Origin of the sequence: Brevibacillus brevis (assembly GCF_001039275.2) — a bacterium.
Taxonomy (GTDB): domain Bacteria; phylum Bacillota; class Bacilli; order Brevibacillales; family Brevibacillaceae; genus Brevibacillus; species Brevibacillus brevis_C.
On record NZ_CP030117.1, the window covers coordinates 2,400,318 to 2,861,690 of the forward strand.

General features: G+C 47.6%; 450 protein-coding genes, 4 tRNA genes, 4 pseudogenes, 1 riboswitch and 1 other annotated feature (2 of these 460 running past the window's edge). Of the genes and pseudogenes, 377 read left to right on the forward strand and 81 right to left on the reverse strand.

The features are described 5' to 3' along the window. Together AB432_RS12140 and AB432_RS12145 are read left to right on the forward strand one after the other, a co-directional pair. Window positions 1-141, forward strand: partial view of a YlbG family protein gene (locus AB432_RS12140; RefSeq protein WP_007725782.1) — the end only. 204 nt of this gene lie to the left of the window's left edge; 141 of the gene's 345 nt are visible here — the last part of the coding sequence; the start codon falls outside the window, past its left edge; it ends in the stop codon at window positions 139-141. 144 nt (window positions 142-285) lie between these two features. Further along, window positions 286-1,050: a LamB/YcsF family protein gene (locus AB432_RS12145; protein WP_047068803.1), complete on the forward strand. Its 765-nt coding sequence runs from the start codon at window positions 286-288 to the stop codon at window positions 1,048-1,050. 28 nt (window positions 1,051-1,078) lie between these two features. Here the strand turns inward: AB432_RS12145 and AB432_RS12150 are convergent, their stop codons facing one another. Genes AB432_RS12150 through modA form a run of 3 tightly spaced genes read right to left on the reverse strand, consistent with a single transcriptional unit; the run spans window position 1,079 to window position 3,275 of the window. Then, window positions 1,079-1,744: an ABC transporter ATP-binding protein gene (locus AB432_RS12150; RefSeq protein ID WP_048032497.1), complete on the reverse strand. Its 666-nt coding sequence runs from the start codon at window positions 1,742-1,744 to the stop codon at window positions 1,079-1,081. A 16-nt stretch (window positions 1,745-1,760) separates the two neighbouring features. Then, the gene (gene modB / locus AB432_RS12155) at window positions 1,761-2,447 is read right to left on the reverse strand and encodes a molybdate ABC transporter permease subunit (RefSeq protein ID WP_048032498.1); all 687 of its coding nucleotides are present in this window, start codon (window positions 2,445-2,447) and stop codon (window positions 1,761-1,763) included. A gap of 30 nt (window positions 2,448-2,477) precedes the next feature. After that, window positions 2,478-3,275, reverse strand: a complete 798-nt coding sequence (gene modA, locus AB432_RS12160) for a molybdate ABC transporter substrate-binding protein (RefSeq protein ID WP_048032499.1) — start codon at window positions 3,273-3,275, stop codon at window positions 2,478-2,480. Between the two features lie 143 nt (window positions 3,276-3,418). Between modA and AB432_RS12165 the strand changes: the two genes are divergently transcribed. From AB432_RS12165 to AB432_RS12185, 5 genes are all read left to right on the forward strand, one after another. Beyond that, entirely contained in the window at window positions 3,419-4,378 is a 960-nt protein-coding gene (locus AB432_RS12165) for a helix-turn-helix transcriptional regulator (RefSeq protein ID WP_048032500.1), read from the forward strand. Window positions 4,379-4,573: 195 nt separating this feature from the next. Next, window positions 4,574-6,442 (forward strand): stalk domain-containing protein, encoded by a 1,869-nt coding sequence (locus tag AB432_RS12170; RefSeq protein WP_048032501.1) that lies wholly within the window; start codon window positions 4,574-4,576, stop codon window positions 6,440-6,442. Next, a complete protein-coding gene (locus AB432_RS12175) occupies window positions 6,439-6,960 on the forward strand; it encodes a shikimate kinase (protein ID WP_048032502.1) in 522 nt (173 codons plus the stop codon). The genes AB432_RS12170 and AB432_RS12175 overlap by 4 nt, the downstream gene beginning before the upstream one ends. 58 nt (window positions 6,961-7,018) lie before the next feature. Beyond that, entirely contained in the window at window positions 7,019-7,180 is a 162-nt protein-coding gene (locus tag AB432_RS12180; RefSeq protein ID WP_007725773.1) for a YqzE family protein, read from the forward strand. 36 nt (window positions 7,181-7,216) lie between these two features. Beyond that, window positions 7,217-7,471, forward strand: a complete 255-nt coding sequence (locus AB432_RS12185; RefSeq protein ID WP_048032503.1) for a YkuS family protein — start codon at window positions 7,217-7,219, stop codon at window positions 7,469-7,471. A 34-nt stretch (window positions 7,472-7,505) separates the two neighbouring features. Here the strand turns inward: AB432_RS12185 and AB432_RS12190 are convergent, their stop codons facing one another. The 3 genes from AB432_RS12190 to AB432_RS12200 all read right to left on the reverse strand — a co-directional run bounded on the left by AB432_RS12190 (window position 7,506) and on the right by AB432_RS12200 (window position 11,341). Continuing rightward, complete coding sequence (locus AB432_RS12190; RefSeq protein ID WP_048032504.1) at window positions 7,506-8,363, reverse strand: hypothetical protein; 858 nt, start codon at window positions 8,361-8,363, stop codon at window positions 7,506-7,508. A gap of 110 nt (window positions 8,364-8,473) precedes the next feature. Further along, entirely contained in the window at window positions 8,474-9,598 is a 1,125-nt protein-coding gene (locus AB432_RS12195) for a YqhG family protein (protein WP_048032505.1), read from the reverse strand. A 36-nt stretch (window positions 9,599-9,634) separates the two neighbouring features. Next, entirely contained in the window at window positions 9,635-11,341 is a 1,707-nt protein-coding gene (locus AB432_RS12200) for a DEAD/DEAH box helicase (protein WP_048032506.1), read from the reverse strand. A gap of 221 nt (window positions 11,342-11,562) precedes the next feature. Next, a riboswitch (glycine riboswitch) is annotated at window positions 11,563-11,658 on the forward strand. Between the two features lie 264 nt (window positions 11,659-11,922). Between AB432_RS12200 and gcvT the strand changes: the two genes are divergently transcribed. From gcvT to AB432_RS12225, 5 genes are all read left to right on the forward strand, one after another. Next, window positions 11,923-13,026, forward strand: coding sequence for a glycine cleavage system aminomethyltransferase GcvT (gene gcvT, locus AB432_RS12205; protein ID WP_048032508.1), 1,104 nt, complete (start codon window positions 11,923-11,925; stop codon window positions 13,024-13,026). 41 nt (window positions 13,027-13,067) lie between these two features. Then, on the forward strand, window positions 13,068-14,420 hold the full coding sequence (gene gcvPA, locus AB432_RS12210; RefSeq protein WP_048032509.1) for an aminomethyl-transferring glycine dehydrogenase subunit GcvPA: 1,353 nt from the start codon (window positions 13,068-13,070) through the stop codon (window positions 14,418-14,420). Next, window positions 14,413-15,882, forward strand: a complete 1,470-nt coding sequence (gene gcvPB / locus AB432_RS12215) for an aminomethyl-transferring glycine dehydrogenase subunit GcvPB (protein WP_048032510.1) — start codon at window positions 14,413-14,415, stop codon at window positions 15,880-15,882. Before gcvPA ends, gcvPB begins: the two co-directional genes overlap by 8 nt. A gap of 99 nt (window positions 15,883-15,981) precedes the next feature. Then, the gene (locus AB432_RS12220; RefSeq protein WP_048032511.1) at window positions 15,982-17,061 is read left to right on the forward strand and encodes an undecaprenyldiphospho-muramoylpentapeptide beta-N-acetylglucosaminyltransferase; all 1,080 of its coding nucleotides are present in this window, start codon (window positions 15,982-15,984) and stop codon (window positions 17,059-17,061) included. A gap of 71 nt (window positions 17,062-17,132) precedes the next feature. Beyond that, the gene (locus AB432_RS12225) at window positions 17,133-17,963 is read left to right on the forward strand and encodes a lipoate--protein ligase family protein (protein ID WP_048032512.1); all 831 of its coding nucleotides are present in this window, start codon (window positions 17,133-17,135) and stop codon (window positions 17,961-17,963) included. Between the two features lie 58 nt (window positions 17,964-18,021). Here the strand turns inward: AB432_RS12225 and dat are convergent, their stop codons facing one another. Continuing rightward, window positions 18,022-18,873 carry a D-amino-acid transaminase gene (dat, locus tag AB432_RS12230; protein ID WP_048032513.1) on the reverse strand — a complete coding sequence of 284 codons (852 nt, stop codon included), beginning with the start codon at window positions 18,871-18,873 and terminating at the stop codon, window positions 18,022-18,024. A 315-nt stretch (window positions 18,874-19,188) separates the two neighbouring features. On the opposite strand from dat, the gene AB432_RS12235 reads away from it, so the two are divergent. After that, window positions 19,189-20,526 (forward strand): M28 family peptidase, encoded by a 1,338-nt coding sequence (locus AB432_RS12235; protein ID WP_048032514.1) that lies wholly within the window; start codon window positions 19,189-19,191, stop codon window positions 20,524-20,526. A 210-nt stretch (window positions 20,527-20,736) separates the two neighbouring features. On the opposite strand, the gene AB432_RS12240 is transcribed toward AB432_RS12235, so the two are convergent. Continuing rightward, window positions 20,737-21,744, reverse strand: coding sequence for a membrane protein (locus AB432_RS12240; protein WP_048032515.1), 1,008 nt, complete (start codon window positions 21,742-21,744; stop codon window positions 20,737-20,739). A gap of 156 nt (window positions 21,745-21,900) precedes the next feature. On the opposite strand from AB432_RS12240, the gene AB432_RS12245 reads away from it, so the two are divergent. The 3 genes from AB432_RS12245 to AB432_RS12255 all read left to right on the forward strand — a co-directional run bounded on the left by AB432_RS12245 (window position 21,901) and on the right by AB432_RS12255 (window position 24,044). Then, the gene (locus tag AB432_RS12245; protein ID WP_048032516.1) at window positions 21,901-22,464 is read left to right on the forward strand and encodes an NADPH-dependent FMN reductase; all 564 of its coding nucleotides are present in this window, start codon (window positions 21,901-21,903) and stop codon (window positions 22,462-22,464) included. Window positions 22,465-22,563: 99 nt separating this feature from the next. Further along, on the forward strand, window positions 22,564-22,995 hold the full coding sequence (mntR, locus tag AB432_RS12250) for a transcriptional regulator MntR (protein ID WP_017247979.1): 432 nt from the start codon (window positions 22,564-22,566) through the stop codon (window positions 22,993-22,995). A 119-nt stretch (window positions 22,996-23,114) separates the two neighbouring features. Beyond that, window positions 23,115-24,044: a patatin-like phospholipase family protein gene (locus AB432_RS12255; RefSeq protein WP_048032517.1), complete on the forward strand. Its 930-nt coding sequence runs from the start codon at window positions 23,115-23,117 to the stop codon at window positions 24,042-24,044. A gap of 41 nt (window positions 24,045-24,085) precedes the next feature. On the opposite strand, the gene AB432_RS12260 is transcribed toward AB432_RS12255, so the two are convergent. Together AB432_RS12260 and AB432_RS12265 are read right to left on the reverse strand one after the other, a co-directional pair. Further along, the gene (locus tag AB432_RS12260; protein WP_048032518.1) at window positions 24,086-24,445 is read right to left on the reverse strand and encodes a hypothetical protein; all 360 of its coding nucleotides are present in this window, start codon (window positions 24,443-24,445) and stop codon (window positions 24,086-24,088) included. A gap of 36 nt (window positions 24,446-24,481) precedes the next feature. Beyond that, window positions 24,482-25,429, reverse strand: a complete 948-nt coding sequence (locus tag AB432_RS12265) for a DUF1385 domain-containing protein (protein WP_048032519.1) — start codon at window positions 25,427-25,429, stop codon at window positions 24,482-24,484. A gap of 124 nt (window positions 25,430-25,553) precedes the next feature. Here AB432_RS12265 and AB432_RS12270 point away from each other — a divergent pair, with 124 nt between their 5' ends. From AB432_RS12270 to AB432_RS12300, 7 genes are all read left to right on the forward strand, one after another. After that, a complete protein-coding gene (locus AB432_RS12270; RefSeq protein WP_048032520.1) occupies window positions 25,554-26,066 on the forward strand; it encodes a YqhR family membrane protein in 513 nt (170 codons plus the stop codon). A 156-nt stretch (window positions 26,067-26,222) separates the two neighbouring features. Further along, complete coding sequence (aroQ, locus tag AB432_RS12275) at window positions 26,223-26,663, forward strand: type II 3-dehydroquinate dehydratase (RefSeq protein WP_048032521.1); 441 nt, start codon at window positions 26,223-26,225, stop codon at window positions 26,661-26,663. Window positions 26,664-26,691: 28 nt separating this feature from the next. Beyond that, entirely contained in the window at window positions 26,692-27,762 is a 1,071-nt protein-coding gene (locus tag AB432_RS12280) for a M24 family metallopeptidase (protein WP_048035782.1), read from the forward strand. Between the two features lie 41 nt (window positions 27,763-27,803). Then, window positions 27,804-28,361: an elongation factor P gene (efp, locus tag AB432_RS12285; protein ID WP_048032522.1), complete on the forward strand. Its 558-nt coding sequence runs from the start codon at window positions 27,804-27,806 to the stop codon at window positions 28,359-28,361. A gap of 143 nt (window positions 28,362-28,504) precedes the next feature. Continuing rightward, on the forward strand, window positions 28,505-29,359 hold the full coding sequence (ant(6), locus tag AB432_RS12290) for an aminoglycoside 6-adenylyltransferase (RefSeq protein WP_113732304.1): 855 nt from the start codon (window positions 28,505-28,507) through the stop codon (window positions 29,357-29,359). Between the two features lie 422 nt (window positions 29,360-29,781). Then, window positions 29,782-30,351 (forward strand): RNA polymerase sigma factor, encoded by a 570-nt coding sequence (locus AB432_RS12295; protein ID WP_048032524.1) that lies wholly within the window; start codon window positions 29,782-29,784, stop codon window positions 30,349-30,351. Beyond that, window positions 30,332-32,020, forward strand: a complete 1,689-nt coding sequence (locus AB432_RS12300) for a DUF4179 domain-containing protein (protein WP_048032525.1) — start codon at window positions 30,332-30,334, stop codon at window positions 32,018-32,020. Before AB432_RS12295 ends, AB432_RS12300 begins: the two co-directional genes overlap by 20 nt. Window positions 32,021-32,074: 54 nt before the next feature. Here AB432_RS12300 and AB432_RS12305 read toward each other — a convergent pair whose 3' ends face one another. Genes AB432_RS12305 through AB432_RS12315 form a run of 3 tightly spaced genes read right to left on the reverse strand, consistent with a single transcriptional unit; the run spans window position 32,075 to window position 34,101 of the window. Further along, window positions 32,075-32,536 carry a DUF441 domain-containing protein gene (locus AB432_RS12305; protein ID WP_048035783.1) on the reverse strand — a complete coding sequence of 154 codons (462 nt, stop codon included), beginning with the start codon at window positions 32,534-32,536 and terminating at the stop codon, window positions 32,075-32,077. A 36-nt stretch (window positions 32,537-32,572) separates the two neighbouring features. Next, window positions 32,573-33,289, reverse strand: coding sequence for a 2-phosphosulfolactate phosphatase (locus AB432_RS12310; protein WP_048032526.1), 717 nt, complete (start codon window positions 33,287-33,289; stop codon window positions 32,573-32,575). Next, window positions 33,280-34,101, reverse strand: a complete 822-nt coding sequence (locus AB432_RS12315) for a phosphosulfolactate synthase (protein ID WP_048032527.1) — start codon at window positions 34,099-34,101, stop codon at window positions 33,280-33,282. Before AB432_RS12315 ends, AB432_RS12310 begins: the two co-directional genes overlap by 10 nt. A 149-nt stretch (window positions 34,102-34,250) precedes the next feature. Here AB432_RS12315 and AB432_RS12320 point away from each other — a divergent pair, with 149 nt between their 5' ends. The 21 genes from AB432_RS12320 (at window position 34,251) to AB432_RS12420 (ending at window position 49,122) form a co-directional block, all read left to right on the forward strand. After that, entirely contained in the window at window positions 34,251-34,514 is a 264-nt protein-coding gene (locus tag AB432_RS12320) for a YqhV family protein (protein ID WP_007725730.1), read from the forward strand. A 78-nt stretch (window positions 34,515-34,592) separates the two neighbouring features. Then, window positions 34,593-35,072 carry a CD1247 N-terminal domain-containing protein gene (locus AB432_RS12325; RefSeq protein ID WP_048032528.1) on the forward strand — a complete coding sequence of 160 codons (480 nt, stop codon included), beginning with the start codon at window positions 34,593-34,595 and terminating at the stop codon, window positions 35,070-35,072. A gap of 139 nt (window positions 35,073-35,211) precedes the next feature. Continuing rightward, window positions 35,212-36,174, forward strand: coding sequence for a stage III sporulation protein AA (gene spoIIIAA / locus AB432_RS12330; RefSeq protein ID WP_048032529.1), 963 nt, complete (start codon window positions 35,212-35,214; stop codon window positions 36,172-36,174). After that, window positions 36,162-36,680 carry a stage III sporulation protein SpoIIIAB gene (gene spoIIIAB, locus AB432_RS12335; RefSeq protein ID WP_048032530.1) on the forward strand — a complete coding sequence of 173 codons (519 nt, stop codon included), beginning with the start codon at window positions 36,162-36,164 and terminating at the stop codon, window positions 36,678-36,680. Before spoIIIAA ends, spoIIIAB begins: the two co-directional genes overlap by 13 nt. Before the next feature lie 16 nt (window positions 36,681-36,696). Continuing rightward, window positions 36,697-36,900, forward strand: a complete 204-nt coding sequence (gene spoIIIAC, locus AB432_RS12340) for a stage III sporulation protein AC (protein WP_007725726.1) — start codon at window positions 36,697-36,699, stop codon at window positions 36,898-36,900. Window positions 36,901-36,913: 13 nt separating this feature from the next. Then, window positions 36,914-37,303 (forward strand): stage III sporulation protein AD, encoded by a 390-nt coding sequence (spoIIIAD, locus tag AB432_RS12345; RefSeq protein ID WP_016739903.1) that lies wholly within the window; start codon window positions 36,914-36,916, stop codon window positions 37,301-37,303. A gap of 16 nt (window positions 37,304-37,319) precedes the next feature. After that, window positions 37,320-38,516, forward strand: coding sequence for a stage III sporulation protein AE (gene spoIIIAE / locus AB432_RS12350; protein WP_048032531.1), 1,197 nt, complete (start codon window positions 37,320-37,322; stop codon window positions 38,514-38,516). Between the two features lie 8 nt (window positions 38,517-38,524). Then, window positions 38,525-39,202 (forward strand): stage III sporulation protein AF, encoded by a 678-nt coding sequence (spoIIIAF, locus tag AB432_RS12355; protein WP_048032532.1) that lies wholly within the window; start codon window positions 38,525-38,527, stop codon window positions 39,200-39,202. Window positions 39,203-39,242: 40 nt separating this feature from the next. Next, entirely contained in the window at window positions 39,243-39,938 is a 696-nt protein-coding gene (spoIIIAG, locus tag AB432_RS12360; protein WP_053079659.1) for a stage III sporulation protein AG, read from the forward strand. A 13-nt stretch (window positions 39,939-39,951) separates the two neighbouring features. Next, complete coding sequence (locus AB432_RS12365) at window positions 39,952-40,626, forward strand: SpoIIIAH-like family protein (RefSeq protein ID WP_048032533.1); 675 nt, start codon at window positions 39,952-39,954, stop codon at window positions 40,624-40,626. A 208-nt stretch (window positions 40,627-40,834) separates the two neighbouring features. Next, the gene (gene accB / locus AB432_RS12370; RefSeq protein ID WP_048035785.1) at window positions 40,835-41,335 is read left to right on the forward strand and encodes an acetyl-CoA carboxylase biotin carboxyl carrier protein; all 501 of its coding nucleotides are present in this window, start codon (window positions 40,835-40,837) and stop codon (window positions 41,333-41,335) included. 16 nt (window positions 41,336-41,351) lie between these two features. Next, window positions 41,352-42,707, forward strand: coding sequence for an acetyl-CoA carboxylase biotin carboxylase subunit (gene accC, locus AB432_RS12375; RefSeq protein WP_048032534.1), 1,356 nt, complete (start codon window positions 41,352-41,354; stop codon window positions 42,705-42,707). A gap of 68 nt (window positions 42,708-42,775) precedes the next feature. Beyond that, window positions 42,776-43,192 (forward strand): Asp23/Gls24 family envelope stress response protein, encoded by a 417-nt coding sequence (locus AB432_RS12380; protein ID WP_007725712.1) that lies wholly within the window; start codon window positions 42,776-42,778, stop codon window positions 43,190-43,192. A gap of 153 nt (window positions 43,193-43,345) precedes the next feature. Continuing rightward, a complete protein-coding gene (gene amaP, locus AB432_RS12385; protein ID WP_048035786.1) occupies window positions 43,346-43,903 on the forward strand; it encodes an alkaline shock response membrane anchor protein AmaP in 558 nt (185 codons plus the stop codon). A gap of 12 nt (window positions 43,904-43,915) precedes the next feature. Then, window positions 43,916-44,128 (forward strand): DUF2273 domain-containing protein, encoded by a 213-nt coding sequence (locus tag AB432_RS12390; protein WP_048032535.1) that lies wholly within the window; start codon window positions 43,916-43,918, stop codon window positions 44,126-44,128. A gap of 46 nt (window positions 44,129-44,174) precedes the next feature. Then, window positions 44,175-44,579 (forward strand): transcription antitermination factor NusB, encoded by a 405-nt coding sequence (gene nusB / locus AB432_RS12395; protein WP_048032536.1) that lies wholly within the window; start codon window positions 44,175-44,177, stop codon window positions 44,577-44,579. A gap of 18 nt (window positions 44,580-44,597) precedes the next feature. Beyond that, window positions 44,598-45,560, forward strand: coding sequence for a tRNA (adenosine(37)-N6)-threonylcarbamoyltransferase complex transferase subunit TsaD (locus tag AB432_RS12400; protein ID WP_048032537.1), 963 nt, complete (start codon window positions 44,598-44,600; stop codon window positions 45,558-45,560). A gap of 89 nt (window positions 45,561-45,649) precedes the next feature. Next, window positions 45,650-46,504, forward strand: a complete 855-nt coding sequence (gene folD / locus AB432_RS12405) for a bifunctional methylenetetrahydrofolate dehydrogenase/methenyltetrahydrofolate cyclohydrolase FolD (RefSeq protein WP_048032538.1) — start codon at window positions 45,650-45,652, stop codon at window positions 46,502-46,504. Between the two features lie 113 nt (window positions 46,505-46,617). After that, a complete protein-coding gene (xseA, locus tag AB432_RS12410; protein ID WP_048032539.1) occupies window positions 46,618-48,000 on the forward strand; it encodes an exodeoxyribonuclease VII large subunit in 1,383 nt (460 codons plus the stop codon). After that, window positions 47,969-48,223: an exodeoxyribonuclease VII small subunit gene (gene xseB / locus AB432_RS12415; RefSeq protein WP_048032540.1), complete on the forward strand. Its 255-nt coding sequence runs from the start codon at window positions 47,969-47,971 to the stop codon at window positions 48,221-48,223. The genes xseA and xseB overlap by 32 nt, the downstream gene beginning before the upstream one ends. Next, a complete protein-coding gene (locus AB432_RS12420; protein ID WP_048032541.1) occupies window positions 48,220-49,122 on the forward strand; it encodes a polyprenyl synthetase family protein in 903 nt (300 codons plus the stop codon). Before xseB ends, AB432_RS12420 begins: the two co-directional genes overlap by 4 nt. Before the next feature lie 52 nt (window positions 49,123-49,174). Here AB432_RS12420 and AB432_RS12425 read toward each other — a convergent pair whose 3' ends face one another. After that, window positions 49,175-50,869, reverse strand: a complete 1,695-nt coding sequence (locus tag AB432_RS12425; protein ID WP_048032542.1) for a M3 family oligoendopeptidase — start codon at window positions 50,867-50,869, stop codon at window positions 49,175-49,177. Window positions 50,870-51,117: 248 nt separating this feature from the next. Here AB432_RS12425 and dxs point away from each other — a divergent pair, with 248 nt between their 5' ends. The 10 genes from dxs to AB432_RS12485 all read left to right on the forward strand — a co-directional run bounded on the left by dxs (window position 51,118) and on the right by AB432_RS12485 (window position 62,370). Next, window positions 51,118-53,004 (forward strand): 1-deoxy-D-xylulose-5-phosphate synthase, encoded by a 1,887-nt coding sequence (gene dxs, locus AB432_RS12430; RefSeq protein WP_048032543.1) that lies wholly within the window; start codon window positions 51,118-51,120, stop codon window positions 53,002-53,004. After that, a complete protein-coding gene (locus AB432_RS12435; RefSeq protein WP_048032544.1) occupies window positions 53,001-53,819 on the forward strand; it encodes a TlyA family RNA methyltransferase in 819 nt (272 codons plus the stop codon). The genes dxs and AB432_RS12435 overlap by 4 nt, the downstream gene beginning before the upstream one ends. A 128-nt stretch (window positions 53,820-53,947) precedes the next feature. Beyond that, the gene (locus AB432_RS12440; RefSeq protein WP_048032545.1) at window positions 53,948-54,805 is read left to right on the forward strand and encodes an NAD(+)/NADH kinase; all 858 of its coding nucleotides are present in this window, start codon (window positions 53,948-53,950) and stop codon (window positions 54,803-54,805) included. Window positions 54,806-54,810: 5 nt separating this feature from the next. Next, entirely contained in the window at window positions 54,811-55,260 is a 450-nt protein-coding gene (gene ahrC / locus AB432_RS12445) for a transcriptional regulator AhrC/ArgR (protein ID WP_007720787.1), read from the forward strand. Between the two features lie 16 nt (window positions 55,261-55,276). After that, a complete protein-coding gene (gene recN, locus AB432_RS12450) occupies window positions 55,277-57,001 on the forward strand; it encodes a DNA repair protein RecN (protein WP_048032546.1) in 1,725 nt (574 codons plus the stop codon). Between the two features lie 236 nt (window positions 57,002-57,237). Then, window positions 57,238-58,572, forward strand: coding sequence for a SpoIVB peptidase (gene spoIVB / locus AB432_RS12455; protein WP_048032547.1), 1,335 nt, complete (start codon window positions 57,238-57,240; stop codon window positions 58,570-58,572). 259 nt (window positions 58,573-58,831) lie between these two features. Further along, complete coding sequence (gene spo0A / locus AB432_RS12460) at window positions 58,832-59,620, forward strand: sporulation transcription factor Spo0A (protein WP_007720793.1); 789 nt, start codon at window positions 58,832-58,834, stop codon at window positions 59,618-59,620. A gap of 757 nt (window positions 59,621-60,377) precedes the next feature. After that, window positions 60,378-60,827, forward strand: a complete 450-nt coding sequence (locus tag AB432_RS12475; protein WP_235617675.1) for a hypothetical protein — start codon at window positions 60,378-60,380, stop codon at window positions 60,825-60,827. 114 nt (window positions 60,828-60,941) lie between these two features. Continuing rightward, window positions 60,942-61,520 (forward strand): beta-class carbonic anhydrase, encoded by a 579-nt coding sequence (locus tag AB432_RS12480; RefSeq protein ID WP_048035787.1) that lies wholly within the window; start codon window positions 60,942-60,944, stop codon window positions 61,518-61,520. Beyond that, window positions 61,495-62,370: a metallophosphoesterase gene (locus AB432_RS12485; RefSeq protein WP_048032549.1), complete on the forward strand. Its 876-nt coding sequence runs from the start codon at window positions 61,495-61,497 to the stop codon at window positions 62,368-62,370. The genes AB432_RS12480 and AB432_RS12485 overlap by 26 nt, the downstream gene beginning before the upstream one ends. Window positions 62,371-62,377: 7 nt before the next feature. Here AB432_RS12485 and AB432_RS12490 read toward each other — a convergent pair whose 3' ends face one another. Continuing rightward, window positions 62,378-63,244, reverse strand: coding sequence for a LysR family transcriptional regulator (locus AB432_RS12490; RefSeq protein ID WP_048032550.1), 867 nt, complete (start codon window positions 63,242-63,244; stop codon window positions 62,378-62,380). A 100-nt stretch (window positions 63,245-63,344) separates the two neighbouring features. On the opposite strand from AB432_RS12490, the gene AB432_RS12495 reads away from it, so the two are divergent. From AB432_RS12495 to AB432_RS12530, 8 genes are all read left to right on the forward strand, one after another. Beyond that, window positions 63,345-64,157 (forward strand): class I SAM-dependent methyltransferase, encoded by an 813-nt coding sequence (locus AB432_RS12495; protein ID WP_048032551.1) that lies wholly within the window; start codon window positions 63,345-63,347, stop codon window positions 64,155-64,157. Further along, complete coding sequence (locus AB432_RS12500) at window positions 64,141-64,521, forward strand: VOC family protein (RefSeq protein WP_048032552.1); 381 nt, start codon at window positions 64,141-64,143, stop codon at window positions 64,519-64,521. The genes AB432_RS12495 and AB432_RS12500 overlap by 17 nt, the downstream gene beginning before the upstream one ends. Beyond that, the gene (locus tag AB432_RS12505; protein WP_048032553.1) at window positions 64,518-65,321 is read left to right on the forward strand and encodes a class I SAM-dependent methyltransferase; all 804 of its coding nucleotides are present in this window, start codon (window positions 64,518-64,520) and stop codon (window positions 65,319-65,321) included. Before AB432_RS12500 ends, AB432_RS12505 begins: the two co-directional genes overlap by 4 nt. Window positions 65,322-65,437: 116 nt before the next feature. Beyond that, on the forward strand, window positions 65,438-65,614 hold the full coding sequence (locus AB432_RS12510) for a DUF2759 family protein (RefSeq protein WP_082195915.1): 177 nt from the start codon (window positions 65,438-65,440) through the stop codon (window positions 65,612-65,614). A gap of 186 nt (window positions 65,615-65,800) precedes the next feature. Continuing rightward, a complete protein-coding gene (steA, locus tag AB432_RS12515) occupies window positions 65,801-66,967 on the forward strand; it encodes a putative cytokinetic ring protein SteA (RefSeq protein WP_048032554.1) in 1,167 nt (388 codons plus the stop codon). A gap of 25 nt (window positions 66,968-66,992) precedes the next feature. Beyond that, a complete protein-coding gene (locus AB432_RS12520; protein ID WP_048032555.1) occupies window positions 66,993-67,547 on the forward strand; it encodes a copper transporter in 555 nt (184 codons plus the stop codon). After that, window positions 67,534-68,226: a glycosyltransferase family 2 protein gene (locus tag AB432_RS12525; RefSeq protein ID WP_048032556.1), complete on the forward strand. Its 693-nt coding sequence runs from the start codon at window positions 67,534-67,536 to the stop codon at window positions 68,224-68,226. Before AB432_RS12520 ends, AB432_RS12525 begins: the two co-directional genes overlap by 14 nt. Then, the gene (locus AB432_RS12530; protein ID WP_235617676.1) at window positions 68,208-69,131 is read left to right on the forward strand and encodes a UDP-N-acetylmuramyl pentapeptide phosphotransferase; all 924 of its coding nucleotides are present in this window, start codon (window positions 68,208-68,210) and stop codon (window positions 69,129-69,131) included. The genes AB432_RS12525 and AB432_RS12530 overlap by 19 nt, the downstream gene beginning before the upstream one ends. Here AB432_RS12530 and AB432_RS12535 read toward each other — a convergent pair. Then, window positions 69,128-69,388, reverse strand: a complete 261-nt coding sequence (locus AB432_RS12535; RefSeq protein ID WP_007720834.1) for a DUF2627 domain-containing protein — start codon at window positions 69,386-69,388, stop codon at window positions 69,128-69,130. The genes AB432_RS12530 and AB432_RS12535 overlap by 4 nt on opposite strands. A gap of 216 nt (window positions 69,389-69,604) precedes the next feature. Between AB432_RS12535 and AB432_RS12540 the strand changes: the two genes are divergently transcribed. The 10 genes from AB432_RS12540 to AB432_RS12585 all read left to right on the forward strand — a co-directional run bounded on the left by AB432_RS12540 (window position 69,605) and on the right by AB432_RS12585 (window position 83,628). Continuing rightward, window positions 69,605-71,674, forward strand: a complete 2,070-nt coding sequence (locus tag AB432_RS12540; RefSeq protein ID WP_048032558.1) for a sigma-54-dependent Fis family transcriptional regulator — start codon at window positions 69,605-69,607, stop codon at window positions 71,672-71,674. Between the two features lie 233 nt (window positions 71,675-71,907). Then, window positions 71,908-72,999: a Glu/Leu/Phe/Val dehydrogenase dimerization domain-containing protein gene (locus tag AB432_RS12545; RefSeq protein ID WP_047068882.1), complete on the forward strand. Its 1,092-nt coding sequence runs from the start codon at window positions 71,908-71,910 to the stop codon at window positions 72,997-72,999. Between the two features lie 139 nt (window positions 73,000-73,138). Beyond that, window positions 73,139-74,560 carry a dihydrolipoyl dehydrogenase gene (lpdA, locus tag AB432_RS12550; RefSeq protein WP_048032559.1) on the forward strand — a complete coding sequence of 474 codons (1,422 nt, stop codon included), beginning with the start codon at window positions 73,139-73,141 and terminating at the stop codon, window positions 74,558-74,560. An 18-nt stretch (window positions 74,561-74,578) separates the two neighbouring features. Next, window positions 74,579-75,571 carry a thiamine pyrophosphate-dependent dehydrogenase E1 component subunit alpha gene (locus AB432_RS12555; RefSeq protein WP_048032560.1) on the forward strand — a complete coding sequence of 331 codons (993 nt, stop codon included), beginning with the start codon at window positions 74,579-74,581 and terminating at the stop codon, window positions 75,569-75,571. Window positions 75,572-75,584: 13 nt separating this feature from the next. Continuing rightward, window positions 75,585-76,568, forward strand: a complete 984-nt coding sequence (locus AB432_RS12560; RefSeq protein WP_048032561.1) for an alpha-ketoacid dehydrogenase subunit beta — start codon at window positions 75,585-75,587, stop codon at window positions 76,566-76,568. Window positions 76,569-76,588: 20 nt separating this feature from the next. Then, window positions 76,589-77,923, forward strand: a complete 1,335-nt coding sequence (locus tag AB432_RS12565; RefSeq protein WP_048032562.1) for a dihydrolipoamide acetyltransferase family protein — start codon at window positions 76,589-76,591, stop codon at window positions 77,921-77,923. A gap of 240 nt (window positions 77,924-78,163) precedes the next feature. After that, complete coding sequence (locus AB432_RS12570; RefSeq protein ID WP_048032563.1) at window positions 78,164-80,323, forward strand: copper amine oxidase N-terminal domain-containing protein; 2,160 nt, start codon at window positions 78,164-78,166, stop codon at window positions 80,321-80,323. Window positions 80,324-80,653: 330 nt separating this feature from the next. Continuing rightward, complete coding sequence (gene mce / locus AB432_RS12575) at window positions 80,654-81,070, forward strand: methylmalonyl-CoA epimerase (protein ID WP_048032564.1); 417 nt, start codon at window positions 80,654-80,656, stop codon at window positions 81,068-81,070. 91 nt (window positions 81,071-81,161) lie between these two features. Beyond that, window positions 81,162-82,283: a M20/M25/M40 family metallo-hydrolase gene (locus AB432_RS12580; RefSeq protein WP_048032565.1), complete on the forward strand. Its 1,122-nt coding sequence runs from the start codon at window positions 81,162-81,164 to the stop codon at window positions 82,281-82,283. Between the two features lie 145 nt (window positions 82,284-82,428). Further along, window positions 82,429-83,628, forward strand: coding sequence for a DUF3866 family protein (locus AB432_RS12585; RefSeq protein ID WP_048032566.1), 1,200 nt, complete (start codon window positions 82,429-82,431; stop codon window positions 83,626-83,628). Between the two features lies 1 nt (window position 83,629). Here the strand turns inward: AB432_RS12585 and mciZ are convergent. Then, window positions 83,630-83,683 (reverse strand): annotated as a pseudogene (gene mciZ / locus AB432_RS31505) (Z-ring formation inhibitor MciZ); the annotation flags it as partial. Between the two features lie 104 nt (window positions 83,684-83,787). On the opposite strand from mciZ, the gene AB432_RS12595 reads away from it, so the two are divergent. From AB432_RS12595 to AB432_RS12805, 43 genes are all read left to right on the forward strand, one after another. Next, the gene (locus AB432_RS12595) at window positions 83,788-84,345 is read left to right on the forward strand and encodes an NUDIX domain-containing protein (RefSeq protein ID WP_048035788.1); all 558 of its coding nucleotides are present in this window, start codon (window positions 83,788-83,790) and stop codon (window positions 84,343-84,345) included. A gap of 4 nt (window positions 84,346-84,349) precedes the next feature. Then, window positions 84,350-85,522 (forward strand): endonuclease Q family protein, encoded by a 1,173-nt coding sequence (locus AB432_RS12600; RefSeq protein ID WP_048032567.1) that lies wholly within the window; start codon window positions 84,350-84,352, stop codon window positions 85,520-85,522. A gap of 67 nt (window positions 85,523-85,589) precedes the next feature. Next, a complete protein-coding gene (gene spoIIM, locus AB432_RS12605; protein WP_016739960.1) occupies window positions 85,590-86,216 on the forward strand; it encodes a stage II sporulation protein M in 627 nt (208 codons plus the stop codon). Window positions 86,217-86,310: 94 nt separating this feature from the next. Next, on the forward strand, window positions 86,311-86,775 hold the full coding sequence (locus AB432_RS12610) for a ferric iron uptake transcriptional regulator (RefSeq protein ID WP_007720739.1): 465 nt from the start codon (window positions 86,311-86,313) through the stop codon (window positions 86,773-86,775). A gap of 157 nt (window positions 86,776-86,932) precedes the next feature. Beyond that, complete coding sequence (locus AB432_RS12615) at window positions 86,933-87,172, forward strand: YqzK family protein (RefSeq protein WP_048032568.1); 240 nt, start codon at window positions 86,933-86,935, stop codon at window positions 87,170-87,172. A gap of 93 nt (window positions 87,173-87,265) precedes the next feature. After that, a complete protein-coding gene (gene xerD, locus AB432_RS12620) occupies window positions 87,266-88,153 on the forward strand; it encodes a site-specific tyrosine recombinase XerD (RefSeq protein ID WP_048032569.1) in 888 nt (295 codons plus the stop codon). Window positions 88,154-88,272: 119 nt separating this feature from the next. Beyond that, complete coding sequence (gene deoB / locus AB432_RS12625; RefSeq protein WP_048032570.1) at window positions 88,273-89,445, forward strand: phosphopentomutase; 1,173 nt, start codon at window positions 88,273-88,275, stop codon at window positions 89,443-89,445. Between the two features lie 60 nt (window positions 89,446-89,505). Further along, window positions 89,506-90,315, forward strand: coding sequence for a purine-nucleoside phosphorylase (locus tag AB432_RS12630; RefSeq protein WP_048032571.1), 810 nt, complete (start codon window positions 89,506-89,508; stop codon window positions 90,313-90,315). 24 nt (window positions 90,316-90,339) lie between these two features. After that, window positions 90,340-91,647: a pyrimidine-nucleoside phosphorylase gene (locus tag AB432_RS12635; RefSeq protein ID WP_048032572.1), complete on the forward strand. Its 1,308-nt coding sequence runs from the start codon at window positions 90,340-90,342 to the stop codon at window positions 91,645-91,647. A 330-nt stretch (window positions 91,648-91,977) separates the two neighbouring features. Further along, on the forward strand, window positions 91,978-92,448 hold the full coding sequence (locus tag AB432_RS12640) for an Lrp/AsnC family transcriptional regulator (RefSeq protein ID WP_007720718.1): 471 nt from the start codon (window positions 91,978-91,980) through the stop codon (window positions 92,446-92,448). 109 nt (window positions 92,449-92,557) lie between these two features. Continuing rightward, the gene (locus tag AB432_RS12645) at window positions 92,558-94,207 is read left to right on the forward strand and encodes a peptide ABC transporter substrate-binding protein (protein ID WP_048032573.1); all 1,650 of its coding nucleotides are present in this window, start codon (window positions 92,558-92,560) and stop codon (window positions 94,205-94,207) included. Between the two features lie 250 nt (window positions 94,208-94,457). Beyond that, on the forward strand, window positions 94,458-95,390 hold the full coding sequence (locus AB432_RS12650; RefSeq protein ID WP_048032574.1) for an ABC transporter permease: 933 nt from the start codon (window positions 94,458-94,460) through the stop codon (window positions 95,388-95,390). Window positions 95,391-95,396: 6 nt separating this feature from the next. Further along, complete coding sequence (locus AB432_RS12655) at window positions 95,397-96,314, forward strand: ABC transporter permease (protein ID WP_048032575.1); 918 nt, start codon at window positions 95,397-95,399, stop codon at window positions 96,312-96,314. Between the two features lie 14 nt (window positions 96,315-96,328). Continuing rightward, window positions 96,329-97,318 (forward strand): ABC transporter ATP-binding protein, encoded by a 990-nt coding sequence (locus AB432_RS12660; protein WP_048032576.1) that lies wholly within the window; start codon window positions 96,329-96,331, stop codon window positions 97,316-97,318. A gap of 14 nt (window positions 97,319-97,332) precedes the next feature. Then, window positions 97,333-98,292 (forward strand): ABC transporter ATP-binding protein, encoded by a 960-nt coding sequence (locus tag AB432_RS12665; protein WP_048032577.1) that lies wholly within the window; start codon window positions 97,333-97,335, stop codon window positions 98,290-98,292. Between the two features lie 180 nt (window positions 98,293-98,472). After that, on the forward strand, window positions 98,473-100,545 hold the full coding sequence (locus AB432_RS12670; RefSeq protein ID WP_048032578.1) for a methyl-accepting chemotaxis protein: 2,073 nt from the start codon (window positions 98,473-98,475) through the stop codon (window positions 100,543-100,545). A 144-nt stretch (window positions 100,546-100,689) separates the two neighbouring features. Then, entirely contained in the window at window positions 100,690-101,874 is a 1,185-nt protein-coding gene (locus AB432_RS12675) for a D-alanyl-D-alanine carboxypeptidase family protein (protein ID WP_048032579.1), read from the forward strand. Between the two features lie 147 nt (window positions 101,875-102,021). Continuing rightward, window positions 102,022-102,372: an anti-sigma F factor antagonist gene (gene spoIIAA, locus AB432_RS12680; RefSeq protein WP_048032580.1), complete on the forward strand. Its 351-nt coding sequence runs from the start codon at window positions 102,022-102,024 to the stop codon at window positions 102,370-102,372. Continuing rightward, complete coding sequence (spoIIAB, locus tag AB432_RS12685; protein ID WP_048032581.1) at window positions 102,372-102,821, forward strand: anti-sigma F factor; 450 nt, start codon at window positions 102,372-102,374, stop codon at window positions 102,819-102,821. The genes spoIIAA and spoIIAB overlap by 1 nt, the downstream gene beginning before the upstream one ends. An 11-nt stretch (window positions 102,822-102,832) precedes the next feature. Then, complete coding sequence (gene sigF / locus AB432_RS12690) at window positions 102,833-103,588, forward strand: RNA polymerase sporulation sigma factor SigF (RefSeq protein WP_005827375.1); 756 nt, start codon at window positions 102,833-102,835, stop codon at window positions 103,586-103,588. A 125-nt stretch (window positions 103,589-103,713) separates the two neighbouring features. Then, window positions 103,714-104,328, forward strand: a complete 615-nt coding sequence (locus AB432_RS12695) for a stage V sporulation protein AA (RefSeq protein WP_048032582.1) — start codon at window positions 103,714-103,716, stop codon at window positions 104,326-104,328. Further along, complete coding sequence (locus tag AB432_RS12700; RefSeq protein WP_048032583.1) at window positions 104,325-104,744, forward strand: stage V sporulation protein AB; 420 nt, start codon at window positions 104,325-104,327, stop codon at window positions 104,742-104,744. The genes AB432_RS12695 and AB432_RS12700 overlap by 4 nt, the downstream gene beginning before the upstream one ends. 81 nt (window positions 104,745-104,825) lie before the next feature. Beyond that, window positions 104,826-105,311 (forward strand): stage V sporulation protein AC, encoded by a 486-nt coding sequence (spoVAC, locus tag AB432_RS12705; RefSeq protein ID WP_048032584.1) that lies wholly within the window; start codon window positions 104,826-104,828, stop codon window positions 105,309-105,311. 13 nt (window positions 105,312-105,324) lie between these two features. Further along, a complete protein-coding gene (spoVAD, locus tag AB432_RS12710) occupies window positions 105,325-106,350 on the forward strand; it encodes a stage V sporulation protein AD (protein WP_048032585.1) in 1,026 nt (341 codons plus the stop codon). Further along, window positions 106,350-106,700 carry a stage V sporulation protein AE gene (gene spoVAE, locus AB432_RS12715; RefSeq protein ID WP_007724093.1) on the forward strand — a complete coding sequence of 117 codons (351 nt, stop codon included), beginning with the start codon at window positions 106,350-106,352 and terminating at the stop codon, window positions 106,698-106,700. The genes spoVAD and spoVAE overlap by 1 nt, the downstream gene beginning before the upstream one ends. 29 nt (window positions 106,701-106,729) lie before the next feature. Further along, window positions 106,730-107,344 carry a stage V sporulation protein SpoVABEA gene (locus AB432_RS12720; protein WP_048032586.1) on the forward strand — a complete coding sequence of 205 codons (615 nt, stop codon included), beginning with the start codon at window positions 106,730-106,732 and terminating at the stop codon, window positions 107,342-107,344. Further along, the gene (locus tag AB432_RS12725) at window positions 107,298-108,767 is read left to right on the forward strand and encodes a spore germination protein (protein ID WP_048032587.1); all 1,470 of its coding nucleotides are present in this window, start codon (window positions 107,298-107,300) and stop codon (window positions 108,765-108,767) included. The genes AB432_RS12720 and AB432_RS12725 overlap by 47 nt, the downstream gene beginning before the upstream one ends. Window positions 108,768-108,946: 179 nt before the next feature. Beyond that, the gene (gene lysA, locus AB432_RS12730; RefSeq protein ID WP_048032588.1) at window positions 108,947-110,269 is read left to right on the forward strand and encodes a diaminopimelate decarboxylase; all 1,323 of its coding nucleotides are present in this window, start codon (window positions 108,947-108,949) and stop codon (window positions 110,267-110,269) included. A 124-nt stretch (window positions 110,270-110,393) separates the two neighbouring features. Next, window positions 110,394-112,667: a GGDEF domain-containing protein gene (locus AB432_RS12735; protein ID WP_048032589.1), complete on the forward strand. Its 2,274-nt coding sequence runs from the start codon at window positions 110,394-110,396 to the stop codon at window positions 112,665-112,667. A gap of 68 nt (window positions 112,668-112,735) precedes the next feature. Then, the gene (locus AB432_RS12740; protein ID WP_048032590.1) at window positions 112,736-113,164 is read left to right on the forward strand and encodes a peptidylprolyl isomerase; all 429 of its coding nucleotides are present in this window, start codon (window positions 112,736-112,738) and stop codon (window positions 113,162-113,164) included. A 183-nt stretch (window positions 113,165-113,347) separates the two neighbouring features. Next, window positions 113,348-114,016, forward strand: a complete 669-nt coding sequence (locus AB432_RS12745; protein ID WP_048032591.1) for a site-2 protease family protein — start codon at window positions 113,348-113,350, stop codon at window positions 114,014-114,016. A 19-nt stretch (window positions 114,017-114,035) separates the two neighbouring features. Further along, window positions 114,036-114,800 carry a segregation/condensation protein A gene (locus AB432_RS12750; RefSeq protein WP_048032592.1) on the forward strand — a complete coding sequence of 255 codons (765 nt, stop codon included), beginning with the start codon at window positions 114,036-114,038 and terminating at the stop codon, window positions 114,798-114,800. Then, entirely contained in the window at window positions 114,790-115,374 is a 585-nt protein-coding gene (gene scpB / locus AB432_RS12755) for an SMC-Scp complex subunit ScpB (RefSeq protein ID WP_048032593.1), read from the forward strand. Before AB432_RS12750 ends, scpB begins: the two co-directional genes overlap by 11 nt. Before the next feature lie 144 nt (window positions 115,375-115,518). Continuing rightward, window positions 115,519-116,688, forward strand: coding sequence for a D-alanyl-D-alanine carboxypeptidase family protein (locus AB432_RS12760; RefSeq protein ID WP_048032594.1), 1,170 nt, complete (start codon window positions 115,519-115,521; stop codon window positions 116,686-116,688). Beyond that, window positions 116,681-117,271, forward strand: a complete 591-nt coding sequence (locus AB432_RS12765) for a nucleoside recognition domain-containing protein (protein WP_048032595.1) — start codon at window positions 116,681-116,683, stop codon at window positions 117,269-117,271. Before AB432_RS12760 ends, AB432_RS12765 begins: the two co-directional genes overlap by 8 nt. Window positions 117,272-117,282: 11 nt before the next feature. Beyond that, window positions 117,283-117,816 (forward strand): spore maturation protein, encoded by a 534-nt coding sequence (locus tag AB432_RS12770; protein WP_048032596.1) that lies wholly within the window; start codon window positions 117,283-117,285, stop codon window positions 117,814-117,816. Between the two features lie 115 nt (window positions 117,817-117,931). Next, complete coding sequence (locus AB432_RS12775) at window positions 117,932-118,681, forward strand: pseudouridine synthase (RefSeq protein WP_048032597.1); 750 nt, start codon at window positions 117,932-117,934, stop codon at window positions 118,679-118,681. 108 nt (window positions 118,682-118,789) lie between these two features. Then, the gene (gene resA / locus AB432_RS12780; RefSeq protein WP_048032598.1) at window positions 118,790-119,314 is read left to right on the forward strand and encodes a thiol-disulfide oxidoreductase ResA; all 525 of its coding nucleotides are present in this window, start codon (window positions 118,790-118,792) and stop codon (window positions 119,312-119,314) included. A gap of 13 nt (window positions 119,315-119,327) precedes the next feature. Next, on the forward strand, window positions 119,328-120,962 hold the full coding sequence (gene resB / locus AB432_RS12785) for a cytochrome c biogenesis protein ResB (RefSeq protein ID WP_048032599.1): 1,635 nt from the start codon (window positions 119,328-119,330) through the stop codon (window positions 120,960-120,962). 24 nt (window positions 120,963-120,986) lie between these two features. Beyond that, window positions 120,987-122,216, forward strand: a complete 1,230-nt coding sequence (gene ccsB, locus AB432_RS12790) for a c-type cytochrome biogenesis protein CcsB (RefSeq protein WP_048032600.1) — start codon at window positions 120,987-120,989, stop codon at window positions 122,214-122,216. An 88-nt stretch (window positions 122,217-122,304) separates the two neighbouring features. Then, window positions 122,305-123,021, forward strand: a complete 717-nt coding sequence (locus AB432_RS12795; protein WP_012686105.1) for a response regulator transcription factor — start codon at window positions 122,305-122,307, stop codon at window positions 123,019-123,021. A 1-nt stretch (window position 123,022) separates the two neighbouring features. Continuing rightward, window positions 123,023-124,807, forward strand: a complete 1,785-nt coding sequence (locus AB432_RS12800; RefSeq protein ID WP_048032601.1) for an ATP-binding protein — start codon at window positions 123,023-123,025, stop codon at window positions 124,805-124,807. A 14-nt stretch (window positions 124,808-124,821) separates the two neighbouring features. Beyond that, window positions 124,822-125,952, forward strand: a complete 1,131-nt coding sequence (locus tag AB432_RS12805; protein ID WP_048032602.1) for an HAD family hydrolase — start codon at window positions 124,822-124,824, stop codon at window positions 125,950-125,952. 39 nt (window positions 125,953-125,991) lie between these two features. On the opposite strand, the gene AB432_RS12810 is transcribed toward AB432_RS12805, so the two are convergent. The 6 genes from AB432_RS12810 to AB432_RS12835 all read right to left on the reverse strand — a co-directional run bounded on the left by AB432_RS12810 (window position 125,992) and on the right by AB432_RS12835 (window position 132,323). Then, window positions 125,992-126,267 carry a hypothetical protein gene (locus AB432_RS12810; RefSeq protein WP_235617677.1) on the reverse strand — a complete coding sequence of 92 codons (276 nt, stop codon included), beginning with the start codon at window positions 126,265-126,267 and terminating at the stop codon, window positions 125,992-125,994. A 16-nt stretch (window positions 126,268-126,283) separates the two neighbouring features. Beyond that, window positions 126,284-127,564 (reverse strand): ArsB/NhaD family transporter, encoded by a 1,281-nt coding sequence (locus AB432_RS12815; RefSeq protein ID WP_048032603.1) that lies wholly within the window; start codon window positions 127,562-127,564, stop codon window positions 126,284-126,286. Window positions 127,565-127,682: 118 nt separating this feature from the next. Further along, complete coding sequence (gene serA / locus AB432_RS12820; RefSeq protein ID WP_048032604.1) at window positions 127,683-129,266, reverse strand: phosphoglycerate dehydrogenase; 1,584 nt, start codon at window positions 129,264-129,266, stop codon at window positions 127,683-127,685. After that, a complete protein-coding gene (locus tag AB432_RS12825) occupies window positions 129,259-130,413 on the reverse strand; it encodes a pyridoxal-phosphate-dependent aminotransferase family protein (RefSeq protein ID WP_048032605.1) in 1,155 nt (384 codons plus the stop codon). The genes serA and AB432_RS12825 overlap by 8 nt, the downstream gene beginning before the upstream one ends. Before the next feature lie 70 nt (window positions 130,414-130,483). Beyond that, window positions 130,484-130,732, reverse strand: a binding site (T-box leader). Window positions 130,733-131,101: 369 nt separating this feature from the next. Continuing rightward, window positions 131,102-131,308 carry a ferredoxin gene (locus AB432_RS12830; protein ID WP_007724004.1) on the reverse strand — a complete coding sequence of 69 codons (207 nt, stop codon included), beginning with the start codon at window positions 131,306-131,308 and terminating at the stop codon, window positions 131,102-131,104. A 103-nt stretch (window positions 131,309-131,411) separates the two neighbouring features. After that, the gene (locus AB432_RS12835) at window positions 131,412-132,323 is read right to left on the reverse strand and encodes a hypothetical protein (protein ID WP_048032606.1); all 912 of its coding nucleotides are present in this window, start codon (window positions 132,321-132,323) and stop codon (window positions 131,412-131,414) included. An 80-nt stretch (window positions 132,324-132,403) separates the two neighbouring features. On the opposite strand from AB432_RS12835, the gene AB432_RS12840 reads away from it, so the two are divergent. From AB432_RS12840 to AB432_RS12865, 6 genes are all read left to right on the forward strand, one after another. After that, complete coding sequence (locus tag AB432_RS12840; protein ID WP_048032607.1) at window positions 132,404-133,519, forward strand: YpbB family protein; 1,116 nt, start codon at window positions 132,404-132,406, stop codon at window positions 133,517-133,519. Continuing rightward, window positions 133,516-135,027 (forward strand): RecQ family ATP-dependent DNA helicase, encoded by a 1,512-nt coding sequence (locus tag AB432_RS12845; protein WP_048032608.1) that lies wholly within the window; start codon window positions 133,516-133,518, stop codon window positions 135,025-135,027. The genes AB432_RS12840 and AB432_RS12845 overlap by 4 nt, the downstream gene beginning before the upstream one ends. Before the next feature lie 16 nt (window positions 135,028-135,043). Then, entirely contained in the window at window positions 135,044-135,622 is a 579-nt protein-coding gene (locus AB432_RS12850) for a CPBP family intramembrane glutamic endopeptidase (protein WP_048032609.1), read from the forward strand. Continuing rightward, the gene (locus AB432_RS12855; RefSeq protein WP_048032610.1) at window positions 135,619-136,251 is read left to right on the forward strand and encodes a LysM peptidoglycan-binding domain-containing protein; all 633 of its coding nucleotides are present in this window, start codon (window positions 135,619-135,621) and stop codon (window positions 136,249-136,251) included. The genes AB432_RS12850 and AB432_RS12855 overlap by 4 nt, the downstream gene beginning before the upstream one ends. 56 nt (window positions 136,252-136,307) lie before the next feature. Beyond that, window positions 136,308-137,216 (forward strand): NAD(P)/FAD-dependent oxidoreductase, encoded by a 909-nt coding sequence (locus tag AB432_RS12860; protein WP_048032611.1) that lies wholly within the window; start codon window positions 136,308-136,310, stop codon window positions 137,214-137,216. A 375-nt stretch (window positions 137,217-137,591) separates the two neighbouring features. Continuing rightward, the gene (locus AB432_RS12865; protein ID WP_007723994.1) at window positions 137,592-138,191 is read left to right on the forward strand and encodes a genetic competence negative regulator; all 600 of its coding nucleotides are present in this window, start codon (window positions 137,592-137,594) and stop codon (window positions 138,189-138,191) included. Window positions 138,192-138,264: 73 nt separating this feature from the next. Here the strand turns inward: AB432_RS12865 and AB432_RS12870 are convergent, their stop codons facing one another. Further along, the gene (locus AB432_RS12870) at window positions 138,265-139,008 is read right to left on the reverse strand and encodes a PIG-L deacetylase family protein (protein ID WP_048032612.1); all 744 of its coding nucleotides are present in this window, start codon (window positions 139,006-139,008) and stop codon (window positions 138,265-138,267) included. 311 nt (window positions 139,009-139,319) lie between these two features. Here AB432_RS12870 and AB432_RS12875 point away from each other — a divergent pair, with 311 nt between their 5' ends. Then, window positions 139,320-140,609, forward strand: coding sequence for a Glu/Leu/Phe/Val family dehydrogenase (locus tag AB432_RS12875; protein ID WP_048032613.1), 1,290 nt, complete (start codon window positions 139,320-139,322; stop codon window positions 140,607-140,609). Window positions 140,610-141,250: 641 nt separating this feature from the next. On the opposite strand, the gene AB432_RS12885 is transcribed toward AB432_RS12875, so the two are convergent. Beyond that, entirely contained in the window at window positions 141,251-142,222 is a 972-nt protein-coding gene (locus AB432_RS12885) for an asparaginase (protein ID WP_048032614.1), read from the reverse strand. Between the two features lie 82 nt (window positions 142,223-142,304). On the opposite strand from AB432_RS12885, the gene prsW reads away from it, so the two are divergent. The 17 genes from prsW to AB432_RS12965 all read left to right on the forward strand — a co-directional run bounded on the left by prsW (window position 142,305) and on the right by AB432_RS12965 (window position 155,425). Continuing rightward, window positions 142,305-142,979, forward strand: a complete 675-nt coding sequence (prsW, locus tag AB432_RS12890; protein ID WP_048032615.1) for a glutamic-type intramembrane protease PrsW — start codon at window positions 142,305-142,307, stop codon at window positions 142,977-142,979. 20 nt (window positions 142,980-142,999) lie between these two features. Further along, complete coding sequence (locus tag AB432_RS30720; RefSeq protein ID WP_007716480.1) at window positions 143,000-143,158, forward strand: hypothetical protein; 159 nt, start codon at window positions 143,000-143,002, stop codon at window positions 143,156-143,158. A 47-nt stretch (window positions 143,159-143,205) separates the two neighbouring features. Further along, on the forward strand, window positions 143,206-143,844 hold the full coding sequence (locus AB432_RS12895) for a cell wall hydrolase (RefSeq protein WP_048032616.1): 639 nt from the start codon (window positions 143,206-143,208) through the stop codon (window positions 143,842-143,844). Between the two features lie 32 nt (window positions 143,845-143,876). Then, window positions 143,877-145,244 carry a germination protein YpeB gene (gene ypeB / locus AB432_RS12900; RefSeq protein WP_048032617.1) on the forward strand — a complete coding sequence of 456 codons (1,368 nt, stop codon included), beginning with the start codon at window positions 143,877-143,879 and terminating at the stop codon, window positions 145,242-145,244. A gap of 118 nt (window positions 145,245-145,362) precedes the next feature. Further along, window positions 145,363-146,043: a flagellar brake protein gene (locus AB432_RS12905; RefSeq protein WP_235617736.1), complete on the forward strand. Its 681-nt coding sequence runs from the start codon at window positions 145,363-145,365 to the stop codon at window positions 146,041-146,043. 16 nt (window positions 146,044-146,059) lie between these two features. Continuing rightward, on the forward strand, window positions 146,060-146,251 hold the full coding sequence (locus tag AB432_RS12910) for a hypothetical protein (protein WP_235617678.1): 192 nt from the start codon (window positions 146,060-146,062) through the stop codon (window positions 146,249-146,251). 208 nt (window positions 146,252-146,459) lie between these two features. Then, complete coding sequence (gene cmk / locus AB432_RS12915; protein ID WP_007716486.1) at window positions 146,460-147,131, forward strand: (d)CMP kinase; 672 nt, start codon at window positions 146,460-146,462, stop codon at window positions 147,129-147,131. Continuing rightward, window positions 147,128-147,721, forward strand: a complete 594-nt coding sequence (locus AB432_RS12920; protein WP_048032620.1) for a lysophospholipid acyltransferase family protein — start codon at window positions 147,128-147,130, stop codon at window positions 147,719-147,721. Before cmk ends, AB432_RS12920 begins: the two co-directional genes overlap by 4 nt. A 185-nt stretch (window positions 147,722-147,906) precedes the next feature. Continuing rightward, on the forward strand, window positions 147,907-149,079 hold the full coding sequence (gene rpsA, locus AB432_RS12925; RefSeq protein ID WP_048032621.1) for a 30S ribosomal protein S1: 1,173 nt from the start codon (window positions 147,907-147,909) through the stop codon (window positions 149,077-149,079). Between the two features lie 76 nt (window positions 149,080-149,155). After that, complete coding sequence (gene fni / locus AB432_RS12930) at window positions 149,156-150,208, forward strand: type 2 isopentenyl-diphosphate Delta-isomerase (RefSeq protein WP_048032622.1); 1,053 nt, start codon at window positions 149,156-149,158, stop codon at window positions 150,206-150,208. 85 nt (window positions 150,209-150,293) lie between these two features. Next, complete coding sequence (locus AB432_RS12935; RefSeq protein ID WP_048032623.1) at window positions 150,294-150,929, forward strand: YphA family membrane protein; 636 nt, start codon at window positions 150,294-150,296, stop codon at window positions 150,927-150,929. A gap of 7 nt (window positions 150,930-150,936) precedes the next feature. Next, window positions 150,937-151,842, forward strand: coding sequence for a YIEGIA family protein (locus AB432_RS12940; protein ID WP_048032624.1), 906 nt, complete (start codon window positions 150,937-150,939; stop codon window positions 151,840-151,842). 3 nt (window positions 151,843-151,845) lie between these two features. Continuing rightward, window positions 151,846-152,028, forward strand: a complete 183-nt coding sequence (locus tag AB432_RS12945) for a capping complex subunit for YIEGIA (RefSeq protein WP_048032625.1) — start codon at window positions 151,846-151,848, stop codon at window positions 152,026-152,028. 54 nt (window positions 152,029-152,082) lie between these two features. After that, a complete protein-coding gene (gene der, locus AB432_RS12950; RefSeq protein ID WP_048032626.1) occupies window positions 152,083-153,396 on the forward strand; it encodes a ribosome biogenesis GTPase Der in 1,314 nt (437 codons plus the stop codon). 15 nt (window positions 153,397-153,411) lie between these two features. Beyond that, on the forward strand, window positions 153,412-154,014 hold the full coding sequence (gene plsY / locus AB432_RS12955; protein ID WP_048032627.1) for a glycerol-3-phosphate 1-O-acyltransferase PlsY: 603 nt from the start codon (window positions 153,412-153,414) through the stop codon (window positions 154,012-154,014). A gap of 13 nt (window positions 154,015-154,027) precedes the next feature. After that, window positions 154,028-155,080 (forward strand): NAD(P)H-dependent glycerol-3-phosphate dehydrogenase, encoded by a 1,053-nt coding sequence (locus tag AB432_RS12960; RefSeq protein WP_048032628.1) that lies wholly within the window; start codon window positions 154,028-154,030, stop codon window positions 155,078-155,080. Window positions 155,081-155,158: 78 nt separating this feature from the next. Then, on the forward strand, window positions 155,159-155,425 hold the full coding sequence (locus AB432_RS12965) for a stage VI sporulation protein F (protein WP_007716506.1): 267 nt from the start codon (window positions 155,159-155,161) through the stop codon (window positions 155,423-155,425). A gap of 120 nt (window positions 155,426-155,545) precedes the next feature. Here AB432_RS12965 and AB432_RS12970 read toward each other — a convergent pair whose 3' ends face one another. Then, on the reverse strand, window positions 155,546-156,028 hold the full coding sequence (locus tag AB432_RS12970; RefSeq protein ID WP_048032629.1) for a hypothetical protein: 483 nt from the start codon (window positions 156,026-156,028) through the stop codon (window positions 155,546-155,548). Window positions 156,029-156,177: 149 nt separating this feature from the next. On the opposite strand from AB432_RS12970, the gene AB432_RS12975 reads away from it, so the two are divergent. From AB432_RS12975 to AB432_RS13185, 44 genes are all read left to right on the forward strand, one after another. Then, entirely contained in the window at window positions 156,178-156,351 is a 174-nt protein-coding gene (locus tag AB432_RS12975; protein WP_235617679.1) for a DUF2768 family protein, read from the forward strand. A gap of 12 nt (window positions 156,352-156,363) precedes the next feature. Beyond that, a complete protein-coding gene (locus tag AB432_RS12980; protein WP_048032630.1) occupies window positions 156,364-156,660 on the forward strand; it encodes a 2Fe-2S iron-sulfur cluster-binding protein in 297 nt (98 codons plus the stop codon). Window positions 156,661-156,676: 16 nt separating this feature from the next. Continuing rightward, window positions 156,677-157,024, forward strand: coding sequence for a 2Fe-2S iron-sulfur cluster-binding protein (locus AB432_RS12985; protein WP_048032631.1), 348 nt, complete (start codon window positions 156,677-156,679; stop codon window positions 157,022-157,024). A gap of 16 nt (window positions 157,025-157,040) precedes the next feature. Then, entirely contained in the window at window positions 157,041-157,769 is a 729-nt protein-coding gene (locus tag AB432_RS12990) for a hypothetical protein (RefSeq protein WP_048032632.1), read from the forward strand. 180 nt (window positions 157,770-157,949) lie between these two features. Beyond that, window positions 157,950-159,428, forward strand: coding sequence for a stage IV sporulation protein A (gene spoIVA / locus AB432_RS12995; RefSeq protein ID WP_039960052.1), 1,479 nt, complete (start codon window positions 157,950-157,952; stop codon window positions 159,426-159,428). Window positions 159,429-159,665: 237 nt separating this feature from the next. After that, the gene (locus tag AB432_RS13000) at window positions 159,666-159,938 is read left to right on the forward strand and encodes an HU family DNA-binding protein (protein WP_005831316.1); all 273 of its coding nucleotides are present in this window, start codon (window positions 159,666-159,668) and stop codon (window positions 159,936-159,938) included. 207 nt (window positions 159,939-160,145) lie between these two features. Next, window positions 160,146-160,709, forward strand: coding sequence for a GTP cyclohydrolase I FolE (folE, locus tag AB432_RS13005; RefSeq protein ID WP_173629482.1), 564 nt, complete (start codon window positions 160,146-160,148; stop codon window positions 160,707-160,709). A gap of 69 nt (window positions 160,710-160,778) precedes the next feature. Then, window positions 160,779-160,855, forward strand: a tRNA-Pro gene (locus tag AB432_RS13010). Window positions 160,856-160,966: 111 nt separating this feature from the next. Then, window positions 160,967-161,677: a lytic transglycosylase domain-containing protein gene (locus AB432_RS13015; protein WP_048035790.1), complete on the forward strand. Its 711-nt coding sequence runs from the start codon at window positions 160,967-160,969 to the stop codon at window positions 161,675-161,677. 37 nt (window positions 161,678-161,714) lie between these two features. Beyond that, a complete protein-coding gene (mtrB, locus tag AB432_RS13020) occupies window positions 161,715-161,945 on the forward strand; it encodes a trp RNA-binding attenuation protein MtrB (protein ID WP_047068979.1) in 231 nt (76 codons plus the stop codon). 76 nt (window positions 161,946-162,021) lie between these two features. Further along, complete coding sequence (locus tag AB432_RS13025; protein ID WP_048032633.1) at window positions 162,022-162,537, forward strand: hypothetical protein; 516 nt, start codon at window positions 162,022-162,024, stop codon at window positions 162,535-162,537. A gap of 125 nt (window positions 162,538-162,662) precedes the next feature. Next, on the forward strand, window positions 162,663-163,499 hold the full coding sequence (locus tag AB432_RS13030) for a heptaprenyl diphosphate synthase component 1 (RefSeq protein WP_048032634.1): 837 nt from the start codon (window positions 162,663-162,665) through the stop codon (window positions 163,497-163,499). Window positions 163,500-163,503: 4 nt separating this feature from the next. Beyond that, window positions 163,504-164,223 (forward strand): demethylmenaquinone methyltransferase, encoded by a 720-nt coding sequence (locus AB432_RS13035; protein ID WP_048032635.1) that lies wholly within the window; start codon window positions 163,504-163,506, stop codon window positions 164,221-164,223. 77 nt (window positions 164,224-164,300) lie between these two features. Further along, complete coding sequence (locus tag AB432_RS13040) at window positions 164,301-165,170, forward strand: UbiA-like polyprenyltransferase (protein ID WP_048032636.1); 870 nt, start codon at window positions 164,301-164,303, stop codon at window positions 165,168-165,170. Then, a complete protein-coding gene (locus AB432_RS13045) occupies window positions 165,167-165,763 on the forward strand; it encodes a UbiX family flavin prenyltransferase (RefSeq protein WP_007716550.1) in 597 nt (198 codons plus the stop codon). Before AB432_RS13040 ends, AB432_RS13045 begins: the two co-directional genes overlap by 4 nt. 4 nt (window positions 165,764-165,767) lie before the next feature. Then, the gene (locus AB432_RS13050; protein ID WP_048032637.1) at window positions 165,768-166,631 is read left to right on the forward strand and encodes a menaquinone biosynthesis protein; all 864 of its coding nucleotides are present in this window, start codon (window positions 165,768-165,770) and stop codon (window positions 166,629-166,631) included. 9 nt (window positions 166,632-166,640) lie between these two features. Further along, a complete protein-coding gene (locus AB432_RS13055; RefSeq protein ID WP_048032638.1) occupies window positions 166,641-167,606 on the forward strand; it encodes a polyprenyl synthetase family protein in 966 nt (321 codons plus the stop codon). Window positions 167,607-167,710: 104 nt separating this feature from the next. Next, window positions 167,711-168,154: a nucleoside-diphosphate kinase gene (ndk, locus tag AB432_RS13060; RefSeq protein ID WP_007716560.1), complete on the forward strand. Its 444-nt coding sequence runs from the start codon at window positions 167,711-167,713 to the stop codon at window positions 168,152-168,154. A 128-nt stretch (window positions 168,155-168,282) separates the two neighbouring features. After that, window positions 168,283-169,056 carry a CheR family methyltransferase gene (locus tag AB432_RS13065; protein WP_048032639.1) on the forward strand — a complete coding sequence of 258 codons (774 nt, stop codon included), beginning with the start codon at window positions 168,283-168,285 and terminating at the stop codon, window positions 169,054-169,056. Between the two features lie 76 nt (window positions 169,057-169,132). After that, window positions 169,133-169,291, forward strand: coding sequence for a hypothetical protein (locus AB432_RS30725; RefSeq protein ID WP_007716564.1), 159 nt, complete (start codon window positions 169,133-169,135; stop codon window positions 169,289-169,291). A 336-nt stretch (window positions 169,292-169,627) separates the two neighbouring features. Next, on the forward strand, window positions 169,628-170,791 hold the full coding sequence (aroC, locus tag AB432_RS13070; RefSeq protein ID WP_048032640.1) for a chorismate synthase: 1,164 nt from the start codon (window positions 169,628-169,630) through the stop codon (window positions 170,789-170,791). Beyond that, window positions 170,791-171,891 (forward strand): 3-dehydroquinate synthase, encoded by a 1,101-nt coding sequence (gene aroB / locus AB432_RS13075; protein WP_048032641.1) that lies wholly within the window; start codon window positions 170,791-170,793, stop codon window positions 171,889-171,891. The genes aroC and aroB overlap by 1 nt, the downstream gene beginning before the upstream one ends. A gap of 2 nt (window positions 171,892-171,893) precedes the next feature. Next, entirely contained in the window at window positions 171,894-172,271 is a 378-nt protein-coding gene (aroH, locus tag AB432_RS13080; RefSeq protein WP_048032642.1) for a chorismate mutase, read from the forward strand. A 289-nt stretch (window positions 172,272-172,560) separates the two neighbouring features. After that, window positions 172,561-174,075 carry an anthranilate synthase component I gene (gene trpE / locus AB432_RS13085; protein ID WP_048032643.1) on the forward strand — a complete coding sequence of 505 codons (1,515 nt, stop codon included), beginning with the start codon at window positions 172,561-172,563 and terminating at the stop codon, window positions 174,073-174,075. Then, entirely contained in the window at window positions 174,069-175,094 is a 1,026-nt protein-coding gene (trpD, locus tag AB432_RS13090) for an anthranilate phosphoribosyltransferase (RefSeq protein ID WP_048032644.1), read from the forward strand. The genes trpE and trpD overlap by 7 nt, the downstream gene beginning before the upstream one ends. Further along, window positions 175,084-175,884 (forward strand): indole-3-glycerol phosphate synthase TrpC, encoded by an 801-nt coding sequence (gene trpC, locus AB432_RS13095; protein ID WP_048032645.1) that lies wholly within the window; start codon window positions 175,084-175,086, stop codon window positions 175,882-175,884. The genes trpD and trpC overlap by 11 nt, the downstream gene beginning before the upstream one ends. Beyond that, window positions 175,881-176,549 (forward strand): phosphoribosylanthranilate isomerase, encoded by a 669-nt coding sequence (locus AB432_RS13100; protein WP_048032646.1) that lies wholly within the window; start codon window positions 175,881-175,883, stop codon window positions 176,547-176,549. The genes trpC and AB432_RS13100 overlap by 4 nt, the downstream gene beginning before the upstream one ends. Then, window positions 176,512-177,732, forward strand: coding sequence for a tryptophan synthase subunit beta (gene trpB, locus AB432_RS13105; protein WP_048032647.1), 1,221 nt, complete (start codon window positions 176,512-176,514; stop codon window positions 177,730-177,732). The genes AB432_RS13100 and trpB overlap by 38 nt, the downstream gene beginning before the upstream one ends. Before the next feature lie 2 nt (window positions 177,733-177,734). Beyond that, window positions 177,735-178,553, forward strand: a complete 819-nt coding sequence (trpA, locus tag AB432_RS13110; RefSeq protein ID WP_048032648.1) for a tryptophan synthase subunit alpha — start codon at window positions 177,735-177,737, stop codon at window positions 178,551-178,553. Between the two features lie 29 nt (window positions 178,554-178,582). Continuing rightward, window positions 178,583-179,677, forward strand: a complete 1,095-nt coding sequence (gene hisC / locus AB432_RS13115) for a histidinol-phosphate transaminase (RefSeq protein ID WP_048032649.1) — start codon at window positions 178,583-178,585, stop codon at window positions 179,675-179,677. Between the two features lie 69 nt (window positions 179,678-179,746). Then, window positions 179,747-180,850: a prephenate dehydrogenase gene (locus AB432_RS13120; protein ID WP_048035791.1), complete on the forward strand. Its 1,104-nt coding sequence runs from the start codon at window positions 179,747-179,749 to the stop codon at window positions 180,848-180,850. Window positions 180,851-180,939: 89 nt separating this feature from the next. Beyond that, window positions 180,940-182,223 carry a 3-phosphoshikimate 1-carboxyvinyltransferase gene (aroA, locus tag AB432_RS13125; RefSeq protein WP_048032650.1) on the forward strand — a complete coding sequence of 428 codons (1,284 nt, stop codon included), beginning with the start codon at window positions 180,940-180,942 and terminating at the stop codon, window positions 182,221-182,223. Between the two features lie 318 nt (window positions 182,224-182,541). Then, complete coding sequence (locus AB432_RS13130; protein ID WP_048032651.1) at window positions 182,542-183,663, forward strand: amidohydrolase family protein; 1,122 nt, start codon at window positions 182,542-182,544, stop codon at window positions 183,661-183,663. 148 nt (window positions 183,664-183,811) lie between these two features. Beyond that, window positions 183,812-184,402, forward strand: coding sequence for an RNA polymerase sigma factor (locus AB432_RS13135; protein WP_007716581.1), 591 nt, complete (start codon window positions 183,812-183,814; stop codon window positions 184,400-184,402). Next, window positions 184,399-185,049 carry a zf-HC2 domain-containing protein gene (locus AB432_RS13140; RefSeq protein ID WP_048032652.1) on the forward strand — a complete coding sequence of 217 codons (651 nt, stop codon included), beginning with the start codon at window positions 184,399-184,401 and terminating at the stop codon, window positions 185,047-185,049. Before AB432_RS13135 ends, AB432_RS13140 begins: the two co-directional genes overlap by 4 nt. A gap of 128 nt (window positions 185,050-185,177) precedes the next feature. Further along, window positions 185,178-186,125, forward strand: coding sequence for a tetratricopeptide repeat protein (locus AB432_RS13145; protein WP_048032653.1), 948 nt, complete (start codon window positions 185,178-185,180; stop codon window positions 186,123-186,125). Between the two features lie 103 nt (window positions 186,126-186,228). Then, on the forward strand, window positions 186,229-187,347 hold the full coding sequence (locus AB432_RS13150) for a hypothetical protein (RefSeq protein ID WP_048032654.1): 1,119 nt from the start codon (window positions 186,229-186,231) through the stop codon (window positions 187,345-187,347). Window positions 187,348-187,356: 9 nt separating this feature from the next. Further along, window positions 187,357-187,572 carry an IDEAL domain-containing protein gene (locus AB432_RS13155; protein ID WP_007716588.1) on the forward strand — a complete coding sequence of 72 codons (216 nt, stop codon included), beginning with the start codon at window positions 187,357-187,359 and terminating at the stop codon, window positions 187,570-187,572. Window positions 187,573-187,661: 89 nt separating this feature from the next. Next, the gene (locus AB432_RS13160; protein ID WP_048032655.1) at window positions 187,662-188,084 is read left to right on the forward strand and encodes a DUF2487 family protein; all 423 of its coding nucleotides are present in this window, start codon (window positions 187,662-187,664) and stop codon (window positions 188,082-188,084) included. 252 nt (window positions 188,085-188,336) lie between these two features. Continuing rightward, the gene (locus tag AB432_RS13165; RefSeq protein ID WP_007716590.1) at window positions 188,337-188,855 is read left to right on the forward strand and encodes a Rieske (2Fe-2S) protein; all 519 of its coding nucleotides are present in this window, start codon (window positions 188,337-188,339) and stop codon (window positions 188,853-188,855) included. 1 nt (window position 188,856) lies between these two features. Further along, window positions 188,857-189,528, forward strand: a complete 672-nt coding sequence (gene qcrB, locus AB432_RS13170) for a menaquinol-cytochrome c reductase cytochrome b subunit (RefSeq protein ID WP_012686173.1) — start codon at window positions 188,857-188,859, stop codon at window positions 189,526-189,528. Window positions 189,529-189,556: 28 nt separating this feature from the next. Then, window positions 189,557-190,348, forward strand: a complete 792-nt coding sequence (locus AB432_RS13175; protein ID WP_048032656.1) for a menaquinol-cytochrome c reductase cytochrome b/c subunit — start codon at window positions 189,557-189,559, stop codon at window positions 190,346-190,348. A 76-nt stretch (window positions 190,349-190,424) separates the two neighbouring features. After that, entirely contained in the window at window positions 190,425-191,024 is a 600-nt protein-coding gene (locus tag AB432_RS13180) for a DUF1405 domain-containing protein (protein ID WP_048032657.1), read from the forward strand. A 48-nt stretch (window positions 191,025-191,072) separates the two neighbouring features. After that, the gene (locus AB432_RS13185) at window positions 191,073-191,888 is read left to right on the forward strand and encodes a sporulation protein YpjB (RefSeq protein WP_048032658.1); all 816 of its coding nucleotides are present in this window, start codon (window positions 191,073-191,075) and stop codon (window positions 191,886-191,888) included. Between the two features lie 60 nt (window positions 191,889-191,948). Here AB432_RS13185 and AB432_RS13190 read toward each other — a convergent pair whose 3' ends face one another. After that, window positions 191,949-192,806 carry a YitT family protein gene (locus tag AB432_RS13190; RefSeq protein ID WP_048032659.1) on the reverse strand — a complete coding sequence of 286 codons (858 nt, stop codon included), beginning with the start codon at window positions 192,804-192,806 and terminating at the stop codon, window positions 191,949-191,951. Between the two features lie 216 nt (window positions 192,807-193,022). Here AB432_RS13190 and AB432_RS13195 point away from each other — a divergent pair, with 216 nt between their 5' ends. From AB432_RS13195 to AB432_RS13265, 15 genes are all read left to right on the forward strand, one after another. Beyond that, window positions 193,023-193,367: a nucleotide pyrophosphohydrolase gene (locus tag AB432_RS13195; RefSeq protein ID WP_048032660.1), complete on the forward strand. Its 345-nt coding sequence runs from the start codon at window positions 193,023-193,025 to the stop codon at window positions 193,365-193,367. Then, window positions 193,364-194,116 carry a 4-hydroxy-tetrahydrodipicolinate reductase gene (gene dapB / locus AB432_RS13200; protein ID WP_048032661.1) on the forward strand — a complete coding sequence of 251 codons (753 nt, stop codon included), beginning with the start codon at window positions 193,364-193,366 and terminating at the stop codon, window positions 194,114-194,116. The genes AB432_RS13195 and dapB overlap by 4 nt, the downstream gene beginning before the upstream one ends. Window positions 194,117-194,164: 48 nt before the next feature. Further along, a complete protein-coding gene (locus AB432_RS13205; RefSeq protein WP_048032662.1) occupies window positions 194,165-194,575 on the forward strand; it encodes a methylglyoxal synthase in 411 nt (136 codons plus the stop codon). Then, the gene (gene bshB1 / locus AB432_RS13210) at window positions 194,572-195,267 is read left to right on the forward strand and encodes a bacillithiol biosynthesis deacetylase BshB1 (RefSeq protein ID WP_048032663.1); all 696 of its coding nucleotides are present in this window, start codon (window positions 194,572-194,574) and stop codon (window positions 195,265-195,267) included. The genes AB432_RS13205 and bshB1 overlap by 4 nt, the downstream gene beginning before the upstream one ends. 16 nt (window positions 195,268-195,283) lie before the next feature. Next, the gene (bshA, locus tag AB432_RS13215; protein ID WP_048032664.1) at window positions 195,284-196,426 is read left to right on the forward strand and encodes an N-acetyl-alpha-D-glucosaminyl L-malate synthase BshA; all 1,143 of its coding nucleotides are present in this window, start codon (window positions 195,284-195,286) and stop codon (window positions 196,424-196,426) included. Window positions 196,427-196,554: 128 nt separating this feature from the next. Then, complete coding sequence (locus tag AB432_RS13220) at window positions 196,555-197,778, forward strand: CCA tRNA nucleotidyltransferase (RefSeq protein ID WP_048032665.1); 1,224 nt, start codon at window positions 196,555-196,557, stop codon at window positions 197,776-197,778. Next, complete coding sequence (locus AB432_RS13225; RefSeq protein WP_048032666.1) at window positions 197,768-198,751, forward strand: biotin--[acetyl-CoA-carboxylase] ligase; 984 nt, start codon at window positions 197,768-197,770, stop codon at window positions 198,749-198,751. The genes AB432_RS13220 and AB432_RS13225 overlap by 11 nt, the downstream gene beginning before the upstream one ends. A 260-nt stretch (window positions 198,752-199,011) precedes the next feature. Continuing rightward, on the forward strand, window positions 199,012-199,869 hold the full coding sequence (gene panB / locus AB432_RS13230; protein ID WP_048032667.1) for a 3-methyl-2-oxobutanoate hydroxymethyltransferase: 858 nt from the start codon (window positions 199,012-199,014) through the stop codon (window positions 199,867-199,869). Between the two features lie 2 nt (window positions 199,870-199,871). Continuing rightward, window positions 199,872-200,738, forward strand: coding sequence for a pantoate--beta-alanine ligase (gene panC / locus AB432_RS13235; RefSeq protein WP_048032668.1), 867 nt, complete (start codon window positions 199,872-199,874; stop codon window positions 200,736-200,738). Between the two features lie 20 nt (window positions 200,739-200,758). After that, window positions 200,759-201,142 (forward strand): aspartate 1-decarboxylase, encoded by a 384-nt coding sequence (gene panD, locus AB432_RS13240; protein WP_007723146.1) that lies wholly within the window; start codon window positions 200,759-200,761, stop codon window positions 201,140-201,142. A gap of 82 nt (window positions 201,143-201,224) precedes the next feature. Continuing rightward, window positions 201,225-202,634: a tetratricopeptide repeat protein gene (locus AB432_RS13245; RefSeq protein WP_048032669.1), complete on the forward strand. Its 1,410-nt coding sequence runs from the start codon at window positions 201,225-201,227 to the stop codon at window positions 202,632-202,634. A 91-nt stretch (window positions 202,635-202,725) separates the two neighbouring features. Next, on the forward strand, window positions 202,726-205,629 hold the full coding sequence (gene dinG / locus AB432_RS13250; RefSeq protein ID WP_048032670.1) for an ATP-dependent DNA helicase DinG: 2,904 nt from the start codon (window positions 202,726-202,728) through the stop codon (window positions 205,627-205,629). A gap of 41 nt (window positions 205,630-205,670) precedes the next feature. Further along, window positions 205,671-206,576 carry a ComEC/Rec2 family competence protein gene (locus tag AB432_RS13255; protein ID WP_048032671.1) on the forward strand — a complete coding sequence of 302 codons (906 nt, stop codon included), beginning with the start codon at window positions 205,671-205,673 and terminating at the stop codon, window positions 206,574-206,576. 15 nt (window positions 206,577-206,591) lie between these two features. After that, window positions 206,592-207,215 (forward strand): redox-sensing transcriptional repressor Rex, encoded by a 624-nt coding sequence (locus tag AB432_RS13260; RefSeq protein ID WP_048032672.1) that lies wholly within the window; start codon window positions 206,592-206,594, stop codon window positions 207,213-207,215. 16 nt (window positions 207,216-207,231) lie between these two features. Beyond that, window positions 207,232-208,536: an amidohydrolase gene (locus tag AB432_RS13265; RefSeq protein WP_007723137.1), complete on the forward strand. Its 1,305-nt coding sequence runs from the start codon at window positions 207,232-207,234 to the stop codon at window positions 208,534-208,536. A gap of 63 nt (window positions 208,537-208,599) precedes the next feature. On the opposite strand, the gene AB432_RS30500 is transcribed toward AB432_RS13265, so the two are convergent. Next, on the reverse strand, window positions 208,600-208,779 hold the full coding sequence (locus AB432_RS30500; protein ID WP_133257456.1) for a hypothetical protein: 180 nt from the start codon (window positions 208,777-208,779) through the stop codon (window positions 208,600-208,602). A 133-nt stretch (window positions 208,780-208,912) separates the two neighbouring features. On the opposite strand from AB432_RS30500, the gene AB432_RS13270 reads away from it, so the two are divergent. From AB432_RS13270 to AB432_RS13380, 23 genes are all read left to right on the forward strand, one after another. Then, complete coding sequence (locus AB432_RS13270; protein ID WP_048032673.1) at window positions 208,913-209,617, forward strand: hypothetical protein; 705 nt, start codon at window positions 208,913-208,915, stop codon at window positions 209,615-209,617. Window positions 209,618-209,646: 29 nt separating this feature from the next. Further along, window positions 209,647-210,126: a cell wall elongation regulator TseB-like domain-containing protein gene (locus tag AB432_RS13275; protein WP_048032674.1), complete on the forward strand. Its 480-nt coding sequence runs from the start codon at window positions 209,647-209,649 to the stop codon at window positions 210,124-210,126. Window positions 210,127-210,278: 152 nt separating this feature from the next. Then, entirely contained in the window at window positions 210,279-210,806 is a 528-nt protein-coding gene (locus tag AB432_RS13280) for a hypothetical protein (protein WP_048032675.1), read from the forward strand. Then, complete coding sequence (locus tag AB432_RS13285) at window positions 210,799-212,310, forward strand: AAA family ATPase (RefSeq protein WP_048032676.1); 1,512 nt, start codon at window positions 210,799-210,801, stop codon at window positions 212,308-212,310. Before AB432_RS13280 ends, AB432_RS13285 begins: the two co-directional genes overlap by 8 nt. A gap of 178 nt (window positions 212,311-212,488) precedes the next feature. Next, complete coding sequence (locus AB432_RS13290) at window positions 212,489-215,314, forward strand: WIAG-tail domain (protein WP_048032677.1); 2,826 nt, start codon at window positions 212,489-212,491, stop codon at window positions 215,312-215,314. Window positions 215,315-215,530: 216 nt separating this feature from the next. After that, window positions 215,531-216,820: an asparagine--tRNA ligase gene (asnS, locus tag AB432_RS13295; protein ID WP_007723123.1), complete on the forward strand. Its 1,290-nt coding sequence runs from the start codon at window positions 215,531-215,533 to the stop codon at window positions 216,818-216,820. 122 nt (window positions 216,821-216,942) lie between these two features. Continuing rightward, entirely contained in the window at window positions 216,943-217,626 is a 684-nt protein-coding gene (locus AB432_RS13300) for a DnaD domain-containing protein (protein ID WP_007723121.1), read from the forward strand. A gap of 105 nt (window positions 217,627-217,731) precedes the next feature. Then, window positions 217,732-218,154 carry a hypothetical protein gene (locus AB432_RS13305; protein WP_048032678.1) on the forward strand — a complete coding sequence of 141 codons (423 nt, stop codon included), beginning with the start codon at window positions 217,732-217,734 and terminating at the stop codon, window positions 218,152-218,154. Further along, a complete protein-coding gene (locus AB432_RS13310) occupies window positions 218,135-219,307 on the forward strand; it encodes a glycosyltransferase family 4 protein (RefSeq protein WP_048032679.1) in 1,173 nt (390 codons plus the stop codon). The genes AB432_RS13305 and AB432_RS13310 overlap by 20 nt, the downstream gene beginning before the upstream one ends. Before the next feature lie 122 nt (window positions 219,308-219,429). Next, entirely contained in the window at window positions 219,430-220,476 is a 1,047-nt protein-coding gene (locus AB432_RS13315; protein WP_048032680.1) for a glucose-1-phosphate thymidylyltransferase, read from the forward strand. Continuing rightward, a complete protein-coding gene (locus tag AB432_RS13320; protein ID WP_048032681.1) occupies window positions 220,473-221,276 on the forward strand; it encodes a glycosyltransferase family 2 protein in 804 nt (267 codons plus the stop codon). Before AB432_RS13315 ends, AB432_RS13320 begins: the two co-directional genes overlap by 4 nt. Beyond that, a complete protein-coding gene (locus AB432_RS13325; protein ID WP_048032682.1) occupies window positions 221,273-222,223 on the forward strand; it encodes an NAD-dependent epimerase/dehydratase family protein in 951 nt (316 codons plus the stop codon). Before AB432_RS13320 ends, AB432_RS13325 begins: the two co-directional genes overlap by 4 nt. A gap of 26 nt (window positions 222,224-222,249) precedes the next feature. After that, window positions 222,250-223,323, forward strand: a complete 1,074-nt coding sequence (locus AB432_RS13330; protein ID WP_048032683.1) for a glycosyltransferase — start codon at window positions 222,250-222,252, stop codon at window positions 223,321-223,323. Window positions 223,324-223,335: 12 nt separating this feature from the next. Then, complete coding sequence (locus AB432_RS13335; protein WP_048032684.1) at window positions 223,336-224,622, forward strand: UDP-glucose dehydrogenase family protein; 1,287 nt, start codon at window positions 223,336-223,338, stop codon at window positions 224,620-224,622. Window positions 224,623-224,717: 95 nt separating this feature from the next. Next, window positions 224,718-226,577, forward strand: coding sequence for an oligoendopeptidase F (pepF, locus tag AB432_RS13340; protein ID WP_048032685.1), 1,860 nt, complete (start codon window positions 224,718-224,720; stop codon window positions 226,575-226,577). A 247-nt stretch (window positions 226,578-226,824) separates the two neighbouring features. Further along, entirely contained in the window at window positions 226,825-228,048 is a 1,224-nt protein-coding gene (locus AB432_RS13345; RefSeq protein WP_048032686.1) for an efflux RND transporter periplasmic adaptor subunit, read from the forward strand. A 4-nt stretch (window positions 228,049-228,052) separates the two neighbouring features. Beyond that, complete coding sequence (locus AB432_RS13350; protein WP_048032687.1) at window positions 228,053-231,148, forward strand: efflux RND transporter permease subunit; 3,096 nt, start codon at window positions 228,053-228,055, stop codon at window positions 231,146-231,148. A 124-nt stretch (window positions 231,149-231,272) separates the two neighbouring features. Next, window positions 231,273-232,061, forward strand: coding sequence for an SDR family oxidoreductase (locus AB432_RS13355; protein WP_048032688.1), 789 nt, complete (start codon window positions 231,273-231,275; stop codon window positions 232,059-232,061). A 20-nt stretch (window positions 232,062-232,081) separates the two neighbouring features. After that, a complete protein-coding gene (locus AB432_RS13360) occupies window positions 232,082-232,573 on the forward strand; it encodes a YajQ family cyclic di-GMP-binding protein (RefSeq protein ID WP_048032689.1) in 492 nt (163 codons plus the stop codon). A gap of 92 nt (window positions 232,574-232,665) precedes the next feature. Further along, on the forward strand, window positions 232,666-233,142 hold the full coding sequence (locus AB432_RS13365; RefSeq protein WP_048032690.1) for a hypothetical protein: 477 nt from the start codon (window positions 232,666-232,668) through the stop codon (window positions 233,140-233,142). Between the two features lie 63 nt (window positions 233,143-233,205). Further along, the gene (locus AB432_RS13370) at window positions 233,206-234,003 is read left to right on the forward strand and encodes a phosphotransferase (protein ID WP_048032691.1); all 798 of its coding nucleotides are present in this window, start codon (window positions 233,206-233,208) and stop codon (window positions 234,001-234,003) included. 78 nt (window positions 234,004-234,081) lie between these two features. Next, window positions 234,082-235,740 (forward strand): AMP-binding protein, encoded by a 1,659-nt coding sequence (locus AB432_RS13375; RefSeq protein ID WP_048032692.1) that lies wholly within the window; start codon window positions 234,082-234,084, stop codon window positions 235,738-235,740. Window positions 235,741-235,856: 116 nt separating this feature from the next. After that, window positions 235,857-236,363 carry a GNAT family N-acetyltransferase gene (locus AB432_RS13380; RefSeq protein WP_048032693.1) on the forward strand — a complete coding sequence of 169 codons (507 nt, stop codon included), beginning with the start codon at window positions 235,857-235,859 and terminating at the stop codon, window positions 236,361-236,363. A 75-nt stretch (window positions 236,364-236,438) separates the two neighbouring features. Here the strand turns inward: AB432_RS13380 and leuD are convergent, their stop codons facing one another. Next, window positions 236,439-237,023, reverse strand: coding sequence for a 3-isopropylmalate dehydratase small subunit (leuD, locus tag AB432_RS13385; protein ID WP_048032694.1), 585 nt, complete (start codon window positions 237,021-237,023; stop codon window positions 236,439-236,441). Further along, entirely contained in the window at window positions 237,020-238,450 is a 1,431-nt protein-coding gene (gene leuC / locus AB432_RS13390; protein WP_048032695.1) for a 3-isopropylmalate dehydratase large subunit, read from the reverse strand. Before leuC ends, leuD begins: the two co-directional genes overlap by 4 nt. Before the next feature lie 113 nt (window positions 238,451-238,563). On the opposite strand from leuC, the gene AB432_RS13395 reads away from it, so the two are divergent. Next, window positions 238,564-239,451, forward strand: a complete 888-nt coding sequence (locus tag AB432_RS13395; RefSeq protein WP_048032696.1) for a LysR family transcriptional regulator — start codon at window positions 238,564-238,566, stop codon at window positions 239,449-239,451. A gap of 28 nt (window positions 239,452-239,479) precedes the next feature. Here AB432_RS13395 and AB432_RS13400 read toward each other — a convergent pair whose 3' ends face one another. Further along, window positions 239,480-240,169, reverse strand: a complete 690-nt coding sequence (locus AB432_RS13400; protein ID WP_048032697.1) for a class F sortase — start codon at window positions 240,167-240,169, stop codon at window positions 239,480-239,482. Window positions 240,170-240,200: 31 nt separating this feature from the next. Continuing rightward, window positions 240,201-240,419: a hypothetical protein gene (locus tag AB432_RS13405; protein WP_007723065.1), complete on the reverse strand. Its 219-nt coding sequence runs from the start codon at window positions 240,417-240,419 to the stop codon at window positions 240,201-240,203. Between the two features lie 150 nt (window positions 240,420-240,569). Here AB432_RS13405 and AB432_RS13410 point away from each other — a divergent pair, with 150 nt between their 5' ends. Genes AB432_RS13410 through AB432_RS13420 form a run of 3 tightly spaced genes read left to right on the forward strand, consistent with a single transcriptional unit; the run spans window position 240,570 to window position 243,037 of the window. Beyond that, window positions 240,570-240,917, forward strand: coding sequence for a thioredoxin family protein (locus tag AB432_RS13410; RefSeq protein ID WP_017248178.1), 348 nt, complete (start codon window positions 240,570-240,572; stop codon window positions 240,915-240,917). Window positions 240,918-240,950: 33 nt separating this feature from the next. After that, complete coding sequence (locus AB432_RS13415; RefSeq protein ID WP_048032698.1) at window positions 240,951-241,859, forward strand: RluA family pseudouridine synthase; 909 nt, start codon at window positions 240,951-240,953, stop codon at window positions 241,857-241,859. Between the two features lie 59 nt (window positions 241,860-241,918). After that, window positions 241,919-243,037, forward strand: coding sequence for a YheC/YheD family endospore coat-associated protein (locus AB432_RS13420; protein WP_048032699.1), 1,119 nt, complete (start codon window positions 241,919-241,921; stop codon window positions 243,035-243,037). A 44-nt stretch (window positions 243,038-243,081) separates the two neighbouring features. Here AB432_RS13420 and AB432_RS13425 read toward each other — a convergent pair whose 3' ends face one another. The 3 genes from AB432_RS13425 to AB432_RS13435 form a co-directional block, all read right to left on the reverse strand. Further along, window positions 243,082-243,882, reverse strand: coding sequence for a VOC family protein (locus AB432_RS13425; RefSeq protein WP_048032700.1), 801 nt, complete (start codon window positions 243,880-243,882; stop codon window positions 243,082-243,084). An 84-nt stretch (window positions 243,883-243,966) separates the two neighbouring features. Then, the gene (locus AB432_RS13430; RefSeq protein ID WP_048032701.1) at window positions 243,967-244,419 is read right to left on the reverse strand and encodes a GNAT family N-acetyltransferase; all 453 of its coding nucleotides are present in this window, start codon (window positions 244,417-244,419) and stop codon (window positions 243,967-243,969) included. An 18-nt stretch (window positions 244,420-244,437) separates the two neighbouring features. Continuing rightward, the gene (locus AB432_RS13435; RefSeq protein ID WP_048032702.1) at window positions 244,438-244,929 is read right to left on the reverse strand and encodes an NUDIX hydrolase; all 492 of its coding nucleotides are present in this window, start codon (window positions 244,927-244,929) and stop codon (window positions 244,438-244,440) included. Between the two features lie 162 nt (window positions 244,930-245,091). Between AB432_RS13435 and AB432_RS13440 the strand changes: the two genes are divergently transcribed. Continuing rightward, complete coding sequence (locus AB432_RS13440; RefSeq protein WP_048032703.1) at window positions 245,092-246,465, forward strand: D-serine ammonia-lyase; 1,374 nt, start codon at window positions 245,092-245,094, stop codon at window positions 246,463-246,465. A 50-nt stretch (window positions 246,466-246,515) separates the two neighbouring features. On the opposite strand, the gene AB432_RS13445 is transcribed toward AB432_RS13440, so the two are convergent. Beyond that, window positions 246,516-247,262, reverse strand: a complete 747-nt coding sequence (locus tag AB432_RS13445; RefSeq protein ID WP_048032704.1) for a class I SAM-dependent methyltransferase — start codon at window positions 247,260-247,262, stop codon at window positions 246,516-246,518. Between the two features lie 238 nt (window positions 247,263-247,500). On the opposite strand from AB432_RS13445, the gene AB432_RS13450 reads away from it, so the two are divergent. Beyond that, on the forward strand, window positions 247,501-247,950 hold the full coding sequence (locus AB432_RS13450; RefSeq protein ID WP_048032705.1) for a hypothetical protein: 450 nt from the start codon (window positions 247,501-247,503) through the stop codon (window positions 247,948-247,950). A 31-nt stretch (window positions 247,951-247,981) separates the two neighbouring features. On the opposite strand, the gene AB432_RS13455 is transcribed toward AB432_RS13450, so the two are convergent. The 3 genes from AB432_RS13455 to AB432_RS13465 form a co-directional block, all read right to left on the reverse strand. Beyond that, entirely contained in the window at window positions 247,982-248,503 is a 522-nt protein-coding gene (locus AB432_RS13455) for a hypothetical protein (protein WP_048032706.1), read from the reverse strand. A 12-nt stretch (window positions 248,504-248,515) separates the two neighbouring features. Next, entirely contained in the window at window positions 248,516-249,967 is a 1,452-nt protein-coding gene (locus AB432_RS13460; protein ID WP_048032707.1) for an amidase family protein, read from the reverse strand. A gap of 143 nt (window positions 249,968-250,110) precedes the next feature. Beyond that, entirely contained in the window at window positions 250,111-251,055 is a 945-nt protein-coding gene (locus tag AB432_RS13465) for an oxygen-dependent tRNA uridine(34) hydroxylase TrhO (RefSeq protein WP_048032708.1), read from the reverse strand. Window positions 251,056-251,252: 197 nt separating this feature from the next. On the opposite strand from AB432_RS13465, the gene dut reads away from it, so the two are divergent. After that, on the forward strand, window positions 251,253-251,789 hold the full coding sequence (gene dut, locus AB432_RS13470; RefSeq protein WP_048032709.1) for a dUTP diphosphatase: 537 nt from the start codon (window positions 251,253-251,255) through the stop codon (window positions 251,787-251,789). 91 nt (window positions 251,790-251,880) lie between these two features. On the opposite strand, the gene AB432_RS13475 is transcribed toward dut, so the two are convergent. After that, on the reverse strand, window positions 251,881-252,183 hold the full coding sequence (locus tag AB432_RS13475) for a DUF3846 domain-containing protein (protein ID WP_048032710.1): 303 nt from the start codon (window positions 252,181-252,183) through the stop codon (window positions 251,881-251,883). A 149-nt stretch (window positions 252,184-252,332) separates the two neighbouring features. Here AB432_RS13475 and AB432_RS13480 point away from each other — a divergent pair, with 149 nt between their 5' ends. The 6 genes from AB432_RS13480 (at window position 252,333) to AB432_RS13505 (ending at window position 259,677) form a co-directional block, all read left to right on the forward strand. Next, complete coding sequence (locus AB432_RS13480; protein WP_048032711.1) at window positions 252,333-253,559, forward strand: NAD(P)/FAD-dependent oxidoreductase; 1,227 nt, start codon at window positions 252,333-252,335, stop codon at window positions 253,557-253,559. Window positions 253,560-253,855: 296 nt separating this feature from the next. Then, window positions 253,856-254,848, forward strand: a complete 993-nt coding sequence (locus tag AB432_RS13485; protein WP_375154925.1) for a sulfate ABC transporter substrate-binding protein — start codon at window positions 253,856-253,858, stop codon at window positions 254,846-254,848. 30 nt (window positions 254,849-254,878) lie between these two features. After that, window positions 254,879-255,715, forward strand: coding sequence for a sulfate ABC transporter permease subunit CysT (cysT, locus tag AB432_RS13490; protein ID WP_048032713.1), 837 nt, complete (start codon window positions 254,879-254,881; stop codon window positions 255,713-255,715). 12 nt (window positions 255,716-255,727) lie between these two features. After that, on the forward strand, window positions 255,728-256,594 hold the full coding sequence (gene cysW / locus AB432_RS13495; RefSeq protein ID WP_048032714.1) for a sulfate ABC transporter permease subunit CysW: 867 nt from the start codon (window positions 255,728-255,730) through the stop codon (window positions 256,592-256,594). Next, window positions 256,591-257,712, forward strand: a complete 1,122-nt coding sequence (locus tag AB432_RS13500) for a sulfate/molybdate ABC transporter ATP-binding protein (RefSeq protein WP_048032715.1) — start codon at window positions 256,591-256,593, stop codon at window positions 257,710-257,712. The genes cysW and AB432_RS13500 overlap by 4 nt, the downstream gene beginning before the upstream one ends. A gap of 351 nt (window positions 257,713-258,063) precedes the next feature. Beyond that, window positions 258,064-259,677 (forward strand): ABC-F family ATP-binding cassette domain-containing protein, encoded by a 1,614-nt coding sequence (locus AB432_RS13505; protein ID WP_048035792.1) that lies wholly within the window; start codon window positions 258,064-258,066, stop codon window positions 259,675-259,677. Between the two features lie 59 nt (window positions 259,678-259,736). Here AB432_RS13505 and AB432_RS13510 read toward each other — a convergent pair whose 3' ends face one another. After that, window positions 259,737-259,922 carry a hypothetical protein gene (locus tag AB432_RS13510; RefSeq protein WP_048032716.1) on the reverse strand — a complete coding sequence of 62 codons (186 nt, stop codon included), beginning with the start codon at window positions 259,920-259,922 and terminating at the stop codon, window positions 259,737-259,739. Window positions 259,923-259,965: 43 nt separating this feature from the next. After that, on the reverse strand, window positions 259,966-261,612 hold the full coding sequence (locus AB432_RS13515; RefSeq protein ID WP_113732269.1) for a PucR family transcriptional regulator: 1,647 nt from the start codon (window positions 261,610-261,612) through the stop codon (window positions 259,966-259,968). A 153-nt stretch (window positions 261,613-261,765) separates the two neighbouring features. Here AB432_RS13515 and AB432_RS13520 point away from each other — a divergent pair, with 153 nt between their 5' ends. From AB432_RS13520 to AB432_RS13605, 18 genes are all read left to right on the forward strand, one after another. Next, entirely contained in the window at window positions 261,766-261,963 is a 198-nt protein-coding gene (locus AB432_RS13520; protein WP_048035794.1) for a DUF3311 domain-containing protein, read from the forward strand. Next, window positions 261,960-263,450, forward strand: a complete 1,491-nt coding sequence (locus tag AB432_RS13525) for a sodium:solute symporter family protein (RefSeq protein WP_048032717.1) — start codon at window positions 261,960-261,962, stop codon at window positions 263,448-263,450. Before AB432_RS13520 ends, AB432_RS13525 begins: the two co-directional genes overlap by 4 nt. A 27-nt stretch (window positions 263,451-263,477) precedes the next feature. After that, window positions 263,478-265,100, forward strand: a complete 1,623-nt coding sequence (locus AB432_RS13530) for an amidohydrolase (protein ID WP_048032718.1) — start codon at window positions 263,478-263,480, stop codon at window positions 265,098-265,100. Then, on the forward strand, window positions 265,097-266,356 hold the full coding sequence (locus AB432_RS13535; RefSeq protein ID WP_048032719.1) for a M20 family metallo-hydrolase: 1,260 nt from the start codon (window positions 265,097-265,099) through the stop codon (window positions 266,354-266,356). Before AB432_RS13530 ends, AB432_RS13535 begins: the two co-directional genes overlap by 4 nt. 129 nt (window positions 266,357-266,485) lie before the next feature. Then, window positions 266,486-267,343, forward strand: coding sequence for a carbon-nitrogen hydrolase family protein (locus AB432_RS13540; RefSeq protein WP_048032720.1), 858 nt, complete (start codon window positions 266,486-266,488; stop codon window positions 267,341-267,343). Between the two features lie 36 nt (window positions 267,344-267,379). Beyond that, window positions 267,380-268,051: a GNAT family N-acetyltransferase gene (locus tag AB432_RS13545; protein ID WP_048032721.1), complete on the forward strand. Its 672-nt coding sequence runs from the start codon at window positions 267,380-267,382 to the stop codon at window positions 268,049-268,051. A 39-nt stretch (window positions 268,052-268,090) separates the two neighbouring features. After that, window positions 268,091-268,762 carry a GNAT family N-acetyltransferase gene (locus AB432_RS13550; RefSeq protein ID WP_048032722.1) on the forward strand — a complete coding sequence of 224 codons (672 nt, stop codon included), beginning with the start codon at window positions 268,091-268,093 and terminating at the stop codon, window positions 268,760-268,762. A 119-nt stretch (window positions 268,763-268,881) separates the two neighbouring features. Then, the gene (locus AB432_RS13555) at window positions 268,882-269,217 is read left to right on the forward strand and encodes a DUF4406 domain-containing protein (RefSeq protein WP_048032723.1); all 336 of its coding nucleotides are present in this window, start codon (window positions 268,882-268,884) and stop codon (window positions 269,215-269,217) included. A 15-nt stretch (window positions 269,218-269,232) separates the two neighbouring features. Next, window positions 269,233-269,484, forward strand: a complete 252-nt coding sequence (locus AB432_RS13560) for a hypothetical protein (RefSeq protein WP_235617681.1) — start codon at window positions 269,233-269,235, stop codon at window positions 269,482-269,484. After that, window positions 269,481-270,779, forward strand: coding sequence for a sigma-54 interaction domain-containing protein (locus AB432_RS13565; protein WP_048032725.1), 1,299 nt, complete (start codon window positions 269,481-269,483; stop codon window positions 270,777-270,779). The genes AB432_RS13560 and AB432_RS13565 overlap by 4 nt, the downstream gene beginning before the upstream one ends. Window positions 270,780-270,941: 162 nt before the next feature. Further along, the gene (locus AB432_RS13570; protein WP_048032726.1) at window positions 270,942-271,811 is read left to right on the forward strand and encodes an energy-coupling factor transporter ATPase; all 870 of its coding nucleotides are present in this window, start codon (window positions 270,942-270,944) and stop codon (window positions 271,809-271,811) included. Then, window positions 271,808-272,668: an energy-coupling factor transporter ATPase gene (locus AB432_RS13575; protein ID WP_048032727.1), complete on the forward strand. Its 861-nt coding sequence runs from the start codon at window positions 271,808-271,810 to the stop codon at window positions 272,666-272,668. Before AB432_RS13570 ends, AB432_RS13575 begins: the two co-directional genes overlap by 4 nt. 13 nt (window positions 272,669-272,681) lie before the next feature. Continuing rightward, complete coding sequence (locus AB432_RS13580) at window positions 272,682-273,518, forward strand: energy-coupling factor transporter transmembrane component T family protein (protein WP_048032728.1); 837 nt, start codon at window positions 272,682-272,684, stop codon at window positions 273,516-273,518. 66 nt (window positions 273,519-273,584) lie between these two features. Continuing rightward, window positions 273,585-274,142, forward strand: a complete 558-nt coding sequence (locus tag AB432_RS13585; protein ID WP_048032729.1) for an ECF transporter S component — start codon at window positions 273,585-273,587, stop codon at window positions 274,140-274,142. After that, a complete protein-coding gene (locus AB432_RS13590) occupies window positions 274,142-275,104 on the forward strand; it encodes a P1 family peptidase (protein ID WP_048032730.1) in 963 nt (320 codons plus the stop codon). The genes AB432_RS13585 and AB432_RS13590 overlap by 1 nt, the downstream gene beginning before the upstream one ends. Before the next feature lie 37 nt (window positions 275,105-275,141). Further along, window positions 275,142-276,359 carry a M20 family metallopeptidase gene (locus AB432_RS13595; RefSeq protein WP_048032731.1) on the forward strand — a complete coding sequence of 406 codons (1,218 nt, stop codon included), beginning with the start codon at window positions 275,142-275,144 and terminating at the stop codon, window positions 276,357-276,359. A gap of 143 nt (window positions 276,360-276,502) precedes the next feature. After that, window positions 276,503-278,290, forward strand: coding sequence for a M3 family oligoendopeptidase (locus AB432_RS13600; RefSeq protein WP_048032732.1), 1,788 nt, complete (start codon window positions 276,503-276,505; stop codon window positions 278,288-278,290). A 121-nt stretch (window positions 278,291-278,411) separates the two neighbouring features. Continuing rightward, the gene (locus AB432_RS13605; RefSeq protein WP_007722993.1) at window positions 278,412-278,654 is read left to right on the forward strand and encodes a hypothetical protein; all 243 of its coding nucleotides are present in this window, start codon (window positions 278,412-278,414) and stop codon (window positions 278,652-278,654) included. A 79-nt stretch (window positions 278,655-278,733) separates the two neighbouring features. On the opposite strand, the gene AB432_RS13610 is transcribed toward AB432_RS13605, so the two are convergent. Continuing rightward, window positions 278,734-279,642 (reverse strand): C40 family peptidase, encoded by a 909-nt coding sequence (locus AB432_RS13610; protein ID WP_048032733.1) that lies wholly within the window; start codon window positions 279,640-279,642, stop codon window positions 278,734-278,736. Window positions 279,643-279,818: 176 nt separating this feature from the next. On the opposite strand from AB432_RS13610, the gene AB432_RS13615 reads away from it, so the two are divergent. The 19 genes from AB432_RS13615 (at window position 279,819) to AB432_RS13710 (ending at window position 295,736) form a co-directional block, all read left to right on the forward strand. Further along, a tRNA-Asp gene (locus AB432_RS13615) sits at window positions 279,819-279,895 on the forward strand. 43 nt (window positions 279,896-279,938) lie between these two features. Continuing rightward, window positions 279,939-280,014, forward strand: a tRNA-Thr gene (locus AB432_RS13620). 7 nt (window positions 280,015-280,021) lie between these two features. Then, a tRNA-Leu gene (locus AB432_RS13625) sits at window positions 280,022-280,108 on the forward strand. 180 nt (window positions 280,109-280,288) lie between these two features. After that, window positions 280,289-281,335: an NAD(P)/FAD-dependent oxidoreductase gene (locus AB432_RS13635; protein ID WP_048032734.1), complete on the forward strand. Its 1,047-nt coding sequence runs from the start codon at window positions 280,289-280,291 to the stop codon at window positions 281,333-281,335. Window positions 281,336-281,473: 138 nt separating this feature from the next. After that, window positions 281,474-282,097 carry a VanW family protein gene (locus tag AB432_RS13640; protein ID WP_048032735.1) on the forward strand — a complete coding sequence of 208 codons (624 nt, stop codon included), beginning with the start codon at window positions 281,474-281,476 and terminating at the stop codon, window positions 282,095-282,097. A gap of 133 nt (window positions 282,098-282,230) precedes the next feature. Further along, the gene (locus AB432_RS13645) at window positions 282,231-282,776 is read left to right on the forward strand and encodes a hypothetical protein (protein WP_048032736.1); all 546 of its coding nucleotides are present in this window, start codon (window positions 282,231-282,233) and stop codon (window positions 282,774-282,776) included. Window positions 282,777-282,834: 58 nt separating this feature from the next. Continuing rightward, entirely contained in the window at window positions 282,835-283,461 is a 627-nt protein-coding gene (locus AB432_RS13650) for a fumarylacetoacetate hydrolase family protein (protein WP_048032737.1), read from the forward strand. Window positions 283,462-283,762: 301 nt separating this feature from the next. Further along, complete coding sequence (locus tag AB432_RS13655) at window positions 283,763-284,665, forward strand: C40 family peptidase (protein WP_048032738.1); 903 nt, start codon at window positions 283,763-283,765, stop codon at window positions 284,663-284,665. A gap of 197 nt (window positions 284,666-284,862) precedes the next feature. Next, on the forward strand, window positions 284,863-285,468 hold the full coding sequence (locus AB432_RS13660) for a TetR/AcrR family transcriptional regulator (protein ID WP_017248223.1): 606 nt from the start codon (window positions 284,863-284,865) through the stop codon (window positions 285,466-285,468). A 33-nt stretch (window positions 285,469-285,501) separates the two neighbouring features. Continuing rightward, window positions 285,502-287,028 (forward strand): o-succinylbenzoate--CoA ligase, encoded by a 1,527-nt coding sequence (locus AB432_RS13665; RefSeq protein ID WP_048032739.1) that lies wholly within the window; start codon window positions 285,502-285,504, stop codon window positions 287,026-287,028. 10 nt (window positions 287,029-287,038) lie between these two features. Continuing rightward, a complete protein-coding gene (locus AB432_RS13670) occupies window positions 287,039-287,455 on the forward strand; it encodes a MaoC family dehydratase (RefSeq protein ID WP_048032740.1) in 417 nt (138 codons plus the stop codon). Further along, a complete protein-coding gene (locus AB432_RS13675; protein WP_048032741.1) occupies window positions 287,452-288,498 on the forward strand; it encodes a 3-oxoacyl-ACP synthase in 1,047 nt (348 codons plus the stop codon). Before AB432_RS13670 ends, AB432_RS13675 begins: the two co-directional genes overlap by 4 nt. 67 nt (window positions 288,499-288,565) lie before the next feature. Continuing rightward, window positions 288,566-289,732, forward strand: coding sequence for a substrate-binding domain-containing protein (locus AB432_RS13680; RefSeq protein ID WP_419178483.1), 1,167 nt, complete (start codon window positions 288,566-288,568; stop codon window positions 289,730-289,732). Between the two features lie 12 nt (window positions 289,733-289,744). Further along, window positions 289,745-290,515, forward strand: a complete 771-nt coding sequence (locus tag AB432_RS13685) for an ABC transporter ATP-binding protein (protein WP_048032742.1) — start codon at window positions 289,745-289,747, stop codon at window positions 290,513-290,515. Next, entirely contained in the window at window positions 290,499-291,200 is a 702-nt protein-coding gene (locus tag AB432_RS13690; protein ID WP_048032743.1) for an ABC transporter ATP-binding protein, read from the forward strand. The genes AB432_RS13685 and AB432_RS13690 overlap by 17 nt, the downstream gene beginning before the upstream one ends. Window positions 291,201-291,227: 27 nt before the next feature. Next, window positions 291,228-292,088 carry a branched-chain amino acid ABC transporter permease gene (locus AB432_RS13695; protein ID WP_048032744.1) on the forward strand — a complete coding sequence of 287 codons (861 nt, stop codon included), beginning with the start codon at window positions 291,228-291,230 and terminating at the stop codon, window positions 292,086-292,088. 7 nt (window positions 292,089-292,095) lie between these two features. Continuing rightward, a complete protein-coding gene (locus tag AB432_RS13700) occupies window positions 292,096-293,094 on the forward strand; it encodes a branched-chain amino acid ABC transporter permease (protein ID WP_048032745.1) in 999 nt (332 codons plus the stop codon). Window positions 293,095-293,231: 137 nt separating this feature from the next. Continuing rightward, on the forward strand, window positions 293,232-294,815 hold the full coding sequence (locus AB432_RS13705; protein WP_048032746.1) for an acetate--CoA ligase: 1,584 nt from the start codon (window positions 293,232-293,234) through the stop codon (window positions 294,813-294,815). A 105-nt stretch (window positions 294,816-294,920) separates the two neighbouring features. Then, window positions 294,921-295,736: a transglycosylase domain-containing protein gene (locus tag AB432_RS13710; RefSeq protein WP_048032747.1), complete on the forward strand. Its 816-nt coding sequence runs from the start codon at window positions 294,921-294,923 to the stop codon at window positions 295,734-295,736. 462 nt (window positions 295,737-296,198) lie between these two features. Here AB432_RS13710 and AB432_RS13715 read toward each other — a convergent pair whose 3' ends face one another. Together AB432_RS13715 and AB432_RS13720 are read right to left on the reverse strand one after the other, a co-directional pair. Continuing rightward, on the reverse strand, window positions 296,199-297,770 hold the full coding sequence (locus AB432_RS13715) for a carboxypeptidase-like regulatory domain-containing protein (RefSeq protein ID WP_048032748.1): 1,572 nt from the start codon (window positions 297,768-297,770) through the stop codon (window positions 296,199-296,201). Window positions 297,771-297,910: 140 nt separating this feature from the next. Continuing rightward, the gene (locus AB432_RS13720; protein WP_235617682.1) at window positions 297,911-300,568 is read right to left on the reverse strand and encodes a hypothetical protein; all 2,658 of its coding nucleotides are present in this window, start codon (window positions 300,566-300,568) and stop codon (window positions 297,911-297,913) included. 830 nt (window positions 300,569-301,398) lie between these two features. Between AB432_RS13720 and AB432_RS31055 the strand changes: the two are divergent. After that, a pseudogene (locus tag AB432_RS31055) lies at window positions 301,399-301,500 on the forward strand (manganese catalase family protein); the annotation flags it as partial. Between the two features lie 94 nt (window positions 301,501-301,594). Here AB432_RS31055 and xerS read toward each other — a convergent pair. Beyond that, the gene (gene xerS / locus AB432_RS13735) at window positions 301,595-302,707 is read right to left on the reverse strand and encodes a tyrosine recombinase XerS (protein WP_048032749.1); all 1,113 of its coding nucleotides are present in this window, start codon (window positions 302,705-302,707) and stop codon (window positions 301,595-301,597) included. A 146-nt stretch (window positions 302,708-302,853) separates the two neighbouring features. On the opposite strand from xerS, the gene AB432_RS13740 reads away from it, so the two are divergent. From AB432_RS13740 to AB432_RS30505, 5 genes are all read left to right on the forward strand, one after another. Continuing rightward, entirely contained in the window at window positions 302,854-303,231 is a 378-nt protein-coding gene (locus AB432_RS13740; RefSeq protein ID WP_048035797.1) for a (2Fe-2S) ferredoxin domain-containing protein, read from the forward strand. Window positions 303,232-303,524: 293 nt separating this feature from the next. After that, window positions 303,525-304,718, forward strand: coding sequence for a glycine C-acetyltransferase (locus AB432_RS13745; RefSeq protein WP_017248237.1), 1,194 nt, complete (start codon window positions 303,525-303,527; stop codon window positions 304,716-304,718). Beyond that, window positions 304,715-305,677 carry an L-threonine 3-dehydrogenase gene (locus AB432_RS13750; RefSeq protein ID WP_048032750.1) on the forward strand — a complete coding sequence of 321 codons (963 nt, stop codon included), beginning with the start codon at window positions 304,715-304,717 and terminating at the stop codon, window positions 305,675-305,677. The genes AB432_RS13745 and AB432_RS13750 overlap by 4 nt, the downstream gene beginning before the upstream one ends. A 133-nt stretch (window positions 305,678-305,810) precedes the next feature. Beyond that, a complete protein-coding gene (locus AB432_RS13755; protein WP_048032751.1) occupies window positions 305,811-306,146 on the forward strand; it encodes a hypothetical protein in 336 nt (111 codons plus the stop codon). Window positions 306,147-306,187: 41 nt separating this feature from the next. Next, window positions 306,188-306,340: a hypothetical protein gene (locus AB432_RS30505; RefSeq protein ID WP_162630223.1), complete on the forward strand. Its 153-nt coding sequence runs from the start codon at window positions 306,188-306,190 to the stop codon at window positions 306,338-306,340. Between the two features lie 107 nt (window positions 306,341-306,447). On the opposite strand, the gene AB432_RS13760 is transcribed toward AB432_RS30505, so the two are convergent. After that, window positions 306,448-307,002, reverse strand: coding sequence for a spore coat protein (locus tag AB432_RS13760; RefSeq protein ID WP_048032752.1), 555 nt, complete (start codon window positions 307,000-307,002; stop codon window positions 306,448-306,450). A gap of 260 nt (window positions 307,003-307,262) precedes the next feature. Continuing rightward, complete coding sequence (locus AB432_RS13765; protein ID WP_082195919.1) at window positions 307,263-307,631, reverse strand: hypothetical protein; 369 nt, start codon at window positions 307,629-307,631, stop codon at window positions 307,263-307,265. 129 nt (window positions 307,632-307,760) lie between these two features. Here AB432_RS13765 and AB432_RS30730 point away from each other — a divergent pair, with 129 nt between their 5' ends. Further along, a complete protein-coding gene (locus tag AB432_RS30730; protein ID WP_173628646.1) occupies window positions 307,761-307,925 on the forward strand; it encodes a hypothetical protein in 165 nt (54 codons plus the stop codon). A 76-nt stretch (window positions 307,926-308,001) separates the two neighbouring features. Here AB432_RS30730 and AB432_RS13770 read toward each other — a convergent pair whose 3' ends face one another. Then, a complete protein-coding gene (locus tag AB432_RS13770) occupies window positions 308,002-309,606 on the reverse strand; it encodes an S-layer homology domain-containing protein (protein WP_235617683.1) in 1,605 nt (534 codons plus the stop codon). Between the two features lie 146 nt (window positions 309,607-309,752). Here AB432_RS13770 and AB432_RS13775 point away from each other — a divergent pair, with 146 nt between their 5' ends. Beyond that, on the forward strand, window positions 309,753-310,727 hold the full coding sequence (locus tag AB432_RS13775; RefSeq protein WP_048032754.1) for a YpdA family putative bacillithiol disulfide reductase: 975 nt from the start codon (window positions 309,753-309,755) through the stop codon (window positions 310,725-310,727). 13 nt (window positions 310,728-310,740) lie between these two features. Here AB432_RS13775 and AB432_RS13780 read toward each other — a convergent pair whose 3' ends face one another. Both AB432_RS13780 and AB432_RS13785 read right to left on the reverse strand, forming a co-directional pair. Then, a complete protein-coding gene (locus tag AB432_RS13780) occupies window positions 310,741-311,079 on the reverse strand; it encodes a histidine triad nucleotide-binding protein (RefSeq protein ID WP_007727375.1) in 339 nt (112 codons plus the stop codon). 70 nt (window positions 311,080-311,149) lie between these two features. Continuing rightward, window positions 311,150-312,439 carry an acyl-CoA thioesterase/bile acid-CoA:amino acid N-acyltransferase family protein gene (locus AB432_RS13785; protein WP_048032755.1) on the reverse strand — a complete coding sequence of 430 codons (1,290 nt, stop codon included), beginning with the start codon at window positions 312,437-312,439 and terminating at the stop codon, window positions 311,150-311,152. A gap of 155 nt (window positions 312,440-312,594) precedes the next feature. On the opposite strand from AB432_RS13785, the gene AB432_RS13790 reads away from it, so the two are divergent. Next, a complete protein-coding gene (locus tag AB432_RS13790; RefSeq protein ID WP_012686286.1) occupies window positions 312,595-313,035 on the forward strand; it encodes an Rrf2 family transcriptional regulator in 441 nt (146 codons plus the stop codon). Window positions 313,036-313,161: 126 nt separating this feature from the next. On the opposite strand, the gene AB432_RS13795 is transcribed toward AB432_RS13790, so the two are convergent. Beyond that, window positions 313,162-314,217 carry a bifunctional transcriptional activator/DNA repair enzyme AdaA gene (locus AB432_RS13795; protein ID WP_048032756.1) on the reverse strand — a complete coding sequence of 352 codons (1,056 nt, stop codon included), beginning with the start codon at window positions 314,215-314,217 and terminating at the stop codon, window positions 313,162-313,164. A 299-nt stretch (window positions 314,218-314,516) separates the two neighbouring features. Here AB432_RS13795 and AB432_RS13800 point away from each other — a divergent pair, with 299 nt between their 5' ends. From AB432_RS13800 to AB432_RS31405, 11 genes and pseudogenes are all read left to right on the forward strand, one after another. After that, on the forward strand, window positions 314,517-314,891 hold the full coding sequence (locus AB432_RS13800) for a response regulator (protein WP_007727358.1): 375 nt from the start codon (window positions 314,517-314,519) through the stop codon (window positions 314,889-314,891). Between the two features lie 138 nt (window positions 314,892-315,029). After that, on the forward strand, window positions 315,030-316,391 hold the full coding sequence (locus AB432_RS13805) for an ethanolamine ammonia-lyase subunit EutB (RefSeq protein WP_048032757.1): 1,362 nt from the start codon (window positions 315,030-315,032) through the stop codon (window positions 316,389-316,391). A 20-nt stretch (window positions 316,392-316,411) separates the two neighbouring features. Further along, entirely contained in the window at window positions 316,412-317,245 is an 834-nt protein-coding gene (gene eutC / locus AB432_RS13810) for an ethanolamine ammonia-lyase subunit EutC (protein WP_048032758.1), read from the forward strand. Between the two features lie 76 nt (window positions 317,246-317,321). Further along, window positions 317,322-317,531, forward strand: a complete 210-nt coding sequence (locus AB432_RS13815) for a hypothetical protein (RefSeq protein ID WP_048032759.1) — start codon at window positions 317,322-317,324, stop codon at window positions 317,529-317,531. A gap of 374 nt (window positions 317,532-317,905) precedes the next feature. Next, the gene (locus tag AB432_RS13825) at window positions 317,906-318,835 is read left to right on the forward strand and encodes a helix-turn-helix transcriptional regulator (protein ID WP_048032760.1); all 930 of its coding nucleotides are present in this window, start codon (window positions 317,906-317,908) and stop codon (window positions 318,833-318,835) included. Between the two features lie 83 nt (window positions 318,836-318,918). Next, entirely contained in the window at window positions 318,919-319,413 is a 495-nt protein-coding gene (locus AB432_RS13830) for a GyrI-like domain-containing protein (protein WP_048032761.1), read from the forward strand. Window positions 319,414-319,415: 2 nt separating this feature from the next. Next, window positions 319,416-319,550 carry a hypothetical protein gene (locus AB432_RS31300; RefSeq protein ID WP_268811854.1) on the forward strand — a complete coding sequence of 45 codons (135 nt, stop codon included), beginning with the start codon at window positions 319,416-319,418 and terminating at the stop codon, window positions 319,548-319,550. Beyond that, window positions 319,538-320,122: a TVP38/TMEM64 family protein gene (locus tag AB432_RS13835; protein ID WP_048032762.1), complete on the forward strand. Its 585-nt coding sequence runs from the start codon at window positions 319,538-319,540 to the stop codon at window positions 320,120-320,122. The genes AB432_RS31300 and AB432_RS13835 overlap by 13 nt, the downstream gene beginning before the upstream one ends. An 11-nt stretch (window positions 320,123-320,133) precedes the next feature. Beyond that, window positions 320,134-320,823, forward strand: a complete 690-nt coding sequence (locus AB432_RS13840) for a response regulator transcription factor (RefSeq protein WP_048032763.1) — start codon at window positions 320,134-320,136, stop codon at window positions 320,821-320,823. A 7-nt stretch (window positions 320,824-320,830) separates the two neighbouring features. Beyond that, entirely contained in the window at window positions 320,831-322,183 is a 1,353-nt protein-coding gene (locus tag AB432_RS13845) for a HAMP domain-containing sensor histidine kinase (RefSeq protein ID WP_048032764.1), read from the forward strand. A 27-nt stretch (window positions 322,184-322,210) separates the two neighbouring features. Continuing rightward, a pseudogene (locus AB432_RS31405) lies at window positions 322,211-322,285 on the forward strand (LysE family translocator); the annotation flags it as partial. A 54-nt stretch (window positions 322,286-322,339) separates the two neighbouring features. On the opposite strand, the pseudogene AB432_RS13850 reads toward AB432_RS31405, so the two are convergent. The 4 genes and pseudogenes from AB432_RS13850 to AB432_RS13860 all read right to left on the reverse strand — a co-directional run. After that, window positions 322,340-322,675: pseudogene (locus AB432_RS13850) on the reverse strand (chromate transporter); the annotation flags it as partial. Beyond that, window positions 322,654-322,881, reverse strand: coding sequence for a hypothetical protein (locus tag AB432_RS30510; RefSeq protein WP_162630241.1), 228 nt, complete (start codon window positions 322,879-322,881; stop codon window positions 322,654-322,656). The gene AB432_RS30510 and the pseudogene AB432_RS13850, both read right to left, overlap by 22 nt. Before the next feature lie 101 nt (window positions 322,882-322,982). Then, window positions 322,983-324,365 carry a M14 family zinc carboxypeptidase gene (locus tag AB432_RS13855; RefSeq protein ID WP_048032765.1) on the reverse strand — a complete coding sequence of 461 codons (1,383 nt, stop codon included), beginning with the start codon at window positions 324,363-324,365 and terminating at the stop codon, window positions 322,983-322,985. A gap of 129 nt (window positions 324,366-324,494) precedes the next feature. After that, on the reverse strand, window positions 324,495-326,129 hold the full coding sequence (locus AB432_RS13860) for an ABC transporter substrate-binding protein (RefSeq protein WP_048032766.1): 1,635 nt from the start codon (window positions 326,127-326,129) through the stop codon (window positions 324,495-324,497). Window positions 326,130-326,673: 544 nt separating this feature from the next. On the opposite strand from AB432_RS13860, the gene AB432_RS13865 reads away from it, so the two are divergent. The 5 genes from AB432_RS13865 to AB432_RS13885 all read left to right on the forward strand — a co-directional run bounded on the left by AB432_RS13865 (window position 326,674) and on the right by AB432_RS13885 (window position 331,106). Then, entirely contained in the window at window positions 326,674-327,300 is a 627-nt protein-coding gene (locus tag AB432_RS13865; protein ID WP_048032767.1) for a LysE family translocator, read from the forward strand. Window positions 327,301-327,515: 215 nt separating this feature from the next. After that, the gene (locus AB432_RS13870) at window positions 327,516-328,727 is read left to right on the forward strand and encodes an MFS transporter (RefSeq protein ID WP_048032768.1); all 1,212 of its coding nucleotides are present in this window, start codon (window positions 327,516-327,518) and stop codon (window positions 328,725-328,727) included. Between the two features lie 78 nt (window positions 328,728-328,805). Beyond that, window positions 328,806-329,780: an LLM class oxidoreductase gene (locus AB432_RS13875; RefSeq protein ID WP_048032769.1), complete on the forward strand. Its 975-nt coding sequence runs from the start codon at window positions 328,806-328,808 to the stop codon at window positions 329,778-329,780. 28 nt (window positions 329,781-329,808) lie between these two features. Then, window positions 329,809-330,138 carry a winged helix-turn-helix transcriptional regulator gene (locus AB432_RS13880; protein ID WP_048032770.1) on the forward strand — a complete coding sequence of 110 codons (330 nt, stop codon included), beginning with the start codon at window positions 329,809-329,811 and terminating at the stop codon, window positions 330,136-330,138. A gap of 14 nt (window positions 330,139-330,152) precedes the next feature. After that, the gene (locus AB432_RS13885; protein WP_048032771.1) at window positions 330,153-331,106 is read left to right on the forward strand and encodes an NADP-dependent oxidoreductase; all 954 of its coding nucleotides are present in this window, start codon (window positions 330,153-330,155) and stop codon (window positions 331,104-331,106) included. Window positions 331,107-331,243: 137 nt separating this feature from the next. On the opposite strand, the gene AB432_RS30735 is transcribed toward AB432_RS13885, so the two are convergent. The 3 genes from AB432_RS30735 to AB432_RS13895 form a co-directional block, all read right to left on the reverse strand. Next, window positions 331,244-331,399, reverse strand: coding sequence for a hypothetical protein (locus tag AB432_RS30735; RefSeq protein WP_201265922.1), 156 nt, complete (start codon window positions 331,397-331,399; stop codon window positions 331,244-331,246). Window positions 331,400-331,651: 252 nt separating this feature from the next. Beyond that, window positions 331,652-332,881, reverse strand: coding sequence for an MFS transporter (locus AB432_RS13890; protein ID WP_048032772.1), 1,230 nt, complete (start codon window positions 332,879-332,881; stop codon window positions 331,652-331,654). Window positions 332,882-333,096: 215 nt separating this feature from the next. After that, window positions 333,097-334,551 (reverse strand): SulP family inorganic anion transporter, encoded by a 1,455-nt coding sequence (locus AB432_RS13895; protein WP_235617685.1) that lies wholly within the window; start codon window positions 334,549-334,551, stop codon window positions 333,097-333,099. Between the two features lie 268 nt (window positions 334,552-334,819). Between AB432_RS13895 and AB432_RS13900 the strand changes: the two genes are divergently transcribed. The 4 genes from AB432_RS13900 to AB432_RS13915 all read left to right on the forward strand — a co-directional run bounded on the left by AB432_RS13900 (window position 334,820) and on the right by AB432_RS13915 (window position 340,833). After that, the gene (locus tag AB432_RS13900; protein WP_113732270.1) at window positions 334,820-336,001 is read left to right on the forward strand and encodes a P1 family peptidase; all 1,182 of its coding nucleotides are present in this window, start codon (window positions 334,820-334,822) and stop codon (window positions 335,999-336,001) included. 197 nt (window positions 336,002-336,198) lie between these two features. Next, window positions 336,199-337,944 (forward strand): ABC transporter ATP-binding protein, encoded by a 1,746-nt coding sequence (locus AB432_RS13905; RefSeq protein WP_048032773.1) that lies wholly within the window; start codon window positions 336,199-336,201, stop codon window positions 337,942-337,944. A gap of 21 nt (window positions 337,945-337,965) precedes the next feature. Then, entirely contained in the window at window positions 337,966-338,751 is a 786-nt protein-coding gene (locus tag AB432_RS13910) for a Fe-S oxidoreductase (RefSeq protein ID WP_235617686.1), read from the forward strand. Window positions 338,752-338,892: 141 nt separating this feature from the next. Then, complete coding sequence (locus AB432_RS13915; RefSeq protein WP_048032774.1) at window positions 338,893-340,833, forward strand: EAL domain-containing protein; 1,941 nt, start codon at window positions 338,893-338,895, stop codon at window positions 340,831-340,833. A 30-nt stretch (window positions 340,834-340,863) separates the two neighbouring features. Here AB432_RS13915 and AB432_RS30740 read toward each other — a convergent pair whose 3' ends face one another. Genes AB432_RS30740 through AB432_RS13925 form a run of 3 tightly spaced genes read right to left on the reverse strand, consistent with a single transcriptional unit; the run spans window position 340,864 to window position 345,468 of the window. Then, the gene (locus AB432_RS30740) at window positions 340,864-341,001 is read right to left on the reverse strand and encodes a hypothetical protein (RefSeq protein ID WP_201265923.1); all 138 of its coding nucleotides are present in this window, start codon (window positions 340,999-341,001) and stop codon (window positions 340,864-340,866) included. Between the two features lie 7 nt (window positions 341,002-341,008). Continuing rightward, the gene (locus AB432_RS13920; RefSeq protein ID WP_048032775.1) at window positions 341,009-343,867 is read right to left on the reverse strand and encodes a DEAD/DEAH box helicase; all 2,859 of its coding nucleotides are present in this window, start codon (window positions 343,865-343,867) and stop codon (window positions 341,009-341,011) included. Next, the gene (locus AB432_RS13925; protein WP_048032776.1) at window positions 343,864-345,468 is read right to left on the reverse strand and encodes an SWIM zinc finger family protein; all 1,605 of its coding nucleotides are present in this window, start codon (window positions 345,466-345,468) and stop codon (window positions 343,864-343,866) included. Before AB432_RS13925 ends, AB432_RS13920 begins: the two co-directional genes overlap by 4 nt. 236 nt (window positions 345,469-345,704) lie before the next feature. Between AB432_RS13925 and AB432_RS13930 the strand changes: the two genes are divergently transcribed. From AB432_RS13930 to AB432_RS13990, 13 genes are all read left to right on the forward strand, one after another. Then, window positions 345,705-346,559, forward strand: coding sequence for a DMT family transporter (locus AB432_RS13930; protein WP_048032777.1), 855 nt, complete (start codon window positions 345,705-345,707; stop codon window positions 346,557-346,559). 102 nt (window positions 346,560-346,661) lie between these two features. Further along, window positions 346,662-347,546, forward strand: coding sequence for a YitT family protein (locus tag AB432_RS13935; RefSeq protein WP_048035802.1), 885 nt, complete (start codon window positions 346,662-346,664; stop codon window positions 347,544-347,546). Window positions 347,547-347,699: 153 nt separating this feature from the next. Further along, the gene (locus tag AB432_RS13940; RefSeq protein ID WP_235617687.1) at window positions 347,700-348,497 is read left to right on the forward strand and encodes an IclR family transcriptional regulator; all 798 of its coding nucleotides are present in this window, start codon (window positions 347,700-347,702) and stop codon (window positions 348,495-348,497) included. Continuing rightward, a complete protein-coding gene (locus tag AB432_RS13945) occupies window positions 348,497-349,450 on the forward strand; it encodes an ABC transporter ATP-binding protein (protein ID WP_048032779.1) in 954 nt (317 codons plus the stop codon). Before AB432_RS13940 ends, AB432_RS13945 begins: the two co-directional genes overlap by 1 nt. 11 nt (window positions 349,451-349,461) lie before the next feature. After that, a complete protein-coding gene (locus AB432_RS13950; RefSeq protein ID WP_419178477.1) occupies window positions 349,462-350,457 on the forward strand; it encodes an ABC transporter ATP-binding protein in 996 nt (331 codons plus the stop codon). Between the two features lie 68 nt (window positions 350,458-350,525). Beyond that, entirely contained in the window at window positions 350,526-352,106 is a 1,581-nt protein-coding gene (locus tag AB432_RS13955) for an ABC transporter substrate-binding protein (RefSeq protein ID WP_048032781.1), read from the forward strand. Between the two features lie 69 nt (window positions 352,107-352,175). Next, window positions 352,176-353,111 (forward strand): nickel ABC transporter permease, encoded by a 936-nt coding sequence (gene nikB / locus AB432_RS13960; RefSeq protein ID WP_048032782.1) that lies wholly within the window; start codon window positions 352,176-352,178, stop codon window positions 353,109-353,111. Further along, window positions 353,108-354,019: an ABC transporter permease gene (locus AB432_RS13965; protein WP_048032783.1), complete on the forward strand. Its 912-nt coding sequence runs from the start codon at window positions 353,108-353,110 to the stop codon at window positions 354,017-354,019. Before nikB ends, AB432_RS13965 begins: the two co-directional genes overlap by 4 nt. 12 nt (window positions 354,020-354,031) lie before the next feature. Further along, a complete protein-coding gene (locus tag AB432_RS13970) occupies window positions 354,032-357,229 on the forward strand; it encodes a M14 family metallopeptidase (protein WP_048032784.1) in 3,198 nt (1,065 codons plus the stop codon). Next, complete coding sequence (pcp, locus tag AB432_RS13975) at window positions 357,201-357,848, forward strand: pyroglutamyl-peptidase I (protein WP_048032785.1); 648 nt, start codon at window positions 357,201-357,203, stop codon at window positions 357,846-357,848. The genes AB432_RS13970 and pcp overlap by 29 nt, the downstream gene beginning before the upstream one ends. A gap of 31 nt (window positions 357,849-357,879) precedes the next feature. Further along, window positions 357,880-358,629, forward strand: coding sequence for a 5-oxoprolinase subunit PxpB (pxpB, locus tag AB432_RS13980; protein ID WP_048032786.1), 750 nt, complete (start codon window positions 357,880-357,882; stop codon window positions 358,627-358,629). Then, entirely contained in the window at window positions 358,630-359,637 is a 1,008-nt protein-coding gene (locus tag AB432_RS13985; protein ID WP_048032787.1) for a 5-oxoprolinase subunit C family protein, read from the forward strand. Window positions 359,638-359,641: 4 nt separating this feature from the next. Then, window positions 359,642-360,406 (forward strand): LamB/YcsF family protein, encoded by a 765-nt coding sequence (locus AB432_RS13990; protein ID WP_048032788.1) that lies wholly within the window; start codon window positions 359,642-359,644, stop codon window positions 360,404-360,406. Window positions 360,407-360,410: 4 nt separating this feature from the next. Here AB432_RS13990 and AB432_RS13995 read toward each other — a convergent pair whose 3' ends face one another. From AB432_RS13995 to AB432_RS14005, 3 genes are read right to left on the reverse strand one after another with little or no spacing between them, the layout of a single operon-like run. Further along, complete coding sequence (locus tag AB432_RS13995; protein ID WP_048032789.1) at window positions 360,411-361,544, reverse strand: GerAB/ArcD/ProY family transporter; 1,134 nt, start codon at window positions 361,542-361,544, stop codon at window positions 360,411-360,413. 21 nt (window positions 361,545-361,565) lie between these two features. Then, complete coding sequence (locus tag AB432_RS14000) at window positions 361,566-362,636, reverse strand: Ger(x)C family spore germination protein (protein ID WP_048032790.1); 1,071 nt, start codon at window positions 362,634-362,636, stop codon at window positions 361,566-361,568. Between the two features lie 23 nt (window positions 362,637-362,659). Continuing rightward, window positions 362,660-364,135 carry a spore germination protein gene (locus AB432_RS14005; protein WP_048032791.1) on the reverse strand — a complete coding sequence of 492 codons (1,476 nt, stop codon included), beginning with the start codon at window positions 364,133-364,135 and terminating at the stop codon, window positions 362,660-362,662. Between the two features lie 154 nt (window positions 364,136-364,289). On the opposite strand from AB432_RS14005, the gene cdaS reads away from it, so the two are divergent. Next, window positions 364,290-364,904 carry a sporulation-specific diadenylate cyclase CdaS gene (gene cdaS, locus AB432_RS14010; RefSeq protein WP_048032792.1) on the forward strand — a complete coding sequence of 205 codons (615 nt, stop codon included), beginning with the start codon at window positions 364,290-364,292 and terminating at the stop codon, window positions 364,902-364,904. A 70-nt stretch (window positions 364,905-364,974) separates the two neighbouring features. Here cdaS and AB432_RS14015 read toward each other — a convergent pair whose 3' ends face one another. Then, entirely contained in the window at window positions 364,975-366,201 is a 1,227-nt protein-coding gene (locus AB432_RS14015; RefSeq protein WP_048032793.1) for an aminopeptidase, read from the reverse strand. A 247-nt stretch (window positions 366,202-366,448) separates the two neighbouring features. On the opposite strand from AB432_RS14015, the gene pepF (AB432_RS14020) reads away from it, so the two are divergent. Beyond that, window positions 366,449-368,248, forward strand: a complete 1,800-nt coding sequence (pepF, locus tag AB432_RS14020; protein WP_048032794.1) for an oligoendopeptidase F — start codon at window positions 366,449-366,451, stop codon at window positions 368,246-368,248. A gap of 80 nt (window positions 368,249-368,328) precedes the next feature. Beyond that, window positions 368,329-368,658: an MGMT family protein gene (locus AB432_RS14025; RefSeq protein WP_048035803.1), complete on the forward strand. Its 330-nt coding sequence runs from the start codon at window positions 368,329-368,331 to the stop codon at window positions 368,656-368,658. Here AB432_RS14025 and AB432_RS14030 read toward each other — a convergent pair. Further along, on the reverse strand, window positions 368,655-369,014 hold the full coding sequence (locus AB432_RS14030) for a Lin0512 family protein (protein ID WP_048032795.1): 360 nt from the start codon (window positions 369,012-369,014) through the stop codon (window positions 368,655-368,657). The genes AB432_RS14025 and AB432_RS14030 overlap by 4 nt on opposite strands. A gap of 167 nt (window positions 369,015-369,181) precedes the next feature. On the opposite strand from AB432_RS14030, the gene AB432_RS14035 reads away from it, so the two are divergent. Then, window positions 369,182-371,146 carry an ATP-dependent DNA helicase gene (locus AB432_RS14035; RefSeq protein ID WP_048032796.1) on the forward strand — a complete coding sequence of 655 codons (1,965 nt, stop codon included), beginning with the start codon at window positions 369,182-369,184 and terminating at the stop codon, window positions 371,144-371,146. A 43-nt stretch (window positions 371,147-371,189) separates the two neighbouring features. Here the strand turns inward: AB432_RS14035 and AB432_RS14040 are convergent, their stop codons facing one another. Continuing rightward, on the reverse strand, window positions 371,190-372,806 hold the full coding sequence (locus tag AB432_RS14040; RefSeq protein ID WP_048032797.1) for a multicopper oxidase family protein: 1,617 nt from the start codon (window positions 372,804-372,806) through the stop codon (window positions 371,190-371,192). A gap of 182 nt (window positions 372,807-372,988) precedes the next feature. Beyond that, window positions 372,989-373,186 carry a hypothetical protein gene (locus AB432_RS30745; RefSeq protein WP_201265924.1) on the reverse strand — a complete coding sequence of 66 codons (198 nt, stop codon included), beginning with the start codon at window positions 373,184-373,186 and terminating at the stop codon, window positions 372,989-372,991. A 982-nt stretch (window positions 373,187-374,168) separates the two neighbouring features. On the opposite strand from AB432_RS30745, the gene AB432_RS14050 reads away from it, so the two are divergent. The 5 genes from AB432_RS14050 (at window position 374,169) to AB432_RS14070 (ending at window position 380,696) form a co-directional block, all read left to right on the forward strand. Further along, entirely contained in the window at window positions 374,169-376,250 is a 2,082-nt protein-coding gene (locus AB432_RS14050; protein ID WP_048032798.1) for an acyltransferase family protein, read from the forward strand. A 199-nt stretch (window positions 376,251-376,449) separates the two neighbouring features. Further along, a complete protein-coding gene (locus AB432_RS14055; protein WP_048032799.1) occupies window positions 376,450-377,721 on the forward strand; it encodes an ATP-binding protein in 1,272 nt (423 codons plus the stop codon). 32 nt (window positions 377,722-377,753) lie between these two features. After that, window positions 377,754-379,025, forward strand: coding sequence for a tetratricopeptide repeat protein (locus tag AB432_RS14060; RefSeq protein WP_048032800.1), 1,272 nt, complete (start codon window positions 377,754-377,756; stop codon window positions 379,023-379,025). Window positions 379,026-379,242: 217 nt separating this feature from the next. Next, window positions 379,243-379,707 carry a hypothetical protein gene (locus AB432_RS30515; RefSeq protein WP_162630242.1) on the forward strand — a complete coding sequence of 155 codons (465 nt, stop codon included), beginning with the start codon at window positions 379,243-379,245 and terminating at the stop codon, window positions 379,705-379,707. 101 nt (window positions 379,708-379,808) lie between these two features. After that, window positions 379,809-380,696, forward strand: coding sequence for a DMT family transporter (locus tag AB432_RS14070; protein WP_048032802.1), 888 nt, complete (start codon window positions 379,809-379,811; stop codon window positions 380,694-380,696). A gap of 72 nt (window positions 380,697-380,768) precedes the next feature. Here the strand turns inward: AB432_RS14070 and AB432_RS14075 are convergent, their stop codons facing one another. Then, window positions 380,769-381,296 (reverse strand): GNAT family N-acetyltransferase, encoded by a 528-nt coding sequence (locus AB432_RS14075; RefSeq protein WP_048032803.1) that lies wholly within the window; start codon window positions 381,294-381,296, stop codon window positions 380,769-380,771. A gap of 431 nt (window positions 381,297-381,727) precedes the next feature. Further along, a complete protein-coding gene (locus AB432_RS14085; RefSeq protein WP_048032804.1) occupies window positions 381,728-383,038 on the reverse strand; it encodes a helix-turn-helix domain-containing protein in 1,311 nt (436 codons plus the stop codon). A 384-nt stretch (window positions 383,039-383,422) separates the two neighbouring features. On the opposite strand from AB432_RS14085, the gene AB432_RS14090 reads away from it, so the two are divergent. From AB432_RS14090 to AB432_RS14215, 26 genes are all read left to right on the forward strand, one after another. Continuing rightward, window positions 383,423-384,355 (forward strand): ABC transporter permease, encoded by a 933-nt coding sequence (locus AB432_RS14090; RefSeq protein ID WP_048032805.1) that lies wholly within the window; start codon window positions 383,423-383,425, stop codon window positions 384,353-384,355. A gap of 3 nt (window positions 384,356-384,358) precedes the next feature. Further along, window positions 384,359-385,303 carry an ABC transporter permease gene (locus tag AB432_RS14095; RefSeq protein ID WP_048032806.1) on the forward strand — a complete coding sequence of 315 codons (945 nt, stop codon included), beginning with the start codon at window positions 384,359-384,361 and terminating at the stop codon, window positions 385,301-385,303. 28 nt (window positions 385,304-385,331) lie between these two features. Continuing rightward, entirely contained in the window at window positions 385,332-386,351 is a 1,020-nt protein-coding gene (locus AB432_RS14100; RefSeq protein ID WP_048032807.1) for an ABC transporter ATP-binding protein, read from the forward strand. Continuing rightward, window positions 386,352-387,299, forward strand: coding sequence for an ABC transporter ATP-binding protein (locus AB432_RS14105; protein ID WP_048032808.1), 948 nt, complete (start codon window positions 386,352-386,354; stop codon window positions 387,297-387,299). It begins immediately after the preceding gene. Between the two features lie 36 nt (window positions 387,300-387,335). Next, entirely contained in the window at window positions 387,336-388,964 is a 1,629-nt protein-coding gene (locus AB432_RS14110) for a peptide ABC transporter substrate-binding protein (RefSeq protein WP_048032809.1), read from the forward strand. A gap of 80 nt (window positions 388,965-389,044) precedes the next feature. Then, window positions 389,045-390,847 (forward strand): S9 family peptidase, encoded by a 1,803-nt coding sequence (locus AB432_RS14115; protein WP_048032810.1) that lies wholly within the window; start codon window positions 389,045-389,047, stop codon window positions 390,845-390,847. 5 nt (window positions 390,848-390,852) lie between these two features. Beyond that, on the forward strand, window positions 390,853-392,868 hold the full coding sequence (locus tag AB432_RS14120) for a S9 family peptidase (protein WP_048032811.1): 2,016 nt from the start codon (window positions 390,853-390,855) through the stop codon (window positions 392,866-392,868). Between the two features lie 30 nt (window positions 392,869-392,898). Next, entirely contained in the window at window positions 392,899-394,278 is a 1,380-nt protein-coding gene (locus AB432_RS14125; RefSeq protein ID WP_048032812.1) for a M20/M25/M40 family metallo-hydrolase, read from the forward strand. A gap of 174 nt (window positions 394,279-394,452) precedes the next feature. Then, complete coding sequence (gene msrA / locus AB432_RS14130) at window positions 394,453-395,424, forward strand: peptide-methionine (S)-S-oxide reductase MsrA (RefSeq protein WP_048032813.1); 972 nt, start codon at window positions 394,453-394,455, stop codon at window positions 395,422-395,424. A 96-nt stretch (window positions 395,425-395,520) separates the two neighbouring features. Next, the gene (locus tag AB432_RS14135; protein ID WP_048032814.1) at window positions 395,521-397,095 is read left to right on the forward strand and encodes a glutathione ABC transporter substrate-binding protein; all 1,575 of its coding nucleotides are present in this window, start codon (window positions 395,521-395,523) and stop codon (window positions 397,093-397,095) included. Between the two features lie 95 nt (window positions 397,096-397,190). Then, window positions 397,191-398,093: a M15 family metallopeptidase gene (locus AB432_RS14140; protein WP_048032815.1), complete on the forward strand. Its 903-nt coding sequence runs from the start codon at window positions 397,191-397,193 to the stop codon at window positions 398,091-398,093. Between the two features lie 80 nt (window positions 398,094-398,173). Continuing rightward, window positions 398,174-398,821 carry a TetR/AcrR family transcriptional regulator gene (locus AB432_RS14145; RefSeq protein ID WP_007726477.1) on the forward strand — a complete coding sequence of 216 codons (648 nt, stop codon included), beginning with the start codon at window positions 398,174-398,176 and terminating at the stop codon, window positions 398,819-398,821. A 240-nt stretch (window positions 398,822-399,061) separates the two neighbouring features. Continuing rightward, window positions 399,062-399,577 carry an acetyl-CoA carboxylase biotin carboxyl carrier protein gene (accB, locus tag AB432_RS14150; protein ID WP_048032816.1) on the forward strand — a complete coding sequence of 172 codons (516 nt, stop codon included), beginning with the start codon at window positions 399,062-399,064 and terminating at the stop codon, window positions 399,575-399,577. Between the two features lie 31 nt (window positions 399,578-399,608). Then, entirely contained in the window at window positions 399,609-401,732 is a 2,124-nt protein-coding gene (locus tag AB432_RS14155; RefSeq protein WP_048032817.1) for a methylmalonyl-CoA mutase family protein, read from the forward strand. Beyond that, window positions 401,732-403,903 carry a methylmalonyl-CoA mutase gene (gene scpA, locus AB432_RS14160; RefSeq protein ID WP_048032818.1) on the forward strand — a complete coding sequence of 724 codons (2,172 nt, stop codon included), beginning with the start codon at window positions 401,732-401,734 and terminating at the stop codon, window positions 403,901-403,903. The genes AB432_RS14155 and scpA overlap by 1 nt, the downstream gene beginning before the upstream one ends. Beyond that, window positions 403,900-404,952 carry a methylmalonyl Co-A mutase-associated GTPase MeaB gene (meaB, locus tag AB432_RS14165; protein ID WP_048032819.1) on the forward strand — a complete coding sequence of 351 codons (1,053 nt, stop codon included), beginning with the start codon at window positions 403,900-403,902 and terminating at the stop codon, window positions 404,950-404,952. The genes scpA and meaB overlap by 4 nt, the downstream gene beginning before the upstream one ends. Before the next feature lie 4 nt (window positions 404,953-404,956). Further along, window positions 404,957-406,522 (forward strand): acyl-CoA carboxylase subunit beta, encoded by a 1,566-nt coding sequence (locus tag AB432_RS14170; RefSeq protein WP_048032820.1) that lies wholly within the window; start codon window positions 404,957-404,959, stop codon window positions 406,520-406,522. A 20-nt stretch (window positions 406,523-406,542) separates the two neighbouring features. After that, window positions 406,543-406,992: an acetyl-CoA carboxylase biotin carboxyl carrier protein gene (locus tag AB432_RS14175; RefSeq protein WP_048032821.1), complete on the forward strand. Its 450-nt coding sequence runs from the start codon at window positions 406,543-406,545 to the stop codon at window positions 406,990-406,992. A gap of 14 nt (window positions 406,993-407,006) precedes the next feature. Further along, window positions 407,007-408,353, forward strand: coding sequence for an acetyl-CoA carboxylase biotin carboxylase subunit (gene accC / locus AB432_RS14180; RefSeq protein ID WP_048032822.1), 1,347 nt, complete (start codon window positions 407,007-407,009; stop codon window positions 408,351-408,353). 432 nt (window positions 408,354-408,785) lie between these two features. Continuing rightward, on the forward strand, window positions 408,786-409,565 hold the full coding sequence (locus tag AB432_RS14185; RefSeq protein ID WP_048032823.1) for a TrmB family transcriptional regulator: 780 nt from the start codon (window positions 408,786-408,788) through the stop codon (window positions 409,563-409,565). A 195-nt stretch (window positions 409,566-409,760) separates the two neighbouring features. Continuing rightward, window positions 409,761-410,132: an MFS transporter gene (locus AB432_RS14190; RefSeq protein WP_082195920.1), complete on the forward strand. Its 372-nt coding sequence runs from the start codon at window positions 409,761-409,763 to the stop codon at window positions 410,130-410,132. 106 nt (window positions 410,133-410,238) lie between these two features. Beyond that, on the forward strand, window positions 410,239-410,466 hold the full coding sequence (locus tag AB432_RS14195; protein ID WP_048032825.1) for a hypothetical protein: 228 nt from the start codon (window positions 410,239-410,241) through the stop codon (window positions 410,464-410,466). Window positions 410,467-410,476: 10 nt separating this feature from the next. Beyond that, window positions 410,477-410,812 carry a hypothetical protein gene (locus AB432_RS14200; RefSeq protein WP_048032826.1) on the forward strand — a complete coding sequence of 112 codons (336 nt, stop codon included), beginning with the start codon at window positions 410,477-410,479 and terminating at the stop codon, window positions 410,810-410,812. A 48-nt stretch (window positions 410,813-410,860) separates the two neighbouring features. Further along, on the forward strand, window positions 410,861-411,571 hold the full coding sequence (locus tag AB432_RS14205; RefSeq protein ID WP_048032827.1) for a DUF4274 domain-containing protein: 711 nt from the start codon (window positions 410,861-410,863) through the stop codon (window positions 411,569-411,571). A 5-nt stretch (window positions 411,572-411,576) separates the two neighbouring features. Continuing rightward, the gene (locus AB432_RS14210) at window positions 411,577-411,951 is read left to right on the forward strand and encodes a hypothetical protein (protein WP_048032828.1); all 375 of its coding nucleotides are present in this window, start codon (window positions 411,577-411,579) and stop codon (window positions 411,949-411,951) included. A gap of 23 nt (window positions 411,952-411,974) precedes the next feature. Continuing rightward, window positions 411,975-413,171 (forward strand): MFS transporter, encoded by a 1,197-nt coding sequence (locus AB432_RS14215; protein ID WP_082195921.1) that lies wholly within the window; start codon window positions 411,975-411,977, stop codon window positions 413,169-413,171. Window positions 413,172-413,184: 13 nt separating this feature from the next. On the opposite strand, the gene AB432_RS14220 is transcribed toward AB432_RS14215, so the two are convergent. Then, complete coding sequence (locus AB432_RS14220) at window positions 413,185-413,784, reverse strand: TetR/AcrR family transcriptional regulator (RefSeq protein ID WP_048032829.1); 600 nt, start codon at window positions 413,782-413,784, stop codon at window positions 413,185-413,187. Between the two features lie 180 nt (window positions 413,785-413,964). Between AB432_RS14220 and cyoE the strand changes: the two genes are divergently transcribed. From cyoE to AB432_RS14245, 5 genes are all read left to right on the forward strand, one after another. Then, a complete protein-coding gene (cyoE, locus tag AB432_RS14225) occupies window positions 413,965-414,882 on the forward strand; it encodes a heme o synthase (RefSeq protein WP_048032830.1) in 918 nt (305 codons plus the stop codon). Between the two features lie 240 nt (window positions 414,883-415,122). Next, window positions 415,123-415,353: a hypothetical protein gene (locus tag AB432_RS31060; protein WP_419178484.1), complete on the forward strand. Its 231-nt coding sequence runs from the start codon at window positions 415,123-415,125 to the stop codon at window positions 415,351-415,353. 150 nt (window positions 415,354-415,503) lie between these two features. Next, the gene (locus tag AB432_RS14235) at window positions 415,504-417,447 is read left to right on the forward strand and encodes a putative thiazole-containing bacteriocin maturation protein (protein ID WP_048032831.1); all 1,944 of its coding nucleotides are present in this window, start codon (window positions 415,504-415,506) and stop codon (window positions 417,445-417,447) included. Then, window positions 417,444-419,384 carry a TOMM precursor leader peptide-binding protein gene (locus AB432_RS14240; protein ID WP_048032832.1) on the forward strand — a complete coding sequence of 647 codons (1,941 nt, stop codon included), beginning with the start codon at window positions 417,444-417,446 and terminating at the stop codon, window positions 419,382-419,384. Before AB432_RS14235 ends, AB432_RS14240 begins: the two co-directional genes overlap by 4 nt. Window positions 419,385-419,406: 22 nt before the next feature. Then, window positions 419,407-421,014, forward strand: a complete 1,608-nt coding sequence (locus AB432_RS14245) for a SagB family peptide dehydrogenase (protein WP_048032833.1) — start codon at window positions 419,407-419,409, stop codon at window positions 421,012-421,014. 40 nt (window positions 421,015-421,054) lie between these two features. Here the strand turns inward: AB432_RS14245 and AB432_RS14250 are convergent, their stop codons facing one another. Continuing rightward, window positions 421,055-422,800 carry a cysteine desulfurase-like protein gene (locus tag AB432_RS14250; RefSeq protein WP_082195923.1) on the reverse strand — a complete coding sequence of 582 codons (1,746 nt, stop codon included), beginning with the start codon at window positions 422,798-422,800 and terminating at the stop codon, window positions 421,055-421,057. Window positions 422,801-423,077: 277 nt separating this feature from the next. Between AB432_RS14250 and AB432_RS14255 the strand changes: the two genes are divergently transcribed. From AB432_RS14255 to ybaK, 16 genes are all read left to right on the forward strand, one after another. Continuing rightward, entirely contained in the window at window positions 423,078-423,614 is a 537-nt protein-coding gene (locus AB432_RS14255; RefSeq protein WP_048032834.1) for a GNAT family N-acetyltransferase, read from the forward strand. Between the two features lie 258 nt (window positions 423,615-423,872). Continuing rightward, window positions 423,873-424,484, forward strand: a complete 612-nt coding sequence (locus tag AB432_RS14260; protein WP_048032835.1) for a DedA family protein — start codon at window positions 423,873-423,875, stop codon at window positions 424,482-424,484. Between the two features lie 184 nt (window positions 424,485-424,668). Next, the gene (locus AB432_RS14265; protein ID WP_201265925.1) at window positions 424,669-426,153 is read left to right on the forward strand and encodes an amidohydrolase family protein; all 1,485 of its coding nucleotides are present in this window, start codon (window positions 424,669-424,671) and stop codon (window positions 426,151-426,153) included. 189 nt (window positions 426,154-426,342) lie between these two features. Continuing rightward, complete coding sequence (locus AB432_RS14270; protein ID WP_048032836.1) at window positions 426,343-427,185, forward strand: ABC transporter ATP-binding protein; 843 nt, start codon at window positions 426,343-426,345, stop codon at window positions 427,183-427,185. Continuing rightward, entirely contained in the window at window positions 427,118-427,873 is a 756-nt protein-coding gene (locus tag AB432_RS14275) for an ABC transporter permease (RefSeq protein ID WP_048032837.1), read from the forward strand. Before AB432_RS14270 ends, AB432_RS14275 begins: the two co-directional genes overlap by 68 nt. A 31-nt stretch (window positions 427,874-427,904) precedes the next feature. Then, window positions 427,905-428,900, forward strand: coding sequence for an aliphatic sulfonate ABC transporter substrate-binding protein (locus tag AB432_RS14280; protein WP_048032838.1), 996 nt, complete (start codon window positions 427,905-427,907; stop codon window positions 428,898-428,900). A gap of 80 nt (window positions 428,901-428,980) precedes the next feature. Then, window positions 428,981-429,841 carry a tryptophan 2,3-dioxygenase gene (gene kynA / locus AB432_RS14285; RefSeq protein WP_048032839.1) on the forward strand — a complete coding sequence of 287 codons (861 nt, stop codon included), beginning with the start codon at window positions 428,981-428,983 and terminating at the stop codon, window positions 429,839-429,841. 200 nt (window positions 429,842-430,041) lie between these two features. Beyond that, window positions 430,042-431,142, forward strand: coding sequence for an ATP-binding protein (locus AB432_RS14290; protein ID WP_173628577.1), 1,101 nt, complete (start codon window positions 430,042-430,044; stop codon window positions 431,140-431,142). Then, window positions 431,103-433,505 (forward strand): DUF5682 family protein, encoded by a 2,403-nt coding sequence (locus AB432_RS14295; RefSeq protein WP_048032841.1) that lies wholly within the window; start codon window positions 431,103-431,105, stop codon window positions 433,503-433,505. Before AB432_RS14290 ends, AB432_RS14295 begins: the two co-directional genes overlap by 40 nt. Next, entirely contained in the window at window positions 433,490-434,629 is a 1,140-nt protein-coding gene (locus AB432_RS14300; protein ID WP_048032842.1) for a VWA domain-containing protein, read from the forward strand. Before AB432_RS14295 ends, AB432_RS14300 begins: the two co-directional genes overlap by 16 nt. A gap of 25 nt (window positions 434,630-434,654) precedes the next feature. Beyond that, window positions 434,655-438,122: a DUF4132 domain-containing protein gene (locus tag AB432_RS14305; RefSeq protein ID WP_048032843.1), complete on the forward strand. Its 3,468-nt coding sequence runs from the start codon at window positions 434,655-434,657 to the stop codon at window positions 438,120-438,122. A gap of 2 nt (window positions 438,123-438,124) precedes the next feature. Continuing rightward, window positions 438,125-439,783, forward strand: coding sequence for a hypothetical protein (locus AB432_RS14310; protein WP_048032844.1), 1,659 nt, complete (start codon window positions 438,125-438,127; stop codon window positions 439,781-439,783). Between the two features lie 24 nt (window positions 439,784-439,807). After that, window positions 439,808-440,098: a hypothetical protein gene (locus AB432_RS14315; protein ID WP_048032845.1), complete on the forward strand. Its 291-nt coding sequence runs from the start codon at window positions 439,808-439,810 to the stop codon at window positions 440,096-440,098. A gap of 96 nt (window positions 440,099-440,194) precedes the next feature. Then, complete coding sequence (locus AB432_RS14320) at window positions 440,195-440,674, forward strand: GNAT family N-acetyltransferase (protein ID WP_053079660.1); 480 nt, start codon at window positions 440,195-440,197, stop codon at window positions 440,672-440,674. A 171-nt stretch (window positions 440,675-440,845) separates the two neighbouring features. Beyond that, window positions 440,846-442,423: a glutathione ABC transporter substrate-binding protein gene (locus AB432_RS14325; RefSeq protein WP_048032847.1), complete on the forward strand. Its 1,578-nt coding sequence runs from the start codon at window positions 440,846-440,848 to the stop codon at window positions 442,421-442,423. 115 nt (window positions 442,424-442,538) lie between these two features. Continuing rightward, window positions 442,539-443,018, forward strand: a complete 480-nt coding sequence (ybaK, locus tag AB432_RS14330; RefSeq protein WP_048032848.1) for a Cys-tRNA(Pro) deacylase — start codon at window positions 442,539-442,541, stop codon at window positions 443,016-443,018. 39 nt (window positions 443,019-443,057) lie between these two features. On the opposite strand, the gene AB432_RS14335 is transcribed toward ybaK, so the two are convergent. Continuing rightward, window positions 443,058-443,759, reverse strand: a complete 702-nt coding sequence (locus AB432_RS14335; protein ID WP_235617691.1) for a hypothetical protein — start codon at window positions 443,757-443,759, stop codon at window positions 443,058-443,060. A gap of 389 nt (window positions 443,760-444,148) precedes the next feature. Here AB432_RS14335 and AB432_RS14345 point away from each other — a divergent pair, with 389 nt between their 5' ends. Together AB432_RS14345 and AB432_RS14350 are read left to right on the forward strand one after the other, a co-directional pair. Further along, complete coding sequence (locus tag AB432_RS14345) at window positions 444,149-445,171, forward strand: AraC family transcriptional regulator (RefSeq protein WP_048032849.1); 1,023 nt, start codon at window positions 444,149-444,151, stop codon at window positions 445,169-445,171. A 187-nt stretch (window positions 445,172-445,358) separates the two neighbouring features. After that, the gene (locus AB432_RS14350; protein WP_048032850.1) at window positions 445,359-446,150 is read left to right on the forward strand and encodes an SDR family NAD(P)-dependent oxidoreductase; all 792 of its coding nucleotides are present in this window, start codon (window positions 445,359-445,361) and stop codon (window positions 446,148-446,150) included. A gap of 338 nt (window positions 446,151-446,488) precedes the next feature. Here AB432_RS14350 and AB432_RS14355 read toward each other — a convergent pair whose 3' ends face one another. Together AB432_RS14355 and AB432_RS14360 are read right to left on the reverse strand one after the other, a co-directional pair. Then, on the reverse strand, window positions 446,489-446,923 hold the full coding sequence (locus tag AB432_RS14355) for a VOC family protein (protein WP_048035809.1): 435 nt from the start codon (window positions 446,921-446,923) through the stop codon (window positions 446,489-446,491). A 92-nt stretch (window positions 446,924-447,015) separates the two neighbouring features. Beyond that, entirely contained in the window at window positions 447,016-447,918 is a 903-nt protein-coding gene (locus AB432_RS14360; RefSeq protein WP_048032851.1) for a glutamate biosynthesis transcriptional regulator GltC, read from the reverse strand. A gap of 124 nt (window positions 447,919-448,042) precedes the next feature. Between AB432_RS14360 and gltB the strand changes: the two genes are divergently transcribed. Continuing rightward, window positions 448,043-452,656: a glutamate synthase large subunit gene (gltB, locus tag AB432_RS14365; RefSeq protein ID WP_048032852.1), complete on the forward strand. Its 4,614-nt coding sequence runs from the start codon at window positions 448,043-448,045 to the stop codon at window positions 452,654-452,656. A gap of 151 nt (window positions 452,657-452,807) precedes the next feature. Further along, entirely contained in the window at window positions 452,808-453,284 is a 477-nt protein-coding gene (locus AB432_RS14370) for a YfbM family protein (RefSeq protein ID WP_048032853.1), read from the forward strand. A gap of 61 nt (window positions 453,285-453,345) precedes the next feature. On the opposite strand, the gene AB432_RS14375 is transcribed toward AB432_RS14370, so the two are convergent. Beyond that, window positions 453,346-453,558, reverse strand: coding sequence for a glycine zipper domain-containing protein (locus AB432_RS14375; protein WP_082196043.1), 213 nt, complete (start codon window positions 453,556-453,558; stop codon window positions 453,346-453,348). Window positions 453,559-453,738: 180 nt separating this feature from the next. On the opposite strand from AB432_RS14375, the gene AB432_RS14380 reads away from it, so the two are divergent. Next, on the forward strand, window positions 453,739-454,161 hold the full coding sequence (locus AB432_RS14380) for a VOC family protein (protein WP_048032855.1): 423 nt from the start codon (window positions 453,739-453,741) through the stop codon (window positions 454,159-454,161). A gap of 76 nt (window positions 454,162-454,237) precedes the next feature. On the opposite strand, the gene AB432_RS14385 is transcribed toward AB432_RS14380, so the two are convergent. The 3 genes from AB432_RS14385 to AB432_RS14395 all read right to left on the reverse strand — a co-directional run bounded on the left by AB432_RS14385 (window position 454,238) and on the right by AB432_RS14395 (window position 458,194). Continuing rightward, the gene (locus tag AB432_RS14385) at window positions 454,238-455,566 is read right to left on the reverse strand and encodes a GntP family permease (protein WP_048032856.1); all 1,329 of its coding nucleotides are present in this window, start codon (window positions 455,564-455,566) and stop codon (window positions 454,238-454,240) included. A gap of 25 nt (window positions 455,567-455,591) precedes the next feature. Then, window positions 455,592-457,133: a gluconokinase gene (gene gntK, locus AB432_RS14390; RefSeq protein ID WP_048032857.1), complete on the reverse strand. Its 1,542-nt coding sequence runs from the start codon at window positions 457,131-457,133 to the stop codon at window positions 455,592-455,594. Between the two features lie 194 nt (window positions 457,134-457,327). Continuing rightward, window positions 457,328-458,194, reverse strand: coding sequence for a MurR/RpiR family transcriptional regulator (locus AB432_RS14395; protein ID WP_048032858.1), 867 nt, complete (start codon window positions 458,192-458,194; stop codon window positions 457,328-457,330). Window positions 458,195-458,365: 171 nt separating this feature from the next. Between AB432_RS14395 and gnd the strand changes: the two genes are divergently transcribed. After that, window positions 458,366-459,262, forward strand: a complete 897-nt coding sequence (gene gnd / locus AB432_RS14400; RefSeq protein WP_048032859.1) for a phosphogluconate dehydrogenase (NAD(+)-dependent, decarboxylating) — start codon at window positions 458,366-458,368, stop codon at window positions 459,260-459,262. 182 nt (window positions 459,263-459,444) lie between these two features. Beyond that, the gene (locus AB432_RS14405; RefSeq protein WP_048032860.1) at window positions 459,445-460,230 is read left to right on the forward strand and encodes an enoyl-CoA hydratase/isomerase family protein; all 786 of its coding nucleotides are present in this window, start codon (window positions 459,445-459,447) and stop codon (window positions 460,228-460,230) included. Here AB432_RS14405 and AB432_RS14410 read toward each other — a convergent pair whose 3' ends face one another. Beyond that, on the reverse strand, window positions 460,231-460,935 hold the full coding sequence (locus AB432_RS14410; protein WP_048032861.1) for a MerR family transcriptional regulator: 705 nt from the start codon (window positions 460,933-460,935) through the stop codon (window positions 460,231-460,233). A gap of 179 nt (window positions 460,936-461,114) precedes the next feature. Here AB432_RS14410 and AB432_RS14415 point away from each other — a divergent pair, with 179 nt between their 5' ends. Beyond that, on the forward strand, window positions 461,115-461,373 hold the 5' end (the start) of the coding sequence (locus AB432_RS14415; RefSeq protein WP_048032862.1) for a class I SAM-dependent methyltransferase. Its footprint extends 1,007 nt past the window's final position; only the first 259 of its 1,266 coding nucleotides appear in the window; the start codon lies at window positions 461,115-461,117; the stop codon falls past the right edge of the window.

Genomic DNA, 461,373 nt, shown 5'->3' on the forward strand with positions numbered 1-461,373 from the left:
GAGATCCCGGTAGAGTACAACAATGCCAGACCGGATAAGGCAAAGGAATACGATTATAAACAAGAGAAGAACCAGGTAATGGCACTAGCAGAGACCTTACAGACAGAAGAAAGCAGTCAAGCAACCGTTGGTTCGACATAAGTTGTTCATTAGCTGCCATTTTTCGGCAGCTTTTTTGCTTTTGTTAAACTGGCGTACATGGTATGCTAAAGTGGAAGAAAACGAGAAGCCACGCGTATGAATGCGTTTTCAAAAGATAGATTAGCGAAAGAAAGGTGAGCATACATGATTCATCTGGATATTAACTGCGATATGGCAGAGGGCTTCAGCAGAGGTCGACAATCAGAGGATTTGGGGATTATGAAATGGATCACCTCCGTTAATATTGCTTGCGGATTGCATGCAGGGGACCCCCATATTATTTGCAGAACAATCGAAGCTGCACTCAAGCATGACGTGAAAATCGGGGCACATCCTGGTTATGCAGATATTCAAGGCTTCGGACGTCGTTCGATGAATTTGTCTGTCAATGAAGTGTATGAACTGGTGCTGTATCAAATTGCAGCCTTGGCTGGGACTACAAAAGCACTTGGCGGGGAGCTGCACCATGTGAAATTGCATGGCGCACTTTATAACGAAGCGGCTGAACGCCCAGAGCTCGCTGAAGCGGTTGTCCAAGCCATTGCGGATATTGATGAAGAACTGATCCTCTATGCACTGTCTGGCAGCAAGCTTGTAGAGGCAGGCTTGGAACACGGGCTTCAGGTGGCAGAGGAAGTATTTGCAGAGCGGGCTTATTTGCCGAATGGTCGATTGGCCCCGCGTGAGTTGGAAGGAAGCGTGCTGATCAGTAAGGAAGAACGCATGGAGCAGACACGACAGCTCGTTTTAAAACAAAGAGTAATGACGGTCAATGGCGAGCACATTGACTTGGCGGCCGATACCCTTTGTGTCCATCACGAGAGCCATGACGTACTGCAATTCCTTGGCGAAGTACATAAGTGGGCAAAGCAAAACGATGTGAAAATTGAACCAATCACAGCTCGATAGTAAAAAGCCATCCAGCAATGCCATCCCATTATCGGGAAATGGACGTTGCTGAATGGCTTTTTTCATGTTTCCGTTCTTTGATTGTGCCGTTATCGATCAGCAAAATGACATCTGCGAGCTTCTCGGCCTCTTCACGATCATGGGTGACCAGCAGAAACGGGATGTTCCACATGGCGTGAAGGCGCAGCAACTCATCCTGGCATTGTTTACGCGTATCCGCGTCCAGCGCCGATAAAGGCTCATCAAGTAGCAGGATGTCTGGTTCAGTAGCCAGTGCACGTACGAGTGCCACCCGTTGTTTTTGTCCTCCGGATAACTGGTGAGGATATTTTTGCAGTAGATGATCGATGCCCACTGTGGACAACAATGGGGCTAAATTGAGCTCATGTCCTTTTTTCAAGCCGTATCGAACATTTTGCTCGACCGTCATGTGAGGGAACAGCGCATAATCTTGAAATAAATACCCGATGTTGCGTTTTTGTACGGGAAGCGGCTTCTGTCCTTCGCGATAGAAAACGTTCTCATTTAATTGGATCACGCCCGTATCAGGATGTACCAGACCTGCAATACTGTTCAATATCGTTGTTTTACCAGAGCCGGATGGTCCGAACAATACGACAATTTCCTTCTGTACCGAAAAGGACACATCCAAAATAAAATCAGGCAAACGCTTCTGTATGTTGACAAAGAGCATTTACCAATCACCTGCCTTACTTTTGATTGGCGTACCTGCGCACGTTGCGACGACTCCACCAATTCAGCCAGAGAGTCGTGCCCATACCCAAGGAAACAATAATGATGACCCAAAACAATGCCTTATCCATTTGACCAGCCTCAACAGCAAAATAAATGGCGACGGGAATCGTATCGGTTTTCCCAGGGATGTAGCCTGCGAGCATCAGCGTAGCACCAAACTCCCCTAAACCACGGGCAAAAGAAAGAACAAAGCCAGCCAACAGGCCAGGCCAAGCCAACGGAAAGGTAACGGTCCAGAATAATCGCCATTCGGAAGCGCCCATCGTGCGTGCCGCATTCTCCAAACGACGATCCACTCCCGTGAAGGCAGCGACTGCACTCTGATACATCAACGGAAAGGAAACGACAATCGAGGCAATAACGGCTCCTGAAAGCGTAAAGACGACGGTAATATTGAACCATTCATGCAGAAGCTGGCCGAGAAAACCGTTTTTTCCGAAAAGCATCAACAAGCCGAAGCCAACAACAGTAGGAGGGAGAACAAGCGGAAGCAAAAAGAAGGACTCCAGCACATTCTTCCCCCAAAAATCCTTTTGTGTCATCCACCTTGCAGAAAGCATCCCAAGGACAAATACAAAGGAGGTGGAGAGCGCAGCTACTTTAAGGGATAGCATCAGAGGAGTAAGATTGGTTTCGATCACGCTTGCCACCTCCAATTCGATTCGGTTGGTTTATTGAAAACCGTACTTCTGTAAGATCGCTTTTCCTTTGTCGCTTGTCAAGTAGGATAGGAAAGCTTTTGCTGCATCTTGGTTCTTCGATGCGCTGACGACCGCACCAGGATAAACGATCGGCTTGTGCCATTCAGGCTTGGCTGTCGCCAATACCTTTACATTTTTCGAAGCTGCGGCATCACTGGAATAGACAATGCCGACTTCGGCGTTACCGGATTCAACGAAGGTCAAAACTTGGCGAACATCGCTGCCAAATACCATTTGTGCCGAAAGAGAATCCCACATTTTCAATGTATCCAATGTTTCTTTTGCATAACGTCCTGCCGGGACTGTCTCAGGCTCACCGACGGCAATATGCTTGATCGCAGCGTTGTTCAGCTCTTCAAAAGAAGAGATAGGGACAGCGCTTGTGTTACCTGCAATGAGAACAAGCGAGTTTTTGGTGAAGTCTTGGCGTGTGTCTTTGGCGATGAGTTGCTGTTCCTCTAGACCGTCCATGTCTTTTTTACTAGCCGACAAAAATACATCAGACGGAGCGCCTTGCGTAATTTGTGTGGCGAGTTTGCCAGAGCCTCCGAAGTTAAAGGTGAGGGTCGTTCCTGGGTGTTCCGTTTCATATTGCGTTTTCAACTCATTCAAAGCATCCGTCAAGCTAGCAGCAGCAGAAATCATCAGTTCTACCTTTGCTGTCTCGGTTTTGGCTGGCTCACTTGCTTGTGGGGCTGTTTGCGTTGTGGAGCAAGCAGTGAGCATCAAGCAAAATGCCGTCAATAAGGCTAACCAGTGCTTCTTCATAAAAATAGACCTCCATAATTATATTTAGTTATAATTAATTATAACTGGACATAACTAGATTATATGGATTCGTAATGAATAATCAATTGCGATTTTACGACACTTGTTTGAAAATAGAGCAAAGGATATAACGGAGGCGGGACATGAGTCAACAAAATTCTTATACCACCGAAGAAATAGCAAAGATTCTACGCATTTCCAAGCTGACAGTCTACGATTTGATTAAAAAAGGCGAGCTGCCCGCATATCGCGTCGGCCGGCAAATGCGCGTCGACGAAAGCGATCTGGAAGCGTACAAGGCGAAGGCAAAAGGAGAATACAGACAAGCATCAGCCGTTAGCATCCCGCAGACAGGACAAGCTCAGCACTTGTCACGACATGAGCAGGCTGGTACAGGCCGCAATATCATTATCAGCGGGCAGGATGTGAGCTTGGACCTATTGGCTGGGCATTTGGAGAAAAAGGATGCGGCATACCGACCGCTCCGCTCGTATGTGGGCTCTCTTAACAGCCTCGTGGCGATGTATACGGGTAAGGCTGATATCGTCAGCACGCACTTGTACGATGGGGATACCAACGAATACAATGTCCCATATATTCGTCGGATTTTATGTGGGCATCGTTTTGTTGTTATCAATATGTTGTCACGTTGGGCCGGATTCTACGTCCAGGCTGGCAATCCGAAACAGATCAAGGCATGGAGCGATTTTACGAAGCCGGGCATTCGAATGGTCAATCGGGAAAAAGGGTCCGGTGCACGCACGCTGATTGAAGAACAGTTTCGACTGGCAAAAATAGCGGGAAGTGATGTGATTGGCTATGAACGGGAAGAGTCCAATCACCTGGCAGTCGCAGGGGTAGTAGCACGGCGCGAGGCAGACGTAGGGGTGGGTATTGAAAAGGCAGCTTCACTCGTCGGAGTCGAGTTTGTCCCAACTGTGCGTGAGCGATATGACCTCGTCTTGTTGAAAAATAAGGACAACGAACAACTCATTCAGACCGTTCTTGATGTTCTCGGGTCGCGACCGTTTCAAATGGAATTGGAAGCAGTCGGGGGCTATGACCTTAGCCAAACCGGAAAAATTATGTACGAAACCTGGTAAAGACTAAAGAAAGCTGCCAATCATTACGATACAATGAGTGGCGGCTTTTTTATTTCACCAGGAAGCCCATCGTCAAATAAGGCGTTTTCTCTACAGAATCTCCTGAATTTCTACTCAGTTTGACATATATTTGCTACAATGAAACAAAAACATTTAGAAGCCTGCCGCCGGGCGGTTTATTATATGGGGGCTGTCATGAAATCACTACATAAAACGAGCTTGCTAGTATGTGTGACGATCCTCGTATTTTTTGGCTCAGTTGGGGTCGTTGCGTATTGGCCAGCCATTTCTCAAATCATTGCCATGAATCAATCACCTGGGGAGGAGCAGACGTTCGTCGATCCATTTTCTTATGATCCGCCTCTGCCGTCTTATGTAAAGGATTTGAACCCTGTATATAAGATTCAAGCTGAATTACATACGTCCGAAGCAAAAATAACCGGAAACATGACCTTGGAGTTCGACAACCCGAAAACTCCAGATGTACGGCTGTATATTTACGACTACCTTTGGAACAAAATGACGGTGAAGTCGATTCGCTACAAGGACAAGCCGCTTTCTTTTGAACGTGGTCAATCGCTGGTGAAGATGGCAAATCCTCTCGGTAAGGAGCTTCGTGGCGCTCTAACCATTGAATTCGAGAACCCGGTTCCACGTAGGGGGACACGTTTTGGGGTCAAAGACGATATATGGACGTTGACGACATGGTACCCGATGCTCGGGGCCCAAAATCAAAAAGGTGTTTGGTACGACCCGCCGCAACGCGTTGATTTTGGTGATCCATTCGTTTACCACTATGGAGATTACGATGTGTCGTTTACCTCACCACAAGGCTACAAATGGGTTAGTTCATGGGGCAGAGGACAAACGAAATCAATCGGTGGCAGTAAGCAGCAAGTCCATTATCAAGCAAAAAATCTGTTGAACTTTGGACTGGTGGGAAGTCCGCTTTATCACATTGAAACGATTCAATTTTCTCCGAATTTAACGGTTGACATTGCTTCCGTTGATAAAGGAAACATAGAAAGAATCAAGAACATTGCTCAATCGGTATTTCCTACTTTCATCGATATGTACGGGCCGTTGCCGTATCCGCACGTGGCGATTGCAGAAACAAGTACAGGAACGACGTACGCCATGGAATACGCGAATCTCGCCGTATTCAAAAGAGACATGCATTACAACAATCTGATCGATCATTGGCTGCCGCATGAGGTAGGGCATCTTTGGTGGTACAACAGTGTGGCTACATTGGAATCCTCGCATGGGTGGCTTGATGAGGGGCTGGTGGAGCTCGGCGTGTCTCATTACTTGCAGAAGCGTTATGGTGCCCAATCAGCTACGACTTTGTTAGATGAGTACAACCGGGATGTCAAACGTTTGCAAGAGCGTTATCCAAATGGAAAGCTGGACAAGCCATTGCAGAAGTTCGCCACCGAAGAAGAGTTTAAGCTGACCTGGTATTCCCGGGGAGCACTCTTGTTTGACAATCTCCGCCGCAAAATCGGTGATGATGCCTATAAGCGATTCTTGCAGCGCGTCCAGCAAAATTATCATGGCAGTGTCATTGGTGCAGAGCATCTCGATCAGGCGCTTGGGCAAACTTTGCAAGGGGAAGCGAAATATTTCACCCTGTATACCAACAGTACAAATAAGAATGGCTTTGGTGCAGTGCAATTGGAGCCCTATATCACAACGATCATTAATAACATGAGCTTTTATCCTTCGATCCCAGCTCGGGTCACCCAAAATACGGTGTATATTCCGTTGCGTGAGCTCGGTGAGAAAATGGGATTGGCGATTAGCTGGGACGACAAGAAACAAATGATCCGCGTAAAAGGAAATGGGCGCGAAGTATTTATAAAGGAACGGGAGCGCTTTGCTGACGTAGATGGGAAGCGAATAGATTTAGGCAGCCCGTTAATCGAAATCAAAGAACGTACGATGGTTCCACTATCCTTTTTTGAAAAAGCATTGGGATATGAGACAGCGTACAATCAACAGCAAAAAACGGTGAAGATCAATACATACCGAACGATTGGAAAGGCGGCAGAAACAAAATGAAAAACCTGGTGTTAGTCGGATTTATGGGAACAGGAAAAACCACGGTTGGTGCCGCACTCGCTACCTGTTTGGGAATGAAGCATACAGACTTGGATGATGCGATTGTGGAAAGGGAAGGCCGCAGCATTCCAGAGATCTTCACGGATCATGGAGAAGTGTATTTCCGAGACGTCGAGACGAAATGTCTTGCGCAATTACTGGCAGTAGGATCTCAGGTCGTAACAACTGGGGGAGGAGCTGTATTACGGAAACAAAACGTAGAGATGATGATGGAGCAAGGCATCGTAATCGCGCTGCATGCCACGGAAGAGGAGCTCATCAAGCGTTTGGAAAAGGATACAGGACGGCCCTTATTGGCAGGAGGAGTAGCGACAAGGGTAAAGACCTTAATGGCAGAGCGCGCAAGTGTATACGATTTTGCTCCGATTCAGGTGGATACGACAGGTAAGAGCCTTTCCGATATTGTGATGGAAATTACGAACCAAGTGGTTGAAAGAACGCAGGACGGGGAACAATAGAGGGGACAGCGCTTGCGCCGCGGTGTTGAATCCGCGAGTAAGAAGGAGGTCAAGTGCGATGTCCTTTCAGGAATATTTAAAGTACCTGACGAAACTGTTTGTCCAGTACATGGATACCCCAAAAGATGAACGCCGTTTGCGTAAGACTCCACGCGAGTCCTGGTCATCACGCTGGTTTGGTGCCATTCCCATGTCCATTCGACTGTTGTGGCGCAAATAAAATTCGTAAACCTATGAACGAAGACGGAGGGTGCATATGGCGAGAGTAGCGGTAGAAAATTCCCTGTCTGAAGTGTGCAAGATGCTGCGTCAAAATGGTTACGAAGTTGTTGATTTAGGCAACTGGCAGCAGGTGGTAGATGCGATTGTCATTACTGGACAGGATATCAACGTTCTGGGTAATCAAAACAAAACGATTACAGGAGCTCCCGTTATTAATGCAGAGGGAATGACGGTCAATGAAATTTTTCATGCCGTTCATGAACGTCTCTCTCCTACAGAACATCGGTGAATAGAAAACGTAAAAAAACAAGCTCTCCAACCGGTTATTCGGCAGGAGAGCTTGTTTCATTTACGAAAAATCGTCCGACGCGATGGGCATACGAATAGGGGACAAAGCGCAGGCCCTCATCCCATACGCCTACATAAGCATTTTGGTCATTCCATAAATGCAGGGACCCCACGACAAAGGGTGCCAAAACCTGTGACTGATGAATCGGGACGGCTAATGTTACTGGCGAGGTATAATCTTGCTGCCACAATTGGTTCCAGGACACATCTGCGTTCGTTTTACTCATTTGGCTGACCCACCCGATATGATCAAAAGGATCAGCCTCGGCTGCGCTTAAAATTCTCATTTGAGTCAGGCGTTGTCCATTTTGTATGAGCTGCTCTCCTGCAAAAGCACCGACGGCGGGCTCACTAATTTGAAAGGAAGCGGGATACATTTCTCCCGTTTTGGCATTGACCATTTGGGTATCTGACTTCTGGGTGATCAGCCAGTAGGAAGCAAACCCGTCATAAACTGGTTCTGCCGCGATTTCTTTCGGAGCAAATGCGTCATCGAACAAGATGTACTCCCCGACACCATATTCCAGCAGAACAAATTTCTCATGGGAAGTAGAATCAGGTGCTTCTCCTATCACCAAATACCCTACTTGCTTATCCGCTTTTTTTATACTTACCAGCCATTGATGCTGCCCTGCACCAAGTGTTTGTACGTCTGTTTTTGCGTCCTGCCATTGCTTGAATTGAGGGTCTCGGGTTGCGATTGCATCCATCCATTCTCGAATTTGTGCTTGGAATTGCTGGTCCCAGCTTGCTTCGTCTTGCGCCAAAGCTGGTAAGGAAAGCAGCATCAGAGACAAAAGAGCAGCGATAACAGGAAGAAATCGTCTGGTCACAACTATGCACCACCTTTTGTAAAGGCTTAACCTATTCCTATTGTAACCAGCTATGACAAAAAGATTTGTTGCAACGTGTCTTTTCTGTTTCACATTTTCTCGTTGATCTTTTACATGATTCGCCCTGATGCGGGGAGATGTCGCATGCTTTTTGCTTTCGATGACCGCATGAGTGGAGGAACGGAAGATAAATAGAACAAGCCACCGTTGATGAACGAAACCTCGATCCGCGGCTCGTATTGCCATGCCAGCTCGTCTTTTCGGCGTTGTCTCTCCTCATCTGGCGTGCTTTTTTTCCATTCTGCCTGATGAATCTCTTCACGTGGAGTTGTTTGGATTCCATTTGCACGCAAAAAGTCGAGGATTCGTCCGCCAGAAGTCCGGTATTCGTCAAAAGATAGGGGCTGTTCGACAGAAGGTGGTCCAGCTGAATCAGGTTCGGGGTGCAGGGCTTCTCGCTCGAGTAACGACTGGGCTTCCGGCTGTTCTGATTCTTCTTCGGTTTCGTTTGCGTTTGTCTGCTCATTTTCTGGTTCTCGCCGTGCCAGCTCTTCATAATACGCTTCCAAGATGGCCATTTCTTCGCTCAGACGTGTACGCGCTTCCTCTGCCCATTGCTGATCTTCTTGTTCCAGTGTATGCTCGACTTCCTGTTGTGCCATTTGGAGGGCTTCCTGTATGGTTACCTTTCGATCCAACGTGTAATAGTAATCGGGGATCGCAGGGGTCAAGGAAAGTGAAAATAAAAACGAAGTGAAATCCGTCACTATCCGTGGCTGATGCAAATTTATCCCCAGGTACAATAAAATGTCACGTCGCTTGTCACAAAGCAGAGATACCTTCAAGTTCATCCCGAGCCAAGGTACGAGAGGGGTTGACCGACGTTTGCCGGCATTGCCCAAGAGGCCCCCTTGTTGCTCGTACATACAGACAAAGCTGCCATGCTTTTTGGCTGAAGCGAAAATTTGTTGCATGCGTGCAGCTCCTAGATGCAGATGCTCGGATCGCAAACCTTCAGGCATGCATTCCGGATGAAAACTAAAGGTGAGCACCAATGGCTGATAAGCCAAATTCATCTTATCCACCCAGCTCCAGTAAAAAGGACGATTGCCGATATCTTTGTCCACCTCGACAGGAAGTTTGACGGTGAAATAATCCGGGTGAGACTCAACGATATGGGCAGAAAAAGTCGCCAAATAGCGCTCGACAAATTGTCTGACCTGTTGTTGCTGCATCAGGAGACCTCATTTCTTTTTCGTTTCCAACAAGAGTTATTGGTCAGCCGCCTCAGAAAGTGGAACAGCGTCTTTTGTTATTTTGCTTGCCCGAATCGCGTGTCCAATGTTATCGAGCTTCAACGCCATTTCTTTGGAGGAGCGGGAATCCATAATGATTTGAATCAGATTGTCTTCCAAGGAGTGACTTAAATTCAGGCGTTCCACAATATCATCGAGTTCGCCGATGACCATTTCAAATAGGTCGATTTTTTCATACAGCAGCTTGAGAATATGCTCTTCGATCGTTCCGGTTGTCGATAAATTGTAAATGTGTACATCCCTTTTTTGTCCGAGACGATGGACGCGACCGATTCGTTGCTCCACTCGCATGGGATTCCAAGGCATGTCGTAATTGATCACCTGATTGCAGAACTGCAAATTGATGCCTTCGCCGCCTGCTTCCGTAGCGATCAGGACTTGTGCACGATTTTGGAAAAGATCAGTCATCCAGTCCTTTTTGCTGCGTTTAAAGCCACCGCGGAAGGGGACGGAAGTAATGCCGTGGTCGTGCAAATACTTTTGCAGATAGTTTTGAGTTGCTCGGTACTCTGTAAAAATGATCACTTTATCGTTGATTTGTTGAATGAGCTCAACGGTTTTGGCAGCCTTGGAATGCGTTTCAATTTGTTTGATCAACTCGACTAGCTCAAGAATTTGTGCGCGTAAAGGAGAGTCCTCGCCCGTCCGCTGGTGCATGTTATACAGCGTCATGAACGCAGCTTCCTTACTGGAGCAGACCTCACGCTGCAAGGTGATCAGAGCGAGCGAGTTGAAGCCGCCCATCCCAAATCCTGTTCGGTATTGCTCACGGACAAAGTGGGTCACACCTTCGTACAAGGTCATTTCCTCAGGGGAAAGGTCAATCGGAATCGACTGAACGCGGCGACTGGTGAATTGAATACCGCCATCACTTCGTTTGTTGCGAATCATGACCTTTTCAATTTCTTCCCGCAATTTCTCGCTGTTTTTGGATTGGCGTTTGCCCTCTACGTAATTGGTAGAGAAGGTGGAAGTATGGCCGAGGTGACCTGGTTTTAACAAATTGATGAGGTTGTACAGCTCGTCCATCTCGTTTTGAATAGGAGTTGCGGTAAGGAGCAAGCAATATTTTTTGCGGATTTCTTTGACGAACTGATAGTTTCGTGTCCGTTTATTTTTGAGTTTATGGGCCTCGTCGATGATGAGCATGTCGTAATCGATGTCGAGGACGTGACGCCTGTGAGGATCTCGTTTTGCTGTGTCTATGGATGCGACCACGACTTCGTGTTGCCGCCACATATATTCTTTTTTTTGCGCGACTGCTGCAATGCCGAATTTTTGATGAAGCTCTTTTGTCCATTGAATCACGAGAGAGGCTGGAACCAGAACGAGAATTTTTTTAGCCAAGCCGCGAACCATATATTCCTTCATGATCAAGCCTGCTTCGATCGTCTTTCCCAGACCGACCTCATCAGCGAGAATGGCTCGGCCGCGCATCTCTAATAGGACACGTTTCGCTGTTTCCAACTGGTGAGGAAAAGGCGACAAGAGTGGAAGATATTTCAGACATTGCAGCTGGTCAAATTCGCTAACAGCCATCGCTTCCTCGGCTTCCAATGAGAGCTTGAACAGCTCCCACTTATCCCAGGGTCCATCTTCTTGCATACGTTCTGTAAGCGGATTGATCCAACTCGTATCAAATGAAATAGGAACATTCGGCATATAAGATACTCCTTTACATAGCTCTGCCATAACTTTCATGATTAACATTAAAAAACTGAACGTTTATCTATTGTCAATGTGTTTTGTTAAGTTTTTCTGAATCTGGCTGTTAATTTGTATATTTTCAACTTTGGTCTCTCATGGTAGGATAAAGAGGTAGTACATCCATTAGTATGGAAATGATAGCAAAAACTTATGTATGACCATGAAACAACCGCGAATGAAGGTAGTAGGGAGAGACTGCTTGAACGTTTGGCAGCGCCGAAGGAGCAAGCCGGTAACGGTGAATCTCTCAGGCAAAAGTACCTCTACTGGACGCAACTCTGGAGAGAGCTCACACGAGCCACCAAAGGGGAAACTTGCAAGTGGGGAAAGTAATTCCCATGTGATTCGCAAGGTAACTCTCAGGTACCAAGGACAGAGGAGGAGAAATGGGCGCCATTATTTTGGTGTACCCGTTTTTCCCCCTCTGTTTTGTTTTGGTCGATAAGACTCCTATCGACATAAGTGCAACTAAGGCCTCGCCAAAGGCTCAGCGAAGCCAAGTTTTCTAAGATCTTATTGTTCACAGGAGGTGCCACATGTCCAATTTGAAACGTACGCCACTATTTGATTCTTATGCAAAGTATGGCGCGAAAACCATCGACTTCGGTGGTTGGGATCTGCCAGTGCAGTTTACAAGCATTGGTCAAGAGCATGAAGCCGTTCGGACAAAAGCTGGTCTATTTGATGTTTCCCATATGGGAGAAGTGGACGTAAAAGGGGAAAACGCTCTTTCTTATCTCCAGCGTGTGACTACGAATGACGTGTCCAAGCTGGCAGTCGGGCAGGCGCAGTACAGTGTGCTTTGCTACCCAGATGGGGGGACGGTAGACGATCTGCTTGTTTACAAATATGCAGATGATCATTACCTGCTCGTCATCAACGCGGGGAATATCGACAAAGACTATGCGTGGCTAGAAGAACATCTGATTCCAGGCGTAACGATTGAGAATATTTCGCCACAAACAGCACAAATCGCGATTCAAGGTCCTTTGGCAGAATCCATTCTGCAAAAGCTGACGACTACAGACTTATCTCAAATCGGCTTTTTCCGTTTTGAGCGTGATGTGCAAGTGAGCGGTATTCCGGGTTTGGTCTCCCGCACTGGCTATACTGGCGAAGATGGCTTCGAGATTTATTTGGATGCCGATCGTGCAGCAGAGCTGTGGGACATCTTGCTGGATGCGGGAAAAGAAGAAGGTCTTTTGCCGTGCGGTCTCGGTGCGCGCGATACGCTTCGTTTTGAAGCCAAGCTGCCACTGTACGGACAAGAGCTCAGCAAAGACATCACTCCGATCGAAGCGGGCATTGGCTTTGCTGTCAAGGTAGACAAAGAAGTGCCGTTCATCGGTCAAGAAGTGCTGAAGGCACAAAAAGAAAACGGTGCTCCCCGCAAGCTGGTAGGGATCGAAATGATCGACCGTGGGATTCCGCGCACGCATTACCCCGTCTATGTGGGGGAAGAGCTCATTGGCGAAGTGACGACGGGAACACAATCTCCAACCTTGAAGAAGAACGTCGGTCTCGCTCTCGTAAAAACCGAGCATGCCGCGTTAGGTACACAAGTAGAAGTAGAAATTCGCTTAAAACGTCTGAAAGCAGAAGTCGTTGCCGCTCCATTTTATAAACGCCCAAAAAACTAAGCGATACACCACATACATCCTTTTAGAGGAGGACAACGTCCGTGAAATACCGCTACCTGCCCCAAACTGATCAGGACAAGCGCGAAATGCTGGAAACCCTCGGCATTTCGAGTATAGAAGAATTGTTTGCTGATATTCCGGAAGAAGTACGTTTCAAAGGTGCTTTGAATATTCCAGAAGCACTTTCCGAGCCAGATTTGGTGAAGTATTTTACACGCCTCGCAAATAAAAACGTAAACTTCAGCACGCATGTTAACTTTCTGGGTGCGGGTGTTTATCAACATTACACGCCGAGCACAGTCAATCACATGCTGCTCCGCGGGGAATTCTTTACTGCTTATACACCTTATCAGCCAGAAATCAGCCAAGGTGAGCTGCAAGCTATTTTTGAGTTCCAAACGATGGTATGTGAGCTGACTGGCATGGAGGTAGCTAACTCCTCGATGTATGACGGCGCGACTTCTTTGGCAGAGGCAGCGATGATGGCTGCAGGTCACACTGGCAAAAAACGCGTAATCGTTTCCCGCGCTGTACATCCGGAAGCGCGTGGTGTTTTGAAAACATATGCGTATGGACAAAACGTTGAGCTGGTTGAAGTAGGTATCAACAGCGATGGCGTTACAGATACAGCGGCTTTGGAAGCGCTTGTTGATGAAAACACAGCAGCGGTCATCGTGCAGTATCCGAACTTCTTCGGAAATGTAGAGGACTTGGGAGCGATTGAACCTATTGCGCACGGAAAAGGCGCACTGTTGATCACATCCTCCAATCCGCTTGCTCTGGGTGTATTGGAGGCGCCGGGCAAATTGGGCGCAGATATCGTAGTTGGCGACATGCAGCCATTCGGTATTCCAGCATCCTTTGGCGGACCACATTGCGGATATTTTGCTACCACAACCAAACTGATGCGCAAAATGCCAGGTCGTATCGTCGGTCAAACGAAGGACGAAAATGGCAAACGTGGCTTCGTATTGACGCTGCAAGCGCGTGAACAACATATTCGTCGTGAAAAAGCGACTTCTAATATCTGCTCGAACCAAGCGCTGCTCGCATTGGCTGCTTCCATTGCCATGACAGCACTCGGCAAGCAGGGTGTACAAGAAATGGCGATGATGAACCTGCAAAAAGCTCATTACGCCAAAAATGCCCTGGAAGCAAAAGGCTTGGAGATCGTATTCACTTCTCCATTCTTCAACGAGTTTGTCGTGAAGCTGAACAAACCAGTTGCAGAAGTGAACAAAGGTCTGTTGGCTGCTGGAATGATCGGGGGTTATGATCTCGGTCTCGACTATCCAGAGTTTGCGAATCATACCTTGCTTGCAGTAACCGAGCTACGTACCAAAGAAGAAATCGACACATTGGCGGCTGAATTGGAGGCGATCACACGTGCGTAACGACCAGGAGAAAGCACTGATCTTTGAAATGAGCAAACCAGGCCGTGTGGGCTACAATTTGCCGGCATTGGATGTTCCAGAAGTAGAAGTAGCAAGCCTTTTGCCAAAGCACCTCATACGCGAAACGCCGGCTGAGCTGCCAGAAGTATCTGAGCTGCAATTGGTTCGTCACTATACCGAACTGTCTCGTCGCAACCACGGGGTAGACAATGGGTTCTATCCGCTTGGTTCCTGCACGATGAAATACAACCCAAAAATCAACGAAGATGTCGCCCGTTACGCAGGCTTCGCGCAGACACATCCGTACCAACCAGAAGAAACCGTACAGGGCGCATTGGAGCTGTTGTATAACCTGCAAGAAGAACTGGGTGAAATTACAGGCATGGACGCAGTTACCCTGCAACCAGCGGCTGGTGCTGCGGGCGAGTGGACAGGTCTGATGATGATCCGTGCCTACCACGAGAGCCGAGGGGAAGGACATCGTACCAAAGTAATCGTGCCGAACTCCGCACATGGTACGAATCCGGCATCTGCTGCTGTAGCTGGTTTGGATACTGTAACCATCGCATCTGACGAGCGTGGTTTGGTTGACATTCAAGCGTTGCGTGATGCAGTAGGACCTGACACGGCTGCTTTGATGCTGACGAACCCGAACACACTCGGATTGTTTGAAGAAGATATTGTGGAAATGGCGAAAATCGTTCATGAAGCTGGCGGCCTCTTGTATTACGATGGTGCGAATGCGAACGCGATTTTGGGAATTGCCCGTCCGGGAGACATGGGCTTCGACGTGGTGCATCTGAACTTGCACAAAACGTTTACAGGGCCTCACGGCGGTGGTGGTCCAGGTGCAGGTCCGGTCGGCGTGAAAAAAATTCTCGAGCCATTCCTGCCTACACCAATCGTAGCGAAAAAGGAAGACGGAAGCTTCTACTGGGACAGCAATCGTCCGGCTTCCATCGGTCGCGTAAAAGGCTACAACGGAAACTTCGGTATTCTCGTTCGTGCGTACAGCTACATCCGTACCATGGGTCCAGAAGGCTTGCTGCAAGTTTCTCAAAATGCGGTGCTCTCCGCCAACTACATGATGCGTCGTCTGGCAACGGCTTATCATCTGCCATTTGATCGCGTCTGCAAGCATGAGTTCGTCCTGTCTGGTGTAATCCAGAAGAAGCTGGGCGTACGCACGCTCGACATTGCAAAACGCTTGCTCGACTTCGGCTATCACCCGCCAACGATCTACTTCCCATTGATCGTCGACGAGTGCCTCATGATCGAACCGACCGAAACCGAGACAAAAGAAACGCTCGATGAGTTCATCGACGTGATGCTGCAAATCGCCCGCGAGTGCGAGGAAACACCAGAAATCGTTCAGGAAGCTCCTCATACTACTGTAGTCAAACGTTTGGATGAAGCGACAGCGGCAAGAAAGCCAATCCTGCGTTATCAACCGCAAGCATAATTCTAGATTCCAGGAAAAGTCGCCTGTTGTTACGGGCGGCTTTTCTTTCGGATTGGTGCTATCATGAGGGAAGAAGAGGCAGGGGAGGGTTCGAGCCGAATGACGAAAAGGATTGTGTTTACCGGTGGTGGTTCGGCAGGACATGTCACTGTGAATCTTGCACTCATCCCCCACTTTATCAAGCTGGGTTGGGAAGTCGCCTACATTGGTTCTGCGACAGGGATCGAACGAGAGCTGGTCGCCAGCCATCCGGATGTCCGCTATGTTGGCATTTCTTCAGGAAAACTGCGACGTTACTTTGATTGGAAAAACATGAGTGACCCGCTGCGAGTCCTCAAAGGCATTTGGCAAGCTTCTCGCTTTCTCGGCAAGTGGAAGCCGGATGTGATTTTTTCCAAAGGGGGCTTCGTCTCCGTGCCAGTCGTATTTGGGGGGTGGCTAAACCGTCTTCCTGTTGTTATCCATGAATCCGATCTGACACCCGGTCTCGCAAACAAGCTGGCTGTCCCTTTTTCCAGCAAGGTGTGCGTAACATTTCCAGATACGCTTTCGAAAGTGCCGAAAAACAAAGGGATTCACGTAGGTGCAGTTGTGCGAGATGAGCTGAAGCAGGGTAGAAGAGAAGCGGGCCTGGTATCCTGCTCCTTTTCTGCAAAGAAACCTGTCCTGCTTGTCATGGGTGGAAGCTTGGGAGCACGAAGAATAAACGAGGCGGTACGCCATTCGCTTACTGCTTTGCTTGAGCATTTTTCAATTGTACATATTTGTGGCAAAAATCAAGTAGATGAAACGATTCAGGTGGCAGGCTACAAGCAATTCGAGTATGTCCAGGAGGAATTACCCGATTTGTTGGCGATGGCTGATCTTGTCGTGTCACGAGCAGGCTCCAATGCGATTTATGAGTTTTTAGCCCTGCAAAAGCCAATGCTTTTGATACCGTTGTCCCGTGAAGCAAGTCGGGGCGATCAGATTTTAAATGCACAGTCCTTTGAAAGGCAGGGCTTGTGTCATGTTCTGCTAGAAGAAGAGCTAACGGATGATCGCTTTTTTCAAGCGGTGAATGACTTGCAAAAGAGCAGGGAGTCCCTCTTACGGCGAATGCGCGAAGAGAATGAGAAGAAAACAGATGCATTGGCGCAGGTCTTGGCCATTTTGCAGGAAACAGCCCACGCAAAATAGCCCATCAAAAGCTTGCCGTCCTTCATGCCAGAAGCGTACAATGAAGGCGTTGTGAATGAGGAGGTACATAGATGGAACAGTGGCGCTATATCGTGACGGAAGCAATGTCACCCGCGATGAATATGGCAGTAGATGAAGCAATTTTGCAGTTGCACAGTGAGGGCAAGGTTCCCCCGACCGTTCGTTTTTACACGTGGGACCCGGCGACACTGTCAATTGGTTATTTCCAGAAGGCCATCAAGGAAATCAACCTGGAGGAAGTTCAAAATAGAGGACTGGGCTTTGTTCGCAGAGCGACAGGAGGGCGTGCTGTTCTCCACGATCAGGAGCTGACATACAGTGTCATCGTATCCGAAGACCATCCGAAAATGCCTTCGAGTGTGACGGAAGCCTACAAAATCATCAGTCTGGGACTGCTGCACGGATTCCAAAACCTTGGACTCTCGGCGGAAATGGTCTCCTTGGCAAGTGAAGAGGAGAAGGAAAAGTACAATTCGCCAGGATCATCCGCCTGCTTCGATTCGCCCTCTTGGTATGAGCTCGTGGTAGAGGGGAAAAAAGTAGCGGGCAGCGCTCAGACCAGACAAAAGGGTGTTATTCTTCAGCACGGCTCTATTCTGCTTGATATGGACGTAGATTTGCTATTCTCGCTCTTGCATTTCCCATCGGAGCGGGTAAAACAACGGATGATCGATAGTTTCCGACAAAAAGCAGTGACGATCAACGAAGTAAGCCCTCGGCCAATCAGTCTCCAAGAATCCATCGAGGCGTTCTCGAAAGGCTTTGCATCCGGATTGGAAGTGGAGCTGATCCCTTCAAAGCTTACCGATGAAGAACTCGCGTTGGCAGAAGAACTCGTTAAGACGCGCTATGCCACAGACGAATGGAATCTGCGTCGTTAAACCATAAAGAAAAGCTCTCTCGGATGTATATGCTGCATACCGAGAGAGCTTTTTTTCATTACACGAGTACACTTGTGTTGATATGCTGTTCAAACAAATCTTGTAGCGTAAGAACGACTGGTCCCGGCTTTCCGTTGCCCACAGCAACGCCATCTACCGAGATGAGCGGCATGATTTCCGCGGTCGTGCTGGTGAGGAATACTTCATCGGCTTGCTTCAAGAAAGCAATGTCGAATGCTTCTTCATGAACAGTGATGCCATTGTCCCGAGCCAAATCAATGACCACTTGGCGGGTAATTCCGTGCAGGATCAGATTGTCAGCTTGATGCGTATACAGCTTGCCATTTTTCACGACGAACAAATTGGAAGAGCTGCACTCTGTGATAACGCCGTTGCGGTGCAAAATCGATTCTTGGGCACCTGCATCCTTTGCGTATTGTTTGACAAGAACAGCCCCTAGCAGATTGAGCGTTTTAATATCGCAACGCAGCCAGCGGATATCTTCGATGAGCTGAGCGGACCAGCCTTTTTTCATATCGGCGACAGGGCGGTCCTTGTGACGGACAAAGCCCATGATCACAGGCTTGATACCAGACGGAATATCGTGTACACGCGGAGAGGTGCCACGAGATACTTGCAAGTAAAGGCTGGCGTCATCATTTTCCGTGATGTTGTTTTTGGACATGAGCTGATTCGCTAAGTCTGTCAGCTCTTCTTCGCTCCAAGGAAGCTCCATTTTTATTTCTTTGGCACTTCGAAACAAACGGGTAAGATGTCCATCCCATTGATACATGCGCCCCTTATAAATGCGTACTACCTCATATATGCCATCCCCAAAGTTATAACCGCGGTCTTCTGGATGAACTGCGACTTGCCCTTCTTCTACCCATTTGCCATCTACATAGAGCATGGTACTTCCCCCTCAAGATTCCAATCCGTTTCTTTCAAACGGTATTTTGTTGATTCCACCTTAGCAAAAGGCAAGGACATCGGTCAATTTGAAAGTCGCCTTTTCTTTATCAATAATTTTACGGAGTAAAGCCCCTTTCTATTAAGAATTCATATGGAAGGGAGTCACGCGAAATATCGACGTTTTGGGCAAAAGAAAGCGAAAGCTGTCCAGGGATGGCGCAGGATGAAGTTATTTGACTAACTATTCTGACTAGACTCGGTTTGTCGTAACCGCCCATAATAAATGCAAAGAGCGAAGGAAAGGGAGAATGCCATGCGATCCGTCCGTCATTATGCGCTATGTGCCTTGCTTGTCTGTGGAACGATATTGCCGTTACCTTTCCTTTCACATCGTGCTCATGCTGTGGAAGCTCAAGATTGGATCGATAGTGAACGCTTGTACAGCCATGTCGAGCAACTGGCGAGAACGGCCCGTCCACCTGCTACTGAAACGGAATTTGCGGCAGCTGTCTATGTGGAAAATACACTTCGATCTTACGGGTACAAGACTAAGCTCGATCCGTTTTCTTATTATACGTACCGAAAGCCTACTACTCTATCACTGACGATAGAAGAATGGCCAGGTCAAAACTGGACAGTAAGCGGATTTACTTTTGGGATCAATGGAACCGCGACAGCAGAAGTAGTGAATGCAGGCTTGGGAAGAGCGGTTGATTTTGCGAATGAGGCATCCCGGGGGAAGATTGCCTTGGTCAAGCGAGGTGAGATTCCGTTCGGAGAAAAAGTTCGCCAAGCAGCGGCTGCCGGAGCCGTTGCTCTTATCATCTGGAATGATCGAGAGGAAGGGTGGAATGCTTCACTGGGCGAACCCTTGGATATCGCTGTTCCTGTAATTGCTTTGTCCAAGGCGGATGGCACGAAACTCCAAAAACGCATCATGGACAAACGACCCGTAAAGGGAACCGTCAAGGTAGAAGGAGCCGCAACCATTAAGCAAACCTCGTATAATATCGTGGCAAGCCGAAAGCCCAATCAAAACGACACCGGTCAGGTCGTCCTGGTATCTGCTCACCATGATTCCGCTGGATTATCAGTTGGGGCAAATGACAATGGCTCCGGTGTAGCAGCCTTGCTAGAGATAGCGCGTAATATGGCTGACAAGCCGATTGATACGGAAGTGAGGTTCGTAAGCTTTGGCGCGGTTACATCGGGAAGCAGAGGCCCGATAGCTTATGCGAATGCCTTATCAGCCAAGGACCGACAAGCCATGATAGCAGCCTTCTATGTCGATGGGGTGGGGAGTCAAAAGGCAGAGCTCGTTGCTACCAATTCACTGGGCAACGAAAATTTGCCTATCCAACTGCTGAGAGCAGCGGGGGTGTCTCCTCCTGATAAGGATGGGACGCGTGAACGAAACGGTGCCGCGGGCTTTTTGGCAGCCGCAGGCATTCCTACGGCACTTTTGACGAGTGCAGGGACGGTACAGGCAACAGATGACTCCTTGGCGCAATTGGATTGGGAACAAATCGCCACGGCGACGAAAGCGGTACTTTCAGCGATTCACAAAATTACGGATCAAACAACGCCAGCTTACCCGATGGGTTCTCCAAATGGTGGACAGCTGAGAGCGGAAAGTGAGGCTTTACAGTAAGCGTCTCCTTCGGGGGACGTTTTTCGTTTGTGGTAAAATGAGGGGAAGCAACCATATAGAGGAGGACTACGTGACGATGAGTCCATTAAATATTTTGGTGTTTATCCTTGTACTTTTAGTACTGATTGGTATATTGAATGCGATCCTATAATGCGAAAAAAAGTGGCCAAGATTTGTCTTGACCACAGGAGCTACGAGTATACCATCAGGTCAATTCTGATGCTTCCAAACGTACCAGCCCATTAAGAACATGCCGCAATAGGTCGCTGCACTGGCGATTGCAGACATACTCCACGGAACAAGGAGTGTGAGGAGAGCGAATACAAATACGGTAAGCAGCATGACGACAATCAGTGGCAGTGTTTGTAGATTTTGACGTGTCACAATGGGATGTGTCAGCGAGTAGAGTAGGGCTGCGACAATGACTCCACCATGTACAAGCGAGAGGATAGCGAGAAGCCAATCGCCACCGGTCATCATTTGAACCATAATTTGTTTGATAGGCAGTACAGAGGCGTGGGCATCGTGCCAGTGGGCAAGAAGGATAGCTTGACCTAACATTGTGAACAAAAGGAAGATTCCAGCTCCGATAATGGCCCCCGTTCGAACAGTTCGCTCGTGGGACGCACGTACTGCAAGAGGTAGAGTCGTAGCCAAGCTGATAAGAAAATGCAAGGCAAGGAAAAATACGGCGTGAATCAGCCAGTTCACATTCAATTGATAACCCAAGCTTGGCATTGGGACATGGGATTGTGCACTGAAAATCAATCCGAATAATAATAAACCGATGGATAGAGATATGGCTGTTGCAGTGACAATCCATCTCCAACGATTTATGATAAAGAAGATGGCTACAATGGTCAAAAGGATGAACCATAGAGGAGAGAGCTCCTCCAAAAGGAAATCCGCCTGTTGGCCAAGCATGACTCCTGTATAGCCCAATAGCAGAATGTGGGTGATGACAGATAGGCTGGAAGCGAATGCTTCGCCACACAATACGTAGTACAGCTCGTAGAGGGAGCCAATTTGCTTGCGATGGCAAAAGGTCAACAACTGGACGCCGAACCAGCCGAGGCCAAGAGCCGCAAGTGCTATGCCGATTGTCCCCCAGGAACCGAAATAAGTAAAAAAGCGTAGCCACTCATATCCACCCAAGTAGAATCCGCCTAACGCAGACCCTGCAAAAAGCACGGCGATATGCCAAGCGACTTTGTCCATAGGCATCATCCTCACTTGCAACTTGGTACAAGTGTATGAGACAAACAGGTCTGTTCAGAACAGATGATATTAAATAAACATAAATGTTTACAAAATATACTTATTGGAATATAATGATGATCATACCAGTATTTAGATTATTGATGGGGTGAAACCATGAAAATTGTAGGAATAGCCGGAAGCATGAATGCCAATTCTACGACAAAACAAGCGGTTCATATTGTACTCGAAGCAGCGAAGGCTGCAGGTGCCGATGTTGAAATGATTCATCTCGCGGACTGGAAGCTGCCGCTGTATGATGATCGTGATGATACCAGTACGTACCCTGAAATTGTCCATCAATTTGTCAAAGCGGTTTCTGAAGCGGATGGACTTGTGATCGGTTCGCCTGAATACCATGGCACAATGACAGGTGCTTTGAAAAATGCCATTGACTTCCTGGAAGGGCGCATTTTGCGTGATAAGCAGGTTGCCATCATTGGCGTATCTGGGGGAAGCATGGGTGCTACGAACACGGTCAACACGTTGCAGTTAATCATGCGCAATCTGCATGCATGGCCGTTGCCATCTAGTCCTTCCATCCCGAGTGCTTACAATGCCTTTACACCAGAAGGCAAGCTAAAGGATGAGCGTCTGCAAGCGCGCATGGAGCAGTTGGGTCAACAACTCGTCCAATATGTCCAAATGATGAACCAAACACCAGAAAAACAGCTGCGATAGGTACTTTTCTCTTGCAAATGCTTCTCATTACACGGTATCATATTTCTACGTGCCTTTTTTGGCTAGATGAAATAACGGTTTGGAAATGAGGGGTTCACAATGCCGCCGACGCCGAGTATGGAAGACTATTTGGAACGCATTTACAACTTAATTGAAGAAAAGGGCTATGCTCGTGTCTCCGATATTGCTGAAGCGTTGGAAGTACATCCCTCTTCGGTCACGAAAATGGTTCAGAAGCTAGACAAAGACAAGTATCTCGTTTATGAAAAATACCGTGGGCTTGTATTGACGCCAAAAGGGAAGAAAATCGGAAAACGCCTAGTGGATCGTCACAGTCTTCTGGAAGAATTTATGCGGATCATTGGCTTGGATGAAGAGCATATTTATCAGGATGTGGAAGGAATCGAGCACCATCTGAGCTGGGAATCGATTACATGCCTGGAGTATCTGGTTCAGTACTTCGAGGCAGATCCAAAACGTATAGAAGAGCTTCGTAACATTCGTTTGTTAGATGAGCAAAAAGAGGAATAGTCTATATCGTTATCGTATTATAGCGCAAGCCGACCAGGCTTGCGTTTTTCTTTGTGGTAACGGAAAAGCTGTCGTCTTATACATGGAAATGGGGAGGAATTTTAGGGAGGGGAAACAAGGTGAAAGCGGATGCGGTCTTTGAAGGTGGCGGCGTAAAAGGAATCGCTTTTATCGGTGCCTTGCGAGTCATGGAGGAGAATGGATACACATGGGAAAGGCTCGCTGGTACCTCGGCAGGCTCTATTGTTGCAGCTTTGCTCGGCGCAGGCTATTCCAGCCATGAATTGAAACCGATCTTTGAAGAGCTGGATTACCTTCACTTTCTCAAACGCTCAGGGCTGGGCAGGCTCCCTCTCATCGGACCAATCTATGAACTAGTCGTGCGGGAAGGGATTTATCGAGCAGATCGAATCGAGTTGTTCATAGAGGAGTTGTTACTACGAAAAGGAGTACGAACATTCGGAGATCTTCCTCCTGGTAAGCTGAAAGTTGTCGCATCTGATGTCACGGACGGAAAAATGCTTATTTTACCCGACGATTTGACCCGGTATGGTGTGGAACCCGATCATTTTCCTGTGGCACGGGCCGTTCGTATGTCTTCCTCGATTCCATTCTTTTTTCAGCCTGCAAAGCTGACAAGTGCTGGACATGTGCACTACATCGTCGATGGTGCTTTATTGAGCAATTACCCCGTGTGGTTATTTGATGTACCGGGGACTCCCCGGTGGCCGACGATTGGTTTTCGCCTGAGTGATGATCAGGACAAGAGAGAAGCGACTAGCATCAAGGGTCTTTTTTCCTTCTCTCGGGGATTGCTGGCGACCATGCTTGATGCCCATGACCGTCTGTTTGTGGAAAAGGCAAAAGCCGTTCGGACGATTTTCATTCATACATTAGGGGTGAGGACTACTCAGTTTCAACTGTCAAAAGAAATGCGGCAACAATTGTTTGAGTCAGGGGAGGCAGCCGCTCACAAATTTTTGGCACAATGGGATTTTGAAGATTACGTCAAGGTGTTTCGCAATAGCTCTCCGAAAATGCTGGTCTAATAAAAAAACAGGTCGCCATTTCAGGCAACCTGTTTTTGTTTTTAGTGAGAGATATTATTTTGCGATTTTTCGTCTTGTTTCTCTTTTGGCTTCCCTTTGCTGCCTTCGATCACACGAAACGGATGATCCTTTCGCGGGGTAGTCGACTGCTTTTTCACTGCTTGCCGAGCAATGGAGGACTTTGGCTTCACCTTGACCTTTGGTTGTCTAGGTTTGCCCGCCCCAGCGCCTAGTGAAAAGAAGGAGCCAGTTTGTAAATAGTTGCGCACGACCAAGAAAAGTACAACGGATAATCCCAAGATGATAATCGTACTGACAGGATCTTGGATGAGTGTTATCAAAAATCCGTAAATCGCCAATACGATCACTATCATAATCACTGGTGGAATACGGCGTAACATAGGGCTTCACCTCTATGGGAATAAAAATGCCTCACGTTATCCGGTCGTAACCATTCTTTCCTGCACGTGCTTCTGATCAAGCTCCCGCATCTTTTGGAAGGAAGCGATGGCTACCTCGACTTGGCTGTCATCTGGTTCACGAGTCGTGATCTTTTGCAACCACAATCCTGGATAACCAAGGTAACGTAGGACTGGTACATCACGGAGCTTGTTTGTCCACTGCAAAACCTCATAAGAGACGCCGATTACCAGTGGCAAAAGAACAATGCGCTGTACGACCCTCTCCGTCAGGGAGTCATAACTGAACAGTGAGTAAATCACGACACCGACAAACACTGAGAAAATGAGAAAACTGCTCCCACAACGATAATGCAGAGCGGAAAATTTTTGTACATTCGCTACTGTTAATTCTACCCCGGATTCGAATGCGTTAATCACTTTATGCTCGGCTCCGTGGTATTGAAAGAGCCTTTTAATCAACGGTGCTTGTGCAATCGCTGTAATGTAGCCGAGAAGGAGCAAGATTTTAAATCCGCCTTCAGCCAACGTTTGTGGAACGCCATCCGGTACCCATTTTCCGAGTAAAAAGTCTGCCAGGAAAACGGGAACGAGTGTAAATACGAATTTCCCGAACAGGAAGGAAAGTACCCCGACAACAGCAACACCTAAAATCATGGTGAGCTTCGATGGACTTTCAGAAACCTCTTCTCCAGACTCTATACTGTATTGTTCAGAGGCGAAGTTGAGATGTTTGGCCCCATTGGCGCTGGCTTCGACCAAACCAACAATCCCACGCAAAAACGGAATTTTTTTCAGCGTAGTAATCCATTTATATTCCGATCTTGGGGATTCAAAATACTCAATTTCATGATTTTTTTTGCGAACAGCCGTAACAGTCATGGTTTTGCCACCGAACATAACACCTTCGATGACGGCCTGACCGCCGTAGCTAGGTACGTTTTGTTGCGCCAATACTATCACCATCCTTACCACTATATTAACGGAAATGGCGACTTGAAGCTACAAGGAGTTCGCATTTTTCCAACAAATGTAAAGCGAAAGTGAAAAGCTTAGAGGAAGAGCATACTAGAGAACAGAGGTGATAGAAATGGAAATAAGCAAAACAGGGCGGAAGCACAAGCAAGCGCGCGTATCCCATACAGAAGAAGGCAGGCAAGGGAGTAAAAGAATCTCCACTTCGAAGATTTTGGAGGTCGCCTTCTGGGGAACGATTATTTGGGGGTTTGTTCGTTTGATGGCTCACTTTTTGAACATGACTCCATATGGAGTTGGAGCCTTTGCACGTCCCTTTATCCGCATCGAGGACGAAAATACGTTTGCGAGCGTGTGCTTTGGCGGTATCGTGTTGTTCGTGGAAACAGCCGTTGCTTCATTTGTGTTCAGCTTGCTTTTTAGCCGGATCCGTGCGTGGTGGTTGGGACTCGTCTACGGGGCAGTCATGTTTGTGATAGCGGGTTTCTTCTTCCATATTAAAAATTGGGAGGTGGCCACTTTAAGTGCGGAAGCCGCTTGGTATTTGACGTTTGGCTTGTTCATTGGGATGACCATCATACTCGAGCAATCAGACGAGAATCATACATGGAATGAGTCCACAAGGTAGGAGGATTTCTCCATTCCTTGTCAAAATGGATGTAACAATATTCGAAATGTTGTATAGATGAATGCCCACTATGGAACCAGGACGGCTTGTGGTAAAATGTTTCATTAGTAAAAAAACTTTTTTCGAAGACTGTAAAATATGGGGGAGGAATGGTCGATGACTTCCGTCTTGTTACTGAATGGGCCCAATCTGAATTTATTGGGGACAAGAGAGCCGGATGTTTACGGAAGGGAAACGCTGGAGGATGTGGTGACAATCCTGACGGGTGTCATGGATGAGTTGGGCGGAAAGCTTGAGCATCTCCAATCGAATCATGAAGGTGTCCTCATCGACGCGATTCATCAGGCGAGAGGTGTCCATGACGGCATCTTGATCAATCCAGGGGCATTCACACATTACAGCTATGCGATCCGAGACGCATTGGCCAGTGTGGCTCTGCCAACGATTGAAGTACATATTTCCAATATTCATGAACGGGAACCATTTCGCCATCACTCCGTCATCGCTCCTATCGCGATTGGACAAGTTGTCGGATTGGGGATCGATGGATATGAATGGGCACTAAGAGCGCTTGTCCGTAAAATCGAAAAAAAATAATAGCATTCAAAAAGGGGAAAAAGCTGCCATGAAACAACGTCTGCATAAATTGCGTGAGGCACTTACAAAAGTTGGAGCAGAGGCGTTTATTACCGAAAAAACAGAGAATCGCTTCTACTTGAGTGGTTTCACCGGATCAACGGGATGGGTGATTGTCACCGAAACAGAGGCGTTTCTCGTCACAGACTTCCGCTATGTGGAACAAGCGCAAGAACAAGCACCTGATTTTACGGTGGTAAATAACGAGAGAAAAGCTGTTGAAGCGATGGCAAAGCTCCTGCAAGAAAAAGGGATTAAGCGTTTGGCATTCGAGAGCAGCGTGTCCTTTAGCACCTATCAGGAATGGAACAAAGGATTTGACGGAGTAGAACTGGTGCCAACAAGTGGTCTGCTTGAAAAAATCCGCATGTTTAAAGACGAATCCGAGATGGTTATTATTCGTGAAGCGGTTCGTATCGCGGAAGCGGCATTTACGCATATTCAAGGCTACATCAAGCCAGGTGTGCGTGAATCCGATGTTGCTTTGGAATTGGAATACTTCATGCGCAAACAAGGAGCGACAGGCTCTGCCTTTGATATGATCGTAGCGTCAGGTGTGCGCGGTGCTCTGCCACATGGACGAGCTTCCGAGAAAGTGATTCAGGCAGGGGAAATGGTTACGCTCGACTTTGGTGCTGCTTATCAAGGCTACAATTCCGATATCACACGCACGTTGTCCGTGGGAGAGCCAGACCCGAAAATGCGTGAAATCTACGAAATCGTTTTGCGTGCCCAACTCGCGGGTTTAGAAGCACTGAAGCCAGGTGTATCTGCAAAAGACGCTGACGCAGCAACGAGAGATATCATCACAGCAGCAGGCTATGGCGATGCCTATGGACATAGCGCAGGTCACGGTCTCGGACTGGAAGTTCACGAGCTGCCAGGGCTGTCGACTGTAAGTACCTTCGTATTGGAGCCAGGTATGCTCGTAACGATGGAGCCAGGTATTTACGTAACCGGACTTGGTGGCGTTCGGATCGAAGACGATGTGTGGATTACAGCCAATGGTCATGAGAACCTGAACAAGTCCACGAAAGAGTTGCTCATTTTGCCTGTGTAATTTATACTTATTCTGTTATTGATTGATTTGGGAGGACTACCATGATCTCTGTAAACGATTTTCGTACCGGTTTGACAATCGAAGTGGATGGCAATATTTATACCGTGCTAGAATTCCAACACGTAAAACCAGGTAAAGGTGCGGCTTTCGTTCGCTCCAAACTGCGCAACCTGCGCAATGGCAACACGACGGAAATGACTTTCCGTGGCGGTGAAAAAGTTAACCCTGCCCGCATCGAATCCAGCACCATGCAATACCTGTATGCGAGCGGAGACGAGTACACTTTCATGAATACGGAAACATACGAGCAAATGACGTTCACTCACAATCAAATCGAGCGTGAACTGCGTTTCCTCAAGGAAAACATGAACGTGCAAATCATGCAGTACAACGGAGAAACAATCGGTATTCAATTGCCGAATACGGTTGAACTCGTTGTAACAGAATGTGAGCCAGGTGTAAAAGGTGACACTGCTTCTAACGTAACAAAGAAAGCAACCTTGGAAACTGGTTTCGTAGTAAACGTTCCTCTCTTCGTAGAAGAAGGAGAGCGTCTGATCATCGATACTCGTACGGAAGCATACGTTTCCCGCGCGTAAAAGTACGGATTGCTAGAAAAAGCTGTGCCCAAATGGGTGCAGCTTTTTTTATGTGCTTCTCTTATTGATACCATATTGTAAAAATTATGTAATTGCACTACATTAAGTGATACGGAGAAATAGTAGGGTGGAGGGGGATGGCTTTGAGAACGGAACAAGAAATGATGAGCATGCTGATCGATTTCGCCAGGAAGGATGATCGAATCCGCTTGGTAACTTTGGAAGGGTCACGTACGAACAAAAATATACCCGCTGATCCATTCCAAGATTATGATATTTCGTATTTTGTGACTGAGATGGATTCTTTCAAGGAAAATGATCAATGGCTCGATGTTTTTGGGAATCGAATCATGATGCAAAAACCGGAGGATATGGAGCTTTTTCCGTCCGAGTTAGGGAATTGGTTTTCCTATCTCATGCTATTTGAGGATGGAAATAAAGTAGATCTGACGCTGATTCCGTTAGATGAGACAGAGCCGTATTTTGCAGATAGCGACGGCCTGGTAGAGGTTTTGCTGGATAAGGACGAGCGTATCAAACACGAGGTGCTCCCTTCCGATCATCAATATTGGACCCGGAAGCCAACTGCTAGAGAGTTTGATGACTGCTGTAATGAATTTTGGATGGTCTCTACGTACGTTGTCAAAGGTCTGGCGAGAAAAGAAATCCTGTTTGCGATCGACCATCTCAACGAAATTGCCCGACCGAATTTGCTCCGCATGATGGCTTGGCAAATCGGATGTGAGAAAGGGTTTACGTTTAGTGTCGGGAAAAATTATAAATTTATCGATCACCATCTTCCAAAAGAAGATTGGGATTCCTTACTATCCAGTTATCGCGAAAATAGCTACGCAGACATGTGGGAATCGTTATTCACTTGCTATGAGCTCTTTCGAAAGTACTCAAAAGCGGTGGCAGAAAGTCTCGGATATCCGTACCCAGCTTACGATGAAGCCATTACCAAGTATGCGGGAAATATCTACCATTCTTGGAAGTAATGGATGGAACTCGACCGCCTTTATCAAGGGCGGTTTTCTTTTTGGATGGTATCAATCGACCAAAAAAGCTGGCGAGAAGAAAAAGCACAGAGCTCGTAGACCTTGACAACGCCTACCCAGTCGGAACTTAAAAAAGGGGACTACGCTTGTCGAACACTTCTTCTTTGAGATTCTTCCGCCCGTAGGGTGGCTTTGGCTCGACGGTCCCCTTTTTTAAGTGTAGACGGCCAGTGACCCCCCATGCTGGCGTGTCAGAGTCGAAGAGAACTGTGCTTTTTCTTCTCCTCCACCATGTTGGCTCAAACTTTTTTAAAAAAAAGTAATCATTTTTGGAAAGAAAATACAAGTTGATCCGTTAATCCATACGAGCCTGCCAAAACGAACGCTGCGCAGCGAACTTTTTTGAAATGGGAGGACTTCCTTTGCAGGATGATTGGTTGCTCATACAACAGGTACAAAAAGGGAATCGGGATGCCTACGCGTACCTGGTCGACAAGTACAAAGAACGATTATACAGCTATCTTTATCGAATGACGGGGCAGCAGCAGGATGCCCAAGACCTGACACAAGAGGCTTTCATCAAAGCGTACTGTCAACTGGATAAATATAAGCCGACAGATGCTTTTTTGGCCTGGCTGTATCGGATTGCGTCCAACCTGTGTATAGACGCGTGGCGCAAGAACAAGCATTACGCCAAAACATCTTTGGAAGAGACAAGACTGATTGAATCCGATACACCCGAAAAAGCATATTTGGAAAAAGAAAAGCAAGATACCTTGCAGCAGCAAATCATGGCGTTGGGTGAAGAATACCGGGTTGTGTTTTTGCTGAAATACTTGGAACAGATGAGCTACAAAGAGATTAGCGAAATTTTGCATGTTCCGGTTACAACTGTACAAATGCGTATCCATCACGCCAAGAAAAAGCTCCGGGCTAGTATCGCGCAAGAAATGTCAGGAGGTGCTGCTATCTATGAATTGCTCCAAAACTGAAGAGTTGCGCAAGTATTTGACTGATGAGCTATCTGCAGGTGAATCTAGACTGCTGGAACGACATGTCGAAGAGTGCCTGCTCTGTCAGAATCGATTGATGGAGGAAGAGGATAGCAGCGAGGAGTTCCCGAGCCTGCACGTTCCAAGTGCGTTGCCCGCAGATTTTACTTCAAAGGTGATGACAGCGTTAGAGCAAGTGAAATTGCCAAAACCAAAGCCAAACTGGAAAAAAAGGAGTGTAAACATTTTGAAGAAAACAGCGTTAGCAGTAGCGAGTGTCACGGCAATCATTACGTTTGGGTCCATGGTGTCTCCGACTTTTGCGAGCTACGTAAACAGTGTCATACAATCCATACAAGGCATCGACCAAGGAATGAAGCAGGCAGCAGAGAAGGGTTATGTCCAAGAAATCAATAAAAAGGTGACGGATCAAGGAATTACATTGAATGTGAAAGAAGTAGTTGCTGATCCGGTGCGAATGGCTATCTTCGCTCAAGTCGTCGATCAAAATGGCAAGCGGATCCCGTTTGAACCGGGTAAAATCGATGTGAACCTCACGTATAAAACGAAGTCAGGTGAAGAGCTCAATCCAGATGGAGGGGGCTATAGCATCGGGGAGGAAGGCGAATATCTTGTCATTAGTCATGATATCTTCCAATTCCTAAAAGAAAGTAAGACGCAACTGGATGAAATGGTTGTTGGCGTCGACGCAACGATGCTGGATGGAAAAGAAGGCAACTGGAAGATGGAGTTTCCAGTGGATTTGAAAAAGGCGAGAGCGGCAGCAAATGAAACTACGATCGGGAAAGATTTCATGACCCCGCATGGAATTAAGGTAGCGTTGCAAAACATTAAGACTGTGCCTAGTGTTAGTTTGATTGAATTGGAGACAACGTGGACGGAAGAGCGAGCGAAGCAGGTTCAAAAAATAAAAGAAGAAAATGGTTGGGTCGTAAAGGAAAACGCACCAGATGGGTTCACGGATGCAGAGCGCGTGGAGAGATATTTCGTAGACATCGGATTGGCCTATGAGATCTTGGATGAAAAAGGAAAAGTGGTAGCGGGATGGGATGATGCCCTTGCCGGGGATGAAATCAATCAAATTCGCAAAAACACGGTATCTCCCGGTTACCGAGGACAGCTGCATGACGAGGGGAAACGATATACGAAGTTGAATGGCATCGCGCCTTTGGCTGACGACCAAACGTATACTTTCAGGCTGCACTCCCTGTACCTGTTTGAGCCGGCGAAGTTTCAAGCAAGCATACCTGTTGAGAAGCTGGGCAAGGAAAAGGTAACCGTAACGAGTCATGACAGCACGTACACCTTTTCAGGCGTTACGTTGAAAACGACGGAGGGCGAGGAAAAAATAGGGGAACATACGTACAAGGGGAAAGGTGCGATTATCCCGTACACGGCTGTTCTTCCAGAGGGCGTCATCAGGGCAATTGAATGGAAAGCGCAAGGTGATGCCAAGCAAGCTTACAAATTGCTCGTCAGACAATCATTCAAGAGAGACAAGGACGGGCGTGTACATGTCAGCGGTACGTTCTTTATCCGTGACATAGAAAAGCTGCCGAAAACTCTGAATCTGGAGCATTTGATGCAATTGCGTCAGTATCAGGGAATGAATTGGGAAGTCCCATTCCAAACGACTGGCAAACGCTAAATCAAAACGAAAACAAATCCCCCTCCTATGCCAAAAAGAGGGGGATTTCACATGTTATCTGCTTCCAAACCACTCCCACAGCTTCAACACAAACGCTGTAATCCCGGCAGCCATCAAAGGTCCGACGGGAATGCCTCGGAAAAACACAATACCGATGATCGACCCAATCACCAGACCGACAACCATTTGCGGTTCAGACCTCAAGAGGTCAAGTCCTTTCCCATTCATCCAGGTGGCAATCGCTCCACCAGCTAGTGCTGTCAGTCCGACTACCGTCGTGAATAGTGGGGTGACGTCCTTCCACGATATTTTTTCGCTGGCGAATGGAACCAGTACGGAAATCGTCAAGAAAAGCAGGCCTAGCTCCAGCCCACGACGTTCCACCGTCGGGAAAAAACGTTCCAGTGCCGTTAGCTTCAACACCAACAATATACTCGCGGCAGTGGCAATAATCGGTGAACGCCCAATAAGACCGATAACGATCAGGATGACGAGCATCACTTCTCCAGACATCATTGGCATCATAACCCCTGTCCCTGTTCTCCTTTCACATTATGAGACAAGGTGTGGGAGTATGCGTTTCTCCTTGATATAGGGAACGATTTGATACTGATCGACTTGAGCACAGTACCGTATATCGCTTGCCAGATGATGCTGGACGAGCCTTTTTCCTGTTGTTGTGTGGGGTAATAGCTCGCTCAGTTTTCCTGCGTAGTAAAGGTAGCTCGCTTTTAGGACTTCACCCAAATCACAAATTTGGATGCTCGGTAACGATTGTTGTGCCTGGGCAATCATCAAGCCAGCAGCCAGACCGTCTTCCAGAGCGAATTCCGACCGGGTACCTGCACAGTACAGTGTAATATCGAGATGATACGAAAGAGCGTGCCGCATGCATGCAGTGGCATTCAAGAAGCAGCCAATCAAGAGAGCAGAGGCACGTTCTGCTTTTTGGATCGCGCGTGTCCCGTTCGTCGTGGTGAGAATAAGCTGGCTTCCCGTTTTCCCCAGAGCTGCAATTTCGGTTGGTGAGTTGTTGCAGTCGAATTCCGGGATTTTCTTACAGTGACGTTCACCAGCCAAAACACAGTCGCCCGTGCGGAGGGAGTTCGCTTGCCCAATTGTTTCGACCGGGATGACGCTACGAAATCCATTGCCTAATGCGGTGACAATCGTACTGGAGGCACGAAGCACATCGATGACAACGACAACATGATTGCTGATCTGTTCAAAACGAATTTCTTCCACGGTCGGCACCACTTCTATTCGCACGGATAAAACCTCCCTCTGTCCATGAGTAGGGCTGTATCGCCGCGCAATCCTCGTCGTAGCGTCTCCACAGAGAATACATCCGTATAGGCAATATTTCCGAGATTAACGTCGCTGCCAATGGCTTTGATGAAGCAGACCTGTTGATCTTTTTGTGGGGCTTCCCAGATCAAGCGGGAGGCTTTTTCTTTGGCCGCCGCGACAATGTCTAAGACGAAGGAATCGTCAATATTGCCGTCCCCGTCACAAACGCCGACGGTCCCACTCTCTCTCGCTTCCACAATAACGTGACTGGCACCATTGTGCAGGTCGAAGCTAAGCGTCTCCAGTAATTCTTCTCGACAAGTGCGATAATCGGCAGCTTTTTTCCCGACTTCCGTGTAGACCACCAGATCATTGTCTAACGCGTAATTGATGGCTTCCTGACGTTGTGCGAAGGATAAAGGGAACGTTCCATCGGATATTTCGACCGCCGTAAAACCGAGGGAGCGAATCAGCTTCATATAATCGGCAATCGTATTATGACGGATGGCAATTTCAAAAAAAGTTCCTCCTGGCATGATTTGTACGCCATTTTGTTTTGCTAGGGTCAATTTTTGGTTGAGTAATTCGAGGGGATACAGAGCGATGGTGCCAAAACCGAGTTTGTATAGATCGATATAGGGAGCAGCCAGCGCTAACAAGTCGGAATAAGCGGTAAGTCCAAGGCCTTTGTCAATGACCATGGTTAAGCCCTTCGCCCGGGGCTTCTCTCGGATTTGCCCGGACGGGTTTGCCCAGCTGTCAGGCAAAAACGATTGATCACACTCTACCATCGGCAAGTTCCTCATTTCTTCTAGGCGTATGGTTCAGTGTATGCCCAGTGGAGGAGAGGAGTGAGGGCAAAAGCCTATAGAGGTTATGCAAAAAGTGCTGAAATGATGTGGTACAGGCATAGAGTGAAAGGAGGGGAGGACGAGACGGTATGTTGGAAAAAGCAATTATGGGTATGGCGGCGCTTAGGGTCTTCTCAGGCAGTATCGAGATCATTGCAGCTTTGCTCATTTTGAAAGTGAACCAGGTCGAAAAAGCACTGCTCATTAATTCGGGTCTTGCGATTGTCGGGCCAATCATTTTGATCACCACTACGACAATCGGTTTATTGGGCATGTCGGATCGGGTTAGCTTTGCCAAAATTGCCTGGATTCTGGTGGGGATCTCCTGCATCTTGATTGGCGTCCGCAAGTAGTTAACCATTTCCTTCCATTGGTAAATGCAAGCACGATGGGGAACGATATGTGGAGAGATTGGATGGGAGGGAATGTGGATGCCAGAATCATTGGCGAATCGAATCGCATACTTGCAAGGGCTAGCAGATGGGTTGGAAGTGGGGGAGAAGAGCCCCGAAGGAAAAATTATGGTAGAGATGATTGAGATTCTAAATGAGGTGCAGGGTCAGCTACGAGAGCTTCACGCGCGAGTGGAAGAGACAGAGGATTATGTGGAGGCCTTGGATGAAGATTTAGAGGACATTGAGCTCTACCTTTTTGAAGATGATGATGACTTGTACGAAACCGTTGTCGATTGTGAGGATGATGACGACGAGTACGCGGCTTTCTACGATTTGGATGATGATGAAGATGCCCAACTGTTTGAAGGACAAGTAGATCCCCATCTCGATACAACCTATGAGTTCGCATGCCCTAGCTGCCAGAAAGAAATCTATCTGCACGAGGGCAAAGATGAGGAAGGTTTCAGACACTATATAATAGAGCCGGTGGATAACAAGAAAACGGATAATTGCTGATCCCAATAGGAAAAGCTTGCACTCGCGTCTAGCACGAGAGCAAGCTATTTTTTTTGCATAAATCTCGTCCACCTCTGCATAGGATGGAGGTAAGTCAAAGTGGACAGAGGCAGAATGCGCTGCAAAAGGAGGGTACCTGATGAATGAGATCTTGACGATATTGCCAGTAACTTTACGCACGATTTTGACGGCCCTTCCTATCGCGGTAAGAGAGAATCTGGAAGAGATTCGGCTTCGGCAAAACCAGCCGCTAGAAGTCCGGTTTGGCCAACAATCTAGCTATGTGACACGGTCGGGGCAAATCACCTCGATCTCCGCGCAAGGTTGGCAATTTTCAGCAGAAGAGGCTGCAAAGCTCTTAAACCAGGTCAGCCAGCATTCTCTCTATGCCTTGGAAGAAGAGTTGAAAAGGGGTTACATCACGGTGGTTGGCGGTCATCGTATTGGCATTGCGGGGAAAGTGGTGCTGGACAAAGGTGAAGTGAAGGGAATCAGAGATGTGACCAGCTTCAACATCCGGATTGCCCGCGAGAAAAAAGGCGCGGCCAGGAAGGTCATGCCGTATTTGTTTGAGGATGGAAAATTGCAAAACACACTGCTCATCTCCCCACCCCAGTGCGGGAAGACAACCTTGTTGCGTGATATGGCGCGAACCATCAGCTACGGAAGCGAGTGGTCTTCAAGTCGCAAGGTAGGAATTGTGGACGAGCGTTCTGAGTTGGCGGGATGCTTGCAAGGAGTTCCTCAACGAGACGTCGGTCCGCGAACGGATGTGCTGGACGCTTGCCCAAAAGCAGTAGGGATGATGATGTTGATTCGCTCCATGTCTCCTGATGTGCTGATTGTGGACGAGGTGGGAAGAGCGGAGGATGGCGACGCAGTCTGGGAAGCGATTCATGCAGGTGTAGCCGTCATTTGCTCGGCGCATGGAGCGAGCGTCAAGGAGGTAGCTGAACGCCCCATGCTAGGCAAGCTGATTCGATATGGAGCTTTTTCCCGCTATATCGTACTCAGCCGGGCACAAGGTGTCGGAAGTATCCAGGCCATCTACGATCAAAGCATGAACCTGGTTGAAAGGGAGAAGGCTGCATGGTCAAGCTGATGGGAGCCGTACTCATCCTGTTTTCGGCGTCGATGGTTGGTTGGCAGATCGGTAAGTATTATGCGAATCGTCCTGTTCAGCTCCGGGCTCTGCTCGTAGCTCTGCAAATGCTCGAAACGGAAATCGTGTTCGGGATGACCCCATTACAGCGGGCGTTTGTGAAGGTGGGTCATCGCGTGTCCGAAGAGGTAGGGAAAGTATTTATTCTGGCGGCTGAATTCTTGCAGACAGAAAAGGTGCACTCGGCTGAGGAAGCCTTGCAACAAGCCATGAATAGACTCTGGACCCAAACCGCCTTGCGCAAACAAGAGCGAGAGGTGCTTGAGAGTCTAGGTCAGGTACTTGGATCATCCGATCGGGAAGACCAGCAAAAGCATTTGCGCCTAGCTGTAACCCACCTGCGAGGGCTGGAAGAGGAGGCTCGTGCAGAACAGGAAAAGTACGAAAAAATGTACAAGAGTTTGGGCTTTTTAGGTGGACTCTTGGTCGTCATCCTGATGTTCTAAAGGCGAGGTGTTCACAGTGGATTTTGATTTGACACCTGTTTTCCAGATAGGAGCAGTTGGGTTCATAACAGCCATCCTGCATACAGTCCTGAAGCAGGCGGGCAAGGAAGATATTGCGCATTGGGCAACTCTGGTCGGATTCATCATTGTCCTGTACATGGTGTCCCATTACATCGGTGATCTGTTCTCCGAGGTAAAACGCGTCTTCCTGTTCAACTGAGGAGGGGCTCCAGATGGAGATTGTACAAATTGTCGGACTAGGACTGGTGGCTACAATTCTCGCGCTAGTCATTAAGGAACAGAAGCCGATGTTCGCCTTTTTGCTGGCGATCGCGAGCGGAGTCATCATCTTTTACTTTCTCGTCGGAAAAATAGCAGATGTCATTCGGATTTTGGAAAGATTGGCGGTTCAAGCAGATTTGAATCTTGTGTTTCTGGAAACGATTCTAAAAATCATCGGAATTGCCTACATTGCTGAATTCGGTGCACAGATGACCCGAGATGCTGGACAAGGTGCGATTGCTTCGAAAATCGAGCTCGCTGGAAAAGTCCTCATACTGGTTATGGCTGTACCGATCATCCAAATCATTATCGAAACAGTGATCGATTTGTTGCCGGCATAAGGGAGGTGGGATGTCCATGGCACACACTTGCAAGCTGATCCTGTTCTTGTTCCTGCTTCTTGCCTTGTTTCCAGTTGCCGTGTCTGCTGCTATGACACCCTCTGTTGCACCCGCAGCCGGTCCGATCAATCAAATCGTGCAGCAACAGGTCGATCACTTGCAGCTAGACCGAGTCGAACAGTATTGGCATCAATTGCAGCGCGATTATAAAGGGTACTTGCCCGACTTGAAATCGGAAGGCTTTATCCAAATCCTCATGCAGCAAGGTGACTTCAGTATTTCAGGCGTCCTGCAAGGTATGGGCAAATTCATCTTTCATGAGATTTTGATGAATGGCAAGCTGCTCAGCTCCATCATTATCATTACAGTCTTCGCGATGATTCTCGAAACGATGCAGAACGCCTTTGAACGCAATGCGGTATCGACAGTGGCGTACTCGATTACTTATCTCGTCTTGATGGTACTTGCGATCAACAGCTTTCATGTCGCCATTACCTATGCAAAAGATGCAATTGCGAACATGTCTGATTTCATGCTGGCCATGATCCCGCTCGTCATCGCGCTGCTCGCTTCGGTAGGCAATCTGGCATCCGCCACGATGTTTCACCCGCTGATTATTTTCATGATCAACACCAGTGGCATGATGATCTCTTACGTCGTGTTTCCGCTACTGTTTCTTTCTGCGATGCTCTCTATCGTCAGCCTGTTTTCAGAGAGGTACAAAGTCACACAGTTAGCGACCTTGCTTCGCAATATTGCAATGGGTGTCCTTGGCTCATTTCTGACGATCTTTCTCGCTATCATTTCCATACAGGGAGCGACTTCAGCCGTTGCGGACGGGGTCACGCTCCGAACAGCGAAATACATCACGGGCAATTTCATCCCGATAGTAGGTCGTGTGTTCTCCGATGCGGCAGATACCGTACTCAATGCCTCGCTACTGGTCAAAAATGCCGTGGGCTTGGCAGGAGTTTTAATCCTGATCATGCTATGCGCGTTTCCGGCTTTGAAGATACTGGTACTGGCTCTGATCTACAATCTGTCATCTGCCGTACTCCAACCGCTTGGAAACAGCCCAATCATCAGTGCGTTAGGTACGATTGGGAAAAGCCTTTTGTTTGTCTTCGCTGCTTTGGCAACGGTTGGCTTGATGTTCTTTCTGGCGATTACGATCATTATTGCGGCGGGCAACATCTCCATGATGGTTCGGTAGGTGATGAGATGACGTGGTTAACACTGTGGTTGAAAAAAATTATCCTGCTCGTCCTTTTGGCTGCCTTCCTCGATCTGATCCTGCCCAATACGACACTGCAACGCTACGTAAAAATGGTGATGGGCTTGATTCTCTTGCTGACGATCATTTCCCCTGTGTTCAGTCTGTTCAGCCTCTCGCAGGAAGATTTGGCCTTTCGTTTGGATCGCTACCAACAAGAGCTGAACAAGCCTGCCTCGGCAGAGTGGAAACGCATCACCGACAAGCTGCTCGGTCAACAAAACCAACAAATGACTGCTTACGTCCAGTCACAGGTAGCGTCCTCGGTAAAAGCCAGTGTCAAAGAGCAGTACGGCGTAACAGTCGAAGATGTCACGATTACCGTCAATCAGCAAAATCCGGAACAGCCAACCCTTGAGCGAATCGAGTTGGTAGTCGGTGACGCGAAGAAGGAAGAGCAAAAAGGGCAGAGCACGATTGAACCGATTAAACCTGTCCAGCCTGTTGAGATTACGATTGGCGACCCCATTGAAGTACAACCTGATCCCAAATCAGATATTGCAGCAACTGCTCAACATGACAACCCACTTTACGCGCAAATCACTAACGATGTCGCTAAAGAGTGGGGGCTTCCGAAGAGTCAGGTCGTCATCAAAGACGAATCGAGAGAAAGAGAGAAACAGTAGCGGATACAGTCAGTGAAGCGAGGTGAAAACAATGAACCAAATGAACCAATTGTGGGAAAAGCTGAAAAATCTGTTCATGAAGCAACAAGGCGAGAAGATGCAGGAAGAAAAGAAAATCGTAGTGGGGAGCAAAGGCAAAAGCCAAAAACTAAAGCCGCTGCATTATTTCATCGTCATATTGGGAATAGGCGTAGCCATCATGATTTTGACGGATTTCCTCAGAGTGGAAAAAGATCAGCCACTCGGATTTGGAGATATAGGGAATGAGGCGCCAGGTCCTCCTGGAGGCGATTCAACTTCCCAGGTGCTAGGAGGATCACCGACTACTGATATCATTGCCGAATATGAAAACATTTACGAGACGCAGCTTCGCGATATCCTCGCTTCTGTTGTGGGCGTCGGTGAAGTAGAGGTCATGGTCAATCTGGAATCAACACCAGAGCTGGTTGTGGAAAAAAACCGCAACATTCGTTCCTCAACCAATCAGGAAATGGACAAAGAAAAGGCAACCCGCAATCAAAATGACCAGTCACGAGATGAGCAGGTCGTCATCGTGCAAGGTGGCAAGCAAGATGCCCCCGTTATTGTGAAGACGCTGAAGCCGAAAGTCCGCGGGGTCCTGGTAGTGGCTAAAGGGGCCGATAACATCCAGGTTAAAGCGTGGATCACTGAAGCCGTTCAAAAGGTTTTGGATGTTCCCGCTTATAAAATATCCATTTTGCCCAAAAAAGGGTAGGAGGTAATGGCGAATGATTCTGCGAAAGCAAACGGTATGGTTGTTGACAATGCTTGCTGTCATGGTTGTGCTCTCCGGCTATTACTTGGTGAAGGGGCCGCAAGAACAAGTCCCAACATCAGGACAAGAGCAAGCCGTCCAGAAACAAGAGCAAATTTCCGGCGTGGTGGTTGAATCCAAGCAAGTAGATCACGCCCCACAAGCAACTCCTGTCGATCAAGCTCCAAAGGCAACTCCGGTAGACGAGAAAACGGGCACGAAGGAAGCCAAAACTCCTGCTGCACCAGAAGCGAAGCCAGCGGCAACAAACACGGTCGTTCCAGTAGCAGAAACGGCGAGTGAAATCTTCCAAGGCTACAAAATGAAACGCGAAGCCATGCTGCAGCAACAAAAAGACGAACAGCTCGCAATCGTAAACAGCACGGATTCCTCTCCGCAGGCAGTAGCAGAAGCGATGGCTAAGTTTGAAGAACTGTCCAACATGGAAAGTGCTACGATGACTGCAGAAGAAATGCTCAAGGCGAGTGGCTATCAGGATGCGGTCGTTACTGTCCAAAATGAAAAGGCGACAGTCATTGTACAAAAAGATAAATTGAGCGCAAACGAGGTCGTGGAAATCATTGCAAACGTGAAGCAGCACTTGAATATCCCGGCGACTAACATTAACGTACAATACAAGTCATCCTAATAAAAGCTGCGGTACATTCTCGTTATAAGGGATAGGAGAAACGGGCATGATGGTAAGGATTTTCTCGCTTCTGTTGGAAAAGAAGCGGGGAAATCCTTTCTTGACGTGGTATAGGCAACAGGCTACCATGGATTTATGGTTTGCCAAAAGGATACATAATGGACTCCACGAACCTCTATTGAAAGAAAAGAAGGAGTGCTTGTTCGTAATGAAAATGCATGAAATCCGCGAAATCATTAAGTTAATTGATCAATCATCCATTCAAGAATTTAACTTGGAAACAGAAGGTGCCAAGGTGTCTCTGAAAAAATCCAATGGTACAGAAACGATTGTCGTCACGCAACCAGCGGTTCAAGCTCCTGTTGCAGCACCAGTAGCACATATCCCGGCTCAGCCAGTTGTTGCGGCAGCGCCAGTCGTAGCAGAAGCTCCGAAAGCAGCAGCCGTACAAGCTTCGGATGACGCAAATCTCCACAAGATTGTATCTCCAATGGTAGGGACTTTCTATAGCGCACCAGAACCAGGAAAGCCGCCTTACGTACAAGCTGGTGACAAAGTAAATGCGAGCAAAGTTGTTTGCATCGTGGAAGCTATGAAGCTCTTTAACGAAATCGAAGCAGAAGTAAGCGGCGAGATCGTGAAAGTTCTCGTAGAAGACGGTCAATTGGTTGAGTATGGCCAAGCATTGTTTTTGGTGAAGCCAGAATAAGGTGGGGGAGAGCGGAATGTTTCAAAAAGTATTGATTGCCAATCGCGGGGAGATTGCCGTGCGTATTATCCGGGCATGCCGCGAGCTGGGCATTCGTACGGTCGCCGTCTACTCCGAAGCGGATCGTGAAGCGCTTCATGTGAAGCTGGCCGACGAAGCCTACTGTATTGGTCCAAAGGCATCCAAGGAAAGCTATTTGAATATAGCAAACATCATGAGTGTAGCGACCAAGGTCGGGGCAGACGCTATCCATCCTGGATATGGCTTCTTGGCAGAAAACGCCGACTTTGCCGAGATTTGTACCGCCTGCAACATTACCTTTATTGGTCCAGACCCAGAAGCCATCGTGAAGATGGGGGACAAGTCCACAGCGAAGGATACGATGAAAACGGCAGGTGTACCTACTGTACCAGGTACGGAAGGACTGATCGAAGATGTGGCGGACGCTGTAGTCACCGCAAACGAGATTGGCTATCCTGTCATGGTCAAAGCGACAGCGGGTGGCGGCGGACGCGGAATGCGCGTAGCCGTTGACGACGAAGATTTGGAAAAAGCGATCCGTCAGGCGCAAAACGAGGCGAAAACGGCTTTTGGCAATCCAGGGGTTTACTTGGAGAAGTTCGTAGAAGGCCCGCGCCATGTGGAAATTCAAATCATGGCAGACAAGCATGGCAATGCCGTATACCTGGGTGAGCGCGATTGCTCCATCCAACGTCGACACCAAAAGCTGATCGAGGAAGCGCCATCTCCTGCATTGAGTGAAGAACTGCGCCGACAAATGGGTGAAGCTGCTGTTGCGGCGGCAAAAGCCGTTTCCTATCACGGTGCGGGCACTGTCGAGTTTTTGCTGGACAAACACGGAAAGTTCTACTTCATGGAAATGAATACGCGTATTCAGGTAGAGCATCCTGTAACCGAGCTGGTGACTGGCTTTGACCTGATCAAGGAGCAACTGACTGTAGCGGCAGGCGAACCATTGTCCTTTACGCAAGAGGATATCCAAATGGATGGCTGGGCTATTGAATGCCGCATTAATGCGGAGAATCCTGCGAAAAACTTCATGCCTTCGCCAGGTCGTATCACGGAATATTTGGCGCCAGGCGGCTTTGGTGTGCGCGTAGACAGTGCAGCGTATGCGGGATATTCCATTCCGCCATATTACGACTCTATGATCGCAAAGCTGATTGTGTGGGGCAAGGATCGTAACGAAGCGATTGACCGTATGAAGCGGGCCTTGAGTGAATTTGTCGTCGAGGGTATTACGACAACGATTCCATTCCATTTGAAGGTATTGGATCACGAAGTATTTGTCAGCGGTAATTTCGATACGAAATTCTTGGAAACCTACGACTTGAACCTGGATGAAGAGTAAGTAGGCTGATTTGTAAAAATACAGTGTGCTTGGTATAATGAATTACAAATTAGAGGGAGGTGCGAAGCATGGAAGAGTTTACTCCAGATTTAGATAGAACAGAACTTGGTAAGGTCCAGATCGCTCCCGAAGTATTGGAAGTGATCGCCGGCATGGCTGCGTCCGAAGTAGAAGGTGTGGCGCAAATGAGCGGCGGTTTCGTAGGTGAAATAGCTGAACGTTTAGGCCGTAAAAATATAGCACGTGGTGTGCGTGTAGAAGTTGGCTCCCGCGAAGCAGCGGTGGATGTTTCGATTATTGTCAAATACGGACATCGCATCCCGGAGGTCGCTCGAAATATTCAAGATAGTGTACGCAATACGATTGAGAGCATGACAGGTCTTTCGGTAGTTGAAGTAAACGTACATATCGTAGATGTTGAGTTGAAAGCTGAAGAAAAAGCACCGGCACCAGTACCGGTTGAAGAACACCAGCGCGTGCGCTAACAAGCAGCGGATGGATGCCCCCTACGAACAGGGGGCATTTTCCTCATTTGAAAACGTGATTTTGTTTAGGCTTTCAGCGTAAATTCATGGAGTTTTCCGGAGCGTGCCGTGTTTGTCTCCTTTTTTCAAACATGGCTGAAAGGAGAGGTGCTTGTGAACTTGTTTGACCGCTTTATCTTGACGATTTATAGCTTTGCGCTCATTGTTTTGTCCTGCATCGCGATAGCAGCGACCAGCGGATTGATCCCTCAAGAATTTTTCCGACCATATGTGGATCAGATGCTGACGGGTACGAACATCACCTATCTCATTGTCGCGATCATTTTCCTCGTAGTCAGCCTTCGCTTCTTTTTCAGTTCTTTCCGCTCTAACAAGCCTAAAGTAGAACGGGGAATCCGTCAGCGCAGTGATTTGGGTGAGGTCAACATTACGATTCAGACGATCCAGACCATTGCAGAGCGTGCAGCCCGCCGAGTGAAAGGAGTGCGCGATATGAAAACGACAGTCAAAGCACTCGAGAGCGGCAATATTATCACCCTGCGTGTTTCGGTAGATGGAGAAACGCCATTACCTGAGCTGACACAGAAGCTACAGGCTGACGTGAAGGAGCAAGTCGAGGGAATTGCTGGTGTTGTCATTTCCGAGGTGGCGATTGTCGTGACGGAAGTAGCTCAGCAGGAAAACTACGCGGCTCGTAAACGGGTGGAATAGAAGGTGAAGTCCATGGTGTGGGAGTTATTGTGGGAACACAAGGGGAAGCTAATGGGGATTTTGGCCGGACTTTTTTTCGGTATCATCTACCTTCTCGTCGGATTTTGGGATACACTGGTTTTTGTTGTGTTTGTCGGGACTGGATATTATATCGGTAGAAAGCTCGACCATAAAGAAGACCTGCGTGAGATACTCGATAAGATCTTGCCAGGCAAGTTTCGGTAACAAATGTTTTGGGGCAAAAGCTCATTTTAATTAGTAGGTGAATGGAATGAAACGAAGAACAGCACGAGAAAAAGTAGTCCAATGTCTTTTCCAAATTGATATGGCAGAGGTTCCGCTAACGGATGCGGTTGCCCTCGTCATGGAGGAATCCGAGGAAAATGCACAGTATTTGCGTTATCTCCTCGATGGTGTATTGAAAAACTTGACTGAGATTGATGCGGAAATTAAGAAGTTTTTGCGTGGATGGCAATTGGAACGCATCGCCAATGTAGATCGCGCTATTCTTCGTCTGGCATTTTACGAGATCATGTTCGAGCAAGACACTCCTGACAAAGTCGTAATGAACGAAGCGATTGAGATTGCTAAGCTCTTTAGCGACGAGCAGTCCCACCGATACATTAACGGTGTGTTGTCGAGCTTCTTGCAATCGCGTGAAACCAAGCAGGCGTAATAGGTAGGAGATACAAGCATGAGTAAGGTAATGTTGGGAATCGACACGAGCAATTACCGGACATCACTGTGCTTGGCTGAGGAAGACGGCCGAATTGTGGCAGAAGCAAAACGCCTTCTGAAAGTAAAGGAGGGCAAGCGCGGACTGCAACAATCCGAAGCCGTCTTTCAGCATGTGATGAACCTGCCGGAATTAAGTGAAGAGATGAAGTGGAAGGATTACGAGATTGCAGCGATTTGCGTGAGCGAGAAGCCGCGTCCGCAAGACGGATCGTATATGCCTGTATTTAAGGTAGGAGAGGGCTTGGCGAAATCGTTGGCGACTTATTTGCGGGTTCCCCTTCACTTGACGACTCATCAAGAGGGACATATAGCGGCGGGGGAATATACCGCTGAGGTGCGTCCGACAGAGGATCGCTTTTTGGCTGTGCATTTGTCTGGAGGCACCAGCGAGTTGTTGTTGTGCGAGCGCCATGCAGCCGGTTATACCATTGAGAAAATCGGTGGGACGATCGATCTGCACGCTGGGCAACTAGTCGATCGGATTGGTGTGGCACTCGGTCTGTCCTTTCCTGCCGGTCCCGCGTTGGAGCAGTTAGCCAAGGACTCAACAGGTACGTTTCGGATTTCTTCGGCAGTTGAAGGGCTTTCCTTTAGTTTTTCTGGTCCAGAAGCATCGCTTTTGCGTGAGGTGGAAAAGGGGAGTACGAGCCCTGCTGAGATTGCACGGGCGACAGAGCAATGTATTGCCAATACACTAGAAAAGTCCTTACGCCATGCAGTAGAGCAAGGCTACCCAAAGGACATCTTGATTGTTGGAGGAGTAGCTGCTAATTATTACATTCGTGAGCGGCTAATCAAACGTCTGGAACACCCTGCTGTGAAGGCGAAGCTGTACTTCTGTGACCCCGTTTACTCCGGTGATAATGCCTATGGAGTCGCTATGCTGGGGTGGATGAAGCAAAAGACGAACATTAAATAAATGCGAACTTTTTATAATTCGGCTTTACAGCTGAGGGGGAAATCGGTACACTTAACGTATCATACGTTGATAAAGGAGGCATTTTCTCAATGGCTGCAACCATTCTCCAGGGAAAAGAAGTAGCACAGAGTATTCGGGCCGAATTGGCGAACGAAGTAGCTGAATTGAAAAAGCAAGGGATCGTACCAGGATTAACCGTTGTTATTGTGGGAGACGACCCGGCTTCTCACTCCTATGTGCGTGGTAAAGCAAAAGGCTGCGAGGAAGTCGGTATTTCATCCGAGATCATCATGAAGGACGCTGACATCACAGAGGAAGAGTTGTTGGTTATCATTCAACAGTTGAACGAAAATCCGAACGTTAATGGGATTTTGGTTCAGCTTCCTCTTCCTGCTCATATTTCAGAACATGCGGTAATCGAAGCCATTGCTCCTGAAAAAGATGTGGACGGCTTCCATCCGATTAGCGTAGGAAACATGGTATTGGGAAATGATACGATGCTCCCTTGCACGCCGCACGGAATTATTGAATTGATCAAGCGCACAGGAACCCCAATGGCAGGCAAACATGCCGTGGTGATCGGACGCAGCAACATCGTCGGGAAGCCGGTCTCATTGCTACTGCAACAGGAAAATGCTACGGTAACCATGTGTCATTCTCGCACGCAAAATCTCGAGGAATTCACGCAAAAGGCAGACATCCTCGTCGTTGCAACTGGTAGGGCTCATATGATCGGCAAGGAGTATGTCAAACCGGGCGCTGTCGTCATTGACGTTGGTGTGAACCGCATCGAAACGGGTAAGCTGGTTGGAGATGTCAAGTTCGACGAGGTCAAAGAAGTGGCTAGCTTTTTAACCCCGGTTCCAGGCGGTGTTGGCCCGATGACGATTACCATGCTGTTGAAAAATACCGTTGCGGCAGCGAAAAAGCAAGCAAAACAATAGAAGAAAATCGGCAATTTATTATAGAATGGATAAGGCATAAGCTTTATCCATTCTTTTGCATAGTCCTTGTTACATGCACGGCAAAGCCAAGTTGTTTGTAAAGGAGGGGCCGCATGGCATTACAAGATATCTTATCTGTCAGTGATCTCAATCGTTATATTAAGCTGGTGCTGGAAAAGGAACCCTACCTACAAGATATATGGGTGAGAGGAGAAATCTCCAATTTTACCCACCATTCCAGTGGTCATATGTATTTCACGCTAAAGGACAAGCAGTCACGCATCAAAGTCGTCATGTTTGCAAGTCATAACCGCTTCCTGCGTTTCTTGCCCAAAGATGGAGCAAAAGCGATTGTACGCGGGTCTATTTCTGCATACGAACGAGATGGCGCGTATCAGTTGTACGCCAAAGAGATGCAGCCAGATGGTCTCGGCTCGCTTTATTTAGCATTCGAGCAGCTAAAAGAAAAATTGGCTCAAGAAGGACTGTTTGCAGCAGAGAGGAAGCGGTTGCTCCCGCGTTTTCCCAAACGTGTCGGTGTCGTCACTTCTCCCACAGGAGCAGCCATCCGAGATATTTGCACGACGATTCGCAGACGGTATCCGCAAGCAGAGATCGTACTTTCACCAGCCGTTGTCCAAGGTGCGGATGCACCTGCATCGATTGTCTCCGCTATTCGCATTATGAACGATCAGCCTGACATTGATGTTCTCATTGTAGGGCGCGGTGGAGGTTCCATTGAGGAGCTGTGGGCGTTTAATGATGAAAACGTAGCGAGGGCAATAGCTGCATCACTCATCCCTGTCATCTCCGCTGTTGGGCACGAGACGGATGTGACGATCGCCGATTTCGTAGCAGATGTCCGGGCAGCTACGCCGACAGCCGCAGCTGAATTAGCTGTACCGCATTATTTGGAATGGGTCGAGAGAGTGCGGCAGCTCGAAATACGGATGCATCGAGCAGTGCGTGGGACCATGACTGAGCAGAGAAACCGTTTGACACGCTTGAGCAATTCGTATGCGATGCGCCAACCGGAGCGGAGGCTGGAGGAAGCCGCAGAACGATTGGATCGGGCACATTTGCGAATGCGTCAATCCATGAAGCATTTGCTGGAAAGAAGACGCGAGCGCTATACGCGATTAGACGAACAAATCAAGCGCTATCGCCTCGCCGATCAAATCGGGGATAAAAGAAAAAATCTGTCTAAACTCCGTGCCACCTTGGACGAACGAATGCTGGGGCGTCTCAACCAAAAAAGAATGGCATTCGCAGCTCGCATAGCTACGTTGGAAGCATTGAGTCCGCTGAAGGTCATGCAACGTGGATTCTCACTCGTATACACCAATGACAGGCTCGTAAAATCAGTGGAACAGTTTGCTCCTGGCGACGAGATCATGGTACGATTAAGTGATGGCAGTGCGACTGCGCGTGTGGAAAAAGTGAACCGGGAGGAGGAGAAGAAGAGTGGCTCGCAAGAAAACAGAACAAGAGACTGATATGCAGTTTGAAGACGCAATGAAGCGTCTGGAAGAAGTCGTCAATCGACTCGAGGAAGGAGATATTCCCCTCGAAGAAGCGATTACGTTATATCAGGAAGGGGTAACTCTTTCCAGAATTTGTGGTCAAAAGCTGGATGCAATCGAAGCGAAGATTACCCAGTTGGTAGAAGAAGACGGACAGGTAAAGCAGAAGGCTTTTCGCGTGGAAGGAGAATCATGATCGGCGTGCATACATTCGAGAGTTATTTGGTGGAAAAGACCGCCTATATAGAACAAAGACTCCTGCCAGCCCTTGAGCAGCAAGGAGTTCCGGAAAACTTGTACGAATCCATGAAGTATTCGCTCATGGCAGGCGGAAAAAGGTTGCGTCCCATGCTGGTGTTGGCGGTCCTCGAAGCACTGGACAAGCCGCTTGAACGGGGTGTGGCATTTGCGGCTGCCTTGGAAATGATACATACGTACTCCTTGATTCACGATGACCTCCCTGCGATGGACGACGATGATCTTCGTCGCGGAAAACCGACCAATCACAAAGTATTCGGTGAAGCAACAGCCATTCTCGCAGGAGATGCCTTGCTGACGAGAGCGTTCGCATACATTGCAGAAGCTTACATGGATCGAGCGGATGTTTCAGCGGCTACTACGGTGAAACTGATTGCGGAGCTAGGAAAACGTGCGGGAGCAACTGGCATGGTCGGCGGACAGATGGCTGATATCGAAGGGGAGAGCAAGCGCCTTAACCTGGATCAGCTCGAATTTATCCATCGTCACAAAACGGGTGATCTCTTGATCGCAGCCTTGCGCGGGGGAGGCTACCTCGCAGAAGCATCCGAAGGACAAATGGAAGCATTGACACGTTATGGTGTTTGCATTGGTCTTGCTTTTCAAATTCAGGATGACATCTTGAATGTGGAAGGGGATGCCCAAGAGCTAGGGAAAGCAGTTGGCAGTGATGCGGATCGGGAAAAGGCGACGTACCCATCGCTTCTTGGTCTAGCCGAATCGAAGGCGCGTCTTGACGAATTGATTGCGGAGGCAAAAGCAGCGCTTGCCGATGCGGGAATCGAGAATTCTGCACTCAGCCCTTTGGCCGACTATGTACGTGATCGCAATAAATAAGTGAAAGCTGGCAACCCATACGGGAAATGCCAGCTTTTTTGTATACTACATATTACAATCTTTTATCGTCAATGCTGTTTAAAAATTGCTCAATCTCGCCAATCACCGATGGTATACAGTCTTCCTCAAATGGTGAATACAGCTTCGCCACTTGTACCAGCTCGAGGAACGATTTGCTTCCGCCTTCGCGGCAAAGCGTCAAATAATCCTCCCAAGCTTGCTTCGGCTCAGATTGAGACCTTTTCCAAAATTGGAACGCGCAAATCTGGGCCAGTGTGTAGTCGATGTAATAGAAGGGGCTTTGAAAAATATGCGTTTGCTGCTGCCAGAACCCGCCCTCCTCCAGATACTCATTCTGTGCGTAATTGCGATGCGGGAGATACTTGCGCTCAATTTGACGCCATGCACGTTTACGCTCTGCCGGGGTCATATCTGGGTTCTCGTAGACAACATGCTGGAACTCATCAACAGACACGCCGTACGGAATGAACAGGAGTCCGCTGCTCAGATGAGAGAATTTGTATTTGTCGGTATCTTCCTTGAAAAAATGCTCCATCCATGGCCACGTCAAAAACTCCATGCTCATCGAATGTATTTCACACGCCTCGTAGGTTGGGAAATGATATTCAGGAACTTCAAAATCTCTACTTACATACACCTGAAACGCATGTCCTGCCTCGTGCGTTAGTACGTCGATATCACCAGAGGTACCGTTAAAATTCGCAAAAATAAATGGGAGCCTATACTGGCTGATGTATTCACAGTAGCCGCCTGTAGCCTTTCCTTTTTTGCTCAATAAATCTAAACAGTCATTGTCCAGCATGAAGTTGTAAAATTCGTCTGTTTCAGGTGACAACTCGGCATACATCTTTTTCCCGTTTTCCACAATCCACTCTGGCGGGCCTTTCGGGCTTGGATTTCCTGTAGCGAAATCAAAGGAAAGATCGTAATACTCAAGTGTATCGACACCAATGCGTTGGCGCTGACGTTCGACCAGCTTTGACGCTACTGGAACGATGTGCTCCAGCACTTGTTGGCGGAAACTGGCTACCATTTCTGCGTTGTAATCAGAACGGTTCATACGTGCATAGCCTAGCTCCACAAAGCTATTGAAGCCGAGTTTTTTGGCAATGCGTGTGCGTACCTTGACGAGAGTATCGTAAATGCGATCAAATTCATCCGTATGTTGCTGCATATACGCATACTTCGCTTCATTGGCACGTTTGCGCATGTCTCTATCTTTCGCAATTGTAAAAGGAACCATCTCTGAAAGGTTACGCTCTTCTCCTTCAAACATGATCTTGGCAGAAGCTTTCAGTGCGACATATTGACTGGCCAAACGGTTTTCTTCCTGCAAATCAGTGATAACTTCCGGAGAAAATGTACGGAGTGTGCTCTCCGCGATGCGAAACAGCTGTGCGCCCCATTTTTCTTCCAGGTCAGCGCGGAAGGGAGAATCGACGATCGCCTGATAGTAGCGGGAAACGATTCCGGTATACAAAGGCGTTGCTTCATCCCAATAGTCCTGCTCTGCTTTGTAGAAGGGATCTTCTGTATTGATCGTGTGGCGGATTTGTGCGACATTCCGCGCAGATTCCACTTCTTGTCGCAGTTTGTTCAATTGAGCCATGATCGTATCTTGCTCGGAGAAGCTTGTAGCCTGTTGAAACGCTTCCAATAATTGCGTGAATTGTCCTTCAACTTTATCCATTTCCATGCGCTCATACTGAATTTGTGAGAACTTCACGGACGTCCACCTCTTTTGTTCGGAGTATGTATTCAAAATCATCTTACCAGAAAATGCAAGATATCGCCCTCATATTCGTCTATGTTGATGAAAAGTGGTGTTTTTATTAAGAAACCGTTATAATGAATCAAGCTGAAAATAAGCGGAATCGGCTATAGCAATAAGGAAAGCCGGGTTTTCTAGTGGCTTGATTGATATGCAGCATGCACAATCGCCGGAGAACGAACAGTGGAAAGTGAGGAATACCAATGCTGCTTACTACTATAAATGATCCTCAAGACTTGAAAAAGTGCACGCAACCGCAGCTACATACATTAGCATCCGAGATCCGTCAGTTTCTGATCGAAACGCTCTCGAAAACAGGCGGTCATCTCGCGCCGAATCTGGGAGTTGTCGAGCTGACGCTAGCGCTGCACTATGTTTTTGACAGTCCCAAGGACAAGCTGATCTGGGATGTCGGACATCAGGCATACGTACATAAAATGCTGACAGGCCGCCGAGAGATGTTTCCGACCTTGCGTCAGTACAAAGGTCTGTGTGGATTCCCAAAAATGGTGGAAAGCCCGCATGACGTCTGGGAAACCGGACATAGCAGTACGTCGTTGTCTGCTGCAATGGGGATGGCGACTGCGCGGGATTTGAAAAAAGAAAAGAATCATGTCGTTGCTGTGATCGGAGATGGTGCGCTGACAGGCGGGATGGCTCTGGAGGCCTTGAACCACATCGGTCATGAGCGTAAGAATGTCATCGTTGTGTTAAATGATAACGAAATGTCCATCGCGCCAAATGTTGGGGCCTTGCACAACTACTTGGGGAAAATTCGCTCGACGGAGAACTATCAATGGGCGAAGGATGAAGTCGAAGGATTGTTGAAATCCATTCCGGCTGTAGGGGGCAAATTGGCTCATATGGCTGAACGCTTCAAAGACAGCATGAAGTATTTGCTCGTATCTGGCGTTCTCTTCGAGGAGCTAGGCTTTACGTATATTGGCCCAATCGACGGACATAACATGGAGCTGTTGCTCGATACTTTGAAGACAGCCAAACATACAAAAGGCCCTGTTTTGATTCATGCCATCACGAAAAAAGGATTAGGCTATGCGCCTGCTGAAGCTGACTCAGTCAAGTGGCATGGTATCGGGACGTATAAAATCGAGTCAGGTGATACACCGAAATCTGCACCAACGTATACGTCTGTTTTTGCAGATACGATGATGAAGCTCGCAGATGAAGACAATTCGATCGTGGCTGTTACCCCTGCGATGCCAGCGGGCTCAGGCTTGATCCCATTTGGACAGAAGTACCCTGACAGACTTTTTGACGTTGGGATTGCAGAGCAGCACGCATGTACATTTGCGGCAGGATTAGCTACACAAGGCTTGAAGCCGGTCTTTGCGATTTATTCGACCTTTTTGCAAAGAGCCTATGATCAGTTGATCCACGATGTCGCACGCCAAAAGCTGAATGTGATTTTCGCCGTTGACCGTGCTGGGCTCGTCGGAGCAGACGGGGAGACACACCAAGGTATGTACGATGTGGCATTCATGCGCATCATTCCGAATATGGTCATTATGGCACCGAAGGATGAAAATGAACTGCGTCACATGATGAAGACAGCAGTGGAATATAAAGAAGGTCCAATCTCTTATCGTTATCCGCGATTGCCGATTCGTGGCGTCAAAATGGATGACGAACTGCAAGTACTGCCAATCGGAAAAGCGGAGATCGTACGCGAAGGCAAACACGTGGCGATCCTCTCGTTCGGTCACGTATTCGAAATAGCTGAGGCGGCTGTGAACCAGCTTCAAGAAGAAGGCATCAAGCCGATGTTGGTCAATGCACGTTTTTGCAAGCCTTTGGACGAAGAGCTTTTGTTCCGTCTGGCAAAAGAAGGCTATGACATCGTTACGGTCGAAGAGGGCAGTGAAATGGGCGGATTCGGCAGTGCTGTCATTGAATGCTACAATCGTGCAGGCTATCACGGCATGAATGTACAGGTTGTCGCGGTACCTGATTATTTTGTTGAGCATGGAAGTGTGAAAGAACAGCGGCAAGAGGTAGGACTCACAGCTGATCATATCGCTGCACGTGTCCGATCCTTGATGCCCATTTCGAAGGGCGTAGTGGAAGCATGAGTGTAAGAAAAGAACGGGTTGATGTTCTCTTGGTCGAAAGAGGCCATTATGAGACCAGAGAAAAAGCAAAAGCAGCCGTAATGGCAGGTCTTGTGCAAGTAGCTGGCGAGCGCTGTGACAAGCCAGGAACCAAATTTGCCGAGGATGTTGCAATTACGGTGAAGGGCGAGGTACATCCGTATGTGAGTCGGGGTGGCCTCAAGCTGGAAAAGGCATTGCGTGTCTTTGAAATCGACATGAAGGATCGTGTCATGATGGACATCGGGGCCTCCACGGGCGGATTTACGGACTGTGCGCTGCAAAACGGTGCGCGACTTGTATATGCTATTGATGTCGGGTACGGACAGCTTGCGTGGAGCTTGCGACAGGATGAGCGAGTGGTTGTCATGGAACGGACGAATTTCCGTCATATGGACCCGGAAGCTTTTGAACATGAACGCCCAAACGCGGCATCGATTGACGTATCGTTTATTTCGCTGCGATTGATTTTGCCGGTTTTGTATCGTTTTCTGAAGGATGGCGGAGACGTCGTTGCGCTGGTCAAGCCTCAATTTGAAGCCGGCAAGGATAGAGTCGGAAAGAATGGAATCGTCCGTGATCCAGAAGTACACGAGAGCGTGCTGACTGACATCGGTCAATTTGCCAGCGGATTGGGTTTCGCTCTAAAGGGTTTGGACTACTCTCCAATTACAGGGGGAGAAGGTAACATTGAATTTGTTATGCATGTCCAGAAAAGTGAGGGCGGCATGGATTCGGAAGCTTGGTTGCAATGCGTAACAGAGGTAGTTGCGTCTGCTCATGCGAATTTGAAATAGGATAAAAAACCAAAGCCTCGGGAGTTTTGTCACAATCGAGGCTTTTTATTTATGCATGTGAAGTTGTATACTTGTATATGAGGTTGTTCAAGAAGGATTTCCAACCAACCAGTTTTGGGGTGGACCACGTGAAGAAAATTGGAATCATAGCGAACAAAGGAAAGCCCGAAGCACGTATCGTTGCACGGGAACTGTTGTATTTACTTGAAGACAGAGGGGCGCAGGTATTCCTGGATGAACATGTCGCATCAGATGTAGGGCATCCAGAACTGGGCGCATCTGTAGAAGAGATGGGGATGCAGGCGGATCTGGTTTGTGTATTAGGGGGCGATGGCACGCTACTCAGAATTGCTCGCCAGCTTGCGGGTCACTCTATCCCGATCTTTGGAATTAATTTAGGCACACTGGGCTTTTTGTCGGAAGCGGAACCGGAGCATCTGCCTCAAGCTGTAGATAATCTCCTTTCTGGAAAGTACGACATTGAAAAGAGAGCGATGCTGGAAGCTTGTTTAGTGCGAAAAGGGACCGTACTGGGGACATACACGGCCATGAATGATATTGGGATTGCAAAAGGGTCATTTTGCCGGATCATTCAATGTGCCGTCTTTCTGGATGATGAGTACGTCGCGACGTTCAGCGGGGATGGTGTCATTGTTTCTACGCCAACAGGATCAACGGCATACTCACTCTCTGCAGGCGGTCCCATAGTGGCTCCGAATGTGGACATGCTATTACTGACGCCAGTGGCTCCTCATTCCTTGACAGCTCGGCCTATGGTACTGTCAGGCAATCAGACAATCCGGGTTGAAGTGGATGCCATTCATCAAGAGATGGGACTGTCTATTGACGGTCAGTTTGGTTATCGACTCGAGGGCGGCGATCAGATTTACATTAAAAAGTCACCATGTGTTACCCCGCTGATCAAGTGGAAAAAAGGTGGCTTTTTCGAAGCAATACGAACGAAATTACAAGGAGAATGGGAGTAATCCATATGAACAAAGGGCAACGACATATTCGTATTCGGGATATCATCAGCAATCAAGAGGTGGAAACACAGGATGAGCTGGTGGACCGCTTGCGGACTGCTGGCTTTAACGTGACGCAAGCAACTGTATCCCGAGACATCAAGGAACTACACTTGGTAAAAGTGCCGCTCCCGGATGGACGATATAAGTATTCAATGCCTGCTGAACAAAAATTCAATCCACTGCAAAAGCTAAAACGCATGCTCGTGGATTCCTTTATTAGCATTGACCAAGCTGATCATTTTATTGTACTGAAGACACTTTCAGGACATGCGAATGCGGTAGCCGAACTGATTGACAACCTTCCATGGGAAGAAATCATGGGGACAATCAGTGGCGACAACACCATCCTGATTATTTGCCGTTCCAAAGAAAATACCAACGAAGTGACGAAACGCTTAATGGAAATGTTGTAGAAGGTGGTCGCTTGCGATGCTAGTGGAACTCTCGATCCGAAATTTTGCCATCATTAAATCAGTGACGGTCTCTTTCCAAAAAGGCTTAAACATCCTGACAGGGGAGACTGGTGCCGGTAAATCCATCATTATCGATGCACTAGGATTATTGTTAGGAGGCCGGGCTTCGGCTGATTTTGTCCGTTACGGTGAGCCTCGTGCAGAAGTGGAAGGACTATTTGAATTGCCGCCTGGTCATCCTGGACTTGCCGTTTGTAAAAATGTCGGCGTTCAGATTGAGCAAGACGGAATGCTTGTTGTACGCCGAGATATATCGAATCAAGGGAAGAGTATCATTCGAATCAATGGCCAGCTCGTTACTCTCGCTATGCTGCGTGAGTTGGGGCCATGGCTGGTTACGGTGCATGGACAACACGATACGCATATGCTGATGCAGTCAGACAAGCATATCAATTGGCTCGATGCATATGGGGAAAGTGCGTTAGGAGCTGCGAAGCAAGAGTACGGCACCCTGTATGGGGCTTACCGCAAAACAAAGCAAGATCTGGAGCGTATGGCACGAAATGATCGGGAGCTCGTACAGCGTATGGATCTATTGCAATATCAGCTCGATGAAATTGAGGCGGCAACCCTCACACCTGGTGAAGACGAGAAGCTCATGCAGCAACGGAAAAAGTGGATGAACATTGAAAAAGTTTATTCAACGATTCAAGATGCATACCGCGCTTTACATGGTGACCAAAAGGGCATGGATTGGTTAGGACATGCGATGGGAGAGCTCGAGCGTGGTGTGAACTACGAAGAACAGCTCGTTCCGATTTTGGAGATGGTCCAATCGGCATACTATCAGATAGAAGATGTGGTACATAACCTTCGCCAATTGTCGTACCAAATGGATTTTGAACCGGAGCAGTTGGCGGAAGTAGAACGTCGTCTTGATCAAATCCAGTCGCTAAAGCGCAAGTATGGCAAAAGTGTAGACGATATTTTGGAATACGCTGCCACGATTCAGGATGAATTGGATGACATGCATCACTACGAAGACCGCCTCCAGCAGGTGGAAAAGCAATTGCAGGAGCTTGCAGCCGATTTGGCAGTGGAGGCATTGGAGTTGTCGGTCATTCGTTCCGAATGTGCAGGAAAACTCGCACAAGAAATCGAGCAGCAGCTAAAAGAACTGCACATGGAGCGTGCTCGTTTTGCCATCGACGTTAGACAGACGCCGGATGATGACGGAGTAGAAATCGACGGAATCAAGCGCTTTGTAGATGCGAACGGCATGGATCAGATCGAGTTTTTAATCTCACCTAACCCTGGTGAGCCATTGCGTCCGTTGGCGAAGATTGCTTCCGGCGGGGAGCTGTCACGCGTCATGCTGGCCATTAAAACGATTTTGGCGGGCACTGATCAAGTGGAGACCCTTATTTTTGATGAAGTCGACACGGGTGTAAGCGGAAGGGCGGCTCAAGCGATAGCAGAAAAGCTCGCCCGGGTTGCTGGGCAACGTCAGGTCCTGTGCATTACGCACTTGCCACAGGTCGCATCCATGGCAGACGCGCATTTTCTGATCAAAAAGGAAATGAGCGAGAATGAAACAGAGACGCGGGTCAATCGTTTGTCTGATGATGAACGGGTATCCGAGCTGGCTCGCATGCTAAGCGGGGCAGAGGTAACAGCGAAAACAGAAGAACATGCGCGCGAGATGATCCTTCTCGGCCGTGAAAGAAAGACTGTCAGCTAATTTGGCTGGCAGTCTTTTTTTGTTGATCAGTGCAACGATGGTCTCGTCAAGGGTGGTGCAGCCTGGGTTTCTAATGTTCAGAGTGGGTTATTTTCCTGACATAATCCGCTTGGCTGGTGGCAACATTAAAGGTACACAAGGTGGAGGTGTCCCTCATGACCGCTTGCGGTCAAACAAAACGGACTTAACCGTTTTGTTTTGTAGGTGTAGGTAGGGAACGGTAGGAGTGATTACTGGTGATCCGACAAAACAAAAGAAAATGGATGGGAAGTCTCCTTCTCCTCATCACGGCGCTTGTCGTGAGTTCCACCCCGTTCCGCGATCTGTCCTCCTTTCCCCGTGAATTGCGTTTGATGGAAGGGTCCCTCGAACAACTGCGGGTCTCTGTGCCGGTAATGGGCACGCTAATCAATAGCAATCCTGATATTTTGCACGTTAACGGGACAGAGGCGCGAGAGGTATCCGTTGATTTGAGCAGGCCTATGTCCGTTGAACCGCGTAGGGCTGGGGAAGCCCAATTGCAGGTGAAGTGGCATAACATTCCGCTGACTGCTGTAAAAGTAAATGTATTGCCAGATCTGCGGTTGTACCCTGGTGGACAGTCAATCGGGGTGAAGCTGCAAACAGCGGGTGTTTTGGTTGTCGGTCATCATTTAGTTGACGATGGTAAAAACAAGTTTTCTCCAGGTGAACAGGCAGGTATACACGTCGGTGACATGATTATCAAAATGAACGACATGTACATCAATGACATGAACGACGTAAAGAAATTGATTAACGAAACAGGGAAAAAGAATCATGCCGTTCAATTGCTTGTCGTTCGTGGCAAGGAAAAGCTTTCGCTCACTTTGCATCCGGCGAAAGACAAAAAAGACAGTGAGTACCGTATGGGTCTCTATATTCGGGATTCAGCGGCAGGAGTAGGGACACTGACCTTTTTTGATCCGAATTCCAAAGCGTACGGGGCATTAGGGCACGTCATTTCCGACGTTGATACTGGTCAAGCCATTGTCGTAGGAGATGGCCAGATCGTGCAAGCAAGCGTCACATCGATTGAAAAAGGACAAAGTGGCAACCCAGGGGAGAAATTTGCGCGTTTCTACAATGAAAGTGAAGTTCTCGGAAATATAACCAAAAACACTCCTTTTGGCATTTTCGGTAAAATGAAGGACGAGCCCAAACGCAGCTATTATCAGACGCCGTTGCCAATCGCTCTTGCGGAGCAGGTAGAGGAAGGGCCAGCCAAAATTCTTACTGTCGTAGAAGGTCAGAAGGTAGAAGAGTTCGATATTGAGATCGCAAACGTGGTCAAGCAGCATTTTCCTGCAACCAAAGGGATGATTATTAAAGTCACGGACAAACGCCTTTTGGAAAAGACAGGTGGTATCGTACAGGGGATGAGCGGCAGTCCCATCATTCAAAAAGGCAAGATCGTGGGTGCCGTCACGCATGTCTTTGTCAATGATCCTACTTCGGGATACGGCTGCTACATTGAGTGGATGCTTCAGGATGCTGGTGTGAATGTGCGAGGTACTGCCGAACCTCGAACCAATACAACCAAAGCTGCCTGAATGAAGTGCCGTCACGCGAACGAAGCGAGGCGGCTTTTTCGGTTTTTGCAGTCCTTTGACGAATCGATTAGAAATGAAAGGATTCTTTGTCGAAATATCAGTTAAATCATTCAATCTTTCGTCATTGGCAGGAATGGAATTTGCTTTGTCGAATAATTTTTGTAGAGAAAAGATGGTATGGACTAATCCTTGTAGATTTGTTAACCTCTAGAACGCCACCTTCTTTCCAAAAGACCGTCCATTGTTAGGAGGAACGACCTTGAGCAAGATTGAAGTGTTGTTGGCAGATGATAACCGTGAATTTGTAAATCTGTTGGAAGAGTACATCAGTAGCCAGTATGACATGAATGTTGTGGGTGTTGCTTACAACGGCAATGAGGTAGTTCGACTGCTGCAGGAACGTGTACCCGATGTATTAATTTTGGATATCATCATGCCACATCTGGATGGCTTGGCTGTTTTGGAGCAAATTCAGGCCATGCGCTTAAGTCCTCAACCTAAAATTATTATGCTGACTGCTTTCGGGCAGGAAGAAATTACGAAGAAAGCAGTAGAGCTGGGAGCAGCATACTACATTTTGAAACCGTTTGATATGGAGGTGCTGGCTCAGCGCATCCGTCAAATCATTACAACCAAGCCTGCCTCTTCTTTTGTTTCTTCTGTGAAACCGCAAGCTACCTTGCAAATTCGCGGACGCAATTTGGACGCGAGCATCACCAGCATCATTCACGAGATTGGAGTTCCTGCTCATATCAAAGGTTATTTGTATCTGCGGGAAGCGATTACAATGGTATACAACGATGTCGAGCTGCTCGGTTCGATTACCAAAGTCCTGTACCCGGACATTGCTAAGAAATTCAATACAACCGCAAGTCGTGTAGAACGTGCCATCCGTCATGCGATTGAAGTAGCGTGGTCCCGTGGTAATCTGGACTCCATCTCCAGCTTGTTTGGTTATACGATTTCCAACACCAAGGCGAAGCCGACCAACAGTGAGTTTATTGCCATGGTGGCGGACAAGCTGCGGATTGAGGCGAAGATTAGCTAGGATGTAGATACTGAGTTACACGATTCGTAACCAAAACAAAAGGACATTAGCGCTTGCCTGCTAGTGTCTTTTTGTTTTGGTAGGACTTAGCAGAGTTTGACTCAAAGTTTCCCATATATTCCAGTTTTCTTAGAATAAATTAACAAAAAATGGTTTGTGTCATTTATAATAATATTCTAAACAGAGTAAAAGCGAGGTGCAAAATGGAAAATCAAAAAGTGCAGTGTCCAAAATGTGGATGTAAAGAGATTGGGAAAGGAAGGCAAGCTGGGGATGCGGGAGTGTTTCCCTTCGGCAAGTTTGTTCCTCTTAGTTCGGCGATCATTCATCATATCTGCACAAATTGTGGCTATTTGATCGAAAGTTATGTTGAAAACCCATCTAAATTTAAAGGTTAATACTTCAGAGATTAAAATAAATGAGCAAACTACTGTTCTATAAAGAAATTAGAATTAGTTCTTCTCATCACCTATTAAGTAAAAGCGGGCTGGTTATCGTCAGCGGTATCTATCATTGAGGGAAAAGAGATAGCCAATACAGGTATAGATTGTGAAACCTGTCTTTTTTATGCCGACGTTTTAGGAATGGATTTGAAAAACTCAACAAAAAGCGATTACCCTGTTATCCTTTTTATCGATTGATGAGTCATTCGCAAATAAGGACCAAGTAGAAAAACTTTCCCAAGTTTTAACCTGATGTATTGCAATGACATACTCTTTCCGGAGGAACTAAACCAATGTGTCTGGAACTATTCGTCATGATAAAAGAAACACCGGGATTTGAACCTAAACCGCCACTCTCCCCTTATATTTTCACAGGAAAATTGTCACGGGAAAGATGCCCTCATCTTTTCAAGCATTTTCCGAAAAAACAGGCATGGCTGGTGAAAACCGAAGAGGGGTGCGCTTGCAGATTTAGCATTTCCAAGCATCCTGATAAAGTAAAACTAGGGGTGTTACCAGAAGAGGAGAGGCCACGTTATTATCAAGAATGTGTAGAGGACTATCAAAAAAGCATCGCAAGAATGATGCATCTACGTGCTTGGTGCGAGGAGCTGCTTGATCACGACAAGACGCAGGTTGACCTGTATGGTCTATGGATAGGTGAGAAATTCACGAAAAGAGAACCCATTTACTCGACGATCGAGGACCTCTTTACACCAAAAAAATTTCGTTTAGACGAACAACATTACATCCTGACAAAATGAACCAATTGATAAGAAACTGCCACAGTCCCTTGCGAGATTTTGATCCTCCTATGTAAAATAGAAAAGCATACGATAGAAATACATACTACTAAGAGCGAGGCAGGTGCTGTGAAAGTGCGCAATCTAGATGAAATTCTCGCATTTAACCGTGAATTTGTGGCGAACCAAGAATACGAAAAGTACCAAACCACCAAGTTTCCTGATAAACGATTGGTCGTGCTGTCTTGTATGGATACCCGTTTGGTTGAACTGCTGCCAAAAGCCATGAACATGCGCAATGGGGATATCAAGCACGTAAAAAGCGCCGGGGCAATCGTGTCCCATCCTTTTGGGAGTATCATGCGCAGTATTCTTATTGCGATCTACGAATTGAATGCCGAAGAAGTGATGGTCGTCGGGCATTATGACTGCGGGATGAGTGCGATCGACAGCAAACGCACGATGGAGAAGATGCTGGAGCGAGGAGTTTCGGCGCAAACGTTTTCCACGCTTCAACATGCAGGGATTAACTTACATAAATGGCTGCACGGATTCGATCGTGTAGAAGAAAGTGTGAAAAATAGCGTAGAAACGATTAAAAATCACCCGCTCCTCCCACCGAATGTGGAAGTACACGGCTTACTCATTGACCCGGTGACGGGAAGATTAGACGTTGTCGTGAATGGGTATGAGCGAACGAAAGACAGTGAATGATCCTAACCTTGCTCCCATTTCAAGGAAAACATTTCTCCACAAAGTCACGAAATGGGTAGGGGGATTGATTGGTCTTGGTATAGCGACTGGCATGTACGGTCATGTATGGGAACGAAAAGCGCTTGATATCGTGCGATTGTCCATCACGATACCGGGATTGCCAAAAAGTTTTAAGGGGACAAAGCTCATTCATTTCAGTGATGTTCATCTCGGACATTATTTTGAAGCGAAAGAGTTGGAGTCGGTTATTGCCGTGATTCAGAGCGAAAAACCGGATTTGATTTGCTTCACAGGGGATATCGTAGATGAAGTGACGCGACCTCTATTCGCCGCCGTTCCCCTTTTCAATCAGCTCCTAGCCCCATTAGGCAAATTCGCCGTTTTGGGCAACCACGATTATCGAGCTGGTGAACAACAAAAAGTTCGGGATGGATTAGTCGCGTCTGGATTTGAAGTGTTGGATAATCGGCACGTGGTCGTACACAAAGATGGCCAGCAGTTATACATGGCAGGAGTGGATGACCTTTTCTATGGTGTACCTGATCTTCCAAGGGCACTAGAAAATATCCCGCCGGAGGGCAGCGTTATCTTGTTGGTGCATGAGCCTGATTTTGCTGATAGTGCGTCAGAGCATCCCGTGCATCTCCAACTGTCCGGCCACAGCCATGGCGGACAAGTACGCTTGCCCTTCATTGGTCATCTTTTGGCGCCGCAATACGGGCGTAAATATGTGCAAGGACTTTATCAGGTAGGTGGCATGGCTGTGTACACCACCAGAGGGTTGGGTACGACGATCTTGCCAGTTCGTTTATTTTGCCGCCCGGAGCTTACGGTACTAACACTACAGTGAACTTTTGTTAATAATGTTCCTTGATCCATTGGACGAATTGCTGGAAAGCATCGTCCTCTTTTTTTGGATGAAGGTAGGCGATGAGTGTGGGGCGCACTAATTCACCGTTTGCAATATCGTAGGCGACCAATCTTCGGGTCGCTAGCTCTTGTTGTATGGTTCTTTCCGGCAGGATCGTAATCCCTAGCTGCCGTTCGACCATTTTTTTAACAGCATTGAAGCTGTCCAATTCCATAATAATATTCGGAAAAACTCCCTGCTGCGCCAGATAGCGGTCAATCCGTTGGCGATAAGGGGCGGAGTGATTCCCGAACACAATCATTTCCTCGGTTCCCCATGCCTGAAAACCTGGAAACCCGCTTGCCCAAGGATGGCTGGGCGCCATGACGAGCAGGAGTCGATCGCTGGGAAGGAATTCTTGATGGATGTGCGGATGATACATTTCACTCCCGAGGAAGGCAATATCAGCCGTTCCCGTTAGCAGAGCGCTGAGGGACTCCTCATACAGTGTAGAGCGAACGTAGCAGGTAAAGCCCGGATGAGCAACCCGGTACTCCCCGATCAGTCGCGGCAGTTCATAGGCGACAAAGGCTTTTCCTGCGACGATGTTCATCGATTGGCGCTGTTCATTCTCTTGGATAAAGGACCGCATTTGTTCTACGATATTTGTAGCAACCGGTAGTAGCCGACGTCCTTCGCCCGTAAGACTGACCCCTGAGGCAGTGCGAACAAACAGCGCACTCCCAATCTGGCGCTCTAATTGCTTCAAGCGATGCGTCAATGTTGATTGCGCCAAAAATAACGCCTGTGCAGCACGATTAATTGATCCATGACGAGCAATCGTCAAAAATACCTCAAGACTTTCTCGATCCATTGTGAGCTGCCTCCTATTCAAATTCTCGATAACTAGTTATCTGTATTCTATAACAAGGATGACAAACATTGGAATATGATGTAGGCAGGAGGTGTTCTCGATGAAGAATCCTGAAGAGATCAAACAAGCTGTTCAAGCGCAATTTGGAAAAAATGCAGAGCAATACGTGCAAAGCAAAACGCATGCTAAAGGCAGCGATCTGGAACTGATGGTGGAGTGGATGAAGCCAGCAGAGAAGTGGCGGGCACTGGATATCGCCACAGGAGGTGGGCACGTAGCGAGGACATTGGCTCCACATGTGAGCTTGGTCGTCGCCACGGATTTGACTCGACCAATGCTCATGGCGGCGTCTGCGGCCAATGAAACAGCACATGTCCATAATGTGATGTATGTTCAGGCTGATGCAGAGTCTCTCCCGTTTCTCGATGAATCATTTGAGCTGGTCACATGTCGAATCGCGGCTCATCATTTTCCAGATCCGGCGGCTTTTGTTCGTGAGGTGAGTCGCGTGCTGATCCCTGGTGGGTTGTTTCTCTTCATCGACAACGTTTCGCCTGAGGAGTCGTCACTCTCGGCATTCATGAATGAAGTAGAGAAAACACGCGATCCAAGTCATGTTCGTTGTCTTTCCGTAAGGGAATGGTGCGCTTTGTTTGAAGCGAACGGCCTGACTTTGCAAAAGCAGCAGGAACGTAAAAAAAGGTTTGAATTTTTATCTTGGGTTCAGCGCACTTCCGAATCACCTGAGCAGGAAGCGGCCGTCGAAAAAATGCTCCTGGACGCTACAGATGAACAAAAAGAATATCTAGGGCTTACCACAAACGAAGGCAGAGTAATGAGCCATCAGATTGACGAATGGATGGTTCTGTGCAAAAAAAGAGGAGGAAATGAAGCCGATGACAAAAAAGCATGAATGGATTGGACTCGATCATATACAATTAGCAGCACCAGCAGGAACGGAGGACGTAGCGCGCAAGTTTTTCGGTGAGCTTTTAGGAATGCCGGAGGTTCCAAAGCCAGAGAAGCTTCTCGTTCGGGGTGGTGTATGGTTCCAATGTGGCGCTCAAATGATTCATATTGGCGTAGAGGAAGGATTCATTCCCGCGAAAAAAGCACATCCAGCGTTCCTTGTGGGAAACATTGGTTCGCTAATGGAGCATCTGCAAGCAAATGGGGTATCATTTCGGATTGACGAAGAAATTCCTCACCTTATCCGCTTTTTCACAGAGGACCCATTTGGAAACCGGCTGGAGTTCATGGAGGCGAAACAGGAATGACCATTGATTTTCACGCTGAGAAAAATCAGTTGAGTTATACTGGAAGAACCGCTGACGATTCGTGGAGTCAGACGATCTTGTCACTCGTCAATCCTGTGGGCAAAAACGTCGTCGACATCGGTTGTGGCGGTGGAATTTACAGTAAGGCTTGGGCTGGGTTAGGAGCTGCTTCTGTCACGGGCATTGACTTCTCTCAGGTGATGGTAGAAGCGGCGATAGAGCAATGCGCTGACGATCCAAAGATTTCGTTTGTACAGGGGGATGCCCGGGCAACAGGCTTGCCGAGTCAGTGTGCGGATATTGTATTCGCTCGCGCCTTGATCCATCATTTCCCGGAGCAAGACTTGCAGAAGTTTTTTAAAGAAGTCATCAGGCTATTGACACCGGGGGGAATTTGCCTGATCCAAGATAGGACGATGGACGATGTCAAAATGCCAGCCTCGCCGACTCATTTTCGTGGTTATTTTTTTACCCGATACCCGCGCTTGCTCACGATAGAAGAGACACGAAGACCGGATGATACAACGGTGCAGAACAGCATGAAGCTCGCGGGGCTTGAACAGGTGAACAAGACGACGCTATGGGAGACAAGACGTGAATACGATAGCTGGTTTGAATTGGAAGCAGACTTGCTTTCAAGAAAAGGCCGCTCTATTCTGCATGAATTGACCGATGTGGAACTGAAGGACCTCGTTCACACCATCCATGATCATGTAGCCAGGGAAGAAAAATGGAATGAGCAAGATTGCTGGAGTATATGGATAGGCAGCGCAACATGTGGCACAATAAAAGGGAAATAATTGTGAAACTTTTTGTTCACAAATTTGGATATGCTTGTCTCATAATACGTGAAGCTATATAATGGAATTGCCATTGTATTCCGGTTTGCGTCATCATGGTGAAGGAGTTGTCGTTTATGAAAATCGTTTTATTTGACATCCTGATGTTTATCTTCACATTCTTTATCGCTTGGGGCTGTTTGAATTCCATCAAAGCGAAAAACACATTTGCAATCTTATTTGGCTTTGTATCTTTGATGGTTTTCCTGTTCGCAGATGGTTTGATCATTTACTACCTGGTCAAGGGTGCGTAGATTAAACTGAAAACGCTTCGCTAAAAGAGGTTGTGCATTTGATGCACAGCCTCTTTTTTTGTGAAAAACATCTCGTTGGTTTTCATTAAACACGATGGGACCCGCTGGCGGTCTGCAAAAAACGCTCTGACCGTTTTTTGCATGTAGTTAGGAAATATTTAGCATACTAAAGGCGGAGGTGGGAAAGTGGGCAAACAAAAAGGTTCTGCAACACATTCATACACGGCTGTCGTAGCAGCTGATCTGAAGACGAAGCAGTTGTGCAAACGTCTCCACTCCCATCATATCGCCATCATTGATCATCCAGACGTTGATGAGATAGCAGCACAGTCCTTGCTGGAAAGAGGGGTAAAAGTCGCCCTCAATCTTTCGCCATTCATGACGGGGCAATATCCGGCTGAAGGAGCCCGCCAACTTTTAACAAACGGTGTCACACTCTATGAAGTACTGGATGTAGATGGGTCGGATTCGTTCATGGAATGGATCGAGGGCAAGTATGCAACGATACGCGAAGAAAATTTGTACATCCTATTAGAAGAGAAGTGGGTCCATATATGCAGGCTGCAGCAGGTGACGGTTCCCTCTATTTTGAACCGATGGCATGAAGCGCAGGATAAGTTGGATGATACACTCTCTTCGTTTATCGACAATACACTTTTGTACGCCAGCAAGGAAAAAGACCTTTTTTTAAAACCGCTTTGCCATGTGCGATTACATACAAAAATGGAACAGCGACACGTCGTTGTCGTCGTTCGCGGGAAACATTACAGAGAGGACTTGCTGACCCTGTCTTCCTACATTCAAGAATATCGACCTGTCTTGATCGGGGTCGATGGTGGTGCAGATGCCCTCATGGAAGCGGGGTATCGTCCAGACCTGATTGTGGGAGATATGGACAGCGTCTCGGACAGAGCACTCCAAAGCGGAGCGGAGGTCGTTGTTCATGCTTTTGTAGATGGGACAGCACCTGGAACGGCTCGCGTAAAAGCACTCGGTTTGCCTTATCATGTTTTGCCAGCGCCCGGTACGAGTGAAGATGTGGCGATGCTGTTAGCGTACGAAAAAGAGGCTAAACTGATCGTCACGATCGGTGCTCATACAAATATGATTGATTTTCTCGAAAAAGGCCGCAAAGGTATGGCGAGCACGTTATTGGTCCGCACAAAGATCGGGACAAAGCTAATTGATGCCAAAGGAGTCAGTCATCTCTATCGGCCGAGCGAGTCATGGAAGCTGTGGGGTTGGTGTATAGTCGCTATGCTTCTCCCTGTATCAGCCGCGCTCGTCATTAATCCGATCGCCCGTCATGCTGTACAGATGATTTGGACCCAGTGGCGGACTTGGACTTTATGAACAACGCACTTTCATGGAGGTAGACATGATACCCTTCCGCTATCATTTGATTTCACTGGCAGCCATATTTGTCGCACTTGGGGTAGGTATCTTGTTAGGAGGGACGGCAGGCCATTCATGGATAACGCAAGGAACAAACGGCATTCTTTCCAATATGGAAGCAAAGTATGATCGCGCGCTCAAAAGCAACCATGAATTAAGACAGCAAATGAATCGATTGCTCAAAGAAGTTGCTCGCAGCAACCAAGAAGTCGTCCAACTCATGAGCATACGCTATGTGGATGAACTTGCTGGAAGCAAGGTGTATGTTTGGCAGGAGGATGGCAACGTTGCTGAACAGGTTAAGCAACTGATGCATTCAGTAGGCATAGAAGTGGTTTCGTATCGCGAGGGAAATAGTTGGGAAGATGGAGTACTTTTGGTAGTAGCTAGGCAAGCGCCGCTTTGGCTACAGGAAAAACAGGTGAATTCCTGGATTCAGGTCGGAGAAGTGCCTGACTCTCCTGCAAAACAATGGGCACTTTTGGAGCAAGTGCAAAATAGATTGGCTGAGAGGAAGGGCTCGCGTGAAAAAAGTTAGCGTCGTCATCCCTGCGTTCAACGAACAGGCTTCCATCGGTGATACACTCCGTGCCATCCGTGAACGCTTTTTTTGTGATGAATTAATCGTCGTTGATGATGGCAGTAAAGATCAGACGGCACACATCGCAAGCAAGTGGGCGGATGTGGTGATTCGAGCGCCGCGCAATCAAGGGAAGGGTGCCGCTGTTCAACTGGGCTGGAAGTGCGCCAGTGGGGATGTGGTCATGCTTCTCGACGGTGATTTGCGAGACAGCGCAGCAGAAGCCGCACATTTGCTTACGCCGGTGTTACAAGATGTCTGTGATATGGCGGTAGCTGTTCTTCCCCCTCCGACAGTGAAAGCAGGTCTCGGATTAGCAAAAGGCTTGGCCCATCATGGCATCCGGATGTTGACAGGCTTTGAAGCAAAAGCCCCTTTATCGGGACAACGGGCAATACGTCGCGAGCTTCTTAATCGATTGGGGAGTCAGGATAAAGGATTTGGCATAGAGGTGGGTCTCACTGTCGATGCTTTGCGTGCAGGGTATCGTGTAGCAGAGGTCCCTGTCTTTTTTTCGCACCGTGAAACGAAAAACGATTGGGCAGGCTTCTGTCATCGCGGGAATGAGTTTGTCGCGATTAGCCGAACGCTATGCTGGAAATGGTGGGAGGGGCAGGAGTGGAAACGAAAATCATGATGCTCATCATGCTCATCGCGGTCGTTCTTCCGCTGGTGCTTGACCGCCCGCTGCATAAAATCGGCACACAAAAGCTCAAAGCACTGGGGATGAATCGATTCAATTACGAAGGAGAGTCCGTACTGACAGCAGGGGGGCTTATCCTCGTATGTTCGAGCGCTATAACTGGGCTAGTGCTGATCGGACTACTTCTTCTCAGAGGGGCCAAAAGCGAGCTTCTCCTGAACGGCTTATTGTTTCTAACAGGTATGATCACGATGGCTTTTTGGGGATGGCGTGATGATCGCACATCAGATCGGGATGCAAAAGGCTTTCGTGGACATTTCGGCGTGTTATGGCGAGAGAGGCGAATGACTAGTGGGATGTGGAAGCTGATAGGCGGGACAAGCACGGCTTTTTATCTTTCCTTCTCTCTTTCGAACTCGTTGTGGGCCGGTATTGTTTCCTTTGGTTTACTTGCACTCTCGCCTAATATTGTTAACTTGTTTGATTTGCGGCCTGCACGGGCGATCAAAGTGTTTTGGTGCCTGACAGCAATGGCAGCGGCTTTTGGTTTATGGACAATAGGAGCCAGTGGGGCGATGGCAAACTGGATTTTTTTGATCCCTGTTTTCATGGCAAGCGTGCGCATGTTTCCCCATGACGCTGGCGGCAAAATCATGCTCGGAGATACAGGGTCCAATGCCTTGGGTTTTGCAGCAGGCTTTTCCTTTGTCATCGGGACACCTATTTATGTACAGGCGAGTATGCTCGTGCTTTTCCTGTGTCTTCAGATTGCGGCAGAATTTTGCTCGTTTTCCCGCGTCATCGAACACGTCAGCTGGCTTCGTCGGCTCGATCAATGGGGGAGAGTTACAGAAGCTGAAAATAAAAAAAACCAGACTGGCTCGTCCGGTTTGGTCTAGTCCTCATCATCAGGCTCAGGAACCATGAAACGGGGCTGTACGCGATTTTTTTTGCGTTCGTGATGGAGAATAAATCCGGCAATAAACCATACAGGGATGGCGAAAGCCAGTATACCTAGAATGAGTTTTCCCCACAAAAATCCAACATCGGGAGAGGCAGAATAGAAGAATGCGTCTCGGATTAACTTGATTCCGTACATGGCGATTGCCGCCGGGATTACCATAATTAAGAGGGCAATGATTTTCTGAAATACCAAGGGTTTTTCACCCCTTTCTCGAATGCGTAAACGACTTCAATAACTACAGCACGGTCTTTTCATCATATCGGATGCGAACAGCCTTGTCCACCGTACCTGTTGCACATGAACGAGCGCACGTTAGGGAAGAACGCCTGTCCATCAACGGTTTGTTGGAGTACAATGGTATCGAGTAAGATCGTAAAGAGGTTGTTCAAAAAGTGAGGGGTCTCTCGCATGCACAAGCTGCTCATCGTTGGTGCGGGACGTGGTGGAACAGCACTCCTGCGGATGCTAAACCAGATGGACCGATTACAAGTCGTTGCTGTCGTCGATCAACGGCCGGACGCCCCAGGCATTCTGCTGGCCCAATCATTGGGGATTCCCGTCGATCAAGATTATCGGCCTTATCTGGATGAGGATCTGGATGTCATTTTAGAAGCTACAGGGGACCTGGGGGAGTATGAGCATCTCAGGCAATTAAAGAAAGATAAGACAGTGCTCATTCCAGGAACGTTTACGAGAATCGTCATGAAATTGATTCGGGAACGCGATAAGCTAATTGCGGTCTTGATGCAAAATCAGCGCGAGCGGGAAACGATGTTGAACTCCACGCATGACGCGATTATCGGTGTCAATCGTCAAGGAGTTATAACGTTGTTCAACAAAGCCGCAGAGCGATTGATGGGCATCGAGGCGAGTGAAGTGCTGGATACAAAAGTTTCAGAGCGTATACCGAACACTCGGTTACATATTGTATTAAAGACAGGCTCTCCCGAATTGAATCAGGAGCAAGTTTTGCCAAATCAGACGCGGATTATTACAAACCGTGTGCCCGTTCGCAATGATCGTGGAGAAGTTGTCGGAGCTGTTGCCATTTTCCGTGATATTACAGAAATCATGGCGTTGGCAGAAGAAGTGACGAACTTGAAAGATTTGCAGAGCATGCTACAAGCAATTATTCAATCATCGGACGAAGCAATATCAGTCGTTGACCAATACGGGAATGGACTTTTGATCAACCCGGCCTACACAAGGCTTACGGGTTTTTCGCAAGACGACATTATCGGGAAACCAGCGACGGTAGATATTTCCGAAGGCGATAGCATGCACATGCAAGTCTTGAAAACGAAGAAGGCAGTGAGAGGCGCCCCCATGAAATTGGGACCAAAGCGCAAGGACGTCGTAGTCAATGTTGCACCTGTTCTGGTCGATGGAGAGCTGAAAGGCAGCGTTGGCGTCATTCACGATGTCTCTGAATTCAAGCGCCTGTCAGAAGAGCTGGAGAGAGCTCGTCGTATCATCCGCAATCTGGAGGCAAAATATAGCTTTGCAGACATCATCGGCTATAGCGAGTCCATGCAGCAAGCGATCGAGCAAGCCAAAAAAGCGGCGTCAACACCAGCAACGGTCCTTCTTCGTGGAGAATCGGGAACGGGGAAAGAACTGTTTGCCCATGCCATACATAATGCAAGTGAACGAAAATACAACCAATTTATCCGGGTCAACTGTGCAGCGATCTCAGAGAGCCTGCTGGAGAGTGAGCTTTTCGGTTACGAAGAAGGTGCGTTTACAGGTGCGCGTCGAGGAGGAAAGCGGGGGCTGTTTGAGGAAGCGAGCGGTGGAACAATCTTTTTGGACGAGATCGGCGAGCTGTCCATGAGCATGCAGGTCATGCTTTTGCGAGTCTTGCAGGAGCGAGAGGTCGTACGAGTCGGTGGAACGAAGCCGATCAACATCGATGTTCGCGTCATTGCAGCTACCCATGTGAATCTGGAGGCAGCGATCGGAGCGGGACGTTTCCGTGAAGACCTGTATTATCGTCTCCACGTCGTACCGATTCATATCCCTCCACTCAGACAGCGTTTGGAAGATATTAAACCGATTGCTATGCACCTGCTGCGAAAAGCCAATTTGGAGTATGGTAGAAATGTAGAAGAGCTGCATGAAGAAACATTGCAGATGCTTCTGTCCTATCACTGGCCAGGCAATGTACGCGAGCTCGAGAATGTACTGGGCAGGGCGATGATTCATATGCGGATCAACGAGCGAATCATTATGCCGGAGCATTTACCCCCTCTGGAAAGAAGAATCGTTTCGACCAAAAAGGAAGAGGCCCAGCATGAGGATTCCACTGGTACCACATTAAAAGAAGCAGTAGAAAAGGCAGAACGTCAGCACATATTGCGGGAATTGGCAGCAGCCAAAGGCAATCGCACCCTTGCAGCCAAACGTCTTGGAATCGCGATTCGCAGTTTGTACTACAAGATGGAAAAATTGGGCATCATGGATGTGCAGGAAGAGTAACAAAGTAACTGTGCAAAATGTTGCACGCAAATCTTTGCGCGTATATGCAAAAAAATGCAGACTTGACGTCGGGATACTCATTCCACGTTCTTGTAAATAAAGCGCTTTCATGAGTTTGATTTTATTGGCATGACTTTTGCATATACCTCTTGGCGGGAAATTCTCCAAATGGAGCCCACTGTTACGCCAGCTTACTTAAGCGGAAAACGAAAGATACTAGGGAGGTTTCTTCAGTGAACATCTTTGACTACATGCAAAAGTACGATTACGAGCAATTGGTATTTTGCCAAGACGAAAATTCCGGTTTGAAAGCAATCATTTGCATTCATGATACGACATTAGGACCAGCACTCGGCGGTACGCGCATGTGGCCGTATAAAACAGAAGAAGAGGCGATTGTGGACGTATTGCGTCTCGGTCGTGGGATGACTTACAAAAACGCTGCGGCTGGACTGAACATCGGTGGTGGTAAAGCGGTCATTATCGGTGATCCGCGTGAGCATAAGAGTGAAGAGCTGTTCCGTGCTTTCGGTCGCTATATTCAAGGGCTCAATGGCCGTTACATCACGGCTGAGGATGTAGGAACGACGGTAGCAGATATGGATATGATCCACCTGGAAACAGATTTCGTCACAGGTGTTTCTCCGGCATTCGGTTCCAGTGGTAACCCATCTCCTGTTACAGCATACGGTGTTTACCGCGGAATGAAAGCTGCTGCTAAATTGGCGTTTGGTTCCGACTCCCTCTCCGGCCGAGTGATTGCTGTACAAGGTGTAGGTAACGTAGCGTACAATCTGTGCCGCCATCTGCATGAAGAAGGCGCGCATTTGATCGTAACGGACATCAATCAAGAAAACGTAGATCGCGCAGTGAACGATTTCGGTGCGAAAGCTGTAGGCGTTAACGAGATTTTTGGTGTTGAGTGCGATATCTTCTCTCCTTGCGCACTGGGTGCAATCATCAACGATGACACGATTCCACTCTTCAAAGCAAAAGTGATTGCAGGGGCAGCTAACAACCAGCTGAAAGAAGAGAGACACGGTGACCAAATTCACGAAATGGGTCTGATCTACGCGCCTGACTACGTGATCAATGCTGGTGGAGTAATCAATGTGGCAGATGAGCTGCAAGGCTACAACCGCGAGCGTGCACTGAAAAAAGTAGAAACAATCTATGACAGCATCCTGAAAATTTACGAAATCGCTGAACGTGATGGCATGGCTTCCTACAAAGCTGCTGACCGCATGGCAGAAGAGCGCATTGCAAGTGTTGCAAGATCACGTAATACTTTCCTGCAAAACGGCAAGACTGTTTACAAGCGCTAATCTCGTTTCTTCTATAAAGTTCATACTCCTGTCCGCTCTTCTATGGAGGAGCGGTCAGGAATACATAAACGGTTTTCTTTGAATATTCATATTCTCATAAAAACGCAGGCTAGCTTTCCGAATGAAAGGAGAGATCGTGGTGTCTCAAGAGTTTGATCTAGTCGTCCTCGGGGGAGGTACCGGCGGTTATGTAGCGGCAATCCGCGCTTCCCAGTTGGGAATGAAGGTAGCAATCGTGGAAAAAGAAAAGCTCGGTGGTACTTGCTTGCACCGTGGTTGCATCCCATCTAAAGCGCTATTGCGCAGTGCAGAAGTATTCTCCACCCTGAAGGAAGCTGACAAATACGGAGTCTCGGCAGGTACTGTAGGCTATGACTTCACAAAAATACAAGAGCGAAAGCAAGGCATTATCGACCAACTTCACAAAGGGATTCAATACTTGATGAAAAAAGGCAGCATTACTGTCTTTGAAGGCTTTGGTAGAGTCATGGGGCCTTCCATTTTTTCTCCGCAGGCAGGTGCTGTGCGCATTGAAAAGGAAAACGGGGATCAAGAAATGATCGTTCCACGGTTCCTTTTACTGGCAACAGGTTCTCGTCCACGCACACTTCCCGGTTTGGTTATCGACGGATCTTATGTGGTAACAAGCGATGAAGCATTGCAGTGGGAGCAATTGCCTGCTTCAGTTGTCATTGTGGGTGGCGGTGTTATCGGGATTGAGTGGGCTTCCATGCTCAATGATTTCGGTGTGGAAGTAACTGTTGTGGAGTACGCCGACCGTATTTTGCCGCTTGAGGATGAAGAAGTGAGCAAGGAATTGGCTCGTCTGTTGAAAAAGCGGAAAGTAAACATCGTGACGGGAGCAAAGGTGCTGCCTGAATCGTTGGAAAAAGGGGAAGGCAAAGTATCTATTCAGGCGGAAGTCAAGGATGGAGTCCAAACCTTTGAAGCCGAAAAGGTACTCGTATCAGTAGGACGCCAAGCAAATGTAGAAAACATCGGTTTGGAAGCAACAGAAATCAAAGTCGAGCGTGGCGTAGTCGTGGTTAATGAATTTTTCCAGACCGCAGAGTCTCATATTTATGCGATTGGAGACGTTATTGGCGGCTTGCAATTGGCGCATGTTGCCTCGCATGAAGGAATTCTTGCGGTAGAGCACATGGCTGGACAAAACCCGCACCCGATGGATTACACCAAGGTTCCGAAATGTACGTATAGCCGACCTGAAGTCGCAAATGTCGGACTCACTGAAAAAGAAGCAAAAGAACAAGGCTACGATGTGAAAATCGGCAAGTTCAGCTTTAAGCCGCTGGGCAAAGCACTGATTCACGGTGAGAATGACGGCTTTGTGAAGTTGGTCGTTGATGCCAAGACCAATGATTTGTTAGGGGTTCACATGATCGGTACACATGTGACAGATATGATTTCCGAAGCGGGCTTGGCCCGTGTGCTGGATGCGACTCCGTGGGAGATCGGTCAGACGATTCACCCGCATCCATCCTTATCCGAAGCAATCATGGAGGCAGCGCAGGCTGTCGACGGAAAAGCGATACACAATTAGCAAGGAGGGAATGTAACGATGACAACCAAGCGACATGAGCAAGTGGGATTGACCGATGCACAAGTCCTTGACATGTATTATTACATGCTATTGGCCAGAAAAATTGACGAGCGCCAATGGCTGTTGAATCGTGCGGGCAAAGTACCGTTCGTGATTTCCTGCCAGGGTCAGGAAGCAGCTCAGGTGGGGGCAGCTTTTGCGATGGAAAAAGACAGAGATTTCTTGTGCCCGTACTATCGCGATCTTGGTTTGGTGCTGGTCTTTGGCCAAACAGCCCGTGATTGCATGCTGTCCGCTTTTGCGAAAGCAGAAGATCCGAATAGCGGAGGAAGACAGATGCCAGGTCACTTCGGTGGCAAGAAGTACAATATTTTGACGGGCTCAAGCCCTGTGACTACCCAAGTGCCGCACGCAGTCGGTATGGCTTTGGCGGGTAGAATGAAGCAAAAAGATTTTGTTGTGTATGCGTCGTTCGGAGAAGGTTCCAGCAACCAGGGGGACTTCCACGAAGGTGCGAACTTTGCGGGTGTCCACAAGCTCCCGGTTATCTTCTTCTGCGAAAACAACAAATACGCGATCTCTGTACCACTGAAAAAGCAGTTGGCTTGTGAAAGTGTAGCAGACCGTGCGATCGGCTATGGCTTCCCGGGCATCAGTGTGGACGGAAACGATCCGATTGAAGTATACCGCGTCATGAAAGAAGCGGTTGAGCGTGCTCGCAGTGGTCAAGGGCCAACGCTGATCGAAGCCGTTATGTATCGCCTTGTTCCACACTCCAGTGACGATGACGATCGAGTGTATCGTACGAGAGAAGAAGTGGAAGAAGCGAAGAAAAAGGACCCGTTAATTGTTTTCGCTGCATATTTGAGAGAGATCGGACTCTTGGACGAACATAAGGAAGCGGATATGCTTGCTCGCGTACAACTGGAAGTGGATGAAGCCACTGAATATGCAGAAAACGCGCCATATCCAACACCAGAATCGACTATGACATACGTATACGGGGAATAAGGGGGGATCTTTTATGGCAGTCATTTCTTTTATTGATGCAATTACAATGGCGATGCGTGAAGAAATGCGTCGCGATTCCAATGTGTTTATCCTCGGAGAAGACGTTGGCGTACGCGGTGGAGTTTTCCGTGCGACAAACGGGTTGATTGAAGAGTTTGGCGAGGAGCGCGTGATTGATACGCCACTGGCTGAATCCGCTATTGTCGGTGTAGGGATTGGTGCGGCAGCTTACGGCATGCGTCCAATCGCTGAGATTCAGTTTGCGGACTTCATCATGCCAGCTGTGAACCAAATTGTCAGTGAGGCGGCGAAAATGCGCTATCGTTCGAACAACGACTGGCATTGCCCGATCACGATTCGTGCTCCATTCGGCGGCGGGGTTCACGGTGCACTGTACCATTCGCAATCTGTGGAAGCGATGTTCACGAACACCCCTGGTTTGAAAGTAGTAGCACCTTCGACACCTTATGATGCAAAAGGTCTTCTGAAAGCAGCCATTCGCGACGAGGATCCTGTGCTCTTTTTCGAGCACAAGCGCTGCTATCGTTTAATCAAAGGCGAAGTGCCTGAGGATGACTATGTGCTGCCGATTGGCAAAGCGGATGTCAAGCGAGAGGGTACAGACATCACGGTCATCTCCTACGGTTTGACTCTGCACTTCGCGCTGCAAGCTGCGGAAAAGCTCGCACAAGAAGGCATCAGCGCGCATATTCTTGATTTGCGCACACTGTATCCGTTGGACAAGGAAGCGATTGTAGAAGCGGCTTCGAAGACAGGCAAAGTATTGATCGTACACGAGGACAACAAAGAAGGCGGCGTTGGCGGTGAGGTAGCTGCCATTGTAGCGGAGCATTGCCTGTTCGATTTGGATGCACCGATTAAACGTCTTTGCGGTCCAGATGTACCGGCTATGCCATACAGCCCGCCGATGGAAAAATACTTTATGCTGAACCCGGAAAAAGTATTGGAAGCAATGCGCGAGCTGGCCAACTTTTAAGGCGAGGAGGACCAAGGATCATGGCAACGAAAGTACTTATGCCCCAGCTCGGAGAGAGCGTGACCGAGGGCACCATTAGCAAATGGCTGGTCAATGTAGGCGACACGGTCAAGAAATACGACTCGCTGGCTGAAGTGACGACGGATAAAGTAAACGCAGAGGTTCCTTCTACCGTTTCAGGACGCGTTACAGAGATCGTCGTGCCAGAAGGTGAGACAGTCGCTGTCGGTACGTTGATCCTATATATAGAAGAAAGTGGTGCGGAAGGTGCAACTGCAGCGCCTGCTGGCACGACGGAAACTACGGCCCCACAAACGCCTGCAACCGAGCAGCCAAAGGCAGCTACGCCGGCTGTATCTAATCAGCAAGTACCAGTCATGGATGGACCGAAACAACGTTATTCACCTGCTGTTGTCATGCTCTCACAGCAGCATGGCATTGATTTGTCCCGCGTTGTAGGGACTGGGGCAGGCGGTCGTATTACCCGCAAAGATGTCCAAGCGATTATCGACGCGGGCGGCCAAAAACCAACTGAGACCGTGAAAGAAACGGTCGCGCAGGCTCCAGTAGCAGTCGAACAAACTACTGTCGTTTCAACACCTGCACCGGTAGTACCAGCTTCGACTCCTGCTGTTTCCGTAGATATACCGGTTGCAAGCGGTGATCAAGTTGTCCCGGTAACATCTATTCGTCGTACGATTGCAAGCCGGATGGTACAGAGTAAGCATGAGGCTCCACATGCTTGGACGATGGTCGAAGTAGACGTGACCAATCTCGTTAACTTCCGCAATCAGGCAAAAGGTGAATTTGCGAAAAAGGAAGGGCTCAACCTCACGTTCCTGCCGTTCTTTATCAAAGCGGTTGTGGAAGCGTTAAAAGAGTACCCGATGATCAATTCCACATGGGCGCATGACAAAATCATCGTGAAAAAGGACATCAACATCTCCATCGCAGTAGCCACGGAAGATGCTCTCTATGTTCCTGTCATCAAGCATGCTGACCAAAAATCCATTCTTGGCATTGCTAAGGCAGTTGATGATCTGGCAGCACGCACCCGTGCAGGAAAATTGACGATGGATGACATGACAGGCGGGACCTTTACGGTTAACAACACAGGCTCCTTTGGCTCTGTTTTGTCCCAGCCGATTATCAATGCTCCACAAGCTGCGATTCTTAGTGTCGAGTCCATTGTGAAACGCCCTGTTGTTATTAACGACATGATCGCAGTGCGTTCCATGGTCAATCTGTGCATGTCGTTGGATCATCGCGTGCTGGATGGTCTGATTTGTGGACGATTCCTGCAAAGCGTGAAGCAAAAGCTTGAGAATGTAGGACCGGATACCAAGCTGTACTAGGGTGTGGAAAAACCAGGTCAGGTAAAGACCTGGTTTTTTTGATAAAAAATATCTAAAAAAATTTTCCAAATCGAACATTTCGTATGTAACTTTTTCCGAGACGTCTTCGTCTTAGCAATTGGAGCCAGTAAGTCTCATAAATGATATAGAAGAGATTCCCACCAGATAGCATTTGTGGTAGACTGGTAGCGTCCTGCTAGAGAGAATTTCCAGATAAAGGGTAAATATGGGAGGAAAAACATGGAAAAGAGTAAAAAAGCACTACCAATAGTGCTGGCATCAGCGCTGGCCGCTACACCTTTTGTGTCAGTACCGCAGCAAGCACATGCTATTGAAAAATTGTCGGTAACGGCTGACAACGATGGTGCAGGTAAAGAAAGTGACTACACCATTGAATTCAAGCTAGAAGAAGACCTGGATAGTGGAGAAACCATTACCATCGAATTCGATTCTGATTATGATATCGACGATGACATTGATACGGATGATATTGATGCTAGCTTCGATGTGAAGAAAGTAAGTGTTGATGGAGAAGAAATTACAATCAAGACAGATGAAGAATTAGAAAAAGGCGATAAAATTAAGATTAAAATTACGAGCGGTATCACGAATCCTGACGACAAAGGTTCATACAGCGTAAGTGTAGAAGCGGGCGACGAGGATTCGGAATCAGATGATGTAGATATCAAAAAAAGCAGCTCGAGCAGCAGTAGCAAGTCTAGCAATGATTACGCCGTATCGTTGAGCAGCAAAGCAGCAGGAGAAAAAGTCAGCCTCAAGCTTGGCAAAATTTCTCTCAAAGGAAGTGATGAGCTGGAGACTAACTCCACGATTACTGTCACTTTCCCAGAGAAAAACATGTTGCCATCAAGCATTGATGAAGAGGATGTAAAAGTAAACGGTTATACAGCGAAATCTGTCAGTGTCAGTGGCAGTACGGTTGATGTCAAAATTCCGAGTGGTGCAGACGCAGATGATTACATCACCTTGGAATTTGACAAGGATGCTGGAATCGAGAATCCTGATTCCAGTGGCAAGCATGTTTTTAAAGTGAAATATGATGGAACTACATACGAATCAGAAGATATTGAAATTACGAAGAACGGTTCCAGCTCTAGCAGCGCTTCCGACAGCTTTACAGTGAACCTGTCTGATCCGGGCGCAGGAGCTCGCTCCAGCTACACCTTTGATGCTGACTTTGGCAGCAAAGAATTGAAAGCGGATGGAGAACTGGTTCTCGAATTCCCATCATCTGACATGGTGCCGGGTATTTTGACTGCATCAGACTTTTTGCTCAATGGGAAACCAGCGAAAAAAGCAACAGCAGCTGGTAATAGAATCGCGTTGGTAGCCCCAACCGGCTTCAGTGCTAATAGCAGAGTGAAGGTTGAAGTTACTTATGGAGCGTGGATTTCCAATCCAAAAACGGCTGGCAGCTATACGTTGAAGGCTACTGTTTCCGGAAGAACCTTGGAATCCAAATCCTTCAGCGTTGGTGGCTCTTCTGTGAACCCGACGCCAACCAACCCAACCAATCCAACAACGCCAGTACCTGTACCAAATACAGCTACTAACAACAACACTGCAACTATCGCTTTGACACAAAATGCACTTGGCAAGCAGACGGGTGTGAACGTGGCAATCAAAGGATTAGGTGTTGGTCTGCAAAAGCAACGCGATTTTATCGAGATCGTATTCCCGGTAGGCTACAAGGTACCGGCTTACATCGCGCCAGCAAACATCTCTGTAAATGGTGTAGGAGCGAATTTCGTTGCGGTTCGTGGACAAAACGTACTGATTTATCCGTCTCAGGATATTCCTGCGGCAACAAACGCTAATATCGTGATCAATCCAGCAGCGAACATCGTAAACCCTGCTGTGAAAAACACATATAGCATCAGCGTATTTACTTCCGAAGAAAGAGGCTTGCTGTTTGCACGTGCTGTTGGTGTAGGAATGCCTTCCCCGGCTCAACCAAAGCCTGCAACGCCGACACCACAACAGCCGCAACAACCATCGACTGTTATTCCGGTGAACTCAGCTTCCTTTAAAGTAAATACAGCAAACTTCACCCTGCATGGCAAAAACTATCCTCTCTCTGTAGCTCCTTACATTGCAGATGGAAATACGACCATGGTTCCAGCCCAATTCTTTAAAGAAGCACTGGCACTGACTACGCAATGGAACAATACAAGTGTTGCTGTTATCAGTGGAACCAAGGTTGTGAAGTTTACAGTTGGTTCGAAAACAGCTAAAGTAGGCAAAACGGAAATCCAATTGCCAACACCTGTTGTCCTGAAAAACGGCATGCCAATGATCCCAATCCGTACGGTTACGGATAATCTTGGTTACAAAGTCGGCTGGGATGCGAAAACTTCCAGTGTATTCGTTCACAAATAAAAACTAGCTGGGACAAACGAAAAACCCCTTTCCGCTTTTCGGTCGGAAAGGGGTTTTTAAGTGTTTATCATCACTCGTTTATTGAAAGTAAAAAAACGTGGGAACGATGAGTGAGAGAATTAGAATGCCGATCAGGATTTTTGCAAAGAGCGATTGGTGTCTCATTCTAATCAAACCTCCTTTCAGGGTTGAGGAAATTATCAGGTGATTCTGTAAGTGGCTGTGCTAGAATGAAGAAAAGGATATCATTGGCTTTCTTTTTTTCGTCCATGCTGAAATTGTACCGAAATGTAGCCAATGAGACAACCACTTACAAAAGGATGATGATTCGTGAGCGCACCGAAAAAAATTGCCCATATCGGCATTGCGGTAAAAAGCTTGGAAAAGACGCTTCCCTTTTATACCGAGCAATTGGGATTGGAGTTGGTTGGAACTGAAATCGTAGAAAGCGAACAAGTTCAAGTGGCATTTTTAAAGATCGGGGAAAGTCATATTGAATTACTAGAACCGCTAAGTGATGAGAGTCCGATAGCGAAATTTATGGAAAAACGCGGAGAAGGCATTCACCACATTGCTTTTGATGTGGATGACGTTACGAGTCGTCTAGCCACATTAAAAGAGCAAGGAGTACCTCTCATTCACGAGGTCCCCAAAGCGGGTGCGCACGATGCGCTGATCGGATTTTTGCATCCGAAGGCTGCGAATGGCGTCTTGTATGAGCTATGCCAATATCCGAAAGAATCATAGCCGTTTACGTAGTAGAAAAATTTTTTTTGCGGTATACTGGAACTTGTGAATATGTACCAAAATCGGGCAGTACGATCAGGAGGTAACGAGTGTGAGTACGATCAACCAAGAGCGTTTGTTAAATGAATTTTTAGAGCTCGTCCAAATTGACAGTGAAACGAAGAACGAAGCAGAGATCAACAAGGTGCTCAAAGAAAAACTGATGGCGATGGGCTTTACCGTAGAAGAGGATGACGCAGCAGCGAAAACCGGACACGGTGCCAACAATCTGATCGCAACCTTGGAGGGAACTGGAAAAGGTCCAGTTATTCTGTTTAGCAGTCATATGGATACGGTTGTACCAGGAAACGGAATCAAGCCACAAATTCGCGATGGCTACATCTATTCCGATGGAACGACGATCCTCGGTGCGGATGACAAAGCAGGAATCGCCGCGATCTTTGAAGGTATTCGCAGCATGAAAGAGCAAAACTTGCCACATCCAACGATCCAAGTCGTATTGACTGTGGGAGAAGAGTCTGGACTTGTAGGCTCCCGCGCAATGGATTCCAGCCTGCTGAAAGCAGAAATGGGCTTCATCCTCGATTCGGAAGGTCCAGTTGGAAAAATTACAGTAGCTGGTGCTGGACAATATCGCATCGTAACCAAAATCCACGGTAAAGCAGCGCATGCAGGTGTGAATCCAGAGGATGGCATCAGTGCTATATCGGTTGCTAGTAAAGCAATTTCTCGTATGCCACTGGGCCGTATTGATGCGGACACAACTGCAAACATCGGGCGTTTTGAAGGCGGAAAAGCGTACAATATCGTAACGGATTATGTGGAAATTTGGTCCGAGGCTCGCAGCCTGGTTATGGACAAGCTGGAAGCACAAGTGAAGAAAATGACATCAGCATTTGAAGAAGTGGCAGCCGAGATGGGTGCGACTTGCGAAAATGACGTTATTTTTATGTACCACGGCTACAAATTCAACGAAGAAACGCCTGTTGTACAAAAAGCAATTGCGGCGGTTAAACGTGTTGACCGCAATCCTGAGCTGGTTGCAAGCGGCGGCGGAAGCGACGGTAACGTATTTAACGGCTACAACGTGCCAAGCGTAAACTTTGCCATCGGCTATGAAGAAATCCATACAAAAAACGAGCGCATGCCAATCGCTGAACTGAACAAAGCGGCTGAGCTGGTGCTTGCTGTCATTGCAGAAGTACAAGAGTAACCAAATGAGGTCGGAATCTCCTTGCGAGGGGTTCCGGCCTTTTTGTTCGTTCGCTCACTTGTTTGCATGATTGAGACAACCACTGTTCATCATAGACTGAATAGAAAGCTCGGGGACGAGGCAGGAATGAAAGGGGGGAAGCTGGGTGCTTCGTTTGGCGGTGGGGACGGTCCAAAAAGTTCTGGAAAAGCAAACGGGGATGCAGATACTCGAAGTCCGGACAGAATCGGTTACTGGATACAAAATGGAGAGAGTGCTGTCTTTTTTGCAGGAGGATTATAAAAGTGGCGATTTACTTTTGATCAATACAACCGCTGTTCGATTGGAATTGGGGACAGGCGGGTATCATTTTGTCGTAGGAAAGATTACTCAACCAGAGGAAACGGATGTTCTTCCAAATGAGTGGGGGCATGTGATGAAAATGCGCTATTCGCCATGGCAGCTCGCGGTAGATTCGGTAGAAGAACAGGCCAGCCCGTACCACCCTTTGTTTGTGCAAGAAGATTTATCCTTGGAAGGTACCCCTGTTTTGATTAGCGAGCTACACAGTCTTCTACCTGTTGCTGTCCTTGCTTTGCATATAAAAAATCCAAATGCCCGTATCGTATATGTCATGCCAGACGGCGCATCTTTGCCGATTGCCTTGAGTCAGCATGTCCATCAATTAAAAGTAAACGGGAGCTTGGCTGCGACAGTGACGACAGGTCATGCGTGGGGGGGAGATCGTGAGTCGTTGACAATTCATAGTGGCTTGCTGGCAGCACGCCATGTAGAGCATGCCGATATCATTGTTTGTATGCTCGGACCTGGGGTAGCGGGTACGGGTACACCTTATGGCTTCTCGGGAATTCAGTTAGCTGAGGTCATTCATGCCGTAGCCACTCTTGGAGGAACACCCTTTTTTATTCCTAGAATCAGCTTTGGGGACCCACGTACCAGGCATTACGGTGTCAGTCATCATACCGTGTCGATTTTAAACAGATTTGCTCTCTGTCCTGCCCTGGTTACAATCCCGATTTTCAGGGATGAAAGAGATGAAGTCCTTTCACGGCAAATGAAAGCAATAGAAGTTGCAGGAAAGCATATTTTCATAAAGGGAAAAGTCCCAGACCCGTCAGAACTGGCTTCACTGGAAAAGGGGTATGGCTTGTCCTTTTCTACGATGGGGCGAAATTGGCAAGAGGACCCTGCCCCTTTTCAGACGGCATGGATGGCTGCCGATTTGGTAGAAAACAGTCTGGGCTACATCTTCCAAACCGTTAACGACGCCCCGCATTCGCCCGCTTCATCAAGTACTCTTGAAGCGTTAGGTCTTTACTTGACCAGGAACGAAGTGCAGCCTTGATCTCCCAAGCTTTTCCGACCATACGCAAGTGCTTTTCGCTAACATATGTTTTCATTCATGATCTCCTCCGATACAATAGGGTGGACAAGCTCTATGCTCCCAACTTATGGAGGGAATCGACGATTTAGAACGACTTCATGAAAAAGGATGATGACGACAGTGAATAAATATGATCACTTGTATGAAAAAACCATTTCCAGTCAACCCATTTATGACGGAAGAATTATTAAGGTCAAGGTAGATGAAGTACTTCTGCCCAATGGCAACACAGCCAAGCGAGAAATCGTGAATCATCAAGGGGCGGTTGCAGTATTACCGATAACAGATGATAACAAAATGGTTGTAGTTCGTCAGTTCCGCAAGCCTTTGGAGCGTACAATCGTGGAAATCCCAGCAGGAAAGCTGGAGCCAGGGGAAGAGCCACTTGCATGTGCAATGCGCGAGCTGGAAGAAGAGACAGGTTATGTTGCGAGTCAGTACACACCGCTCAGCTCTTTTTATACATCGCCAGGCTTCGCGGATGAAATTTTACATGTTTTTGTGGCCACTGGTTTGAAAAAAGGAGAAAGCAAACCGGACGAGGATGAGTTCGTTGATGTGCTGGAAGTAACACTGGAAGAAGCGCATGCCCTGCATCAAAGTGGAGAAATCCGTGATGCCAAGACAGTCGTGGCATTATACGCGTGGGAAAACAAAATGCTGCGCGAACGTGGGTAGTACGATGCTTTCTTCCTATTTTTGCGACATGCATATTCACATCGGTGGTACGTGGACGGGTAAACCTGTGAAAATAACGGCTTCACGCCAAATGACACTCACCAAAATTTTGGAGGAAGCCTCAGAGAAAAAAGGGATGGATGTCATCGGGATTATTGATGCACATTCGCCGGAGGTTCAGGATGAGCTGGTAAATCTGTTGGAAAAGGGATCAGCCATTGAACAGGTGGATGGAGGAATTTCCTACAAAGATACCTTGCTTATCTTGGGTTGCGAAGTAGAAATCAAGGAGCCGGGGCGTGGTGCAGCTCATTTTCTCGTTTATCTACCGAAGCTGCAAGAAATGAAGCAATTTACCGCGTGGCTGTCAGAACGCTGCAAAAATGTGCAATTGAGTTCTCAGCGTATCTACACATCACTCAGGGAATTACAAGCCTGCGTCGATCAATTGCAGGGACTCTTAATCCCGGCCCATGTTTTTACGCCGCATAAAGGGTTGTATGGGAGCTGTACGGATTCGATGGCAGAAGTGCTCGATCCTTCGCTCATCTATGCGGTCGAGCTAGGATTGAGTGCGAATACCATTATGGCGGACCGCATATCCGAGCTGCATGACAAAACCTTTCTCACAAACTCAGATGCCCATTCTCTGGCGAAGATAGGCCGGGAATATCAAGCGATGTATATGCAAGAGCGTTCCTTCGCAGAGTGGGTGAAAGCAATTAAGCGTATCGGTGACAGAGGGGTTCGTATGAACTATGGTCTACACCCTGAGCTTGGCAAGTATCATCAGACGGCGTGTAAAGCTTGCCAGTCTTTACTAGCGGCGGATGCCTCAGGCAAATGTCCGGAATGCGGCTTCCAACGAATTGTGCGAGGGGTTGCAGCGCGCATTGATCAGCTAGCGGATGTAGAGGCAGGCCAGCATCCAGCATTCCGTCCTCCTTATATCGAGCAAATCCCGTTGGAATTCATTCCGGGAGTCGGTCCGAAAATGTTGGACAAGCTGTATCAATCGTTTGGTACACAGATGAACGTATTGCATCGAGTGAACGAAGAACAGCTCACTCATGTTGTGGGAGAGAAAATCGCTTCGCTTATTGTGCAAGCACGAGAGGGAAAACTTTCTGTCCAAAAGGGTGGTGCCGGTACCTACGGAAAGATCGTCCCGATGTAGGTTGTCATAGGGGAGAACTCGTCCGCATAAGCTGTACAGTAATCAGCCAAGCGGGAGGCGACGAAGCGTGCGTTCACGAGTCGGACAAACTATCCAATCCTATGCGAGAGAACATCAGTCACTCTACTGGTTCACGATCGTCCTGTTTACGATGGGCATTATTTTCGGAGCCGTCCTCGTCAATTCACTGCCATTGTCACAGAAGCAGGAGCTGTACGGTTTTCTGCAATATTTTTTCAACAGTCTTGGCAGTGATGGAATCCCGGAGACCAGTGCCCATTTTCAGCAGGCGTTTGGTCATTATGCCAAAACTATAGCGATCATGTGGGTGCTAGGATTATCCATTATTGGGTTGCCTATGATTTTGTTGATGCTCTTTTTAAAAGGGGTCGTGGTTGGTTTCACCGTCGGGTTTTTGGTAAGTCAACTCCAATGGCAAGGCGTAACATTTGCTATGGTGGGTGTTCTCCCGCAAAATTTATTGGTCGTCCCTGCCCTTTTTATTGTAGGTGTCAGCGGAATTTCGTTTTCTCTTCGACTCATACGAACGAGAGTGCTAAGCAAAAGGGATGTCATCATGCCACATTTTATGGGCTATACCGTTCTTGTTCTTAGCATGCTGGCGGTATTGACGATTGCAGCCTTGTTTGAAACCTTCATTTCCCCTAGGCTGATGCAGCTTGTGCTTAATTAAGAATAATTCTCAGGTAAGAACTTATGCATTTGACTTATTCAATGCCCCTCTACTATAATAGGAACAGGTTTCATGCGAGCGGGGAGGGGCATTAATGTTGGAAGAAAAATTAGAGAAAATTAAGCAGCAGTTGCATTCACAGAACTACAAGCTGACACCACAGCGTGAAGCCACTGTTCGCGTGTTGTTGGAGAATGAAGAAGACCACTTGAGCGCGGAAGATGTTTACTTGTTGGTGAAGGATAAAGCGCCGGAAATCGGGCTTGCTACCGTATACAGGACATTAGAGCTGTTGAGCGAACTGAAAATCCTTCATAAAATGAATTTTGGCGATGGCGTAGCTCGTTACGATCTTCGTGATGATAATGCTGCCTATCACCACCATCACCTCATTTGCCTCAATTGTGGTACGGTGGATGAAATTTTTGAAGATCTGCTTGTCACAGCAGAAGAGAAAGTCAAGAATGTTTACAACTTTTATATTACCGACCACCGATTGACCTTCTACGGGATCTGCAATCGTTGTGTAGATAAAGTGAACGTGGAGGACTTCAAATAAAGTCGACTTCTCTGGGAACGGAGAAGTTTTTCTTTTTTTCCTTGGGAGCTTTTGTAATGGCAGACCTATTCCTGTGGAATCCTAAGAGAGCATCGATTCGAATGGAGCGAGGGACAAGTGCATATAAATGAAAGAAAGTCTGTAAGGAGGCTCACGGATGAAGGTCTCTTATCGCCGCTTGATGGAGGGTCTTCGTTTCTTGCTTCTTTTCATTACCTGCACCTTGCTCTCCTACGGCATCATTACCTTGCTGGCGGACAAATTTCTCCCGGCAAACCCTTATCAAGAACCACATGGGAATGCGGTGAAGGTAGTAAAAGTCATCAATACCTCTCAGGCACAGGATTTTGACGGTTATGTCGCACGACTACAGCTCTTCTTTTTAACAGGAGAGTAATGCGAGTTTGAGTTTTTTATCTGGAGAAGCAGGAGTTTCTTTTTCTTTGTGGAAAGCAATACACGATACTTATCAGCTGAAGGGGACAGCTTCATGGACAGTCTGATTGATCAGTTTATTCATTTCCTGACTGTGGAGAAAGGGTTATCGAGAAATACCCTGGAATCCTATCAACGGGATATGGTGGCCTTTACCTCGTACTTACAGGAGCAAGGTGTCTCTCGAATAGAGGATTCTACTCGGACGCACATCATTGGTTACTTGCTTGTTTTACGGGAAAAAGGACGTGCTACAGCAACGCTTTCTCGCAATATGGCATCGATACGAGCGTTTTATCAGTTTCTCATTCGGGATAAATACATAGATAAAGATCCATCCATTCATCTAGAAACACCGAAGATCGAGAAACGCTTGCCGAAAGTGCTCTCTGTTGAGGAAGTGGAACGTCTTTTGGAAAGTCCTCCTGTCAATCATCCTGCCGGGCTGCGGGACAAGGCGATGCTTGAGCTTTTATATGCGACAGGCATTCGTGTCTCGGAGTTAGTCAATCTGGATAGTGCTGATGTGAATCTGGATATGGGCTTTGTCAAATGCTTGGGAAAAGGATCAAAAGAGCGAATCATTCCGTTAGGCTCGGTAGCCATTCAAATGGTTCGCCACTATTTGCAGGCAGGGCGTCCCAAGCTGGTAAAAGGAACTGGCGATACTGCATTATTTTTGAATCACTTGGGCAAACAAATTACACGGCAAGGTTTTTGGAAAATTATTAAACGATATGCCCAAAAATCAAACATCCGTGCAGAGATTACACCCCATACGCTTCGCCACTCTTTTGCCACTCACTTACTGGAAAATGGAGCCGATTTGCGCTCTGTTCAGGAGATGCTTGGGCATGCTGATATTTCAACCACCCAGATTTACACACATGTGACCAGAACGCGGATTAAGGACATCTATGCCAAGACGCATCCGCGAGCATGAGTATGAAAAAACGATCGACTCCGCCTGATTGTCGGGCGGAGAAAAATTTTCTGAATCAGGTCAGACGTCTGACGACTTGATTTTGGAATTCGAATGACTGGTAAACAGGAGGCGTTAAGATGCAGTATTCACGAGTTTTTTTGATCGTCATGGACAGCGTAGGGATTGGCGAACAACCTGATGCGCCTAAGTTCAATGATGCAGGAGCGAACACCTTGGGTCATATTGCGGAAAGAGTTGCAGGGTTTTCATTGCCCAACCTGCAAAAATTAGGTTTGGGAAATATAGCACCACTCCAAAACGTTGCGCCAGTAGCAACTCCTATGGCCCATTATGGGAAAATGCAGGAAATCTCCATGGGGAAAGATACGACGACTGGTCATTGGGAAATCATGGGTCTGCATGTGTCTACTCCGTTTAACACCTATCCAGACGGATTTCCACAAGAGTTGATCTCGGAATTTGAGCAACGTATTGGCCGCAAAGTGCTCGGGAACAAGGTCGCTTCGGGAACGGACATTCTCGACGAGCTTGGCGAAGAGCATATGAATACGGGTGCAGTGATTGTCTATACATCTGCGGACAGTGTATTCCAGGTGGCAGCCCACGAAGAGGTTGTTCCGCTTGAAGAGCTGTACCATATTTGCGAGGTAGCTCGTGAGTTGACGCTTCGTGATGAGTTTGCCGTTACTCGTGTCATTGCACGCCCATTTGTTGGACAGCCAGGTAATTTTAGCCGTACAGCAAATCGTCACGATTATTCGGTGAAACCATTTGCTCCGACAGTCATGAATCGTCTGCAAGATGCTGGCCTTGCTTCTATTGCCATTGGCAAAATCAGCGACATTTACGCAGAAGAGGGAGTTACCCAATCTATTCGTACCAAAGATAACATGGACGGTGTAGATCAAATTCTGGGCACGATGAAACAATCGTTTAAGGGTCTTTCTTTTGTCAACCTCGTGGACTTCGATGCGAAGTTCGGTCATCGCCGCGATCCAGAAGGGTATGGTCACGCTTTGATGGAGTTCGACGCTCGTATTCCAGAGCTTTTGGAAGCGCTACAAGAAAATGATTTGCTGGTAATCACGGCAGACCATGGAAACGATCCTGTACATCATGGCAGTGACCATACCAGAGAATACGTGCCGTTGCTTGTCTACCACAAGGGTATTCAAGCTGGAGAACATTTGGGTATCCGTGAAACATTTGCGGACTTGGGTGCGACCATCGCTGACAATTTTGAGGTAACTGCTCCGGTGATTGGGAAAAGCTTCCTCAATCATTTATAAAGGTTAAGCAAAAATAAACATTTATATAATAGAAGAAACACAAAAAAGGAGAGAGTTAAATTGGCAAATTTCCATGATACAGTAGCATATATCGAACCGAAACTAACAGAAAAACCAACCATTGGTCTCGTACTCGGATCAGGGTTGGGTGTTTTGGCAGATGAAATCGAAAATCCAGTGATCATCCCTTATCATGAAATTCCTGGGTTTACTGTGTCCACCGTTGTCGGCCACAAAGGACAACTCGTGATTGGCAAGCTGCAAGGCAAGCAAGTCGTTGCGATGCAAGGTCGTTTCCACTTTTATGAGGGACATGGACTGGATGCCGTTGTTTTCCCAATCCGTGTCATGAAGCTGCTCGGCGTTGAAACCATTATTGTGACCAATGCGGCTGGCGGAATTAACGAAGGCTACAATCCAGGCGACCTCATGCTGATTTCCGATCACATCAACATGACGTTCCGCAATCCATTGATCGGTGCAAATGATGAACAATTGGGAGCGCGCTTCCCAGATATGTCTGAGGCTTATTCCAAACAGCTCCGCAAGCTGGCTCATGAAGTTGCTTCCGAGCAAGGAATCCAGCTACGTGAAGGTGTATACGCAGGCCTGTTAGGTCCTACCTACGAAACTCCTGCGGAAATCCGTATGCTTCGCCTGTTGGGTGGGGATGCTGTAGGGATGTCCACTGTACCAGAGGTAATCGTCGCACGACACATGGGTGTGAAGGTGCTTGGTATTTCGTGCATTAGCAACATGGCAGCAGGTATTTTGGAACAGCCTCTGTCCCATGATGAAGTAATGGAAACGACAGAAAAGGTAAAATCGCAATTCCTGGCTCTGGTAAACGGTATCGTAGCCAAGATGTAAGTAACGGATTCGGAGGGATTAACAATGCGTATGGTCGATATGATCGCCAAAAAACGTGATGGCGGAGAACTGACAACAGAAGAGATTCAATTTCTGGTGACAGGCTATACAGATGGAAGCATTCCTGACTACCAGATGTCCGCATGGGCAATGGCAGTCTTTTTCCGAGGCATGACTGCGAGAGAGACAGGAGATCTAACCTTGGCAATGGCAGGATCAGGCGAACAGCTTGACCTGTCTTCCCTGCAAGGAATTAAGGTAGACAAGCACAGTACAGGCGGAGTAGGGGACAAGACTACTCTTGTTGTTGCGCCGTTGGTAGCGGCAGCAGGTATTCCTGTGGCAAAGATGTCTGGAAGAGGTCTCGGATACTCAGGAGGCACTATCGACAAGCTGGAGTCCTTCGCTGGTTTTGAAGTAGAACGCACACGCGAGCAATTTTTGCAGCAGGTGCGTGATATTGGCGTGTCCGTAATCGGACAGTCTGGCAACCTGACACCTGCAGACAAGAAGCTGTATGCTCTGCGTGACGTGACAGCTACTGTAGAAGCTGTGCCGTTGATTGCAAGCTCCATTATGTCCAAGAAGATTGCCGCTGGGGCAGATGCCATCCTGCTTGACGTAAAAGTAGGGAAGGGCGCTTTCATGAAAAGCATTGAAGAGGCAGAAACATTAGCAAATGCGATGGTTGCAATCGGTAGCCAAGTAGGACGTAAAACGGTGGCGGTTATCAGCGATATGAATCAGCCGCTTGGTTTTGCCGTGGGCAATGCACTGGAAGTGAAAGAAGCGGTAGAGACACTTGCAGGTAAAGGCCCTCGCGATTTAACCGAGCTGGTATTGGCTATTGGTTCCCGCATGCTTGTTATGGGTGGGCTTGTTACTGATGTGGAAGAAGGACGTAAGAAGCTCGAAGACCTGATGGCTTCCGGAAAAGCAGTGGATAAACTGGCGGAAATGGTAGAGGCTCAAGGCGGCAATAAGCAGGACGTCTATGAGTTGTCTCGTCTGCCGCAAGCAAAGATCATTCATACCGTTACAGCCGAACAGGACGGCTTTGTAAGTGCGATTGATGCAGAAGCAATCGGTCATGCTTCTGTTGTCTTGGGTGCGGGCAGATTGACAAAAGAAATGCCAATTGACTTGGCAGTAGGTCTTGTTCTGCACAAAAAACGCGGGGATCAGGTAAAGGCTGGAGAAGTTTTGGTCACCATCCATGCCAACGAAGACCATCTTCTGCAAAATGCCTTGAAAGAAATGGAAGGTGCCTTCCAGATTTCGACGGCAATCGACGGAGAACAACCGTTGATTTATAAAATTATCGAAGCATAGAATGTCTGGTTATTAGTTGATTAATCAAATAAAACAAGGCGTGCACAGCACATGAGCACGCCTTGTTTTATGAGTAAAAATACAGTTTCTCGAAAAAATATTGTTGATTAAATCTAGTTTTTCATATTCAATAGTAAGATATAAGTCGTTCTTTATTGTATAAAATATATTTTACTGTTCGGATTGACTTTATAAAGTTTTATAATTCTACTTGTCAAATTTCGTTGACACCGCTATCATTTCCGATTACTTTTATTGTATTAGACTGTTTGTAAAAGATTATTGCGAAATTCGTAAAAAAATGATGGAGGTTCTCAGAAAATCGTATTTATGAAAAAGCTGGACCATGTCGACAGACAGATTCTGCAAATCCTCCATGAAGATGGGCGTATCCCATATACAGAAATCGCCCATCAACTAGGCGTGAGCGAAGGAACAATTCGATCGCGCATCACTCGTCTTTTGCAAGACGGTGTCTTCCAATTCGTAATTCAACCCGATCCAGAGAAATTAGGATTACATGTGCAGGTTATCATCGGGTTAACCACAAAGCTAGGTTTGCAGAAAGAAGTGGCAGAAAAATTAAGCAAATTTTCTGCAGTACGCTTTGTAGGCGCTTATAGCGGTAAGCACGACTTGATTATCCAAGCGTGTTTCCATAGTAATGATGAGCTGATCACCTTTGTTAACGAACGACTCTCTCAAATTGAAGGAATTGCAGCTGCGGACGTTTCACTGGAACTGAAGCAGTACAAAGACACCTTCTCTTTCGTTCAAGACGACGAGGTGACCCTGCAATGAAAGGGGTTGATGCCTTCCAGCCGAAGTCAAGCAGCTTCGCGTAGTTTTCATTTTTTTTCGTCCTTTATTTTCAGAAAAAAGACAAAAAAGAAAACTGGGGGTTATTGCGTTGAAAAAGAATGTGTTTGCACTTGTGAGCTCGATTGCTGTATTAGGAACTGCCCTGGCAGGGTGCGGAGGAGGTCAACCAACTGCCGCTCCACCGTCAGGAGAAACACCAGCACCTTCACAGCCTGCAACTCCAGCGGCTGAGAAGAAGCCACAAGTTTTAAAGATGAACCTGCACACGGAGCCACCTACAACTGATCCAGGGCTCGCAGAGGACACGACTTCAGGTGCGATTATCTTGGCAACCTTTGATGGCTTGACCCGCATTGGAACCGACGATAAGCCTCATGAAGCTGCTGCTGAGAGCTATACCGTCTCTGATGATAAGCTAACGTACACATTTAAAATCAGAGAAGCGAAATGGAGCAATGGTGATCCTGTAACAGCACATGACTTTGAGTATGCTTGGAAGCGTGCTCTCGATCCAAAAACAGCTTCCAACTACGCATATCAGCTGTACTACGTGAAGAATGGTGAAAAAGCAAACAAGGGCGAAGCAAAGCTTGATGAAGTAGGCGTGAAGGCACTTGACGATAAGACACTGGAAGTTAAGCTGGAGAATCCGACGCCATACTTCCTGGAATTGCTCGCATTCCGTACCTACTTCCCAGTTAATAAAAAAGTAATTGATGCAAATCCGAAGTGGGCAGGCGAAGCAAGTTCGCACGTCGGTAACGGACCTTTCAAAATCGAATCTTGGGAGCACAAGAGCAAGATGGTGCTCGTGAAGAACGAAAATTACTGGGATAAAGACAATGTAAAGCTCGACAAAATCGAATTCTCCATGGTAGAAGACGAAAATACAGAGCTCTCCATGTTCGAAAATGGCGAAATCGACTGGGCTGGCGCACCTATGAGTGCTTTGCCAACAGATGCGATTCCAGCATTGAAAGAGCAAGGCAAGATTCAAACGAATCCAATTGCTGGTACGTACTGGTACAAGTTCAATACCGAAAAGCCGCCATTTAATAACATTAAAGTGAGAAAAGCATTTGCCTACTCGATCGATCGCCAAGGCTTGATCGACAACATTCTCCAAACGGGTCAAATCCCGGCAACAGGCGCTGTTCCTCCATCCATGGTGCTGAATCCAAATGGCTATTTCAAAGACAAGGATATAGAAAATGCGAAAAAGCTTTTGGAAGAGGGACTGAAAGAGGCTGGCTTGAGCAAGCTGCCACCGATTACCTTGTCCTACAACACATCTGAGGCTCACAAGAAGATTGCTGAGGCCATCCAAGACCAATGGAAGAAAAATCTCGGCGTAGATGTGAAACTCGAGAACAAAGAATGGAAAGTTTACCTGGAAGACATGCATGAGGGTAACTTCCAGATTGGACGGATGGGCTGGCTGGGTGACTTCAATGACCCAATCAACTTCCTGGAGCTCTACAAGGATAAAATGGGTGGAAACAACGATACGCGTTGGGAGAATGCAAAATATAAAGAGTTGTTGAACCAATCTGCTCAGGAGCCAGACCTCGAGAAACGTAAGAAAATTTTGGCAGATGCAGAGCAAATCCTAATGGATGAAATGCCAATCATGCCAATTTACTTCTACACGCAATCTTGGGTACAGAAGCCAGAAGTGAAAGGCGTTCACCAAACTGGCCTGGGTGACGTGGATTGGAAAGGCGCTTACATCGAGTAATTTCATAACGAAGGAAACGGGATTTGCGGCAGAGGGTATATGGTTGCAACATATACCCTCTGCTATGCAAGCCCTTCCCATAAATACCAGCTGGTATGATTGCCAGCAAAGAAAAAATAGAGAGAGAAGCTTTACTGCAAGAGATCTAAGGGTTATTTACACAGCCGATTTTTACACTGTGTCGGCAGCGTTCCGCAGTGTAAACATGGGACGTGAAAGCAATCAAAAATCTACCAAGGGGGTAAGTTAGTTGATCCGTTATCTCGGTAAGCGCATCATTTTTATGCTCATCTCGCTCTTCTTAATTGTAACGGCCACCTTCTTCATCATGAAAGCAGTACCAGGTGGTCCATTTACATCCGAGAAGCAGGTCCCGCCGGAAATTAAGGCAGCACTAGAGGCAAAGTACAAGCTGAACCTGCCGTTGCACGAACAATACTTTGAATATTTGAAGGGTGTAGCAACATGGGAACTTGGTCCTTCGTTTACGGAGAAATCTTCAACTGTTAACGACATGATTAATCGTGGTTTCCCAGTTTCTGCTCACTTGGGAGCACAAGCTTTATTGCTCGCTATCTTCGGAGGGATTACGCTAGGGGTTATCGCAGCGCTAAACCATAATAAATGGCAAGACTATTCCGCAATGGTCATCGCCGTTTTAGGATTATCGGTACCAAGCTTTATTTTGGCGTCCTTTTACCAATATATTTTCGCTATTAATTTGGGCTGGTTTCCAATCGCGAAATGGGAAGGATTTGAATACACCATCCTTCCATCATTGGCACTCGCCGCATCACCGATGGCATTTATCGCGCGTTTGACGCGTTCTAATATGATTGAAGTTATGGGGCAAGATTACATCAAAACAGCAAAAGCAAAAGGCCTGCATACTTTTACCATTACAGTAAAACACGCAATCCGTAATGCGCTTTTGCCAGTTGTTACTTACCTGGGTCCACTGATTGCTGGTATTTTGACAGGGGCATTCGTTATTGAACGTATTTTCGGTGTTCCTGGTCTTGGTCGCGAATTCGTTTTGTCTATTACAAACCGCGACTATACGGTAATCATGGGTACGACCGTGTTCTACTCCATCATCCTGGTTGTGATGATTCTGATTGTTGACATCGCATACACCTTGGTAGACCCACGGATCAAACTTTCGGACGCAGGAAAGGAGTAATGACACGTGCAAAACTTGACTAAAGAACATTTCGAGCCAATTTCCGTTGACCTTCGTCAAGCTGAAGCAATTAAGCGCCCAAGTCTCTCTTTTTGGTCTGACGTTTGGCGTCGTTTGAGAATGAATAAAGTCGCAATGATTTCTATGATCTTCATTGCTGCGTTGATCGTATGTGCCATTGTGATCCCATGGTTAACTCCACAAGATTATTTTACGACGGATCTGGCTGGCAAGAACAAAAAGCCGTCTGCTGAACACTGGTTTGGCACAGATGACCTAGGTCGTGACGTATTTGAACGTATTTGGTACGGTGCACGTATCTCTCTGCAAGTAGGTCTTGCCGCAGCGTTCATTGACCTGATCATTGGTGTGATCTGGGGCGGTATCGCAGGTTTCTATGGCGGTAGAGTAGATGAAATGATGATGCGTTTCGCAGATATCTTGTTTGCGATTCCTTACCTGCTGGTTGTTATTTTGTTGATGGTTGTTTTAGAACCCGGTGTTGGAACGATTATTCTTGCCTTGACGATAACGGGATGGATCGGTATGGCCCGGATTGTACGTGGTCAGATCCTTCAATTGAAAAACCAAGAGTTTGTACTGGCAGCGCGCTCCCTTGGTGCTGACGCAAACCGTCTGATCTTCAAACACTTGATTCCGAATGCTTTGGGTCCAATCATCGTAACGTTGAGCTTGACTGTACCTTCCGCGATTTTCGCAGAATCCTTCTTGTCCTTTATCGGGTTAGGGGTTTCGGCACCGATTGCATCGTGGGGAACGATGTCCAATGAGGGCTTGCCGGCCATGAAGTACTATCCATGGCGTTTGACATTCCCGGCAATCTTTATTTCCGTGACCATCTTGGCATTTAACTTGTTCGGTGACGGTCTGCGCGATGCTGTAGACCCACGCCTGCGTAAATAGGAGGGATAGTCGTTATGGAACGCATTCTTGATGTAAAAGACCTGCATGTATCCTTCCATACGTATGCAGGTGAAGTAAAAGCAGTCCGCGGTGTGAATTTTCACGTCAACCGCGGAGAGGCTGTAGCAATTGTAGGGGAGTCCGGTTGCGGTAAATCCGTAACCGCTCAAACCCTCATGAAGCTGATTCCTATGCCTCCAGGTGAAATTAAACAAGGGCAAATTCTCTTCAATGGCGAGGATATCGTCAAGAAGTCGAAAAAACAAATGGAATCGATCCGCGGTAAAGATATCGGGATGATCTTCCAAGATCCAATGACTTCCTTGAACCCAACAATGACCATCGGTAGCCAAATTACCGAAGGCTTGATCAAGCACCAAAACATGTCGAAATCTGCAGCACGTGATCGTGCTATTGAGCTGTTGACCATGGTTGGTATTCCGCAACCAGAGAAACGTGTGGAGCAATATCCACACGAGTTCTCTGGCGGTATGCGTCAACGTGCGATGATCGCGATTGCCCTCGCCTGTTCGCCGAAGCTGTTGATCGCGGATGAACCGACGACAGCTTTGGACGTAACGATTCAGGCGCAAATTTTGGACCTGATGAAAGAATTGCAAAAGAAAACAGGCACATCCATTATCTTGATCACGCATGACCTTGGTGTTGTTGCTGAGATGTGTGACCGCGTAATCGTTATGTACGCAGGAAAAGTGATCGAGACAGGAACAGTTGACGATATTTTCTACAATCCGCAACATCCTTACACCAAAGGCTTGCTCCGCTCGGTACCACGTCTTGACTTGAACCGTGACGAGCCACTGACACCAATTTTTGGTACGCCACCAGACCTTCTTCGTCCACCTGTTGGCTGTGGATTCACCGCGCGTTGCGAATCTGCGATGCGTGTGTGCCAAGAGATCGATCCTGAGCTGAACGACATCAGTACGACTCAGCGAGCAGCTTGTTGGCTTCAGCATCCGCTTGCTCAGAACCGTGCGTAGAAGGAGGGATATCAGTGGATAAACGTGAAAATTTGATTGAAGTACGTAATCTGAAAAAGTTCTTTTCGATTGGCGATAATACTCTGAAAGCTGTGAATGATATCTCGTTTGAGATCAAACGTGGAGAAACATTGGGCGTAGTAGGAGAGTCAGGCTGTGGAAAGTCCACTGCAGGTCGTACCATCTTGAGACTGTATGATGCGACTGAAGGGGACGTCCTGTTTGAAGGCAAAAGCATCATGGATTTGAACCCGCAGGAAATGAAGGCGATGCGCCGCAACATGCAAATGATTTTCCAAGACCCTTACGCATCCTTGAATCCGCGTATGACAGTCGGGGATATCATTGGCGAGGCGCTGGATATTCATGGCCTGGCGACTGGTCAGAAGCGCAAAGAGCGCATCCAGGAGCTGCTTTCCTTGGTGAGCTTGAATCCTGAGCATATGAACCGCTTCCCACACGAGTTTTCAGGCGGTCAGCGCCAACGTATCGGAATTGCCCGTGCACTGGCGGTAGAGCCAAAATTCATCGTGTGTGACGAGCCGATCTCTGCTTTGGACGTATCCGTACAAGCACAGGTTGTAAACTTGCTCGAACAGCTACAAGAAAAAATGGGCTTGACCTACATGTTCATTGCCCATGACCTGTCCATGGTAAAATACATTTCCGACCGTGTAGCGGTTATGTACCTGGGTAAAATGGTTGAGCTAGCAGAAAGTGATGCTTTGTATGAAAAGCCGCTCCATCCGTATACGCAAGCGCTGTTGTCTGCGATTCCGATTCCAGACCCAGAAGTTGAGCGTAACCGTGAGCGCATTGTATTGCAAGGAGATGTACCTAGCCCAATGAACCCACCAAGCGGTTGCCATTTCCGTACCCGTTGCCCGAAAGCAATGCCGGAATGTGCTGCATCCGTACCTGTGTGGAAAGAAGTAGAGCCAGGACATTTCGCAGCTTGTCATTTGTATAACTAAATCAATTACAAATAGCGAGTTCCGAGGCTACTCGTGCAGCCCGGAACTCGTTTCCCTTCATAAGGGAGGTTTTACCTCTGAAAAAAGTGGGTATTGTACCCAGAGGCAGTTTTTTTCAGGGGTATTTTTTCGGAGTTCTTGCACTGGAAAATGGTAGCAGTGATAAAGGGGGCAAGTAGCATGAGTAAATTTTTGTCGCCACGATGGAAAAAGAAGGAGGGAATTTCGAATCTCATAAAAAAAGTGAACCTGACTAGCCAAGTAGTAACGGAAAAGCTAAAAGGCTCTCTTGCTACAAAGATGATTGTGTTTGGTCTAATTCTTGTACTTATTATTATCGGTTCTTTGCAATACATAGCCCTTTCCTTCTCGAAATCAACATTGTTTAGCATAACCTCTAATCAAGCGAAAATGCTGGCTGACCAGCATGCGAATAGTATGGAAGATGACTTACAAGCGATTGTGAACTCCACCAAATCGGCAGCAACCAAACGTGTGATGATGACAGATCTGCAGCCGCTTATCATGGAGCAGTTTACTCTATTGCGCCAGGCGCATAAAGAAGTGTCCAGAATCTATTTGATCGACACGGCTTCCGGGAAATCCCTGTATTCCTTGACTGGGACAAATGAGATTGATTTCAAGCAAAAGCAATACTTCCAAAGAGCGTTAACCACGAAATCCTTGGTCGTTTCTGATGAAGAAATCGTTGAAGGCAGCAACAAGAGTTTTCTTTATATTGCGACACCCATAGGGGAAAAGGCCGATGATACGAGCCGGTTGTTCGTTGTTGGCTTTACAATTGACCAAATGATTCAAAAGATTCCTGAGATCTCTTTCATGGAGAATGGCTACGCATTTGTCGTTCGCCAAGATGGTTTGGTTGTGGCCCATCAAAATCCGAATAACAACAACAAGCTCGTGCTGGCTGGTGACAAAGATTATGAAGAGATGCTTGCTCTGATGCAGCATGAGACAAGCAACAGCTTGCTGTACTCGGATCATGGAATTGATTCATTTGCAGCTTTTGCACCGATCCCAATGTTGAAATGGAATGTCGTTTTGTCCACGGGAACGGACGAGGTATACGGTGAAGTAGACGGAATGTGGCTGTACTTCGTGCTCTTCAGCTTGCCGATCATCGGGCTCTCGGTTTGGGCGATCTGGTGGTTTGCGAATCGGATTCGACTGTCTCTGTTCGCGATAGCACGGGATATGGATCAAATCGGTGCCGGACATTTTAATATCAACGTAAAAGTAAACGGCAATGACGAGCTGGCTATGGTTGGCCGCAAAATGAATGACATGGCGGCTGAACTCCGCAAGCTGATTGCCCTTGTACAGGGACAAGCTACACAACTGAACGTAGCGACAGATGAGCTGACTCTATTTGCGCAAGAAAACAAAGGAGCCATTAACGTCATTACGGATAATATCTCTACGATTGCCCAACGCGTCTCTACGCAGACGAATGAAGTGCAAGCGACGGCCAACACCGTCTCGGAGATATCGGAAGGCGTTGAACAGGTGGCTGTGGCTGCCGAATCTACATCGGTTGCCACTACCCGTACGTTTGAGAGAGCGCAAGGCGGAATGGAGTTAGTGGAAAACGTAATTAATACGGTGAGACGTGCTACTGGTGAGGTAGAACGTACTGCTGGGCAGATGCACAATCTTCGTGAGCGGGCTCGTGAAATTACGAGCATCGTTGAAATGATTACGAGTATTGCTTCGCAAACGAATTTGTTGGCGTTGAATGCTGCCATTGAGGCTGCTCGCGCTGGAGATGCTGGACGAGGCTTCTCGGTAGTTGCCAGCGAGGTTCGCAAGCTCGCAGAGGAAAGCAGCTCCTTCTCTGAGCGTATCGCTGCCATTGCCCATTCGATCAATGATGAGGCAATGGATATGAGCAAGCATATGGACGAGATCGTTACCATGGTGAGTGGAGGCTTGCAGTCCGTAGAGTCTGTGGGAACTGCTTTCCAAAATATCGTGGCAGAGATTCAAGCGGCTGCAGAGCAGAGCGAATCGATGACGGCGACATCGGAAGAGATGGCGGCAGGTAATCAGGTTGTGACGAACTCCATGCAACGTCTTGCCACCATGTCGGATGAAATTAGTGATTCCATCTCAGGTGTGGTAGAGACAGTGGATGAACAATTGAATTCGATTGCACGCATTAATGAAAACGTAGAGCAATTGAAAAAAATGGCGGACGAGCTAACGCAAAATGTGAGCCGATTCGTCATTTAAGAAAGTGTCCCTTCTGCTAGTAGCGGAAGGGATTTTTTTGTGAACCCGGATGTGCTTTCCAGAAGATAATCTCGCCGTTTTTGTGTGAATATTTTCCTTTCATGATGGTGAGAATAAAACCATGAATGGAGGGAAGAGACTGCTATGAAACGGAATGGATACCTCGCTCTATGCTTCGTTATGTGCTTAACCATCTTTTCTCCGATGGCGATTGCCAAAGAAAAGGCTGGACAGCAAAAGGGTGATAATCATTTTGCCCCACAAGCTTCATCCGCAGTGATGATTGAAGCGGATACGGGAACAGTCTTGTATGAAAAGAACGCCAATGAAAAAATGCCACCCGCCAGTATCACCAAAGTAATGACCATGCTTTTGATCATGGAAGCGGTGGAACGGGGAGAGCTTAAGCTTACCGATAAGGTTCGAACAAGTGAAAGAGCAGCATCGATGGGCGGGTCGCAAATTTTTCTACAGCCCGGTGAAGAAATGACGGTAGAGGACATGATGAAAGGGATTGCGATTGCTTCTGGGAATGATGCCTCTGTAGCGATGGCTGAGCACTTGGCTGGGACAGAAGAGAGTTTTGTCGCGCGAATGAATGAACGCGCACAGCAGCTCGGCATGAAAAATACGCATTTTGTAAACTCCAATGGGCTTCCTGCCGCGAATCACTACTCTTCGGCAGCGGATATTGCAATCATGTCACGAGAGCTCTTAAAGCATGAAGGCATCACGAAGTTCACTGGTACGTACCAAGACTATTTGCGAAAAGATACAGAGAGCCCCTTCTGGCTTGTGAATACGAACAAGCTGGTGCGTTTTTATGAAGGGGTGGACGGTTTGAAAACAGGGTACACAGGCGAAGCAAAATACTGTTTAACAGCGACTGCCAAACGCGACAACATGCGCGTCATTGCAGTCGTCATGGGTGAGCCTGATGTGAAAACCCGCAACAATGAAGTATCGACCATGTTCAATTACGCATTCACGCACTTCCAGGTGACGCCGATGTACAAAAAGGGGGAAGCTGTTCGTGCACTTGTTGTGGATAAAGGTCAGAAAGCGCAGATCAATGCGGTTACACCACATGCGGTTAGCCTGTTGATGAAAAAAGGAGAATCAGCCGATACCTTCCAAAAGGAAATTGTCATCAATGAGGCGGTTCACGCTCCTATAGCAAAGAACCAAGTAATCGGCCACATTTTCATCCGCACGAAAGATGGCAAAGAAGTAAATCGAATCGATCTGATCCCAGAAGATCAGGTAGATAAAGCCAACATGTGGGAGATTCTTAAGCGAACCACCAAGAGCATTTTGATTAGCTACTGACAGACAGCATGAGCGCGAAAAGAATCGAGTTGCCCCGAATGGAATGGCGCGGCTGCTCGATTTTTTTGTTCTTTTGTCGGCTGGCAGGAATTGGTTTCGCCGAGGAAGAAAGAGAGTTTCTATCAAGGGAGAAGGAGTGGGTCAGCTATGAGTTTACGAGTTGCGATGGAGACACGGCAGGACGTGCTGGTGATCCGTTTGCAGGGTGAGCTGGATCATCATACGGCAGAGGAGTTACGCAAGAAGGCGGATGATCTTTTGCGTACCTCTACTATACGCCATATTGTGCTGAGTCTGGCTGATTTGACGTTTATGGACAGCTCTGGTATCGGAGTTATTTTGGGAAGATACAAGCAGATTTCTGCCCGATCTGGAGATATGTACGTCTGCTCGATCAACCCTACAATCTATCGAATATTTGAGATGTCCGGGTTATTCAAGGTAATCAAGTTTCGCGAAAACGAAGCGGATGCTTTGCATGTTCTGGGGGTGGCGTAATGATGGTACAGCGTAACTTTATGTCAGTGTCGTTTGCAGCATTGAGCCAAAATGAAGCATTCGCACGTGTAGCAGTCGCAGCCTTCATTTCCCAACTCGATATTACGATGGACGAGCTGGAAGAAATTAAAACCGTTATATCCGAAGCTGTTACGAATGCCATTATTCATGGTTATGACGAAAATCCAGAGGGTGTGGTACAAATCTCTGTGCGAATTCAAGAGGACAGCGTTGATCTGATTGTGGAAGACAATGGACGAGGAATTGAGGATGTGGAGCAGGCCATGCAGCCACTCTATACGACGAAGCCGGAGCTTGAACGCTCTGGAATGGGCTTTACGATAATGGAGAATTTCATGGATTCTTTGGAAGTGGCAACGGTTGTGGGTAAGGGAACAACTGTGCGCCTCACCAAACGCCTGGCGTTTGCCAAAGCCTTGCAAAATTAGGGGTAGTGCCAATGGGTGCCGATATCAAAAACGCGAGTCAACCATTTCTGACCAATGACCAAGTAAAAGAGCTAATCGCCAAAAGCCAAGCTGGAGACACTGAGGCACGAGAGCTTTTAGTCAACAGCAATATTCGACTGGTCTGGTCTGTCGTCCAGCGCTTTATCAACCGTGGATACGAAGCGGATGATTTGTTTCAGATCGGTTGTATTGGCCTTTTGAAAGCCGTAGACAAGTTTGATCTCTCCTATGATGTTCGATTCTCAACCTATGCTGTGCCGATGATTATTGGAGAAATTCAACGCTTCTTACGCGATGACGGTACAGTCAAGGTAAGTCGATCACTCAAAGAAACAGCCAATAAGGTACGACGAACAAAGGATGAGCTGTACAAGCAATTCGGTCGCGCACCCACGATTGCTGAGGTTGCGGACGCGGTGGGGATTACGCCAGAAGAAGTCGTGTTTGCACAAGAAGCGAATCGGGCACCTTCTTCCATCCATGAAACGGTTTTTGAAAATGACGGGGACCCCATTACGTTGATCGATCAGATTGCGGATGAAGGGGTCAACAAATGGTTTGAAAAAATTGCCCTCAAGGATGCGATCAGTCGATTGAGCGAGCGAGAGCAGCTCATTGTCTACCTGCGCTACTACAAGGATCAGACACAGTCGGAAGTAGCGGAAAGGCTGGGAATCTCGCAAGTACAGGTATCGCGCCTCGAGAAGCGCATTTTGCAAACGATCAAAGACCAAATTGAGCATTAACTGATACAAACACTCCGGTCACTACGTGGCTGGGGTGTTTTGTTCATTTCCGTTTATTTGCATGGGTTTTGTGGCTCGGCACATACTAGCGAATAATCAGGTATGTGATGGAAGGGGAAGGTACCATGAAAGACGCGTTGTTTCTGCGCCTGAGAAAGCGATTGGCCGTAAAGCCACAAGCCATGATTACGCTTGGGGACATTTGCCAGCTTTACTGGGATGGAGAGCGCGAGGAAGCGTTAAAGCGGATGCCCATTTACCAGACAACGCCAACGGATGGCAATTTGATCATTATCGATATTATGCAGGTGATTAAAAGGCTGCGTTCTGTCTATCCCGACGTGGAATTGGACGTCCAGGGTGCACCCCAAATTATTGTGGAGGTACTCAATCCACGAAAGAAAGCGAACCCGATTTTGGTGGCGATGGTGTGGCTTCTGCTGTTCATTGGCTCAGGCTTGGCGATCATGAATTTCCACACCGATGTCAGTATGATGCAGGTTCACGAGCGAATCTACTATTTGATTACAGGTGAAAAAAGCCATCAGCCTTTGTGGATGCAAATTCCTTACTCCATCGGGATCGGCTTGGGGATGATTCTGTTTTTCAATCATATCTTCCAGAAAAAAATCAACGAAGAACCTAGTCCGTTAGAAGTTGAATTGTTTATGTATCAGCAAAGCCTTGATCAATACTACATACAAAATGAAAACAAGGAAAACCAACGGACGAAGAAATGAGCGTCATCCAGTGCTTGTTGCTTATGTTGATCGGACTAGGTGGAGGTCTTGCAGTAGGGAGCGGGTTGGTCGCGTTTATTACCGTTCTGGACATCATTCCGAGGTTGACACAATTAACGAATGCTCATCGATATATCCGCTCGCTGGAATGGGCCTTGGTGGCAGGAGCGCTTTTTTTTACGTTCATTGATTTTTTTCACTGGGGTGCTCATTTGCCCGTTATCGTTTCTTCGATTTACGGGATATTTGCTGGGATATTTGTGGGAACACTCGCCGCAGGCTTAACTGAGGTACTGAATGTCTTCCCGATATTAGCGAAGCGAATCCACATGGATGGCAGTCTTCTCTTTCTATTGATGGCAGTGGTGTTGGGAAAAGTGACGGGTTCCTTACTGCAATGGCTGCTCCATCTGTGAAATGGTAAATACCACTATTCATAGGCATCTTTAGAAAAAGGAAGGATATAGGAAGAAAGCTTACAAAGGGAGTGAAAGGGCATGGCAACCAAAACAAAATCCAAAAACCCCGGATCGATGCATATGACCAAGCAACTGTATCAACAGCAGGCTTCCAAGTTCCAGCCCAAACGAAATGTTCTGCTTAACTCGTTTCGTGCTTTCTGGGTAGGAGGGACCATATGTTTGTTGGGTCAGGCCATTCAAAATATGTATATTACCTTTTTCGGATTTACGGAGAAAACGGCAAGCAATCCAACCGTTGCGACGCTTATCTTTCTATCCGTTTTGCTGACAGGGTTAGGTGTGTATGACAATATCGGGCAGTATGCCGGAGCAGGATCAGCCGTGCCTGTTACAGGCTTTGCCAACTCGATCGCTTCTGCTGCTATCGAACATCGGAGCGAAGGGTATGTTCTCGGTGTTGGGGGAAATATGTTTAAGCTTGCTGGCTCGGTCATTGTATTTGGGGTTGTTGCTGCTTTCATTGCGGGAATTTTAAAGAGCCTGATCAACATGTTTTTCTAAGGGAGGGCTGTCGGTGTCAAACAATCAACCAGTGAAACGAGTCAATCGGCAAACCTGGCACTTCGATCAAAATGTGCGCTTGCAAAGCTCGGCAGTTGCTGTGGGACCAAAAGAAGGAGAAGGGCCGCTGGCACACTTGTTTGATAAGATCCACGACGATATGTATGCAGGCCAACAGACGTGGGAAGACGCCGAACGCCAGTTAATGGAGGATGCAGTCAACACCTTGCTGCAAAAGGCGGGGATCACGGGCAAGGATGTGGATATCATTCTCGCCGGTGACCTGTTGAATCAGAACATCACCACCAACTTTGCAGCAGAAAAGGTGGCGATTCCCCTTTTGGGCATGTACGGCGCTTGTTCTACCTCGATGCTGACACTAGCAAATGCGGCGGCTTTGGTAAACGCAGGCTATGCGAACAGGGCGATTGCTGCTTGTAGTAGCCACAATGCCACAGCGGAAAGGCAGTATCGTTATCCCACGGAATATGGAGGCCAGAAGCCGCCAAGCGCCCAGTGGACAGTCACAGGAGCCGGTGCGGGATTGGTCGGGATAGGGGGAAATGGTCCGCGCATTACGTATGCGACGATGGGAAAAGTAGTGGATATGGGGATAAAAGACCCGTTTGACATGGGGACGGCCATGGCGCCAGCGGCTGCTTCTACGATCCAGACTCATTTTCAAGATACGGGGCGCTCCCCACAATCCTATGATTTGATCGTGACTGGTGATCTGGCAGCTGTCGGGTTTCCGATTCTAAAGGAGCTCATGTTGACAGAAGGATACGACATGGATCAAGTCTACAATGATTGCGGAATGATGATTTACTCCCCCGATCAGGATGTATTTGCAGGCGGGAGCGGTTGTGCCAGCAGTGCAGTGGTCACGTATAGCTACATTTTGGATCAACTTAACCGTGGGTTACTGAAAAACGTGTTGGTCTGCGCCACGGGAGCCCTCTTAAGCCCGGTGAGCTATCAGCAGGGCAATTCGATACCATGCATCGCCCATGCGGTTGCACTTGAAGGAGGAAAATGATGGAGTACCTGATTGCTTTTGTCGTAGGGGGCTTGGTTTGTGTAGTAGGTCAGCTCCTTCTGGATGTTGGCAAGTTAACGCCTGCTCATGTCATGAGTACGCTGGTTGTGGCAGGAGTTTTTCTCGATTTTATCGGGGTGTATGACAAGTTTATTGATTTTGCAGGTGCAGGTGCGACTGTACCGATTACGAGCTTCGGTCATTCTTTGTACCATGGAGCCATCAGCGAGGCTGAACAACATGGGTTGATCGGTGTGGCAACGGGGATTTTTGAGGTCACGAGTGCGGGTATATCGGCTGCAATTGCATTCGGATTTTTTGCCTCACTCATCTTTAAACCCAAAGGGTAAGTCCAGGCAATAAAAGGCGGTGACCCAGCATGGACACAGTACGCCGGAAAGTCATATTGGTGACAGACGGAGATCATATTGCCCAAAAAGTTATCGAGAATGTCGCCAAGCAATTTGGTGGTCGATGTATATCACTGTCTGCCGGGAATCCGACTCCGCTGCGAGGCAATCAGATGGTCGAGCTCATTAAAATGACACCATATGATCCTGTCATCGTCATGTTCGATGACAACGGAGATTACGGCAAGGGTAGAGGGGAACGAGCACTTGAATACGTGGTGAAGCATCCTGATATCGAAGTAATCGGTGCGATTGCAGTAGCTTCGAATACACACTGGGTCAAGGGTGCGACTGTCGCTTATTCCGTAAACAACCAAGGACAAATTGTAGACGAAGCCGTGGACAAGGATGGGTACGCAGACGAGCAGCTTCAGCATCATATTTATGGAGATACGGTAGACATCTTGAATTCCCTGCATATACCGAATGTCATCGGCATTGGAGATATAGGCAAAATGGAAGGCAGAGATAGTTTGCAGAACGGTTGTCCTATAACGATGAGAGCGGTGCAATGGATAATGGAAAGGAGCGGCGCTCATGGCACAAGTCACGGAAAAACGGCATCCCATCTCGAGTTATCTTGAAGAGAATCAGAGGTATTTGAACGACAGACTTGGTGTCGGTAAGAGCTTTGATATTGGGGTCCATGATTTTTATGTGGGTCATACACGCATGTTGTTGTATTACATAAATGGCTTCGCTGAAAGCTTACTGATTTCACAGGTCATGCGTGAGTTGAACGATGTGCGTGACCGGGAGCTGGCGGAGGACGCTTTCGATCAGTTGTTCCACAAATTTATTCCTTTCTTTCAGCTCAGTAAGGTGGAAACGACAGACGAATTTATGGATAAATTGCTCGTCGGTCAAGTAGGATTGATCATTGACCGATCTTGCCACGCCATTATCCTCGATGCCAAAATCCTGCCAAATCGCACACCGCAGGAGCCAGATACGGAGAGAATCGTGCGTGGAGCGCATGACGGTTTTACAGAAGTACTCGTAACCAATACAGCTCTTACCCGCCGAAGAATACGTGATGAACGGCTCCGATTTGAAATCATGCAGATTGGGGAGCGTACCAAGACAGACGTTGCAGTTGCCTACTTGCATGATGTAGCGAATGAAGAGCTCGTCCAAACGTTAAAGGAGCGTCTACAAAACATCCAGATAGACGGGATACCGATGGCGGAAAAAACCGTCGAAGAATTTATCATTGGAAAGACTTTGAACCCTTTCCCGTTAGTACGATATACAGAGCGTCCCGATGTGGCTGCTGTACATCTATTGGAAGGTCACGTACTGATTTATGTGGATACTTCGCCGAGTGTCATGATCACACCCGCCACTTATTTTCATCATGTACAGCATGCGGAGGAGTATCGACAAACACCGGTAATCGGTGCTTATCTGCGCTGGATTCGTTTTTTGGGAATCTTTGCTTCCGTCTTTGTTTTGCCGATCTGGTTACTTTTGGTCATGCACCCTTCCATGATACCGGAGCCACTTCACTTCCTGGGGATCAAGAAGATGGGGAGCATTCCTATTTTGGCACAATTCTTGATCGCTGAGGTCGGTCTGGACTTGATGCGGATGGCCGCCATTCACACGCCAGCGCCGCTCTCGATTGCCGTAGGCTTATTGGCCGCGATTCTGGTCGGGGATGTGGCGATCAAGGTAGGACTCCTTGCACCCGAGGTTATCTTGTATTTGGCAGTGGCGGCAATTGGGATGTACGCGACTCCCAGTTATGAGTTGAGCTTGGCCAATCGAATGATTCGCTTGTTTCTGATTCTCATGGTGGGCTTTTTCTCCACACCGGGACTGATGATCGGACTTACGCTCATCCTGATTTTCTTGGCTTCCACCCGTTCGCTCAATACACCTTACTTATGGCCGTTCATTCCATTCAACTACAAAGGGATGAAGGACATTGTGGTACGGCTGGCTGTGCCCAGCAAAAACAACAGGCCGAGTATCGTTCGCTCACAAAATTCCTCTCGGCAATAATATTCTGAAAACGGATGACATCACCCATTGTCAAACGCACAGCCTTGTAGTAAATTGTAGGGAAGCCTTACGAACAAAAGTTTCTGTATGGCAACTGACGCTCCTTGTTGGTTGCCTTTCTCTATAAAAGGTTGTCTATATACATCATCGGTGCGAATGAATTGGGGAGGAAACGAAACATGTACTTACACGGGACAAGTCGAGTGAATGAACAAGGAAACTTGGAAATCGGAGGCTGTGATACAACACAGCTAGCTGCAACTTACGGAACACCTTTATATGTGTATGACGAACAACAAATTCGCACCAAATGCCGGGAATTTGTCAATGCGTTTCACAATACGGGTTTTTCCTTCCAGGTTGCTTACGCGAGCAAAGCTTTTTGCACGATGGCGATGTGCAAGTTGATTGAAGAGGAAGGCTTGTCACTCGATGTAGTATCTGGCGGCGAATTGTACACGGCTCTGCAAGCTGGATTTCCCGTAGAACGCATCCATTTTCATGGCAACAACAAATCTCATGATGAGTTAATCATGGCGCTAGACGCCAAAATTGGCTGCTTCGTTGTGGACAATTTTTATGAGTTGCACATCTTGGCGCAATTGGCCGAAGAGCGGAACGAAAAGGTCTCCGTTCTCTTGCGTGTCACACCGGGTGTAGAAGCTCATACGCATGAATACATTTCTACAGGGCAGATCGACTCCAAGTTTGGCTTTGACGTGCAAAACGGCCAGGCACTTGAGGCGATTCAATTCTCTCACGAAAGCAATCATCTCCATTTATTGGGAGTTCATAGTCATATTGGCTCACAAATTTTTGAAACAGAAGGCTTCCTCGTTGCTGTCAAACGATTGACAGAACTGTTGGGCGAAGCAAAAGGAAAGCTGGGATTCCTCCCAGAAGTGCTGAATGTAGGAGGCGGATTCGGTATTCGGTATGTAGAAGGCGATACACCGCAGCCAGCGGAAACGTATATCAAAGCCATTACAGATATCGTTCGCCAAGAGCTCACAGCGCTTGCGATTCCTCTACCTGAGATTTGGATCGAGCCAGGTCGGAGTATTGTAGGGGATGCAGGGACAACCTTGTACCGAATTGGATCGCAAAAGAACATTCCTAATGTCCGGAAATATATTGCGGTCGATGGGGGCATGACAGACAATCTGCGACCGGCTTTGTACGATGCAGAATACGAAGCAGCGATTGCGAACAAAATGAATGCAACTGCCACAGAAGTTGTTTCGATTGCAGGGAAGTGCTGTGAGTCAGGGGATATGCTCATCTGGGATGTGAAGCTGCCAGAAGCACAGGCCGGTGATATTCTCGCAGTTCCAAGCACAGGTGCATATGGTTATTCGATGGCGAACAATTACAACCGAATCGCTCGTCCTGCTGTTGTATTTGTCAAGGACGGAGAAGCAGAAGTGGTCGTGCGACGCGAAACGTACGCAGAAGTAGTTGGTCACGATGTTTTGCCAAAACGCGCGCAGCTTATGCGCTAAACTTCATAAAAAATGAACAAACCTTCCCGATCGTTTGGGAAGGTTTTGTATTTCCTTCATCTCCCATTCATGATTGCTTAATGTTTTCTCGGCATAATGAAAGGGTGAGGGGGAGCGATTCATCATGTTGTCGACTCTAATGAAGCGGTTTCGACGGATACCCTATATTTCATTGGACAAACGCCAATGGATGAAGGCGATGATTCGGCAAGAAGTGGAGAGAGAGAAAAAAGTCGTCATGTTTTATATAGATATCGTCAAGCTGACAGAGGTAGAGCATCGCTATGGCGATACGAGTGCCAAGAGAGTTCTTCATATATTTGAAAGCATTTTGCCAGCTGTAGCTCGTCAAGCATTTGAAATCAAAGGGAGAATCATCGCGATTCAAAAGCTGTGGGGAGATGATTTTGCGATCTACACTTCCTTTTCGCAAATGATGAGTGAGGAAGACTGTCAAATGCTATCGATTCATTTTCAGGAGTTGGCTGAACGACAGTTAAATCGACAAGTAAGCTTCGTCAATCGCGAGGAGCTTCGTGTCCATATCGGCTATGCGGAAATTATCGGAGAAGATATCGTAAAAGAGATGTATACCTCTGTCAAACATGCTGTACATATGGCCAAGTATGGGATTACCTCCGAAAAATATACGCACATCAGACAATTTCACAAGCTGCTTGCAGAAGAAAACGTTCAGATGCATTTCATGCCGATCATTCATTTGCCAAATGGCGAAGCTTTGGGATGGGAGGCATTAGCGCGAGGACCGGTCAACAGTCTCTTTGCAACTCCCGCCGCCTTGTTTGATTATGCACAAGAGACGGATACAGTGTTTCGTTTGGAGCATATATGTCGCAAGCGGGCATTGGAGCATATCCGCTACCTAAAGCCGCATGAAAAACTATTTATCAATTTGGACCCACGGGCGATTGACGATCCGTTTCTGTTGCGTGGCAGGGTGCAGATGCTTTTGGCAGAGTATGAGCTGACGCCACAAAACATTGTTTTTGAAATAACAGAGCGCCACGCGATTACAAATTACGCTGCCTTTCGAAAAATCATTGAGGAGTACCGCAAGCAAGGCTATATGATTGCCGTAGATGATGCGGGAGCAGGGTACTCCAGCTTGGAATCGATTACAGAAATCTATCCAGATTTTATTAAGCTCGATATGTCATTGATTCGCAATATCGATGTCGATCCGATTAAGCAGGCGTTGTTGGAGACGTTTGTATCCTTTGCTGACAAAGTGAACTGCAAAATCATAGCAGAAGGGATCGAGACGGAGCGTGAGCTGGAAACACTCATGGACGTCGGTGTTATCTATGGACAGGGTTACTATTTAGGCAAGCCGGACAAAGGGATGGCGCAGCTATGTGGAAAGGCTATGAACTTTCTGCGGTTTACAATGGAAAGGCGGATTGAGCAAGAAGCAGAACAAACGCTGCCCACTCCGGCTATGACGGAAATTTTGACGAAGACAATCAGTGTTGAAAAGCACGTGAAAGTAAGACGCATCCATGAGATTTTTGAACAAAATCAGCGGATTGAAAGCGTGGTAGTGTTGGAGAATGGCATACCGGTTGGACTTGTCATGCGGTTTTCTCTGTATCAAATTCTCGGTGGTCAATACGGAATCGCGCTGTATTATGAAAGGCCCGTTTCTCAAATCATGAATACCAACCCGCTCAAAGCCACGAAAGACGACAAGTTGGATGAGGTAGCGAAGCGGGCGATGGCCAGAGATGCTTATCATTTGTATGATGTGGTCATTATTATTGATGAGAATGGCGAGTACATCGGTATCGTTACCGTGCAGAAGCTGTTGGACAAAATGGCCTCCATAAAGCTCGAGATAGCGAGCTCTGCCAATCCGCTGACAGGATTGCCGGGGAATGTGCAGATTGAAAGGGAATTGAATCAACGGCTGAAACGGAATGATCATCAGGTGGTCATCTACTGTGATCTCGACCGTTTCAAATGGTTTAACGACCGCTACGGGTTTGAAGTGGGTGATCAGATTATCGTTCGAACGGCGAACTTGTTGCGGGAAGCCTCGAAATGGTACGGAAGCGGGTCTGACTTCATTGGCCATATTGGCGGAGATGATTTTATCCTGATCACGACAGCACCATGTGCGAATGATGTTGTCTTGTTTATTATGGATGCTTTTACGCCGTACTTTTCGGACATTTATGAAAAGCGCAGAATGGGGGACGGTCAGGAGCTCTCGATGTCGATGGCAGGTGTCGTCTTATATGCAGGGAAGTACACCAGTGCAGAACAAGTTGCAGAGAAGGCAGCGTACGTGAAAATGATGGCAAAAGCGAGGGCGGGTACTGTTTTTATTCCCGACTGTGAGCTGCCTGGCGAAGAGCAGATCCGCATCGAGGGATAAATTGGACGTCAATCGTTCTCCATGGTAGAATGGGTACGTTAACTTTACAAGGTATGGAGGCTCAACATATGAAAAAAGCGCTCATCACCATGGAAAATGGTAACCAAATCGAGCTGGAGCTATTCGATCAAGAAGCTCCGGGCACAGTAGCAAACTTTGAAAAATTGGCTAGCGAAGGCTTCTACAACGGTCTGTCCTTCCACCGTGTTATCCCTGGCTTCGTAGCACAAGGCGGATGCCCTTACGGAACAGGTACAGGCGGCCCTGGTTACACCATCAAATGTGAAACAAAAGGAAACCCACACAAACATCTGCGCGGTTACCTGTCCATGGCACATGCAGGAAAAGACACAGGCGGAAGCCAATTCTTCATCTTGTATGATGCTTTCCCTCACCTCGATGGCGTACATACAGTATTTGGTCGCGTCACTTCCGGTATGGAACACGTTGATGCAATCAAGCAGGGCGATAAAATGGGTACAGTAAACGTAGGCTAATAGAAGTTTCAAGAACACCGATGAGGGAAACCTTGTCGGTGTTTTTTCGTCAGGATGCATGCTAGATCAAGCGGGAATGGGGTTGTAAGCCTATCTATCTGCTGGTATGCTAGAAGATAGACGATTTTTATCTGGGGATGTTCAAAAAGATGACTTTTTGAACGCGCATGATTGGAGGAAGCAATGGATCTTTTTCACTTTGATTGGAAAACGGTACCGTTTCGCTTGATCGCGTTCGTTATCGCTTTCACTTTGCATGAATGGGCGCATGCCTTTGTTGCTTGGAAGCTGGGTGACAATACGGCGAAATCGGAGGGCCGCTTAACATTAAATCCAATCCCGCATATTGATCCGTTTGGTTTGATTCTCATTCTGTTTGGTCCATTTGGTTGGGCGAAACCAGTGCCGATCAATCCTCTTCATTTTCGAGGGAACAAGCGTTTAGGGATTGTGTATGTATCGGTAGCAGGACCGATCATTAACTTTATTTTGTCGATCTTGTTTTATATCGGGTACATACTGGTCCAATATTCGGGAGTCTTGGTAGGGATGAATGAAAAAGCAGTCTTTGCCATTGAGACAACGCTTGAATTTAGTATCATCATCAATGCGGCACTGTTTGTCTTTAACCTTTTGCCGATCCCACCGTTGGATGGCTACAAAATATTGCGTTTCTTGTCTCCGCGCAGTTGGGATGCGAAGTATTATCATTATGAAGTTTACGGACCGTGGATCTTGCTCTTGCTGATTTTCATTCCAGGTGTCAGCTCTACCATTTTCGGGATTCCGCTTGCTATTGTAAGCACCTGGATTCAACAGATTGCAGTGAACATATTAAGCGTGTTCATCTAACGGAAACGAGGGACGACTTTTGGCTTACAGCATCAAACTTGATTCCTTTGAGGGACCACTCGATCTGTTGCTCCATCTGATCGACAAGGCTGAGGTGGACATCTACGACATACCGATAGCGGAAATTACGGAGCAATACCTCGCGACGATTGACAAGATGCAAGAGCTCCAACTGGATGTGGCCAGTGAGTTCGTAGTCATGGCGGCTACGCTCCTCTCTATTAAAAGCAAGATGCTGTTACCCAAAAAGGAGGAGCATGTCTTTCAGCAGTTCCTCGATATGGATGTAGACGAGATAGACCCGCGTGAAGAACTGGTTGCGCGTCTGTTGGAGTACAAACGCTATAAAATGCTTGCTGAGAACTTGCGAGAAATGGAAATCGGTCGTAATCAAGTTTTTACGCGTCCCGCAGAAAATTTATCCCCGTATGCGCGTGAAGAGGATCATACCGTAACGAATGTGACCCTCTACGATTTGATCAACGCGCTGGAAAAGCTGGTAAAGAAAACGAAAGAAAAAGAACCGATAACCAAGGTGTCGCGTGACGAGATCTCCATCAAAGATCGGATGACAGAGATACGTCAAGCGGTACGCAGCGGTGGGATGGTTCGGTTTTCTGAGTTGTTTACTCAAGGGGCGACGCGTACAGAGATTGTGACGACCTTTCTCGCCTTGCTTGAGCTCATGAAGGCGAAGCACATTACCTGTGTACAAAATCAATTGTTTCAAGACATCATCATATGTGAAAACGGAACGGAAGGAGCCCATACCGATGGACTATGACAAGCTGAAAGGCGTAATCGAGGGCTTGCTGTTCATCTCGGGTGATGAAGGAATCGATGCCAAAGAAATCAGTGAAATCACTGAGGTGTCGGAAGAAGAGGTCATCGATTTGATCGAAGACATGAAAGCTGACTTCCGCCGGGCAGGACGCGGTATTCAAATCGTGGAAGTGGCAAAAGCGTATCAGTTGACCACTCTGCCCGAGCATGTACCCTATTTTGAACGGCTAGCAACATCGCCAGGTCAGTCAACGCTATCCCAAGCTGCATTGGAGACTCTCGCCATTGTTGCGTACAAGCAGCCCCTGACCCGTTCGGAGATTGAAGAAATCCGTGGCGTTAAATGCGAAAAAGCACTGAACACCCTCTTATCCAAACAACTCATTCGCGAAGCGGGGAGAGCAGAGGGGATCGGACGCCCCATTTTGTACGCGACCACCAAAGAATTTTTGGAGCATTTTGGTTTACGGGAACTGGGGGATTTGCCAGAACCGCCTGTGAATCTTGATATCGAAGAAGCGCGACTGGAAGCATCAGCGCTATTCGGAAAAGCAGAAGAATCGACAAACGACTAGTTACAGCTCGGACAGTTTTTCGTACTATCATACGACTCGTCCCCATATACTATGGTACAAACCTGTGTATCGTGGTATAACGACGGCTTTTCTCTTGACTTATAGTCAAGGTTGAGCCCAAGTTTTCAATTGGGGAGGACGTTTATGAACATACGAAAAAATCTGTCCGGCGTACTCGTCGTTTTTCTTTTTATACAGATGGCTCTTACGCCGGCAGCGATAGTAAAGGCTGCTGTAGCTCCACCTAGCTTGTCAGCAGAAGGTGCAGCGCTAATCGATGTAGAGAGTGGACGGATTCTTTATTCCAAAAACGGTACGAAAAAAATGAGGATCGCGAGCTTGACCAAAACGATGACAGCAATCGTAGCGATCGAGATGGGCAAATTGGATGCACAGGTAACGGTTCCGCCACAAGCCGTAGGGGTTGAAGGCTCATCGATCTACTTGAAAAATGGGGAGAAGCTCACGCTTGAAGAGTTGCTGTACGGTTTGATGCTACGATCTGGCAATGACGCAGCCGTCACCATCGCAACACACATTGGAGGGTCAGTGCCTGGATTCACTTACTTGATGAATGAAAAAGCTGCGATGATTGGAATGGAGCATACGAATTTCACCAATCCGCATGGTTTAGACGACAGTAACCAGCATTACTCCACCGCAGAGGATATGGCAAAGCTGTCCGCCTACGCCTTACATAATCCCGTGTTTCGTCAAATCGTCTCAACGAAAGTCAAGGATATTTCATGGGAAGGCGAACAGTGGGACCGGCGCCTACTCAACAAAAACAAGATGCTTCATTTATACAACGGTGCTGATGGTGTGAAAACGGGATACACCAAACTCGCGAAGCGCTGCCTGGCATCTTCCGCCACGCGGGACGGAAGACAGCTAGCGACGATTACTCTGAATGCTTCTGATGACTGGAACGACTCCGCCAAGCTGATGGATTGGGGCTTTGCGAATTATCCGCTACAGGAACTGGTCAAAAAAGGGCAGGAGGTAAAGCCTGACACGCCAGTCACACTTGAAGCAGGAACTCATCTCGTCACAACAAACGCTTTTCAATATCCGTTGCAAACGGCAGAGGCAGAGGGGATTCACAAGCGTGTCGTTATGGGAGAATCGACGGTTACAGCGAAAATGAATGGTCAACTGGCAGGGTTTCTTCAACTCTATTTAAAGGAGAAGATGATTGGGCAGGTTCCGTTACTAGTTAGCGTGGATGCGCCGACTTTCGCATCTCCGCAAGCTTCACGCTCAATGTGGCAGCCATTTTGGGACATCGTGTCAGGGGGGCTGTGGAGTGCTTAATGTCATCTGGCTCGGGCTCATTGTCATTAGCATTGTCGTTGCGGCCATAACGGGGCGGATGGAAGCAATTAACGCAGCAGCGTTTGAGGGAGCAAAGACGGGAGTAACCGTTTGTCTCGGACTTCTCAGTGTTCTCGCCTTTTGGATGGGATTGATGCGAATTGCAGAAAAGTCGGGACTCCTTGAGTTGTTGGCGCGGGTATTGTCACCGATCATTCAAGTCCTTTTTCCGGATGTACCAAAAGGGCATCCTGCTATGGGATACATCCTCTCAAATATGAGCGCAAACCTGCTAGGGCTTGGTAATGCAGCAACTCCAATGGGGCTGAAAGCCATGGAAGAGCTCCAAAAGCTAAATCCAGACAAGCAGAACGCTTCGCCTGCCATGTGTACGCTGCTGGCAATCAATACGGCGAGCATTACGATTATTCCTACGACGATGATCGCAATCCGCATGCAGTATGGCTCCGTGAATCCTGTAGAAATCGTAGGCACTACGCTGTTATCTTCCTTTGCTGCCACTATTGTCGCCCTGTTGATTGATCGCATGTATCGTTATCGGCATATACGAAGACACAGATAGGGGGAGTCCTTATGTACCAATGGGTATCCCTGCTTTCTCTTTGGGCCATTCCCGTTACAATTGCCTTTGTCTTGTTGTATGGGTGGCAAAAACAAGTCCCCGTCTACGAGACGTTTGTAGATGGAGCAAAAGGCGGTTTAACCACTACCATTCGCATACTCCCGCACTTGATTGCCATGATGGTTGCGGTAAGTATGTTTCGGGAGTCAGGAGCATTGGATCTACTGCTTCGGGCACTCAAACCGCTTCTAGACCTGTTGCATTTTCCAGAAGAACTGGTCCCGTTGGCGTTGCTTCGTCCGTTGACGGGAACAGGCTCCCTTGCGATTGCAACAGATCTGATTGCGCAGTACGGTCCCGATTCTTTTTTGGGTAGACTGGCAGCTACCATGCAAGGGAGCACAGATACGACACTGTATGTCCTAACTGTTTATTTTGGCGCAGTTGGGATTCGCAATTCTGCTTATGCGTTAAAGGTAGGCTTGTGGTCAGACCTGGCTGGTGTCATATTCTCGCTGCTCATTGTTTCCTACATTTTCGCTTAGATAGAATTCAAATCGTGTAGACAGTGAAAACTTCCTCGTGAATATGGGGAAGTTTTTCCCTTTTTCTTGTCCACACTAGTAAGAATGGGTATGATGTTGTAGAGGTGAACCAACGATGGAACGTTTACAGAAAGTATTGGCGCATGCTGGAGTCGCCTCTCGTCGCCATTGTGAAGAGCTGATTGCGCAAGGCAAGGTGCAGGTAAATGGCCAAGTCGTACGAGAGCAGGGAATAAAAGTCGATCCGCTCAAGGACAAAATTGTGGTGAATGGACAGCAGATTAAGCTGGAGCAACATGTCTATCTCTTGTTGTACAAGCCTACGGGTGTCATTACAAGCGTCACAGACCCGCGAGGCAGACGGGTGGTTATCGATCTGTTGAAGGGAATCAAAGAACGGGTATATCCAGTAGGTCGCTTGGATTACGATACGTCCGGCTTGCTGCTCTTGACGAACGACGGGGAGCTCGCTAACAGGCTGGCACATCCAAGCTATGAAATCGATAAAGTGTATCGGGCATGGGTAAAGGGAATCCCCAGCCAGGAAAAAGTGCACAAGCTAGCAACCGGCATTCGTTTGGAAGACGGCATGACTTCTCCCGGTCAGTCCAAATTGTTGAAGACAGAGTCTAGCAGCCAAAGGGCATTGGTAGAACTGATCATACATGAAGGACGAAACCGCCAAGTGCGTAGAATGTGTGAGGCGATCGGCCATCCGGTATTGACATTGGAGCGAATCCGTTTAGGTTTTCTCACATTAGATGGATTGAAGCCAGGCGAATTTCGCAAGCTCACTCATGAGGAAGTGGAGAGCTTGAAGCGGGGATTGGTTCAAAAGAAACGCAGCCCGCGGTCGAAACATTGATTCGTTCAAAATCTGTTCATAAGTTGTGCGCTGTCGGAAAAACTAGGAACGCTATAATAGAATGGGAAAAGGATGCAATTTATTAGCAGTAGATGGGAGTATGGCGTCATGAACAAAAGCAATCGTACATATGTCAGGATCGCGGTATTGGGTGTTTTGCTTGTAGCGCTGGTCTTTGCACTCTATTCCAGCTTTGTGAAGGACCCCGGTGCTGTGAAAGTAGGAAGCGATGCTCCGAATTTTAGTTTGGAGCAACTGAATGGACCAGAGCTGACTCTGGAAAGTTTGAAAGGAAAGGGCGTTATCCTTAATTTCTGGGGCACGTGGTGTGAACCCTGTAAGAAGGAAATGCCGGCATTGCAAGAGCAATACACGAAGTTTAAAGATAAGGGATTGGTTGTAGTCGGCGTCAATATCGGAGAATCGCCAGTTGCCGTAGAACCATTCGTGAAGCAGTTCGGGATTGACTTCCCTATTTTGCTCGATCGTCAATCGGAAATTACCAAGCTGTATCGAATCGGTCCGATTCCGACGACCTTTTTCATCGACCCAGATGGAGAAGTGCAAGAAATTTTTATTGGGCAGTTAGATGAAGCGATGATTGAGTCGAAAATAACAAAAATCTTGCCGTAAGTGAGGAGCAATGATGGATCAGAGAAAATGCGAATGCGGTCATACCAACCCGGTTGGGACGCTGCTCTGTGAGTCTTGCGGGAAGCCTTTGAATGTGGAAGTCCACGAGCAGACATCGTTTCCTGACATGCGTTATGAAGGAATGGCAAGACGTTCTCAAACGAATAAGACGAAGGTAATCGATCGAGTCTGGAACTTTTTTTCTTCGGTCAAAATTGCAATCGGTATCATTATTGTCATTTTGGTGGCGTCCGCAGTCGGAACCATCTTTCCGCAACAAATGTACATACCGGTTCCCGTACCGACAGAAGCAGATGTTGCCCGTTTTTATACGGAATCATATGGAACGCTGGGAACGATTTTCTACGGCCTAGGATTTCACAATATGTATTCGTCCTGGTGGTTTGTGACGCTTCTGGTTATGCTCGGTACGTCCCTGGTTATCTGTAGTCTGGACCGCGTAGTACCGCTGTATAAAGCGTTAAAGAAGCCTAGATTGAACCAGCACAAGTCCTTTTTGAAAGGGCAGAAGCTGTTTGCAGAGGGTGAGCTTGCTCCAGAAGCCAATCAGGAAGCGATACTGGACGCCTCTGCTCTTGCATTGAAAGAAAAAGGATACCGCATTTTCCGCACGGAACGGGCGATTATGGCTGAAAAAGGCCGTTTTAGCCGTTGGGGTCCTTACATTAATCACATTGGACTGATCTTGTTTTTGGTCGGTACCCTGATGCGAAGCCTGCCTGGCTTTTACTTGGACGAGTACGTCTGGGTGCGTGAGGGACAAACAATAGCGATTCCGAATACCCCTTACTACATAAAAAACGAGAACTACACGACAGAGTATTGGTCGGAAGAAGAAATGCCGGAGCAACTGGAGCTTAAGGGCGGAGCCATCGTGAAGAGCTACCAGACAGAGGCCATTTTGTATGAAAATAAAAACGCTGACGTTCCAGGGAAAAAGCCGGATTTGGTAGAAGTACAGAAGGGGCCGATCGTCGTGAATCATCCGATGGAACAGGACAGCCTCTACATTTATCAGAGCGGCGTGCAAGAGATGCAGCTTGGAGCGCTTAATTTTACAGTGGTCGATTTGAAAAACAATAAAAAAGAGATCGGCCTTATCAAAATTGATCTGTACAATCCACAGCCCGAGCAAACCATTGCGGATGGATTCACGGTACGGATTTTAGATTACTTCCCCGATTTTATTATGGGAAAAGACGGGAAGCCGGCGACGAAAACCAATTTGCCTAAAAATCCGATGGTGGCATTGGAACTCATTGGAGAGAATGGCAATTATAACGAAAAATTGGTTTATCTAGAAGGAACCATTCTTACACAGAAAAATGATCCGCGTTACGGACTCGACATCAAAATGCCTGATTTAATCGATATTGCAGGGCTGAATGTACGGGTGGACAAAGCATTGCCACTGATTTATTTCGGTTCATTCATTTTCCTTGCAGGCGTTGCAATCGGTGTGTTCTGGCAACATCGTCGGGTTTGGGTACAGACGCAAGAGGGAAGTATCTTGGTAGCAGCTCACACGAATAAAAACTGGTTCGGTCTACGTAGAGAAGTAGAAGGGCTGGTTAAACAAGCGGAGCTCCCTGTCACGATAGAAGATAAAACGAAGGCCAAGGCCTAAAGCTTCAAAGGGGGTACTAACAACGTGCAGCTCATTCAACTGAGTGACTGGTTACTGGATATCGCGTTTCTGCTCTACGTCATCTCGTCTATCGTCTTCGCTGTAGCCGTGACGGGTAAAAACTGGGCAGGGCGTGATCCCAAACAACATGAAGAGCGCTATGGACGGATTGCGTATTGGTTAGCCGTTATCGGTTTCTTGGCGCAAACAGGGTACGTGATTGCTCGCTGGATTGCTGGCGGCCATAGCCCGACGAGTAACATGTTTGAGTTTATGGCATTCCTGGATTACTGTATTATCTTGGCCTACTTAATTATTTACCGGATCTACAAGCTGACCTCGATTGGAGCGTTCGTACTTCCGCTAGGGGTTATCATGCTCGCGTATTCGTACGTGTTCCCGAAGGAAATCACCCCATTGATTCCGTCTTTGCAGAGCTACTGGCTGCACATTCACGTGACAACTGCTGCACTGGGTGAAGGGATTTTGGCGGTTGGTTTCGCAGCGGGTTTGATGTATTTGATCCGTACTGTACCGCAGCATATTTCGACGAAAAGTACGAAATGGCTGGAGATTGTGCTGGCTGTGGTCCTCATGCTCGTTGGATTCATTTTGATGGATTCTACGTTCGCTCGTATGGATCAAAAGACGGTATTTGAGATGAAGAAAGAAGAAATGAATGCAGCAGGACAGATGGTAAAACCGAAAGTGGAGTACATTCTGCCAGCAATTGTGGCACCTACTGATTCAACCATCATCAAGGAAGGTCCAATGTCACCACTCTTTGAGGCGCCTACCTGGATGGAGGGAAAAGACGCCGCACGCAAATTGAACACGATGCTGTGGTCAGTCCTTACAGGGGTAATTCTGTATGGCGGATTGCGTTTGATTTTCCGAAAACGATTAGGGGCTGCAATCAAGCCTTCCGTTGAGAGTGTCGATCCTGAGCTTCTGGATGAGATCAGTTATCGAGCTATCAGTATCGGATATCCGGTGTTTACTCTCGGGGCCCTTATCTTTGCGATGATTTGGGCAGAAGAGGCTTGGGGACGGTTCTGGGGCTGGGACCCGAAGGAAGTATGGGCCTTAATTGTCTGGCTCTTCTACAGTGCCTACTTGCACTTGCGTCTATCCAGAGGATGGATCGGTGCAAAATCAGCATGGATGTCCGTCATCGGGTTCGTCATTATTTTGATTACACTGGTCGTGGTCAACTTGGTCATTGCTGGTTTGCACTCCTACGCTGGGGTGTAGAATATCCTCGAAAAGCTGGTTTTACTACCAGCTTTTTGGACTATCTTCTAACGGTTTTACGATATTATGAGAGCAAGAGGTGTTCCAGATGGAAAAAATGGCACGTATTCTCGTAGTGGATGATGAAGAACGCATTCGCAGACTTCTGAAAATGTATTTGGAAAGAGAAAACTTTCTGATTGATGAAGCAGATAATGGAGAGCAAGCAGTCGAAATGGCTGTAGGAAGTGACTATGATATCATTTTGCTCGACCTGATGCTGCCAGGAATGGACGGGATCGAGGTATGCCAGCGTGTTCGCGAATTCAAGGCAACCCCCATTATTATGCTGACGGCAAAAGGGGAAGAAACGAACCGCGTTCACGGGTTTGAAGCAGGGGTAGACGATTATGTCGTGAAACCGTTCAGCCCGCGTGAGGTCATGTACCGGGTAAAAGCGATTCTGCGTCGCTCTTCCGCGACAGCTTATTTGAAGACAGAGACGTTCAACAGTCATTCTGTCCTTGTTTTCCCGGAATTGACGATTGACCACGATGCTCACAAAGTCATCGCAAGCGGCCAAGAGGTGAGCCTGACTCCAAAAGAGTATGAGCTGCTGCACTACCTGGCATTGTCGCCGGATAAAGTGTTTACGCGTGAAGAGTTGTTAAAAGATGTGTGGCACTACGAGTTCTTTGGCGATTTGCGCACGGTGGATACGCATATCAAGCGTCTCCGCGAAAAATTGAACCGTGTTTCTCCGCAAGCTGCCAATATGATCGCCACGGTTTGGGGCGTCGGATACAAGCTTGAGGTGCCTAAGTAAAGTGGACGTTATTTTTCGCAGTGTAGTCGGAAAGCTATGGATGACCATTATTGCCTTATTTGCTCTCGTCTTGACGATCTTTAGTTTGTTGCTCGTTCAATCTTTTGACAGCTTTTATAGCAATCGGCAGTCGAAGAATTTGCACGATCTGGCAGATGGCATCGCAATCGGTTTGGCGCAGAGTCCGGATATGACAGCAGCTATGGAGATGGCTTCCAGGTTTGGCTTGGTCCATCATACGGGCATGGTCATTTTAGATGAAAAAGGCAAGCAAGTCGGTATGAGCGAGGGGGCTGGACTCCCTCGTATTCCAGTAGAGCAATTGCTCCAAAATCCTGCATTGCATTTGCCAGAAGCGCTGGCAGGTAAGCATCCTGCTCCCAAAACGATTTATATTGATGTGCAGAATTCCGCTGATCACACGAATAACAAGCATGAACTGCTTGCGGTCGCCGTGCCTTTAGAAATGGCAGCAGGGAAAACGGGCGCAGTGGTCATGTATCAGGCGATTGAAGATTTTGATGATACGGTTAGTGAAGTCAGATTTTTAATCTTTGTGGTGGGCGTCATCGGATTCGTCTCTACTACAGTATTCGCCTTTTTCCTCTCATCGCGTCTTACGATTCCATTACGTCAGATGAAAGAAACGGCGCATCGCATTGCGGAAGGGGACTTTCATGCTGAAATCCCGATCAGGACTCAAGACGAGACAGGTGAACTGGCGGCTTCGTTTAATACGATGGCAAGCAAGCTCAATCAGTTAGTCGATGCACTGTCCAAAGAGAAGGAGCAGCTGGCGAGTGTTCTTAGAAGTATGGTAGATGGTGTTGTGATGATAGATGCGAGCGGCAAGCTGGCCGTAACGAATCCTCCAGCAGAACGATTCCTGCGAGATTGGGATTTCGAGCATTCGGATGAACCTGTGCCGTTGTTCTCGTTCTATCAGCAGGTTTTGCAAACCGGACAGGAAGTGACAGAGGATATCCCTGTTCAAGGGCGGATATGGTCCGTTGTCATGGTACCTTTGAATGATCGGGATCAAATCCGTGGTGCTGTCGCAGTTCTTCGGGACATCACGCAGGAACGCAAGCTGGATAAGATGCGTAATGATTTTGTGGCTAACGTATCCCATGAGCTGCGAACACCATTATCCATGTTGCAAGGATACAGTGAAGCAATTGTGGATGATATCGTGGCTACACCGGAAGAGCATAAAGAATTGGCACAGATCATCTATGACGAGTCAGCGCGTATGACCAAGCTGGTGAATGAATTGCTCAGCTTGGCGCGGATGGAAGCGGGGCATGTTGAATTGTTCCAGGAGACGATGGAACTGCGTCCGTATTTGGAACGCATTCAACGCAAATTCACCAATTTGGCGAGAGAACGCGAAATCCACCTCTTCCTCGAAATATCGACGACGCACACGCATGTGCTCATTGATCCTGATCGCATGGAGCAAGTGCTAACGAATTTGATCGATAATGCGCTGCGGCATACGCCCAGTGGGGGAAGCGTCACCATTCGGGCTCGGGGGGATAAAACGTTGCTGGTTGAGATTAGCGATACAGGCAGTGGCATTCCGCAAGAAGATTTGCCGTTTGTTTTTGAGCGGTTCTATAAAGCAGACAAGGCTCGCACACGTGGACGACTAGGTGGAACTGGACTTGGACTAGCCATCGCGAAAAACCTTGTCGAAGCACACGGGGGCACCATCAGTGTGCAAAGTAAACTGGGTGAGGGAACGACTTTTACAATCGCCTTGATGCTGCATAAAAACAAATAGGAGTGTAGAGAGAAATGATCAAAACGATCTTATTTGATGTTGACGGGGTTATGTTGAGTGAAGAGCGTTACTTTGATGCTTCTGCATTGACGGTGTGGGAATTTTTGTACAGCCCGCAGTATGTAGGGCTTGCAGGCGAGGAATTCACGCCTGCGCCAGAAGAAGCGCAAATCAGACGAGTGCGCGAGCAAGTTTTCGCTCATGATGAAGTGCTGAATTTCATCAAGTCACGTGGAATCAACTCCAACTGGGACATGGTTTTCCTCGCGTTTTCCTATCAGTTGATTCGTTTGATTGAAGCGGTTAAAACGCAAGTACCAGAAGCAACGAGCCTTCTTGTCGAACAAATTGATCGACCGCAACTGGCAAAAGTGAAAGAGTGGGCAGCCACTTATGCTCCTGATTTCCAAGTAGACTACGCAGCGTTCACCGCAGATTTTGCCAAAGGTTCCGCACAAAAAGCAGAAATGCTGCTCTACTTAAATCAAATTGCAAAAGAGCGTTGCGGTGTTTCAACAGAAATGTTCTCTCGCAATAGTGATCTATGGCAGTTGATTCAAAAGACGTTTCAAGAATGGTATCTCGGTGATGAGCGCGTGGCGGCATCGATTGGTCGTGAAACCATGCAGCCAGGCAAGAAGGGCTTCTTGTCAGACGAGATTCCGATTGTACCGCCTGCAGAAATGGTGGAGTTGTTTCGCACATTAAAAGAAAAAGGATACACACTGGGAATTGGAACAGGGCGCCCTACGATCGAGACGCATGTTCCCCTCCGTGAGATGAACATACTGGAATGGTTCGACCCGAACCGTGTCGTAACTGCCTCTCACGTACTCGATGCGGAAGAAGCGTTTCCTAGCTTTGCGCCGATGTCCAAGCCACACCCATATTCCTATGTAAAAGGGCTGCTCGGACTCGATGCACCGATTAGCGATGCTGTCCATTTTTCATTGCCAATCGAAAATGGAGAAGAGGTGCTGATCGTCGGCGATTCTCTCGCAGATTTTCTAGCGGCTCGCTCGATCGGTTGCAAGTTTGCAGCGACATTGACTGGACTGTCTGGTCAAGACGCACGCAGCAAGTTTGAAGAGGAAAAAGCAGATTTTATTCTCGATGATGTTCGCGATATCCTTTCCATTTTGTAGATGAAAAACTCCGCCGTATGTAAAAACGGCGGAGTTTTTTTATTCCCAACAAATCGATTGCAAGCATTTGAAGCGAAAGGCGTGAATCAAAAAGGATTCTATCATGTTGTGACGTACGATTACTTCGAAAGAACCATCCTCTCGTGAAAAAAACAGGACATCCGTGTAGTCTTTGTTCCCCTCAAAATAACGACGTACCTCTTTGACACGTGCTCGCATGGACTCGGATTTAACGACTATGTGGTAGGTAGCATCTTGTTGTGAAATTTGTTCCTTGATCTCAATTTCTTCTTTATTAAAGGTGTAATGGAACAATAGGGGTTCCTCCTCACTAAATAAAATAGCGCAGGTACACGTAGACATGGGCAATCAAGATAGACAGGATCATCAACGGGAAGGCGACCTTCATAAAGCTGAAAAAGCCGATATGATGTCCTTCCTTTGCAGCTAAGCCAGCAACAATCACGTTGGCACTCGCTCCAATCAAGGTCCCGTTTCCTCCTAAACACGCCCCGAGTGCAAGGCTCCACCAAAGAGGCTCCAGGTTGGTGATCCCGAGAGCTCCCATTTCCTTGATCATCGGAATCATGGTGGCAACGAACGGGATATTGTCGACAAAAGCAGAGGCGATTGCGCTCAACCAGAGGATCAACAGGGAGGTATTCAATGGATCTCCACCCGTCAGATTCATCGCTTCCGTTGCGAGCTTTTTGATCACACCTGTTTCCACTAACCCAGAGACGAGAACAAACAGACCGATGAAGAAGAAAATCGTATTCCACTCGACTTTGCTGATCGCGTCTTCCAAATAATGCTCTCCAGTAAGGAGGAGCAAAAGAAAAGCTCCAGTTAAAGCGATCGTTGCCGACTCCAAATGAAGGGCCCCATGAAGCATGAAACCAATAATGGTCAATCCCATCACGGTCAAGGACTTTTTCAATAAACGGCTGTCGGTAATTTCATCGCGCTCATTTAACTGCATGATTTTTGCACTCAAATCAGGTGACGTTACTAGCTGTTTACGGTAAATCAAGACCAAGCAAACAACCGTTACAGCGAGAATCACGATGATAATTGGGCTCAAATTCACAAGAAATTTCATAAAATCAAGCTCCGGTACAGAGCTGCCAATCATGATATTCGGGGGGTCACCGATCAGCGTAGCGGTTCCTCCGGCATTAGAAGCGATAATTTCACTGATTAAAAAAGGAATCGGATTAAGCTCAAGCTGGCGGGCGATGCTAAACGTCACAGGTACGATGAGAAGTACAGTGGTAACGTTGTCCAAAAAGGCAGAGGCAACGGCCGTGATCAAGCTCAGGTAAACAAGGATGCGAATCGGTTTACCCTTTGCGACCTTTGCCGCACGGATGGCCACATACTTGAATACACCAGTCTGTGCCGTAATGGCAACCAAGATCATCATCCCAATAAGTAGGCCGAGCGTGTTAAAGTCGATATGGTGAATTGCTTGTTCTTGTGTAACGATCCCGAACAAGACCATGAGAATTCCGCCAGACATGGCGACGATGGTTCGATGTAACTTTTCGCTAATAATAAATGCATAGGTAACTAAAAAGATACCAATAGCGAATAATGCCTGGTTCGTCATAAGAAGCTCCTTCCTTGGTGTGTAGAATTATCTTGTCCTATTATAGCTCTAACCAAAATAAGGGTAAAGAAAAAGACCCGGCATAGGGCCAGGTCTATTCTCGTGCGGAAGGGAGAACCTACAGCTCGATTTGTGTAACGCTTTTCACTTCTGCTAGCTCGCCCATCGTATCGAGAAGCTCTGGCGTCAATGGTTTGTCGACAGAGAGCATCATGATCGCGTCTCCACCAATATCACGGCGTCCTACCTGCATCGTTGCGATGTTCACGCTGTTTTCACCCAAGATGGAACCGACACGCCCGATCACACCTGGACGGTCATTATGGTGAATGTAGAGGAGGTAGCCCTCCGGCGCTACGTCAATCGCAAAGTCGTCAATTTTCACAATACGCGCACCGTAACCATTGAGTCGCGTTCCAGCCACTGTGCGTGTCTCTTGCGTCGTTTTTAAGCTAACGGTCAGTAAGTTCGTAAAGCCTTTGTTTTGTGCTGCCTTTTGCTCTGTTACGGTTATGTCGCGCACTTTTGCTAGAATCGGGGCATTCACATAGTTGACTTCCTCGCCCAAACGGAAGGACAGCACGCCTTTGAGGACTGTGCGAGTCAGCGGGGACGTGTCTACATCCGTCAACTCACCGCTATATTTAATCGAAATCTCCGAAATGGAACCTACTGTCACTTGGGCAAGGAAGTGGCCCAGCTTTTCACCCAACGTAAAGTACGGTTGGACTTTTTCCATAACGTGTGCAGGGATCGAAGGCAAATTCACGGCGTTTTTGAATGGCTCGTCACGTAGAACTTTCAGGATTTCTTCCGATACGTCTACGGCCACGTTTTCCTGTGCTTCAATGGTCGAAGCTCCCAGATGTGGAGTCGTTACTACCTGTGGCAGACCGACGAGAGGGTTGTCTACTGGTGGTTCTTCTTCAAAGACATCCAGAGCTGCTCCTGCGACTTTTCCTGCGGTAATCGCCTCGTAGAGAGCTTTCTCGTCAATGATTCCCCCACGAGCGCAGTTGATCAAGCGAACGCCATCTTTCATTTTCGCGAATTCACGCGTGCTGATGATATGGCGGGTTTCTTTTGTCAGCGGAGTATGGACGGTAATAAAATCTGCTTTGCGGCAAATTTCGTCGACAGTTGCGTTGGTTACACCCATCTTTTCTGCACGTTCCTCGGTCATGAAAGGATCGAAGCCCATGACGGACATACCAAATGCTTTTGCACGCTTCGCAACCTCTGAACCAATACGGCCCATACCGATGACTCCCAGTACCTTGTTGTTCAGCTCAACCCCTTGGAAGCTTTTGCGATCCCATGTACCGTCTACCAGCTTCTTGTGAGCTTGAGGGATGTTACGAGCGACAGCCATCAGCATGGCAAACGAATGCTCCGCAGTAGAGATGGTGTTGCCATCTGGAGCGTTGATGACGGGAATACCTGCTTGGGTGGCAGCGTTGATATCAATGTTATCGACCCCAACACCTGCACGGCCGACTGCCTTCAGCTTTTTGCCGGCAGCGAGTACTTCTGCTGTTACCTGGGTTTGGCTGCGTACGAGGAGTGCATCGTAATCGCCAATCACATCGATCAGTTCGGCAGGGGAGAGGTTTGTTTGACGAACAACTTCTACATCAGAAGCGTCCAAGAGCTGTTGAATTCCAAATTCGCTAAGTGGGTCGGTAATAAGTACTTTATACATGTGCAATGAGCACCTCCTGAGCAGCTTTTACACCAGCACCCAGCTCAACTGGGGCACCGATTTGGTGAAGCGACAATTCGATGGCGGAAATGACTTGCAGGACATCCAATGGCTCGCAATACCCCATATGCCCGATGCGGAAAATTTTGCCTTTCAGGTGCTGCTGGCCACCAGCAATCGTGATGTTGAATTGCTGCGTTAACATTTTGCGGAGAGCTTCTGCATGAAAGACACCCTCAGGATCGCAAGAAGTAACGGTTGTCGATGCGTACTGATCTTCGGCCATCAGTTTGATGTTTAATGCCCTCATCGCTGCGCGAGTCATGTCTCTCATCAGTTCATGGCGCTTTACGATAGCTGGCAAGCCTTCTTCCTCCATCATATCCAATACTTCGGCGAGACCGAAAATGAGGGATACAGCGGGCGTATACGGAGTTGTTTGCTCTGCCAGGCTCTTGCGGTATGCTTTCAGGTCCAAATAGAAGGCGAGCGATTTGTTTTGCTCAATCACTTGCCATGCGCGTTCACTTGCAGCGAGGAAGGCAAGGCCTGTTGGCAGCATGAAAGCTTTTTGCGAGCCGGTTACCACGATATCGACACCCCAAGCGTCCATTTCGCATGGAACCGCACCGAGGTTGCTTACTGCATCGACAATGAAGAGGGCGTCCGAATGTGTACGGATTGTTTTCGCCAAGTCAGCAATCGGATTTTCTACCCCAGTGGATGTTTCACAGTAGGTGGCGAATACGGCTTTTACTTGCGGTTTTTTTTGCAGGAATGTTTCAACCAGGTCAGGTGTTACGGCGTTTCCCCAAGGGACTTCTAACCGATGGGCGATGATACCATAACGCTCGCAAATTTTTGCAAAGCGCTCACCAAATGCACCGCTAACGAGGACGGCAGCTTCATCGCCTGGTTGGAGCGTATTTACGACGCCCATCTCCAGTGCACTCGTTCCACTACCTGCCAAGATGTATACGTCCTGCTTGGTACCAAAGTAAGGCTTCAATCTTTCAGCAGTACGGGCGAAAAGAGCGGAGAACTTGCCGCTGCGGTGTCCAATCATCGGTTGGCTCATTGCTGTTTGAACACGTGGTGGAATGGGTGTAGGACCAGGGATTCTCAAGATCATTTTGTCTGCAAACATGGTTTTCTCCTCCTATATATGTGCATATCAAAAAAACCTCCCGTTCTCACACTGCTCCTATTACAGAACAGTGAGGGACGAGAGGCTTTGCTTCGCGGTGCCACCCTCATTCGCTCCTTTTTTCTCAAAAAAGAGCCTTGGTAGGTACATGACCTAAAAGAGATAACGGATCTACCGTTTGCGTCTACTGGGATGGTGAACCCTCTTTTCAACGCAGCAGCTCAGAAGTGCTTAACCGTGGGAGAAAACGCCGATTCGCAGCAACCATCGGCTCTCTGGGGATTTCTCGATCACAGCGTTTCTTCGTCAACGCCGTTGTTTTATAAGGTGTTTCGTAAGATTTGTACTTACGATATCACGTCAAAATAACACCGTCAAGAAGAAAAACGAGAAAAAATGAACATTAATTATTTTAAAACGGTTATCGTTCGTGAATAATACTCTAATTCATGTTGAAAACAGTATAAAAATGACCAAAACACGAACATTAAGATATTGACATCACAAAAAATGGAAAAAACGCGTTTTAATGTTCGGTTTTTGCTGTTGTTTTTATCTTACCGAAAAATCTCAAAAGAAAGAACGGGAAATTGTCGATCATTCGTTCAGAGGAGGAGAGGAGAGCATAATGAAAAACCTCTTACATACCGGAGTACGTAAGAGGTCTCTTCCATTAGTAGATGGAATACTATTCCACTTTAATAGAGTCGGTCGGGCATCCTTCAGCAGCATCACGAACATCGTCATGCAGGATATCCGGGATTTCAACGCTGTTAGCATTGTCATCCAACTTGTTGAACGCAAGGCCCTCATCGTCGTAATCAAATACGTCAGGAGCCGTGGCGCCACAAGCACCGCAAGCAATACAAGTATCTTTATCTACCCATGTAGTCATCGTGGTTTCACCTCCCATACCGAAGTGGTACGTCCACTATCATAGATCATTGTATGCTCTTGGTGACAAGATTTCAAGATTGAATCAGTCTAAAAATGTACGACTACTTATAAAGAGGGATTTCAGGTGCCTTCAACACGGAGTAGAGCTGTGTATTTAAGCGTTTAAAATCTCCCGCAGATACTGCATCTGTCGCGTTCAAAATCTTTACGGCAGCGGCTAAATCCTTGATTCCTAGTGCTTGAACTTCGTTAGATGCGATGAGTAAATCAAGTCTTGCAGTCAGGTCCTCAGGATTATAGCTGCTCCATTGATTGCTTGCCGACATGGCCACAGCTGCGAGATAGGTGCGGTAATGGAACGGATACTGCTTCCACTGCGCGGTGTTAACGGCTCCAGGTAATTGCTTCGGCATGGCTTGCTTCACCACATATGCCGATTCCCATGAAGCAATGGAGTGATAGACCATTTCCTGTGCGGTTAGCCAATTATTTTGAAAAAGTGTCAGGCTAGCCCCAATGGAAGCAGGCGTAGCATTATTTTGATCGGAACGAATCTGCTCCATACTATCCAAATACGCCCGTACACTGTTCGTAAAAGTGGCATGAGCTTGTCTCAGCATGGGTGACGTCGGCAAAGGAACGTTTTTCTCCAGCTCTTTCCTTGTCTGTTCAGCCAATTTGCTGAGTTGCTTCAAGCCATCCGTCCGTTCATTTTCATTCATTTGATTCCATTTATCCATCGTATCAAAATGTGCTTGTTTCAGATCAAGCAGCGGTGCATAAACGGCATAGTAAAATCGGATAAAGTCCTGTTCGTTGTACAGCTTTTGCTCACGCAGCAGTTTTTCTTTTTCGGCTTCCTTTTTCTCTGCTTCGAGTACGGCGGCTTGTTCCGATTCCAATTGTGTCTTCATATAATGGGCCCCGAAAAAAAATCCACCAACTGTGCATGCAAGTGTTATGATGATCATGTACGCCATCATAAATTCAGTTCTTTTCAATCGTTTTGTCATACTATCCTCCAAATACAATGATGCAGTTTACTTCGCTTACTTTGAGCGTTGAAAAATATAGAATGATGTAAGGAGTACCAATGAACAGTCGGAACAGTGCGGCAGAGGAGCAGGACCTTTTATGTGCGGTCGCCTTGAATGCCATGTTACCTCTGGCCAATGAACGAACGCTGCAATCAGCCTACTACATACTGCGTGGCAGAAAAGCCAATCAGACACTGCAAGATGTACATTTGTATACCCTTTATCCGTATTATCGGATGTTTTCTCGTTTTCCAAGAGAGGATTGGGAGAAAATAGTTTCAACTTTATTTCAGGCGGGCTGGATTTTACCTGTTGATGCAGGTGGAACGAACTCGAAGCCGACGTTTACCTTTTCTGATACAGGATTGGAGCATGCCAAACATACGTACCAAAAATATCGCTTTGATAGATGGTTCGCACCTTTTACCCAGTCTGACTTGGCGGAGAGAATCGAGCCATTTTGGAGCAGGCTTCATCTTATGGTGCAGACGATCTCGCAAATGCAGCATGGTGATCTTGGGTTCATTCCGGTCGTTTCGGACAAGACGACACAGCGTTGGGTAAAAAATCAATTGGCTGATGGGGCTATGCGAATCGCCTGGAAACAGCAATTGTCTGACGAGCTGTATCGACTGTGGGAGCCTTTGGATGAAAGTGTGCAGGAGCTTTTGTTTTGTCAACTGTCAGGAGCAGGCCAAGTCGGCAAGACCATGGGACAAGTAGCAGAGATTCGCCAAACGAGTCGTAGCTATCTCACGCTGCAATTTCGATACGGGCTTGCCGCGTCGATTCAGACGCTGCTTGCGGAGAGCAATCATTATCCTCTTTTATCAAAACTTGTTACAGAATCACATAAGCTTGATCCACGTCTAACCGAAAGTGCTGCTCGAACGTACGCACTGCTTCAGACTGGCTGTGACAAAAAAGAAATAGCGAAGAAACGACAAATGAAAGAAAGCACGATAGAAGATCATTTGGTAGAGATTGCCTTGCGCTGTCCGGAATGGGACATGACAACATATTTGCCGAATGAGCTGGCAAAAGAGATCGTGGAGACGAGTGAGCGCCTCGATACAAGCAGACTCCGGCTCATCAAGGATCAATTGGAAGCGTCCGTAACGTATTTGCAAATCCGATTGGCATTGGCACGAGCGACAAGGGGGACAAAATGAATAAACAGCTCATGTACGACAGATTAAAGCTGCATTTTGGATACGACTCATTCCGCCCCGGTCAGGAGTCCATTATTGAACGTCTATTGCATGGACGAAGTGTTCTCGGGTTATTAGCAACAGGTGGCGGGAAATCAGTGACGTATCAGCTGCCAGCAATGCTTTTGCCGGGTCTCACCGTCGTGGTTTCCCCGTTGATCTCTTTGATGGTCGATCAGGTGCAGCAGCTTCGAGCACGAAAAAAAATTCCAGCTACCTATTTGAACAGCATGCAGGAACCGACTGAGTCCCGCGAAATCTTAAAAGGGCTCTCAGAAGGTGCGTACAAGCTGTTATATGTTTCTCCGGAAAAGCTTCAACAGCCCTACGTCCAACAAGTGTTAAAGCGGGCGAGGGTGTCTCTGATCGCTATTGATGAAGCGCATTGCATCTCGCAATGGGGACATGATTTTCGCACAGATTACTTGCGATTGCCAAAAGTCGTGAAACAATTGGGAGCACCTCCTGTTCTGGCTGTGACGGCAACCGCTACGGCGACTGTTCGTGAAGAAATTTGCAGCTTATTTTCTATTGAAAAAGAAGACATCGTATTGCAGTCTCTTAATCGGGCGAATATCGCCTATGATCTGGTTGAAGTTGCGGAGGAAAGTGACAGGCGTTCGTATGTATTTGATCAGATGGATCGTTTGCAGGGCCCTGGGATCGTTTACTGCAGCACGCGACAAGCGGTAGATGTATTGGCAGCCTCTTATCAACTCGATGGGAAAAAGCGTGTGCACGGCTACCACGGTGGCATGAACAGCATGGAGAGAATGCTGATCCAATCCCAATTTCTCGCGGGAGAGCTGGATGTTATTATTGCAACGAATGCGTTTGGGATGGGAATCGACAAGCCAGATATTCGCTACGTCATCCATTATCAAATGCCAGCTAGTTTGGAGGCATACGCACAAGAAATCGGGCGGATCGGCCGTGACGGCAAGCCTGGGTATGCGCTACTTTTATTTTCGTGGGACGATTGGCAGATTCATCAGCACATGCTGGAGAAGGAGTACCCGACACAAGCGCAAGTTCAAAAATATGAGCAGTTATGCAAAACCGGAGTACCCTTGACGAACGAGGCCTTGGCGATGATGGACATATCCGAAGAAATGGGAGCACTCCTTGCCTTTTATGCGGAAAGAGTGCTGGCCTCATACGAAGCTGCCGCTGCGGGAGAATCGTATCCGAAGGCACAAATCATTTGGCAGGAAACGGAAAAAAGAAAAAGCTTTAAGCAAAAAAAGCTGGCAGAAATGGTGTCTTACGTAAGAGGAGAAAACTGTTTGCGTGTGAGCATCAATACGTATTTCAAAGAAGATGATCATCAATATGATCTGTACTGCTGTAAGAAATGTGGTCTAACTAAGGATGCATATTTCCAAACGAATGATAATGCAATCGCTAAGAATGAACAAATCAAATGGAATTTGCGGCAGGCGTTAGACACTCTTTTGCCGAACAAATAAAGGAGCGAAACATCAAGTGAGGGAAGATCGGCTAGAGGTGGATGAAGCCACTCTTCGGCTGAATCTATGGTTGACACAAGGAATCGTGATGGCAGTGGCTGCTGGCGGTAGCTTATGGGTGCTGGGCTGGGATGCTACTCTGTCCTTGTTTACATGGCCAGGCTGGAATGCCGTGCTGTGGGCCGTGTTTGTAGCCGCAGGTATTATTATCGCGAGTATTGCAATGGATCGGTACTTGCCTAAGAGATGGCAAGATGATGGCAGTATCAATGAGAAAGTTTTTGGGGCCATGTTACCATCCACTACGATTCTCGTCTGTATGATAGTAGGGGTGGGAGAGGAATGGCTATTCCGTGGAGTCATTCAATCGCTTACCGGGAATTTTTGGAGCAGCCTTATTTTTACACTGATCCACATACGTTATTTGAAAAAACCGCTTATGGTCATAAGTGTATTTGGTACAAGCTGGATCTTGGGACTCTTGTTTTCCCACTATCAGTCCCTTTGGCCCTCGATTGTGGCTCATATCCTTATTGACGTCATGTTAGCACTTTATTTACAAAAAACGATCAAGAAAAAGGGGGAGGAAGAGTGAATCTCGAGCATAATCCATTACCACCCCGACGCTCCCGACATACTCGCCCTAAAGCGTCGTTCTCGTTTAAAAAGTGGATTCAACCGGGATTGTACTTGTTTGGATTCGTATTTTTCGGGTTGATTGGTCTTGAGTTGTACAGGGCCAATGTCTTACACGAGTCAGCCGCTTCTGGTAGTGTTGAAGTGAAAGAAGTTAGTAAAGCGAGTACGATTGCACCAGGAAGCAAGGCAGGAGAAAAGGAGCCTGTATCCGTCGTTCTTGCTGCTACCCCTGATCCGAATGCAAGCGTGACCAACCCACCTGCCAAGGCGAAAACGACCGAATCAAAACCAGTTGAGCCTGTAGTAAAGGCGACCACAAGCGTACAGACACCTGCTGTGAGCACAGTCCCAGCCCAAACTTCTACTAGTAAAGTAGCTACACCAGGCAAACAAGCTTCAACACCGCCTACACCAAAATCGAAGGTCGTCAAGCATGTGGTGAAGAAGGGTGAAACGTTGTTTATGCTGTCACGAAAGTACTATGGTAATAATTCGAACGTAGGAAGAATCGCAAGATATAACGGACTTCATTCAGAAGCAGGGCTTGTTGAAGGAAAAATTGTATGGGTTCCCCTCGTTCAGTAATGAGATCGTGCTCCACTGGCAATGCTATCGGGAAAAAGATAAGCAGGTGGATGTAAGTGGAGTATGATACGGTCATTGTCGGCGGCGGGATTGCAGGGCTTCAAACTGCAATCCAACTAGCTAGATGCCTTCGACGCGTAGCAGTCATTGACATGCCGGGTGGTCGATCAACAGTCGCCAAAGCCTACCGAAACATTCTCGGATTTTCGGAGGGGGTTAGTGGCGATTTTTTGCGTCAAGCGGGCAGGGAACAAGCACAAAAATACGGCGCAATCTTGATAACAGATGAGGTAACAAAGCTTGCTACTGACTCAAGCGGCTTATTTACGATAGGTACGAAAAGTAGCATACATACGCTTACTTCGCGAACGCTGGTATTGGCCACCGGCATTCGCGACCCGTTTCCAACAATCCCTGGCTTCTCCGATTGTGTAGGAATATCGATTTTCTTGTGTCCCGACTGTGACGGCTATGAAACAGTCGGGAAAGACACGGCAATCATTGGAGCAGGCCTGCACGCTGTTTCGATGGCAGACGAACTTATTTATTATACAAACAGCTTAACAGTCATTAACCATGCACAGGTGCAGGTGGATATGCAGGTTGTCTCTGGACTGAGCCAGCGAGGGATTATATATCGAGAGGAAAAAGTATGTACCCTTCATCATACAGGTGGACAATTGCAAGAAATCGAGTTCTCATCAGGCGAACGCTTGTATGCTGAAAGAGCATTTCTTGCCTTTCCGGGTGCTCACGCTTTGACAGAGCTTTTGCGTGGTTTTTCCGTGCAAATTCATGAAAAGGGCCACATCCATTCGAATCCACGAACAAAAGAAACTGATCATCCCAACATATGGGCTGTTGGCGATATTAATGAGCATTCTCAACAAGTGTCGATTGCCATGGGGGATGGAACACAGGCGGCTATTTGGATTCAAAAGCGACTGCGTGAATATGAGACCTAGAAAAACGCCTGATTCTGGGCGTTTTTTCATGTACAAACCTTTATGAATGAGAAGGAACCCGAACTAGCAGAGCCAAATATAAATACATAAGAAGAAGCATGAAGGGGAACTTTTCCTGGGAAAGCGCAGGAAATGACAGGCAACAACAAAGTTTCTTTTTTCTTGAGTTGATTCGACATTGATAGGCGAATGTTGCGTAGGTGTCATGGTAGCTTTGTTCCAGTAACTAAATGTGATATGATAGGACTACCCCGTATTTTCCAGTCCATCAAAAAATGGATGAATGCCAACAGGTATTCGCCGGAGAATGTGGAGAACTCTTACAGGCTTACCATCATATTTTGTAGTACGACTGGATGGCGAGGAGGGACAGTCATGCGTGTTGAACGCCTTGGTCAAGATAAAATACGAATCTTTTTAACTTTTGACGACCTCTCAGAGCGCGGGATAGAAAAAGAAGACATGTGGCGTGACATTCCTAAAGTTCATGAACTGTTCAACGACATGATGGAACAGGCTTATCACGAATTAGGGTTTGAGGTATCAGGGCCTGTTGCAGTTGAAGTGTTCGCCTTGCCAGCTCAGGGAATGGTCGTAATCGTAACACGTGGCAAGACGGGCTCAAAGGACGGCAAAGAGGAAGAATTCGAAGACGAGGATGTATACGAGCTAGAGGTCACATTGGAAGAAAGCGACTTGATCATGTATGCCTTCCGGGACTTTGAGCATATGGTTGAAGCCGCCCATCGCATTAACGCCCTTTTGACCAATGGCGGAGCTGCCTACTTCTACCAGGGAAAATATCACCTGGTGCTGGAGGAAGTCGACTTGGATCAGGAGCGTTATCACAAGTTAATTGCGATCCTCTCTGAGTACGGAGAAGCGACGCCGATAACGATTTATGTGTTGGAAGAATACGGGAAAGTGATCGTTGCCGACGATGCTGTAAAAGAAATATGCAGGCATTTCACGTAATCGAAAAAGAAATGTCTGGGAATATAAAACAGCACCTAGTCAACCAACTAGGTGCTGTTGCTGTCTGTACAGATTATGCTAGGCCATCAAAAAAATCAGCCTCTTTACCCTGAATGGTATAGTTCGGAAGGCTGTGCCAAGCCAAGATGTAATGATTGTTTGGCGGAACAGAATAATGCTCGCCTTTTGTTACACCTGGGAAAACACGCTCTACTGATAGGTGCTGTGTTCTGTGCGCCCGCAAGGCATCTGCTACTTGTGGCATGTATTCAGGACCGTGAATGATGGTCGTAATGCTCTCGAGTGGATCCGTAAACGGAGGCTTTATCGTACCAAATCCTTCCTCGGATGAACGAGTTGCATAGTAAAACTTTCGCACGCTCGTATCTGGGCCTAAAGAAAGGACAGCCTGAGTGGTAGCATGACTAATCGCCAAATGGTCAGGATGTCCGGAGATGCCGTGTGGTGCAAACGTGACGACGATCTCTGGTTGAGTCTGCTGAATGGCTTGGTGGATTCGAGTAACAAGCTCATCTACGGGCACTGTGTTTAGGAACTTATCCTGGTATTCCCAGACTTCTACCTGATCGAAACCGAGTATGGCGCAAGCGTCGCGAAGCTCTTGCTCGCGAAAACGAGGGAGTTCTTCCGGTGTGCATAAAGGTGGTTCACCAGCTTTCCCTGCTTGCCCTTTTGTTGCACACAATAAATGAGTGCTGGCCTTTTTTGTTTTACTATATTTGGAAATGGAAATCCCACAAGCAAACGTTTCGTCATCGGGATGGGCAAAAACAAACAAAATAGACTTTTTTTTCATAAAAACACCTCCATGAATAAACTTCCACCTTTACTTTTTCCATTATGGCATAAATCCACTAATTCCGTAATGAAAGAAACAAGTTTGGGGACAATATAAGCATGATGGGACGCGTTTTTGAAGCTGTTTGTAAAAATGCATCCTGTAAAAGCGGTTTCAGAAATGATTGGTAAATAATTGAATGATTATGCAAAACAAGGCACGAAAACGTTTTCGAAATGGAAAAAAAACATTTTTAAGCTTCTCATAAATGATACAAGCGTGTATACTAAAGGCGGCATTGACCGAAAACATTTTTGAGGTGGTAAGTAATGGGTAATCAAGACGTGGTAACCGAAAGCACCGAAGGGAAAGAAAAGCAAGAATCATTGAACTTGCTCCATTCAACTCAAACGGTGATCAAGGAAGCACTGGAGAAACTAGGTTACCAAGAATCGATGTTTGAACTCTTGAAGGAACCGCTACGCGTTTTGACTGTACGTATTCCGGTTCGCATGGATAATGGCGAAGTAAAGGTATTTACGGGCTATCGTGCACAGCACAACGATGCAGTAGGTCCGACCAAGGGGGGCATTCGTTTCCACCCGGAAGTTACTGAGGATGAAGTTAAAGCACTTTCTATCTGGATGAGCCTCAAAGCAGGTATCGTCGATCTGCCATATGGCGGTGGTAAAGGCGGTATCATTTGCGACCCGCGTGAAATGTCCTTCCGTGAATTGGAAAGACTGAGCCGCGGTTACGTTCGCGCAATCAGCCAGCTTGTGGGCCCTACTAAAGATATTCCGGCTCCGGACGTCTTTACGAACTCACAGATCATGGCATGGATGATGGACGAATATAGCCGTATCCGTGAATTTGACTCGCCTGGTTTCATTACGGGTAAACCAATTGCGCTGGGTGGTTCCCATGGCCGCGAAACAGCTACTGCAAAAGGTGTAACCATTTGCATCCGTGAAGCAGCAAAGCGTCGCAACATCGACGTAAAAGGTGCTCGCGTAGTTGTACAAGGCTTTGGTAACGCTGGTAGCTACTTGGCAAAATTCATGCATGATGCAGGCGCTAAAGTTGTAGGTATCTCTGATGCATACGGTGCGCTGCATGATCCAAACGGTTTGGATATCGACTACTTGTTGGATCGTCGTGATTCCTTTGGTACAGTTACAAAACTGTTCAACAACACGATTTCCAACAAAGAGCTTCTTGAACTGGAATGCGACATTTTGGTTCCGGCAGCAATCGAAAACCAAATTACAGCTGCAAATGCTCACAACATCAAGGCGTCAATCGTAGTAGAAGCGGCAAACGGCCCAACTACACTGGAAGCGACCAAGATTTTGACTGAGCGTGGAATTCTTCTGGTTCCAGACGTACTTGCTAGTGCTGGTGGTGTGACTGTTTCCTACTTCGAGTGGGTACAAAACAACCAAGGCTACTACTGGTCTGAAGAAGAAGTAGAAGAGAAGCTGGAAAAAGTAATGGTTCGTTCGTTTGAAAATGTATACTCCATGTCTCAAACTCGTCGCATTGACATGCGTCTGTCTGCTTACATGGTTGGTGCCCGCAAAATGGCTGAGGCTTCTCGCTTCCGCGGTTGGGTATAATTTTTCAAACAACCCTCCATATATTGAGAAAACATGGCTTCGCCGTTTTGGCGGGGCCTTTTTTATTGGGGCGCGGGATGTGGCTGTGGTGTAGAGAAGAATATTTCCAGGCTAGGCTCCAGGCTTCGTCCTGCTGGGGGTTGAGACTGTCCGCTCCGAAGGGATTCGCGGGGAAACGCAAAAGTGGTAGCCGCTTCGAGGTAGGAGCACGGTTGCGTTTCTTTTGCCCGCGAATCCCTTCTCCGCTTGGTAGGACTCCACAAGTCGCTACGCCTGGAAATATTCTTCTCTAGCGTAACGGATCACATTCTTCAATCTTTTAAGGCATTTAAAACTCGGTTAAACATGGGAAGCTCGTAGAGGAAACAGGAGAAATAAGCGAAGATCTTAGGGACACCGACCGAGACGCAATGCAAAAAACGAAACACGCCTTTAAGCGTCCACCTCTGAAACACATCCTGATGGGACAACTTTGGACGCGGTTTCGCTTTTTGCATGGAGTCGTACAGTCAATCCCACAGCGGGTGGCCCTAGAATCTGAGCGTTTTCTCCTGTTTCCTCCCCACCACAACAGCATCGTACAAAGTGTTTCCAAAGATAAAAAAACCTCCTGAAGAACCAGGAGGCTTAAGTCATATGATTTACTGGTCGAACAACAGCTGTAGCTCTTTGAAAGTCCGCGTTTTTTGCAGTGTTACAATTAACTTGAGACGAGCCTTTTGCCCATTTAAGCCATTGGAGAAGATGATGCCCATCTCTTTTAGCTTGCGGCCTCCACCCTCGTAATCATAGATATCCTGCACCTGGCCGTTGTAGCAGCGGGAGACAAGCACGATGGGAACGCCTTTGTCGAGTAGTTGCTGCAGGGTAGGGATGATAGCGGGAGGAAGATTTCCTAAACCAAACGCCTCTACAACCAGTCCGTCAATCGATTGCTCCAGCAAAAATTGAAGCCAGGAAGGGTCCATGCCTGCAACGGCTTTGATCAAAGGAACATTCGCATCAGCATTGGAAATCGCATAGTGCTCACGATCCAATGGAGAATGGTGATACTGCACACTTTTTTTGGCAATGGTTCCAATCGGACCGTATTGTGGGGATTGGAAGGTAGCGACATTGCTTGTATGTGTCTTGGTTACGTGACGTGCTGCGTGAATTTCGTCATTAAAAACAACGATAACGCCTTTGTTCAGGCTTGCGGGGTCAGCGGCTGCACGAACGGAAGAAATAAGATTGACCGGACCATCAGCCCCGAGCTCATTGCTGCTGCGCATGGCTCCGGTAACGACAATCGGGACGTGAACCGATAAAGTCAAGTCGAGAAAGTATGCGGTCTCTTCCAACGTATCAGTCCCATGCGTAATGACAATGCCATCGTAGTGATCATGTTGAAAGGCTTCCTCAATATCGAGTCGCAGTTGATTCATGATCGCAGGTGTCATGTGAGGGCTAGGCAGGTTGAGTACATTTTTCATGGTGACTTCCGCGTATTTTTCTAAAAAAGGAAGAATTTTGTTGACTGCTTGATCATCCAATGGCTTTACGCCTTCTGAGTCATCGACAGACATGGCAATCGTGCCGCCTGTATTCACTACCAAAATTTTTTTTGACATGATCTCTCTCCTGTAGCGGGTTTTCATCAACCAGTATTCATGGTACGATGAACAATAGTCTTGTGTAAAGGAGTAATAAAAGATGATTGCTTTGATCGGCGCGGCAGTTGCCCCCGGTATCGCCATCTTAAGTTACTTTTACCTGCGTGACAGTCTCGAACCGGAACCGATTTCGATGGTGATCCGGTCGTTTATCTTTGGTATGCTGCTGGTCGTACCGATTATGGTGCTCCAGTACATCATGCAGAATGAATGGAACTGGCGGGATGGCATTGTCGCGGAAGTTTTCCAATCCGCTGTCGTGGAAGAATTTTTTAAATGGATGGTCATCTATTTTACGGTTTATAAACATTTGGAATTTGATGAGCCATACGATGGTATTGTTTATGCGGTTGCGGTGTCACTTGGTTTTGCTACGTTGGAGAATTTGTTCTACCTTATTATCAACGGAACGAATATCGCCATCTGGCGAGCTTTTCTGCCGGTATCCAGCCATGCGTTGTTTGCAGTGTGGATGGGCTATTATCTCGGACGGGCCAAGTTTTCCAAGGACGCCAAACATGAGCGGCTTTTTTTATGGATGTCGATTACCTTGCCGATTGCCTTGCATGCCCTGTACAACGTGATTTTTTTGGCAGTGCAAAACTGGTTGGTAGTGATTGTGCCATTCATGCTCGTCTTGTGGTGGCAGGGCTTAAAAAAGGTACAAAGAGCACACGATTTCGGTTCTAAAAATCTCTCTTCACGTCCACAATAGACGGTAAGGAGGAGACGTACGTGCTAAAAACCGAACGAGCAAAAGTGACAATTCAATGCAATGTATGTGGAGAAAAGTTTACACTGCGTGGTCATCGAGAACCTGGAGGGCAAATAGAAACAGGGTTCAAGCAATGCCTGTGTGACAACGATAAGCATTTTCGGATTGACGAGTCCTGATCTTTTCCTTTCCCAACTGAAAAAGCGTAACAAATCTAGGTGGGCCGATGCAAATAGCATCGGTCTTTTTCTATATCCAGATTTACATGCATAATCCATTCTTCCTCCACCAACACTATGCAAAGATTTCAATACATGCCAAGGAGGATTCAGCCGTGCGTACAATCTGGATCGCAGGTGTGTTGGTGATGTTGGTAGCAGTGGGCTTGAGTGGATACAAGGTTGTCTGGAAAGAAAAGAATGTAGCCGCCGTACAAGAAGAGCAGATAGCTGCACCTGCAGCAAAGAAAAATACGGCCAAAACCAAAGCCAGCTTTCATCCTTCGCGGGTTTCTGACAATGATTTGAAAATCATGGCGAATGCTGTTTACGGGGAGGCGAGAGGAGAGCCGTTTGAAGGGCAAGTAGCTGTCGCAGCCGTTATTTTGAACCGCGTCAAGAGCCCTACGTTTCCTGATACACCCTCGGCTGTGATATTTGAACCACGCGCTTTTACAGCAGTTGCTGATGGTCAAATATGGCTTACACCGAATGAAAGCGCGACGAAAGCAGTGAAGAATGCACTAAACGGCTGGGATCCGACAGGAGGGTGCACGTACTATTTTAATCCAGATACAGCAACATCCGGTTGGATTTGGACCAGGCCGCAGGTCAAAAAGATCGGGAAACACATCTTTTGCAGATGATGGATGCGTAACCAAAGGAGGAGTGGCAAGGGATGGTATATGGAGCAACAGCACGCGTGTTATTTCCCGTTGCCTTGGTCGCCTTAATAGGCGCTGGCGTGTGGGGATATCAGGAGCATAATGAAAAGAACTCGGTTCTGATCAAAGCAGAAAACTCATATCAACGGGCTTTTCACGATCTCACATATCACGTGGACAAGCTGCACGATGAGCTTGGCAAATCGCTGGTGGTCAACTCGCGCAGGCAAATGACACCCATTCTGACGAATGTTTGGCGGCTTTCCTATGCGGCACAAGCGGATGTCGGACAACTTCCGCTGACCTTGATGGCGTTTAACAAAACCGAGGAAATGCTGTCGAGGGTCGCAGATTTTTCCTATCGTGTCGCTGTGCGTGACCTGGACAAGCAGCCATTGAGTCAGAGTGAATACAAGACATTGAAGAGTCTGCACACCCAAGCAAAGGATATCCAGGATGATCTGCGCAAGGTACAAACCCTCGCGATGGACAAACAATTGAGGTGGATGGATGTCGAGACGGCATTGGCCACCAATAAAAACAAAGAGGACAATACGATCATCGATGGCTTCCAAACCATTGAGAAAAAAGTGCAGGAATACCCTGATTTAGACTGGGGCGTCGGGATACAGAGTCTCGATAAGAAAAAGCAGCAGCGAATCAAAGGGATCGATGGCAATCCAGCCACCAAAGAGGAAGCAGAGAAGAATGCACTTGCGTTTCTCGGGTTGAAGCCAGGAGATGCGAAAGTAGAAGTAAACGAGAACGGTAAGGGGCAGGAATACTCGGCGTATAGCGTACATGTCACGCCAAATGGACACAAGACAGGCATTAACCTCGACGTCACCAAACGCGGCGGTAAAGTGGTTTGGATGATGAACGAACGTGCGGTTGGCGAGGAAAAGCTGGACATGAAGCAGGCAGAAGAAAAAGGTCGAGTGTTCTTGCGCGACCATGGATTTGACAATATGCAGGTCTCCGAGATTGACAGCTACGACCGCAACGCACTCTTTACGTTTGTACCCGTTCAGGATGGTGTCAGAATTTATCCGGACGGGGTGGTTGTAGAGATTGCGTTGGACAACGGTGATGTTACTGCTTTTAACTCGACGGAGTATCTGTTTAATCACAAAAAGAGAATGATCTCCGAGCCCCGTCTCTCAAAAGAAGAAGCAAGGAAAAAAGTCAATCCGAGCGTAAAAGTGACGGATCAGCGCCTTGCCCTCATCGAAGGGAAAAACGATGGAAAAGAAGTTCTGACGTGGGAAATGACGGGCAGCTTTGAAGGAAATTCGTACATGGTCTACATCAACGCCATGAATGGAGAAGAAGAAGAGGTTGTGAAAATGGAAACAGGATCAGGACAGAACGAAGGACAATAGAGTTTAAAAAATCATGGGGAAAGCTAGTTTTTTAGCGGCTTTCCCTATTTGCTGATTCGAAACAAAAGGGTATATAATGGAAAGGGTGATAGGGAAGGGGAGGAACAGTTACATTATGATGCTTCCACGAATAGGACAAACAATAAGACTAAACTTCACGAGTTCCTCAGAAGAAACGGAGCTGCAAACTTTCAAAAGCCGTGTGGCTGATTTGAAGGACGATGTAGCTTCCATCGAGTTGCCAACCAGCGAAAACACTGGACGGACTGGGGTATTTCAACCAGGGACAGAATGCTTGGTTTGGTATGTTGGCGAGGATGGCTCACGCTATGAATTCCGCTCTGCGATTGTCGGCAGGCAAAACAATCACATTCCTGTTCTGCTTTTGCAACTGCCGGCGAAAGAGGAGATTGTGCGCACACAGCGACGAAACTACTTGAGAATTGACACTACAGTAGACATCGCAGTCAAACTGGACGATCCGATTCGACGCTATCATTTTCTAGCACGAACGCTGGATATCAGCGGTGGAGGGCTGTCTTTTAGCTGTGAGGAAAGCTATCATTTGAAGGAAAAAGACAACTTGCACGTCTGGATTTCCCTTCCAAGCAAAAATGGACAGGTTCAACATGCTTTTGTAGAGATGGAAATCGTCAGACAAAAACCGGCGGAAGAAAAAGGTTTGCACCAATGGATTTCGGGTAAGTTCACCCAAATCAGTGAGCAAGATCGGGCAAAAGTGGTTAGAGCGTGTTACGAGAGACAGCTAGAGCTTCGCAAAAAAGGCGTTGTGGATTGACGCTTCATCTGAGGAAGTGACCCTATTGACCAGCCAGTACAATGATCGTTTTTGCAGCTTTTCCAAACGGGTAGAAAAAGGCATCATGATTGGAATTGTCGTATGTGCGATTGTACTAACTATAGGCGAAGTTCTCATTCAGTACGTACCCGCAAGACTAGTATTAATTGAAACAGAGCGCTTGGAAGGCGTGTCAAGTGAGCCCTAAAGGTTTGCGCATGCTTCCATACTATGGTACTATTATAGATAACATAGAAAACGGTCTTGAATCGTTTTTTGTAGACCGCGAGTGGTCACAGCCAAATTCGAAAAACGCAATATCGTTTTTCATCACACAAAGAATGGGAAAGGGCTTCGACAGAAGCTTTTCTTGTTTTATTCCCATCCGAACTAACGTACATAGCAGGTGAGAAGTAATGAACATTGCCATTGATGGACCAGCGGGAGCAGGCAAAAGCACTGTCGCCCAAAAAGTAGCGGGACAACTGGAATACGTGTACATTGACACAGGTGCCATGTATCGTGCCCTCGCTTGGGCAGTCCACCATCATCAGCTCCCTATCAACGATGAGTCTGCAGTTTCCGAACTTTTGCAAAAAAACAAGATTCAACTGGTTCGGGAAAACGGACAACAACATGTATACTGGAATGAAATCGATGTCACGAGCTGGATACGTTCCACAGAAGTGAGCCAGTACGCCTCCATTGTAGCGAGCTACGGTTCCGTACGTGAACAAATGCTTGTACTCCAGCGGCGATTGGCTACTCAAGGTAATGTCGTCATGGACGGCAGAGATATCGGTACTCATGTTTTGCCTGATGCAGATGTGAAGATTTTTCTGACGGCCTCCATCCAGGAGCGTGCAGAACGCCGCTGGAAGGAACTTCTCGCAAAAGGTACCCAGACAGACTTGGCAGAGCTGGAAAAAGAAATTGAAGAGCGAGATCGACGGGACATGCAGAGAGAAGTCGCACCGTTGCGCCAGGCGGAAGATGCCGTTTTGGTAGACACAACAGGAATGACCATTGATCAGGTGGTCGATCGCATCTTGCAAATCTGCGAGCGAACGGGAGAGTCAACCCATTGAGTTACTATCGTTTATTCAGAGGTTTTTTTCGCATCATTTTTTCGCTTGTCTTTCGTTGGCAAGTGATCGGGCGTGAACATATACCTAAGGAAGGCCCAGTGATCCTTTGTGCCAACCACATTTCTTTGTGGGACCCACCTCTTCTCGGGAGTGGTATCGAGCGTCAGGTTCATTTCATGGCCAAAGAAGAGCTTTTCAAAATTCCGGTCTTATCCTTTCTCATTACCAAATTCGGTGCATTTCCGGTCAAACGGGGTGCAGGAGATCGTGCGGCGATTCGCACGACTCTCAAACTGCTGGAAGATGGAAAAATCTTTGGAATCTTTCCTGAGGGAACCCGCAGCAAAACAGGGGAACCAGGAGAAGCGATGCCGGGTGTAGCGATGTTCGCTCTCAAATCAGAAGCTGCGGTCATTCCGGTAGCCATTATCGGGCCATATCGACCGTTTCGTTCCATTAAGATCGTTTACGGTAAACCGATCGATCTGACTCAACTGCGCGAGGCCAAAGCAAGCGCTGATACGTTGAAGGAAGCGAGCGATCTGATTATGGAGAACATCAAGCAATTACGGAACCAGCATCTCTCTTAGCAAACGGTATAGAATTGCTAAAGGGACGAATACTAAATCTGCTGGAACTTACTGGCTTCATCAGTACTAACTGCCAGCCATCAGGCGACAGTTAAAAATATACATGCTCCCGCTTCATGTAGTGAGGTTGCTTACAACCTGTACATAGACGTTTGGGACTGGATGGTATTAAGGAGGTCTTTTGAATGATGGAAGAAACGAACGTAAGCTTGACGGATGCAACAACCATTTCCGTAGGAGATGTCGTAAAAGCAACCGTAACAAAAGTTGAGGACAAACAAGCGCTTGTAGATCTAGGTTACAAGTACGATGGTCTGATTCCTATCAGCGAACTGTCTCCACTGCATGTTGAAAAGGTATCTGATGTAGTTGCGGTTGGTGATACTTTCGAAGTGAAAGTCATCAAGCTAAACGACGAGAAAGAAGAGCTCGTTGTTTCCAAGAAAGCCGTAGCGATGGAATCCTCTTGGTCTGATCTTGAGCAGAAAATGCAAGCGGGTGAAATCATCGAAGCGACTGTAAAGGAAGTAGTGAAGGGCGGCCTGGTTGTTGATGTAGGCGTTCGCGGCTTCATTCCGGCTTCTATGGTAGAGCGTCATTTTGTTGAAGATTTCTCTGATTACAAAGGCAAAACATTGGCTTTAAAAGTAGTAGAAATGGATAAGGAAAAGAATAAAGTTATCCTGTCCCACAAAGCGGTTTTGGAAGATGAAGTAAAAGTGCAAAAGCAATCCATTATGGATAAAATCCAAGTGGGTCAAGTATTGGAAGGAACGGTTCAGCGCATGACCGATTTCGGCGTATTCGTGGATATCGGTGGAGTTGATGGATTGGTTCACGTATCTGAACTTGCTTGGAACCGTGTAGATAAGCCGTCCGATGTTGTGAAGGAAGGCGACAAGGTACAAGTGAAGGTCCTCAAAATTGACCGTGAAAACGAGCGCATTGGCCTTAGCATTAAGGAAACGCAAGCAGGTCCATGGGCGAACGTAGCAGAAGATTTCAAAGCGGGCTCTATTTTGAACGGAACGGTTAAACGTTTGGTATCCTTCGGTGCATTTATTGAGCTGGCTCCTGGAATCGAAGGCCTCGTACACATCTCCCAAATCGCAAATCGCCGAGTGAATACACCGGGTGAGGTGTTGAAAGAGGGCCAAGAAGTACAGGTGAAAGTTTTGGATGTTGTTCCGCAAGAACAGCGCATTAGCCTCAGCATCCGTGCAGTAGAAGAAGACCGTGTGGAGCAGGCAGAACGTGCGAGCAAGCGTGAACAGCAACAATTCACGCAAGAAAACAACCAACCAATGGGCGTGACATTGGGTGAGTTGTTTGGTGACCTGAAAGACAAGTTCAAGTAAGCTAAAAAGTAGGATTCATGGGGATACGCTCTGGCGTATCCCTTTTTTCTGGGAGTGAAAGTCTAGGAGGGGTACAATGGATCGTCGCTCGATTAGAAAACTGGACCATATTCGAAATGCTCTTGTCACTGGGGAAGATGCTGCGAATAGCTTTGATGATGTTAGTTTTGTTCCGAATAGCTTGCCGAATACTGCGTTTGCTGAATCCTCACTGGACACCGAGATCGCATCCTTGCGACTTTCCTCACCGATTATGATTAATGCGATGACGGGTGGAGCTGGTGGGACTACGCAGATTAATCAAAAACTGGCGATCATTGCGAGGGAACGCAATCTGGCTATGGCAGTTGGCTCACAAATGGCCGCACTGCGTGATCCGGAGGTTATGGATAGCTATCGGATTGTCAGAAAGGAACATCCACAGGGAATTCTGTTTGCAAATGTTGGGGCGGAGGCGACAGTGGAGCAGGCAACAGCAGCAGTGGAGATGATAGAAGCGAACGGACTGCAAATCCATCTGAATGTCATGCAAGAACTGTTGATGCCTGAGGGAGATCGGGATTTTCGCGGCTATCTCGAGCGAATTCAAGCGATCAGCGAGAGCCTGGATGTGCCGGTTCTTGTCAAAGAAGTCGGTTTTGGCATGGCAAAGGAATCAATCGAGAAGCTAATGGAAATCGGGATCAGAACAATCGATGTGGGTGGAAGAGGCGGAACAAATTTTGCTCAAGTCGAAAATATGCGAAGTGATCATCCTCACGCCATGTTCGAGGATTGGGGATTCACGACGGTGGAGAGTTTGCTAGAAGCGAGTACTGTCGGTCATCCGGGAATGTCGTACATAGCAACAGGGGGTGTTCGTCATGGACTAGATGTAGTCAAAGCTGCTTCTTTAGGTGCGTCTGCTGTCGGGATGGCTGGGGCAATGCTGCGTCTGGTACAACGCGAATCTCTGGAAGAATGCTTGTCTACCGTCGACAGATGGCATCATCAAATTCGTGTGGCGATGACGGCACTAGGTATCAAAGGTCTGGCAGAAGCGGTTTGTACTCCTGTTATGATCACGGGAAAAACAGCGGAGAGAGCTAGGCTTCGCCACATGCAATTGGAGAGACTGGCGCAACGTTAGTATGTGGACGAGCATTCGATTCATGAAATTTCCTTAGTTGAGGCATACTTTTGGGGGAGACAACCATCATTTTGAGGAGATGAACATGAACGAGGGAACCGTTGCGATTCTCATCCAGTGGTCTTTGCTGTGTCTTGTCTGGATGGGAAGCTTTGACTTGCAACTGCGAAACATGAAGATGGAACGCAGACGAGTGCTCGCAGTGATCAGCGCATTTTTAATTTGTACGTTTGTTAACTGGGAAATCTATTTTGCCCCCATTCAAGTTAGTCTAAGTGGAACGATATTGCCACTGATCGCAAGCATTGTCCTTTACACCAAGCTCATGGCCAAAATACGTAGATTGTACTTGCTGAGTGCGCTGGCAACGGCCCTTTTGCTATTTTGGCTGCGCTGGCTGTTTTTTACCGATCCGATCCTGCTGTTTTGGGATGAGCGGATCATCGTACCCGCTGTTGGAGTCTGTACGATTTTTTTGATGAGCAGAACGAATCTGGGACAACTGTTTCAGCTCACGCTCGCCATGCCACTTGCAGATGCGATACATTCGCTCTATTTTTGGAAATTGTCGGGTTCCTGTCACTGGGGATCGGAGTATGCGCAAGATTTGCTGTGGAGTGGCATATCACTATGGGCTCTCGTCAGCATAGTCTGGTCTGCGATTCGTCGTATCCTCGGTAGAACAGAAACAGAGTCTTCCCATTCCGATACGGGCAGGTGACGCTAGAGTGTTGAAGGAATTGCTAGCATATGAATATGTTTTTCCATTAGTTATGGGCTTCCTATTCGGCATTATGTGCCGGATTCATCTTTTGCGAACAGATTATCGTCAATATCCAACTTACCCCCACGGAAAAATTATTCACGTTTCACTTGGGGTGATCGCGTCCGCGCTCGGAGCGTTAGCGATTCCCGCTCTGCTCAAAGAGAATTACACGGCAGTCACATTTTTGACGGTGGCAGCGCAGCAATTCCGCGATGTCAGGAACATGGAACGAACTACGCTCACGGAGATCGATAAGCAGGAGCTGGTACCTCGTGGAGGTCCCTACATCGAAGGAATCGCAATGGTGTTTGAAGGACGCAATTACATGGTCATGTTTACCTCGTTGGTGACCACGACGGCTACCATTCTTTTTCATTGGTGGGGGGGTGTCATTGCAGGTGTCATCGCCTTGTTGATTTCTCGCAAGCTGCGGTCTGGAAAAACACTGTCGCTGATTGCAGAGATTGAGCCGGGGGAAGTGAGAGTAGAAGGAAGAGACTTGTATGTGAACGACATTTACATCATGAACGTCGGGTTGGCAGATGCCCAAGAGATCATACGTGAGCAAGGTGTGGGTTTTATTCTGACACCGAGGGATGCCAATGCCAAGGTCACGATTGCCCATCCAGGACAGCGACAAGCGATATTGCACGATGTCGCGACGCAGCTCGGGGTATATACAGATACGGGAGAGCCATCGCTAACACCATTGGTAAAACGTGATATAAAGTCTGGGAGACTGGGTGTATTTTTATTGCCGCAAGAAAAAGATCTGGAACGAGCAACGTCCGTCATTCGTGCAGTCCCGATTCTCGAAAGCGTCTTCCGAATGCCAACGAAGACTAGAATCGTGAAAAAGGAGCTGTAGGCTATGAGAGGATTAATCTTGGCGGTGATTACGACGAACAAAGACAGGATAGCGGGTGGTGTCCCGATTTTTATCGAGTCTACTACGGAGGGTATGCAGCAAACAGCTTTTACGCTCGAAAAGATACTGGACGCGATGGTGCATGAAGTGAGTGACGATACCCTTATCATTGTTCGGCATAAGTAGTGTATGGTATGATTAGCTAGTCAAAACGTAAAATGAGAGAGAGTGTTGTTGATTATGGGATTACCAGTGGTAGCCATTGTGGGGAGACCCAACGTGGGGAAGTCCACGATTTTTAACAGATTGATTGGCGAACGAGTCGCGATCGTGGAGGATATGCCGGGAGTAACCCGTGACCGCCTGTACGGGAAAGGTGAATGGTTAACTCATACTTTCCATGTGATTGATACCGGTGGAATTGAGTTTGGCGAGACCGACGAGATTCTTACACAGATGCGTTACCAGGCAGAGCTTGCGATTGACGAAGCAGATGTCATCATTATGATTGCAGATAGCCGCACAGGGGTGACGGATGCGGATGTTGAACTGTCACGGATGCTGAATCGGACAGGAAAACCTGTCGTACTCGCGGTGAACAAAGCGGATAATCCGGAAATGCGTGCGGATATTTACGATTTTTATTCCTTGGGCTTGGGCGAGCCATTCCCTGTCTCGGGTAGCCACGGTCTTGGCTTGGGCGATATGCTGGAAGAAGTGGTTCAGCATTTCCCAGCAGAGGATGACGAAGAGAAAAGAGACGATGTTATTCGTGTATCTATCATCGGCCGTCCAAACGTCGGGAAGTCTTCCTTGACGAATGCGATTCTCGGTGAAGAGCGAGTCATTGTCAGTGATGTTGCCGGAACGACCCGTGATGCGATCGATACGCCATTCGAGCGTGATGACCAAAGCTACATTCTCGTAGATACGGCAGGTATGCGCAAGCGTGGTAAAGTGTATGAAACAACGGAAAAATACAGTGTGATGCGTGCGATGCGTTCCATTGAAGATTCCGATGTCGTGCTTGTTGTCATTAACGGGGAAGAGGGCATTATTGAGCAGGACAAGAAGATCGCGGGTTATGCACATGAGGCTGGCCGTGGTGTCATTATTATCGTGAACAAATGGGATGCGATTGAAAAAGACGACAAAACGATGCAACGCTTTACAGAATTGATTCGCGAAGAATTCAAATACCTGGATTACGCTCCGATCATGTATGTGTCAGCAAAATCGAAGCAACGTGTCCATACGATTCTACCGAAGGTCAATGAAGTAGCTCAAGCACATGCGATGCGCATTCCTACCGCGGTTCTTAATGATTTGGTAACAGATGCGACGATCCGCACGCCTCCACCATCTGATCGCGGCAAACGCTTGAAGATCAACTATGCGACTCAAGCAACAGTGAAACCACCGACGTTCATTCTGTTTGTGAACGATCCGGAACTAATGCACTTCTCCTATGAACGTTACATAGAGAACAAGATCCGTGAAGCTTTTGTGTTTGAAGGCACACCAGTTAGAATCTGGACACGGAAAAAAACGTAGGGAGAGAAAAACGCCATGGTGTTATTATCCTGGGTGCTTAGCTATTTAATCGGTTCAATTAGCTTTAGCTATCTTATCGCCAAAAAAGTCGCAGGAATTGACATACGTTCTCATGGCAGCGGAAATGCCGGTGCAACCAATACCCTAAGGGTGTTAGGAAAAGGCCCCGGCATTGCCGTTCTCCTTCTTGATGCACTAAAAGGAATAGCTGCGATGGGACTGACTCACCTGATGACAGGAGACCCGGCAGCGTATGCAGTGGCAGGCTTGTTTGTTATTGCCGGTCACAATTGGCCGATCTTTTTTGGATTCCGCGGAGGGAAAGGCATTGCGACCACACTAGGTGTCGTGTTAGGGTTTTCTCCCTTGGCATTTTTGATCGCTGCCGTGTTGGCTATCATAGTCATTGCGATCACTCGCTTTGTTTCATTAGGATCATTGGTTATCGTAACGGTTATTCCATTTAGCCTTTACTTGTTGGACAAACCTGTTTCCTTTATTTGGGCGAGCTTGGCGATCGCAATCTTTGCTTACATTCGTCATTATAATAATATCCGCAATCTTCTTTCAGGAAACGAACGGAAACTAGGAGATAAGTCCAACCGAAAGCTGGGATAATGTACGAACGGACATGAGAAAAGTGGAGGGGGACGTATTGATTCAAAATGTTACGGTGATTGGTGCTGGAAGCTGGGGAACGGCACTTGCTACAGTTTTGGCGGACAACGGGCATCAGGTTACGCTTTGGGTACGTGATACCAAGCTGGCAGAAGAAATAAACAGCAAGCATGTGAATGAAAAGTACCTGCCGGGAGAAACGCTTTCAGTAAACATAGTGGCAACGACCAACATTCAAGAGGCTGTAATAGGCAAGCGAATCGTTCTTCTCGTTGTTCCTTCCCATGCCATGCGCCAAATCTGTCAACAAGTAGCTCCGTACTTAGAACCGGATGTCCTTTTGATTCATGCGACAAAAGGCTTTGAACTGGAAAGTCTGAAGCGAATGTCAGAAGTCATTGCGGAAGAAGTGCCGAAAGAGATTGCGTCCAGATTGGCTGTGTTGTCAGGACCAAGCCATGCCGAGGAAGTAGTCAAACGGCAACCAACGACAGTGGTAATGGCGTCTGAATCGGAAGAAAGCATGCTGCGCTCTCAAGATTTGCTGATGAATACGAATTTTCGTGTGTATACCAACCCGGATTTGATTGGCGCTGAGATCGCTGGAGCGTTGAAGAACATCATTGCACTTGGAGCAGGGATGTCTGATGGCTTAGGGTATGGAGACAACGCCAAGGCAGCCTTGTTGACCCGTGGATTGGCGGAAATTAGCCGTCTGGGCATCAAGCTCGGTGCGAAGCCGCTTACGTTTTCAGGTCTGGCTGGTGTTGGCGATTTGATTGCCACATGTACGAGTAAACACAGCCGAAACTGGCGTGCAGGCTATATGCTCGGACAAGGAAAAAAACTCGATGACGTGCTGGCACAGATGGGGATGGTTGTCGAAGGTGTTCGCACGACAAATGCAGCTTTTTCCTTATCGCAACGCGAGCAGGTTGAAATGCCAATCACTTCTGTTCTGTATGGCATGCTGTTTGAAGGAAAAGAAGCTCGTCAAGGCGTGGAAGAACTGATGGGGCGCGGAAAAACCTTTGAAATGGCGTACCTCAATCCCGATGCGGAATAAGTCATGAATGAATTATCACCGATTTAGGCTTCTGCACATACGATAGGGTGAAAGCCCATGTGCAGGAGGAGAGTTCACATGAATAATATGTCAAAACGACTTTTTGAGCGCTTGCAAGGGAAAGCAACGGAAAATGTCGATGAAGAAAAGCTTCGTTCACTAGCGGGTCAGGTCAAGCGCAGTGATTTTGAAGACGAGACCAAGCTACGTCAAATCATTCGCACACTGGCTACCCTTAGCGGCAAGCAATTAACTCCTGAAAAAGAGGATAAGGTCATTGAAATGTTTCGCAATCAGGAAATCAATCTAGGTGACATGTCCACTTTGACCAAGCTGCTCAAATAAGAGAAATGGGCGATTATGCCCGTTACCTGCAACAAAAACCGTCATACAGTAAGACTAGGAACAATCATGGCTCTACAGGGACATGGCTGACCTACAGATTGCAAGAAAAAAAGAGGGATCTTATCCCTCTTTTTTTCGTTCCTTGGAGTTGCTGCTAACCTGTGTAATCAGGTTTTGGACCAAAGGGGATTGCAGGAGACCGAGTAATTGCCCGATATCTATATTGGCCAAAAGGCTACCTAGACCTGATTCCTGCGGTGGTGTTTCAGCTACCTTTTGTGGCTCTGGAGCAGCTTTGCGTTTACCAGCAGTAGCAGGCTTTTCGGCAACGACCTCAGGCTCGGGTGTGCGTTTTCCGAGGTTCTCAATCATCTCCATCGCCCCGTACAACGAATCCATCGTGTCTTCTACCTGCCGAATCGTGCTGCCGATCCCTTTGATGTTATGGCGCATTTTCGTAACAGAGGTGCGCAAATCAACCGCGGGCAGGATTCTTTTCGGTGAAATGGAAAGGGAGACATTTTCGACTTGGTCGCTTAATTTTTTGCTGGGTATAGGTGCATATGGATTCCGCCATTTTCGATTATTTACTTTATTACTCAACGTTTCATCCCTCCAATGGGCGCATTCATCACGATAGTCTATGCGAATGTCTAGTATTAGGTTCGCAAGCGTCAGACGAAGAGGGGGATTTATGGTATAATAAAGCAAAAAATGCAAAGGATGCTGCAGTCCCGATGTATATTGATCCTATGACAAAGATGAACATTTCCTTAATCGCCATTGGACTCATGTTCGTCTGCAATTTAGTTATGATCTTTGCCAGAAAAATATCCAATGGGTTTTTGCGGTTCCTTGTGAAGACCTTCGCATTCTTACTATTACTCGTCGTGCTTGTCATGATTTTGATTGTGATTTTTGTCTAGGGAGGATTATTGATGTCAACGATCACACTACTTACTCGTGCAGGCAGTCATGAAGTCTCGATCGAGATGGATCAATCCATTGTTGCTCTTGCGAAAAAGAACAACGTCGTGTGGGGTCATGCATGCCAAAGAGGTGTATGTGCACAATGCCGTACACTTGTTGTAGAAGGGGCAGCGTACTTAAACGAAGTGACACCAGAAGAAAAACTGCGTTTGCGCAAGGCGGAACGCGCAGAAGGCTACAGATTAGGCTGCCAGACGAAGATTGTTTCAGAAGGAGCAGTCAAGGTAGCTCATCGGCCGTACTAGTAAAGGAAGTGACAATATGGGGAAAGTAACCTTTCTCCCGAGCAAGAAGAGTGTGAAGGCGCGCACAGGGCAAACCTTGGTCGGTGTAGCCTCGTCAGCTCGCGTCGTAATCCCGCAGAGATGCGGTGGACACGCATCTTGTCTGATGTGCCGCGTGGTCGTTGAGAATGGCCTGCTGTGCCCGCCAACGGTGCTGGAAAAGCGCAAGCTGCCTGAAAAGGATCTCGCAAATGGGATTCGTTTGGCCTGTCAGGCAAAAACGACGGAAAAGGATTGTACGGTCAGGATTCCAGAAAGCAAGCTCAAATCAGTGGTAGCGGCTGCACTCGAGCGACAACGCAAAGAAAATGAAGATGGAATGTAAGAGGTGTATACATAAGATGTGGCAATCGTGGCGAAAATCGTTCAAGCTGGTGATCAGTTTGACGATTCTGTCTTCCCTTTTATCCGGATGCTTGTACCCGGATGAGCGCAGAGCAGAGAATCAAATTCCTAGTACTTTTTTTGTAGAAGCAACACAAAAAGCGATTGAGCAATTCCAAAAAGACACAGCAGTGTTGCCAATCGTAACGAAAACCCTCGATACTCCTATTTTTGAGAAATACGAGATTGATTTCCGCAAGATGATACCTAAATACATGCCGGATGTACCTGGGAACGCATTTGAAAAAGGCGGTGTATATAAGTACGTCCTGATTGACGTAGATACAAAGCCGACAGTGAAGCTCATTCATTTGACTGCTGTCAGTACAGTAGCAGATGTACAGAGCGAGGTAGACCGTTACAAGGGACATTTCGAAAAGCTGCCTGTTCTCGCTGACCTGGGGAATGGATACTATTCCATCGATCATGAGCGGCTCGGGTTAAAAGCGTGGCAGGTGCCGTCCACGATGGGGACTTACTTATTGCCACTAGTCATGAACGCTGAAGGACAAGTCGGGATTGATTATGCTTCGGATATCGCGCAATTGCTTCGGGATACAAAAGTAACCGTGCCAGAAAAAACAGACCCGCGATACGTGCTGGCGCGCAATTCCATGTTCGTACCCGCGAAATCGTTTCCCTATGAAATGGTCGATGGTGAACCGAAGCTTCTCAAACTAAATTAACTTCACGAAAAACGACTCTGCGCAGGGTCGTTTTTTTTGTTCTAGTTAACGCAAAAATACATATATTTGTACTGTCCACAAAACTAGTACGAGATTCCCTACGAAAATACTGGCGGTCAGGGATAATTCGGAAAATCGGTCATAGTGTAAAAATAGACAAATAGAAGGAGGTCATCGATGGTGGAACGAGTCGACATCTTTAAAGACATTGCCGAACGGACGGGCGGAGACATCTACCTCGGAGTGGTAGGCCCTGTTCGTACGGGAAAGTCGACCTTTATCAAGCGGTTTATGGAGCAAGTTGTCATTCCGAATATCAACTCTGAAGCGGAGCGGATACGAGCGACAGACGAGTTGCCGCAGAGCGCTTCAGGACGAACAATCATGACAACCGAACCCAAATTTGTTCCGAATCAGGCCGTAAACGTACATGTGACAGAAGGACTCAGCATCAATGTCCGCCTCGTTGACTGCGTTGGCTATACGGTGCAAGGGGCAAAGGGCTTTGAAGACGACAATGGCCCAAGAATGGTAAATACACCTTGGTATGAAGAGCCTGTACCATTTGAGGAAGCGGCCGAAGTCGGGACACGCAAGGTTATCCAGGAACACTCAACCATCGGGATCGTTGTGACAACGGATGGCAGCATCGCGGAAATCCCGCGTGTAGGATACATCGATGCAGAGGAACGGGTTGTAAACGAGCTGAAGGAAGTCGGAAAACCGTTCGTGATCGTTGTAAACTCGACGCGTCCGCGCTCCGACGAAGCACAAAACCTGCGTGTACAGCTCCAGGAAAAATACGATGTACCAGTCGTTGCCTTGTCGGTTGATCATATGACAGAGCAGGAAATCTTGCTCCTCATGAGAGAGGTCCTGTTTGAATTCCCAGTTCATGAAGTAAATGTAAATCTGCCGAGCTGGGTAATGGTGCTGGAAAACGGGCACTGGCTGCGTCAGAACTACGAGGAAGCTGTACGAGAGACCGTGCAGGACATCCGCCGGTTACGCGATGTGGACCGTGTCGTCGGCTTCTTCAATGACTATGACTTTGTAGAGAAAGCCTCCCTTGCTGGTATGCACATGGGGCAAGGGATTGCAGAGATTGACCTCTACGCGCCAGATGAACTGTATGACCGCATCTTGATGGAAATTGTCGGTGTAGAGATAAATGGCAAGGATCACTTGCTGAAAATCATGCAGGAATTCGCACACGCCAAGCGCGAGTTTGATCAGGTAGCGGAAGCATTGCACATGGTCCGAAGTACGGGCTACGGTATAGCAGCCCCGTCGTTGCATGAAATGACCTTGGACGAACCTGAACTAATCCGCCAGGGACCGCGCTTTGGAGTCAGGCTCAAAGCAACAGCACCGTCTATTCACATGATTCGGGTGGATGTCGAGTCTGAATTCGCTCCGATTATCGGAACAGAGAAGCAGAGTGAGGAGCTTGTCCGTTATCTGATGCAAGATTTTGACAAAGATCCGCTTTCCATCTGGAACTCCGATATTTTTGGACGCTCGCTCCATTCCATCGTAAGAGAGGGTATTCAGGCAAAAATTACCATGATGCCAGACAACGCCAGGTACAAATTACAGGAGACTTTGGGTCGAATCATCAACGAGGGATCGGGTGGCCTGATAGCGATCATACTCTAATAAATAGTTCTAAAGTCCTATAAACAACAAATATAGGGAAGGCATCTGACATGACGAGATGCCTTTTTTTCTTGTATTTCGTTCAATTTCGACAGGAGGGGCTTGAATTTAAGAAATCGGTGTATTACTATAAGCTTGTCAGATCGGTAAAAACAACCATTCGTGTATAAAACGCTTCGTTTCGGTTAAGAAAAATAATAGCTAGGACTTGGTGTTCTTTGAGGGGAGGTGAATAAAATGAACAAAACAGAACTGATTGCAAAAGTGGCTGAAACCACAGAACTCACCAAGAAAGATGCAACAAAAGCAGTTGATGCAGTTCTTGACGCAATTGCAGATGCATTGAAAACTGGTGACAAAGTCCAACTGATCGGCTTTGGTAACTTCGAAGTTCGTGAACGTGCGGCTCGTAAAGGTCGTAACCCACAAACTGGTGAAGAGATCGAAATCGCTTCCAGCAAAGTACCTGCGTTTAAACCAGGTAAACAACTCAAAGACTCCATCAAGTAGTTGTTTCTTTTGAGAACGAAGCACTTACATAAAAAAATCCACATTGCTAAAATGTGGGTTTTTTTCTGTGTATATACAGTTTGCCTATGGAAATTCTGGTATATCTTTTTGTCTTTTTTTAAACGATATGGTAAGATTGGCTTTGATTGCGAGCAGGCAGACCTTAGTGATGAGAAACAAGGCATATGCCGTTACGTAGGAGGTACAATGATGAACGTCGACTTAGATAAAATACAGCAAGCTGTTCGCATGATCCTAGAGGCAGTGGGGGATGATCCTAATCGTGAAGGAGTGCTGGATACCCCTAAGCGAGTTGCGAAAATGTACGCCGAAGTATTTGAGGGCATGCATATAGACGAAGAGCAGTATTTCGAGACTGTCTTTAGTGAAGATCATGAGGAAATGGTTCTAGTGAAGGACATTCCGTTTTACTCCATGTGTGAGCATCACTTGGTTCCCTTCTTCGGAAAAGCGCATGTCGCTTATGTACCGCGTGGAGGCCGTGTAGTAGGATTGAGTAAACTGGCGCGTGCGGTTGATACCGTAGCAAAACGTCCCCAGTTGCAAGAACGAATTACCGCAACAGTAGCGGACGCGATTATGCGCAAGCTCGATCCACATGGCGTGGTCGTGGTTGTAGAAGCAGAGCATATGTGCATGACGATGCGTGGTGTGAAAAAGCCAGGCTCGAAAACAATCACTTCTGCTGTTCGTGGGATGTTTGAGAAAGATGCGGCTGCCCGTGCAGAAGTATTTAGCTTGATTCGCTGATCAAAATGCAAGAATAAGGAAATTATATTGACTCTATAGGTAAAATATTGTATAGTACGGATGTACAGTCGGGATGTGGCGCAGCCCGGTAGCGCGCACCCTTGGGGTGGGTGAGGTCCAGGGTTCGAATCCCTGCATTCCGACCATCTGCATATAACGATTAGAAGCCTTGAGCAAAGGCTTCTTTTTTATGTAAAATGCCTACTCTCCCAAGTAGTGCCATTTTGCTATTGGCTTCCTCATCTTTCTTTTTTATAATGATAGATAGACATGCTAGGGAAGGGTTGTTCAAAGCTATGAAGGTGCCTGTATCACTTCAACCATATTTGCAAACACTGCCGCAAACCTATGACGCCTCTTCGCTTTCGTATGGAGACGAGGGGCTCTTCTCGGACATCCTGCAGTCCCAGTTAGCAACAAACGGCCAGCGGGTTATCAGTTCGCAGGAGATTTTGGCCAAGCTAGACGGTTCCAGGAACTGGAAGATCCCTGCCCATATTCAAAATGAGCAGTCCCTGTCTTTTGCAAAAGGGCCATCTGTTCCTACCCCGGAAATCTTGGACAAGATTGATGAGACAGCGAAAGCGATCGGAGTGGACGCTGATCTGGTGAGAGAGGTCGTCAGGGCAGAATCCAATTTCAATCCGAATGTAGAATCTCACGCAGGGGCGAAGGGCTTGATGCAGTTGATGGACAATACGGCAAAAGCCATGCAAGTCCGCAATGTATACGACCCTGATGAAAACCTTGAAGGTGGAACAAAATATTTGAAGTCGCTTTTGGATCGTTATGATGGAGATGTAAAAGTAGCACTTGCTGCTTACAATGCTGGTCCAGGTCGGATGAGTCGTCTGGGAATCAGCAGTGATGACGAGCTTGAAGCGAAGTTTGACCAATTGCCGCAAGAGACACAGCGCTATGTAGACAAGATCATGAGCCGACTGGGGTCAGAAGGGGCATCATACTAGACGTACGCGCATACCGTATTGGTCAGGAGGAAACACATTGGCACAACCATCGGGATTCAATCAGGATTATTTCGTAGTCAAAGCGAAGGAAAATGGCGTTCATGTGATCGGATTAACAAGAGGCTCTGATACGCGTTTTCATCATACAGAGAAGCTCGATAAAGGCGAAGTCATGATTTTTCAATTCACGGAGCACACCTCTGCGATTAAGGTGCGAGGGAAAGCAGTGATTTACTCGCAGCATGGCGTCGTGGATACGACCGAATAAAGAACAAGTCGTTTTACTAAGAAGCAGGCATAGCCTGCTTTTTTTGTTTGTACAATGGAGGAGAGGAGGGATGTCTATGCCGCGCCAATTGTTGATGGCGATTGCTGTTTCCACTTTCTTGGCTCTGATGCTGTCGCTCGTTCCCACAAATCAGTGGATGCAAGCGGATATACCGACATTTCAGTCGGCACGTGCCATTCACTTAAGCGAGCAAAATGCCCTTGATTTGTTTACAAGGATGTCGACACATTATAATATTAAGCGTATAAAATGGGAAAACCCATCGATCTATGTCGATTTTGCGGTGAAACCAGCCGAAAAAGTAGAGTTAAACACCGTCTATCAAGATTTTTACCGTTTGACATACGACTTGCGTACCTATGCAGACAATGTCGGGCCCGTGTACTATCGCTTGTTGGAGGAAACGGATCCACCAAAAGAATCGAGATTATTGATTGCCATACAATCGACAACTGGAAATCTCGCAGGACAAGACAAACCATTGACCGATCCTTCAGATATCCAGTCCTTTGTAAGCAGTACATTTCCCATTCGAATCGAGCCGTATTTTTATGAGCGAATTAGTCCCTGATGGAAGAAGTATGGTATGATAGTAGAGACGGCCTTTTGACCGGACGGCAGAGGAAGACCGAAGAGTAAGGAACAGTACGGAACAGGCAGACATCTATAGGTTGTGCAGCTTGTGGAGGAGGACGCATGAGCAAAGAACTTTCCCCGAATGTAGAAGAGGTTCGGTCCATTATCGAACAAATCTACAAGAGAATCACCCATTCCTATGTAGAACATTATGTTGACGTTCCTTCCATGGCGGAAAATCGTCTAGAGCTGTTGTACCTTTTTTTGCTGGAACAAGGTATGCCGAAGGAAAAGGCTTCGGTTTTATGTACAGCAACAGGACTTGTCCAATTGGGACTGGACACGCATGAGCTCGTGAAAAATGAGTACGACTCCTCGCAGAACGCGGAGCGAAACCGACAGTTGACCGTACTTGCAGGTGATTATTACAGCAGTCGCTATTATCACCTTCTGGCTTCAGCGGGTGAAATCCAAGCCATTCAAGTGTTGTCGGCAGCCATTCAACGAGTGAACGAAGCGAAAATGAGACTCTACATCGCTGGGCGAGATAGCAAGATTTTATCAGATGAAGAGTACTGGGAACTGCGAAATACGATTGATACGGGCTTATACGTGGCTGTTGTAGAGGAGTATGCCGATTCAGCTGATCGCCGTCGTTTCTGGAGCGATCTGATGAAGGAAACAGCCAAAGTAGAGAGTGTAATCGGAGAGTGGGAGCAGCTCAAATGGCAAGAACAAGTCCCTTTTGGTTTTGCCCGTTTTTTGTTGCAAAAACCTGGGGCTACACTCGCGCAAGTTTTGTCTGGCGTTGAGGGGAAAGCTATCGAATTAATCGGATTGTGTGAGCAAATGGTGCGTACGCTGCATCCGGCAGAGACGCGAAACATGCTTGCATCCATTACGGCACGGTACTCCCATCGGATCAGTCGCTTGAAGAAGGTAATTGAGGAGATGTAGCCAAGTGAACCAGACACAGATGAATGAGAAAGCAGAGTACGTTCACTCCGTTTTCGAGAGCATTGCAAACGATTACGATAAAATGAATAATGTAATCAGCTTTGGCAGTCATATTGCTTGGCGTAATTACACGATGAAGCAGATGAATATCCAGCCAGGGCATACGGCGTTGGATGTTGCTTGTGGTACAGCAGACTGGACCATTGCATTGGCCAAGGCAGTCGGTAAAGAAGGCAGTGTTGTTGGTCTTGATTTTAGCCAAAACATGCTGGATGTAGGGGCATATAAAGTGGCGAACGCAGGTGTTGGCAACAACGTAAAGCTAGTGAACGCAGATGCAATGAATCTGCCTTACGAGGATAATACATTCGACTTTGTGACAATCGGTTTTGCCTTGCGCAATGTACCCGATGTTCAGCAGGTTTTGAATGAAATGGCACGTGTTGTGAAACCGGGCGGTAAAGTCGTTTCTCTGGAAGTGTCCAAGCCCCCATTCATTCCGTACCGGAAGCTATTTTACTTATACTTCTACAAAATCTTGCCATTTATCGCGAAGCTGACAGTCAACAAGTACGAAGAGTATGCATGGCTGCCACAATCCCTGACCAATTTTCCGGACAGTCGCGAGCTGGCAAGCATGTTTCAGAAAGCAGGCTTGGACCCGGTTCAGGTCAAATTGTTTATGGGCGGCGTATCCGCTTTGCATATGGGCACAAAGCCATAGGTTGACGAATACGATGGCGCCAAATGCGTATATGGGGAGTAAACCGGTATTTCTTCACGAGATAGGAAGTGTCATAGATGGGTCTACGTAAATTAAAAATCATCTTGGAAATGATTAAATTTGAGCACTCCCTTTTTGCCCTGCCTTTTGCTTTTATGGGAGCTGTTTTGGGAAGTATTGTGGTAGAGAATGCATGGCCTACCTGGTCGGAAATTTTTTGGGTGACGGTAGCAATGGTGGGCGCTCGCAGTGCAGCGATGTCCTTAAACCGTGTCATCGACCGGGTGATTGATGCGAAAAATCCTCGGACGGTCACACGAGCGATTCCTGCTGGCCTTATTTCGATTGTGGAAGTCATTTTGTTTATCGTGGTGTCCTTTGCGGTGTTATTTATTGCTGCATACCAGTTAAATGATTTGGCTGTGAAATTGTTGCCGCTCGCTGTGTTTGTTCTTGTGCTTTATTCCTATACGAAACGCTTTACTTGGCTTTGCCACTTTGTTCTCGGGGTTGCCATCGGGTTTGGTCCGTTGGGTGGCTGGGTAGCGACAACGGGTCAAGTAGATGGCATCGGCCTTCTATTGTTTGCATCCGTTATGTTCTGGACAGCAGGATTTGATATCATTTATGCGTGCCAGGACGCCGATTTTGACCGAAAAGAAGGACTTTATTCCATGCCGAGCCGCTTCGGAATTGCCAATGCACTTCTGATTGCCCGCATATGCCACGTTCTTACTTTCGTTGGACTGATGTCATTGTATGTAGTCGCGGACTTGTCTATTTGGTTCCTGGTAGGTGTGCTCATTTCTGGTGCAATTTTAATCTATGAACACACGCTGGTGAAGCCAACAGACCTGTCCAAACTGGATATGGCATTCTTCAATATGAATGGCATCTTGAGTGTCGTGATGTTTACCTTTACGATGATTGATTTGGTGATTGCATGAACAAACAAAAGTGGGCTGTCGGGATAACGGGTGCAAGTGGTGCTATCTACGGTGTTCGAGTCGTCCAGGAGCTTTTACGTGCTGGACATATCGTTCACTTGATGATTACAGAAGCCGGCTGGCAAGTATTTCGTGATGAACTGGATTGGCACACGGATGACAGAGAGGCTCTGTTGCAGGAGAAGCTGCAACTAGACTTTTCGGGTGAGCTACATTATTGGGGACTGCGAGATTTCAATTGTCCCGCAGCCAGTGGTTCCTATCGCTGTGACGGTATGATCGTAGTGCCGTGCTCGATGGGGACTGTTTCTGGCATCGCACATGGCGCATCAGGTAATTTGCTGGAGCGCGTTGCTGATGTCATGATCAAGGAAGGTCGGCGATTGGTCATCGTTCCGAGAGAGACACCGCTCAATGCGATTCAGCTCGAGAACATGCTCAAATTAAGCCGTCTGGGTGTCAAAATTCTGCCTGCTATGCCAGGCTACTATCAGAAACCGCAAACCATGGATGATCTGATCAATTTTGTGGTAGGGAAAACTTTGGATGCAATTGATGTACCACATTCGCTGTTCCGGCGTTGGGGGGAATAAACGCATGCAAAAGTCTTTGCGTGTTGGACAAATTTTGTATACCAATGTATTGCCGGTTTACTTCTATTTTGATCAGGCGAAATTCGAAGACCGAATCGAATTCATCCGCCAAGTTCCTGCCCAGTTAAACACTGCAATGGCAAATGGCGCGATTGACTTGGGACCGATTTCTTCGTTTAGCTATGCAGAGCATGCCTCCGAATACGTGGCATTGGCAGACCTGTCTGTCAGTGCCAAAGGAAGGGTAGGCTCCCTTTTCTTGTTCAGCAAAAAGCCGATTGAACAAGTAAACGGTGCCAAAATAGCCTTGACCAACACATCGGCTACCACAGTGAACCTCTTAAAAATCATTCTCCATAAGTTTTACGATTATGAGATTTCCTACGTTACACAGGAACCCATTTTGCAAGAAATGTTGGAGGACGCTGATGCAGCGCTCTTGATCGGGGATGACGCCATTGCGGCTGAGCGCACGGCTAAAGACCTGCATGTCTATGACTTAGGAGAGCTGTGGCATCAATTTACGGGGTATTCCATGACCTTTGCCATTTGGGCTCTTCGTCGAGCGGTTATTGCCGATCATTATGATTTGATCGCGGACGTCCATGCCGCTTTTTTAGAGAGCAAAAGGAAGACAAGAGCGAATACAGCCCCATTGATTGACTACGTTCACACACATTTCGGTGGAGAGAAAGAGCAATGGATCCACTATTTCCAAGGATTACAGCACGATTTCGGTGACGTTCAGCGGATTGGACTGGAGTACTATTACCGATGCGCAGCGGAGCTGGGACTTCTATCGGCACCTGCAACCGTCGATCTGTGGCAAGCCGGCGGCCGACAGACCAATACTACGTTGACGAGATAGGTGGAACGGATGAATCTAGTCGATATTTACTTCAAGATGAAAAAAGATGTCCAATACATAGAAGATGAACTGGAAAAAGCAATTGATACGCCGGTTCGAGAGCTGTATCTATCTTCGACCCACTTACTCAAGGCAGGAGGAAAGCGGATTCGTCCCGTTTTTGTTTTGCTTGGCGGTAAGTGGGGCAATTACGATGTCAAAAAGCTAAAGCATGTGGCTGTTCCTCTCGAACTGATTCACATGGCTTCCCTGGTGCATGATGATGTCATTGACGATGCGGATAAGCGTCGCGGAAAAGATACCGTTCGGATGAAGTGGGATAACAAAGTAGCCATGTACGCCGGCGACTATATTTTTGCGCGGGCATTGGCCATTGCCTCTCAGCTTCCGATCCCACAGTTGCACCAAATTCTCTCGAATGCAATCGTTGAGGTTTGCAAGGGAGAGATCGAGCAAGTAAAGGATTTGAATAACTGGGACCAAAACTTCCGTACGTATTTGCGTAGAATCAAACGAAAAACTGCGCTTTTAATTGCCATTAGCTGTCAATTAGGAGCAGTGGCAAGCGGAGCGTCAGCTGATATGATTCGCAAAATGTACTGGTACGGCTACAACGTGGGGATGGCTTTTCAAATTACCGATGACATTTTGGACTTTACAGGGACTGAGAAGCAGTTAGGAAAGCCTGCTGGAAGCGACTTGGTGCATGGAAACATTACGTTGCCTGCGCTTTATTCCGCTCATCATGGAAAAGCACGTGCGCAATTCCAAGAATGGATCGCGCAAAATACGTTTTGGGATCATACAGATGAAGCGGTTCGTATGGTGCGAGAAGATGAGGGTATTGCCTTTTCGCAGCGCCTTGCTGAACGCTATATCAGCCGTGCCCATGCGATTCTCGCAGATTTGCCTAACAACCAAGCTAAGACATCCTTGACAGGTATCGCCAATTATATTATTGATCGCAAATTTTAATGATATTTTGACGGTCTGCCTGTTGCTTGACCACTCTACTTTTGATAAAATTTTCGTTGGTGTCCTATGCACCAATACATAGCTCTAATGGAGGCATACTTACAATGGAAAAAACATTCCTTATGGTAAAACCAGATGGCGTACAACGCAACCTGATCGGGGAAATCGTATCCCGTTTTGAGAAAAAAGGCTACCAACTCGTAGGTGCTAAGCTGATGACAGTAAGCCGCGAACTGGCTGAAGAACACTATGCAGAGCACAAAGAGCGCCCATTCTTCGGTGAACTGGTAGACTTCATCACTTCCGGACCAGTATTCGCTATGGTATGGCAAGGTAACAACGTAATCACAACTGCTCGCGCTATGATGGGCAAAACAAACCCAGTAGACGCTGCTTCCGGTACGATCCGTGGCGATTTTGCTACTTCCGTTGGCATGAACATCATCCACGGTTCTGACTCTCCTGAGAGCGCTGAGCGTGAAATCGGCCTGTGGTTCTCCGCTGAAGAAGTTCTCTCCTTCGAGAAAACAATCCAACGCTGGATCTAAGACTGATCGAGAAGACCCCATTTATTGGGGTTTTCTTTTTTTTGTCAAAATCTTTGTCAAAACAGATAGGATAATGACGAAATATAGCGAATGAAGTTAGGGAGTTTGCAAAGGGGGTACGATTCAGCATGGAAGATAAGGACTTTCTCCAATTTATTGCTAGTGTGAAGAAAATGACTGGAATTGATCTTGCCCTCTACAAGGAAGCACAGATGAAGCGCCGTCTAACCTCGTTGAGACAAAAGCGGGGGTACAACACATTTGCCCAGTATTTCGATGCCATCGCTAAAGACAAGGAGCTTTTCTATGAGTTCCTCGACAGGATGACCATCAACGTATCGGAATTTTTCCGCAATCCAGGCCGATGGGAAGTTCTCGAGAATAAAATTTTGCCACGCTTGGCGAAGCAATCGCCGCGGGTGAAATGCTGGAGTGCGGCATGCTCAACAGGGGAGGAGCCGTACACTCTCTCACTGATTTTGCTACGCAAGAAGATGGATGCGACCGTGCTCGCTTCCGATATTGATGAGGGTGCACTAGCAAAAGCGAAGCAAGGGGTATACACGGACCGCTCCCTGCAAGATTGTCCGAAAGACCTCGTAGCGAAGTATTTTGAAAAAGATACACTCAGCTATCGCATCACGGACGAAGTGAAGAGAAAAGTGACGTTCAAAAAACATAATTTATTGGCGGACTCATTTGATTCTCAATTTGATTTGATTATTTGCCGGAACGTGATGATATACTTTACCGAAGAAGCAAAGCATGAGCTGTATCATAAGTTTAGCCGGGCGCTGAAACCTGGCGGGGTACTCTTTGTAGGCAGCACGGAACAAATTTTTCAGCCGCAACAATATCAACTGGAGACAGAGGATACGTTCTTCTATCGAAAAATGGGTTGATTCATGTTGGCCTTGGTATATGTCTGCTGTTTTTTTCCAAGACTAGGAATACCTACTTTGCAAGAGGAGGCAGCAGATGGATAAACACAAGGTCATCGAAGCATACCGTCGAGGGCTGATCACACTGCAGGAATGTGGTCAGATATTAGGGGCGGAGAGGACACAACTAGATGATTTGATACGCGTGGATCACACTCGCAAACCGCTGAGCCCTAATCCTTTTTTCAACGTGTAGGAATATATAAACGCTTCGTTTATATATTCCGGAACGCATGGAAACTTTCCCTAAAACGCGGTCGCTCCTCCGTGAGCTATCAACGATAGAGGTTTCCTTAACGTGTAGGTATGTCAATCCTGATTCATTCGCGATAGCGTAAAGAGAGCGCTTCTCCCAATACGGAGGGGCGTTTTCCTGTAAGAAGAAAAGGTTTTTCGCAGACGTTTCCCACTTTTGTATTTCCACGGCGTACTAGGTATGATATTATAGCGCTTAAAAGTGATAAAGGACAGCGCCCCGAAAAAAGAACCTTAAGGGGATACAGGCTGCCAGGAGGATGGAGGAAGGATAGAGATGCGTTACTTGACAGCAGGGGAATCCCACGGGCCGCAATTAACAGCTATCATCGAGGGCGTACCGAGCAACCTGCCGATTTCCATTGAGGAAATTAATGAGCAGTTGGCACGTCGTCAGAAAGGCCATGGCCGCGGCAGAAGAATGCAGATTGAAAAGGATCAGGTGAAAATTCTTTCTGGTGTCCGTCATGGATATACAACCGGAGCTCCTATCACACTGGTCGTTGAAAATAATGATTGGACGCATTGGCAAGGAATCATGAGTGCCGAGCCTGTAGAGGAAGGCGCTGAAGAAAAGCGTCGCGTTTCCCGTCCACGCCCTGGACATGCTGATTTAAACGGGGCTATTAAGTATCATCAACGCGATATGCGCAATATTCTGGAGCGTTCCAGCGCTCGTGAGACTACAGTCCGTGTAGCTGTTGGTGCAGTCGCACGTCAATTGCTGAAACAATTTGGCATCCGTATTGGCGGCCAGGTGCTCCAGATCAACGAGATCGTGGCGAAGCGACAAGAAGTAAGTCTGGAAGAGCTGATTGCGCGTACAGAAGAATCGCCAGTACGCTGTTTGGATAAAGAAGCAGAGCCACTGATGATGGCGGCGATTGACAAAGCAAAAGAAGACGGGGATTCTCTCGGTGGTACCGTAGAAGTTATCGTTGAAGGCGTACCGATTGGTTTGGGTAGCCATGTGCAATGGGACCGCAAGCTGGATGGACGTCTTGCACAAGCGATGATGAGCATTCAGGCCTTCAAAGGTGTCGAAATCGGTATCGGGTTCGAGGCAGCCGGTCTGAAAGGCTCGCAGGTTCATGACGAGATTATTTGGAACGAAGAAACTGGCTACAGCCGTAAAACAAATCGTGCAGGTGGACTCGAAGGCGGTATGACGACAGGAATGCCTGTAGTGGTTCGCGGTGTCATGAAGCCGATCCCTACCCTGTACAAACCGTTGATGAGTGTGGATATCGACTCGAGAGAGCCATTCTCAGCGAGCATTGAGCGTTCCGATAGTTGTGCTGTTCCAGCGGCAAGTGTCGTCGCGGAGGCAGTGGTAGCATGGGAGATCGCAAGTGCCATGTGCGAAAAATTCCCTTCTGATTCTCTTGACGACATGGAAGAAAACGTACGTCAATACCGTGCGTACACGGAGAAATTCTAATGAGTATAGAGAAGCTGACTGTTGAGCTGGGGGAGCGTTCCTACCAGATTGTAATAGGCGAGGGTCTTTTGCACGAGGCAGCAGCGTTGCTAGTAGAGGCAGGAATTGCTTCTACTAGCAAGCTGATGATTGTCACAGATGAGAATGTAGCCATTCAGTACTTAGAGCCTTTGCTCGAAGTGTTGCGGCAGCATGGGTATCAGGTCCACCCAGCTGTGATCGCTGCTGGGGAAAAATCGAAGAGCCTGACTGTCTACGAGCGATTGATGACAGAGGCAATTGATGCCGGACTGGACAGAAAGTCTGCTGTAGTGGCTCTCGGTGGAGGAGTCGTCGGAGACTTGGCTGGATTTGTGGCTGCTACGTACATGCGAGGCATTGATTTCGTTCAAATGCCAACTACCTTGCTCGCACATGATAGCTCGGTTGGTGGAAAAGTAGCGATCAATCATCCGCTCGGCAAAAATCTTATTGGTGCTTTCCATCAGCCCAAAGTTGTTATTTACGACACGAAAGCATTGCATAGCTTACCGAAGCGGGAAATCGCAGCAGGTTTTGCAGAGGTTGTTAAGCATGGACTTATCGCCGACGCTGCCTTTGTCGATTGGCTAGAAGACAACGCTGATTTGTTATGGCAACTCGATTCAGAATTATTAGGGAAAGCCATTGAAAAAGGTTGCGCAGTCAAAGCGGCTATTGTTTCTCAAGACGAGACAGAGCAAGGGCAGCGTGCATTGCTTAATTTGGGTCATACGTTTGGTCATGCGTTTGAAGCGCTGTCTGCTTACTCGACCCTGAATCATGGGGAAGCCATCTCAATTGGGATGTGTTTGGCTGCCAAGGTAGCGGAACGGATTGGTTTTGCCGAGACTGGTGTATACAATCGCACGAAACGGATGCTGGAACTGTTCCACCTGCCAACGGCATGGCCAGGTAATCTCTCCCCAGAAGCTGTGCTGGAAGCCATGAAACGAGACAAAAAGACAGTAGGCGGAAAGCTGGCCTTTGTGTTGCCTAGGGCAATCGGGCAGGTTGAAGTCGTCAAAAATATAGAAGATGAACTCATACTGGGAGTCATGAGGGAAGAAGTGGAGGGATAAGGATGGGAATGAGAGGAATCAGAGGCGCGGTCACGGTGGAAGCCGATACGCGCGAAGAGATTGTCTCCTCTACAAAATGGTTGTTGGAGGAAATGGTAGCCCGCAATGAAGTAAACCCCGAAGACATTGGCAGCATCATTATCACGACGACAGAGGACCTCTGTGCGACCTTCCCTGCTCAAGCGGCCCGCCTGCTTGAAGGAGAAGCTTGGCAATACGTTCCACTCATGTGCGCAAGAGAAATCCCGGTGCCGGGTGGCTTGCCACTTTGTATTCGTGTCATGATGCATGTGAATACGGACAAGACAGCAAAAGACATTCATCACGTCTTTTTGCGTGAAGCAGTCAAGCTACGCCCGGATTTGACAAATCGCGGTTGACAATTAGGGCGCTCTCTTTTACCATAAGTGAAACGAGAGCGCCTCGTTTTTTCCGGTAATAAGCAAAAGCCGGCTGAGAGCAGAGAATGAGTTGAGCAGAGTTGAGATGAGTTAGGTTGAGGAGAGAAGAGAAGGCTGGGTACATATTGACACCCAATCCAGGTCTCTTTGTCTGGATTTTTTTGTATACAAAAATTTCTCCCCCCTACCTCTCGCTCTAGAAGCGGGTGTAGAAAAGGTGGATGCCTCATTCCCTTTTCTCTCCCACTAATTGAGGAGATGAGAGTCCATGTATTTCCCTTCCCTTGCCGAGGTTAAGACCCTCTCGGCGTCGTATTCCCTTATTCCTGTAAGCATGAAACTGTTAGCGGATCAGGAGACACCGATTCGCTTGTATCAGAAGATTCGTAAAAGTGATTCCTTTTTGCTGGAGAGCGTAGAAGGTGGTGCGCGTTGGGCGCGTTTTTCGTTCATTGGCATGAATCCTTTTCAAATCGTAGAAGCAAAGGGTGAAGAAATCACCGTTTCCTATCGCACAGGTGAAAAGCTTGTCCAGACAGGAAATCCCGTCTCCTTTTTGCGTGAAGAAACCGATCGCTACAAAAGCCCGAAGCTACCCGGGCTGCCTCGTCTCAGTGGTGGTGCGGTAGGCTTTTTCGGTTACAATACGCTACGCTACTTCGAAAATTTGCCAGCACATCGCAAGGAAGCTGTACGAGTGCCGGATATGCGCTTTCTGTTTGTTGATGAGATGATCGCCTTTGATCATTTGAAGCAAGAAATTCAATTGATTGTGAACCTCCATGTGGAGCCAGGCGACACCGAAGACATTATTGGCGAAAAATACAAGCAAGTTTGCGAACGAATCGAGGAGATGGCTACCAAAGTTTCGGCTCCGCTTGAAATGGATCAACGCATTCAAGTAGCAGCAGATACACCAGCGCCATTGACAGTACAGCCAAATATGACGCGTGAACAATACGAGCAGCTAGTCGTGCAGGCGAAAGAATACATCGCAGCCGGCGACATTTTTCAAGTCGTGTTGTCCCAACGTTTTTCCGTAAAGACAGATGTCGATCCTTTTGCGGTATATCGATTGCTGCGTACGTTGAACCCTTCCCCATATATGTACTATCTCGAATACGAGGGCGAGACAGTCGTCGGGACTTCACCAGAACTACTCGTGCGTGTGGAAGATGAAAAAGTAGAGATGCGGCCGATTGCAGGAACGCGGAAAAGAGGGGCAACCCCACAAGAAGATGCTGTGTTGGCGGCTGATCTTTTGGCAGATAAAAAGGAGAGAGCCGAGCACTACATGCTGCTGGATCTAGGACGCAACGATGTAGGAAAGGTCTCTGCATACGGAAGCGTGAAAGTGGAAGAAGCATTGGTGATTGAAAACTACTCCCATGTGATGCATATGGTTTCGCATGTGACCGGCAAGCTTCGTGAGGGACTCCACGCTTTCGATGCATTGCTGAGTGCTTTTCCGGCTGGTACAGTATCTGGTTCTCCCAAGCTGCGGGCGATGGAAATTATTGCAGAGCTCGAACCTGATGCACGTCATCTGTATGCGGGAGCAATTGGCTACATTTCGTTTGATGGTTCACTCGATAGCTGCATCACGATTCGAACGTTGTTCTTTCAGGATGGATACGCGCATGTACAGGCAGGTGCAGGCATCGTAGCGGATTCGGTCCCTGCGAGTGAATATCAAGAGACGGTGAACAAAGCAGCAGCGATGCTCTCTGCGTTAGAAAGAGCGGAACAGTTGTTTGTCAGAAAGGTGGAGTTGTCATGCTAACATACGCGCTGGAACAAATTCTGCTTGGGAAGCACTTAACACGGACGGTTGCAGAAGAGGCCATGGGCGAGATTATGGACGGAAAGGCAACTCCGGCTCAGATTGGTGCATTTTTAGCGAGTCTTCGCTTGAAGGGCGAGCAAGTGGAAGAGATTATCGGTTTTGCCAAAGCCATGAGAGCGCGGGCGATGAGTTTTCCGATCGATCTGCCAGGTCTGGTAGACACTTGCGGTACAGGTGGAGATGGAAGTCATACCTTTAACATTTCGACGGCGAGTGCAATTGTCGCAGCAGCGGACGGTGTACGCATCGCCAAGCACGGGAATCGAGCGGTTTCCAGCAAAAGCGGTAGTGCGGATGTGTTAGAAGCGTTGGGAGTGCCCGTCAATTTATCTCCAAAAGACGCCGCAGACTGCCTGCGTATGACCAATCTCTGCTTCCTGTTCGCTCCCCTGTACCACCAAGCGATGAAGCATGCGGCTGGACCGCGAAAAGAATTGGCGATTCGTACGGTGTTTAATTTACTGGGACCATTGACGAATCCAGCAGGCGCCAGCCATCAGCTGATGGGCGTGTACGATGCCAAGCTGCTTCCAAGTGTAGCCGCAGTCTTACACGAGCTCGATGTGAACAGAGCGCTCGTTGTAGCAGGCTCGGATGGACTGGATGAATTAACCGTCACGGGAACGAGCCATATTGCCGAGTTGCGGGATGGGCGGATTTTGACATATGAAATCGAGCCAGAGCAGTTCGGTTTGCGCAGACATGAAAAGGATGCGTTGCGTGGCGGTGATGCCAATGAGAATGCGAAGATCATTCACGACGTGTTTTCCGGCGCACGTGGGGCAGCACGCGATATCGTTTTGCTGAATGCGGGCGCGATCCTCTACCTCGCAGATCGAGTTAGCTCGATTGAAACAGGGGTTATACGTGCAGCGGAACTGATCGACGGCGGACTGGTCATGCGAAAGCTCGAGCACGTTCGTCACATTGCAGGAGGTATGATTCATGCTTCGTAAAATCGTAGAAAAGAAACGCGAAGAGATCGCACGTCTTTATACAGAAACAACGGTTTCAGCATTGCTATTGGCAACGAAGGAAGTCCAGCGTCCACGCGGATTTCGTCAAGCATTGGAGACGAGCGTACGGCCTGTAAGCGTGATTGCTGAAGTGAAAAAAGCATCCCCTTCAAAAGGGTTAATCCGACCTGATTTCCAGGCAGTAACCATCGCGAAGGCTTATCAGGCCGCTCGCGCAGAATGCTTGTCTGTTTTGACAGACGAGTCCTTTTTTCAAGGGAGCTTGAGCTATCTACGGCAAATTCACGAAGCAATTGATCGTCCGTTACTCAGAAAAGACTTTCTTCTGGATGAAATTCAAGTCGTGGAAGCAAGAGCAGCAGGCGCTGATTGCGTGTTGCTCATTGCTGCCATTCTCGATCGGGAAACGCTTCGCCACCTGAACCAAACTGCCGAGGATCTAGGCATGGATGTACTGGTTGAGGTCCATGACAAACGAGAGTGCGAGCTTGTTTTTCAAGCAATGGAACCCAAATTGCTCGGGATCAACAATCGAAACTTAAATACGTTTCAGACTGACCTGGCCGTTACGCATGAATTGATTGCAGAACTGCCTGCGTCATTGACAATCGTGAGCGAAAGTGGGATTTCGACACCAGCGGATATTGAGAATGTACGAAGTGCAGGTGCCCGGGCTGTGCTGGTTGGAGAGCATTTCATGCGCCAAACAGACGTAGAGCGCGCAGTCATTGATCTAGTGGGAGAAGCAGCACCGGGGGTGAGTGTATGACTCGTTTGAAAATATGTGGAATTAAGCGAGCGGAAACACTTGCGCTGTTAAAAGAGCTGGAAGTCGATTACGTAGGCCTTGTTTTTGCCCCAAGTAAGCGACAAGTAGATGCGCAAACTGCTGGACAATTGCTTGCAGCCGTACCGGGCCATCCTCCTGCTGTTGGTGTGTTCGTTAATCCGACGATGGAAGAGCTGGAGAATGTGCTTAGCGAGGCACCGTTATCCGTGATCCAATTGCATGGACAGGAGACGCCACAATTTTGCCAGCAAGTTCGGGAGCGGTTTGCTATACCGGTGTGGAAGGCATTGGCAGTTGGCGGTGAAGCGGATGCTGCTCAAGAGATCCAAACCTATCGAGGCATTGTCAGTGCCTTTCTATTTGATACGTATGACCCTGGTCAAGCAGGTGGCACAGGGAAAAAGTTTTCGTGGGAGCAAATCCCGACTTTGCAAGCAGCATGCGAGGAAGCAGACTGCATCATTGCTGGAGGGATTCATGCGGAGAATGTCGGAGAATTAACGGGACAATATCGAGCAGGGATAGTCGATGTGTCCAGTGGAGTAGAGACAGGTGGCGAAAAAGACGCCGAGAAAATTAAAACATTGGTGGAGAGGGTGAAGGCGCATGAACAACATTCAAACAACTACGCGAGTCGTGCCTGACGAAAACGGAAGATTTGGTGCCTTCGGAGGCAAGTTTATTCCGGAAACCTTGATGAACGCGGTGACAGAGCTCGAGATCGCTTTTGAAGAAGCACGTCGTGACCCTGCATTTGTTCAAGAATTGAATGGACTGCTCAGCGAGTATGCTGGACGCCCAACCCCGCTCACCTATGCAGAGCGTTTGACGAATGAGGTCGGTGGCGCCCAAATCTATTTGAAAAGAGAAGATCTCAACCATACGGGAGCACATAAATTGAACAATGCTTTGGGCCAAGCATTGCTTGCCAAGCGCATGGGCAAAAAATCAATTATTGCTGAAACAGGCGCTGGTCAGCATGGAGTGGCAAGTGCAACCGTTGCGGCAAAGCTCGGACTCTCTTGCAAAGTGTTCATGGGGGAAGAAGATATTCGTCGCCAGTCGTTGAATGTTTTTCGGATGAAGCTTCTTGGTGCCGAAGTTATCCCTGCGGTATCCGGCTCTCGTACTCTTAAGGATGCGACAAATGAAGCGATTCGTCATTGGGTTTCTCACGTAGATGAAACGTTTTATGTCATCGGATCTGTTGTTGGTCCACATCCATACCCGTACATGGTTCGCGAATTCCAAAAAATTATTGGAGAAGAGACGCGCAGTCAAGTTCTGCAAATGCTCAGAAGGCTTCCAGATGAGGTTGTTGCTTGCGTCGGTGGCGGCAGTAATGCGATTGGCATGTTTTATCCGTTCATTCAGGATGAGTCTGTCGCGCTCAGAGGGGTAGAAGCGGCAGGGAAAGGAATCGATACCGAAAAGCATGCGGCAACGCTAACGCTTGGGCGCCCGGGAGTCATCCACGGTTCCTTAACTTACTTGTTGCAGGATGAATGCGGACAGGTGCAAGAAGCGCATTCGATTTCGGCTGGCTTGGATTATCCAGGGGTAGGACCCGAGCACGCCTATCTTAAAGACAGTGGAAGAGTGACCTATACATCCGTAACAGATGCGGAAGCACTCGAGGCAGTACAAGTGCTTTGCCAAACGGAAGGCATCATTCCGGCGCTGGAGAGCGCACATGCGATAGCTGAAGCGATAAAACGGGCGAAAGAGATGTCTTCAGACAAAATACTGGTTATCTGTTTATCTGGTCGAGGCGACAAGGACGTACTGACTATTCAAGAAGCGCTGACAACAGAAGGGGGAGAGTAATCATGGCGACAGTTCTGAATAGAATCGATCAATTATTCGCGGATCGTGATCGCAAAAGATTCATTCCATTTCTAACGGTAGGCGATCCTTCCATAGAAGCAACTTTCCAACTCGTAAAAGCGATGGTCGAAGCAGGAGCAGATCTTATCGAGCTCGGCGTCCCTTACTCCGATCCTTTAGCAGATGGCCCAACGATACAACGGGCTTCTGAGCGCGCACTGAAAAATGGCGTGACGATCGGTGATGCCTTGCAATTGGTCAAAAGGCTCCGCGAATCAGGTATGGAGGCTTCCGTTGTCCTGTTCACCTACTTCAATCCAGTTTTACAATATGGTATCGAGCGCTTTTTTGCCGATCTCGCTGCGTATGGTGCTGACGGTGTTGTCATTCCTGATTTGCCGATTGAGGAAAATGGTCCAGCAGTAACCGCGGCAAAACAGCATGGCATTCATGTCATTTCGCTCGTGGCCCCAACTTCCAGTTCCAGAATCAATACGATCGGCGAGCAAGCAACCGGATTTCTTTATTGTGTTTCGTCGCTTGGTGTGACGGGTGCCCGCGCGGACCTGCGAGAGGATTTGGCAGATTTTCTGGAACGAGTAAAGGCCAGCACATCGGTTCCTACGGCGGTAGGCTTCGGAATATCCACGCCGGATCAGGTACGAGCAGTAGCCCCCCATACGAATGGTGTCATTGTGGGAAGTGCCATTGTTCAGCAAATCGAGGAACATGCTGAGCAACTGAAAGACCCAAAACAGATGCCACAAGCTGTAGAAAAAATAAAAACCTTTGTACATCAGTTAGCCAGTGCGCTACAATAGTGGGAAAAATGTGACTGGAGTGAACGTGGATGCAACCGAAACAACGCATACTCAATGCCCCGGTATATCAACCTGGCAAGCCCATTGATGACGTGAAACGTGAATATGGTTTGACTGAAGTCATCAAGCTGGCGTCCAACGAAAATCCTTTTGGTTCCTCACCGAAGGCCAAAGCCGCCATTGCGGAACAGTTGGACAATTTGGCCCTTTATCCAGACGGAGCAAGCCTTAATCTACGCTGGGATCTTGCTGACTTCCTCGGGGTCAAACCAGGCCAATTGTTTTTCGGCAACGGGTCTGATGAAATTCTGTTGATGATCTCTCGTGCTTTTTTGAGTGAAGGAACAAATGCAGTCATGGCGACGCAAACGTTCTCGCAATATCGCTCAAATGGGATTATTGAAGGAGCAGACTTGATTGAGGTGCCGTTGAAAGATGGCGTTCACGATCTCGAAGCGATGGCGGCTGCCGTCAACGAGCAAACAAAGGTCGTATGGGTATGTAACCCGAACAATCCGTCTGGCACGATTGTAACAACAACCGAGTTGGAAGCTTTTATGAAAAAGGTTCCCAAAAATGTGCTCGTCGTTTTGGATGAGGCTTACTACGAGTATGTGGTTGATCCAGAATATCCACAAACAGTACCGATGCTCGCGGAGTATCCGAACCTGATTATTTTGCGTACGTTCTCCAAAATCTACGGTCTGGCTGCGCTTCGTATCGGCTACGGGATCGCGTCAGAAGAGCTCATTTCCTCTCTGGAACATGTGCGTGAGCCGTTCAATACAGGCACACTTGGCCAAGTAGCAGCACGTGCTGCGTTACAAGACCAGGAATTTGTGAAATCATGCCGCGATCGTAACCGTGAAGGCATGAAGCAGTTTACCGATTCCTTTGACGAGTGGGGGCTTTCCTACTATCCATCACAAACCAACTTCATCTTGGTTGATTTGAAAAAGGATTCCGATGAGGTATTCAAAAAGCTGCTCTCTCAAGGTATCATCGTTCGCTCTGGTAATGCATTAGGCTTCCCAGGTTTTCAACGTATTACGATCGGGACCAAAGAGCAAAATGATAAGATTCTTTCTGTCTTAAAAGAAATCGTGACTGGAGCATTGAAATAGAGGACGAAGATGCCGGGCATGCCTCGGCATCTTTGTCTAAGAGAGATGAAGGAAGGATAGAGAGTGGAGATGAACAAAACCACCATTACTGTCATCGGCGTCGGGTTGATTGGCGGCTCAATCGCGCTGTCCATGCGACGTGATCCAAATATTCGGGTAGTCGGCTACGATTTACGGCAGGATTGTTTGGATAAAGCACTGACTCTTGGCGTCATTCATGCCGGCACAACTGATTTGCAGACCGCCGTTCGAGAAGCAAATGTCATTTTCCTCGCATCACCTGTAGAGCAAATCGTTGCAACCATCCGCTCGTTAGTGGAAATGGAGCTGCAGCCAGGTGTCATCATTACGGATGTTGGCAGTACAAAAGCAGGTATTGTCAAACAAGCGGTGGATGTCATTCCCGATCATGTTACGTTTATTGGTGGACATCCGATGGCTGGCTCGCATAAATCCGGCGTGGAAGCTGCTTCAGACCGTCTTATGGAAAACGCCTATTATGTTTTGACACCAGCGCCGGGAACATCTGAAGAAAAAGTAAAGCAATTGTCTGATCTCCTTACACTGACGCGCGCAAAAGTCGTGCAAATGGACGCGGCTTCGCATGATCAGGTCGTGGGTGCAGTCAGCCATTTCCCGCACATTCTCGCTTCTGCTCTGGTCAATCTGGTGGCAGGGTACGAAGAGGAAAATGCTTGGCATGCAACGCTTGCTGCTGGTGGTTTCCGAGACATTACGCGCATTGCATCGAGCAATCCTCAGATGTGGCGTGACATTTTACTGCAAAACCGTGATCCGATCCTGAAAATTGCAAAAGATTGGGCCAACGCATTGGAAGATGTCGTTCACCTTGTAGAACAGGGAGATCCAGAAGGAATCGAGCATTTCTTCAAAACGGCACGAGAATTCCGCGACAGCTTGCCTGAGCGCAAAACGGGTGCATTGCCTCCATTGAACGATTTGTATATCGATATCCCCGACAACCCGGGTGAAATTGGACGAATTACGACACTATTGGGAGCAAGAGATATCAACATCACGAATCTTCAAATCAGAGAGACACGAGAAGACGTATATGGGGTGCTACGGATTACGTTCCATTCGCAGCAAGAGTTGGAAAAGGGAGAGGAAGTTCTTCGCTTTTTCGATTACAATGTATACAAGCGCACATAAAGTTTTTTATGCAAACACACTTTACAACGAAGACGCTTCACAGTGCGACTGATGATCTGGGAGAGCGTGAAAGAGAAGGAGTGGAAGCAATGCTTCGCGTACAACAAGCCAAACAAATCAAAGGTACCGTTCGTGTGCCAGGAGATAAATCCATTTCCCATCGTGCAGTTATGTTTGGAGCTCTAGCAGAAGGAACGACAACCATTGAAGGCTTTTTGCCGGGTGCCGATTGCTTGAGCACGATTAGCTGCTTTCGTCGGATGGGAATCGAGATTGAACAACAGGGAGATGCCGTAACTGTACAAGGAAAAGGCTGGTATGGCTTGCAGGAACCATCTCAACATTTGGATGTAGGGAACTCCGGTACGACCATTCGCTTACTGGCAGGGATCATGGCGACACAGCCTTTCCATGTGGTGATGGAAGGCGATGAGTCGATTGCCAAAAGACCAATGCGCCGTGTGATCGGACCGCTCCGTCAAATGGGTGCCAAAATCGATGGAAGAAAAGACGGCGAGTACACACCGTTATCCATTCGAGGCGGGGATCTTCAAGGGATCGCGTTTCAATCTCCAGTTGCAAGTGCACAAGTAAAGTCTGCGATTATGCTGGCCGGGTTGCAGGCAAAAGGTGTGACGAGTGTAACAGAGCCGCATTTATCTCGTGATCATACAGAGCGTATGCTGCAAGCATTTGGTGTGCAAGTTGTGCGTGATGGCTTGACCGTTTCAGTAGAAGGCGGACAAAAGCTGAAGGGCCGTGCCATCTCTGTTCCTGGTGACATTTCTTCCGCTGCCTTTTTGATTGCTGCCGTAATGGTTGTACCAGGCAGCTCTCTTCTGATTGAAAATGTCGGAATCAACCCAAGCCGTACGGGAATTATCGATGTTGTCAAGGCGATGGGGGGAAGCCTGGAGCTTTTGAATGAGCGAGTCGTAAATGAAGAGCCGGTTGCAGACCTCCTCGTGACTCATTCGGAGTTGCACGGTATTGAAATTGCGGGAGATATCATTCCGCGTCTGATTGACGAAATTCCGGTGATTGCGGTCATGGCAACGCAGGCCAAAGGACAAACCGTTATCCGTGATGCCGAAGAACTGAAAGTAAAGGAGACAGACCGTATTGCCACGGTGGTTAGTCAACTGTCCAAATTCGGTGCTAGGGTCACACCTACAGAGGACGGAATGATCATCGAAGGAAAGGTTGGATTGACAGGAGCAGTCATCGATAGCATGGGGGATCACCGAATTGGCATGGCGATGGCGATCGCGGGTCTCGTTGCCGAGGGTGAGACGAAAATCGAAAATGATGAGGCGATTGATGTATCGTTCCCTGGCTTCCATGATTTGCTTGTGAAAATCAGCCAATCATAAAGAATGAAAGAGAAGTCTGTGCCTTTATAGGGTAGCAGGCTTCTTTTTTGGTGCAAAGACAAGCGTTCCGAATTTTAGCAAAAATGATTTGACAAGCGCTTACATTCCGTTTATTATAAAACTACAGTATGGTTTCTCTCCACTCCTATCCAATATAAGAAAGCACGTGTGTGCTACCGTCGTTTGAATGCGCTTACATCAACGGCGGTCTTTTTTTGTTTAAAAAGCGTTTTGGCTCGAATGAGTAATTTTTCCCCTTTCTGTGCATATGCTCGTACAAGGGTAGTGTGTGCATGAGAAGCGGGAGGGGGACGAGCTATGCTGGAGCGAGGGATGGTCATACGTGGGGGAACGATTGTTACAGCACTAGGAATAAAAGAAGCAGATATTTGGATCCGTCATGGGAAAATTGTACGAATTGCCAAAGATACCTTGACGAAAACCCCCTTCAACGATTTATATGAAGAAATTGATGCTACCGATATGTATCTTTTGCCCGGTTTCGTCGCACTCCCGACACATTCGTTGTATAAAATCAAAGAGGTAGATGTTTATATAGAAACCATGCGAAATCTCATCAGATCGGGATGTACAAGCCTGGTAGATGTCTTCCGGCCAGAGCGTTGGATGAGCAGACCGCAAATTCACTATCAACAAACTCAGCATTTCAACAGCTTGTTGGATTATGTTTGGCACGTGGAAATCGATGTCGCCGATCTTCACGGTGACCGCTTAGCGGAGTGGATTAACCATGGTTATTCTTCGTTTCATGTCACGATTCGAAATCCAGAAGAAATTTCCACAATAAAATGGGAAACGCTTTTGCAACTTCATACGTCTAAACATACGATCCTGCACATGCAGGTACAAAATGATCCGTTTTTAAAAAAAGAACAACGGGAACTCATTCGACAGATTTGGATGGAGGCTACTCGTTATTGGCGGTTACGCACAGTCATTACAGATTCGCAAGCGGCCTTTCATTTTGAAGAAAATGACCCGTACCTGCATATCTTTCGTTTACCTGCTGAAGTGACGGATCAAGGTCTTCGTCAATTACATCGTCATTGGTTTGGGAGCTGGCAAGTAGCGTCTCCGATTCACGATGTGCGGATTGATACACGAAAGAGCTGGTGTACGCCTGAAGAATTGCTTTGCTTACTAGTCAGGCTCACTTCGACAAATGTTGCAAAAGCAATTGGACTGTATCCGCGAAAAGGAAGCTTGACAACTGGCGCAGACGCTGATATCGTTTTCCTGAAAAAGGAAAACTGGTTGACAAAGAATGATCTTTCCACTATTCTCAATTTTAGTGAAATGCATCTTCCAACATCTGTTATGTCGAACGGTAAATGGATATATCGAAATATGCGATTTATCCCTTTGATTGGTATGGGTAAGTGCTTAATCAACACGAAGCCCTACGCTTATGTCATATAACCCCAGTTTGGGGGTTTTTTCGTGAATGGTTTCCAGCAGACAGACGAGAAAAAGAATCGTAAGGTCGCGCAACTTTTTACATCCCCAGCAGTCTAATTATGCAAAAGGCCGCTGAGGGATCGGAATCGCAAGGAGGTAATCTCTGATCATGACCGATTCCCAGCTTATCCGAGAGATTAAAGAAGGTAATCTGGAATGCTATGCTGAACTGATTCGTCGATATGAAAAAAAGATCCTCTCATTTGTCACTCATCTTTTGCGTCAGGCACATTTAGAGCATATAGCAGAGGATATATGTCAGGAGACGTTTTACAAGGCGTATAAGAGCATTCATTCTTTCCGAGATGTAGAAGCTACATTCTCCACCTGGCTCTATACGATTGCACGCAACTCCGTACTTAGTGAATTGCGCAAGAGCCGCAATTCTGACGTGTATCTGGATGATACGTTGCAAGTGCCTATGGCATCTCCCAAGACACTGCCTGAGCAAGTTCTGCTCCGGAATGAACGGGAGAGCATGGTAAGACTGGCAATCAACAGTTTGCCAGAGAAGCAACGCTCAGCACTGATATTACGTGAGTACGAACAAATGGATTACACAGAAATCGCTACGATTCTGGATTTAACAGTGAGCTCTGTGAAGTCTCTACTGTTTCGAGCGCGGCAAAGTATTCGTGGACAGTTGGAAAACTACATCCTGGACCCTCATTTGGATGAAGCTGAAGGGATGAATCGATGATGAGATGTGAAGAAGTTCAGGAAATACTGCCTGAATACGCCGAAAATCTGTTGCCTGAGGTGACCCAACGCCGGGTTGATCACCATATGGCTGCATGCTATGCCTGTCGTTCCGACTATGAGATTTGGTCGGACAGTGGTGAGTGGATGGAAATGGATAAAGAAGAATACCATTCTGTAACTCCATCACGTTCCATTGTAGACGCGGTGATGGCCCGTATTTTATCGGAAGAGCAGTGGGCGATCCCGATTGGCAGAAAAATTTTCAGCGTCACAGCGAGAATGCGACGCATGGGTGCGAGTGTAGCTGTTTTGTTGCTGATGGTCTTTTCGTTCACTTTATACGTGAATACAAGTACTACAGAGCATGCAAATTCGCTCGTTATTAATGGAGAAGTCATGGAGATTAACACGCCAAAAGCGCAAGTCATTTCTTCTTCCATGCAAACAGACGACGGTACATACGTGGTAGAAGCACAGCCATATACGTCGCAAGGAGACACTCTGGAACATGCTACTGCTTCGATCGTACCGCTCGATGGAAAGCCGACTTCTACTGAATTAGCCAAGCCGAATTACAGCATTGTACTTAGTATTTTTGGAATCCTTATTACTGTTCTTACAATGAGCTGGCTAACGCGCGCATAATGGTATATGATCAAGAGTAAAAGAAAAGACCGTCTTCGGACGGTCTTTTGTGGCTATTTTATTAGAGTGGTTGTTCAGCAAGCACGTAGAGCAACAAGGCCACGCAAAATACATATGAGGTGAAAGAAATGCCGAAAAAGTGGCTGTATGTCATAGACGAAGCGATCAAGCGGATCGAAAACGATGAAGTGGAGTTGGGCTTGACCGCTCTACAAAAGGTTCAGGAGCATGGAAAAGATTTGCCGGATGTCATGATGTATTTGGCGGAGGTCTGGTATCGACTCGGTCATTTGGAAGAGGCTAGTCAATTGCTGACAGATGTCATGGCTAAAAATCCGCAAATGGATTCCACTTTGCGCAGAGAATGCCAGCTGCTGTTAGCGGAGATTGCTTTGGATTCCAGTGATTTTGAGACGGCGCAACACCTTCTCTATGAATGTAAAGAATCTGGCTTCGAAAGCATCCAGCTTGACTTGTTGTTAGCGGATCTGTATTCGCTCCAAGATTTGGATGAAGTAGCGGTCAAGTATTTGGAGCAAGCAAGACTAAAGGAGCCAGACAACCAAGATATTATGGCTGCGCTGGGTAATTTGTATTTCCGTATTGGAGAAGACGAGAAAGCAATGAAGCTCCTGGAACAAGCCGGGGATGAAAGTCTGTCCATGCTTTTGACGAAGGGGCGCTCGTACGCTCAAAGCGGTCAATTCGAACAGGCGTACCACGTATTCCGTCAGGCGCTGGTCATGGATCGTTCGCCAGAAGTACTCTACGGATGCGCACTGATGGCATTCCACGTAGGACGACTAGATGAAGCAGCAGAACTGGTCAGCAGCTTGCAAGCGGTCGACGAGGAGTATGTAGCTGCTTACCCATTAGCCGCTGATGTGAATCTTTCGATGGGGAAAACAGAAGCAGCTATCGAGGCTTTGAAGCAATATGTGTCTTTGTCCGGATTCGATTTGGATCAAATCCGCAGGCTGATTGCCCTTTTGACGCAAGCCGGACGTTATGACGAAGCGAAAGAATACCAGCAGCTTCATGATCTGTGGGACCATGAATCCGACGAGGAACAATAAAAAGTAGACAAACAGGAAGTCACTTCGGTGGCTTCCTGTTTATTTTTCCGCATTTTGGCAAGAATGAGAGACAAGTAAGCCATCGTAAAGAAGGGATGCACAGATGAACTTGGCTGAGATCTTGGTGTACACCGATATCCGGCAGCTCCATCAGATTGCCAACCATTACGGATGCGAATGCAACCCTCATTCCAAAAACGAATTGATTACGTCGCTGTTGTCTAGCTTGAGGCACAGGTTGACAATCTCTCAAGAAGTTGAGCAGCTGAGCAGTGCAGAAACCCATTTTTTGCTCCAATTGTTCCTGGACAAGCGAACGGTCATGTCGCTTGAGGATTTGTTGGCGAAAGCCGGGGTGGCACTGGAGTGTGAAAAGGAAAAAAAGCAGGAGGAAGGACGGAAGTTTGTCGCAGCTGCAATGAAGCGAGGATGGATTTTTCCGGCGAAAAGTAAAACCGTAGGGCAGTATCAAATTCCGCTGGATATCCGTGAGCCGTACTTGCAAGCGTGGCTGACAAAGTGGCGTGAGTCAAACGCACTGCTTCATCCCGGTCCGCAAGCTTACAGGGATGAAGGAACAGCACTATGCGATGATATCATGCAATTTTTACAATTTCTCCAGCAGGAGCCAGTACCGCTCACCGCAGAAGGTGGCATGTACAAACGTCACCAGCAGCAGCTTTTTCAATTTTTGTACGTAAAAGAAGAGCCGCTATTGCCGCAAAAATGGCGCTTTGGGTACGGTCTGCATTTTGATTTATACCCTGACCGTTTTTCCTTGCTCTATGATTTCTGCTACTATCACCGATGGATTGTAGAAGTGGACGGCAAGGTAGCAGTAACGGATGCAGGGAGGGAGCGACTGGAGCAACCGTATAACGATCAATTGTACCATGATGTCATTCGCTTCTGGATGAGGCTGTACAAACGGGCTGTCCCGAACTTGCCGATGCTGGTTCAGCTCATTCCGATGATCGCGTCGGGTGGCTGGGTAAGTCAGCAATCGCTGATGGACACGCTGCTCCATTGGATGAAAGAGTTTTACTACGATTCGCCTACAGATATATTGGTGAATCGGGTATGCAAAATGATGGTACATCTAGGATTGTTGCGCGTCGGCCAAGACGAACAGGGGCAGTGGTTATACACCGCAACGTATGCGAGCCAGACTTGGCTTCGAAAATACAATGGTTTTACCGAAACGACTATTTTATTGAAGTGAGGGATGGGTATGGAGTGGCCGAATTTCTATTCCAACGCGTACGGAACGAACAATCAAATGGTTTCCGGTTTGTTATCTGAAATGGTGATCGACGAGCAAATGCGTCAATACCGCAAGCGCACGCTAATCCAGGAGATTGATGAGGCACTTGCATCAAAAAACAAAGAGCTGTTTTTGCGCTTAACAGACGAATTAAAAGAAATCATGGCTTACGAGCAAGCCTAAATACATAATCGTCTGCGTTATTGCGAGTCTCCAACCATTCATGGTACGCTTATTTCCAGAAATGAACAAGGAAATGAGGAGACGGCTCTATGCAGTGGAACTTGAATGATTTTGAAAACTGGGAGGAGTTGCGGTCCTTTGTGGATACCGCGCTGCTCCCTCTTTATTTGTACAACTCGGACAGAAAAGTAGAAGAGCATGTTGTACGCATGAACTACTTATTAAATGTAGCCGCCGGGATTGAGCAGCGACTCAAGGGACGTGTGCTGCTATTTCCGTTAAGCTATCAAATCGGAGAAGAGCAGCTAGATCAACGAACGCCAGCGGAATTCCCCTATAAAGTACTGCTTCATTTTCGCGGAGAACAGATTCAATTAAAGGACCGAGCGGAAGAAGGTGTGCTGACCTTATTGGTAGGGGATGAAGATCTGGAATCTTCATTGCGTTTTGAAGTGACTGTGGATGTGCTGTACAAAGAGGTCATCAAGCTGTGGCAAAACGGGCGGGGATAATCATTTTGACATAGAAAAGAGACGCAATAGAGAAAGCGTTTTCCGGTAATACTACAGAAAAATGGGTGGGGCAAGGTCTTAAATTTGACAATCTGGCAACAATATCCTGTCACACATCGTTTGGGTAAAGACATGTCCACTGGACATTCTTGACATCTTTATAGGCGTTAGCTATGATTGGGATTGACCTAGTGTATATGTATGAAAATGCCATCGTAGCGCTATTTTACAGGATAAGGAGGGAAAAAAGATATGGGAGACAAACGCGAAATTTCCAGGCGTACATTTTTGAACTACGCCCTGATGGGAACTGGCGGATTCCTTGCTGCGGGAATGATCACCCCAATGATTCGCTTTGCGGTAGACCCCCTTCTGCAAGGACATGCAGGTGGAGATAAAGTAGCTGTCGGCAGTCCGGATGAGTTTAGTGCCGTGCCAAAACGCGTAGAATTCAAAGTCCATACCAAGGACGGTTGGTATGAATCAGAATCTACACTTACTGCATGGGTTACCAAGAACGACAAGGGTGAGATTCTTGCTCTGTCCCCGATCTGTAAGCACTTAGGGTGTACGGTTGACTGGGGAACTGGCCCAGGACAACCAAATGAGTACTTCTGTCCATGCCACATGGGTCGTTATTCGATCAATGGCGAGCACATTTTGGGAACGCCACCGACGGCTTCTCTTGATGAGTATGAGACAGAAGTCAAAGATGGAAAATTGTATTTAGGTAAAGTAAAAGCAAATCCTCGTCCGGGGGTGAACGGCTAAAATGATGCAAAAAATGTATGATTGGGTCGACGAGCGCTTAAACATCACTCCGATGTGGCGTGACTTGGCTGACCACGAAGTACCTGAGCACGTGAACCCGGCACATCATTTTTCAGCTTTTGTTTACTGCTTTGGTGGACTTACGTTCTTTATTACCGTTATTCAAATCTTGTCTGGTATGTTCTTGACGATGTACTATGTACCAGACGTTATCAATGCTTACGAATCCGTTAAGTACCTCCAGAACGAAGTAGCGTTCGGGGTAATCGTACGCGGTATGCATCACTGGGGTGCCAGCTTGGTAATCGTGATGATGTTCCTACATACTCTGCGTGTATTCTTTACAGGTGCATACAAAAAGCCGCGTGAATTGAACTGGGTAGTCGGCGTACTGATTTTCTTCGTTATGCTGGGCCTCGGTTTCACAGGTTATCTCTTGCCTTGGGATAACACCGCATACTTTGCGACCAAAGTAGGTGTGCAGATCGCTGACTCTGTACCTTTCATCGGACCATATGTGAAAACTTTGCTCACAGGCGGAGACATTCTAGGGGCACAAACCCTTACCCGTTTCTTCGCGATTCACGTGTTCTTCCTCCCAGGCGCACTGCTTGGTCTGTTGGGAGCTCACTTTGTTATGATCCGTTCGCAAGGTATCTCGGGTCCACTATAATCGGTCTTCGAAAAAAGGAGGAAATAGCATGGCAAAACAAGATAAAGATGCTACCTTCGTCGGAGATTCCCGAGTATCGGCGAAGCGTATTCCAAACATTTCTCCATCCTACTCCGACTTTCCAGGTAAAAACGAGCCGTTTTGGCCAAACTTCCTGTTGAAAGAGTGGATGGTGGCAGCCGTTTGCTTGGTTGGTTTCCTTGTGTTAACGGTTTCACACCCGTCGCCGTTAACTGACAAAGCAAACCCGAATGATACTTCATTCATTCCGTTGCCAGACTGGTACTTCTTGTTCCTGTATCAAATGCTGAAATATCCTTGGGCTGCAGGGGATTGGGTCGTACTCGGTACCGTTGTCGTACCAGGTATCGCATTTGGTGCACTGATGTTGGCGCCTTGGTTGGATACCAGCAAAGAGCGTCGTCCTAGCAAACGTCCAGTTGCTACAGGTTTGATGCTGACTGCGCTCGTTGGTATTTTCTACCTGACTTGGGCAGCGAACCATGAATATCATCTAGCTCACCCAGATAAAGGGAAAGGAACTGGTGGCAAACAAGGATCTAGTGCAACTGCACCTGCTCCGGCTGACACCAGCTTTACAGCAGATGCGCTTTGGAAAGCGCAAACAAGCTGTATGGGATGCCATGGTAAAAACATGGAGGGTGGCATGGGTCCAAACCTCCAGAAAATCGGTGCAACTTTGGATGCAGCCAAGATTACTGATGTCATCAAGAACGGTAAAGGCGCAATGCCAGGCGGTATGATCAAAGATGATGCAGAAATCGCAAAGCTAGCTGAATACATGGCTGGCTTGAAATAAGCTAATAGGGGAAAAGCTGGCTGGTAATGCGGTCAGCTTTTTCGTTAGCGGCGTACACAGCGGGAGACGATTATAGATGATCTGGATATGGGAGTGGTTTCGGCAATCTTTGGGCAAAAGGTGGTTTCTTTGGACGCTGTTCTTCGTCAACTTTTTGGGAACCATATATGGATTTATCTGGTATGGTAACCAATTGGCTGAGACACCAGCATATTTAATTCCTTTTGTCCCGGACAGCCCGACAGGTAGCGGACTTTTTTCGCTTGTACTCCTTACCTATTTGTTGGGTCGCCACATTCCTGTACTGGAAGCTTTGGCTGGCATCACCAATTTTAAGTATGGTGTCTGGGCCGTTTGCATTATCGTGGCTGGTTGGTTGATGGGCAATGAAGTGCGTTGGACAGACGTGATGCTGATCATTTCCCACACCGGCATGGCTGTGGAATCTGTTTTATATGCGCGTTTTTACAAGCTAAGTCTTCTGCCGGTGGGAATCGCTGCGCTGTGGACACTGAATAATGATTTTCTCGATTACGTCATGGACATCCATCCGTGGCTGCCGAGTGTACTGGATCCATATGAGGGCTTCGTTGGGTTGTTTACGGTTCTTCTCAGTCTGATCTCGATCTCGGTGATCTGGTGGGTGAATATGAAGTATACGACAAATAAGGTCTAATCTTGTCCTCCTTTCCATAGGCTGTACTAGGGAAGGAGGTTATTTGCGTTGAAGAAAAACATCCGGTTTCTATCATTCTTTCTCATGATCGGGTTGTTCTTGTCGTGGCCCATTCATAATTTGTATTCGAAGCTGAATCAACCGATAGAAGAAAAGCAATTGGCAGCATTGGACCAAATTGCGCATGAGTTACTGACGTATGCAAAAAAGGGAGATCTTGAAGGGGCAGAACAGCGCATTGTACAGCTCGCAGAACGATTCCCGAACCAGCATTTGCCCAATCCGATCCGAATTGAGAGTCTGAATGCAGTGACACAGTCCATACTGGCAGCCAAGCAAAGCTTTGCTTCCGCAAACGCAAGTGAACAGCAATTGCTGTGGCATGCCACGCGGGTCCGTATCGCCATAGACGCACTGACGCATGATCACCAGCCAATGTGGCGTAGCTACTATCCTTCGCTCGTCACACAGGTTCAAAACCTGCAGCTAACGGCTGTTGAGCGGAATTTTAGCCAGTTTCGCGAACAGTTCGATGAAAATTACCGATTATTTTTGGCGATTAAACCGGGAATGAGTATTCAGCTTCCAGAGGGGCAAATGTCCTCGATTACGGTGGCGTACGATATCATATCCAAAGAGATGCGAAACAGCCAGGTAGATTGGCAGTTGGTACGAGAGGCGTTGCGAGAACTGAACAGCTCTTTTCAAGTGGCTTTTGTGGGAGAAGAAAAGAGTACATTTGCTCGTCTAATGATGCGGCCAGATTCACCTATTGTCATTCTCGCATCGATTTCGATTGCTTTGATCATGGCCTTGTCTTATGTGGCGTGGAAGAAATATGATGGAGAAATCCGTTCGACGTAATAGACACAAAAACCCCTTGCCTGTATAAAAAGGCAAGGGGTTTTGTTGTGCAGCTTCGTGCTAATCGTGAAGCGGCTTCTTGTTTTCATCAAGGGTGAAGCCTTCTCCGAGAACTTCATGCACATCATTGACGATGACAAAAGCATGCGGATCAATTTCTTGCACAATGGTTTTAAAACGCATGACTTCGTTTCGGCTGACAACGACATAGATGACTTTCTTTTCATCGCCAGAGTAGGCACCTTTACCAGCTAAGAGTGTCACACCACGACCTACATCAAGAATTTGCTTGGCGATGCTATCTGCTTCGTTGGAGATGATCGTCAATGCTTTTCCTGCATAAGCGCCATCTTGGAAAAAGTCGATGACACGTGCTGCAATAAAGACGACGACGAGGGTATACATAGCGCTTTCCAGATTCAAATAGACGAGGGACGCCCCAATGACCAAGATGTCTCCAAAAAACAACGTCCTTCCCATACTGATACCCATGTATTTCTGAAGCAGTCTGGCAATGATGTCCACACCGCCGGTCGTCCCGCCGTATCGGAAAATAATCCCTAAACCGACACCAACCGCTACCCCGGCATACAGGGAAGCAAGCAAGCGATCTTTCATCGGCAGCGGAAGCACACCATCAAATAAGGATAAAAAGACGGAGAGAGAAACCGTTCCCAAAATCGTGTAGAAAAAAGAAGTTCGTCCAAGAATTTTCCAGCCCAAGAAAAATAACGGTATGTTCAGGACAAAGAAGACGATTCCCTGATCGACAACAGGAACTAACAGCTTGATCAAAATGCTGATACCAGTAATACCGCCCTCAGCTAGATGGTTGGGAATGTTGAACGCGTTAATACCAAATCCCATAATGGCAGAACCGATGATAATGGCAATGATACTGTCAAGACGAATTTTCATATATCCTCCTGTTCGCCGGATCAGGAAACAGGCTTCCCCCCGGACGTGATGTGCAGGTAATACTTGTGTTACCTGAGGGCTATCCGAAAGCCATTATAAATGAACGCTCGTTTGATTGTCCATATGCTGGAAAGACGAAGTATTGTGATTTGGCAAACGAAGCCTTTTTTAGTACGATAGGTGACAGAGAGAAGAATGTGAAAAAGGAGTGGGCGGATGGAACGGCAAAAGACAATGCAAGAGATGCAGCAAGAAGTTGATCAATACATATCGCAATTTAAAGAAGGATATTTTTCTCCGCTTTCGATGCTGGCTAGAATGACAGAAGAAGTAGGAGAATTAGCCAGAGAGATTAACCATTTTTATGGAGAAAAACCGAAGAAAAAGGATGAAGGCGAAAAAACAGTAGAGGAAGAGCTGGGAGACGTACTCTTCATCGTGATTTGTTTCGCAAACTCACTCGGAATTGATTTGCAGGAAGCGTTTGATCGTATTATGCACAAGTTTAATACTCGCGATAAAGATCGCTGGACGAGAATAGAGGAGAACGAGCAAGCATGACTAAACAAATTCGTGTAGCAGTTGCAGGCGCAAATGGTCGGATGGGGCAAGAAGTAGTGAAAATGCTGGCGCAGGATTCCGCACTCGTTTTTACAGGCAATCTGGATACGCGCGTGAGTGAAGAAGAAATCAATCAACAACTGGACGAAATGAAGCCGGATGTTCTGGTAGACTTTACGACACCGCATACGGTTTATCGTCATATGGAGCTGTGTTTAGCTCGTGGTGTAAGACCAGTCGTCGGAACAACGGGGCTGACAACAGAGCAACTACAAGAGATGACTGAGCGCTATAAAGAAGCGGGACTGGGTGCCATCATTGCGCCGAATTTTGCGATCGGCGCGATTCTATGTATGAAGTTTTCCGCAATGGCAGCAAAATATATGCCGCATGTGGAAATTATCGAGCTGCATCATGACCGCAAGCTGGATGCGCCAAGCGGAACCGCTTTGAAGACGGCGGAGATGATTGCAGCCGTTCGGGAAGAGCTCAAGCAAGGGCATCCTGAAGAGGTAGAAACGATTCCAGGCGCTCGCGGCGCAGATTACGAAGGCTTCCGAATTCACAGTGTCCGTCTGCCAGGCATGGTTGCTCATCAGGAGGTTTTGTTTGGTGCAACAGGCCAAACGCTGTCGATTCGCCATGATTCGATTAACCGGGAATCTTTCATGCCAGGTGTGAATATGGCCATTAAAGCCGTAATGAATATGAACGGATTGATTTACGGATTGGAGCATTTGATTGATTAAACGTTTGATTAACATACACGATACCCAGCCATAAAGGGAGAGGTTTTCTTGAAAATTGCATTGATTGCCCATGATCGAATGAAAGAACAGATTGTGCATCTAGCGATGGCCTATGAATCCATTTTGGCAAAGCATGACCTGTATGCCACAGGAACAACTGGGTCGCGAATCATGGAAGCTACGTCGCTGTCCCTAACCCGATTTCTGTCAGGGCCATTAGGAGGCGATCAACAAATCGGTGCGATGATCGCCCGCAATGAGATGGATTTGATTATCTTTTTGCGTGATCCGCTTACCTCTCAACCACATGAGCCTGATATTATCGCACTGCTTCGACTATGTGATGTGCACAAAATACCGTTTGCGACCAATCTCGGTTCGGCAGAAATCATGCTGAAGGCTTTGGAGCTGGGACAACTAGATTGGCGCGAAGTGGTGCATGAGGAGAATGAAGCATGAGTTCACTCGATATTTTGGCAATCGGCGCTCATCCTGACGATGTTGAGATCGGTGCGGCAGGCAGCCTGATCTTGGCAGCTAAACAGGGGAAGCGCGTGGGGATTCTCGACTTGACCTATGCCGAATTGTCTTCGAATGGAACGGTTGAAAGAAGGCAGCAAGAAGCGACTGGAGCTGACCAGGTGATGGGAGTGGCTGCTCGCTATAATTTTGGCCTACCTGATCGCGGCTTGGAAGCAGTCAGGGAAAGTGCGATTGAACGTGTCGTAAAGCTCATTCGCGAAACTCGTCCAGCCATTGTGCTTGCACCTTATTACGCGGATCGTCATCCAGATCACGAAAGTGTAAGTCGCATCGTTCGAGAGGCGGTGTTTAATGCGGGCATCCGCAAGTATTTGCCGGAGCCTTCTGTGCCTGCCTATCGACCATCGCAATTCCTTTACTATTTTATTAATTCCACTGTCACGCCTCAGGTTGTCGTGGATATCACTGCTGTTTATCCGCAAAAAATGGAGGCGCTGCGTTGCTACCGTAGTCAGTTTGAACTAGAAGAAGGCAGCGTTCAAACACCGCTTACCAACGGATATCTGGAGTCTGTCGAGTATCGAGAGCGACTGTTTGGTCAGCAGGCTGGTGTAGCTTACGCAGAAGGATTTGTCAGTGCAGCTCCGTATGTATTAAAGAGCTTGTGAGAAGGAGTGACACTGTATGAAGATCGGGATTACTTGCTATCCGTCATTGGGCGGATCGGGCGTAGTAGCTACGGAGCTTGGCAAGCTATTGGCTGAGCGAGGACATCAAGTCCATTTCATTACAGGTGGAATGCCATTTCGCTTGGGCGCGTTTCACCCGAACATTTTCTATCATGAAGTAGAAGTGAACAATTATGATGTTTTTAAATATCCACCCTATGATTTGACCTTGGCGAACCGAATGGCGCAAGTGGCGAAAAATGAAAACCTGGACTTATTACATGTGCATTATGCTGTGCCACATGCGTTGTGTGCGTTCCTCGCCAAGCAAATGGTAGGGGATCATTTGAAAATTGTGACCACCTTGCACGGGACGGATATTACTGTTCTGGGCTATGACTCGAACTTGAGTGATATGATCCGCTTCGGCATTGAGCGAAGCGATTTGGTCACAGCGGTGTCTAATGATTTGATCAGGCAGACGAAAGAGCTGCTGCATACAGAAAAAGAAATTGTCCCTGTGTACAACTTCGTAGACAAGCGGCGTTACTACCCGAAAGAGGTTGCGAAGCTGAAAAAGGTATTTGCACCGAATGGTGAAAAAATTCTTATGCACATTTCTAATTTTCGTCCGGTCAAACGTGTGCCGGATGTGATTGAAATATTTTCGCGCGTACGTGAAGAAGTGCCTTCCAGACTGATTCTCATTGGAGAAGGTCCCGAAATGGGGCTGGTCCGCAAGATGATCGCTGAGCTCGGTCTGAACGACGATGTTTGCTTCCTCGGCAAGCAGGAAGACGTCGCAGAGGTATTGTCGATGGCAGACATCATGCTGCTTCCATCAGAAAAGGAGAGCTTCGGTCTCGTCGCATTGGAAGCAATGGCTTGCGGTGTGCCTGTCGTCGCTACAGTGGCAGGAGGCTTGCCCGAAGTTGTCCTGGATGGTGTGAACGGTTTCTTGCGCCCAATTGGGGACGTGGAAGGTATGGCGAAAGAAGCAATTCGTCTCTTGCAAAACGAAGAGCTATACCGCGAATTCTCCGCGAATAGCATCGAGCGATCCTGCAAAACGTTTTGTCACGAAACGATTGCCTCTCAGTATGAAGCACTTTACGCCAACTTGCTGGCAAGCAAAACCGAAGGAAACCTAAGCTTTTGAACGTAAGATGGAGCTTTTGGCTAGCTGATGTACTTTGGATATAAAAATGAACAATCCATATAAAACTCTCATGAAAAACGCCTCCTTGTGTAGATCAGGCGGAGCAAACCAGAAAGGGGGGAATTGGATTGGCGATAGAATTGGCAAAGCGTGTTCTCGACAGATTGGAGGAACACGGCTTCGAAGCTTACTATGTGGGTGGTTGCGTCCGCGATTGGCTTTTACAACGACCTGTTCATGATATAGATATATGTACGAATGCCCATCCCGGCGACGTCATCCGATTGTTTCCCGATCATGTCCCGACTGGTCTGAAACACGGTACTGTGTCTGTAAAAGTCGAGGGGCAAATGTTCGAAGTAACCACGTTTCGGACGGAAGGAAAATATGAAGATTACCGTCGACCCGCTGAGGTTCAGTTCGTTTCAGAACTTCGGCTCGATCTGGAGCGACGAGATTTTACGATGAACGCAATGGCGATGGATCGTCATCAAGTATTGCATGACCCGTTCGGTGGTCGAGAGGATATGGAGCATCGGCTGGTTCGGGCTGTAGGCATTCCGCTAGAGAGATTTCAGGAGGATGCCCTTCGGCTTTTACGAGGTGTGCGCTTTGCTTCCCAGTTAGGTTTTGCGATAGAAGAACAGACCATGCTTGCGATGAAACAGACTGCGCCTTTGTTAGCTCATATTGCTGTGGAGCGCATCAGGGAAGAGCTGAATAAAACGCTCGACAGTAAAGCCCCAGAGGTAGGTTGTCAGTTGTTGAATGAAACGAGGCTCATGGCTTATGCCCCCGAGGTAGAAAAACTGTTCGTCCTCTCAAATGAGCATGTCTGGCGGCTGCATCATTTGCAAACCGTGACGCAAAAATGGTCGTTGCTATTGTTTGCGGCGAAATATTCACCTGTGCAATCGCGTAAAGTATGCCAATTCCTCAAAATGTCCAAACGCGAAACAGAAGCAATTTGTTGCATGGTTGAACTTCTGATGCGATTTCAGCCGCAATGGGATGCCCCTCAAGCGATCGAGTGGGGGCCACTGCTGCTTGAAGTCGGGTGGGACACGTGTAACGAGTTTTTCCTCTTGTTGCAAGCGTGTTGGTGGAAGGAGAGGCAGTCGTTTTCGATGCAAGCACTCCTCGATCAATACGAAAACATGCCTGTCAAAACCATCAAGGATTTGGCAATCACGGGGCTTGACCTGCAAGTAGCCACTCAGAAAAAGCCTGGCGAATGGATTGTCCGCGTCTTGGAATCGTTGCTTAGACAAACGGCTCTGCACGGTTTACCAAATACACCAGAAGCACTCGTCGAAGTTGCAAAGAAAGAGGTTGCACAAGATGAACATTAAGCAAGTCATTCTTCAAGCATTCCGTGATCAGCCAGGCAGTTTCATCTCTGGTGAAGAATTAAGCCAAACATGTGGTTGCTCCAGGACGGCGGTTTGGAAACATATTGAAGAGCTGCGCCGGGATGGTTATGAGGTGGAAGCGGTGCGCAAATCGGGGTATCGCCTGCTGGTTGCCCCTGATCGCTTGTCAGCAGCAGAAATCATGGCTGGACTGGAAACGAATCGGATCGGTCAAAATGTCATCGCTTACGATGAGGTGGTATCTACACAACCACTTGCACACGAGGCTGCGGCAAAAGGGGCAGTAGAAGGCACGATTGTGCTGGCAGAGCTGCAAACAGGCGGGAAAGGCAGACTCGGCCGTCCATGGCATTCTCCGAAAGGAACGGGGATCTGGATGAGCTTAATCATCCGTCCTTCGATTCCGTTACCGAAGACACCTCAGATGACGTTGCTAACGGCTGTTGCTGTAGCGAAAACGATCCGGGAAGAGACTGGGTTGCCTGTCAAAATCAAATGGCCGAACGATATTTTTATCGGTGACAAAAAAGTATGCGGGATTTTGACAGAACTTAATGCTGAATCTGATCGGGTCAATTATTTAGTAATCGGAATAGGACTCAATGCCAATAGTGTCGAGTCTGATTTCCCACCTGAACTGGCACAGATTGTGACTTCGCTTCGAATTGAATCTGGTGAGCCACTCAAGCGTGTTTCGCTTATCCAGCGCCTCTGCCGAATTTTTGAAGAAGAGTACGACCACTATTTGCAGGCCGGCTTCGAGCGTGTAAAACAAGAGTGGGAGAATCATTCATACACCATTGGTAAATGGGTGACCCTCCAAACGATTTCACAACAGCTTGAAGGTCGTGCTATTGGTTTGGATGAGGAAGGTGTACTCAAGGTAGAGGATCAGGAGGGACAGATCCACAAAGTTTATTCGGCTGATGTCAATTATCGTGCAAATGATTAAATCATTTGCTATACTCCAATTTGGAGGCTGTATCACCTCGTGAACGGTACTCCCGGAGTATTTTTGTATCTATCGTGTAATCTTAAATTAATACGTGTAAGGACAAAAATCTGCTCAGAGCCTGTGTGGACCGAGACAGAAGGAATCCGCTAACGCAAAATGTCTTTTTGACATGGACAACCTTCTCCCGATTGACGCGAGAAGGTTTTTTTATTCCTCACACGATCCACGGGCTTGATGCGAAAGAGGAGCAATGAAAAATGGCACAAAACGACAGACCAATTACGACTTCGAGTATCCGCAAGAAAAAAGAAATGGGAACTCCGATTACTATGGTGACCGCCTATGACTATCCGTCAGCCAAATTAGTGGATGAAGCTGGCGCTGATATGATTCTGGTCGGTGATTCATTGGGAATGGTCGTACTCGGTTATGATTCCACCATCCCTGTTACGATGGAGGACATGCTACACCATACAAAAGCAGTAACGAGAGGAGCCAAGCGTGCCTTTGTCGTGGCGGACCTGCCTTTTCTCAGCTATCACGGAACAGTTGAGGAAGCGGTGAAAAACGCGGGCAGACTAATGCAAGAAGGGCTGGCCAAGGCGGTCAAAATGGAAGGAGGCCGTGAACTGGCCCCAATCATTACGCGCTGTGTACAAGCAGGCATCCCTGTCGTTGGACATATTGGACTTACACCGCAATCGGTACATCAATTAGGCGGTTACAAAGTACAAGGAAGAGATCTGGAGGCAGCCAAAAAATTGTTGGAAGAAGCCCTTGCTATTCAAGAAGCGGGTGCATTCGCCATTGTGCTGGAATGTGTTCCGGAAGAGGTCGCAGGCATGATTGCAGACAAGCTGGACATTGCTGTGATCGGAATCGGAGCGGGTGCGACTTGTGATGGGCAAGTGCTGGTGTTCCATGATATGGTCGGCTACGCATCGGATATCACACCGAAATTCGTGAAGCGCTACGCAAATATCGGTGAAACAATCCGAGAAGCAGTGGAGACTTATAACAAAGAAGTTGAAGCAAGAAGCTTCCCGGGGCCAGAGCATGTCTTTCATGCCTCTGAAGAAACTATCAAGGAATTGTACGGGGAAGGAGTGAAGTAGTCATGATGCAAACAATGATGCAGCAAGTCTCCACAATCGCAGAGATGCGCGTTCATATAAAAGAAGCACATCGGCAAGGCAAAACGATCGGGATGGTACCGACCATGGGCTTTCTGCATGAAGGACATCTCAGCTTGGTGAAAGCTGCCCGTGAAGTGTGTGATTTGGTTGTGATGAGCATTTTCGTAAACCCGCTGCAATTTGGACCAAATGAAGACTTTGAACGTTATCCGCGCGATATTGAACGGGATAGCAAAATGGCGGAAGAAGCGGGTGTGGACCTCCTGTTTACTCCGGAAGTCAGCGAGATGTATCCGAAACCGATGTTGACCAACATTTCAGTGGCAAATGTGACGACTCCATTGTGTGGAGCTTCTCGTCCGGGTCATTTTGATGGCGTATCGACTGTCGTCAATAAATTGTTTCAAATTGTCCAGCCCGATTACGCCTTTTTTGGACAAAAGGATGCCCAGCAGGTAGCTGTTGTGACGCAAATGGTTCACGACTTGTCGATGCCCGTGCAAATCATTCCATGTCCGATTGTCCGCGAAGCGGATGGTCTTGCCCTGAGCTCTCGGAATGTATACTTGTCAGCGGATGAGCGAGCACAAGCACTCGTGCTATCACAGAGCCTGAAGCAAGCAGAAGCATGGCTAGGTGAGGGTATGGCCCTTTCTGCGATCAAGGATCGTATCATGCAAATGATTTCCGAAAAGCCTTTGGCTGATATTGATTATGTAGAAATTTTGAGCTACCCAGAACTTACACCAGTCGAGCAGAAAACGGCAGGTCAGACGATCCTCATTGCGCTAGCTGTTCGTTTTGGCAAAACACGTCTGATCGACAATACGATAACATCAATCAAGTAGAGATAAGGGAGGAATTTTTAGTGTTCCGCACCATGATGAAAGCAAAAATCCATCGCGCAACGGTAACTGAAGCAAACTTGAACTATGTTGGCAGTATTACCATCGACAAAAATTTGTTGGATGCACTGGATATTTTGCCAAATGAAAAAGTACAGATCGTTAATAACAACAACGGAGCTCGTCTGGAAACATACGTCATCGAAGGTGCTCCAGGCAGTGGTGTCATTTGCTTGAACGGAGCAGCTGCACGTCTCGTGCAAGAGGGCGATATCGTCATTATTATTGCCTATGCGATGATGACAGATGAAGAGGCAAGAACCTACAAGCCCCGTGTCGCCATCATGGATGAAAAAAATCAGATCAAAGAATTGATCGCAGAAGAAGTACACGCGACGATTCTGTAAGCGATTTGTCCGTTCCTGCATAGAGCCACCTGCCTTGTGAGACAATGAAAGTACTCATGCCTCATAGGGGGTGGCTTTTCTTGTGAAAATCGAGGACTGGTTTCATACGCTTCGTAACAAAGCGCAGACGATTGAAGAGAAGTGGCAGGGGGCTTCTGAACAAGAACGTCTTCAGCTCGCGGAACAATTGTTTCAATTGCGCCAAGTAAGTGATACAGTCGTAGACCTGTGGCTGCAATTCGAAGAAAAATTATCGAATGCAATTCGTAACATCAAGGAAATGGAAGGACAGCTTCCAGCGGAAGAAAAAAAGACGCATCAATCGAAGGTGAATTCAGAATCACCAAAAGCCGTTGAAACGAATCCATACGAGCCGATTTTTCGCCGTGGAGAAGGCTTTTATCATTTACGCATGTTCCAAGACGCGAAAAAGTGTTTTGCAGAATTAGTCCAAAAATCGCCAGACTGGGAAAGTGGACGCCTGTATTACGCCTACAGTCTCCTTTTGTGTGAGGAGAACGAATTAGCTTTTCGGGAATTCCGTCTTCTCGGCAGGACTGCAAGCTCACCTACCATTGTGGCTATCAGCTTTAATGCCATCGGGTGCATATTGGCAGAAGAGGAGCAATGGCTAGAGGCGACCCAAGCTTTTAAGACGTCTCTCGAGATCAAGCCAGAACAGGAAGAAGCCAAATATAACCTCGCGCTATGCTATTTAAGAGATGGCGACGCACAGGAAGCTTTGGACGAATTGGAGCCGTATCTAGAAAAAAACGAGCACGATTGGGAAGCGCAGATGCTATGGCTGCGTGCTGCCAAATTACTGCATACGATGGACCAGACGGTAGAATGGAGTCCACCGAAAGGCTTGCAACTGCCGACACGCGATTTGGACAGCGATACTCTTCAGGAAATGGCCTCCTTATACGAAACAGTGGGTAATTACCACCGGGCACAAATTTGCTATCATTTTTTGACGGAGCGTTCGCCAAAAGATGGGTGGACGTGGCATGGTTTGGCCTGGAATACGTGGCTCATTGCGGGTACGAAGCGCGCATTAACGCTCGTCAAAAAAGCGATCAGTCTTGCACCCGAAAATGACGACTTTCTTTTTAGTTATGGATGGATGCTGTTATTTGACGGAAGGGTAGAGGAAGCAATCAAAGCGTTTCGGATCATGCTGGAGAAAAACCGAGACAATCGCCTCGGACAATCCGGGATGATTTCCGCATACGAAAAGCTGGGGGATACACAAGAAGCAAAACGGTTGGCAAAGTATTTCCTGGAAGACGCTGAGCCATATGTACGTTCGTTAGGGTATTTTCATCTGGGAAGAATCGCAGTTGTGGAAGAAAATTGGCGCCTAGCTGAACAATATTTTCAACGGGCATTGCCATTCGCAGACCAGTTATGGGAAATCCCCATCTATCTACAATTGTGTGCAAGCAAGCTCGGTCAATCAGAAATGCAAACCGAGCTCGTACAGCCTTAAATGTACAGGAGAGCAGGAATATTTCCCATCGTTGCCGAATGTGAATGGGTGCGGATTGAATGTTTCCGCCCAGGTTACGAGGTGACAACGTTTGAATCGATTACTAGTTGTAGATTTTGAAACGACGGGAAGCCATCCACGCCAAGGTGACAGCATCATTCAGATTGGTGCCGTCGCAATCGATGACGGGCAGATTACCGAGAGTTTTTCCACCCTGATTCATCCGGGCCAGGATATTCCACCGTTTATTACCCAATTAACAGGGATTACCAATGAGATGGTTGCAGATGCTCCTTCCTTGGAAGAAGTGTTTCCAGATTTCTTGCGTTTATTGGACGGACGAGCTTTTGTTGCGCATAATGCAAGCTTTGATCTCCAATTTTTACAAGAAGCCCTGCTGAGCCAGGGCTATTATGCGTTTGACGGCTACGTGCTTGATACTGTGGAGCTATCCCGCGTTCTTTTGCCGATGCAAAATAGCTACAGACTCGGAGAACTGGCGTCTGAGCTGGAAATCGAGCACGATAATCCCCATCAAGCAGATAGCGATGCACTCGCAACGGCGCAGTTATTTCTTCACTTGCTCGATATTTTAAAGAGACTGCCGCTCGTGACGATCCAGCGCCTCCAGATGCTCGTCTCTTCGTTTCGCTCTGATATCGAGGTTCTCTTACGTACGATCGAAATGGAAAAGCTCATAGAGCTGCCAGAGCTGGCTGGAACACCAACCGAAACGGATTCCTCAGACATGTGGGATGTTTATCGCCAGTTGGCCCTTCGGAAGCGAGAAGAAAAATTAACAGCCTCGCTAAAACGTTCCCATGTCGATGTGACAGTGACCAAAGCGTTTGCTGACCAGCTCGAGGATGTTTTGGGCGAAAACGGGCACATGCAGGCGAAAATGTCGGGGTATCAACGTCGGGATGCTCAGGAAGCGATGATGCATGCCGTCTATGAGGCAATGGAGGATGGTGCCCATTTATTGGTAGAGGCTGGGACAGGTACGGGAAAATCATTAGCCTATCTCTTGCCGGGGATCATTTGGGCTCATCACAATCAGCAGCAGCTGGTAGTCAGTACCAACACCATTCAATTGCAGGAACAGCTATTCTACAAGGAAATCGCTACCTTGCAGGAGTCTCTGCCGTTTTCCTTTACAGCTTCGACGCTAAAAGGCAGAGGAAATTACTTATGCTTGCGTAAATTTGAACAAGCCGTGGACGAGCCAGTAGAAGGAAGCAGCCAAGAAATGCGCTTGGTCAAAGGACAGATGCTGACTTGGCTCACGCAAACCGTTACCGGTGATGTGGAAGAGCTGAGTATGCCTCCGAGTGGCCAACTGCTGTGGCAACAGGTAAAAAGTGATACGAGCTCTTGTTTGAATCGGGCTTGTCCCTGGTTTAGTCGCTGCTACTATTTTCAGGCGAAGGAACGGGCGCGCGATGTCGATGTACTCATTGTCAATCACGCCCTATTCATTAGCGACTTGCAAGCGGAGAATAGAATCCTCCCTCCGTATGAAGTGGCCATCGTCGATGAGGCTCATCATTTGGAGGATGCCGCGACACAGCATTTAGGCAAGCAGTTTTCAACTACGCAACTTCTTTTCTTGTTAGATCGCGCATCGGTTGAAGAGAGTGGGTCAATTGCCCGCTTCGCAGAAGAGCTGCAAAGCTGGATGCCTGCGGTACAAGAAGATGTAGCCACTAAGCTTCTGGAGCTCAGAAAACAGTCCGCTGCCTTACGTGAGAAAGCGCAGCAATGGACACAGCTCTTGTATGCATGGGCATCAGATCGTGCGGAGGAGACGGCGGATGCTGGACGTGAGACGGTACGTTATCGGATCGAATCCTTTGTAGGCAAACACGAAAAAATACGCAAAGTAACCAAAAAGCTTATTGATGGGATGACCGCATACGCAGCGGACATCGAGCAGCTATTGCGAACGACTCCGCAAGAGGAAAAGCCTCCTTTTGCCGTACGCAGTCTACTGACAGATTTATTCGGCCTCATCAAAGACTGGCAAAACGCCGTGGAGCTGCTTCACTTCTTTTTGCTTGAGCAGGATGCCGAGTATGTATATTGGATGGAAGTAGAGTCCCGTACAGCTCGCAAGCAGGTTCATTTGTCAGCAGCACTCTTGAAGGTTGCCGACTCTCTGGCAGAACCGCTTTTCGCGCAAAAGCGGAGTCTGATCTTGACATCAGCCACTCTGACGGTCAAAAACAGCTTCTCCTACATCAAAAGCCAGTTTGGTCTCGACCAATTGCCCGAGGAACGAGTGCGTACCTTGTCACTGCCATCGCCGTTTCACTATGAAGAGCAGGGATTACTGTTGATTCCATCTGATTTCCCTGCACCAGGCAAAGAGAGTGACCATACGTATTTGGAGGCGGTCATTCAAGGGTGCGTGGATGTCGTACTGGCTTCGAAAGGAAGGACGCTGATCCTGTTCACCTCCCACTCGATGCTTCGACTTGTTTACCAAGCAATGAAGGAACGCCTTGCGGAGGCCCCAGAACCGTATACGTTATTTGGTCACGGGATTGATAGCAACAATCGGAGCAAGCTGGTGCGTCTGTTCCGAAGCATGGAGAGAAGTGTCCTACTTGGGACGAGCAGCTTCTGGGAAGGTGTCGATATCCAGGGGGAATGGCTGAGCAGTTTAGTCATTGTTCGCCTCCCATTTGCTCCACCGAATCATCCAGTCTATCAAGGAAGGGCAGAGCTTTTAAAGGCAGAAGGAAAAAACGCTTTTATGTCCTTGTCTCTTCCACAAGCTGTTCTGCAATTTAAACAAGGGGTAGGTCGATTAATTCGCCACCACTTGGATCGCGGGGTCGTGATCGTTCTAGACACACGTGTGGTTGAGTCGAGATATGGACGCTCTTTCCTTCAATCTTTGCCGCCATTTCAGATCGAAAGCGGTCCATGGCCAACGTTGCGAGAGCGCATAGAGCCATTCCTTAGTATGCAATCCCTGTCAGATTCATAAAATGAAGCAATAGTCTCATAGGGATTAAGGTGATAAAATAAATGTTATGGAAAAAAGCGTGGCCTTGGTGGATTGTAGTTCTTAGTGCGATTTTCCTTTGCGCATGCTCGATTGATAGCCATTTGTATTTGCAAGAAGCAGCAGTGAAGATAGATGACCCGTTTGAAACAGAGACAGAACAGGAATTTTCGGGTCTCATTATCACTTACTTGGCACTTCCGCATGGTGAGAGTACGCTTTTGAGAATGCCAGGTGGCAAAACGATGCTGATTGATACGGGTACGGTAGAAGATTGGCCCGTTCTTTCGGCGCGCTTGGCAGAACTCAAGATCACACGGCTCGATTATGTAGTGTTGACGAACGATCTGCCTGAGCATATGGGAGGCTACGTTTCATTGAGCGAGCAAGTGCTTGTAGATGCCGTCATTTTGCCCAAGCTGATTGCACCATCGATTCGCCATGTCGTGCTGCTTCGCTCCAACCAAAAGCAGATGGAAGCAGAGCAAGGACAAGTACTCACTCTTGACAAGGAAATCTCCATGGAAGTTTTGCTCCCGGATGAACCGTTATTTTTATCGCCTCAGAACAATTCTCTCGTTTTTCGATTGACGCACGGTCAATTGCGATTTTTATTTATGAGCGCAGTGAATGAAAAAGCAGAGGAGCGACTGTTGGAACGGCAAAATGACAGACTGAAGGCGGAAGTGCTAAAGGTAGCCGGTCAAGGGAGCAATCAAGGCTCTTCGCAACCGTTTCTGACGCAGGTCGATCCTCAGGTCGCCATTATTCAGACAGGCCGATCGCGGGATCAAATGAAAGACGGTCAGACGGAAGTCATGGAGCGCCTGGGTGAGTCTTGGGCCGAGACATACGTTACCAGCCACGACGGTTCCATTACCATTTTATCGAATGGAAAAGAATATCGGATTTTGAAGCAAAAGAATTAGGGGGGAAGACCGAACGTGGCAAAACACGAAAAGATTTCAGAAGCGGTCGTCCGTCGTTTGCCGATTTATCTGCGTTACCTCAGTTATTTGCAGCAAGTTGAGGTGACCACCGTTTCCTCCCAACAGATGGGCAAGAATCTTGATGTGAATCCTGCCCAAATCAGAAAAGATCTTGCAGCTTTTGGTGATTTTGGAAAAAAGGGAATCGGCTACGATGTCGATTATCTGGTGGAAAAAATCCGTGAAATTCTGAAGCTAACCGATGAAATCCGTGTCGCTTTGGTCGGAGCTGGGCATTTGGGCCATGCCATTAGTAACTACAACGCTTATTTGAAAGATAACATGCGGATTGCGGCCATCTTTGACAGTAATCCAGAGAAGCAGGGCAAAAAAGTCGCAGGGATACCGATTCAGCCTTTATCAGAGCTGAAGGAAACAATCGTAAACAAGCAAATCAAGCTCGCGATTATTACGGTACCGGCACCTGCAGCGCAATCCGTATGTGATCAGTTGACTCAAGCGGGTATCAGGGGGATCTTGAATTTTGCCCCTACGACGATTCGCGCAGGGAAAGATGTTCGCATTCACTATGCGGATGTGACGTCCAACCTGCAAAGCTTGGCCTACTATTTGACGTAAGAATGGAGTGTATACTATGAAAAAGACGATCCTCATTCACGCAACAGTCATTACCGTTAACGATACGAATGAAGTCATTTACGATGGTGCCGTAGCGTTCGAAGGCAACAAAATTACGTATGTGGGCCCAACTCCTGAGGACCTATCGGAAGCGGGATACGATGAAGTCATCGATCAAAAAGGTGATTACATACTGCCTGGCTTAATCAACACGCATGGACATGCTGGTATGTCCCTCCTACGAGGGTATGCAGATGATTTGCCGCTGCAACAATGGCTGGAAGATAAAATGTGGCCATTGGAGGCACAATTCACGGGAGACACAGTAAAATGGGGTACCCAATTGTCTCTTATCGAGATGATTCGTACTGGAACCACCACGTTTGTAGATATGTATGATCATATGGATGTTGTGGCAAAGGAAGTCGATGCAGCAGGCATGCGTGCCCGCCTTTGCCGCGGTATGATCGGTCTGTGCTCTGAAGAAGAACGTCAAACAAAGCTGAAAGACGCGACTCTTTTTGCAAAAGAATGGCATAATCAGGCAGACGGGCGCATTACCGTCATGATGGCACCGCATGCACCGTACACCTGCTCGCCAGAATTTATTACCCAAATTATCGAAAAAGCTGATGAGCTTTCCTTGCCACTTCATATCCATATGTCTGAAACGGCTTGGGAAGTCGGTCAAAACGAGAAGGACTACGGTCTGCGTCCAGTTGCTCATTTGGAAAAGCTGGGTATGTTCAATCGCCCAACACTCGTCGCGCACGCTGTTCACCTAACGGATGAAGAAATCGACATTTTGGCAAAATACAATGTGAGAGTTTCTCATAATGTAGTGAGCAACCTGAAGCTGGCAAGCGGTGTTGCGCCTGTTCCGAAAATGTTGGCAAAAGGTGTAAGCGTGTCACTGGGTACCGACAGCTCGGCAAGCAACAACAATTTGAATTTGTTTGAGGAATTGAAACTCGCTGCGATCCTGCACAAAGGTGTGAACAACGATCCAGTAGCCGTACCAGCAGAGGAAGCACTTCGCATGGCAACTCGTTATGGCGCAGAAGGGGTATTCCAAGAGGAAACGCTCGGAAGCATTGAAGTAGGCAAGCAAGCTGACTTGATCGTACTGGATAGCCACCAAGCCCATTTCCACCCGGCTCACCAACCGATTTCACATGTGGTGTACGCGGCAAATGGACGCGATGTGAAAGATACGATTGTAGCGGGTAAATTTTTGATGCGTAATCATAAGCTCTTGACTATCGATGAGGAGCGCGCGATTTACGAAGCAAACCGCGTATTCCAAACATTAAAACGGTAAAAGGCTCCTGTCAGGTGGGGGACAGGAGTAAGGCAGTGCAGGTGTAGGTAGGGGTATTGGATACTACGACGTTCCGTTGTTCATTTTCGCTACAGCTTTTGTCAGGAGATGATGGCGAAAATGAAGAGTGGGTGTGTGCGACCATTGACGCAAGGGAGACGACAATCCTGCCCAGGAGACGCGGTATTCCTGTAACAGAAACCCAAGTATGTCAGGAGATGTGGTTTGTTGCGAAGATGTCACGCGCTCACCTCCTCGGGGTGTATAAGTAGTATGACCGCCCGACCTTAAGCTATGATTAGCAACTTTTCCGTGTCGTTCTAAAACCTTCCCGTATAGCATAGGCTAAAGACAAAAATGGGACAGGGGGGACGACATGTACATCCGGCCCAAAATGCTGTGGTGGCTCATTCCTATCCTACTCGGTCTATTTCTGCTTGGGATTGTATTGGGGACAGTAAGTCGATCAGCCAATACAGACAGCACAGATACTGCGTCCGCGGTCAGACAAACAGCAGGAACGGAGCAGACAGCGAGGACGGTAGCAGAGCTTTTGGAGCAGATCACGAAGGACGAGGAGCGCTCATTTCTGGTATACATGCAGGATCAGACCTTGCATGGGCGATTTCAAAATGAGCAATTTCAGCTCACAGGAGAAATTGGTGGTCACCAGCTTGAAATAGCCAGAAAAGATGGGCAGCCCGTATCGGTGCGAATTAATGGCCAGATACAGGATCATGCCGCACTGCCGTATGCGATGTTCACCCCGTATGAGCACGGAGTATTGCTCAAGGGAGTTTTACAATCGGTTAGTCCTGAACGCCTTGAAGATACTACAGGGCAAGGATGGAGTGGATATCGGATAGCGGTTCCACCTGAGGAAGTCTCTTCGTTATTAGCGATGTGGTTAGGTCCATCCTTCCCTATTCAAGATTTGACTTCAAACGTAACGAACGGAATGAAAGTCAATTACCAACTATGGTACGAGTCAACTACGGGGCAGCTTCGCCAACTGGAGCTGGATTTGCAAATACAAACGGCAGTTGGAGTGAAGAGAGATCAGCTTCGATTCCGATTGTAATGTCAGCCACGTAAAGGAGTTACTTTGCTGTGTTAGTACGAATTATCCTATCAATCGTAGCCGTCATTTTACTTACGGGAGCTGGGTTCGCCTATCACCTGACGGCTTCTTTAGCAGGAGAGCGCAATCAATTTGAGGAAACCGTTCGTCAGTGGGTCTTTGATCGCACGACAATCACGGAGATTGAATCCATTGATGAATATCGAGGCAAAGAGAGCTACGCTGTCGTCATCGGGAAAAATAAGGCGGGTACACAGGTTGTAGCATGGATGACAGATCAGAAGGTAAGCTTCGATCGAATGGATCTAGCTGTTCCAAAAAAGAATGTAGAAGAGGCGGTTTACAAGTCATTCCCTCAATCGGAGATCACTCATTTAGTTCCTGGTCTCGAAAACGATAAGAAATTTTGGGAAGTCACTGTCAAAGACAAAGACGGTCGTTTTCACTATATTCACTATGATCTATTCACTGGTGCTTTGCTAACCTCATACGTGCTCGCGCCAACCTAATACGCTTGCTTGACGACAGGCCTTTTCCTTATGGGAGAAGGCCTGTTTGGCATTCCATCCAACATCTGTATAAGAAATTGATATACTCATATGATATACTGGGGACGTTGCAAAGAGAGAGAACGAGAACGATATATATGGGGGGAGTAGCCGTGCAGTTGAAAAAGAGCGCAATTGGATTATCTTTGGTGGCAACCTTGGCACTCCTGTTCGGAGGATGGTTCTTGTATCAAAAGATGGAGATTGAGGAGCCAATCCGTACAGAAATTGGACAAATGCAGTCCGCAACATTGGGCAATTTGGAGATCAGCAAAGATAAAATTCAAATAGATGTAACTGTTACAAAGCCAGACGCATTTCCAGCAGAATATCGTAATCTGCTAACGGAAACACAAAAGGTCGCTGGGGAAAAAGAAGTGGTCATTGACATAGACAACCAATCGACAGCGATGAACGATATATGGCAGAGCGGTCAATTTGTGTTTACAGAAGCTGTGGAGCTGCATGAATATAGCCGCATTCCAGCCCTCGTGGAACAATGGAAAAAGGGGAATCAGCTGGACGAAGCATCCGCATTGATGGATGACGAGAACATTTATGTTTACTTGAAAAAAGGAACGGAGGATTTTTACACCATCATACCCCGTTCCATTGAAAAAGAGGTGACGGCACGTGCGTAAGGAAGTACTGATCGGCGTCGTACCTGCACTATTGATTTTTCTTGTTTTTCTTGGTGTAAATATTACGCCATTCTTGGTGTTCGGAGCCGTACTGGGGGCGATTTACTTTCTGGTCATCCGTCAGCAAAATGGACAGGGCGGGAATGTGGCCCTCGGTGGGAAAAGAAAAGCAAACAAGCATGAGCTGCCAAAATCGGACGTGCAGTTTGCGGATATCGGTGGACAGGAACGCGCTAAAAAAGAATTGAAGGAATCGCTTGATTTTCTCGTGTACAAGGACAAAATTGAGCAGTATGGGATTCGCCCGATCAAAGGTGTTCTTTTGACAGGTCCACCTGGTACGGGTAAGACACTGATGGCGAAAGCGGCAGCGAACTATACAAATTCCGCCTTTGTGGCGGCATCAGGTTCGCAGTTTGTAGAGATGTACGTGGGTGTCGGTGCACAACGCGTCCGTGAATTGTTTCAAGAAGCGAAGGCATTAGCAGAGAAAAATGGGCAAGACAGCGCGATTATTTTTATCGATGAGATCGATGTCGTCGGTGGAAAAAGGGACGGTCAACAGCAGCGTGAATACGATCAAACCTTAAATCAACTGTTGACGGAGATGGATGGTGTAGCTACGACTGACAAGCCGCGGATTTTAGTCATGGCAGCTACGAACCGAAAGGACATGCTCGACGCAGCGTTGTTACGTCCTGGTCGTTTTGACCGCCATATTAGCGTCGATCTTCCAGACAAACCAGCACGCGAGCAGATTTTGACCATTCATACGGCCAATAAACCGTTAAGCGAGGATGTCACATTGGAAAAAGTGGCACAGGAGACATTCGGATTTTCTGGCGCACAGTTGGAAAGTGTAGCGAATGAAGCAGCCATTTATGCCATGCGTGACCGTCAGGAAAAGATCACGGCGAAGCATTTTGCCTATGCAGTGGACAAGGTCATGCTCGGTGAGAAGGTAGATCGTCAAGCATCAGAGGAAGAGAAGAAGCGCGTTGCACTCCACGAACTGGGACATGCCATTGTCAGTGAGAGTGTGCGACCAGGCTCTGTCTCGCAGGTCACGCTGAGTCCACGTGGCAAAGCACTAGGATACGTCCGACAAAATCCAATGGAAGACCGCTATCTGTATACCAAGGAAGCAATGGAGAAGCAAATCATGGTTAGCCTTGGGGGAGCCGTAGCGGAGGAAATCTACTACGGTGGGCGCAGTACTGGATCGAAGAATGACTTCGAGCAAGCGCTGGGAATGGCACAGGAAATTGTACAAAGCGGTATGTCCGAGCTAGGGATTGTACATTTGCAATACGTGGATAAGAATCGGATTCATGACGAGGTTGAGCGTTTGCTGGAGGGATTGCTCGTAGAAACTCGCAATCTTTTGAGACAGTACGACTCCGTATTCCAAACGGGCTTGTATACATTGTTGGAAGCGGAAGTTCTGCAAGGCGATGAGTTCAGGGCGCTATTGTCACAAACGAAGGAAGAAGTTGCTGTATAAGTGAAGATAAAGAGCCTGCTAGCCAAAGGAAGAGTTGGTGAAGCAGGTTTTTTTGTGTTTGCTGGCAACTTTGGCAAATCAGGGTGAAACAATTTTGTAGACACGGTGCCAAATAGGGAAATGGATGAATATCCTACAAAAGTGATACGGGAATGAAATCAGGAGGCAAGGAGACCCTATGGCCAATGTGAACCGGCGAAAAGCTAACAAAAGTCTGAGTAAAACCTTTAGGCAGACCATGAACGAGTTACCGCTCTCATATACATCATCACCTGATCGGGAGTGGATGGAAGACCTCGAATTAAATCTGCTTGAAAGTAATTTGGAGAGCACTCACAGAATACCTCCCCTCTCTGCTGCCACACCGAAAGAGCAACAAAAACCGATTCCCAAAGTACCCAAGCAGGACCTATCCTCCAAACAGGACTCGTTTTCCAAGCAGGATACATCTTCCAAACAGGACTCGTTTTCCAGACAGGATTTGACTTCCAGACAGAATTCAATTTCCAGACAGGACCCAACTTCCAAGCAGGACTCAACTTCCAAACAGGAGGCATCTTCCAAACAAAACGCATCTTCTAAACAAAACGGATCCTCCAAACAAAGCTCAACTGCCAATCCGAACTTTTATTCGAAGGTCATTAAAGATCGCAATGATGATCGTGTCCAATCGTTTGTCTATACAGACGACTTGACAGATCAATCGGTGACAACTGAAAAAATTGCGAACCGTGCCATTGACGCGTCCAAGATTAAGCAAGGCGCCGTGGATAATTCGATTTTGAAGGATTATGCGGTGGACAGCAGTAAACTCGCGGACAAGAGCGTAACTTCCACCAAACTCGCACCGCACGCGGTACAAAGGGATCATCTGGGGCAAGGAATCGTAAGTGGCGAGCATTTGCAGGATTATTCGATTTCTGCGCAAAAATTGATCAACCATAGCATTACGTCGGAGAAGTTAGCTGATAAAACCATCGACTCGATGAAATTTGCCGACCACTCGATTCAGAGCAAGCATATTCAGGATCAAGCGATCACGAATGAGTTGCTCCAGGATCAATCGATTACTTCGGAAAAAATAAAGATGGGGACCATTCAAACAAGTAATCTCGCCAATTATGTGATAAACACAGTGAAGCTTGAGGATGGAGCTGTCACAGGCGATAAATTACGCGATGGAGCAGTAACTTCCACGAAGATAGACGAAGATGCAATTGAATCTCAGCATATTCGTGAAGGCTCCATTTACCACCATCATCTCACGGAAGAGCTAATAGATGGCAGTAACATTAGCGCTGGCAGCATCACGGATCATCACATTGCATTTCAGGCCATTTATAGCCAGCATTTACATCCAGAAGCGGTGACCAGTGATAAAGTGGGGCCATATGCGATATTGACTGAGCATTTGGACAACAACAGTGTCACGTCAGAAAAGCTCGCCAAAGAATCAATCGGCAGCACACATTTACAAGTTGGCAGTGTCCTATCGAGTCACTTGCAAGACGGGATGCTAACGGCTAAAAAAATCGGTGATCAGCAGATTACCACAGCCAAGATAGCTGATAAGGCTATCACTACCGACAAATTGGCGAACAGGAGTGTAGGAGAGCAACACTTGCTCGATGAGAGTGTGAGTTCACGACATCTGATTGACGGGACCATTCGCTCAGAAAAGCTGGCAAGAAGATCTGTGGAAGAACAGCATTTAACTGACAGAATCATTGGGGGCAATCATCTACGCGAGTACATCATCCAGACCCAGCATCTGCATGACCACTTGGTGACCACATCAAAATTGGCGCCGGAATCTGTTTCCACAGACAAAATTTCAGATTTAAGCATTACGACAAGCAAACTTGGAGATGCCGTGATCACAGCGCCCAAAATAGCTAAAGATGCGATCAAGACACGCCATCTGGGCAGATCATCCGTCACGGGGGAAAAAATTGCGGAAAAAGCAATTTCCTCTACACATCTCAACAGTCACATCATTCAGGCAGACCATCTCCAAGGTAACTCCATTTCCAAGGAAAAATTACAGGACGGCAGTGTCACTCGAGATAAAATAGCCGATCAGAGCATTGATGCGAGTAAGCTGGATAGCCATTCTGTTCATGGAGCTCATGTCATAAAAGGCAGCTTGGATGGAACGCACATTAAGGAAGGAACGCTCAAAGGGAATCATCTTATCAGCAAGAGCATAACAGAACAGCATCTGCAAAACCGGATTATTACGCAGGAAAAACTGGCAGAGGACTCCGTGACCGGTTCTAAAATTGCGTCCAAAGCTGTCACTACGCATCACATTGCGGATCAGTCCATTAGCGCTGAGAAGATGACCTTTCCCGTAATTGAGACGCATAATCACATAGGAGTAACCTTGCAACAATTCGGTTTCGTCCCCTTCAGACTTTCTGCCACTAGCAAGTCTACAGATGTGATCGTTCGATTGCCACAACCTTATGCGGATACACATTATTGTATGGTCGCGATGACAAATCAACCGGGGATATATACGTCGCTCAAATACACGAAAAGGACTTCAGCGATGATCACCGTATTTCGCAATCAAGAGGGGCAGGAAGCGACTGGAGTGATTCACTGGATCGGGATTGGAGTAAAAGGAGTAGATGTCCCACACGAAATGCTGGAATGGTCAACAGAGATGGGACAACTGGAGGCAGAAGAAGTCGAGGAAGATCAAAGTGACGAAGATCACGACTTTGAAACGGAAGACATGGATGATGAAGATACGTATGATGAAGACGTGGAAGTGGAGGACGTAGAAGACGAAGATATGGATGATGAAGACGCGGAAGATGGGGACATGGAAGACGAGGATACGGATGACGAAGACATGGAAGATGAGTACACCGACGAGGAAGACATGGAAGATCACGACATGGATGAATATGAAGAGGAAGAAGACACGGATGAAAGTGATTTCGAACAAGATTATGAAAGTAGTGAAGAATACGATATCGAGAACGATAAATAATTCGGTAGGAAACAACAATGGGGCGAGTGGATGATTCAGAAGCAGGGAGGCCGATGTTGAGATCAGGTCTCCCAAATGTACAATTGTTTACATAATTATTTTATGGTTAACATTATGCAGGGAGACTTTCATTGAATTTGCAGGCCCCCAATAGTATAATTGATAGGTATACTTAGTCTGTATTTGCGTGGCATGGTAAATGGAGGGAATCATTCAATGTTGACGACGATTGCCCGAATCGGGCAGCATGTTGGACAAGAAGTACGCCTGGGATGCTGGTTATACAACAAACGCAGCAGCGGCAAGATTCAATTTTTGCAGCTTCGCGACGGCTCCGGCTTCATTCAAGGTGTAGTAGTAAAAGCGGAAGTAGCGGAAGAAGTGTGGGAGAATGCTTCACAGCTCACACAAGAAAGCTCACTTTACATAACCGGTGTAGTTCGTGCGGATGACCGCGCACCAAGCGGTTACGAACTGACAGTAACAGGTGTGGAAATTATTCAGATCGCCCAGGAATATCCGATTTCCTTGAAGGAACACGGTGTTGACTTCCTCATGGACCATCGCCACCTGTGGCTGCGTTCTCCACGTCAGCGTGCAGTCATGGCTGTGCGTTCTGAGGTGATTCGCGCCATGTATGAGTTCTTCCACGAGAACGGTTTCGTAAAAGTAGATCCACCGATTTTGACACCGACCTCTGCGGAAGGTACCACGAATCTGTTCCATACCAAATATTTTGAGGAGGATGCGTACCTCTCGCAGTCCGGCCAGCTTTATATGGAAGCAGTCGCTATGGCGTTAGGTCGCGTTTACTCTTTCGGTCCAACTTTCCGTGCCGAGAAATCCAAGACACGTCGTCACTTGATCGAGTTCTGGATGATCGAGCCGGAGATGGCTTTCGTGGATCATGAAGAAAATCTGCGTATTCAGGAAGCATTCGTTTCTCATGTGGTACAATCCGTATTGAAAAACTGTGAGCGCGAACTGAAAACGTTGGAGCGCGATACAACAAAACTGCAAAATGTAACGGGGTCGTTCCCACGCATCTCTTATGATGATGCGATCAAACTGTTGCAGGAAAAAGGTAGCGAGATCAAATGGGGAGACGACTTCGGGGCACCGGATGAGACGATGATTGCGGATCACTTCGACAAGCCTGTTTTCATCACCCATTATCCTACTGAAATCAAGGCTTTCTACATGAAGCCACACCCTGAACGTCCAGAAGTGGTTCTGTGCGCGGACATGATCGCACCGGAAGGCTACGGTGAAATCATCGGGGGTAGCCAGCGGATTGATGATCCAGAACTCTTGGAGAAACGTTTTGCTGAGCATGAGCTTTCGGAAGAGGCATATCGCTGGTATTTGGATCTGCGCAAATACGGTACAGTTCCTCACTCCGGCTTCGGTTTGGGTCTGGAGCGTACGATTGCATGGATTTGCGGTCTGGATCACGTGCGTGAAACCATTCCATTCCCACGCATGCTGAATCGTCTCTACCCTTAGAGAGTTCCTTTATCACTGAACGATCTACACCCTGTTGCGCGAGGGCAGCAGGGTGTTCCTATTGTTTGACAGCGCGTTTTACGCACTCCCTTGTTATTCCAACCCAGAGGTGAATATGCGTTATGGACTCCCATATATTGCAATTGTTGCAAGAAGGAGCAACATCCGTCTCCAACCTTCTTTTGAAAATGTATAAGCGTATGTCATTGACTGATGACGAGATGATGCTGTTGATTCATCTGCTGTCCTTTCAGCAGGAAGGGAATCGATTCCCGACCTTAACAGAGCTGGAGGAACGCATGTCCATGACGAGCAGGAGATTGATTCAATCTCTACAAAAGCTATTAAAAGAAGATTGGATTACGATAGATGAGTTTATCGATCCACAGACTGGCATGCGTCATGAACAATACAATTTGACACCCTTGTACAAAAAGCTGTACCAGACCTGGCGGGAGCAGCAAGCAGACCCGAGAAGCATGGAGCCTTTTATGGAAGTGGCCGTTTCTCTGGATGCCGAACCTGTTGCCATTTACGCTCGTTTTGAGCAGGCATTCGGTCGCCCGCTAGCGCCATTTGAATTGGAGAACATCCACATGTGGACAGAACAGGACGGCTATCAGGAAGAATTGATTTTGACCGCTTTGCGTGAGGCTGCAACCGTTGGCAAACTCCACATCCGCTATATCGACAGGATCTTGCTCGAATGGCAAAAGCAACAGATTACAACCGTAGAACAAGCGCGTCTTTACAGCTTGAACTTCCGTAGACAAGCAAATATGAGAGACCACGGGCAACCGCTTTGATTTCCTCCAAATCAAGCGGTTTTTTCTATGTCACCGTACACGTACCCATTTTCCTTGACTGTCATAACATATTACGTAGATGCAAGCTTCAGGAGGCGATGACTTGTGGAAAAACGGAAAAAATGGGATCTGTCTCATTGGGTAACGCCAGGTGTGTTTTCAGGAAGTTATGTCGTAGATGAGGCAGTTCAACGTATTTCAATTGTAAAAGCCAATGAAAAAGAGGAAGAGGAAGTAACGGAAAACGTCCAGGAGTTGGTCGTAAATACAACAGGTGAGCAGCCGAAGGAACTGGTCTTGGAGCCTACCTTCGAAATTATTATGAGAGAGACCGATGAGGCAGTCGTAGAACAGGTTCACAAGCTTGAGCAAGAAGTGTTGGTACTGAGAGAGGCGCTGGCTTCGTGGGAAGAAAGGTGGGAGAAGCTTGAAGAGAACCATACAAAACAATTGCAGTACTTGTATCAAGTAGTTCTTTCACTGAAAAAGGAGTGGGAGATCGAGCGAAATGAACATCGCAATTATTAGTCCGGGTCCCTTTTCTGTACCACCGGTCAAAGGAAGCTCGGTCGAACACGATATAGACGAGGTCACAAAGATGATCGAGCCCATGCATAACGTGACGATCTACACTCGTAAATGTGCGACCTATCCAACCTCATCCGTGGAAGAAAACCGGCAGTTCATTCGCGTCCCGTATCAAGGGCCTAAGCCTTATTTGCGCCGGATCATTAACCATATCAAAAAGAACAAGCCAGATGTCATTCTCGTGGAAAACAGACCGATCTATGTTCTCACATTAAAACGCCATTTTCCCAAGATCCCGGTCTTCGTGAATATGCACTCTCACGTGTATGGATCACAGCCGATCATCAGCAAGGAAAAGATGCGGCGCGCCGTTCGCCTGGCAACAGGTTTTATTACGAACAGTGAATTTTTACGTCAACATTTTATTCGTTCGTGCAAGATACCTGCAAACAAAATTCATGCGGTTCACCTCGGAGTCGATGTCACTCCTTATCAGGTTGCAAAGATTGCGGTCAAAAAAATGCGTCAAGAACTCGGATTGAAGCCAGATGATCGCGTCTTGTTTTATGCCGGCAGACTCATGCGGGGTAAAGGGGTGCATGTGCTGATTAAAGCCTTTCGTCAGGTGAGCAAACAAGATCCGAAAGCTAAACTCGTCATTGTGGGTGGCACGGGATACGGCAGTAATCGCCTGAATCCGTACGTTCGTGAGCTCAAGAGACTTGCGAAGCCTTTGGGTGAAAAGGTGCGTTTCGTCAATTTCGTACCATCCGCAAAAATGCCGCTTTACTACCAAATTGGGGATGTCGTGGCGACACCATCCGTTTGGAAAGAAGCGTTTTGCCGTGTCAATTTAGAGGCAATGGCTTCCGGAAAGCCCGTCATTTCCACTCCACGTGGCGGCATTCGTGAAGTCGTTGCCCACGAGAAAAGTGGCTTTATCATTCCGCCAAAAGATTGGAAAAAAGGATTGCCTGCTGTCTGGGAACTGTTGTGGAGTTCACCCGCCGTCCGGAATGAAATGGGCAAACAGGCTCTGCAACGAGCTAAGTTTTTTTCTTGGTACGCAACTGCGCAAGGCTATCTGAACGTGTTTGAAACAGTTGTTCCAACGCGGAGTGAAGAGAAACAACCGCTTTTAAAAACAGGTTAATTCGAATGGAACGGATGTAGGTGGTTGCCTTTTCTTGCGCCAATGTGGACGTCTGCCCTGTCCAGCTATTCAGATACGCATACCTTATAAGTATCGCAGAGCACAACTGGGGAGTGATACTTGTGAAAGGGTTAATCTTGTGTGCTGGACGTGGGACGCGACTGCACCCCTTTTCCTATTCGCAACCGAAAACCCTCCTCCCTGTGGCCAATCACCCGGTCTTACACTACTGCATTCGCAAACTGCGTGAAGTGGGCATTCAGGACATTGGCATCGTGATACATCCTTCTCAAGTACAGATTCCTCCCATGGTGGGCGATGGTAGTCAATTCGGGGCTACCATTACGTTTATCAGGCAGGAGGTACCACTGGGAATTGCCCATGCTGTCCAGCTAGCGCAACCGTTTTTGCAAGACGAACCGTTTATCTTGCTACTAGGTGATAATTTGTTAATGGATTCGCTTCACGGGCTTACAAAAGCGTTTACGAAGGGAAAATCTGACGGTGTCGTGATGCTAAGTAAAGTGGAGAGACCACAGGACTATGGGATCGCAGAAGTACAAAAAGGAAGACTGATCTCTGTAGAGGAGAAGCCACGTCAGCCAAAGAGCAATCTGGCGGTTATCGGCGCATACCTGTTTACGCCACCTATTTTTGAGTCGATTGCTAACCTGCAGCCATCTCCACGAGGCGAACTAGAAATAACGGATGCGATTCAATCGATGATTAATCGCGGATTCAAATTGGCTCACTCCGTCACCAACGGAAAGTATTCGGATGTGGGAACCATCGATCGCTGGCTGGAGGCCAACCAGTGGATGCTTACGAAGGAGCTAGGCAATCAACATCAAATTGGCAAAGGAACCATTGTGAAAAATGCGAAGATTACGGGTCCTGTAAGAATCGGTGAAGATTGTGTGATTGAAAATTGCCAAATAGGACCGTACGTCTCGATCCAAAATGGCGTAAGCTTGAGAAATTGCTCGTATATCGAAAATAGTATTTTGCTGGAAAACAGCTCGCTGCAAGACATTGCTTGGAAAATAACAAACAGCGTTTTCGGCCGCTCATCGATGATGACGGGTCAATCTTCTAACAGTACGGGAGTTTTCATTGTAAGCGACAAATCGTCCATTTGCATTCCGGCTGTCAAGAGGGAGGACGTATGAATCCGACCTTTACTGTAGTCATTCCGACATACAATCGAGCCAAGTTTATTCGCAAAGCCATCAACAGCGTTTTGAATCAAACCTCAAAAGATTGGAAGCTGTTGATCATTGACGATGCGTCCACCGATCACACCAGAAGTAAAATTGAAAAATATATGTACCACCCAAACATTCTGTATCATCGAATGGAAAAAAATTCTGGCATCGGCAAAGTGATGAATCAGGCATTGTCAATGGTGGATACCCCTTATCTCGTACAACTCGACTCCGATGACTGGTTACCGAAACGAACGCTGGCAGTGATCAAAAAGTACATTCACAAAAGCAAGAAAAGCACGGCTATCTTCTACGGGAACATGAACATCTGGAAAGTTAAGCGCGGAAAGTATACCAAGACGATTAAGGTGAAACACAAGACCTTTCATAACAAATACCAGTTTTTGAAATACAATCGCTGGATGGTCTCTCCACGCTGCTATCGCGTAGAAGCTCTGCATCAAGTGGGTGGTTGGGATACCTCGGATCGATACGAGGGAAGGATTATGGAGGATCGGCGAATCATTTTGCGGTTAATTGAAAAGTATCCAGTGAGATACATCAACAAAATTCTTTACAACCGGACGAAGCATAAAGGTCAGCTCACGGACAGCAAGATGAAGTTTCGCCGTAATTATTTGCGAAAAAAAACATTCAAATATTATCTGAAAAGGTGGGGCAAGAAGTACAAGGCCATCTATGGTTACAAAAACGGTTATTTAGTCATTAAAAGGCTGAAGAAAGTGAGGCGTCGGAGACGATGAAGAAAGCTCTTGTCACCGGCTGTGCAGGCTTTATTGGGTCTCATTTGACACAGCGCTTGTTGAACGATGGCGTGACAGTCATCGGGATAGACGGTTTCATCGATAACTACGATGTTGCTGCGAAACTGCGTAATCTGGCCGAAATAGGAAAACATCCTGCCTTCACCTTCCACTCTACAACACTTCAGACTGGGCGTTGGGACATTTGGCTCGAGAACGTCGACGCTGTTTTCCATCTCGCTGCCTTGCCGGGCGTAAGAAATAGCTGGGGAAAGTCTTTTGCCGATTATGTTAGCCATAATATTTTGGCTACACAAGAATTGCTGGAGGCTTGCTTGCAAAGACCGAAGCCACCTGTCATCGTGGTCTCGTCCTCTTCCTCGGTTTACGGGACGATGCAAGGGACCGTAACCAATGAAACTGCGCCTCTTCGCCCGGTTTCCCCTTATGGTGTGACCAAGGAAGCGATGGAACAAATCTGCTCGGTTTATGTAAAAGCTTATGGACTCCCGGTTAGCATGCTTCGCTACTTTACGGTATACGGTCCCAGACAGCGTCCCGATATGGCTTTTCATCGTTTCTTTCGTCAAATGATGAAAGGCGAGCAGGTCATCATCTATGGGGATGGCCAGCAATCCAGAGACTTTACGTATGTGACAGACGCGGTAGAGGCGAATCTGCTCGCTGCACAGCATGCTGTTCCCGGTGACATTTTTAATGTGGGGGGAGACCGGGAAATCAAGCTCATCGATGTGCTATCCATCATGGGCACGTTAATGAATCTGACCCCTCGCATTACGTTTCAAAATGGGCCGGCAGGTGACTCCTTACGAACCTGTGCGGATATCCAATTTGCCCAACAACGCTTGGGATACAAACCAAAAGTGACGCTAGAAGAGGGACTTCGCCTTCAATTAGAAGAGATTCGTTCTCAATCGAAGGGGTAACACCCGTCATCAAGGAGGCCAGTTGCATGCATCGGGTCCTCGTTTATCGCAGAAAGTTTCTTCCCAAGAGTGAAACATTTATTTATGAGCAATTGCTTGGACATCAAGTGGTCAAACCCGTGGTGTTGACCCGACAGCGAGCCTTTAACCGAAAACAATTTCCTTATTCGCCGGTCTATGTGCGCAAGCATATGGCCGGCCTCTCCACTTGGCTGCGACGTAAAAAAATTAAATGCCTGCATGCCCGTTTTGGTCCTGCTGGATTAGAATTGCTTCCTTATGCACAAAAAAGCAAGCTCCCCCTGATTACTTCCTTTCACGGCTTTGATGCCACCAAGCGTGTCAAAGAAAATCCATTGTACAGACGGTCCCTTTCGCGTCTCTTTCGAAAGGGCCATGCGTTTACCGTCGTGAGCAATCACATGAGAAAGCGATTGATTCATCTGGGCTGTCCCCCATCTAAAATTACCCTTATCCGCTCAGGAATTGATTTGCGCAAATTTCCCATGCTGCCGCCACAGCCGGTGGAAAATGGGGAGTACCGATTGCTAAGCGTAGGGAGACTGACTGAAAAAAAGGGTATGGATACGTTAATTAAGGCGTTTACCCATGTGCATAAAAAACATCCCAAGGCAAAGTTAATCATCGTCGGCGATGGAGAAGAAAAAAAGAAACTCAAACGACTGATCAAGAAAAATAGGTTAGGCACACAAGTCGTGCTCAAAGGGGCTCTGCCACATCGTGAAGTCCAGCGTGAACTGGCCAAGTGCCATTTGTTCATCATCGCATGCAAGACAGCGAGAAATGGCAACCAGGAGGGGATTCCTAATGTCATCATGGAAGCGATGGCTAGCGGACGCCCTGTCATTTCCACCTATCACGCGGGAATCCCTGAGCTGGTTGAACACAAAGTGACTGGATATCTGGTTCCGGAGAAATCACCGACTGCGCTCGGGAAAATGATAAACCGTGTACTAACAGAAAGTCACGAGTGGGCACAGATCACGACGGAGGCTCGGCTGAAAGTAGAAAAAAACCACGATATCCACCAGCAACGGATGAGACTAGAAGAGCTTTATTTGCGTGTGTCGAAAAAATGATGAGGTGAAGGAATGAAAGTTGCCGTTATTGGGACCGGCTACGTAGGTTTGACGACTGCAGTTTCCCTAGCCATGAACGATCATCAGGTGACGGGTATTGACCTCGTTGCATCCAAAGTAGAAAAACTGCGCCAAGGGATCTCGCCGATTTACGAGCCGGGCTTAGAAGAGGCATTGAAAAAAGTATTGGATGATGGCGCACTTGCTTTTTATACAAATTTGACAGAGGCGAAGGACGCAGAGGTTTTTTTCATTTGTGTGGGGACACCTGAAGCAGCAGACGGCACAGCCGATTTAACGTATTTACTCGGGGCTGTTTCTGACATTCACAAGGTCCATTTGCTCGCACCGCAAGAACGCATCGTGGTAATCAAGAGTACCGTACCAGTCGGAACTGGCGAAAAAGTAGCGGGGATGCTGGCTGGCTGCCAAGGAGTATCTGTTGCATCCAACCCGGAGTTTTTACGGGAAGGGAGTGCATTATTGGACGCATTGGAGCCTTCGCGAATCGTCATTGGTGTAGACAATTCTCAGGCAGCCGCTCGCATGGAGGAACTGTACAACGGCGTGAAGGCACCGCGCGTCATCACCACCAGGGCTAATGCGGAGCTGATCAAATACGCTTCGAATGCATTTTTGGCAACCCGAATCTCCTTCATGAATGAGCTAGCACGGTTAAGTACCGCGCTCGGGACGGATATCGTGACGATCTCGCGAGGAATGGGACTGGACAGCCGAATCGGTCCGCAATTTTTACGGGCAGGAGTAGGCTATGGCGGCTCCTGTTTTCCGAAGGATACAATTGCGTTATTGCAGCTTGCAGCAGAGCGCAATATTCACTTAAGTATTTTGGATAAAGTGCGAGAGGTGAATGCTACACAGCCTGGTTGGTTTTTGGAGCAGTTGTGCTTGCAGCTCCCTGATCTGACAGGCAAACAAATTGCTATTCTGGGGCTGACGTTTAAACCGGATACGGATGACATCCGCGAAGCGCCATCGCTCAAATTGATTGAAATACTCCTGCACAAAGGTGCCATCGTGAAGGCGTTCGATCCGATTGGAGCACCCTGTGTCAGCAAGCAGTTTCCACAGATCACGTACACGCAATCCGCGGCAGAAGCATGCGAGGGAGCACACGCCGCATTATTGGTTACAGAATGGGAACCGTGTGTCCAATTGAATTGGAAACAGGTTTATCAAAGCATGGCACAGCCGCTCTTGCTAGACGGACGAAATGCCTGGCCGAACCAGGAGGTAAAGGAAGCAGGTTTTCATTATATTGGAGTAGGGAGAAGCTGACTTTCCATTTCGGGAAGCTCGGCTTTTTTTCTGTGGAAAACGTGAAAGCGCCTGATTGATTTGAACCTGTAGGCATAATACGATAGGATACACATATGGATGATTTGACCATTTCATCTTACATGAATAACGAGGGAGTGATCACGGTGAATAAAAGCAAAACACTGCCGAAACGCAGTGACGTCCCCGCTGAATACAAATGGCGTCTTGAGGACATGTATCCCACTGATAATGATTGGGAAGCGGACGTACAAAAAGTAAAACAGCTCACAGAAAAAATCGCAGCAATGAAAGGCTCTCTGGCTACTTCCGGTAAACAGTTGCTGGCCGTGTTGACTCTGCAAGATGAATTATTGAAGACGCTTGATCAAGTGTACGTCTACGCACGTATGCGTCGAGACGAAGACAATGCCAACAGCAAGTATCAAGGGCTGACTGACAGGGCGACCAGCCTTAGTACGCAGGTATACGGTTCCATTTCGTACATACAGCCAGAGATTTTGGCGATTGCCACGGAAGATTTGCAAACGTGGATCAAGGAAGTTGAAGGACTTGAGCACTACCGCATTTTATTAGAAGAGATTACTCGCTTCAAGCCACATACGCTATCCGCAGAGGAAGAAGCATTGCTGGCAAATATGAGCGAGCTTGCATCTTCTCCATCCAAAATTTTTGGGATGCTCAACAACGCGGACATGAAATTTCCGATGATCACGGATGAAAACGGCGAGGAAGTCGAGCTGACCAAGGGACGCTACACGCAGTTCATGGAAAGCAAAGACCGACGCGTGCGCAAAGATGCATTCGAGGCGCTGTACAGTACGTATGGCAAGTTCCGCAATACGATCGCAGCCTCGTTGACATCTGCCATCAAAGGGGATGTTTTCTACGCACGGACGAGAAAATATCCGTCTGCCCTGTACGCTGCCTTGTTTGCCGATAATGTGGAGCTCCCTGTTTACGATAACCTGATTGCAACGATCCATGAGCATCTGCCGCTCATGCACCGATACATTGCCTTGCGCAAAAAATTATTGGGCGTAGATGAATTGCACATGTACGATTTGTACGTGCCGATCGTACCTGAGACGGACATGAAAATCCCGTATGATCAGGCTGTTTCAACGATTAAAGAAGCTCTTCATCCACTGGGTGAGGAGTACGGTCGCATTTTGGATGAGGGCTTTTCCAACGGTTGGATTGATGTGCATGAAAACGAAGGGAAGACAAGTGGAGCCTATTCATGGGGTGCCTATACGTCACATCCGTTTGTACTCATGAACTATCAGGACAATGTCAACAACATGTTTACGCTAGCGCATGAGATGGGGCATGCTTTGCATAGCTACTATTCCAATCACGCACAGCCTTACACGTATGCCGATTACAAGATTTTCGTAGCAGAAGTGGCTTCTACACTGAACGAAGCACTACTGATGAATCATTTGCTCGAGACGACGACTGACAAGAAACAACGCATGTACTTGATTAATCATTACCTGGAACAGTTCCGTGGAACGGTATTCCGTCAAACGATGTTTGCTGAGTTTGAGAAAATTGTGCACGCAAAAGAAGAGCAGGGAGAGCCGCTGACAGCCGAATCTCTCAGTACGATTTACCGTGAGCTCAATGTTTCCTATCACGGACCGGACATGGTTGTAGACAGCGAGGTAGATTTGGAATGGGCACGAATCCCTCATTTCTATCGCGGCTTCTATGTGTATAAGTACGCGACTGGCTTCTCCGCCGCGACGTCTCTTTCCAAGCAGATTGTGGAGGAAGGCCAGCCAGCCGTAGATCGTTATTTGCAGTTCCTCAAGGGCGGCAGTTCAGATTATCCGCTTAATCTGCTCAAGGGCGCAGGCGTAGACATGACGTCGCCAACACCGATTGCAGAAGCATTGAGTGTCTTCAAGGAATTGCTCGAGGAACTGGAACAACTGATAGAACAATAACAGGGCTCAAATTCAAAAGGCAGTTCAAGTCTATGACTTGGCTGCTTTTTTTGTAAATTTTTCCTCAGGATCGTCCAAAAAAAGGTAACTTTCCCAGTTTTCTTGCGTATCTATTTATGCGCTGTTAGGTACTGTTCTCCGTCTCGGGGCGGATATGAATTTCCACCCGCTGACTGTTTTGCAGCAGAGGTAAAAACTGGCACAATTACGCCATGAGGAATGATTGTGAAAATTTGGAGGAATTCTTGTGAAAAAACGGGCATCAATTATTCTGGCATCGGTAATGTTGGTCACTGCTGGTTGTTCAGCACCAGCACCAGAGGCACCGCAGCAGACAGAGGCAAAGGCGAAGGTAGTAGAAGTAGTGAAGGTTCAAAAAGCAACAAAGCCAGTGATGCTCGCAGTCACAGGGATGGTAGAAGCCAAGCGGGACGCGGTGTTATCGTTTGGTACAGGCGGAACGATCTCCGCGATCTCTGCGACCAAAGGAGCAAAAATCGCACAAGGTCAGTTATTGGCCACATTGGATACCCGTTACCATCAAAAAGAAATTGCAGCGGCACAGGGGCAAGTAGAGGAAGCAGCAGCGCGGAAAATCAAGACGTTAAAGGGCGCGACAGCAGAAGCACTTGAGCAGAAGCGTCTGCAGGTAAAAAGCGCGCAAGACAGTCTGGATAAAGCAAAGCAGGATCTCGCAACAAGTGAGAAGCTATTAGCTGGTGGAGCCATTTCGCAAAACGAAATAAATGCGAGTAAACGGGCTGTTACACAAGCAGAGATTACACTGCGTGACGCTCAGTTGTCTCTGAATGAACTGCAAAAAGGAGCGGAACCAGAAGATGTCATGGTCGCCAACGCATCGATTAAAGCTGCTGCCGGCGGTGTAGACCGTGCGAAGAAGAGCTTGGATGATGCGAAAATTCAGGCGCCATTCGCAGGAACAGTCGTGGATGTGAAATTGCAAATTGGAGAGCAGGTGTCTCCCGGTCAGGAAATCATTCGCCTCGTCGACCTGTCTGAAGTGAAGATAACCTTGGATGTTTCCAATGATTTGATCAGTCAGTTCCATGAAAAAACGAAGGTGCAGGCGCTATCTGACGATGGAAAGAAAAGTGAAGGAACGATTGCCTTTATATCTCCAGTTGTGAACAAGGATACAGGTAAATACCGCGTCGAAATCACGATTCCGAATGCAGATGGTTACTGGCGTGGTGGAATGGCCGCAACAATTGAGGTGCCTCGCCAAGTAAATGGCTTCCTCGTACCGCTGGAAAGTGTCGGCGTGAGTCAAACAGACCATTACGTAATGGCAGTAGAGAATGGACTTACTGTAAGAAAACCAGTGAAGACCGGTCAATTGGTCGGAGACTCCATCGAAATCGTATCTGGAGTGAAAGAAGGCGACCAACTCCTGCGCAGTGGAATTACATTCTACGTCGAAGGGCAAAAAGTAGAGGCGAAGGGAGAATAGTTACATGAACAAGGTGATTCTCTTTTTGCTGAAAAGACAGCTAATCGTCTACTTGTTTACATTTTTACTCGTGATTGCAGGTTTGGGGTCCTTATTCAGCTTTAATATCGAACTCGTTCCAAAAACGAACTTTCCTGATATTTACGTAAGAATTTCCGGTGGTGCACTGCCACCAGAAGAGATGGAAGAAAAAGTAACGAAGAAAGTAGAGCAAGAACTAAAATCGATTAATGATATTAAAAAATACTCTTCTTCAACAAGTGCAGGTTCTGTCAGAATCAATATTTCAGCAAATGAAGGTAAAGGCGAGCAGGTTAAGCAAGATGTACAAAATGCCGTCAACCGTCTCCGAAACGGTTTTCCGAAAGCTGTTGACTCTGTAGATATCTCCCAGAGCAATATGGGTAGCGATCAAATGATTGATTTTGCCGTCGTGGGAGCAGAGCCGAAGACCATGCTGAGTTTGGCAAAAACTTCAATCAAGGACCGCATTGAAGAAGTCGAGGGAGTCAAGGAAGTAATCGTAGAAGAGAAAAGCTTCGAGAATAAAATTACCATATCCTTTTTGCCACAGCGATTGAATGCCTATCAAACAACGCCAGCGGCTATCATTTCACAGCTTCAGGATACAAACTGGAAGCAAGGGATTGGTACACTGGAGAACACGGGATTTGATACAGTTGTCATGATTGACAATACTTATCAGACTCCACAGGAAATAGAGGCACTGCCAATTGATACACCGAGAGGAACCGTTTCTCTGAATCAACTGGCACAAATTGAAGATTTGCGTGGAAAAGTGAAAGACTTCGTCGCTCTGACAAACGGTTCCGTGTTTATTCAACTCAGCGTGACGCGGGCAGACGGCTATGACTTGATCACAACACAAAAGAATGTAGAAGAAGTCGTTCGCAAAATGAACACAGAAGCAAACGGTAAATACAACATCAAAGTCATGTTCGAAGGAGCTTCCTTTGTTGAGCACGCCGTGAGCAACCTCAGCCGGGATGTCATGATTGGTGGGGCGCTTGCGATCATCATCTTGTTCGTCTTCCTACGCAACTGGAGGGTCACACTCGTTATCGCTACTACATTGCCGCTCTCTGCGTTCATGACGTTCATCGCGATGAAACTCGCAGGCTACAACATTGATATGATCAGTTTGCTGTCCTTGAGCTTGTCAGTCGGCTTGATCGTCGATGCCGCTATCGTCGTATTGGAAAGTATCTATCACTACCGGGAAAAGGGCGAAGAGCTGAAGCAGGCTATTATTAAAGGAACGAGAGAAGTTTTGACACCTGTGTTCACCTCCCAGCTCACGATCATCATCGTCTTTTTGCCACTTGTCTTCGCGGATTTTGAAGATTGGCTGAAACCGGTTTTGGCTACAATCGCCTTTACGGTATCCGCTGCCATTATTGCATCGACGATCGCTGCTTACTTCTTCGTTCCCGTGTTTTCCAATCGCTTCTTGCAGAAGGATAAGCACGTTTCGCTAGAAGGAGAAGGCAAGGAACACTTTATCATTCGCGTATTCAGCGGCATTTTACATGTAGCGATTAGACATCGGATAAAAACGGTTTTACTCGCAGTAGCATTGCTGGTTGGTGCCGTTTTCCTCACACCTTTTATGAAAATGGGTCAAGGGATTAACCCGAATGAAAATATCGTCTTTGTCAATATGAAAATGCCAATCGGAGCTACGTTGGAAACAGCTCAAAAAGCAGCCGTCACCGCGGAAACATCGCTGCGGGAGATCCCGGAAATCAAGGATGTATTCTTCTTTACTTCCAAGGAAGAAGCAACATTGTTCATTTCCTTAATTCCGAAGACGGACAGAACACGTGATAAGGACGCTTTGAACGAGGATATTAACAAGCGCCTGAATGAGACCCCAGGAATCGAATCTGTCTCCATGTCTTTCGGACAACAAGGCGGAAGCGGCCCGATCCAACTGGATGTTTACGGGGATAACATGGAAGTCATGCGGAAGATCGCAACCGATCTGGAAACGATGCTTGGCACGATCAACGGGCTCACCAACATTCGTAACGATTTTAAAGAAGGAAAAGAAAAAGTTACGTTGCTGCCAAAACAAGAAGCGCTTACCAGACTGAATGTCGATCATCGTTCGCTTTTGCAACAACTGAGCGTGTTAATCGGCAACCAACCAATTACGTCCATCACACAAGATGGAATCGAAGTCGACATCGTTGCCAAGATGCCGGACAACTGGCTGAAGCACCCGGATCAGCTCAAAACGATTATGGTTACATCGAAAGACGGGGCAGCAGTACCTTTGGCAGATCTGGTGGAAATGGAGTACAGTAAGTCTCCGATCACGATTGAGCGGAAAGAAGGCGAACGCATCGTTACGGTTTCTGCCGAGATGCTGGGAAGTGATTTAGGGGCAGTAGGCCGTGAACTAAATGAGAAATTGCCAACCGTACCTGTACCAGCAGGGTATAATGTCGAAATCGCTGGTAAGCTAAAAGAGCAAAGCACGAATATGAGCCAGGGGATATTCGTATTCCTGGGGGTTCTGGCTCTGATTTACGTCATCATGGTTGCCCAGTTCGGACGGATGTCCCAACCGTTTATCATCATGCTGACGATTCCAATGGCCTTGGTCGGTGTTGTGCTTGGATTCGTCCTTACGCAGCGGACATTCGGTGAAATGGCGATGATCGGGATCATCATGCTTGTCGGTATCGTCGTATCCAATGCGATCCTCTTGATCGACAGGATCAACCTGCTGCGCAAACGTGGAATGGAAACCGCAGAGGCGATTATCCAAGGAACGAAGGAACGTATTCGTCCCGTTATCATGACGAAGCTGACGGCGATTCTCGGGATGCTGCCGATGGGTCTTGCCATGGCGGAAGGCTCTGATTTGGAAGCACCACTCGCAACAGCCGTTATCTCCGGCTTGATTTTCCACACGATTGTAACACTGGTGCTCGTACCAGTCCTGTACTCCCTGTTTGAAGGGGCGAAGGCAGGAAGACTGGCACGAAAAGCTGCTCGCCAGGCGAAGCGCGAAGCGAAACGAGCAGCAAAACAAAACAAAGATAAGAATGTACCTCCGACAGAGGTATAGTGATTCGCAAGAGAAGGGGAGTATGTGCTGCACCCCTTCTCTTTTTCTTTTCCTTCGTCTGAAAGTTCTGTAGAATAAAGAGATCAAGATACATACATGAGTGGACCATGAAAGGAGCATGCACATGGATCTATTTTTGCAAGGAAAAACGGCTCTAGTACTCGCCTCATCAAAAGGATTGGGGAAGGCAACAGCGCAGTGCCTCGCCCAAGAAGGAGCGAATGTTACGATATGCGGTAGAGATGAAGCTGCTCTGGAAATCGTTCGTGCAGAGATCGAACAAGCTACTGGAAAATCACCTCTTGCCGTAACCGTGGATGTGACGAAGGAAGAAGATATCAAGCGGGTTGTCGAAGCAACGGTCAAGCATTTTGGCAGCGTCGATATTTTAATCAACAATTCAGGTGGACCTGCAACAGGTAGATTCGATCAGCTCACCGACGAACAGTGGATGCAAGCCTTCCAGCTAAATTTGCTCAGCTATGTACGTGCCATTCGTGCTGTTTTACCGCATATGCGAGCGAACCAATTTGGAAGAATCATCAATTTCGCTTCCTCGTCCTTTAAACAGCCAATTGAGAATTTGCTTCTGTCCAATACGTTTCGTACTGGGGTATTGGGCTTATCCAAGACGCTTTCTTCAGAACTAGGACCGGATGGGATTCTGATAAACACCATTGGGCCAGGTAGAATTGCGACGGATCGGGTGGCACAACTGGATGGACTTACCGCAGAGGCGAAGAGTATCAGTGCTGATGAAGTTAGGGAAAATTGGGAGAAGCAAATCCCATTGGGCAGATACGGCCAGCCTGACGAGTTTGCTCGCATGGTGACGTTCTTGGCTTCGCCAGCCAACAGCTACGTGACAGGTCAATCCTTCCTCGTCGATGGTGGGTTGATCCGAGCGATCTAATAAAAGAGAGGGGAATTCCTTTGAGTAAAGAGAGCTCATTTGATATCGTGTCCAAGGTAGAGTTGTCCGAAGTGAACAATGCGATTCAGACCGCATTAAAAGAAATAGAAAATCGCTTTGACTTCAAAGGGAGCAAGAGCAGCATCTCTTTGGAAAAGGAAGAGCTCGTCCTCGTCTCCGATGATGACTTCAAGCTTAGTCAGGTAAAAGATATTTTGCTTGGTAAGCTCGTCAAACGGGATGTCCCGATCAAAAACCTTGACTACGGAAAGGTCGAACCAGCAGCGGGTGGTACAGTCCGTCAGCGTGTAAAGCTAGTGCAGGGGATCGACAAAGACAATGCGAAAAAGATCAACAGCATCATCAAAGATACAGGACTCAAAGTGAAAACACAGATTCAAGACGATCAAATTCGCGTGACGGGAAAAAGTAAAGATGAATTACAGCAAATCATCAACGCAATTCGTAAGGCTGATCTGCCTTTGGAAGTACAATTTATTAACTACCGCTAATTACTAGAAAAGTTTTTGCTTCTAACTCTCTTCACTCTCGCATATGCATGTACAAATAAGTGACAAGCACTTGCGAAAGGGAGAGTAGAGACATGAAGGTCTTTATTATCAGTATGCGCAATCTCATTTTGGGCGGAATTGTGTTCCTTGTAGCACTAGTGGCGGGCATCGTACTTCTGGTCAAAGACCCTCTGAGCGTCTCGGACTCCTATCGACCGTCAGACCCGACTACTTCTGTTACAGCGACGGCACCCATGAACCAGCCAGCAGGGTCAGAAAAGCCAGCGCTGAATATGGAGGTCAAAATGGATGGGACGACGGCAGAAGTATCCTTGCTTACAGAGAACTTCACGTTTGTTCAGGACAATGGAGAATTGGCCGAGGCACCAGTCTTTGGTGAGGGGCACGCACATTTATACCTGAATGGCGAACCAAAAGGGATGATTTACCAACCAGAGTTTTTACTGAAAAAGTTACCTAAGGGAGAGCATGAAATTCGGGTAGAGCTCAACTACAGCAACCACCTGCCATACAAGGTAGAGGCTACGAAAAAAATCGTCGTGAAGTAAAACAGATGGCGTTCCACAACAGGGACGCTTTCTTTTTCGTCAAAAGAAAGGGGCGTTCTTGATATGGAAAAATCGTCATCATCGAGGGAAGAATTATTAGCCGGAGGAAACGTAACGAACGTTTACCGTTCTGGCAATACAGTCAGAAGGGAAGTAAAGCCAGGGAGCAAGAACATTCATGAATTATTGAAGCACTTGGAAAGAAAAGGCTATCCGTATGCGCCGAAATTTTTAGGCATGGATGAAAAGGGGAGAGAAATCCTGTCCTTTATAGAGGGAGAGGCAGGTCATTACCCTTGGAAGGAATATATGAAGTCAGACGAAGCGTTACAAGTAATTGCGAAAATGCTTCGGTTTTATCATGACGCTGTGAGTGATTTTCCTTTCGATGATCTGTGGCTTTCGTTCGTTCACACACCTGGTCCGCGTGAAGTCATCTGTCATAACGACTTTGCTATGTACAATATCATTTTCAATCAACAAAAACCGATAGGCATTATCGATTTTGATTTAGCGGCTCCGGGTCCAAAACTTTGGGATATCGCCTATACGCTCTATACCTGCGTGCCTTTGAGCAGATTTTCTTTAACGGAATCCGGAGAAAAAATCCATTACCAACCATTGGTGCATGCCAACCAGCGAAAACAGCGAGTGGCCATGTTCTTTGAGTCGTACGGGATGGAAATGAAGGAAGGTACGCTAGAAATGGTCTTGCTCCGTTTAGAAGGACAATGCAAAACCATTGCCAAAAAAGCCAGTGAAGGCGATGCTGCTTTTCAAAAGATGGCCGAAGAAGGACATATTCTTCACTATCAAGAAGACATCGCATTTATCAAGGAACACATGAACGAATGGTTATAGAACGCTAACGGAAAAGAAGGGATTGTGGCGTAAAAGAAGAATCCTACAGAATAGTCTGAATGTTTTGGGGGTGCTTATATGATTCATATGACCACAATCGGCAACATGTTAGACGACACAGCGAGTAAGTATCAGGAAAAGGAAGCGCTGGTTTATCACGAACGAGGGCTTCGCTATACGTTTGGAGAATTTCAAGCGATATGCAATCAGGCAGCGCGGGGATTTATGTCTTTGGGCATTCAAAAAGGGGAAAATATCGCGATTTGGGCAACGAATGTACCAGAATGGGTGATTTCGCAATTTGCTACAGCGAAAATAGGTGGTGTACTGGTAACGGTCAATACGAGCTACCGGGTACATGAACTGGAATATTTGCTGCGTCAATCCGAATCGACGACGCTTCTCTTAATGGATTCCTATCGCGATGCGAATTATCTTGCCATGATTCAAGAGATTTGCCCGGAGTTACAGACATGTGAACCTGGAGCGCTACAATCCAAAAGGCTTCCGCATTTAAAAAATGTGATTTATCTAGGGAATGAGCGACAACCCGGAATGTTTTTGTGGAGTGATTTGCTCGAACGTGCAGCATGGGTCACAGAAGAAGAGCGGATCGCGCGCCAGGCGACGCTCTCACCTGATGATGTCATCAATATGCAGTACACATCCGGCACGACCGGTTTTCCAAAGGGAGTCATGCTGTCGCATGTCAATATTGTCAATAATGCCATCAAGGTAGCAGAATGTCAGCGGCTCGGGTTTGAGGATAAGGTGTGTATTCCTGTGCCGTTTTTCCACTGCTTTGGCTGTGTGATGGGGACCTTGGCATGTGTGGCGACAGGTGCGACGATGGTTCCTGTCATCGCCTTTGATCCCGGTGTCGTACTTTCGGTTGTGGAGGCCGAACGCTGCACAGCACTGTATGGTGTACCCACGATGTTTATTGCCGAATTGAACCATCCGACGTTTGCCGAGCGTGATCTGAGCTCGCTGCGAACAGGCATCATGGCTGGTTCTTTATGCCCGATTGAGGTCATGAAGAAGGTCGTCGATCAAATGGGAATCCGTGACATCACAATTGCGTACGGACAAACTGAAGCTTCTCCTGTCATCACACAGACCGTACCAGAGGATTCTCTCGAGCGAAAAGTATCCACTGTCGGTCGTTTGCATGCAGAGGTAGAAGCAAAAATCATCGATCCGGCGACAGGTGACATTTTGCCGTCAGGTGCACAAGGCGAGCTGTGCACCCGAGGATACTTGGTCATGAAAGGCTATTACAACATGCCAGAGGAGACAGTAAAAGCAATCGATCACGAAGGCTGGCTACATACCGGAGACTTGGCAACCGTCGATGAAGAAGGCTACTATCGGATTACTGGCAGGCTGAAAGACATGATCATTCGCGGAGGGGAAAATATTTATCCTCGTGAAGTGGAAGAATTCCTCTATACACATCCAAAAGTGTTGGACGTCCAGATTGTCGGTGTACCTGATGCCAAATACGGAGAGCAGGTTTTGGCGTGTATTCGGGTAAAACCTCACGAAACGTTGACGGAGGAAGAGGTACGGGACTATTGTGAAGGGAAGATCGCTCATTACAAAATCCCTCGCTACATACAGTTTGTAGACGAATATCCGATGACCGCTTCCGGTAAAATTCAAAAGTTCAAGCTACGAGAGCAAGCGTTGCAGCTATTTGGGCAAAGCAACCCAAACCAGACGGGAACGGCATAGGATAGGTTCAAGCGCTAGGGAGATGCTCCTGGCGCTTTTTTTAGATAGTTCTTTACTTTCAAGTAACTCTTGACTAAGATTAGTGAAAATCAAAAATAAGAGAGGTGCAGCCTAGGATGGAAGTTAGATTTTTGGGACCAGACGATGCAGAAGAGTTGGTAAAGATTAGACTGGAAGGGCTGCAAACAGACCCAGACGCTTTTGGCTCTACCTATGAAGAGGCAATTCAGGTATCGATGGAAGAGTGGCTGCAAAGACTTTCTCAAGGGGAGTCAGGTGATAGCGGCTATTTTGGTGCATTTGTGGAAGGACAGTTGGCTGGGATCATTGGTTTTTTCCGCCACAAAGGGCTGAAAGCAAAACACAAAGCCTCTGTCGTCTCTATGTACGTACGTGAAGCGTATCGCGGGACAGGTGTCGCACAAGCGCTCATGCAGGCAGAACTTGCCTACTTAAAGGAGCGGGGAGATATCGATACGATACAGCTCGCGGTCGTCACGACCAATCCGGCTGCCATTCGTCTCTATGAAAAAATGGGCTTTATTCCATACGGTTTAGAGAAGCGTGCACTGAAAATCGGCGATCAATATTTTGATGAGAGCCACATGTATATTCTTTTATAAGACAAACATGAAAAAGCGAAGGCACTCAATCGTGGATGCCTTCGTTTTTTCTATGCGCTACGCTACGGATGGAAATTAACGACTTGCTTCGTATGCAGAAATCTTATCTTCATACTGCAACGTAATTCCAATATCGTCTAGACCATTCAGTAGGCAATAACGACGATAGGAGTCTACCTCGAACGGGTAGGAGAGACCTTCACTGTCACGAACGACTTGTTCTTGCAGATCGATGGTCAACTGGTAGTTCGGCTTGTTTTGAGCACGATTGAACAGTTCATCGACTTGCTCTTCACTCAACTTGATCGGCAGGATGCCGTTTTTGAAGCAGTTGTTGTAAAAAATGTCCGCAAAGGATGGAGCAATCACACAGCGAAAGCCATAATCCAGGAGTGCCCATGGAGCATGCTCACGAGAGGAGCCACAGCCAAAATTGTTGCGGGCAAGAAGGACAGTAGACTCCTTGTACGCAGGCGTATTCAGAATGAACGTATCGATTGGCGTACCATCGACAGTAAAGCGCCATTCGTAGAACAGGAATTGACCAAAACCGCTGCGCTCAATGCGCTTCAAGAACTGCTTAGGGATAATTGCGTCCGTATCTACGTTTACACGATCGAGTGGGGCTACCACTCCGGTGTGGATGACAAATGGATTCATTGGAATACCTCCTTGCTAGCGTTCTCGCTTTTCCATTCACGTACATCGACGAAGTGACCTGCGATAGCTGCTGCTGCTGCCATTTCCGGACTGACCAGATGAGTCCTTCCGCCGCGTCCTTGACGTCCTTCGAAGTTCCGGTTGGAGGTAGAAGCACAACGCTCACCCTCGGACAGGATATCCGGGTTCATCGCCAAACACATGGAGCAACCAGATTCGCGCCAGTCAAAACCAGCTTCTTGGAAGATGAGGTGCAAGCCTTCTTGCTCAGCGAGCTGCTTAACTGCTTGAGAGCCAGGAACGACCATTGCGTGTACGGAAGGGGAGACCTTGCGTCCTTTGGCCACTTCGGCTGCTTTGCGCAGGTCCTCGATCCGACCGTTTGTACAGGAGCCGATAAAGACGCGATCGATTTTGATTTCGCTCATAGGGGTGCCAGGTGCAAGGTCCATGTACGCCAGAGCATCTTGTGCCGCTTTTCGCTGTGCGGTTGTCTCGAATGACTCAGGGTTTGGAACGGTGCTCGTAATGTTCGTACCCATACCAGGGCTCGTTCCCCACGTCACTTGCGGTGCGATCTCGGCTGCCTCGATTTCTACACAAGCATCAAACGCTGCGCCTTCGTCTGTGCACAGCTCTTTCCAAGCCTCGACAGCTGCCAGGAAATCTTCCCCTTGCGGAACGTAGCGCTTGCCTTTCAAGTAGTCAAAAGTAGTCTGGTCAGGAGCGATTAAGCCAGCACGAGCGCCACCTTCAATCGTCATGTTGCACACAGTCATACGCTCTTCCATAGTCAGGTTGCGGATCGCAGCACCTGTGTATTCTACGACGTAGCCAGTTGCAAAGTCAGTTCCGTATTTTGCGATAATCGCCAAAATTAAGTCTTTTGCACTGACACCGAATGGCAGGTCGCCGTTTACGCGTACTTCCATCGTTTTTGGTTTGGATTGCTGCAAGCATTGTGTTGCGAGTACATGCTCCACCTCACTGGTACCAATACCGAAGGCGAGGGCACCAAATGCTCCGTGAGTGGAGGTGTGGCTATCACCGCAGACAATTGTTTTGCCTGGATGTGTGAGTCCGAGCTCAGGACCAATGACGTGGACGATCCCTTGATCCGGGCTGTTCAGATCTGCGAGTGTAATCCCGAACTCCTCACAGTTCGCCGTCAAGGTTTCCATTTGTTGACGAGAAATCGGATCCTTGACATTAAAACGGTCAGCAGTCGGTACGTTGTGGTCCATGGTTGCGAAGGTAAGCTCTGGACGGCGTACCTGGCGGCCAGCCAAGCGGAGTCCTTCAAAGGCTTGCGGCGAAGTCACCTCGTGAACCAGGTGCAGGTCGATATACAAAAGGCTCGGCTTGCCTGCCTCTTCGTGAATAACGTGATTGTCCCAAATCTTTTCAAACATCGTACGGGCTGTCATTATGTTTCCTCCTTCGTTCAAAAACTCTTAACAAGGTTGTAACATGGCAAAGAGAATAGTTCAAAGATATAATAATTATAAGAAGGATAGTTTTTGCCTATCGGGAGGTCTATATGGAGTTACGACAAATTCGTTATGTACTCGCTGTTGCGGAAGAACGCAGTTTCTCCCGGGCAGCCAATCGATTACATTTGGCCCAACCATCGTTGAGTCAACAAATTGCGAAGCTGGAGAAAATACTCGGTGTCAGCTTGTTCCATCGCTTGCCACAGCACGTAGAACTGACTGATGCGGGCCAGCGCTTCATACAGGTGGCGCAAACGCTCGTCGACATGTCAGAGGGGCTAGAGCGGGAAATGCGCGCTTATGCCGTAGGAGAAAGCGGAAAATTGCTAGTAGGAAGCTTGCCGATCACAGGGGCGTACGTGCTGCCAAGGGTGTTGCCTACGTTTACACAGCAATTTCCCGGTGTGGAGCTGCAATTGATGGAGGAAACGTCGAGTCATTTGGAGCAGCTACTCGTGCGAGGGAAAATTGATGTAAGCTTACTAACCATGCCCATCAGTGATCCGTCTCTGGAAATCATCCCCGCGATCAACGAAGAAATCTTTTTGGCGGTACCAGCCAATCATCCGCTCGCGAAACGGAAAGAAGTCGATCTCGCAGAGGTAGCCGATCAGCCATTTATTCTGTTAAAAGAAGGACAAGGCTTCCGCACGATTTCACTTCGGCTCTGTGAGCAAGCGGGATTCCGACCGAGAATTGTGTTTGAGAGCTCGAACATCCAGACGGCTCAGTCACTTGTTGCAGCAGGAATGGGGTTATCGTTTGCGCCGAAAATGATTACGCTCGCACCCGGAACGATCGAACCGCCAACTTATGTACGGATAAAAACAAAACCTTCTCGCACACTCGTCGTGGCGTATCGAAAGGACAAACCGCTGTCACGCCCGGCTGAAGCGTTTGTGCAATGTCTCCTCGAGCAGGGGGGGAAAATATAAAGGCAAACAAGAAACCCAGTCGCCGCAATCATTCGCGCACACTGGGTTTTTCATCTTGTGGCTCTATATCTTGTACAAGTTCGGAAAAGACGACGAGCCTTCGAGCATGCTCCTGTGTTTTCTTGTTAAATTTTCCAGAGCAGGTTATCAAATTCAGATGGGATCGCTCTGCATTCCCAAAAATCTGATCGATGGGCGCTTCGGCAGTCTGGAAGCTTTCTACTCTGCGAACCTGGAAAGTAAGCGTTTTTCCTTTTGCTTCACGCACCGTGATTTTGTCGCCGGGTTTTAGTTTTTTCAGATGGTAAAAAACAGCCGGACCTGTATAATGATCAAAATGACCAGCGATCACTGCATTCCCCTTCATTCCGGGCTTCGTCCAGGGCGCCAAAATACCCACGCGATCAAAAGCCTTTGGGACGTCCATTTGCCCATTCGGTAAAACGCCGACTGGTTCTACACGAGCTTGCAGGTTCAGTTTGGGAATATGTAGAAGTGTAGGCATGATTCCGTCTGGAAGAGGAGGGGCAGGAAGGAACGTCGGTTGAGGTGGCAGCGATGGACCATAAACGGTAAACGTTCGTTTGATATGGATGGGCCCTGCTGGTTTTGGCATGGTATTCGTGATTTTTGGAGCTTCGACTGGTTGTTTAGCTGTATGACCGCAACCCATTGTAACCAAACTAATGAATAGAAGGAACCCCAGTAGTTTTTTCATAGATCGCAAAGAAAAGGGGGAAGATCCCCCTTTAATTGCTTGCCCCACCCATACCAGTTTTCGGCATAGCCTTGATATGCACTTTGCCTTTATGTGCTTTGGTTTTCATGTGGTGAGCTTTGGTCTTCATATGATGCGCTTTTGTTTGTACCTTATGGTGTTTTTTGTGACCGTCATGTGTTGCAGCAGATACAGGAATTGCAGTAGTTACCAAGCATGCAACCATCAACAAAGCAGCGAACTTCTTCATGAGTAGCACCTACCTTAAAAATTATTGGCTTACAACCAATAGGATTTCCGTTTGTTGTTTTGTTAGTGATGGCAATTGTTTCTCCTAAACGTCCCAAACAGCCCGCGCCTGTGGTACACTATTTCCAAATCATTCTGGGAGGAAGATAACATGAGAGAAATTAAGACAGAAGCTGAATTCGAGCAAGTAATCGCAGCAACCAAGCCAGTCATTGTCAAATTCTTCACGGATTGGTGCCCAGATTGCCATCGCATTGATCCATTCATGCCTGCTGTGGAAGAAAAATACAAAGAACAGCTGGACATGATTGAAGTCAACCGTGATACTCTCCCGGACTTGTCCCAAAAATACGATGTCTTCGGGATTCCGAGCTTTATTGCGTTCCATAATGGAAAAGAACTGGTTCGCTTCGTGAGTAAGCTCGGAAAGAGTCGTGAAGAGATCGAGCATTTCCTGGACCGTGCGATTCAAGTCAGTAAAGGACTCGAGCAAGCATAATTGCATGAACATAGAACAGGGAGATAGACAGAAATGTTATTCATGAAAAAAGAAGGAGAATGGCTCGTTGCTCACTTACGCGACAATGATGATGCCATTCCGATTGGGAACCTGCTGCGCGAAGAGTGGAAGCTGCCTCGCAAGCAGGTCCATCTTTTATTCCAACACAAAGAAGTACTGCTGGATGGCGAACCAGTTGCTCAGCATGTTGTAGGAAAAGCAGGGCAGGAAGTTCGCCTGCGGATGTGCAAGCCTGAGCCATTGGGGCTTGATCCGGCTAGCGAAGCTCCTGAAATCTTGTATGAGGACGATCATTTGCTCATCGTGAATAAGCCGGTTGGCCTTTTGTTACATCCGACCGAACGACATCATCATGTGACGTTGGATCATCTCGTATCGGGGCACTTTTTCCGTACAGGTTTGGAAGCAAAAGTCCGCCATGTCCACCGGCTGGATCAGGATACGTCAGGCGTCGTTCTGTACGCGAAGCATGCCTGGGCCTCTGCATTGTTAGATGAAATGCTGCGTGAGCGTACAATCAAGCGTACATATGTCGCGTATGTATCGGGACAAATGCCCAAAGAGCGCGGGAAAATTAATGAACCCATTGGAAAAGATCGGAATCATGGGACGCGAAGAAGGGTCACACCAAACGGAGATCCAGCGATTACCCATTACCAGGTGAAAGAACGTTTTCAAACAGCTACGAAAGTAGAATGTCAATTGGAGACGGGGAGAACCCATCAAATTCGCGTTCACTTCAGTCATATCGGGCACCCGCTTTTAGGGGATGAACTGTATGGTGGCAAGCGCGAACTCATTAAGCGACAAGCGCTGCACGCAGCAGTGCTCAAATTTGTGCATCCATTCGGTGGAGAAGTCATCGAAGTAACGGCTCCGTTGCCACTCGATCTATTTCACTTGGAAAAGAAGCTGAGATAATCGCCATTTGACTACGGACTGAATAAACTGCCAAGGAGGAAACGAGAGAGGGTGGTCTTTTGAAACGACCCATTATCGGCATCTTGACTTGGCGGGAAGGCAAACGCTTTGCAGAGCCAACCTATTTTCGGCGACTACTTAAGGCTGGACAAGAACTAGGCTGTACCGTTTTCTTGTTTTCCCCAAATGATGTGCTTGCGGCCGGCAAGAAGGTGAGAGGGTATATTCCGGGGAGCAATGGCGGCTGGCAAGCAAGGATATTTGACCGTCCAGACGCTGTTTTCGACCGATACCGCTATACACCGACACAAGCATTTAAGAACTATGTGGCCTTTCGACGGACGAGTAATTTTTTGTACGCAAACAATCGCTTGGCAAACAAATGGCGTGTACATGAGGTGCTGCATCGGGACCCCAGAATGCATCGCTGGCTTCCGGAAACCCACCTCTATAACCGCCAAAGCCTGGTCAACATGCTAAGTAAGCATCCATTGCTCTACGTAAAGCCACTCAATGGAACAGGAGGACGAAACATCTTGTCCATTGAAAAGCGTGGCGACGAACTGAGACTGCTCGGTCGTAATAAACAAAGGGCAAAAGTATCCACAGTAGTAAGAGACAAAGCCGCTGCCCAGAGATGGGTAGATCGTTGGACGAGACAGGAGAAATACATCGTTCAGCAAGGGCTTCGTTTGCAGCTGGTTCCTTCGCGAGCAGTAGACATGCGCCTCTTGATTCAAAAGAATGGGCAAGGTGAATGGGGTATCACAGGTCATGGAATTCGCGTGGGTCCAGAACGCAGTGCCACCTCTAATCTGCATGGTGGCGGAAAAGCTATCCCTGTATCGGAATTTCTCCGACCGAGGTTTGGGGAGGAACGCACTGCGCAGATCGTGCGTGATTGCGAACAGCTCGCTTTTCAAACAGCGGAAACACTCGAGGATCATTTTGGACGGATGGTTGAATTTGGGCTGGATATTGGCATCGATGTAGATGGTCACGCTTGGCTGATCGAAGTGAATCCCAAACCAGCTCGGGAAATTTTCCGGGAGATGGGAGCAACGGGGCAGTACAAGAATGCTATTACTCGCCCGCTTGAATACGCCATCTACCTTGCAAAAACACAGGGACGTGAAGGTCGCGAGCCACTTTTGAAGAGAAAGGTCGCCAGAGGATAATGTAAAAGCAGAACAGCGGCAGTCTTCGTCTGCCGCTGTATTTGTTAAATGGAGATAGAAAGCGGTAATTGCAATTTGCTCGGGGTGTCAGGGGCGTAATCGGGTGTATGGATAACAGAAAAAGTGTATCCTTCCCGGACGAACGTAAGCTCTTGGGCATCCGAATGGAAGAGGACATTACTTTTTTCAAAGCGTCTCCGTACTTTTTGCAGGAACGTTTGGTCAGGTGTTCCAAAAGTGACGTGCATTTTTGGTGGTAGCGCTTTCATCGCAATGGGAATCCAGGGCCTGTTTTTCCATGTGGCTACAATATGCGCCGTTCCCCCAATGACGAAGTTAAAAATTTCGCCATCCTCATAAGTTTTCATGCTTATATTCGATTTTAGCCATTGCGTAAAAACAGGCACACTTTCTACGGGACAGCCCACTTCTCGTAAATACAGAATGTGCAGGGGAGTGGATGGCTCGACGATCTCTTCTGATACATACTCGTGGGCAATAATCTCAAGAAGATTCCCGTCTCCATCGCGGAAATACAGGTTCATCCGTCCTTTTTCCTGATCAATGTCATGCCCATCCTCCCATCGAACAATCAAAAGACCAGATTCTTTGATCTTTTTCGCTGATTCATGAAAGAGGGAATAAGGTACTTGAAAAGCAATATGGGCGGGGGAGATCGGTTCATACACTTCTTCAAAGGTTAAACGAAAATCGGGTGTGACTTGAAACGTAATCTGTTTATTTGACTGAGATGAAATCGGAAAGCCGAGAGAGTCTGCGTAAACCTGGCGTACCCCTTGGATGGACACAGTTTGTAAGGTTAATTTTGAAAAATGCGTGATCACCTGGCATCACCTTTTCCTATAAAAAGATAACATAATATAAATTATGTATACTCATTTGATTCACACTGTTTCTAGACAGTCTTCTCAAATATCTTGAGAGAGGCGAACCATATCTACCACCTGAATCCCGTTTTCGTAAATCTCTTCCTCATAATGCCGCAAGAAAAAGTCCCGATCGATCCAATTCATCCGAAATCCACACTTTTGATAAAGGGCGAGCTGACCCACGCTAGAATTCCCTGTGCCGACCTCGATCGTCTTATAACCGAGAGATTTGGCTACATCAATGGAATGAAGAACGAGCTTTTTGCCAATGCCCTTGCCATGATGGGCCTCATCGACGGCAACATTCACGAGTTCAATCGTATCTGGTCTGGTTGGAATCAATACGTAGACACCTACGATGCTATCCTCCAGAATAGCGACATAGCATTGACCTCGTTGTAAATAATCTTTCACCAATCTGACAGAGGGGTCAGCCAATAAGAGTAAATCCATTGGTGGTTGTTCTTGTACGGCAAGCTTGCGAATTTCCATCCGTGTTTCTCCTCCGATTTAAGTGGTTACCGGTTTTTGCAATGGAGCTGTTTCATAGTTGACAACCTGGTTGTTTTCGTACGTAAAGAAATGCTGACAAGGATCAGCCTCTTCCAACATGTATGGTAAAAACAGGGGAAGGTTTTCTGGGACGCCAGCATTGTCGGGGTCCAAGATCCACGCTAGCTTTTTCCAGTCAAGGATACCTTCTTCCACTACCTGTGGGGTTTGAGAGCGCTCGTAGTTGTCTGGAAGATGAGCGAGAAATGCATACATACCACCCGTTTCCATTCCATCGACCAGCCAAGAGACAGTGCCTTTGTAGCAAGCGGTTTCTAGCAAAATGCCCGTCTCTTCCCGAACCTCGCGAAGGACACTGTCCAGTGGAGTCTCTCCGTGCTCTAGCTTACCGCCTACGCCATTCCATAGCCCCATCAACGGTGATTTGTTGCGATTCAGCATGAGTATTCCATTTCTATGTTTGAGAAAGCATATGGTATAGCGATACATGTTATCACTTTCCTTTTTGTTACAATCGATTTCTTTAACACGACCATTGTATCAAATGAGTGGTTTCATCAGTAATTTTTATTTGGTTTTCCCAAAGAAGTTTCGTAATATTTCGTTATAATAACAAAGAAGATGGAAGGAAGAATAGGGGGCTCGTTCAACATGCGAAACAATGAAAAGGTAGAAGGGCTAACAAGGGAGGAGTGGATAACGAAATATCCGCTTCTTCCAAACATGATGGAGACGGATGAAGTTTTCTGGACAAACCCTAGCTATGATGAGATCGCAAAAGCAACTCTCCCCGTTACGCCAGAGGAAGTCCAGGATGCAGAAGAACGGTTGCGGCGTTTTGGCTCGTTCATTCAAGTGGCTTTTCCTGAGACGAGAGAAGCTGGTGGACTGATCGAGTCCCCACTTGTTCCGATAAAAGAGATGCAAAAGTACTTGGAGTCTCGCTTTGCATCGGATATACAAGGGGATCTCTGGTTAAAATGCGACAGCCATTTGCCTATTGCAGGTTCCATCAAAGCGCGGGGCGGCATCTACGAGGTGCTGGCACATGCAGAAGAATTGGCCCAAAAGCATCAGATGCTGCAACCGGACAATGATTACGCTATTTTGGCTTCGGATGCGTTCCGGGAACTGTTTTCCCGTTATTCCATTGCGGTAGGCTCGACAGGAAATCTCGGTTTGAGTATCGGGATCATTAGCGCGAAGCTCGGTTTTCAAGTCACTGTACACATGTCAGCGGACGCCAAAACATGGAAAAAGGAATTGCTGCGGGCAAAAGGGGTCCAGGTTGTGGAGTACGCATCGGATTACGGAAAAGCGGTGGAAGAGGGCAGGAAGCAGGCAGAAGCCGATCCGAACTGCTATTTCATCGATGATGAGAACTCCAAGCGATTGTTCCTCGGCTATGCAGTAGCAGCCGGACGATTAAAGAAACAGGTAGAGGAGCAGCAGATTACAGTAGATAACGATCACCCGCTGTTTGTCTACTTGCCGTGTGGGGTGGGGGGAGGCCCTGGCGGTGTAGCTTACGGATTGAAGCTTATCTACGGAGACAATGTTCATTGCTTTTTTGCGGAACCAACTCATTCTCCCTGCATGCTGCTAGGTTTAATGACAGGCCTCCATGACAAAGTCTCCGTTCAAGATTTCGGGATAGACAACAAGACAGAGGCGGATGGCCTGGCGGTTGGTCGACCTTCCCGATTTGTAGGAAAAATGATGGAGAAGCTACTGAGTGGCGTGTTTACAGTGGACGACGAAGAACTATATGCGTTATTGCGAGCCTTGCGCGATCACGAATCCATTCGATTGGAGCCTTCTGCATTGGCCGGAATGCCAGGACCTGCTAGATTGTTTCAGCAGGAGACTGGGCGGATGTATATGGAGAAGCAAGGTTTGACGGAGGAAAAAATGAAAAAGGCGACCCACATCGTATGGGCGACGGGTGGGAGTATGGTGCCGGAGCATATTCAGGATGAATACTATGCCAAAGGTCTGGAAGGCAAAATCGATACAGATACATAATGTCTGTCCTTGAAGGAAAGCCCGGATCACTCCTCCGGGCTTTTGTTCATTCATTTCAAAGTCTTCTGTGTCTTGAAAATAATAAACGTCGGTCTTCTTACTTCGGAAATCTGATGCGGCTGCAAGAGGAGTCCTTCTGGCGTGCAGGTTGGCTCGATGATCTCTTGCAGGGTAAGCCCCGCTCGGATTAACGTATTGACGGCAGTGGACATGGAGCGGTGGTAAAAAAGGGCCTTTCTGCCATTCATCATGTACATTTCACGTTCTCCATCTTCCAGGTAGTTGTCCAAGGGCCAGAAATGTTTCTGTCCTTCCTCGTCGCGTACCCAGCCCTCGACCTTTTTGCGAGCGGTAATATGCGGATGGAGTGTAGAGTAAACGAAATGTCCTCCGTTACGTAAGGCGCGGCTTACTTTGTTGATCACATGCTCATAGTCACGAACATAGTCCATGACGAGAGAGCTCGTAATAAGATCGTAGTCATGATCGGCAAGCTCAATGTCCTCCAGGGAGCCGTGTAGATATTGAATGTTCTCATGACTGTTATTCGTTCGGGCATACTCCAGCATGTTGTGAGAGAGATCAACACCGATCACTTCACTGGCTCCTTGCTCCACGCAGTACTTGGCAAACTGTCCGCCACCACATCCGAGGTCGAGTACACGCAAGCCTTTTAGCAAGGGGAGACAACCACGAAAGGCAGGCTGTTCAATCAAATCATTCTCTGATTCACCGGACAGACGGAGCTTTTGATAGTCCTGATAAAAATCCAGTTGATCATACAGATTTTGTTTCATCCCCTATCCCCCGTTTCCATTTTTTCTCGGATTCCTATTATGGATAAAAGATGAAGATGATGTCAATTATTCGTTTAAAACGATTGAAAATGAGAGCAGGAGTTTGCCTTTTTTACGAGAATTAGTGTGAGACAACCCATTTTTGCGATTCCGTCCGCTTTGCTGAGACGGTTTTTTTCTGTAAGAAGATTTGGTTTCGATATTTTTTGGCGAGACTGAAATCGAAGGAGGGATAAAGGTGGACCAAATACTTCAACTGATCAAAGATTACTGGCCGATTGCGCTAGGTATCATAATCATTATCATGGCTGCCCAATGGGTGGTGCGAAGTATCATTCGAATTATTTCGCTTGCTGCTATTATTGGTGTTGTGCTCGTGTTGTTTTTCCAGTTCAGTCCTGAAGAAGTGATCCAGATGGGACGTCAAGCAGCCGTAGCTACACAGGAAGTCGTCGACAAGACGATTACACCAGTCTTGGACAAAGAGCTAAAGGATGCTGATATTTCCTTCAAGGAAGACGGGACCTATGAAGTGAAGACAACGAATATTCGTATCGTGGGCAAAAAAGGCGAATCCAAAGCGACAGTTTATTACAAGGATGAAGAATGGGAAGTAAATATCGGTCAATTGAGCAAGCTGTTCCAGGACCGACTTGGTAAAGCGGAGCAAGAAAGTAAGACGATGTAGAAAGGGAAAAACGCATGGGGCCAAAAAGGTCTCATGCGTTTTTTGCTGGATAGGCGAGTACTTCCTTTACCCATGTATCTAGCAGATGCTGATATTCTTCGCTCGTTTTGATTCCGGGGGCTGAGGCAACTTGTTTTTCGAGTGGGAGCGTGCGTAGTTTTTTAGCAAATTTCCCCTCGATATCATCTTCATCTTCGAGTAGCAGATAGACGACATCTTCCAAGGAGCGATAGCTCGTAACGCTATACTCGATTCCATTCATGATCGTTTGAAAGTGACCGTGACGGTATTGGCAAAGGATGAAAGTGAAATCTAGGTTGTTTATGATTTCCAAAAATCTGTTCAAAAACGCCGGTTCCACCATGATACACTCCAGCATTGTGGGTGGATAATTAGAGTGACTGATGTGGAATTCCGGGATAATTTGGATAAAGTCCTGCTGGCGTTCAGGACTGGCTTTGTCATAGTAATCATCGTTGAATTTGCGAATGATTTTCTTCAGGTGCTTGAAAGGGATTGCTGTACCTATAAAAAGTCCATAATATCGGTTCATTCTGTGCTTCCTTTAATCTTTCGTCATATTCGGAGCTACACGCAGTCGAGTTGCTTGCTCATAAGCGTAGGCCAGGCGAAGAAGAGTAGGTTCCTGGAATGCCAGACCGGTCAGCATGAGGCCAAATGGCTTGCCCGCAGAAGTATAGCCAGCCGGAACCGTAATCGAAGGGTAACCAGCTTTGGCCGGGATAGCATAACCCGTACTGCCGGGGTACAAGAGGGCATCGAGTTCGTGCTCCTTCATAACAGCATCAAGGCCTTGCTTCTGTGACATTTCCAAATCGAACAGGCGATTCGCCAAATACTCAGGCTCTGTCAGTGTGCCACTTGTTAGCTCGGATTCTTCCAGTAGCTCTTGCCCATATAGCAGGGCTTGTTCTTCATGAGCCCGATTAAAAGCAATGACATCCTGTAAGGAGCGGATCGGGTAGGAGGCTGGTAACGTTTTTAAGTACGCATTTACCCCAACCTTGAATTCATGTACGAGAACATGTCTATCCCACTCGGCATTTTCTGTCGGAATGGTGACCGCATCTACGACAGTTGCGCCAGCCTCTTTGAGCTTTTCAATAGCTGCTTCATACAAGGCGATTTCTTCGTTTTCACACTCAGCCAAAAACCTGGAGCGTACAACGCCGATGCGCGCACCCCGCAATCCATCTGCATCGAGGAAGGGGAGGTAATCAGTATGCGCGAGACCCTCGCTTTTTCCAGTCACCGGATCCTTTTCATCTATGCCAGTAAGCGCGCCAAGCAAAATAGCTGCATCTGTCACGGTTCTTGCCATCGGTCCGGCTGTGTCTTGGCTATGGGAAATCGGGATGATACCCGAACGGCTGATTAAGCCAACAGTAGGTTTGATTCCCACGAGCGAATTTTGTTCTGCTGGATGGAGAATCGACCCAGAAGTCTCCGTACCGACTGCCACAACAGCAAAACCTGCGGCAATCCCAGCAGCCGACCCCGAGCTAGACCCGCCGACATCGAGTACACCAGGACCGTATGGGTTCAACACTTGTCCACCGCGCGAGCTGTAGCCATCTGGCATGTCATTGGAGATAAAGTTAGCCCATTCCGTCAGATTGGTTTTCCCTAAAATAACCGCGCCCGCCTCTCGGAGCTTGGTAACGACGAATGCATCCGCAGAGGCAAACGAATCAGCTAAAGCTAGAGCTCCAGCCGTCGTGTGCATCTTGTCAGATGTCGCAATGTTATCCTTAATCAATACAGGGATACCGTGAAGCGACCCACGACTGCCTGACACCGCTCGTTCTCGATCCAGTGACTCTGCGATCGCTAGTGCATCTGGATTTAGCTCACAAATGGCGTTGATTCGGATGCCTTGTTTGTTGTAGGTGGCAATCCGCTGTAAAAAGGAGAGAGTCAATTCCCGCGAAGTCGTGGTTCCAGCTGTCATTGCAGTTTGCCATTCGAGAATGCTCGTTTCATGAATCACTGACATAATGTATCCCCTTTTGCGAATGATTTGATTTTTATTATAGTACCAAATTCAGGGAAAGGGAATGAGAGGGGAGTGTGAGCCTTTTACCTATAAAAAACAAGCTGACTCTACGAGAGAATCAGCTTGTTTGTATTTGTACCAAATTATGCGTTTGATCCAGCAGCTTCCAGCTTCGCTTTTTCTTCCGCTTCTACATAACGGTTGCGAGGGTGCTCGCGGCATTCATCGGAGCAAGAACGCTTGAATTTTGTCTCACATTCTGTGCAGCAGAAGTGCTGCTTGTTGCAGAATGGGTTGGCGCAGTTTACATAGCGGTCTTCGACAGTACCGCAGTAATGGCAACGGCCAATGACGACGTCTTCTTCGGTATGATTGATCGGTACGGAGATGCGCTCGTCAAACACGTAGCATTTTCCATCCCACAGGCGCCCTTGGACTTCTGGATCTTTACCATACGTGACAATTCCGCCCTCAAGATGGTACACATTTTCAAAACCTTGTTGCAGCAAGATACCTGTCAGCTTTTCGCAACGAATACCGCCTGTGCAGTAGGTGAGGACTTTTTTATCCTTGAACTGGCTCATGTTTTCACGAATCCACTCAGGGAACTCACGGGATGAATCCACTTCAGGGCGAATCGCACCACGGAAATGTCCCAAATCGTATTCGTAGTAGTTGCGACCGTCAAGGATCACGACGTCTTCTTCCTGCATCATTTCGTACCATTCTTTTGGATTCAGATAGGTTCCGACTAATTTATTCGGATCAACATCTTCCTCCAAACGCCAGGTTACCAACTCTTTTTTCGGGCGTACAAACATTTTTTTGAACGCATGTTCTTCCGACTCATCTATTTTAAACCACATATCACTAAAACGTGGATCTTTTCGCACATATTCCATGTAGGCGTCAGTTTGCTCAATCGTTCCGGATACGGTTCCATTAATGCCTTCCGGCGCTACGATAATCCGCCCTTTCAGCCCGTTATCCTTGCAAAATTGCAAGTGCTCGGCTGCGTACTCCTCATAATTTTCAATAGGAGTATACTTGTAATACAACAAAATGCGATATGGTTTTTGTACTTGCAAGGTACAATTCCACCTTTCTTTTTTCAATTGTGATTTTAGATGCAACGGTGATTATATCACATCCCATTGTTAAAAGCGCTGAAAAAGAAAGGGATTTGTGAGGTTTTTATGAAAATCGGTGCTTCTTGCTGGAAGTGGATGCATCCTGTAAACTATGAATGGTATTCTGCTGACAGGCTATAGAGGAGAGACATTACATGAACATGGCAAATGAGCGCCTGGTTACACAGGTGAAAATTAAAAAGCTCCATCAAGACGCGGTGATCCCAGCGTACGCGAGAGCAATGGACGCGGGCTTTGATCTGGTCGCGGTAGAGGATACATTGATTGCCCCTGGACAATCTGCAAAAGTTCCAACTGGCTTGGCGTTCGCGCTTCCAGAAGGATTTGAATTGCAAGTGCGCCCTCGCTCCGGGATCAGTGCAAAAACAAAGCTGCGTTTGTCCAATGCACCGGGGACTGTTGATGCAGGCTATCGCGGTGAAGTATGCGTACTGATGGATAACATTCGAATCGCATCCGGAAAAAATGGCAAGGTATGTCTGGGCGCTGGCGAAAACGAAGTAACCGTTGAACAAGAAGTCGATGCACATAGCTACTTGATCAAAAAAGGGGATCGAATTGCACAAGGCGTGATTGCAATCGTTCCAGTCGCGCAGTTCGAAGTAGTCGATGAGCTCGACGAGACTGAAAGAGGAGCGGGCGGCTTCGGCAGCAGCGGTATCAAGAGCTAGTTCTATCGAGTAAAAATACAAGACCCCTGATCATCAGCCGTGTAAATGCACGTGAGCTGTTACGTCAGGGGTCTTTGTTTTGATCATATCCTCATCCTTTGGCGGATAAAAACTGGTCAATTCTCGAAAGGTCGTCAGCCGTCAACGAACGTCCATCTGCCTTGACGAATACGCAAGGTCCATAGACCCAATCTAAAAAACCGTCTGATGTGATGGGGAAATTGTTCGCTTGTACCCCGCGAGCATCTTCATTCACTACGAGGGAGATTCCCTCCAGATGGTCATCTTCCACGACCTCATAGTCACCACCCACCAGTTCCTGTAGTTCATCCGTCCCAGCGATTTCTCGAACAACTGCATGTTCATGCGGAAGCTTTATGTATACCGTAGTCAAGCGCAATCACTCCTTCTGACATCTATCATAACGTATGACGAATGAATTGTGCGATAGGGGAGCGGATGCCTGTTGGTGTGTTGGTTATCCTAATGATTGAGATTGAAGAAGCGTCCGTATTGATACTTTCAGCCTGAGGGGACATGCTGATGATATTCGTGACCGGAAAATTGTATTGGCCAGAAACATTGCCAACGCCACCCCTCTATCCCTCTCTGGCCGAGGATGTGAAGTGTGATGTCCTGATCATTGGTGGCGGAGAGGCAGGAGCACTCGTTTCCTATTATTTGAAGCAGCATGATATGGACGTCATCCTCGTGGATAAACGGCGGGTGAGTGGGGGCAGCAGCAGCGCTAACACGGGTTTGCTGCAAATATGCAACGATAAAACATTGACAGCCTGTATCCATTCGTTCGGTGAGCAAAAAGGAGCTCGTTTTTACGAATTGACGAGGCAGGCTGTTGATGAATTGGAAAAAATCTCTGGGCAGCTAGACCAATCTCCAGATTACATAAGGCGTGATAGCTTGTATTATGCAAGTGAACCAGCCGATGCGGAGAGCTTGCGGACAGAGTACCAGTTATTGAAGAAGTACGGCTTTCCGGTCACGTATTTGGAGCGACGGGATATAGAGAAGCGATTCTCTTTTTCGAAGGAAGGGGCTATTTATTCCAAGGGAGATGCGGAGCTCAATCCGTACAAATTTGCCAACGGTGTGATCGCCCACTCTGTGAAAAAAGGGATGCGTGTATACGAAAACACGGAAGTTGTGCATCAAAAAGTACAGGATGGAGGGCTTTTGGTCTATACCAAAAGTGGGCACACTATCAAGTGCAGGCGTGCCGTGTTTGCCACTGGCTACGAAGCACAAACCATGAAGCGCAATGCCAACGCCGTGATTTCAAGCTCGTTTTCCATCGTGACCAATCAAGTCGAAGCGTTTCCGGGCTGGCCACAAGCATGTTTAATTTGGGAAACAGCCCGTCCATACTTGTATATCCGTACTTGTCCGGAAGGGAGAATCATCGTCGGAGGACTCGATGAGCCGTTGAACGACTTACAAAAGAAGGATGCTTCCAGTCTGAAGAAGCGGGATCATTTGCTCGCAAAGATTCAAGAGTTATTTCCACAGATTCCAATGCGAGCCGAATATTATTGGGGAGCGACTTTTGTCGATACCCATGACGGACTCCCGCTGTTTGGGGAGCAGGAAGGCTATCCGCACTGCTTGTTCCTACTAGGTTACGGTGGGAACGGAACCGTCTATTCGACCATCGGGGCCCAAATCATCCGTGATCTGATTACAAAAGGAAGTCATTCGGACGCTGATCTTTTTGCTTTTAAACGGATGAAATATGCCAGTGTCACCATCTGATCGAAAAAGCTTTCCCATTCAACGGGAGGGCTTATTTTTTTGAAAATGTCAGAACGGGCGGGCCCAAATTTGCTGAATGGGCAAGTAACATTTGAACGTGGCCTACCTGCCTAGCATAGGGTAGATGGAAATATCGTTGACAGGAATAAAAAGGCAGGTATAATCTTCAATAACAGAGTATTCCGAGTAAAATACTATAGATTAAAAGAGGAGTGAAGGTGAGCTGTATGAAAACCACGAAAGGCAAGGTCCAGACGATCCTGCAACGCGTAGGAATCGTTGCTATGGCGGCAGCTATGGCAGGCTGCTCGGCTGCCGCACCAGCAGAAACAGGTAATGGAGCGGCGGGCAGCAACTCTACGGTAGAGCTGCTCAATGTTTCCTACGATCCGACGCGAGAGTTTTACCAAGATATCAACAAGGAGTTTGCCTTAGAGTGGCAACAAAAGACAGGTCAAACCGTGACGATCAAGCAATCACATGGCGGGTCAGGCAAGCAATCGCGCTCCGTCATTGATGGTTTGGAAGCAGATGTAGTCACCCTTGCCCTCGCTTATGATATTGACGCGATTGCCGAACGCGGTCTGATTCCTGCTGATTGGCAAAAGAAGCTCTCGGACAACAGCTCGCCTTATACCTCCACGATTGTGTTTCTCGTGCGAAAAGGCAATCCGAAGCAAATCAAAGATTGGGATGATTTGATCAAGCCTGGTATCGCCGTGATCACACCGAACCCGAAAACGTCTGGGGGAGCCAGATGGAATTACTTGGCTGCCTGGGGTTATGCTCTGAAGACAAATGGGGGAGATGAAGCGAAGGCACAAGAATTCGTGGCACAATTGTTTAAAAATGTACCCGTCCTCGATTCTGGTGCACGTGGTTCGACCACTACATTTGTCGAACGTGGCATTGGGGATGTACTGATTGCATGGGAAAACGAAGCGTATCTTGCGGTCAATGAACTAGGGAAAGACAAGTTTGAGATTGTGAATCCGTCCTTGAGCATTTTGGCTGAACCGCCTGTCACCATCGTTGACAAATACGCTGACAAGCACAAGACAAAAGAAGCAGCGGAAGCATACCTTCAGTTCCTGTATAGCAAAAAAGGCCAAGAGCTCGCAGCCAAGCACTATTACCGTCCACGTTCACAGGAAGTACTCAAAGCACATACACCCGCATTCCCTGACATCCAATTGTTTACTATCGATGAGTTGTTTGGTGGCTGGACGAAAGCACAAAAGACTCATTTTGCAGATCAAGGCGTCTTCGATCAACTTTATAAACCATAGACCTACACTTTCCTCAGAGGAGTTACCTTCATGAGAAAATCATTTCGCAACAGAGGGTTCTTGCCTGGCTTTGGCATGACCATGGGGTATACCATCATCTACCTGAGTCTTCTGGTACTAATCCCTCTGTCTGTCTTGTTTTTAAAAGCTTCGACGATGAGTTGGGAGCAATTCATTGGGACGATAATGGATACGAGGGTCCTTGCCTCTATTCGTGTGAGTATTATGACTTCTTTTTTCGCGGCTTGTCTCAATGCAGTGTTTGGTGTCTTGGTGGCTTGGGTATTGGTACGCTATCAGTTTGCGGGGAAGCGGATCATTGACGGCATAGTTGATCTGCCATTTGCTTTACCTACCGCTGTAGGCGGAATTGCCCTGACTTCTATTTACGCTGAGAATGGCTGGATCGGACAGTATCTGGCGGAGTGGGGGATCAAGGTTGCGTACACTCCCATCGGTATATGGGTTGCCCTAACATTCATCGGTCTTCCTTTTGTTGTTAGAACCGTCCAGCCAGTGTTGCAGGATTGGGATTTGCAAATGGAGGAAGCGGCGGCAACGTTGGGCGCTACCCGATGGAATACATTTTGGCGGGTGGTGTTGCCGCATCTGTTACCGGCGATTATTACGGGTTTTGCGCTCGCTTTTGCCAGAGCATTGGGAGAGTATGGCTCCGTCGTGTTCATCTCCGGGAACATGCCGTTGAAAACAGAGATTGTGCCCCTCTTGATTATGACCAAGCTGGAACAGTTTGACTATGCAGGCGCTACGGCAATTGCAACGGTCATGCTAGTGATTTCCTTTATCATGCTTTTGATCATCAACTACTTGCAATGGAAAATCAATAAATTCGATGCGGCCCGTTAGGAGGTATTACGGATGAAGCATTTGACGGAGCCAGCCTATATCCGATGGACACTGATTATCGTGGCCATGCTCTTCCTTGGCTTGTTTTTGATCCTGCCGCTAGTCGCTGTTTTTACAGAAGCATTTCGACAAGGAGCGGAGGTGTTCGTGGCGTCCATTACAGAGGAGGAAACGTTATCCGCTGTCAAGCTCACCTTGCTTGTCGCAGCTATTAGCGTACCGCTGAATGTAACGTTCGGGATCGCGGCTGCATGGGCCATTGCCAAGTTTTCGTTCCCGGGTAAAAATGTGTTGCTTACGTTGATTGACTTGCCATTTGCCGTGTCGCCAGTCATTGCCGGCCTGATTTTTGTCCTCTTGTTTGGGAGTCAAGGTGTGGCAGCGCCCTTACTTGCGGCGTGGGATCTCAAAATTATATTTGCGGTTCCAGGTATCGTGCTCGCGACGACCTTTGTTACCTTTCCGTTCGTCGCTCGTGAACTGATTCCGGTCATGGAAGCGCAGGGAAGAGACGAAGAGGAAGCAGCAGTCTCGCTCGGAGCAAGTGGCTGGAAAACATTTTTACGCGTCACGCTGCCAAACGTAAAATGGGGACTCCTGTACGGAGTCATTTTGTGTAATGCCCGCGCCATGGGTGAATTCGGGGCAGTATCCGTCGTTTCCGGTCATATCCGAGGCATGACCAATACGCTCCCGTTGCATGTGGAGATTCTCTACAACGAATATCAATTCGCTGCTGCCTTTGCGGTAGCCACCTTGCTTGCTGCCTTAGCCTTGGTGACGCTTATTCTGAAAAGCTTGATCGAGTGGAAAACCGAGCGGCAGGCAAAGCTGGATGAGGAACAACACTACGACGTGACAGGAGAGAGAGCCGGATGAGTATCGAGGTAGTGAACATTACGAAGTCATATAAAAGCTTTACGGCGCTGAAAAATGTGAATCTGCATATCCCGGAAGGCGAACTCGTAGCGCTTCTCGGGCCTTCCGGATCGGGAAAGACGACGCTTTTGCGTCTCATCGCTGGACTGGAGCAACCGCAGGAGGGGAGCATTCTCTTTCACGGAGAGGATAATACGAACCGCGACGTGCGCGAGCGGCAGGTTGGATTTGTTTTTCAACATTACGCCTTGTTTCGGCATATGAACATCTTTGACAACATTGCGTTTGGATTGTCCGTTCGCTCCCGCAAAACACGACCGAGCAAGGAAGAAATCAGTGAAAAGGTTCATTCGCTGTTAAAACTCGTGCAGCTAGAAGGTCTCGCACATCGCTATCCCTCACAGCTATCTGGTGGGCAGCGCCAGCGTGTTGCATTGGCGAGGGCGTTGGCAGTGGAACCAAAATTTTTGCTGCTGGATGAACCATTTGGCGCTTTGGATACGAAAGTGAGACAGGAGCTGCGTCGTTGGCTCCGTCATCTACACGGGAAGCTCGGGCTGACGATTTTGTTCGTCACACACGATCAGGAGGAAGCAATGGAATTGGCGGATCAGGTTGTTGTGATGAATGAAGGGCGAGTGGAGCAGGTAGGATCGCCCGAAGAAATTTATCATCATCCGGCGAATCCGTTTGTGTATAGCTTTCTGGGGCGAGTCAATCTGTTTCACGGACGAATCCAAAATGGCAAAATCAAGCTTGGTGAGGCAGAGTTCGAGACGGATTGGAAGGATAAAGGCGTGGAGGCTCCCGCTGTCGGATACATGCGTCCACATGATGTAGAGATATCGTTGCGACCGCCTGAGGGGAAGTCTGCCAGATCTGTTCAGGCCGAGATTAACCATATTTCGCTCTTGGGCCCAATTGTTCGCCTTGACCTGAAGCGTTTGGACACGGAGGAGGTGTTTGAGGCAGAGATGAGCAGGCAGCGCTTTATGGAGTTGAACGTAGAAGAGGAGAGCATTGTGTATGTGACATTGCACAATGTATCGATCTATGTGGATTCACAGCCGGTACAGACACATCGCCCTGCACGCGTTCCGTTGCAGGCCAGTGTTTGATCCGATTTAATGAAAATAAACCGGTCTGCATATGCCGCAGGCCGGTTTTTGATGGAGTCACTAAGCTATTCGCCGCGTTGCTTGGAGCGTGTCTGTTCTTTGCTAATTGTGTTCGATCTACGGGTTTGCGAAGGGTTTTCTTTCTTTCCCATCTCATTTTTGACACCATTTTGCTTGGACATTTCTTAAGCCTCCTTTTCACTGGATTGCCATGGTAGTTTTCCCTGCCAAAGTCCATTTCATGAATCCAGTATTTTTTGCTGTGCGCGAAAACGTTTACCTTTTGCAAAATGAGGTCATCTCTGGTAAGATAAGTGTTTGAACGATTCAAAAAAGGCAGGTATTGCGACGATGATAAGCACTCAGAACGTGACGCTGCGCTACGGCAAGCGCGCACTGTTTGAAGATGTATCCATTAAGTTTACCCCGGGTAACTGTTACGGCCTCATCGGTGCGAACGGTGCAGGGAAGTCTACCTTCGTGAAGATCCTCTCCGGAGAGATCGAGCCGACGAGCGGTCACGTTTCGGTGACACCGGGCGAGCGTATCGCTGTATTAAAGCAGAACCACTTTGAATTCGACGAGTACGAAGTGTTAAAAACGGTAATTATGGGCCACAAGCGCCTGTTCGAGATCATGGAAGAGAAGACCGCTCTTTACATGAAAGAAGATTTCTCTGAGGAAGACGGCAATCGCGCGTCCCAATTGGAGGGAGAATTCGAAGAGCTGAACGGCTGGATGGCCGAAGCAGATGCAGCTAGCTTGCTGATCGGCCTCGGTATCCCGACAGACCTGCACGACAAGCAGATGAAGGACCTCTCTGGTACGGAGAAGGTACGTGTTCTGTTGGCGCAAGCACTGTTCGGTAATCCACACATCCTGCTCTTGGATGAGCCGACGAACCACTTGGACATCGAGTCGATTCGTTGGTTGGAAAACTTCCTGGCGGATTATGAAAACACCGTCATCGTTGTATCCCATGACCGTCACTTCCTGAACAAGGTGTGTACGCACATTGCGGATATTGACTTTGGCAAAATCCAAATGTACGTGGGTAACTACGACTTCTGGTACGAATCCAGCCAACTGGCGCTGAAAATGGTTCGTGATCAGAATAAGAAGAAAGAAGAAAAAATGAAGGAACTGCAAGAGTTTATTGCGCGTTTCTCTGCGAATGCTTCCAAGTCCAAGCAGGCGACTTCGCGTAAAAAGCTGTTGGAGAAAATTACGTTGGAGGACATTCGTCCTTCCAGCCGTAAGTATCCGTTCATTAACTTCAAGCCAGAGCGTGAAGCGGGTAAAAACCTCGTAGCCATCGAAGGCTTGAGCAAGACAATTGAAGGCGAGAAACTGTTTGAAAACCTTCACCTCACCATCAACAAAGGGGACAAAGTTGCGTTTGTCGGACCAAATGAGCTGGCGAAAACAACCTTCTTCCAAATTTTGATGGGGGAAGTTCAGCCTGATAGCGGTTCTTTCGAATGGGGCGTTACGACTTCCCAAGCGTACTTCCCAAAAGACAATGCGGAGTACTTTAACTCCGATTTGAGCCTGGTTGACTGGCTGCGCCAATACTCCAAAGATCAAGACGAGACATTCATTCGTGGATTCCTCGGTCGCATGCTGTTCTCTGGAGATGAAGCGCTGAAAAAGTCAAACGTATTGTCCGGGGGAGAAAAAGTCCGTTGCATGCTGTCCAAGATGATGCTGGCGAGTGCCAACGTATTGATCATGGACGAACCGACGAACCACTTGGATTTGGAATCCATTACTGCATTGAACAACGGCTTGATTGAGTTCGACGGTACACTTCTGTTCGTATCTCATGACCACCAGTTCGTTCAAACCATTGCGAACCGGGTCATTGAGTTCACGCCGAAGGGTGTCATTGATAAAATGATCACGTATGACGAGTACCTGGAGAGCGATGAAATCAAACGCCTGCGTGACGAGCATTACGCGTAAGTTGCTACGCACATATAAAAAGCCCTTGACTTCACACAGTTGAAGTCAGGGGCTTTTTCTCATGTTACGGGGTCTTCCACGAACTCGATTTTGTTAAGGAACGCTTCCTTGCTCGAGAAAATAACGCGTTCCTTTCGCGGGGAAGTAAAGAACACCACGATATACTGGTCATCTATGTATTCTACCGTGCCTCGTTTCTTTGGTCTTTGTATGGTCTTCACGGGTTTATTCAACCATTCGTTCATCTGTTGTTCCTCCTACCTAGCTTTCCCATTCATTATACCAAGATTAATGACGATGCCCAATGACATGTGCAGTTATGGCGATGCGCAGCAGCATTTGATCGTGTCCGTTTTCCGCATTCAATCCGGTCCACTCTCGGATGAGCTGGATGCGGTATTTGATTGTATTTTTATGGACATACAAACGACGCGCGGCTTCCGCGTAATTACCATCCGCTTGCAAAAACACTTGCAAGGTTTGTAAGAGTTGTCCGTTCTTGTCTCGATCATAGCTTTGGATTTTGCCCAGACATTCTTCTGCAAACGCTTGGGCTTCTGTCGCAGGATCGTCTGCGTACATGATTCGCTCGAGTCCCAAGTCGTGGTAGCTTTTGATGACGCTAAGAGAAGAGATGGTGGTGGTGTTTGCAGAATGTAGAGCGGTTTGCAAGCTGATCAGTGCTTCCCGATAACTACGAACGATGCCTTCCCGTTTCGGATGATATCGCCCAATTCCTGCAAATACGGGCTGATCCAGTTGCTTGGTGGCCGTATTCAAGCACTGTTCTTGCAGCCATTGCGAGAGTGATTCAGTGGGGGTATGAATAGACATCGGCACGAGCAAGAGGACACGATTTTCCTGATCCAATCCATACAGAATCGCTCCATGGGAAGAAAAAAAGCTGTGCAACGCGTTCAGAAGATGATGGTTTTCTTGCCAAAGTTCCATGCTGGTTTTGTCGTGGGGGGAGGTGCTTAGGAGCATCGCGATATAATGATCGGACAACTCCCAGCCGACTTCATCCGCCTTTCGCATGAGCATTTCGTGTGAGACGATCTGGCCACTGACAAGTTGTTGTAAAAAATCATTGCGAAAACGCTGGAATGTTTCCTGGATGGCTCGTTGTCGCTGCATTTCAAGTGCCAAGAGGGCAGCACTTTGCTCGATGGCAACTTTTTCCCACGCGTATAGATCACGCTCCCGCTGTCCAATGATGATGGTTCCCTGCACGATCTGGTCGTGGAGAAGCCACCGGACATGGATGCCTTCTTTTTGTTTGCTAAGAGGCTCTTGTGTTAGTCGAATCGGGGCGCGTTGACCATATAGCTTGTCCAATGAATGATCAAGTGGGAGCGGAGTAAGAGAAGAATCCCATTTCCATTTATGCTGGGGGACACGGATGGAGACAGGAGCATCAAGGATATCGGACAGTAAATCTGTCAATGTAGAAATCGGAGCTCCTCCCGTCAAATAGTAATGAAACCGTTCATAAATGGCATGGGTTCTGTCCAGCTCGATGCGCTGTTTGTCATTGATGTACTGAACGACTGGCACGATGACATCTGACCAAGCTTTATCCATCGGAAAGGACAGGATGGGAAATGCCTTTTTCGTAGCATGGGTGAGAACGGCTTCAGGAAGGTTCTCGATGTATCGACCTAATTTGATGGCAAGCCCGGGGGTGCCGATGGCGACTAGCTCATCGATGAGCGTAATCAGCCGTTTCGTACATGTTTTTTGCTGAGAGAGAAATGGAAAGCCTGTCGTCAGAACGAATTCACCAGCTCGCAACCATCTGTGGCCATCGGGAGAATCAAAGGAAGTAACATTCAACAGCTCATTTTCTAAAGAGTCCGCGCCAGCAAGCACTGACGATTCAGTAAAGCCACCAACTTGTATGAGCTCACGGACAGTAATCATTACGCTCACCATGCCTTCATCATCTTTTAGCTACTCGCACAAAACCCCGTTCCGTTTTCTAGCCATGTGAACAAAGGAGATGTTTGAATTTTTCGATAATACTAATGTACATGTCCAGGATGTGTACAGGCAATGGGACAAATCGAGCAAACTGGGGGGAGTCGTATGAAAGCGAGAGATTGGCTAGGGGTACTGCCGTTCATTGGGATGCTGGGAGGAATTCCGTTTGTGAATCGGGTTGAGCCTTACGTAGTAGGCATGCCGTTTGTCCTATTTTGGATCGTTCTCTGGGTTGTCTTAACTTCCGTCATCATGGCATTCCTCAACAAAATCGACCCTGCTACGAAGGAGGACGGCCAATGAATATCGCCTTGATCATTATTTTTGCCTTTTTATTGCTGTCCTTCTATTCCGGTATTCGTGCGCAACAAGGGAAAGACATGAATATGGAACAATGGACAGTTGGTGGCAGAGGATTCGGTTCGATCTTTATTTTCTTGCTGGTAGCAGGCGAGATTTATACGACATTCACCTTTTTGGGAGGCAGTGGATGGGCGTACTCCAAAGGGGCACCTTCTTATTACGTTCTCTCTTACATTTCCCTCGCCTATGTGATTTCCTACTGGCTCTTGCCGCCCATTTGGCGGTATGCCAAAGAGCACAGGCTCGTCTCCCAATCCGATTTTTTTGTAAGCAAATACAAGAGTCCGATACTCGGAATTTTGGTTGCAGCGGTCGGAGTCATTGCGATTATTCCGTATCTCGTCCTCCAATTCAAAGGCCTGGGGATCATCGTATCGGAAGCATCCTATGGCTCGATTTCGCCTGCTGCTGCGATATGGATCGGAGTCATTGTTGTGACCATTTACGTCATGATCTCAGGGATTCACGGCTCGGCTTGGACGGCTGCGATCAAGGACATCATGATTTTCTTTGTCGTCGTTTTCCTCGGGCTTTATCTTCCGTTTCATTACTATGGGGGCATCCAGCCAATGTTTGAAGCTGTACAAGCCTCCAATCCGGGTTTCTTGACGTTCCCAGAGGAAGGATTAAGCATTTCCTGGTACATTTCAACGGTGCTTGTCACGGTGTTCGGATTTTACATGTGGCCGCATACGTTCGGCTCTGTATTTTCCGCGAAAAATGCAAATGTGTTCCGCAAAAATACGATCATGCTGCCGCTCTATACCTTGATGCTTTTGTTTGTGTTCTTTGTCGGCTTTACGGCGATCCTGCAAGTGCCCGGTTTAAAAGGGGCGGACGGTGATTTGTCCTTGCTCCGTCTGTCGTTGCAAACATTCGATCCGTGGGTGGTTGGCATCATTGGAGCAGCAGGCTTGCTCACGGCGCTCGTACCAGGCTCGATGCTTTTGATGACAGGGGCGACGCTCTTGGCGAAAAATGTGTATAAAGTTATGGCTCCGCACACATCTGACGTACAAATCGCCCGGATTGCCAAATGGTTGGTGCCTGTCATCTCGTTGATCTCGTTGTATTTTGCACTGAGTGGGGGAGATACGCTCGTAACGCTGTTATTAATGGGCTACAGCTTGGTCACACAGTTATTCCCGGCATTGCTTTTCAGTCTCCCTGCCAAGCCGTGGGTGAATAAATACGGTGCGTTTGCCGGGATTTTATGTGGGGTGTCAACCGTTGCGTATGTGACGATTTTCCAAGTGACGATTGCGACCATGTTCCCGAATTGGCCAGCCGCTGTCAAAGACTTGAACATTGGTGTCGTGGCATTGCTGGTCAATCTCGTCGTGATGTTTACTGTGACATTTGTGACGAGGAATCTTTTTGCACTGAATCGTCATACGGCTAACACAGAAGGGACACCAACTCTTTAATCCTAATTTCTTAAAGGAGGCAGTTACATGGCAGATACTGTTTTTCTTAACGGACAGGTGGTCACGGTAGATCAAGAGAATCGGGTGGCAGAGGCAGTAGCAGTCAGGGGGAATCGCATCCTTGTTGTCGGGTCTAGTGAAGATGTGAAACCGTTGATTCAATCACATACAAACGTCATTGATTTGCAAGGGAAGAGTCTATTGCCCGGCTTCATCGATGCCCATCTGCATATTACGATTTACGGTACGAACAAGCTGGGAGTCGATTGCAAAGCGAGAAGGATCACGTCAATTGATGAACTGCTCACTGCACTGCAAGAACAAGCGAAAAAAACACCCAGAGGGGAATGGGTGAGGGCATGTGGGTTCGATGAGAATCTCATGGTCGAGCAACGCTATCCGACACTTGCCGAGCTGGATGAAGTGACGACAGCGCATCCTGTTTTTGTCATGAGGACGTGTGCTCATCATTCTGTCGTAAACAGCAGAGCGCTTGCCATTGCGGGTTATGACCGAAACACAGCCGATCCCCAAGGTGGACGTATTGATCGTGATGCAGATGGTGAGCTAACGGGATTCCTCATCGAAACGGCACATATGAACATGTTTGAAAAAGCTGCTTTTACAGAAGCAGAGTACATCCAAGGCCTGCGATTGGCTTCGAAAGATTTTGTTGCTGCGGGCATTACGAGTGTCCACGATGCGGGAGGATACGGGCCAGAGAACTATCGGGCGATGCAAAAAGCGGTACAGAAAGGTGACGTGAAAGTTCGCATCTACGCAATGGTTTGTGCGCTGAATCAATCCGACGATTTTGTCCGAAAGATGATCGATGCCGGGATGGTAACAGGTACGGGGAATGCTCGCTTCCGAATCGGACCCGCGAAGGTTTTTACCGATGGGGCAAGCATTGCGCCCACGATGGCCATGCGTAAACCGTTCACCAGCCGACCCGATGATTACGGAATTCTCTACTATGAACAGGACGAGTTGAATACCATTTTGGGAGAGGCACATGCAAGAGGTTTTCAAATTACCGCTCATGCCCAGGGAGATCGAGCGATTGACATGCTGCTCACATGCTTTGAAACGGCACTAGAAGCACATCCGCGCGCGAATCACCGACATCGAATTGAACATGCGGGTGTATCTGCGCCAGATCTGCTGGCGAGAATGGCTCGGCTAGGTGTCGTACCCATTCCGAACCCTGCTTTTATCTACGATTACGGCGATTCGTATGTGAACAACATCGGAGAGCGTGTCGGGCATATGTTTCCGGCGAGAGATCAGTTCGACGCGGAGATCATTACGGCGGGAGCATCGGATAGTCCCGTGACTGATTTCAACCCACTGATCGGGATTCATGCTGCTGTTAATCGGTTGAGTAAAACAGGTCAGGATGTGGGGAGCAATCAAAGGGTCAGCATCATGGAGGCGATTCGCATGTTTACTTGGAACGGAGCGTACGCCAGTTTTGAGGAGGGGATCAAAGGGAGTATTGAGGTCGGGAAGCTGGCTGATCTCGTTGTGCTGGACGGCGATATTTTGGCAACGCGGGCAGATCGCATCAAAGAGCTGCGCGTAGACAAAACGATGATAGATGGGGAGTTCGTCTATCTACGCCAAGATGAGGAGGTTCTACAAGCATGAACGTAAAAGCGAGAAAGCTGACGATCAATGAAGAACGACTGAAAAAAAGAATCGAGCAATTGGCGCAAATCGGGAAAATAGGTGAAACGGGTGTATGTCGACTCGCTTTGTCCGCTGAAGACCGGGCAGGCGTAGAGCTGGTGCGTAGCTGGATGGAAGAAGCCGGTCTTCAGACCCGGATCGATGACTTCGGCAATTTGATTGGTCGGATGACGGGGAAGGATGAGCAAGCTCCGATCTTGATGATTGGCTCGCATATCGATTCGCAGCCGTACGGCGGTCAGTATGATGGGGTGATCGGGGTATTGGGTGGACTAGAAGTCGTCCAGACGTTGAATGAACAAGGGCTTATGCCGGAACAGTCGATTGAAGTCGTTGCGTTTTGTGACGAAGAAGGATGCCGGTTTCAAAAAGGACTGTTTGGTTCCAAAGGCATTCTTGGGATGCTGGACCCAACGGACTTGGAGAGGACGGATAAAAACGGGATCACACGCAGGCAGGCACTGATTGATTTTGGGTGCGACCCTGATTGCCTGGAAGCGTCTATTTATCCAAAAGGCAGCATCGGTGCTTATCTGGAGCTGCATATTGAACAGGGGCCGATTCTCGACGATGCAAAAGAAGCGATTGGAATCGTGTCGGCGATATCGGGGCCTTTGTGGTGGACGGTCGAGCTGACTGGCTTTGCCGGGCACGCTGGTTCCGTACCGATGCCGATGAGAAAAGATGCACTAGTCGGCGCGGCAAAAGTAATTTTGGCAGTGAACGAGCTGGCAAAGCTCGATCCACAAGCGCCAACAGTCGGTACAGTCGGTCACTTGGAGGTTTTCCCGGATTCGCGCAACATCATTCCCGAGCGGGTGCGTTTATCGATTGATTTGCGGGATATCGATTTGAAGCGTCGCGATGAGCGCGAACAAGCGTTGCGCGAGGCGATTGAGCTAGCCGCCGTAGAAGGTGGATTGAAATATACCATTACGGAAGATACGAATAGTGACCCGCGTTACTGTGCCGACTGGATAAAGGCAATTATGCATGAGGAGAGCAGCAAGCTCGGTGCCTCTGTACGCGAGCTGATGAGTGGTCCTTTCCACGACGCATTGGCACTCTCCTACGTTTGTGATTACGGGATGATTTTTGTCCGCTGCAAGGACGGTATCAGTCATAATCCGCAGGAATACGCAGCCTATGAAGATGTGGCACTGGGAACAGAGCTGCTCTACAAAACCGTATTGCGGATGAGTATCAATCAATAAGAGAGAGGGTCGCCCGTCTAAGCGGATAGGCGACTTTTTTTCATACAGCCAATGACGAGACTTTACAGGCTGTTTTTGATATATTTTAGTCTGAGAGGTTCTTATCACGTTTGAGGAAGGAAGAATGGCATGAAAATGCGTGTTTCCGCTGTGCAGTACCATCTGCATACCATACATAGCTTTGAAGACTTTGCCAATCAAGTTGAGCACTACGTGAAAAACGCGCAAGAGTACGACACAGAATTCCTCCTTTTCCCGGAGCTGTTTACGACTCAACTCATGTCAATCGGAGACGAGCAGGGCAATGCGCTGCCAATTACGGCATTGCCGTCATTCACGGATCAATATGTCGAGCTGTTTCGATCCCTCGCTGCCAAATATGAGATGCATCTGATTGGTGGAACACACATCATCGAGGAAAACGGCAAGCTTTACAATACGGCTTTTCTGTTTTACCCGGATGGACGTGTAGGGCAGCAGAAAAAAATCCATATCACCCCATGGGAAGTAAAAGGCTGGAACATGGGGGCTGGCGACTCGTTGCAAATCTTTGAGACCGACAAAGGGAAGGTCGCGATGATTATTTGCTACGACATCGAGTTTCCTGAGTGGGTGCGCATCGCCAAAGCACGGGGCGCAGACGTCATTTTCTGCCCATCCTGCACGGATGATCGCCACGCATTCCACCGCGTACGTTACACCAGCCATGCCCGGACGATTGAAAACCAGGTGTATGTCGTGTTGACTGGTACTGTAGGCTCGCTGCCGACAGTTGATTTCATGCGAGCGAACTTTGGACAAGCGGCGATCCTGACGCCAAACGATGTTCCGTTCCCTCCTCGTGGCGTTCTGGCTGAAGGGGAGATCAACCACGACATGATGGTAACCGCTGACTTGGATATCCAATTGCTATACGACGTACGAGAAAAAGGCTCCGTCACAACGTGGCGCGACCGCCGCATCGATTTGTATACCGACTGGAAGTAAGCAATCCATCGTGATCTGGACAGCAGGAGGATGAATATGTACAGAAAAGAACTGTATGTATTTGAAGGGAGCAAGCCGCGGAAAGCCGTTATTCGCAACTACAATCGCGCAGATTTCTTCGAATTGATCCAAATACAGGCGGAGAGCTTTCCCCCACCGTTTCCGTCTGAGCTATGGTGGAACCAGGAGCAGCTGACGAACCATATTACCCTGTTCCCAGAAGGTGCCATTTGTGTAGAAGTGGACGGTGTTTTGGCAGGTTCGATGACAGGGTTGCTCGTGAAGTTTGATCCGGCTCACCCCGAACATAAGTGGGAAGATGTCACGGATAGCGGTTATATCCGTAATCATGATCCTGAGGGTGACACGCTGTACATTGTAGACATTTGTATTCGTCCGAGCTTCCGCAAGCTGGGATTGGGCCAACAGATGATGCAAGCGATGTATGAGCTGGTGGTACAAAAAGGACTGCGCAGATTGCTCGGCGGAGGTCGCATGCCAGGATATGGACGTTATGCAGACCAATGGACACCTGAGCAGTATTTGGAGCGTGTTCTGACAGGAGAAGTAAGAGACCCGGTGGTTACATTTCTCATGCGCTGCGGTCGTACGCCTGTTCAGGTCGTGGCGAATTATTTGGAAGATGAGGAATCTCGCAACTACGCGACGCTCATGGAATGGAAAAATCCATTTCAGCAGCATCTCTAGGGTTTATCCGACATAATCGATCGAGAGGGGATTTGACTGATGGAATTCGTACGTATTCAACATATCGACAATCCGCTGTTTGCGAAAATGCACCGTTTGATGCAAGAGGTTTTCCCACCTGAGGAAGTATTGGAGTACGATCTGTGGAAAGAACCGCTGGAAGATCCGGGCATTCGCGTATTTGTAGCTGTACACGAAGGAGAAGTTGTGGGGGCTACCGAATACCGTTATTACACGGACATGAACGTAGCCATGACAGACTTCACGATCATCGGCCGAGAAGGACTCGGAGTGGGACGATTCCTCGCCAGAGAGCGTCAAAAGGACCTGCTCGCTTTGGCTGCTGAAAACGGCAAGGAGCTGTACGGAATGTTTGCAGAAATCTACGACCCGTACCGTGTGGAAGAACACAACTTTGGCGGAATCAAGCCGATGGACCCATTTGTACGTCGGGAAGTGCTCTCTCATCTGGGATACAAACGTACGAACTTTGCGTATGTGCATCCGTCCTGGCAAAATGACGGCGAAGCGGTATCCGGACTGGATCTCGGCTTCATGCCGACAAACGAAGAGCAAACGACCCTCGAAGCGGATCTGATCGTCACCTTCCTGAAGCGTTATTACGCCGTGCTTCCACAAAAGCCACAAGCATGGCTCGACATGGTGAAAGACTTGGAGAGCAAAGAAACGGTGGAGCTACTCCCTATTTAATCGCAAGACAACAAGAACCAACTCTCCTGTGGAGCATTGTTCACGGCTCCATGGGAGTTTTTCGTAGTAGGCTAGTCAGATTATTACGAAAATACAAGCTGGATGAAGAGGGAATCAAAATGAAAATTATCACCCTATGCGGGTCAACCAAATTCAAAAAGGAATTTGAGCAGGCGAATACGTATCTGACGCTCCAAGGAAACATCGTGATGAGCGTAGCCTTTTTCGAGCAGAGTGAGGGTTTTGCGATATCACAGGAGCAAGTAGATCTACTCACAGACATTCACTTTCGAAAAATCGATTTGTCCGACGAGATTTTTGTCATCGATGTAGAGGGGTATATCGGTAGCAGTACAAGCAAAGAAATTGCGTATGCAAAAGAACAAGGGAAGCCCGTTTATTATTACTCCAAGAGTGGGATCAACGATAACGTGATTGCCGCATTCTTTCTCTAACCAGAAAAAACAGAGGTGAAACAGGTGAAAGCTCAAAATCTAGCGTCGATCTTCCTCTACATAGCCGTCATCTTTCACTTGCTGGGCATGAGTGGCTGGACTTCTGCAAAGCTAGCACAACCAATCGAGCTCGCCATCCTCGGGCTGATGCTCCTGTCTATTTTCATTTTACGGAAAAAGAAACGAAAAAAGCGTCGGGCAAGTAGACGAGCACCGGAAGTAGCAGTCATGCTTGAGCATGCCGAGGAAGGAGAGCCGGGCAAATGATCCATGACATCCACATGCAGGCGATTCTGGATGCTTCTCATGACGGGATCATTGCGGTCGATCGGGATTCCATTATTATCGGGGTCAATAAAAATGCGATGGAAATACTCGGCCTGCCAGGCAATATCGTTGGACAAAAAATTACCCGTTATATCCCCAATTCAGATATGTTGAGAATTTTGGCAACGGGGAAAAAAGAGATTGGGGACATCGCAACGATCCTGAATCGACAAATAATCATCAACCGTTTGCCGATTGTCGTAGAGGGTGAAATCGTAGGTGCTGTGTCCACTTTTAAAGAGATCACCGACATTCAAAAAATGGAGATGCGCATTCGCAAGCAGAGCATGGAGAGCGGCTTGGAAGCCAAATTCCGCCTGGAGGATATCGTTGGAGATTCTTCTGCGATCCGCGAAGCGAAGGAATGGGCGGAAACTTTCGCACGGACAGATGCGACGGTTCTCATACAGGGGGAGTCCGGGACTGGCAAGGAGCTGTTTGCCCAAGGGATTCATTTGAGCAGCCAGCGTGCTACCGGGCCGTTCATTCCGGTTAACTGTGCGGCTCTCCCCGGCAACTTATTGGAGAGCGAATTGTTTGGATACGAGGAAGGAGCATTTACTGGCGCCCGCAAAGGCGGAAAGCCTGGGCTGTTTGAATTGGCACACGGAGGGACTCTGTTTCTCGATGAAATCGGAGAGATGTCGATCCCGATCCAAGCGTTGCTCTTGCGTATCTTGCAGGAGAAAAAAGTGCGCAGAATCAGCGGGGAGCGTATCGTCCCTGTCGATGTGAGAATCATCGCGGCAACGAATCGGGATTTGGAACGACTGGTAGAGGAAAAGCAGTTTCGCTCAGACCTGTACTTCCGATTGAATGTGTTGACGCTTGAGCTGCCTGCTTTGCGAGAACGAATTGAAGATATTCCGCTATTGGTGGCATCGATCATGGGAGAAATCAAGGAACGGGAAAATAAAAGGCATCTGAAAGTAGAGGAGGCCGTTTTCCACGTTCTCAAACAATATGACTGGCCAGGCAATGTACGAGAACTGCGCAACGTGGTAGAAAGAATGGTCTTGCTCTGTAAGAATGACGCGCTTGGCAAGGAGGACACGGCTTTTTTTGCCAAGAAGCTGTATCAGCGACAATCTTACCGTGATCAAGAAGAGAGAGAAGCAGAAGTCATCCGAAAGGTTTTGGCGGAAACGAAGGGAAACAAGGGAGAGGCGGCGAAAATTTTGGGAATGGATCGGTCCACCCTGTGGAGAAAAATGAAGCGCTACGAAAGATTGTAGAAATTGATGCAAGCGCAACATCAGCGATGCATGTTTGCAACAGAGTTATTCAGTTTCTTGTTTAATTTACAGAAAATTTAAAACATATTCATCTGGCATGGTAGTTGCTTATTGATGGAGAACACAGCACATACGACTTTTACGAAGAGGCGAGGGGAGAGCATGACACCACAACCGATTATTCGTGTAGAAAATGTCTCGTTTGCCTATCAGGTTAACCAAGATCAACAAATTCCTGTCCTGCAAAATGTCTCCCTAGAAGTGTTTCCAGGAGAGTATGTTGCCATCATCGGTCATAATGGGTCCGGTAAGTCAACGTTGTCTAAGCATCTCAATGGAATTTTGACTCCAAACGATGGCGATGTCATTGTTAACGGTATCAACACACGTGAAAAACAGCGAATTCACGAAGTGAGGAGCCGTGTCGGGATGGTTTTTCAGCATCCGGACAATCAGATTGTCGCGACGATTGTAGAGGACGATGTGGCCTTCGGATTGGAGAATATCGGGACATCTGCGGAAGAAATGAAAACGCGAGTGGATAATGCTCTAGAGGCTGTTGGGATGAGTGCCTTTCGTCATCGTCCGCCTCATCATTTGTCTGGCGGACAAAAGCAACGGATCGCCATTGCGGGGATATTGGCGATGAAGCCGCAAGTCCTTGTCATGGATGAAGCGACGAGTATGCTGGACAGCTACGGTAGACAGGATATACTGGCAGTCGTTCGCAAGCTGCATCGCGAAGGAATGACGATCGTCACCGTGACTCATCACATGTCAGAGGTAGCAGAAGCGGATCGCGTTATCGTGATGGAGGGTGGCAAGATCGTATTGGAGGGTACCCCGCGTGAAGTGTTTTCCCATCAGGAAAGACTACGCGAGCTTCATCTGGATGTTCCGGACGCGAGCCGAATTGCTCATCTCGTTCACTCCGAAAATAGCGAATTTTCACCTGATCTCATCCACAATGAGGAAGTTGTCGCGGAGGTTAATCGTCTATACGTCAGGCAAGCGGAGGCGAGTGGTTCATGACGCAACCGATTGTAAACGTAGAAAATCTATCTCATGTCTACATGCAGGGAACACCCCTCGAACATCGGGCTCTCGACCAGGTAAGCATACAGGTGGCAGAGGGCGAATGCTTGGCGATTATCGGCCATACCGGATCGGGGAAATCGACGTTAATCCAGCATTTTAACGGCCTGATTCGCCCGCAATCCGGTACAGTCATCATCAATGGAATGGATGTATCTTCACCCAAGATCGATATTCGTACGTTACGCAGACAAGTGGGGCTCGTTTTTCAAAACCCGGAGGATCAACTGTTCGAAAAACTGGTCGGTGATGATGTAGCCTACGGCCCTTTTCGGATGGGGCTTCCTTTAGAGGAAGTGCGGCGACGCGTTCAGTGGGCGATGGACTTGGTCGGCCTCTCGTTTCAGGAGATGAAAGACCGTCCCACTTTTGCCTTGAGTGGCGGACAGAAACGCAAGGTGGCATTGGCTGGCGTCCTTTCCTTGCAACCCAAGGTTCTCGTGCTTGACGAGCCAACAGCAGGGCTGGACCCGCGTTCTCGTCTTGAGCTATTGGAACGCATCCGCCGTCTCAATCGGGAAGAAAAGCTAACGGTTATTTTCGTCTCACACAATATGGAAGAGGTCGCCAAGCTTGCGGATCGTGTCTACGTCATGGCAAACGGGAAATCAGTCTGCGAAGGGACACCGCGACAAATTTTTGGCAATCAGGAATTGCTGCGACAGCATCATATCGGCACACCAGAATCGGTTGATATTTTATACAGACTCCGTGAACAGGGCTACAGCATCGATCCTAGCGCTTTTTTACCCGAAGAGACAGCGATGGAAATTTTGAAACTGTTGAACCGCTAAGGAGGGGGTCCACATGTCAGCAGAATTTGAATTGACGCGCAATATTACCATCGGTCAATATTTACCCACTGCTTCGGTCGTTCATCGTCTCGATCCTCGCTTCAAGCTTGGTGCCTTCGTCATTCTCATCCTAGCCATTGCCATCTGCGATACATACGTGGGTAATCTGTTTGCTTTAGCCATTTGTATCTGGATGTTTCAAATCTCAAAAATCCCCTTGCATTACGGCATATCCGGGATCAAGCCAGCTATCCCCTTTATCATTATTTTGGCGATCATGCAGTTGCTTTTTTACGGGGAGGTTGTGAATGGCGGAACCGTTTATTTGAAATACGGCTTCATCACGATCACAAGTGAGAGTGTGCGCCTCGTCATCGTGTCTGCCATGCGGTTTGTAGAAGTGATCTTCTTATCAAGTGTCCTTACGCTCAGCACTTCGACGACGGAACTCACGCACGGCATGGAACGACTGCTGGGGCCTTTGGAAAAAGTAAAGTTTCCCGTTCACGCGTTTGCATTGATCATCACGATTGCTGTGCGCTTTGTACCTACCTTCGCGATGGAAATGGAAAAAATGATGAAAGCACAAGCGTCCCGTGGTGCAGATTTTGGTACAGGAGAATGGTGGCGGATCATCCAGCGAACAAAAGATATGTTTCCCATCATCATCCCGCTGTTTAATGTGGCACTCTCCAGAGCAGAAGATTTGATTTTGGCAATGGAAGCCAGATGCTACACACCAGGTGCTGCACGGACCAGATACACCCAATACAAGGCAGTAGGCAAGGATTACGTCGCGCTGATCGCAAGCATAGTCATTTCTGCCGTCATGCTCGCCATACCTTGGTAAGGAAGACTAGCGGGAACTCGCCCGAATAGGGCATTCCACATAAAACTCGTAAAAGGAGGAGTATGCATGGAAAAAGGCTTGACCGTTCGCAAGATTGTCATTGCAGGCGTTCTGGGCGCGATAGCGATTTTGCTCGGGGTGACACGTCTCGGCTACATTCCGGTTCCGACAGCAGCGGGCAATGCCACTATTATGCACATCCCGGCTGTTATCGGGGGGATAATGGAGGGCTGGGGCGTTGGTATGATCATTGGCCTTATATTTGGAGTCTCTTCTTTCTTAAATGCCACGGTCCCGCTGTTTAAAGATCCCCTTGTCGCCATCCTGCCACGGTTGTTCATCGGTGTGACTGCGTACTTGACCTATGTCGGTTTGAAAAACGTCAATCAGTACTTGGCGATTGGTGCCGCTGGCTTTATTGGGGCGATGACAAACACGATTTTGGTACTGGGCATGGCCGTTATTCGAGGATACATGACGCTTGGTGTAGCGACAACAGTCGCAATCACGAGCGGTTTGCCAGAAGCAATTGTTTCTGTCATTGTTACATTGGCTGTCGTTGCGGCTTGGAAGAAATTGGGCTCAGTGGGCAGACAAAAATCAAAAATTTCAGGAGACTTATAATGACCGGAACGATTGTTGACGTACCCGGCGTTCTCGTCGGGCATGCACAAAACGAAGAAACATTAACGGGATGCAGTGTGATTATGCTGGAAAAGCCGTCTGTCTGCGGCGTGGATGTCCGGGGTTCTGCCCCGGGCACCCGCGAGACGGACCTTTTGGACCCTATCAATCTGGTGAGTGTCGTCCATGCGATTTGCCTCTCAGGTGGCAGTGCATACGGTTTGGATGCTGCAACAGGTGTCATGCAGTATTTGGAGGAACAAGGCATCGGGCTAGATGTTGGCTATGGCGTCGTTCCTATCGTTCCAGCAGCCGTCTTGTTCGACCTGGCTGTAGGCGACTATCGGGTTCGTCCGGATCGTCATATGGGCTATGAGGCAGCACAGGCGGCAAGCCGAGAGACAGTAGCACAAGGAAACGTCGGTGCTGGTACAGGTGCGTCAGTAGGCAAGCTGAATGGATTTGCGAATGCGATGAAGAGCGGGTTGGGCACAGCTTCCGTGATTTTACCCAATGGACTCGTCATAGGCGCAATCGTCGCTGTAAATGCGGTCGGTCATGTCGCAGATCCGCAGTCTGGGACGATCATAGCCGGGCCGAGAGATGAACAGGGAACCATTCGAGATAGCATGGAGATGATGCGCCAGCAAGCCTTTTCTCCGATCCCACCAGGTACGAACACGACGATTGCCGTAGTCGCGAGTAATGCCCGCTTGTCCAAAACAGAAGCAAAAAAAGTAGCGCAAATGGCTCATGACGGGCTTGCCCGTACGATCCGTCCGATTCACACCATGTACGATGGCGATACGATCTTTGCTGTAGCAACAGGCGAAGTAGCGGCGAGTGTAGACCAGGTGGGCGCGTTGTCCGCAGATGTGCTGGCAGAAGCCGTCATCCAAGCGGTTAAGCACGCAGAGGAAGCAGGGGGACTGCCATCTTATCGCAGTTACTTCCAGGAATAGGGGTAACATAATTGGATGCAGAGGAGAGGATTGTCGGATGAATCAGGTGATATCCTTTGTTGACGAGCAGGAAGTTGTGCGCCTAACGCAGGAGCTAGTTAGAATTCCGAGTGTGTTTCGCCCCGATCAGGCAGGAGCGAATGAAGAGCGGGTCGCACTATTTGTCGCCGATTATCTTCGCAATATGGGTTTGCAGGTCTTCTATGAAGAGGTTGTTCCGGGCAGACCGAATGTCATCGCTTTTTACGATTCGGGCAGGCCTGGCAAAACGCTTTTGTTCGAAGCCCATACAGATGTCGTAACAGAAGGGGACCGGGATGCTTGGAGCTACGATCCTTTTGGCGGGACAATATCTGGTGGACGTATCTATGGACGTGGCTCCTGTGACACAAAAGGAAATCTGGCTGCCGCGATATGTGCCGTCAAAGCTATCCAACGATCCAAACAGTCTTTTACAGGAAAAATTCTCCTGTGCATCCCTTGTGATGAGGAGAGCATGATGATCGGGATCAAAGATTTCATCCGTCGCGGCTGGGCCAACAACGTCGATGCGGCGATCATCTGCGAACCGGAAGAAAATCAGCTCTGCATCACGCAAAAAGGAGCTATGCGAGCCATCCTTCGTACGTTTGGCAAAATGGCGCATGGTGCCATGCCACTGACGGGAATCAATCCAAACACAAAGATGGCACGCGCCATAGTTGCATTAGAGGAGCTGGAGCGCAAGGAAATGGCTCGTCTGGGAGAGCACCCGATGTTGGGGTGGCCGAGTATCACTCCGACGATTTTGCAGGCACCGGTCAAAGGAGACGCCCAAATTAACGTCGTGCCGGATCAATGCATGACTACACTTGACATTCGCACGGTACCCGGGCAGGACCACCAGGAGCTGTACAAAGAAATCAGTGCGATATTAGAAGGTTTAAGCAAAGAAGATGACAAGTTCAAAGCCACCTTGGAAGTCATCGAAGAGCGTCCTTGGACGTTGACTGGCATGAAGGAAGAAGTCGTGACCGCTGTCGCGAGCGCCTATCGGGAAATCACGAAAAAAGAACCCGTATATAATGGCGTTCCAGGTGCGACAGATGGAACCTTCCTGCACAAAGCAGGTATTCCAATTTTGACGACAGGCGCAGGCGATCGTCACATCCCTCATCATGCAGATGAGTACGTAACGATTGACCAATTGGTAGAATCCACCCAGCTTTTTGCCTTGTCTGCATTAACGTTTTTGACGCAGTCAGTACGAGCTTGATCGCCTACAAAAGAACTCTGCTTAAGCTAGTGGCAGAGTCTTTTTATTCTCGAAAAAGAAGTTTTCTTAGTAAAAACTTGCAGAATCCATCTAAATTTTTTTACAATAGGCTTGTTACATAAGCGAAAAGGAGGCGCGTGCCCATGAATATGCGCTGGAAATTGGATGTCTTGTATTCCTCGTTTGATGCACCAGAATGGAAACAAGATTGGGAGAAGTTCGTACGGGAAACAGAAGAGATCAAAAGCTGGGCAGCGCAAAACTTGCAATCATCAGAAGATGCAGTAGCGAAGATGGAGACATACATCACGATGATGACCTCCGTTCTGCAAACGCAATTCCGCTTGTACGCCTACGGAGAGCTGACTGCTAGCGTAGATGCCAAGAATGAAGTAGCACTGCTCGCGATTGAAAAAGTACAGAATCAGGCTGTGGAATTGGTTGAACCAGGCGTGCAATTCCAAAAATGGCTAGGAGCGTTGAGTAACCTGGACGAGTTGATTAGCCGATCGGAGCTGTTAGAAACACACCGCTTTATGTTGACAGAAATGTCAGACAAGAGCAAATACATGTTGAGCGAAAAAGAAGAAATCGTCCTGGCAAAAATGAAAAATACAGGGTCAAATGCATGGACAAAGCTCCATGAAATGTTGACTTCCACTTTGCTGGTAGACATTACAATCGATGGGGAGCACAAGCAGCTTCCATTGCCAGTGGTGCGGAACATGGCGAACGAAAAAGATCCGCAGCTTCGCAAAACGGCATACGAGGCGGAGCTTGCCGCTTACAAAAAAATCGTTGAAGCTGCTGCTGCCAGCTTGAATGGAATTAAGGGCGAGGTTATTACCGTAGCGAAGCTCAGAGGCTATGAATCGCCGCTGGATAAGACGTTACAAGACTCCCGCATGGACCGCGAGACGCTCGAAGCGATGCTTCAGGCGATGCGTGAGAGCCTGCCATCCTTCCATCAATACTTCCGTACAAAGGCGAGGCTGCTCGGTCATGAGAGTGCTCAGTTGCCGTTTTATGATTTGTTTGCGCCAGTGGGCGAGGCAGACATGCGGTTCTCGTATGAGGAATCCCGCGACTTCATCGTGAAGCACTTTGGTAGTTTTAGCGAAAAACTCGCCAACTATGCAGCACGAGCTTATGACAATCAGTGGATTGATGCTGAGATTCGTGAAGGCAAGCGTGGAGGGGCATTCTGCTACAACCTGCACATCGTAGGGGAGAGCAGAATTATGTCCAACTACACAGGCAGCTACAGCGATGTGAGCACAATGGCACATGAATTGGGACATGGCTATCACGGTGAATGTCTCGTAAACGAAGCATTCTTGAATAGCGAATACCCGATGCCAATCGCCGAAACCGCGTCCATTTTGTGCGAAACCATCATTGCCAATGCAGCGCTTGAACAGGCGACCTCCGAGGAAGCATTTGCGATTTTGGAACATGATATTAGTGGTGCAAGTCAGGTGATCGTCGATATTTATAGCCGTTACTTGTTCGAGACGGCTGTATTTGAGCGCAGAACAGAAGGTGCCTTGTCTGTTTCCACATTGAACGAACTAATGCTGCAAGCGCAAAAGGACGCTTACGGGGATGGTTTGGACCCGGCAGCCCTACACCCGTACATGTGGGTATGCAAACCGCACTATTATAGCGCGGATTACAATTTCTACAACTTCCCGTATGCTTTTGGGCTTCTGTTCGCAAAAGGCTTGTACGCAGAGTATCTCAAGCGCGGGGAAGCTTTTGTTGAGCAGTACGACAAGCTCTTGTCTGTAACAGGCAAAATGAGTGTTGCAGATGTAGCAGCTATTATGGATGTTGATGTACGCTCAGTCGATTTCTGGCGGAATTCACTCTCTTTGGTTGCAAAAGATATCGACAAGTTCGTTGAGCTCGCGTCTGCACGACTGAACTAATATAAAAAGAACGTCCGCTATGTCATTAGCGGACGTTTTTTATTCATGATGCAAAGCGTTTTTGTGCGCATAGGGAACAGAGGGGAAGGAGAAAGTAAGAAAAAACAGATGAGGTGATTACGTGGTAAACGGATTGCAGTTACTCGACCTATTACGGGAAACGGAGAACAAGATGCTGCATTTACATAGAGCCATAGACAGAGTAAGCAGCGAGCCGGATTTCAAGGAGTCTGTCAGTGTTCTTACTGTAGTCGTTCGTGATTATCAGCTTCAGCTCGACAAAATGAAGCAAGCGTTGGGCAAAATCGAAATCGGAGGGCAACAACAGCAGCAACAGCAGGCCCATAATACCGAAATACATTAAGCACACAGAAAGACAAACAGCCCTCGAACTGCTGTAAAGGCAGATAGGGCTGTTTGTTTGCTTTTATGTGTAGGAAAGCTTACTGGAAATTAGCGTAACGCTTCACTCCGTAAAACGGGTAGAGCTTATGCATGTATTCTACTTTGCCATAGCGAACATCTTCGCCATTCGCATGCACGATTGCTCCATTACCCAGATAGATCGCTACGTGGGACACGCGTCCTTTTCCAAGCGCATCGTAGAACAAGAGGTCACCAGGTTGTGCTTGATCCAGTGATACTTCTTGACCGCCACGGAATTGATCTTCAGAAGTGCGCGGAAGTGTAACCCCAAGCTGCTCAAAAACGTATGAAGTAAAGCCACTACAATCAAAGCCATTCGGAGTAGTTCCGCCTAAGACGTATGGTGTATTGAGCAATGGCTCAAAAATTTCCTTCATCCGACCCAGATCTTCTTCATTTATCTCGGCAGGCAGCGAAACGGTAGAAGTGAGGTTTGGACTTAGGAACTCTGTAGCAACGTATGCTTCACGATCTTCGAATTCGATTTTCGTCCATTCACTACCCGTTTCTACGACTTCTACAATGGAACCGAATCTTAGCTTGCCTAATACTTTTGCGTCAGTCGAAGGCTTTTTACGCACATTCAGCACATCACCAGTGACGCGGGCTTTTTCCCCAGCGGTTAGTTCTTTCGACTCACTGGTAGCGTTGTCATTCTGATCGACAGCTACATCGGAAGGAAGGTCAGTCTCAATGGAGCCAGAAGTGCTTGCACCATGAATAGACAAAGTTTGTCCAATTGACAATCTATCATCGTTCAGTTGGTTCCATTGAATGATTTGATCCACCGTTACTTGATGCTCGCGAGCGATCTTGCTCAGCGTATCACCTGCTGATACCACATATGCCGATGAGGATGCATGGGCAGCAGTAGGCAGCAGAGTGAAGAGCGCGAGGAAGGTGAGTAGCCTTGAAGTCTTTTTCATGTCATCGTCTCCACCAATCTACTAAAATCTGCATATCTAGCTAAAATTCTAGCGGATTTTGCTTGGTAAATCTATGAAAAAAATAATCTTTATTTTATTTTTTAAAAACTATTGCATCAAGAGACAGGAACGTGCTATATTACAGAAGTCGCCGCAAGCTGGAGACAAAACTACATGGAGCTGTGGTGAAGTTGGAGTTCACGCCGGTCTGTCACACCGGAGGTCGCGGGTTCGAGTCCCGTCAGCTCCGCCATTCTTTTACTAGAATGTGCGAATTACATAGTTTCTCGTAATGTGCCGGTATAGCTCAATTGGTAGAGCACCTGACTTGTAATCAGGGGGTTGTGGGTTCAAGTCCTATTGCCGGCACCATTTTTATGCGGTCGTGGCGGAATTGGCAGACGCGCTAGATTCAGGTTCTAGTGGTGGCAACACCGTGGAGGTTCAAGTCCTCTCGACCGCACCATATGGTAAACAACAGGTTCGTAAATTGGCTGATGAAGCTAATTACGAGCCTTTTTATTTTTTCTTGAATGTTGAATCCTCCTCCATTTTCCATTACAATCACAATGTGATAATGAATCTCATTTTCAATGTTGTTTTTGATGTTTCATAAACAAACATGAGAGACGGTGGAGGGGTAGTTGTGGCAAAACAGTTGGAGCTGTTTGATGTAACCATTATTGGCGGTGGCCCTGCGGGTATGTACGCTGCCTTTTATAGCGGAATGCGCGATATGAAGACGAAACTCATTGAAGCGAAAGAAGAGCTCGGTGGACGAATGTTGATCTATCCAGAAAAGATGATCTGGGATGTGGGCGGTGTACCCCCACAACTATGTGAAAAGCTGGTTGCCAATCTGGTGGAGCAAGCAAAGACATTTGATCCCACCATCGTGCTAGGCGAGGCGATTATTGGACTGGAGCCACAAGAAGATGGCACGTACATACTCGTTGCAAAATCGGGGAGACGACATTGGACTCGCACGATCATAATGGCTTTGGGCCGAGGCATTTTGAAAATGGCAAAGCTGGAGATCGAAGGAGCCGAGCGCTACGAGGTGACAAATCTTCATTATACGGTGCAGGAATTGGAGCCATTCCGTGGGAAGCACGTCCTCATCTCAGGGGGCGGGGACTCCGCGGTCGATTGGGCAAACGAACTGGTGCAAATCGCAGCGTCCGTAACTGTCGTGCATCGCCGTGATGTATTTGGTGGACATGAGCGGAATGTAAAGCGCATGAAAGAGTCATCTGCGATCGTTCGCACCCCATATGCGGTCATGCAATTGCAAAGCTCAGACAAAGAAACGATCGATAAAGTGACGATACGTCATTTGGAGACAGACGAGACGGAGCAAATCGATGTAGACGCCATCATCGTCAATCACGGATTGAAGGCCGATTTCACCGGGATTAAAGAGTGGGGCTTGGACATGGATGAGTGGAACGTGTTTGTCAGTCCTCGCCTGGCAACGAATCTGCCAGGTATTTTTGCGGCGGGAGATTTTGCGAGCTTCGACAGTAAGATTACGTTGATCGCGGGAGCATTCACAGATGCTGCTGTGGCTGTAAACAGTGCCAAATTGCACATAGACCCGGTAGCAGATCGGATGGCCTATGTTTCTTCCCATAACCAGCGCTTTAAGGAAAAGAACAAAGCCCTTGGGGTTATGGATGAGGACGACGAGTAGAACTGCTGTAGGCCAAAAAGCCCAACATTTGCAGGTTGATTGTCGCTTTCCCCATACGTTACATTGTTAGTGGCAAGGTGTAATAACAATGACAGGCTATATATAAATCGATCAACAAATGTGGGAGAGGAAGTAGAAATGAAGAAAGTTCGGCATTGGCCGATAGCGACAGTGGCACTTGTGTTCTCACTAGGTATGAACTACGCGCCTGAGCATGCAATGGCGTTACAAGTAGACCCGTTATCTCCTGCGATCGACTTGCAGGAAAAGTTACAGGAAAAGTATGTGGAGAAGATGGACCTCAAGGAAGAGGAGGTTCTCGGGTTTTATTACTCTTCGATGAAAAACAGCACAGATGCGCGTAAACATAACATCAAGCAAGCATTGAGCAAGATTCATAATGAAAAAATCAAGCCGCAACAGGTGTTTTCTTTCAATGAAATAGTGGGAAATTCGAATTTGTCTGAGGATGGTTGGCAAAAGGCCGGCGTTATTCAGAATGGCCAGCTCGCCGATGACTATGGAGGCGGGATTTGTCAGGTTTCCAGCACGCTTTACAATGCCGCTGCTGAAGCGGGGATGATCATGGTGGAACGGCATAACCACAGCAAATCAGTAGGATACGTACCTCTGGGTCAAGATGCTACAGTAGCCTATGGTTATAAGGATTTTAAATTCACCAACCTGTATGATTTCCCTGTGAAAATTAAAGCAAAATCATACGATGACGAACATATTGTGATTGCGATCATACGTGCGTAACTTAGAAGGAATAAAGGGGGCATCCTATGGATGAACCCTGTTTTTTTCGGTATTTTGTCAGGAAAAAAATGGATGTTGCCTTGGTTTTGAGTCATGCATTCCTGACCATACTGTTTTAGAGGGAGGTGCCGTGATGTTCGTTCAGGTGACAGGTGATTCACACAATCAAGAGGTTCTCGTCATGGGAGAACGGTTAGATCGCCAACAGGATGGGTGTTATCTTTTGCCTGGGAGACTTGTCCACGCATTGAAGCCACATGATTTGCCGGTAGGAATCCCATTTAAGCTCTCAGGTGCGCTGCCCTCTGGCTACGGGTTTTATCGGGAGGACTCTGTTATTTTCCGGCGGACGAATGATACTCCCTCCCTGTGGATTGATGTTACTTCTACATATATAGTTGCTGAATGGGATGGTTTGTTCTCGGTAGAAGCGACGGTTGAAGCCAGAAAGTATGTCGTGGAACAACAACAACGGTTTGCCTTTGTCCTCTCCGAAGCGACAGAGCAGCAAGTGATTTTCCATTACGAATTTTCCTGGAGCTCTGAGCAAGAGCTGGATTTGGAGAGTGCGTTGGAATCTATTTGTGATACCGTGATTGAAGTAGAAGCGCGAGGAAATGCCCGTCTTTGGCCTGGCTATGGAAACTGCATGGAAGAGGACGAACAAGACAAGCTGTAATACGCCATGCAGCCATGATATAGTGAAAAAAGAGACAGCCGCCAAAGGAGAGGACAAAATGGAGTCAGTCAAAAATATTTACTGTATCGGTCGAAACTATCGATTGCATGCTGCAGAGTTGGGGAACGATGTGCCAACCAAGCCAATGATCTTTGATAAGCCAACACATGCGCTTGCAATGGCAAATGGCGAGGCGATTGAGCTTCCGGCATCTCGTGGAGAGCTCCATTATGAGGCGGAGCTAGTGATTCACATCGCGAGACCGTATGAGGCTGGGGTTACACTTGACGAAATGATTGACAAAATAGCACTCGGAATCGACTTTACTTTGCGGGATGTTCAGAGCGAGCTGAAGAAAGCAGGGCATCCATGGTTGTTGGCAAAAGGGTTTAAAAATTCAGCAATTTTGACGCCGTTTCATCCTTTCCCTGGTATCCATGAGCTGCACCAAACGGATTTCTCCTTGCTGAAAAACGGAGAGCAAGTGCAACGCGGCAATCTGCGTGATGTGATTTTTGATTTGCAAACCATTATGGCCTATATTTCCGAAAATCTAGGTCTGGATCAAGGGGATATCATTTACACGGGTACGCCAGCGGGGGTAGGCCCAGTTACGGATGGAGATGTCCTGACTCTCAAGTGGGGAGAAGAGACCTGGGGACAGTTTACGGCGAACATGAAATAGGTACAAATAGAGAACCATCTTCTGACAGAAACATGCAGAAGATGGTTTTTGTTTGGAGTTCGAGCCAGCAATATAGCGGGTTTTTGCGAAGAAAATCATCTTTGATACCGTTTTGTAACTTTTATGGTTCCATGGAACTAAGAAGTAGCAACCGCCTACATTACACCTTGTTTTCTGACTAGTCCCATGCTACCAATTCCATCATTGGAAAATTTTACGGTCTTATCCTCCTGTTTCCTCCTGCGCTATTCTGTCCATGTACCCAAGACGGGTGCCACAACATGACATGGAGGAAAAGAAAGTGACGAAACGAGATTGGGTAATGAAGTCAACAGTAGCAGTCATGCTGAGTACGTCCCTGTTAATGGGTGGTCAAGCTGGAGTAGTGGCCGCTAAGACACAAGATTCAAAACAGTCAGAGGTTGCAAATATTGCTACTTCTTTGATCGGGAAGGATTACGAGTACAAAGCAAAGGGACCGAAGCAATTCGGATCAGCGGAGCTGGCTACGTATGCTTACAAACAAGTAGGGATTTCCATCGGGAGCACAATCTCTAGCCTGTACAAGACTGGGACGAAAGTATCCGAAAAAAGCGTGGTGCCAGGAGATTTGGTGTTCTTCGCTTCTAGCGGAAGCGGCAGCCCAACCTTTATGGGAATATACATAGGCAGTGATCAATTCGTTTATTCTTCGAAAGGGGAAGACGAGGTAGTTGTAAAAAAATATTCGGAGTACAGCAACAAATTTGTAGGGGCTCGTCGTGTTATTGATAGCAATTCCTCAGAGAATACGCCTAGCAAGCCAGAAAAGCCGGTAAGCAATATTGCCGACCAAGTCATTAAAAATGGCGAAAAGTATATGGGCACAAAATACAAATACGGGTCTAGCAGCAGTACGACCAAAACATTCGATTGCTCTTCCTTTACACAACGCGTGTTTAAAGAAGCGGGCATTACATTGCCGCGCGATTCCCGCCAGCAATCTACTGTGGGGAAATCTGTTTCCAAGAGCAATCTGCAAAAAGGTGATCTGATCTTCATGAAGGCATCGGTAACCAGTTCTTCTGATCGGATTACACACGTAGCTATTTATGCAGGCGATGGGAAAATCCTGCACACGTACGGTAGTCCTGGTGTGACTTATTCCAAGTACGATGGTACGAATTGGGAAAAGCGCACAGTTAAAATCAAGCGCGTCATTTAAGCATCAAATCCATTTCAGCTCTCGTGCATTCGCATGGGAGCTTTTGTAATATATATGACGTTTGTTCGTACAGATCGTTTCGCGTCAATTTCTGCCAATGGGAATCATACCGTTTTCCGTTCGCTGAAAATGAACATCGAGAAATGTGTTGTAATATTTTGAATTATACATATAATAAAAACTGAGAGGTGATTCAGGTGTCAGAAAATAGTCTGCCTACCCCTGTTTTAACCAAAAAAGGACAGGAGACCCGCAAAAAAATACTGGATGCCGCAGAGCATGTGTTTGGTGAGCTGGGCTATTATGATGCGTCTATCGTCTTGATCACACAGCATGCACAGGTGTCCCAAGGAACGTTTTACAATTATTTTGAGTCGAAGAAAGCGATTTATGATGAATTGATCAGGCAGCTGAGCAGAGAGCTTCGTTCAACGATCAAAGAAGCGATCATGGGTGCGACCACACAAGAAGAGAATTTGCGCCTGGGATTTCTGGCCTTTTTTCGTTGGATTAAACATCATCGCAACATGTACAGCATTATTCAACAGGCTGCCCTCGTCGATCAGGAGCTGTATCGCTGGTATTACGCCAAATTGGCAGCGGGGTACGTACGAAGTCTGAAAAACGCTATGAACGAAGGTGCGTTTCGGGAGATGGATCATGAGACGCTGGCTTATTGTCTCATGTCGATCGGACAATTCATCGGGATGCGTTGGGTTTACTGGGAAAATGAAGACGTACCGGAAGAGGTGTTAGAAACAGCCATGTCGATGATTATGAAAGGGATTGCTGCCAAGCCGTAACCGATCCATTTTATAGGCAAAGGAGTAGAGTTCATGCACGGAATTGCTTATTGGATTGAAAAGCGAGCCCGAATCACTCCGACGCGGATCGCAGTGATTGCCAACGATCAATCACTTACGTATCAGCAAATGAATGAGCAGATCCAACGTCTTGCCAACTATTTACGGCATGAGCTACAGGTCAAAAAGGGAGACAGGATCGGCATTTTGTCCCAGAACAGTTTGGAGTATGTGCTCTTGCTGTTTGCCATCGCCAAACTCGGTGCGATTGCCGTCCCCTTTAATATCCGCTTGACCCCTGCCGAATTAGACTATCAGTTTGAGGATAGTGGTATCCGTGTGTTATGTGCCCAGCCGGAATTCGCTGCCACGATTGAGCTGATCAAGGCGAAGGCCAGTATTGCGCACATGATATGGCTGGAACCGGGAGAGCTCCCTTGTAACCAGGATGACCCGAGTGAGTCATCCCAGCACAGTAGGACCGAGGCAGATGACGGCAGTGGAGATGATCCATACATCATTTGCTATACATCAGGAACGACAGGAAAGCCAAAGGGAGCAGTGCTCACCCAAGAAAATATGTTTTGGAACGCCGTACACAATGTAGCCGCGCTTGATCTCACCTCAGAAGACTGCTCGATTGTCTTATTGCCACTCTTTCATATCGGGGGAATCGGACTGTTTGCCTTCCCAACATGGCTTGCTGGCGGTCGCGTTGTTATCGCCGGGAAGTTCGACCCTGATAGAGCAATTCAATTAATGGAAACACACCGAGTCACCATCGTGATGGGTGTGCCCGCCATTCATGAAGCCATTCGTCAAAGTCCCTTATTTGCTACCACATCATTCGATTCCGTCCGTTGGTTTTACAACGGCGGCGCTCCATGCCCCATGGAACTCATCCAGCATTTTCAGGAGCGAGGCCTCCCTTTTGGACAAGGATACGGCCTAACAGAAACATCCCCCACCGTGTTTATGATTGCGAAGGAAGATGCAAAAAGAAAAGCCGGCTCAATCGGCAAGCCCGTTATGTTTTGTGAAGTCCGCCTGATCTCGGATGACGGAAAAGACGTGGGTCAGGGCGAAATCGGAGAACTGCTCGTCAAAGGTCCGAATGTGATGAAGGAGTACTGGAACAGACCAGAAGAAACAGCCAAGACCATCCGGGATGGCTGGCTGTACACAGGGGATTTGGCGCGTTTTGATGAAGAAGGGTTCGCCTATATCGTAGGCAGGCGCAAAGATATGATTATCTCAGGCGGGGAGAACATTTATCCGTTGGAGCTGGAGCAGGTCATCGGTGAGCTGGATGGCGTTCAGGAAGCCGCAGTCGTCGGTATACCCGATGAAAAATGGGGAGAGGTCGCGAAGGCGTTTATTGTGCCCAAATCAGGTGCAGTCATCACGGAAGCACACATCAAAGTACACTGTGAGCAAAGACTGGCGAAGTATAAAATCCCGAAGTCATTCGTGTTTTTAACCGAGCTGCCACGCAATGCAACAGGGAAAATCGTCAAGCAAGCATTGACCAGATTGAAGAGCGATTCCATTACGCAATGAGGTGATTCACATGGCGAGATTTGCAATAGGGGAACAAGCATCTTTTAGTAGAACGATTACGGAAACAGATATCGTCCTATTTGCGGGAATGAGTGGGGATTACAATCCGGTGCACATCGACCAACAGTACGCAAAAGACACGCGGTTTGGCCAGCGTATCTCACATGGACTGTTGACGGCGAGCATGTTGTCCAGATTGCTCGGGATGCAGTTGCCTGGCATCGGTTCCATTTACAAGGAGCAAACCATTCAGTTTACGGCTCCGGTATTGATTGGAGACACGATCACTGCGACCGCCACCGTGTTGGAATATCAGGAAGAGCGGGGGATAATCCGCTTGCTTACGGAATGTGCGAATCAACATGGAAAAGTAGTTCTGACTGGAACAGCGACGATGCTCGTACCGAGGGAAGGAGCGAAAGTATGAATCATTTTGATGCAAATACGATTCACGAGCAGACCATCGGAGTGGAAGCGACGTCCGTATTTTTTCCAGAGGGAGTAGAAACAGCCGAGCGATTGGCTGAAAAGACAGGAATCCCCACAAGAGTCATTATCGAAAAATTCGGTCTTTATCAAAAGCATGTCGCAGATGATACCCTTCATGCATCAGACCTCGCTGTGCTCGCTGCCCAACAGCTAACCGAATCGGTGATTGATCCATCTGAGATTGACGTGATTATTTACTTCGGCAGTCCGCACAAAGATTACTATGTATGGTCCAGCGCACCGAAGATTACATACGAACTTAAAGCAACAAACGCATACGGTTTCGAGATGATGAACGTCAGCTCGTGCTTTCCAATCGCCTTGAAGGTTGCCAAAGATATGCTGACGGCAGATGCATCCATTGAAAACATCTTGCTGGTTGCTGGCTGTAAGGAATCACAAATCGTCGATTACGACAATCCTCGCTCACGCTTCATGTTTAATTTTGCAGATGGGGGGACAGCGGCTCTCGTAAAGCGAGGTGCGACAAAGAGCAAAATTCTCCACAGCTGTGTCATTACCGATGGTTCTTTTCACGATGATATAAGGGTTCCCGCAGGCGGCTCGAGGCACCAACCTAGTCATGAAACGGTGGAAAACAGACTCCACTACATCGATGTGCCGAATCCGGTCGATATGAAAGAACGACTTGATCCCATCTCGATACCGAATTTTGTTCATGTAGTAGAGCAGGCATTGGCAAAAAGCAACCGTTCCTTGCAGGATTTGAAGCTGCTGCTTCCTTTGCACACAAAGCGTTCGATGTTCTTGGAGCTGTTGGAACGTTTGCAACTTCGCGAGGAGCAGGCTGTCTATCTCGATCATTACGGGCATTTGTCTGCACTCGATCCGTGTATTGGACTACATGTCGCACAGCAAGAGGGACGTCTGGCTCCAGGGGATATTGTCGTAGCTGTCAGTGCTGGAACTGGCTATACGTGGGCTGCAACGGTACTGGAATGGTTAGCCGAATCGCAATGAACAGTTTGACTCTTGAGGAGGAACGGACGTGAAAAGAAGAGGATGGAAAATGTTGCTCCCGCTAGCGATGTCAGTCGTGCTTGTTGTTGGTTGCAGTCAAAATGAAAGCGCTTCATCTGGTAGTAATACGATCAAGGTAGGTGTACTCGCTTCCCTTACGGGGCCATTGGAGAGCTACGGCAAGCAGACGGCAAGAGGTTTTGAGCTCGGACTCGATTATGCAACTGAGGGCAAGCGAGAGATCGCTGGTAAAAAGATCGAGTTTGTCGTGGAAGATACGGAGACGAAGCCGGATGTTGCCGTCCAAAAAGCGACGAAGCTTTTGGAGACGGACAAGGTAGATTTTCTCGTAGGCTCCTCGAGCTCAGGCGATACGCTAGCTGTCCTTCCCCTGGCAGAGGAGTACAAAAAAATCATGGTTGTAGAACCGGCTGTAGCAGATAGTATCACCGGGAAAAACTGGAACAAGTACATTTTCCGCACAGGTCGAAATTCTTCGCAGGACGCAGTTGCTGGTGCTGCGGCGATTGCTTCCAAAGGAACGAAGATCGCGACGATGGCCCAAGATAGCGCCTACGGTCGAGAAGGGATCGAAGCCTTTAAGACCGCGTCTGAAAAATTAGGGGCTGTCATCATCGAAGAGCAATACGTGGACACGAACACGACTGATTTTACAGCCAACATCCAAAAAATCATCAGCGCCAAACCCGAATATGTGTTCATCACGTGGGCAGGCTCGAACTCCCCGTGGAAACAGCTTCAAGATATGCAGGTTCAGCAAAAAGGCATCAAGGTATCTACGGGAGCACCTGATATCGCTGCCTTGAAAACGATGGAGGCTATGATCGGAATGGAAGGTTTCTCGGTGTATTACCATTCGCTCCCGAAAACGAAAATGAACGATTGGCTCATCGATGAGCACAAGAAGCGTTTTCATGGCGAGATTCCAGATTTATTTACGGCAGGTGGGATGACAGCAGCCGTAGCGATTGTGGAAGCACTGAAAAAGACCAACGCTGATACAGATTCGGAAAAGCTGATTGCTACGATGGAAGGCATGACCTTTGATACGCCGAAGGGCCAGATGCAGTTCCGGGCGGAGGACCATCAGGCACTGCAAACGTTGTACGCGATCAAACTGGAGAAAAAAGACGGAGTCGATCATCCTGTGCCTGTACTCGTCCGGGAGATGACGATGGAAGAGACAGCACCACCTGTCAGGAACCAGAAGTAGAGGAGGTGTGTGATGAGTTACTTGTTGGAAACGGTTGACCTCAGCGTAGCATTCGGGGAGCAAACAGTCATAAACAAGGTATCGCTACGAATACCGAAGCAGCGATTTACGTCGATCATCGGACCAAATGGAGCAGGAAAGACGACATTGTTTAACTTGTTAAGTGGGCAGCTTACTCCATCGCAAGGAACGATCAAGTACAAGGGGCAAGATATTACACACTTGCCTCCAGCAGCACGAACGAGATTGGGTATTGGCCGTTCGTTTCAATTGACAAACCTATTTCCCAAGCTAACGGTGCGGGAAAATATTCGATTAGCAGTGCAAGCCGCACAGGGCGTTCGGTTTCGTTTATGGATTTCCCAAGGAGATCAGATGCGACAGACTGAGGAAGTCGAGCGATTGCTGCATCTGGTATTGCTGGAAAAAAAGGCGGATGTGCAGGCAAGCTTACTGGCGCATGGGGAGAAACGAAAGCTGGAGCTAGCCATGCTCCTTGGACTGCGTCCGGATGTTCTCTTACTCGACGAACCGACGGCGGGGATTTCATTGGAAGAAGTCCCCGCTGTATTGAAGGTGATCGAATCGATTAAGGAAAGCCATTCTTGTACGATCATCCTAATTGAACACAAGATGGACATGGTCAAATCACTCTCCGATCACATGGTCGTTCTCTTTCATGGAGAGCTATTGGCTGAGGGGACACCGACTGACATGATGCGAAATGAACAGGTGCAGTCAGCCTACTTGGGAGGGTTGTATAAGCATGATGCTGCAACTTGATCAGATCGAAACGTACCTCGACCAGTTTCACATCTTGCAGGGTGTCTCGCTATCCGTGCAAGCGGGCAGTATTACCGTTTTGTTTGGTCGAAACGGAGCGGGTAAAACAACGACGCTTCGTTCCATCATGGGGCTTGCCCCGATACGTCATGGCCAAATCCGCTATCTAGGAGAAGAAATCGGACATCTGCCGACCTATTCCATTGCGCGTAAGGGGATTGGCTATGTGCCCGAGAATCAAGGAATTTTTCATGATTTTACGGTAGAAGAGACGTTCCGGCTCGCCATGCAAAAGAATGACGACGAACAAAAAGAAAAGCTCGCTTGGATGCTGGATCTATTCCCTGATCTGCGTCACTACTGGAAAAAGAAAAGTGGGCACTTAAGCGGTGGTCAAAAGCAAATGCTGGCGATTGCACGAGCTTATGTGAACAGCAACGGACTCTTGTTAATTGACGAGCCGAGCAAGGGACTGGCGCCCATCATGGTGGAAAAGCTTATGTTCCACATCGATTCGATGAAGCAGAAAACGACCGTACTTTTAGTTGAGCAAAACTTTATGATGGCGAGCATGATCGGCGAGCAGTACTACTTGATGGATGAAGGGAAAATTGTCCGCGGTGGCGCGATGCAGGAGTTGAAGGATGATGCAGATACACGACAAAAGTATTTGGGCATTGCCTGAGCGTATAACAGGGAGGGGGAGGATGAAATGGATGTCGCGACTAATTTGCTTGTAAATGGACTGGCGACAGGCACACTCATTTTCTTGCTCGCTTCCGGGCTCACGTTGATCTTTGGCTTAATGAGTGTATTGAACTTTGCTCACGGTGGTTTGTTTGCCTGGGGAGCTTTTGCTGGTGTATGGCTTTTCGGATTGACGGATAGCTTTCTTCTGGCCATCGTAGGGGCTGTAGTCATTGGGATGCTGCTTGGCTTCGTGTTAGAGCGCGTGCTGATCCGTCCCGTGTACGGTGATCACATTCAGCAACTGCTCGTGACATTGGGCGGGATGCTCGTAATAAGTGAACTGCTCAAGGTATTTTGGAGCCCCAATCCCATTCGGGCGGTATTACCAGATTATTTGCAAGGGAGCATCGAGCTTGGCGACATCATATTGATCACATATCGCTTGTTCGTCATCGCAGTGGGAATAGTTGTGTACGTCGGGTTGCACCTGTTATTGACGCGAACCAGACTAGGCTTGATCGTCAGAGCGGGTGTCATCGATAAGGAAATGGTGCAGGCACTCGGCATCAATATTAAACGAGTGTTTACTTTCGTCTTTTTGCTGGGGGCAGGCATGGCCGCGCTCGGAGGAAGTCTGCTGGCCCCGTATTCGGGGGTTATTTTTGCGGAAATGGGTATGCAGTATGCGATTCTGGCATTCATCGTCGTCATTGTCGGAGGGATGGGAAGCGTTCAAGGCTCTATGATTGCGGCGCTTTTAGTAGGGGTGCTTGGCTCGTTTATGGCTTACTTCGTTCCAGAGCTTTCACTGGCAGTGAATATGCTGCTGATGCTGGCAGTGCTGCTTATCAAACCATCCGGCCTGTTTGGAGCGAAGGGGTGATCATGCGTTGACTACGTCCGGATTGTTGAACCATCGATTTATTGTTTTTGTCTTTCTATCCTTGGCGGTTTTGCCGTTTCTTTCTGACTCGCGAAGCATGTACATCTTGTTCACCCAAATCTTTATCTTTGCGATTTTTGCGATGAGCTTTGATTTGTTGCTCGGCTATACGGGGATCGTCTCGTTCGGACACTGTATGTTTTTCGGAATAGGTGCGTACTCCGTGTCTTTATTCCTGAAAAATTTTGAGGCGACGATCAGTTATTTCTTGCTTGGCGTACTCGTTGCCATCGTGCTCTCCGGTTTTCTCAGCTATGTGATCGGGATGCTGTCCTTGCGATTGAAAAGTCACTTTTATGCGATGCTGACCTTGGCGATTTCCCAACTGCTATTCGTGTTGGCAGAAAAATGGCGCTCGCTGACGATGGGTGGCGATGGCTTCACCTTCCCGGTGCCTGAGCTGTTTCGTGATCGTTTGTCCTTTTACTATGTATGCCTGATCCTAATGGTCATGCTGTTCGTCATCTTGCGGGCGTTTACGCGCTCTCCACTCGGAAAGGTACTGAAAGCCATCGGTCAAAATGAACAACGCGCGGAAGCGTTAGGCTATCAAATTCTTCATTATAAGGTAATCGTCAGCATTGTCGCTGGAGTGGTTGCTGCAATTAGTGGAGGCTTGTACGCGGTCATGCTGCGATTCGTAAACACCCAGGTATTTTCGATTGAAACGACGCTGGATGCGCTCTTAATGAGCATGATCGGTGGGCTGGGAACGCTATTTGGCTCTATTTTGGGGTCGGGGATCGTGGAGCTGGCGCATCACGGGCTGACTGAGTTGGCGAAGCTTCACCCCATATTCGAGAGATGGGTCATCTTCCTTGGCTTGCTCTATATTTTGGTCGTGCTCTGCTTTCCGAGCGGAATTGTCGGCAGCTTTCAAGAGTGGAGGGAAAAAAGAAAACAGCGTTCTGGGCAGGCTGCAACGATCACGGAGCAAGTAGAGTGACAGGAATAAAGAAGGGAGGTCAACCCCATGCAAAAGGTTGGCCTTTTTTTGTCCCATTTTTGTCGAAAGAAAAAGGTAAGAATTATAGTTATGTCGAATTATTATTCATCACTCTTAGAAAAGGTGGAGATGTGCCTATGGAACTAAACATGCCAGTGAACTATAACTTCGCTGCCCAGGTGGACGAATGGGCGAAAAAACATCCGGAGAGACGAGCGGTTTGGGAGCTAGATGAACAAGGTCAAGAAAGTATCCTTACGTACGAAGATTTGCGCCAATATTCAAATAAAATCGCAAATGGTCTAGGTTCCATTGGAATTGAGCATGGGGATCGGGTACTCGTCCTGGTTTCCCGAGGAACATTGGCTTATGGTCTCTATTTGGCACTGCTGAAGCTGGGGGCAGTGATTTTGCCAGGGTCAGAGATGCTGCGTTCCAAAGATATCGAGTACCGGATCAATCATGCAAAAGTCAAGGCTGTGATCAGCTTCGCGGGAGCAATGAGTGAGGTTGATCTGACGAGAGGTAACTGTTCTACACTGCAACACTACATCACGACTGGCGAAGAGAAAGAAGGGTGGATTTCGCTTGAGGGGTTGCTCCAGGGGCAGGACACAGAATTTGAGGTAGTAAACACGAAGTCGGATGAGCTGGCCTTCCTGTCTTATACATCAGGGACGACTGGGGGACCAAAAGGGGTTATGCACGTTCACGGTTGGCCGTTTGCGCATTTGGCTGTGGCCGCTACGCAGTGGCTGGACGTTCGTGAAGGTGACGTCGTTTGGGCAACGGCTGGGCCTGGTTGGGCCAAGTGGATCTGGAGCCCGTTTGTCTCTACGTTAGGGCTGGGAGCGACTGCGTTTGTCTATAAAGGAAAGTTTTCTGCGGAAAATTATTTGACAATTCTGCAAAAGTATCCGGTTTCTGTCTTGTGTGCGACGCCAACCGAGTATAGAATCATGGCAAAAGTAACGGATTTGGAACAATACAAGCTGTCCGCTTTGCGCTCCGCATGTTCCGCCGGTGAACCGCTCAATCGGGAAGTGATCGACACATTCCGCCGCGTATTCCATTTGACCGTGCGAGACGGATACGGACAGACAGAGAATACTTTGCTGGTGGGTACCTTTGTCGGCATGGAGCCGAGGCCAGGTTCGATGGGCAAGCCATCGCCAGTTGTAAGGATCGCTATTATTGACGAAGAAGGAGCCGAGCTGCCGGTAGGTAAAGTGGGCGATATTGCCATTGATCGCCATATGGTAGCGCTGTTCAAAGGCTATCTGGATGATCCCCAGCGAACAGCCAGAGCGTTTCGCGGCGACTGGTACGTGACGGGTGACCAAGGTCGCATGGACGAAGATGGCTACATCTGGTTCGAAGGACGTTCAGACGACATTATCATCTCAGGTGGATATACAATTGGTCCGTTTGAAGTCGAGGATGCGTTGGTGAAGCACGCGGCAGTAGCGGAATGTGCGGCGGTTGCTAGTCCAGATCCAGAGCGTGGTCATGTGGTAAAAGCCTTTGTCATCCTGAAAAAAGGGAATGAGCCATCCGAAGCGTTGATCGGGGAATTGCAAAACCATGTGAAGCAATTAACAGCTCCGTATAAATACCCGCGCAAAATCGAATTTGTACAGGAACTGCCGAAGACGACCTCCGGTAAAATCAGACGGATCGAGCTGCGACAGCAGGAGGCACAGCAAGATCAGCATTCGTAATGGTTTGTCTTACGAAATTGTAAGATTGCTGTAAGTGGATTCGATGGGACGAAATGCGCGCATCCCCTACAATGTGAGTAGAAGCAAGGCAAGGGGGAATGCAGCATGAACCACCTTCCAATCCCATTAGGAAGAAACACCGACTTGTATGAAGCGGCAAGCATGCCCAAGAGCATCAAGAATCTCGGTGTTCGTTGGAAAAAACGACTGCGTATCAGTTTTCTCGTGATCATGATGGTAGCCATCCTGGCACCGATCGTGCTCGCGTGGACAGGGAATATATGGATAGATGAAAAAAAGCTGGCTGCTGTACAGCAATCCAATAGCTATGTAAAGCTGGACGAAATGCCCGACCATGTGTGGAAGGCGTTCGTTGCGATAGAGGATCATCGGTTTATGCAGCATCCAGGGGTTGACCCGATTGGATTGAGCCGGGCAATCTGGGTGGATATCAAGGAAGGTGCCTACGTGCAGGGCGGAAGTACGATTACCATGCAGTTGGCGCGGAACCTGTTTCTGACGAACGATAAAACGATGACCAGAAAAGGGAAGGAAATCGCGATCGCTTTGCAATTGGAACAGCGATACAGCAAAAAAGAACTGCTCGAAATGTACCTCAACGTTATTTATTTCGGGCACGGAAAATACGGGATTGGCGAAGCTGTTCCCTTTTACTTCGGAAAAAAAGCAACAGAAACAGGGGATCGAGCGGTAACACTGGGAGAAGCGGCAATGCTGGCTTCTTTACCAAAAGGACCAGAGCGTTACTCCCCGATAAAGAACTGGGACCGAGCCAAAGAACGGCAAGCGGTTGTGTTGGACCGGATGAAAGAGTTAGATGTGATTGATCAAACGGAAAGTACGTTGGCGAAAAAGGAGCAAATCGCAGTAGTTCCCGCTGTCAAACGTGTAGCAAATTAAATAGAAAGCAAGAGAATCCCCTGTCTGGTTGGCAGGGGATAGTTGGTATTGGAATCGAATTACCTCAAGGCGTTCAGGACTATAGAAGGTCAACTAATGATATTGTGTTTGTTCATGCGGCTGGAACAATTGGAACTCTTTACAACCTAAATTTGGTAATTCAAACCCTGATGCTGGGTAAGATTATTTTGAAAGAAGAATAACAGAAAACCCCAGCTAAGAATCGAATCAAAACCCCTGTAGGAAATACCGTTTTCTTACAAGGATTTTAATGCGCATCCCTCACTTGTACTAAAAATGGTCTTTAAAATTAATCTTGAAGCTCCTTAAGTAATACCTCTACACTAATATAGCTGCCAATTTGTTGTATTTACTGGAAGGCTGGATTCCTTTTTATCGTAATCAAATTTCTGCATTAACCAGTCTACACGAGCCTGTATTAATTTTTAAGGTATTTCCAAGTTAGAACTTAGACAAACCGCTCAGCATGGCGGCATGACCGAATGTGACCATAGGCACGGATTGATGAATATCTTTCGCGTTCCAAAACGCTGGAGCAATCGTGGGAGAGCCTGTTGTATGTTTCAAATATCCATGACCGAAATAAACCAGGGAGCAGCGGTCGTCTGAGTGTCGTTCTGTCGCAATCAACCCATTTTTAGGACTCAAGGGTGGTCCTGATGTGAATTTGACCAGTGGGCTTTTGTCAATCCAACCTTCCGATCCGGTGTAAGCGGTTTGGTAGCAGCGCGCCATCCGCTGAGAATCCCGTCTTAACCATTCGGGGAGGTATTTATCCAGGGCATCTCGAGCGTCGGCTTCTCCATCGTGGTTCCAAACCTCCTTCCAAGCATTAAGAAACGGAGCCACATCCGCGCCGAAGAGGGTGTGCCCGTTGAGTCCATTGATGTTGATATTGAAACTCCGATCGTCTATTTTCTGACCGATCTGGGTTGGAATCATGTTTGCTATTGGTTTCATACCAGAACTAAAACCGCTTAAAACGACTCGTTGTACCGAGGGGGGTGGTTGGTGGATACGGTTGAAGCGAAAACGCGGAGGTATGGGAGCACGATCCTCATCATGGTTAGTATTACCTCCTGACGTGTAACCTGAACGATGAAGGAAGTGAGTGACCTCGGCTAAAAGCCGAGATAGACCTGCGGCGTGAGCTAACGGGCCCCAATCCCCGGATGGTTGGATTGGAACCACCACCACTGCTTGACGCTTAGCTGCAAGCAATTGGTAGACAAGCCATTTATCGCGGAACAAGAAACGATGAGCCTCCGCTGGGTACGGCTGAACAAGGGTATTGTTAATTTTCCAGGCCTTGTAAGGATATTCATTTAGTGGAGGATAGTGTTCGGGTTTGTCGGTGTTAGTTGGGAAGAAGATAACGAAATCGAGTTTGCTCGGAGTGACACCACGCCAGCGCGGCACCCAAATAGCTACGAGAAAACGGGGACTTTTCTCGCCGATTCCCCATTCCAACCAAACTAGATCACTGGTTCGACTCGGTTCGATCTTGACTGGTTCACCGTGATTGAACCTCCCCCACCCTTCCGTAGGGTTAGTGGGTAATAGGGGGTGTTTCACTGGAATAAAGGGTTCCTCGTTGTTAAACGTTGCCAAGTAACGACCAGTAGGATTCCCAGCATGGTCGATCCAGGTAAAGATTCCCTTCGGATTGAATGCATTACGTTGCTTCAATTCTTTATCGGAGATCGGAAAAAGAGGAGCGGCACGGATTCGTGACAAGCGGACGATGACGGTTGTGGGAGGTGATACAGTACACACCGGATTGCCCCAAATAAAAGATCCGCCTCCGTTTGGCGGGATGACCTCGACTTCTTCCTCTAAATATAAGGGGTGAGTTACTTCGACTTTGAAGAGTCCGTCCGGCAGTGGTCGAAAAACGGCCTGGCCTCGCTCGTCCGTTTTACCGGTCTTGCGGTCCTCCGACACGACGACAGAAACATCAGCTTCGCTGATTGGTGCACCTGCGGCATCCTTGACTTCGATAATTAGGTCCATCTGGACCCTCCCTTCTCAAACTATACAATCTGCCCATAAAATCCATTGACAACATTCGCCTTTTTTACATCTGAATCGTCTCTGCTAAGGTAACGGCACCAATGTATTGGGCGATGGCATGAGAGCCATCGCCCCTTTTCTCAAAGTTGCTGGCCCGTCCTGGGGTCGTAGCGTACGGCTACGGCAGCCACTTGATCAGTCGGTAGGATCTCGACCCATTGGTCGAAAATCTGGTAGGGCTCGGCAGGGCGGAAGCCGCCGGCCAAGGGATCGAATCCGGTTTCAAAGACTTTTTCCGCTGCTAAAGTATTGGCGACTACTGTATTGGACTCCTTGAGTTGTTGCGCGACGATCTGCAGGACCTCACCGATCTTCTTACCCTGGAAAATCTCAGGGTCCCCTTGTTGGTAGGGGTAGGGGAGGCCAAGGGCGATCTCTCCTTCGACTTGTGTAAGCCAAGCAAGGGCTGCGACCTCCTGTCCGGGCCGAATCGGCAAGATCGCCTTCACCCACGCGGCGTTAAGGAATTCATTGCGTCGCTCATCGCCGTCGATTTGGATCAGCCACCCCAGAGAACTGCCCAAGGGCGCGGGTTGGGTCTGTTCGGTGATGAGGTAGTTCACCCGCCACTCGGGTTGCCCGTTGATCGCCTTGTACTCGTCCGCTCTGGAGTACCATCCAGCCACGGTCTGCCCTGCGAGCGGCAGCGGCTTGGTCCCGACCAGCGGGTCCTCCTTCTCGGGGGGCACTGGATATCTGCCAACGCTATTTCTGCTTGGGGGAGGGGGAGACACCGGTCCGGGACGCCAGAAGTCGGGGGCGACGAAGTACAGCATCTCTTCCACATCAAAGAATTGCTGGATTTGCTGCGATTCCAGATACGGGAGTGGATTCGGGCTCTGGGGGTAGAGATTGAGTTCCTCTAGCCGACGGATTAGTCTGCGGAACACCCCCCGGCGTTCTTCACTGCGCAGGTCCTCAGCAGATCGGGGGCGAATTGAACTAACCAGTCGCAGTCGCTCGCGGACGGCCTTCCCGTACGCCTCGTGTTGCAGCTGTGATACCTCCTTCTGATAGGCAGCTTCAGCATCAGCGTTGGCCTGGATAACATCCTGCTTGGCCTGCTCCGTCGGGATGTAGAGTAAGATAAAGTCTATGGGTAGGGACTTTTTGCCTTGAAAATTGGCGTAGGTCAACTGTAGCTTTATTTTGTTAAGTTCAGTCAGCAGATCGCACTTGTACTCAATCTGGGCGCCGTGATGGTCTTTAGAAACGATCTGGCTAAGGGAATAGCCCTGCGGAGGTGGTGGCAATTGTATATCAAAGCAGAACTGGATGGTGTTGTCTGTGCCGACAAGAGGCTTACTCAGCCCGCGACAAACGTTGTCGGGATGTGGCGTATAAGTATTAACGGCTTCATCGTCCTCTCCCGCGTCATGGAGGAACGGAAGATCAAAGTGGAATGGCACCTGCTTGTCCGCCGGAAGTGGCAACTTCTCGGGTTTACTGATTGCAGTAAGATCCGGGGCATCTACCACATGAACCATGTCTCCCAGTCCGAGGTCCTTGCCAGGCTCGCCGATATACACCTGCCAGCACAGCCGTGTACCGACGTGCTGCAGCTGTACACCGATCTTGCGCATCTTGCGCCGAAGTTCGTAGTTAACCAGTTCCGTGGTGATGTTTTGCAGGACATAGCGGCGGCTAGATGTGTCGGTGGTCTCGGTCACCGTCTTGAAGCTAGTCTTGAAATTCCGCCTGATCTCGCTAGTGACCTTGGCGGTTTGCGTACGAGTTTGTTTGTGTACCGCTTCTGAGGCCCGCTTGATTGTGTTTTGAGTGCTGAAGCTGGCGCTTGCATCGGCATGGTAAATAGGGGCGTTCACACCACCAGTTGCACTGACGCCAAGTTTGGTGTCTCTGGAGTTCTCCTCCTTGACTGAGTCCGCGACATCGTCCTGATCCGTGAGGGTATCCTCTGTCTTGCGGGAAATCTCCTCCGTTTGCTCGGCAACCTTCTCAACCAGCGTGCGTCGGGTACTGGTCTCAATCACCTCCACGGTGCCCCCAGGGCTGACCCAGATGTGACCCGCAGGTGCGCCAAGGAAAGTATCGAATTCAAAGAAGTACTCCCTGAAGAGGTTCACAAGCCCCACCGGGGACAGTACACCAGCAGTGAGGGACTCGTAGCGCTCTGCTAGGGCTGCTAGGGCCTCATCGCTCAAGGTACTGGCGCTGTCCCCCCAGAACCGCTCACGGGTCAACCCCGCAAACACAGTCTCGGGATGCACCGCGGCGGCTGACATCGCAGACAGTGAGCTAAACCAACCGGCCAGGGGCTGGTAGACGCCGAAGAGCTCACTGGCGTATGGGAGGGTACCGACGAAATCGTACACAGGTCGACCGGTGTATGCAGGTGCACCGGGAGCTGGCAGGGGGAGGAGCTGAGTTTGGCTGGGAGTACCGTCCGATGTGGCGGCGAATGGCATAGACACCCACGCATTACCGGGTGTTGACTTGAAAAGTTGCACATTACCAGAGGACGTGCGGGCAGGGGCAACGAAAGCGATGGTCAGATTGCCGGTAGAGCTGGCAGTACGACCCACGTACTGTAGACCTGACGCAAGATCTCGCGAAACGAACGTCCCCTCCAAAGCGGTCACGTTAGGGAAGAAGCTCGGGTCCTGCACATTAACATTACCCGGCAGCGCAAGAGCCCACCGCTGCCCCTCCTTTATATCTGAACCTGGTCCTGATCCTGATATGCTATCAATCTTGTAAGACCAAATCTTGAACATGGTACCAGCCCCCGGTATTGCGATTGCCGACGTACCAACGTGTGTGACCAAAAGAGCCATAGAAACTCCTCCTTCTCTATAGATTTATACATAGAAATTACCTTTTTCTATTTCATCAAAAGATATTTTGGCTGTTAGACATGAGATTATCCAAAAAACGTTACTTTAATGAATGAATGTAAATAAACCATTAGATGATTGTTACGTCAAAAAAGACAGTTCGGGACTCATCCCATGGAAAAATGCTTGCACAATAAAACAGCCCAAGACATATTCTTTGTAAATTTTGAAAGAGGGGGCCTCACACCAGAAGTAAAAAAGACTCTCAAAGCCCTCCAATCAGCGCAATTCAAGCATAAATGTGGGCGATAGAAACCGAAACAAAAGCCAAAGCCACTTCTAAAAACGCTGAGGTTTGTATAACTTTAGAAGCTATACTTTGACAAGGACTCCTTAGTTCAAGAATATTTGGAATATCAGTTAGGTCGGAACTCGCAAAAAGCCTCAGCTTAGATAGGATACAACGAGTTGTTTCCGGAGAAGCGGAAGTATCAGAAGGGACAGGAAATTTATACAGTTCGGAAATAGGGAGGGATTATACTCGAATATTTAACCCATCCGTTGAGGAACAACTAGAAGCGGGTATAGACACCGGCGAGGAATTGGAGTCGATCATTGAAACAAAGTATTTTGCAGAGCTAGTTACGATTTGGATGGATGCTCTAAATGAGCATAGACAACAACGCGATTCTACGAAATGATTTAATAGCGTTAGAAAAAAACGGATAGTATTAAAAAAGACAGAAGTAGATAGCTACAAAAAGCCGCTTGTTCCGGACTTAGATGAACTGCCAGAAGAATTTGCGCCAGGTGTATCGCGGGAAGACTTTATGAAAATCGCGGAACGCTTGCAAAGGTCAGCGGAGATGTAGAGTGAAGGGGAAAAATGATCGTAAAAAAGTGACCAGTCGGCAGTGGCACATGTGTGCTTGCAGATTTGGTCACTGGTTTTTGTTGACGTATTGCTTAAGTAGTTCGGTTCACAGCCTTGCCCAAAGCATCTTCTAATACATGGGCATACTGCATGGTCGTTTCAATTTTGGAGTGCCCCAGTTGTGCTTGGAGCTGATGGGGGTCAGGGTTCAACCGGAGAAACTGTGTAGCAAAGCTGTGACGAAGCTTATGGACAGACAAATCGGGGATGCCGAATGCTTTGGCATACTTTTTGACCAGCTTTTGGACAGACCGCACTTCAATGCGATGCCCATTTGGATTGGTAGGGGAAACAGCGAGAAAAACAGCGTCCTCTTGCGGTTCGGGATTGTATTTGTCACGCACCTGCAAGTATTTGGCTAAGTACTCCTTGCCCCAATCACTGAAAAAAGGAGCGTCCTCTTTCTTTCCTTTGCGAATCAATTTCAACTGGTTTTTTTCCATAATAATGTCGGATAGATCGAGACTGACGATCTCTGACACTCGGAAGCCACCGGAGAGAATCATCGCGATCAAGGCAGTATCCCGGTCGCGGTTTTGCATGTGATACTGCTTCTTTTTCTCCGTATCACAATGGGCTAGATAGCCGTTGTAGACAAAATCGACGAACTGATAGATTTCGTCGTCAATCAGGATTTTTGCCCGAATGGCATGGGCGCGCGCGAGGGGAGTCAGCTCCGTGATCTCCAGCTCGATTTTGGCGAGTACATTCCGCGTCAAATACGATTCCCCATTCTCGTCTTCAGCGAGAGCGGATAAGTAATGAAAAAGCGATTTCAGGCTCGATATTTTTCTGCTGATCGTACGGTCGCTGTACTCTTTCTTCGCGCTTTTGGTAGGGTTCGAGAGCAAAGCAGATCGCTCATACAAATGCGACTCCTGCAAGTATAAGATGTAGCTTTCAACCGTTTCCTTCTTCAAGTCATTCAAGTCGCTTAACGGAATGTCCTTCATATCCGCTGCGGTACTTAATCCTTCTGTCATCATCCAGCGAAAGAAAAAAGAGAAATCGCGAAGGTATCCAAGCAAGGTGGAGGGGGAATTCTTTTTTGCTTTTTTATGCTCAATAAACTTTTCGACATACCATGGGTAGGAGCCGACTGTCTGCAAAAGCTGCAAGGCATCGCGCTGTTTGGTAACGGACATGCTTTCACCACCAACATCTTTTTGTAAATCGTATACGAACATATATTCTATCAAAAACCAAACGTTCTGGGAATTGCAAATTGAGCAAGAAACCGTCATGATGGGGAGTGTGGATGGATATTGGACAAGAACGGAGTGGATATGAAGTGGCAACATGGGACTTATCTCAGACAAAGCATCACGTGCTGATTTGTAATGGTGGAAGCTGTATGCGCAAGGGTGGCGAAGAGGTTACGGTAGCGATACGCGAAGCGATTACCAACGCAGGCTTGGATGACTATGTACATACAACTCGCACGCGCTGCAACGGGCGATGTGAGGACGCATGCGTGATGATCGTGTACCCTGAGGGAATCTGGTATGAAAACGTGACGCCAGAGGATGCACAGATGTTGGTGGAAGAGCATTTTCAAAATGGCAGACCAGTAGAGGCCTTGATGACGCATCGCTTCGAAACAAACGGTTTTGTGCGTACGATCGACACCAAGCCTGGTATCTTAAAATCACAAAAGGCAAAAAAATGAAGAAAAGGCCACGATCTGCTCATAGGAAGCTAGAGAGTGGTTTTTTCATTTTCAGGAGTCTACGAATTACGACAAAAGGAGAAAGTAGGAGAGATGACAGCATCGAAAGGAAAATGATTGAAAGCGTCAACAATATGTCTTTGTGATGTGGACGTTTTAAGTGAATGGTGGTAAAATGTTTGTAGATTAAGTTGATTTTATGCGAATTTTATCAAAATGATGTGTCCATACAGCGTGAACAATTGTTTTTGTGGAACTTACTAATCGATGGCTGAATAATGGAGGGATTCTCGTTGGCGAGCAAAACACTTGAACATTTTTTACATGAAAATCTGACAGATTTGAAGAGCAAGGGACTGTACAACGTCATTGACCCCTTGCAAAGCGCGAACGGTCCTGTCATTACGATTGCAGGAAAAGAACTGATCAACCTCTCCTCCAATAACTATCTGGGCTTGGCTACTGATCAACGCCTTGTGGACGCTGCGATCGCAGCAGCAAGCAAATACGGCGTAGGGGCAGGGGCTGTACGTACAATTAACGGAACCTTGGACTTGCATGTGAAGCTGGAAGAAAAGCTCGCTGCCTTCAAGCACACGGAAGCAGCTATTGCTTACCAATCTGGTTTTAACTGCAACATGGCTGCGATCTCTGCTGTCATGGACAAGGATGATGCGATTCTTTCTGACGAGTTGAACCACGCTTCCATTATTGATGGATGCCGCCTGTCTCGTGCACAAATTATTCGTGTGAATCACTCCGATATCGATGACTTGCGTGCGAAAGCGAAGGAAGCGAAAGAATCCGGCAAATATAAAAAGCTGATGGTCATTACAGACGGCGTATTTTCGATGGATGGTGATGTCGCCAAGCTGCCGGAAATCGTAGAGGTAGCCGAACAATATGACTTGATTACGTATGTAGACGATGCCCACGGCTCTGGTGTTCTCGGTAAAGGGGCAGGAACGGTTAAGCATTTTGGCTTGTCTGATAAAATCGACTTCCAAATCGGAACACTTTCCAAAGCAATTGGAGTAGTCGGCGGTTATGTAGCGGGACGCCAAGAGTTGATCGACTGGCTCAAAGTGCGCAGCAGACCGTTCCTGTTCTCGACGTCGTTAACGCCAGCGGATGTGGCTGCTTCCATTGCGGCTATCGATATTTTGATGAACAGCACCGAGCTGCACGACAAGCTGTGGGATAACGGACATTACCTCAAAAAAGGCTTGAAAGAACTCGGCTTCAATATCGGGGAGAGCGAGACGCCTATCACTCCTTGCATTATCGGAGACGAACAGCAGACCCAGGAGTTCAGTAAGCGACTGTATGAAGAGGGCGTGTACGCGAAAGCGATCGTGTTCCCGACTGTACCAAAAGGAACGGGCCGTGTACGGAATATGCCTACAGCGGCACATAGCAAAGAAATGTTGGATCGTGCCCTCAGCATCTACGAAAAAGTTGGGAAAGAAATGGGGATCCTGAAATGAAAAAAATTCTGGTAACCGGGGCGTTAGGACAAATTGGTTCCGAGCTCATCATGAAATTACGCGATATTTACGGAGCGGATCAAGTCATCGCCACAGATATCCGGAAAAACGAAGATGATCCTGTCGTACAATCGGGTCCATTCGAAGTTCTTGATGTCACAGACGGGAACCGGATGTTTGAGCTGGCGAAGAAACATGGCGTAGATACCATCATGCATTTGGCTGCCCTGTTGTCTGCAACTGCTGAAGCAAAGCCTCTCTTGGCATGGAACCTGAACATGGGCGGGCTGGTAAACGCTCTGGAAGCAGCGCGTGAGTTGAACTGCCAGTTCTTTACACCGAGCTCGATTGGTGCATTTGGTCCGACAACACCAAAGGACAACACGCCGCAGGACACGATTCAACGCCCTACGACCATGTATGGTGTCAATAAAGTATCCGGTGAGTTGCTCTGCGATTACTATTATCAAAAATTTGGGGTAGATACGCGTGGTGTACGCTTCCCAGGTCTGATCTCGTATGTAGCGCCTCCAGGTGGTGGTACGACCGATTACGCGGTAGATATTTACTACAAGGCGATCCAGCATGGAGCATATACGTCCTACATTGGCAAAGGAACGTACATGGATATGATGTATATGCCTGATGCGCTGAATGCGATTGTTTCCCTTATGGAAGCAGATGCCTCCAAGCTCATTCACCGCAATGCGTTCAACGTGACTGCGATGAGCATTGAGCCAGAAGATGTAGCAGCAGCAATCCGTAAACACATTCCTGAGTTTACGCTCTCTTATGAAGTCGACCCTGTGCGTCAGGCGATTGCCGATAGCTGGCCGAACTCGATTGATGCTACGGCTGCCATGCAAGAGTGGGGCTTCAAAGCGGAGTACGACTTGGACAAAATGACTGAGGACATGCTCGCAAAACTGCGGGGAAAGTTGCTCCAGCAAGTCGGATAAACGAATAGGGAAAAGGAAAACGGCCACTTCTTCTTGTACGTGATGCGAGAGAGGTGGCAGTTTTTTTGAATACCTTTCCTGTTCTATGGGCACATTAACAAAGGATGCTTGGAGGAAAGGATGAACGAGATCGATGAGCAAAAAGGATTACATCCTTACGATTATTGAAAAATTCGAGAAACACAACGATATGATGCCAGAACGGTTGCAGGCTGTGATAAAAGAGGTGAAGCAGGATATTGAAATTGTCCCCGCAGAAACCTTCTATTTGCAAACGAATGGGGTAGTGACACATTCTGCAACGAGTGGTGGTTCTGAGCGTAACAACCCTCTATTTCGATTATCAGAAGTGTATTTCGATCTGAAAAAGCTCGCTGAGACAAATAGAGATACTCATCCAGATTTGATTTCAGCCATTACCCAGTATGAGGGTTTGCTGAACGAATCCGAGGGGTATTCTCCAGAGTAGCTAGCTCAAGCCACGAAAAAGAGAGGGGGAGAGCCATGGACATGCAAAAAAAACTACATGGCAACCATTCGAAGCACGACGAAGAAGGACAGGTCATCCAAAATCTACCGGATGCGAAGGGCAGTAGTCCTGAGGAACAAGCAATAGAAAGCTGGGGCTGGTCTAATAATACAGAGACCGTTCGAGAACGCTGACACATCGTAACAAATAAAACCTTCCGGAAGCGGGAAGGTTTTTCTTATTCCAAGATGCCATGACACGCATAATATGAAAACCGTCCAAACGAGGACGGTTTTTTGACTTACAGGAGCATTTGCTGTTGAGGCTGGTAGGCGTTAATCATCGTGTTCATCGTGTGATCGGCAAGCTGCGGAGCTTGGTAGTAGCCTTTGGCATTCATGTATTGCCAGGTTTCATAAGCCATTTGCTGGCAAGCATTTGCGCCATTTACATGATATTGCCGGATACCTGGATCTACGCACTCAGCCGCCCAGAGCATGCCAATTGCCGAACCCGCTTTATGCCAGGTCAGCATCAGGGTAGCAATCGTCATATCTGACAAGCGTGTCGGGTGTGGGTTGGGAGCAGCCATCTGCGGATTATTAAGACCAACTGCTGTAGGTTGTGCTACACGCAATTGAATAGGAGCTGGTGCAATGTTGAAGCCTTTTCCCTGCAAGAGGCTAATCCCTTGCTGGTAGGCGTTCATGATCATTTGCTGATGTCTGTTAATGATGCCTGTTAATTGAGGGTCCTGTGCCATCTCGGCAAGCACTCCGTGCATTTCAATCGCGGCGTGTTTGGAGCGGAGTGCTTCTTGTGTTTCCAAAAACTCATGAGCAGCAAATCGTTGCATAATGGCCTCCTGTAATCGAATTGGGTTACTGTCAACCTTTGATAGTGTTTGTATAGAATCAATGGATATTCAGGAAAAAAATAGAGAAAAGATTAGCCGGAGATATCAACCGAGCTTTAAAACATGTTTTCGTAGCCAGTGCGTGGTATCTCGATGTTCCGACTACCCCGGCTGCCTGAAGCAAATCTTCATCCTTGTTTTGCATCGTGTTTCCCTCCTCGAGCTACAAGATAATCCAACGGACATTTTGCAAAGTGGTACTAACTCAGATATTCAGCCGAGTACGAATTGAAGCCTGCATGTACCGAAAGCAACGTATTTGCATAGCCCACCAGACGATTGACGGCTTCATCTACCACTGCGTAGACCAGTGGATGCAGAGTAGGGTCATACAGTTTGGGGTCATCGAAAATCACGGTGGTGTTGATGAACACATCCCGATTTCCAATCAAATCGTAATGAATGAATACTTTCCCGCAAGCCCCTTCTGTTTGCGGATCTCGGTATCCTGGCAAAAACAGATACCATTCCTCGGCTGTTGCAGAACGGAAATTTTTCGTGAATGTGAGACCTTGGATAGCTTCTTCTGTTTTTCTTTGTAATTCAGGGCTCATCAAAATATCCGGCAAGAACCTTTCCTCCTTCTGCTCCCTTTCAGTATGAAGAAAGGAGGACAATCCCATGCAGAACACCAAAGATTGTCTAATAATCGTTAAAAGGAGACAAACTACTGCTAACTTGCATTTGGGGGGATCACATTGACTGAACAAAACAATCAGGAAGTGGAAAATAAAGAACTGAAAGTATTGGGGACGCATGCAGCAGGAAGCATCGATTTATTTGAGACCCGGAAAGCATCGAAGGACGAAGTCGTCGAGGCGCCCAAACATCCTGGAGGCGCAGGCTCATCCGGGACTTATTGAGAAGTGCCTCGCTTAAACAAAAAGAAGCGCCTCTGCCATGGTTGTAGCCGGACGAGGGCGCTTCTTTTCATGATTCTTACAGTTTTTCACGTGCATGTTTTAAGGTGATAGAATTGGCAATGGCTGTCCACATATCAGTTGATTCAGAACCAATGTACCAGTACGCGAGCCCTCCAATTTGCCATTGCAGACTAGCCTGAGCTTTCAGCCCAATCGAGCGGCTTTCTTCCAGCCAAATCGTGTGCGTGACGCCTTGCTTTTGATACGTCGACCGGTATTGTCCAACTTTATCATCCCACACTGTTTTTGCTCTGTATTGCGAGAGCAACTGGTAAGACTGAGGGATGCTGATATCTGTCGATTTCAATGTCCCATTCGATTGGTACCAGTCACGTGTGTAAAGAGGCATTCCGGCGATCAGCTTTTGGGTCGGAACCTCGTCAAGCAGGTCGGTAATGACTTTCGTAAACCAAGGCAGGGATGCCACGGAGCCTGCTTGTGACCCGCCTACCCAATGTTCTTCATAGGCCATTACTACTAAATAATCCGCATGCTTTGCTAATTTAGCAAAATCAAAAGGGTCACTCCAGTCTGAATCACCATCAGGTGGAATATCTACAGATAGGACAGCGCCTTTTGCGTGAAGAGCAGTCGCCAGCTCCTGAATAAACAAGGTGAAGTTGTTACGATCCGCAGGGGAGAACCCTTCGAAATCGATGTTAATCCCATCTAGCTGGTACTTATCAATAAACGAAGTAAGCTTTTGCACGGCTGCTTTTCGTTTATTGGGATCGGACAGCATGGTGTGGGTAGCAGCGGGATCAAATTTATTCCCGAATAGCGGCCATATCTGTTTGCCATTCGCATGTGCCCATTGGACAAGTGAAGTATCCGTAGAGTCACTGATCGTTCCGTCTTTTTGCAGGAAGTACCAACGCGGGGACAGCGTGTTGACTCCGCTTTTCTTTACTTGTGCAATGAACTCCTCTGTCGTGGATTGGTATTGCCATCCGAGAGAGACAAGCGGTTTTGCTGTAACGTTTTGCTTCTTCAGATTCTCCTGAATTCGATACAAAATAACAGCAGTTTCTTCTCTCGATAGTGCTTGAGTCGGCCGGAAGTAGCCATTGTAGCCAACCAACCATTTTTTCTGCATGGCGTGGCTCACAGAGGCGCGTGCCCAGCTCGATATCGCATTGGCATCCTTCACGGGCAACTGGTAAGAAGGCGAAATGCTTTGTTCCAGTGCGCGTACGAGAAACGCAGCGGCCTCTTCGCGAGAGATCGTCCGCTTCGGAGCAAACGTAGTAGGACCGATGCCATTCGCGATGTTAAGTCCAGCAGCAGCTTGTACATACCCGTATGCCCAAGAGCTTTTCGGGACATCCGAATAGGCTGCGACGTTGCTGGCCACCGGTTTCATACCGAGCGTTCGTGTGAGCATCGCGACAAACTCAGCACGCGTCACCGGGCGAGTCGGGTGAAAATACCCGTTTTCATCCCCAGCGATGACACCTGCCGCTTGTAGCGAACGGATTTGCTCTTTCGCATAGCTGTTTGCGATATCTTTTAAATTTTTCGTCGATGCTGTGGATGCAGGGACTCCGATGGCAAAAGAGAGACCGTACACCAAAAAAGCAAAGGAGACTAACCAGATATGTATGTTTTGTTTTTTCATCATACATCCAGTATAAGGAGAGAGAACCATTCTTTCATTGGTCAGATATTGGTAGAAACCTTGCAGAGGTGCCCGAACTCTTTTTCTGGAAATGCGATATGATATGATGGAGGAATGAGAATAGAGAGAATGAAGCGAGGCGGAGAGAAATGGAAGACGTACTGATTGTAGGCGGTGGGCCTTGTGGACTGGCAGCGGCAATTGCCTGCAAGCGAGCTGGACTTGATCCCATCATTATTGAAAAAGGGTCGCTTGTCCATTCGATTTATCGCTACCCGACCTATATGATTTTTCATAGCACACCTGATTTACTGGAGATTGGGGGCGTCCCTTTTGCAACGGCGAACGACAAGCCGACCAGACAGGAGGCACTCAATTACTATCGACTGGTAGCAGCGCGAGAAAAATTGCGCGTGAACGTATACGAAATGGTGACGGAAGCGAAGAAGACGCCAGCTGGCTTTCAAGTCACGACAACAGACCGATTCTCCAAAACACATACGTACGAAGCGAAAAACTTGGTGATCGCCACAGGTTACTTTGACAATCCGAATCGGCTGCATGTATCAGGCGAGGAGCTGCCGAAGGTTTCGTCCTTCTACAAGGAGGCACATCCGTATACAGGACTGAAAGTAGCGGTAGTAGGGGGGAACAACTCTGCTGTAGACGCGGCGATGGAGCTGGAGCGGGCAGGAGCAGAAGTAACGGTGATTTGCCGCCGAACGGAGCTATCTGACAAGGTTAAGGCATGGACAAGACCTGTTTTTGAGAGTCTGATCAAAAAAGGACGTATCCGCATGCTATTCGGTGCAACAATCGAGAGCATTGAGGAGCGTTCCATCAAGGTGAAAACAGGGGAGGAGGTCATTACGCTTGCCAATGACCATGTGTTTTCTTTGATTGGATATCGTCCGGATCGTACCTTCCTTCATTCGTTAGGGGTCATGATTGAAGAGGAAACGGGAATCCCTGCGCATCATCCTGAGACGATGGAGACGAACATTCCGGGTCTCTATATAGCGGGAGTTATTGCGGCGGGCCATCACGCAAACGCCATTTTTATCGAAAATGGAAGGTTTCACGGTGAAGGTATCGCCCGCCACATTGCCTCTCAAAGGGAGTAGTCGCTGCTATTGATTAGAACTGCCACTCCAATTGTCTGCCTCCGATGAGGTGGTAGTGCAGATGGAAGACGGTTTGTTGTCCGTGTTTGCCAATGTTGGTCACGATACGGAAGCCATCCTCGTTCACGCCCATTGTCTCTGCTACTTTTTGCAGCGACAGATGAAGGTGACCGATCAACTCCTTGTCCTCAGGCTCGATAGCCAGAACGGATTGAATATGCTTTTTTGGAATCATCAGGACGTGCACAGGGGCAACTGGATTAATGTCGTGAAAAGCCAAGACATGCTCGTCCTCATACACTTTTTTAGAGGGAATGTCTCCGTTTACAATTTTGCAAAATAGGCAGTCCATAGGGCGATACATCCTTTCTAAAATGATAGATAAAGCCTACTTCGTCATGCGAGTAGGCATTCCCTGTTTTTTACGCTGGAAAAGTCCGTTCCAAAAACTGAAGAACCTCACGCCAAGAGTGCTCGGATGCGTAGGCGTTGTTTTTGGGCGTACCACCATTGAGCTGTGTGCGGGTAGTAGGGATGTAAGGAAAGCGGATTCCATGTCCTGTATCCGCGTAACGTAAATGCACCACTGAATGTGCAAACTGATACTCCTTGAGCCGTCGTACTATTTGCTCGCAATGCTCTGCCGCTGGCCACCAATGATCGTCATCCGAGGAGAGGAGGAGGATCGGGCCATTGATTTTTTCTACCGGGATTTCGGCATCTTCTAACCACTCACAAGCAGCCCAGGCTTCGGCATGGATGTGATCAATCCGTTGACCTGCGTCGAGCCGCTCCTGTGAGACTTTTGTCTGCTCCTCTGTCCATGGCACGAAAGGAAGAGGCTCTCCCTGAAACGACCAAGAGGATTGCGGGGAGAACGTGTCTGATCCAGCGAATGCCTTGTCGGTCCCGATAGAAACCGCAGAGCTGGGACTCGAAGCAATAACAGCATGTACGTGTTGATCGATCGATGCTGTGACTAATGCCAATTCTGCTCCTTTGGAACGTCCGAATAACGTAATTTTATCAGGATGTACGGAGGGCTGCTGCTGTAGCCAATGAATGGCGCGTTGAACATATTCAATCGGGATCTGGCGAATATCGTCAGGAAGATCATTGCATTGGAAATAAGCGAGTGCTAGCGCCGGATAGCCGTGAGAGGCGAACAAAGCAGCGAATTGTGAGCAGGAACCAATTCCACCTTCGCTTCCACCAAGTACGACAATGGCGGGTCTTTGCTCTGTGTGGGGTTTTGAAAAAAACAGACCGACCAAGCCATGGTCTGTCACTTTCTGTATCGAGACGTCGCGGGAGACAAAAATACGTTTCACGACTGCTTTCGCTACGGGTTTATCGTAGACTTCTGCCGTTAATTCTATCTCGGTGGAGCGTGGGGTGAACTGAAAGTCGTCCAGGGAATAAGCATGATAAAAACGCATGGTCTGTACATTCATCGACCAAAACAACCCCATCGGATCAATTCCTTCATAAGTACCAAACAAAGGGGCTTGAGAAACCAGATCGACTGAGCCATTTTCGTCCGCTTGAAAGATAGCATGGGAGGATGCAGTCAAATCTCCTCCAGGTAACCCATTTTTCAGAGTGGCATGAAGGGTGATTAATTGATTCGGGACAAAACCGCTAAGTGTAATGTGGACGGGAACATCTATTAAGGCTGTAGCAGGCGTAACTTCAATTTGTGGAAGCATCATTTTTGTCAACACTCCTTCCAGATTACGGGAACACTTGACACAGTCATTATAGTAGAATGAATAAAAGTTCGACGAGACGAAATGTGACGGTATGGTTAACTTGACTTCTTGCATGGGGTGTAACTATAATCATTACAACGAAAGGGTGACAACGTATGAAAATCAGCAGCCGTTTCTCCATTGCGGTCCACATCTTATCACTGCTTTCCATTGATTCTAATTCGCATTGTACTTCCGAATGGATCGCAGGTAGTGTGAATACGAATCCGGTCGTGATCCGACGTGTGCTGGGGCTGTTGAAGAAGGCTGGGCTCGTGAACGTACGTGCCGGAGCTGGCGGCGCTTCTCTCGCCAAGGAACTGGATCAAATCACGCTTCTGGAGATTTACCGTGCAGTTGATGTCGTGGAAGAAGGGCAACTTTTTCACATCCATGAGCAACCGAATCCCGATTGTCCAGTGGGAGCGAATATACAGTTTGTGTTGGAGTTGATTCTGACCCGTGCGCAGCATGCCATGGAGGAGATTTTGGGCGGAGTGAAAATGTCCGAGCTCGTAGATAACCTACGTCAAAAAATAACGGAAAAAGCGCAGTAAGAACAAAAATGCCCTTGCGTAAGCGAGGGCATTTTTGCGTGTAAGGAGTGTCGGCATCCATTTGGACGAGAGGCACTGCTCATCCGGACTGACGGGCTATTTTCTTCTCTTTCCAGCTATCTTTCTTTAATTGCGGCAGAGTGTTTCTTTTTCATGATGAAGCAGCCAGCGCTTGCGTGAAAGTCCTCCTCCGTACCCACCCAAATCACCATTGGAGTTGATGACACGGTGACAAGGAATGACAATCGCCAACTGATTCGCACCATTTGCTTGCGCGACAGCACGAAAAGCGCTTGGTTTCCCAATAGCTGCTGCAACATCGGAATAGGATGAAGTTTGACCGGGGAGGATCGTTTGTAAATGCTCCCAGACCATTCTTTGAAAAGGCGATCCGCTCAAAAACAAAGGCGTTGTAAATTGAGTTAGCTTTCCGTCAAAATACTCCTCTAATTCACGCTCAATGGAACGGATTGGCGCTGTGGAACCAGGGATGATCGCAGACTTCGTTCTTAGTCTAAGTCGTTCAACTTCTCGTTCCAAGCCGCGGCGGTCAACGAATTCAAGTAGATAGAGCGCTTCTTCATCCGCGATGGCTATCATCGGACCGAGTCTTGTATCCAGCCACGATGCTTTTAAGACATGATGATCGCCAAGAAGAGTAGGTGCTGCCCCCATGATTCGTGCAAATGCGTCTCGAAAACCACTGCTGGACTCGTACCCGGAGGATAGTTGGGCATCGATGATTGCTTTTCCTTCTCTGATTTCTTTCAACGCAATTCCCATACGTCGCGCCCTTGCATATTCGACAAACGTCATACCAAAACGCTTTTTGAATTGGCGACGCGCTGTTACAGCGTCCACGGATAATCGTTGAAAGTCTTTTTCCGTCCACCGTTGCTCGGGGTTCTCTTCTACAGCGTTTACTAGCAGACGCACGAGCTCTGAAACATGATTGGGATGTGAAAGCGGACGGCAGCGCTGGCAGGGCCGGAATGAGGCCAGAAGTGCTTGTTTGGCATGATCAAAAAACTCGCAATTAACAAACTTAGGTTTTCTTGCTGGACATGTCGGTCGACAGAATACGCCGGTAGTCTTGACTCCAACAAAAAAGACACCTTCATATTCTGAATTTTTATCCAGTAATGCCTGATAATACTCGGACTTCATCTCGGCCGATATCATTCTTTTCCCCCTCCATTTTTCTATTTTCATTGTATCGCTCACCCAAAATGGCTGCAGCCGAAAATCGTACATTGATTTTTAAAAAGCGGAGACAGGCACAGTCGAGAAGCGTACCGTAAGAGGGGCGGTTTTAGGAGAAACGAATGGCTCTTGGACTGGATTTAAGCTGGAATTAGCCAGAAAATATAGATATAATAGACGTATTCAGAAATATGCGATAAGCCGACAACGGCGTCGGTTGCGTATGGAAATGATGAGCAGTTGGCACGTCCGTTCAATGGTGATCGGGAGGTGGAGTATTGCGTCAGCATTATCGAGTCATCATCATAGACGACGACCCCATAACGCGTATGGACCTGGTCGAAATGTTGCAAGAGCAGGGATATAACGTCGTAGCTGAAGGAAAAAACGGCAAAGAGGCCGTTCGATTGACGCAAATGTGGAACCCGCATCTCATTATTATGGATGTCAAAATGCCAATTATGGACGGTTTGACAGCGACTGGGATTATCCGAGAGCATTCGGACGCGGCTATTCTTCTCTTGACTGCTTACAGTCAAAAGGACATGGTCATGCAAGCCAAAGCGAAAGGGATATGTGCCTATCTGGTCAAACCCGTCATGGAAGAAGAACTGCTACCGGCAGTGGAGTTCGTGCTTACGGGCAAACAATGAACGCAAAAAAGTGAATCGTAGGAAGAGCAACGGCGCTTGGACCAAGGCGAGCATTTCGTCTTATGTTTCGAAGCGCTTTTTTACGTTCCATGAGATAGAGTTTACGGAAAGTTGAAAAGAAAGTGAGTGAAGCTAGAGATGAAATTGGCTTGCATTGTACGTAAACAGCATTACCAGTTTACTTCGGTTCGTGATGTATTGGCAAAAGCGAGTGAAGAAAAGTCTGGCGATCACATGAGTAAACTAGCAGCCAATTCCGCACTGGAGCGAATGGCGGCCAAAGTCGTATTAAGCGAAATGCAACTTCGTGATATCTATGAAAATCCAGTCATTCCGTACGAAAACGACGAAGTGACACGGATCATTTATGATGATATCAATCTCTCTATTTACGATGAGATTAAAAATTGGACAGTAGGGGAGCTACGGGAGTACATCTTGTCGTTTTCCACAGGAATGCCTGAGCTCACAAGAATTAGCCGTGGACTCACTAGCGAGATGATTTCCGCTACGGCCAAGCTGATGTCCAGCATTGACCTAGTCATGGCCTCACAAAAAATGAAGCATCAAGCCTACTGCAATACACTAATTGGCGAGCCGGGAAGACTGGCGTTCCGTTGCCAGCCGAATCACCCCATCGATGATCCCGATGGCATTTTGGCTTCGATGAAGGAAGGCTTGTCTTATGGATCAGGCGACGCTGTCATTGGAATTAACCCCAATAATGATTCCGTTGAAAGCGTTACCAAGCTCTTGAAAATGACACATGATTTTATGCAAAAGTGGGAAATTCCTACGCAAAACTGCGTACTGGCGCATATCACGACACAGATGCAGGCTCTTCGCGGCGGTGCACCTATTTCCTTGATGTTCCAAAGTTTGGCAGGTTCACAACGGGCGAATGATGCGTTTGGCGTGAACAAGGAGATTTTGGATGAGGCAATGGATTTGATGCTCCGAAAAGGTACAGCATCGGGACCAAACGTCATGTATTTTGAGACAGGGCAAGGCTCTGAAGTGTCACTGGATTCCCATGAAGGGGTCGATATGCAGACGCTGGAAGCGCGTACGTACGGTTTTTGCCGTCACTGGAAGCCGTTCATGGTCAATAACGTTTCTGGCTTTATCGGACCAGAAACCCTTTATGATGGCAGACAGATGATTCGTGCCGATCTGGAGGACTTGTTCATGGGCAAGCTGCATGGTTTGCCGATGGGAATCGCTCCGACTTATACGAATCACATGTATGCAGATCAGAATGACCAGGAAATTGCAGGGATGCTGACGACCTTGGCTGGGGCGAATTTTTATATGGGCGTACCCGGTGGGGACGATGTCATGCTCAGTTACCAAGATACGAGCTATCATGATGACGCCAGCTACCGCGAGCTATTGGGACTGCGACCTCTCCGGGAATTCGAGAAATGGTTGGAAAAAATGGGCATTATGGAAAATGGTCGTTTGACAGAGCGTGCAGGCGATTTAACCATTTTTGACTAACGAGTGGGGAGGGAAGCAAGATGAAACAGATCAATATGGACGACTTGGTTCAGCGCGTAATCGATGAGCTATCCAAAAAAGGTCAAGGAGTTATTCATTTTCCTGAGCAAAAGCAATGCGGAGTCATGAACCCAAACAATCCAGAAGCATTGGAGCTAGCGATGAAACGAACACCGGCTCGCATCGGAATCGGGCGGGCGGGGACCCGGATGAAGACGGGAAGCTACCTCCAATTTCGGATTGATCAGGCAGCAGCACGCGATGCGGTCATGAAAACCATCAGTCCGGAGCTGATCGAGAGCCTGCAGCTACCTGTCCTTCATTCAAGAGCGACGAGCATGGAGGAGTATTTAATGAACCTCGACTCCGGACGGATGCTATCAGATGAATCCGCTCGCTGGCTGGAGCAGAATGGGGATAAAAACAAAGACGTGCAAATCGTCATCTCGGACGGACTGAGCACCTCTGCATGTGAGGCGACCATTCCAGACCTATTGCCTGCATTGATGCAGGGATTGTCCATGCGAAACATCAGTGTTGGGAAACCAGTGTTTATTCATAAAGGCCGCGTTTGGATTCAGGATCAGGTCGCGTCCATCGTCAATTGCAAGGTTGTCATTTCCTTGATCGGGGAAAGACCGGGGCTTGCGACGGCAGAAAGTCTCAGTGCTTACATGATTTACAAACCGGATGCTAATACGGTAGAATCGGATCGTACGGTTATTTCTAATATTCATAAGGGCGGCACACTACCGATTGAAGCGGGTGCTTACCTTGCAGAGCTTTTGGAGGAAATTTTGAAGTACCAGGCGAGTGGAGTGAAATTATCACAGCTTCGGGCAATTAACGGGTAGATTCCCACTGGCGCTTCCTCCTGTCTTGCACTAGAATACATAGAAGATAACCAATTTCTATGAGGAGTTGCTACGCATGACGGAGCCAAACCAAAACGAAAAAGAAACCACTGAGCAAAAGCCTGGGAAGATCAGCCTGCAAGAGGCGATGAAGCGCAAAATGGCGGAAAAGAAACAAGCGCAAGCACAGGCTAATAACCCAATGAATCAAAAGGCGAAAAATCAATCGATGAAAAGCCAGCTCACAAAAAAACCAAACAATCAACGCAGACGTATGGGCGTATAGCTTCGAATGAAGCAAGGCAAAAAGGGAATGTGCAGCAAGATCAGGCTGCAGATTCCTTTTTTGTATGATCATTTATACAGATTGCTCTTCAAATTTTTTAAAGGTATCGATGAACCAACAAAGCTGGCGAGAAGAAAAAGCACAGGGCTCGTAGACCTTGACAACGCCTACCCAGTCGGAACTTCAAAAAGGGGACCACGTTTGTCGAACACGTCTCCTCTGAGAAACTTCCGCCCGTAGGGTGGCTTTGGCTCGACGGTCCCCTTTTTGAAGTGGAGACGTCCAGTCAATCCCCCAACTGGCGTGTCAATGTCGTAGAGACTTGTGCTTTTTCTTCTCCTCCACTATGTTGACTCAAAAAAACGGAGGAGATCATGAAGGTAGAACGACTACTCGCTATTGTCATCATGCTGTTGAATAAGCGTCGTGTGAGTGCTCGTGAGCTATCCGACCACTTTGAAGTATCCTTGCGTACGGTCTATCGGGATTTGGAAACCATTAACGCAGCAGGGATTCCGATCGTAGCTTACCCCGGGGCAAGCGGCGGATACGAAATCATGGAGAATTTCACGATCGATCGGCAATACTTATCCTTGGACGAGCTGGTCGCGGTTATTGCTGCCCTAAAAGGGGTTCATTCCTCCACAGACGATAAGCAAATCGGACAGCTTCTGGAAAAAATAAAAGCGTTGCTCACCACTGCACCATCCTCTCTGCAAGGAAGTGCACATCCCGTTGTTTACGACTTTAATCCGTGGGGCAGTACACCTGCGATCGCCGAAAAAGTAAACAAGCTGCGGGAAGCCATCGAGAAGAGACTTCGTGTGCGGATCACCTATACGAAAATACAAGGCGATGCGACAGAACGCACCATTGAGCCTGTCACACTAATTATCAAGGGGTATGTGTGGTACGTGTATGGCTATTGTTTACAGCGCCAGGAGGATCGGCTGTTTCGCTTGTCACGGATTGCAGACATGTCTGTGCTGACAGAGGAGTTTTCGCCTCGCCCGTATCATGTAGATAAACTGGAATGGCTCGAAGAATGGTATACAGCAGAGCGCATTTCTCTTGTCCTCGAATTTGCGTCGCGTGTACATGTAAGAGTACGGGATATGTTTGCGCCAGAAACAATAGAGACCATGCAGGATGGCTCGATGCTGGTACGAACGAAGATGCCAGACGATGAGTGGTTAACGGGTATGCTGCTTAGCTTTGGCGATACCTTGTGTGTACATGAGCCTCCCCATGTAAGACAGCGAATTGGTGATGCTGTAAAAAGAATGGCGAAACTTTATGAATAATCGTTGGAACGTTGACAGATAGTTGTCAGGGTATGGTCGTTATACTAAGTCATGTAAACAAACTTCTTACAGGAGCGTGGTTAATGATGAACCCAACGATTGTCAAACTGGATGAAATGCGTATAGCAGGCTTGCAAATCCGGACAACTAATGAGGCGGAATGCGGACCGAATGCGAAAATTGGGGCACTGTGGCAGCGTTATTATCAAGAAGAGCATCCCTTCAAAACTCCCCATCAAAAAGAGCCGGGTGTTGTGCTGGGCGTGTATTGCGATTACGAAAGTGACGAGAAAGGCGAGTACTCCTTGTTAGTAGGAACCGTTGTAGAAAAGAACGGTGAGCTTCCTGCTGAGCTCACTGTCAAGACTCTGCCGGCTTCTACCTACGCTGTATTTACGAGTCGCGTAGGCCCGATGGTAGAGGTTGTGATGGAAGCGTGGGCGAAGGTGTGGGAGTGGTCCAATCAACCGGGGAACAAGCGGACTTTTACCGGAGATTTCGAACGATATGACGGAGTGCGCTGCGCTGATCCCAACAACGCGCAAGTGGATTTGTACATCGCGATCGCACAAGAATAACCATGCAACAAATCATACACGCAGTCGTAGTCGATCAGGCTACGACTGTTTTGCTTTTTTCCATGATTTCTTCACAAGTTTCGTTTACTCTAGAGAGAGTGGCAGAGGGGAGTCATACAGACGGATGGATTGGATAACAAATATAGAAGCCCTGGCAGAGTGGATTCGTTCTTTGGGGATGCTGGGGATTATCGGTAGTATTTTATTGAACATCGTGATCAGCGTGGCAGGTGTATTGCCGTCCATTTTTTTATCGGGTGCGAATGCGGTCGTATTTGGCTTGTACGGAGGGTTCTTGATTTCTTTGACGGGAGAGGTGGCTGGTGCTTGCATTGCCTTCTACCTTTACCGCTACACGATCAAAAAAGCAGATCGGCGCGAAAAGATGAAATCGTTCAAATGGGTACATGCCATCAATGGAACGACGAGTTTTCGCAAATGTGTTGCCATCGTTTTGCTCCGATTGAATCCGATGATGCCTTCCGGACTAATCAATTTAGGTGCGGCTTTGACGAATATCACCTTCGCGCAATTTTTAGTAGCGACCTTGCTTGGAAAAATACCGTCAATGGTTTTTGAAACATTCGTCGGTCATGATCTGATTACTTTTAGTGAAAACAAGTTTCGCTTGCTTTTTGCCTTGCTGGCAGGTGCTCTCGTCTTTTTGCTTTTCTGGAAAAAAGGAAAGGGTCAAACACAAGAGGAGTAGGGAGGATTCACATGTCTACCATTTTGCTAGTCGATGATGAGCCGCAAATCTTAGAAATATTGTCCTCCTATCTGCAAAAGGAAGGCTATCATGTTCTGACCGCCCAAACAGGGAAGGAAGCAGTGGAAATGGCCACGACGATTTCATTGACCTGTATCATTTTGGACCTGATGCTTCCTGATCTGAGCGGGGAAGAAGTCTGCGTCCAAATTCGCAAAGAGTCGCGTGTCCCGATCTTGATGCTAACGGCGAAAAGTGGAGAGGCGGATCGGATTCGCGGGCTTACAATTGGTGCTGATGATTATTTAATCAAGCCCTTTAGCCCGAGAGAACTCGTAGCACGTGTTCGAGCTGTCATGCGTCGTGCAGGCGATTATTCAACACTCTCCGATTTCATCGAGGTGGGCGACTTGACCATATCGATGAATGAGAAGAGAGTCACGAAAAATGGAGTCGCTTTGGAGGTTACGCCAAATGAATACCGCTTGCTTACAACGCTTGTCCGTTATCCGGGGAGAACGTGGGGCAGGGAGGAGCTTGTGCGTGAAGTCATGGGCTTTGATTTCGAAGGGTACGACCGAACCATTGATACACATATCAAAAATCTTCGCCAAAAGATCGAGGCAGACCCGAAGCAACCGGAGTATATCAAGACGGTGTATGGATTGGGCTATCGCTTTGACGATCCCATGAAGAAGTGAGGCCACGATGAAGCATATTTGGGTAAAGCTCGCCTTTGTGATCATGGCAGTCGGCGCATGCGCTGTTCTTTTTTCCTCGTTGTTATCCGTAAAGGAAATGGATGTTCATTTTTCCATGTATGCCAATGAAGTGAGAAATCAGCATAACCAAGAAATATCCCGTGTCGCACTCCAGGCGTATCAGGACAATCAAGGCTGGGGACCGGAAGCCTATCATAAGCTTGAAGCGGTATCTGAGGTCTTGGGATTGCACATCACACTCCTCGATCAACAACAACAAGTGAAGAACGAGTGGGGCAAACGTCCAGTCCATACGAGCAATTACAGTGTAGACAAGATTCCCCTTGTCAGTAAGGGGGTCATGATTGGGCAACTGGTGATTAGCCACGATGATCGCGGTGCGTATATGACCTTGGAAAGTCATTTTCAATGGGCGCATAAAAACACAACGTCATGGACGATGGCTGTGCTGCTCATCCTGGTCATTATCATCAGTATACCGCTCGCTCGAACCATGGTGCGTCCCGTCGTACAAGTGAGTACCGCAGCCCAACGAGTCGCGCGAGGCAATCTGTCGATACGCGTACCGGAGCCTCGTGGCATGGATGAGGTTACGTCATTGGTCGCTGCTTTTAACAACCTGGTCCAAAGCCTTGAGCACCAGGAGGAACTGCGCAAGCGACTGACCTCCGATATTGCCCATGAATTGCGAACACCATTGAATACCTTGCTGGCGCAAGTAGAGGGAATGATCGACGGCATATGGGAAGCAACTCCCAAAAATCTCGAAAGCACAAGGTCTGAGGTACTGCGTTTGAGCCGTCTCGTCCGCGATTTAGATCAGGTGATCCAGGTGGAGTCGGGCTCCTTGCAAATGCGCAGTGAAGAAGTGGAACTGCGTGAGGTTGTCAAAGAAGTCACGGAGTCCATGAGTGCTACGTTTGCCCGTGCGCAAGTGAATTTTCACTTCAAAGGCGATCACGCTGTCTGGATTAAAGGGGACAGGCAGAGACTGGCACAAATCGTTGCCAATTTGTTGACGAATGCCTGCAAGCATACGCCAGCGGGAGGAGAAGTCGTAGTCACGGTAGACAAACCGAGTACGATGGTCCGTTTGCAAGTGAAGGACAGCGGCACGGGCATCGATCAAAAGGACCTCCCGTACGTCTTTGAGCGCTTTTATCGGGGAGATCGCTCGCGAGCAAGGGAAAGCGGTGGAGCAGGATTGGGGTTGACGATTGTGAAAGGGATTGTGGAGGCGCACAAGGGAATCATCTCGTTGGATAGCAGAGTGGGGGAGGGAACGTCCATCACGATTTTGTTTCCGCCACAAGCTCATGAAGGCGAAAAGAAAGCCTAAACCGTATCGTTCTCGCTGCACATCGTTTATGCGGTCGGCTTATCCGCGATTTTGATGACATCTGCATGGGCATTCAATCACGTCAAATTTGTGGGAGCCGCTTAATAACACAATTACCCACGGGGGAAGTTTCCACAACATAAGTAAACCGAACGCAGCGATAGCAAGACAAAAATCGTAAGGCGTATGAATCGCCTTCATCCAAACGGGATTAAACAGCGTAGCAAGCAAAATGCCAACAACAGCAGCGTTTATCCCTTTTAAGATCGATTGAAAATTTGGGAGGCGGCGAATTACATCCCAAAACGGTAAAACACCTGTAATCAACAGAAAAGACGGAAGAAACATCGCGATTAAGGCGACCAATGCTCCGGTCCATCCGTTCATTACAGTTCCCAAGTAAGCAGAGAAGGACAGAGGCCCTGGTACGGCTTGAGCTGCACCGTAACCTGCAAGAAATTGAGAATCCGTCAGCCAATCTGAAGGCACCACTGTACGAATAGAGGCAATCCAATCAACAATCCAAAAAACAAAATCCAGGCGACAACTGCTGTACTACGGCTGATCGATATGCCCATATGAGGAGTTTCCGGGATTTCGGACTTTGCCAGAAAATATCGGCCAAATAGCCCCACAGCAGCAATGACTATCAATTGACCGTAAGCGGTTGGCCATAATAAGGTAATGATAGCGGTCAATATTGCTATGGTTCCACGAGTACAAGTGCTGGCGAATTAAGCAACCTTTAATCGCAAATGGGAGGGGAGTGCCCCCTCCCATTTGCGATTAATCAGCAAGACTACCGATTCTTGCTGATGTGATTGGAGACTAGTAAACCGCATTCCAACTGAATACGTACCAATTTCTGAATGGGAATAACTGTATAGTTTAGTTCTCGTTCCAGCTCATCCGTATACTGTCGCAATTGGCGAAGCCCTTCTTGCAGCACTGCTTTCAGTTTTGTAATTGCCTCTTGGTCCTTTGAGCCTTCCTTTGCTAGCCGCTCTAGCTCAAATTCGCAAGTGCGGACCGCTAGTCCTAAGCTCAATCCTCGATAAAACTTCGATACCACGAAACTGCTGAAAACTTGGGAACCCTTTGCCGGCTTTTCAAATTCAGGATCGCTCATTGCCCATTTTCTCTGTACTTCGTTCCTTTCTTTGCGTGCCGGGGAAGAGGGGTCCATCAACTTGAAAAACGGGTTATCCTGCGAAATATAGGACCGTATGCCACCCACAAGTCCCTCCAGCATTTCAAAAAAAGCCTCACTTTGATCTGCTTCGGTCAGAAGTGCCTCTCTGCGGGAGATATCTGAGTCACTCTGATCCTCTATTCGTGGATCGAAAAAATATGGCAGCTCGGTAATTAATGTTACACAATCCGCTTTCGAAGAGGCGTATGTGTGGCTGTCTGCCCCCACATCAAGTGTCGGGGGTTTTCCTGTATGTTTCTCCATATAATCATAGTATTCGTCTTGCCCGTTTAAACTGAAAATGGCCGGAGCAAACTCTGTCGCAAATGGCGTCTCTGGTTCTCCTAGATCTAAAGGCACGTCTTCCTTCCTTGCTGAATTGTGAAATCCCTCGTATAATTCTGGAAAATCGTGCGAAATATACCAATAAGCACCGCATAACCCCCCATTGTGTAGAGAATACATAAACTCAGGTCTAGTCTCGTCTATGATTTTCATGAGCACTTGCGTTTCAGGCAATGGTTCGTCAAAGCGATATTCTTTATATTCAAACGGAAAAGTCCATTCAACCTGCTCGTAGCCGACAGGTCTATAGTAATTTCTAATGTAGTTAAAAATATTGTATGGTCCTTTAAACCAATTTTCATTTAGTCGCGTACCATCAGGGTCAGCACATTTGATGATGTACCACGTGAAGCCCAGCTCGTCGCGCAGAGCCTTGTCCTCTGCCAATGCGCGGGAGAGATATTCCATCGTCATCGCGCCAATTGGCTCGTTAGGATGCGGGCAGGCAAAGCATAACGCATTTTTGGGCCCGTCTCCGATTTTGATACATTGAATGGGGTGTCCATCGCGGGACTTTCCCGCCTCAAATACGGTTACAGCATCAGGAAACTCTTCGGCCAGCTTTCTGGTGCTTTCATCCATTTCATCTACTGTTAGAAAAACCTTGTAGTCTGGCACCTTATCAATCACATGTTGAAAATTCATCGATCATTCCCCCTCGTCTGATGCAATATTTTAATCTTGTCTCGGTTCCAATCTTCCAAGTCATTCTAAAAAAGATGCTATTCCTGTAACGTATCGATTAGGTTCTTGACGTAGACGTAAAGACTCCGTTTATTTTTCTACCCAGCTATCTTGGAAATTGGGGGAATAAGACGTCCATTTCACGCCTTTTACTCGCGAGCTTACTACCACAAAGAGCTTGTCACTATAGATGGGAACAACGTATGCTTGCTCAAGGAGATGTTTTTGGGTATCTACATATACCTGTTTTCTGGCTTCTGTTTCAGCGGTTGCACGTCCTTTTGTTAATAAGGCATCCAGCTTGCCGTCTTTTAGACCACTTATGTTAAAGCCAGCACCAATTTGGCTAGAGTGGAAACTTTGGTATAAAGCATCAGGGTCATCGTAACTATATGTAACCATCGTCACATCAAAATTTCCTTTCATTTGTCCATCACTAAACGCTGACTCCTCTAAATTTTGAATGGTAGCTTTGATACCCACCTCGCCCAGCATAGCTTGCAACAACTGAGCCTGCATCTCAAACCTAGCCGAACTCAAAAAGGAAAGGGTAAATACTTTTCCATCCTTTTCTCTCAGGCCTTCTCCGTTTAGCTTCCATCCAGCAGCGTCAAGGAGTTTCTTTGCTTCTTCCACATTGTATTGGTACCCGTATTTTTCCAATGACTTATCATACCCCAATGTTGAAGGGGATAACAACGATTGGGCAACTTCTCCTTCACCCATCAAAACCGCATGGACCATTGCTTGTTTATTAACCAGCATATTGAATGCTTTTCGGACTTGGATATCCTGGAACTCCGGTTTTGTCAAGTTCATATATAAACTAAGAGGTATCCCAGCCCGTAAGAGTTCCAGAACCTGATATTTTGGGTTATTTCGATACTTCTTGATATCTTTTGCGGGTACATCGAATGCAACATCGATGGTACCGTTTTCCAAAGCGGCCAACATAACACTTTTATCTGGAATTGTTTTGATCACCAGTTTATCAGCTCTTGGCGGTCCTTGATTTTCATCGAGCGGCATGGCCCACTTAAAGGCTTCATTGCGAACCAATGTAACCCCCTCGCCAGCCTTCCAGCTCTCAAACTTCCATGGACCCATTCCCACAGGATTTCGTCCATATTCCTCACCATATTTTTCAATGGCCTTCATGGATAGCGGTTGAGTTACACCAGTGCCTAAATCTTCAAGAATCGACACATTGGGTTCATGTAATTCAAGGATGAGGGTTTTATCATCAGGGGCACTGACGGTCTTCACCGGCATCATAACTATTCCCGCCAGTTTTGCTTTTGTTTTCGGATTCTTAATGCGTTCAAAGGTATCTTTAAAACTCTTGGCAGTCAGAGGTGTCCCATCGTGAAACGTAACACCAGAACGAATGGTAAAGGTGTACGTTTTTCCATCCTCTGAAATCTTGAATTCACTTGCGAGATTAGGTTTGAATTCTTTTGTAACAGGATCCTTGTAGACCAGCGATCCACCCATATTCCAAGTAACACCCATATCGTTGCCAACTGACTTGTGAACATCTAAGGTATCTGCTTCACTTGCGTAAGCCACAGTGATGGTTCCGCCTGTCTTTGGTTTGTCAGCCTCTGGCTGTTGATTTGGTTCAGGTGTGGTTGATTGTGTGCTGCATGCAACCACCAACGACGTACATATCATAATTATTAATCCTAAAATAATGCCATGAAATCTCTGTTTCTTCTTTACCATGTGACAGCTCCCTTGTTCTGTATTGTTTAAAAAATCTACATGACGACATAATTTTGAAAGATATCTGACCTCCTTTACGTTTAAAGCGCCGATTTGGCAAGCGCTTTAAAAAATATTTTGCAAGTGAATCCAACGCATCAGCCCCCTAGGTCCCGATTATAAAACCTCCAGCAAGAGGAGATTCAATCGTTAGTTTTCGACAATATGTTTCTTCAAAAGAATAAGGAGCTTGTTTAAGAAGCTCCCTGCGCATGCTGAAATTCCAGCTCAGTCTCATTTCATTATCGTATTGTTCGAGTGATCGGAGCGTTGTAGATGGGACCTTTATTCGATAAAGACTTCCTGACTACTGTAGATCTGTTCCATACGCTCCTGCCGCGTTTTTATCGGGGAGACCGCTCGCGAACAAGGGAACGACCATCATGATTTTGTTTCCGCCACAAGCTCATGAAGCCGAAAAGTAAGCCTCAACCGTATCGTTCTGGCTGCACATCGTTTATGATAGGATGAGAATTTGAATATTCGATACAAAGAGGGAGAGTACATGTTTGATTGGACTACCATGGGAGCATTTTTGGCTGTTGTGATCGGCCTCTTTTTAATTCCGGGACCCGCTGTCTTGTTAACTGCCACGCGTACCGTACAGGGAGGGCGTAAAGCAGGGATCATGGCAGGGCTGGGCATTGCCACCGGTGATTTCATTCATACGATTTTTGCAGCGGTCGGACTATCCGCGATATTGATGACATCTGCATGGGCATTCAATCTCGTAAAATTTGTGGGAGCCGCTTACTTGGTCTATTTAGGGGTTCGGGCCATGCTTGAAAAACCGGTTGACCCAGAACTGCCAAAAGTAACACCGTTGCCACCGCTGCAATCGTATGGGCAAGCCATCCTCGCAGAACTACTGAACCCAAAGACGGCGTTGTTCTTTCTGGCGTTTCTGCCGCAATTCGTACATCCGGAGCGTGGGGGAGCCATTTTCCAATTCCTTGTCCTGGGACTGATTTTCGCCATCTTGGGATTCTTTTACACCGCGCTGATTGCGATCAGTATCAGACCATTAGGGCATCTGGTGAAACGAATTTCCTGGCTGGGCCGCTGGAGTGGCAAAATCGTAGGTTCTGTGTACATCTTATTGGGATTAAAAGTAGCGCTGCAAGAGAGATAAGGTAATGAGTCGGGGAGTAGTCTTCCCGGCTTTTTTTATTGCCTAATGACAGGTGTAAGGTACTTTTTAGTGCCTATGATACTTGAAAGTACGTACTTCCTATCAAGTGAGGCATGAGACATAATAGCATTCAGATGCAACATATTCGCCAATCATGTTAAGTAAGGGCCCTGCTTTGTGAATGGCAAGAAAAAATAAGGGAGGATACACCTCAGATGAGCACAATTACATCCAATGTGAAGCAGCAAGCAACTGGTGCGAAAAACTCCACTCTTGCTTTACTTGCTCTCGCAATCAGCGCATTTGGTATCGGAACTACTGAATTCGTTATCGTCGGTTTGTTGTCTACAGTCGCACAGGATTTGAAAGTAACCATCACCTTAGCAGGACTTCTTATTTCTGGATATGCATTAGGAGTAGCAATTGGAGCGCCGATTATTACAGCACTTACAAGTAGAATTCCACGCAAAATGCTGCTCATGCTTTTGATGATTGTCTTTGTTGTCGGCAACAGTGCGGCAGCCTTGTCGAGTAGTTTTACGCTTTTAATCATTGCCCGTTTCTTTACCGCGTTTTCTCATGGAGTATTTTTCTCCATCGGTTCGACGATTGCAGCCGATCTGGTGCCAGAAAACAAGCGTGCCAGTGCGATTGCGACAATGTTTACTGGTCTGACTGTCGCAACCGTTACAGGCGTACCTTTGGGAACGTTTATTGGACAAATGTTTGGATGGAGAGCGACTTTTTGGGGTGTGGCCATTCTTGGCGTGATTGCACTTATCTCGACAGCGATTCTGGTACCAAGCAATTTGAAAAAAGCCAAGCCTGCTTCTATTAAAGACCAAGTGAAAATAATCACAAACGTGCCACTGTTGCTTGTCTTTGCGATTACGGCACTTGGCTACGGCGGTACCTTCGTAACCTTTACGTTCTTAGGGCCGATTCTGGAAGAAATCACGGGTTATCAGGCAAGTGCTGTCAGTCTGATTCTTCTCGTCTATGGGATTGCAGTAGCGATTGGAAATACGGTCGGAGGAAAAGCGGCTGACAAGAATCCGATAAAAGCGTTGCGCTGGATGTTCATCATTCAGGCGATCATTCTGATCCTGTTAACATTTACTGCTCCTTTCAAATGGGTGGGAACCCTGACGATTATGCTGATGGGCCTCTTGGCTTTTATGAACGTACCGGGTTTACAGGTATATGTCGTGCAGTTGGCTGAAAAATACGTGCCAAGTGCTGTTGATGTAGCTTCTGCCATTAACATTGCGGCATTCAATCTCGGCATTGCGATTGGAGCCTTTGTGGGAGGAATCATCGTCGATACCATTGGACTGATTCATACACCATGGGTGGGTGGAGTAATGGTGTTAGGTGCAGCATTACTCACGGTGATCAGCAGCAAGCTGGAAAAAGCTCGTCATTAATTGTAAAAAGACGGCGGATGGATGAATGCATGAGTCCGCCGTTGATTTCCATATACATCACGTAAGGAGAGAGCATCGATGAGCAAATTCGACGGTCATTATGGATTTCAGCGAATGTTCCAAGAAGGCAAGATGACCTTGGGATTTCACATTCCGTTAGAGGCATACGAATGGGAAGCACCGACAATGGAGCGCCAGGTTGAACTCGTCCAAGCGGCAGAAGACTATGGCTTTACCGGAATCTGGCTGCGGGATGTGATTTTGCAGGACCCCGCTTTTGGTGACCCTGCAACCGGGCAAATTTATGACATGATGATTTATTTAACGTATTTGGCTGCGCAAACCAAAAAAATCGCTTTCGGTACCTCAAGTATCGTTCTTCCACTGCGGCATCCGCTACGAGTGGCAAAAGAGACAGCGACCATCGAAAATTTGTTTCCCCAACGTTTGATGATGGGGATTTCTTCCGGGGACAGACGGGCTGATTTTCATGGATTGAATGTACCACATGAACAACGTGCAGAGCTGTTTCGCGATGGCTACGACTATTTGCAGAAGGTCATGGCAGAGGATTTCCCAAAAATCAACTCCCCATATGGCATGATTGACGGAGCGAATCTGGTACCAAAATCGACCGCGCCCATTCCTACTTTTATCACGGGGTACAGTCAACAAACAATGGACTGGTTTGCGCAAAACGGAGATGGCTGGATTTATTACCCGCGTGATCCATTCAATCAAGCACATGCCATCCAAGAATGGAGAGAGCTTGTCCAGAAATATCATCCAGGTGTATTCAAGCCGTTTATTCAGCCTCTTCACTTGGATCTTGCGGAAAATCCGGATGAGTCGGTCACGCCGATTCGATTAGGCTACCGAGTTGGTAGAAAAATGCTTTTGGAACTACTGGCCATGTATCAAGAGGTCGGTGTCAATCACTTGTTTTTCGCCCTGTTCCCTAGCAAGCGTCCCATTGACGAGGTCATCGATGAGCTAGGACAAGAAGTATTGCCTTATTTTCCGGCCCATATCGATTCACCGGAGCGAGTTTGATTCCAGCTTCATATGAGGAGGGGAGGACATGGGAAAATACAATATCCCTGTAGAGGCAACATTGGAGGTTATTGGAGGAAAATGGAAAGTGGTGATCCTTTGCTTGTTGGCAAAAGGAACAAAGCGGACAAGCGAATTGAAACGCGCAATGCCTGCCATCACGCAAAAAATGTTAACGCAGCAACTGCGAGAATTGGAAGCGGACAACATTATCACCCGCAATGTTTTTCAGCAGGTTCCCCCACGTGTTGAGTATGACTTGACTGAGTACGGCAAGACACTGTCGAAGGTCCTGGATGTCATGTGTGAATGGGGAGAGAGTCACATCGAAAACCAATTGCAAAAAATAGTCGAATAAAAAGGGGAAGTTCGATGAGAGGAATTGGCATCAAGCAATACGGCGGCATCCAACAGTTAGCAGAAATTGAACTGCCAACAAAACCAATCGGGCCAGACGATTTGCTCATATCGATCAAAGCGAGCGGGGTAAATCCCGTTGATTGGAAGGTGCGGGAAGGACTGCTGCAAGCAGATTTTCCTTTTGAACTACCACTGATTTTAGGGTGGGATGCCGCGGGCACGGTAACGGCTGTCGGTACGAATGTGCAGGATTTTCAAATCGGGGATGATGTCTTCTTCCGTCCAGAGCTGGATAGAGAAGGGACATACGCAGATGAAATTGTCGTTCCGGCGAATATCGTAGCCCCGATACCACGTGGTTTGTCTTATGCGGAAGCAGCTTCACTTCCATTGGTCGGACTAACGGTTTGGCAGGCATTGGTGGAGGTAGGGAAGGTACAAGCGGAAGAAAAAGTCCTGGTGTTGGGGGGAAGCGGCGGGATTGGTTCCATGGCAATCCAGCTAGCAAAAGCGCTAGGTGCCTACGTGGCGACGACAACCAGCTCCAAAAACAGCGATTATGTCCGTGAGCTGGGAGCAGATGAAGTCATCGTGTATGATCAGGGACCACTTCACACCTCTACACAATTTACATTCATGCTGGACACGCTGGGTGGAGAAGCATACGGAGAAGCTTTAACATTTATGAAGCGGCAAGGAAGAGTAGCAACCATTATCGGCGAGCGTGATGCCAAGAAACCTTCGTTCGCTGATGCAGTTGAGAAAGAACGAGAGCTGGATGTTACTTTTGTGTTTACGCGTCCAGATGGGGTAAACATGAATCATATCCGTGAGCTGGTGGAAGCCAAACATGTAAAGCCTTCTTTGATGAAGATATATCCATTGACCATTCAAGGCGTTCGAGACGCGCATCTCTTTAGTCAAACGGGTAGAGTACGTGGCAAGATTGTGCTCGTCCATTCATGAGTGGGAGACGAGCACGAGTAAATAGCGCGAATGTAACAGCGGCGGGCTAGGATTGGATTTTTCAACCGAACCCGCTGCTGTTTTCATGAAAAAGCCAGCGTGACTGTGTAGATCGCCTTCGCTGGTAACCGCCAGCTTCACCTCTTCCGAATCACGGCCCCCTGCAAGACAAAGGTAATTCCTAAGATTCCTGAGATAGCAAGCAGGCGAATGAAACCGTTGGAGACAAACAGATTGACACAGATCAGCCCAATAATGATCAGAACAAGCAAGATCACCGTTTTTCCCGACATGTACGTGTTCCCCTTTCCTCAGACAAAATGAGTGGTCTCGTCAAATCGGTGTATGCGGGTAGTTCCAAGGCGTATGTAATTTGACTTTTTGGTTGTCAGAATCTTCTGTTCATCCTATGGATACGTACTATTGTAACGAATACGATCGTGCAAGAAAAGGCGGGATAACGTGAAAAAACTCCCTTCTGTCATCGCCAGGTGCTCACCTGCACGCTTGAGAGGGAGTTTTTGCTTGTAATCGTGCTACACTCATTACTTTGTCGCTAGCTGACGCTCCGTGCTCTGCTGCTTCATCGGCTGTCCGGCCAATTGTGATCGCTTGGATCGAATCATGATGGCAGTAATCAACAGTGCAATGCCATTTATGATAAATACGAAGCGAATGGGGATGAGTCCCCCGAGAAAGCCGCCAATGATTGGCCCCATCATCGTCGCGAGCTGCGTCGAAGATTGGTTCAGGCTAAACGCTCTGCCGCGAAATTCTGGTTCCGAGACTTTTACAATCATGGCGTTGATCGACGGATAAACAGCGGCAAAAAACAGTCCGTACGCGAATCGCAAAATGCCAAATCCATACAGATTAGTGAAGAAAAATTGCAGTAAATTTCCGATCGCCCCACCCATTAAGCCGATGAACAAGATTTTGGAATAGCCGACCTTTGTCCCAAGCTTTCCCCATTGTGGAGCAGCGATGACCGTCGCGATTCCGACTGCCGCAAAAATGATGCCGGAGCTGAGAGAAGCGTCTTGCTGCGAAGCGCCCAATTGCATGACGTACACGGTTAATAAAGGTTCAAGAAGCATAACGGAAATCGTGACCATCAGGCTCATACCCAGTATGGACATCAATGGGCGATTTGCTAGTGCAGCACGCAAATCTTCTCGTACACTCGAGCGGCTGCCGGAGCGGTTCAAGTTCGTTTCCTTCACGAAGAAAGTAGCGATCAGCGCTGCTACAAGCACAACAAATCCTGAAAAAATGAAAGCTTCCGCGTTTCCCCATACATGACTGACGACGCCGCCAACCAACGGACCGATAATTCCTCCGGTTGCACCCGAAGTCGCCATAATCCCCAGTGCGTACCCGACGTTTTTTTCTGGTGTATTCGTCGCTACCAACGCAATGGCGGCAGGTACGTAGCCGGCTAGCAGGCCCTGGAAGATCCGTAACACAAGAAACAAATAAGGGTCCGTAATCAAATACGTCAAAAAGTACAGCAAAGCGAGGCTAAATCCAGAGCGAATCAACATAGGCTTTCGTCCATATTTGTCCGCAAGAGAGCCCCAAAATGGCGAGATGAGTGCACTTGCTAAAAACGTGATGCCAAACGAAATGCCAGACCAAGCTTCCAGATGCTCATTGACCCCCAGTGAAGTATGGAGGAAGATGGGCAGGAATGGGATGGAGATGGAGTAGGCGGTACTACAGAAAAATACCCCTATCCATAACACGATCAAATTACGTTTCCATGAAAATTCCATCTTTCTGTCACAACCTTTGCAGTTAAAAAGCAGGAATATTGTTATTGATCATTCTAGCACTGCAATTTACTGCTGACCAATTCGGAAATATGATCGGACTATTGCAAAAAAGAAATAAGAGGAAACCTTGACTTCATTCAGACAAAAGAAAATCCCCTAACGACAAGAGATGTCAGCTCTTGTATCCGTTAGGGGATTTCCATGTAAACGGCAGGTTAATGTCCGGCAGGCGTGCTTATCCCCACTCGATCAATCAATCGCTTGCTTTCCTCATTAAGTCCAGTGATGACGACGAATTTGTCCAACTGTCTGTATTTCTCTACGACCTTTGAAATAGCTGTTACGGCTGACAAATCCCAGACGTGGGAACGAGAAAAGTCAATGATAATCTGCTGGGGATCATCCTGAAAGGAAAAGAGGTCGACGAAGTGCGTCATGGTACCAAAGAACAACTGACCCGAGACGGCGTACACTTTTTCACCAGTATCGCTCACGTAGGAGGTGGCATGCAAGCGAGCCATCCTCCAGCCAAAAATGACGGCACTCAGGATCACTCCAGAAATGACCCCTTTAGCCAAATCGTGCGTAGCGACGACGATGATCACTGTCGTAATCATGACAACGGCATCCCCAACAGGAATTTTCCGCAGGTCCCGTATGGACTGCCAGTTAAACGTCCCGATCGATACCATGACCATGACACCTACGAGGGCAGCCATCGGGATTTGTTTGACGACATCTCCAAGGACCAGGATCAGGAACAAGAGAAAAACCCCTGCAACCAAGGTGGACAGACGGCCACGCCCACCTGATTTCACATTGATAACGGACTGTCCGATCATGGCACAACCAGCCATTCCGCCAAAGAATCCGGTGATGATGTTGGCGATCCCTTGGCCTTTCACTTCTGTATTTTTGTTACTGCGGGTATCTGTCATCTCATCAAGAATGGCAGCAGTCATCAATGATTCCAGAATCCCGACCAATGCAAGTGGAAAGGAGTAGGGCAGTATGATCATGAGTGTTTCCCAGTTCAACGGGACACTAGGAAAGTGGAAGATTGGTAATTGACGTGTGATTTCGCCCATGTCTCCAACGGTCCGCAAATCAAGACCTGCCCAAATGGAAATGACCGTCATGACGATGATTGCTACAAGAGCAGAAGGGACAGCTTTGGTGAGACGCGGTAACAAATATATGATCGCGAGCGTTCCAGCCAGCATGACGTACATAACCCAGGACGCCCCAATGAAATGGGGAAGCTGAGCCATAAAGATGAGAATAGCCAACGCATTGACAAAACCAAGCACAACGGTATGAGGGACAAAGGTCATCAGCCTGCCGATTTTACAGGCCCCCAGTACCAGTTGCAAAATACCAGTCAGAACAGTCGCGGCGAATAAATACTCGATGCCGTGCTCTTTGACCAGAGTGATCATTAATAGCGCCATAGCACCTGTAGCTGCGGAAATCATGCCCGGTCTTCCTCCGACAAACGCAATAATAACTGCGATGCAAAAGGAAGCGTACAACCCAACCATTGGATCGACACCGGCAATAATAGAAAAAGCGATGGCTTCCGGAATCAGGGCAAGTGCAACTGTAATACCTGCAAGTACGTCCGCACGTACATTAGAAAACCATTCCATTTTTAGTTGTTGAAGGTTCAAAAATGTTCCTCTTTTCTGTATCGTATCGTGACTTTCCCCTTTCAGAAAAGTCGGGGCCGTTTTTCACAGTTTTTCATTATAGTAAAAAGGAGTCCTCTTCGCCATCTTTTTTTAGGAAATGGTAAAAGGCACAAAGATACGACTTTCCGACCAAAAGTGCAAGGGGGAATTGAGTGGGACAGTGAAACAAGTTAAGATGAAAATAAGTCTGAAATTTCTAAAAATAATAAACGCGATTAAACTTTTATGATGAAGGGTGGATACGACGATGCCTAAGGATTGGAAGGATGCAAAGCAAGGACAAGAGAAGGATGAAGAATTGCTAGTGAAACCGTCCGTAACCAGGCGGAAATTCCTCCAAAAAACAGCCATGCTAGGATTGGCTGCAGCCGTACCTGCTTCTCTCCTGACGCTTGGAACTGCTATTGGACAGGAGACAACTGGAGAAGAAGGAAGCTCGTCAAAGAACGGCTCACCCCGAATACCAAAGCTCGCAAGTGGTACGATCGTCGATGTTCCTGGCGTCAAAGTCGGACAAGTCCAAAATGAGGAAGCCTTGACTGGCTGTACAGTGATTGTGTTGGAAAAAGGATCAGCATGCGGGGTAGATGTACGAGGTTCAGCACCTGGGACGCGAGAAACGGATTTGTTGAATCCGATCAATTCTGTCCAGGAGGTCAATGCTGTCGTTTTAACAGGGGGCAGTGCCTACGGATTGGATGCAGCAAGCGGTGTCATGCGTTATATGGAAGAACAGGGCCAAGGCTACAATGTCGGGGTGGGCGTCGTCCCCATCATTCCAGCAGCGGTTATTTTTGATTTATCGATTGGCAGTGCCAAAATTCGTCCGGATCAACAGATGGGCTATGAGGCAGCACGTCTTGCCAGCAAACAGCCAGTCCAGCAAGGAAATGTCGGGGCAGGCACAGGTGCGACAGTTGGAAAAATGGCTGGGATGAAGCGAGCAATGAAGGGTGGGCTTGGAACAGCTTCTCGCCGTCTGCCAAATGGTCTTGTCGTAGGTGCAATCGTAGCGGTGAACGCCGTCGGAGAAGTGCGGTTACCCTCCACAGGAGAAATTTTGGCAGGAGCGAGGGGAGAGGATAGCAATATACGCGATAGCCTGTCCTGGATGATTGATGCGGCAACTCCCCCAGTTCCGGCAGGGACGAACACTACCATCGCAGTGGTTGCGAGCAACGCGAATTTGAATAAAGTACAAGCGAATAAAGTCGCGCAAATGGCGCATAATGGACTCGCAAAAACGATTCATCCGGTTCACACGATGAGTGATGGAGATACGATTTTTGCTATTGCCACAGGGGGCGTGGATGCTTCAGTCAATCTCGTCGGAACGCTGAGTGTAGAAGTGCTGGCGGAAGCGGTCGTCAATGCGATCCTTTCTGCCAAAGGAGCGGGTGGGGTGCCTGCTTATCAAGATTTACGCTGAGGGAAATACTGGTTCGAGCCTCTCATTCCTTGATGGATAAGGAGGTTCGAACCGTTTTTTTCTGCCAATGTGCTCCGCGAAGAAAAAAATTCCAATAAAACATCGATATAAAAGACAAATCCATATATAATGAAAATGATTTTCAAAATCAAATACTTGATTGATGTTGTTCTTGAGAGAGAGGAGTTGCTGCTTCAATGCTTCGCAGATTTTTTTCTTACTATCGGCCTTATCGTGGATTATTTATCCTCGACTTCACGTGTGCAGTATTCGTTGCCTTGTTGGAGCTGGGATTTCCGCTTGCAGTGAACATGGTCGTCGATCAACTACTTCCGAGCAAGGATTGGAATATGATCGTGTGGGCGTGCATTGGACTTTTGGCTTTGTATGGTCTTAACGCCGGGATGAACTATGTCGTCACCTACTGGGGACATATGCTTGGAATTAATATCGAGACGGATATGCGGAAGAAGCTGTACGACCATATTCAAAAGCTCTCTTTCCGCTTTTTCGATAATACCAAGACGGGGCATCTGCTATCTCGTCTAACGAATGACTTGATGGAGATCGGGGAGGTCGCTCACCACGGTCCGGAAGATTTGTTTATCGCCGTGATGACGCTGATCGGTGCTTTTCTCCTGATGTTCAATATTAATGAAGAAATGGCGCTGCTTACGTTTTTGGTGATTCCGCTCTTGATATTCTTCGTCGTTCACTTCAACCGTAAAATGACGGGAGCGTTCCATCGCCTATATGGCGACATGGCGGATTTCAACGCACGTGTTGAGGACAACGTAGGCGGAATGCGCGTCGTACAAGCTTTTGCCAACGAGAAATTTGAAAACAAAAGATTCGCAGAGAACAACCAGCGTTTCCGGCTCACGAAGCTGTTGTCCTATAAAATCATGGCCCAAAATATTTCTGTCAGTTACGTCCTGATGCGTTTAGTCAATTTGTTTGTCCTGATTTGCGGTAGCTGGTTTGTTATTCAAGGGGAATTGACCTACGGTGAATTTGTCGCTTTCTTACTGTTAACGAATGTATTTTTCCGTCCCTTGGAGAAAATTAATGCGATTATCGAGAGCTATCCAAAAGGGATTGCCGGCTTCAAACGCTACATCGAAATCATGGACACAGCACCGGATATTGCGGATGCTCCAGATGCGATCCAGGTAGAGTCGCTGAAGGGCGATATCTCGTACAAGAATGTTTCGTTTAGCTACGACCAAGAGTCTTCTGTTTTGCAAAATATTGATTTGAACATCCGGGCGGGCGAGACCATTGCGTTTGTAGGCCCTTCTGGAGCAGGAAAAACCACGTTGTGCAGTCTCTTGCCGAGATTTTATGAGATCGACGGGGGCAGCATCTCCATTGATGGAATGGATATCCGCCAAATCACGTTAACGTCATTGCGTAGCCAAATCGGAATCGTTCAGCAAGATGTGTTCCTCTTTTCAGGGACGATTCGCGAAAATATCATGTATGGAAAACTAAACGCTTCAGAGGAAGAGATCTGGGAGGCAGCGCGTCTGGCTAAACTAGAGGAGTTTATCCGTTCTCAGCCTGCTGGTCTGGAGACGATTATTGGTGAACGCGGAGTCAAATTGTCCGGTGGTCAAAAACAAAGACTGGCGATTGCACGCATGTTTTTGAAAAACCCGCCGATCCTGATTTTGGATGAAGCTACCTCTGCACTTGATACCGAAACGGAGGCGGCGATCCAGCAGTCCTTGCAGGAACTGTCCAAAGGCCGTACGACATTGGTGATCGCCCACAGATTGGCTACCATTAAAAATGCAGATCGAATCATCGTTGTAACGGAACAAGGCATTACGGAGCAAGGAAGTCATGATCAGCTCTTGGCTCGTGAAGGCATCTACAGCAGACTGTATCAAGCACAGTTCGGTACGTACCTCGACCAGTCAAACAGCGTTTTTTCTTGATAATGAATAGAGAGGGAGATCATGATGCTAGAATGGGATGACGATTTTATCGCCCAACGGTTTGATATTTCTTCAAAACCGAGACCCAATGCCTTATTTTCGATGAAGGCAAGAGATTTGGTAGACCCGACACATATGAATGAGCTCGTACAAATCTATGCTCCGCTAATCAAGGCACATGAGCTGACTGCTGCTGGTACTTACATCAGCAGTTGGCTCACGAGCCCTTCTCTCGGTCTATCGTATATGATCTCTGTCTGGAATCGTGCACTTACCATGACACTGGATAATATGACGATTGAATTGTTTTACGAGGATGATTATCCGCAATTCGTCTTTGTGCTACCGGCGTATGAGATCGTAGAAGCGCCTACGAGCGAAGCAGAGCGCTCAATCTGGCTGAAGGAATGCTATCGTGCGTATTTTCAAGACTTCCTTCACCCGTTGCTCACGACTCTTGCAAAGGTAACGGGAAACCCAGAAGCGATGCTCTGGGGACAGTTCCCAACCAAGTTCAATTACCATACGGATGCTTTTGTGGCGTTGGTAGAACAGGATAGCATCAAGCAACAAGTGAAGGCTGATTACGATTTCCTCTGTAATCAGTTGGAAGGCGAGAGCTTTGGATTGCAAAAAAATCCATTTCGCGTGGGTGTGCGGTGGATCGAGGATATGCGTGACCCCCAAGCGAAAGTCCGGATTAAGAATCAATGCTGTTTGTATTATAAGACGGGGGAGCAAAAGTATTGCTATACCTGTCCGCGGATAAAAGAAGAAGAGCGCGCTCTGATGAGAATTCGTGCGTAGCTGACCCTTCCTTTGTGGAGGGTTTTTTCTATACACAGTAGACGTATGGACATGGGCTAGCCTCTTCCTATAAAGTAGAGTCAGGGGTAAAGTTGGAAAAATCAGAATGATTTCCAGGAAGGCGTGGTTCGTATACAGACAATGAACCAAAAGGAACTGGATCGCTACGTTCGAGATTTTCATCAAGCGGTTGTCAATCAGCAGCTTAGCCTTTATTATCAACCACTCTACGACCTGAGGACAGGCAAAATAATCGGAGCAGAAGCTCTGGTAAGATGGAACCATCATCAAAGAGGGCTACTGCCCCCGGAATGGGTATTTTGGTTAGCAGAAATGAGCGGGTTGATTCTTTTGGTAGAGGAATGGGTGATCAGAACGGCTTGCAAGCAGAACAAAGCTTGGCAGGACGCTGGACTACCACCTCTTGTGACATGCGTGAATCTGTCATCGTATACCCTGGAATCGGATCAGTTGGGTAGCCGGATTCAAGCGATCTTAGAAGAAACGAACCTGCGGCCTCACTATTTGGAGCTGGAATTTACCGAGGATTCTGCGAGAGATGGGGAGCGTACCATCGAAATTTTAGCAGAACTAAAAAGAATCGGGGTAAAAATCAGCTTGGATGATTTTGGGAAGGGCTATAGCAGTATTCAACATCTATCTCGCTTTGCCATGAACAAAATAAAAATCGATCAATCCTGTGTAAGGGAATGCATGAGTGATGTCACACAGGCGACCGTTATCAAAACCGTCATGGCGATGGCACGAAGTCTTGGCGTGCAAGTAACGGCAGAAGGTGTAGAGACGCAAGAGCAACTGGATTTTCTTTGGCAGCTTGGCTGTGATTCTGCTCAAGGATTTTGGTTTAGTGAGCCCATGCCTGCCGAAGACTTGGCTCGTGTGTTGAAGCGTGAGGAAAGGTTTAGGAACAGTGCATTTCTACTACTCAATGGTGGACAACACCGAGCTTTAGATACATACGAAATGGATCAGAATGAGCGAGGAGAAGTTCTTCGTAAGCAGCAACATGAGAATGAATCGACATATCGAATGATTGCAGAAAACTTGTCCGATATTATCGTGATCATCAATAGTCAGGGGATCATTACGTATATTTCGCCATCCGTTCAATCCGTTCTGGAGATCGCTCCTGATGAAGTTGTGAATCGACACCTGCTAGCTGTACTACCATTGGAAACGGGCAGGCTTGTTATGCAAACGATTCGTCAGATCACGGTAAAGAAGCAGCCTCGTCTCATTACATTTACTTGCCCGGACCGGAATGGCAAAAAGATCACGCTGGAGGCAAAAGGCACTCCGGTGATTCATGAAGAACATGAGGCGAACCAAGTCATCTTTATCATTCGAAATCACACGAAGCACGTGCAAACAGAAGAGTTTTTACAAAAAATAGACAAGCTCTCCGTCATAGGGCAAATGGCTGCCGGGGTTGCACACGAAATACGAAACCCGGTAACTTCTATCAAGGGCTTCGTACAATTGCTCCGTCGAGATCAATGGAAGAGAGAATATTTTGATATTATGCAGGCTGAATTTCACCAATTAGAGAGTGTCTTGCGAGAATACGTCTTTTTATCAAGAGAGTGCACAGAACCGTATGAAGCAAAAAATCTAGCGAGTTTGCTGCGACAGGTTACCCGATTGATGCAAGTGAAGCTAGAGTGTCATCATCTGGCGCTAGATGTCAAGGAAGTGGAAGGGACCGTGATTTGGTGCGATCAGAATCAAATTCAGCAGCTTTTCATGAACCTTCTGTCAAACGCCGTTGACTCGATGCAAGATGGTGGCACGATTCACATCGTGGCTGGGCGTAAAGAAAACGAGCAAGTAATGATTCGAATCATTGATCAAGGCTGCGGTATGGCGGAAGAACGGCTGAAACGACTAGGCGAGCCTTTTTATAGTACAAAGGAAAAAGGGACCGGGCTAGGACTCATGATATGTTATAAAATCATTCAAGCACACGACGGGTATATCCATTTTTCAAGTACCCCGAATAAAGGGACGACAGTGGAGGTTTCCTTTCCACTAGGAAAATCAAACCCAAGGCTCGATCCATAACGTGATCAGGCCTTGGGTTTTTCATCCTTCTTACTCTTTCTTTGTTTGGTTATCGGAAAATTGTTGTTGAACAGCTTCCAAAAAACGCAGCCATGCCTCGGGCAGCTTGGGCTCTTCTGTAGGACGGCGCATAGTGGAATTGCTGTCGTTTTGCTGCACTCGCTCCATTCTCCACCTATCCTTTCGAGTCTAGCCAATCATGACGCAGGGTGAACAAGTCCCGCAGCTCTTCTGTTGATAGCTCCGTGATCCAGCTTTCGCCCGTCCCGACAATTTGCTGGCTCAACGATAGCTTTCTCTCCATCATTTCATCAATGCGTTCCTCAATCGTCCCGAGCGAGATGAATTTGTAGACGTGAACATTGCGCTGCTGTCCTATGCGATGGGCCCGGTCAGTGGCCTGATTTTCTACCGCAGGATTCCACCAGCGATCTACGTGAATGACATGGTTGGCTTCCGTCAAGTTCAAGCCGGTTCCACCCGCGCGCAAGGAAAGAATGAAGATGGCTCCGCGTTCATCGTCCGGAAGTGTCTGGTCTTGAAAACGAGCGATCATCTCATCGCGTTTTTCTTTCTTCGTGGCTCCATTTAGGAAGTAGACAGGTCCATAACCTTCTCGTGTCAGCACTCGTTGGAGCAAATTGCCCATTTCGATGTACTGGGTAAAAATCAGGCAACGCTCTTTCTTTTGGCGAATATCCTCCACCAGTTCCAGCAGTCTTTCCAATTTGTGTGAGCGACTGGCTTCATCCGTTGTTGAGATTTCATTCAAAATGAGGGCAGGATGGTCACACAATTGCTTCAGACGTGTCAGTGTCGTTAGAATCAGACCGCGCCGCTCCATAGGGGAGGCTTTTTCCATACGATCAAACATATCCTGAATCGCTGTCTCATAAAGTGCGCCTTGCTCGGTAGTCAGCGGTACATATTCCTTGCTCTCATTCTTATCCGGCAAATCGAGCTGAATGTTCGGATCGGTTTTCACGCGACGGAGCAGGAAAGGCTGAATGAGTCGTTGCACCTGATTGATGAGTTGCTGGTCTTGGTCGCGTTCGATGGGATGGACAAAGCGCTGGGTAAATTCCCCGAGACTTCCCAAGTAACCAGGATTCAAGAAATCAAAAATAGACCAGAGCTCACTCAGACGATTTTCGATCGGAGTGCCTGTGAGAGCGATCCGGTGCCATGCTTTCAAATCGCGCACAGCGGATGCTTGCTTTGTATAGGCGTTTTTAATATTTTGCGCCTCGTCGAGACAAATCGTATCCCATGTAATCATTCCTAGCTCTTGCTCATCCAAATGGGACAGGGCGTAGGAGGTAATCACCAGATCCGCTCCCTTGATCGCTGGCAAAAACGCCTCCTTCTTTTGGCGATCATTGCCATAATGAATCATTACTTGAAGAGAGGGGGCAAAGCGCTTCAGCTCTTTTTGCCAGTTGCCTATGACGGAGGTCGGGCAGATTAAGAGAGAAGGGGTATTGGCTGGGCCATGTTGTTTGACATGAAGCAAATACGTAATAAATTGAACCGTTTTTCCCAATCCCATGTCATCGGCCAGACAAGCTCCCAGCCCAAAGCGGCGTAAAAAGAACAGCCACGAACTGCCCTCCAGCTGATAATGGCGTAACGTCCCGTGAAAAGTAGATGGCTGCTCCATGATCGGGATGCGTTTCGTTTCTTGCAATTGATTCAACAGCTCTCGCAAATGCTGGTTTAGCTGAACTTCAACCGTTAGAGAAGTATCGAAATCGAACTCATCATCGGGTAGCTCCTCCACCTCTACAGTAGGGGCGAGGTGCATTCTCATGACATCACGTAGGGACATGCCGTTTTTCGCTTTGTTTTTCTTGAGTGCTTCTTGCAACTGCAAGAATAAATCGGGAGTCAATTGCACCCAATGCCCGCGAATTTTCAGCAGGCGTTGCTTTTGTTTAATGAGTTCCTCAAATTCCTCTTCGCTGAGCTCCACAGGTCCCAAGGCGAGCTTCCATTCAAAATCCATGAGCTGGGAGACACCCAGGAAGGATTGTCGGCTAGCCCCGACAGAGGTTGTAATTTTGGCTTTTAGCTTCGGTTTTACCCGGCGTACTTGTTCCCACCACGCTGGTAGAAAGACATGAATACCGGCTTGCACCAACTGCAAACTGCTCGACGTCAAAAAGATCCACGCTTGCTCGTTCGTCAGTCGGGTGAGAAAACGGCTTTGATTCTCCTGGGAGTCTTTTTGCCACGGGAGAATCTCCTTGCATTTGGCGAGGTCCGTGAGAAAACGATTCCAGTGTTCACGCCAGTCAGCAGGGATGCGGGCGGTAGCTACCCCCTCAGCCGTCAACTGGTGTGGCTCAATGAGAAATAACTGATCTGGCTCTTCACGATTCTGCAAATACACTTGGAGTTGCCAGTCATTGGGATGCTCCTCGGCTTCGACGATTTGCAAACATGTGCGAAACGGTGTCGTATCTGGCAGCCAGCCTATCGATTGCAACCATTCCTGTTCCTGAAGGTGTGGAGAAAGCTCGGAGCCCATGACGTACAGAGCCGGGTATTGCGTCAATAGCTGCTCCCACTTTCGTCCAATCTCACCAGTGCCCTGCAAGGATTCCTCTACGACGAGCGATAGCCACCTGTGTCCGTACTCTGGAAAATCGCCGGGAGTATGCATGGCTCTCCAGCCTATTTGTCCTTTTTTCCAGGAAGAAAAATCAGGGGCAATAGAGCCTTGTGCGAGCGTATCCCGGATCATTCCCGCTACATGCGTATATTGTTCAAATGACTTGCTGGATGAATAGGTCCGATGCAAAAGCCATTGGGGGGAGACGAAAAAGGAGAGGGCCTTGGCAGGGCTGAGCAATACGCCATGCTCGTTTTTGTTGAGGAAGGTTCCGTAATAGGAGGACTCATCCCACGCAAAAAGTGTTCCTGCCAATTCTTCTGGATCGATCACTGCTCCTTGCGTGTCTTTGCCAGTAATCAAGAATTGTCCGTCTGCCAAAAGCTCTCCGTCTAGAACCAATGTAGTGACGGTATTCATAAGTTGAAATTTCCTCTCCTTAGCTCTTCTTGAAAAGCACGTAACCGATTATGTTTGGCAGATAATTGTTCCACGTATCGTTCCCAGCGCGGATCTTGGTTTGCTCTGTTGTAAATCGTCCTTACCTTTTTCATGAGCTTGATCGCTTCTTTGTAGGCCGTTCGATTACGTTCCGCAATCAGTCTGTTCACCTCGCGCAAATAAAAAGGGAAGAGCAGAGTCGGCTCGGCTTCCTCGATTTCTTTCACCTGCACGATCGAGATATCTGCCATGGGCACTTGAAACGACATTTGCAAATCAATCCATTGCTGAAACTGTCGTTCGTCATATAAATAGGCGGCATATTCGTGGTAACTGCTTGGTAAGAACTGCTTTAGCTTGGCGCCGCACTCGGCTGATCGTCCCACTTGCTCCATCGCTTCCTGCCAAATGGCGATAACGAGACGGTATTGTTGTGTCTCGGCTTGACCGATTAAGGACGTCAAGGAAGCAGTCCAATCGAGAAATCGTTGCCATTCGCCATTGCGTGCGAATGATTTCATATAGGACAAGTAGAAGGATAGGTTCAAACGGCTCATTCTTTTCCAGATTTGTAGAGCAGCTTCATCTTCTTTTTCCATCACATGAAAGTGGGCGCGGAGCAGCAGCCCTTTTTCCTTTTCGGCGGCAGAACTGTTTTCGTCGTTGATAAGCTGATCCAGTACATGGATCTCCTCTTGCATCCACTCCGGCTTCTTCAATAGCATCCACCATAACATTTGATAGGCGAAAATCCAGTAGAGGGAGGTGGCTTCGTTTTCTTTCAATTGCTTTGTCAGTTGAAGAGTATCTATGATGGCATCCTGGTGGTCAGTCAAGAGAGCAGGGATATCTGCGAAGTACAATGTCCCTTCTAATTGATCCAATAGCCGCTCGGCTGTCTGAACCAAATCCAGGAACCAGTATGATTGGCGGTACGTTTTCACGTATTGTGTAAGCTTCATGAGATGAAACAGATTGGCATGAATGACAAAAAGTTGTGCGCGATCTTTCGGCCACGAGGCAGCAACACTCAGCACATTCTGATAGCTCGATAATAACTCAGAGGAAGCTCGATACGATTCCATGGCCGCAAACAGGTTGCGTGTCCAGCTCTCAAAAAATGCCCACCATTCTTTGACGGAGCTATTTGCGGTAAGCGGAGAGGAAACAGACGCTGTATCCTGCTGAGCAGGAGCGGTATGGCTATATTTATAAGCAGGAATCAGCAGATGAGGAGAAAAAGTAGCTCGTCTTGGTTGTTGGGAGCGGGTCAAAAATGTGCGAGGATTCTCGAACACACTATACATCTGAAAAAAAGTAGCAGCAATATGCTTGCAAATGCGCGAATAAGGGCAGGTACAGGTACTGTTTTGAACCGTTTCCATATCGAGGCGAACATGATACACCTCGGAACCTTGAACATCACTCATCAAATATTGGCCTTGTTCTACGCGTGTATTGAAGACGACGCCATCAGAAAAGTACGTATAGCCCCGTTCAATGATGTGTCCTTCGACGGCAATTAGGATTTGCTCGCCTACCTGTATCGCTTGTTCCCGAGTCAACTCTCTTTGCAACATGTAGTCAGATCCTCCGAACGAAGTGTCATCCCTCCATTATAACCCAAAATGCGGAGAATGGAAAAAGATGCGTGTGTTCGCAGCATCAATAAATGGTTTGGGCCATAAGCAGAAACAATGCTTAATTTTTGCGGGGACTGGGTGTATACTGAACACGTCGAATGAAAGGCAACGAAACGCAATGTGTTTTATTGTCTTTCGTTGTATTTGTACAACAAGAGAGAGAAGGGGCACACATGTTATCGATTTCGATTCTGCTCGTACTATCGTCTGGCCTTGCGCACGCAGTCTGGAACCTGTTCACGAAAAAAAGTGAGAACAAAATGGCGTTTCTTTGGTTGATTACATTGCCAACAACCGTGATCCTCTTGCCTGTTCTCATTTGGGAATTGATGCACGTACAACTGACATGGTCTCTGGTTCTTTTTCTGTTTATGTCCTTTTTCTTTCAAGGATGCTATACCTTGTTGGTTTCAAAGGCGTATACATACGGGGATATCTCTCAGGTTTACCCTATCATGAGGGGGACGGGGACGCTTCTCATTCCGTTTTTTAGCGCCATTTTCTTTCAAGAGTATTTATCTGTACCGGGATGGCTGGGGGTCATTTGCATCGTGATCGGAGTCTTCGCCATTAGTGGAATGATTGGCACAGATCGTCAAGCTCAACCAATAAATCCGCTCGCCCTGCGATACGCTTTTGCTGTTGGGCTCTGCATTACAGGGTACACGTTAACCGACAAGCAAATCGTACAACAATTATCTCCATTCGCTTTATTGGAAATCACCAACTTTGCCTGTCTGATTGTCGCCGGGGGCTTTGTTTGGAAAAAGGGACTTATCCGCCGTGAGTGGCAAAAAAACTGGCGAACGATTGTACTTGGTGCCGTCCTTTCACCAGGCTCGTATTTGTTGTTTTTGTTTGCCATGACATTGGCACCACTGGCAGCCATTGCCCCCATTCGTGAGGTAAGTACGGTTTTTGGTACGCTGCTCGGGGTCTTTTTGCTAAAGGAACGACAACGCGTATGGCGTCTGTCGATGTCTTTGATGATCACGATTGGCATTATTTCCATTGCGGTTTGGGGCTAAAGGATGATGAAGAGGTCGGCTGGGAGAAATCCTGGCTGGCTATTTTTTTTGCTACCAGGGAAAGATGAAGTGGTAAGAAAAAAACGGCTAAGGATGATCAAAATGGATGCAAAAGCAATTGCTCCGATCACTCATAAGCGGACGAAAAAAAGAAGGATCGTACTGAGAACTCTCGGAATCATCATTGGAGCTTTGTTGGTGGCAGTTGGACTGGAAATCTTTCTGGTTCCAAACAACATCATTGACGGTGGTGTAACCGGTGTTTCCATTATGGCCTCAAAGCTGACGGGAGGAGCACTCGGATTATTTTTATTCCTGCTGAACCTGCCCTTTTTACTTATTGGCTACAAGCAAATTGGCAAGACATTCGCCATCTCTACGCTGTTCGGTGTGGTCGTGATGTCGTTGGGGACGAGCTACCTCCATCATGTTCCTAGCTTGACGGACGATTTGCTTCTCTCTGCCGTTTTTGGTGGGATTATCATCGGCATTGGTGTCGGACTTGTCATTCGCGCGGGCGGTTCCTTGGATGGAACGGAAATTGTTGCGATCCTGATGACGAGGAAAAGTCCGTTTTCGGTCGGCGAAATGGTCATGTTTTTTAACATCTTTATTTTAGGCAGTGCTGGCTTCATTTTTGGGTGGGACCGGGCTATGTACTCGTTAATTGCTTACTACATCGCTTATAAAATGATCGATATTACCATGGTCGGGCTCGAGCAATCAAGATCAGTCTGGATCATCAGTGATTATCCAGACGAAATTGGCGATGCGTTAACCGCGAGATTGGGGCGGGGAATTACCTATTTGAATGGAGAAGGTGGCTACTCGGGAGACGTCAAAAAAGTCATCTTCTGTGTCATTACCCGATTGGAAGAAGCGAAGCTGAAATCCATCGTGGAGGAAATCGATTCCTCTGCATTTTTGGCGATTGGTCATATTCACGATGTTTCAGGTGGACGGTTTAAGAAAAAGAATATTCACTAAAACCTTACGTACAAATTACCCCCGAGCCAGTAGGTAGAACAACCTAATAGCTAAGGGGGAAAAATGTATTGACGGAAATAACTGAATTCATTTAATATTGTGTCATGCCAAAATACAAAATAACGTTCCGTATTTTGGGACAGTTGAATGGTGATGAAAATGGACAAAACAGAAAAAACGGCAAACCGAAGTGTGTTAAAAACGCTAGAGTTTTTAGAATATTTTATCCAAAACAGTGAATTAAGCCTGGCTGAGCTTGTCGAGTTGTCGGATATGCCGAAGAGTACGGTGTTTCGAATTCTTCAGACGCTCGAAATGCGCGGCTTTGTCTCCAAAACGACCACTCATAATCCGCCTAAATACCAATTGGGATTGAAGCTGCTGGAGTTTGGGAACATTGTTGCTCAACGGCTGGAGATCAGGAAAATCGCGCTCCCGTATATGCAGCAGTTGCGGGATACGGTGGATGAGGCGGTCAACCTGATTATTCGTGATCAAGACGAAGGGGTTTACATCGAAAAAGTCGATACCCGCCAGTATGTTCGTGTATATACGCAGGTAGGTAGAAAATCACCGTTGTACGCAGGGGCATGCCCGCGCATTTTACTCTCATTCCTGCCGGATCATGAGATCGAAGAATTGTTGAACCGGGTAGACATGAAGAAAATCTCACCAGACACCAATACAGACAAAGATCTGCTATGGCAATGGATTCACGATGCACGTGAAAATGGCTATACAGTCAGCTACGGTGAACTGGAGCCGGATTCCGCAGCCATTGCTGTACCTATTCGAGATTTTACGGGACAAGTCATAGCTGGATTGAGCTTGGCTGGAGCTACATCACGCTTCCAGCAAGATCGATTGGAGTATTTGGTACAGGAGACAAAAGCAGTAGCGAATCAAATCATGAGCAAGCTGGGATATTCAGATGCAAAGGCGGGACTTTGATGCTGGAAATCAAAAATCTTCAGACGAAATTCCGAACCGATAATGGAGAAATTACCGTTTTGGATGGCGTTAGTTTTCAAATCAACAAAGGGGAGACGATTGGCGTAGTAGGGGAGTCGGGTTGTGGAAAAAGTGTCACCTCCCTATCCATCATGGGGCTTCTGCCGAGAACCGCGCGAATCACCGGAGGAGAGATCCTGTACAACGGTGAAAATCTGGTTGCCTTTTCCAAGGATCAGATGAGGAAGGTCCGAGGAAAAGAGATCGCGATGATTTTTCAAGAACCGATGACCTCACTCAATCCGGTTTATACAATCGGGGCGCAGATCATGGAGCTCGTCTTGAATCATACAAGTATGAACAAAAAACAAGCCAAAGAGCATGCGATCCAAATGCTGAAGCTGGTCGGGATTCCGAGAGCGGAAGAAATCGTTGATGAGTATCCGCATCAGCTATCTGGCGGGATGAGGCAGCGTGTGATGATCGCGATGGCGATGTCCTGTAGTCCATCTCTATTGGTTGCAGATGAGCCTACGACTGCACTAGACGTGACCATTCAGGCGCAAATTCTTGACCTGATGAGAGAGCTACAGCAGAAGAGCGAGATGACCATCATGCTGATCACGCACGATCTTGGTGTGGTAGCAGAGATGTGTGATCGGGTGGTTGTCATGTATGCAGGGCAAGTCGTCGAGGAAGCCGAGGTCGAAAAGCTATTTGCCACTCCAAAGCATCCGTACACGGTTGGTTTGTTGGGCTCGATCCCGGATATGGACACAGAGCAGGAGTACTTGTTTACGATTGGCGGGACCGTTCCGAGTCCAGGTCAGATGCCCGTAGGCTGTCGTTTTGCTGAACGATGCCAGAAGGCTATTAACAAATGCTACGAGCAAGCACCACCGTTATTCGATTTGAATGATGGTACGAAAAGCAGATGCTGGCTGAATGAGTAAGCGGAAAGGATGTGAATCTTTTGGAAAAATCAGAATGTAATCCCTTGCTTGAGGTGAGAGGGTTAAAAAAATACTTTCCAATTCGCAGTGGATTATTGAAGAAGGTAACGAATCACGTCAAAGCTGTTGACGATCTCTCTTTTACCGTTGCAACAGGGGAGACGCTCGGAATTGTAGGTGAATCCGGTTGCGGGAAGTCAACCACAGGCAGAGCTATTCTACGATTGCTCGAGCCTACGGGTGGCGAAGTGATTTTTCAAGGAGAGAATTTAGCCGCACTTTCCCCAAATGAGATGAGGATGAAGCGAAAGGATTTGCAAATCATTTTCCAAGACCCGTTCGCATCCCTCAATCCGCGAATGACAGTAGGGGAGATCATAGAGGAGCCAATGATCATATTCGAACTGTATGAAACTGCAAAAGAAAGCAAGGCAAAAGTAGCGGAATTGATGCAGGTTGTCGGTTTGAAATCGGAAAATTCAGAGCGTTTCCCTCATGAGTTTAGTGGTGGTCAGCGACAGCGGATCGGCATTGCACGTGCACTAGCACTAAATCCCAAGCTGATTGTGGCAGATGAGCCAGTATCTGCGCTCGATGTATCGATTCAATCCCAGGTATTGAACCTGATGAGAGATTTGCAAAAGCAATACGGACTCACTTACATATTCATCTCTCACAACTTGAGCGTCGTGAAGCATTTTTGCGACAGGATCGGCGTGATGTATTTGGGACGGATGGTTGAGCTGGCACCCAAAAATGCGCTATATGAAGAGCCGCTGCATCCTTATACGCGCTCATTACTGTCAGCAGTTCCGATTGCCAAGCCAAAAACGAAGCGTGAGCGCATCATCTTGACTGGAGATGTACCGAGTCCTGCGAATCCTCCGAGTGGCTGCACGTTTCATACCCGTTGTCCGGATTGTATGGAAATTTGCAAAACGGACAAGCCCGAATTTCAATCGATGGGCGATGGTCGATATGTTGCCTGTCATTTGTATAACCAATAGGAACAAATGACGGTCTATCATATTTTTTCAACATGAATTCCAGAACGAAAAGAAAAGGGGGACTTGTTTTGAAAAAGAAAGTAGGTATCACCGCTTGCTCCGCATTACTCGTGCTAGCTGCTGCTATAGGCGGATGTTCGAGTAAGCCGGCTGACACTGGCACACAGGCAAATCCGCAATCTAAGACAGAAGCGCAAGCTCCGGCAAAAAATGAACTTACACTTGGTGTGAATGGAGATCCGCACTCTTGGGATCCGATTGATACGTTTTTGCTTGATTGGAGTACGGTAGCAACATCTGTATTTGAAGGCTTAGTCGAGCGTACCACTGACTTGAAAATCCAGCCAGGACTCGCTGAATCGTGGGAGTTCAAGGATGACAAGACCCTTCAATTTAAACTTCGTCAAGGAGTTACCTTCCACAACGGCGAGCCATTCAACGCGGAAGCAGTGAAATTTACATTTGATCGCCTGCTTGGTGAAGAAGGGAAAAAAGGACCACAGCAAGCGAACTATGCTTCGATTGACCGTGTAGAAGTGGTAGATGAGTTTACAGTCAATATGATTCTCAAGGAAAAAGATCCTGTACTCATTACAAAGCTGGCAGGTTATGGCGGTGTGATCGTTCCGCCTAAGTATTACAAGGAAAAAGGGGACGAGTACTTTAACACGCATCCAGTAGGTACGGGTCCTTTCAAAATGGATAGCTATGAAAAAGATAACAAGGTTGTACTGGTGAAAAATGAAAACTATTGGAAAAAAGGTCAACCGAAGCTGGAAAAAGTAACGTTCCGTTTTATTCCAGAAGCGACTACACGTCTAGCGGAAATGCAAACAGGTGCCATCGACATTATGAAAAAAGTCGAGATTAGCCAAACAGAATCCATCAAGGGCATGTCTGATCTTGAACTGATGCAAGTCGGGTCGCCCACCGTTTATTCGATTCGTTTCAATACATCGATGAAGCCAGTCGACAATGTAAAAGTCCGTGAAGCGATTGCTTACGCGATTGATGCAGACTTGATTATCGAAACGCTGCTCGGCGGATATGGTAAGCGTGTCAATTCATTCCAAAGCGATATGTCTTTCGGCTATGATCCTAACCTGCCATTACGTAATTATGATCCAGAAAAAGCAAAACAACTGCTCGCAGAAGCAGGCGTAAAGGAAGGGACTGAGCTTGATCTCTTCCTCCCTGGTACAGATGCTACGTTTAAAGAGGTAGCGCAAGCGATCGAAATGCAATTAGGCCAAGTCGGTCTCAAGGTGAAGCTGAATCTGGTGGACGCCTCCACATTTACTTCTGACCTCATTCCGAACGGAAAAGCAGGACATATGTACCGGAATGGCTGGGGTGGATGGACGCTCGACTTTGATAATACTGCCTATCTGATGTATCACAAAGGCGAGTTTTGGAACCCTGATTTCTATGACGAAAAAGTAGAGGAGCTCTTGAAAGCAGAACGCTCCACATTTGACCAAGAAAAGCGTCTGGCAGCATTTAAAGAACTGAATCAACGCCTGTATGAGCTAGTCCCAGATGTACCGCTCTATCAAACGATCAACCTGTGGGCTGTAAACAAACGAGTAAAAGGCTTCCAACCTCCGGCAGATGAACGTATCGATTTGCGCGAAGCATCGGTTGAATAAGAATGTTTTGAACAGGGGAGTAGAAGATGTCTCTTCTATTCCCTTCACTTTTGATAAAGGAGGAGCGGGATGGCAGCCTTTTTAATTAGACGTCTACTACATAGTGTTTTTGTCGTTCTTGCTATTACTCTTGTCATTTTTGTCCTGGTGCGAATGACTGGTGACCCAGTATCGATCATGTTTCAAGCAGGTGAGCCTACCAAAGAGGCAATTACTGAGCTTCGGAAAAATCTCGGTCTGGACGAGCCCGTTCATGTACAGTTCGGGCTTTATTTAAAAGATATGTTTACCGGTAACTTTGGCACGTCTTTCCGAACGGGTGAGAGCGTGATCGACATGATGAAGGAGAAGATGGGAGCAACTTTGCTGCTTGCCTTCGGGGGAATGTTTGTCGCCCTGTTGATTGCGATTCCAGTAGGGATCATTTCCGCTGTTTACAGAGGCAGCGTAGCTGACTTTTTCGGACGTATTTTTTCATTGCTAGGAATCTCTTTTCCTAACTTTTGGTTAGGGATTATGTTAATCATCATATTTGCCGTTAAGCTGGGCTGGTTTCCTGCTTCTGGTTATGAAGGTCTGGAGTATTTGGTTCTGCCTTCCGTTGCACTCGGACTCATCTTGTCAGGAATTTTGGCTCGATTAGTTCGCTCTTCCATGCTGGAGGTAATGAATCAGCAATATATCAATACGGCCCGTTCCAAAGGGATCAAGGAATGGCTTGTCATCATCAAGCATGGCTTACGAAACGCATTAATCCCAACGGTAACCTTTATTGGATTGCAATTTGGAACGTTGTTGGGTGGTACCGTGATTATTGAGCAAGTTTTTTCATGGCCAGGTATCGGGCGTATGCTGATTGATGCGATATCGCAACGTGATTTTCCAGTGATTCAAGGCTCTGTGATTATCTTGTCTTTTTTGATGATCTTCGTGAACCTGTTGGTTGATATCAGTTATGGCTTTATTGATCCACGTATTAGGCAGGGAGGAGGAAAAAGCGAATGACGACAGCGACAGTTACAAACAATCAGACCAATCCACCAATCAAAAAACGTGGAAAATGGAGCAAAATGGGCAGAAGATTCGTTCGAAATCCGTGGGCAATGACGGGGATGTTCTTGCTTATGCTTGCCGTCGTATCCGCACTTTTTGCACCGGTAATTGCGCCATCCACTCCTGATAAAGCTGATTTGCGTGCACGGTTGGTTGCTCCCTCGTGGATGGACGATACGGGGAAGTCCGAGTATTTGTTAGGTACGGATCAGGTAGGACGTGACTTACTGAGCCGGATCATTTACGGAGCGCGAATATCGTTATTGGTTGGTGTCGTATCCGTATTGATTTCCTTAGTTATCGGGGTGATTCTGGGCCTCATCGCAGGCTTTTACGGGCGCTGGGTAGATGATTTGTTAATGCGCTTGGCAGATGTACAGTTGGCATTCCCTTTCATTTTGTTTGCGATTATTGTCATGACGGTCTTTGGGGCAGGTCTATGGAAGCTCATACTTGTTCTGGGGATCAGTAACTGGGTAGGCTTTGCGCGACTGGTTCGAGGACAGGTCATGAGTGTAAAAGAAATGGAATACGTCCAGGCTGCCAAAGCAATCGGGGCTACGAATTTTCGGATCATCAGAAAACATGTCCTGCCAAACGTTTCTTCTTCGATCATCGTATTGGCAACGTTAAATGTAGCCACCAACATTTTGTTGGAAGCATCGTTGACGTTTATTGGATTGGGTGTAGACCCTTCGATTCCTACATGGGGCGGCATGCTGGCAGACGGTCGCAACTATCTGGAGACGGCATGGTGGGTTGCTACTTTCCCTGGCATCGCCATTATGATTACGGTGTTTGGAATTAACCTGTTGGGCGATTGGCTGCGTGATGAGCTAGATCCAAATCTGCGCGTGTAAGGGGGCTAACCAATGAGAGGGCTAGGTGATATTTTTACAACGAAAGGGTTAGTTGCGGACCGAAACAATGACGGTGTAGCTGATTCATTGTCTGTTTCCTTCTGTTTTCAAACGGGAATCGTCGTAGAAGGATTCATTGATTTTTGTGCCCGATTAGGCCTTGAAACAAGTGAGCTGGATCTGCCTTCCATTCGTATGGAAGATTCACCGATGGTTGCTAGCAGCACGAAAAGCGGTGAGTGGCTGTGCACCGTATGTATCGAGCCATCTTGCGACGTAGATGAGGCGTCATGCACCCTCGATCGAGGGAACAATCGAATTGCTTTCGTTGGTGGAAGCGAGGAGAGTCTTAGCCGATTACTGCGCTGGATGGCGGCATATTGGACAGATGGAGTACATGCAACGGCTTCACTCGGTGACATTGAAAGGATTCGTTGTTCTTTACAGGAAGTTCAACTATATGTTCGGGCGGATGCTTCACCTGTCTGTCAGATTGCGATACCCCAGTACGCGATGATGAGCTCGCATGAGGGAAGTCCTAACGTAGAGAGACCAACTCCACTTGATAGTCTGACAGAGCTATGGACAACGGCAGGGTTCTATCAAGCGGGGCGTACGGATTTAACGAGTCGGACAGATGTATTTTTTACAGGAATCCATACTGTAGAGGCGGTTATGTCTGCCGCCCGCTTTGCAGCTCGGATTGGTCTAGCCTCGACCGGGATACATTTCCCGCTCACAGGAGAAGCAAATCGGATTGCGGAGCTCACTTTTTCCTTACACATGAATGGTGAAGCACCTCTAGCAAGTGGAGTGGTCGAAGTAATCCCGGACCCTAGAGAAAAGACAACAAGAGTCATCCAGCTTTCAGGGGGAGGACAAGCGATAGTTGCGGCGCTTGATTATTTCGGGACTGCCACTTCGCACCGACTCGGGGGGACTTTTGGTGTATGGGAAGAATCAGACGAGCCAAAAGAGAAGGAATTCCCCCTATTTATAGAGAAAACATGGAAAGACCAGGGCGAACGAAATGAGATAGAACAGTTGTTTCATGAGCAGTTGATCGCGATTGCTAGTCAAAAGGAGATGGCCGGGTGCTTATCGTCTCCGCTTGCGGTCACCGCTTTTTTGTCAGAACCAAAAGAAATTCGACGTGCGTTGGAGCGATGCTGGAAGAGTGCAATCACGGAGCTGCTTCCGGATAACGATAATACGGTACATATTCACTCTGCTTTTAAACCAGGTTTGTGCTGGATAAAAGAAACGATTTTGCCGTCTCTTGTACGAGGGGAACGAGTAGAACGAATTTTGATCTCTTTCCAACGAGAAGAAAGAGAAGGCGGGATGGAGCTTTCTCATCGATGGCTTCAAGAATTATACCCCGTTGATCAGTTGTTGGAAAAAGAATTGGGCTTGTCTTTGGCGCAAATATCATTCGTGATGGATGAGAACCTACCGACTACTTACCAAGTCGAGGCTTGGGGAGTCGGATTTGCGCACTTAGGTACATGGAATTTGGATGTACCTGTATCTACAGTGCCGTATGCTGACGAGCAAAGTCGAGCTTATCCAACTACGTCAGGGCTCTTCTTCTCCTATGAAACAACAAAAGAACAATTCTTGGTTCCTACGGATCGAGAGAGGTTTTGGCAATTCTATACGCAGCAATTTTTACCTGAGTTGACAGAAGAATTGTTATGTAAACAAAATGAGCCGTATCAAGGAAACATTCCGCTCTTTCATTCGATAGAGGTAACCGTCACTATGAGTGAACAGGAAGAACGGCTAGACATAGACGAAGAAACAATATCGTCGTTAGAAGCGTTGCATGAAGATATTTATTTTTATACGCTGGACTACTATGCGTATTTGGGTGAAAGAAAAACGGGAGTGGCGTGGAATTCTCCTGGGGCGGTGCGACCATTTGTAAAGGTCAAGCCAGCCAGCTCTCCAGAGGCAACCATTCGCGTAAAAGAATATAAAGAAGAACAAGCTTTCTCTATCAAAACGACTCATTTATACTTCGAGGCAGAGCAATCTGCTCCTGTAAAAGCTCGCATCCTGAGAACGAACGAAAAGAGTACCAGCATCGAAGAACGGAAGCTTCCTGATCTACACCGAAACCATCATCCAGATATGGGCGAATGGGCAGAGCTGGCTACACATCCGTCTGTACATATGTGGGAAGTAGAGAAATCGTTTGAAGGACGGCCGATTTTTGCGGTGGAGGTAACAGCACCCCAGATTTCCAAATACGTATCAGCTCACAAGCTATCTCTGTATAAACCAACCATTTTGCTCGAAACCGGACATCATCCAAACGAGGTTTCCAGCATGCCTGCTGCACGTGAGCTGGTGGCAGAGCTCATAACCGAAAAAATGGAGTGGCTTACTCGTTTCAATCTGGTCGTGATTCCATTTGCCAATCCGGATGGGGTCGCACTTCATCAAGAGCTCGTCAAGGATAATCCATATTGGAAGCATCATGCTGCCCGTTATAATGCCGTTGGATTAGAATATACCAATCACCGTTTTCAGCCGAGTGTTTTTGGCGAATCGCGGGTAGTTCCCCAACTGTTTTATCGCTGGTTGCCGGATGTGATCATCGATGATCACGGAATCCCTTCGCATGAATGGACACAACCATTCGCAGGGTACAATAGCCCGCCGAGATTCCCTGTATCTTATTGGATGCCGATCTCACTCTTTTATGGAATTGGCCGCGAGATGGAGCGATCTGACTATCCTCATCATGCTGTCGCTCTTGATACGATTCAAAAGGCAGCCGAGGAAGGGCTGAGACATCATCCGCGTCTTTGGAACAAAAATAAACGCTTTATCGAGCGCTACATTCGGTATGGACATAACTGGGAGCCCGCCATTTTCCCATTGCCTACAGATCAAGATTTCTTGTTTTATCGTTGGCCTACAAAGCCGAACAGAACCTCTCCTTCCTTGCTCTCTCGTTTTCCTGAATGGGTGACGCTTGATTTAATAACGGAAGCGGCTGATGAGACGGTCGCGGGAGGAGCATTGCGAGATTGCATAGAAACACATAAGGTTTTCAATCGTGCTGTCATGGAGTGTGTGGCATCTAGCCCACGGCGTGTTTCTCGACAGCATGGACAAGACCATATTCGACTTTCACGAATAAGACCGATGCGGATCGGAGGAGACAATCATGAAGACCATTTTAGTAACAGGGTTTGATCCTTTTGGTGGAGAAACGGTTAACCCTGCTTGGGAATCGGTAAAAGAGCTGGGAAAAATCGAGTCTGATTTGTATAAAGTAGAGCTGCGCCAAATTCCTACGGTTTTTGAAAAATCTATTGAACATTTATACACAGCAATAGAAGAAACGAATCCGGACATCGTGTTATGTATCGGTCAGGCAGGTGGACGAGGAGATATTGCGGTTGAACGTGTAGCCATTAACGTCAATGATGCTCGAATCCCGGATAATGAAGGAAATCAGCCGATTGACACACCGATCAGGGAAAACGGTCCTACTGGCTACTGGTCTACATTGCCAATCAAAGCGATTGTACATGAGTTAAAACAACAAGGAATTCCGGCTTCTATATCGCAGACGGCCGGTACCTATGTGTGCAACCATCTTTTTTATGGATTGATGCATTACCTTGCTGAGAAAAAAGCTTCCGTACGCGGAGGGTTCATCCATATCCCTTATTTGCCTGAACAGGCTGTAAGGCAAGCAGGGCAGCCAAGCATGGCATTAGAAACCATTGTAAAAGGCTTGCGATTGGCAATCGAGACGACCATATCTAATGATCGGGATATTGTCATGGAAGGCGGACAAATTAGCTGAGAAGGAGGAGAAACCCTCCTCCCTTCCATTCATGTGGCAGTGCCGATATTCGAAAATGGAGGGAAAAACGTTGCCTAGATATGAATTCTCTCCTCTTGGGGACTCGGGTGTCATGGTCAAACTAGGAGAGGTTATCGATCAACTGACCCATGAGCAGGTCATCCTATTCTGTGAATACCTACAGGAGCATCCTTTCCCCGGTATGATCGAATCTGTACCTGGCTTTACGACTGTTACAGTCTATTACGATCCGATTACTCTTTTCGATCCACTTGATGATATTTTGCCATACGATCGTGCCGTTGCTATTCTTGAGCAAATGTCGCAGCAAATCTCCAACACTCACTCTAAAGAGTACAGACTGGTAGAAATCCCGGTTTGTTATGGTGGGAACTTTGGTCCAGATCTGGAGGTAGTCGCCAAACAAAATGGTCTTAGTATAGAAGAAGTGATTTCTATCCATTCGACCACAGAGTACCTGGTGTACATGATCGGATTTGCTCCCGGCTTTCCGTATCTCGGTGGAATGGATGAGCGACTGGCCACGCCGCGACGTTCCTCGCCACGGCTATCTATTCCGATGGGGAGTGTAGGGATCGGAGGATTGCAAACAGGTATTTATTCGATAGAGAGCCCAGGTGGGTGGCAAATTATCGGAAGAACACCACTGCGCTTATTTCAGGCAGGTGAAAGTTCTCCAAGTCTCTTGTGCGCTGGTGATAAAGTTCGCTTCCGTCCTATCTCCGAGCGGGAATACGAAAACGGGGAGAAGGTGTACTAAGTGAGTATAGAGGTGATTACGCCAGGACTTTGCACGACTGTTCAAGATACAGGTAGATTTGGCTTTCAGCAGTATGGGGTCAGTGTCAGCGGGGTGATGGACAAGCAAGCTGTACAGATTGCGAACATGTTAGTTGGCAATCAACAAACGGATGCGGTTCTGGAGCTGACGATGAGAGGTCCAAGCTTATTGTTCCATAAGGACATGCTAATAGCCATTTGTGGTGGTGACTTCAAAGTCACGATCAATGATAGATCCGTCTTACCCAATCGAGCAGTCTGGATCAGGAGTGGAAGCATCTTGAAGTTTGGCCTGGCCAAGGAAGGCTGTCGCGCCTATCTCGCAGTCGCAGGCGGATGGGATGTGCCACTTGTGATGGGAAGTCGCAGTACGAATCTCCGTGCAAGCTTCGGAGGCTTTGCGGGTAGAATGCTTGCGGCAGGAGATAAGCTAGTTCAAAGCTCTCCAGGTTCATTCAGTCAATTTCTCGCTAACCAATTGGAAAAAAAAGCAGGAGCAGCTCCCTTCTATCAAGCGAATTGGTTTATTCCTTCTAATACTTTTGTCAAAAATGGAGAAGCGGTTGTACGGGTGATACAAGGCGAGCAATTCGCAGATTTTACGAAAGAGAGTCGTCAAAGCTTTTTCGAACAAACCTTTCAAGTGTCTACACAATCAGACAGGATGGGGTATCGTTTAACAGGACCGGCGCTCGAACTTACGCAGTCAATGGAACTGATCTCGGCTGCGGTCACCATTGGTACGATACAGGTTCCGCCAAACGGTCAACCTATTATCCTGATGGCAGACAGACAAACCATTGGCGGTTATCCGAAGATAGGCTATGTGCCGACTATAGATTTGCCGATCGTCGCCCAGTTGCGGCCAGGCGAAAAGATTCACTTTCAAGAAATTTCTCTGCGTGATGCTCAAAAGGCGCTTATCGAGAGGGATTCATTGATGAAGGCGATCAAGCTTGGTATAGAAGTAACCGTGGGATGGAGGTAAAAAGATGAAAACAGTAGATCTAAACTGTGATATGGGAGAGAGCTTTGGCGCCTATCAGTTGGGCAACGATCAAGAAATTTTGTCCTATATCACCTCTGCAAATGTGGCATGTGGTTTCCATGCTGGCGATCCTGCAACGATGAGAAAAACAGTAAGAATGGCAGTAGAGGCAGGTGTGGCAATCGGTGCCCACCCTGGATTCGCTGATTTGATCGGTTTCGGTCGCCGCAACATGGAGATTTCCCCTGAAGAAGCCTACGATCTAGTCGTATATCAAATCGGCGCTTTGCAAGCGTTTGTACGGGCAGAAGGGGGCGTCATGCATCATGTGAAGCCACATGGGGCCTTGTACAATATGGCAGCCACAAGACCCGCTCTGGCCGAGTCTATCGCTTTGGCCATCTACAAAGTAAATCCGGAACTGGTACTGTATGGCTTGGCCGGAAGTGAATTGACGCGTGCTGGGGAGAAAATCGGTCTTGCTACGGCGCACGAAGTGTTTGCCGACCGTACATATCAGCAGGATGGCACACTGACACCGCGCAGTCAGCCGAATGCAATGATTACAGACCAACAGCAATCTCTTCAGCAAGTCATTCGTATGGTAAGTGAAGGACTTGTCTTGACCCAGCAAGGCGTGGATATCCCGATTCAGGCCGATTCCATTTGTATTCACGGCGACGGTGCCCATGCGTTGGAGTTCGCGCAGAGCATCCGAGAAGCTTTGTCAGGAGCTGGTATTACAATCGCAGCAAGAAAAGCTCGATAGACATCTATCGGGCTTTTTCTGTTTCCGCCCCGGGAGTTTGGTATTGTCCGGTATTTCGCTTTTTCCCCCAGAGGAGGAAGAGCAAGAACAACAGCGGTATATAGCCAAAAATGAAAACGAGGCTCACTTTCCCATAATAATCGAGTGCCATGAGCAAAGGAGTCGTACCTTCGAGCAGATAGGAGCCCATTGCCAAAGACGCTAAGAGAAGCAAGAGGGCGCGGAATTGACTGATACCAAATATCTGTTTCATTCCGCGGGTAACCCCCCATAGGTTGAGGCAGATGTTTGGTAAAATCACGAACAGCCATAGAGATATCACAATGAACTCCAGTCGCTGCAAAATCGGAATTTCGACGATTTTGAGCATGGTCAAGGTCGGCCAAATAATCTTATCCAGTTCACCATGACTAAACATGAGGAATGTTACGATAGCGACGGCTACATACAGGAACGTGCTGAAAAGGACGCCAGCGTGAGCCCATTTTTGCGAGTGAGCTGCTCGTTTGATAAATGGGTAGTAAAAGAACAGTAATTCAAAGCCCATATAATTGATAACAGCGTCTTTGGCAGACGCCAATAGGGAGGGGAGGTTATGCGAAAACAACGGGAACAAGTTATTCGGGTGGGCGTACTCGAAAGGGAAAAGAAACAAAGGAAGCATCAAAATCGCCGGAATCACCACACCGAAAAAGCAGACGCCCGTAACCGTGCGAAAACCACCAGTGATAATGTACAGAATGAGGAGCAAGATAATGAACGTCGTACTCCAGGTATGCATGAGAGGGAAAATAAACTGCTTCACAATACTGACGTAAGAACGCAAGATGAGAAAAGCAGCCATCCAGATGTAGATTAATACCACAAAGCTCATTACTTTTCCTAGCCATTTTCCAAAGCAGAGCTCGTGAAGGGAGAACAAATCATGACTGCCCGCATTCAACATGGAATAGAGCATCCAAACAATGAGATGGATGCTTGCCCCAGCAAGTAGAACCGAGATCCAGGCATCGTATCCGGCATGGGTTACGATTGTCCGTTGAAACCCTAGTATCCCGACCCCCACGATATTGGCATGCACGAGAAAGAATACAAAAAAAGGTGAAACCTTCGCGTTTTCCCGAATGGAAGTACTCACCTGATCCCTCCTGGTTATTCATTACTCACCCGTTTGCTCCAGCTTAATCGAAGCAGTCACTGCGATTTTCATCTGTGGATAAACCTTTTTAAAGTGCGAGTAGTCCCATGAAGCGCTTCGACTGCGAACCAAATCACCAAATCCAACCGGATCTACGCCAAGCTTTTGTAGATGCTTCACAAAGCTCGTCGCCTCCTTTTGCAGGTACGAGGAAAGTTCTTTTTCCATTTGACGCAATACTTGTGGATCGGACAATTGCAGCCACTTTGAATAATCTTTGATTTGCCCATTTACCGTGAGCTTTACCTTGATGCTGGGGACAGGCTCTGTCGTATTGATATCAAATGCGGCATGGGAATGAAGAGTTTTCAACAATCCGGATTCTTTTTGATTGTTTATGGTCACTTCAAATGGAATTTGACCACTCTTGGCTTTTTCGACCATGATTTTTAGCAAAAAGCTTTCTTTCGAATTGATGCGATGCACGAATTTGTCATCGCGGAAAAGCGCGAGACCATCCAGCTTCACTCTGTCATTATGCATGACGAAATAGGGAAGGTAAGGATCACGGCCCTCGCCGTATAAATTGAACAAGAAAATATGCAGGTTCGTCTTGGGCAAATTCAGGGTTTTGATATTTTGAGCGATACTATCGGAGATGAAAAAAGGGACTTGCGTTTGACGGATGCCCTTCAAAATTGTCAATGCCTTTGGTTCCGCCACACCGAGTTGAAGGCGAAAACCAATAGAGGGATCGCGGCAAAGTGTATGTACGAGCGTTTCCACTCCGTTTTCAGCATATTTCCTCCCGACAATGACGGAGCGTAATTGTCCTAGCTCCACTTGAGAAGGTGTGATGGCATTAAAATCAGGGAGGATCGTAAATAAATTCGAGCTTTTTGTTTCCAGCAGCTCTACCTGTGTCTTTTCCTTCCCGTACACGTGAGTGATGGCTGCCCCTTTAATCTTTTGATCTTCGATATCGAGCCCCAGTGAATGAATCAGCTGTACTTCGCTGACGATTCGAGTCGAAGAGCAGCCAGCTATGATCCATATAAAAAACACCAGTATCCATTTGCTTTTTGCAACCATGGTTTCCTCGACGGCTCCTTCATCTATTCATCAATGTCTCTTTTTTGAGTGGCCTTGTCAGGATCATATCTCCACTGTGAGATGACGCGCATAACAGCAGACCTTCTGGCCGTTCTGCTATAGGAAGAGCGAATGAAGCTGTCCGCGAAGCTACGTCTGCGAAAAGGGTAAAGCGGAGCCAGGTAAGGTGTTCCTAACGATTTAAGCTGAAGAAGATGAGTCAGCATGAACATGAGACCGATGGCAATCCCAAGCCCGCCCCAAATTCCAGACAAAATAATGAGCGGGAAGCGCAGGAAACGAATCGTATTTGACATTTTGTAAATGGGGGTAGTGAAAGAGGCAAGCGCCGACAGAGCAACGATGATCAGCAATATATTGCTGGTCAAGGCAGCTTCTACAGATGCTTGACCAATAACGATTCCACCTACGATTCCAAGAGTCTGTCCGACCTTTGTCGGGAGCCTTGCACCTGCTTCTCGCAAGAACTCGATCGTCAGCTCCAGGAAGAGCACCTCTAAAACGGGGGGAAACGGGACGTATTTCCTCGATAAAATAATCGGAGCCAGCATGTCTTGCGGAATCATTTCCAAATGGAAAGTGAGAACCGCCGTATAGGCAGGTGTCATCAAAATAGAAAAAAGCACACCAAAAATGCGAATCAACCGAAATAAAGACGATAAGATCCACGGTAAATAATAATCCTCGGGAGAAATGAAGAAATCAAAAATCGTGGTTGGACCGGTAATGACATACGGAGATGCATCGGAAATAATCACGATTTGCCCGAGGGTTAACGCATAGATGACCCGGTCAATCCTTTCTGTAGACAAAAACAATGGGAAAGGGGTATTCGAATTATCACTCATGATTTGATCGAGCTGTGATGAATCAAAAATAATATCGAAGTCGATCGCCTGAAGTCTTTGCTCAACGGTTTCAATGTGCTGAGGATTCGTAATACCAGACAAATAAACAACGGCGATGCGCGTATGAGAGAGCGTACCTATGGTTAACTCTCGAATGATTAATTTGGGTGTGCTGATTTGCTGGCGGATAAGATGCAGGTTGATATCGATGTTTTCAACAAAGCCTACCTTTGGTCCAACGACACTAAACTCGTTTTCCGTGTCATTGTCCGTTCGCAGTCCTTCAGTCGGATTGGCTAGATTGATGAGGGCGAAGAACTGTAGATTGTCTTTCGATTGGATGGCAGCATAGCCTGTCATGATTTTGGAGACGACTGTCTGTATGTCGTCTGTATAAATAATATCCTCCACATAGATAAAGCGGGAAAAGTGGCGCAGATCCGTGATTGATTCATTTGCTTCCATACGCTCTTGGAGGGGGCGCAAGAGATTTTTTTGCAGCAGCTCTGTTTTTATCAAGGTTTGATAGTACGAAATAACAAAAGGACTTTCCTCGTTCAGCAGGGGATAATACTTAAAATCATTCGAGACTTGTGCGATGGAAAGAAACTCATTCCATTTCGTTATCATTCGGTTTCGCTCCATAAGCTGTTCATCATTTGTGTGTTACTATGTCCGGTTTGTAGTGGAATTATCATCAAGGAAATAGAATGATTTCCTGTAGGGAGGGGAACAATCAAACAAAGGACGAAACGTGAAGAGAAATGGAAATTGAGGGGTTCATATGCTAGAAGTAAACTGTGATACATCATCGCTGAAGGCTGAATTGCTGCAAGAGCTGAGGGGAATATCCGTTACGTTAGATGAGAGCATCCATGCGTTAAAAAATGAAAACGAATGTGTGCTCGGGACGTTTGATCAAATACGGACGAAGTTTAGCCGACTCGAAACAGTAGCAGCCTCCTTTTATTTACAATGCTATCTCTCACCCTATACGGAAAAATATCTGGATTTATCCAAGGCCGTGCAGCACTTGGCCAAAAGGCGCCAAGGAGCATTGATTGTCGTTGAGCGTGAGGACCCGCTTGATCTACTGCTGCAAGCAGGCATACCGATTGGGGCCACGGTGAGCCATTCCTTGCTGGAGTCGATCTTTTATCCTGGCAGCCCTTTGCATGATGGGGCCGTCCTGATTCGGGAAAATCATATCGTTTCCGCGGCCAATGTACTGCCATTATCTCAGGTTGTGGTAGGGGAAAAAAAACTGGGAACCAGACATCGTGCTGCTTTGGGGTTAAGTGAAAAAAGCGATGCACTGATCGTTGTTGTTTCCGAGGAAACGGGGAAAGCGTCCTTTGCCATGCAGGGACACTTGTATCCGATTATTTCACCTTCATGAAAAGAAAGAGGCTGGATTTGTCATGGATGACAGAAATCCAGCCTCTCGCTATGCCATTCTCAGGTTAGATTCAAGCCCAATTTCCGTTGCGGAATAATGGTTCACGCTGTCCGTCAGCTGTTTCTCCATCAATGTTCATCTCGGCAGAGCCGATCATGAAATCGACGTGAGTGAGGCTGATATTGATACCGCGGCTAGCCAATTCCTCATTGCTCATGTCAGCGCCACCTTCGATATTCACACTGTAGGCGTTCCCGATCGCCAAGTGGTTGGACGCATTTTCATCAAAGAGCGTGTTATAGAAAATGATATCGGACTGCGAAATAGGGGACAAATGAGGAACCAGCGCCACTTCTCCCAAATAATGCGAGCCTTCATCTGTTTCAATTAATTGCTTCAGGGACTCTTCTCCCTTTTCAGCAGTTGCCGAGACAATTCTTCCTTTTTCAAACGTCAGGGTAAAGTTCTCGATCAAATTCCCATGATAGCTCAAAGGCTTGGTGCTGCGAACGGTTCCGTTGACGCCTTCTTTTAATGGCGCGGTGAATACTTCTTCTGTCGGCATATTGGCCATGAAGGAGACACCGTCTTTATTTACGCTTCCGCCGCCAATCCAAATGTGGTTTTTAGGCAGCTCAATTGTCAGGTTGGTACCAGGAGCTTCGTAATGAAGGTAGCGGTACTGTTTGGCATTGAGCTGGTCCACCTTACTGTTCAATGTCGCATGATGGTCATGCCAAGCTTGGACAGGGTCATCCATATCTGCCCGAGTGGCGCGGAAGATCGCATCCCACAGAGCAGGCTCCTGTTCCTCTTGTGGCAAATGCGGGAAGACCATGGCGGCCCATGCAGGTGATGGAACTGCAAGCACGCACCAGCTCACTTTATCGGACATGGTATAGCTGCGGAATTTATGGAGAGCTTGACCAGTTGTTTTGTTGGCAGTAGAAATGCGGTCAAGACTGACACCCTTCAGCAAATCAGGATTCGCTGCAGAAATGTAGAGAAAAGCCGCACCATTTTCCGCCATTTCCTCTAATCCCTGTACCTTCCATTGCGGGTATTCACGAAACGCTTCTTCAGGAGCCAAATCATATTTCATCCGTGTGAGTTCATCGTCGGTCCACTCAATATGTACGTGCTTGGCACCCGCTTCGTACGCTTTTTTGGCTACCTTTCTTACAAAAGGAGCGGTAGATAGCGGAGCAGTTACTACTAACGTTTGCATAGGCTGTACGTTCACGCCGACTTTTACCGCGAGATCAGCATAACGGTCAAACAAGGTTTCAAAAGACATGGTTCATTTCCTCCTTTTAAGAACAAAAGGCTTACTTGCACTCTATCTATTTTACCTTCCCCTCCGAAATCACCTGCTTATGATTTGAAAGAATTTCCTAGGAAAGCGCAGAAAAAGACAGATTACGGCCTAATTCGAGCAAGTTATCCACTTGTTTATTTTGGTTAATTGTAGGAAAATTCAAATGAAAAGGCAAATTTATTACATAAAAAATATTTTATTGGCAGAATTAAAGGAGGCAGTCAGAGTGAAGACAAGACAAACACGTGATCAAGTCGCTGTCGAGTATACGTGGAACCTGAACGATCTATTTGAGAGCCAGGAAGCGTGGGAGCAAGAATTAGCAGAAATCATACAGCATCTGCCTGTCGTCACTGCATTCAAAGGTAAGCTGCATACGAGTGGAGAGACGTTGTTGGCATGCATGGAGGCAAACGAGGCGATCCATGTTCGGGCGAATATCGCAGCGACGTATGCCAGACTGCGCTCGTCTGAAGATGGGACGAATCCACAAAACCAAGCGAACTCTGCACGGGTAGGGGATGTCGTGTCCCAGCTAAACGCTGCGCTTTCTTTTATCCATTCCGAGATTTTGGCTTTGCCTGAAGGAAAAATCGAGAGCTTCTTGGAGGAAGAACCAGGACTCGAAATATTCCGCAAAAGCTTGAATGATTTGCTAGAAACAAAGCCGTACCGACTGTCTGCCGAGACGGAAGAAGCGTTTGCGGCGATGGGCGAGGTTTTCTCTGCGCCATATAACATATATGCACGCGGAAAGCTTTCGGACATGTCATTTGCACCCGTCCATGATGGAGAGGGAAATGAACGCCCAGTATCCTTCGCGCTGTTTGAGACCGATTATGAAATGTCGTCCGATACGACGCTGCGCCGTGCTTCGTATGAATCTTTCTCGAAGACACTCGCTTCCTACCAGAACTCCTTCGCTGCGGTATACGCGACAGAGGTGAAAAAACAGACCGTCATGTCTCGCCTGCGTGGCTATGAGACCGTAACGGACATGCTGCTTAAGCCACAGCAAGTTACATTGGATATGTACCACAACATTCTGGATATCATCGGGAATGAACTCGCTCCGCACATGCGACGCTATGCGAAGCTGAAAGCAAAAGAGCTCGGCCTTGAGAAGTTGGCCTTTTGTGATTTGAAGGCACCGCTTGATCCAGAATTCAGCCCGCCGGTTACGATTGAAGAAGCTGGGCAAAAGATATTGGCATCCTTGCAAGTGATGGGACCAGAGTACACGGCGATTATGGAAAAGGCACTGAATGAGCGTTGGATCGACTATGTAGACAACGTGGGCAAATCGACAGGTGCTTTCTGCTCAACGACATACAGCAAACACTCTTACATTCTCATTACGTGGTCAGGAAATATGCGTAGTGCTTTCACGCTGGCTCATGAGCTGGGACATTGCGGACATTTTATGCTGGCGACAAGAGAGCAAAGCTTTACGAACTCTCGTCCATCCCTGTACTTTATCGAAGCACCTTCCACACTCAATGAGCTCTTGCTCGCGCAGCACATCGTGGAGCAATCCGACGATGCTCGTCTGAAGCGTTGGGTCATTTTGCAATTGATGAATACGTATTACCACAACTTTGTCACGCATCTGCTAGAAGCGAGAATGCAACGAAAAGTGTACGAAGCAGCGCAAAAAGACGTACCATTGACTGCCAAACAGCTCTCCGAATGGAAAGGGCAAGTGCTCGCAGACTTCTGGGGTGATGCCGTTGATCTGGACGCGGCCGCGAGTCTTACATGGATGCGCCAACCGCATTATTACATGGGGCTGTATCCGTACACGTACGCAGCTGGTTTGACCGCTTCTACAGCAATGGCAGCGAGCATCAAGCAAGAGGGACAGCCTGCTGTTGATCGTTGGATCGAGGTGCTCAAAGCTGGGGGAACATTAACGCCGCTGGAGCTCATGAAAAAAGCTGGCGTGGATATGTCAGATCCGCAGCCAATCCGCGAGGCAGTCGCATACGTCGGCAGTCTGGTTGACGAGCTGGAAAGACTGTTTTAACCTGATAAAAGAAGAAAAGGCTTGTGATCGCGAGGAATCACAAGCCTTTTGATTTGATCAAGCAAGAAGGAGTAGTCATCATGACCGAATTTACGCAGCGCGCACTAAAAATCATTGCCGGGATTCCAGCGGGCCATGTCATGACGTACGGGCAAATTGCTGCGTTGGCCGGGAGTCCAAGGGCTGCCAGACAAATCGTTCGCATCCTTCATTCCATGTCCAAAAAGCACAAGCTTCCTTGGCATCGGGTCATCAACGCACAAGGAAAGATTGGATTGCAAGATTTGGATTCGTTCACGCTGCAAAAAATGGCCTTGGAAAGCGAAGGGATAGTCGTGTCAGCAGCAGGAGAAATAGAGTTGGAGCGTTATCGGTTTCACCCACATGTAGTGAATGAGCCGCTATTCTAGTAGCCTACCTCTACGGAAGCAATGACAATATAGGCAAGGTCGTTCTTGTCCTCTTTTTCAGCGATCACGACACCACTGCTCGTCAGCATGCCACCATCGACGATTTCGAAGGAGACTTCCCCGTATGGCAGTGCTTTACGAACCGTTTCCAAGTCGAGCTTGTCCTTGTCAGCAGGAACGGCCAGTCTCACATTTACTTTCATGTTATGGATATCGTTTCCTGGCAGGACAGAACGCAGTCCAGGCATCGAATTGTGATGGATGGCATTTTGAACAGCGCGGACTGCGGCTTTGGTGACGTTTTGTCCATGCATGTCAATGCCCATTCCTATTTCAATAAACATTACTTTTTCCATTAGCTTGTTCACTCCTGTTTCATTCTACTTTTCTACCATCCTTATCTTACCACGAAAAGGAATGGTTTTTTCTCTCATCTGTATTGTGTTTATCGTCAAGACATGTCATCATAACATGTTGGCATCTATTCTTGACGATTCTTTACATTATTGGAGGCAGGTCACAATTGGAACGTTATCCTTTTGCCTACGATCCGTCCCAGCCGTTCATCTCTCAGGTGAGTGATTGGGTAGCGGACGTTTTTTATGAAGTATTGCCTGAGGCTGGATTCGAGGTGCGTGATGAGCAAATCTACATGGCCTTTCAGCTTGAACGGGCTTTTATAGAAAAGCAAACGATTTTTGCAGAGGCGGGAGTAGGTACGGGAAAAACATTGGCTTACTTACTGTACGCCATTTGCTATGCACGATACACCAGAAAGCCCGCCATCATTGCCTGTGCGAATGAGTCGCTGATTGAGCAACTCGTAAAACCGGAAGGCGATATTGCAAAACTGGCTCGTCATCTCAACATGACGATTGACGCGAGACTCGGAAAATCACCGGACCAATATGTCTGTTTGCGCAAGCTGGATGAGGCGAGATTCCAGCCCGAGACAGGTGAAGCTTTCCAGCATATTTATCAAGAGCTGCCTTCATTTGTTCATACACATGAGGCCTTGCAGTCGTTTTATCCGTACGGGGATCGCAGCACATATCCTGACTTGGATGACCAAGAATGGGCGCAGATGAACTGGGATACTTTTCAGGATTGCTTTGTGTGCGACAGACAGCACCGCTGTGGTCAGACCCTTTCCAGAAACCATTACCGTCAGTCAGCCGATTTGATCATTTGCTCCCATGATTTTTATATGGAGCATGTGTGGACCTATGAGATCCGCAAGCGCGGAGGTCAGTTGCCGTTGCTGCCACCGCATAGCTCGGTGATTTTTGACGAGGGTCATCTGCTGGAGCCCGCTGCCCAAAAAGCATTGACGTACAAGCTGAATCACTCCGTGTTCGAAGAAACGATTACGCGTGTCTTGAAGGGTGAGATCAGGGAAGAGCTCGCCATTGCTATTGAAGAAGCCATTGCTCAGAGCGAGGAGATGTTCTCCCGATTGAACGAAGAGAGCAAGGCCGTGATGGGCTCCAACCGCAAAGAAATCCACTTTCATCCGGAACTCGTTGCAACCATCCACCGTTTTACAAATCTCGTCAGTTGGATTGAAGAAGAGCTGGCGTTAGAGGGTGGACTGTATACATTGGACGAGTTCCAGTTGCGAATTGTCGAAGAGCATCTGGAAATGATGCAGCTGGCACTGGGACTTTTCCAAGACCCGGATCACGTTATTTCCTGGATGAGCGAAGAGATTACAGGGCCAACCTTGGTCGTCATGCCAAAAAAGGTGCAGGAAGTACTGGAAGAGCGCGTATTCTCCCAAAAAATGCCGATTGTCTTTTCGTCGGCGACTTTATCTGTTGACGGATCGTTTACGTATGTGGCGGACAGCTTGGGTATCGAGCAATACCTGTCATTCTCGGTGGCTTCTCCGTACGAGTACGACAAGCAAATGGAGGTATACGTACCGACACTTTCTGCAACCGACACCTTTGCGGAAAAAATGAGACAGGCTACCCAATTGCTGCAAAAATCAGCAGGTAGTGCGCTCCTGTTGTTTTCCTCCATGGAGGAATTACAGCAATTCAAGGCTGCTATCAAAAACGAGCCTACCTGTACGGATCTGCGATTCTTGTTTGAAGGAGATGCGGAAATCAGCCATCTGATCTCTCAGTTCCAAAACGACGAGAAAAGCAGCCTCTGTGCGGTGAGCCTGTGGGAAGGGCTAGATGTTCCGGGGCCTTCGCTGTCCAATGTGATCATTTGGTCACTGCCATTCCCACCGAATGATCCGGTGTTTACAGCAAAACGAAAAAGTGCAGCGAATCCTTTCGACGAGGTAGATTTGCCTTACATGCTGCTGAGACTGCGTCAAGGCATCGGGCGTTTGATCCGTTCGAGAGAGGATAGCGGTCTGGTATCGATCTTAAGTCCACAATTGAGCCAAAATGACAAGCTGAGACAGCAAGTACAGGATGTTTTTCCGACTGGCGTAGAGTGGAAAACGTCTTTGGACGGGGTATTGGCGTAATGAAAAAGCAGGAGCCTGCGTGGCTACCTGCTTTTTTCTATGGTTATTCTGGCATATTGCCGACGGTAGGGTCGACGACGAAATCTGGCTTGAAGCCCTCATATTTTACTTCGGATACCATTCCTTGCGCAGCATGACCCAAATCGTGGCAGTGGAACATCCAGTCTCCTGGATTGTCAGCTTCAAAGGCGACTACGTAAGATTCACCCGGCAAGATGTTCAGCGTATCTTTGACCAGAGGGGAGCCTGAGATAGGCTGTCCGTTTTTGCTTAATACTTGGAAGAAATGTCCGTGCAAATGCATCGGGTGGATATCTTTTGGTGATTTGTTCACCATCGTGACTTTGACCAGATTGCCTTTTTTGACGTTGAGCGGAGGGACATCCGGAAACGTTTTGCCATTGATGGTGAAGGCCATTTTTCCATCTGCCGTTTCCGTGTTCAGATCCATTTGATACGTGATGTCATACTTCTGCTCCAGTGTAAAGCTACTTTTTGCCGCCTCGCCGTATTTGGTGATGTCTATCGTTGGCATATCGCCAGCTTCGGATTTGGCTGTTTTTGCTTCCGAGCCTTCGTAGACGATGGGTACAACAAGGGATTTGGCGCCTGGATTCGTGCTGCGCTCCTCTAATAACCACTTGCCAGGATTGTTGGCAACAAATTCAAGATCATATCGTTCTCCTGGCCCGATATTGAGGAGCTGGCCTCCTACGAGGGGCGGATTATTGATAGGTTGCCCGTCTGTTGCTACGATTTTAAATTCATGGCCTTGCAGGTTCAGCTTGTGGTTCAAGTATCCGGCATTGATCAGGCGGATTCTGACCTTCTCGCCTTCTTTAACAGATAGCGGCTGGATTGCCGGGCCTGTTTTTCCGTTCACGGAAAAGATCGTATACATCAACGGCATCATCTCAGCGTCACTCATGGGCATTTCCATACTGGCCATGTTGTGACCACCAGAGGACGAGCTATCAGAAGAAGGGGCACTCATGCCGTGGCTCATGCCACTTCCGTGCATTTCCGCCATGCTATCGTCCTGCATCCATTCATCCAGAACGAGGGTAAAGTCCTTATCGGCTGGCTCTGGCGTAGCCGGTTCTACGACAAGGGAACCGTACAATCCTTTGTCTACCTGTTTGGCGCTGTTTTGATGCGAGTGGTACCAGTATGTCCCGGCAACGTCCACCTTGAATTTGTAGGTGAAGCTTTCGTTTGGTTTTACGGCATTTTGGGTCACGCCAGGGATTCCGTCCATGTTATTCGGGACGGGTAAGCCATGCCAGTGAATGGTGACCGGCTCGGGCAATTCATTTTTCAACGTCACGCTGATGGTTTCTCCTTGTTTGACACGAAGCTGTGGACCAGGAACGGTTCCATTGTACGTCCATGCGTTTTTCATGGTCTTGTCATCGAGGTGGAGCATGTTTTCTTTTGCCGTAAGGGTAAACGTATTGCCTGTAAGCACCTCCATCGACGAGTCGCTGGAAGCAGACATCTGCTGCGGTTGCGTTTCTGCTGTTGTTTGGGGTGAAGAATTCATGTTGTGTCCATTATGATCCATCGTAGTATTATCAGTGGCAGTGGAGCAGGCAGATAACAGCAAAACGCCACCTAGAACCACGGGATAAGCCCATGGGCGTATTTTCCGTTTGTTCATGTGCACTTTCCTCCTTTGAGCTGTTGGAGAAAGCGTACCAAACGATTGTGTAGAAAACATGAAGACGGGATGTATGACACTTCTGTTACGCATTGTACAAAAATGGGAAAGTAAGCGTGAACAAATGCTATAATGGAGTATCGTACATACAAGTAATCAGTAGAATCAGACAGGGATGGTGTTCACGTTTGGGTAACGTAGATTTTGCGAGCTTGCCTTGGAATGTTTTTTGGGTTGGAGTCGCTTACTTTTTGGTCACAGGAGTCTTTTTCTGTCTTGGATTTATGCGATTGCTTTCCGAACGGGTGAAAAGCGGCATCGTATGCATGGTGATTGCGGTTGTCAGCGGTGGTTTTTTCTTGAATTATTTGTTTACTCATCACATTTAAATGTAGATAATCAAACGAAAATCCTCATCGGTGCTGGTAATCGATGGGGATTTTATTTTTGTCTTGTGTTTCCCGTTTCGATTGGCGAAAATGGAAGTGATAGGGGAATAACCGAGTTGATGTCGCTTTACTTCGGGGGATACCGATTCCAAAGCAACCATTCCTCACAAATTGCAAGAGATGATACATACAAGCTTTTGGATTTGGCATTACATCAAGCAGAAACTTATTAGCTCAAAGGTTTATCAACAAATGACAATCAGAAATGTCAATACAACTCGCAAAAAATTACGAACGGATGAGGCTGTTGATCCGTAAAACTTTTGTGACAAGTAAACACGTTGCATTTTGCATCTGACAGTGGTGGTCTGCGATGATCTACAATCGTGAAGCTGATGGGGGAAAGTATACCAGCAGCTTCTTTTTTTGTTCCGCATTTTTACCGGGAAAAAACATAGTCAGAATGTAAACAGTTTGTAACGAGTTATCCCCCGAAACCGTCATATAATCAGGTTACAAACAACTATTCAGCAAGAGTCTACCGTAAGACAAGGACCGGGTAATTTCCTTGTGAGGTCATCCAATATAAGGAGGTGTGATGCATATATAAGGGAGTAAGAGACCAGAAAACAACCAGATAGTGAGTAGTTCATCACATCCTGAATACGGGCAACGATGATGGGAAGAATTCATTTTCCATAAAGTTAATGAACGAGACCAACCCCCGTTTTCGCACGATTCCAGAAACAGGGGTTTTTGTATTCATAGAGCACGCAATTCCCGATGTGTAATGACTGCCCCCAACAACAAATGATGAAAACAGAACGGAAGTAAAAGGGGAGAATGCAGATGTTTTGCATGGCGAGCACGAAGAACCACCATAAAAAAATGAAAAGGACGATGGGTACGAAAAGAATCAATAATCAGAACGAATTAATCACTCGCCAATATGCAACGATAGGAGGCCACCAGCATGCCTGATCCGATCAAAGGCTCCAGCAATCGATACATGGCTGGGATCGACGGGCTTCGTGCGCTGGCGGTACTCGCAGTCATTATTTATCACTTGAATTACGACTGGGCACCTGGGGGATTGCTGGGTGTCGGTATTTTCTTCGTTTTATCGGGATATTTAATTACAGACTTATTAATTGCAGAATGGAATCGGAATGGCAGACTCGACATGAAAGACTTTTGGTTGCGCCGTGCCAGAAGACTGCTCCCAGCGCTTTTCCTTATGCTGTTTGTGGTGGTGGCAGGTTTGGCTATCTTTTCGCCAGACCAGTTGGACACTATCCGCGGAGATGTCGGAGCAGCCGTTCTGTACGTGAGTAACTGGTGGCTGGTCTTTCATGACGTATCTTATTTTGAAAAATTCGGTCCACCTTCACCATTAGGCCATCTGTGGTCACTGGCAGTAGAAGAACAGTTTTATGTCATTTGGCCGCTGGTACTCGCTCTGGGACTCCGCTTCCTGAAGCGCAGGGGACCAATCATGATTATCACTTTGGTGCTGGCTGCACTATCCGCCATCTCCATGGCCGTTTTGTATGAGCCAGGTCTTGATCCGAGTCGTGTTTATTACGGAACGGACACACGGGTATTCGGATTGTTGATCGGTGCAGCACTCGCGATGATGTGGCCGAGTCGCTTGCTTACGACGAACATTTCACCAAAGGCGCGAATTACACTTGATCTAAGCGGTCTCTTGAGCTTAGGGATTCTGTTGTACAGCATTTGGAACACGAATCAATATGATGATTATTTGTACGAGGGCGGGTTAGTTCTCTTGTCGGTTGTCAGTGCCGTGTTGGTTGCAGTACTCGCACATCCGGCGAGCAGCTTGGCGAAATGGATGGGCAGTAAGCCATTGCGTTGGATCGGCGTTCGATCTTACGGTATTTATTTGTGGCATTACCCTGTCATCGTTTGGACGAATCCGTTTTTAGCGGAACGGGAGTGGATGGCGGTACCTGGAGCGGTTTTACAGCTCCTCGCAAGTATTCTGCTGGCATCGTTGTCATGGAAATATCTCGAAGAGCCTATTCGCTACGGAGCATTGGGAAAAGTCTGGAATCGCTCCAATAAAGCCGGACAGAAAACAAAACGGTTAAACCGTGTATTGGCTACTGGTTGTGCGATTGCTCTTTGTGTCACGTACTATGGGATCGCTTCGCTCACGTCAGATGCGACTGCTGGAAATGTGGCACAGCCAACGCAGACCGTCATCGAGACAAAGATCCCCGACAAGCCACATGGTCCTGCGGTGCCAATTGTTGAGAAGAAGCCGGAAACGGTTCAAAAACCAGCTACTCCACCAACAAAGCCGAAAAACGAGCAGAAGTCAACTAACAACGCACAAAAGCAGAAGCCGGTTGAGAAGCAGAAAGATTCGAATGCTTCCAAACAGCCTGATCAAAAACAGGAACAGGTCAAAGCGATAGGCTCTGGTAAAGGAATCACGGTGATTGGTGACTCTGTCATGCTCGATGTGGCTCCTCACCTGGAGAAGTTATTGCCAGGAATCGTCGTGGATGCCAAAATCGGAAGGCAAATGTCGCAAGCTCCTGACGTAATCGCGCAGCTCAAGGCAAAAGGGCAATTGGGGAAACGCGTTGTGATTGAATTAGGCTCAAACGGCGCATTTAGTAAAGGGCAGCTCGACAAGCTACTGCAATCACTGGATGGCGTCGAGCAAATCATTCTCATCAATTCTCGCGTACCTAAACCGTGGGAAAGCGTCGTGAATAAGATGCTGGCGGAAACGGCTGCCGCCCATCCGCATGTCGTTCTTGTAGATTGGTATGCGGCAAGTGAAGGGCAAAGCTCTTACTTTTACAAAGACGGTGTTCACCCGAATGAGGAAGGCTCGCAAAAATACGCGGCACTCGTGGCGAGTGCAATCGCGCCGATGGAGCCAGAGAAGAAGCCGGAAGTGAAAGAGGAAGAGAAAGCGGCAGAGTCGGCAGTAGAAGAGTCAGGGCAGATTGATACACACAATTCAGTATTGGAAGCTGAAGGGCCTGAAGTTAGTTCAACGGAAATTGTAAATTGAACCAAGATTTGAGGACAAAAGATATGAGATCGAAAAGATGATCTCTGTCTTTTGTCCTTTTTACATTTGAGTTATGAAATAAGAACTAGGACTTATTGCCCTGCATAAAATCGCGGAAATACCGATTAAAAGATTATGTGTAAATAACTGGTTTAAATGGTTGCTTTTATTTTTGTGTTACTAAAGGAGTAGTTTAATCATGGATAAACTTGAATGGCTTCAACAGCTTTCCGCAAAACAACCAGAGGATGCTACAACCTTCTATTGGCTAGGGAAGGAATTCGCGAGTAACAGCCGCTGGCTAGAAGCGATAAGTGCGTTCTCTAAAGGTCTGACATACTGCGGCGATGATCATGAACTCAGAAATAATCTACTGCAAGAATTAACCACATCGACTCAGCAATTACAACAAAGCTCAAGTGAAAAAAGTTTGGATCCATTCATTCGTAATACAGAAGAGCCGTTAAACAATGCCCAAAACGAAGAAGTAGTCCCAGATGAAGCGTGTGATAGAAGTGAAACCTATACCTATTCGATAAAAAACAATCCAGGCTTTCAAGTTATTGATGGGGGTCAGATACCAGAACCGACTGAAATTACAAGCTTGAACAAGGTAACTTTTGCAGATGTAGCGGGTTTGGTGGAGTTGAAAAAAACGATCCAAATTAGGATCATTAGTCCGTTTTTCAACCAAGGACTGTTCTCGAAATTTCGAAAAAAGATCGGTGGAGGAGTACTACTCTATGGGCCTCCTGGTTGCGGAAAAACTTTTATTACCCGCGCGACTGCTGGAGAATGCAAAGCTAACTTCTTTCCGGTACATATTACAGATGTGTTGGACTCGTATATCGGCGTTAGCGAGCAAAATTTGAAGGCTATGTTTGAAAAAGCTCGTGCTCAAAAACCGAGTATCATGTTTTTTGATGAGATAGATACGATCGGCTACAGTCGGTCCAAATCTTCCAATAACTATATGAGAGGTGTTATCGATACATTTCTTACCGAAATGGAGGGCATTGATACGAGTACAGATCAAGTGCTTATTATCGGGGCCACGAATATGCCATGGGACGTAGATCATGCATTGAAACGCCCAGGCCGTTTTGACCGATTAATATTCGTAGCGCCACCTGATCTGGAAGCGCGTAAGCAAATCTTTGATTTAAAACTAAAGGGTCGTTTTTCGAAGGACATCGATACGTATACACTGGCCAAAGCGACCGAATTTTTCTCAGGAGCAGATATTGAAAATGTGATCGAAAGAGCTACTGAAGCGGTTCTCGAAGAAATCCTCGACTCAGGTGTAGAGCGGCCCATCATGATGAAGGATATGGAGAGTGCTTTGCAGGTGGTAAAGCCTACCACAATGGAGTGGTTGCAAACGGCCAAAAATTACGTAAAATACTCAAATCAAAGCGGGCTGTATAACGATGTGGAGCATTATATCAGGCAGTTCGGTAGGTTGATATAGTCTTCATCATCAATTTAGGGGGGGATGGATAAATGTCGAGCGAAAATTTGACAGAGGACAATCAAGTAGAACAGATTTTAAAAAGAATGGACTTTTTTTATGAAAATAGAAAGTACGATCATGTGCTGGAAGAATACGGTCAATTAATGCGTCATGTTCCAGATCATTATGATGGGATATTAACAGCCGGTTGGGCGCATTATTATTTAGGCCAAAATGAAGAGGGAGTGCAACTTGTCAAGCGTCTGGTTAGCTTGTATCCCGAAGACGATAAAGTACATTGTTTATTGGGGCTGTTATATCGAGGGTTGTATCAATTTGAGGAAGCGATCTTTCATGGAAAAAAAGCCATTGAAATAAATTCAAAAATGGCGTTTCATTATCTGGATCTTGCTACTACACTCAATATCAAAGTTCAGGAACAATACGGTGATTCCTTTATTTTTACGGGGTTAAAACGCCCGACGATTTTAGAAGAGTATAAGCTTGAACTTGAAACAATTGTTGAAATATTACAGACCGGAACGAAGCTCATGCCAGATAATGCGACCATGCATGGTCTGTTAGGATTCACGTACCTTCGTTTGTGTATGTTTGAAGAAGCCGAGGATGCCTTTAAAACAGCCTTAACTTTGGATCCTCGAACTCCGAAGTATTATGTGACGTATAGTCGGTTGCAATATTTCTTAGGAAGAAAAGATGAAGCAAAAGAGCTGGTACATTTAGCACTCACTATTAATCCCGAGGATAGTACAGCATTGGAAATCATCCAATTTTGGGAAAAAGAGGATGAAATCGATAAAGATGGTGCTGTTTATGCTGCTCAAATCAAAAGTCTTCACAGGCGCATAGTGCAGTTGTATCCGAAAAGTCCAGTTCATCACCTTCGGCTGATCAAAATATTATTTTATTTTGGAGAAAACGAACCTAGAAAAGAATTAAAAGCCTATTTGAAATTAAATCCGAATGATCTTGAAATGAATCTTAGCTATGGGAAGATTCTTTATGACAATTCGGAATATAAAGAGGCCCTTGGGCATTTCCGGAGATGTAATACCATTTTTCCAGATAATGAGCATATTCAAAATTGGATAGATAGAATATCTGAAAAGGGAAGCTTTGTTATAAATTTTCTTTACTGGGGCATAAAACCGATTGCTAAGTTGATTATTTGGCTAATTATTTATCCGTGCTTTGTTGTTAAGAACAGTCCAGCGATCATTCAATTTATTTACTTAAAGGTAAGTAATTTCCTAAAAGGAGGTAATGATGAAATATCATTACAATATACAGGAGGAAAATAGTCAGATTCAAAAATCAGAAGTGAACGTAAATCTTGATGTTGCGTACATGAAAGCATTGTGCAATCGGTATGGCAAGGATTTTGATTTTATTTCGAGTACAAGATTATCTTCAAAACATCTAAAGTTGATCGATAAATATTATGGCACAGCAGACGGGGAATCTATTCTTGCTTTCTATTCCAATAGGTTTATTTTTAATAAGGTAAAGGAGGGGGTTGTGCTTAGCTCGAAAGGGATCTATTGGCGATCAGGTCAAATGAATCTCAATCCATCGTATTTGACATGGTCCCAATACACACAAGCTACATCGGCAGTTGATGAGGTTTGCTACATTCAGTTCAGACCTGACCATATATTTCAATCCAGAAGGTCAAATATCCTCACAGAGGTTCTGGAAGATTTTTATGTTTATATCGCATCGTTGTCGGTGTCAAATCACCCAATTATTTATCAGTACGATCAATCTTATAATCACATTGGACGAATTCCTACCGTCCGGACGTATCATGACAAATGGATGTTGGTCGAGAATGGTATGCCGCTGTATCCTTTGCGGAATAACGATATTCATTGGGTGATTGAAATGGGGCAGGTTGACACGGCGAAGTTACAAGTTTGGAAACCAGGGATGTCAGAATGGGTTTATGTCGAGGAAGTTGCTGAATTGATGAATAAAGGATAATTTCCATCAAACAATAGCAGATCAGCTCATGGACTTTTTTCGCACTCTCCTGTACGATAACTAACGGAAGAATAATGCATCGGGTGAAAGAAGGAACAATCATGATTCGGTCGTACTTGCTGTTGCTTTTTTGTGTAACGCTGTGGGGCAGTAATTTTGTGTTTGGAAGCATGCTGGTCAAAGAGTTTCCTCCGCTATTTTTGGCAGATGTACGCTTGCTTTTCACGTCTATGTTTCTGATCATTTACGCATGGCTGACCAAAAAATTCGTAAAAATCACTGCTCGTGAGCTAGGACTTCTTGTATTGCTCGGATTGATCGGGACGCTGGCGAATCAAACGGCGTATTTCAACGGGCTGTTGACGACAGACGCGACAACGGCATCGTTGATTCTTTCCTTGTCACCGATCGTCACCGCAGTGCTGGCCTCTTTGTTTTTGAAGGAACAGTTTACTTTGCGGATGAAGATTGGATCTGGCTTAGCACTCCTGGGAACATTCTTTGTTGTCGGTATTGGGGCAGGACTCTCCATTTCCAAGGGAGTCTTTCTCATTGTGATTGCTATGGTCACATTCTCGTCGTCTATGATCATCATTCGCAAACTGACGCAAACCGTGCAACCGTTTATTGCAACGGTGTACTCGACAACGGTCGGTACCCTGTTCTTGACTCCTGCGGCGCTGTTGACGATCGAGCCAGGGGCGCAGATCAGCCACGAAGTGTGGGCATGGGCAATGCTCATTTTGACCGCGATCCTTATGCAAGGAATATGTGGAATCGTCTGGAATCAACAATTAAAAGTGGTAGGGACGGGCAAAGCAGCTATTTTTCTAAACTTGCAGCCCTTTGTAGCGATGCTGGTCGGCTTTTTACTGCTTGGTTCTCAGGTGACGTCGATTCAAGTAGGGGGCTCCTTGTTAATCGTCGTGGGTGTGATTGTTGCCAGTGTTCAAAAGAAACAAGCTGTTCAGCCATCTAAATCGGTATAGAGCTTACTTGCTCATAAGAAAAAGGACCTGATGCGAAGGTCCTTTTTTGCATGGAAGGAATACGAATGGACACTATACGAATTTGTACATCAGGACATCATCTGCGTATTCATTCTCAGCCAGCTTGAATTCTCTCACTTTTCGTCCTTCTTCCACAAATCCAAGGCTTTTGTATAAAGCAATCGCTCTCAGATTGTTGGAGAACACCCCCAAGCTCACTTTTTCAATGAGCGGATGTTGCTCAGCCCAAGCTAACAACTCCTTCAATAAAACCTTGCCGATGCCCTTATTTCGGTGAGCTTTCTGGATCATCATCGTGATCGAACCTGTATGAGACAAGCGTTTGCGAGTCGGAGAAACGAACACGACCATACCAGCCAATTCACCGTTTATTTCCGCTACGAACATGGTTTCCCTGTCATTGTCGATGATGTTTTGTACCCACTCAAGCTGCTGCTCCATGGTTTTATTGAACTCTTCGGAAACAGCAATAAAAAATTCACCTTCACAAACCACATCACGCTGCAATGATAAAATGGCAGCCGCATCCTCGATACGAACGAAGCGAATGGACACGTTGTCGTCTGTATGTCTAGTCAATGATTTCACCCTTTCTACGATGGGGATGCCTACGCTTTGTTTATTCAATATGACCTACATTTTGAATGCTTTTTGCAATTGTGCCGACATCTCATCCAACGATTCTTGCGCTTGCTTGATAGAGGGATGGAATCCGATGTAAGGAATGGATCAAGCCTTGTTTTACCTGCTCACGTTCCTCGCCTGAATCTCGACTTTGATCAGTCGCCATTCGTATAATCTGTGGTGTCAATTGGTTGAAATCAACATCATGGCGTGAACGGTTGAAGACGTCTCATATTTGTTGAATCTGTGGATGAACGGGCATGTGTATGCCTCCCTCATTCATTTGATATTTGGATAGCTTACAACCGAGAAAAAAGCGCAAGCAAGGTTCCAAAAAAGAAGTTTTCTGGAAATCATATGCTTACGCATTTCTCATGGAGAAACAATTAAGTGGTTTGTGGAGAGGGGAGTATACGATAAATCTTCCGTGGGCGCCCTCGGTTCGTCGGCGTTTCTTCCCCAATGAGTTCGATGATGTTGTGCTCTGCTAAATCACTTAGTATTCTTCGCGCATTGCGAGGAGTCATGCCCATCCATTCCGCGATCATCGAAGCGCTGATATATTTTTGCCCCAGCGCTTTTTGGACGGAAATGATTTTGTTAAATGTCGTAATACTGACACCAGCTTTTTTTAGATTATCGCTGATTTCTTTGTCCTGTGTCCAATATTCGTAGCTGATGCTGTTCGTTTGAAGCAGTGGTCCTTCAATCGAACCATCATGGTCAACGAGAATGGCGGCATCTCTATGATTTTTGGCATGGCCGAGAGCGAGCTGTGCATTGCGCTCAGCAGACAATGCTGTGACACCAAAGCCGATACCCATATTGGCATGTGAATTGGTGAGGAGCTTGATTTTTTCCAAAAGGATCGTGGGGTGAAAATCTGGATTGTCTTCATACGATCCGCGGGTGGAAAAAATAATGAACTTGGAATTACCGACCGCGACGAAGCTACCGGATATCGACTCCGTGTAATCGAGCACGAGCTCTTGCAGCTTCAGATCGAGACGGCGCAGCTCGTATGCGTTTGCAGGTTCATTTACGAGCTTTTCCATGTCGGATACCTCAATCAATTGAACAGCAATTTGGGAGCGCTTGAAGTGGAGCGTTTCGCCCTCTTGGAGAATTTGCTTGAAAATCTCTCGAAATATAAAGCGTGTGAAGCCCATTCGGTATACTCTGATTCCTTGTCGCTTCAATTCTTCGGTGACGAAAAGCGTTCCCGTGACACAAGCGTCTACCTTGCCTTCCTGGACAAGGTGGGTGTGATAAGCTACCAATTCAGACCTCTTTCTGAATTCTTTATACGGCTTTAGGTATGGGTTCTCACAGTGCAGACCCAATTCCTCTAAAGTCTCACGAAAATGCGCTTCCGAAATGGTATCGAAGCTCACGCGATCCAAAGACAAACCATCGCGGTATACCAATTCGAGCAATACTTTGGTCAGGACACTTGAATTGACTTGCGGATAAAAGGCTTTTTTCTTGCCAATATGCGCTTTTGCCATCGAGTAGGGGGCGACTCCAGAGAAGAACCAGATGTCTGTTTCCATATCATTTTCGGCTACATAGGCAGGTACTTGTTCCACTCCTTGATAAATAAAGGAGGTGAGAAGGATGTGATCGGAAAACTCACGTCCCACAGCTATCATTGCATCTACTGAATCTTTTGGACCGACTATGCCAACTTTTATCATCAAAATGTCCTCCAAAAAAGGTAAACTACGGGATAAACAATTCGTCAGGAAGGAGACCTATCCTTTTTTCGGCATTCTAGTATGCCAGTCTTTCTTATATAGAAAGAATATAACCCATTGACTGGGCAAGCGAGCTGTAGCGACCTCGAAGCTTTAAATAGGGATGTTTTAGGGAAATTTTCCGTATTAATTGTTTTATATTTGACAACTTTCAGCAAATTCCTTTATGAATCGATGTAAAAAATAAAAAAATCAGAATTGACATTAAATAACCACGGTACTATATTGTTGAATTAAGGAATGTTTTAGGTCAATTTCCGTTAAAGGGGGACGAGGTGAATTTTTGTAATCTTTTTGCAAGTCTGGACTAGGGGGCTCGTATAGATGTCGCGTTATTTACTTAAAAGAATTTTGATGATGGTACTCACCTTGTGGATTATTGTAACGTTGACCTTTAGCCTGATGCACATGATCCCTGGTGATCCATTCGCGTCAGAGTCAGATCAGTTGCCCGAACAAATTTTGTTGAATCTGCGTGCCAAATACAATTTAGATGAACCGCTGCCAATGCAATATTTACTTTATCTAAAAAGTTTGGTCATGCTCGATTTAGGACCTTCTATTAAGTCGGAGACACGCGGTGTCAATGATATGATCAAAGATGGCTTTGGAGCATCTGCACTGATCGGTTTGCAGGCGATAGCGGTTGCCCTTTTTTTCGGACTTTTATTCGGAACAATTGCGGCATTAAACCGAAATACCTGGATCGATTATGCGGCAATGGTCATGGCCGTATTAGGAATTGCTGTACCCAGCTTCATCATGGCGCCATTGCTCATTAATTACTTGGCAATCAAATGGCCGTTATTCCCAGTAGCGACGCTTACCAGTTGGAAACACTCGGTTCTGCCTTCACTCGCACTTGCTTTTGGACCATTAGCCATCATTACACGCTATATGCGCACGAGCATGATCGACGTGATGAACCAGAATTACATACGGACCGCTGAGGCAAAAGGAATTCCGACTTTTCTGATAGTGATCAAACATGGAATCCGCAACGCGATTTTGCCGATCGTCACGTTTATGGGGCCGCTCATCGCGGGGTTGTTAACCGGAACGTTCGTCGTCGAAAAGATTTTTGCGGTACCAGGGATCGGCAAGTACTTCGTCGATGGTATTTTCAATCGAGATTATCCCGTTATTTTGGGAACGACAGTATTCTACAGTGCCATCTTGGTGCTCATTATCTTCTTGATTGATTTGGCCTATATGTTCATTGATCCACGAATCAAACTATCGAGCAGGGGGAGGTAGCCAATGGCGGTAGATCAATCAGTAAATGAGTTGTTTCGACCTAGAGCTCAAAAAGCAGATGGACAGATCGGCCAGATGCGACCGAGCCTGACTCATTTTCAACAAGTAACGAGAAAGCTCGTCAAAAACAAGCTGGCAATGGTGGGTTTGACCCTGATTATTTTGCTGATCGCCATGGCGATAATTGGACCCCATCTCGTTTCGTACAGCTATTCCGATCAGAGTCTCTTGAATGCGAATCAGGAAATTTCGGGCGAGCATTGGTTCGGAACAGATGAGCTGGGGCGCGACATGTTTTCACGGACATGGTACGGAGCGCGGATTTCACTGATTATCGGAATATCGGCAGCGTTAATTGACTTGATCATCGGTGTGACCGTCGGCGGTATTGCCGGATACATGGCCGGTCGAGGCAAAAAGGGAGACCGAATCGATACGATCATTATGCGATTGATCGAGGTCTTGTACGGACTGCCGTACCTGCTCGTGGTGATCATGCTGATGGTTGTCATGGAGCCTGGAATTGTTACTATCATCATCGCGTTGTCCGCAACCGGTTGGGTAGGGATGGCTCGTCTCGTTCGGGGACAAATCCTGCAATTGAAAAACCAGGAGTTCATCATGGCTGCGCAAGTGCTGGGTGCCAAATTCCCTCGCATCCTGCTACGCCACCTGATTCCGAACACCATCGGAGTCATCATCGTAAACTTGACGTTTACCATTCCGTCGGCGATATTTGCAGAATCTTTCCTTAGCTTTTTGGGCTTGGGTGTGCAAGCGCCAATCGCTAGCTGGGGCACGATGACGAACGATGCACTCGGCGTTATTTTAACAGGGGATTGGTGGAGACTTTTCTTCCCGGCCTTGATGATTTCCTTGACGATGTTTGCCTTCAACGTCTTCGGTGATGGCTTGCAGGACGCATTGGACCCAAGAATTCGCGAGTAACCTCGCCACGAAGATAGGAGGATCAGACATGGCGGATCATTTGCTACAAGTAGAAAACCTCCGCGTACATTTCAAAACGTACGGTGGAGAGGTACAGGCTGTACGGGGAGTTACCTTTCATGTTGATCGTGGTGAGACGCTTGCGGTAGTAGGAGAGAGCGGCTGTGGGAAGAGTGTAACCGCCCAAGCGATCATGGGCTTGATCCCGAACCCGCCGGGAAGAATTGTGGATGGTCAGATTCGTTTTGACGGAAAAGTCATCACGGGGATGAGCAAGAAGGAATTGCTTTCGGTTCGTGGAGCTGAGATTGGGATGGTCTTCCAGGACCCGATGACGGCACTGAACCCGACGATGAGGGTCGGTGCCCAGATTGTAGAGGGATTTGTTCGTACCCATCAGGTCAGCAAAGAAGAGGCGCGTAAAAAAGCGATGGAGATGCTTCGACTGGTCGGTATCCCCGATCCGGAGAAACGGGTCGATCAATACCCGCATGAGTTTTCCGGGGGAATGCGGCAACGTGTCGTCATCGCGATTGCACTCGCCAATAATCCAAAGCTCGTCATTGCAGATGAACCGACGACCGCATTGGATGTAACGATTCAAGCGCAAATCTTGGACTTGCTCCGAGAATTGCAGGAAAAACAGCAGCTCTCCATCGTGATGATTACACATGACTTGGGTGTCGTAGCCGAAATCGCGCACCGGGCCGTGGTCATGTATGCAGGAATTGTGGTGGAAACAGGTAAGGTAGAGGATATTTTCGCGAATCCGAAGCATCCATACACATGGGGTTTGATGCGCTCTCTACCGCGGATCGATGGCGTGGAAAAGGAACGACTGGTACCGATTGAGGGAACGCCGCCAGATTTATTCCACCCGCCAAAAGGTTGTCCGTTCGCTCCGCGTTGTCAGTTTGCGATGGAAATATGCGAGCAGCAAATGCCAGACGCTTCCACATTCACCGAGGGTCACCAAGCTGCATGCTGGTTACATGATCCACGGGCACCGAAGCTGGAAGAATTGGTGGCAGCAGGGAGGCAAACGTAGATGAGCCAAGCGTTGGTTGAAGTCAAAAATCTAAAAAAGCATTTTGAGATCGGCAATGGGATTACGCTTAAGGCAGTCGACGGCGTGACTTTCACCATTAATCGCGGCGAGACACTCGGGCTCGTCGGAGAGAGCGGATGCGGTAAGTCGACGTTGGGCAGAACGATGATTCGCCTCTATGAAAATACAGACGGAGAAGTTTTGTTCAAAGGGAAAAATGCACACCGCATAAAAGGGAAAGAGGCAGAGCAGTTCCACCGCGATGTCCAAATGATTTTTCAAGATCCACAAGCAAGTCTGAATCCGCGCATGACCGTGATGGACATTATTGCGGAGGGCTTGGATATTCACGGCTTGTCTCGGGGGGCAAGAGCGGATCGGGTCAAAGAATTGCTGGAGCTGGTTGGTTTGTCTAAGGAACATGCGAACCGATTCCCCCATGAATTCAGCGGAGGCCAAAGGCAGCGGATCGGGATTGCTCGGGCACTAGCAGTTGAGCCGGAATTTATCATCGCGGATGAACCGATTTCGGCGCTTGATGTGTCGATTCAAGCGCAAGTCGTGAATCTATTGGAAGATTTGCAGCAGGACAGAGGGCTGACTTACTTGTTTATCGCCCACGATCTGTCCATGGTGAAGCACATTTCCACGCGAATCGGAGTGATGTACCTCGGCAAAATGGTAGAAATGGCAAACAGCTTCGAGTTGTACGCAAAGCCACTTCATCCATATACACAAGCATTGTTGTCCTCGATTCCGATTCCTGATCCGACGATCAAGCGGGAGCGCATCATTTTGCAGGGCGATTTGCCGAGTCCTGCCAACGCTCCAAGCGGTTGTGTTTTCCGAACAAGATGCCCAAAGGCCATGGAGCAATGCGCGGCACAAATTCCTGAATGGCAGGAAGCCGCACCGAACCATTGGGTCGCTTGTCATCTCTATCAGTAGTTCGATTTTCTATCTTAATATATAGGGGGAAACAACGTGAAGAAATTAGCTGCCTTTGCCCTGTCGCTCTCGCTCGTCATTCCGGCTCTAGCTGGTTGCGGCGGTAGTGGCGAGTCAGCATCGACTGGAGGTACCACTACGCCAGGCGCTGCTGCCAAACAAGAAGTTGTGTTCAATGCCAAATCTGAGCCACCAGACTTGAACCCGCTCACTTCAACGGATACCACGTCCTTCTGGATCATGGATCACTTGGGGGAAGGTCTGTACACCAAGGACAAGGATGGCAATCCAATCTTGGGAACAGCAAAGGAAGTGAAGCTGTCGGATGACAAGCTCAAGTACACGTTCATTTTGCGCGATGATGCGAAGTGGACCAATGGTGAGCCGGTTACAGCAGAGGATTTTGCTTACACGTATATGAAGCATCTTGATCCGGCAACAGCTTCGACTACTGCTTATCTGCTCTACTACATCAAAGGTGGAGAAGCGTACAATAAAGGTACAGGAAAAGCAGAAGATGTAGGCATCAAGGCGGTCGATGCAAAAACGCTCGAAATCGAGCTGGTCGCACCTACCTCGTATTTTGACAAAATGCTGGCTACCCGTTACTGGCACCCAATCAACAAGAAGCAGGCAGAAGCGAATCCAAAATGGGCAGCGGATGCGGACAGCTACATCTCCAATGGCGCTTACAAGCTCGTTTCCTGGAAGCATGACTCTGAGCTCGTGATTGAAAAGAACGAGCATTATTGGAACAAAGCTGACGTAAAAATGGATAAGATCACCTGGAAAATGGTGAATGACGCCACGACTGCTTATCAGATGTACAAGAGTGGCGAGCTCGACTTCAACAAAGAGATGCCTTCTGACATCCTCGCGCAAGAAAAATCGAGCCCAGATTTCAAATCCGTTCCTTACTATGGTACGTACATGTACATGTTTAACGTAACGAAAGAACCATTTACGAATAAAAAGGTTCGCAAAGCTTTCGCCATGTCGCTCGACCGTAAAGCACTGTCCGAAATGGTAAGCCAAGGTGGAGAGACACCAGCTTACTCCATGGTTCCGCGTGGAGCGATGCAACCAAACGGAAAAGACTTCCGCGAAGAGGGCGGGGACTACTTCAAGGAAGATTACGAAGCAGCGAAGAAGCTGCTGGCTGAAGGTATGCAAGAAGAAGGCTGGTCCACACTGCCAGAAGTTACACTCATGTACAACACCGATGAAAGCCATAAGAAAATAGCACAGGCGATCCAAGAAATGCTCAAGAAAAACTTGGGCGTAGAAGTGAAAATGACAAACCAAGAGTGGAAAGTGTATCTGGATACAACGAAACAAAAGAACTATCAAATGGGCCGTATGGGCTGGGTAGGTCAAATCAACGACCCTGCATTTAACCTGGACTACTATTTGGGTGAAAGCCCGAACAACCGTACTGGTTGGGTGAACAAAGAGTATGATCAGTTGAATATGGCGGCAAAAGTTGAGCAAGACCCGAACAAGCGTATGGAACTGCTTCACCAGGCAGAAGCCATTTTGATGGACGAAATGCCATTCATTCCAGTCTACCACTACCAGCAAAACTATTTGGTGAAACCGAATTTAGAAGGTCTCACTTTCCCAGTCAACGCGTTCCCAAGCGCTCGCTGGGCAACAAAAAAATAGAAAAAAAGAGGAGCTTCTCCTCTTTTTTCTCTTTACATACTCCAAGGAACAACTAGCAAAAGTGGAAAGGATGATTTCTCGTGATTTTGGACTATCTGCAAGTGAAATCCGCGTATCAATTGAAGGTGGTACCGCAGCGTAGAGAGATTACCTTTTTAACGAAGCTGACAGGTATTGCGCAGTTGTGGCGCTGGAATGAAGAGTACAACCGCTCGGAGCAAGTGACCTTTTTGCCTGATCGTGTGGTAGAAGTTGACCATTCCCCGTGCGGAACGAAAACGATTGTCGGTATGGACAACAAGGGTGACGAGCGACAGCAGTTCTTTTTGCTAACAGAAAATGGTGCAGTCGTGAAGCCCCTGACAGACGCTCCTGATTATTTTCACTATTTGGGAGGATGGTCTCCATGTGGGAAAAAGATCGCGTGGTCCAGCAATCGTCGCAATCCGCGCAGCTTTGATATTTTTGTACAGGATGTCGAGAGCGGTGCGTATGAAGAAGTCTTCCGCTATGATGGGCGCACAGATCCAATCGGCTGGCTACCAGACGGGACAGGACTCATTTTCAGCGTGCAGGAGACCAACATTGACAATTGCCTGTATTTGCTGAATCTGCAAACGAAGGAAGCACAAAAGCTCGCCATTTGTAATAAACATGCACGCTACCATTCCTTGGTACTGTCTAATGACGGACAAACGGGATATCTCGTAACCGACCGCGATGAAAACACAAAGGCGTTGTGCCGATTTTCACGGAGTACAGGAAAGCTGGACAAACTGGTGCACGACCCGAAATGGGACATCGAGGAGGCCAAATTATCCCCCGACGAGAAGCTACTTGCCTTCACGATCAATGAAGGAGGCTACTCCGTTCTTGCTCTCTATTCCTTGACAGAGCAACGCTGGGAGCGGGTGGAGGAAGCGCCACGGGGAGTGATCTCTTCCTTGGCGTGGGTGAGTGATGATCAGCTCGCTTTTACGCTGAAAAGTCCAACACTTCCAGGCGATATCTGGACGTATACCATTTCGGAGAAAACCAGCAGACGTGTGACGAACATTGGTCAATCTGATGCTCTGGAGGATAAACTCATCGAGCCGGAATTGTGCACGTTTCACTCTTTTGATGGCTTGGAAGTACCGTATTTCCTCTATGCTAAAGATACATCCGAGCATGCAGAGAAAAAACCAGTCGTCGTCTACGTCCATGGTGGGCCAGAGAGCCAAATTCGACCGGAGTATCATCCTGTTTTTCAATTTTTGGCGAACGAAGGCTTTACGGTGGTAGCACCGAATGTTCGCGGCAGTATGGGCTACGGTCGGGAATATGTCCAGCTTGATGATCGCCGCAAGCGGATGGATTCTGTAGCAGATTTGGCTTGGCTGGTCAAAGATTTGAGCAACCGTCCAAGCGTTGACCCGAATGCGATCGGCATCATGGGCCGCAGTTACGGAGGCTTCATGACACTGGCTGCGCTTACGCATTACCCTGACCTGTGGGCCGCGGGTGTTGATATTGTGGGGATTTCCCATTTCAAAACCTTTCTGGAGAACACCGGGGCATGGAGACGGAGATTGCGTGAGGTGGAGTACGGGTTTCTCGGCGAAGACGATGACTTTTTTGAAGAAATTGCTCCTTTGAATCATTCCCATAAGATCACGGCTCCGCTTCTCGTATTCCACGGTCGCAATGATACGCGTGTTCCTGTCAGCGAAGCAGAACAGCTCGTAGCTGACATGCGAGGCAGGGGACAAGAAGTCGATTTGCACATTTTTGAGGATGAAGGCCACTTTACCGAAAAGCTGGACAATCACATCACGTTGAATCAAAAGATTTCCCAGTTCTTTTTGGGGCAACTTGCATCCACCAATAAAATCGAGGAGTGAGTAGCATGACGCAAGCAAAAAGAGGCATAACGGCTGAAGATTTGTATCAAATGCGGTACGCGAGCGATCCGCAGCTATCACCAGACGGAAAAACGCTTGCTTATGTGGAAAATCAAATCGATGAGTCCCATGCTTACCAAAATCACTTGTATTTACGCAAATTGGATGCAGGTGATCCACGGCCATTGACGTCTGGCTCCCGCGACACCTTTCCGCGCTGGTCGCCAGATGGTTCAAAGATTAGCTTTGTTTCGAACCGATCTGGAAAACCACAAATTTGGCTGATCGATGCAAACGGAGGAGAAGCAAGGCAACTCACGCGTTGCAAAAACGGTGTCAGCAATCCGATTTGGTCACCTGACGGCACATACATTGTCTTCTCGTCGATCCTGGATGAAGGTGAAACCTTCGCAGACCCCGAGGGAACCGAGGAGAAAGAAAATACCAAAGCCATTCATGTCGGAAGAATGAAGTACAAATCCGATGATCTCGGGTTCATTTACGAGAAAAACAAGCAGTTGGCCGTTGTTCATGTAGAAACAGGCGAGGTTACTCCACTCAGCGATGGCCCGTACAATCATACGATTGGCTCCTGGTCGCCGGACGGAAAATGGCTCGCCATTACGGCGAACCGAGCAGAAGACCCTGATATTCAGCATAGTGTTGACGTTTTTCTCATCCCTTCGGAAGGGGGAGAATGGAAAAAGCTGACTAACAGCAAGGGGATTTTTGCCTATCCAACCTGGTCACCCGACGGTAAGAAGCTAGCGTATATCGGAAGTGAATTGGACACGCATTTGTACGCAGCGCAGAAGCGCATCTGGGTATATGATTTTGAAAAGGGCGACTATACTTGCATCACAAAGGATTGGGACGTACAGGTTGGCGATTCCACCATCGGGGACATGCGCTCGCCAGGTCACCCGAATCCAGGCGCTGTATGGACAGCAGACGGAAGAGGCATGTATTTCATTGCCAGCGAGCGAGGAAATTCCGGCATTTATCACATAACGCTGGACGGACAGGTCACGAATGTTGTAGCGGGCAACCGGAATATATACGGCTTTTCTCTGCATGAGAACGAACAAACGGTGGTTGCTGCCATCAGTGATCCGTTTACGCCGGGCGACTTGTATCAAGTAAGTCTGAAGGACGGAGAAGAAAAACGTCTAACAGCGCTGAACGAAGAGTTATTTGCGGGTATTGAGCTCCCAGTTCCAGAAGAAATGGAGTTTGTCGCGAAGGATGGCTGGAAGCTGCACGGTTGGATGCTCAAGCCTGTCGGTTTTGAAGAAGGAAAAAAATATCCGATGGTTCTGCAAATTCATGGCGGGCCTCACTCCATGTACGGAAATACGTTTTTCCACGAGTTCCAGCTACTCGCTGCAAAAGGCTACGCGGTACTCTATACGAATCCGAGAGGGAGCTTTGGCTACGGAGAGCGTTTTGTTCAGGCGTGCTGCGGTGACTATGGAGGGAACGATTACCGCGATTTGATGACGGCCGTGCAATTTGCATGCGATCATTTCGATTTTGTCGATGAGGATCGCTTGGGTGTAGCAGGCGGCAGCTACGGTGGCTTCATGACGAACTGGATCGTAGGTAAAACCAATCGATTCAAAGCGGGTGTAACCGATCGGAGTATTTGCAACTGGGTAAGCTTTTACGGTGTCAGTGATATCGGTTACTTCTTCACTGCCGAAGAGATTCAGGCAAATCCATTCACGAATCCGGAAAAAATGTGGCAGCATTCACCGATTCGCTTGGTAGAGAACATCGAGACGCCTCTGCTGATCATGCATGGAGAACATGACTACCGTTGCCCAATCGAACAGGCGGAGCAGCTTTATGTAACATTGAAGCATCAAGGCAAGGCCCCGGTGTCCTTTGTCCGTTTCCCGGGTGCCAGTCATGAGCTTTCCCGCAGTGGTGATCCTGAGCAACGCGTGTTGAGGCTGCAATATACGACAGATTGGTTTGACAGTTATTTGGTTGCACACCAAAAAGAGACAGTCGAATAAGCAGTAAGTGCCAATAGGAGGTGCCCGATCGTGAACAAAGAACAAGTGATAGGTATCGTGCAAGAAAATTTGCCGCATGCAATCGAGAAGCTGATGCAATATTTGCGTTTTCCAACCGTATCCGCACAGCATAAGGCCATCCCAGAGACGGTTGAATACGTGGTCAAGATGATTCATGAGGTTGGTGGAGAGACAAAGGTACTCGACAATCTCGGCGGCAATCCAGTCGTGTATGCGTTTTTTGCAGCAGGCAGTGAAGGAGACGCCAGCAAAACGATCCTGTTTTACGATCACTACGATGTTCAACCACCTGAGCCGTTTCATGAGTGGAACACGGAGCCGTTTGACCCTACGATCATTGATGGAAAGCTGTATGCCCGTGGTGCTGCCGACAATAAAGGTGATCTCGTTGCGCGTCTGACGGCGATTCAGATTTTGCAGCAGCAAGCAGGCGGTTTGCCTTGCAACATCAAGTTCCTGATCGAGGGAGAAGAAGAGATTGGCAGCCCGAATCTGGAGCCATATCTTCGAGCGTACAAGGATCTTTTCCAGGCGGATGCCTGCATTTGGGAATTCGGTGGAAAGGACGAAAATGAGCGAATCAGTATGGTTGCCGGGATCAAAGGAATGGCGTATCTAGAGCTGACCTGCGTTGGGGCAGATATCGACATGCACTCCTCTGTCGGAGCGTATGTAGACAATGCAGCGTGGCGCCTCATACAGGCATTGGCGACGATGAAAAATCAGCAAAACGAGATTTTGGTCGAAGGCTTCTTCGATGGGATCGAGGAACCGACAGCGGATGAAAAGAAAGTTGTTTCCGAATTGCCGTTCAGTGAAGAGGCGACAGCAGCGCTATACGGTTTGAAACGCCCATTGATTACCGCGGCAAACCATGTGGACCCACGAGAAGCCATGGTTTTTCACCCGACTATGACCATTTGCGGTCTGGATAGCGGCTATACGGGAGAGGGCGCGAAGACGGTGCTGCCGAAAAGTGCGAAGGCCAAGTTGGATTGCCGTCTTGTCCCAGGACAAGATCCACAGCACATCATGAATTGCATCGAGAATCATTTGGAGAAGCATGGTTTTACGGATATTACCGTCACCATGATCAATGGACAAAAAGCGTATCGCTCCGATTTCCATCATCCATTTGTTGCTCACGTACTGGATACGGCTCGCGTTATTTACGATCAGGAGCCAGTGCTTTCTCCAAACGCGGCAGGCACGGGTCCGATGTATATTTTCGGGGAACAGCTCAAGCTTCCGGTTGTCAGTACAGGGGTAGGCTGGGTAGGCTGCAAAGTACATGCGCCGAACGAATCCATCCGTTTGAAAGACTTCGAGGAAGGAATTGCCCATATGGTTGTCATGCTCTCTGGATTTGCCAAAGCGCTGTCAGAGTAGCAACAGACGAGTGAAGGGATCATGCAATCCGATAGCGAAAAGGGGGCCTTTCGTGTAAAAAGGTCTCCTTTCCTATTTGGAGCCCTCTTGCAGCACTTCCAGAGTGGCTTTGCTTTTGCAAACCATGTACAATCGTAAATGATAGTGTACATACATTTACAGGAGGCGAAATGCGTGAACAGCGATACACATCCATACGAAATCGCAACCTTTGCAGGCGGATGCTTCTGGTGCATGGTCAGTCCGTTTGACAAGATGCCAGGCATTCAAAAAGTCGTCTCCGGCTATACAGGCGGTCATGTCGAAAACCCTACCTATGAACAGGTATGCTCTGATACGACGGGACACTATGAAGCCATCCAAATCACATTTGATCCGTCGCTCATCTCCTACGAGGAATTGCTGCAGATGTTTTGGAGACAGATCGACCCGACGGACGCTGGTGGTCAATTCGGTGATCGAGGTCAATCGTATGCGCCTGCGATCTTCTATCATAATGAAGAGCAAGAAAGGCTTGCGCAAAAATCCAAGCAAGAGCTGGATGCGAGCGGTCGTTTCCAAAAGCCCATTGCAACGCTGATTTTGCCAGCCAAGCCGTTCTATCCGGCGGAGGAATACCATCAGGACTACTATAAGAAAAATCCGGTCCGCTACCAATACTACCGCGCGGCATCAGGCAGAGCGAAATTCACCAAGGAAGCATGGCGCGACCGTACGAAGCTGGAAGAATTGAAAAAAATCTTGACCCCGCTCCAGTATGAGGTAACGCAAAATAACGGGACAGAACGTCCATTTACGAACGAATTTTGGGATCACAAGGAAGAGGGCATCTACGTAGACATCGTCTCCAACGAGCCTTTGTTCAGTTCCCTGGACAAGTTCGATTCCGGCTGCGGGTGGCCATCCTTTACCAAGCCATTGCAAGAGGAAAACGTAACCGAGCATGTGGATTTAACACATAATATGATTCGTACAGAGGTTCGCAGTAAAGATGCGGATTCTCATCTTGGTCATGTTTTCGAGGACGGGCCTGGAGAAAATGGATTGCGTTACTGCATCAATTCAGCCGCATTGCGCTTCATTCCGAAGGATCGTTTGGAGGAAGAAGGCTTCGGGGAGTATAAGCGATTATTTGAAAAAGAATAGAGTGTGGACCGCTACTCTCCGGGAAACATGGGAGAAGGGCGGTCTTTTTGCTAAACATACAACTAGGTAAACATATGAGTATGCCGGGAGGGTCCAATGTACACGCAGAAATCCTTACACAGACGAATTGGACTGTTACTCGCAGCAATCATCGCCATATCAGGCTGTTCCGGTCAGGAGCCGCCTCATAACAATCAAGTCGTACCGACACCCCAAAACGTTGCCGAGGGTGGAACGTTAATCATTGCACGTATGTCGGATGCCGCGAATCTCGATCCCCATTTTATTTTGACGATCAATGAGGCGAGTGTCGTACAAGGAAAAGTGTATGAAGGGCTCGTCAAACGTGATCGGAACATGAACATTCAGCCACAGTTGGCAACGGCATGGAAACAAATCGATGATCTCACGTGGGAGTTTACGCTTCGACAAGGTGTTGTTTTTCATGATGGAACTCCCTTTCATGCACAGGCGGTCAAGAAAACATTTGATCGCGTATTAGATCCAGCCGTGGCTTCTCCTCGGGCAGCCATGTTCGAAAAAGTAAAACAGGTAAGGGTCATCGATCCGTACAGAGTGCAATTCATCCTTCACAAGCCTTTCGCGCCTTTGCTTTCTATTTTGGCCAGTCACGAGGGGGGCATCATCAGTCCTGCTGCGATCGATCAATACGGACGGGAATTATCGCATCACCCGGTTGGTACTGGCCCTTATCAGTTCCAATCATGGGAGCCTGGCAGTCAAATTACGTTGAGCAAAAACCAGACTTATTGGGGCGAGACTGCTACGCTTGATCAAGTCGTCTTCAAAGTTGTTCCCGATGATGCAGCTCGTATTGCGATGGTCGAAAATGGAGAAGCCCATATTGCAGAGTCCGTCCCTGTCATGGAGCTGGATCGGATTCAAGCGTCCAACCAGATGCGTGTGTACCGCAGCGATGCGCTCGGGACGGAGTTTATCGGGTTTAATGTATCACGTCCACCACTGAATGATATCCGTGTGAGGAAGGCCATCAGTATGGCGATCGAGACGGGAGCGATCATTAAAGGGGTGTATAACAACGTAGGAACGAAGGCGAACTCACCGATGGGACCACATGTGTTCGGCTACAGTCCGACTGTGAAAAGCTACCCGTACGACATCAACCAAGCGCGTCGGTTGCTCGCAGAGGCGGGCTATCCAGATGGTTTTCCTATTCACATGATTACCTACAACAGACGGGATCGAATCTTGGTTGCCCAAGTGATACGGTCGCAATTAAAAGGGATCGGCATCGACGCGGAGCTAAAAGTCGTCAGCTACGATGAGTTTGTCCGAACCATTGAGAAAACGAAGGATCATGAGATTTTTGTCAGCGGCTGGGCAAATGCAACCGGGGATGCCGACTACAATCAGTACAATTTATTTCATACATCGGGAGGCGGGGCTGGCAACAGTTTTCAATACAGCAATCCCGAGCTGGATCGTCTGATCGAGGCTGGTCGTATGGAAACTGATCCTGCCAAAAGACTCGCCATTTACGCAAAAGCACAAGACGTGGAACTGCAAGATGCTTTGGTTGTTCCGATTCGCAATCTGGAGAATTTGGCTGTGATTAGCAACCATATTCAGGGCTTCTCCATCAGTCCAGCGGGTTATTTAAATATCGATCAGGTCGTGATTTCTCAATAAACATGTAACGAAACGCCGGTCAATTATGTCATAATAGGTACGTACTTTTATTACCTACATAATTGGATCAGCTCCAAAATGAAAGGAACGTTACAATGAGAAGTTTTCGACACCGACTTTTGCATCCGCTCGTACTCGTAACGGCAATGACATTCGTGTTGTCTGGATGTAACAGTACAGCGGCTCCACAAGAACCACAGACACCATCAGCCGTGGAGACGCCAACTCCTCCAAAGAAGGAAGAAGAGAAGCCAAAGGAGGAGACCACACCTCCACCGGCTGAAACACCAAAGCAAGAACAACCGGAGCAACCCCAGAAAGCGAAACCAACGGAAACAAAGCCGGCAGAAAAGCCAACCGCGGGTCAGCCACCTGAGCTATCATTCCCGGACATCGAGGTCGTGGGTGAGCCAGAGAGTGTTGCTGTACTGGTGAACAAACAACGCAAGCTTCCAGAGAACTATCAGCCAAATGATCTAGTGTTTCCAAACGTACCTTACTTGCTCCCGGAAAAGAGCGAGAAACGCAAAATGCGCAAAGAAGCTGCGGGTGCGCTTGAGCAGTTATTTGCGGCAGCCCAGGCTGACGGAATCCAGTTGGCAGGTGTATCTGCCTATCGCTCCCACGCCTACCAGAAAGCGCTGTTTAATCGCTATGTAAAAAAAGACGGCGTGGAGAAGGCACGGACTTACAGTGCCGTTCCTGGAACGAGTGAGCATGAGACGGGACTCGCCATTGACGTCTCGGGTAAGGATGGCAAATGTGCAGCAACGAGCTGCTTTGCCGGAACCAAAGAAGCGAAGTGGCTGGATGAAAACGTCGAGAAATTTGGATTTATCATTCGCTACCCAGAGGGAAAAGACGCGATTACAGGCTATATTTATGAGCCGTGGCATTTGCGTTATGTAGGTGTCGAGATCGCGCAAGAAATCAGGGAAAAAGGGATTACGCTCGAAGAATATTCAGGTGCCGTGCCTGTTTCCACACCAACGAATTAAGGAAGAAACGCCGATCTCTCACCGAAGAGAATCGGCGTTTTTGCTATGTAGTTATGCTATAATGTTCACGGGTGAAGATAATGGTCGAAAAATCAATCAGAGAACGTATTATTGAAACATCCATGCGCTTGTTTGAGGCAAATGGCTACCACAAAGTGACTGTGGATCAAATTGTGAAAGAAAGCGGAACGTCAAAGGGAGGATTTTATCACAACTTCAAATCCAAGGATGAACTCCTCTACATCATTCATGATCAATTTATTACGTATGTGTTGGAGAAAGCAGAGGAAGCTTACGAGAAGTGGGATACCCCAACGGAGCGACTCCAAGCCATCGTAAAATCCTTCGTCATGATGATTGATCTGTACCGCTCGCAGGTTACGATCTTTTATCAGGAAAGCTTGTTTTTAGCTCCCGAGTACTACACGGATATTGAAACGAAACGGGATCGCTATAAAAAAATCATGTTCACCGTCATTTCGGATGGGATCGAATCGGGTGAATTCCGTCCAGAGTTGCCTGTGCCGATTGTGTCTATGGCTATCTTTGGCATGGTGAACTGGATTTACAAATGGTATCAAAAGTCAGGGACGTACTCGATCGAGCAAATCGCGGATATTTACGCAGATATGGTTCTTCATTCTGTTTTGAAATCAGAATCGATGGAAAACCCGGCATTTCAACGTTTTTTCCTGCAATCACAAGAAAATCCCTTCAAGCCATTGTAGGGGTGCTAACAAGGATCATGCGGCTACACTCAAGCTTTTCGATAGGAGACAGGGGCATAGTCGCTTGATGGTCCCTTATGATATAACTTGATCAGACCAACTAGTTGGTCTGTACTAGTATTCTGACATTTGTTATAATATCAAAAAGACCAACTGGTCGGTCTTGAGCAATCATTACAGACCAACCAGTCGGTTCGTGAGGTTGTGACAGTCAGTATCGGAAATAGGGGAGGAATAGTTGTGCTTACCATTTACGAATTACGAGAACTTGTGAAGCTATTGGAGCAGACGGACATAGAATCTTTTGAGGTAAATGATGAAGATTCTTCTTTGCGTATCAAACGAAGAAATGGGAATCAAATCACAGCCGTACATCAGACCCCCGTACCGACCAAAAGCGCACCAATTGTGACGATGGCACCCGTTGTCCCTTTGCCTAAAAAAGAAACGATTGAGCGCCCGGTCGAAAAAGTCCCTGTAGAAGCGCCTCAGAAATCGGCGGAAGTGACGGAAAACTTGTACAAAATCACTTCACCCATGGTAGGAACCTTCTATGCAGCACCCGCAGTTGACGCAGCACCATATGTATCCGTCAATGATCGGGTAGAGCCAACTACCATTGTCTGTATTGTCGAAGCCATGAAGCTGTTTAACGAGATTGAAGCAGAAGTAAAAGGAGAGATTGTCCAAGTCTTGGTGGAAAACGGTCAGTTGGTCGAGCATGGACAGCCGTTATTCCTGGTGAAGCAGGCGTAATGGAGCAGCTTTTAAGGGGAGGACTGGAAGAGTGAGCAAACATACATGGTTCAAGGAATTCTCCGTTCCTACGTACGAGCAATGGCGGGAAGCGGCAGAAAAATCGCTAAAGGGCGCATCCTTTGATGCCAAGCTACTGACGAATTCGTACGAGGGGATTGTCCGCCAGCCAATCTATCGGTACGAAGATGTCAAAACATTGCCGCATCTGGAAGCGCTGCCAGGAGAAGCGCCTTTTCATAGAGGGAATCAACAGCCTAACGAGCGGAAGGAACACAAATGGCAGGTCTGTCAGGAAATTATCGCAACGAGTGCCAAGGCTTTCAATCAGGCGGCCGTAGAGGACTTAGGGCGCGGGCAAACGATGCTGCATTTGATGGTGGACCAAGCGACATTGGCTGGATTTGATCCTGACGAAGCATTGCCAGATACGATTGGTCACAAAGGGGTATCTGTTTTTTGCCGAGGGGATGTAGAGCAGGCATTTCAAGGGGTGAAGCTTTCAGAGGTCCCTCTTTTCGTGAACACAGGAGCACTTGGCTTGCCCGTACTTTCACTCATTTTGGCACATGTTGAAGCGACAGGCCAACAAGTCTCCGAACTTCGCGGATGCATCGGGCAAGACCCTGTAGCGGTTCTGCTCACAGAGGGCAAGCTCCCTTGTTCCTTGCAGACAGCTTATCACGCTATGGCAAGCATGACGAAATGGGCAAAAGATCATGCGCCTGAGCTAAAAACGATCCTGGTTCAAAGCAATCCGTATCAGGACGGTGGGGGAAATGCAGTAACCGAACTTGCTTTTTCTCTGGCTACAGGGGTCGACTATTTGCAAGCGATGCTTGAGCGGGGGCTTTCCATAGAGGATATCGCAACACGGATGCAATTCTCGTATTCGATCGGTTCAGACGTTTTCATGGAAATCGCGAAGTTGCGTGCAGCAAGAATGCTCTGGTCAAACATCGTGGCGGCCTACGGCGGATCAACGGAGGCCCAAAAGATGACGATTCACGCCAGAACTTCGGCCTGGACGAAGACGATTTACGATCCGTATGTCAATATGCTGCGTTCCACGACAGAAGCGTTCTCAGCCGTCATTGGCGGAGCAGACAGTCTGCATGTTTCCGCATTTGACGAAGCGATCCGTCCTGCCAATGAGTTTTCAAGAAGAATCGCCAGAAATACGCAAATTATTTTGAAAGAAGAAGCGCATTTGGCAAAAGTGATCGACCCTGCGGGAGGTTCTTGGTACGTAGAATGGCTCACAGATGCATTAGCGAAAAAAGCATGGGGGCTGTTCCAGCAGGTAGAAGCACACGGTGGCATGCTGAGTGCATTAGAAGCAGGCTTCCCACAAGGCTTGATTGCCCAGATCGCAGATCAAAAAGCAACGAGCATCGATACGCGTAAAAAGCGTTTGGTGGGAACGAACATGTATGCCAATACGGCTGAGCAGCCACTGAAGGCCGAGAGTCTTCCGAGCATTCACGAAGAGCGAGCAGCAGAAGCACAATCCCTTCGGCTGAAACAGGACACGACTCTTCTCACAGTAGCGCTCGATGAGTTGGCGAAACATACGGATGAGCTCGTGGAACGTGCAGTAAAAGCGGTACTTCATGGAGCGACTGTGGGCGATATCGCGAAAGCCATGAGACGTGAAGATTCAGTACAGACAATCATCCAGCCACTCCGTATTCACCGGGCATCCGAGCGCTTTGAAGCCTTGCGGATGCAGGCAGATGATTTCTTGAAAACAACAGGCAAAAGACCAACCGTGTTTCTTGCGACGATGGGTCCAGTGGCAAAGCATAAGGCACGGGCAGATTTCGCATCAGAGTTTTTTGCGGTTGGCGGCTTTGACGTATGGCGCATGCAAGCATTCTCTACCCCTGTAGAGGCGGCAGAAGCTGCGGTGGCATCGGGTGCGATGATTACGGTCATTTGTTCGGACGATGCGAGTTATCCGGAGCAGGTTCCACCTTTGGCTCAAGCGATCAAGCAACATGTACCTCAAATGACGGTTCTGTTGGCTGGCTTGCCTGACGCGGAGCAGTTGGCTACTTATAAGGCGGCCGGTGTAGATGATTGCATCCACATGCGTTCCAATTGTTACGAGATACTGCGAGAACTTCAGGAGCGGATAGGAGTGGGCACATAATGAAGCGACCTGATTTTTCACAAATGGCTTATCAGTCTAAAAGAGATGTGTCTGATTTGTTTCCTCAACTGGGTACAAACCCACAAGGAATGGAGCAAATGTGGCAGACACTGGAGCAGATCCCTGTAAAACCTCTTTACACAATGGAAGATGTGCAGGGAATGGATCATCTCGGCTACATGCCTGGCTTGCCCCCGTACACACGCGGACCGTATCCGACGATGTACGTGACTCAGCCATGGACAGTTCGGCAATATGCCGGGTTTTCTACGGCGGAAGAGAGTAATGCTTTTTACCGACGGAATTTGGCTGCGGGACAAAAAGGGTTGTCGATTGCCTTCGACCTCGCGACACATCGCGGCTATGACTCTGACCATCCCCGGGTAGTTGGTGATGTCGGGAAAGCAGGCGTGGCAGTTGATTCCATTCTCGATATGAAAATTTTGTTCGACGGCATCCCCCTCGATAAAATGTCCGTCTCCATGACGATGAACGGGGCCGTTTTGCCTATTATGGCGTTCTATATCGTGGCAGCAGAAGAGCAAGGGGTATCGCAGGCGGAGCTCACCGGAACGATCCAAAATGACATTTTGAAGGAATACATGGTTCGGAATACTTACATTTATCCGCCAGAAGCGTCGATGAAGATCATTTCCGATATTTTTGCCTACACCTCCAAGCACATGCCCAAATTCAACAGTATCAGTATTTCAGGCTACCATCTGCAGGAAGCGGGTGCCACCGCGGATATTGAATTGGCCTACACATTGGCAGATGGCTTGGAATACGTTCGTACTGGTCTTGCAGCAGGCATCGACATCGATGCGTTTGCGCCGCGACTGTCCTTTTTCTGGGCGATTGGCATGAACTACTTCATGGAAGTGGCGAAAATGCGAGCAGGCCGCTTGATTTGGGCCAATCTGATCAAGCAGTTCCATCCGAAAAATGAAAAATCGATGGCACTGCGGACACACTCGCAAACGTCCGGATGGAGTTTGACGGAGCAAGACCCGTATAACAACGTGGTGCGGACGTGCATCGAAGCCATGGCCGCTGCTCTGGGGCATACCCAATCTCTGCATACGAACGCTCTGGATGAAGCGATTGCATTGCCGACCGATTTTTCAGCCCGGATCGCGCGAAATACACAGTTGTTTTTGCAGGACGAAACAGAGATAACCAAGGTCGTTGATCCGTGGGCAGGCTCCTACTACGTTGAGTCCTTGACTGCGCAGCTCGTAGAAAAAGCGTGGGCGCACATCGAAGAGATCGAAGCACTTGGCGGTATGGCAAAAGCAATTGAGACGGGATTGCCGAAAATGAAGATCGAGGAAGCGGCCGCACGCCGTCAGGCACATATCGATTCAGCAAAGGAAGCCATTATTGGCGTGAACAAATACCGTCTGGACAAGGAAGATCCACTGGAAATTCTTGAAGTCGACAACACAGCCGTCCGGGAAGCGCAAATCAGACGTTTGCAGGAGCTGCGCAATAACCGGGATGAGGCGAGAGTGCAAGCAACTCTTCAAGCCATTACGGAATGCGCGAAAACGGGCGAAGGAAATCTGTTGGAGCTGGCCATTGAAGCGGCGCGAGCAAGAGCTTCTTTGGGAGAAATATCGGATGCATATGAAAAGGTCGTGGGTAGACACAAGGCGGTCATTCGCTCCATTAGCGGCGTCTACAGTTCCGAATACGCAGATGCCGATGAAGTAGCGGCTGTGCGCAAGATGGCAGACGAATTCGAGCAGTGGGAAGGCAGACGTCCCCGTATTATGATCGCGAAAATGGGTCAAGACGGGCATGACAGGGGCGCGAAAGTGATTGCTACCGCTTTTGCCGATTTAGGCTTTGACGTCGATATCGGTCCGTTGTTCCAAACACCTGAGGAAACAGCGAAGCAGGCGATAGAAAATGACGTGCACGTCATCGGCTTCAGCTCGCTTGCAGCAGGACATAAAACATTGCTGCCACAACTGGTGGAAGAGCTCAAGAAGCTGGGACGCGAGGATATTGTCGTCGTCATAGGCGGTGTTATACCGGCGCAGGATTACGGCTTTTTGCGAGAGCATGGTGCGGCAGCTATCTTTGGGCCAGGAACAGTCATTCCTGTAGCAGCCCAGCACGTTCTGCAAGAGATCGTGTATCGCCTGGAGGCTGCTGGACAATGACCGGGGGCAAGGCTGACAAGAATTTCTTGAACGTTTCCTCCAAGGCACGTCTCCCACGCTTATCAGTGGATCAATACGTCAAAGGCGTACGGGAAAACAACCGAACGGTTTTGGCGCAGGCAATCACGCTGGTCGAGAGCAACGCTCCCGCTCATATGGATATGGCTCAAGAGGTAATCAAACAACTGCTTCCTCATACAGGTCAATCCATACGCATAGGGATATCTGGTGTGCCCGGTGCGGGTAAGAGCACGTTCATTGAAGCATTTGGCAGTATGCTTTGCGAAAAAGGTCATCGTGTCGCTGTTTTGGCCGTTGATCCGAGCAGTACGGTTACGCGCGGGAGCATTCTCGGCGACAAGACGCGGATGGAGCTTTTGTCACGCAATCAACAGGCGTTCATCCGACCTTCTGCCACGGGTGGCACGCTAGGCGGTGTCAATCGGAAGACGCGGGAAACGATGCTGATCTGCGAGGCTGCAGGCTATGATGTGATTTTGGTCGAGACGGTAGGGGTTGGACAGAGTGAGACGACAGTCAGGTCCATGGTCGATTTCTTTTTACTGCTGATGCTGACAGGGGCGGGCGATGAGCTGCAAGGAATCAAAAAAGGCATCATGGAAATTTCGGATGCGCTTCTGATTAATAAAGCCGATGGGGAAAATCGCACGCGTGCCTTGATCGCCAAAGGTGAATACAATCGTGTTCTGCATTACTTGCAGCCGGCAACCACTGGCTGGGAAACGAAGGCATATATGTGTTCCTCCCTGACAGGGGAAGGCATTGAAGATATTTGGGAGGTCATCGGTCAATTTCGTGAAACCACCATCCAATCAGGCGGCTTCGAGGCAAGACGCAAAGCGCAGCTACTCGATTGGATGCACAGTATGGCTCAGGACTACTTGCGCGCGACCTTTTTCGGCAATCAGCAAGTAGCCGAGCTGCTTCCAACCATTGAGGGAGCCGTTGCGAGTGGCGAAATTTCACCGACGAGCGCCGTACAGCAATTAGTGGCGATCTATGAGAATACGATCATGAAAAAGGAATAGAGAGATGGTGGCCCTTATGAGTAACAATATGTACGAAAAAATTGATGAATTGATGGAACGTAAATATAAAATCCAGCTTGGTGGCGGAGATGCTCGTATCGATGCTCAGCATAACCGCGGCAAGTTGACTGCCCGCGAGCGGATCGAGCTTCTGCTTGACCCAGACACCTTTATGGAGCTGAACCCGTTTGTTGAGCATCGTGCTACACATTTTGGTCTCGACCAGATGGAGGCACCGGGCGAAGGCGTCGTGACAGGCTACGGAAAAATCAACGGTCGTCCTGTCTATTTGTTCGCGCAGGATTTCACGGTATTTGGCGGTGCTCTGGGTGAGATGCACGCGATGAAAATTGCCAAGGTGATGGATTTGGCAGCGAAAAACGGCGCCCCCTTTATCGGTCTGAACGACTCAGGAGGCGCACGCATCCAAGAAGGGGTAAGCTCGCTGGATGGCTATGGCACGATTTTTTACCGTAATGCTATTTACTCCGGTGTGATTCCGCAAATCTCTGTCATCCTCGGTCCGTGTGCAGGAGGAGCGGTATACTCTCCAGCGATTACGGATTTCGTGTTCATGGTAGAGAAGACGAGTCAAATGTTCATCACAGGGCCAAAAGTGATCGAAACCGTTACAGGTGAAAAAATTTCCGCAGAGGATCTAGGGGGAGCCAAAGTCCATTCGACGGTGAGCGGCAATGCCCATTTTACGGCAGAGACCGAACAGGAAGTATTGGAAGGTGTGCGCAGGCTACTCAGCTTCCTGCCACAAAACAATCGCGATCGCGCACCTGTGATAAAAGCAGAGGAGAATAATGGTTGGCAAGAGGAGCTCCTGGAGCTGGTACCTGCTGAAAGCACCAAAGTATACGATGTACGTAAGGTCATCGAAAAAATCGTGGATCACGGTGATTTTATGGAAGTACAGCCGAACTTTGCCCGCAATATCGTTATCGGTCTGGCGCGTATCGATGGACACAGTGTCGGCATTATCGCCAACCAGCCGAAGGTCATGGCAGGCGGACTGGACATCCATTCATCGGATAAGCTGGCACGGTTCATTCGTTTTTGCGACTGCTTCAACATTCCGCTCTTGACCTTTGAAGATGTCTCTGGCTTTTTCCCGGGAATCAATCAGGAGCACGGCGGGATTATCCGTCACGGTGCGAAAATCTTGTATGCCTACTCCGAAGCAACGGTTCCCAAAATCACCGTGATTCTCCGCAAAGCTTACGGAGGCGCTTATGTGGCCCTCAACTCCAAGTCCATTGGAGCAGATGTCGTGTATGCTTGGCCGAATGCAGAGATCGCCGTCATGGGTCCCGAGGGGGCAGCCAACGTCATTTTTGCAAAAGAAATCGAACAAAGTGAGGACCCGGCTGCGACTCGCGCAGAGAAAATTGCCCTCTACCGTGAAAAGTTCGCCAATCCATATGTCGCGGCAAGTCTCGGAATGGTAGATGATGTCATCGATCCGCGTGAAACCCGCCAAAAGGTGGCGCAAGCCTTGGAAATGCTTAGAAACAAGCAGGAAGACCGTCCGTACAAAAAGCACGGGAACATCCCACTTTAGAAAGGAGCTCTGATCGTGCTATGAAGCTGCATGAACTGCGTGAATTCATCAAGCTGGTGAATCAGTCTTCCATTGAGGAGCTGGAATGGGAGAAGGGCAAGACCCGCATCGTGATCAAGAAAAGCGCACCAGTCGAAGTCGTGGCTGGGAATGTGCCTGTACAGGTGGGAGAAGTGGAGCATGGCTATCAGGAGGCAGCCGCCACTGCTGAGTCCGTCGATGTCGTTGCTGAGGTACCTAAGGAAGTGACACAACAGGTCATGTCTTTAGGAGTAGGTCTGTTCTATGCGGAAGTGACCATAGGGCAGACTGTTAAAGCTGGCGAAAAGGTTGGACGATGCACGGCTGATGCTCTTCAGCTATCTGTCGACATTACGACTCCCGTTAGCGGCATTATCACGGAAATTCTCGTCGTGGATGGTCAATTTGTCGATTACGGAAAAGCATTGCTCGTTGTCAAAACTCAGTAGGAAGGAGTGCGCCTATGTTTACGAAAGTATTGATTGCCAATCGCGGCGAAATCGCTGTCCGCATTATTCGCGCGTGTCAGGAACTAGGGATACGTACAATCGCTGTCTTTTCTGAGGCGGATCGGGAAGCATTGCACGTAGAATTGGCGGATGAAGCGTATTGCATCGGACCTACGGCGTCCAAGGACAGCTATTTGAACATGGCACGGATTATGACGGTTGCTCTTCACACCAAGGCAGACGCTATCCACCCGGGTTATGGCTTCTTGGCGGAAAACGCTTCGTTTGCCCAGCTTTGCCAAGATTGCTCGATTACCTTTATCGGTCCCGATCCCGAAGCGATCACCAAAATGGGTGACAAAGCCGTAGCAAAAGCAACGATGAGTCAAGCGAATGTTCCATTAGTTCCGGGCACAGACGGCTTGATTGAAGACATAGATGAAGCCTTGCAGGTGGCGGAGAAAATTGGCTATCCTGTCATCGTAAAAGCAACGGCTGGAGGCGGCGGCAGAGGGATGCGTGTCGCTTTTGATGCCGATGAGTTGTCCAAGGCGATTCGGCAAGCCCAGAAAGAAGCGGAGACGGCATTCGGTAACGCCGGCGTCTACTTGGAAAAATACGTGGAAGAGCCGCGGCATGTGGAGATTCAAATCATGGGCGACAAGCACGGCAACGCTGTGTACTTGGGAGAGCGGGATTGCTCCATTCAGCGTCGTCATCAAAAGCTGGTAGAGGAAGCGCCATCTCCTGCGCTAGACCAAAGTCTGCGTGAGCAAATGGGGCAAGCCGCGGTAGCGGCAGCCAAAGCGGTTTCGTACCACGGAGCAGGTACAGTTGAATTTTTGCTAGACAAGCATGGCCAATTTTACTTCATGGAAATGAATACACGGATTCAGGTAGAGCATCCCGTGACAGAAATGATTACAGGGATTGACTTGATCAAAGAACAAATATCTGTCGCAGCGGGCAATCCGTTATCTTTCTCACAAGAAGACGTGAAAATCAACGGATGGGCAATCGAGTGCCGAATCAACGCAGAGAATCCTGCGAAAAACTTTATGCCATCACCAGGCAAGGTTATCAATTACTTGCCGCCTGGCGGTTACGGTGTGCGCGTGGACAGTGCGGTATATCCTGGCTACGAAATCTCTCCCTTTTATGATTCGATGGTCGCCAAGCTGATCGTTTGGGGAACAGATCGCAACGAAGCATTGGCTCGCATGAAGCGGGCGCTAGGTGAGTTTGTCATCGAAGGCGTGCATACGACGGTTCCCTTCCATGAGAAGCTGCTGGAGCACCCTGACTTTGTCGCAGGGAATTTCGCTACGAATTTTCTGGAGAAAAATACGCTGGAATTGTAACGAGCATGAAAGAACTGTAACAGGAACCGCTCTTTTGTTACAGTTCTTTTTTCATTTACCCGAAATAGACTGCAAACAAGTCTTCTGCGACCAGCGCTGGTTCCTCCCACTCCAAAAAGTGTCCTCCACATTCAAGCTGAACCCAACGAAGATGGAATGGAAAACAGAGTAAGCCTTCTTCGCAGCTTTTTATGTTTCTTTGAAAGTGATCAGGAGACTGCTGCCAAAATGGATAGAGAACGATGAAGGACGAAGGTATGGCTTACTGGATCTTGATTGCGGAGGATGACCCATCAGAGTCGCTACTGCGGTTTTTTTGGAAATTTCAATCCGATTGAGTTGCAGAGGGTACTGGATTCATAGCAGTGTTGACTTTATATTAGAATGATAGTAGTGTTCGAATATACTACTAAATAGGAAGGAGGTAACAGCTTGATTGATGAGCTTCGAAAAATCGGATTGTCAGACCTGGAAGCCAGATGTTATTTGGTGCTTCACGAGGAACCCAAAATATCTGGATATGAAGTGGCCAAGAAAGTTTCCGTCTCTCGGACAAACGTATATGCTGCACTTCGAGCATTAACAGAAAAGGGCATGTGCCGCATGATCGAATCGGAGCCTGTTCTTTATGATGCAGTACCGATCGAGCAGTTGATTCGTTTGTTACAATCGGAATTTGATCAAACAACCCGCGTCCTTCAAGAACAGCTGAAATCCACTCCCAGAACGTCTCCTTCCTTTTATAATTGGCAAGGTGATAAAGCGATTGAAACAGCCATCAAACGTATCATCTCAAATGCAAGCAAAAGCATTGTTGTCGATATTTGGTCTGAAGATGTTCATTGGGTAGAGGAACCATTGGTAGAAGCAGAAAAACAAGGGGTTGCTGTCACGCTAATATCCATTGGCGAATGCCATGCAAAGCTAAAAAATGTTGTCGTACATAAAAGGAGTGCGGAATGGAATCAAGTGCAATCCAGGAAGTTCTCTATTCTTTGCGATGCACATTCGGCATTGCTGGGCAGCTTTGGGCGTGGGATCAAGCCCACTATTCTGGAGACGGACCACCCGTCACTCATTGAATTGCTGCAAAATGCCTTCTACCATGACATTATCATGGGTCAGATCGAGAAGGATTTCAGCCAAGTGCTGGAAGAGAAATATGGGAGTGACTATGCACGTATTATCACCCCTTACAGGGAATACTTATAACGAGTATTTCCTCTTTTTTCAACAAAATTATAGTAGTATTCATTAATACCTCTGATAATCATTGGCAGGGAACTGACTTCCGTATGAACTACACCCATTTAGAAACGACAAGGACGCTGGACAGAAAACGATGGTGGGCACTGTTTGTTTTACTACTCGGAACGTTTATGGTTATCTTGGATTCTTTTATTGTGAATGTTGCCATTCCTACGATCCAGGAGCAAGCAGCTTCATGCGAGTACAACACAAATACAATTCATTGTGGCATCCTACGTACTGTCTTATGCCGTATTATTGATTGCCGGAGCTCGCTTAGGGGATTGGCAAGGAAGAAAAAGGATGTTCCTTGTAGGCATGGGGATATTTATTGTGGCTTCGGCGTTGTGTGGGATTTCAATGAGTGGGGGCTTCCTCATTTTTTCACGCGTAATCCAGGGTATTGGGGCAGCGATATTGATACCTCAGGTGTTGTCGATTATTCAGGTGATTTTTCCGCCTGAGGAGAGAGGAAAGGCTATAGGCTTTTATGGCGCTGTTTGGGACAAGGATTCGTTGGGGCCCCGCTGATGGGGACGATTATGTCAGGTGTACCGAAAGAGCACCTAGGTTCAGCCTCTGGTATTTTAAGCACCTTTATGCAGACAGCCAATCCCTAGAGGGTTGGCTGTTTGTTATGGAGGAGCCTCTCTTCTACGATTTCAACTCGTCAAGAAAGCTTCTTGCGCTGACCACTGAAGGTGTGCAGGCTTGTGAGGCTGAACTTTGGCTTGCATCTATGCTGCATGTGCGGCAGGATGGAAGTAGTTGGTTGGAAGGAAATGTAGCTGTGCAGCATTCACAGGAAATAATGGACGGCATAAAACCGTATTTGGCAGAACGGATACACATTTACTTGCAATGAGGAGGTAGCTATGGCATTACCCAAAAAAGGAACGCGGGGGATAACGGTAGGAGAGCAGCGATATCGGTGGGTCATTAGTCCAGCAGCGAAGGGTCTGCTCGCATTGACGATCCAGCACAATGAAGGGATAGGTCAATTGATTCGCGTGTATGTAAAATCAGATGTGAATGACTTTTGGGCGGAGTTTCCACTTGTGCAGCATTTGGATATGAGAGTGATAAAGCCAGCTGACGTTGCGGCCATCATTGAAGAGGCGATCAAGCTGGGATGGCAGCCTGACAAAAAGGGGACGCCTTTGAGCTTTGACTTCATCGGTAGTACGCTCGTCCAAAAAGGGGATACATAGGAATACCGGAACGGAAATTGTCTAGATAAGCAGAGGAGAAGAAGTCGGATGGAATGGGTAAATGTCAGTAAGACAAAGGATCTAGAGATCGTGCGAGCAGCAGTGGATCAATTAGATATTAACGAACGGGATCAACGCGGGCGAACACCGTTGATGCTTTTTATCACAAATCGAATGCCGCCAGAAGCGATTCAGATGCTTTTGGATAAAGGCGCAGAGCTGGAGGCGGAAGACAAGCTGGGCGATACAGCGTTGAAAAAAGCCGTCAAATTCAAGCAGGTCGAAGCCGTAAAACGACTGCTACAACAGGGAGCCGAGCTTGACTCTCAGCATGGCATTTTGGCCACTGCCTGGAATGCGGCCAGGAACGACAAAGCGATTGCAGACCTGCTGCTCGAAACGAAAGGCGCAGTACGTTTAACACTGTCTACTGAGGAAGAGGAAACGGTAGACGATATTTTATATGAGGAATCTGAGCAGAAGCGGTGCCAAAAAATAAAACTGCTTGATTCATCTGTCCTCCTTCATGCTGTAGTGAATGGCTACAACTGGGATAACGGACCGGAGGCGATGATTGCGGCCTTTGAGAACCCTGCCTGTGCAACGATCACTCTTTTGGATATGTATGAATGGATGGATGCCGACTATTGGCTGGAAATGGATGAGGAGGAAATCGCGGAATCGGAGGAACGAAAACGCTGGAGAATGCTCGCCATCCAATTAAAAGAGAAACTGGCAGATGAATGGGATAGGGGTTGATCATCATGTGTCGATATGGGATGTATGGTCCGTATAAACAAATATACGCCTGTTTCCCTTGCCGAAAAGTGTTCAAGCAAACCTCCAAGTATGAGTTAACGGAGGAAGAGTGGAATAAGATCAAGCATAGCTGTCCGCAATGTGGGATTGGAATGAAGGATATGGGGCATGATTTCAAGGCTCCAAAGCAAACAGATGTGAAGCAGTGGAAAAAGGTTGAAATCCTCTATCAGCATGGGTTTACCTATCATTCCTGTGGCTGTGGTGGTCCAGGCTACCGACCAGCCCAATTAAATGAAGTGCACGAATTTCTCGAAAAGAACAAGCGGTTCAAAACAGAGGGAGAGAAATTGCTGAATAGACTCACTGTAAGAATGTAACAATGAGCAGGGGGCGGGGGATCGTGGCAACATTCTTTTTGATCATGATTTACTTGTCGTTTATCAGCTTGGGCCTTCCTGATTCGTTACTGGGGGCAGCTTGGCCAGTCATGCAAGAAGAATATGGCGCGGCATTTGGTGTGGCAGGTGTGATCAACATTGTGATTGCGTCTGGAACAATCGTATCTAGCTTGATGAGCGGTGCATTATTAAAACGTTTGGGGACAGGACAGATCACGCTGATTAGCTGTTTGATGACGGCGGCAGCCTTGCTCGGATTTTCTTTTGCCCCATCGATTATATGGTTGATGGTATTGGCATTACCTCTGGGACTAGGAGCGGGCTCTGTAGATGCAGCACTAAATCATTATGTTGCCACGCATTATCAAGCCCATCATATGAGCTGGCTGCATTGCTTCTGGGGGGTGGGTGCTACGCTCGGCCCCATTATTATGTCTGGCTTTATGCGAGATCATGATTTATGGCGGAATGGATACTTGACCATTTCGCTCATTCAATTTGCGTTAGTCGTACTTCTAGCGATTACACTTCCTTTGTGGAAACGGATGGAGAACATACAGAGACACGCTGTCAAAGAGTCACAGGTTCAGCCGTCTCATGGGCAGGTAGAGCAACCGTTACGGACAAAGGGCGTCAAGCTGACATTGCTGACCTTTCTCTTCTATTGTGGGGCTGAAGCCTCGGTGGGATTATGGGGGAGTAGCTTTTTGGTAAATGCGAAAGAGCTACCTGCGGCTGTGGCGGCAGTGTGGGTAGCTATGTATTACGGTGGCATTACGGTTGGGCGATTTATCACGGGCTTTGTTACCTTCAAAGTGAGCAACCGCGTCCTGATTCGCAGTGGACTTCTCGTATCGTTAGCTGGGGCAGCGCTGTTGATGTTGCCATTACCGACTTTTTGTTCGTTGATCGGTTTTCTATTACTTGGGTTAGGCTTTGCTCCGATTTATCCCTGTATGCTGCACGATACTCCTGAACGCTTTGGGAAAGAGCAAACGCAAAAGCTGATGGGCTATCAGATGGCAGTTGCGTACACGGGTGCCACACTACTGCCTCCGTTGCTAGGGTGGCTTGCTGCACAGACGACCGTTTCGATTTTACCGTTTTTTACAGCCTTCTACATTGTGTTCATGCTATATGGTTCTGAGAGAGTCAATCGAATCATGAAGCAACGGACTGCCCAGTCAGAAATGATCTAGCAGGAGGGAATCGCTATTTTGACGATAGCATGTTTTGCAAAGCTTTTCCGTATAAAGACAGGGGTGCCTGGTCGCCGCTAATGTAATAGAAGATGCTCATGCCATTCTCAAGAGCAAGAATCGTCCATGCCATTTCATCCGCGGATAGAGTAGAGTCACTTTCTTTTGGCATCAATGTTTGTATGGCCTTGGAAAGATGCTGTACCGACTCGATGATCATGTTCGACCATCGCTTTCGAACAGACTCTTCACGCATGGCATAAAGCAAAAATTCCAGGTTCAGCATGGTCCACGTGCGATTTTGTTGCTGAACGGACATAAAATAGGCGTCCATGGCTTCGATAAAATGCGATAATGATGGCTGGTGATCAATTACATGATGGATATTGGACACATGTAATTGCATCTGACCTTCCAAAATAGCGAGAAAGAGATCTTCTTTGGACTGAAAATGAGCATAAACAGCTCCTTTGGTAAAACCCGCATGGTCTGCAATTTTATCAACGGAAGCTCCGTGGAAGCCTAACTGAGCAAAGGTCTCAATGGCTGCGTCAATGAGCAATTGCCGTGTTTCCTGTTTACGCTCTGCCTGGGTTAATCTGCGTCTGTTCATTCGTCCGCCTCCTTCTCTTGACAATCATACCATATAGAATTAACATTCCATATAGTATTTAAATCCTTAGTGGTATGTAAGATACAAATGGCAGTTTTGTAGGATTTAACCGTCTACTATGTCATGCTATTTTGGAGTACGATAGATATAGATCATCTAGTAAGAGGGGACAGTGTACGAATGCAGAGGGAAGAAAGCGTTGCAACGCGGAATCGGCCTATGTCCAATATTTTGGCGCAAACGGTTAAGACGGGGATTATCAAATCGAATCTGATTCCGATGTTTGCCGGATTAACATTGGCTTTATATACGTATCACTTCAGTCTAATAGATAAGCTGCCAGAAATCTTATTTGCTACAATCGGCTCTATTTTAATCATGGGTGCAGCGGGTGCCTTTAATAACGTGTATGATCGCGATATCGATTCGATCATGGAGCGGACGAAGAACAGACCTACGGTGACAGGGGATATATCAACGAAGACCGTTTTATGGCTCGCCTCCTTGATGACGATTTTTGGCTTGGTGGCTCTTGTCTTGGCAACACCGTTGGCTGCTATCATGGGTTTTCTCGGACTGTTTTTTTATGTCGTGCCTTATACGATGTGGACAAAAAGAAGGACGGTTTACAATACGGAGGTAGGAAGTATATCTGGCGCAATGCCGCCGCTCATCGGTTGGGCCGCCATTCACCCAGATATCACTCATCCTGCTATCCTTGGTCTCTTTATCATCATGGTCATCTGGCAAATGCCTCACTTTTATGCGATTGCGATTCGCAAGCATGATGAGTACAAGGCGGCTGGGGTTCCTATGTTGCCCGTCGTCAAAGGTGCAAGACGTACCTACATTCAAACAAATGTTTATTTGGTTATTTTGATTGCGAGCAGTTTTCTATTTTGGTCATTAAGTGCTGGTCTTACGTTTATGGCCCTGCTCCTGAATATTTTATGGCTGGTTCTGAGTGTTTTTGGATACCGGAAAATGGATTCACAGAAATGGTCGAAAACGATGTTTATATATTCACTGATTCATATGACGGTGCTGTTCTCGACGGTGATTATTTACTCGCTGATGGGCATTATCTTCAAACTGTAAATCAATGATCATCCAAGCTGCCTTCACTTTGAGGGCGGCTTCTTTTTTTGTCAGGGAACCTTGCGGCATAGCGGGTTTTTCTCATGTTCCACCAAAAATGGGCGCATGAACTGTGCACGAATACCCAACGTCACTTCATAAATCTAGAGTAGTTCCATGAAGTGGCGGAGGTGAAAATGAATGGATGAGTTCAAAAAAGAGCTGAAAAAATTGAAGGCTTCTGAAATAAAAGGAGATCGAATGCAGCGTTGGGACAAAGAAAAAATGAATGACGCGACGCTAGTTCGAAGTAGATGTGGCGGATGTGGTAGATGCCACAGATGTAGTTGTGGTCGTTGCAGTCGCTGCTCTTGCTTCTGTAGCTGTTCCTGCTCCTGCTCCTGCAGTTGCTCTTGCTCTTGCAGTTGCTCTTGCAGTTGCAGTTGCTCTTGCTTCTTCCCATGCTTTATCGTGATTAATGACGATTTATAATCCATACGTAAATGAAGTCCCTGCCCCAAATTGTGTTTTGGCAGGGGCTTTGTTTTTCCAACTGGAATGTGAGACAAAGAGTGATACATAAAATAGTTGTGACATGTCTTGTCGCCAATTGGTTTATTTCACAACGTTAGGGGGAGGAGAATGGATAAGCTGAATCCTTCGATGCGCATAAAAGTGAAGCGGGATACAGTGTATATACCCGACTCAGATGGAAGCGTGTATTTTCGCAATAACATCGGGACTTTCCGGATGAAGGGCGACATGATCGATCGGTGGGTAGATCAGCTATTTCCCATGTTTAATGGTGTGCATACGTTGGAGCAATTGACTGACGATTTGCCGGAAGAATATCAGCAACAAATTTTCCAAGTGGCCGGTACACTTTTAGAAAATGGATTCCTTCAAGATGTGAGCCTGGAGAAACCACATGAATTATCACCAGAGGTCATGTCGAGGTATGCAGCGCAGATTGAATTTTTGGATCAGTTAGGTGGTTCAGGAGGGTATCGTTTTCAAAAATATCGAACGGAAAAAGTATTGGTGATCGGGGCAGGCTCTTTTCTCCTTTCTGCCATCCATGCATTGCTGGAATCGGGATGCGTGCAATTCCATTACGCCCTCACGAATGAGACTGCGACCAATCGTGAGCGGCTAGAGGCGATTTTAGAACATTCGCGTAGGAAAGACCCAGAAGTGAAGCTGGATGAACTCAAACCGACGTCATGGGAGGGTGCCGACTGGTCAGCGATCATCGAGCCATTCACTGGTATTTTGTACACGTCAGCAAACATAAACAAGGGCGAAGTAAGTGTGATCCAGTGCGCGTGCAGAGAGCGGGAGAAGGTGTTTGTTCCGGCGTTATTTGTCCAGCAAAAAGGAATGGTAGGGCCGCTGATTCATCCACAGTCAGAGGCTTGCATTGAATCGGCTTGGCGTCGTTTACATCGACAGGCTTTGTGTGCGGACCCCGAGCAACATCCATATTCAATGACCGCAGCAGCCATGCTGGCGAACATCGCTGTTTTTGAATGGTTTAAATACGTATCAGGTGTCAATGAAGCAGAGGACCCAAACAAAATTTATTTGTTAAATCTGGAGACGTTGGAAGGAAGCTGGCAGTCCTACATGCCTCACCCAATGCAGAAAGAAGATAGGAGCATGGAGGTATTGGATGAGAAAGAGCTTGAATTACGGATATCCCAAGAGGCAGAACAGAAAGAAAGTCTATTGTCTCTGTTTCCGTCATGGACCTCCCCTGAGAACGGGATTTTTCACAATTGGGATGAGGGAGAGCTTACGCAGCTACCACTAACACAGTGTAGGGTGACAGCAGTCGATCCTGTAACAGATGGTCCCGCTGAGCTATTGCCAACAGTTGTATGCGCAGGATATACCCATGACGAGGCGCGTAGAGAAGCAGGATTGCTTGGGGCAGAGATGTATGCGGGAAGAATGGTGAACCACCTAAGCGCACAAAATTCAGCTTATCAAGCCGATCTAGAGAGCAATATCGGAATTGGAGCAGGGGAAACGGCAGCAGAAGGCTTATGTCGGGCGTTACAGCATTGTCTGACACTCACGTATGTGTCAGAAATGAAAGGACGACAACCAACGGCTAGACCTGTGCATGTGGACTCGATTGTGGATGAACAGTCTCAGTTTTATGTACGGTCATTCGCTACATTAGGTGAGAAGCTGACGATTGCAAAAGGTCATGAGGTGTGCGGATTTCCGGTGTATTGGGTGGAAACGCGCACGGGATGGTACGGGAGTATTGGCTTGCAGGAGCGAGAAGCATTGCGAAAAGCGCTGATGTATGCCTTGCATCAGATTCAAACGCCAACCAATCACGTGTCCAAGTATGTACTGACAGCGCAATCAGTCGGCTTGACGGGTGAAGCCATCGAACTTGCACGCAGTAGCGTTCAGGAAGAATCGGAAAAAGAGGTCTGGAAACAAGCGGTTGAGATACTGGCGGGTCAAAACCTTTCTCCTCGAGTCATGAATGCCGCGATAGAACCTTTCCTGGAAGAAGGCCTTGGCGGTGTATTCGCCTTGCTGCTCTCGCGGGAGGTGCTTCAATGAACGTTGACATTCTTGTAGTTGGAGACGGAGTACTGGCGGAGCTGGTTTCAGAACATGTAAGCAAGGGCTATCGCGTGTGGCAGAGTGAAAACCTGGAGTCGGAGACAAGTAGAGCAAATTTGGCGCTCCTGTTGCACGATACGTATGATCCTGCTTTGCATGTGCAGGCAGAAAAACATTTTCGCCAAGCAAATATTCCATGGCTTCGCGGCTTTGTTTCATTTGGGGAGGGCATCGTAGGTCCGCTGGTTCGTCCAGATCAAACAGGGTGCTCCCAGTGTGCAGATATGCGGCGCTTGATGGCAGGACGCGATCGCAAAGAGATGTGGAAGGTACAACGGATGCTGAGGGAGAAAGGCGGCATACCCCGTGACCCATGGTCATCCCGCTCTGGGCTGTTACAAGTGGCATACCATGTCAGTGCGGAGGCTGAACGCATAGTAGAGGGCAGGCAAGCCCAGTTATCCGAGCATATCCAGTTTATTGATTTGCAAACATTGACCAGTACGCGCCACTTCTTTTTGCCCAATCCGTTATGTCCGGTATGCAGTCAACTGCCTGAGGATTCTGAAGAGCAGGCAAGAATACGCTTGAAGCCTATCGTTAAGCAAAGTCCGGACAGCTACCGGACAAAATCCATAGCCGATTTAAAACAAGCTCTCACCAACGAATATTTGGATTCCCGAACCGGGTTTTTGAATGGGAAAGTACGTGATCTTGTCTCTGTGTTCGCAGATGTAAGTGTCAATCTGCCGTTATTTTCTCATGACGAGGGTACGGCTGGCAGATCTGTTTCATACGTGGATAGTGAGATAACAGCGATTTTGGAAGGAATGGAAAGATATTGCGGGCTGATGCCCCGTGGCAAGAGGACGATGGTGCGTGACTGTTACGCAAACCTTGTGCAGAATGCCCTTGATCCGACAACGGCGGGAACCCATTCAGAAGAGCAGTATGCCCTGCCTGATTTTCCGTTTCAGCCGTTTGATCCCAAGCGAGAAATGAACTGGGTATGGGGCTATTCCTTTAAAGAAGAGCGACCCATTCTTGTACCTGAGCTCATGGCCTACTACAGTATGGGATTCGGGGAGGGAGTTGTATTTGAGACCTCCAATGGCTGTGCGTTAGGTGGCAGTTTGGAGGAGGCGATTTTTTACGGCATCCTCGAAGTGGTGGAGCGAGATGCTTTCTTGTTGACCTGGTATGCCAAATTGCCATTGCCACGCCTCGATCCCGCTACGGTCAATGATCGGGAATTGCTACTGTTGATCGATCGGATGCAGACCGTTACCAATTACGATCTGTACTTGTTCGATGCGACCATGGAAAATGGTATTCCCGCTGTATGGACGATTGCAAAAAACCGTGGAGAAAAAGGTTTGCACCTCGTTTGTGCAGCAGGAGCGCATCCAGACCCCATCCGTGCTGTAAAAAGCTCCATTTACGAAACGGCTGCCATGCTTATGACGTTGGCAGACAAGTACGAAGCGAACCGAGACAAATACTTGCGCATGCTCCATGATTCGTCCTTGGTGAAAAAGATGGACGATCATGCGATGCTTTACAGCTTGCCTGAAGCAGCGGAGCGCTTATCCTTTCTCATGGATGATTCACGTCCGATGGTCTCTTTCGCTGAACGCTTTCCTAGAAGAAACCAAAATCATGATCTAACAGACGATTTGCGGGAGTTGCTCAGTGTGTTCCAAAAGTTAGATCTCGATGTCATTGTGGTGGATCAAACAACACCAGAGGTAGGGCGCCACGGCTTATCTTGCGTGCGAGTATTGATTCCTGGCATGCTCCCGATGACTTTTGGCCATCATCTCACGCGAATAACGGGATTGAAAAGAGTATTGGAGGTCCCTGTGAAGCTGGGGTATGCGAAACAACCGCTGCGTGTAGACGAGTTGAATCCTTTTCCGCATCCGTTTCCATAACATACATCTGGGAGTGAGCCGGATGAGTCTCGAAAATTTCTTGTACCGCCTTCATTTTGATACAGAAAACGCCAGACCAAGTGATCTCGAGGTGGATTGGGGAGATGCGCCACTGACATACAAGCTGTACAGGGGGCTACCTGTCATTCCACTGCCAGAAGAAGTGCCTCTATCACTCGTAGATCAAACGGTTTCACAAGAGATGTCTCTTCCTCAATTGGGCGCTTGGTTATGGTATAGCTATGGCCTCACCCAAATCAGCCAATCGTTGTTAACCACGACTTCGGCAGATGCAGGATCTGAGTTGTTTTTGCCACTTGTAACGAATCGAAGACCGGTTGCATCTGGAGGGGCGCTCTATCCGAGTGAGCTGTACGTGTATTTGAAGCTGTCGAGTATTCCTCCGGGACTATACCACTACGATGTGGCCCATCACAGACTCGTACAATTGCGCGAAGGAAATTTTGATCACTTTCTAAGCCGAGCGCTTGGCGGCAGTTGTCCGGTACAGGCTTGCTTTGGAGTTGCGTTCGTATCCATCTATTTTTGGAAGAACTTTTTTAAGTATGATGAGTTTTCCTATCGATTGCAGGGCCTTGATGCTGGTGTGCTGCTTGGACAATTGCAGGAAATGGCAAACCAGTTCGATGTAACGACTGCGGTGTATTACCAGTTCCTGGATAGAGCGATAAATACACTGCTAGGATTGTCTGACGATCAAGAGAGTGTCTACGCGGTAGTTCCCTTATCGCTTCAAACAGAAGGGGAGAGGCATTCGCACTCATCGGCACAATGGACAGAGAGAGGAGAGGTGACGGCAAGCGAGCTAATCAGGGAACTGCCTGAGCAAAAGTACGTGCAAGTGATGCGCTCAAAAAGAATGAGAAAATATCCTGCGCTCCTGCAAATAAATCAAGCTGCCATGCAGGAATCTACCCATTCGTTTACACATTATTCGGATGAGTTAGAAAGCAAGTGGTCTCGTCGTTCCGATGAGCGAATCCTTCTCCCGCGTTTGCAGAAACCAAGCTATGATCTGGTGCAATATTGCCGGGAGCGTTTTTCACCGGAAATGGACTTTATCAGGAGGAAAACAGACCAGGATCAGGTAGCGCGTATCATGGAAATGACGATGAGTGCTCTGTTGTACGGCAATGATTTGGGAAAAAATCTGGAAGCAGCGTCGAGAAGGCTTTCTCTCTTTGTAAGCATTCATCAGGTAGAAGGAATACAAGATGGGGCATACGCTTACGATCCACTGGAGCACGCTCTTTATCCAATTGTCTATGGAGATTTACGAGCACGCCTTCAAGACGGAATGACTCTGGACAACGTGAATTTGTATCATGTGCCGCTCTGCTTTCATGTGGTGGGTAATCGCGATCATTTGATTAATCAGCTAGGGTTTAGAGGGTATCGCATCCAACATTTGGAGGCGGGAATCGTCGTTCATCAATTGCTTTTGGCCGCGTTCACGTGTGGAATGGGGGGCCATCCGCTACTCGGATTTGACGTGGAAAATTGCGATGATCTATACAACCTAGAGACCGAAGAGAAAACCTGCTTGATCCAAATTCCGGTCGGGCACTATCGCCCTCGCGCCAGATTTCAGGGCGTGCTGCATGGATAAAAACGTGGAAGACCCGAGTCGCGTTGACCCGGGTCTTGTTTTATGCCCTTATCATGGCTTGGATACCTTGAATGAAACGGTCTATTTCCTCGTGGGTATTGTACGGTGCCAGCCCCGCCCGTATCCAGCCGCCGCTTTCATTGATTCCCAAACAATTGGCGAGTGTTGTCGCATAGAAGTCTCCGTCCGCAACGAATATGCTATGCTCCTCGCACAATCGCTCACATATTTCTTGGGGAGAAAACCCTTCGATCCGAAAAGCGATCGTCGGTGTCTTCGGTACATCTTCACCCGCTTGATAGAGTGTGACACCCTTCATTGCGCCTAGTTCTTTTCGCAGCTTTTCTGCCAGCCGATTTTCATAGGCTTCGATCACCTCGTAACCAGAGCGGATTCTTTCAGCGAAGCTATCACCGAAACCAAGCGACGCAACAAATTCGATAGCCGGTCTGATTCCTGCGATCCCTTCATGATTTTGGGTTCCGGTTTCTAGTTTATCTGGAAATGAAGAGGGGGCAGGAACCAATTTGTAAACATCGAGTGCTTCAAAAATTTCTTTGCGGATGACAGCGATTCCTACATGAGGGCCAAAAAACTTGTAGGCGGAACAGAGCAGGATATCGGCTCCGATCTCGTCACGATGGATAGAGAAGTGAGGGACCGCATGCACGGCGTCGACAGCGACAATGACTCCTTTTGCACGTGCTTTTTGGGAAATGGCAGCGAGGTCGTGGATCGTTCCGACAGCATTGGAAGCAAGTCCGACTGCCACAAGTCTGGTTCTGGAAGTCAGTAAGGTATCGAGCTCATCTAGGTGTAACGTAAGTGTCTCTTTATTCACCTTCAACCACCGAACGGTCATTCCGCGATCTGCGGCAACAGTCAGCCACGGGTCTACATTGGCACGGTGATCCATCTCGGAGACGATAATCTCATCTCCTTCTTTCCAATGTCGACCTAATGCTCGGGCAATCGCAAAGGTCAGCGTGGTCATATTCGCACCGAAGGCTACCTCCTGCGGCCCCACATGGAATAGGTCTGCTACGGCTTGCTTGGCATTTGCAAGGATGGCTTCTGTCTCCTTGCTGGTTGGAAAGGAGCCGTGTAAATTCGCTCCACCGTTCGCCATATAGCGATAGATCGCGTCCATGGAGGATTTTACGACTTGCGATCCGCCTGGGCCATCCAGATAAACAACTGGTTTGCCTTTGTAAGTTCGTTGCAGCGCAGGGAATTGCTCCCGGACTTTTTCAATGGGGAAATGTCCCGATGCAACTTCTAATCGCCAATCATTGGAGCGCATAAAACTTCCAGGAGGGTATTCAAAGACGCATTCTGATTGCAGAGTGAAACCGAGCTTACGGCAAATGGCATTGGAGGCAGGGTTGTCCACGGAGGGATAGGCATGAATAAACCGGTGTCTTCGTTCTTGGTTGATGCGTGTGATGAGTGAGGCTAAAGCCACAGAGGCGATTCCTTTCCCTTGAAAGGGGGGCAGGACGCTCCAGCCTACTTCGTATACGTTTTCTCCTTGCCAGATACGATCCCAATAGCCAATGCTTCCGACAGGGGTGTGATCTGGCAGCAGTACGATGCTGAACATCTTGCTCGTTAGCTGTCCGTCCTTATTGACGTATCGTTCGTGCCGAGCAAGGAGCTGCTCCTCCGTCTCCGGGCCTCCAAGATGGTCCATCATGGCAGGTGCATTCAAAAGACGCAGCAAGGGAAGATCGTGATCCGCCCAGGGCTGAATGCGGACAAGCTCAGTGTTTAGCTTTGTGGACATGTTTTCACTCCTTACCAACTGGATTTTGTGGTGTCCATCATCATTTGTTATCTCTCATTATTCGGAAAAGATGCGGATTAATCAATATTCAATTCGTTCTGAAAAAAGGGGGTGGAAAATCATGCTATAATGGGAGTGCCCGAGTGATTCTTCCTATCGGAGTATTGAAAGAGTAGCTGAGGTGTAGGAATAGACCCTTTCTGAAAAAACATATGGAGAGTAAATCCAACGTAAAAATCGTCACCGACATAAAGGAAAGAGGAAGGGGTACCTGTCCATGAATGAAAAAAGCATTCATACACAACGGCTCAAATTGATTCCATTTACACATAGAATAGCAACGAATATTTTGCAAGAAAATTACGAAGAGTTATTGGATATGGGGTTTACATTAGGCAAAGGCTGGCCTGATGAGGATGCGATGGAAACGATACCCAAAATCATCAAAGCACTCGAACTCACAGGGGAATCGACAGGATTTGAATCGTGGATGATCATTACAAAGAATGGCATGAAGATTATCGGCGATGTAGGGTTCAAGGGAGTCCCAAATGCGGATGGAGAAGTGGACATCGGCTATGGAATTATTGAAGCCGAGCGAAAAAAAGGCTACGCGTATGAGGCGGCAGAAGGCCTAGCGAATTGGGCGTTGTTGCAGCCAGATGTGAAAAAGATTACGGCGAAGTGCTTGCTAGATAACATAGATTCCGCAAAAATATTGGTCAAAATGGGCTTTACAGAAATAAAGAGGGACGACTCATTGATTTACTGGTCTAGGCAGAAGGAATTGCACGCCAGAACAGAATCAGAGTGAAATACGAAAAAAGGACGCACACATAGCCATCCTTTTTTTCATGGAGAACATCAGTTGCTGGAATTTCCTATGGGAATGTATGGAAGGCTGTCCCAGTCACATTGAGTTCGAAAATGAAAATTTTCAAAGGAAAGGTAACCCAAGCCTTCCTTCTTTCGTATTGAAATAAAGGAAAAGATTATCGCTTTTGATTGAACTATGCAACGCGTGTCTCTATACTGGAGAGATAAGCATTGGTAAATAATTGTGAGGGATAGCATGCAGAACTGGATGACCCAAATTATTGAACAATATAGTTACTTCGGTATCTTGCTCATGATGGCACTGGAAAACATCTTTCCACCCATCCCTTCTGAGGTGATCTTGACCTTCGGTGGATTTATGACGACACAATCATCCTTAACGGTTATTGGCGTAATCGTGTCAGCGACAATCGGTTCGGTGATTGGGGCAATCATGCTCTATGGTATCGGTTATTACCTAGACGTCCAAAAAATAGAGAAGATCGTAGAGAGATGGGGGCATCTTCTGCGCATTAAAACGGCAGATATCCATAAAGCGAATGAATGGTTCGATCGATACGGGTACTGGACGATCTTTTTTTGCCGCATGATCCCATTAATCAGAAGTCTGATTTCCATTCCTGCTGGTATGACCAAAATGAATTTCCCACTGTTTTTGCTATTTACAACACTCGGTACGCTTATTTGGAACATCGTCCTAGTGATGGCTGGGCACTTATTGGGAGAATCGTGGGAAGAGATTCTGTACTATTTCGATCTATATTCCAATGTCGTTTATGTTGTACTGGCATTTGCGGGGATAACCTTTCTCTTTTTTTTCCTACGCAAGCGAAAAGCGGATGCCTAAAACCTTCAAACCATCTTTCCTTCAAGGGAAGGTGGTTTTTCCATTTGGAACCAACAGGTAAACATATTATAAAAAGTTGTAATTTTCTTGCAAATACAAAGTGTCGAAAGTGCGGTAAGGTGTAGGAAGGGGGAGTAGGTGACATGGGCACCGCCCTTATTCTTGAGTCTGGAGGAGATGCAACTTGATCGATTTGTTACTCGTAAACGGTGTAGTCATTACCATGGACAAAGACCGTCGGGTATTACAGGACGGGGCAGTCGCCATTGATAAAGGAAGAATTTTGGAGGTAGGCGACACTCAACTTCTAAAAGACAAGTATCCCGCGCAAAAGGTAGTCGACTGCGCGCATCATTGTATACTGCCAGGCTTCGTTGACGCACATGGTCATGGCGGACATTCGTTGTTCAAAACGATTGCGACAGACAATATCAACGACTGGATGCCAATCATGACCAACACTTACAAGCATTACGTGACAGACGATTTCTGGTACTACGAGGGAAAGCTGTCAGCACTGGAGCGACTTAAAGCCGGGATTACAACAGGTGTTAGCGTCCTGGGCTCGATGCCGCGCTCAGATGATCCGATCTTTGCCTTGAATCACGCCAAAGCATACAACGAGGTTGGTGTTCGCGAAATCGTAGCGACAGGTCCATGCAATCCACCGTGGCCGCATCTCTTCAGCCGTTGGGTCGATGGACAAAAAGTAACAAAGGAAGTCACCTATGAGCAAGTGCTCGCTGGGGCAGAAGCAGTGATCGAAGCCCTGAATCACGCGAATAACGATAAAACTAGAGCGTACATAACTCCGTTTGTCATCGTGACCTCTGTCAATCCGTCCTATCCGACACCAGCTGACCAATTGTTCGGCTTAACCGATTTCGACCGCTACCAAGCACGAAAAATCAGGGAGATAGCGAAAAAGTACGACACGCGCATCCATTCCGATGCTTTTGGAGGCATGATTCACCTCGCGATCCAAGACAAAGAGTACGCGCTGCTTGGTCCAGACGTACACTTGCAGCATTGTCGGGGAATTTCTTTTGACGAGGCGAAGATTTTGGCCGAAACAGGAACGAATGTGAGTGCTTCTCCTGGTTTTGGTCAAATCAATGCACGCACACCCATTACGGAACTGCTGGAGATGGGAGCGACCGTTGCGATCACGACAGACGGTACTTCGCCGATGACTCCTTTTGACATGTTCCAGGCCATGCGCAGAATGCAATTGCTGCAACAAGCGGCGCTGCGCGATTATTATTACCTCCCGCCGGGCAAGCTGCTGGAAATGGTAACGATCGATGCAGCTCGCTGTGTCGGCTGGGATGACGAGCTTGGGTCGCTTGAGGCAGGTAAAAAAGCGGATGTCATTACTGTAAATATGCATCAGGCCCACTTGAATCCGGAGAACATGCACGTCCATCGTGTCGTTTATCAGGCAGTCGGTGGAGATGTGAACCATGTCATAGTCGATGGTGAGCTGATTATGGACGAGCGCCGTGTTTTGACTGTGGATGAAAAGCAAATCCTCAAAGAAGCAAATGAAGAGGCAAATCGTACAATCGAGCGGGCAGGTCTGGAAATCTACATGCAGCCAAGCAAGTATTTCTGGGGGCATGCGCGCGCTTATTTGGATGAGAGAAGATTTGATCCGACGAAGTTGTAGGGGAAAAAAGAGTAGTGAAAGAAGACGATGTGTAATGCTGCACATAATACTTGGATACTGCATTGAATAGGAGAAGGTGCCCGCCGCCTTCCCTTTTTTATTGGATTATAGTTGACAAAAACGATAGGATTAATCATTATTTATTCATAATCCCCATCGACAAAGTTGGAATAAAAAAGAGGTGCAGCCATGTATCTGACTATTGATAATGTTACGAAACATTTTTTGAATGAGCAGAAACAAAAAGTAAAGGTGCTGGATGATATCAATCTGGAAGTAGAAAAGGGCAGCTTCGTTTCCATTGTCGGACCCTCTGGCTGTGGAAAGTCAACGCTGCTCTACTTAATAGCCGGATTAGATCAACCGGACAGCGGTGACATACACGTTGCTGGCAACAAAGTGAATAAGCCCGGTCCGGACAGAGTCGTCGTTTTTCAAGAAGCGGGATTATTTCCATGGCTGACAGTTTTGGAAAATGTTACATACGGACTCAAGTTGAAGAAAATGTCTGCAACGAAAGCCAACGAAAAGGCGCTGGAAGTGCTCAAAATGGTCCATTTAAGCAAGTATGTTCATTCCTATCCCCATCAGCTCTCAGGAGGGATGAAGCAACGTGTAGCCATAGCTCGGGCACTTGTCATGGAACCCGATATTTTGCTGATGGATGAACCATTCTCGGCGCTGGACGAACAGACGCGGATGGTTCTTCATAAGGAGTTGCTTGAGATTTGGCGGAAGACCAAGGTCACGATATTTTTCGTCACCCATAATATCCGGGAGGCCGTTCAGCTTGCCGAGAGGATCGTCGTTTTTGCCACACGCCCAGGCAAAATCAAGGAGATCATTGCGGTTCCTGCCATGCGCGATGGAGTCATGCCGGACAGTGTGACATTAAACACGGAGCAGAAGGTGCTGTCGATCCTGCAAGAAGAGATAGAAAAGTTGCTGAAGGAGGAAATGGGCAATGACTACAGCTTTAAGACGGGTCATCTTCATCGCTATGATAGCGGCGATATGGGAAGTCACATCTAGGTTATCTGGGCTGCCATCGTTCATGTTTCCCAGCTTGACCCAGGTTTTCGAAACGCTTGTAAATGGATTGATAAGTGGGCAAATTACCGCTGCGATTGGAAAAAGCATGGGACGAATCCTGTTGGGCTTTCTCATTGCGATTATCGTCGGACTGATATTGGGCTACTTCATTTGGAGGTACAAACTCGTAGAAGATACGCTTGGCTTTGTGGTGACTGCGCTTCAGTCTATCCCGAGTATTGTCTGGTTCCCGCTTGCGATTATCTGGTTTGGCTTAAATGACTTCTCCATTCTTTTCATCGTGACGATCGGGGCGACCTGGACGATGACGGTCAACGCGACTAGCGGTTTCAAAAATGTCCCGCCGCTCTATCAGCGGGTAGCCAGGACGTACGGTTCGACTGGCTTTCACTTTGTACGAACAGTCATTCTTCCTGCATCCGTACCGCAGATCATCTCCGGACTTCGAATCGCTTGGGCATTTTCCTGGCGGGCACTCATGGCTGGTGAATTGCTCGGGGGTGGCGGTGGTCTCGGTCAATTGCTCGAGATGGGACGTTCACTTGGACAAATGGATTTGGTGATATCTGTGATGATCATTATTGCGATCATCGGTACCATCGTCGATAATGTTGTCTTTTCACGCATCGAACGCAACGTTCAGATGAAGTGGGGAGTCCATTCATAAAAGAAAAATGGCTAAGGGAGTGTGTCGTCACATGCTTAAAAAAGTGTTCAGTACCGTTGTCGCATCTCTATTATTGATGGGGATTGCGAGTGGGTGCTCTACAGGCGGAGCAGAATCCTCTGAGAAGGAAGTAAGAATCGGATATTTCCCAAACCTGACCCATAGCGCAACGATTATCGCGCTGGAAAAAGGCTATTTCAAGGAAGCCTTCGGTGCGGATGTGAAGATCCAAACAAAAACGGTCACCAATGGCGGATTATTTATGGAAGCGATGGCTACCAAAGCAATTGATGTAGGAACAGTCGGACCTGGTCCTCTTTTGAACTTTTATGTCAAGCATCCCGGGTATCGTTTGATTTCAGGTGCGGTCAATGGCGGAGCTGTGCTCGTCATGAATGATTCAACCAATATTACGGAACTAAAAGATGTAAAAGGCAAAAAAATCGCGATTCCGGTAATCGGCAGCACACAAGATGTCATGCTCAGAAAAGCACTGAATGAGGTTGGTCTGAAACCGACGACGAATGGTGGAGATGTGGAACTGTATGCGGCCGCTCCAGCTGATACGGCAGCATTATTCGTGCAAAAATCCGTAGATGGTGCAGCAACTCAGGAGCCGTGGGGATATGTACTGGAAAATCAGGCAGGAGGAAAATTGCTTCTGGACTGGGATCAATTCGCTTGGGGGAAAGAATCAACGAATACCGTGGTAGCAGCCAGCGATGAATTTTTGAAACGAGAAGGATTGGCAACCGCTTACCTGCAAGCACATAAAAAGGCAGTCAAATTCATTCAGGAAAATCCCGAAGAAAGCCAAGACCTGATCATCAAGCATTTGAAAAATCTGACTGGCAAAGAGCTGAGCAAAAAAGAAGTACAGGCAGCCTTTTCCCGTTTGGAAGTAACAACGGCGGTCAATGAAAAGGTTATTCAGGAAATGGCAGATATCAGCCAGGAAGCCGGTTATATTACCAGTAATAAAATCGATGGCTTAATCGATTTGAAATATTTGGAAGCAGCGAAATAAAATCGGGTAAGAAGGAGGGAGATTCAGCAGGAGGAACGAGGGGTGGAAAGGAATTAGATGGGAAAGGAGGTCATGCCGCGATGAGACCACATGAACAAGGAAGTAATCAACCGAACGACACTTCATTGGAGGCACAGATTCATACGGATTTCCAAAAAGAAATGACGTACGGCGATTATTTACAGCTCGATCAAATCTTGTCGAGTCAACGCTGTCAATCTACCCATCATGATGAAATGCTGTTTATTATCATTCATCAGGTGAGTGAGCTATGGATGAAACAAATTTTGCACGAACTGTCAGCAGCAAATGAATGCATCAGCAATCACGATCTGGAGCCTGCTTTCAAAATGTTCGCGCGTGTCTCGCGTATCCAGCAGCAATTGATTAAATCGTGGGATGTCCTTTCTACATTGACACCAGCCGACTACCTCCAATTCCGTGACAAGCTGGGTCATTCGTCCGGATTTCAATCTTATCAAAATCGATTCATTGAATTTACGCTAGGATATAAGAACCAGCATGTCCTGGCGGTGTATGCGCATCAACCAGAACTTCACGCCAAAATGAGTGCAGCCTTGCAGCAGCCCAGCATTTACGATGCGGCAATCAGGGAAATGGCTGCTCGTGGCTTGCCAATTGATCCAGAATGTTTAGAGCGAGACTGGTCACAGCCCTATCAACCAAATCATAGTGTAGAGCAAGCCTGGCTGACCGTGTATCGAAATGTCAACCAGTATTGGGATTTGTACGAGTTGGCAGAAAAACTGGTGGACATCGCCAGCCAGCAACAACAATGGCGTTTTAACCATATGACGACAGTCGAGCGCATCATAGGCCAAAAGCCGGGGACTGGAGGATCATCAGGCGTCATGTACTTACGCAGAGCGCTTGATCACCGTTTTTTCCCGGAGCTTTGGAGCTTGCGGACGTCGTTGTAAAAAAACTCTTCAAAAAAAGCGAGAAAAGCGTCTTGGGGACCCAAGGCGCTTTTTAGCATGTAGTACTCATTTCACATCTTTTCACATATCTTTCCTAATATTGGGTACAAATACCCTTCTTTTCCTGACAAACATATGTTTTCATTTTTTATAGTATCCCTTATTTTTCAAGTACAACCAGAAATGGAGTGGGCATTTGGATGGAAACAATGAAGCCACCTATGGAAGTGTTATATGCGAAACAGCTGAATGCGCTGCGATCCCATGATACAGGGACAAAACCTCCCAATTGGCTGATGTCGCCGAGAGCTGTGCGCGATTTTATTTTAGGAACGGATGAACCCCTCTCTTATGAGGGTGAAAGTATACCGATTACGAAGAAGTTCTATGGAGACGATGTGCTTATTGAGCGTGCCATCGTCACATTGGCAGGCAATCGTGGCTTGATGCTCGTCGGTGAGCCTGGAACGGCAAAGACGATGCTGTCTGAGCTGCTGTCTGCGGCCATCTCCGGTACGAGCACGAATACGATCCAAGGCACCGCGGGAACGACAGAGGATATGATCAAATACTCCTGGAACTACGCAATGCTGCTGGACAAAGGTCCTTCTCTGCAAGCGCTGGTTCCTTCCCCGTTATACACCGGAATGAGCAAGGGAATCATTACCCGTTTTGAAGAGATTACCCGTTGTCCGTTTGAGGTTCAAGACGTGTTGATTAGTATTTTGAGCGACAAGGTGATGAACATTCCCGAGCTGTCAGACGGCATCCTGTTTGCGAAGCCCGGTTTTAATATCATTGCAACAGCGAACTTGCGGGACAAAGGTGTCAATGAAATGAGCAGCGCGCTCAAACGACGTTTTAACTTCGAGACAATCGCGCCGATTAATCATGTGAAAATGGAAGCGCAAATTATCGAATCCCAAGCAAAAGTGATTCTGGAGCAAAGTGGCGTAAACATCGAAATCGATCGGGATGTGGTTGAAATCTTGGCGACGACCTTCATGGAACTGCGTATGGGCGAGACCAAGGAAGGATTCAAAATCGATTCCCCTCAATCCGTGATGAGTACAGCCGAAGCCGTATCCGTCTATGTCCAAAGTGCAATGACGTCGCATTACTATGATGGCAGGCCGATTTCCATGGATCGACTGGTGCAGAACATGCTGGGAGCGGTCGTCAAAGAAAACCAAAAGGACGCAAATATCCTGAAAACCTACTTTACCAAAGTGGTCAAAGAACGGGCAAAGGAAGAGGGTCTATGGGGAACTTATTACAACGAGAAGAAATGGATCAAATAAACGGTCAAGACCGTTTCATAAAATCATTCGTCGAAGAAGAGGTCTACAACCTCAACAAACAGGTCGTCTATTTCCCGGTACGTCATCATAGTCCTGCCTGCGCGTTTCATTTGAAAAAAACAATCGAAGAGTATCAACCGGAAATCATTCTGATTGAAGGACCGGACCATAGCAATCATATCATTCCGATTTTGACGGATGAACGGACGAAGCCTCCTGTGAGCATTTATTATGCGTACGCCTCAGGGGAGCAAAAATACGTCTGTTACTTTCCGTTTCTTCTGTATTCGCCGGAATATGTAGCCTTGCTCGAAGCAAAACGCCGGCAGATACCTGCTGCTTTCATTGATCTAAGCTACGGAAGCCGCCTGGAAAGCTTGGAAGACGGCCATGATTTAAAAAAGAAAAATGAAAAGCTGTCCTATCACGATGAGCGCATGCTGGCAGGCTCGCAGTTCATTCAGCGATTGTGCCAGACGATGAAATGCCGGAACTTCGATGAGCTGTGGGAAAAGGTTTTTGAGATTGATGGTATCCGCAAAAAGACGCAGGATTTCGTCAAAGATGTCTTTGCCTACTGCTACCTGTCTCGAAAATGCTATGATGACGCCACTTTGGAGACGGAAGGCGATTTGATTCGCGAGGCGCACATGCGTCAAAAAATTGCAGAGGCCAAGCAAAAGCATGCGAGAATACTCGTGGTGACCGGGGGCTTTCATACATACGGACTCATCGAGGAACGCAAGACTTCCTACAAGATCCAAAAGGTGCAGGAAGAAAAAATATATCCGATGGTGTACACGTACCAGGAAGCAGATCAGTTGAATGGATACGCAAGCGGGATGCCGTACGTTCACTACTACGAGAGTGTGTGGAAGGCATTGGAGAAGAAGGAGCCTGCTCCCTTCTCGAAAAGCGCGTTGGTGTACCTCCCGCAACTACTCAAAAAACTACGTGGCAAGGGAGAAACGACGTCGACTGCGGATGCGATCGAAGCGTACAGCCTCATGAACGGCTTGGCTGTCATGCGGGAAAAGGCGGAGGGCGGTGCCTATGAGTTGATCGATTCCGTTCTCTCTGCTTTTACAAAAGGCGAACGCTCGATTGCAACCTTACAGCCGATCGAGACATTGCGAGAGCTGTTGACAGGGGACGGAATCGGTGAGGTTGCGCCAAATTCACTAGATGTGCCCATCGTTCGCGATTGCAAAGACAGATGTAAATCGCTAAAGCTCGCGATCACGACGACAGGGCGCAATCAAAAGGTGCTAGAGCTTTATGCCAAAAAGTCGCATCGCGAAGCCAGCCAGTTTTTTCACTGCATGCAGTTTTTGGGCACAGAATTTTGCGCCAAAGAAGCCGGACCAGACTGGATGAACAACCGAAATGTCAATCTTGTCCGTGAAACATGGCGCTACAGCTATTCCTCCTTTGTAGAAGCACGTCTGATCGAGAGCTCGGTCTACGGTGGGACGGTGAAGGAGGCAGCAGCGCATAAGCTAGCCGATATGGTAAAAGAACTGCCGCAGCACCAGAGCCATGAGCTGGCAAAATGGCTCTTGATGGCGGTCGTTATGGGGTTGGAAGAGCTGTCAGAAAGGCTCTTTGAATCTGTAGTAGAGTCCGTTAGGCAGGATGGACATTTTCTCTCTCTTTGCAAAACGTTGAAGACACTCACGATTCTTTTGGAGCAAAAAAGGTTGTTCGGTCTTAGCGAGACAGAACGGCTGGAGAATTTGGTGGAAGAAGTCTATTACCAGGCTGTGACCAAAATCGTCGAGCAGGGAAACCCGAACCCCAACGAACTGGATGAGTTGGCCGATCAGCTCAAATTCCTCTATATGCTAAGTGAGAAGAGACAAGCGGATGACTCCTGGGAGATTTTCAGTGATCAACTGCTGGAATTGCTGCGTAACGACAAGCTCCCCGCGAAACTGGAGGGGGTAGTGGTCGCGATCTTGTGCAATCTCGAAGTGATCGAACGCACAGAAATCTCCAGACGTGCGCGTGCCTATATGTTCGGCTCGCCTGAGCAAATGCTGCATACCGCCGCGTATTTACATGGCGTTTTTATCGTGGCTCGTGACTACCTCTTTCATCAAGAAGAAATCTTGCGCGATCTGCATCAGATGATTACATCCTTGGCCTACGACGACTTTTTGCAGGTGGTGCCTGAACTGCGATTGGCATTTACATATTTTAGCCCAATGGAAATTAGTATGCTCTCGGAAAAAGTGGCAGCTCTCTTCCAAACGACGGTAGAACAAGTCACGAATCCAGTCATCGATGAGCGGACGTTGCGTGATGCCCGCATGCTCGATCAAGCGATCAAGGAGGAGTTTGCCAAATGGAACCTGATTTGAGCCGCGAAGCCTTGAATCGCTGGCGGTTGTTATTAGGCTCTCATGCCGAGGAATCATTGGAAGGCAGTGGGGTCTATCAATCATCCGAGTTTTCCTATCAGGAACTAGACTCAATTCTTGAATTTTTATACAACCGTGAATACGGGGAAGAGCAAGGCTATCGAAAAGAAGGTGGCCGGGGAGATTCGGCATTGACGGTTCCCTCCTGGCTGAACAAAATTCGTAAGCTGTTTCCCAAAAAGACAGTAGAAATCCTCGAGCGGCAAGCTCTCGACCGCTATAACATGACAGAGCTGCTGACAGACAAAAAAGTGTTGGAAAGCATGGAGCCCAACATGACGCTCTTGAAAAACATCCTCCAATTTAAAGGCAGGATGAAAGGAGAGGTCGTGAAAAGTGCAAAGGAAATTGTACGCAAGGTCGTAGACGATCTGCGGCGACAGCTTGAAAATGAAGTGCAGACCAGCATCGTCGGCAAACGCAATCGCCACAAACGCGGCTATACGAAGTCGATGAAAAATCTGGATGTCCATAAAACGATTCGCAAAAATTTGAAGAACTACGATCACAAAAAAAGCCGTTTTATTATCGATGAGCTGTATTTCCACAGCAATATCCAGCATCACAACAAATGGAACATCGTCATTGTTGTGGACGAGAGCGGCAGTATGATGGACTCTGTGATTTACAGCTCCGTTATGGCAAGTATTTTTTACAAGCTCGCTGCCTTGAAGACACATTTGGTTATTTTTGATACGAAGGTCGTTGATTTGAGCGATAGACTGGATGATCCGGTCGATGTGCTGATGAGTGTGCAGCTTGGTGGGGGGACTCATATTGCACAAGCGCTCAAATACGGAAGGACACTGCTCGAAAATCCATCGAAGACGATATTTATCCTTGTCAGTGATTTGGAGGAAGGCTATCCGATCAAGGAAATGTATCGCCAAAGCAAGGAGATTATCGACGCAGGCTGCAAGTTTTTAGTCTTGACGGCTTTGGATTTCAATGGCAACGCTACGTACAACCAGCATGCTGCCAGGGTATTGAGTGATATGGGAGCAAATGTAGCCGCGATCACGCCCGATGAGCTCGCGCAGTGGATTGGAAAGGTTATCAAATAGAGATAGAGAGAAGGAGGAGTAAGGAATGGTTTTACGAAAGACAGATCTGAATCCGGTTACGAAGAAATTTGTGGAGGAGTTTATCAGTGCAAGTGATCGAAACAAGCATTTGTATGATCAAATCGCTGATTACGTTGCGGGTGACACAGACGAATGCCCGGCAATCGCAGAGGACCCGCGGTTTTACAGCTATACGGTTCGATCCGAATTTGACAAGCTGAAAAAACGCGGCGAGGAGTTGGCCTTCTATCGAGCAGCTGTACTGATCTACAAGGCTAGCAATCGTTTTTACGATAAGAAAAATGTGATGGATGAGTGCTTCCTGGATCAGATCGAACTTCAAGGTATGAAGGACATCGATGATGCTGATATCCGAGCAACAGATCAGAAAGCAATGGAGGCCATGAGAAAAACAATCGAGCATTTCGGACATGCGTTGTTTGCCGAATTCTTGTTAAAAGCCGCGGAGGATTATCGCGTAAGTATCAGCCGTGATTACTCCTCGACATTTGATCGGGCCGAATTTTTGCTATTTATTTCGTATGCGTACACGATTTCTCCGAGCTTATTGGAAGAAGCAAAAGAAAAGCTTATGCCGAGCTACTATTACCTAGTTACAGGTGATACGCGCGAATATATAAAAGAGCTGCATGCCATTGCCAAAGAAGTCGTGACCATGCAGTTTTCGAGCAACAATTTTCTGACCAACGAGTCGTTGTATCCTTCATACGTCAAAGAGAAAAAGGCTGCGCTGCGAGAAAAGTATTATCCAGGAGAGCAGGTCAAGGAAGGCTCTCTTTTGAACCAGAAGCATTTGAAGCGGTATACGGAGCTGGTCATCAGCTTGCTGTATTTCCGCATTCACGTCAAAGGCGGGATCAATGCATTCCTGAAGAAGGAAGAGGAGATAGATCGGGAGCTGCACGACACTTTGCAGATCTTGTTTGACATGTTCCCGCTTGATATCTTGTCCGAAGATAAGCGACTTGCTGACCTCGTGCACATGGATGAGCCTTACGATCTACTGCTGGGCCTACGCGAGCATTTGCTATCCCCGCCGACAAATTGGGAGCAGGTGAAGCAACTGGCGCTGGAAGACGTAACCAAATCAAAACGAGCGCTTGAGCTTGCTTCGATCCCGATGGTTAAAGGATTTTTGCACAAAACGTTGGCGGCAGAAGGTGTGGATCTCTCCGAATTCCAGCCTTCTTTGGAAGGAATTATTCAAGACGCGCTGCGACGTGCAAAGGGCTCGACAAAGCTGGCGAACTATTTGGATGAAAAAGTTGTTCTAGAGGATGTGCTCGAGCATGTGCATCTGGAGGACTTACAACTCGTAAGACAGCAGATGATCCTGCTGAGCTTCTTGCCTGTGGACCATCCGTTTATTGCGCGTCTGATTCCGTTCATGTGCCAATACAAAGACAAGTCCAATCGAAGAGTAGGCCATATGTGCTTCGCTCATGCGTTCCAGGATCGATTGACAGCCTTCATTGATCATTACCGGAAGGACGAATCTGTAGATATTCAGACACTTTTCTATCAGATTTTATCGATCAAGGAGACGCACTATTATTACACAGACGTCAATGAAGAGGTGTATCGTTCGTTGGTCGTAGCGAATCCAGAAATGAGTCTGGCTCAATTTGACAAGCTGGACACGGAGCTTCGCGTGTTTGTGACGCAAACCCTTTTAGCGGCAAAGGAGACGCTATCAGAGGAATTGCGTAACCAAGCGATTTTGCTCGGGTTGGCTGACAGCTCGAAAAAAGTGAGCGGCCTCGCTGGTGCAGCGTTTCTTCAGGCCAAAGACAAGGAGCTTTATTTGCACGTCTATCAAACCGAGAAAAAAGCAAAGGTCAAGGAAATGGCGCTGGATGCGATTCGTTCCCTGGACAATAACAAGGAGATTTTCCAGGAGCTACTGACAAATGAAAAAAGCAGCAAATTTAAAACGCTGCTGCAAACATTTATCGACGCCGAGGAGCAAGGTCCGGATGCGAGCTTGACCCATTTGGGCAACCTGACCGACAAGCGCAAACTGACACGGATTAAATGGATGCCATTGGAGCGAATGCCAGTCCTTCGCGACCAAGACGGCAACGAGCTGGGTCAGGAAGTAATGGAGTACATGCTAACCGCTTCGATCGATTTCCCGACAGCGCCAAACCAGTTGGTACTTGACTTGAAACCGTCTCTGCAAGCGGCATCTGTTGCTGACTTTAGCGCAGAAGTTTTGCGCACATGGCTCGATAATGGAGCGGTCGCCAAAGAAAAATGGGTTATGCCGCTCTGCGTGGCTTTCGGAGACCGACGTATAGTCGATACGATTGGTCAATGGATTAAGGAGTGGACAGATCACTCTCGCGGAGCTTTGGCTGCGGATGGCGTGCGTGCCCTGTCGTTCTCGAATGATTTGACTGCGCTGCGTCTAATCGACCAGATCAAACGTACGATCAAAAACAGGCAAGTCAAATCAGCAGCAGAAGAGGCGCTGTCCATGGCGGCTGCGAATCAGAACATTTCCGCGATGGAATTGGAAGACCGACTGGTTACCACACTTGGTTTCGATGCGTCAGGCAAGCAAGTGTTTGACTACGGCGACCGTACCTTCACGGTCAAGGTGAGCAACGAGCTGGAGCTGGAAGTTACGAACGACAGCACAGGAAAAGCGGTCAAAAATCTGCCTGCGCCGTCGGCGAAAGACGATCAGGAGAAGGCAGAACAAGCGCGATTGACTTTTGCTCAATTGAAAAAAGACCTGAAAAATATGGTGAAAGTACAATCTCTTCGTCTGGAGGAGTCTCTGTCCAAATCGCGTTATTGGTCAAAGGCAGCATGGAAACGTCTCTTTGTGGAGAACGTGTTGATGCAAAAATTCGCAATCGGGCTAATCTGGGGCGTATACGAGGACGGAAAGCTCGTAGATACGTTCCGCTATATGGACGATGGGACATTTAACACCGTGGACGAGGATGAGTATGAGTTGGCAGATGAGCAGCTCATTGGTTTGATTCATCCACTGGAGCTGGACGAAGAGACGTTGAACGGCTGGCGTACTCAGCTGGAAGATTACGAAATTACGCAACCGTTCGAGCAAATGAATCGTGAAGCGTTCCTGCCTACGGAAGAAGAAATAAAAGCCAATGAATTGCTCCGCCTGCCTGTTGAATCGTATTCACCTACTGCTTTTGCGAAAATGATGGAGAAATTCGGTTGGGTCAAAGGAACGCCGCTCGATGCCGGTTATTATTACGAGTTTTACAAACTGTATGACGGTATGGTGGCTGAGTTGAAAATCAGCGGGGCGAGCATTTCGTATTGGGAAGGAATGGAGGATGTGAAGCTGGAATCGTTGGCTTTCTATCCGAATAAAGATGCCGAGTACAAGCATTTTTACTTCAAACCAGTGGATCGGCTGAAGCTCACTGATATTCCAACACGCATTTTCAGCGAAACCGTCTATGATGTTATGCGAGCAGCAGGAAAATAACGATGGCGGATTTCACATCGGAATTTCATCGGTTTATCGCGCTGTGCAACGAAGAGTATCTGATCAAATACGCGAACAAAGGAATTTACAACCGTTCTATCAAAGAAATGGAAAAAGGAATCACCGTTTCCTACGAGTTCGGGGATGATTACGTCGAGTGTGCGCTGTCAGATGACAGCGTATGCCGACTTTATGCGGATATTACTCGCTTTTCCTGCTCGTGTCCATCTGACAAGATATGCAAGCATGTCATCATCGCCATCGTCAACTATGCCCAAAACCATTTGCAAGCAGGGGCAGAGAGTGTGGAAGAGCTGGATACCTACAAGCCTGACTTTAGCTGGCTGTTGCAATTGCAGCCGTCTCACATCAGTAAGGCTTTTACTCCAGCGCAGCTAGAAGAAGTGCTGTTTCGCCTCGACTATTTCGAGGAGCTGGAGGTCGTTGAAACATCCTTTTTAACCATGACATTGCGCACCCAAGATATATCCGTATCTTTTGACAGTGAATCGGAGATCGGGAAGAGCATGTGCACCTGCAAGGCGAAGGGCAATTGCTTGCACAAGCTGGAGGTCATTTTACGCTATCGGGCCATGCATCAGCTACAGGATCGTGAGCAGTTACACGCATCCGTAACCGATGTCAGTTACGAAACAGATGTCGTAGCGGAAGCCAAATCACTGATCGCAGAGATTCTAGGCATTGGCTTGGCGAAGCTATCCCAGACGATTTGTACACGGCTGGAGCTGCTTGCTATCGCTGCGCATAACGGCAATCTTCCCCGCGTGGAAAAGGACATTCGCGGAATTCATGGGGAGCTGAACTTATTTTTTCAGCGTCATGTCAAGTTTTCAACAGAAGCGCTGCTCGATCGACTTTCCCGGGTGTATCTTAGCTTGCTTGCGCTAGAGAAGACCGATCACACTGAAGCGAAAAAGCAGTTGCTCGGCAGCTTCAAGAGTAAGTACCATATGGTTCCGCAGTTAAGTCTGTATGCCTTGGGAGCAAATCCATGGGAGACGCGCTCAGGGTACAAGGGGATTACGTATTACTTTTATTCGCTTACTGATCAACGGATATACACGTATACAGAAGCGCGTCCCGTCTATTATGAAGGCATATCCTTTTCCTTTAAGGACAGCTATAAAGGCAAGGTACCCTGGGGCGGGTTGATCTCGATGGAGGAGCTCTCACATTCCCAGGTCATCCTGACACAGGCGAAGACGAATCGGGAGCAGCGCTTGTCTTCCAGTGAGGAGACGCGGCTAACCCTTGTTCCCAGGGACAATATTGAAGAGCTAGATCTCGGCAAGGTGTTCGTTTGCGACTGGTCAAGTGATTGGAAGGATGCGGCAGGAGATATGTTTGAGACTGCGATGGACTCCGTTTTTATATTAAAAGCGAAGCAGTTCAACCAAGTCGATTTCGATCAGAAGACGCAGGAGCTGATTTTGACGATCGAAGACGAGCAATGTCATTCCCTCCAATTGAGCATCTCCTATCAGGGGGAATTTGCCCGCAATATACGTCATCTCGAACAAAACAAACGGCTCCTAGAATTGCGCGATGTGTATTTGCTTGTGCAAAAAATAGGAGATGGGCTTTATCCGATCAGCATCATGCAGGGCAAATCGCTGACGAGCTTTAAATTAGACCTATAACGGTGAGGGAGTGGACGTAAAATCATGGAGGAGTTATATTCCTTTACCGAAAAGCTGACGGATTGGCAGGAACGCTTGTTACTCAAAGGAATCCATAAACTTGATAAGCAAGATTTGCAGGAGCTGAAAAAACTGCAAGAGCTCGCGAACGAATACGATATGAGCTTCCTCGGCTCATTGATAGAAGACCTACATGTGGAAGGCAATCGTTATTTGCAGGAAGTAAAAGCGGATGCGGAGTTGTTGACACAGCAGTATTTGTATGTGGTGCAGTACGTCAATATGATGAAAAAGCCTTTAACACGATCATCGTAATAAGGTGTAGGAAAGGAAGAGAGATTCTTGAAGAGTCTCTCTTTTTTCTATGGCGGTACGTATAACTAGAATCCGGATGGTCGATTGTTTCAACCTGTGGTATCCTTTTTTTGGAAAGGGGTTGACTCCTGTGCAAGAGCATCTGATGCCATTTATTTTCCTCGGTCAGAAGCGGGAGCGAGAGTGTGGATAGAGCAACAAGCAGCCAGAGTCCCTGACGGAGACAACATGCGGCTTGCGATTGAAACCTTGGATGGAGAACTGGTAGGGACGATCAACTCGCATCACTGTGATCCCCGGAATGGAAATTTTCAATACGGGGTGGCCATTTTCCGCGACTATCATCGCAGAGGGTATGCTTCGGAAGCCGTAACCATTTTTCTCCGCTATTTTTTTCAGGAGCTGCGTACTGAGAAAGTGACGGCACATGTTTTTGCTTTTAACGAAACATCGAAACGATTGCAGGAACATCTCGGCTTTCAATTGGAGGGCACACTTCGAAATATGATCTATACGAACGGCCAACATTATGATGAATACATATATGGGCTGTTAAAAAGTGAATTTGTCAGCTAATCCTTGAATCACTCTCTCGCTACCACAGGGGGGAGTTTTTTGTTTATATACAAAGTTGTAAAGAAACTGAAAATAAAGGTAAACAAAGTGAAAATATAATGACTGAATATTATCTAAAATAAAACATGTTTGAATGCTAAAACATTTGCAACAAGAATTGGGGGAACACAGATGAAAAAGAAGAGCTTTTATCACACGTTGATTGCCATGACAATCGCAGTATCAGCGGCTTTGGCCGGGTGTTCGTCGGCGCAGGATACGTCCACTAGCGCTGGACAAGCAGGGGGTACTGCGGAAGCAGGCAAAACAGGAGGAACCCTCGTCATCGCTCGTCTGTCCGATGCGAACAACCTCGATCCGCATTTTCTATCTCAAATTCCTTCAGCAGCAATCGTTCATCACAAAGTATACGAAGGGCTTGTCCGCATGGATAAAGAAAGCAAATACGTCCCATCTCTGGCAAGTGAGTGGAAGCAGGTCGATGATTTGACATGGGAGTTCAAGCTGCGTCAAGGCGTGACGTTCCATGATGGCGCACCTTTCAATGCGGAAGCGGTAAAGGCAACGATCGCTCGCGTCCAGGACCCTGCCGTTGGCTCGAGCCGGATTAATATGTTTGAAGCAATCAAAGAGGTAAAAGTGGTAGACGAGTACACGGTACAGTTTCTTCTGAATTACCCGTATGCACCGCTCTTATCTGTTTTGGCGAGTGCAGAGGGAAGCATCATCAGCCCGAAAGCCATTGAACAATATGGAAAAGATTTGAGCAAGCATCCAACTGGCACGGGCCCGTACAAATTCGAAAAATGGACGCCGGGCCAAGAAGTGGTTCTCGTGAGAAACGATAGCTACTATGGCGGTACACCAAATTTGGATAAAGTCGTTTTCAAAACCGTACCGGAAGACACAACTCGCCTTGCCATGGTTGAGACAGGAGAAGTTCAAGTGGCAGAAAACCTGCCTGTGACGGACATCGATCGCGTACAAAATTCTCCATCCATGCAATTGGGTCGATACCCTGGGTTCTCTGTCGATCACATCGGATTGAATACAAAGAAAAAGCCATTTGATGATGTGCGTGTCCGCCAAGCCATTGCCCACGCAATCGACAAGAAGACCATTATTGAAGGCGTTTACAACAACGTGGGAACACCAGCTCACTCCTCGATTACACCAGCGATGGTTGGGTACAGTCCGAATGTAAAAGACATTCCGTATGACGTCGAGAAAGCGAAGCAATTGCTCGCAGAGGCTGGATATCCAAACGGCTTCAAAGCAAAAATCGCGTTGAATGACAACAAAGCACGGATTAGCGTAGCGGAGGTTTTGCAGCAACAACTGAAGCCAATCGGTATTGACTTGCAACTGGATGTTATGGAATTCGGGGCTTATATCGATGCAGCATCCAAAGGGGAGACAGACCTGTTCATGAGTGGATGGGGAAATGCTACGGGCGATCCCGATTACAACCAGGCCAACCTGTATCATTCGAAAGCACATGGCGCACCTGGTAATCATTCCTTCTACAATAATCCGGAAGTAGACAAGCTGATTGACGAAGGACGCAGAGAACCAGACGCAGAAAAACGCAAACAAATCTATGAAAAAGCACAACAAATCGAAATGAACGAAGCTCCGCTCATTCCGTTCCGATTCTCCGAGAACCTGGCTGCCATTCAAAAGAATGTACAGGGTGTATGGATTAGCCCTGCTGGCCATATCGAAATTGACGAAGTAACGATTCAGTAATACGCGGCGCCGCTGACATGCTTGTGTCAGTGGCGTTTTTTGGTTGAAAAGTGGAACGCCTTCCCCTAAGATAGATTATATTTTGTTGACCAGTGTAATACGGAGGTGAAATGGCGTGAAGCAAGGAAAAACGAATGCGATGCGGATATTGGATAAAGAAAAAATTGCATACACCATGCTGACATATGCAACTGATGATGGAAAAATCGACGGAATCGCTGTTGCCCAAAAGATCGGTCGCGAAGAGAGCGTTGTCTATAAAACATTGATTTCTCAAGGGACGAGCAAATCGTATTATGTGTTTGTCATTCCCGTTGAAGCCGAGCTTGATCTCAAAAAAGCGGCAAAAGCAGTCGGCGAGAAAAAGATCGAGATGATTCCCGTGAAAGAGATTACCAAAGTATCTGGCTATATTCGTGGTGGATGTTCGCCAATCGGGATGAAGAAATTGTTTCCTACTGTGATCGATCAACAAGCACAATCGTTAGAGACGATCATCGTCAGCGGCGGAAACATTGGCGTTCAGATCGAGATGGCAGTAGAGGGCTTGTTACAAGCAACGAAAGGCTCCTTGGCAGATGTATCTACATGGTAAAGCAAAAAGGCCGCGGCATTAGCTGGGGCCTTTTGTTGTTTAGGGAAAAAGTCCCTTCCAAACTTGGATAGGGGTGCCGCATGAGCAGCAGTTCAATTCACCAGCAAGATAAGGAAGGTGGGCAAGCAGCTTCTTATCCCCAATGGCAAGCGCACGTTGGTATAATTCCTGAAGTCCGCTGTCATTTGTCATGTCCGGTCTTTTGGCGATGATTGAAAGTCGTTTCCCTTTATCGTGAAAAACGGGATCTTCTTCGTAACCGTACAAGACATCCTCTTCCTCATCTGGCCATATATAGATAGACTGCTCGCACGTTGGACACACCGTTACATATTCGTCTCCCTCTGAAAAAGTGAGGAGCATGTTTGCAATGTCTTTGTCCCCACGAAACGCAGCGTCCGCGGCTAGTATGTAGCGCTTGTCTGCTTCATGCTCTCCCATTGATACTTGGTGAAGGAGTGATTCTGTCTGCTCTGTCAGTAATAGAATAGCACGTCGGTATTCTAGACAGATTTCTCTTAAGGTTTCTGGTTCTAGTTGTGTCTGATCTCGTAAAAACTCCGATGGCACATCCAAATGAGGCGCATTTTCGCTACTGGCTTCGAAAATGCCGCAGGTTATGAAGATGTCCAACAAAATATCGGGGCTCTCTGCTTTTAGAGCGATCTCTACCAAATAGGGAAGTGCAGCATATGTACATGGATAAATCGTATTTTGATGAAACAGGAGCTCCCAATACAACTCTTCTTTTTCCTCGGAAAAATAGTCGTGCTGAATATGCTGAAATGTGCCACTATTCCCCTATCATAGTAAAACTTTTTCCATTCCGCTATAATTTGCCCCTTATTCAGAGAGGGGTGAGGGGTATGCTCGTCGGTTTCTTCCCCGGTATGATATGGAAGTTGTTGTATCCGACTATACATTTTACCGATCAGAGAGTATCACTCTATCTACGAAAAGCCCTTTGGTAGAGCTTACTTTTTGTGTAAAAGGGGAAAGAGGCATAAGCGTGCAAGGCAAAGAGCACCCGTTGCTGCCAGGCAAGCAATAATAACGCGTACGATCACCTTCATGTATACTTAAGTATAAGCGGAACGAATCGGTAAGCAACTAAAGGAGATCCATACGTAATGAAACCAGACCGTATAAAGTTTCCGGCGGGATTTTGGGCGGGATTACAACGAATAGGGATTGCCCCCCACGATCTAGTTCGCAAAGCGCGCCTGCCGCTCACCATTCTTACAGAACCAGCTGTAGTCACGACTGCCCAATATTTCAGCATCTGGCAAGCGTACTCTGATCTTGTTGGTGACATTGCTACCGGAATCATCAAGCTTTCAACCGCCTTTGAAACGGCACAATACCCACCGACTGTTTTAGCGACCTATCATGCTCGTGACTATCGCGACGCGCTTAATCGAATGGCCCGGTACAAACAACTGTGCCCTCCGGAAAGGTTGCGTATAACAGAGGAGGGCGAGCGCTGTACAATCGAATTGGAGTGGATGTATAGCGAGCAACCCGGACCACCAGTCCTGGTTGGAACCACACTCGCCTTTCTTTTAGAACTTGGGCGACGGGGCACGGGCAAGCGATTAACTGCACAGTCCGTTGAATTTTCTCACGCGATGGGAGATGTAACTGCCCTTGAGGCTTACTTCGGTTGCCCTATACGGATTGGTGCCACCGAGAACCGATTAACGCTCCATCGACGCGATTTGGACGGCGTCTTTCTTTCGTATAACAAAGAATTGTTGGAGATATTGACACCTGTATTGGACCGATCATTGGATGAACAGTGCAGTCATTCCATTGCTGAGATGGTCAAGTGGAGCTTGAAACGAAGTCTATCCGGAGGCCGCCTAGATATTCGAGCTATTGCCAGCGAGCTGGGCATGAGTGATCGTACCTTGCAGCGCCGTCTTACGGATGAATGCACAACGTTCAAGCAACTGTTAACACAGGCTCGACATGAACAGGCGCGAGAATACTTAGCCGATCCCAAGCTCGATATAAAAGAAGTGGCTTTCTTGCTTGGATATGAAGATCAGAACTCATTCTACCGGGCCTTTCGGCTTTGGGAAGGCGATACACCTTCCCATTGGCGTTCCGAATACTTTCGGGTCAATTCTGCCGTCAAATTCCCAAGCTAACGGTTCCAAGCAGGGCTACCATTTTCTCTGTTTCCATAATTGGCGGGTCCAGCAAGAAATTTGGCATTGTACGCTAGTTACCGAACGATCCAGACAAAGTACGATAATCTCTATCCGGAGCACAAGAATGTTCCAAGATGAACTTCTAGTCAGCTTGCCGTGAATGACTACAAAGGAGACAAGTGTTATGGATATGGGATTAAGGAACAAAACTGCTTTAGTTACTGGATCGACGAAAGGTATCGGGAAAGCAATTGCCATTGAGCTTGCCAGAGAAGGCGTCAATGTCCTCGTAAATGGACGGAATGATGAAGAGGTAGAACGAATCGTAAATGAATTGAAGTCGGAATTCCCGGATACTTCTCCTCAGAATGCTACGGCTGATATTGTAGATAAGAAGCAAAGAGAAGCATTATTTGAGAAATATCCCCACGTGGATATTCTCGTTAACAATATGGGTATTTATGAGATCATGTCCTATGAAGACGTTGACGATGAAGTATGGGAAAAATACTTCCGAACAAATGTCCTTGCCGCTAATGGATTATCTAAATTTTACTTGCCTACCATGTTGAAGAACAATTATGGACGAATCATCTTTATAGCAAGTGAAGAAGCGATCATGCCTTCGGGACAAATGCCTCAGTATTGCATGACGAAATCTATGCTTTTATCACTGTCAAAAAGCCTATCTAAACAAACGATTGGAACGGAAGTCACCTCCAATACAATCATGCCAGGACCAACGCTTTCCGAAAATGTATATCAAATCATTGATCGTTTGTTCCCTGATGATATGGCATTTTCGGAAAAAGAGAATCAATTTATGGCCGCAAACCTGCCCCAATCCGAATTACAGCGGTTTATCAGGCCTTTTGAAATAGGGAGGTTGGTAGCATTCGTATCCAGCCCTTATGCAACCGCATTTAAAGGTTCACCTATCCGTATGGATGGGGGCATGGTGCCAACTATTTTTTAACATGAATTCCATGTATCGATCAGAATTGAAAAAGGGCAAAGCCGGTTAGGACTATGGGAGACAGACCGGGTAGATACCCCTTATCACGTTTCGTTACGTCATGTTGCCTTTCAAATTGATCGCATAGATATGGATGAAGCGAAGAAGTGGTTGGAACAGAAGGGGATAGAGGTAATAACTAGCTTCGGTTTTCCACCAGAAAAACAGCCGCGAGCCCTGCCAATACCGAGATTGACGCGACCAAGCGCCAGGGAAGCCAGCACACGGGAATTTTCTGCAACGGAATGAAGATACACAAAAGTCCTGATGCATCTGTTCATCAGGACTTTTTCTTGCGCTTACTCTGTTTGAAACGAACCGAGTATCTCCAGGTAGTGAGAATTGTACATGATACCGAGGACATTCCCAAACGGATCAAGGACTGAAGCCGTTATGAATCCGTCACCACGCTGGATCAGGGGTTCGTACTCTCTAGCTCCCATGGATAACAACTTATCCAGTACGGATTCGATATCGTCGACGTGCCAGTACATCACAGCGCCACCCGGACCAGGTACCGCAGCAGCAGGTGCGAAACGGCGATCAATGAGGCCTAGTTCGTGCTTGTAGTCTCCAATGCGAAACTCGACATAGGCGAGCTGCCCATCCGGTCCAGACCGCTCGAAGTACGGTGCAATGCCCAATAATTCCGTGTACCACTTTTTTGCCGCCTGCACATCATCCGCCCAATAACTGATGGTAGCAAAGCCCCGTAAGGTTTGGTTGTAGCTCATCATCGAAATTCCTCCTTCAAATGGATGGTACTTTCGATTATAAGGACCGCCTACTGACAACTGTCTGTCAGTAGTTTGATTTTCTTTCCCCCTTAACTGTACTTACTCAGCACATCAAAAAACTCTTTCAGAAAATGATAAAAAAGCTTTTCAGAAGGGGGAAGCTCCCGGTTGTTGGGGATGATAATGCCCACTGTTCGCGTCACCAATGGCTCACTTATCGGGATTTTCACTGTCTCACGGGGAACGTTATCCGTTAAAGTAAGCTCTGGCAATAATGTGACTCCCAAGCCTGCCGCCACCAATCCTTTAATGGCATCGATATCTTCCCCTTCAAAAGCAACTTTCGGAGAAAAGCCCATCTGTGAACAAGCATTGACTGCGATATTGCGGAGGATGAAACCGGGTGGAAACAACACAAACGTATCTTCCTGCAACTGACTGAGACGCAAGCATGGTTGCTTGGACAGCGGGTGTTTCGCAGGCAACAGTGCCACGATATTTTCAGCAAAGAAGATGTGGCTGCGCACATTTTTTTCCTGAGTGGGTACAGGTCCAAGAAAAGCCAAGTCAATTTCGCCGTTGATGACCGAGTCGATCAGCCCCTGATAAGAGCCCTGCTTTAATTGAAAGCCGATGTCTGGGTACCGGGCTCGAAAACCGGAGATGACCGTCGGAAGGGGATTGGCGGCGAGGCTGCTCGTAAAACCAACACGAATCGTACCGAGAGAAGGGTCTAGGAACTCCTCAATCTTCTCTTTTGCCTTCTCGATTTCGTTCATCGCCATTTCGACGTGCTGCAAAAAGATTTTTCCAACTGCCGTCAGCTTGATATTGCGACCTTCGCGGAGGAACAGCGATACACCGAGCTCCTCCTCCAGATTGGCGATTTGCCGACTGAGGGCAGATTGGGCGACGTGCAGATGATGTGAGGCTTCGGTAAAGTGCTCTCGTTTGGCAACCTCGATGAAGTATTGAATCTGTCGTAGCTCCATGAATACCCCCACCTTACCTATTGATCTCGATTTGAGATAGATTTTGCATAAATTATATATTGTTTGTATCGTTTCACTCAATCTAAAATGTACATACCAGAGAGAGCAAGGAGAGTGGAGATACATGACGACACAAGGAATGCCTGCTAAGCAAGGTCTGTACGATCCGATTTTCGAACATGACGCTTGCGGAATTGGTTTTATTGCAAATTTGAAATCGAAATCGACGCATGATATGGTCCGAAAAGGTCTGAAAATTCTGTGCCAACTGGAACACCGCGGCGGTCAAGGCAGTGATCCGGAAACGGGAGACGGTGCAGGGATTTTAACTCAAATTCCACACGCCTTTTTCAAAAAGACCTGTAAAGAGCTGAATATCACGCTGCCAGCGCCAGGCAAATACGGTGTTGGTATGCTGTTTCTTCCGATGGATGCAGCGAAACGGCAAAAGTATGAAGATCAGCTGGAGGCGATTGTTGCAGCAGAGGGACAAAAGCTGCTCGGCTGGAGAACAGTTCCTGTCGATGCGACGAAAATCGGCAAAACGGCTGTAGCGAGTCAGCCTTATGTCCGCCAAGTATTCATCGGAGCGAGCTCGAATATCCAGGACCAAATGGCATTTGAACGGAAGCTGTACGTCATTCGCAAGCAGGTGGAACAGGCAGCAGGTGCTGATTTTTACGCCGCTTCCATGTCTTCGCGTACGATTGTGTATAAAGGATTGCTCACACCAGGACAACTGGATGCTTTTTATCTAGATTTGCAAGAAAATTCTTACACCTCTGTCTTTTCTGTCGTTCACTCCCGTTTCAGCACGAACACATTCCCTACATGGGAGAGGGCACACCCGAATCGTTATTTGATTCACAACGGGGAAATTAACACCTTGCAAGGAAACATGAACTGGATGATGGCTCGTGAAAAAATGTTTCAGTCCGAGGCCTTTGGTGCTGATTTGGCAAAAGTGGTGCCAGTCATTGATATGGCGGGCAGTGATTCGGCAATTTTGGATAACTGCGTGGAGTTTTTCGCGTTGGCAGGTCGCTCATTGCCGCATGTTGCGATGATGATGATTCCCGAACCGTGGGATCAGGATGAGCGAATCGACGAGAATAAGAAAGCTTTTTACGAGTATCACAGTTGCCTCATGGAGCCGTGGGATGGTCCAACAGCCATTTCTTTCACGGATGGCAGACACATCGGCGCGATTCTCGACCGCAATGGCTTGCGACCGGCGAGATACTATGTGACGTCTGATGATACCATCATTTTCTCATCGGAGGTTGGAGTTCTCGAAGTACCAGATGAAACGATTGTTCAGAAGGGACGACTTAGTCCTGGACGGATGCTGCTCGTCGACCTCGAGGAAGGCAGAATCGTGTCTGACGAGGAAATCAAGCAAAAAATCGCAAGTGAACAGCCATATGGGGAATGGGTGAAAAACAACCTGCATGCTATTGAGGATTTGCCAGCAGCAGGTCACACGGAGGAGCTGCAAGGAGAGAGCCTGCTTGCGCACCAAAAAGCTTTTGGCTATACACAGGAGGAAGTCGACAAGGTACTTGCCCCGATGGTGGCTGAGCAGAAAGACCCCATCGGTTCGATGGGCGTAGACACACCACTCGCGGTATTGTCAGATCGCGCCCAGCTTTTGTACCACTATTTCAAACAGTCCTTCGCCCAAGTCACGAATCCGCCGATTGATGCGCTACGGGAGGCTTGCGTAACATCGACACATACTGTGCTTGGCGCGGAAGGAAACCTGCTTGCACCGGATGCGAGCAATTGCCGAAGAATTCGTTTGACCAATCCTTTGATCTCCAATCAAGAGCTGGCGAAGCTTCGCGCGAACCCATACCAAGAGTTCAAGGCGAAAACATTGTCGATACTCTTCCCGGCACAAGGGGGAGAACAGGGGCTAGAGCTGGCACTTGATCAATTGTTCGCTGTGGCGGATGAAGCGATTGCTGCTGGTTACTCCTTGCTGATTTTATCAGATCGCGGGATGAATCAAGATTTGGCTGCGATCCCTGCCTTGCTGGCTGGAAGTGGACTTCACCATCATCTCGTCCGCGCAGGGACACGTACCAAAGCGAGCATCATCATCGAATCCGGAGAACCGCGTGATGTACACCAGTTCGCCATGCTGATTGGTTACGGTGCCGACGCGATCAACCCATACGTCGCCATCTCAACTGTGAACCATTTGGTTGAATCGAATAAGGTGAAGGATCTCACAAGCGACGAAGCAATCGAAGTGTACCTGCAAACAGCCGTAGAAGGTGTCGTAAAAGTCATGTCCAAGATGGGCATTTCGACGATTCAGAGCTACCGTGGCGCACAAATTTTTGAGGCAGTAGGCATTCATTCTGCGGTCATCGATCGTTATTTTAGCCGTACACCTTCGCAGATTTCGGGGATCGGACTGGATGTGATTGCGCAAGAGACTTTGCTTCGCCATGCGAAAGCATTTTTGCCAGAGCATTCCGAGGAAGCATTGGAGGCAGGCAGCGATTTTCAGTTCCGCCGTGACGGTGAGTTCCACCTATTCAACCCGAAGACGGTTCATGCCCTGCAAAAAGCTTGCCGGGAAGGCAGCTATGAGCAGTACAAAATCTATGCAGAGCAAGCGACGGCACAGCAATTCGTAGCCCTGCGCCATTTGCTCGATTTCAAGTCCAATCGACAGCCGATCCCGCTGAACGAAGTAGAATCAGTTGACTCCATTGTTCATCGTTTTAAAACGGGGGCGATGTCATACGGCTCTCTCAGCAAGGAAGCGCATGAGACCTTAGCAATCGCCATGAACCGTTTAGGTGCGAAAAGCAACAGCGGGGAAGGAGGCGAAGATTCGGCACGTTACATCATGGATGAAAACGGCGATTTGCGACGCAGTGCCATTAAGCAAGTCGCATCAGGACGCTTTGGCGTATCCAGTCATTACTTGGTCAATGCCTCAGAGATCCAAATTAAGATGGCACAAGGAGCAAAGCCGGGCGAAGGCGGTCAATTACCAGGAAGCAAAGTCTACCCGTGGATTGCCGAAGTACGCGGATCGACACCAGGAGTTGGACTCATTTCGCCGCCGCCTCATCACGATATTTACTCGATTGAGGACTTGGCACAGCTGATTTTTGACTTGAAAAATGCGAATCCACGTGCACGGATCAGCGTGAAGCTCGTATCCAAGGCTGGAGTCGGAACAATTGCGGCTGGTGTGGCAAAAGGTCTGGCAGATGTCATTGTCGTCAGTGGACACGATGGAGGCACCGGCGCTTCCCCAAAATCAAGCATCAAGCACGCAGGACTGCCATGGGAGCTCGGTCTTGCTGAGACACATCAGACGCTGTTGTTGAACCAGTTGCGCGACCGTGTGGTTCTGGAGACGGACGGTAAACTGATGACAGGACGTGATGTCGTCATTGCAGCTTTACTCGGTGCGGAGGAATTCGGCTTCGCTACCGCACCACTTGTTTCCATCGGGTGTGTCATGGCTCGCGTATGCCACCTCGATACATGCCCAGTGGGTGTAGCGACACAAAATCCTGAGTTGCGCAAACGGTTTAAAGGCGATCCGCAGCACGCCGTGAATTTCATGCGTCTCGTAGCCCGTGAAGTTCGTGAGATCATGGCGGAGCTGGGCTATCACTCCATCGAGTCGATGGTCGGTCAGAGCCATGTGCTGAAAATGAACGACAAGGCAAAAGAACACTGGAAAGCCAAGCATGTTGATTTGTCTGCACTCTTGTTCCAACCAGATGTCTCCGAGGAAGTGGGCTGCTATCATCAACGCAACCAGGATCACAAACTGGAAGAAACGCTGGATCGTCAAAAACTGCTCAAGCTGTGCAAGCCAGCATTGAATAAACAGCAGCAGGTAGAGGCAAAGCTCACCATCACCAATACGAATCGCGTGGTTGGTACGATCTTGGGCAGCGAGGTAACCAAACGCTTTGGCGAGCACGGTCTGCCGGAGGATACAATCCGCCTGCATTTTACTGGCTCGGCAGGTCAAAGCTTCGGGGCATTTGTTCCACGAGGGATCACGCTTCATCTCGAGGGAGATGCGAACGACTACGTAGGAAAAGGGTTGTCGGGCGGCAAAATTGCGGTCGCACCATCGAAAAACAGCAGATTCGCTCCCGAGCACAACATGATTATCGGAAACGTTGCGTTCTACGGAGCAACGGCTGGTGAGGCGTATATCAACGGGATGGCTGGTGAACGATTCTGCGTTCGCAACAGCGGAGTGACGGCGGTTGTGGAAGGAGTAGGCGATCATGGCTGCGAGTACATGACAGGAGGACGCGTCGTCGTTCTCGGCCCTGTCGGCAAAAACTTTGCAGCAGGCATGTCAGGCGGTACAGCGTATGTTTTGGCTGAGGATAAAGAGAAGTTTGCCGCGATGTGCAACCAGGAGATGGTACTCCTGGAGACACTGGAAGATCAACGGGAGGTCAATCGAGTCAAACGCTTGCTGGAAAACCATGTTAGCCACACAGGCAGCCGTCATGCCCAAGCTTTGCTCGATGAGTGGGAACGTACCGTCCAGCAGTTTGTCAAAGTCATTCCAAAAGATTACAAGCAAATCGTCTCCACGATGGAGGAGTTGGAGAAATCCGGTATGAAGCGTCAAGAGGCGATTTTGGCCGCTTTTGAAATGAGCCAGAAGAAAGGCGATGCCAAAGCACCTAAAAAGAAAGCGCCCGAGCAATCCTTTGTTTCTGTGGGCAAATAAGGAGGATAGCCGATGACTTATGTTGTGAGTCGTCGGCTTTTTCTTTGGTAACCAATGTGACATGGTAGGGGATTGGGAAGTGGATGAAACTTTGCTATGATGATGAGTAACTCGAGAAAAGAACATGTACAAAGGTGGAGGAGGGATCGCAATGGGCATGTGCGGAAATTACATGATAGCAAATGACGAGATGATCGATTCTTGGATTGCAGGGACGATCGATTTATATGAGGTAGAGCCGAAAAAAGAGGATGTGCTGGATATAGATAAAACCTGGCAAGCGATTCCTTATACTTTGTGCGGAGAATTAATGGATGGAGAGCCTCCATTTTGCTATGTGGTACCTCTATTAACGGACCAAACAGTTGAATTTGGGGAGTTTGGCGCATTCTATTTACATAGTGAACAGGTAAAAGTAGCGTATGAGGCAATTGCCAATATGTCCGAGTCAGCTCTAAAAGAGAAGTACCATTTTCCTACCTTGGTGGAAAATGATGTGTACCCACTTCACGAGGAAGATGAAGCGGAAGGATTTTTCGCTTACATGTATCATCATTTTCAATCGATTCAAGCATTTTTCAAACGAGCAGTTGAGCAAGAAAAAGGCCTTATTTTCCACATCAGCTAATGGAACGAGGTGCAGGTTTTGCCCCTACACCCCGTCTTGTCAAACATAGAAGAAGCTTGCTTTATTCTGTTCGTTCTCTATCAGCATCATTATTCGCAACATCCCATGTGTCATTGCCGTCAGCCGCCACATTTTCTCCCATTTCGTTGCCAAGTGCACCCCCGGCAACCGCACCTGCAATGGTACCAAGCGGCCCTAAAATAGAACCTACGGCAGCACCTACTGCCGCACCGCCAACTGTTCCGACAGCTTCAGAAGCTCCACTGCCTGACATGTTCGCGTCGTTGTTCTCAACAGCATCGTTGTGATTGCGTTCGTTGTTAGTAGCCAAGATTGTCACTCCCTCGATTAGTGTTGGGAAGTTCTGCTATATCAAACGTGCAGTCCCAAGGCATAGGTTGCCCCGAACCTATCATTATCATTCCAAAAAATTTAAAGCTGGAGGTACCGGATCATGATTCAATCCATCGTCCATATCGCGCTCGTGGTCAAAGATTATGATGAAGCCATAGCGTTTTATACGAAAAAGCTCCATTTTACCTTAGTGGAAGATACGTATCAGCCAGAACAGGACAAGCGGTGGGTTGTGGTATCTCCACCTGGTTCTGTTGGCACTACGATCTTGCTTGCAAAAGCATCCAAACCTGAGCAAGAGCTATTTATCGGGAATCAGGCTGGCGGGAGAGTTTTTCTCTTTTTAAACACAGATGATTTTTGGCGAGATTATCATGAGATGGTCGCAAGAGGAATCCAATTTGTGAGAGAGCCAAAAGAACAGCCGTATGGAATGGTGGCGGTCTTTCAGGATTTATATGGCAACCTGTGGGATTTGCTAGAGCTGAATGAAGATCATCCGATTGCCAAACGTATGAAGTAGCAAGTTATCCAGCCAGACCAAAAACAGGTCTTACCTCCCAGCGATGTGGATGGAAAGACCTGTTTTTCATTTCATATTACACGATATAGGACAGTCCCATGATCAAAATGATTGCTACAACAGAAAGAATGGTCTCCATCACTGTCCACGTTTTCAATGTATCTTGCACAGACATATTGAAGTATTCCTTGATTAGCCAGAAGCCGGAATCATTTACGTGAGACAGGATCAGGGAGCCAGAACCTGTTGCCAGTACCAAAAGCTCAGGGCTTGTTCCAGGGATTTGCAGCGCGATCGGACCTACGATACCGGCAGCCGTCATCATGGAGACGGTCGCAGAGCCTGTTGCTACACGGATCAAGGCGGCGATCAGCCAGCCCAGGAAAATAGGGGAGATCGCAGATGCAGTAGCGAGCTCGGCAATATAGTCACCCACACCACTGTTCAGCAGTACTTTGTTAAATGCGCCACCTGCGCCGATGACGAGCAAGATTGTCGCGGTTGGGGCCAAGCAATCATTTGTGAATTTGAGAATATCGTCTTTGGTAAAACCACGGTTGAACCCGAGCGTCCAGAAGGAGACAATCACGGCAATCAACAGAGAAGTAATCGGGCTTCCGATAAAATCAGCCCATTGGCGAATGGTATGTTCTTTTGGCAGAGTTACATCCGCAACGGTTGCAGACAACATTAACAGCACAGGGAGCAGGACGGTGAAGACGGTGATCCCAAAGCTAGGCAAATCACGCTCGGATTTTGGCTCCGCCAATTGGGAAGCGAGCTCTGGAGAAATGCTGGCCTTGACTCGTTTGCTAATCCAACTGCCGTAGATCGGTCCTGCAATGATCGCGGAAGGCAGCGCGACAATGATCGAGAGCAAAATCGTTTTACCAACATCCGCCTGGAACAGATCGACAGCGGCCATAGCAGCAGGATGCGGAGGCACGATCCCGTGAACGATCGAAAGGCCGGCTACAAGCGGTATTCCAATTTTGACAAGGGAGATACCAGTTTGTCTGGCAATCGTAAACACGAGTGGAATCAAGAGAACAAAACCAACCTGAAAAAATACCGGAATCCCTACGATAAACGCCACGAACATCATGGCCCAGTGTACGTTTTTCTCACCGAAGCGATTGATGAGAGTACGGGCAATACGTTCGGCACCGCCAGATTCTGCCATCATTTTGCCAAGCATGGTTCCCAAGGCAAGCACGATCGCAATAAAGCCGAGAGTGCCACCCATCCCATCCTTGATTGAATCCACAACTTTTACAAGCGGCATGCCGGATGCGATTCCCACAAATCCAGCGGCTAATAAAAGTGCGATGAATGGGTTCAGTTTGAAGCGAGTAATGAGAACGAGCAGGAAGACGATGGACAGCAGTGTAATGACGAGTGGCATGATGAACCCTCCCTAGTTGTTGTCTCTAGTTGTTTAACCGCTTTTGGAATTCGGCTATCAGCTTGTACTCTTCCAGCAGGTTGTAATAAACACGCTCGTATATATAGAAAAGCTCCAAATAGACACTGGATCGTTCCAAATCTGGCTCATGGCGATGCGAAATATGAATCATCTTTTTCACATCCTGCAAATGATCCATTGCCCCCAATGCATGCATCGCCAAGAGGGCCGCACCAAAGCTCGAGCTTTCATGACTTTCCGGAATCAGCACTTCATAGCCGAACATGTCGGACATAATCTGGCGCCATTCCCGCGAGCGGGCGAATCCACCCGATGCACGGATTTCCTTGGCTCCACCTGCCAGATCGCGCAGGGCGATACCGATGCTGTAGACGCTAAACAAGATTCCTTCAAGAACAGCTCGGATGAAATGCTCACGCTTATGATGTAGGCCGATACCGAAGAAGGAGCCTCTTGCTTGGGCGTTCCAGTACGGAGCTCGTTCGCCGGATAGGAAGGGGAGAAAGAGCAACCCGTCTGCACCAGCTCGAACATGCTCAGCAGCTTGAATCATGACTTCATAAGGGTCGACGCCGAGCTGTTTGGCTTTTTCCACTTCGGGCCAACTGAATTCGTCACGGAACCAGCGAAGCATAATCCCACCGTTGTTCGATGGTCCGCCAATTACCCAATGATCTTCCGTCAGTACGTAGCAGAAAGTCCGTCCTTTTGGATCGGTGATCGGCTCTGGAACTACTGTTCTTACAGCGCCACTCGTGCCAATCGTGATGGCTACTTGTCCGTGATCAATGGCACCGATGCCGAGGTTTGCCAAAACCCCATCGCTGGCACCGACAACGAAAGGCGTATCTGGATCGATCCCGATCTCTTCCGCATAGCGAATCTTCATTCCTCGCAGGATATGAGTAGTCGGTACAGGCTCGCTGAGATGTTGCTTGGAAATGCCTGCGACTCGCAGCGCCTCCTCATCCCAGTCGAGCTTTCTCAGATTGAACAGCCCCGTAGCTGAAGCAATGGAGTAATCGACGATATACTCACCAAAAAGCCGATAAATGACATACTCCTTGATCGAAATAAACTTGGCTGCCCGCCGAAACATATCTGGCAAGTTCTCCCGTAGCCACATGATTTTGGGCAGTGGAGACATGGGATGGATGGGTGTGCCCGTTGCTAAGTAAATCTGGTGGCCGACACCGTCTGCTTTTAGTCGATCTGCCTGTGCCACGCTCCGATTGTCAGCCCAGATGATGCTGTTTGTCAGGGGATTGCCACTCGGGTCGACAGCGATCAGACTGTGCATGGCAGTAGAGAAACCAATACCACCGATCTCGCTTTTCGCAATGCCTGCATGCTCCAGTGCTTGTTTCAATGCCTGGATGACAGCAGCAAAAATCGTCTCCGGCTCTTGCTCAGCCCAAGACGGCTGGGGAACGAGTAGCTGATAATCGATATTACCCGTACCGCGGATGGCGCCGGAAGGAGTAAAAACAATTGCTTTAGTACTGGTTGTCCCGATATCGAGCCCGATAAAGTAGGTTTGTGTCATAGAAGTCACCCCTAATTGAATACGCTTTCAACGTGTTGTCATGGAGATAACGCGATTATATCGAAATTTTTTTCATTTGTTAAGCATTAAGAAAAAAATTATTTCGTTATTGAACATTTCACATGATGCTTGTATGATTTGCATTTTTCTCCTGCAAGTTGCAAGTGAGGCAAGCAAAAGAAAAAACGCCTGATTTACAGGCGTTTGAGTGAGATGGCTTCGCGGATGTGCTGGATATTGGTGATCGTATCATCCTGCCGCCGTAAGGATACGGCTACATAGAGCAGATCAATTAAGCTGAGCTGAGCAAGCCTGGAGGACAGGGCTTCTGTACGAAATACCGTTTCGCGTGAGGTCGTGTACAAGCACATGTCTGCCAGACGCACGAGAGGAGATTTCCCATAGCTTGTGATGCCGATTGTTTTTGCTCCGGCTTCCTTGGCAACCTGCAAGGCTGCCAAAATATCTTTATTGGAGCCAGAGTGGGAGATGCCTACGACGACAGCTCCTTTGGCAAGCAGAGAGGCGGACATTACTTGGTAGTGCGCATCAGAATGATAGAGACAAGGGATGCCTGTCCGCATAAATTTGTGGTACGCATCCTGTGCGATGACGGCAGAGCCTCCCGAGCCATAAAACTCGATCCGGCTTGCATTTTCCAAACAGGAGACGATTTTCATTAACTCATCTTTATTGATAATCTGCTGCGTATCTCGAATCGTCTCGATATTCGCTGTGAAAATTTTTTCAGCAATTGCACTGACGTCATCGTCGTCGAGATTGATTTCTTGGTGAATGGTTTGCTTCGGATTCGTGACCTCACTCGCCAAGGCGATTTTGAATGCCTGGTAGCCGCGAAAGCCAAGCCTGCGACACAGACGAAATACGGTAGCATCTGCACATTGGCATTGGTCGGCTAGCTCCGTGATAGAGAAGTGAATAATTTCACTGGCATGCTCCAAAATATAGTCGGCGATCTGTTGTTCTTTCCCGCTTAATTGCGTATAGATGGCGCGTAATTGCGTGAGCACACGAGGAGCATGCGGGGTAGAAGCGTTCATCAATAGGTACCTCCTAACGTTCCGTTGTGAATCTGTACTGTTAGTATAAGGAAAATCAGACTTCTTTTCATAGATTCGAAAAAATTTTCTTCATTTTTGATGAAAGATGAAAATTTTTGTCTTATAATACGTGGTAACGGATATGATCCAAAAAGGAGTGACGTACACGATATGAAACTTGCGATCCTCGGGTTAGGAAAAATGGGGTACAATCTTACGCTTAATTTGCTCTCGCATCAGCATGAGGTCGTAGCCTATGATGTAGATTCTACGCGTGCAGAAGAGTTGAGTCATGAAGGCGCGATTCCAGCATTTTCGGTGGAAGACGCTGTGACGAAGCTGCCGACACCTCGCGTAATATGGCTGATGGTACCGGCAGGAGAGATTGTGGATCAATTAGTTGATCAACTCTCTACCTTGCTGGATACAGGAGATATCGTCATTGACGGTGGCAACTCTCATTACAAGCAATCGTTAGATCGCTATGCTCGCTTAAAAGAAAAAGGCATTCACTTCATGGATGCAGGTACGAGCGGAGGGATGGAGGGAGCGCGCCACGGAGCATGTATGATGATTGGGGGCGATCGGGAAGCTTTCACTCATATCGAGCCGATGATTCGCGACATTAACGTTGCAAACGGATATTTGTACGCTGGCGAAGCGGGCAGCGGTCACTTCTTGAAAATGATTCATAACGGGATCGAATACGGTATGATGCAGGCCATCGGAGAAGGCTTTGAGGTACTTGCGAAAAGCCAGTATAACTACGATTTTGCTGAGGTCGCACGCGTGTGGGCAAATGGTTCCGTCATTCGAGGCTGGCTGATGGACTTAACAGAGCGAGCTTTTCGAAAAGACGCCAAGCTTGATGAAATCCGTGGGGTCATGCATTCCTCCGGGGAAGGAAAATGGACGCTGGAAACCGCGCTGGATCTACAGGCAGCTACACCCGTGATTGCCATGTCCTTGCTGATGCGTTACCGTTCGTTGGACGAGGATACGTTCCACGGAAAAGTGGTCGCAGCCTTGCGTAATGAATTTGGTGGACATGCCGTAGAAAAGAAATAAGAAATGGGATGACCGTAAAGGTGCTTTGATGGTTGAAGCTCTGGGGTCATCCTTTTTTTGTATATGGAAGAAGCAGGAATTTTTATTTGGAAAGCAAAGTATGGAGGTATTACCCAGAAGTTTGCCTGGTCGAAAAGAACTTTGTTATTCAGTAGCTTCTAAAACGATGGGAGGATGGAAAGATGAGCGTCGAAGGGGTTGTTTTGTACAAGAATGAGAAAGGAATCGTGACTCTTACGCTAAACAGACCAGAGGCATTGAATGCATTGAACCGAGATGTCCTTACTCAGCTTTCGACCATCTTGGACAGGATCAAAACCGATCCCGGTGTGAAAGCGGTCATCCTTACAGGGGCGGGAGAAAAAGCATTTTCGGCCGGTGCGGACATCTCGTATCTGCATCAGGCGACACCGTTGGAAGTAAGGGATTTTGCTCAGTTGGCTGTTTCGGTGACCAGTCAAATCGAATCGTTGGGAAAAGTAGTTGTTGCTGCGATAAACGGCTATGCGTTAGGCGGGGGCCTTGAGATCGCTGAATCGTGCTCGCTGCGTATTGCGGTTCAACATGCCAAAATGGGACATCCAGAAGTGCGAATTGGAGCAGTGGCGGGCTTTGGTGGAACAACAAGGCTCCCTAGGCTAATAGGAAAAGGCCGTGCCGCGGAGTTGCTGCTTACAGGATCAGCGATAGATGCGGATGAAGCATATCGAATGGGACTGGTAAATCGGGTCGTTTCGTCTGAGCGGCTACTGGCAGAAACAGAGGAGGTTCTCCGAGAAATTTTGTCTCAGTCTCCGCTGGCAGTAAAACTAACATGGGATGCGATTCATCGAGGGAGTAATCTGACAGTAGAGGAGTCCGCACTTCTAGGCGCAGACTACTTCGGACTCGTGGCATCCACCGAAGACTTCCGGGAAGGAACCAAGGCTTTCTTAGACAAGACTACACCGCGTTTTACAGGAAAATAATCACACGAGCTTCAGTACCTCGCATAATTCAACCAACCGCCTAATTCCGTACATCTGATGGCGATTGCGATCGTGAATGCTTTTGATCGCATCTGCCGTCACTTTTTTTGCCTGCTCAATACTTTGATTTTCGACTGCTTGTACAATTTCTTTCATGTTCGTTAAAAAATACACGGTATTGCGTAATGTGCGGATAAGCAAAATCTTCCGTATATCCATGGGAGTGAATTGGCCGTAGCCATTCTCAGGATCACGTGGCAGTACTAGCAAGCCTTCTTTTTCCCAATGGCGAATCGCAGACGTTGTGACTCCTGTGTAAGCAGCGACTTCACCAATCGTCATGCGGTTTCGCCACTTTTTATTTGGAGGCAAGGGGAGATCGAGATTTTGCAAAAGTTCGAGTGTTTGGTCTGCTGCGACCTTCTCCTGCTGAAGGTTGGCCTGTTCTTTATTCACGAGCCAAAAGGCAGTATCCATATCCGCTTTTTGAAGCGATCGAAGGACTTCACAGGTGACAGCGACCCCAAAGCCAGGAAACATGGCGCGCAGGCAACGAAAATAGGCAAGATGGATTTCTGTATAAAGTCGATAACCATTGTCGGTACGATCAGGAGCAGGAACGACTCCCCATGATTCATAATGGCGCAAAGCACTCGTGCTAATATGTAGCTCGCGAGCGATCTCAATCGGTTTGTAATAAGGCATCTGACGTACCTCCCGTTGGTTTGTTATCGCGGATTTCACTATACCAAGAACAGCATCTCGTAGCAAATGTTCCTGTCATTATTGGAAGGTCGTAATACTTTTACCCTGTTCAGCATGGGAAGGAAAAACGAAGATTGTCAGTAGGTATTGATTCTTCTTTTCCAGAGGTGAGATAACGTATGGCCATTGTTCAGCTACGATCAGAGAACCCGGACTTTTCGTACATGATCAAGAAAAATCCGAATTCCGGAATGAGTTTACGATCCATTCGAAAAGGCATCACATACGGGTGGTTTTCCAATGCGGATACGTATAACGTTTACTTTAAAGATGCAGAAAATGAGGTTTCCTACAAACAATCCGAACAGGAGCATTTTGAATATTTGAATGTCTCCCGGTACAATACACCCTTGTTTCCATTAAATGCGATCAATGAAT

Coding starts and splice junctions, on each gene's coding strand:
- AB432_RS14325 (WP_048032847.1), top strand. CDS start 440,846: ATGAAAAAGAAGAGCTTTTATCACACGTTGATTGCCATGACAATCGCA.
- AB432_RS12565 (WP_048032562.1), top strand. CDS start 76,589: ATGGCAACGAAAGTACTTATGCCCCAGCTCGGAGAGAGCGTGACCGAG.
- AB432_RS13590 (WP_048032730.1), top strand. CDS start 274,142: ATGACCGGAACGATTGTTGACGTACCCGGCGTTCTCGTCGGGCATGCA.
- accB (WP_048035785.1), top strand. CDS start 40,835: ATGAAAATGCATGAAATCCGCGAAATCATTAAGTTAATTGATCAATCA.
- AB432_RS12200 (WP_048032506.1), bottom strand. CDS start 11,341: ATGCCGAATGTTCCTATTTCATTTGATACGAGTTGGATCAATCCGCTT.
- resA (WP_048032598.1), top strand. CDS start 118,790: ATGAACAAAAGCAATCGTACATATGTCAGGATCGCGGTATTGGGTGTT.
- AB432_RS13130 (WP_048032651.1), top strand. CDS start 182,542: ATGCTGGAGCGAGGGATGGTCATACGTGGGGGAACGATTGTTACAGCA.
- AB432_RS13485 (WP_375154925.1), top strand. CDS start 253,856: ATGGCAGGCTGCTCGGCTGCCGCACCAGCAGAAACAGGTAATGGAGCG.
- gcvT (WP_048032508.1), top strand. CDS start 11,923: ATGTCCAATTTGAAACGTACGCCACTATTTGATTCTTATGCAAAGTAT.
- AB432_RS14145 (WP_007726477.1), top strand. CDS start 398,174: ATGGTCGAAAAATCAATCAGAGAACGTATTATTGAAACATCCATGCGC.
- AB432_RS12505 (WP_048032553.1), top strand. CDS start 64,518: ATGACCATTGATTTTCACGCTGAGAAAAATCAGTTGAGTTATACTGGA.
- trpA (WP_048032648.1), top strand. CDS start 177,735: ATGGCGACAGTTCTGAATAGAATCGATCAATTATTCGCGGATCGTGAT.
- lysA (WP_048032588.1), top strand. CDS start 108,947: ATGTACTTACACGGGACAAGTCGAGTGAATGAACAAGGAAACTTGGAA.
- AB432_RS13415 (WP_048032698.1), top strand. CDS start 240,951: ATGTTATTCATGAAAAAAGAAGGAGAATGGCTCGTTGCTCACTTACGC.
- AB432_RS14370 (WP_048032853.1), top strand. CDS start 452,808: ATGGGCATGTGCGGAAATTACATGATAGCAAATGACGAGATGATCGAT.
- AB432_RS13640 (WP_048032735.1), top strand. CDS start 281,474: ATGAAGAAAGTTCGGCATTGGCCGATAGCGACAGTGGCACTTGTGTTC.
- AB432_RS14255 (WP_048032834.1), top strand. CDS start 423,078: ATGAATGAAAAAAGCATTCATACACAACGGCTCAAATTGATTCCATTT.
- AB432_RS12635 (WP_048032572.1), top strand. CDS start 90,340: ATGCGTATGGTCGATATGATCGCCAAAAAACGTGATGGCGGAGAACTG.
- AB432_RS13545 (WP_048032721.1), top strand. CDS start 267,380: ATGTACAGAAAAGAACTGTATGTATTTGAAGGGAGCAAGCCGCGGAAA.
- AB432_RS12985 (WP_048032631.1), top strand. CDS start 156,677: ATGGGGAAAGTAACCTTTCTCCCGAGCAAGAAGAGTGTGAAGGCGCGC.
- panC (WP_048032668.1), top strand. CDS start 199,872: ATGATGCAAACAATGATGCAGCAAGTCTCCACAATCGCAGAGATGCGC.
- AB432_RS13565 (WP_048032725.1), top strand. CDS start 269,481: ATGATCCATGACATCCACATGCAGGCGATTCTGGATGCTTCTCATGAC.
- AB432_RS13875 (WP_048032769.1), top strand. CDS start 328,806: ATGAGCAAATTCGACGGTCATTATGGATTTCAGCGAATGTTCCAAGAA.
- AB432_RS12980 (WP_048032630.1), top strand. CDS start 156,364: ATGTCAACGATCACACTACTTACTCGTGCAGGCAGTCATGAAGTCTCG.
- AB432_RS30735 (WP_201265922.1), bottom strand. CDS start 331,399: ATGTCGGGAAAAACGGTGATCTTGCTTGTTCTGATCATTATTGGGCTG.
- AB432_RS12185 (WP_048032503.1), top strand. CDS start 7,217: ATGGCGAGAGTAGCGGTAGAAAATTCCCTGTCTGAAGTGTGCAAGATG.
- AB432_RS14090 (WP_048032805.1), top strand. CDS start 383,423: ATGTCGCGTTATTTACTTAAAAGAATTTTGATGATGGTACTCACCTTG.
- AB432_RS13055 (WP_048032638.1), top strand. CDS start 166,641: ATGAATCTAGTCGATATTTACTTCAAGATGAAAAAAGATGTCCAATAC.
- scpB (WP_048032593.1), top strand. CDS start 114,790: ATGGACTATGACAAGCTGAAAGGCGTAATCGAGGGCTTGCTGTTCATC.
- AB432_RS12240 (WP_048032515.1), bottom strand. CDS start 21,744: ATGGACAAAGTCGCTTGGCATATCGCCGTGCTTTTTGCAGGGTCTGCG.
- AB432_RS13925 (WP_048032776.1), bottom strand. CDS start 345,468: ATGTTGCAAAGAGAGTTGACTCGGGAACAAGCGATACAGGTAGGCGAG.
- nusB (WP_048032536.1), top strand. CDS start 44,175: ATGAAACGAAGAACAGCACGAGAAAAAGTAGTCCAATGTCTTTTCCAA.
- scpA (WP_048032818.1), top strand. CDS start 401,732: ATGAAGCGACCTGATTTTTCACAAATGGCTTATCAGTCTAAAAGAGAT.
- AB432_RS13890 (WP_048032772.1), bottom strand. CDS start 332,881: ATGGAATTTTCATGGAAACGTAATTTGATCGTGTTATGGATAGGGGTA.
- AB432_RS13190 (WP_048032659.1), bottom strand. CDS start 192,806: ATGAAAATTCGTCTTGACAGTATCATTGCCATTATCATCGGTTCTGCC.
- AB432_RS12150 (WP_048032497.1), bottom strand. CDS start 1,744: ATGCTCTTTGTCAACATACAGAAGCGTTTGCCTGATTTTATTTTGGAT.
- AB432_RS13455 (WP_048032706.1), bottom strand. CDS start 248,503: ATGAACCGATATTATGGACTTTTTATAGGTACAGCAATCCCTTTCAAG.
- AB432_RS13155 (WP_007716588.1), top strand. CDS start 187,357: ATGGAGTGGCCGAATTTCTATTCCAACGCGTACGGAACGAACAATCAA.
- AB432_RS12555 (WP_048032560.1), top strand. CDS start 74,579: ATGACAACCAAGCGACATGAGCAAGTGGGATTGACCGATGCACAAGTC.
- AB432_RS12960 (WP_048032628.1), top strand. CDS start 154,028: ATGAGAAAAGTGGAGGGGGACGTATTGATTCAAAATGTTACGGTGATT.
- AB432_RS12835 (WP_048032606.1), bottom strand. CDS start 132,323: ATGACAAAACGATTGAAAAGAACTGAATTTATGATGGCGTACATGATC.
- AB432_RS14005 (WP_048032791.1), bottom strand. CDS start 364,135: ATGATAACGAAATGGAATGAGTTTCTTTCCATCGCACAAGTCTCGAAT.
- panB (WP_048032667.1), top strand. CDS start 199,012: ATGGCACAAAACGACAGACCAATTACGACTTCGAGTATCCGCAAGAAA.
- AB432_RS13120 (WP_048035791.1), top strand. CDS start 179,747: ATGAACAAAACCACCATTACTGTCATCGGCGTCGGGTTGATTGGCGGC.
- plsY (WP_048032627.1), top strand. CDS start 153,412: ATGGTGTTATTATCCTGGGTGCTTAGCTATTTAATCGGTTCAATTAGC.
- AB432_RS13030 (WP_048032634.1), top strand. CDS start 162,663: ATGAGCAAAGAACTTTCCCCGAATGTAGAAGAGGTTCGGTCCATTATC.
- AB432_RS12660 (WP_048032576.1), top strand. CDS start 96,329: ATGGAACGCATTCTTGATGTAAAAGACCTGCATGTATCCTTCCATACG.
- AB432_RS13460 (WP_048032707.1), bottom strand. CDS start 249,967: ATGTCAGTGATTCATGAAACGAGCATTCTCGAATGGCAAACTGCAATG.
- AB432_RS14030 (WP_048032795.1), bottom strand. CDS start 369,014: ATGGAAAAAGTAATGTTTATTGAAATAGGAATGGGCATTGACATGCAT.
- AB432_RS14250 (WP_082195923.1), bottom strand. CDS start 422,800: ATGTCCACAAAGCTAAACACTGAGCTTGTCCGCATTCAGCCCTGGGCG.
- AB432_RS13380 (WP_048032693.1), top strand. CDS start 235,857: ATGGAAGTTAGATTTTTGGGACCAGACGATGCAGAAGAGTTGGTAAAG.
- AB432_RS13665 (WP_048032739.1), top strand. CDS start 285,502: ATGCACGGAATTGCTTATTGGATTGAAAAGCGAGCCCGAATCACTCCG.
- AB432_RS12490 (WP_048032550.1), bottom strand. CDS start 63,244: ATGGATCGAGAAAGTCTTGAGGTATTTTTGACGATTGCTCGTCATGGA.
- AB432_RS13015 (WP_048035790.1), top strand. CDS start 160,967: ATGATAGATAGACATGCTAGGGAAGGGTTGTTCAAAGCTATGAAGGTG.
- AB432_RS13405 (WP_007723065.1), bottom strand. CDS start 240,419: ATGAAGAAGTTCGCTGCTTTGTTGATGGTTGCATGCTTGGTAACTACT.
- AB432_RS13840 (WP_048032763.1), top strand. CDS start 320,134: ATGTCTACCATTTTGCTAGTCGATGATGAGCCGCAAATCTTAGAAATA.
- AB432_RS14095 (WP_048032806.1), top strand. CDS start 384,359: ATGGCGGTAGATCAATCAGTAAATGAGTTGTTTCGACCTAGAGCTCAA.
- AB432_RS14220 (WP_048032829.1), bottom strand. CDS start 413,784: ATGAACAGACGCAGATTAACCCAGGCAGAGCGTAAACAGGAAACACGG.
- AB432_RS12145 (WP_047068803.1), top strand. CDS start 286: ATGATTCATCTGGATATTAACTGCGATATGGCAGAGGGCTTCAGCAGA.
- AB432_RS12825 (WP_048032605.1), bottom strand. CDS start 130,413: ATGTTTGCAGACAAAATGATCTTGAGAATCCCTGGTCCTACACCCATT.
- AB432_RS12170 (WP_048032501.1), top strand. CDS start 4,574: ATGAAATCACTACATAAAACGAGCTTGCTAGTATGTGTGACGATCCTC.
- AB432_RS13650 (WP_048032737.1), top strand. CDS start 282,835: ATGGAGTCAGTCAAAAATATTTACTGTATCGGTCGAAACTATCGATTG.
- spoIIIAA (WP_048032529.1), top strand. CDS start 35,212: ATGAATGAGATCTTGACGATATTGCCAGTAACTTTACGCACGATTTTG.
- AB432_RS14070 (WP_048032802.1), top strand. CDS start 379,809: ATGATTCGGTCGTACTTGCTGTTGCTTTTTTGTGTAACGCTGTGGGGC.
- AB432_RS13395 (WP_048032696.1), top strand. CDS start 238,564: ATGGAGTTACGACAAATTCGTTATGTACTCGCTGTTGCGGAAGAACGC.
- AB432_RS14170 (WP_048032820.1), top strand. CDS start 404,957: ATGGTGGCCCTTATGAGTAACAATATGTACGAAAAAATTGATGAATTG.
- dut (WP_048032709.1), top strand. CDS start 251,253: ATGAACATGGCAAATGAGCGCCTGGTTACACAGGTGAAAATTAAAAAG.
- AB432_RS14280 (WP_048032838.1), top strand. CDS start 427,905: ATGCTTAAAAAAGTGTTCAGTACCGTTGTCGCATCTCTATTATTGATG.
- AB432_RS12320 (WP_007725730.1), top strand. CDS start 34,251: ATGTTGGAAAAAGCAATTATGGGTATGGCGGCGCTTAGGGTCTTCTCA.
- AB432_RS12365 (WP_048032533.1), top strand. CDS start 39,952: ATGATTCTGCGAAAGCAAACGGTATGGTTGTTGACAATGCTTGCTGTC.
- AB432_RS12225 (WP_048032512.1), top strand. CDS start 17,133: ATGGAACAGTGGCGCTATATCGTGACGGAAGCAATGTCACCCGCGATG.
- gnd (WP_048032859.1), top strand. CDS start 458,366: ATGAAACTTGCGATCCTCGGGTTAGGAAAAATGGGGTACAATCTTACG.
- AB432_RS12540 (WP_048032558.1), top strand. CDS start 69,605: ATGCACAAGCTGCTCATCGTTGGTGCGGGACGTGGTGGAACAGCACTC.
- AB432_RS12695 (WP_048032582.1), top strand. CDS start 103,714: ATGAAAGACGCGTTGTTTCTGCGCCTGAGAAAGCGATTGGCCGTAAAG.
- AB432_RS13860 (WP_048032766.1), bottom strand. CDS start 326,129: ATGGTAAAGAAGAAACAGAGATTTCATGGCATTATTTTAGGATTAATA.
- AB432_RS13065 (WP_048032639.1), top strand. CDS start 168,283: ATGGAAGATAAGGACTTTCTCCAATTTATTGCTAGTGTGAAGAAAATG.
- AB432_RS13040 (WP_048032636.1), top strand. CDS start 164,301: ATGGGTCTACGTAAATTAAAAATCATCTTGGAAATGATTAAATTTGAG.
- AB432_RS13100 (WP_048032646.1), top strand. CDS start 175,881: ATGACTCGTTTGAAAATATGTGGAATTAAGCGAGCGGAAACACTTGCG.
- AB432_RS13680 (WP_419178483.1), top strand. CDS start 288,566: ATGTCAGTCGTGCTTGTTGTTGGTTGCAGTCAAAATGAAAGCGCTTCA.
- AB432_RS12510 (WP_082195915.1), top strand. CDS start 65,438: ATGAAAATCGTTTTATTTGACATCCTGATGTTTATCTTCACATTCTTT.
- AB432_RS12875 (WP_048032613.1), top strand. CDS start 139,320: ATGGGTAATCAAGACGTGGTAACCGAAAGCACCGAAGGGAAAGAAAAG.
- AB432_RS13855 (WP_048032765.1), bottom strand. CDS start 324,365: ATGAATTTTCAACATGTGATTGATAAGGTGCCAGACTACAAGGTTTTT.
- AB432_RS13920 (WP_048032775.1), bottom strand. CDS start 343,867: ATGAATACCGTCACTACATTGGTTCTAGACGGAGAGCTTTTGGCAGAC.
- AB432_RS12315 (WP_048032527.1), bottom strand. CDS start 34,101: ATGGTAGAGTGTGATCAATCGTTTTTGCCTGACAGCTGGGCAAACCCG.
- ahrC (WP_007720787.1), top strand. CDS start 54,811: ATGAACAAAGGGCAACGACATATTCGTATTCGGGATATCATCAGCAAT.
- AB432_RS13915 (WP_048032774.1), top strand. CDS start 338,893: ATGAACCAAAAGGAACTGGATCGCTACGTTCGAGATTTTCATCAAGCG.
- aroA (WP_048032650.1), top strand. CDS start 180,940: ATGCTTCGCGTACAACAAGCCAAACAAATCAAAGGTACCGTTCGTGTG.
- modA (WP_048032499.1), bottom strand. CDS start 3,275: ATGAAGAAGCACTGGTTAGCCTTATTGACGGCATTTTGCTTGATGCTC.
- AB432_RS12265 (WP_048032519.1), bottom strand. CDS start 25,429: ATGGTGATAGTATTGGCGCAACAAAACGTACCTAGCTACGGCGGTCAG.
- AB432_RS14395 (WP_048032858.1), bottom strand. CDS start 458,194: ATGAACGCTTCTACCCCGCATGCTCCTCGTGTGCTCACGCAATTACGC.
- AB432_RS13970 (WP_048032784.1), top strand. CDS start 354,032: ATGAGAGGGCTAGGTGATATTTTTACAACGAAAGGGTTAGTTGCGGAC.
- AB432_RS13310 (WP_048032679.1), top strand. CDS start 218,135: ATGAACATCGCAATTATTAGTCCGGGTCCCTTTTCTGTACCACCGGTC.
- deoB (WP_048032570.1), top strand. CDS start 88,273: ATGCAGTATTCACGAGTTTTTTTGATCGTCATGGACAGCGTAGGGATT.
- AB432_RS13255 (WP_048032671.1), top strand. CDS start 205,671: ATGTTATGGAAAAAAGCGTGGCCTTGGTGGATTGTAGTTCTTAGTGCG.
- AB432_RS14100 (WP_048032807.1), top strand. CDS start 385,332: ATGGCGGATCATTTGCTACAAGTAGAAAACCTCCGCGTACATTTCAAA.
- AB432_RS13330 (WP_048032683.1), top strand. CDS start 222,250: ATGCATCGGGTCCTCGTTTATCGCAGAAAGTTTCTTCCCAAGAGTGAA.
- AB432_RS12380 (WP_007725712.1), top strand. CDS start 42,776: ATGGAAGAGTTTACTCCAGATTTAGATAGAACAGAACTTGGTAAGGTC.
- AB432_RS12400 (WP_048032537.1), top strand. CDS start 44,598: ATGAGTAAGGTAATGTTGGGAATCGACACGAGCAATTACCGGACATCA.
- AB432_RS13550 (WP_048032722.1), top strand. CDS start 268,091: ATGGAATTCGTACGTATTCAACATATCGACAATCCGCTGTTTGCGAAA.
- AB432_RS13880 (WP_048032770.1), top strand. CDS start 329,809: ATGGGAAAATACAATATCCCTGTAGAGGCAACATTGGAGGTTATTGGA.
- spoIIAA (WP_048032580.1), top strand. CDS start 102,022: ATGAGTTTACGAGTTGCGATGGAGACACGGCAGGACGTGCTGGTGATC.
- AB432_RS13500 (WP_048032715.1), top strand. CDS start 256,591: ATGAGTATCGAGGTAGTGAACATTACGAAGTCATATAAAAGCTTTACG.
- AB432_RS13755 (WP_048032751.1), top strand. CDS start 305,811: ATGAGCAAAAAGGATTACATCCTTACGATTATTGAAAAATTCGAGAAA.
- AB432_RS13445 (WP_048032704.1), bottom strand. CDS start 247,262: ATGAAACAAAATCTGTATGATCAACTGGATTTTTATCAGGACTATCAA.
- spoIIAB (WP_048032581.1), top strand. CDS start 102,372: ATGATGGTACAGCGTAACTTTATGTCAGTGTCGTTTGCAGCATTGAGC.
- AB432_RS13900 (WP_113732270.1), top strand. CDS start 334,820: ATGCCTAAGGATTGGAAGGATGCAAAGCAAGGACAAGAGAAGGATGAA.
- AB432_RS12280 (WP_048035782.1), top strand. CDS start 26,692: ATGAAACAACGTCTGCATAAATTGCGTGAGGCACTTACAAAAGTTGGA.
- AB432_RS14300 (WP_048032842.1), top strand. CDS start 433,490: ATGGAACCTGATTTGAGCCGCGAAGCCTTGAATCGCTGGCGGTTGTTA.
- AB432_RS14385 (WP_048032856.1), bottom strand. CDS start 455,566: ATGCCACTCGTCATTACACTGCTGTCCATCGTCTTCCTGCTCGTTCTC.
- AB432_RS13710 (WP_048032747.1), top strand. CDS start 294,921: ATGAACCACCTTCCAATCCCATTAGGAAGAAACACCGACTTGTATGAA.
- AB432_RS12180 (WP_007725773.1), top strand. CDS start 7,019: ATGTCCTTTCAGGAATATTTAAAGTACCTGACGAAACTGTTTGTCCAG.
- gntK (WP_048032857.1), bottom strand. CDS start 457,133: ATGACACAAACCTACTTTATCGGGCTCGATATCGGGACAACCAGTACT.
- AB432_RS13815 (WP_048032759.1), top strand. CDS start 317,322: ATGACGGAGCCAAACCAAAACGAAAAAGAAACCACTGAGCAAAAGCCT.
- leuC (WP_048032695.1), bottom strand. CDS start 238,450: ATGACAGCCCGTACGATGTTTGAAAAGATTTGGGACAATCACGTTATT.
- AB432_RS13140 (WP_048032652.1), top strand. CDS start 184,399: ATGATGAGATGTGAAGAAGTTCAGGAAATACTGCCTGAATACGCCGAA.
- aroB (WP_048032641.1), top strand. CDS start 170,791: ATGAGTATAGAGAAGCTGACTGTTGAGCTGGGGGAGCGTTCCTACCAG.
- AB432_RS13195 (WP_048032660.1), top strand. CDS start 193,023: ATGGAACGGCAAAAGACAATGCAAGAGATGCAGCAAGAAGTTGATCAA.
- AB432_RS13795 (WP_048032756.1), bottom strand. CDS start 314,217: ATGATATCGGCCGAGATGAAGTCCGAGTATTATCAGGCATTACTGGAT.
- mntR (WP_017247979.1), top strand. CDS start 22,564: ATGCCGCCGACGCCGAGTATGGAAGACTATTTGGAACGCATTTACAAC.
- rpsA (WP_048032621.1), top strand. CDS start 147,907: ATGATGGAAGAAACGAACGTAAGCTTGACGGATGCAACAACCATTTCC.
- AB432_RS13530 (WP_048032718.1), top strand. CDS start 263,478: ATGGCAGATACTGTTTTTCTTAACGGACAGGTGGTCACGGTAGATCAA.
- AB432_RS12610 (WP_007720739.1), top strand. CDS start 86,311: ATGTTGGAAGAAAAATTAGAGAAAATTAAGCAGCAGTTGCATTCACAG.
- AB432_RS14315 (WP_048032845.1), top strand. CDS start 439,808: ATGGAGGAGTTATATTCCTTTACCGAAAAGCTGACGGATTGGCAGGAA.
- spoIIIAF (WP_048032532.1), top strand. CDS start 38,525: ATGACGTGGTTAACACTGTGGTTGAAAAAAATTATCCTGCTCGTCCTT.
- AB432_RS13695 (WP_048032744.1), top strand. CDS start 291,228: ATGGATGTCGCGACTAATTTGCTTGTAAATGGACTGGCGACAGGCACA.
- AB432_RS13580 (WP_048032728.1), top strand. CDS start 272,682: ATGTCAGCAGAATTTGAATTGACGCGCAATATTACCATCGGTCAATAT.
- AB432_RS14055 (WP_048032799.1), top strand. CDS start 376,450: ATGGATAAACTTGAATGGCTTCAACAGCTTTCCGCAAAACAACCAGAG.
- AB432_RS12805 (WP_048032602.1), top strand. CDS start 124,822: ATGATCAAAACGATCTTATTTGATGTTGACGGGGTTATGTTGAGTGAA.
- pcp (WP_048032785.1), top strand. CDS start 357,201: ATGAAGACCATTTTAGTAACAGGGTTTGATCCTTTTGGTGGAGAAACG.
- AB432_RS13675 (WP_048032741.1), top strand. CDS start 287,452: ATGAATCATTTTGATGCAAATACGATTCACGAGCAGACCATCGGAGTG.
- AB432_RS13775 (WP_048032754.1), top strand. CDS start 309,753: ATGGAAGACGTACTGATTGTAGGCGGTGGGCCTTGTGGACTGGCAGCG.
- AB432_RS12795 (WP_012686105.1), top strand. CDS start 122,305: ATGGAAAAAATGGCACGTATTCTCGTAGTGGATGATGAAGAACGCATT.
- AB432_RS12245 (WP_048032516.1), top strand. CDS start 21,901: ATGAAAATTGTAGGAATAGCCGGAAGCATGAATGCCAATTCTACGACA.
- AB432_RS12235 (WP_048032514.1), top strand. CDS start 19,189: ATGCGATCCGTCCGTCATTATGCGCTATGTGCCTTGCTTGTCTGTGGA.
- AB432_RS14295 (WP_048032841.1), top strand. CDS start 431,103: ATGGGGAACTTATTACAACGAGAAGAAATGGATCAAATAAACGGTCAA.
- AB432_RS14405 (WP_048032860.1), top strand. CDS start 459,445: ATGAGCGTCGAAGGGGTTGTTTTGTACAAGAATGAGAAAGGAATCGTG.
- AB432_RS13320 (WP_048032681.1), top strand. CDS start 220,473: ATGAATCCGACCTTTACTGTAGTCATTCCGACATACAATCGAGCCAAG.
- AB432_RS13845 (WP_048032764.1), top strand. CDS start 320,831: ATGAAGCATATTTGGGTAAAGCTCGCCTTTGTGATCATGGCAGTCGGC.
- aroC (WP_048032640.1), top strand. CDS start 169,628: ATGCGTTACTTGACAGCAGGGGAATCCCACGGGCCGCAATTAACAGCT.
- aroH (WP_048032642.1), top strand. CDS start 171,894: ATGGGAATGAGAGGAATCAGAGGCGCGGTCACGGTGGAAGCCGATACG.
- AB432_RS14410 (WP_048032861.1), bottom strand. CDS start 460,935: ATGCCTTATTACAAACCGATTGAGATCGCTCGCGAGCTACATATTAGC.
- AB432_RS13510 (WP_048032716.1), bottom strand. CDS start 259,922: ATGAACGAATGGTTGAATAAACCCGTGAAGACCATACAAAGACCAAAG.
- AB432_RS13990 (WP_048032788.1), top strand. CDS start 359,642: ATGAAAACAGTAGATCTAAACTGTGATATGGGAGAGAGCTTTGGCGCC.
- meaB (WP_048032819.1), top strand. CDS start 403,900: ATGACCGGGGGCAAGGCTGACAAGAATTTCTTGAACGTTTCCTCCAAG.
- AB432_RS13670 (WP_048032740.1), top strand. CDS start 287,039: ATGGCGAGATTTGCAATAGGGGAACAAGCATCTTTTAGTAGAACGATT.
- AB432_RS12485 (WP_048032549.1), top strand. CDS start 61,495: ATGAGCGAACGAAAGACAGTGAATGATCCTAACCTTGCTCCCATTTCA.
- AB432_RS12435 (WP_048032544.1), top strand. CDS start 53,001: ATGAGTGTAAGAAAAGAACGGGTTGATGTTCTCTTGGTCGAAAGAGGC.
- trpE (WP_048032643.1), top strand. CDS start 172,561: ATGTATTTCCCTTCCCTTGCCGAGGTTAAGACCCTCTCGGCGTCGTAT.
- serA (WP_048032604.1), bottom strand. CDS start 129,266: ATGTATAAAGTACTTATTACCGACCCACTTAGCGAATTTGGAATTCAA.
- eutC (WP_048032758.1), top strand. CDS start 316,412: ATGAAACAGATCAATATGGACGACTTGGTTCAGCGCGTAATCGATGAG.
- AB432_RS13780 (WP_007727375.1), bottom strand. CDS start 311,079: ATGGACTGCCTATTTTGCAAAATTGTAAACGGAGACATTCCCTCTAAA.
- cmk (WP_007716486.1), top strand. CDS start 146,460: ATGAACATTGCCATTGATGGACCAGCGGGAGCAGGCAAAAGCACTGTC.
- AB432_RS13335 (WP_048032684.1), top strand. CDS start 223,336: ATGAAAGTTGCCGTTATTGGGACCGGCTACGTAGGTTTGACGACTGCA.
- AB432_RS13440 (WP_048032703.1), top strand. CDS start 245,092: ATGCGAAACAATGAAAAGGTAGAAGGGCTAACAAGGGAGGAGTGGATA.
- spoIIIAE (WP_048032531.1), top strand. CDS start 37,320: ATGGCACACACTTGCAAGCTGATCCTGTTCTTGTTCCTGCTTCTTGCC.
- AB432_RS12760 (WP_048032594.1), top strand. CDS start 115,519: ATGAACATACGAAAAAATCTGTCCGGCGTACTCGTCGTTTTTCTTTTT.
- aroQ (WP_048032521.1), top strand. CDS start 26,223: ATGACTTCCGTCTTGTTACTGAATGGGCCCAATCTGAATTTATTGGGG.
- AB432_RS12945 (WP_048032625.1), top strand. CDS start 151,846: ATGAGAGGATTAATCTTGGCGGTGATTACGACGAACAAAGACAGGATA.
- AB432_RS30505 (WP_162630223.1), top strand. CDS start 306,188: ATGCAAAAAAAACTACATGGCAACCATTCGAAGCACGACGAAGAAGGA.
- spoVAC (WP_048032584.1), top strand. CDS start 104,826: ATGGCAACCAAAACAAAATCCAAAAACCCCGGATCGATGCATATGACC.
- AB432_RS13505 (WP_048035792.1), top strand. CDS start 258,064: ATGATAAGCACTCAGAACGTGACGCTGCGCTACGGCAAGCGCGCACTG.
- folE (WP_173629482.1), top strand. CDS start 160,146: ATGATGAACGTCGACTTAGATAAAATACAGCAAGCTGTTCGCATGATC.
- AB432_RS12725 (WP_048032587.1), top strand. CDS start 107,298: ATGGCACAAGTCACGGAAAAACGGCATCCCATCTCGAGTTATCTTGAA.
- AB432_RS13145 (WP_048032653.1), top strand. CDS start 185,178: ATGCCGAAAAAGTGGCTGTATGTCATAGACGAAGCGATCAAGCGGATC.
- AB432_RS14085 (WP_048032804.1), bottom strand. CDS start 383,038: ATGATAAAAGTTGGCATAGTCGGTCCAAAAGATTCAGTAGATGCAATG.
- AB432_RS13705 (WP_048032746.1), top strand. CDS start 293,232: ATGGAACTAAACATGCCAGTGAACTATAACTTCGCTGCCCAGGTGGAC.
- AB432_RS14275 (WP_048032837.1), top strand. CDS start 427,118: ATGACTACAGCTTTAAGACGGGTCATCTTCATCGCTATGATAGCGGCG.
- AB432_RS13540 (WP_048032720.1), top strand. CDS start 266,486: ATGAAAATGCGTGTTTCCGCTGTGCAGTACCATCTGCATACCATACAT.
- AB432_RS13600 (WP_048032732.1), top strand. CDS start 276,503: ATGAATATGCGCTGGAAATTGGATGTCTTGTATTCCTCGTTTGATGCA.
- AB432_RS14310 (WP_048032844.1), top strand. CDS start 438,125: ATGGCGGATTTCACATCGGAATTTCATCGGTTTATCGCGCTGTGCAAC.
- bshA (WP_048032664.1), top strand. CDS start 195,284: ATGAAGATCGGGATTACTTGCTATCCGTCATTGGGCGGATCGGGCGTA.
- AB432_RS14245 (WP_048032833.1), top strand. CDS start 419,407: ATGAGTCTCGAAAATTTCTTGTACCGCCTTCATTTTGATACAGAAAAC.
- AB432_RS14195 (WP_048032825.1), top strand. CDS start 410,239: ATGGAGGAGCCTCTCTTCTACGATTTCAACTCGTCAAGAAAGCTTCTT.
- AB432_RS13355 (WP_048032688.1), top strand. CDS start 231,273: ATGGATCTATTTTTGCAAGGAAAAACGGCTCTAGTACTCGCCTCATCA.
- AB432_RS12670 (WP_048032578.1), top strand. CDS start 98,473: ATGAGTAAATTTTTGTCGCCACGATGGAAAAAGAAGGAGGGAATTTCG.
- AB432_RS13165 (WP_007716590.1), top strand. CDS start 188,337: ATGGGAGACAAACGCGAAATTTCCAGGCGTACATTTTTGAACTACGCC.
- AB432_RS12475 (WP_235617675.1), top strand. CDS start 60,378: ATGATAAAAGAAACACCGGGATTTGAACCTAAACCGCCACTCTCCCCT.
- pxpB (WP_048032786.1), top strand. CDS start 357,880: ATGTGGCAGTGCCGATATTCGAAAATGGAGGGAAAAACGTTGCCTAGA.
- AB432_RS13150 (WP_048032654.1), top strand. CDS start 186,229: ATGAACTTGGCTGAGATCTTGGTGTACACCGATATCCGGCAGCTCCAT.
- AB432_RS13160 (WP_048032655.1), top strand. CDS start 187,662: ATGCAGTGGAACTTGAATGATTTTGAAAACTGGGAGGAGTTGCGGTCC.
- AB432_RS14375 (WP_082196043.1), bottom strand. CDS start 453,558: ATGTCAGGCAGTGGAGCTTCTGAAGCTGTCGGAACAGTTGGCGGTGCG.
- AB432_RS31300 (WP_268811854.1), top strand. CDS start 319,416: ATGCAACAAATCATACACGCAGTCGTAGTCGATCAGGCTACGACTGTT.
- AB432_RS13525 (WP_048032717.1), top strand. CDS start 261,960: ATGAATATCGCCTTGATCATTATTTTTGCCTTTTTATTGCTGTCCTTC.
- AB432_RS14360 (WP_048032851.1), bottom strand. CDS start 447,918: ATGGAGCTACGACAGATTCAATACTTCATCGAGGTTGCCAAACGAGAG.
- AB432_RS14140 (WP_048032815.1), top strand. CDS start 397,191: ATGAGAAGTTTTCGACACCGACTTTTGCATCCGCTCGTACTCGTAACG.
- AB432_RS12735 (WP_048032589.1), top strand. CDS start 110,394: ATGTTGTCGACTCTAATGAAGCGGTTTCGACGGATACCCTATATTTCA.
- AB432_RS13965 (WP_048032783.1), top strand. CDS start 353,108: ATGACGACAGCGACAGTTACAAACAATCAGACCAATCCACCAATCAAA.
- AB432_RS12720 (WP_048032586.1), top strand. CDS start 106,730: ATGGACACAGTACGCCGGAAAGTCATATTGGTGACAGACGGAGATCAT.
- AB432_RS12845 (WP_048032608.1), top strand. CDS start 133,516: ATGAATAAACAGCTCATGTACGACAGATTAAAGCTGCATTTTGGATAC.
- AB432_RS12500 (WP_048032552.1), top strand. CDS start 64,141: ATGACAAAAAAGCATGAATGGATTGGACTCGATCATATACAATTAGCA.
- AB432_RS14040 (WP_048032797.1), bottom strand. CDS start 372,806: ATGAACAAACGGAAAATACGCCCATGGGCTTATCCCGTGGTTCTAGGT.
- AB432_RS13910 (WP_235617686.1), top strand. CDS start 337,966: ATGATGCTAGAATGGGATGACGATTTTATCGCCCAACGGTTTGATATT.
- AB432_RS14350 (WP_048032850.1), top strand. CDS start 445,359: ATGGATATGGGATTAAGGAACAAAACTGCTTTAGTTACTGGATCGACG.
- AB432_RS13715 (WP_048032748.1), bottom strand. CDS start 297,770: ATGGACCTAATTATCGAAGTCAAGGATGCCGCAGGTGCACCAATCAGC.
- AB432_RS13290 (WP_048032677.1), top strand. CDS start 212,489: ATGGCCAATGTGAACCGGCGAAAAGCTAACAAAAGTCTGAGTAAAACC.
- kynA (WP_048032839.1), top strand. CDS start 428,981: ATGAGACCACATGAACAAGGAAGTAATCAACCGAACGACACTTCATTG.
- AB432_RS12195 (WP_048032505.1), bottom strand. CDS start 9,598: ATGCAGCAACAACAGGTCAGACAATTTGTCGAGCGCTATTTGGCGACT.
- AB432_RS12570 (WP_048032563.1), top strand. CDS start 78,164: ATGGAAAAGAGTAAAAAAGCACTACCAATAGTGCTGGCATCAGCGCTG.
- AB432_RS13570 (WP_048032726.1), top strand. CDS start 270,942: ATGACACCACAACCGATTATTCGTGTAGAAAATGTCTCGTTTGCCTAT.
- AB432_RS13535 (WP_048032719.1), top strand. CDS start 265,097: ATGAACGTAAAAGCGAGAAAGCTGACGATCAATGAAGAACGACTGAAA.
- AB432_RS13835 (WP_048032762.1), top strand. CDS start 319,538: ATGGATTGGATAACAAATATAGAAGCCCTGGCAGAGTGGATTCGTTCT.
- trpD (WP_048032644.1), top strand. CDS start 174,069: ATGCTAACATACGCGCTGGAACAAATTCTGCTTGGGAAGCACTTAACA.
- AB432_RS12905 (WP_235617736.1), top strand. CDS start 145,363: ATGCTTCCACGAATAGGACAAACAATAAGACTAAACTTCACGAGTTCC.
- AB432_RS13375 (WP_048032692.1), top strand. CDS start 234,082: ATGATTCATATGACCACAATCGGCAACATGTTAGACGACACAGCGAGT.
- AB432_RS14260 (WP_048032835.1), top strand. CDS start 423,873: ATGCAGAACTGGATGACCCAAATTATTGAACAATATAGTTACTTCGGT.
- AB432_RS13905 (WP_048032773.1), top strand. CDS start 336,199: ATGCTTCGCAGATTTTTTTCTTACTATCGGCCTTATCGTGGATTATTT.
- AB432_RS13180 (WP_048032657.1), top strand. CDS start 190,425: ATGATCTGGATATGGGAGTGGTTTCGGCAATCTTTGGGCAAAAGGTGG.
- AB432_RS12865 (WP_007723994.1), top strand. CDS start 137,592: ATGCGTGTTGAACGCCTTGGTCAAGATAAAATACGAATCTTTTTAACT.
- AB432_RS12745 (WP_048032591.1), top strand. CDS start 113,348: ATGGATCTTTTTCACTTTGATTGGAAAACGGTACCGTTTCGCTTGATC.
- sigF (WP_005827375.1), top strand. CDS start 102,833: ATGGGTGCCGATATCAAAAACGCGAGTCAACCATTTCTGACCAATGAC.
- AB432_RS13175 (WP_048032656.1), top strand. CDS start 189,557: ATGGCAAAACAAGATAAAGATGCTACCTTCGTCGGAGATTCCCGAGTA.
- AB432_RS12815 (WP_048032603.1), bottom strand. CDS start 127,564: ATGACGAACCAGGCATTATTCGCTATTGGTATCTTTTTAGTTACCTAT.
- AB432_RS13930 (WP_048032777.1), top strand. CDS start 345,705: ATGTTATCGATTTCGATTCTGCTCGTACTATCGTCTGGCCTTGCGCAC.
- AB432_RS13935 (WP_048035802.1), top strand. CDS start 346,662: ATGGATGCAAAAGCAATTGCTCCGATCACTCATAAGCGGACGAAAAAA.
- AB432_RS12260 (WP_048032518.1), bottom strand. CDS start 24,445: ATGTTACGCCGTATTCCACCAGTGATTATGATAGTGATCGTATTGGCG.
- spoVAE (WP_007724093.1), top strand. CDS start 106,350: ATGGAGTACCTGATTGCTTTTGTCGTAGGGGGCTTGGTTTGTGTAGTA.
- spoIIIAG (WP_053079659.1), top strand. CDS start 39,243: ATGAACCAATTGTGGGAAAAGCTGAAAAATCTGTTCATGAAGCAACAA.
- AB432_RS14205 (WP_048032827.1), top strand. CDS start 410,861: ATGGAATGGGTAAATGTCAGTAAGACAAAGGATCTAGAGATCGTGCGA.
- gltB (WP_048032852.1), top strand. CDS start 448,043: ATGACGACACAAGGAATGCCTGCTAAGCAAGGTCTGTACGATCCGATT.
- AB432_RS14015 (WP_048032793.1), bottom strand. CDS start 366,201: ATGTCTTTTGAAACCTTGTTTGACCGTTATGCTGATCTCGCGGTAAAA.
- AB432_RS13515 (WP_113732269.1), bottom strand. CDS start 261,612: ATGGTGAGCGTAATGATTACTGTCCGTGAGCTCATACAAGTTGGTGGC.
- AB432_RS12830 (WP_007724004.1), bottom strand. CDS start 131,308: ATGACTACATGGGTAGATAAAGATACTTGTATTGCTTGCGGTGCTTGT.
- AB432_RS12615 (WP_048032568.1), top strand. CDS start 86,933: ATGAAGGTCTCTTATCGCCGCTTGATGGAGGGTCTTCGTTTCTTGCTT.
- AB432_RS13370 (WP_048032691.1), top strand. CDS start 233,206: ATGGAAAAATCGTCATCATCGAGGGAAGAATTATTAGCCGGAGGAAAC.
- AB432_RS12965 (WP_007716506.1), top strand. CDS start 155,159: ATGAATAATATGTCAAAACGACTTTTTGAGCGCTTGCAAGGGAAAGCA.
- AB432_RS13400 (WP_048032697.1), bottom strand. CDS start 240,169: ATGAAAAAACTACTGGGGTTCCTTCTATTCATTAGTTTGGTTACAATG.
- AB432_RS12420 (WP_048032541.1), top strand. CDS start 48,220: ATGATCGGCGTGCATACATTCGAGAGTTATTTGGTGGAAAAGACCGCC.
- AB432_RS13760 (WP_048032752.1), bottom strand. CDS start 307,002: ATGCAACGATTTGCTGCTCATGAGTTTTTGGAAACACAAGAAGCACTC.
- AB432_RS13575 (WP_048032727.1), top strand. CDS start 271,808: ATGACGCAACCGATTGTAAACGTAGAAAATCTATCTCATGTCTACATG.
- AB432_RS13225 (WP_048032666.1), top strand. CDS start 197,768: ATGAACATTAAGCAAGTCATTCTTCAAGCATTCCGTGATCAGCCAGGC.
- AB432_RS12895 (WP_048032616.1), top strand. CDS start 143,206: ATGCAAATAGCATCGGTCTTTTTCTATATCCAGATTTACATGCATAAT.
- AB432_RS12270 (WP_048032520.1), top strand. CDS start 25,554: ATGGAAATAAGCAAAACAGGGCGGAAGCACAAGCAAGCGCGCGTATCC.
- AB432_RS14175 (WP_048032821.1), top strand. CDS start 406,543: ATGAAGCTGCATGAACTGCGTGAATTCATCAAGCTGGTGAATCAGTCT.
- AB432_RS13595 (WP_048032731.1), top strand. CDS start 275,142: ATGAATCAGGTGATATCCTTTGTTGACGAGCAGGAAGTTGTGCGCCTA.
- qcrB (WP_012686173.1), top strand. CDS start 188,857: ATGATGCAAAAAATGTATGATTGGGTCGACGAGCGCTTAAACATCACT.
- AB432_RS12990 (WP_048032632.1), top strand. CDS start 157,041: ATGTGGCAATCGTGGCGAAAATCGTTCAAGCTGGTGATCAGTTTGACG.
- AB432_RS14235 (WP_048032831.1), top strand. CDS start 415,504: ATGGATAAGCTGAATCCTTCGATGCGCATAAAAGTGAAGCGGGATACA.
- AB432_RS12840 (WP_048032607.1), top strand. CDS start 132,404: ATGAACAGTCGGAACAGTGCGGCAGAGGAGCAGGACCTTTTATGTGCG.
- AB432_RS13645 (WP_048032736.1), top strand. CDS start 282,231: ATGTTCGTTCAGGTGACAGGTGATTCACACAATCAAGAGGTTCTCGTC.
- AB432_RS13785 (WP_048032755.1), bottom strand. CDS start 312,439: ATGATGCTTCCACAAATTGAAGTTACGCCTGCTACAGCCTTAATAGAT.
- AB432_RS13865 (WP_048032767.1), top strand. CDS start 326,674: ATGTTTGATTGGACTACCATGGGAGCATTTTTGGCTGTTGTGATCGGC.
- pepF (WP_048032685.1), top strand. CDS start 224,718: ATGGATGATTTGACCATTTCATCTTACATGAATAACGAGGGAGTGATC.
- cysT (WP_048032713.1), top strand. CDS start 254,879: ATGAGAAAATCATTTCGCAACAGAGGGTTCTTGCCTGGCTTTGGCATG.
- AB432_RS12495 (WP_048032551.1), top strand. CDS start 63,345: ATGAAGAATCCTGAAGAGATCAAACAAGCTGTTCAAGCGCAATTTGGA.
- AB432_RS12700 (WP_048032583.1), top strand. CDS start 104,325: ATGAGCGTCATCCAGTGCTTGTTGCTTATGTTGATCGGACTAGGTGGA.
- resB (WP_048032599.1), top strand. CDS start 119,328: ATGGATCAGAGAAAATGCGAATGCGGTCATACCAACCCGGTTGGGACG.
- AB432_RS12870 (WP_048032612.1), bottom strand. CDS start 139,008: ATGAAAAAAAAGTCTATTTTGTTTGTTTTTGCCCATCCCGATGACGAA.
- efp (WP_048032522.1), top strand. CDS start 27,804: ATGATCTCTGTAAACGATTTTCGTACCGGTTTGACAATCGAAGTGGAT.
- AB432_RS12975 (WP_235617679.1), top strand. CDS start 156,178: ATGACAAAGATGAACATTTCCTTAATCGCCATTGGACTCATGTTCGTC.
- AB432_RS12675 (WP_048032579.1), top strand. CDS start 100,690: ATGAAACGGAATGGATACCTCGCTCTATGCTTCGTTATGTGCTTAACC.
- AB432_RS12325 (WP_048032528.1), top strand. CDS start 34,593: ATGCCAGAATCATTGGCGAATCGAATCGCATACTTGCAAGGGCTAGCA.
- AB432_RS12775 (WP_048032597.1), top strand. CDS start 117,932: ATGGAACGTTTACAGAAAGTATTGGCGCATGCTGGAGTCGCCTCTCGT.
- AB432_RS12640 (WP_007720718.1), top strand. CDS start 91,978: ATGAAAAAGCTGGACCATGTCGACAGACAGATTCTGCAAATCCTCCAT.
- AB432_RS12935 (WP_048032623.1), top strand. CDS start 150,294: ATGAACGAGGGAACCGTTGCGATTCTCATCCAGTGGTCTTTGCTGTGT.
- fni (WP_048032622.1), top strand. CDS start 149,156: ATGGATCGTCGCTCGATTAGAAAACTGGACCATATTCGAAATGCTCTT.
- folD (WP_048032538.1), top strand. CDS start 45,650: ATGGCTGCAACCATTCTCCAGGGAAAAGAAGTAGCACAGAGTATTCGG.
- AB432_RS13435 (WP_048032702.1), bottom strand. CDS start 244,929: ATGTATCGCTATACCATATGCTTTCTCAAACATAGAAATGGAATACTC.
- AB432_RS12220 (WP_048032511.1), top strand. CDS start 15,982: ATGACGAAAAGGATTGTGTTTACCGGTGGTGGTTCGGCAGGACATGTC.
- AB432_RS13790 (WP_012686286.1), top strand. CDS start 312,595: ATGAAAATCAGCAGCCGTTTCTCCATTGCGGTCCACATCTTATCACTG.
- AB432_RS13270 (WP_048032673.1), top strand. CDS start 208,913: ATGTACATCCGGCCCAAAATGCTGTGGTGGCTCATTCCTATCCTACTC.
- AB432_RS13410 (WP_017248178.1), top strand. CDS start 240,570: ATGAGAGAAATTAAGACAGAAGCTGAATTCGAGCAAGTAATCGCAGCA.
- bshB1 (WP_048032663.1), top strand. CDS start 194,572: ATGAGTTCACTCGATATTTTGGCAATCGGCGCTCATCCTGACGATGTT.
- AB432_RS14190 (WP_082195920.1), top strand. CDS start 409,761: ATGTTGCCATTCCTACGATCCAGGAGCAAGCAGCTTCATGCGAGTACA.
- AB432_RS14135 (WP_048032814.1), top strand. CDS start 395,521: ATGTACACGCAGAAATCCTTACACAGACGAATTGGACTGTTACTCGCA.
- ndk (WP_007716560.1), top strand. CDS start 167,711: ATGGAAAAAACATTCCTTATGGTAAAACCAGATGGCGTACAACGCAAC.
- prsW (WP_048032615.1), top strand. CDS start 142,305: ATGATTGCTTTGATCGGCGCGGCAGTTGCCCCCGGTATCGCCATCTTA.
- AB432_RS13265 (WP_007723137.1), top strand. CDS start 207,232: ATGAAAAAGACGATCCTCATTCACGCAACAGTCATTACCGTTAACGAT.
- accC (WP_048032534.1), top strand. CDS start 41,352: ATGTTTCAAAAAGTATTGATTGCCAATCGCGGGGAGATTGCCGTGCGT.
- AB432_RS13720 (WP_235617682.1), bottom strand. CDS start 300,568: ATGTTCAAGATTTGGTCTTACAAGATTGATAGCATATCAGGATCAGGA.
- AB432_RS14355 (WP_048035809.1), bottom strand. CDS start 446,923: ATGAGCTACAACCAAACCTTACGGGGCTTTGCTACCATCAGTTATTGG.
- AB432_RS13555 (WP_048032723.1), top strand. CDS start 268,882: ATGAAAATTATCACCCTATGCGGGTCAACCAAATTCAAAAAGGAATTT.
- AB432_RS13350 (WP_048032687.1), top strand. CDS start 228,053: ATGAACAAGGTGATTCTCTTTTTGCTGAAAAGACAGCTAATCGTCTAC.
- AB432_RS14345 (WP_048032849.1), top strand. CDS start 444,149: ATGAAACCAGACCGTATAAAGTTTCCGGCGGGATTTTGGGCGGGATTA.
- dat (WP_048032513.1), bottom strand. CDS start 18,873: ATGCTCTATGTAGATGGCAAATGGGTAGAAGAAGGGCAAGTCGCAGTT.
- dapB (WP_048032661.1), top strand. CDS start 193,364: ATGACTAAACAAATTCGTGTAGCAGTTGCAGGCGCAAATGGTCGGATG.
- AB432_RS13135 (WP_007716581.1), top strand. CDS start 183,812: ATGACCGATTCCCAGCTTATCCGAGAGATTAAAGAAGGTAATCTGGAA.
- spoIIIAB (WP_048032530.1), top strand. CDS start 36,162: ATGGTCAAGCTGATGGGAGCCGTACTCATCCTGTTTTCGGCGTCGATG.
- recN (WP_048032546.1), top strand. CDS start 55,277: ATGCTAGTGGAACTCTCGATCCGAAATTTTGCCATCATTAAATCAGTG.
- ypeB (WP_048032617.1), top strand. CDS start 143,877: ATGGTATATGGAGCAACAGCACGCGTGTTATTTCCCGTTGCCTTGGTC.
- xerS (WP_048032749.1), bottom strand. CDS start 302,707: ATGTCCGTTACCAAACAGCGCGATGCCTTGCAGCTTTTGCAGACAGTC.
- AB432_RS13325 (WP_048032682.1), top strand. CDS start 221,273: ATGAAGAAAGCTCTTGTCACCGGCTGTGCAGGCTTTATTGGGTCTCAT.
- AB432_RS13945 (WP_048032779.1), top strand. CDS start 348,497: ATGCTGGAAATCAAAAATCTTCAGACGAAATTCCGAACCGATAATGGA.
- accC (WP_048032822.1), top strand. CDS start 407,007: ATGTTTACGAAAGTATTGATTGCCAATCGCGGCGAAATCGCTGTCCGC.
- asnS (WP_007723123.1), top strand. CDS start 215,531: ATGTTGACGACGATTGCCCGAATCGGGCAGCATGTTGGACAAGAAGTA.
- xerD (WP_048032569.1), top strand. CDS start 87,266: ATGGACAGTCTGATTGATCAGTTTATTCATTTCCTGACTGTGGAGAAA.
- AB432_RS13300 (WP_007723121.1), top strand. CDS start 216,943: ATGGACTCCCATATATTGCAATTGTTGCAAGAAGGAGCAACATCCGTC.
- AB432_RS13000 (WP_005831316.1), top strand. CDS start 159,666: ATGAACAAAACAGAACTGATTGCAAAAGTGGCTGAAACCACAGAACTC.
- leuD (WP_048032694.1), bottom strand. CDS start 237,023: ATGAATCCATTTGTCATCCACACCGGAGTGGTAGCCCCACTCGATCGT.
- AB432_RS13830 (WP_048032761.1), top strand. CDS start 318,919: ATGATGAACCCAACGATTGTCAAACTGGATGAAATGCGTATAGCAGGC.
- AB432_RS13045 (WP_007716550.1), top strand. CDS start 165,167: ATGAACAAACAAAAGTGGGCTGTCGGGATAACGGGTGCAAGTGGTGCT.
- AB432_RS12175 (WP_048032502.1), top strand. CDS start 6,439: ATGAAAAACCTGGTGTTAGTCGGATTTATGGGAACAGGAAAAACCACG.
- AB432_RS14025 (WP_048035803.1), top strand. CDS start 368,329: ATGACCGAATTTACGCAGCGCGCACTAAAAATCATTGCCGGGATTCCA.
- AB432_RS14305 (WP_048032843.1), top strand. CDS start 434,655: ATGGTTTTACGAAAGACAGATCTGAATCCGGTTACGAAGAAATTTGTG.
- trpC (WP_048032645.1), top strand. CDS start 175,084: ATGCTTCGTAAAATCGTAGAAAAGAAACGCGAAGAGATCGCACGTCTT.
- AB432_RS14240 (WP_048032832.1), top strand. CDS start 417,444: ATGAACGTTGACATTCTTGTAGTTGGAGACGGAGTACTGGCGGAGCTG.
- AB432_RS13690 (WP_048032743.1), top strand. CDS start 290,499: ATGATGCTGCAACTTGATCAGATCGAAACGTACCTCGACCAGTTTCAC.
- AB432_RS12740 (WP_048032590.1), top strand. CDS start 112,736: ATGAAAAAAGCGCTCATCACCATGGAAAATGGTAACCAAATCGAGCTG.
- AB432_RS12600 (WP_048032567.1), top strand. CDS start 84,350: ATGCTTTCTTCCTATTTTTGCGACATGCATATTCACATCGGTGGTACG.
- AB432_RS14290 (WP_173628577.1), top strand. CDS start 430,042: ATGGAAACAATGAAGCCACCTATGGAAGTGTTATATGCGAAACAGCTG.
- AB432_RS13025 (WP_048032633.1), top strand. CDS start 162,022: ATGCCGCGCCAATTGTTGATGGCGATTGCTGTTTCCACTTTCTTGGCT.
- nikB (WP_048032782.1), top strand. CDS start 352,176: ATGGCAGCCTTTTTAATTAGACGTCTACTACATAGTGTTTTTGTCGTT.
- xseA (WP_048032539.1), top strand. CDS start 46,618: ATGGCATTACAAGATATCTTATCTGTCAGTGATCTCAATCGTTATATT.
- AB432_RS31060 (WP_419178484.1), top strand. CDS start 415,123: ATGCAGCGTTGGGACAAAGAAAAAATGAATGACGCGACGCTAGTTCGA.
- cdaS (WP_048032792.1), top strand. CDS start 364,290: ATGCTAGAAGTAAACTGTGATACATCATCGCTGAAGGCTGAATTGCTG.
- AB432_RS14270 (WP_048032836.1), top strand. CDS start 426,343: ATGTATCTGACTATTGATAATGTTACGAAACATTTTTTGAATGAGCAG.
- AB432_RS14050 (WP_048032798.1), top strand. CDS start 374,169: ATGCCTGATCCGATCAAAGGCTCCAGCAATCGATACATGGCTGGGATC.
- AB432_RS14060 (WP_048032800.1), top strand. CDS start 377,754: ATGTCGAGCGAAAATTTGACAGAGGACAATCAAGTAGAACAGATTTTA.
- AB432_RS13685 (WP_048032742.1), top strand. CDS start 289,745: ATGAGTTACTTGTTGGAAACGGTTGACCTCAGCGTAGCATTCGGGGAG.
- AB432_RS30740 (WP_201265923.1), bottom strand. CDS start 341,001: ATGGAGCGAGTGCAGCAAAACGACAGCAATTCCACTATGCGCCGTCCT.
- AB432_RS30745 (WP_201265924.1), bottom strand. CDS start 373,186: ATGAGTAAACAAATAATTCAAGAAAAAACCACCGCTGACAACCGCAAT.
- AB432_RS12885 (WP_048032614.1), bottom strand. CDS start 142,222: ATGTCAAAAAAAATTTTGGTAGTGAATACAGGCGGCACGATTGCCATG.
- der (WP_048032626.1), top strand. CDS start 152,083: ATGGGATTACCAGTGGTAGCCATTGTGGGGAGACCCAACGTGGGGAAG.
- AB432_RS13750 (WP_048032750.1), top strand. CDS start 304,715: ATGAAAAAAATTCTGGTAACCGGGGCGTTAGGACAAATTGGTTCCGAG.
- AB432_RS13365 (WP_048032690.1), top strand. CDS start 232,666: ATGAAGGTCTTTATTATCAGTATGCGCAATCTCATTTTGGGCGGAATT.
- spoIIIAD (WP_016739903.1), top strand. CDS start 36,914: ATGGAGATTGTACAAATTGTCGGACTAGGACTGGTGGCTACAATTCTC.
- AB432_RS12520 (WP_048032555.1), top strand. CDS start 66,993: ATGATACCCTTCCGCTATCATTTGATTTCACTGGCAGCCATATTTGTC.
- AB432_RS12165 (WP_048032500.1), top strand. CDS start 3,419: ATGAGTCAACAAAATTCTTATACCACCGAAGAAATAGCAAAGATTCTA.
- AB432_RS14000 (WP_048032790.1), bottom strand. CDS start 362,636: ATGGTTGCAAAAAGCAAATGGATACTGGTGTTTTTTATATGGATCATA.
- AB432_RS13520 (WP_048035794.1), top strand. CDS start 261,766: ATGAAAGCGAGAGATTGGCTAGGGGTACTGCCGTTCATTGGGATGCTG.
- AB432_RS14120 (WP_048032811.1), top strand. CDS start 390,853: ATGACGCAAGCAAAAAGAGGCATAACGGCTGAAGATTTGTATCAAATG.
- AB432_RS14105 (WP_048032808.1), top strand. CDS start 386,352: ATGAGCCAAGCGTTGGTTGAAGTCAAAAATCTAAAAAAGCATTTTGAG.
- hisC (WP_048032649.1), top strand. CDS start 178,583: ATGCAACCGAAACAACGCATACTCAATGCCCCGGTATATCAACCTGGC.
- AB432_RS13050 (WP_048032637.1), top strand. CDS start 165,768: ATGCAAAAGTCTTTGCGTGTTGGACAAATTTTGTATACCAATGTATTG.
- AB432_RS13825 (WP_048032760.1), top strand. CDS start 317,906: ATGAAGGTAGAACGACTACTCGCTATTGTCATCATGCTGTTGAATAAG.
- AB432_RS13870 (WP_048032768.1), top strand. CDS start 327,516: ATGAGCACAATTACATCCAATGTGAAGCAGCAAGCAACTGGTGCGAAA.
- dxs (WP_048032543.1), top strand. CDS start 51,118: ATGCTGCTTACTACTATAAATGATCCTCAAGACTTGAAAAAGTGCACG.
- AB432_RS12390 (WP_048032535.1), top strand. CDS start 43,916: ATGGTGTGGGAGTTATTGTGGGAACACAAGGGGAAGCTAATGGGGATT.
- cysW (WP_048032714.1), top strand. CDS start 255,728: ATGAAGCATTTGACGGAGCCAGCCTATATCCGATGGACACTGATTATC.
- AB432_RS13480 (WP_048032711.1), top strand. CDS start 252,333: ATGATATTCGTGACCGGAAAATTGTATTGGCCAGAAACATTGCCAACG.
- AB432_RS13430 (WP_048032701.1), bottom strand. CDS start 244,419: ATGGAAATTCGCAAGCTTGCCGTACAAGAACAACCACCAATGGATTTA.
- AB432_RS12300 (WP_048032525.1), top strand. CDS start 30,332: ATGAATTGCTCCAAAACTGAAGAGTTGCGCAAGTATTTGACTGATGAG.
- AB432_RS13940 (WP_235617687.1), top strand. CDS start 347,700: ATGAAAATGGACAAAACAGAAAAAACGGCAAACCGAAGTGTGTTAAAA.
- cyoE (WP_048032830.1), top strand. CDS start 413,965: ATGCAGAGGGAAGAAAGCGTTGCAACGCGGAATCGGCCTATGTCCAAT.
- AB432_RS14200 (WP_048032826.1), top strand. CDS start 410,477: ATGGCATTACCCAAAAAAGGAACGCGGGGGATAACGGTAGGAGAGCAG.
- AB432_RS12305 (WP_048035783.1), bottom strand. CDS start 32,536: ATGATGTCTGGAGAAGTGATGCTCGTCATCCTGATCGTTATCGGTCTT.
- AB432_RS13585 (WP_048032729.1), top strand. CDS start 273,585: ATGGAAAAAGGCTTGACCGTTCGCAAGATTGTCATTGCAGGCGTTCTG.
- AB432_RS13805 (WP_048032757.1), top strand. CDS start 315,030: ATGAAATTGGCTTGCATTGTACGTAAACAGCATTACCAGTTTACTTCG.
- AB432_RS12770 (WP_048032596.1), top strand. CDS start 117,283: ATGTACCAATGGGTATCCCTGCTTTCTCTTTGGGCCATTCCCGTTACA.
- AB432_RS14210 (WP_048032828.1), top strand. CDS start 411,577: ATGTGTCGATATGGGATGTATGGTCCGTATAAACAAATATACGCCTGT.
- trpB (WP_048032647.1), top strand. CDS start 176,512: ATGAACAACATTCAAACAACTACGCGAGTCGTGCCTGACGAAAACGGA.
- AB432_RS30725 (WP_007716564.1), top strand. CDS start 169,133: ATGGATAAACACAAGGTCATCGAAGCATACCGTCGAGGGCTGATCACA.
- AB432_RS12560 (WP_048032561.1), top strand. CDS start 75,585: ATGGCAGTCATTTCTTTTATTGATGCAATTACAATGGCGATGCGTGAA.
- AB432_RS13610 (WP_048032733.1), bottom strand. CDS start 279,642: ATGAAAAAGACTTCAAGGCTACTCACCTTCCTCGCGCTCTTCACTCTG.
- AB432_RS14380 (WP_048032855.1), top strand. CDS start 453,739: ATGATTCAATCCATCGTCCATATCGCGCTCGTGGTCAAAGATTATGAT.
- AB432_RS13770 (WP_235617683.1), bottom strand. CDS start 309,606: ATGATGAAAAAACAAAACATACATATCTGGTTAGTCTCCTTTGCTTTT.
- AB432_RS13885 (WP_048032771.1), top strand. CDS start 330,153: ATGAGAGGAATTGGCATCAAGCAATACGGCGGCATCCAACAGTTAGCA.